Annotated in this window: 328 protein-coding genes, 7 tRNA genes, 3 rRNA genes, 10 pseudogenes and 1 riboswitch (1 of these 349 running past the window's edge); of the genes and pseudogenes, 184 read left to right on the top strand and 164 right to left on the bottom strand. The window is 42.7% G+C overall.

Annotated features, from left to right (window positions below):
* Positions 1–3: 3 nt before the first annotated feature.
* Positions 4–3,045, bottom strand: a complete 3,042-nt coding sequence (locus tag CGC64_RS17640; protein WP_005679518.1) for a SusC/RagA family TonB-linked outer membrane protein — start codon at positions 3,043–3,045, stop codon at positions 4–6.
* 73 nt (positions 3,046–3,118) lie between these two features.
* Positions 3,119–3,895 carry a glycoside hydrolase family 16 protein gene (locus CGC64_RS17635; protein WP_005679517.1) on the bottom strand — a complete coding sequence of 259 codons (777 nt, stop codon included), beginning with the start codon at positions 3,893–3,895 and terminating at the stop codon, positions 3,119–3,121.
* 238 nt (positions 3,896–4,133) lie between these two features.
* Between CGC64_RS17635 and CGC64_RS17630 the strand changes: the two genes are divergently transcribed.
* Both CGC64_RS17630 and CGC64_RS17625 read left to right on the top strand, forming a co-directional pair.
* A complete protein-coding gene (locus CGC64_RS17630) occupies positions 4,134–7,001 on the top strand; it encodes a two-component regulator propeller domain-containing protein (protein ID WP_032855553.1) in 2,868 nt (955 codons plus the stop codon).
* Positions 7,002–7,426: 425 nt separating this feature from the next.
* Positions 7,427–8,461, top strand: a complete 1,035-nt coding sequence (locus CGC64_RS17625) for a YeiH family protein (RefSeq protein ID WP_005679514.1) — start codon at positions 7,427–7,429, stop codon at positions 8,459–8,461.
* Between the two features lie 99 nt (positions 8,462–8,560).
* Here the strand turns inward: CGC64_RS17625 and CGC64_RS17620 are convergent, their stop codons facing one another.
* The 3 genes from CGC64_RS17620 to accC are packed head-to-tail and all read right to left on the bottom strand — an operon-like array spanning position 8,561 to position 12,158.
* Positions 8,561–10,096 (bottom strand): acyl-CoA carboxylase subunit beta, encoded by a 1,536-nt coding sequence (locus tag CGC64_RS17620; protein ID WP_005679513.1) that lies wholly within the window; start codon positions 10,094–10,096, stop codon positions 8,561–8,563.
* 21 nt (positions 10,097–10,117) lie between these two features.
* Positions 10,118–10,627, bottom strand: a complete 510-nt coding sequence (locus tag CGC64_RS17615; RefSeq protein WP_005679512.1) for an acetyl-CoA carboxylase biotin carboxyl carrier protein subunit — start codon at positions 10,625–10,627, stop codon at positions 10,118–10,120.
* A gap of 19 nt (positions 10,628–10,646) precedes the next feature.
* Positions 10,647–12,158, bottom strand: a complete 1,512-nt coding sequence (gene accC, locus CGC64_RS17610; protein ID WP_005679511.1) for an acetyl-CoA carboxylase biotin carboxylase subunit — start codon at positions 12,156–12,158, stop codon at positions 10,647–10,649.
* A gap of 135 nt (positions 12,159–12,293) precedes the next feature.
* Positions 12,294–12,498, bottom strand: a riboswitch (cobalamin riboswitch).
* Positions 12,499–12,700: 202 nt separating this feature from the next.
* On the opposite strand from accC, the gene CGC64_RS17605 reads away from it, so the two are divergent.
* Both CGC64_RS17605 and CGC64_RS17595 read left to right on the top strand, forming a co-directional pair.
* A complete protein-coding gene (locus CGC64_RS17605) occupies positions 12,701–13,024 on the top strand; it encodes a thioredoxin family protein (protein WP_005679510.1) in 324 nt (107 codons plus the stop codon).
* Between the two features lie 234 nt (positions 13,025–13,258).
* Positions 13,259–14,029, top strand: coding sequence for an N-acetyltransferase (locus CGC64_RS17595; protein WP_032855551.1), 771 nt, complete (start codon positions 13,259–13,261; stop codon positions 14,027–14,029).
* Between the two features lies 1 nt (position 14,030).
* Here CGC64_RS17595 and pncB read toward each other — a convergent pair whose 3' ends face one another.
* Complete coding sequence (gene pncB / locus CGC64_RS17590; RefSeq protein WP_005679508.1) at positions 14,031–15,197, bottom strand: nicotinate phosphoribosyltransferase; 1,167 nt, start codon at positions 15,195–15,197, stop codon at positions 14,031–14,033.
* A 577-nt stretch (positions 15,198–15,774) separates the two neighbouring features.
* The gene (gene hdhA / locus CGC64_RS17585; RefSeq protein ID WP_005679507.1) at positions 15,775–16,554 is read right to left on the bottom strand and encodes a 7alpha-hydroxysteroid dehydrogenase; all 780 of its coding nucleotides are present in this window, start codon (positions 16,552–16,554) and stop codon (positions 15,775–15,777) included.
* Between the two features lie 777 nt (positions 16,555–17,331).
* Between hdhA and CGC64_RS17580 the strand changes: the two genes are divergently transcribed.
* Together CGC64_RS17580 and CGC64_RS17575 are read left to right on the top strand one after the other, a co-directional pair.
* The gene (locus tag CGC64_RS17580) at positions 17,332–18,201 is read left to right on the top strand and encodes a DUF6845 domain-containing protein (protein WP_005679506.1); all 870 of its coding nucleotides are present in this window, start codon (positions 17,332–17,334) and stop codon (positions 18,199–18,201) included.
* A gap of 193 nt (positions 18,202–18,394) precedes the next feature.
* On the top strand, positions 18,395–19,156 hold the full coding sequence (locus CGC64_RS17575) for a hypothetical protein (protein ID WP_005679505.1): 762 nt from the start codon (positions 18,395–18,397) through the stop codon (positions 19,154–19,156).
* Positions 19,157–19,323: 167 nt separating this feature from the next.
* Here the strand turns inward: CGC64_RS17575 and CGC64_RS17570 are convergent, their stop codons facing one another.
* A complete protein-coding gene (locus tag CGC64_RS17570; RefSeq protein ID WP_005679504.1) occupies positions 19,324–20,181 on the bottom strand; it encodes an AraC family transcriptional regulator in 858 nt (285 codons plus the stop codon).
* A gap of 313 nt (positions 20,182–20,494) precedes the next feature.
* Between CGC64_RS17570 and CGC64_RS17565 the strand changes: the two genes are divergently transcribed.
* Entirely contained in the window at positions 20,495–20,719 is a 225-nt protein-coding gene (locus CGC64_RS17565) for a winged helix-turn-helix domain-containing protein (protein ID WP_005679503.1), read from the top strand.
* 133 nt (positions 20,720–20,852) lie between these two features.
* Here CGC64_RS17565 and CGC64_RS17560 read toward each other — a convergent pair whose 3' ends face one another.
* On the bottom strand, positions 20,853–22,166 hold the full coding sequence (locus CGC64_RS17560; protein ID WP_005679502.1) for an amino acid kinase family protein: 1,314 nt from the start codon (positions 22,164–22,166) through the stop codon (positions 20,853–20,855).
* A 438-nt stretch (positions 22,167–22,604) separates the two neighbouring features.
* On the opposite strand from CGC64_RS17560, the gene CGC64_RS17550 reads away from it, so the two are divergent.
* On the top strand, positions 22,605–23,312 hold the full coding sequence (locus CGC64_RS17550; RefSeq protein WP_005679500.1) for a TIGR02757 family protein: 708 nt from the start codon (positions 22,605–22,607) through the stop codon (positions 23,310–23,312).
* A gap of 94 nt (positions 23,313–23,406) precedes the next feature.
* Here CGC64_RS17550 and CGC64_RS17545 read toward each other — a convergent pair whose 3' ends face one another.
* The 5 genes and pseudogenes from CGC64_RS17545 to ung form a co-directional block, all read right to left on the bottom strand.
* Positions 23,407–24,693 carry a leucine-rich repeat protein gene (locus tag CGC64_RS17545; RefSeq protein WP_005679499.1) on the bottom strand — a complete coding sequence of 429 codons (1,287 nt, stop codon included), beginning with the start codon at positions 24,691–24,693 and terminating at the stop codon, positions 23,407–23,409.
* 11 nt (positions 24,694–24,704) lie between these two features.
* The gene (locus tag CGC64_RS17540) at positions 24,705–25,109 is read right to left on the bottom strand and encodes a hypothetical protein (RefSeq protein ID WP_032855565.1); all 405 of its coding nucleotides are present in this window, start codon (positions 25,107–25,109) and stop codon (positions 24,705–24,707) included.
* 163 nt (positions 25,110–25,272) lie between these two features.
* Complete coding sequence (locus CGC64_RS17535; protein ID WP_005679497.1) at positions 25,273–26,928, bottom strand: tetratricopeptide repeat protein; 1,656 nt, start codon at positions 26,926–26,928, stop codon at positions 25,273–25,275.
* Between the two features lie 124 nt (positions 26,929–27,052).
* Positions 27,053–27,193, bottom strand: a pseudogene (locus CGC64_RS19375) (DNA-binding response regulator); the annotation flags it as partial.
* Positions 27,194–27,343: 150 nt separating this feature from the next.
* Positions 27,344–28,006: a uracil-DNA glycosylase gene (gene ung / locus CGC64_RS17525; protein ID WP_005679495.1), complete on the bottom strand. Its 663-nt coding sequence runs from the start codon at positions 28,004–28,006 to the stop codon at positions 27,344–27,346.
* 316 nt (positions 28,007–28,322) lie between these two features.
* Here ung and CGC64_RS17520 point away from each other — a divergent pair, with 316 nt between their 5' ends.
* From CGC64_RS17520 to CGC64_RS17500, 5 genes and pseudogenes are all read left to right on the top strand, one after another.
* The gene (locus CGC64_RS17520; RefSeq protein ID WP_005679494.1) at positions 28,323–28,622 is read left to right on the top strand and encodes an RNA recognition motif domain-containing protein; all 300 of its coding nucleotides are present in this window, start codon (positions 28,323–28,325) and stop codon (positions 28,620–28,622) included.
* 348 nt (positions 28,623–28,970) lie between these two features.
* On the top strand, positions 28,971–30,098 hold the full coding sequence (locus CGC64_RS17515; protein WP_005679493.1) for a DEAD/DEAH box helicase: 1,128 nt from the start codon (positions 28,971–28,973) through the stop codon (positions 30,096–30,098).
* A gap of 54 nt (positions 30,099–30,152) precedes the next feature.
* Positions 30,153–30,602, top strand: a complete 450-nt coding sequence (locus tag CGC64_RS17510) for a cold shock domain-containing protein (protein ID WP_005682818.1) — start codon at positions 30,153–30,155, stop codon at positions 30,600–30,602.
* 332 nt (positions 30,603–30,934) lie between these two features.
* Positions 30,935–31,238 (top strand): annotated as a pseudogene (locus CGC64_RS17505) (ISAon1 family transposase N-terminal region protein).
* Positions 31,239–31,263: 25 nt separating this feature from the next.
* Positions 31,264–32,217 carry an ISAon1 family transposase gene (locus CGC64_RS17500; RefSeq protein WP_441296203.1) on the top strand — a complete coding sequence of 318 codons (954 nt, stop codon included), beginning with the start codon at positions 31,264–31,266 and terminating at the stop codon, positions 32,215–32,217.
* Positions 32,218–32,657: 440 nt separating this feature from the next.
* Here the strand turns inward: CGC64_RS17500 and CGC64_RS17495 are convergent, their stop codons facing one another.
* Together CGC64_RS17495 and CGC64_RS17490 are read right to left on the bottom strand one after the other, a co-directional pair.
* A complete protein-coding gene (locus tag CGC64_RS17495; protein WP_005679489.1) occupies positions 32,658–32,951 on the bottom strand; it encodes a helix-turn-helix domain-containing protein in 294 nt (97 codons plus the stop codon).
* A gap of 10 nt (positions 32,952–32,961) precedes the next feature.
* The gene (locus CGC64_RS17490; protein ID WP_005679488.1) at positions 32,962–33,249 is read right to left on the bottom strand and encodes a helix-turn-helix domain-containing protein; all 288 of its coding nucleotides are present in this window, start codon (positions 33,247–33,249) and stop codon (positions 32,962–32,964) included.
* 347 nt (positions 33,250–33,596) lie between these two features.
* Here CGC64_RS17490 and CGC64_RS17485 point away from each other — a divergent pair, with 347 nt between their 5' ends.
* Both CGC64_RS17485 and CGC64_RS17480 read left to right on the top strand, forming a co-directional pair.
* Positions 33,597–33,890, top strand: a complete 294-nt coding sequence (locus CGC64_RS17485; RefSeq protein ID WP_005679487.1) for a helix-turn-helix domain-containing protein — start codon at positions 33,597–33,599, stop codon at positions 33,888–33,890.
* A 57-nt stretch (positions 33,891–33,947) separates the two neighbouring features.
* Positions 33,948–34,649: an NYN domain-containing protein gene (locus CGC64_RS17480; protein WP_089421595.1), complete on the top strand. Its 702-nt coding sequence runs from the start codon at positions 33,948–33,950 to the stop codon at positions 34,647–34,649.
* Between the two features lie 97 nt (positions 34,650–34,746).
* On the opposite strand, the gene CGC64_RS17475 is transcribed toward CGC64_RS17480, so the two are convergent.
* The 11 genes from CGC64_RS17475 to CGC64_RS17430 form a co-directional block, all read right to left on the bottom strand.
* Entirely contained in the window at positions 34,747–35,544 is a 798-nt protein-coding gene (locus CGC64_RS17475) for a PRTRC system ThiF family protein (protein WP_005679483.1), read from the bottom strand.
* A complete protein-coding gene (locus CGC64_RS17470) occupies positions 35,541–36,242 on the bottom strand; it encodes a prokaryotic E2 ligase family D protein (RefSeq protein WP_005679482.1) in 702 nt (233 codons plus the stop codon). The genes CGC64_RS17475 and CGC64_RS17470 overlap by 4 nt, the downstream gene beginning before the upstream one ends.
* 12 nt (positions 36,243–36,254) lie before the next feature.
* Complete coding sequence (locus tag CGC64_RS17465; RefSeq protein ID WP_005679481.1) at positions 36,255–37,361, bottom strand: hypothetical protein; 1,107 nt, start codon at positions 37,359–37,361, stop codon at positions 36,255–36,257.
* A 44-nt stretch (positions 37,362–37,405) separates the two neighbouring features.
* On the bottom strand, positions 37,406–37,627 hold the full coding sequence (locus tag CGC64_RS17460) for a PRTRC system protein C (protein ID WP_005679480.1): 222 nt from the start codon (positions 37,625–37,627) through the stop codon (positions 37,406–37,408).
* Positions 37,628–37,648: 21 nt separating this feature from the next.
* The gene (locus CGC64_RS17455) at positions 37,649–38,596 is read right to left on the bottom strand and encodes a PRTRC system protein E (RefSeq protein WP_032855563.1); all 948 of its coding nucleotides are present in this window, start codon (positions 38,594–38,596) and stop codon (positions 37,649–37,651) included.
* A 19-nt stretch (positions 38,597–38,615) separates the two neighbouring features.
* On the bottom strand, positions 38,616–38,825 hold the full coding sequence (locus CGC64_RS19205) for a hypothetical protein (protein ID WP_004323219.1): 210 nt from the start codon (positions 38,823–38,825) through the stop codon (positions 38,616–38,618).
* Positions 38,826–38,845: 20 nt separating this feature from the next.
* Positions 38,846–39,058, bottom strand: a complete 213-nt coding sequence (locus CGC64_RS17445) for a hypothetical protein (RefSeq protein WP_005679477.1) — start codon at positions 39,056–39,058, stop codon at positions 38,846–38,848.
* Positions 39,059–39,149: 91 nt separating this feature from the next.
* On the bottom strand, positions 39,150–39,320 hold the full coding sequence (locus CGC64_RS18885) for a hypothetical protein (RefSeq protein ID WP_004323217.1): 171 nt from the start codon (positions 39,318–39,320) through the stop codon (positions 39,150–39,152).
* Positions 39,321–39,342: 22 nt separating this feature from the next.
* On the bottom strand, positions 39,343–41,103 hold the full coding sequence (locus tag CGC64_RS17440) for a DNA topoisomerase (RefSeq protein ID WP_005679476.1): 1,761 nt from the start codon (positions 41,101–41,103) through the stop codon (positions 39,343–39,345).
* A gap of 94 nt (positions 41,104–41,197) precedes the next feature.
* On the bottom strand, positions 41,198–41,473 hold the full coding sequence (locus CGC64_RS17435) for a DUF4099 domain-containing protein (RefSeq protein ID WP_005679475.1): 276 nt from the start codon (positions 41,471–41,473) through the stop codon (positions 41,198–41,200).
* Between the two features lie 46 nt (positions 41,474–41,519).
* Positions 41,520–43,325: a DUF3945 domain-containing protein gene (locus tag CGC64_RS17430; protein WP_005679474.1), complete on the bottom strand. Its 1,806-nt coding sequence runs from the start codon at positions 43,323–43,325 to the stop codon at positions 41,520–41,522.
* A 439-nt stretch (positions 43,326–43,764) separates the two neighbouring features.
* On the opposite strand from CGC64_RS17430, the gene CGC64_RS17425 reads away from it, so the two are divergent.
* Complete coding sequence (locus tag CGC64_RS17425; RefSeq protein ID WP_005679473.1) at positions 43,765–47,868, top strand: hybrid sensor histidine kinase/response regulator transcription factor; 4,104 nt, start codon at positions 43,765–43,767, stop codon at positions 47,866–47,868.
* Positions 47,869–48,091: 223 nt separating this feature from the next.
* Here CGC64_RS17425 and CGC64_RS17420 read toward each other — a convergent pair whose 3' ends face one another.
* A complete protein-coding gene (locus tag CGC64_RS17420) occupies positions 48,092–48,532 on the bottom strand; it encodes a DUF6078 family protein (RefSeq protein ID WP_032855544.1) in 441 nt (146 codons plus the stop codon).
* A gap of 282 nt (positions 48,533–48,814) precedes the next feature.
* Here CGC64_RS17420 and CGC64_RS17415 point away from each other — a divergent pair, with 282 nt between their 5' ends.
* The 17 genes and pseudogenes from CGC64_RS17415 to CGC64_RS19200 form a co-directional block, all read left to right on the top strand.
* Positions 48,815–51,127 (top strand): outer membrane beta-barrel protein, encoded by a 2,313-nt coding sequence (locus CGC64_RS17415; RefSeq protein ID WP_005679471.1) that lies wholly within the window; start codon positions 48,815–48,817, stop codon positions 51,125–51,127.
* A gap of 212 nt (positions 51,128–51,339) precedes the next feature.
* Positions 51,340–53,022 (top strand): hypothetical protein, encoded by a 1,683-nt coding sequence (locus CGC64_RS17410; protein WP_004323207.1) that lies wholly within the window; start codon positions 51,340–51,342, stop codon positions 53,020–53,022.
* Between the two features lie 22 nt (positions 53,023–53,044).
* On the top strand, positions 53,045–56,296 hold the full coding sequence (locus tag CGC64_RS17405; protein ID WP_005679469.1) for a SusC/RagA family TonB-linked outer membrane protein: 3,252 nt from the start codon (positions 53,045–53,047) through the stop codon (positions 56,294–56,296).
* Positions 56,297–56,307: 11 nt separating this feature from the next.
* Complete coding sequence (locus CGC64_RS17400) at positions 56,308–58,275, top strand: RagB/SusD family nutrient uptake outer membrane protein (protein WP_004323205.1); 1,968 nt, start codon at positions 56,308–56,310, stop codon at positions 58,273–58,275.
* 30 nt (positions 58,276–58,305) lie between these two features.
* Positions 58,306–61,296 (top strand): SusC/RagA family TonB-linked outer membrane protein, encoded by a 2,991-nt coding sequence (locus tag CGC64_RS17395; RefSeq protein ID WP_105094994.1) that lies wholly within the window; start codon positions 58,306–58,308, stop codon positions 61,294–61,296.
* A gap of 14 nt (positions 61,297–61,310) precedes the next feature.
* The gene (locus CGC64_RS17390) at positions 61,311–62,993 is read left to right on the top strand and encodes a RagB/SusD family nutrient uptake outer membrane protein (RefSeq protein ID WP_005679465.1); all 1,683 of its coding nucleotides are present in this window, start codon (positions 61,311–61,313) and stop codon (positions 62,991–62,993) included.
* Entirely contained in the window at positions 62,971–65,298 is a 2,328-nt protein-coding gene (locus tag CGC64_RS17385) for a glycosyl hydrolase family 28 protein (RefSeq protein ID WP_004323202.1), read from the top strand. The genes CGC64_RS17390 and CGC64_RS17385 overlap by 23 nt, the downstream gene beginning before the upstream one ends.
* Before the next feature lie 13 nt (positions 65,299–65,311).
* On the top strand, positions 65,312–67,192 hold the full coding sequence (locus CGC64_RS17380) for a beta-N-acetylhexosaminidase (protein WP_004323201.1): 1,881 nt from the start codon (positions 65,312–65,314) through the stop codon (positions 67,190–67,192).
* Positions 67,193–67,199: 7 nt separating this feature from the next.
* Positions 67,200–68,720: a glycosyl hydrolase family 28 protein gene (locus CGC64_RS17375; RefSeq protein ID WP_005679463.1), complete on the top strand. Its 1,521-nt coding sequence runs from the start codon at positions 67,200–67,202 to the stop codon at positions 68,718–68,720.
* Positions 68,721–68,732: 12 nt separating this feature from the next.
* On the top strand, positions 68,733–71,057 hold the full coding sequence (locus CGC64_RS17370) for a glycoside hydrolase family 3 N-terminal domain-containing protein (RefSeq protein WP_096037496.1): 2,325 nt from the start codon (positions 68,733–68,735) through the stop codon (positions 71,055–71,057).
* Between the two features lie 11 nt (positions 71,058–71,068).
* Complete coding sequence (locus CGC64_RS17365) at positions 71,069–72,706, top strand: beta-N-acetylhexosaminidase (protein ID WP_004323198.1); 1,638 nt, start codon at positions 71,069–71,071, stop codon at positions 72,704–72,706.
* A gap of 741 nt (positions 72,707–73,447) precedes the next feature.
* Positions 73,448–73,702: pseudogene (locus CGC64_RS17360) on the top strand (DUF6528 family protein); the annotation flags it as partial.
* Positions 73,703–73,708: 6 nt separating this feature from the next.
* A pseudogene (locus tag CGC64_RS17355) lies at positions 73,709–74,279 on the top strand (glycoside hydrolase family 3 N-terminal domain-containing protein); the annotation flags it as partial.
* A complete protein-coding gene (locus CGC64_RS19370; protein ID WP_349894419.1) occupies positions 74,255–74,389 on the top strand; it encodes a fibronectin type III-like domain-contianing protein in 135 nt (44 codons plus the stop codon). The pseudogene CGC64_RS17355 and the gene CGC64_RS19370, both read left to right, overlap by 25 nt.
* A 24-nt stretch (positions 74,390–74,413) precedes the next feature.
* Complete coding sequence (locus tag CGC64_RS17350) at positions 74,414–76,993, top strand: glycoside hydrolase family 3 C-terminal domain-containing protein (RefSeq protein ID WP_004323718.1); 2,580 nt, start codon at positions 74,414–74,416, stop codon at positions 76,991–76,993.
* A gap of 4 nt (positions 76,994–76,997) precedes the next feature.
* Positions 76,998–79,421: an outer membrane protein assembly factor BamB family protein gene (locus CGC64_RS17345; RefSeq protein ID WP_032855575.1), complete on the top strand. Its 2,424-nt coding sequence runs from the start codon at positions 76,998–77,000 to the stop codon at positions 79,419–79,421.
* Positions 79,422–79,936: 515 nt separating this feature from the next.
* Positions 79,937–80,239: pseudogene (locus tag CGC64_RS19200) on the top strand (transposase); the annotation flags it as partial.
* 21 nt (positions 80,240–80,260) lie between these two features.
* Here CGC64_RS19200 and CGC64_RS17335 read toward each other — a convergent pair.
* The 6 genes and pseudogenes from CGC64_RS17335 to sppA form a co-directional block, all read right to left on the bottom strand.
* Positions 80,261–81,496, bottom strand: a pseudogene (locus tag CGC64_RS17335) (site-specific integrase).
* 456 nt (positions 81,497–81,952) lie between these two features.
* A tRNA-Phe gene (locus tag CGC64_RS17325) sits at positions 81,953–82,025 on the bottom strand.
* Positions 82,026–82,166: 141 nt separating this feature from the next.
* The gene (gene thiL, locus CGC64_RS17320) at positions 82,167–83,201 is read right to left on the bottom strand and encodes a thiamine-phosphate kinase (protein ID WP_005679563.1); all 1,035 of its coding nucleotides are present in this window, start codon (positions 83,199–83,201) and stop codon (positions 82,167–82,169) included.
* A 16-nt stretch (positions 83,202–83,217) separates the two neighbouring features.
* A complete protein-coding gene (locus tag CGC64_RS17315) occupies positions 83,218–84,027 on the bottom strand; it encodes a purine-nucleoside phosphorylase (protein ID WP_005682822.1) in 810 nt (269 codons plus the stop codon).
* Positions 83,966–85,084 (bottom strand): tetraacyldisaccharide 4'-kinase, encoded by a 1,119-nt coding sequence (lpxK, locus tag CGC64_RS17310; RefSeq protein ID WP_005679565.1) that lies wholly within the window; start codon positions 85,082–85,084, stop codon positions 83,966–83,968. The genes CGC64_RS17315 and lpxK overlap by 62 nt, the downstream gene beginning before the upstream one ends.
* 10 nt (positions 85,085–85,094) lie before the next feature.
* Positions 85,095–86,873, bottom strand: a complete 1,779-nt coding sequence (sppA, locus tag CGC64_RS17305) for a signal peptide peptidase SppA (RefSeq protein ID WP_005679567.1) — start codon at positions 86,871–86,873, stop codon at positions 85,095–85,097.
* Positions 86,874–87,088: 215 nt separating this feature from the next.
* On the opposite strand from sppA, the gene CGC64_RS17300 reads away from it, so the two are divergent.
* On the top strand, positions 87,089–89,284 hold the full coding sequence (locus CGC64_RS17300; protein WP_005679569.1) for a GH92 family glycosyl hydrolase: 2,196 nt from the start codon (positions 87,089–87,091) through the stop codon (positions 89,282–89,284).
* A gap of 145 nt (positions 89,285–89,429) precedes the next feature.
* Here the strand turns inward: CGC64_RS17300 and CGC64_RS17295 are convergent, their stop codons facing one another.
* From CGC64_RS17295 to CGC64_RS17265, 7 genes are all read right to left on the bottom strand, one after another.
* Positions 89,430–90,884, bottom strand: a complete 1,455-nt coding sequence (locus tag CGC64_RS17295; RefSeq protein WP_032855574.1) for a hypothetical protein — start codon at positions 90,882–90,884, stop codon at positions 89,430–89,432.
* A 15-nt stretch (positions 90,885–90,899) separates the two neighbouring features.
* The gene (locus CGC64_RS17290) at positions 90,900–92,396 is read right to left on the bottom strand and encodes a hypothetical protein (protein ID WP_005679571.1); all 1,497 of its coding nucleotides are present in this window, start codon (positions 92,394–92,396) and stop codon (positions 90,900–90,902) included.
* Positions 92,397–92,416: 20 nt separating this feature from the next.
* Positions 92,417–93,748: a SusE domain-containing protein gene (locus tag CGC64_RS17285; protein WP_005679572.1), complete on the bottom strand. Its 1,332-nt coding sequence runs from the start codon at positions 93,746–93,748 to the stop codon at positions 92,417–92,419.
* A 19-nt stretch (positions 93,749–93,767) separates the two neighbouring features.
* Positions 93,768–95,303, bottom strand: coding sequence for a RagB/SusD family nutrient uptake outer membrane protein (locus CGC64_RS17280; protein ID WP_005679573.1), 1,536 nt, complete (start codon positions 95,301–95,303; stop codon positions 93,768–93,770).
* Between the two features lie 22 nt (positions 95,304–95,325).
* Entirely contained in the window at positions 95,326–98,649 is a 3,324-nt protein-coding gene (locus CGC64_RS17275; protein WP_005679574.1) for a TonB-dependent receptor, read from the bottom strand.
* A gap of 232 nt (positions 98,650–98,881) precedes the next feature.
* Positions 98,882–99,907, bottom strand: coding sequence for a FecR family protein (locus CGC64_RS17270; protein WP_005679575.1), 1,026 nt, complete (start codon positions 99,905–99,907; stop codon positions 98,882–98,884).
* Positions 99,908–99,941: 34 nt separating this feature from the next.
* Entirely contained in the window at positions 99,942–100,544 is a 603-nt protein-coding gene (locus tag CGC64_RS17265; protein ID WP_032855576.1) for an RNA polymerase sigma-70 factor, read from the bottom strand.
* Positions 100,545–100,778: 234 nt separating this feature from the next.
* Between CGC64_RS17265 and CGC64_RS17260 the strand changes: the two genes are divergently transcribed.
* Positions 100,779–104,795 (top strand): hybrid sensor histidine kinase/response regulator transcription factor, encoded by a 4,017-nt coding sequence (locus CGC64_RS17260; protein ID WP_005679577.1) that lies wholly within the window; start codon positions 100,779–100,781, stop codon positions 104,793–104,795.
* An 82-nt stretch (positions 104,796–104,877) separates the two neighbouring features.
* On the opposite strand, the gene CGC64_RS17255 is transcribed toward CGC64_RS17260, so the two are convergent.
* Positions 104,878–106,392, bottom strand: a complete 1,515-nt coding sequence (locus tag CGC64_RS17255; RefSeq protein ID WP_005679578.1) for an SLC13 family permease — start codon at positions 106,390–106,392, stop codon at positions 104,878–104,880.
* Between the two features lie 198 nt (positions 106,393–106,590).
* Here CGC64_RS17255 and CGC64_RS17250 point away from each other — a divergent pair, with 198 nt between their 5' ends.
* Entirely contained in the window at positions 106,591–108,579 is a 1,989-nt protein-coding gene (locus tag CGC64_RS17250) for a glycoside hydrolase family 97 protein (RefSeq protein WP_005679579.1), read from the top strand.
* 96 nt (positions 108,580–108,675) lie between these two features.
* On the opposite strand, the gene CGC64_RS17245 is transcribed toward CGC64_RS17250, so the two are convergent.
* On the bottom strand, positions 108,676–109,884 hold the full coding sequence (locus CGC64_RS17245; protein ID WP_005679581.1) for a hexokinase family protein: 1,209 nt from the start codon (positions 109,882–109,884) through the stop codon (positions 108,676–108,678).
* 79 nt (positions 109,885–109,963) lie between these two features.
* Complete coding sequence (locus CGC64_RS19270) at positions 109,964–110,092, bottom strand: hypothetical protein (RefSeq protein ID WP_005679582.1); 129 nt, start codon at positions 110,090–110,092, stop codon at positions 109,964–109,966.
* A 73-nt stretch (positions 110,093–110,165) separates the two neighbouring features.
* On the opposite strand from CGC64_RS19270, the gene CGC64_RS17240 reads away from it, so the two are divergent.
* The 12 genes from CGC64_RS17240 to leuB all read left to right on the top strand — a co-directional run bounded on the left by CGC64_RS17240 (position 110,166) and on the right by leuB (position 123,723).
* A complete protein-coding gene (locus CGC64_RS17240; RefSeq protein WP_032838577.1) occupies positions 110,166–110,423 on the top strand; it encodes a hypothetical protein in 258 nt (85 codons plus the stop codon).
* Positions 110,424–111,606: 1,183 nt separating this feature from the next.
* Positions 111,607–113,135 (top strand): 16S ribosomal RNA (locus tag CGC64_RS17230).
* 188 nt (positions 113,136–113,323) lie between these two features.
* Positions 113,324–113,397 (top strand) — tRNA-Ile (locus CGC64_RS17225).
* A gap of 18 nt (positions 113,398–113,415) precedes the next feature.
* A tRNA-Ala gene (locus CGC64_RS17220) sits at positions 113,416–113,489 on the top strand.
* A gap of 143 nt (positions 113,490–113,632) precedes the next feature.
* Positions 113,633–116,512: ribosomal RNA gene (locus CGC64_RS17215) — 23S ribosomal RNA — on the top strand.
* Positions 116,513–116,586: 74 nt separating this feature from the next.
* A 5S ribosomal RNA gene (rrf, locus tag CGC64_RS17210) occupies positions 116,587–116,697 on the top strand.
* The 16S, 23S and 5S rRNA genes sit together here with 2 tRNA genes alongside, the layout of an rRNA operon.
* A gap of 123 nt (positions 116,698–116,820) precedes the next feature.
* Positions 116,821–117,063, top strand: coding sequence for a hypothetical protein (locus CGC64_RS17205; RefSeq protein ID WP_022041409.1), 243 nt, complete (start codon positions 116,821–116,823; stop codon positions 117,061–117,063).
* A gap of 397 nt (positions 117,064–117,460) precedes the next feature.
* Entirely contained in the window at positions 117,461–118,957 is a 1,497-nt protein-coding gene (locus CGC64_RS17200; RefSeq protein ID WP_005679676.1) for a 2-isopropylmalate synthase, read from the top strand.
* Between the two features lie 82 nt (positions 118,958–119,039).
* A complete protein-coding gene (gene leuC, locus CGC64_RS17195) occupies positions 119,040–120,434 on the top strand; it encodes a 3-isopropylmalate dehydratase large subunit (RefSeq protein ID WP_005679675.1) in 1,395 nt (464 codons plus the stop codon).
* A gap of 42 nt (positions 120,435–120,476) precedes the next feature.
* On the top strand, positions 120,477–121,079 hold the full coding sequence (leuD, locus tag CGC64_RS17190) for a 3-isopropylmalate dehydratase small subunit (RefSeq protein ID WP_005679673.1): 603 nt from the start codon (positions 120,477–120,479) through the stop codon (positions 121,077–121,079).
* The gene (locus CGC64_RS17185; protein WP_005679672.1) at positions 121,055–122,599 is read left to right on the top strand and encodes an alpha-isopropylmalate synthase regulatory domain-containing protein; all 1,545 of its coding nucleotides are present in this window, start codon (positions 121,055–121,057) and stop codon (positions 122,597–122,599) included. The genes leuD and CGC64_RS17185 overlap by 25 nt, the downstream gene beginning before the upstream one ends.
* 62 nt (positions 122,600–122,661) lie before the next feature.
* Positions 122,662–123,723: a 3-isopropylmalate dehydrogenase gene (leuB, locus tag CGC64_RS17180; RefSeq protein WP_005679671.1), complete on the top strand. Its 1,062-nt coding sequence runs from the start codon at positions 122,662–122,664 to the stop codon at positions 123,721–123,723.
* A 124-nt stretch (positions 123,724–123,847) separates the two neighbouring features.
* Here leuB and CGC64_RS17175 read toward each other — a convergent pair whose 3' ends face one another.
* Together CGC64_RS17175 and CGC64_RS17170 are read right to left on the bottom strand one after the other, a co-directional pair.
* On the bottom strand, positions 123,848–124,537 hold the full coding sequence (locus CGC64_RS17175) for a phosphatase PAP2 family protein (RefSeq protein WP_005679668.1): 690 nt from the start codon (positions 124,535–124,537) through the stop codon (positions 123,848–123,850).
* A 97-nt stretch (positions 124,538–124,634) separates the two neighbouring features.
* The gene (locus tag CGC64_RS17170; RefSeq protein WP_081447326.1) at positions 124,635–126,470 is read right to left on the bottom strand and encodes an LTA synthase family protein; all 1,836 of its coding nucleotides are present in this window, start codon (positions 126,468–126,470) and stop codon (positions 124,635–124,637) included.
* A gap of 129 nt (positions 126,471–126,599) precedes the next feature.
* Between CGC64_RS17170 and cysK the strand changes: the two genes are divergently transcribed.
* Together cysK and CGC64_RS17160 are read left to right on the top strand one after the other, a co-directional pair.
* Entirely contained in the window at positions 126,600–127,550 is a 951-nt protein-coding gene (cysK, locus tag CGC64_RS17165; RefSeq protein WP_005679665.1) for a cysteine synthase A, read from the top strand.
* A gap of 23 nt (positions 127,551–127,573) precedes the next feature.
* Positions 127,574–128,392 carry a tetratricopeptide repeat protein gene (locus CGC64_RS17160; RefSeq protein ID WP_005679664.1) on the top strand — a complete coding sequence of 273 codons (819 nt, stop codon included), beginning with the start codon at positions 127,574–127,576 and terminating at the stop codon, positions 128,390–128,392.
* 473 nt (positions 128,393–128,865) lie between these two features.
* Here the strand turns inward: CGC64_RS17160 and recQ are convergent, their stop codons facing one another.
* Positions 128,866–130,671 carry a DNA helicase RecQ gene (recQ, locus tag CGC64_RS17155; protein WP_005679661.1) on the bottom strand — a complete coding sequence of 602 codons (1,806 nt, stop codon included), beginning with the start codon at positions 130,669–130,671 and terminating at the stop codon, positions 128,866–128,868.
* 270 nt (positions 130,672–130,941) lie between these two features.
* Between recQ and CGC64_RS17150 the strand changes: the two genes are divergently transcribed.
* From CGC64_RS17150 to hisS, 8 genes are all read left to right on the top strand, one after another.
* Complete coding sequence (locus CGC64_RS17150; protein WP_005679660.1) at positions 130,942–131,406, top strand: helix-turn-helix domain-containing protein; 465 nt, start codon at positions 130,942–130,944, stop codon at positions 131,404–131,406.
* A 95-nt stretch (positions 131,407–131,501) separates the two neighbouring features.
* Positions 131,502–133,550, top strand: a complete 2,049-nt coding sequence (locus tag CGC64_RS17145) for a dipeptidyl-peptidase 3 family protein (RefSeq protein ID WP_005679657.1) — start codon at positions 131,502–131,504, stop codon at positions 133,548–133,550.
* Positions 133,551–133,557: 7 nt separating this feature from the next.
* Positions 133,558–134,223: a DNA alkylation repair protein gene (locus CGC64_RS17140; protein WP_005679656.1), complete on the top strand. Its 666-nt coding sequence runs from the start codon at positions 133,558–133,560 to the stop codon at positions 134,221–134,223.
* Between the two features lie 163 nt (positions 134,224–134,386).
* Positions 134,387–134,875, top strand: a complete 489-nt coding sequence (locus CGC64_RS17135) for a Fur family transcriptional regulator (RefSeq protein ID WP_005679654.1) — start codon at positions 134,387–134,389, stop codon at positions 134,873–134,875.
* Positions 134,872–136,143: an adenylosuccinate synthase gene (locus CGC64_RS17130; protein WP_005679653.1), complete on the top strand. Its 1,272-nt coding sequence runs from the start codon at positions 134,872–134,874 to the stop codon at positions 136,141–136,143. The genes CGC64_RS17135 and CGC64_RS17130 overlap by 4 nt, the downstream gene beginning before the upstream one ends.
* A gap of 101 nt (positions 136,144–136,244) precedes the next feature.
* Positions 136,245–137,549: an alpha-L-fucosidase gene (locus CGC64_RS17125; protein ID WP_032855595.1), complete on the top strand. Its 1,305-nt coding sequence runs from the start codon at positions 136,245–136,247 to the stop codon at positions 137,547–137,549.
* Positions 137,550–137,666: 117 nt separating this feature from the next.
* Positions 137,667–138,347, top strand: coding sequence for a zinc metallopeptidase (locus CGC64_RS17120; protein ID WP_005679651.1), 681 nt, complete (start codon positions 137,667–137,669; stop codon positions 138,345–138,347).
* A 203-nt stretch (positions 138,348–138,550) separates the two neighbouring features.
* Positions 138,551–139,915: a histidine--tRNA ligase gene (gene hisS, locus CGC64_RS17115; RefSeq protein WP_005679649.1), complete on the top strand. Its 1,365-nt coding sequence runs from the start codon at positions 138,551–138,553 to the stop codon at positions 139,913–139,915.
* A gap of 90 nt (positions 139,916–140,005) precedes the next feature.
* Here hisS and CGC64_RS17110 read toward each other — a convergent pair whose 3' ends face one another.
* The 5 genes from CGC64_RS17110 to CGC64_RS17090 form a co-directional block, all read right to left on the bottom strand.
* Complete coding sequence (locus CGC64_RS17110) at positions 140,006–142,543, bottom strand: alpha/beta hydrolase family protein (protein ID WP_005679647.1); 2,538 nt, start codon at positions 142,541–142,543, stop codon at positions 140,006–140,008.
* Positions 142,544–142,631: 88 nt separating this feature from the next.
* Positions 142,632–143,858, bottom strand: coding sequence for a [FeFe] hydrogenase H-cluster maturation GTPase HydF (gene hydF / locus CGC64_RS17105; RefSeq protein ID WP_005679645.1), 1,227 nt, complete (start codon positions 143,856–143,858; stop codon positions 142,632–142,634).
* The gene (hydG, locus tag CGC64_RS17100) at positions 143,855–145,276 is read right to left on the bottom strand and encodes a [FeFe] hydrogenase H-cluster radical SAM maturase HydG (protein ID WP_005679643.1); all 1,422 of its coding nucleotides are present in this window, start codon (positions 145,274–145,276) and stop codon (positions 143,855–143,857) included. Before hydG ends, hydF begins: the two co-directional genes overlap by 4 nt.
* Positions 145,277–145,314: 38 nt before the next feature.
* A complete protein-coding gene (hydE, locus tag CGC64_RS17095; RefSeq protein WP_005679641.1) occupies positions 145,315–146,361 on the bottom strand; it encodes a [FeFe] hydrogenase H-cluster radical SAM maturase HydE in 1,047 nt (348 codons plus the stop codon).
* Positions 146,342–147,811 (bottom strand): 4Fe-4S dicluster domain-containing protein, encoded by a 1,470-nt coding sequence (locus CGC64_RS17090; RefSeq protein WP_005679640.1) that lies wholly within the window; start codon positions 147,809–147,811, stop codon positions 146,342–146,344. Before CGC64_RS17090 ends, hydE begins: the two co-directional genes overlap by 20 nt.
* Positions 147,812–147,951: 140 nt before the next feature.
* Between CGC64_RS17090 and CGC64_RS19000 the strand changes: the two genes are divergently transcribed.
* The 9 genes from CGC64_RS19000 to CGC64_RS17050 all read left to right on the top strand — a co-directional run bounded on the left by CGC64_RS19000 (position 147,952) and on the right by CGC64_RS17050 (position 161,089).
* A complete protein-coding gene (locus CGC64_RS19000) occupies positions 147,952–148,119 on the top strand; it encodes a hypothetical protein (RefSeq protein WP_005679639.1) in 168 nt (55 codons plus the stop codon).
* A gap of 69 nt (positions 148,120–148,188) precedes the next feature.
* Positions 148,189–148,737 (top strand): NUDIX hydrolase, encoded by a 549-nt coding sequence (locus CGC64_RS17085; protein WP_005679637.1) that lies wholly within the window; start codon positions 148,189–148,191, stop codon positions 148,735–148,737.
* 524 nt (positions 148,738–149,261) lie between these two features.
* Complete coding sequence (locus tag CGC64_RS17080; protein ID WP_005679636.1) at positions 149,262–149,534, top strand: co-chaperone GroES; 273 nt, start codon at positions 149,262–149,264, stop codon at positions 149,532–149,534.
* Positions 149,535–149,576: 42 nt separating this feature from the next.
* Complete coding sequence (groL, locus tag CGC64_RS17075; RefSeq protein WP_005679634.1) at positions 149,577–151,214, top strand: chaperonin GroEL; 1,638 nt, start codon at positions 149,577–149,579, stop codon at positions 151,212–151,214.
* A gap of 162 nt (positions 151,215–151,376) precedes the next feature.
* A complete protein-coding gene (locus tag CGC64_RS17070; RefSeq protein WP_005679633.1) occupies positions 151,377–152,315 on the top strand; it encodes a tyrosine-type recombinase/integrase in 939 nt (312 codons plus the stop codon).
* Between the two features lie 375 nt (positions 152,316–152,690).
* The gene (locus CGC64_RS17065) at positions 152,691–155,201 is read left to right on the top strand and encodes a PL29 family lyase N-terminal domain-containing protein (RefSeq protein WP_096037495.1); all 2,511 of its coding nucleotides are present in this window, start codon (positions 152,691–152,693) and stop codon (positions 155,199–155,201) included.
* Between the two features lie 431 nt (positions 155,202–155,632).
* Complete coding sequence (locus CGC64_RS17060; RefSeq protein WP_005679774.1) at positions 155,633–156,571, top strand: tyrosine-type recombinase/integrase; 939 nt, start codon at positions 155,633–155,635, stop codon at positions 156,569–156,571.
* Between the two features lie 374 nt (positions 156,572–156,945).
* Positions 156,946–159,849 (top strand): PL29 family lyase N-terminal domain-containing protein, encoded by a 2,904-nt coding sequence (locus CGC64_RS17055; protein WP_005679773.1) that lies wholly within the window; start codon positions 156,946–156,948, stop codon positions 159,847–159,849.
* A gap of 109 nt (positions 159,850–159,958) precedes the next feature.
* On the top strand, positions 159,959–161,089 hold the full coding sequence (locus tag CGC64_RS17050) for an OmpA family protein (RefSeq protein ID WP_005681664.1): 1,131 nt from the start codon (positions 159,959–159,961) through the stop codon (positions 161,087–161,089).
* Positions 161,090–161,322: 233 nt separating this feature from the next.
* Here CGC64_RS17050 and CGC64_RS17045 read toward each other — a convergent pair whose 3' ends face one another.
* From CGC64_RS17045 to CGC64_RS17030, 4 genes are all read right to left on the bottom strand, one after another.
* The gene (locus tag CGC64_RS17045; protein ID WP_005678309.1) at positions 161,323–161,823 is read right to left on the bottom strand and encodes a GDYXXLXY domain-containing protein; all 501 of its coding nucleotides are present in this window, start codon (positions 161,821–161,823) and stop codon (positions 161,323–161,325) included.
* Positions 161,789–162,766, bottom strand: coding sequence for a DUF4401 domain-containing protein (locus tag CGC64_RS17040; protein WP_005678310.1), 978 nt, complete (start codon positions 162,764–162,766; stop codon positions 161,789–161,791). The genes CGC64_RS17045 and CGC64_RS17040 overlap by 35 nt, the downstream gene beginning before the upstream one ends.
* Positions 162,750–163,667, bottom strand: a complete 918-nt coding sequence (locus CGC64_RS17035) for a DUF2157 domain-containing protein (protein WP_005678311.1) — start codon at positions 163,665–163,667, stop codon at positions 162,750–162,752. Before CGC64_RS17035 ends, CGC64_RS17040 begins: the two co-directional genes overlap by 17 nt.
* Before the next feature lie 66 nt (positions 163,668–163,733).
* Positions 163,734–165,473: a thiamine pyrophosphate-dependent enzyme gene (locus CGC64_RS17030; protein WP_032855343.1), complete on the bottom strand. Its 1,740-nt coding sequence runs from the start codon at positions 165,471–165,473 to the stop codon at positions 163,734–163,736.
* Positions 165,474–165,709: 236 nt separating this feature from the next.
* Here CGC64_RS17030 and CGC64_RS17025 point away from each other — a divergent pair, with 236 nt between their 5' ends.
* The 6 genes from CGC64_RS17025 to CGC64_RS17000 all read left to right on the top strand — a co-directional run bounded on the left by CGC64_RS17025 (position 165,710) and on the right by CGC64_RS17000 (position 171,461).
* On the top strand, positions 165,710–165,928 hold the full coding sequence (locus CGC64_RS17025) for a winged helix-turn-helix domain-containing protein (RefSeq protein WP_005678315.1): 219 nt from the start codon (positions 165,710–165,712) through the stop codon (positions 165,926–165,928).
* A gap of 155 nt (positions 165,929–166,083) precedes the next feature.
* Entirely contained in the window at positions 166,084–167,097 is a 1,014-nt protein-coding gene (locus CGC64_RS17020; protein WP_005678317.1) for a threonine aldolase family protein, read from the top strand.
* A gap of 96 nt (positions 167,098–167,193) precedes the next feature.
* Positions 167,194–168,390 (top strand): BamA/TamA family outer membrane protein, encoded by a 1,197-nt coding sequence (locus CGC64_RS17015; RefSeq protein WP_005678318.1) that lies wholly within the window; start codon positions 167,194–167,196, stop codon positions 168,388–168,390.
* A complete protein-coding gene (locus CGC64_RS17010) occupies positions 168,377–170,080 on the top strand; it encodes a phosphoethanolamine transferase (protein ID WP_005678319.1) in 1,704 nt (567 codons plus the stop codon). Before CGC64_RS17015 ends, CGC64_RS17010 begins: the two co-directional genes overlap by 14 nt.
* Before the next feature lie 86 nt (positions 170,081–170,166).
* The gene (locus CGC64_RS17005) at positions 170,167–171,132 is read left to right on the top strand and encodes a DnaJ C-terminal domain-containing protein (protein WP_005678320.1); all 966 of its coding nucleotides are present in this window, start codon (positions 170,167–170,169) and stop codon (positions 171,130–171,132) included.
* 14 nt (positions 171,133–171,146) lie between these two features.
* Positions 171,147–171,461, top strand: coding sequence for a chaperone modulator CbpM (locus CGC64_RS17000; RefSeq protein ID WP_032855346.1), 315 nt, complete (start codon positions 171,147–171,149; stop codon positions 171,459–171,461).
* 112 nt (positions 171,462–171,573) lie between these two features.
* On the opposite strand, the gene CGC64_RS16995 is transcribed toward CGC64_RS17000, so the two are convergent.
* The 12 genes from CGC64_RS16995 to CGC64_RS16940 form a co-directional block, all read right to left on the bottom strand.
* Complete coding sequence (locus tag CGC64_RS16995) at positions 171,574–172,044, bottom strand: GAF domain-containing protein (RefSeq protein WP_005678322.1); 471 nt, start codon at positions 172,042–172,044, stop codon at positions 171,574–171,576.
* Between the two features lie 8 nt (positions 172,045–172,052).
* Complete coding sequence (locus tag CGC64_RS16990) at positions 172,053–177,113, bottom strand: DUF4132 domain-containing protein (RefSeq protein WP_005678323.1); 5,061 nt, start codon at positions 177,111–177,113, stop codon at positions 172,053–172,055.
* Between the two features lie 33 nt (positions 177,114–177,146).
* Positions 177,147–177,566 (bottom strand): hypothetical protein, encoded by a 420-nt coding sequence (locus CGC64_RS16985; RefSeq protein ID WP_005678324.1) that lies wholly within the window; start codon positions 177,564–177,566, stop codon positions 177,147–177,149.
* A gap of 8 nt (positions 177,567–177,574) precedes the next feature.
* Positions 177,575–179,329, bottom strand: a complete 1,755-nt coding sequence (locus CGC64_RS16980; RefSeq protein WP_005678325.1) for a rhomboid family intramembrane serine protease — start codon at positions 179,327–179,329, stop codon at positions 177,575–177,577.
* Positions 179,330–179,583: 254 nt separating this feature from the next.
* A complete protein-coding gene (locus CGC64_RS16975; RefSeq protein WP_005678326.1) occupies positions 179,584–181,290 on the bottom strand; it encodes an acyl-CoA dehydrogenase family protein in 1,707 nt (568 codons plus the stop codon).
* 6 nt (positions 181,291–181,296) lie between these two features.
* Positions 181,297–182,316, bottom strand: a complete 1,020-nt coding sequence (locus CGC64_RS16970) for an electron transfer flavoprotein subunit alpha/FixB family protein (RefSeq protein WP_005678327.1) — start codon at positions 182,314–182,316, stop codon at positions 181,297–181,299.
* Positions 182,317–182,318: 2 nt separating this feature from the next.
* Positions 182,319–183,191, bottom strand: a complete 873-nt coding sequence (locus CGC64_RS16965) for an electron transfer flavoprotein subunit beta/FixA family protein (RefSeq protein WP_005678328.1) — start codon at positions 183,189–183,191, stop codon at positions 182,319–182,321.
* A 750-nt stretch (positions 183,192–183,941) separates the two neighbouring features.
* Positions 183,942–185,822: an alpha-L-fucosidase gene (locus CGC64_RS16960; protein ID WP_005678331.1), complete on the bottom strand. Its 1,881-nt coding sequence runs from the start codon at positions 185,820–185,822 to the stop codon at positions 183,942–183,944.
* 39 nt (positions 185,823–185,861) lie between these two features.
* Positions 185,862–186,542, bottom strand: coding sequence for a hypothetical protein (locus tag CGC64_RS16955; RefSeq protein ID WP_005678332.1), 681 nt, complete (start codon positions 186,540–186,542; stop codon positions 185,862–185,864).
* A gap of 134 nt (positions 186,543–186,676) precedes the next feature.
* The gene (locus tag CGC64_RS16950) at positions 186,677–189,520 is read right to left on the bottom strand and encodes a TonB-dependent receptor (protein ID WP_005678333.1); all 2,844 of its coding nucleotides are present in this window, start codon (positions 189,518–189,520) and stop codon (positions 186,677–186,679) included.
* Positions 189,521–189,533: 13 nt separating this feature from the next.
* The gene (locus tag CGC64_RS16945) at positions 189,534–190,850 is read right to left on the bottom strand and encodes a DUF4925 domain-containing protein (protein ID WP_005678334.1); all 1,317 of its coding nucleotides are present in this window, start codon (positions 190,848–190,850) and stop codon (positions 189,534–189,536) included.
* Between the two features lie 21 nt (positions 190,851–190,871).
* Positions 190,872–192,077 carry a DUF4925 domain-containing protein gene (locus CGC64_RS16940; RefSeq protein WP_005678335.1) on the bottom strand — a complete coding sequence of 402 codons (1,206 nt, stop codon included), beginning with the start codon at positions 192,075–192,077 and terminating at the stop codon, positions 190,872–190,874.
* Between the two features lie 493 nt (positions 192,078–192,570).
* Between CGC64_RS16940 and CGC64_RS16935 the strand changes: the two genes are divergently transcribed.
* Both CGC64_RS16935 and CGC64_RS16930 read left to right on the top strand, forming a co-directional pair.
* Entirely contained in the window at positions 192,571–193,776 is a 1,206-nt protein-coding gene (locus CGC64_RS16935) for a sensor histidine kinase (protein ID WP_005678336.1), read from the top strand.
* Positions 193,776–194,504 carry a LytR/AlgR family response regulator transcription factor gene (locus CGC64_RS16930; protein WP_005678337.1) on the top strand — a complete coding sequence of 243 codons (729 nt, stop codon included), beginning with the start codon at positions 193,776–193,778 and terminating at the stop codon, positions 194,502–194,504. Before CGC64_RS16935 ends, CGC64_RS16930 begins: the two co-directional genes overlap by 1 nt.
* A gap of 121 nt (positions 194,505–194,625) precedes the next feature.
* On the opposite strand, the gene CGC64_RS16925 is transcribed toward CGC64_RS16930, so the two are convergent.
* The 3 genes from CGC64_RS16925 to CGC64_RS16915 all read right to left on the bottom strand — a co-directional run bounded on the left by CGC64_RS16925 (position 194,626) and on the right by CGC64_RS16915 (position 197,394).
* A complete protein-coding gene (locus CGC64_RS16925) occupies positions 194,626–195,810 on the bottom strand; it encodes a C1 family peptidase (RefSeq protein ID WP_005678338.1) in 1,185 nt (394 codons plus the stop codon).
* 176 nt (positions 195,811–195,986) lie between these two features.
* The gene (locus CGC64_RS16920) at positions 195,987–196,313 is read right to left on the bottom strand and encodes a DUF4907 domain-containing protein (RefSeq protein ID WP_182423225.1); all 327 of its coding nucleotides are present in this window, start codon (positions 196,311–196,313) and stop codon (positions 195,987–195,989) included.
* On the bottom strand, positions 196,306–197,394 hold the full coding sequence (locus tag CGC64_RS16915) for a Kelch repeat-containing protein (protein WP_005681648.1): 1,089 nt from the start codon (positions 197,392–197,394) through the stop codon (positions 196,306–196,308). Before CGC64_RS16915 ends, CGC64_RS16920 begins: the two co-directional genes overlap by 8 nt.
* A gap of 197 nt (positions 197,395–197,591) precedes the next feature.
* Between CGC64_RS16915 and CGC64_RS16910 the strand changes: the two genes are divergently transcribed.
* Entirely contained in the window at positions 197,592–198,929 is a 1,338-nt protein-coding gene (locus CGC64_RS16910) for a DUF4270 family protein (protein ID WP_005681647.1), read from the top strand.
* Positions 198,926–200,131 (top strand): hypothetical protein, encoded by a 1,206-nt coding sequence (locus CGC64_RS16905; RefSeq protein ID WP_005678344.1) that lies wholly within the window; start codon positions 198,926–198,928, stop codon positions 200,129–200,131. Before CGC64_RS16910 ends, CGC64_RS16905 begins: the two co-directional genes overlap by 4 nt.
* Before the next feature lie 47 nt (positions 200,132–200,178).
* On the opposite strand, the gene CGC64_RS16900 is transcribed toward CGC64_RS16905, so the two are convergent.
* Positions 200,179–200,700, bottom strand: a complete 522-nt coding sequence (locus tag CGC64_RS16900; protein WP_005678345.1) for a hypothetical protein — start codon at positions 200,698–200,700, stop codon at positions 200,179–200,181.
* Between the two features lie 225 nt (positions 200,701–200,925).
* Between CGC64_RS16900 and CGC64_RS16895 the strand changes: the two genes are divergently transcribed.
* The 10 genes from CGC64_RS16895 (at position 200,926) to CGC64_RS16850 (ending at position 219,634) form a co-directional block, all read left to right on the top strand.
* Positions 200,926–201,771, top strand: a complete 846-nt coding sequence (locus CGC64_RS16895) for a patatin-like phospholipase family protein (RefSeq protein ID WP_005678346.1) — start codon at positions 200,926–200,928, stop codon at positions 201,769–201,771.
* 389 nt (positions 201,772–202,160) lie between these two features.
* Positions 202,161–204,041: a GH32 C-terminal domain-containing protein gene (locus CGC64_RS16890; RefSeq protein WP_005678347.1), complete on the top strand. Its 1,881-nt coding sequence runs from the start codon at positions 202,161–202,163 to the stop codon at positions 204,039–204,041.
* A gap of 158 nt (positions 204,042–204,199) precedes the next feature.
* Positions 204,200–207,283: a SusC/RagA family TonB-linked outer membrane protein gene (locus CGC64_RS16885; protein ID WP_005678348.1), complete on the top strand. Its 3,084-nt coding sequence runs from the start codon at positions 204,200–204,202 to the stop codon at positions 207,281–207,283.
* Between the two features lie 25 nt (positions 207,284–207,308).
* Complete coding sequence (locus CGC64_RS16880; protein WP_005678349.1) at positions 207,309–209,066, top strand: RagB/SusD family nutrient uptake outer membrane protein; 1,758 nt, start codon at positions 207,309–207,311, stop codon at positions 209,064–209,066.
* A gap of 22 nt (positions 209,067–209,088) precedes the next feature.
* Positions 209,089–210,222, top strand: coding sequence for a glycosyl hydrolase family 28-related protein (locus CGC64_RS16875; RefSeq protein WP_032855348.1), 1,134 nt, complete (start codon positions 209,089–209,091; stop codon positions 210,220–210,222).
* 37 nt (positions 210,223–210,259) lie between these two features.
* A complete protein-coding gene (locus CGC64_RS16870) occupies positions 210,260–212,212 on the top strand; it encodes a DUF4960 domain-containing protein (protein WP_005678352.1) in 1,953 nt (650 codons plus the stop codon).
* A gap of 125 nt (positions 212,213–212,337) precedes the next feature.
* Positions 212,338–214,164 (top strand): DUF4980 domain-containing protein, encoded by a 1,827-nt coding sequence (locus CGC64_RS16865; protein WP_005678354.1) that lies wholly within the window; start codon positions 212,338–212,340, stop codon positions 214,162–214,164.
* 342 nt (positions 214,165–214,506) lie between these two features.
* Positions 214,507–215,676 carry an MFS transporter gene (locus CGC64_RS16860; RefSeq protein WP_005678356.1) on the top strand — a complete coding sequence of 390 codons (1,170 nt, stop codon included), beginning with the start codon at positions 214,507–214,509 and terminating at the stop codon, positions 215,674–215,676.
* Positions 215,677–215,711: 35 nt separating this feature from the next.
* Positions 215,712–216,599 carry a carbohydrate kinase family protein gene (locus tag CGC64_RS16855; protein ID WP_005678357.1) on the top strand — a complete coding sequence of 296 codons (888 nt, stop codon included), beginning with the start codon at positions 215,712–215,714 and terminating at the stop codon, positions 216,597–216,599.
* Between the two features lie 287 nt (positions 216,600–216,886).
* Complete coding sequence (locus CGC64_RS16850; RefSeq protein ID WP_032855350.1) at positions 216,887–219,634, top strand: substrate-binding domain-containing protein; 2,748 nt, start codon at positions 216,887–216,889, stop codon at positions 219,632–219,634.
* A gap of 98 nt (positions 219,635–219,732) precedes the next feature.
* On the opposite strand, the gene CGC64_RS16845 is transcribed toward CGC64_RS16850, so the two are convergent.
* Complete coding sequence (locus tag CGC64_RS16845; RefSeq protein ID WP_005678360.1) at positions 219,733–221,061, bottom strand: LruC domain-containing protein; 1,329 nt, start codon at positions 221,059–221,061, stop codon at positions 219,733–219,735.
* 172 nt (positions 221,062–221,233) lie between these two features.
* On the opposite strand from CGC64_RS16845, the gene CGC64_RS16840 reads away from it, so the two are divergent.
* From CGC64_RS16840 to CGC64_RS16825, 4 genes are all read left to right on the top strand, one after another.
* Positions 221,234–221,572 (top strand): MGMT family protein, encoded by a 339-nt coding sequence (locus CGC64_RS16840; protein WP_005678361.1) that lies wholly within the window; start codon positions 221,234–221,236, stop codon positions 221,570–221,572.
* A gap of 298 nt (positions 221,573–221,870) precedes the next feature.
* Positions 221,871–223,097: a quaternary amine ABC transporter ATP-binding protein gene (locus CGC64_RS16835; protein WP_005678362.1), complete on the top strand. Its 1,227-nt coding sequence runs from the start codon at positions 221,871–221,873 to the stop codon at positions 223,095–223,097.
* Complete coding sequence (locus CGC64_RS16830; RefSeq protein ID WP_005678363.1) at positions 223,094–223,921, top strand: ABC transporter permease; 828 nt, start codon at positions 223,094–223,096, stop codon at positions 223,919–223,921. The genes CGC64_RS16835 and CGC64_RS16830 overlap by 4 nt, the downstream gene beginning before the upstream one ends.
* Positions 223,922–223,939: 18 nt before the next feature.
* Positions 223,940–224,806, top strand: coding sequence for a glycine betaine ABC transporter substrate-binding protein (locus tag CGC64_RS16825; protein WP_005678364.1), 867 nt, complete (start codon positions 223,940–223,942; stop codon positions 224,804–224,806).
* Positions 224,807–224,925: 119 nt separating this feature from the next.
* Here the strand turns inward: CGC64_RS16825 and nifJ are convergent, their stop codons facing one another.
* Together nifJ and CGC64_RS16815 are read right to left on the bottom strand one after the other, a co-directional pair.
* Positions 224,926–228,474 (bottom strand): pyruvate:ferredoxin (flavodoxin) oxidoreductase, encoded by a 3,549-nt coding sequence (gene nifJ, locus CGC64_RS16820; protein ID WP_005678365.1) that lies wholly within the window; start codon positions 228,472–228,474, stop codon positions 224,926–224,928.
* Positions 228,475–228,508: 34 nt separating this feature from the next.
* Positions 228,509–229,687 (bottom strand): ATP-binding protein, encoded by a 1,179-nt coding sequence (locus CGC64_RS16815; protein ID WP_005678366.1) that lies wholly within the window; start codon positions 229,685–229,687, stop codon positions 228,509–228,511.
* A gap of 162 nt (positions 229,688–229,849) precedes the next feature.
* Between CGC64_RS16815 and CGC64_RS16810 the strand changes: the two genes are divergently transcribed.
* Together CGC64_RS16810 and CGC64_RS16805 are read left to right on the top strand one after the other, a co-directional pair.
* Positions 229,850–231,049: a hypothetical protein gene (locus CGC64_RS16810; protein ID WP_005678368.1), complete on the top strand. Its 1,200-nt coding sequence runs from the start codon at positions 229,850–229,852 to the stop codon at positions 231,047–231,049.
* A gap of 145 nt (positions 231,050–231,194) precedes the next feature.
* The gene (locus CGC64_RS16805) at positions 231,195–233,558 is read left to right on the top strand and encodes a PDZ domain-containing protein (RefSeq protein ID WP_005678369.1); all 2,364 of its coding nucleotides are present in this window, start codon (positions 231,195–231,197) and stop codon (positions 233,556–233,558) included.
* A 487-nt stretch (positions 233,559–234,045) separates the two neighbouring features.
* Here CGC64_RS16805 and CGC64_RS16800 read toward each other — a convergent pair whose 3' ends face one another.
* The gene (locus tag CGC64_RS16800) at positions 234,046–235,497 is read right to left on the bottom strand and encodes a glycoside hydrolase family 10 protein (protein ID WP_005678370.1); all 1,452 of its coding nucleotides are present in this window, start codon (positions 235,495–235,497) and stop codon (positions 234,046–234,048) included.
* Positions 235,498–235,606: 109 nt separating this feature from the next.
* On the opposite strand from CGC64_RS16800, the gene CGC64_RS16795 reads away from it, so the two are divergent.
* The 3 genes from CGC64_RS16795 to CGC64_RS16785 are packed head-to-tail and all read left to right on the top strand — an operon-like array spanning position 235,607 to position 237,754.
* A complete protein-coding gene (locus CGC64_RS16795) occupies positions 235,607–237,037 on the top strand; it encodes a carbon starvation CstA family protein (RefSeq protein WP_005681626.1) in 1,431 nt (476 codons plus the stop codon).
* Entirely contained in the window at positions 237,034–237,264 is a 231-nt protein-coding gene (locus tag CGC64_RS16790; protein ID WP_005678372.1) for a hypothetical protein, read from the top strand. Before CGC64_RS16795 ends, CGC64_RS16790 begins: the two co-directional genes overlap by 4 nt.
* Before the next feature lie 4 nt (positions 237,265–237,268).
* On the top strand, positions 237,269–237,754 hold the full coding sequence (locus tag CGC64_RS16785) for an outer membrane beta-barrel protein (RefSeq protein WP_005678373.1): 486 nt from the start codon (positions 237,269–237,271) through the stop codon (positions 237,752–237,754).
* An 83-nt stretch (positions 237,755–237,837) separates the two neighbouring features.
* Here the strand turns inward: CGC64_RS16785 and uvrA are convergent, their stop codons facing one another.
* Complete coding sequence (uvrA, locus tag CGC64_RS16780) at positions 237,838–240,609, bottom strand: excinuclease ABC subunit UvrA (RefSeq protein WP_005678374.1); 2,772 nt, start codon at positions 240,607–240,609, stop codon at positions 237,838–237,840.
* Positions 240,610–240,626: 17 nt separating this feature from the next.
* On the opposite strand from uvrA, the gene CGC64_RS16775 reads away from it, so the two are divergent.
* Positions 240,627–242,213 (top strand): glycoside hydrolase family 10 protein, encoded by a 1,587-nt coding sequence (locus CGC64_RS16775; RefSeq protein WP_005678376.1) that lies wholly within the window; start codon positions 240,627–240,629, stop codon positions 242,211–242,213.
* Between the two features lie 170 nt (positions 242,214–242,383).
* On the opposite strand, the gene CGC64_RS16765 is transcribed toward CGC64_RS16775, so the two are convergent.
* From CGC64_RS16765 to purL, 4 genes are all read right to left on the bottom strand, one after another.
* On the bottom strand, positions 242,384–242,932 hold the full coding sequence (locus tag CGC64_RS16765; RefSeq protein ID WP_005678377.1) for a chromate transporter: 549 nt from the start codon (positions 242,930–242,932) through the stop codon (positions 242,384–242,386).
* 68 nt (positions 242,933–243,000) lie between these two features.
* Complete coding sequence (locus CGC64_RS16760) at positions 243,001–243,543, bottom strand: chromate transporter (RefSeq protein WP_005678378.1); 543 nt, start codon at positions 243,541–243,543, stop codon at positions 243,001–243,003.
* Complete coding sequence (locus tag CGC64_RS16755; protein WP_005678379.1) at positions 243,540–247,559, bottom strand: hybrid sensor histidine kinase/response regulator transcription factor; 4,020 nt, start codon at positions 247,557–247,559, stop codon at positions 243,540–243,542. Before CGC64_RS16755 ends, CGC64_RS16760 begins: the two co-directional genes overlap by 4 nt.
* A 274-nt stretch (positions 247,560–247,833) precedes the next feature.
* On the bottom strand, positions 247,834–251,538 hold the full coding sequence (purL, locus tag CGC64_RS16750; protein ID WP_005678380.1) for a phosphoribosylformylglycinamidine synthase: 3,705 nt from the start codon (positions 251,536–251,538) through the stop codon (positions 247,834–247,836).
* A 467-nt stretch (positions 251,539–252,005) separates the two neighbouring features.
* Between purL and CGC64_RS16745 the strand changes: the two genes are divergently transcribed.
* The 9 genes from CGC64_RS16745 (at position 252,006) to CGC64_RS16705 (ending at position 261,204) form a co-directional block, all read left to right on the top strand.
* The gene (locus CGC64_RS16745; RefSeq protein ID WP_005678381.1) at positions 252,006–252,659 is read left to right on the top strand and encodes a LysE family translocator; all 654 of its coding nucleotides are present in this window, start codon (positions 252,006–252,008) and stop codon (positions 252,657–252,659) included.
* An 11-nt stretch (positions 252,660–252,670) separates the two neighbouring features.
* Entirely contained in the window at positions 252,671–253,216 is a 546-nt protein-coding gene (locus CGC64_RS16740) for a DUF4924 family protein (RefSeq protein ID WP_005678382.1), read from the top strand.
* The gene (gene rfbD / locus CGC64_RS16735) at positions 253,217–254,065 is read left to right on the top strand and encodes a dTDP-4-dehydrorhamnose reductase (RefSeq protein ID WP_005678383.1); all 849 of its coding nucleotides are present in this window, start codon (positions 253,217–253,219) and stop codon (positions 254,063–254,065) included.
* 5 nt (positions 254,066–254,070) lie between these two features.
* Positions 254,071–255,645, top strand: coding sequence for a peptide chain release factor 3 (locus CGC64_RS16730; protein ID WP_005678384.1), 1,575 nt, complete (start codon positions 254,071–254,073; stop codon positions 255,643–255,645).
* Positions 255,646–255,724: 79 nt separating this feature from the next.
* A complete protein-coding gene (locus CGC64_RS16725) occupies positions 255,725–256,315 on the top strand; it encodes an RNA polymerase sigma factor (RefSeq protein ID WP_005678385.1) in 591 nt (196 codons plus the stop codon).
* Between the two features lie 8 nt (positions 256,316–256,323).
* Entirely contained in the window at positions 256,324–257,169 is an 846-nt protein-coding gene (locus CGC64_RS16720; RefSeq protein WP_005678386.1) for a FecR family protein, read from the top strand.
* A gap of 675 nt (positions 257,170–257,844) precedes the next feature.
* On the top strand, positions 257,845–258,105 hold the full coding sequence (locus tag CGC64_RS16715; protein WP_005678388.1) for an OadG family protein: 261 nt from the start codon (positions 257,845–257,847) through the stop codon (positions 258,103–258,105).
* A gap of 31 nt (positions 258,106–258,136) precedes the next feature.
* Positions 258,137–259,969 (top strand): biotin/lipoyl-containing protein, encoded by a 1,833-nt coding sequence (locus tag CGC64_RS16710; protein WP_005678389.1) that lies wholly within the window; start codon positions 258,137–258,139, stop codon positions 259,967–259,969.
* Complete coding sequence (locus tag CGC64_RS16705) at positions 259,969–261,204, top strand: sodium ion-translocating decarboxylase subunit beta (RefSeq protein ID WP_005678390.1); 1,236 nt, start codon at positions 259,969–259,971, stop codon at positions 261,202–261,204. Before CGC64_RS16710 ends, CGC64_RS16705 begins: the two co-directional genes overlap by 1 nt.
* A gap of 118 nt (positions 261,205–261,322) precedes the next feature.
* Here the strand turns inward: CGC64_RS16705 and CGC64_RS16700 are convergent, their stop codons facing one another.
* The 5 genes from CGC64_RS16700 to CGC64_RS16675 all read right to left on the bottom strand — a co-directional run bounded on the left by CGC64_RS16700 (position 261,323) and on the right by CGC64_RS16675 (position 267,869).
* Entirely contained in the window at positions 261,323–262,594 is a 1,272-nt protein-coding gene (locus CGC64_RS16700; protein ID WP_032855352.1) for a TolC family protein, read from the bottom strand.
* Between the two features lie 29 nt (positions 262,595–262,623).
* Positions 262,624–265,656, bottom strand: coding sequence for an efflux RND transporter permease subunit (locus CGC64_RS16695; RefSeq protein ID WP_005678392.1), 3,033 nt, complete (start codon positions 265,654–265,656; stop codon positions 262,624–262,626).
* On the bottom strand, positions 265,653–266,708 hold the full coding sequence (locus CGC64_RS16690) for an efflux RND transporter periplasmic adaptor subunit (protein WP_005678393.1): 1,056 nt from the start codon (positions 266,706–266,708) through the stop codon (positions 265,653–265,655). Before CGC64_RS16690 ends, CGC64_RS16695 begins: the two co-directional genes overlap by 4 nt.
* Before the next feature lie 304 nt (positions 266,709–267,012).
* Positions 267,013–267,420: a hypothetical protein gene (locus CGC64_RS16685; protein WP_005678394.1), complete on the bottom strand. Its 408-nt coding sequence runs from the start codon at positions 267,418–267,420 to the stop codon at positions 267,013–267,015.
* Between the two features lie 194 nt (positions 267,421–267,614).
* On the bottom strand, positions 267,615–267,869 hold the full coding sequence (locus CGC64_RS16675) for a type B 50S ribosomal protein L31 (protein ID WP_005678397.1): 255 nt from the start codon (positions 267,867–267,869) through the stop codon (positions 267,615–267,617).
* A 379-nt stretch (positions 267,870–268,248) separates the two neighbouring features.
* Here CGC64_RS16675 and CGC64_RS16670 point away from each other — a divergent pair, with 379 nt between their 5' ends.
* Positions 268,249–269,253: a class II fructose-bisphosphate aldolase gene (locus tag CGC64_RS16670; protein ID WP_005678398.1), complete on the top strand. Its 1,005-nt coding sequence runs from the start codon at positions 268,249–268,251 to the stop codon at positions 269,251–269,253.
* An 84-nt stretch (positions 269,254–269,337) separates the two neighbouring features.
* Here CGC64_RS16670 and CGC64_RS16665 read toward each other — a convergent pair whose 3' ends face one another.
* The 7 genes from CGC64_RS16665 to CGC64_RS16635 form a co-directional block, all read right to left on the bottom strand.
* Complete coding sequence (locus tag CGC64_RS16665; RefSeq protein WP_005681619.1) at positions 269,338–270,672, bottom strand: tetratricopeptide repeat protein; 1,335 nt, start codon at positions 270,670–270,672, stop codon at positions 269,338–269,340.
* 252 nt (positions 270,673–270,924) lie between these two features.
* The gene (locus CGC64_RS16660) at positions 270,925–272,085 is read right to left on the bottom strand and encodes a sodium ion-translocating decarboxylase subunit beta (RefSeq protein ID WP_005678401.1); all 1,161 of its coding nucleotides are present in this window, start codon (positions 272,083–272,085) and stop codon (positions 270,925–270,927) included.
* A gap of 1 nt (position 272,086) precedes the next feature.
* Entirely contained in the window at positions 272,087–272,521 is a 435-nt protein-coding gene (locus CGC64_RS16655; RefSeq protein ID WP_005678402.1) for an acetyl-CoA carboxylase biotin carboxyl carrier protein, read from the bottom strand.
* Between the two features lie 24 nt (positions 272,522–272,545).
* Positions 272,546–273,463 carry an OadG family transporter subunit gene (locus tag CGC64_RS16650; protein WP_005681618.1) on the bottom strand — a complete coding sequence of 306 codons (918 nt, stop codon included), beginning with the start codon at positions 273,461–273,463 and terminating at the stop codon, positions 272,546–272,548.
* A gap of 31 nt (positions 273,464–273,494) precedes the next feature.
* Positions 273,495–275,048, bottom strand: coding sequence for an acyl-CoA carboxylase subunit beta (locus CGC64_RS16645; RefSeq protein WP_005678404.1), 1,554 nt, complete (start codon positions 275,046–275,048; stop codon positions 273,495–273,497).
* Between the two features lie 29 nt (positions 275,049–275,077).
* On the bottom strand, positions 275,078–275,482 hold the full coding sequence (gene mce, locus CGC64_RS16640) for a methylmalonyl-CoA epimerase (RefSeq protein WP_002561104.1): 405 nt from the start codon (positions 275,480–275,482) through the stop codon (positions 275,078–275,080).
* A 174-nt stretch (positions 275,483–275,656) separates the two neighbouring features.
* A complete protein-coding gene (locus tag CGC64_RS16635; protein WP_005678407.1) occupies positions 275,657–276,679 on the bottom strand; it encodes a GNAT family N-acetyltransferase in 1,023 nt (340 codons plus the stop codon).
* Between the two features lie 162 nt (positions 276,680–276,841).
* Between CGC64_RS16635 and CGC64_RS16630 the strand changes: the two genes are divergently transcribed.
* The gene (locus CGC64_RS16630) at positions 276,842–277,384 is read left to right on the top strand and encodes a beta-class carbonic anhydrase (protein ID WP_005678408.1); all 543 of its coding nucleotides are present in this window, start codon (positions 276,842–276,844) and stop codon (positions 277,382–277,384) included.
* Here the strand turns inward: CGC64_RS16630 and CGC64_RS16625 are convergent.
* Positions 277,353–277,565: a hypothetical protein gene (locus CGC64_RS16625; protein ID WP_005678409.1), complete on the bottom strand. Its 213-nt coding sequence runs from the start codon at positions 277,563–277,565 to the stop codon at positions 277,353–277,355. The two genes, CGC64_RS16630 and CGC64_RS16625, sit on opposite strands and share 32 nt — an antisense overlap.
* Positions 277,566–277,665: 100 nt before the next feature.
* On the opposite strand from CGC64_RS16625, the gene CGC64_RS16620 reads away from it, so the two are divergent.
* The 5 genes from CGC64_RS16620 to CGC64_RS16600 are packed head-to-tail and all read left to right on the top strand — an operon-like array spanning position 277,666 to position 280,475.
* Positions 277,666–278,202, top strand: coding sequence for a nitroreductase family protein (locus tag CGC64_RS16620; protein WP_005678410.1), 537 nt, complete (start codon positions 277,666–277,668; stop codon positions 278,200–278,202).
* A 2-nt stretch (positions 278,203–278,204) separates the two neighbouring features.
* Positions 278,205–278,540, top strand: coding sequence for a hypothetical protein (locus CGC64_RS16615; protein ID WP_005678412.1), 336 nt, complete (start codon positions 278,205–278,207; stop codon positions 278,538–278,540).
* 7 nt (positions 278,541–278,547) lie between these two features.
* Entirely contained in the window at positions 278,548–279,342 is a 795-nt protein-coding gene (locus CGC64_RS16610) for a Rossmann-like and DUF2520 domain-containing protein (protein ID WP_005678413.1), read from the top strand.
* A complete protein-coding gene (locus CGC64_RS16605; protein ID WP_005678414.1) occupies positions 279,323–279,844 on the top strand; it encodes a KdsC family phosphatase in 522 nt (173 codons plus the stop codon). Before CGC64_RS16610 ends, CGC64_RS16605 begins: the two co-directional genes overlap by 20 nt.
* 49 nt (positions 279,845–279,893) lie before the next feature.
* Positions 279,894–280,475, top strand: a complete 582-nt coding sequence (locus tag CGC64_RS16600) for a Maf-like protein (protein WP_032855328.1) — start codon at positions 279,894–279,896, stop codon at positions 280,473–280,475.
* Here CGC64_RS16600 and CGC64_RS16595 read toward each other — a convergent pair.
* The 8 genes from CGC64_RS16595 to pheS all read right to left on the bottom strand — a co-directional run bounded on the left by CGC64_RS16595 (position 280,470) and on the right by pheS (position 290,389).
* Entirely contained in the window at positions 280,470–282,677 is a 2,208-nt protein-coding gene (locus CGC64_RS16595; RefSeq protein ID WP_005678416.1) for a tetratricopeptide repeat protein, read from the bottom strand. The genes CGC64_RS16600 and CGC64_RS16595 overlap by 6 nt on opposite strands.
* Positions 282,678–282,684: 7 nt before the next feature.
* Positions 282,685–283,869, bottom strand: coding sequence for a DUF418 domain-containing protein (locus CGC64_RS16590; protein ID WP_005678417.1), 1,185 nt, complete (start codon positions 283,867–283,869; stop codon positions 282,685–282,687).
* A 59-nt stretch (positions 283,870–283,928) separates the two neighbouring features.
* Entirely contained in the window at positions 283,929–284,972 is a 1,044-nt protein-coding gene (locus CGC64_RS16585; RefSeq protein WP_032855330.1) for a porin family protein, read from the bottom strand.
* A 16-nt stretch (positions 284,973–284,988) separates the two neighbouring features.
* Complete coding sequence (locus CGC64_RS16580) at positions 284,989–285,957, bottom strand: ABC transporter substrate-binding protein (RefSeq protein ID WP_005678420.1); 969 nt, start codon at positions 285,955–285,957, stop codon at positions 284,989–284,991.
* Between the two features lie 90 nt (positions 285,958–286,047).
* Complete coding sequence (locus tag CGC64_RS16575; protein ID WP_005678423.1) at positions 286,048–287,307, bottom strand: phosphoglycerate kinase; 1,260 nt, start codon at positions 287,305–287,307, stop codon at positions 286,048–286,050.
* A 92-nt stretch (positions 287,308–287,399) separates the two neighbouring features.
* Positions 287,400–288,077 carry an endonuclease III gene (gene nth / locus CGC64_RS16570; RefSeq protein WP_005678424.1) on the bottom strand — a complete coding sequence of 226 codons (678 nt, stop codon included), beginning with the start codon at positions 288,075–288,077 and terminating at the stop codon, positions 287,400–287,402.
* Entirely contained in the window at positions 288,074–289,270 is a 1,197-nt protein-coding gene (locus CGC64_RS16565; protein WP_005678425.1) for an MFS transporter, read from the bottom strand. The genes nth and CGC64_RS16565 overlap by 4 nt, the downstream gene beginning before the upstream one ends.
* A 99-nt stretch (positions 289,271–289,369) precedes the next feature.
* Positions 289,370–290,389, bottom strand: coding sequence for a phenylalanine--tRNA ligase subunit alpha (gene pheS, locus CGC64_RS16560; RefSeq protein WP_005678426.1), 1,020 nt, complete (start codon positions 290,387–290,389; stop codon positions 289,370–289,372).
* Between the two features lie 120 nt (positions 290,390–290,509).
* Here pheS and CGC64_RS16555 point away from each other — a divergent pair, with 120 nt between their 5' ends.
* Positions 290,510–291,523 (top strand): energy transducer TonB, encoded by a 1,014-nt coding sequence (locus tag CGC64_RS16555; protein WP_005678427.1) that lies wholly within the window; start codon positions 290,510–290,512, stop codon positions 291,521–291,523.
* 67 nt (positions 291,524–291,590) lie between these two features.
* Here the strand turns inward: CGC64_RS16555 and CGC64_RS16550 are convergent, their stop codons facing one another.
* The 6 genes from CGC64_RS16550 to CGC64_RS16525 form a co-directional block, all read right to left on the bottom strand.
* On the bottom strand, positions 291,591–292,358 hold the full coding sequence (locus CGC64_RS16550) for an ABC transporter permease (protein WP_005678428.1): 768 nt from the start codon (positions 292,356–292,358) through the stop codon (positions 291,591–291,593).
* A complete protein-coding gene (locus CGC64_RS16545) occupies positions 292,348–293,079 on the bottom strand; it encodes an ABC transporter ATP-binding protein (RefSeq protein WP_005678429.1) in 732 nt (243 codons plus the stop codon). The genes CGC64_RS16550 and CGC64_RS16545 overlap by 11 nt, the downstream gene beginning before the upstream one ends.
* Positions 293,069–294,421: a hypothetical protein gene (locus CGC64_RS16540; RefSeq protein WP_005678430.1), complete on the bottom strand. Its 1,353-nt coding sequence runs from the start codon at positions 294,419–294,421 to the stop codon at positions 293,069–293,071. The genes CGC64_RS16545 and CGC64_RS16540 overlap by 11 nt, the downstream gene beginning before the upstream one ends.
* A 17-nt stretch (positions 294,422–294,438) precedes the next feature.
* Positions 294,439–295,398: an ABC transporter substrate-binding protein gene (locus tag CGC64_RS16535; RefSeq protein WP_005678431.1), complete on the bottom strand. Its 960-nt coding sequence runs from the start codon at positions 295,396–295,398 to the stop codon at positions 294,439–294,441.
* A gap of 424 nt (positions 295,399–295,822) precedes the next feature.
* A complete protein-coding gene (locus CGC64_RS16530; protein WP_005678432.1) occupies positions 295,823–298,444 on the bottom strand; it encodes a PL29 family lyase N-terminal domain-containing protein in 2,622 nt (873 codons plus the stop codon).
* Between the two features lie 375 nt (positions 298,445–298,819).
* On the bottom strand, positions 298,820–299,758 hold the full coding sequence (locus CGC64_RS16525) for a tyrosine-type recombinase/integrase (protein WP_005678433.1): 939 nt from the start codon (positions 299,756–299,758) through the stop codon (positions 298,820–298,822).
* 329 nt (positions 299,759–300,087) lie between these two features.
* Between CGC64_RS16525 and CGC64_RS16520 the strand changes: the two genes are divergently transcribed.
* From CGC64_RS16520 to CGC64_RS19190, 4 genes are all read left to right on the top strand, one after another.
* On the top strand, positions 300,088–300,300 hold the full coding sequence (locus CGC64_RS16520; protein ID WP_005678436.1) for a hypothetical protein: 213 nt from the start codon (positions 300,088–300,090) through the stop codon (positions 300,298–300,300).
* Positions 300,301–300,667: 367 nt separating this feature from the next.
* Positions 300,668–301,402, top strand: a complete 735-nt coding sequence (locus tag CGC64_RS16515) for a hypothetical protein (protein WP_229127080.1) — start codon at positions 300,668–300,670, stop codon at positions 301,400–301,402.
* Between the two features lie 413 nt (positions 301,403–301,815).
* Complete coding sequence (locus CGC64_RS19195) at positions 301,816–302,034, top strand: hypothetical protein (RefSeq protein WP_224241879.1); 219 nt, start codon at positions 301,816–301,818, stop codon at positions 302,032–302,034.
* Between the two features lie 238 nt (positions 302,035–302,272).
* Positions 302,273–302,482 (top strand): hypothetical protein, encoded by a 210-nt coding sequence (locus CGC64_RS19190; protein WP_005678441.1) that lies wholly within the window; start codon positions 302,273–302,275, stop codon positions 302,480–302,482.
* Positions 302,483–302,998: 516 nt separating this feature from the next.
* Here the strand turns inward: CGC64_RS19190 and CGC64_RS16505 are convergent.
* The 3 genes from CGC64_RS16505 to CGC64_RS16500 form a co-directional block, all read right to left on the bottom strand.
* Positions 302,999–304,738 (bottom strand): beta-N-acetylhexosaminidase, encoded by a 1,740-nt coding sequence (locus tag CGC64_RS16505; protein ID WP_005678442.1) that lies wholly within the window; start codon positions 304,736–304,738, stop codon positions 302,999–303,001.
* A 2-nt stretch (positions 304,739–304,740) separates the two neighbouring features.
* A complete protein-coding gene (locus tag CGC64_RS19365; RefSeq protein ID WP_373587534.1) occupies positions 304,741–304,959 on the bottom strand; it encodes a discoidin domain-containing protein in 219 nt (72 codons plus the stop codon).
* 79 nt (positions 304,960–305,038) lie between these two features.
* The gene (locus CGC64_RS16500; protein WP_005678443.1) at positions 305,039–305,755 is read right to left on the bottom strand and encodes a beta-galactosidase; all 717 of its coding nucleotides are present in this window, start codon (positions 305,753–305,755) and stop codon (positions 305,039–305,041) included.
* Positions 305,756–305,954: 199 nt separating this feature from the next.
* Between CGC64_RS16500 and CGC64_RS16495 the strand changes: the two genes are divergently transcribed.
* Positions 305,955–306,845, top strand: coding sequence for an AraC family transcriptional regulator (locus tag CGC64_RS16495; RefSeq protein WP_005678444.1), 891 nt, complete (start codon positions 305,955–305,957; stop codon positions 306,843–306,845).
* Between the two features lie 85 nt (positions 306,846–306,930).
* Here the strand turns inward: CGC64_RS16495 and CGC64_RS19185 are convergent.
* A pseudogene (locus tag CGC64_RS19185) lies at positions 306,931–307,271 on the bottom strand (IS4 family transposase); the annotation flags it as partial.
* A gap of 682 nt (positions 307,272–307,953) precedes the next feature.
* Here CGC64_RS19185 and CGC64_RS19180 point away from each other — a divergent pair.
* From CGC64_RS19180 to CGC64_RS19420, 13 genes and pseudogenes are all read left to right on the top strand, one after another.
* On the top strand, positions 307,954–308,247 hold the full coding sequence (locus CGC64_RS19180) for a transposase (protein WP_055171713.1): 294 nt from the start codon (positions 307,954–307,956) through the stop codon (positions 308,245–308,247).
* A gap of 1,130 nt (positions 308,248–309,377) precedes the next feature.
* Positions 309,378–310,817: a hypothetical protein gene (locus tag CGC64_RS16480; protein ID WP_005678450.1), complete on the top strand. Its 1,440-nt coding sequence runs from the start codon at positions 309,378–309,380 to the stop codon at positions 310,815–310,817.
* Between the two features lie 97 nt (positions 310,818–310,914).
* The gene (locus CGC64_RS16475) at positions 310,915–314,001 is read left to right on the top strand and encodes a SusC/RagA family TonB-linked outer membrane protein (protein ID WP_005678451.1); all 3,087 of its coding nucleotides are present in this window, start codon (positions 310,915–310,917) and stop codon (positions 313,999–314,001) included.
* Positions 314,002–314,007: 6 nt separating this feature from the next.
* On the top strand, positions 314,008–315,675 hold the full coding sequence (locus CGC64_RS16470) for a RagB/SusD family nutrient uptake outer membrane protein (protein WP_005678452.1): 1,668 nt from the start codon (positions 314,008–314,010) through the stop codon (positions 315,673–315,675).
* Positions 315,676–315,778: 103 nt separating this feature from the next.
* Positions 315,779–318,058, top strand: a complete 2,280-nt coding sequence (locus CGC64_RS16465; protein WP_005678453.1) for an alpha-L-rhamnosidase-related protein — start codon at positions 315,779–315,781, stop codon at positions 318,056–318,058.
* Positions 318,055–319,692, top strand: a complete 1,638-nt coding sequence (locus tag CGC64_RS16460) for a beta-N-acetylhexosaminidase (protein ID WP_005678454.1) — start codon at positions 318,055–318,057, stop codon at positions 319,690–319,692. The genes CGC64_RS16465 and CGC64_RS16460 overlap by 4 nt, the downstream gene beginning before the upstream one ends.
* 163 nt (positions 319,693–319,855) lie before the next feature.
* A complete protein-coding gene (locus CGC64_RS16455) occupies positions 319,856–322,426 on the top strand; it encodes a family 78 glycoside hydrolase catalytic domain (protein WP_032855333.1) in 2,571 nt (856 codons plus the stop codon).
* Between the two features lie 471 nt (positions 322,427–322,897).
* A pseudogene (locus CGC64_RS16450) lies at positions 322,898–323,245 on the top strand (IS982 family transposase); the annotation flags it as partial.
* A 126-nt stretch (positions 323,246–323,371) separates the two neighbouring features.
* On the top strand, positions 323,372–323,767 hold the full coding sequence (locus CGC64_RS16445; RefSeq protein WP_005678459.1) for a hypothetical protein: 396 nt from the start codon (positions 323,372–323,374) through the stop codon (positions 323,765–323,767).
* Positions 323,768–323,779: 12 nt separating this feature from the next.
* On the top strand, positions 323,780–326,107 hold the full coding sequence (locus tag CGC64_RS16440) for a glycoside hydrolase family 3 N-terminal domain-containing protein (protein ID WP_005678460.1): 2,328 nt from the start codon (positions 323,780–323,782) through the stop codon (positions 326,105–326,107).
* Between the two features lie 122 nt (positions 326,108–326,229).
* Positions 326,230–326,406: a hypothetical protein gene (locus CGC64_RS19175; RefSeq protein ID WP_005678461.1), complete on the top strand. Its 177-nt coding sequence runs from the start codon at positions 326,230–326,232 to the stop codon at positions 326,404–326,406.
* 330 nt (positions 326,407–326,736) lie between these two features.
* Entirely contained in the window at positions 326,737–326,916 is a 180-nt protein-coding gene (locus tag CGC64_RS19360) for a hypothetical protein (RefSeq protein ID WP_005678462.1), read from the top strand.
* 577 nt (positions 326,917–327,493) lie between these two features.
* A pseudogene (locus CGC64_RS19420) lies at positions 327,494–327,584 on the top strand (Rpn family recombination-promoting nuclease/putative transposase); the annotation flags it as partial.
* 239 nt (positions 327,585–327,823) lie between these two features.
* Here CGC64_RS19420 and CGC64_RS16430 read toward each other — a convergent pair.
* Positions 327,824–327,897 (bottom strand) — tRNA-Ala (locus CGC64_RS16430).
* 116 nt (positions 327,898–328,013) lie between these two features.
* Here CGC64_RS16430 and CGC64_RS16425 point away from each other — a divergent pair.
* From CGC64_RS16425 to CGC64_RS16410, 4 genes are all read left to right on the top strand, one after another.
* Complete coding sequence (locus CGC64_RS16425; RefSeq protein ID WP_005678465.1) at positions 328,014–328,316, top strand: DUF4286 family protein; 303 nt, start codon at positions 328,014–328,016, stop codon at positions 328,314–328,316.
* Entirely contained in the window at positions 328,313–328,879 is a 567-nt protein-coding gene (gene ruvC, locus CGC64_RS16420) for a crossover junction endodeoxyribonuclease RuvC (RefSeq protein ID WP_005681601.1), read from the top strand. The genes CGC64_RS16425 and ruvC overlap by 4 nt, the downstream gene beginning before the upstream one ends.
* A gap of 72 nt (positions 328,880–328,951) precedes the next feature.
* Entirely contained in the window at positions 328,952–330,958 is a 2,007-nt protein-coding gene (pulA, locus tag CGC64_RS16415) for a type I pullulanase (RefSeq protein WP_005678468.1), read from the top strand.
* A gap of 16 nt (positions 330,959–330,974) precedes the next feature.
* Positions 330,975–332,426, top strand: a complete 1,452-nt coding sequence (locus CGC64_RS16410; RefSeq protein ID WP_005678469.1) for an ATP-binding cassette domain-containing protein — start codon at positions 330,975–330,977, stop codon at positions 332,424–332,426.
* A gap of 245 nt (positions 332,427–332,671) precedes the next feature.
* Here the strand turns inward: CGC64_RS16410 and CGC64_RS16405 are convergent, their stop codons facing one another.
* Complete coding sequence (locus CGC64_RS16405) at positions 332,672–334,492, bottom strand: sensor histidine kinase (RefSeq protein WP_172680727.1); 1,821 nt, start codon at positions 334,490–334,492, stop codon at positions 332,672–332,674.
* Between the two features lie 233 nt (positions 334,493–334,725).
* Here CGC64_RS16405 and gpmA point away from each other — a divergent pair, with 233 nt between their 5' ends.
* From gpmA to fsa, 3 genes are all read left to right on the top strand, one after another.
* A complete protein-coding gene (gene gpmA, locus CGC64_RS16400) occupies positions 334,726–335,472 on the top strand; it encodes a 2,3-diphosphoglycerate-dependent phosphoglycerate mutase (protein WP_005678471.1) in 747 nt (248 codons plus the stop codon).
* A gap of 30 nt (positions 335,473–335,502) precedes the next feature.
* Positions 335,503–336,555, top strand: a complete 1,053-nt coding sequence (locus tag CGC64_RS16395) for a class I fructose-bisphosphate aldolase (protein WP_005678472.1) — start codon at positions 335,503–335,505, stop codon at positions 336,553–336,555.
* A gap of 68 nt (positions 336,556–336,623) precedes the next feature.
* Positions 336,624–337,280, top strand: a complete 657-nt coding sequence (gene fsa / locus CGC64_RS16390; RefSeq protein WP_005678473.1) for a fructose-6-phosphate aldolase — start codon at positions 336,624–336,626, stop codon at positions 337,278–337,280.
* Between the two features lie 97 nt (positions 337,281–337,377).
* Here fsa and CGC64_RS16385 read toward each other — a convergent pair whose 3' ends face one another.
* Positions 337,378–341,325, bottom strand: a complete 3,948-nt coding sequence (locus tag CGC64_RS16385) for a hybrid sensor histidine kinase/response regulator transcription factor (RefSeq protein ID WP_005678474.1) — start codon at positions 341,323–341,325, stop codon at positions 337,378–337,380.
* A 113-nt stretch (positions 341,326–341,438) separates the two neighbouring features.
* On the opposite strand from CGC64_RS16385, the gene CGC64_RS16380 reads away from it, so the two are divergent.
* The 9 genes from CGC64_RS16380 (at position 341,439) to CGC64_RS16335 (ending at position 359,822) form a co-directional block, all read left to right on the top strand.
* On the top strand, positions 341,439–342,869 hold the full coding sequence (locus CGC64_RS16380; RefSeq protein WP_032838177.1) for a RapZ C-terminal domain-containing protein: 1,431 nt from the start codon (positions 341,439–341,441) through the stop codon (positions 342,867–342,869).
* 7 nt (positions 342,870–342,876) lie between these two features.
* Positions 342,877–343,635 (top strand): nucleotidyltransferase family protein, encoded by a 759-nt coding sequence (locus CGC64_RS16375; protein ID WP_005678476.1) that lies wholly within the window; start codon positions 342,877–342,879, stop codon positions 343,633–343,635.
* Between the two features lie 600 nt (positions 343,636–344,235).
* Positions 344,236–347,448, top strand: a complete 3,213-nt coding sequence (locus CGC64_RS16365; protein WP_005678479.1) for a SusC/RagA family TonB-linked outer membrane protein — start codon at positions 344,236–344,238, stop codon at positions 347,446–347,448.
* A gap of 19 nt (positions 347,449–347,467) precedes the next feature.
* Positions 347,468–349,312, top strand: a complete 1,845-nt coding sequence (locus CGC64_RS16360; RefSeq protein ID WP_005678480.1) for a RagB/SusD family nutrient uptake outer membrane protein — start codon at positions 347,468–347,470, stop codon at positions 349,310–349,312.
* 198 nt (positions 349,313–349,510) lie between these two features.
* Positions 349,511–351,094, top strand: a complete 1,584-nt coding sequence (locus tag CGC64_RS16355; protein ID WP_005678481.1) for a sulfatase family protein — start codon at positions 349,511–349,513, stop codon at positions 351,092–351,094.
* 18 nt (positions 351,095–351,112) lie between these two features.
* Positions 351,113–353,437 (top strand): glycoside hydrolase family 20 protein, encoded by a 2,325-nt coding sequence (locus CGC64_RS16350; protein WP_005678482.1) that lies wholly within the window; start codon positions 351,113–351,115, stop codon positions 353,435–353,437.
* A 26-nt stretch (positions 353,438–353,463) separates the two neighbouring features.
* A complete protein-coding gene (locus CGC64_RS16345) occupies positions 353,464–356,538 on the top strand; it encodes a glycoside hydrolase family 2 TIM barrel-domain containing protein (RefSeq protein ID WP_005678483.1) in 3,075 nt (1,024 codons plus the stop codon).
* 148 nt (positions 356,539–356,686) lie between these two features.
* Entirely contained in the window at positions 356,687–358,504 is a 1,818-nt protein-coding gene (locus CGC64_RS16340; protein WP_005678484.1) for an alpha-L-fucosidase, read from the top strand.
* Positions 358,505–358,646: 142 nt separating this feature from the next.
* Positions 358,647–359,822, top strand: coding sequence for a mechanosensitive ion channel family protein (locus tag CGC64_RS16335; RefSeq protein WP_005678485.1), 1,176 nt, complete (start codon positions 358,647–358,649; stop codon positions 359,820–359,822).
* Between the two features lie 171 nt (positions 359,823–359,993).
* Here CGC64_RS16335 and CGC64_RS16330 read toward each other — a convergent pair whose 3' ends face one another.
* On the bottom strand, positions 359,994–361,013 hold the full coding sequence (locus CGC64_RS16330) for an endonuclease/exonuclease/phosphatase family protein (RefSeq protein ID WP_373101049.1): 1,020 nt from the start codon (positions 361,011–361,013) through the stop codon (positions 359,994–359,996).
* A 58-nt stretch (positions 361,014–361,071) separates the two neighbouring features.
* Positions 361,072–362,532 (bottom strand): aminoacyl-histidine dipeptidase, encoded by a 1,461-nt coding sequence (locus CGC64_RS16325; RefSeq protein WP_005678488.1) that lies wholly within the window; start codon positions 362,530–362,532, stop codon positions 361,072–361,074.
* 133 nt (positions 362,533–362,665) lie between these two features.
* On the opposite strand from CGC64_RS16325, the gene CGC64_RS16320 reads away from it, so the two are divergent.
* Together CGC64_RS16320 and CGC64_RS16315 are read left to right on the top strand one after the other, a co-directional pair.
* The gene (locus tag CGC64_RS16320) at positions 362,666–362,899 is read left to right on the top strand and encodes a hypothetical protein (RefSeq protein WP_005678489.1); all 234 of its coding nucleotides are present in this window, start codon (positions 362,666–362,668) and stop codon (positions 362,897–362,899) included.
* A 29-nt stretch (positions 362,900–362,928) separates the two neighbouring features.
* Entirely contained in the window at positions 362,929–363,534 is a 606-nt protein-coding gene (locus tag CGC64_RS16315; RefSeq protein WP_005678490.1) for an OmpH family outer membrane protein, read from the top strand.
* Between the two features lie 104 nt (positions 363,535–363,638).
* Here CGC64_RS16315 and CGC64_RS16310 read toward each other — a convergent pair whose 3' ends face one another.
* Entirely contained in the window at positions 363,639–363,980 is a 342-nt protein-coding gene (locus tag CGC64_RS16310) for a hypothetical protein (protein WP_005678491.1), read from the bottom strand.
* 3 nt (positions 363,981–363,983) lie between these two features.
* The gene (locus tag CGC64_RS16305) at positions 363,984–364,280 is read right to left on the bottom strand and encodes an FtsB family cell division protein (RefSeq protein WP_005678492.1); all 297 of its coding nucleotides are present in this window, start codon (positions 364,278–364,280) and stop codon (positions 363,984–363,986) included.
* 147 nt (positions 364,281–364,427) lie between these two features.
* Here CGC64_RS16305 and CGC64_RS16300 point away from each other — a divergent pair, with 147 nt between their 5' ends.
* On the top strand, positions 364,428–366,284 hold the full coding sequence (locus CGC64_RS16300; protein WP_005678493.1) for a DNA polymerase III subunit gamma/tau: 1,857 nt from the start codon (positions 364,428–364,430) through the stop codon (positions 366,282–366,284).
* A 105-nt stretch (positions 366,285–366,389) separates the two neighbouring features.
* Here the strand turns inward: CGC64_RS16300 and CGC64_RS16295 are convergent, their stop codons facing one another.
* The 13 genes from CGC64_RS16295 to rho all read right to left on the bottom strand — a co-directional run bounded on the left by CGC64_RS16295 (position 366,390) and on the right by rho (position 382,869).
* On the bottom strand, positions 366,390–366,629 hold the full coding sequence (locus CGC64_RS16295; protein WP_005681588.1) for a PspC domain-containing protein: 240 nt from the start codon (positions 366,627–366,629) through the stop codon (positions 366,390–366,392).
* A gap of 73 nt (positions 366,630–366,702) precedes the next feature.
* Positions 366,703–366,781: transfer RNA gene (locus tag CGC64_RS16290), tRNA-His, on the bottom strand.
* A gap of 64 nt (positions 366,782–366,845) precedes the next feature.
* Positions 366,846–368,000 carry a CapA family protein gene (locus CGC64_RS16285; protein ID WP_005681586.1) on the bottom strand — a complete coding sequence of 385 codons (1,155 nt, stop codon included), beginning with the start codon at positions 367,998–368,000 and terminating at the stop codon, positions 366,846–366,848.
* Complete coding sequence (gene folD, locus CGC64_RS16280; RefSeq protein ID WP_005681584.1) at positions 367,997–368,878, bottom strand: bifunctional methylenetetrahydrofolate dehydrogenase/methenyltetrahydrofolate cyclohydrolase FolD; 882 nt, start codon at positions 368,876–368,878, stop codon at positions 367,997–367,999. The genes CGC64_RS16285 and folD overlap by 4 nt, the downstream gene beginning before the upstream one ends.
* Before the next feature lie 202 nt (positions 368,879–369,080).
* The gene (locus CGC64_RS16275; protein WP_005678499.1) at positions 369,081–370,466 is read right to left on the bottom strand and encodes a cytochrome c peroxidase; all 1,386 of its coding nucleotides are present in this window, start codon (positions 370,464–370,466) and stop codon (positions 369,081–369,083) included.
* Positions 370,467–370,486: 20 nt separating this feature from the next.
* Positions 370,487–371,272 carry a cytochrome c biogenesis protein gene (locus tag CGC64_RS16270; protein ID WP_005678500.1) on the bottom strand — a complete coding sequence of 262 codons (786 nt, stop codon included), beginning with the start codon at positions 371,270–371,272 and terminating at the stop codon, positions 370,487–370,489.
* Complete coding sequence (locus CGC64_RS16265) at positions 371,256–372,134, bottom strand: cytochrome c biogenesis protein ResB (RefSeq protein WP_005681582.1); 879 nt, start codon at positions 372,132–372,134, stop codon at positions 371,256–371,258. Before CGC64_RS16265 ends, CGC64_RS16270 begins: the two co-directional genes overlap by 17 nt.
* 226 nt (positions 372,135–372,360) lie before the next feature.
* On the bottom strand, positions 372,361–373,683 hold the full coding sequence (gene ffh, locus CGC64_RS16260) for a signal recognition particle protein (protein WP_005678502.1): 1,323 nt from the start codon (positions 373,681–373,683) through the stop codon (positions 372,361–372,363).
* Between the two features lie 58 nt (positions 373,684–373,741).
* Positions 373,742–375,064: an MATE family efflux transporter gene (locus CGC64_RS16255; protein WP_005678503.1), complete on the bottom strand. Its 1,323-nt coding sequence runs from the start codon at positions 375,062–375,064 to the stop codon at positions 373,742–373,744.
* A gap of 38 nt (positions 375,065–375,102) precedes the next feature.
* Positions 375,103–377,067 (bottom strand): tetratricopeptide repeat-containing sensor histidine kinase, encoded by a 1,965-nt coding sequence (locus CGC64_RS16250; RefSeq protein WP_005678504.1) that lies wholly within the window; start codon positions 377,065–377,067, stop codon positions 375,103–375,105.
* A complete protein-coding gene (locus tag CGC64_RS16245) occupies positions 377,064–378,914 on the bottom strand; it encodes a tetratricopeptide repeat-containing sensor histidine kinase (protein WP_005681579.1) in 1,851 nt (616 codons plus the stop codon). Before CGC64_RS16245 ends, CGC64_RS16250 begins: the two co-directional genes overlap by 4 nt.
* An 81-nt stretch (positions 378,915–378,995) precedes the next feature.
* Positions 378,996–380,462: a sulfatase family protein gene (locus tag CGC64_RS16240; RefSeq protein WP_005678507.1), complete on the bottom strand. Its 1,467-nt coding sequence runs from the start codon at positions 380,460–380,462 to the stop codon at positions 378,996–378,998.
* Between the two features lie 208 nt (positions 380,463–380,670).
* The gene (gene rho, locus CGC64_RS16235) at positions 380,671–382,869 is read right to left on the bottom strand and encodes a transcription termination factor Rho (RefSeq protein WP_005681576.1); all 2,199 of its coding nucleotides are present in this window, start codon (positions 382,867–382,869) and stop codon (positions 380,671–380,673) included.
* Positions 382,870–383,104: 235 nt separating this feature from the next.
* Between rho and CGC64_RS16230 the strand changes: the two genes are divergently transcribed.
* Complete coding sequence (locus tag CGC64_RS16230) at positions 383,105–383,941, top strand: 4Fe-4S binding protein (protein ID WP_022042002.1); 837 nt, start codon at positions 383,105–383,107, stop codon at positions 383,939–383,941.
* Here CGC64_RS16230 and tilS read toward each other — a convergent pair.
* Positions 383,926–385,206: a tRNA lysidine(34) synthetase TilS gene (tilS, locus tag CGC64_RS16225; protein ID WP_005678511.1), complete on the bottom strand. Its 1,281-nt coding sequence runs from the start codon at positions 385,204–385,206 to the stop codon at positions 383,926–383,928. The genes CGC64_RS16230 and tilS overlap by 16 nt on opposite strands.
* Before the next feature lie 197 nt (positions 385,207–385,403).
* Here tilS and feoB point away from each other — a divergent pair, with 197 nt between their 5' ends.
* From feoB to CGC64_RS19350, 5 genes and pseudogenes are all read left to right on the top strand, one after another.
* Positions 385,404–387,890 carry a ferrous iron transport protein B gene (gene feoB / locus CGC64_RS16220; protein ID WP_005678512.1) on the top strand — a complete coding sequence of 829 codons (2,487 nt, stop codon included), beginning with the start codon at positions 385,404–385,406 and terminating at the stop codon, positions 387,888–387,890.
* Positions 387,887–388,102, top strand: a complete 216-nt coding sequence (locus CGC64_RS16215) for a hypothetical protein (protein WP_005678513.1) — start codon at positions 387,887–387,889, stop codon at positions 388,100–388,102. The genes feoB and CGC64_RS16215 overlap by 4 nt, the downstream gene beginning before the upstream one ends.
* A gap of 50 nt (positions 388,103–388,152) precedes the next feature.
* Positions 388,153–388,224: transfer RNA gene (locus CGC64_RS16210), tRNA-Cys, on the top strand.
* A 276-nt stretch (positions 388,225–388,500) separates the two neighbouring features.
* Positions 388,501–389,379, top strand: a complete 879-nt coding sequence (locus CGC64_RS16205) for a DMT family transporter (RefSeq protein ID WP_005678514.1) — start codon at positions 388,501–388,503, stop codon at positions 389,377–389,379.
* 79 nt (positions 389,380–389,458) lie between these two features.
* A pseudogene (locus tag CGC64_RS19350) lies at positions 389,459–389,743 on the top strand (IS5/IS1182 family transposase); the annotation flags it as partial.
* On the opposite strand, the gene CGC64_RS16195 reads toward CGC64_RS19350, so the two are convergent.
* The 5 genes from CGC64_RS16195 to CGC64_RS16175 all read right to left on the bottom strand — a co-directional run bounded on the left by CGC64_RS16195 (position 389,740) and on the right by CGC64_RS16175 (position 393,437).
* Positions 389,740–391,476, bottom strand: coding sequence for an Ig-like domain-containing protein (locus CGC64_RS16195; RefSeq protein WP_224241863.1), 1,737 nt, complete (start codon positions 391,474–391,476; stop codon positions 389,740–389,742). The pseudogene CGC64_RS19350 and the gene CGC64_RS16195 overlap by 4 nt on opposite strands.
* The gene (locus tag CGC64_RS16190) at positions 391,392–391,823 is read right to left on the bottom strand and encodes a hypothetical protein (protein ID WP_146109159.1); all 432 of its coding nucleotides are present in this window, start codon (positions 391,821–391,823) and stop codon (positions 391,392–391,394) included. The genes CGC64_RS16195 and CGC64_RS16190 overlap by 85 nt, the downstream gene beginning before the upstream one ends.
* Before the next feature lie 119 nt (positions 391,824–391,942).
* Entirely contained in the window at positions 391,943–392,629 is a 687-nt protein-coding gene (locus CGC64_RS16185; RefSeq protein WP_005678521.1) for a hypothetical protein, read from the bottom strand.
* On the bottom strand, positions 392,626–392,943 hold the full coding sequence (locus CGC64_RS16180; protein WP_005678524.1) for a hypothetical protein: 318 nt from the start codon (positions 392,941–392,943) through the stop codon (positions 392,626–392,628). Before CGC64_RS16180 ends, CGC64_RS16185 begins: the two co-directional genes overlap by 4 nt.
* Before the next feature lie 420 nt (positions 392,944–393,363).
* Positions 393,364–393,437: transfer RNA gene (locus CGC64_RS16175), tRNA-Thr, on the bottom strand.
* 102 nt (positions 393,438–393,539) lie between these two features.
* Between CGC64_RS16175 and CGC64_RS16170 the strand changes: the two genes are divergently transcribed.
* A complete protein-coding gene (locus CGC64_RS16170) occupies positions 393,540–394,142 on the top strand; it encodes a TlpA family protein disulfide reductase (protein ID WP_005678526.1) in 603 nt (200 codons plus the stop codon).
* A 157-nt stretch (positions 394,143–394,299) separates the two neighbouring features.
* On the opposite strand, the gene CGC64_RS16165 is transcribed toward CGC64_RS16170, so the two are convergent.
* Positions 394,300–395,031: a class I SAM-dependent methyltransferase gene (locus CGC64_RS16165; protein WP_005678527.1), complete on the bottom strand. Its 732-nt coding sequence runs from the start codon at positions 395,029–395,031 to the stop codon at positions 394,300–394,302.
* Positions 395,032–395,127: 96 nt separating this feature from the next.
* Between CGC64_RS16165 and CGC64_RS16160 the strand changes: the two genes are divergently transcribed.
* The gene (locus tag CGC64_RS16160) at positions 395,128–395,313 is read left to right on the top strand and encodes a hypothetical protein (RefSeq protein ID WP_005678528.1); all 186 of its coding nucleotides are present in this window, start codon (positions 395,128–395,130) and stop codon (positions 395,311–395,313) included.
* Between the two features lie 134 nt (positions 395,314–395,447).
* Here CGC64_RS16160 and CGC64_RS16155 read toward each other — a convergent pair whose 3' ends face one another.
* The 6 genes from CGC64_RS16155 to CGC64_RS16130 form a co-directional block, all read right to left on the bottom strand.
* Positions 395,448–395,825, bottom strand: coding sequence for a VOC family protein (locus tag CGC64_RS16155; protein WP_005678529.1), 378 nt, complete (start codon positions 395,823–395,825; stop codon positions 395,448–395,450).
* 14 nt (positions 395,826–395,839) lie between these two features.
* A complete protein-coding gene (locus CGC64_RS16150) occupies positions 395,840–396,985 on the bottom strand; it encodes a DUF4468 domain-containing protein (protein ID WP_005678535.1) in 1,146 nt (381 codons plus the stop codon).
* 13 nt (positions 396,986–396,998) lie between these two features.
* On the bottom strand, positions 396,999–397,730 hold the full coding sequence (locus CGC64_RS16145) for an MBL fold metallo-hydrolase (protein WP_005678537.1): 732 nt from the start codon (positions 397,728–397,730) through the stop codon (positions 396,999–397,001).
* A gap of 68 nt (positions 397,731–397,798) precedes the next feature.
* The gene (gene pdxH, locus CGC64_RS16140) at positions 397,799–398,446 is read right to left on the bottom strand and encodes a pyridoxamine 5'-phosphate oxidase (RefSeq protein WP_032855334.1); all 648 of its coding nucleotides are present in this window, start codon (positions 398,444–398,446) and stop codon (positions 397,799–397,801) included.
* A gap of 31 nt (positions 398,447–398,477) precedes the next feature.
* On the bottom strand, positions 398,478–399,182 hold the full coding sequence (locus CGC64_RS16135) for a pirin family protein (protein WP_005678540.1): 705 nt from the start codon (positions 399,180–399,182) through the stop codon (positions 398,478–398,480).
* Positions 399,183–399,243: 61 nt separating this feature from the next.
* Positions 399,244–400,245, bottom strand: coding sequence for a 2-hydroxyacid dehydrogenase (locus tag CGC64_RS16130; protein ID WP_005678542.1), 1,002 nt, complete (start codon positions 400,243–400,245; stop codon positions 399,244–399,246).
* Positions 400,246–400,455: 210 nt separating this feature from the next.
* Between CGC64_RS16130 and CGC64_RS16125 the strand changes: the two genes are divergently transcribed.
* Positions 400,456–401,793, top strand: a complete 1,338-nt coding sequence (locus tag CGC64_RS16125; RefSeq protein ID WP_005678543.1) for an OmpP1/FadL family transporter — start codon at positions 400,456–400,458, stop codon at positions 401,791–401,793.
* A 78-nt stretch (positions 401,794–401,871) separates the two neighbouring features.
* Here the strand turns inward: CGC64_RS16125 and CGC64_RS16120 are convergent, their stop codons facing one another.
* A complete protein-coding gene (locus CGC64_RS16120; protein WP_005678544.1) occupies positions 401,872–403,161 on the bottom strand; it encodes a DcaP family trimeric outer membrane transporter in 1,290 nt (429 codons plus the stop codon).
* Positions 403,162–403,323: 162 nt separating this feature from the next.
* Here CGC64_RS16120 and CGC64_RS16115 point away from each other — a divergent pair, with 162 nt between their 5' ends.
* From CGC64_RS16115 to CGC64_RS16095, 5 genes are all read left to right on the top strand, one after another.
* Positions 403,324–403,827, top strand: coding sequence for an RNA polymerase sigma factor (locus CGC64_RS16115; protein ID WP_005681558.1), 504 nt, complete (start codon positions 403,324–403,326; stop codon positions 403,825–403,827).
* A 248-nt stretch (positions 403,828–404,075) separates the two neighbouring features.
* A complete protein-coding gene (locus CGC64_RS16110; RefSeq protein WP_005678546.1) occupies positions 404,076–404,756 on the top strand; it encodes a queuosine precursor transporter in 681 nt (226 codons plus the stop codon).
* 44 nt (positions 404,757–404,800) lie between these two features.
* The gene (queC, locus tag CGC64_RS16105) at positions 404,801–405,460 is read left to right on the top strand and encodes a 7-cyano-7-deazaguanine synthase QueC (RefSeq protein WP_005681556.1); all 660 of its coding nucleotides are present in this window, start codon (positions 404,801–404,803) and stop codon (positions 405,458–405,460) included.
* A 443-nt stretch (positions 405,461–405,903) separates the two neighbouring features.
* Complete coding sequence (queF, locus tag CGC64_RS16100; RefSeq protein WP_005678551.1) at positions 405,904–406,359, top strand: preQ(1) synthase; 456 nt, start codon at positions 405,904–405,906, stop codon at positions 406,357–406,359.
* Between the two features lie 276 nt (positions 406,360–406,635).
* Entirely contained in the window at positions 406,636–409,314 is a 2,679-nt protein-coding gene (locus tag CGC64_RS16095) for a glycoside hydrolase family 2 protein (protein WP_005678552.1), read from the top strand.
* A gap of 86 nt (positions 409,315–409,400) precedes the next feature.
* On the opposite strand, the gene CGC64_RS16090 is transcribed toward CGC64_RS16095, so the two are convergent.
* The 5 genes from CGC64_RS16090 to rlmH all read right to left on the bottom strand — a co-directional run bounded on the left by CGC64_RS16090 (position 409,401) and on the right by rlmH (position 420,100).
* A complete protein-coding gene (locus tag CGC64_RS16090) occupies positions 409,401–412,265 on the bottom strand; it encodes a M60 family metallopeptidase (protein WP_005678553.1) in 2,865 nt (954 codons plus the stop codon).
* A gap of 86 nt (positions 412,266–412,351) precedes the next feature.
* On the bottom strand, positions 412,352–413,704 hold the full coding sequence (locus tag CGC64_RS16085; protein ID WP_089421584.1) for a BT_3987 domain-containing protein: 1,353 nt from the start codon (positions 413,702–413,704) through the stop codon (positions 412,352–412,354).
* 46 nt (positions 413,705–413,750) lie between these two features.
* A complete protein-coding gene (locus CGC64_RS16080) occupies positions 413,751–415,664 on the bottom strand; it encodes a RagB/SusD family nutrient uptake outer membrane protein (RefSeq protein ID WP_005678556.1) in 1,914 nt (637 codons plus the stop codon).
* Positions 415,665–415,684: 20 nt separating this feature from the next.
* Positions 415,685–418,894, bottom strand: coding sequence for a SusC/RagA family TonB-linked outer membrane protein (locus CGC64_RS16075; RefSeq protein WP_005678558.1), 3,210 nt, complete (start codon positions 418,892–418,894; stop codon positions 415,685–415,687).
* A 732-nt stretch (positions 418,895–419,626) separates the two neighbouring features.
* Positions 419,627–420,100: a 23S rRNA (pseudouridine(1915)-N(3))-methyltransferase RlmH gene (rlmH, locus tag CGC64_RS16070; RefSeq protein ID WP_005678559.1), complete on the bottom strand. Its 474-nt coding sequence runs from the start codon at positions 420,098–420,100 to the stop codon at positions 419,627–419,629.
* Between the two features lie 127 nt (positions 420,101–420,227).
* Between rlmH and CGC64_RS16065 the strand changes: the two genes are divergently transcribed.
* From CGC64_RS16065 to CGC64_RS16035, 7 genes are all read left to right on the top strand, one after another.
* A complete protein-coding gene (locus CGC64_RS16065) occupies positions 420,228–420,620 on the top strand; it encodes a DUF4783 domain-containing protein (protein WP_005678560.1) in 393 nt (130 codons plus the stop codon).
* Positions 420,613–421,461, top strand: a complete 849-nt coding sequence (nadC, locus tag CGC64_RS16060) for a carboxylating nicotinate-nucleotide diphosphorylase (protein WP_005678561.1) — start codon at positions 420,613–420,615, stop codon at positions 421,459–421,461. The genes CGC64_RS16065 and nadC overlap by 8 nt, the downstream gene beginning before the upstream one ends.
* A 250-nt stretch (positions 421,462–421,711) precedes the next feature.
* Positions 421,712–422,263: an RNA polymerase sigma factor gene (locus CGC64_RS16055; RefSeq protein ID WP_005681548.1), complete on the top strand. Its 552-nt coding sequence runs from the start codon at positions 421,712–421,714 to the stop codon at positions 422,261–422,263.
* Positions 422,247–423,299, top strand: a complete 1,053-nt coding sequence (locus CGC64_RS16050; RefSeq protein WP_005678563.1) for a porin family protein — start codon at positions 422,247–422,249, stop codon at positions 423,297–423,299. Before CGC64_RS16055 ends, CGC64_RS16050 begins: the two co-directional genes overlap by 17 nt.
* 12 nt (positions 423,300–423,311) lie before the next feature.
* A complete protein-coding gene (locus CGC64_RS16045; RefSeq protein WP_005678564.1) occupies positions 423,312–423,833 on the top strand; it encodes a DUF4943 family protein in 522 nt (173 codons plus the stop codon).
* A gap of 39 nt (positions 423,834–423,872) precedes the next feature.
* Complete coding sequence (locus CGC64_RS16040) at positions 423,873–424,589, top strand: DUF4858 domain-containing protein (protein WP_005678565.1); 717 nt, start codon at positions 423,873–423,875, stop codon at positions 424,587–424,589.
* Positions 424,590–424,759: 170 nt separating this feature from the next.
* On the top strand, positions 424,760–425,695 hold the full coding sequence (locus CGC64_RS16035) for an NAD(P)H-dependent flavin oxidoreductase (RefSeq protein ID WP_005678567.1): 936 nt from the start codon (positions 424,760–424,762) through the stop codon (positions 425,693–425,695).
* Positions 425,696–426,005: 310 nt separating this feature from the next.
* Here the strand turns inward: CGC64_RS16035 and CGC64_RS16025 are convergent, their stop codons facing one another.
* The 4 genes from CGC64_RS16025 to CGC64_RS16010 form a co-directional block, all read right to left on the bottom strand.
* Complete coding sequence (locus CGC64_RS16025) at positions 426,006–427,661, bottom strand: IS1182 family transposase (RefSeq protein WP_005677245.1); 1,656 nt, start codon at positions 427,659–427,661, stop codon at positions 426,006–426,008.
* 131 nt (positions 427,662–427,792) lie between these two features.
* Positions 427,793–429,124, bottom strand: coding sequence for a RagB/SusD family nutrient uptake outer membrane protein (locus CGC64_RS16020; RefSeq protein ID WP_005678569.1), 1,332 nt, complete (start codon positions 429,122–429,124; stop codon positions 427,793–427,795).
* Positions 429,125–429,136: 12 nt separating this feature from the next.
* Positions 429,137–432,445: a SusC/RagA family TonB-linked outer membrane protein gene (locus CGC64_RS16015; RefSeq protein ID WP_005678571.1), complete on the bottom strand. Its 3,309-nt coding sequence runs from the start codon at positions 432,443–432,445 to the stop codon at positions 429,137–429,139.
* 33 nt (positions 432,446–432,478) lie between these two features.
* A complete protein-coding gene (locus CGC64_RS16010; RefSeq protein WP_005678573.1) occupies positions 432,479–435,109 on the bottom strand; it encodes a zinc-dependent metalloprotease in 2,631 nt (876 codons plus the stop codon).
* A gap of 197 nt (positions 435,110–435,306) precedes the next feature.
* Between CGC64_RS16010 and CGC64_RS16005 the strand changes: the two genes are divergently transcribed.
* From CGC64_RS16005 to CGC64_RS15980, 6 genes are all read left to right on the top strand, one after another.
* Entirely contained in the window at positions 435,307–436,959 is a 1,653-nt protein-coding gene (locus CGC64_RS16005; RefSeq protein WP_032855338.1) for a M23 family metallopeptidase, read from the top strand.
* A 21-nt stretch (positions 436,960–436,980) separates the two neighbouring features.
* Positions 436,981–438,621 carry a C69 family dipeptidase gene (locus CGC64_RS16000; protein WP_005678576.1) on the top strand — a complete coding sequence of 547 codons (1,641 nt, stop codon included), beginning with the start codon at positions 436,981–436,983 and terminating at the stop codon, positions 438,619–438,621.
* Between the two features lie 185 nt (positions 438,622–438,806).
* Positions 438,807–440,381 carry a tetratricopeptide repeat protein gene (locus CGC64_RS15995; RefSeq protein ID WP_005678577.1) on the top strand — a complete coding sequence of 525 codons (1,575 nt, stop codon included), beginning with the start codon at positions 438,807–438,809 and terminating at the stop codon, positions 440,379–440,381.
* 35 nt (positions 440,382–440,416) lie between these two features.
* A complete protein-coding gene (locus CGC64_RS15990; RefSeq protein ID WP_005678579.1) occupies positions 440,417–441,580 on the top strand; it encodes a 6-bladed beta-propeller in 1,164 nt (387 codons plus the stop codon).
* A gap of 7 nt (positions 441,581–441,587) precedes the next feature.
* Positions 441,588–442,763: a 6-bladed beta-propeller gene (locus CGC64_RS15985; protein WP_005678580.1), complete on the top strand. Its 1,176-nt coding sequence runs from the start codon at positions 441,588–441,590 to the stop codon at positions 442,761–442,763.
* Between the two features lie 132 nt (positions 442,764–442,895).
* On the top strand, positions 442,896–444,641 hold the full coding sequence (locus CGC64_RS15980; protein WP_005678581.1) for a phospho-sugar mutase: 1,746 nt from the start codon (positions 442,896–442,898) through the stop codon (positions 444,639–444,641).
* 356 nt (positions 444,642–444,997) lie between these two features.
* Here CGC64_RS15980 and CGC64_RS15975 read toward each other — a convergent pair whose 3' ends face one another.
* The 9 genes from CGC64_RS15975 to CGC64_RS15935 form a co-directional block, all read right to left on the bottom strand.
* Complete coding sequence (locus CGC64_RS15975) at positions 444,998–446,170, bottom strand: DUF418 domain-containing protein (RefSeq protein ID WP_005678583.1); 1,173 nt, start codon at positions 446,168–446,170, stop codon at positions 444,998–445,000.
* Positions 446,139–447,230, bottom strand: a complete 1,092-nt coding sequence (locus CGC64_RS15970) for an acyltransferase family protein (protein ID WP_032855370.1) — start codon at positions 447,228–447,230, stop codon at positions 446,139–446,141. Before CGC64_RS15970 ends, CGC64_RS15975 begins: the two co-directional genes overlap by 32 nt.
* An 82-nt stretch (positions 447,231–447,312) precedes the next feature.
* Entirely contained in the window at positions 447,313–447,876 is a 564-nt protein-coding gene (locus CGC64_RS15965) for a Crp/Fnr family transcriptional regulator (RefSeq protein ID WP_005678585.1), read from the bottom strand.
* A 6-nt stretch (positions 447,877–447,882) separates the two neighbouring features.
* Complete coding sequence (gene nudC / locus CGC64_RS15960) at positions 447,883–448,677, bottom strand: NAD(+) diphosphatase (protein ID WP_259888791.1); 795 nt, start codon at positions 448,675–448,677, stop codon at positions 447,883–447,885.
* Between the two features lie 80 nt (positions 448,678–448,757).
* Complete coding sequence (locus tag CGC64_RS15955) at positions 448,758–450,410, bottom strand: ABC-F family ATP-binding cassette domain-containing protein (RefSeq protein WP_005678589.1); 1,653 nt, start codon at positions 450,408–450,410, stop codon at positions 448,758–448,760.
* A gap of 647 nt (positions 450,411–451,057) precedes the next feature.
* Positions 451,058–452,431, bottom strand: a complete 1,374-nt coding sequence (locus CGC64_RS15950; RefSeq protein ID WP_032855372.1) for an FAD-dependent oxidoreductase — start codon at positions 452,429–452,431, stop codon at positions 451,058–451,060.
* Positions 452,432–452,530: 99 nt separating this feature from the next.
* Positions 452,531–453,112, bottom strand: coding sequence for a DUF417 family protein (locus tag CGC64_RS15945; protein WP_005678592.1), 582 nt, complete (start codon positions 453,110–453,112; stop codon positions 452,531–452,533).
* Between the two features lie 86 nt (positions 453,113–453,198).
* Positions 453,199–454,038 carry an AraC family transcriptional regulator gene (locus CGC64_RS15940; protein ID WP_005678594.1) on the bottom strand — a complete coding sequence of 280 codons (840 nt, stop codon included), beginning with the start codon at positions 454,036–454,038 and terminating at the stop codon, positions 453,199–453,201.
* Between the two features lie 2 nt (positions 454,039–454,040).
* Entirely contained in the window at positions 454,041–454,523 is a 483-nt protein-coding gene (locus tag CGC64_RS15935) for a cytidine deaminase (RefSeq protein ID WP_005678595.1), read from the bottom strand.
* Between the two features lie 110 nt (positions 454,524–454,633).
* On the opposite strand from CGC64_RS15935, the gene CGC64_RS15930 reads away from it, so the two are divergent.
* The 6 genes from CGC64_RS15930 to CGC64_RS15905 all read left to right on the top strand — a co-directional run.
* The gene (locus tag CGC64_RS15930; protein ID WP_005678596.1) at positions 454,634–455,539 is read left to right on the top strand and encodes a glucosaminidase domain-containing protein; all 906 of its coding nucleotides are present in this window, start codon (positions 454,634–454,636) and stop codon (positions 455,537–455,539) included.
* Positions 455,540–455,641: 102 nt separating this feature from the next.
* Positions 455,642–457,012: an NAD(P)/FAD-dependent oxidoreductase gene (locus CGC64_RS15925; RefSeq protein WP_022042119.1), complete on the top strand. Its 1,371-nt coding sequence runs from the start codon at positions 455,642–455,644 to the stop codon at positions 457,010–457,012.
* 182 nt (positions 457,013–457,194) lie between these two features.
* Positions 457,195–458,442 (top strand): efflux RND transporter periplasmic adaptor subunit, encoded by a 1,248-nt coding sequence (locus CGC64_RS15920; protein WP_005678598.1) that lies wholly within the window; start codon positions 457,195–457,197, stop codon positions 458,440–458,442.
* A gap of 10 nt (positions 458,443–458,452) precedes the next feature.
* On the top strand, positions 458,453–459,748 hold the full coding sequence (locus tag CGC64_RS15915; protein WP_005678600.1) for an ABC transporter permease: 1,296 nt from the start codon (positions 458,453–458,455) through the stop codon (positions 459,746–459,748).
* A gap of 35 nt (positions 459,749–459,783) precedes the next feature.
* On the top strand, positions 459,784–461,079 hold the full coding sequence (locus tag CGC64_RS15910; protein ID WP_005678602.1) for an ABC transporter permease: 1,296 nt from the start codon (positions 459,784–459,786) through the stop codon (positions 461,077–461,079).
* Between the two features lie 68 nt (positions 461,080–461,147).
* Positions 461,148–461,373 carry the 5' end (the start) of an ABC transporter ATP-binding protein gene (locus tag CGC64_RS15905; RefSeq protein WP_005681524.1) on the top strand. It continues 440 nt past the right edge of the window, so the window shows 226 of its 666 coding nt (coding positions 1–226); its start codon is at positions 461,148–461,150; its stop codon lies off the right edge, out of view.

Raw genomic sequence — 461,373 nt, 5'->3', positions numbered from 1 at the left:
TAATTAGAATTGAATGTTTAATCCAAATGAATAAGTACGCATATTGGGATGTACGTCATTTCTTGTATCACCCGATGACTTTTCCGGATCCCAGTTCTTCAACGGTGTGAACGTCAATAGATTACTTCCGGCAAAGTAAACACGGATGCTGGAAATACCAACTTTGGCAAGTTCGGCCTGGCGGAAAGTATAGCCGAATTCCAGATTCTTCAGACGTAGGTAATCTGATTTTTCAAGCCAGAATGAAGAATAAGAATCGTTCATGGTGTTACCTAGTGCAGGCATGGGAGCATTTATGTTGTCAGCCGAATAACGGTTCACCCAACGGCTCGTGAGGTTGCCTCGAATGTCGGTAGAAGTCTCCCAACTGTAACGATAGATACCTCCCACCCCTTGCCAGAAAGTAGACAAATCGAAGTTTTTCCAAGATGCGCCCAGGTTGAAACTATAAGAGTATTTCGGGAATGGATTACCTATAATATCGCGATCTTCAGGAGTAATATTACCGTTGTCATCAAGGTCGGCGTACATGATATCGCCCAATTTGGGAGCCACACCGTTTTGTTTGATAACTTCACCCTTCGAGTTGGTACGTTGCAAGTCGGCTTCCGTACGATAGATGCCTATTGCTTTATATCCGAAATAAGCGCCAATAGGGTTGCCGATACGGTTGATTATATTGCCGTCAATTTTTTCCTCCAATTCACCCATTTCAAGGATTTCATTCTTTACACGTGATAGGTTGAAACCGGCGTTCCAAGCCCAGTCACCTCTACTGTCTGAGTAATTTACAGTCCATTCCCAACCGCGGTTACGGACTGCACCCACATTCTGATAAGGAGCGGAGAGAGAACCCAGGAAAATGCCGGGCATAGCCAGTTGCATCAAGATATCGGAAGTTTTCTTGTCGAACCATTCAAAGGTGGTTTGTATTCTGTTGTTGAAGAATCCAAGGTCGAGAGCTATGTTTACAGAGCGGGTTGTTTCCCATTTAATGTTTTCATTGGGGACGGATGTCTGTACCATACCTGCCTGCTTGTCTGCACCTTGGTCGAAGAAGTAATTTCCGCTTGCACCCAAAGTAGCTGCATAAGCGTAGTTACCAATTTCCTGATTACCTAATTTACCCCATGACAGACGTAACTTTCCGAGAGAGAAGTTTCTGTAGTCTTTCATAAACCCTTCGTTCGAGAATACCCATCCTGCAGACAATGAAGGGAATGTGGCATAACGATTGGCTTTGGGCATACGTGAGGACCCGTCATGACGAATATTGAATTCGAATAAATACCGGTCATCATAACTGTAGTTTACACGGCCGAAAAATGATTGGAGCTTATATTCTTCTGATTCCCCCGTTGCTCCCGGATTGATTGTACCTCCTTTGAGCTCATAAATATTCTCGGTTGGGAAACCCTGTATGGATGCTGTTGTTTTGTAGAAACGTGAACCGATGACCGAATGCCCCAACAGTACATTGATATTGTGTTTGTCGAATTGCTTGTTATAAGTCAGCAAGTTTTCATTTGTCCATGTTGCGTTGCGGTACCAATAATCCTCTTCCTTATTAGTCTCTCCTGCTGCCTTTACAATGTTTCCGTCTGCATCATAGCGGGCAGGAGATTTGGGAGTGTAAGACTTAGTCGCATTCAGGTCGAAAGCATAAGCAAGACTTGTTTGGAACTTCAATCCTTCCCATAGTTCAATACCGGCAAACGCCTTACCGTTGAAACGCCAATATTCGTTGCTGCGATGTCCTAAGGACATCAACTCTACAGGGTTTTTCACCATTTCGGCGCTCATTGACGAACCGTCTACATAGCCATAATGTCCGTTGGAGTACATCACCGGTACGGTGGGGCGAGTGAACCAAGATACGAAACGCATGATACCGCCTTCGCCCGAAGGAGCAACAGCGGGAGCCGTCACGTTGTTTTTGTTACCGGACAAGTTCAGCCCGAATGTGAAACGTTTGTAGCGGGTGTCAAGGTTTGAACGAAAAGAGAAACGCTCTACACCTGTTTTTACCATGATACCATCTTGGTTTGAATAAGCTACCGAGGCCATGAAGTGCGTATTTTCGCTACCACCTGATACGGACAAATGATGCTGGTGCATACTGGCATTGCGCAATACGGCGTCCAACCAATTGGTGTTTGCATAATGATCGGGATCCGAACCATCTTTCAGTTTTTGTAGAGCTTCCGGTGAGAAAGTGTCAGGGTTCACTTCGTTTTTCATAAGAGCCCAGTTATAACTGTCTACATAGTCGGGAACGATACCCGGAGTCTGTAATGTATAGCTTCCCGAGTAGGATACTTTCACTCTACTTGAGGCCTGTCCTCGTTTGGTAGTAATTAAGATAACGCCATTGGCGGCACGTACACCATAGATAGCTGCAGATGCTGCGTCTTTCAATACAGAGATATTGTCGATATCCGCAGAGGGGATTTCGGAAATTTGTGAAAGACTGCCTTCCACGCCGTCAATCAATACCATCGGGTTGTTGTTACCAAAAGTACCGATACCACGGATTCTTATTTCCGGATTGTCATTACCGGCCTGTGCACCGTTTTGAGTCAGTACCAGACCCGGAAGACGACCTTGCAACAAAGTAGCTGTATTGGCTACCGGGATGTCCTGGATATCCTTGGATGACACAGAAGCCACGGAACCTGTTAGATTCACTTTCTTTTGGGTGGCATATCCCACCACGACCACTTCGTCGAGTTTCTTGGAGTCTTCTTCCAAAGTAACCTTAAAATTATTTTTGTTTCCTATTGGGAGGATGACATCCTTATATCCTAAGAAGCTAACGACCAACGTCTGTGAAGGTTGTGCCTTCAACTGAAAAGCACCGTCCATGTCGGTGATAGTTCCTTGTGTCGTACCTTGAATCACTACACTGGCTCCGATAATAGGTTCGCCTGATACATCGTACACTTTACCTGTCACTGTGTTTTCCTGTGCATATACTGCGAAAGAGAGCAGTATAAGAACGCCCGCTAAGAAAATGCGGAAAAAGTTTTGTTTTTGTCCGTTCATAAATTTAAAGTTTAAGCAAGTTAATAAGTTCTTTATTATCTATTTTCTTGTAACTAAGAATACTTTTATCGTTTTATTTCCATTGGTAATGGCGTACCCAGTCTACTTCCATCTCTACGGGTAAGTCGGCCGGATCTACCGTACCGACCCAACTTCCTCCTAACTGCATATCGATTAGCAAATATTGCGGGATATTAAAAGGAAACTGTCCTTCTTGTTCGGTTTCAATTCGAGGATAAACAAAGTTTCGTTTTCCGTTGACATGGAATACAAGACTGTCCGGCCAAAAATCCACTCCATATACATTGAAGTCTTCGGGATTAATGGGAATAGTGTTTCCGTGTTTCGGGTTGTTTTCTATTCCTAGTGTATAGGTATAGTGCGAGTGTACGGTTTGGTAGACAATAGAGTCATGGTTCAGACGTTCCATAATGTCCACTTCTCCTCCCATAGGCCATGAGTATTTGTCTGTTTCATAAGGCAATGTCCATATAGCAGGCCATGCTCCCTTTGCTCCGTGTAGTCTGGCACGTACTTCGATACGTCCTCCGTGGAAAGCACGTTTGTCTTTGGTCCATAATCCTCCGGTCAGGTATTGGGCTGCGTCTGCCTCTGTATTGTCATTGACGATTCCTTTCAAGATTAAAAGGCCGTTACGCATTTCATAACAACGGTCGTCAAAAGACTGGGTGTTTTGCCAATCAGGTTTGCCGCGAGGTATGCGGCTCCATACACTAGTGTCGGGCTCTGCACCGTCAAAGTTGTCTTCCCACACCAATTCCCATTTGGGAGTATGAGTGCAAGCAAATATGCTACATGCTGATAACAATAAAAGTATAACCTTTTTCATACGCTTAAATTTTGGTTCATAGAATTTACTTTAAAAATTAACATTGCAAACGTATTCTATTTCTTTTATAAATGACTCAGGAATCGTATAATTCGAGTCAAATCTTGTCTAAATAGGATGCTTTTGATGATTTTTTTTAGAAAAGGCCTCTCTTTTTTAATGGATAGTTGCTGAAAAAATGAGGTGCAGATTTTTAGTGATGAGAAAAAAATGTATTTTTGCAGAAAATGAATTTATAATGTACCGTACCTTAATCATAATATTATTTCTGCTGGCAGGGGTAAAACTGCTTTCTTCTGAACACTGCGTTAATTACTCATTCACCCAACTCTCCATAGAGCAAGGACTTTCTCAATCCACTGCCCAATCTATCTTACTGGACCATAAAGGTACTTTATGGATAGGTACCAAAAGCGGATTGAATAGCTATACTCAGGAAGGGATAAAGACTTACCTTCATCACTCGGGAGATCCTCATTCTCTTCCGAGTAACTATATTAATCATTTGACAGAGGATTCTTTAGGGAATTTCTGGATAGCGACTTCAAAGGGACTAGCTCTGTATGATGATGAACAAGACCAGTTTAACACTGTTAATTCCTCCATTATTTATTCATCTGTGGGGGTTGAAGGTGGTATGTGGTTTGGTAGCGAGAATGCCATTCATTGTTATGATTACAAAAGCAAAGAACTAAAAACGATTCATATCGAAAAAGAAGAAGGCAAAGGTATTAATCCGGTGGATTATAGGATTCAGAAAATGCTTTATTTGGAAGATGGCAAGATTCTGATAGGTACCCGAAAGAAAGGAATCTATTTATATGACTGTCGCATCCGGCAATTCACCCTTTTGATTCCAAGCAGTCAGAATCTGTTGACATCGTTATACGTAACAGCAGACCATCACATTTATACCGCTTTTTATGGAGATGGATTTTACTGTTATGACCGGACAGGAAAAATGCTGAAGCATTACACAAAAGAAAATTCCGGGTTGAAAAACAATTATGTGTTGGATATGGCGGAATATAATGGTAATATATGGCTGGCAACAGACGGGAGCGGAATCAATTTATTTACTCCCCGAACCTTTCAGTTTTCGCAATTACAACACATAGTGGGGGACTATTCTTCCTTACCGGTCAATTCCATAACCTTGTTGTACAAGGACATGAAAGATAATTTATGGGCTGGAAGTGTGCGTGGAGGGATATTCAGTATTAAAGAAACGTATATAAAGACTTATAAAGAAGCTATCTTGAACAATACCAACGGCCTTAGCGAGCAATCTGTGATTAGCCTTTATGAAGAAAAGGACGGCAAGGTATGGATTGGAACGGATGGAGGAGGAATTAATCTGTATGATCCGTCTACTGACAAGTTTATCCATTTCCCCTCTACTTATGGTGATAAAGTTGTTTCTATTGCCGAAGTGTCTGAGACTGAGTTAATGGTGTCTTTATATACCAAAGGAATTTTCCTGTTCAATAAGAAAACACATAAATACCGTCCTTTTACTATCGTTGACGAAGAAACTAATAAGAAAGAATGTTTTTACGGTTATCTCCCTCTGGCTAATCAGGTGGCGGACGGTAAGATATACATAATCAGTTGCGGCACTTATGTATACCACACGCATGACCATACATTTTCGAGGATGCAAACTGACCGTGATTATGATTTTTCCAATGATGCACTTTGCCTGTCATACTCCAATGATAGGTTTTCTCTGTTAAAGTGTGCTCATCAGGCCTTTTGGGTCGATCAGAAAAGTGATAGTATCCGGCTGTTGTTTGAGTTGGAGAAAGATGAACTTATTACTTCCATGTCTTACGATAACAATCGTATGATATGGACCAGCACTAACAAAGGACTTGGATTTTTTGATCTGGAAAGTCAAAAGTATCACCGTATCCGTACCAGACTTTTCAATGGTATTTCTTACCTTATTGCTGACGGAAAAGGACGTTTATGGATTTGTGCCCAAAATCATTTATATTCTTATATCATTAAAGAGAATAGATTTATTCTTTGGAACAGTTCGGATGGTTTCCCGCCTAACGAAATTTTGTTTGCGTACCAAAAGCAATCCAATAGGGATTATATTTATTTAGGAGGTTCAGAAGGATTAGTTAAAATTAATACGGATATTCCTTATACCGAAACTCAAATTCCGGAAATATATCTGTCCGAAATTCTTTTTAATGGTAGCCCTTCTTTGAAGAAGGTAAAGGAAAATACAATAAAAATACCATGGAATTATAATTCTCTTTCTGTTCACTTCCGGATCAAGAACAGAGATGTGTTTCAGAAATACCTATTACAATATACTATTGAAGGCAGAGGTAAGCAGTCTATTGAAACTTATGATCCGGTGTTGAACTTGTCTTCTTTGTCGGCAGGCAATTATTCAATATGGGTTTCGTGTAATACAAAGAATGGAAACCGAACTCCGTCTAAACAATTGATACATATTATCGTCACTCCTCCTTGGTATAAAACAGTTTGGTTTATTGGTGTAGCTGCTGTGTTGTTTATTATTATGACTGCAAGCATAGGTTATATTCATTATCGTCGGAAAGAACGCAATATGAAAGGTAATGTAAACTATTTCCTGCAAGCCGTATTAAACGATATGCTCAGTAGTAAAGAAGAAAAACAGCGAGGTGAAGAAGATAACTGTGCAGAAACTCCTTTGTCTGATATCTCATCAAAAGAGGATGATAGCCGACTGGAGGAAACTGGGCAACAAACTCAAGCGAAAAACAGCAAGGAAGATGAAGAATTTCTCAATAAACTCAATATGCTTATCCATGAGAACATGGCGGGTGGAGAACTTTCTATTAAATTCCTGACGGACAAGTTGGCTATGAGCAGAGCTTCTTTATATAATAAGGTGAAGTTCCTGACCGGTTTGGGAGTTAATGATTATATTAATCGGTTGCGTATTGAGAAGTCGGTTTTTCTGCTTACAAATACTAATATGAACATTAATGAAATATCCTATGAGGTCGGTTTTTCTTATCCTCGGTATTTTAGTACTTCCTTTAAGCAGATCAAGGGAATGACACCTACCCGATTTAAGGAGGAGAATAAGAAGAACTGATTACTGTTTTGTGCTGTCTTTGTTTGTTGGAATAAAGAGGTGTGGTTGCTGTTTTCCTTGTTAAAATCCCGTTCCTGCCTCATTTTCTTTAAACTTCTGTGAACAAAATCCGGATTAGTCTGTTTTTTATTATGCAAATCGCCTGATAAAGCTTCTTATGGGTATGTGAATATAGATAAGTCAAGCAAGATATGCCTCCCCGGCATAACAGGAAGATTGCATAGTAGTTTTGTCGTGTTTTATTTTGTGTTTGTGTTGTGACGGTGCTGCGATGTGAATCGAGGTACCGTTTTTTATTATGGATAGGTATAACCGGAGATTATCCGGTATAAAAAAATACTGTGAACCGGTTTGATGAAAAATGGCTTCCTTTGCAGAGTAATAAACAGAGTAATAAATTCAGTATCACTAAAATCTAGTAATTTATGTTCAACGAAAAAAGAAGCAGCATGTTGCACGGTGTCTTGTTGATAGCACTGTTCTCTTGTGCGGCGTTTTACATTGGTGAGATGTCTTTCGTGAGAAGTCTCTCTTTCAGTCCGATGATTGTAGGTATCATTTTGGGTATGCTCTATGCTAACAGCTTGCGGAATAATCTTCCCGAAACTTGGGTGCCGGGCATACAGTTCTGTTCGAAAAAGATTCTGCGTATCGGTATTATCCTCTATGGTTTCAGATTGACTTTTCAGGATGTGCTGGCTATCGGATTGCCTGCTATGTTGATTGATGTTATTATTGTGGTGGTGACTATTTGTGGTGGTATTTATCTCGGTAAGTTATTGAAAATGGACAGGGGTATTGCGTTGCTCACTTCTATCGGAAGTGGTATTTGCGGGGCTGCCGCCATTCTCGGTGCGGAGTCTACTATTAAAGCAAAACCTTATAAGACGGCAGTGTCCGTTTCTACCGTGGTAATCTTCGGTACTATCTCTATGTTTTTATATCCTTTCCTCTACCGTAATGGAATTTGTGCGCTCACTCCCGACCAAATGGGAATCTATACAGGCTCTACTCTTCATGAAGTGGCTCATGTGGTGGGAGCGGGTGACGCAATGGGAAACGGTATTTCGGATTCGGCAATAATAGTGAAGATGATTCGGGTGATGATGCTGGTTCCGGTGCTTTTGATTACTACTTATATGGTGGCAAGAGCGAGAAAGAAACAAGTACAGAAAGGGCAGAAATTTCAGAAGATTGCCATTCCCTGGTTTGCAATCGGCTTTATGGGAGTTATCGCTTTTAACTCTTTTGATTTGCTGCCTGCGCAGTTGGTTGCGGGGATCAATACACTGGATACTTTCCTGCTGACAATGGCTATGACTGCACTTGGGACAGAAACAAGCATTGACAAGTTCAGAAAAGCGGGGGCGAAACCTTTTGTCCTGGCATTTCTTCTTTATATTTGGCTGGTAGTAGGCGGTTATTTCCTGGTGAAGTATCTCACTCCTTATTTAATGTAATAAAAAAACGGACTTACGTAGACTCTCAGAATGACATTCTTCAGAATTTGTGTAAGTCCGTTTTTGGTGGTGGTACTTTGACAAGTACCTATCTAGTTGTTATAAGGGCATATTTCCATGCTTTTTAGGTGGATTCGTCTGCATCTTGTTTTCTGTCATTTCCAATGCCTGAATCAGACGTTTACGGGTTTGTCTCGGATAGATGATTTCGTCGATGAATCCCAGCTCGGCAGCCTGATACGGAGTGGCGAACTTTTCCTTGTAGGCTTCCAGTTCTTTCGCCTTAGTCTCTGCATCCGCTTTGCGGAACAGGATATTTACCGCGCCTTCTGCCCCCATTACTGCGATTTCCGCACTTGGATAGGCAAAGTTTACGTCTGCGCCTGTCTGCTTGGAGTTCATCACAATGTATGCACCGCCGTAAGCCTTACGGGTGATAACGGTCAGTTTGGGAACGGTAGCTTCCGCGAATGCATAAACGATTTTCGCGCCGTGGCGGATGATACCGTTATTTTCCTGCGTGTATCCCGGAAGGAAGCCCGGAACATCTTCGAAAGTAATCAACGGAATGTTGAAACAGTCGCAGAAACGGATGAAACGGCTCGCCTTGTCGCTGGCATCAATATCGAGCACTCCGGCAAGGTAGGCAGGCTGATTGGCGACGATACCTACCGAACGACCTGCCAGACGTGCAAAACCAATGAGGATATTCTTGGCAAAATTCGGCATAACTTCAAAGAAATAGCCGTTGTCTACCACTCGCTCGATGATATCTTTCATATCATAAGGAACATTCGGGTCTGCCGGAACGATAGTGTCCAAAACGGCATCTTCACGGTTGGTTTCATCCGTGCAGTTCTGCTTTTTAGTTTCGTCCATATTATTCTGCGGCAGGAACGAAAGCAGTTCGCGGATACTCATCAACAATTCTTCTTCGGTGTTACACATAAAATGAGTCACTCCGCTTTTGCTGCTGTGAGTCATGGCACCACCCAGTTCTTCCTTGCTTACTTCCTCGTGGATAACGGTCTTCACTACGTCAGGCCCCGTCACAAACATGTGGCTCTTTTCTTTCACCATAAAGATAAAGTCCGTGAGGGCGGGAGAGTAGCAGGCACCACCGGCACAGGGACCGAGAATGGCGGAGATTTGAGGAATCACGCCGCTTGCCATTGTGTTCTGATAAAAAATGTCGGCATATCCCGAAAGGCTTTCAATACCTTCCTGTATGCGTGCACCGCCTGAATCGTTCAATGCGATAATCGGAGCACCGTTCTTTAAAGCCAACTGTTGCACCTTCACAATCTTTTTCGCGTTGGAAGCGGACAGTGAACCGCCGCAAACGGTGAAGTCATAGGCGTAAACGAATACCTGGCGACCGTCAATCTTTCCGTAGCCGGATACGATACCGTCTCCCGGAATCTTGTTCTTGTCCATGCCGTAGTTAGTGCAACGGTGAACCATTAGTTTGTCCAGTTCAACAAATGTCCCTTTATCGAGCAACATCTCGATACGTTCGCGTGCAGTCATCTTGCCGCTTTCGTGTTGTTTCTCTATCTTCTCAACGCCCCCGCCGAGGGAAGCGATGCGGTCACGTTCCCGGAACGTGGCATATGCTTTGTTTATTTCTTCCATGATGCAATCCGTTTTTTAGTGTTATGCAATCGGTTCTAATGTTATTAATGTCTGGTCACCGGTGATGTTATCGCCTTCCTGAACCAGAATTTCTTTGATACGGCAATCCGAAGTCACTTTATAGTTGCTCTGCATCTTCATGGCTTCGATAACGATAGCGGTGTCTCCCGCTTTTACTTCCTGTCCTGCCGTTACGGGAATTTTTACTACTTTTCCCGGCATGGGAGAAGTGATGCGGTCGTTCTGTTCGTCCTCACCTTTTTTGCGCATACGCAGGTACTTCGCTTGGCTGTCTACGATTTCAACATTGAAACTGCTGTAATGCGTGTTCACTTTATAGCTTTTCCCGTTCTCCTTGCGGATGAGCTGCGCGTTTGCGCTGCGACCGTCCATAAGGATGTTGCAGGTTCCGTTTTCTGCCATTACCACGTCCGCTTCAAACGGCTTTCCGTCAATGGTAAGTACCACTTTATTATCTTCCTTGCTGACCAGTTCCACTTCGGCCACCCGGTCACCTATATGAATTTCCATAATTAACTGCTTTTTTTAATTAGATACGAAGTACGCCTTTATGCAATCCGAATTCTTTCCATTTGCTGATAGGACGGTTGTCGGTAGCGTCGCCGCTGTTCTCTTCAAGATTCATCAGATAATCCATGTAGGCGGCAATCAGTGCAATATTCTCGGCACGTTCGCTGGTTCGCATGATACACTGATGCAGGTGTTCGCCGTTCTTGGCGATGAATCCGGTATCATAATGACCTTCTACGAAATCGGGCGTATCCATAATAGCACGCAGGTAACTGATATTATTCTTGACTCCGGTCAGCTTGTACTCATGAAGCACGCGACGCATCCGTTCGATAGCATATTCGCGGTTAGTTGCCCACACAATCAGTTTGCCAATCATCGGGTCATAATAGATCGGAATCTCGTATCCTTCGTACACATAGCTGTCGATACGCACTCCGATACCGTTCGGTTCTGTAATCTGCTTGATGATTCCCGGACTCGGCATGAAATTCATTTCTGTATCTTCGGCACAGATACGGCATTCGATAGCGTGTCCGCGCTGTTTGATATCTTCCTGTTTCAGTTGGAGAACCTGTCCGTCGGCTACCTTAATCTGCTCTTTTACGAGGTCTACACCGATTACTTCTTCCGTAATGGGATGTTCCACTTGCAGGCGGGTATTCATTTCGAGGAAGTAATAGTTGCGGTGCTTGTCTACCAGAAACTCGATCGTTCCCGCACCGATATAATTGACGGCTTTGGCGGCAGCCACCGCTTTTTCTCCCATATCTTTCCGCAATTCCGGAGTGACGAAAACCGAAGGAGTTTCTTCCACAATCTTCTGATTGCGGCGTTGCACGGAACATTCGCGTTCGCAAAGGTGAATTACATTTCCGTGTTTGTCACCCAGAATCTGAAACTCGATGTGATGAGGCTCTTCCACGAACTTCTCCAGATAAACCGTATCGTCACCGAAAGAAGAAAGAGATTCGCTTTTGGCAGTTGTATAGGCCTCTTCCACTTCTTCTGCGCTGTGGATAAGGCGCATCCCTTTTCCACCGCCACCCATAGAGGCTTTCAGCATCACCGGATAACCGATTTTATTGCAAAGCTCCACAGCTTCTTCCACACTTTTCAGGTTTTCTTGTGTGCCGGGCACAACGGGCACTCCGGCTTCAATCATTTTGATGCGGGCGGAAATCTTGTCGCCCATTGCTTCCATTGTTTCCGGATTGGGACCGATAAAGATAATGCCTTCTTCCTGACAGCGTCGTGCAAAAGCCGCATTCTCGGACAGGAATCCATATCCCGGATGAATGGCGTCTGCGTGGTTCGCTTTCGCCACTTCGATGATTTTTTCTATATTCAGATAACTCTCTTTAGATGCGGCGGGACCTACACAATATGCTTCGTCTGCGTAGAGCACATGCTTTGCAGTCCGGTCTGCCTCGGAAAATATCGCGATACTCGTTATTTCCATCTCCCGGCAGGAGCGCATCACCCTCACGGCTATCTCACCGCGATTGGCTACTAAGATTCTTTTTATCATACTTTTCTAAATTAAGTACATACTTATTTTGTGTCTTCCCACCTTGCGGACATACTCCACCTGATGAAAACACAGTATTTTCCTGATTTGGGGCTTAACAAACGATGTCCTTTCTCCTAATCCACGAGGCGAAAGAACGTTTTACGTGAAGTGGCAGGTCTTCTGACTGACTCTTGTCTTATTTGCCTTCCCGATAGAACATCAGTGGCGTCAAATTAGTTCATTTATAAGACATTGAACTGAGCTTCACAGCAGCGGGACTGTTCGGGATTTGCACCCGATTCCCTATTAATCGTCGTCCGTTGGCTACGGATTCCGAACCATTTCGGCGGCAAAGATAAATAAATTTTGAATAGAGTGTTCTCTTTTTGCACGAAAGTTGCTTTTTTGTGCAATGGACGCTTGTTCGGATATCAGAAACGAAATAAGGTAAATGTAAGTGGATTTAATAGTTAAATCTGTGTGTATTATTGTTTACCCTTTAAACTTTCTTTCTTTTCGCATTGTTGAAGTAGCAATTATTAATCAAACAGTAATCAATTATGAAAGAGAAGAAAGTAGCCCGTGAAGAACGGAATCAAGAGAAGCTGGCTAATGCCGATTGGGTAATGGCGGAATTTTATGCAACATGGTGTCCTCATTGCCAGCGTATGAAACCTGTTGTTGAGGAATTTAAGAAATTAATGGAAGGCACGATCGAAGTGGTGGAAGTAGATGTAGACCAGGAAACTGCCCTTACGGATTTCTACACCATCGAAGCAACGCCTACATTTATCCTTTTAAGAAAAGGACAACAACTTTGGCGGCAATCCGGCGAACTGACTTTGGAAAGACTGGAAAGAGCCGTGAAGGGATTCAAATCTTGAAAAAGTATTAATAAAACAAGTACTATTTCTCAGAAAGTTTTAAATCATGTTATGAAACATACTTTTTTATTTGGATAATTTGCAGATAACCGGAAAGTCCGTATCTTTGCAATGTGTTTTTCATAGTATTAGATTTAAGGTTAACAAAGGTTGGAGCAAGGCGTTGCTCCTTTTTTTATGTTCGTACCTCACTTCCCACTAAATAATATTGATTTAATAAAAAAACAAGTTACCATGAACATCGACTTTATCACGCTTACCAAAGACAATATAGAAAAAGAACATATCTGCTGCGCTTTCTCGGATAAGAAATGTCTGGAAAGTTATAACCTGAAAAAGGAATGGCTGAAGAGGCGATTTGAAAACGGGTATGTTTTTCGTCGTTTGAATGAGCGTGCGAAAGTATTTATCGAATATGGTCCGGCCGAAAACGGATGGGTTCCTGTGAAGGCTGATAATTATCTGTTGATAAACTGCTTTTGGGTAGCCGGGCAATATAAAGGAAAAGGGTATGCGAAAGCTCTGCTCCAAACTGCGATAGATGATGCCTTGCAGCAAGGCAAGGACGGTTTGGTGACTGTGGTAGGAACAAAGAAGTTTCATTTTATGAGTGATACCAAATGGCTGTTGAGACAAGGATTTGTTGCTTGCGAACAGCTTCCGACTGGATTTAGTCTGTTAGTGAAGAAATTGAATGTTGATGCTCCGAATCCGACGTTTAATGAATCTGCACGAACAGGAGAGTGCCCTGATAAAAAGGGTATCACTGTTTATTTCTCCAACCGTTGTCCGTTTGCAGAATTTCATGTGATGAGTTCTTTAAAGGAAACCGCTGCCAAAAGAAATCTTCCTTTGACGATTATAAAACTGGAGACAATGGAGCAGGTACAGGCTGCACCTACTCCGGCTACGATATTCAGCTTGTTTTATGAAGGAAAGTTTGTCACAACGGATATCAGTGCTTGTATGGATAGCCGTTTTGATAAAGCGATAGCAGGGAAATAAGCTAATTCAGTCTCAATTCATACAGACATGCCTGTACTTCTTCCGGACTACCGGTATGTTTACCTTCGTCGTCGGATAGCTTGATACATTCCCGCCATTCCTGATTGACGTTCATCTTGCATTGTGTCAGTTTCATAACGATGTTTGAAGGTTCGAATCCGGTATCATTGGTGAGATTTGTCCCGATGCCGAAGGAACAGCGGATTTTGTTCCTGCAATATTCCTGAATCTCCAGTGCTTTTGTGAAATCAAGGGCATTGCTGAAAACGATAGTCTTGGTAGTCGCGTCAATTCCCAGTTCTTTGTAACGGGATATCAGACTGTCTATAAACCTGAATTCGTTGCCGGAATCGCAGCGGACACCGTCAAACAGTTTCGCCTGTTTGCGGCTGAGATTGCTGAGGAAGATACCGGAAGTATAAGTATCGGATAAGGCAATGCCCAAATCACCGTCATAAACATTCACCCAGTTTTCGAGTGCCATGTAGTTGGCGTGTTTATATCCGAATTGCGCTCCATGAAACATGAACCACTCATGCGGGTGAGTACCCATCATTTTCATGTCGTACTTCATTGCAAAATAGCAGTTGGAAGTGCCTGTGCAATACTGCGCCGTTTCTTTTAATTTTCTGATAACCGTTTCCTGTACATGGACAGAAAATCTCCGCCGCGTACCGAACTCCGAGAAACGTAACCGATGTTGATTGGACAGTTCCACTTTCTCCGATAATTTGCATAAGATTTCGTCCATATCGGCTACATTGCCGAAGAACTGGTTCTTTATTTCGGATACAATGGCAAGTAAAGGTACTTCATACAGGGTAGCTTTATAGAGGAAATCACTGACTTCGATGTGAAGATGATGTGCTTCGTCCAAATGTATCTTGATTTTATCCGGATGAAAGCGGAAAGATGACAGCCATTCCCAATAAACTCTCGGAAGGAACCGGCAATTTCGTGTCATGTATTCCAGTTCTTCTTCTGTAAGTCTCAATCGGCTTAGCTTATCAATTTCATTTTTAAGTCTTTCCAGAAATTCTTCAGTATATTCAGTCTCATTTCTATCATGGAAGCTGAATTTCCCCATTGCATAGGGAAATAGTTTGATATAAGCGTACGATGTGGTAAACTTATAGAGATCTGTATCCAGTAGCGTTCTAACAATCATGCTGTCCGTTCTTTATATTAAAAACGTTGTAAAGTTAGTATTTGTTGAACGAAACTATTGTTTGATTGTCGATATTTCTTTCTTTTAATGATATTTGTTATCTGTCTGTTGGTATACATTGTGATGAAGGATAACAGAATAAAGATGAATGTTGGCTTTTTCATAATGAGTATAATGTAGATTAATATATGCTGTTCGGATACCGTCAAACGCTATGCTTGTGCCACCCCATTGTCACAACAGTGCCAACGTGCTGTCACAACTGTGACATAGGCATGGCACGACTGTGCCAACGGGGTGGTAGAAGTGTGGCACAGCAAAGTTTAATTTTGATGATATATGTAATCCTGTTATTGGATATATATCATTATGTTTTTAATGATATGTAGTGCAGTTGTGGGTAAAGAAGTGTCCTCTGTTATATTTCCGTAGCTTCCCTCCGGGCTGCTATATCCGATTGACTTAGCTGCAAATACCTTATCACCGGAAGTTAAAATCATCTCTGCTGCATAGACGGGGCAGGCTGTCCGTTTGTACTTAACTACTTGAGGCGTGCGATGTACCGTTCGATATTGTTTTATGATAATTCCACGGTTGGATTATGGGTGGTCAGTCCGCCGTCTACGACGATTGTTTGTCCGGTGATATACCGGGCGTCATTCGAGGCGAGAAAGGCAATGGTAGCTGCCACATCTTCCGGTTCACCCAAATAAGGCGTGGCGCATTGTCCCAAAAAGATGTTGCGGACGTCCTCATTCAGATTATCCAGAGCGGCGGGAGTCAGTATCAGTCCGGGTGCTACGGCGTTGCAACGGATATTCTTCTTGCCCAGTTGGGTGGCGATATATTTAGTCAGGTTGATGACACCTGCTTTGCTGGCTCCGTATAAAGTTCCGTTGGCGTCGGCAGTCATTCCGCTGATAGATGCCACGTTTACGATATTTCCGCCGCCGTGCGCCACCATGATAGGAATCACTTGTTGGGAGAGATACATGGTGCAGCAGAGGTTCAGATGAAATACTTCATCGAAGTAGTTAATATCCAGTTTCTCAATACCCAAGTCACGTTTTGGGTCGGTTCCGCCTACGTTGTTAATCAATATGTCCACTTGTCCGTACTCTTTCATTGCAAAGTCAATCAGCTCTTTGCAGCTTTGCAGTTCGGTAGCGGAGAAATAAATGGGACGTACGTCAGCCCCCGATTGAGTGAGTTCGGCAGCAAGTTGCTCCGCTTTTTCTTTGGAGTGGTCGGCAATGACTACTTTACCGCCTTCAGAAACAATGCGGCGTGTGGTTGCTTCGCCAATGCCGCCGGCAGCACCGGTGATGATGACTGCCTTATTTTCGAATCTATTCATATAATGAGAATTTGATGGTTACCTTCTATCCTAAACAAGCGGGTGGAGGATTTGTTACTTACCTTAAACTCTCTTTAATAAGATTCGATAACCAGTTTGAAAACTTTTGCATCTCTCTTAGTTTTTCGCTCCTATATATTTAAGAAAACTGTTAAATGTTAACGTTGTTCTGTTTATATGTTAATCGGATTCCGATTCTATTAAACCATGTTATAAGATACCCCATTTTGCCCGATAAATTTGGAGATAAGCCGAAAGTCCGTATCTTTGTACTGTGTTTTTCATAGTATTAGATTTAAGGTTAACAAAAGATTGGCTGTCTGGGATAGATAGCCTTTTTTTATGCCCTTAAATTTGAGCGAACATTGAAAATAATGAGTGTTGGTTATTCTTCAGGCTTTTCGTTTCCCAGATTGTGAATGAATATGTTAAATGTTAACGTGTAAAGTCTGAAATGTTAATGCGATTCGGCGAGTATTAAACCGTGTTATATTATTGCTTGTTTGGGAGCTGAAATTTGCTATTTATGTGGAAGTTAGTACCTTTGTACTGTGTTTTTTTCATAAGTATTAGATTTAAGGTTAACAAAAGATTGGTTGCTCGCGATGAGTAGCCATTTTTTGTTTTTATACCTTTTTGATTGTTTATTCCTTAATCATTGTCGATAATATCTGGGACTTTCCTGTTCTTTTTTAACTTATCCGATATGTATTGTTTGGTTATAACAAAAAACGATTTTTATTGTTATAGTACGAAAGACTTAATAAACTGAACATTATGAAGAAAAGAATCTTATTGTTAGGGGCACTTGTTGGTGCTTTCTTGCTGGCTTCTTGTTCGGGAGGGAACAAGAAGCAGGTTGCGTCCTCGGCTACTCCTGAAGAGTTGGACGACGCCAGTAAAGTGATAAACTATTATCATACATCACTCATTGTTTTGAGGCATGTAGCTAATGCAAAAGATATAAATGCGGTATTGGGATATATGGAGCAGACAGGGAAAGTGCCCGAAGTAGCTCCGATTGCGCCACCGGAAGTCTCGGTCAGGGATACTGCGGAACTAATGAATCCGGGTGTCTACTTCAACGATGAAGTCCGTCAGAATCTGATACAGAATTACAGGGGATTATTTACTTCGAGAGCACGGTTCTACGCTAACTTTGATAAATTCCTGTCTTACCGGAAGGATAACAAAAAGGCGGAAACCACTAAACTTTTGGAAGAGAACTATCAGTTGAGTGTAGCGATGTCCGAATATAAACAAGTGATTTTCGATATATTAAGCCCTCTGACTGAACAGGCGGAAAAGGAACTTCTCGCCGACGAGCCGTTGAAAGACCAGATAATGGCTATGCGTAAAATGTCGGGCACCGTACAAAGCATCATGAACCTCTACTCCCGTAAACACGTAATGGACGGTATGCGGATTGACGTGAAAATGGCAGAATTGAAAAAGGAACTGGAAGCCGCAAAGAAACTTCCTGCCGTTACCGGCTATGACGAAGAATTGAAAAACTATCAGAGTTTTCTCTCTTCCGTAGAATCCTTTATGAAGGATATGCAGAAAGCCAGGGACAAAGGCGCTTACTCGGACGCAGATTACAATGCAATGTCCGATGCCTACGAATACGGACTTTCCGTTATCTAAAGAAAAAGTTTCCTGCTATCCTGCCACCATTGGCACGATAGTGGGAATTATTGTTAATAATATTTATATCCTATATAAATCAGCTGCAGTCTTGAATTCGTTCAAGACTTTTTTATTTTCTTTCCCATAACTTTGCTGCCATAAGACTAAACTATTTTATGAAATAGGAAAAGATAACCAAATCCTGTATGTTATGAAGAATCTGCAATTAACTAAACTAGGCTTTTTACTTTTTCTCGTCCTGTTGTGTGGATGTAGCGACAGCTTTGTTATTGACACTCCTGCCGAGGCGGGTAATTCTTACGAGTCCGATGTTCATGTCCTGAATAAATTCGTAGATATCAGCGAACCGGTTCAGAAGTATTACATTAATCCGAACAAGAAAAGCACCGTTCTGTCTTACATCACGAATTCCGACCTTGAAGAACTGAACGCAGTGAATTCCCTAAGTGCATCGAGGTACGAAAAAAGTCTGTTCCGGCTGAATGAAAAAATTTCGCAAGCTATTTCTTCTCATACGGTGGACTATGTAGTGATGTGTACAAGTAGCCAGATATTCGTAGACCGGATTAATGATGATTCACCTATAGAACTGAAAAGTGCCGGTTTCACAACTCTGTCGGATAATCTGGTCGTTTCCTTACTGGATATTTCATCAGAGGAAATGTCTTCAAGAGAAATTTATTCGGGGAATCTGGTGCAGACGGGACTCGAACTGAATCCGTCTCTGTATGCGAGGGATCACTGGATATTCCGCATACGATGTGAGGTGGGCGAACCGACAGATAGAAAAACGGCCTGGGTGCTTTTCTGCGGAGTTGGTTATTTCAGTGCCGCTTCTTTCAATTGGCTTGCGCTCGATTCTTATGATAACCGGGTTTCTTGGAACTTCACCGGCGAAAGCATGTTGGACGAAACTATGCCTTCAATCGCGCAAATGGTTTTCTTTAAATAAAAGAATGTCCCATTTTTACAATACATTCAAATTATCACTCCTGTTTCCGAGGAGAGGAAGATTATCTGTATGTCGTAATTCTCATTCATCGGGAATGGAATGAGTAGGTTAATGCAGGTGTGCCAAGACGAAACGGCACACCTGCATTTTATTCTTCTTACTTCATTTTATTCCACGGGAATATAAATCTCCGTCAGCAACTCTTCGGGAGCCGTTTTGCACGGGTCGTTCAGATAACGTTCGGCACTGGCTTCGTCGCGCAACGTACATTCCATTTCAGGCAGATATTTTCCGTAAATAGTATCATACACTGCTTGCAGATTGTCATACGACCCTTTATAAAGGAAAATGGCATAACGTCCGGCAGGAAGCGTCTTGAATCCTACGTCGCCTTTAGGCGCTACCTGAACAGGCATTACCATGCATACATCTGTACGCAACTTCTCGGCAGGTGTCACTTTGGGGTCGTCGTGATAGATGCAAAGCGGGTTGAAATCCCCTATTGGCAGGTTTTGTTCTTTGACAAACTGCCACAACCGTCCCCAGGTGCCGCCATAATCATTCAGTTTGTAGTCGCCGGACAGGCGGATATAAATCACATTTCTTGCAGGTACATTTTTAATCTCACTTTTCAGTTCCAATTCCGGTCTGATAATCGCTGGTTTCATAATTACAAAGTTTTTATTGTTTCGATACTCTAAAGGTGAAATCCCATAAAACTGCCTGAATACTTTCGACAATGAAGAGGGGGACGAATATCCGATGCGATAGGCTATATCGGCAATCGGGATATCCGAGTAACGGAGCAGGCGTGCGGCAGCTTCTGTCCGCGTCCGGACAATAAACGTACCAATCGGTTCACCGAGAAATGCTTTCATTATCCGGTGAAAGTAAAAAGGAGAGAAATTAGAAACCTTGGCCAGCGATTTTAAATCAATCTCTTCTCCTAAATGCTGATTGATATATTCCACTACGACATTTACGCACTTTTGATACTCTTCTTTCGTTGTTTTCTTCTGTTGCATAGTTTGATTGTTATTTCACTATGCAAAGGTACTGGTAAAAAAGGGAACAGACTTGTCCGATATTGCTTATTTGTAGAATATCTATTTGTTGACGATGCTTTTCTATTTCTTCGTTTGATAATTTATTTTAATATTTCGTGTATTTAAGTATGGTATAAATGTATATAAAATGACCATATTTTTAACCGTTTGCGGTGATATGGATTTTAATGTTTTAAATAATGTCAAAACCTGAAATAAAAAACGCTCTTTTGGTTATAATCTATTACTAAAATCGCTATATTGTAACCAAATTATTAAATAAATAATAGCCATGGATAAAAGAATAGTAGGGACGAACGCCGGAAAGGTCTGGTGTGCCCTAAAGGAAATTGGTGAAATTTCAATACCAGAATTGGCGAGAAGATTAAACCTTAGCGTAGAGAGTACAGCATTGGCTGCTGGTTGGCTGGCAAGAGAGAACAAAATTTGTATTCAACGAAAAAATGGATTGATTGCTTTATCCGATGAAAGCGCCTTTCCTTTCAGTTTTGGATAGTATGGATTTTGTAAATGAACGTCATTGAAGTTTTATTAGCTTGTTGGTAATAAAATGTCAATACGTATGGATAAAAGTGAAAAGAAAAAATGCCGGGGAGTGGATAAATCTGCTCCCCGGTATTTTTTTCGGGTCAGGCTGCGCACTGGTTGCCGAAGAATTGTCTGGACAGTGAGTTGATAAGCTTGTTTTTATCTGTGGTGTGCACAGATAACGTGAAGCAGTGGTCGCTTCCCCCATAAGAAATGAGAGATACGGGAATGTCCTTGATAGTGTCCATGATGTGGCTTTCTACCTGGGTGCGTTTCCAGTGAAGTGAGCCGATGATGTGTATCACGGACATATTTTCGTCTATGACCATTTCGGCATACTTATGCAGTTCCCTTTGGACTATTCGCAGGGTATCACTGCTGGCTGTCAGCATCATGGAGATAGATACGTTGGATGAGGCCATTGAAACGACGTTTATTTGATATTTGTTGATGACTTCCAGTAGTTTCCCCATTAGCAGATAGCCGGGCAATACGTTTAATGACGTAAAGCGTACAAAGGTGGCCGAGTCCTGTGAAAGTATTGCTTTGACACTGCCTCCTGTGTCATGAGAGGAGATATAGAGCCGTTCGGTTGTCAGGTCGTGGATATCTGTCAGGCGGATAGCCATATTGGAGCGTGCCGCAAGGGTGATGCAGTCTGTGTAGAGCAGGTAAACTCCGCTGTTAATCAGTTGTTCGGCTTCCGTATAGGTCAGTGAGTGCTGCTCTCTCCGGCAGTTCCGGTTTGCATAGATATGATTGATTTGGGTGGATAAGACTATTTCGTCCGCTTGAAAAATGGTAGCGAGTACTGTTGCGTAGTAGTCGTTACGCCTTTCGCTCATGAAGTCTATTTCACCATATACATTCTTACAGATAGAGAGCGGGGCGACAAAAATGTCGAAATCTTGGTTTTCGTCAATATATTGACGGACAGTTTCCTGGATATAGGGGATATCCGGTTTTCTTTCCAGGTTGATTTGCATAAATTTACCGGTATCCAGCGTTTGGGCATGAAATCCCTGTTGGCGCAAGCTGTAAGTGAATAAATCACTGGACAGTCCGTATATTTCAGCTTTTATTGTTTTATCAATCAGTAAATCAGCTTTGTCCTCTACCAATGCATGTATCTTCTTTATGCACTCTCGGATACGGATTTTCATATCCTGATTCAATTGCGGTTCTGTGATGAGATGATTGGTCAGGCTATAACAATATTCTTCGATAGCATTAACTGTGGTATGAGAAGCTTCGTCTTCTTCGTGGAACCAACTGGCGGAGATAGCCTGCATCCATTCTTGCAACTGTGTCAATACAGGAAGTACGGCCACATAAGGGTGTTCCTGCCGGATACAGTTGATAACTTGCTTGATATCATCTTCATCTTTAATTTTTTCAAATTTGCAAACTTTCATCGTTGTCTGATTATTTATCGATTGTTACTCTTTTCAAAATGATATGCCTTTTTTCAAAAGGGAATGATTGGATAGCATCATTCTTTTGCTTTGGAATAGGGTATATCTTTATAAATCAATTTATTAATCTTGTAATTAATACCTTTAAAGTATTTCCTTACTATAAATAATCTGCCAATACCGTACCACATTGGGATATGAAGTAAGATTTGCTATCTTTGTAGCGTAATTGTAATTGATTGATAAACCAACGATATTCATCTATTTATGAAACTCTGTATATAGCTGCACTCAACGAATAGCATACTTTTTTAATAAGGCTATTCAGCTATCCGGCAGGCAACTTTCCGTCTGCCGTAAAGTTCTTAAATTGGGTTATGCCGTGGGACTTTCATTGATAGTTCTGTTTGCACTTTCAATACTAGATACATTCTCAAAATGACTGAAGATATAAAGAATAAACTTTTGATGTGTGCGGAGATTTACCATTGCGCAGACTTTATTACAAGCGACCCGGTACAATTCCCTCATCGCTATACGCTGAAACAGGATATTGAAATCAGTGGCTTGCTAACCGCGATTATGAGTTTCGGCAATCGCAAACAGATATTGAAGAAAGCAGACGAACTGCACAGGCTGATGGGAGATTCGCCTTATCAGTATGTGCTGTCCCGCCAGTGGGAGGTCGATTTCCCTTCGGGAGTAACCAATAGCTTTTATCGTATGCTGTCATATGCCGACTTTTATGGATACTTCCGGCGATTATATGCAGCCTATACACAGTTTGAAAGCTTGGAAGAAACTTTGAATGCGTACTCAGGAATACCTATGGAAAAGTTGTGCTCATTCCTTGAAGTATCCGCTAAAAGTCCTCAAAAGAAACTCAATATGTTTTTGCGTTGGATGATTCGCCGGGATTCGGCAGTTGATTTTGGAATTTGGAAGAGCTTTGACCGCAAAGAACTGATTGTTCCTTTGGATACACACGTCTGCCGGGTAGCCCATTATTTCAAGTTGACGGATACAGAAACCTTCTCTTTGAAAAATGCCCGTCAGATAACGGCAGCATTGGCTGAGGTTTTCCCGGATGACCCTTGCCTGGGCGATTTCGCCTTGTTCGGCTTAGGGGTGAATGGGGAGATTTAATACATGACCTGATAAAATGAAATTTTCGATTATAACCGGAAAAGTTGACATAAAACCAACTTTTTCCGGTTATAATCGAAAAATCAGAGAATTATTAAAATGCTGTTATTTTGTTTGTGAAATCCTTCCAACCATTTGCATTCTTGTATTTCTCCACAGATTCGGCAGGAACACGAATGACTGTGATATCGTCCGGAAATCCGTACCATACTTTTTCAAATACCTGTGGAGGTGTTATCCCTTCTACCATTACTTCCTTAATACCTGTATTATTGAAAGCTGAAAAATTAATCTGTGTGACGTTTGCCGGAATGGTTAATTGAGTCACTTTTCTATTACCACCCAATAGTCCTTGTCCCAAAATCCGAATACTTTTAGAAATATCGAAGCGAGTTAATTTCGGACATCCTTCAAGGCAATAGGGGTGAATCATCGCTTCGGGATTTTCATTGATAACAGTTCCGTAGGTGGTCACTTCCGTCAATTCCGGGCAGTAATAAAAGGCTCTTTGCGCTATGGTTGTAACACCATTCGGTAATTTCACAGTGGTAATGCCACTTTCCCGGAATGCTTCCAACCCGATTGTTCTTACATTCTCCGGAATCTCAATCGTTTTCAATTGAGACGTCTTAAGGAATGCCTGTGCTCCGATTTCTTTCAGGGTCGCAGGCAGCAGCACCTCTTCAACGCCCGCATATACAAAAGTGCTGGCAGGAAGTTTGGTGAGTTTCGTCCGGCTTAGATCTGCTTTTTTCAAGTTCCGGCAATAGTAGAAAATATTTTCCTCAAGTTGTTCCAGAGTCGTCGGGAATACAACTTCCTGAACGGTTGAATTGAAGAAAGCCATATCTCCGATAGATTGCAGCCCTTCGTTGAGCACCACCTTGTTTATTTGACTACCTCTGAAAGCAGCTTTTGGAATTGACTTCACACTATTGGGAAGTATGATTTCATTATGCCCTTTTAATACTTCCGTCAATACTCCATTTTCTACACGGACAGGAGAAATCTGCACGGAGAAACTTTTCTGTTTACCCTCTATCGTTATGGTTACTTCCTGTTTATCAACAGGGGCAGATGATGAGAAACCACTGATCTGTTCCGGGGTAACCTTCACAGGTCGTTGTTTCCCGTCATCATACTTGCCTGTCACGTTAAGGCCGGTTAAGTCTATATTCTCTCCTAATGCATAAATCGTTTTTGCAGGTAATTGTTCTATGGAGAAATCCTCTAGTAAAGCTCCTACGGGTTCAGCAGGATTTTCTGCCGAAGGTGAATCTTTCTTATATTCGTCATTTTCGGTGCTGCAACTTAGTAATATTGCTCCCAGAACCATTTGCAGGCAAAGTGCTGTAATTATATAAGGTCTAGTTTGTTTCATATGATAAAAGTTTAGTTAGGGAATTGGGTTAAACGTATGTCTACCTTTACGACTTTTCCGGCTTCTACGGTTTTGCCGGAAGACCATATCTGGTAGTTGTCAGGGCCACCCCCTTCTTGTACCACGAATGTCAGGAACCGTTGCGACTGCGTTGCGAACCATTCCTCTCGTGGCAGTACAAAGGTTGCTATACCACTTTCATTTGTCTGGGCGATTGCAGTTGGCAAGGTTAAATTATCTTTTTCAAAAATCTTATAATCCTTTTCATTATACATTTTTACGGGAACTCCCGTTGCAATTTTTCCATTCTCATCATAAACGGCTACCACTACTTTTGCCTCTTTCATTTCTTCGTTTCCTTTTTCGCATGCTACCATGAAAAGCATGACGCTTAATAGAATAACAATCTTCTTCATAATCTTTTCTTTTTTTCTAATTTTTCGAATACAAAAGTAGTAAGATTGCATCAAATATGGGTTATGATGCAATCTTTCAAATCTAACACTCTAATTTAAAATATGCTGATATTCAATGAGTTGTAAAAGATGTATTCTGAGATTTCTAACACAGGTCTAACACCTATCCGAAAAGTGCTAAAAACAACTCCTTATTGGCTGTTTCTGCCGATTTGATACGTGATTTGAGCCGTGACTTGCGAGCATATACATTAGCTACCATATCTTTCATAAACAAACTGATTACTTGTGGAGAGAAACCTACAAAAATATAACAAAGCAGCCGTATGTCAGCTTCTTTCATTGACGGAAAATCATTCCGCAGCTTCTCCATAGCATTATCATGGCAGGTATTTACGATAAGTTCCAGCTCTTGCAGCATTTCATTGTTTTCCGCAAAATCGGTGATAATCTGTTTCACTTCGTGGAACATGGCAGCCTGTTGTGATGCAGTATTCTCACGTTCATAGTAAGTCTTTCCCAGTTTGTCAATGATGTCAAAGCGTGAAGCTATCAAACCTTTTAAATGGCTTTCCGCATTGCGCTGTCCTTCCATGTGTTCCGTCAGGGTTTTGTATTGGAAGTTGGCTTCTTCCGCCAATAGCAGGTAGTGGTCGGTACGTTCACGTTGCAGGCGCAGACGTTGACGGATGATGTAGTATGCTACCCCTAATATCAGAAAAATTACGGTTGCTACGGCAATCTCCCAGATAGTACGGTTCTTCATCCGGTATTCGGCAAAGTTGGAGCGTTCCTTGAAATAGTCACGTTCCACCATACCGGCGGAGAATTGCATATTCGAGCGTGTCAGAGAGTCAGTCAGATAGATATAATGATGTATCTTCTCAGTTGCTTTCTCGAAGTTTCTGGCCTGCGCTTCAATCCGATAAGCGGTGTATTGCAGGTCTGCGATGTCACGAATATCGGTAGAATGTGCTTCTGCAAGTGCCAGATAGTAGCGTGCGCTGTCTATACGGTTTTTCAGTAGATTCGCATCTACTAATGTATGATATCCGTAGAGCGTATCTTGCCGGGCAGAAAGTTCGATACGTTGCAGCAGGTCATGAGGAATTTGTTTCTTGCCTGACACTACATAGAGAGAAGCAAGATTGGTGAGACTGGCTTTGGCTAACTTATCGAACTTGTGTTCATCGGCCAAATCGAGTGCGGCAGAATAGAGCCGCATGGCTTTCTCCATATCTTTCGAATTGAAAGTTGCGGCTGCCATATCGAGAGTTGCTTCTGTTTCTTCGCGAGTGTTATCAGACTGCCGGAAGTTATTGCGAGCTTCACGAAAATAATGATAAGCCCGGCTATAGTTCATCTGGTCATAATACACTTCACCGATTTGACTGTATAAAAGCCCCGCATAATAAGGCTCATTGGTATCTTTCAGTTTCTCTTCAACTTTCAGATAAAGGCGTAACGCTCCCGGCTTGTCTCCTGCACGCAGTTTGACTTTTCCCCAATAATAGAGGGTTTTGCATTGACGGCGTAAATCTTTGGGATGATGTTTGTAATACTCCCAAGCCCGACGAATCAGCGAATCATTTGTTGCTTTGATATGATTCTTGTCTAAAGCCTCTGAATAAAGCAACGCATACTTGGCCTGTTCAGCCTGGCTACCTTCCGATTTGAGTTGTTGTAATATTGTTAAGGCACTATCCGGCTTATTTTGTATCAGTGCTTCCGCCTCGTCAAGCCGGGAAATCTGTTCTCTGTTATAACATCCTGTAAAAAAGAGAATTGCTAATAGTTCGAGTATAATTCTGCATTTCATGCTGTGAATGTAATAAAAATATTTCGAGTTTAGTATGGAATCGTCATATCTTTATTGTTCTTATGGTGTTTAATTTTACAACGGTAGGAAAATATGTAAGTTTGGAAGAAGCCTTGAATACATATTCACGGTTACCTATTACGAGCCATGCTTTGCCGTTATGGTCTTGCTTCAAAACTTGATGTCGGCTGGTGACACGTATATATTGTTGCCTGGCATTGAGTATACGGAAACTGTAAATGTTGGAATAGTCGTTCCGCTGTTTGAGGGCAGATTGATCCCGTTTCAACATGGTGTAATCAATGTCAGTAGCAAAAAGGCATTGTTTGGCCCACATTCTTCCCGGGTAATATCGTTTGATTTATTCATGGTGAATGTTTTGAACGTTGATAGTATATTTTGAGAAGATATTTATTTACCAATCAATTTCTTCTATTCCCTTACTACGCAAAAAAGCATTGGCTTTGCTGAAGTGTTTGCAACCGAAGAAACCATATTCGGCAGAACGGGGAGAAGGATGAACGCTGGTCAGTACCAGATGTTTGCTAGTATCTATCAAAGATAGTTTCTCTTTCGCATAATTTCCCCAAAGCATAAATATCAGATTCTCTCGCTTTTCACTAAGTTTCCTGATAACTGCGTCTGTGAAGATTTCCCAGCCCATATTTCGATGAGAACCGGTTTCGTGCGCTCGTACGGTAAGAACAGAGTTTAGCGGGAATACGCCTTGGGCAACCCAGCGATCCAGGTTACCGGAAGCAGGAATTGGTTTTCCCAGGTCTTGATGTATCTCTTTGAATATGTTGTTTAGTGAACCGGGGATAGCTACTCCCTCAGGTACAGAAAAACAGACTCCGTAATATTGTCCGGGATTGGGATAAGGGTCTTGTCCAAGGATAACTACTTTTACTTTTTCGAAGGGACAGGAATTGAATATATGAAAAATCTGATGTCCGAGAGGGAGGACGTGTGCCCGTTTATATTCATCTTTGACGAATGTAACCAACTTTTCGAAGTATGGTTTATCAAATTCTTCTTGTAATTGCTGTTTCCAACTTTGTTCTATTCTGACATTCATGAGGTGCCCCTTAATAAGTTATACAAAGACAAAAGTAGATATATTGCGAGAGAATATCAAGAATGAGAGACGAAATTGTGTATTTCACCGATTTAGGGTGAATGGTGTGCTAATAAATGATAATTATCGTCTTTCTTCCGAAAAAGAATGAATATAAACGTATTTTTCTGATTTATTACATTATCTTTGTTCCCAGAGTTTGAGTTACGAATTATTATTGTGTAGTTCTTCTTTTTAATATATTATTAGCAAGTAGTCCTCTTCTGTAATTATCCTCCTCACTCCAAAATAGTATTTATTTTAATAAAATTTTTAGATGAACATTTACATTTCAGGTTTAAGTTATGGCACAAATGATGCTGACTTAACAAATTTATTTGCAGAGTTTGGAGAAGTATCTTCTGCTAAGGTTATTTTTGATAGAGAATCTGGTAGATCCAGAGGATTTGCTTTCGTAGAAATGCCGAATGATACAGAAGGACAAAAAGCAATTGACGAATTGAATGGCGTTGAATATGACCAGAAGGTTATTTCAGTAAGCGTTGCACGCCCTCGCACTGAAAGACCGTCTCACGGTGGTGGTCGTGGTGGTTATAATAACTCCAGAAGATATTAATACCCGGATAAAAGCAGAAGATTCTGTCTTCTGCTTTTATATATAAATTATTTCCGTTTCATGATTCATCGTGAAATCCCTTTTACAGAGAATTCGAAAAATCATTTTACATTTAAGTTCTGCTAATTCTGCCTCTTTTGTGTGCAATATCGGAAATTTCTAGTTCTGCACTTTCCATTCTGAAAATAGATTTATTAGACTTTTTTGTAATACAAGCAAGCCTCTGGAAAAAAGAGCAAAGTTTAATAAGTATAATCACAAGTCTATATCAATATTGACTTCGTCGTGAACATTTATATAAGATATGTTTCTGACGGTTTACTTTCAGATATAGCAAAAACAACATTTATGACATTTAAAGAATTAAATATAACCGAGCCGATTTTAAAAGCAATCAAAGAAAAAGGATATACAGTACCGACCCCAATTCAAGAAAAAGCGATTCCTGCCGCATTGGCAAAAAGAGATATATTAGGTTGTGCGCAGACTGGTACAGGAAAGACGGCTTCATTTGCCATTCCTATCATACAACATTTGCAAGTCGTGAGCAAGGAATCTGTCAAGCGTCAGGGTATCAAAGCCTTGATATTGACACCTACCCGTGAACTTGCCCTGCAAATCAGTGAATGCATTGACGATTATTCAAAATATACCCGTGTTCGCCACGGAGTGATCTTCGGTGGTGTAAATCAACGTCCGCAGGTTGATATGTTACGCAAGGGAATTGATATTCTGGTAGCTACTCCGGGACGTCTACTTGATTTGATGAATCAGGGACATATACATCTGGATACTATTCAGTATTTTGTATTGGATGAGGCTGACCGTATGCTTGACATGGGATTTATCCATGATATTAAGCGAATATTGCCGAAACTTCCGAAAGAAAAGCAAACCTTGTTCTTCTCGGCAACAATGCCTGACACCATTGTTACTTTAACCAAATCTCTGTTGAAGAATCCGGTGAAGATTTACATAACACCGAAATCGTCTACTGTGGACTCTATCAATCAGGTTGTGTACTTCGTAGAGAAGAAAGAGAAAAGTCAATTATTAATTTCAATTTTGCAAAAAGCAGAAGACCAATCGGTACTTATCTTCTCGCGTACGAAGCATAATGCCGATAAGATTGTTAAGATATTAGGTAAGGCTGGGATCGGTAGTCAGGCTATACACGGAAATAAGAGTCAGGCGGCAAGACAGTCCGCATTGGGTAATTTTAAGTCGGGGAAAACCCGGGTTATGGTTGCTACTGATATTGCTTCCAGAGGAATCGATATAAGTGAGTTGCCTATGGTTATTAATTATGATCTCCCGGATGTTCCCGAGACGTATGTACATCGTATCGGTCGTACAGGAAGAGCAGGAAATACAGGGACAGCACTTACATTCTGTTCGCAGGAAGAACGTAAACTGGTTAATGATATTCAGAAGTTGACCGGTAAGAAACTCAATAAGGCTAATTTCACTTTTTGAAATTAGCCTCTTACATTATTCATTAAAAATAAGTATAAATTAAATATGATTTCTATGGCAAAATCCATGACAGTAGGTAAACGTGAAAATGAAAAGAAAAGACTCGCTAAACGAGAGGAAAAATTAAAGAAGAAAGAAAGCAAAAAATTGTCGGGAAAAGCGAATAGCTTTGAAGATATGATTGCTTATGTAGATGAGAACGGAATGATAACTTCCACTCCTCCAACGGAAGATATTAAAAAAGAGGAAATAAATCCCGATGAAATAATCATTGCAACTCCCAAAAAGGAAGAGGAAGAACCGGCTATCTTAAGAGGAAGGGTTGAATTTTTTAATGAGGCTAGGGGATTTGGCTTTATTAAAGATCTTAACGGTGTTGAAAAGTATTTCTTCCATGTAAATAATGTTGTTGGCAATATTGTAGAAAACAACATTGTGACATTTGATCTTGAGCGTGGTACGAAAGGTATGAATGCAGTTAATATCTGTCTTGAAAAGCAATAATCCGTTATTAAAGTTTTATTTTGTAATTCGTATAAAGCGGACATGAAAATAAGATCTTTGGGCAATACAAGTTTTGATTTGATATTTGAAACATTTAATAGGACTTTTGCTGCCTATGATACTCGAGAACAGGAACAGTGTGAAAATATCTGATATGCCCAACGAAATTAGATCTGTATCTATCGGAGCATTCGATATGATAGCTGATTTCTGGGATTTAGGGGAATGTTACTGTTGGAAGACGCTTTTCTGACTGAGTCCCTTCAGGATCAATGAATAACCCTGAGGGTTAAATATATAAATTGTTATCTTTGTCTCCAAATTAATTGCTTATGAAGTTAAATGGTTATCACCTTTTTCTTCCAGAAGGAACTTTGGATTACTTTGATCTTGTTGATGTGAAGGAAAGAGCTCCCCGAGAAGTATGCTGGTCAAGAAACAGAGAGTAAAGGGTCTTATGAGCCTGTTGTTGTTCAAGACTTTCCTCTTCGTGGCAAGAAAGTCTTTTTGAACCTCCGTCGTCGCCGTTGGATTTTGAAAAGCAGCAATGAGTATATTTCCCGCAATTGGCGTATGGTGGCTGAGGGTACTCGTTTGACGCAAGACTTTGCGTCTTTTTTAAAAGAACTATATTGATAATTATCCGATCAGTTGCAAGTTATTGGGTACTTTATATGGCGTTGACGGGGATTTGTTGGAACGTCAATACCGCAACCATTTAAGTAATTACCTACACTGGGATCAGCTTGCTCACGCAGAGAACTGGCTCCTGTTTGAGAAGAACATTGGTGCCTACGTCTGCATTGACGAAGTGGCTCTTTCCCGTGGAGAACTCTATACTGTGTTGATTAATAAAGAGACTCACGGTGGTAAAGGCAGTATTATTGGTATCATTAAAGGTACGGATGTTTGCACGGTTACCTCTGTCCTGCTTAAACTTTCGCGTCGTCGCCGCTACCAGGTGCGTGAGATAACATTGGATATGGCTCCCAATATGGAACAGATTGCCCGGACTTGCTTCCCTGCTGCCAAACGGGTTACGGATCGTTTCCATGTACAGAAATTAGCGTATGAAGCGGTTCAGGAGATGCGGGTGAAAGCTCGCTGGGAGGCTTTGGACGAAGAGTCCATACAGATAGCTTACGCCAAGGCCTGCGGAAAGATGTATCATGCGCCCGTTTTCGCCAATGGAGATACAAGAAAACAGTTGCTGGCAAGGAGTATTTATCTGCTTTACAAAAAAGAATCTCTATGGACTCAGTCTCAAAGGATACGGGCCGAGATTCTATTTAAAGAATATCCCGATATAAAGAAAGGATATTATATGGCCATGCGGTTAGGATCAATCTATCATCAGTGTAAGTTTAAAGATATAGCTTTGACAAGGCTTGCAAGGTGGTATGATGAAGTAGACAAAGCGGGGTTTCTCACCTTTGGAAGGGTAGCGCGCTCGATACAAACGTACTATATGAATATAATAAACTTCTTTGAAAGAAGGGCTACCAATGCAGCAGCAGAGTCATTTAATGCTAAAATCAAAGCGTTCAGGGCACAGTTCAGAGGAGTAAGAGATAAAGCATTTTTCTTGTACAGACTCGCTAAATTATATGCATAAAAACGAAAGCCCTCAGATTCTTACGTTGATCCCCCCTTTATCCCACTATTTTGCCTATTCTTGGAAAAGAAAAATCCCCGAACTTCTTTGAAATTCAGAGATTTACATCGTCTTTCTTTTCTTAAAAGTGGTGCCACCAAGAATCGAACATTCAAAGTTCTTTGTTTTTAAAGTCCTGATAGACAGCACTAAATATTATATCGTTAAAATCGAAACCATTGAATTAGCCATATACCTAATCTCAATTATTTCAATCTTTATCGCTGTCATTTTTTGACGGTGTAAAGATATGGAAAAGGTTCGATTCCTCCAAATAGTATTGGGATAAAATTACAGAAAACTTTATAATGTATTCATTTATACTGGAATGAACGGCATATATATGAAGAGAATGTCTTTAGGAAAATTCCCGAAGACGTTCTCTTCTATATTGTCGGCTTTTAAAAAGCTTCCATCCTGTTTTCATCCAGCAGTTTTATAATATCCTTTTCTTTATAAAGTATCCTGCCTCCCAGCCGGTAATAGGGGATAAGTCCGGTTGTCCTGTGTTCAACCAGTGTCCGGCGTGTTATCTTCAGTGATTCGGACAGTTCAGCTTCGGTGATATACCTGTCACCGTTCAGGACAGGCCTGTATCTGTCCGGTTTGCTTTTTAAGAGTTCAGTGATGTGTCCAATATCCTGGAAGAAGCGGATAATCTCCGGACTTTCCCTTGTCAGTAAGTCATGTGCCATATTTCTTTGCTTAATTGTTTCCTTTTTGTAACAGTCCTTCCATGTATGTGATGATGTCTTTTTTCCGGTAATAGATTTTCCTGTCTATCCTGCTGTACGGGATTTTTCCCGTGCTGCGTAAAGTAAGCAACTTTCTTGGAGAGATATCCATCATGATACATGCTTCCTGATTGTCCATCCATTCCGTCAGTCTTTCCTCCTGCCGTATTCCTCTTCCTGTCCGGATATCTCGGATAATTGAGCTTAACGCCTGCTTTATTTCTTCAAATGTTGTGGCTTCGATACTGATCACTTCCATAAGCTTTTGATTTTTTGTCCGATGCAAAGATATGCTGCCGGTAAGTTTGTCTCCAAGTCTCTGACTACAGGTGTCAGCAGATGTCGTCAGATTTCACGGATAGCTGGTCAAATTGTAAATCGTATTTACAATTTGTACCCGAACTTTACAACATCCGGGATTACATTTTACAGTGCTTTTTGTAATTTTTTATTTTATATTTCTTTGTGAATTAGAATGTTATGTAAAAAGATGGATTCGTTTTTTTGAATCCGGCATGTAATTTTCATTATAGTGTAATATACTCTTGTAGTGCGCACAGGAAGAGTATTCAGGTAATCACTTTTTAAAACAATGGAGGATATGCCATGATGTATATAGATAATGAGGTACTTGAGAAAATGATAATGACTATGGTGGAAGGTTTTAATCGCCTTGAAAAGAAACTTGACCGTATGAACCGCCTGAAAGACTGCCTGGACGGCGACACCTTGCTGGATAACTGTGACCTTGCGCAGCTTCTGGGCGTGACGCAACGGACCATTGCCCGTTACCGTGAAAAGGGGCTTATCCGCTACTACCAGACGGACGAGAACGGTAAGAATTTTTATCGTAGTTCGGAAATACAGGATTTTTTGCGGCAGAGGGGAAAGAAAAAATAGGTTCAATTATTTATATTTGCGGGAACCTGTTATATTTTTGCAGCTTAAGGATTCGGTATGAAAAAAGAAAAAGATTTGTTTGTCGCGGTTTTGATTGACGGCGATAACGCTTCTTCCGAGAAGATGGAAGATGTGATGCGGTTTGTATCTCGCTATGGTACTGCCGTTGTGAGACGTATATATGGTGACTGGACTAAAAAAAAACTTTCCGGTTGGAAGGATGCGGCAAGGGATTATTCGTTCAGGATGGTGCAGGCTTCCTCTTTTGTGCAGGGAAAGAATACGACGGATATTGCGTTGGTTATGGATGCGATGGACATCCTGCATGAGGGGCGGGTCGGTTGTTTTTGTCTGGTTGCCAGTGACGGGGATTATACCTTGCTGGCACAACGTATCAGGGAGAGTGGCCTGATGGTTCTTGGTTACGGGGAGGGAAAGACGCCGGTGGCACTGGTACGTTCCTGTACCGGGTTTCTGTTAGCTGACCGGAAGGAGGAGAAGCCTTTTCAGGAAAATACACCTGAATTTTTTATTCAAAGAGATATGGAATACTTTGATAAGGCTTTTGAACAGGCTGCTGATGGTAAGGCGGAGGTTAGCCTGTCTTTGATTGGAGGTGCGCTGAAGAAGCTGATGCCCAAATTCAAAGTGAAAAGGTATGGCTGCAGGACGCTTGGCAAATTGTATGAAAGGCTTGAGAAATACGAACTGGTTAAAACAGGAAAGGGTGTTGCCGGATTAGTGCGGATTAAGTCCTGAATCCGGTTCCGGTTTTATACGGATTGAAAAAAAATACCGATGCTTCCCTTGTCGCAGCAACTGTTGGCGGCAAGGGAGGCTGTCTGTTTCACATGGCTTATACCGGTATCGGATTAACCCGGAGTGTGTCCAGATTGATATATGCTCCCCGGTACAGGGTTCTTCCTTCCTTGAACATCTTCCATAGAATGTCACAGCCGACTTGTGCCAGTATGGAGTTGATGTACAGGTCCTGTCTTTCCAGTGCTTCCGCCAGTGAGCAGCTCGGTCCGGAGTCCTTCTCTTCTATTGTGGAATAGTTCACCTCCTCGGTGATGACATTCATTCCGGGTACCGGCATGAATTCTTTTGATGCCGGTTGCCGTATCTTGTTGCGGACAGTACCTATGAAGACTTGCCCGGTGGTTTGCGCATTCCCGAAATCCATCCAGTAATAAACCGCCCTTTCATTGTTTACGGAGGCCTCCCTGTATTTTTTCAGGAATCTCCACAGTTCCAGTCGTGAGCGGGTATTGTCCGTGCAGGTGATGATGATATTTGCCGGCCTTGTCCTGTCATCCCTGTTTTCCTGTGTTTTCCGTACGGGATAGCGGCAGTTTTCCGCCGTCCATGTTGTTCCGAAAAAACGGTTGACGCGTGTGACGGCCGCTGTCGCCTTGCCTTGCCCCAGCTCCGTCTCACTGAAAAGCTGGCGTCCTATGTTGGCTTCCGTGATAATGTCGGGATCGAATACGGTGACGTGCAGTCCCGGATGTCCCAGTGCCTGCAACGCGACGTTCATGCGTGCCAGGTTGGTTATGACCTGTGATCCCGTGCCCCCTGCACCCGCAACATGGATGGTGACGGGATGGTAAGGTTTCAGCAGGTAGCTGTCCGTATAATGAATCTTTTTCATGCCAGTATGTCTTTAAGTTTCTTCCCGGATTGTTGTAACTCGCTGTAATCAAACGGATTGTTCCGTACATGTTCTGTTACTGAAACCAGATTGCTGCGGGTCGGGTTCCTGCCGCCTCCCAAATGTGAGAACTCGCTCATCCAGAAACGCTTTTCCCAGTATTCCTGAAATTCATGAAAATCCATGTCCTGCGGTTTCTTTAGCGATGAGTTGCCCAGGCAGACGTCCGCCCCGGTTACATTGAAGAACGGTGCCAGATACAGTTCTGTCCGCTCTTCGGGGATTGTTCCCTTGAAGGCGTGTATGTCCATGCATTCCCGTTCCACCACGTAGATGACGCCCGGTACGTTGAATGTCCCGTTTGTAATGTGCAGCCCGTCCTGGAAGTACATTTTTCTCTTCTGCGGCGGATTGTACCATATGTACCTTTCGCGGCCTTTTCTGGAGTCGCACAGGAGCATGTTCCCGGGGATGCGTCCGTGCGGGATTCCGCTCATGCTTTCCGTGTATGATTCCACCAGTGAGTTCATGAACTCATAGGTTACCGGAATGCCGGCTCCCATCCGTCCTTTCTCATTGACAGGCCTAAGTTCGAGATAACTTCGCGGGATCGAGTAACCTGCCGTTTCGCATTCATAGGCGACAAGTACCGCTCTGGGATGCATGATTTGCTGCATCTGTATTGTCAGTTCATTCATTTTCCTGTTTTATTAGAAGTTGTTTGTAATGAGTTTTGTGAAGCGTGCGAGCCATTGGGAGAACCGCTCCGGAAAGTCATCCATGGAGAAAGGCTTTTCCGTGTCCGGCGTCAGGTGGAATGTCGTGACGGGTGTGATCGCGTATGATTCCTGGTAGTCCGAGTTGAAATAGCTTTCCATTTCGTCGTTCATGGCGTCCTTTACCGACCAGGTGACCATGATCTGCGTCTCCAGTCCCACCGGCCTGAAATCAGGTGCCTCCTCGTATGCCCAGTCGTAGGAGTATTGCATGATGCTCGGGCTGCCGTGTGAAATGTATGCCGTACCTTCCGTGAGCAGTTCCAGCAATGCCCGCTCATAGTTCTTCTTTGTATGGTATTTCCGTATTTCCCCCTCCAGGTCCGCAAGAAATCCCTTTGGATTGTCCATTCTCTTCAGTATACGGTGCGCCTTCCCTTTTTCATACAGTCTGGCAAGTGCGGCCTTGCGTCTGATCTCTCCTGCCGTCGCCTCTTCGTCGTAGAGCCTGTAGTCTTCCAGGTAATCGTGTGCCATTTCGTAGTAGCTGGTATCCGTGCTTTTGGGTATGCCATGGTGTCGGGCGAGCTGTCGGATAAATTCCAGTGCTATCCTTCCGAGTTTTTCCGGCAGTCTCTCCGTGAATTCCAGCGGTATCCAGAACAGTTTATACTCCGGCCACTCATGGAACCGGTAGAGGCAGAAGTACAGCCTTCCGTTCTCCTCTTCCAGGTTGACATGCTCCGGGAGTATGGTGTCCATTGCCCGGTACAGTTTGATGATGTTCATCCTCGGTGATTTCCTGGTCGGGCGGAAAGGAAGCCTGAGGCCGACAAGCCCGCTGTATCTGAGTGCCGAACGGTACAGGAAATCAAAATTCTCCCTTGTCGTAAGGTTGATTTTTTCTCCCGCGCGGCTCTCCATATAGTAATCGGGGGTAACGGGGAGAATTCTCCCCGTTAGAAAATCATTACGGTTCCTGCCGGCGGCAGCCTTCTTTTCTTTCTGCTGCCGGTTCCCCGGCTGATGTCTGTGCATCCGGCCTCGCTGATAATAAGTCGTGCCAGGTCTTCCGTTTGTAGTTCCGATAGCTGTCTGCATGCTGTCTCCTCCTTTTTCTTAGGGTTTGTTTTCTTTGCCATGGCTTATCCTTTCGTTCCTATGGTGGTTTTGAACCGGTATACCGCGCGGTCCTCTTCGAGTTCCGGCCCGTGCAGGGTTGCCGTGGTCAGTTCCGGATAGTTTATGGAATAGAAGTCCGTCACTTCGGAAAGGGACATTCTGCTGTCCGGGTCTTCCAGTGTCAGGGTGCCATTTCCTTTTTTCAGGATGAATACTCTTTTGAGTCCTTTGATATCAAGTGCCATATTATTTAAAGTTTTAATGGTTTAACAACATATAAGCTCCGCCTGTGTCTCGTCCTTCATACGGCATTCCTGCGGGAAGTCTATGTATTCCGCATACGGGTCTTCACGCAACAGTTCCCTGTCATTTTCATCGTCCTTGTCAAAAGTGAGCGCTTCTGTGGCCGGTTGTGGCGGTGACTGGTATTCCCTGCCCGTATTTTCCCGGGTTGTCTGTATGACGGTTGCTTGCGGCTGCAGGGGAACGGGTTGCGGTGTTCCCGGATAATATTGTGGTACGGGCTGCGGCTGTACTATCTGCGGCCGAGGCACCGGTTGTTGTACCGTTTGCGGGATTGCCTGCTGTACAGGCTGTTGTGGAGGTTGTGACGTGAACATCCGCATTTGTCCGTCAGGCCGGTTTCCGTTCGCCGTACCGTTTGCGGGCGGCTGTTGTGGGAGCGGCTGTGTATCCGTTTCAGGAAACAGGCAGCCCTGTGACGACTCCTTCTGCACTTCCTGTATCCTTGCCTCTATCTGTTTCTGCCTGTCCGTATCTGCGAGTACCTTGGCCTGCCTGAGGCAGGTTGTCGCTTCCGAGTATTTTCCTGCCGTGAACGCCTCCTCCGCACGTTTGAGGAGTTTTTCCATCTTTTCCTGTTTTTCACGTGCCTCTTTTGTCTTCTTGTCGTTGGCGGTTCCGGTCGCCTTGCCTTGTGTTGCGGTCAGCCGTGCCTGTTGCTCGAAGGTTTCAAGGTTGGTGAGGATTCCCTGCGCTTTCTGCAGCGGTGTGGTGATGATTTGCAGGAATTGTCCGTCCAGTTCCATGGGGGTGCCGTTGAGTATGAGCGGCACGATGGCCTGTCCGGCTTCATCCTTGAGTGTTGTACGCCTGGGCATTACCGCTACGGACAGTTTTCCGTCCGTTCTCCTGATGTTGATGTTCAGGTCTGTGCCTGCCGACATCATCTGATAAATTGATTGGAAAAACATAATGGTTGTTTTTTTATTGTTATACATAGGTTTCCTTGAGATATGTCTTCAGAATTTCGTCTCTGTCCGGTCGCTTCGTGATGTCAAGCAGTGGCTTGAGATAATACCCGATGTTTCTGGGCTCATCAACCGTATTGGGAAATCTTCTCTTTGCAGGCCTGATGCTGCGCGTTGTCGGCCACAGTGCGGGTGCGACCGGAGCTGACGGGGTGAATTTCCTTGTTTCCATTTCATTTGTTGTTTAAGGGTTTATAATATCATTCCGATAAGGATCAGAATGCTGAGAATTGTCGCCAGGAACGGGAGGAGCCTTAGTAAAATACGGATTATGCCTTCCGCCATTGTCAGTAACAGGATGGTATATACCGGAATTATGCCTTTGCGGCATAGCAGGATTATTGCTGCGGCTGCCAGCAGTGTGACCGCCGGCTTGCAGATGCTTGCGATGGATTTCTGTTTCATGTCCTTGTTGTTTTTATGAGTGTATGATTATCCCTTCGGGATCTGTTTTCCCGATTTTACAGGCCTCCTTCCCCCGGATTGCCCTTTTGTGTCAAGGCTTGGCGAAAGAAAATACCGGAGCGCAGCGAGGATGATTTTCTTTCAGCCGACCGGCCCGCAGGGCTGCCTTGACACGAATACGGGGTAATCCGGTACCTTTGCCGCCTAAAAGCGGCATAACAGATGTCTGACAAATAAAAAATGCAGACTTTTCAGCCTGCATTTCCCGTTCCTATATATAGCTTCTATCTTTCACATTTCCGGAAGATATCTTCCGTTACCTCTCCCGAGAGTTTGAGTACCCCTTTCATGAATTCTTCCTGTGTAAGCTTTCCCCTTTCCATTCGTGCCAGTTGCGCCTCCCAGCCCGAAGTCAGTGCGGTTCCCGCTATTTTCATGTTCCGTACCGTCTCATATATGTAAAGCCCCTTTCGTGTGGGGATGATGTATTTGCCTGAATAACGTACATATTTGCGGTCAATCAGGGTCTGCAGGATTCCTGTACGCGTGGCCGGCGTTCCCAGTCCGGCAGTGTCCATGTAGGTGATCAGTTCCGCGTCGGTATATGCGGATACGGGCAGGTCCTTCCTGTGTATCAGGCTGCATCCGGTAACAGCGGCCGTCTCCCCGTTTTCCAGTTGCGGGATGGGGGATAAGCCGTATTCCCTTCCTGCAATGACGCTTTCCCTTTCGAATATGCCGAACCATCCCTTTTCAATGATGCGGCATGCATGACACCGGAAATTTCGTGCGGCACATACGGCATCCACGGTGGTGTATTCCGCCCTGCATGCGGGCATGAAGGCTTCCAGCATCCGTCCGATAATCATCATGTACAGCTGCATCTCCTCCCGGTTTAATCCTTCCGGATATGTATCGGTAATGATGATGGCGTGGTGTTCCGCCGCCTGTCCTTCGTCGACAACCTTGTCCGGCAGGTCGAATATGTTGATCCCCATGCTTCTGACATACGGTCGGAATTCCTTCCTGTTCAGGATTTTTTCCATGATACGGGGCAGTTTGTCGTAAACGTCCCGTGGAAGGAAACGTCCGGCAGTTCGCGGATAGGAAATCAGTTTCTTCTCATAAAGTCTCTGTGCGATTTCAAGTGATTTTCCGGCAGTCATTCCGTAATAGTTGTTGGCGTCTTTCTGGAGTTCGGTCAGGTTGTAGAGGGCTGGAGGCTCTATCTCCCTGATCTGCCTGCTGACAGCGGTGACGCGTGCATGTCCGGCCAGTTTGCAGTCACTGTAAAGCCGTGCAGCCGCCTCCCGGTCCGTGAATTCTTCCGTGCAGCGCATTTTGAGCAGGGTGTTATTTTTGCACAGGCTGATAAAAACCGGAAAGGTGTCCGTGGCAATGTGGTTCTCACGTTCACGGTAACGGCTGCTTATGGCTGCCAGTACGGGTGTCTGCACCCGTCCCAGTGAGTTGTTTCCCGTTCCGGTCGCCTGGCAGAGGGCATAGCTGGCGTTGAGTCCCAGTACCCAGTCCGCCTTGTTGCGGCTGTCCGCTGCCAGAAACATGCGATCATACAGGCTGCCGGGCCTGAGGCTGCCCATTCCTTCCAGCACGGCTTCGTCCGTAAGTGACGAGATCCATAGACGGCGGTAGGGTTTCCTGCATTCCAGATACCGGTAAAGGTACCTGAAGACCATTTCTCCCTCCCGGGAGGCGTCGGTGGCCGCAATGATACTTTCGCAGGCGTCGAATACTTTTTCGATCACTTTCAGCTGGAGGACCGCGTTGATGTCCGGTATCCATCCCGTATCGGTCCTGATGTGTTTTACCATCAGTCTGAAAGGGGCGGGATTTATCGGGAAGTCCCCGCGTTCCGGGCGGTCCATCCCGTAATCCTTCGGCATGGCCAGTGAAAGCATGTTGCCGAAGGTCCATGTCACCATGTACCCGTTCCCGCTCATGTATCCGTCCTCTCTGGTATGTGCTCCCAGAATTCTTGCTATCTCTTTTCCCACATTGGGCTTGTCTGTCAATATCGCAATCATGATCTTCTTTCATTTGATGTTCCCCGTACCTTCGCAATAAAACCGGTACGGGGAAATTGTGTATACTTTTGATTCTGTCTGTATGGGGCAGGGATTATCCGCCGGCTTCGCTTTCCGCTTCGGGACTGATCCCGTTGATTTCCATTACCGGCTTTCCGTCCGTCCCCACCGTGATCCTGAGGGTGGCGTCCATTGTTAAGCGGAGTGCGGGAGTACGGATTTTCAATGGGACGGTTTCCGTTTCCTCCCCTTGCAGGAGCAGTTCCATGTCCCCGCTTTTTTCCAGTTCTTCTTTGTGGATACCGATGGTCTCCAGTGTTTTCCAGTCAAGGTCTTCCTTTCTGAATATCCGGTTGTCATTCTGCTTCATGTCTTTTTCTCTTATGAATGGTTAATGATTCTTTTTTGTATTCTTTTTATACGGCCTGTCTGCTTCCTTTCTTCTGTTCCTGCTGCCGGTTTTGCGTGTCGTCCGCCTGTGCGGCACGCCGGGCCGTATTGCGGCGTATGTCGGGATTTTCCTGGAAGTATTGCAGCTGTCCAGAATTTGCGTTCACTTTCAGGTAGGAACTGAATGTCTTGTTGTTGGCGCTTTTCAGGTCCGATACGAGTATGGTTTTTCCGTCCTGCAGGTTGGCCCGTTCCTGTGCCGTGAATACATGCCCGTATACTTCCGCCGGAACGACCGGCACCTGGCGCTCGCTGAAACCGTCCGGTGTACGCGAGTATTGCGGCCTGCCCGTATTCATGTCCAGTTTGACGAAGGAGGAGAACTCTTCCCCCTTGCGGTTGAGCATGTTTTCAAGGAAGACGGGTTGCCCCTTGCGTAGTGCCTCCTTGTCCTCGGGAGTCAGTAGCACGTTGCAGATTTCCTTCGGGATGTATATTTCCCCGTTCTCCGGATTATGGCGTGTATATTGCGGCCGGCCGGTCACCTTGTCCAGCGTGACGAAAGAGGAGAACAGCGCTCCGTCGGTGCGTTTCATGTCCTCTACAAGGATGGTATGTCCTTCGCTGAGCATCTTGATCTGGTTGGGTGAAAGCTGTACGCCTCCCAGGCTCTGCTGGTTGAACCCTTTGCTTTCCGGATAGATGAATTCCAGCCCCCTGCGTTCCGCGCTGTATTGGAGTGTGGCGTCGAACGGCTTCCCGTTTTTTGAGGTCATTCCGTCCACATATACCGGTTGTCCTTCCTTCAGCGCGTTTATTTCATCCGCTGTCAGTCTGATACCTTTCACTTCACTTGGTATGTATACGTTTTCCTGTCGTACAGCAACCAGTTCGTTGGTATTCTTGTCAATGGAGATGAGACAGGGTGTATAGGATCCTCCGTTCAGGTTCAGTTCCGCCACCCGTCCCATGTTTCCCGTCTCACGGAGGTTCTTCTTGTCCTCTTCCGTGAAGATGTGCCCGAAATAGGGCCTTTCCAGTTCCGGTTCCTTGCGGATACCGTGGATACCCAGACCGATCTGCCCGTCCGGCATGGTGATGAATGAGAGGCGTGCGTCCAGTTTGACCCTGGCACCTGTCAGCGCCAGTGTTAGGGGAACCAGTTTGTTGGTTTTGTATCCTTTCAGCATGGAATCCAGCAGTCCCTGTTGTTCGAGGGAAGTTTTGGAGACGCCCATCTTTTCCAGTGCGTCCCAGTTTACCATGTTCTCGTCATAACGGTAGCGTGGTGCCTGCTGTTCCTGCGGTTGTCCTGTTGAAACTGTCGGTTGTGGTACCTGTTCCTGCGGGTTTGATTTTTGTTTCTTTGCCATTGTTTCTGTTTCTTTTTCGTTCTTACTCTGTTCCTTGTTTTCTCTCGGCCGGATTTCGTAGCGTTTGAGGAACTCTTTTACTGCGTCCGTTTCCTTGCCTTGTGACAAATCTTTGATTGCCTGCCTGTTCTGCTTGTAATCATGGATGGTCATTCGTATGAGCCTGAAATGTGTAGGTTCCTTGAGCTGGCTCCAGAAGTTCCTGATGAAGTTTTCGAGGATACTGGAGTTTTTCTCGAATTTCAGAAAGGAGTTTTCGTTCTTTTCTTCTGCAGGAACCGTCCTGACCTTTCCTTCCCCGTCAATTTCGCTGACAGCTTGCACACCGGCTTTGGGGTCCTCCTTGTTGTGGACAAACAGTAGTTCGTTGATTTGTTCCACATAGGGCTTTTCTTTGGCGGATTTCTGCGTTTTGCGCGTCCGCTTCGGTTTTTCTTTCACTTCTTTTTCTTGTGCCATGATCCATCATTTTGAGATTAATGTTTTCGTTTGACAGCTCAAAAATAGTGGCTGAAATTGAATAAAATGCTGATTCTCAAAACGGTGACATCACGTGTCGTTAGATGTCAGCAGATGTCAATCGAGACATACACGGGGTAAAGTCTTAATACGATAGGTTGACAGATATTTCGATATATTTGAGATACTGAAAGGGATATTTACTCTTCTTTGAATTTTAAAATACGTTTTTTACTGGCTATTTTTATGTTTAGTATGATAAATTATTGTTGGATTAGAAAAGAATAGATAAAATGTTTATAGAATTACTAAGCTTAAGCATTGGTCGAATTTTTGTTTATCAATGTTTTTTAGTTATTTTCAGTTTATATATTGTAATTCTTTTGATAAAATATTAGTTTTGCATAACTTAAGATTTAATTGACTGAAATAGTCTGCTATGAAAAAGAAATATTTTTATTTGTCCCTGCTCTTGCTATTCCTCTGCATACTATCAGTGGACAGCCATGCTACAAATATGAGGAAGTACACTTCCAACTTAAAATTCATTCCCATTTCATCAAGCATATTGCCTACCAATGAGGTGCGGATACTGTATCAGGACTCCGACGGATATATTTGGCTTCCTACTTACAACGGACTTGTACGTTATGACGGCTACAGTGTGGTGAATTATGGTTTGAATGACGGAACGAATTTACCTTTCAACTGTTATCTGAATGTTGTGACTGAGGATCAGGATGGAGATTTATGGATTGCTGCGGAAAAAGGAGTGTTCAAGTTGCATAAGCTTACCGGAGTAATAGAGCGCATCGGAAGTGAAAAACTGGAATCTTTGAATGCAGCGGATATCTTTTGTGCAAGGAACGGGGATATTTGGGTAGGAGGCGACCGGGGGCTTTTCAGGAAGAGAAAAGCGGAGGATGTATTTGAGCGGATTGATTTGTCGAGCCGACGGTTGGGAGGAGTCTCGTCAATTATGGAAGATACGCAGGGGGACATTTGGATAGCAGCTTGTGAAAGCGGTCTTTACCGTTACGATGCGGGGCGGAATAAATTTTACACCTATCTTGATCCGGTCTTGTATTTTTCCAATGTAGTATATCAGGACGACAAGCAACAGATTTGGGTCGGAACCTGGGACAGGGGGCTTGTGAAGTTGAAAACGCCCTACACGACAGGACGTATGCAGTACGACCGTTTTCATCGGGTAGAAGGTGAGGAGAATTCATTGTTTGATAATATCGTATATGCTATCGAGCAGGACGAGTCGCATCGTATATGGGTGGGCACCCGTAGCGGTTTGAGTATCATGCACGATGAGAATGATTTCTATTCTTTCGAAAATTACCTGCCGGGTAGTGAAATTGGAGAACTGCCTTACAATGAAGTAAGCTCGATACAGCGTACGCATGACAATCAGATGTGGATAAGCATGTTCGGCGGCGGTGTTTGTAAGATTCAGACGGAAAACAAGAAATTCGGCATTGACCGGTTGGAGACGGTGAGAGGACTGTACAATACGAGTTCCATACGGAGTATCTTTTATGCCGGAAACGACGAATATTGGATGGGAATTATCGGTTTCGGAATGATTCTTTATAATGACCGGACACATACTTGTGTCAATTATCAGGAGCATCCCGATTTCAAGGAATTGCCGTATACGTCTGCTGTGGACGCGATTATCAGGAGAAAGAAAACGGGGGAGATTTGCTTCGGCACTTATAGCCGTGGAATCTGGCTCTATGATGAGAAAAATCATAAAGTAAGGTCATTGAACAGCCTGACCGAGAAGAAATTCGAAAGCGATTGCATTCATACGCTGATGGAAGATTCGGGAGGGAATTTATGGATAGGTACTCGGCAGGGAGTTTATATTCTGGATGCGGACGATCAGTTTCATAAACTGTCGGAATGGATGCCCGGTGCGGAACTGGAATTCCTTCATTCACGTATCTTCGATATTAAGGAAGATGCGGAACGGAATATATGGATTGCTACCAACTATGAAGGAATTGTCCGCATCAACTTGCAGGACAAGACTTACAAGCGCTACGCCGTAGGGCAGAAGCGTGATGTGCAGAATATCTTTTGCCTGTTGGTCGATTCCCGTCAGCAGATTTGGGCAGGCTCTATGTGGAATGGTCTTTCTTACTACGACCGCCGGCAGGATATGTTTGTAACTATCACTTCTTTCTCCACCATAGAGAATAAGGGAATCACCAACATTGTGGAAGACAGTCGGGGGAAGATATGGATAACGACCAATAATACGGTGCTTTCCTTTACCATGAATGAAGCCCACGTACTGGAAAACATAAACTATTATGCGGTAGCCAATGATATGGAAACTTTTTCGTTCAATCGCGCGTCCTGTTGTCGGCTGGCCGAAGGGAGGCTCATGTTCGGAAGTTCGCACGGGATACGAAGTTTCATGGTAGATAGGACAGGCTATAAGCCTTCCTCTTTTCCCCTCGTGTTTACAGACTTCAAAGTACACAATCGCTCTTTGAGAAGCATGACGCCGGAAGAGAGGCGACGATTCTCAGAGAAAGACGTGAACTATACAGACGGAATCACACTTGAGTATCAGGATAATAACTTTACTATCGAGTTTTCTCTCTTGAATTACGTGAATCCGCAGGAGAACATGTATACCTATCGTCTGGAAGGCTATGACGATAAAGAAATCGTGGTGGATGCCCAACGCCATTTTGCCACTTATAATAACCTGCCGACGGGCACTTACCTGTTCCGCTTGAAGGGAACGAACGAGGATGGTGTGTGGGGAAATACGGAGAGAACCCTGAAGGTCCGTATTCTTCCCGCTCCCTGGCTGACGTGGTGGGCTTATTGCCTATATGCCGTTGCTATTGTGGTGATTCTCTATTTTGTCTTTCGTTTCCTGCGATATAAGATGCGCATGCAGCATGAGATTCAGATTGGCAAGATGGAGAAACAGAAGATTCAGGAGATTAACCATTTGAAATTACAGTTCTTTACAAACATCACCCATGAGTTGATGACTCCGCTGAGCATCATTCTTGCCTCGCTCGAAAACCTGAAGAGCGGGGGAGACAAACGCACACTGTACACGGTGATGACTGCCAATGCTACCCGCCTGATGCGTCTGATACAGCAAGTATTGGAATTTAGAAAGGTGGAAAGCGGCAATCTGAAGATTTGTGTATCTTATGGAGACATCTCTTCTTTTTTGCGCAGTTGTGCGGAAGCCTTTATACCTTTGCTTGGCAAGAGACGCCAGCTTCTTTCTTTTGAAAGTACTCCCGATATCATCTTTGGTTTTTTCGATGCCGACAAGCTCGACAAGATAGTGTACAATCTTTTGTCGAATGCGGCGAAGTATACACCGGAGGGCGGGCAGATATGCGTCCGGGCGGCATTGGCGGACGAATATACCTTGCAGATTGACGTGACCAACACCGGGGAACTGATGACACAGAAAACAATAGACGGATTGTTCAAGCGTTTCTATGAAGGTGATTACAGAAGACATAATACAATAGGTACGGGGATAGGTCTGGCATTGGTAAAAGACCTGGTAGCTCTCCATCATGGGACAATCGAAGCATTTAGCAATGAGCAGACGGGCAATTGTTTCCGTATCATGCTGCCTGTCGATAAAGAAACCTACCGACAGGAAGAGCTCGATGAGACAGTGGCGGCGCAGAGACAGACAGCTTTTCCTGTTCCGATTTATATCAATGAAACGGAAGAAGGCGATGAGCCGGACGAGAAAACGGAACTTCATCCGGAGGACTATACGCTGTTGATTGTCGATGACAATGAAGAATTGTGCATGCTTTTCTCTAATCTGCTTTCCAACTATTTCCGTGTGAAAACCGCCATAAATGGCAGACAGGCGCTTGAAGTGCTGCAAGAAGGGGGCATAGACTTGGTTGTCTCCGATATTATGATGCCCGAGATGGACGGCATAGAATTGTGCAGGTATATAAAGAATAAATTCGAATATTGCCACATTCCTGTCATCCTGTTGACAGCCAAACGGGCTGAAGAAAGTCAGATAGAGGGATATAACTCCGGGGCTGACGGGTATATCAGTAAACCATGCAACTTTTCATTGCTTTATGCGCAGATTATGAATTGCCTGAAACGGCAGGAACGGAAAGGGGCTGATTTTCGTAAGCAGGTTGTATTTGAAGTAGACAAACTGGAGTATACTTCACTTGACGAGACATTCCTTCAGCGTGCGATAGACTGCGTGAATGCTCATCTGAATGATGTGGAGTTCGGCCAGGCGGAGTTTGTCAGTGAGATGGGGGCTTCGCGTACAGTGCTGACAGAGAAACTGAAATCGTTGACAGGATTGACACCTTCAGCGTTTATCTTGAATGTCCGGCTGACTGCTGCCTGCAAACTGATGGACGGACGAAGTAAAATAAGGATTACCGACCTTGCCGTTGCAGTGGGCTTCAACGACCCGAAATATTTCAGTACTTGTTTCAAGAAAAAGTACGGCATGACTCCCAAAGAATACATGGAGCAAGGCAAAGCGTGATAAAGATATATAGCTGTTTGTTAGAGTATTACAGTTTCCTTGTTGTTTCCCTTATTGGATACGCTCGTTTCCCTATGGGGCACGATAGTTTCCCTATATGGATACGCCCGTATCTCTACGAGGAAACGGGCGTTTCCTTTAGGGAAACCACCATGGTTCTAAAGGGATATAACAGTGTTCTCTGTAGAAACGTAAATTTCTTCCGAAGACATGGTAGGAACGACTAAGCGTTCCAGTTATATTCTTCTATATAACCGTCGAAGTAGTCATTCAGTACTACCCCCAGTTCTTTAGCAACGTTTATGACATATATCTGTTCGGCAGGAGTGATTTTCAGTGCTCCCCGGCGTTTCAAGTAGTAATTCTTGCGTCCGAAGTAGCTAATCATCCGGTAGCGGAATGTACTTGCCATTCGCACGGTGAGTGCATTTGCCGTGCGTGTAAAGCCAAGTGCAAAGCGGGTTTTCTCGTTCGAACAATAGTAATCACATTTACCTTTTCCGGCTATTATCCGGTTAGGGTTCATCGTCGGCAGGAAAATTCTGTTGACAGGAGCATACTGCATGGCAATCCGGCGCAGGCAGGTTGAGGCTTTCGGGCAGTTTTCGGCGGCGCACAGGCCGAAGGAGTAGGGGACTTCGGAGAAGTCGAAATGAGGAGTCATTATTTTATGGATGTTGATGGTTATTTATTATCGGCAAAGGTACTAAACTATGCCGGAAACGAGCAAGAATGAGTCTGATTTTTCATAAAATTTGCTTGAATAGGATGAAAGCACTAAGAATAGAAAATATGTTCCCAAAAGTGCATATTCCCATACTTTAGAGAGTTTTTCCGGTAAATTTTCGACCTTTTTTCGGTTAGTAATTCGCTTCTTTGTATGCGATTATTAGTTGCTAATTGCCAAAGGTTATAAGAGTTTATTATTCAAACGATTAATAATATTATGAAGAAACTTTATTTTATCATGTTGTTACTCTTCTTCTTCTTTTCTTTTTCAATAACAGCCCAAACGATGCAAGTGCAAGGGCACTTGTTAGGTGATGAAAAACAAGACTTGGAGTCGGCTACCGTACGTTGTTATACCTCGGATACAATATTTGTTGCAGGCGTCACAACCAATATGAAAGGGCTTTTTACGTTGCGGCTCCCCCTGAAAGAGCAAAGATACCAACTGCGGTTCAACTATCTCGGCTACAAGGAGACGATATTGACCTTATATCCGACAAAAGAATCTTTCGTACGTTTGGGAGATATCCGGTTGGATAAACAGGTGGAGCAGCTTCAGGAAGTGACGGTACTGGGGTCCAATGAAATAAAGATGGAAGACAAGACGATGTATTATCTTACCCGCGCCCAGTTGCGCCATGCCTATAATGGTTACAATACGGTAGAAATGTTAATGATTCCCGGAGTTACTGCGAATAGCTCCTCTATCTCATATTTTGGCAAGAATGTGTTATTGTGCATTGACGGCCGTGAAGCTACGTCGGGCGAAGTGCAGAATTTGAATCCTAATGATATCAAGCGGATTGATTTTTATTCGCAAAGCCGTCCCGATTATCCGGAAGCGGATGTGATATTTGATTATATATTGAAAGAGAGGGATTATGCAGGTTCGGTGGCATTGAACGCCAATCACCAATTAAACCGCCTCACAGGCAACGGGCGAGGAACGATTCAGTTCTTTGAAGGCAAATCAGAGTGGACAGTTTCGGTGGCGGACAACTATAATCACTTCAAATCCCATCCGGAAAGTGTATTGGAGACCACCTATCTATTCCCGAACGAAGCTATTGTCAGAACAGACAAGCAACTGCCTTCGTCGAACAACAACAACGACCTACAGGCGTACATGAACTACATCTTCAAAGATAAAAAACAAATATTTTACAGTTCGCTCCGAATGAATAGAAAGAGTAGCGACATCGATAATTGGGTCAGCCAGCAATATAGTAATAATCCCCTACTCCTGACTAAACAGGAAAGGAGAAATTCTACAAGCTTAAATCCGGCGCTCCAACTTAATTATATACGTGACTTGCCTCGCAGACAGAAAATAAAGTTATGTCTTTATGGAAGTCACGGAGATAACCGGTATGACCGTTGGTATGAGCAACGAGAGGGAGAAACAGCTGTTTCCGCCTATCGCAACGGAACGGATGAAAAAAGTTGGTATGGAAATGTAGACGTAAACTATTCAAAAACATTCAAGAACAATTCCGCATTAACGCTGGCAGTTTATCAGAATTATACTCATACGGATGATTTGAACACGATGCAGGGGGAAGTGTCCGACCACTTTTTAAAGCAAAGTAACACAAGACTATCTGTCTTGTATAATTATAAAATAAAAAAGCGGTTCAATCTTCAACTTAAAGTGGCAGAAGAAGTGTCTTATACCAAAACGAATGGAAATAGTGTGACTACTACTGCGTTCGTTCCCTTCCTGAAGTTATCTTACGATTACAAGAAGCACTCTCTGCAGCTGACCGGAACGGTAAGGAGTGGAGAACCCAGCCTTTCTGACCGTACCGGATATGAATATCGAATGAATGAATATGAACTATTCGTAGGAAATCCGGAACTGAAAAATTACTTGAGATATAATGGCACATTGAGGTATAATTGGAACGTCAGCAAACGTTGGACTTTTATTATCTATTCGTCATTTGAAGCTCTTTCTAACCAAGACTATTCTCTCCATCGCTATGACTCCGACAGAAATACATTCGTTTTCCAATCTTTTAATGGAGGAAGTTGCCTGTGGTCGCACAGTGAGGTCGTTTTAGACTATGCCATTATTCCGCAAAAATTATTCTTCAGAGCCTTGGGTATTTACGATCATACAAACATAGATGTAGGAGAAAAAAAGTCTTATAATAGCTTTTTCTGGCCTTGTAGCATTTATTGGAGAAATAAGGGATGGTATGTTTATTTAGGCTATATGTCCCCTTCAAAAAGTATGAGTTTCAACGGCGACATCTATCATAACCCTCACAGGTTGGATTTTAACGTGCAATATAGCATTAATAACTTACATATTTCTCTCAATGTCAGTAATCCATACAAAGCAAAACATAAGCATTACATTACGCAAGCGGAATATATACAGAGAAGTATTTCCCGTACGCCTCGTATAGATGACTATATCATTGGTCTGTCATTGAATTATCGATTCACTTTCGGAAAGAAGAAGCATCAGTTTGATAACTCTTCCATAAAAGATGTGAATCAGTCGACGATATCGAAAGAGTAAAAGAGGCTACAAAAACAAAATTTCGGCAAAAAGTGCGTATTTCTATACTTTAGAGAGTTTTTCCGGTAAATTTTCGACCTTTTTTCGTTAGATGAAACCTACTTTTGCTGCGTCGATAGCCCGATAATCCGGCTATGAAAACATAACATTATTATTAATTAATTTCTAAGATTATGAAAACAGAATCTTTATTTCTAAAAAGATGTTTTTGGATGTTATTCTCTATTTTGGGAATAATGTTGGGCGTTTCCTGCTCGGACAGTGATGATGAGATGGGTGATGAAGGTGATGGCGGAACAACCGCAACGACTCCTTTCAAATCAGTGCAGGTGGAAGCTGACGGAGAAAAAGTACAGGGTGCTGTAGACGGTACTACGATTACGTTTGCTTTTGACCAGGCCGAGAATTTTTCTGGTTGTAAACTGACAGTTGAAGTAAATACCGGTTATCAGCTCACCTATCCTACAGATGTGAATAGTTATGATATGACGGATGATCCTGACTTATATTTTAAGGGACCGGACGGGAAAACGGTGAAATATAAGGTAATAGTAACTTCCAATGCGTTACCGATTGTTGACTCTTCCAAAATTACGGTAGATGGCGGATATAAACTGACAGTAAACAATGCGACAAAAGAGCTTGTGATCACTTATGACCGGAATATGGATAGAAGCAACGTCAAACTGAACTTTGCAGAGGGCGCATTAATGGCGGGCGCTACGGTTGAGACTGTCGTATTCGACCTTTCTGATGAACCGGCTACAGTAAATATTAAAGTGGCAGGCAGCAACCGTCCCTATACATTGAGGATTGATTATTCGGCTATTATGACTCCGGCAAAAGATTTGGGATTTGTCGACATCACAGATGCAACCGTGAAGGAGAAATATCCTTATATCACAATCATGAGAGCGACGCTGCTGAATAATGTGATTAAACAGAAACCTACCAAGAAACCGAATCCCGACTGGTGGAACCCTAATGAGGATTATCCGGGAATGACGCAGACGGAAGCGATGGCGGTATTGGGAGATCTGAAAGATCCTGCAACTTATCCGGGACTTGAAAACTATGAGAATGTGAATCTTACAGTACTTACGATGGATGCTGCTAAAGTAAAAGGTAGAATGGAAATAGACGATCAGAATAGTCTCACATTGTCTGAGGTGAAAGGATTGGTGACTGTGACCGGTCGTGCTATCGGCTCTAAAGGTAGTCAGGGCGGAAGAGGTATTCTGTATGGCAATAATAAGGTATATTCTTGGCAATTGCCTTGGATAGAGAAACAGCCGGAGAATATTCAGTTTGGTTGGCATTTCGGATTTACGGCAGAAGGTAAGCTCTTGTGTGATATAGCCACTATGAATACGGGTGGAAGCAAAACAAAATTGCATAAGGTTAAATTCTATGAGGCTAATACCAGCGAAGATTTGGGAGAAGTTTATGCAGAACCTTATAACTTTCCAAATGTGTTGACTTACGATTGTCATAACTATTTGAGCGGTGACTGGAATGTAGTATCTGCAGCTTACGGTTATCCTTGCTTTGCCAAAGACGGACAGGCGCTCACTTACAAGCAGGTATTGGGCAACAATGGATTCAGTGATAGTATGGGTGATAATGTGTATGGTCAGTTTATCATGATAGGAAAAACTTTCGATGGTAAGGTAGCTATTGCAATTGTGAGTAAAGAAAATGAGGGTGATTCGGAACTGACGCCTTTGCAGGCTGCATACGTACTTAATAAGATGGGCTGGAAAGACATTATGTGTGTAGGCGTAACCGACTGGCAGAGTGGTTCATGGAAACCAGGGCTTATGGTGGACGGTAAGCTGGTTGCAGGACAGGATACAGACGGCTCTGTATTTGTTATGGCATTTGACGCAAAATAATTAATACTAAATAGAGAACATTATGAAAAAACACAAGTATCTGTTTGTTGCATGCCTGTCATTGTTTCCTGTAATGGCAGTGGCTGGAAACGATACTCTGCATGAGATCATGGAAGTCCCATCAGCAACAAATATCAACAAGAACAGGCTCTACAAAGGGAAAGTGGTGGACGACAGGACGTCCGAGCCTTTGGTAGGAGCTACTGTTAAAGTGAAAGGTTCTACTATCGGGACGATTACGGACATAGATGGTAATTTTGCATTGGATATTCCGGATAATATCTCTCCCATAGTGTTCGAAGTTTCATATATGGGGTACGCTTCGAAAGAAGCGGCCCCTGCTAAAACAACCGGATTCACTATCCGATTGGCGGAAGATTCTCAAACCTTGGAGGAAGTACAGATCATTGCTTACGGTAAACAAAGTAAGATGTCCGTTACTGCGGCTATTTCTTCCATTGACACGAAAGAGCTGTTGAAATCTCCCAGTGGCAGTGTAGCAAATGCGCTTTCGGGAGCTGTCACCGGACTTTCATCCATACAGCCGTCCGGTCAGCCGGGAGCGGAGAATCCTTCCATATATATACGTGGCACGGGGTCCTTGTCGGACGAACTTTCCAAACCGTTGATTTTGGTGGACGGGGTGGAGCGTTCTTTCTTTCAGATGGACTCGCACGAAATAGAAAGTATTACGGTTTTGAAGGACGCGGCTTCCACGGCTGTATTCGGTGTGCGTGGAGCGAATGGTGTTGTGTTGGTCACTACGCGTCGCGGTGTATCCGGAAAACCGGTGATTTCATTGAATTCTTCATTCGGATTGACCCAGGCTCTGCGTAACCTGAAAGGGGTGGACAGTTATACGTATGCTACCTTATATAATGAAGCGCAACTAAGTGACAATCCCTCGTTGACGGAATCTCAATTGGGCTTCTCGCCATTTGTGATAGATATGTTCAGAACGAATGAAGATCCTATTATGTTTCCCAATGTTGACTGGAACGATTATCTTTTCAAGAACCTTGCTTGGCAGACACAGCATAACCTGACGTTGTCGGGTGGCGGTGAGCGTTTCCGTTATTTTGTCTCTTTGGGATATCTGTTGCAAGACGGTATGTTGAAGCAGTTGGGAGAGTCTTATGACCCTAACTATCAATACAAGCGTTTCAATTATCGTTCGAATGTGGATATTGATATTACAAAATCTACTTTGTTGAAAGTGAATATCGGCGGACATGTCGGTGCAAAAAGAGAACCTCGGACGGATGAATTGTGGAGAAAAGTACTGTGGTCAACTCCTTTCTCCAGCCCCGGGATAGTGGATGGAAAACTAATTTCCAATATCTATTCCAATAGATATATTTCTATCGGTGAACGTTCGTGTCCGTTGGACTATTATTACAATTATGGATATAATGTGGATACGGACAATGTATTGAATCTAGACTTGGCTCTTGAGCAGAAACTGGATTTTATAACTCCGGGATTGAGCATGAATATAAAAGGTGCTTATAACACAAACTATAATGTGAAAGCTTCTCGGACGCCTTCGGGAGCGGACAGCATGTGTACACCGATTTATCTGGGTTCGATAGAAACACCGGGAATGGACTTTTGGGATCCGCGTTTCGACCGTACCATTGTATATCAGACGGATGGAGTCAGCGGACTGCACGAACAGATGAGTTACGGTGAAGAGGTTGGCAGGGGACGTAACTGGTACGGAGAGTTCAGCCTGAACTACAGCCGTTCATTCGGTGACCATGATGTATCGGCATTGTTCTTGTACAACCAGTCTAAAAAATATTATCCGGAAACGAAAATAGACGGAAAAGTGTTTTATATGGATATACCGACAGCCTATGTAGGGTATGTGGGACGTATGACGTATGCATACAAGAAGCGATATATGGTGGACTTGAATGCAGGATATAACGGTTCGGAAAATTTTGCACCGGATAAGCGCTTCGGTTTTTTCCCAGCGGTTTCTGCCGGTTGGATTCTCTCGGAGGAGAAATTCATGAAGAAACAGAAAGTTATTGATTTCCTGAAACTGCGTGCTTCTTATGGTATCGTAGGTAATGATAAAATGGAAAATGCCCGTTTCCTTTATATGGCAGGTGCATGGAGCGGTTATAATACAGTAGCAAAAGGACAGGGCAGTTGGCAGTTCGGAAAAGACGGCGGTACGGGATTGCTTCCGGACGCGAAAGAAAATACGATGGGTAATCCGGATGTGACTTGGGAAAAGGTGGCAAAACAGAATTATGGTATTGACCTCAAAATGTTTGATTCCCGTTTGAGTCTGACTGCCGATGTTTTCTTTGAAAAAAGAAAGGATATATTGTCTACCCGCAACACGTTGCCGGCCATTACCGATATCAATCTGCCTAAAATCAACTTGGGTAAGGTAAACAACCACGGCTATGAATTGTCGCTCGGGTGGAACGACCGGGCGGGCAAGGTGGACTATTGGCTGAAAGCGAATGTCTCTTATGCGAAAAACAAGATTATTTATATGGACGAGGTAGTGCCCAACGAGCCTTATATGGCTGAAACGGGACGGAGCACCGGTTTGACTTACGGATATATCTTCGACCGTTTTTTACAAAAAGATGACTTCGATGCGGATGGCAACCTGAAAAAGGATGAGAACGGCCGGCAGATTCTGCCGCAAATGGCATTGGGCACTCCCCGCCCGGGAGATGCTTTGTTCAAAGACTTGAATGGAGACGGTGTGATAAACGGTGATGATAAAACCCGCTTCGGATATGCCGAACGTCCGGATTATGTATTCGGTTTTCTAGGCGGTCTTAAATGGAAGAACTTTGAATTCTCGATGCAGTGGACAGCAGCAATGAATGCATCCAGAATACTGGACGGTGAATACCGGAATGCGTTCGGCAGTACGAACAGCCGTATGTTGCTCAAATTTCTTGCAGACGGGCGATGGACGGAAGAGAATCCGAATTCACGCTTTCCACGGTTGACGTTCATGAATAAGTCGCATTATCTGCAAACTTCTGACTTGTGGCTGATGAACGGTTCTTATCTTCGTCTAAAAACCGCGGAGATTTCCTATACACTTCCCCAGAAGGATTTCCTGAAGAAAGTGGGGATTGAATCAGTCCGGTTCTATTGTAACGGTTACAACTTGTTGACTTTGTTCTCCGATTTGAATGATATAGATATTGACCCGGAAGGAGTCACTGACGGAGGAAATAATAACTATCCGAATATACGGATTTACAATTTTGGAGTCAATATTTCATTTTAAAACGATAGAGTATGAAAAAGGTTATTATATATTTTTCGGTGATGGCTGCCAGTTGTATGTTGGGCTCTTGCAGTGATTTGGCTTTCGGTGATGCTTTTCTGGAGAAAGCGCCGGGAGTGGATGTGACGATTGACACTATATTTTCTTCAAAACTTTATGCAGACCGGGCGTTGAACTCAGCCTATGCAACACTCCGCACGGGGTTGACCGTACATGCAAATGACGGAAATTTTGAACATCAGCAGGCAGGAAACAAGCTGGGTTGGGACAATTTGGACGCATTGACGGATATCATGAATTCACATTGTAATTGGGGAGGTGTTTATCCGACTTATTATAACGGGTCGTATAGTTCGGAGACAGAGAATACGGCCTCAAGTACGAAAATGGGATTCTATCCCAACCAGGATGTGACATGGAGGGGGATTCGTAAAGCATATCTGTATATTGAGAATGTAGACCGGGTTCCTGATATGACCGAAGCAGAAAAGAATGTACGTAAAGGGGAGGCGCAGATGATTATTGCTTGTCAGTATCATGAATTGCTACGTCATTTTGGAGGAGTTCCTCTGCTTTATTCTTCTATAGACGCATCTAATAGCTTGGAAGTGGACTTTTCAAGAAAGACATTCGAGAAAACAGTCGAATTTATTATAAACTTATGTGACGATGCAGCTAATAAATTGCCATGGCGGGTAGCTGCCGTAGATGACGGGCGTTTTACCAAAGCTGCTGCATTGGGATTGAAGGTCAGGGTGCTTTTGCTGGCAGCCAGTCCGCTTTTTAATGCGAATCAACCTTATTTGGAGGCTTGTAGCCCCGTAGCAGGCAATGTCGGCAAGATACCGGCGGAGGATATCGACAAGATGGTGTGGTATGGCAATTATGAGCGGAAACGGTGGGAGAGAGTGGTAACGGCTTGTGAAGAGTTCTTTGCAGAGAATGCCAGGAACGGGAATGTATACCAGTTGGTACAACCGGAGACGCGGGATGCGGAGGGATATCGGAAGGCTTTCTCCGGATGTTATGCCGATCGTTATAACAGTGAGATTCTGATAGCTACTTTCCGTAATCTTAGAACTTTCGGGGATTCTTATCACCGGATGTATTTCGGTCCTTCCAGTGATACGAACGGAAATGCGGGACGAGGATATGGCGGAGGTGCGGTTACGCTGGATTATGTAGATATGTTTACTTCTGCCACTGGAGAAAAAACTTCTTATGAAGAGTGGATAGAAAAAAACGGTTCAATAGGTACGATAGATAATAATCCGTTTACAGACCGTGATCCCCGTCTGTATGAAACGGTCATGATTGTGGGGGATCATTTTCAAAGTCGTCCGGCGGAAATGTGGATTGGCGGTCTGGAAAGAGGTTCGGAAACAGACGGGGGACGTGCGCCTTCGGGATTTTGTATACGTAAGTTCTTGTGGGATTACAATCAATCCACTTTCCATGACCGCCCTGCCAATTATGCTTATTTGAGAATGGCGGAGATTCATCTGGCCTATGCGGAAGCGCTGAACGAGACGGGACAGAAAGACAAAGCGTATAAAGAGCTTGACAAAGTCCGCAACCGTGTAGGGCTTCCCGACATGAGTGACGCGCTGCTGCATCGTTTGCAGAGTGGAAAGTCGTTGCCCGTCTATAACGAATGTGCTTTGGAAGGTGATGCGGAGTTGCGTGAGGAAATCCTGGATGAGCGTGCCCGTGAACTGGCTTTTGAGGAGGTGAGATGGTTTGATATTGCCCGTTGGAAACGTGCCGATGTGTTTAAAAAGACCTTGCATGGAGTGAATGTGACGATTAAGAGCGGTTCGGTTGCCGAAGGTAACCTGCAACTGAACTTTGAGCAACCGAAAGTGGAATCTGTATCAAGATTCTGGCAAAAGAATTTTAGTCCGAAATGGTATATGAGCGCATTCCCTTCTGATGAGATTAATAAGGGATATGGTCTTTTGCAGAATCCGGGATGGTAAAAAACGAGTGGTTAAATCAAAATGAAAACAATGATGAAAAGATTTATAATAGGGGCAATGCTGATTCTCGGACTATGTTCGTGGGTGAAGGCACAGAAAATAGATGTTCGCATTCGTGTGGTGGATGAGTGGAACCGTCCGTTGCAGGGAGTGATGATGCGCATCGGAGGGAATGATGACGAGTCGTTCCTTTCGGACAAAGACGGTATGATTGAATGCCGGGCTGACAAAGGTGCGGAACTGAATTTTGAAAAGTATAACCAGTTGCAACGTAAACTGAAAGTGACAGGGGAGGTGATGACGGTGAAGCTGGACAAGGACAACCGTCTCTTCGAACTGGGATATGACCAGCGTGTGACGAAAGAGAATACGACAGCGGCAATTGACGGGGTGTCGGCCGATGAAATGAAACTTTCCGGAGAAATCAATCCGCTGAATACATTGTACGGGCTGATTCCGGGGTTGGGAGTATATCACAATGGTTCGCTTCCGTATAATTCTACCCCTGATATTTACGTACGTGGAATGGCTTCCAATCAAGGAAACAAGGTATTAGTGCTGGTGGATGGCGTGGAAAGAGAGATTGGCAGCCTGAATGTGGATGAGATAGAAAGCGTAACCGTATTGAAGGATGCTGCTTCACTGGCTTTGTATGGCAACCGTGGTACGGACGGGGTGATCTGCGTCACTACCAAGAGGGGAGGAAATAACAAGATGCGCACGCATGTCGGTTATAATTTTACGGTACAGACTCCTTTCCGTATTCCTGGAATGGCGGATGCCGTATCTTATGCGAACGCCGTGAATGAAGCGTTGGGATATGACGGGCTTGCTCCCCGTTATACGCAGGCTGACATACAGGCACTACAGAACGGGACTTCTCCTCTGGCTATAGTGGACTGGAAGAATCAGATTTTACGTAAGACGGCTTTTAATCATGACTTGAATCTCTCGTTTGATGGTGCTAACGAGCGGATGCGCTATTATGTATTTGCCAATTATACGAGCAACCGCGGATTCTTTAATAACACAGATTTGAATGACGGATATTCTACACAGGTGGAGATGTATGCCTTGAAGCTGCGTACGAATCTTGAAGCGAACATTTCTCCGACTACGATGGCGCGCATGAATCTTATGGGACGCTTGATGCAGTATCAGCAACCGACGGGCGGTACTTCCCTTGCGAATGTCTATAATACTCCAGTGATAGCCGCGCCTATATATGACCGTAACGGAGTATGGGCAAAGAACCAGATGTTCACGAATCCGCTTGCAGTACAGGCAGCTAACGGATACGGGCAGGTTTTGCAGCGTACATTGTTTGCGGATTTGACGATAGAGCAGGATTTGTCGATGATTACTCCGGGACTTTCCGCACAAGTGAGGGTGACCTATGATAACTCGGCGGATATAGCGGACTTCAGAACCAAGAGTTATGCCTATTCTATTGCCACTCCTGTGCGTGATGCTGCCGGGAATATTTCGGATTTGTCGTATTCCCGATATGGTAATGATACGGAAATGAGTTTTGCCAGTGGTTTGCAGGCACAGGTGATGCGTACTTATATCTGGGGAAAAGTGAATTATGAGAGAGATTTCGGAAAACACCATTTGGATGTAGCGGGTATTTATTCGCAAGGACGGCGGAAGTATCTCGGTGCCAACGGTACGAATGCATTCCGTGATTATATGGCTCATCTCTCTTATAATTATGACAACCGTTATCTGGCAGATGTGGTATGCTCTTATTCGGGAAGTTTGAAAATGCCGGTGGGTGACAAGTATCGTGTTTATCCGGCTGTATCCGTAGCATGGATTGCTTCCAATGAAGAGTTTATGCATCGTTTCTCCGTGTTGGATTATTTGAAACTGCGTGCTTCATTCGGTGTCACCGGCAATGATTCCCGTCTGTTCTATGATATGGACAAACAGTTCAATGGTCCCGGACAGGAATATATTTTCGTAGGTACTACTTCTACAGGAGGATTGGCACAGGGTGGTTTTCCTTCGAAGGGGATCGAGCCGGAAAAGGAATATAAAGCAAACTTCGGAGTGGAAGTCGGGATTTGGAAGGGACTTTCCATGCAGGTAGACGCTTTCTATAACCGGAGGAAAAATATCAGACAGTATGCCGGTGGAGTATATTCTTCTGTGGTAGGTAGGGATGTAGGTTCGTTGTTTACCGGTGAAGTGAAGAATTATGGTGGAGAGATAACGCTCGGATGGCAACAGCAGCTTGATAAGTTCAGTTATTTCATAAAGGGGAATTTTTCTTATGCCAAGAATGAAATAGTCAATATCAATGAGGAATATCATCCTTATAAATATATGTATGCGACAGGCAATTCAATCGGGCAACTTTACGGGCTGATGGCAGAGGGACTGTATCAGAAGGAAGATTTCGACGCACAGGGAAATCTGCTTCCCGGACTGCCGGTTTCTACGTATGAGTCCGAACTTCGACCGGGAGATGTGAAATACAAGGATTTGAATGGCGACGGAAAGATTGACGATTACGATCATTGCCATCAGCAGTATTCCACTCTGCCCGAAATCTATTACGGGTTTTCATTGGGGGCGGATTATAGAAATTGGGGGATAAAAGCCCATTTTCAGGGAGTGGCGCACCGTTCCGTATCGACTATGCTAGCCAGTATTTATCATCCGTTGTACGGCAATGATAAGAACGTGTCTGAACATTATCTGGAGAACCGCTGGACGGATGCCACCCCGGATGCCCGATATCCGCGTCTGACTACTCTTTCCAACAATCACAACTTTCAGACGAGCAGCTTGTGGATGGAAAAGGGGGATTATCTGAAATTACGTGTGCTGGAACTTTCTTACAAACTTCCTGCCCGGTTTGCAGAAAAGATGAGGATGAGTGATTGCAGGTTGTTCCTGAAAGGCATGAACCTGTTTTCGATAGACCATGTCGGTATTATGGATCCGGAACAGATGGATATGGAGTATCCTTCATCGCGTTCTTATTTGATTGGAATCAATGTCTTATTTTAAACAAGAAGCAAGGTATGAAAAAATATAATCTATTGGCTTTGGCAGCTTGCTTGTGGATGACAACTGCTTGTAGTGATTTTCTGGAGCTTAATGAATCCGGATATAATTCGGTGGAATATCAGTTCTCTACTTTCGACAGGACGAAGGCGGTTGCTACCAATGTCTACGGATATCTGAAAGACGGGTACAGCGAAGTGTGTTCGACCATGATAGATGCGGCGACGGACGACGCGGTGAATGCCTGGAGTACAAACGGAATCAAAGGATTCTATGACGGTAGCTGGAATACAAGTGCACCGATAGGCGATGTATGGGAATATTATTACCGGGCGATTGCCGCAGCCAATTATTTCATCGAACATTGTCCGGCAGATTTTCCCGCTGCAAAGTATCAGGAGAAATATGAGGAAAAATTAAAGGAACTGAAGCTTTATCCTTATGAAATACAGGCATTGAGGGCCTATTTCCATTTTGAGTTATTGAAACGTTATAAGAATATTATTATTGCCGACCGGCAGTTTACTCTGGAGGAAGTCAATGAATTGCAGCCTGCTACATTTGCTGAAGCTGTCAACTGGATTGTCGGGGAGTGTGACGAGGCTGCGAAGTTTCTGCCGGTCACGTTTAAGGGAATGACTTCTACGGACGAGGTAGGCAGAGCCACCAAGGGAATGGCGTTGGCGTTGAAGGCAAGAGTGCTGCTGTATGCTGCCAGTCCGTTGAACTCGACGGACAACCAGGCGAAGTGGTTGAAGGCCGCCAAGGCTGCCAAAGCGGTTATAGACTTGAATGTCTATCAGGAAAAACCGGGTGAAGAGGTGATTAACAATCCCAATTCTCTTGATTTTATTTTTGGCAGATGGAATGGGGTGAGCAATAGTTTTGAGAGTGCCAATTTTCCGATAGGATATGAAGGCGGTAACTCGGGAGTGTGCCCTTCACACAATTTGGTTGAGGCTTTTGATATGCGGGATGGCACTCCGTTCGACTGGAATAACCCGGAACATCGCAACAAAGCTTTGGAACCTTCGGAGAGAGACCCGAGATTGGCACAGACTGTATTGATGAACGGACAGACATTCAAAGACAAGGTAGTGGAAAGTTTTATCGGAGGGATGAACGGACTTCCTAAAGAGGGAGCTTCTCCTACTTCCTATTATTTACGTAAACACTTGAAAGAAGCTACCGACCTGACTACGGGAAGTGCTACCTCATATCAACATATATGGCCTTTGTTCAGGTATGCGGAAGTCTTGCTGAACTATGCGGAGGCTTTGCTGGAAGCAACAAAAGAACCGGATTTCAAGGGGACTTTGGATAACGTTCAGTATACGGTATCACCTCGTGAGGCTGTAAATATGATTCGTACAAGGGTAGATATGAGCGCTGTTGAAACGACTGGATATGATGCTTTTAAAAAGCGTTTGCGTAATGAACGCCGTGTGGAGCTGGCTTTCGAGGGACATCGCTTTTGGGATATAAGACGTTGGATGACAGGAACTTCAACGACCCGGATAGAAGGGCTCTCTATTACAGCCGTAAAGGACGAGAGCGGGGAAGGGTATATTTACTCTTATGAGAAGAAAACGGTGCAGGAAAGGATATGGGAAGAGCGGATGAATTATTATCCGATTCAGGATGTTGAATTATTCAAAAATCATAATCTTGTTCAGAATGAAGGTTGGGAAAGTAATTAAAATAAAAGCTGTTGAAGTGAATCGGCTGCTTTTCCTCATCGGAGTTTTGTGGTTGCCTGTTCTTTTACTTTCGTGCTCTGACGAGAACGATGAACAAAGGATAGACGAAGAACAGAAAGAGGGGATCCGGGTGGATTTCGGCAACGAGGTGGGGTATACGCCCGAGGACTTGAAGAACTGGCCGCATGCGCTGTTTGTATTTGAAAACAAAGAGTGTGTGGAGGTGCAGGAGTCATCGGATAACGCTTCTTTGTTTGTTTCTTCTGTGGGCGACCGAATGGTGGCACTGGCGTATGAAAGTAAGGAGAACCTTTCTTGGGGTTCCATGGCTTCGGGTGTACCTTTGTCTTCTTATCATCTGTCTGTGAAGGATGTCAATGAAGATATTCCACAGGTATGGATGGGACAGATGACGGTTGTAGCCGAAGAAGGGAATACATTGTCGTTGAAACCGGTCACTTCTGTTATGAAAGTGGATTTTGTACATGCTCCCGAAGCGTTCGAATCGCTTTCTTTTGTGTTGCCGGGGATGGCAAATCGGGTAAGAGTTTATTCCGGTGAGTTGGAATCGGTCGGAAACTTGTCTGCTGACAAGGAGATACGGGTGACAAAGCAGGAGTCGGGAAAAGAGACTGTTGTTTTTCCGATGTCGGATTCCGGCCGTTGGAATTTGGCCTGCAAGCTGGCATTGAAGAATGGTGAAACGGTGGAAAAGACGTTGCTTATCCCTGCCGGGATCAAGACCGGGCAAGCTTTGGAAATGAGTGTGGATTTTGCCAACTATGAAGTGGACGGAACATGCAGACTGATATATCGTTATACAGTCTACGGGATGTCAAAATGGACAAGTCATACAGTGGATATTCCACTGAAAGAAGAGGCGCCGGTAAAGGAAGAAAATCGTTATTATAAGGTGTCTGTCCTGCAGAAAGACGGTACTTGGAAAGAAGTTGATGTGCATTATGCGCTTTGTTCGGATGCTCCGGGACATCATGGCTCTATTTGGAATGACTGGAACAATTCGAAGAGGCTAAGGGATACGATGAGTTTTGTGAACTTTACGCATGACTTTGACGCACCTGTCAAAATCAGAGTGCAAAAGAAGAAAAGCTTCGGCAGTGTGAAAATTCGTCCGAGTATGTATGGAATCACTCCTGTCAATGTGGGGGACAACACGATTGAGTTTACTTTGCCGCAGTGGGAAAAGCGGAAAGTGTCTGTGGAGTTTGACGGTGACCGGTTCTACAATCTGATGATATTGCCGAATCGTCCTGATCCTGACCGTCCCGACCCGGATAATTTGCCCGCAGGTATGAAGTATTATGGTCCGGGTGAACATAATCCGGAGCGGATTACATTGAAAGAAGGAGAAACGCTGTATATAGATGAAGGAGCGGTTGTATATGGTAAGGTTGCAGTCTCCGGCAGCCATGTGACCATTACGGGACGCGGAATCTTGTCCGGTGCCAAACTGGCTCATACAGGAGAGACCTATGCACACGGTGCCTTGTTGATAGAGACGAATGCCAACAGGCTGTCCAACAGAGGCTATTTTACGATTTCCGGCATTACTGTTGTTGATTCCCCCAATTGGACATTGTCTGTTTATAACACCGACCATGTGATGATTGACAACATTAATATCCTGTGTTGGATATTGAATGGAGACGGTATTGACTTGTGTAGTGTGACGGATGCTACGATTCAGGATTGTTTCATACGTACATACGACGACTGCATTACTTTGAAGGTGAATTCCCTTTCGGTGACGGCAACCAGGGATATTCGTATAAAGAATAATTTGATTTGGGCGGATTATGCACGGGGAATTGTTATTGGTCCCGAGAGCGGGACAAATACTCGTGCAGGAATAAGTGATTGCACGATAGAGGATTGTGTGATTATGGAATATCCTACCAATTTGCTTGAAACCAGCAGTAGCAAGTTGAATTGTGACGGTGCGGGGCTTTCGATTTCCCAGTATCCTTCGGGTGGCGCCACTTCCGGAACGATCGAGAATATTACATTTCAGAATATAGTGATTGATAATATCTCGCAAAAGGGACGTCCTATGGTTATTTGGCAGAAAGCAAATCAGGACCATGCATTGATAAAGAATGTGACGTACCGGAATATTCAGATTCTTGATGAGGCTGACAGGTGTCAGGCTTCGGGGATTTATACCAATGGCAATACCATTAGCGGACTTGTATTTGATAAGGTGACTTATAATGGCACTCCTATTCATCAGTCCGGGAAATGGACGGTGGATAAACCGGAGAATGTAGATATTATTCATCAATAAAAACATGAAAGGTATGAAAATCAGATTGTTGTCAGGATTTGGCAAGTGGATAATGGCAGGAGGTTACTGCTACTGTTTGGTAGCAGGACTCGTTGCTTGTACTCCGGACAGGGGGCAAGTCAATGTGATTCCCCTTCCGAATGACATGGAGATAAAAGAGGGCTTTTTCGAGATAGATAGTACCAGGTTTGTAAATGAAGGTGCAGATAAGTTTATTACTTGCCATATTGATTCGGCTTCTTATAATGAGTTGGGAGATGAAGGATATGAATTGTCTGTATCTTCCGGGGCTGTTCATTTGAATGCGGCTACCGGGAAAGGGGCTTTTTATGGTAAGCAGACGTTAAGGCAACTGGTATCTTCTCGTGGAATACCTTGCGTGGAAATTAAAGATACTCCCCGTTTCGGCTATCGCGGGTTGCACGTGGATGTGTCAAGGCATTTCTTCCCTAAAGAGGAAATTACGAAATTGATGGATGAAATGGCCTTTTACAAACTGAATAAATTTCATTTTCACCTGACCGATAACGGCGGGTGGCGGATACAAATAGACAAATACCCCCGATTAACCTCTATGGGCGCTTTCCGTACTCAATGTGAGTGGGTGGAATGGTGGGATAAAAAAGACCGCACCTATTTACCTGAAGGAACCCCCAACGCTTATGGAGGTTATTATACAAAAGAAGATATACGGGAGATAGTGGCTTATGCGGAAAAACGATGTATTGAGGTAATTCCGGAAATTGAGTTTCCTGCTCATTCGGATGAAGTGTTTGTCGGTTATCCGGAACTTTGCTGCATGGGCAAACCTTATGCCGGTGGAGAGTTTTGTGCCGGTAATGAGCAGACCTATACTTTTATGGAAGATGTCCTGACGGAAGTTATCGACCTTTTTCCTTCGGCTTATGTTCATATTGGCGGTGATGAAGCCCGCAAAGTAGAATGGAAAAATTGTCCGAAATGCCGGGCTCTGATGACGAAGGAAGGGATAAAAGATTGGGATGAATTGCAGTGTTACATGATTGGGAGAATGGAAACCTTTCTTACGTCGAAAGGAAAAATGATGATAGGTTGGGATGAAATATCAAAGAATCAGTTGCAGCCTGCTTCTACGGTTGTCTCTTATCGGGGGCAGGAGTTTGCGTCTTATGCGGCGAACAAGGGATATAAGGTTGTTTTTACACCGGGTGCCGCACTTTATTTCGATTGGTATCAGGCTACTCCGGATACGCAACCACGGGCAATGACCGGATATTCTCCCATAAAGAAAATGTATAGCATTTGTCCTGTTGCCACTACTCCGGAAAGCGCTGTCCGCAATGAGCAGATGATTCAGGGAAAGTTTCTTGAACCGAATAGCGTAGCCTGGATTCGTCCGGAGAATGCCGGACGGGTGATTGGGGTGCAAGGTTGTGCATGGGCGGAGTTTATTAATGACGAGAAACATCTGGAGTATATGATTTTTCCTCGTTTGCTTGCTATTGCCGAGATGGCATGGACACAGGAAGAGAAACGTGAATGGCAGCATTTCAAGCCGCGTATGAATGCACATATTCCGCAATTGCTTGCAAGGGGAATTAATTCTTTTACGTTGACTGATGAAATAGAACTGACTACCCGCAAGGTGGAACACGGGGGAATGGAAGTGATGTTGGATACGGAGAAATATCCGGTTGAGATACGCTATACGTTAGATGGAAAGATTCCTGGAGCTACTTCCTTGAGGTATGACAAGCCTTTTATTATCAATGATTCGGTCGTGGTGAAAGCTGCGATATTCCGGGAAGGGAAAATACTTGGACCGATATTGGAACGTAATGTGGGAACAGAGAAGGAAATCAGGAATTATTTTGAGTATGTAGAACCGGAACACTGGAAGAACGTGAAACAATAGAGGACCGATGAAAAATATATTGATTTTATTATTTGCACTGTTTGCAGTGGCTTTAAAAGCTGACGACAGGACGGTGCCGGGAAGAACTTTGTCCGTTACTCCCCAAAATGCATTGATTCATTTACCCGAATTCCGTAAACGCTCGTATAAGGTTTTCATTCAAGATGAGAAAGGAATATGGCAACCGATAGAGGTTCGTAATGCGTTGGTTTCTTCTTTCTCGAAACATCCGCAGATATGGAATGATTGGGAAAATCAGAAACTGTTGCGTGATACGATGAGCTATGCGCTTTTTGTCCGGGATTTTGCAAAGAATGTGAAGGTGCGTGTCGAACCCTGTTTCCGGTTTCGGAACGTCGAGATACGTCCGGTATCTTATGGAATAGATTATAAAAGGGTAAAGGGCGGAATTGAGTTTGAACTGACGGATGCTTCGCAGAAAGTCTCCGTAGAATTTGACGGTGACCGTGCGGAAAATCTTTTTTTGTTTCCCGATTTGCCGGATGTGGATAAGCCTGCTCAGGATGTTCCGGACGTGCTTTATTACGGGGCCGGGCAGCATGATGTTGGACGTATCGTGATGAAAAGTAACCAGACGCTTTATTTGGACGAGGGTGCTTTTGTGTATGGATATGTTGTCGGAAAGGGGATAGAAAATGTCCGGATTGCAGGGAGAGGAATCTTGTGTGGTGCGAAGGAAACTCATTGCGATGAGAGGCGTACGCAATTAATAAATTTCGAGTATTGTCGGAACGTGGAGATATCGGGAGTTACTTTAATTGATTCTCCGGCATGGACGATCCGGTTGAAGAACTCGCAGGACTTGTTGGTTGATAATGTAAAACAGATTAGCTGGATATTGAACTCGGACGGACTGGATGTTTGTAATAGCCGCGAGGTTAGGGTACGTAATTGCTTTTTCCGGAATTATGATGATTGTATCACTATCAAGAATCAGGAACTGGCGAAAATGGGGTGTGAGGATGTTTTGGTAGAGAACTGTGTCGGTTGGACGGATTGCGCCAATGTGTTTCTGGTCGGCCCGGAGTGCGGAACGTCTCGTGAACCTCGCACGAATTATATCCGGAATGTGACTTTTAGAAATTGTATCGTATTGGAGACACCTGCATTGTATGATAGCAAGGAGGGGGATGATGGCTGGAGAGGAGGATGTGCGGCTATTAATGCACGTGTTGGCATATACGAGGGGCTTGGCGGTGGTGGACGGATGTCTGACATTCTATTCGAGAATATACAGATTGAGAACTTGTATGGCGGACGACCAATTGCTGTGGAGATAGTAAGTGACGGTACAGATACAGGAAGTTTGTCCGGAGTTGTCTTTCGGAATATAACTTTCACAGGCGACAAATACCTGCCTGCCCAGGTACGGGGAGTAAGTCGTGAGTTTCCTTTACAGAATGTGACATTTGATAATGTTGTGTTTAACGGAAGACAGATAAAGAAGGCTGATTGTAGAAAATATCTGTTTGTCAATCCATATATAGAGAATTTACAATTTAAATAAATACGAATTACCATGAAAAAACTATTAACAACTTTATTGTTTGGAAGCATTTTTTCGGCTTGTGCCGAAAGACAACCGGTTCCTGCCATTCCGTCAGATCCGGAAATAGAAGGAAAAATAGAGAAACTGCTGAAAGGCATGACTCTTGAAGAGAAGATTGGCCAGATGTGCGAACTGACCATTGGGGTAGTGACGGATAAAAACAATAATAAATTGAGCGAGGCGTTACTGGATACGGTGATTGGCAAATATAAGGTAGGTTCGTTACTGAATATTCCTTTCGGAGTCAGCCAGAAAAAGGAAGTGTTTGCAGAAGTGATCACACAGATTCAAAAGAAATCTTTGGAAGAAATCGGGATTCCATGCATTTATGGTTTGGATCAAATTCACGGGGCTTCATATACGCAAGACGCTACTTATTTTCCTCAAGGTATCAATATGGCGGCTACTTTCAACAGGGAACTGGCCAGGCGTTGTGCGGAGATTACGGCTTACGAGACTCGCGCTTGTTGTGTACCGTGGACATTTGCTCCTGTAATGGATCTCGGGCGCGATCCTCGTTGGCCGCGTATGTGGGAAAGTTTCGGGGAAGATACCTATGTGAATGCACAAATGGCTGTACAGGCTGTACGTGGTTTGCAGGGGGATAATCCGAATAAGGTGGATGAATATCATATTTCATCCTGTATCAAGCATTTTATGGGATATGGGGTTCCAGTCTCCGGTAAAGACCGTACTCCTTCTTCTATTACCGATATTGACATGCGTGAGAAATACTTTGCTCCTTTCAAGGCGGCGATTCGTGCGGGTGCCTTGTCGCTGATGGTCAATTCCGCCAATAATAGCGGGGTGGCGTTTCATGCCAATAAAGAGTTATTGACCGGATGGTTGAAGGAGGACTTGAACTGGGATGGAATGATTGTGACCGATTGGAATGATATTAATAATCTGTATTTTCGCGACCATATTGCAAGCAGCAAGAAAGATGCCGTCAGGCTGGCTGTCAATGCGGGTATTGATATGGCAATGATTCCTTCGGAGGGACAGTTTTGTATCGACTTGAAAGAACTGGTTGAGGAAGGGGCTGTTTCAATGGAACGTATTGACGATGCCGTACGACGTGTATTACGTTTGAAATTCCGCTTGGGATTGTTTGAGAATCCATACTGGGATATTCGGAAATATGACAAGTTTGGAAGTCGGGAGTTTGCAGAAGTGGCATTGCAAGCTGCTAGGGAATCGGAGGTCTTGTTGAAAAATGAAGGAGAACTTTTGCCTTTACGTAAGGGAACGAAGATATTGTTGGCAGGTCCGAACGCCAATGCTATGCGTTGTCTCAACGGAGGATGGTCTTACAGTTGGCAGGGAGAGTTGGCGGATGAATTTGCGCAGGCTTATAATACTATCTATGAAGCATTATGCAACAAGTTTGGTACGGAAAATATTATCTATGAACCGGGAGTGACGTATGTTGCTGATCCTAATGATAACTGGTGGAAAGAAAATCGTCCGGAAATAGGAAAGGCAGTTACTGCTGCCGGTAGGGCGGATGTGATAATAGCTTGTATAGGAGAGAATACGTATTGTGAGACTCCGGGAAATCTGAATGACTTGAATCTTTCTTCCAATCAGAAAGAGTTGGTGAGAGCACTTGCGGCAACAGGAAAGCCGGTAATATTGGTTCTGAACGAAGGACGGCCGCGTATAATCCATGAGATAGAACCTTTGGCAAAAGCGGTGGTTCATATTATGTTGCCGGGAAATTACGGTGGAGATGCGTTGGCTGACTTGATTGCCGGAGATGCGAACTTTAGCGGTAAATTGCCTTTTACCTATCCGAAATTCATCAATTCGCTTGCTACGTATGATTATAAGCCGTGTGAACAGATGGGAACTATGGAAGGGGAGTATAATTATGATGCGGTTATGGATATTCAATGGCCCTTTGGACATGGATTAAGTTATACGTCCTATGAGTATAGTAATTTTAAAGTGAATCGTACGACTTTCAATGCGGATGATGAACTGATATTTGAAGTGGATGTAAAGAACGTGGGAGAAAGGGCAGGTAAGGAAACGGTCCTGTTGTATTCCAGTGATTTGGCAGCTAGTGTTTCACCAGATGTGATCCGTCTTCGTTATTTTGAGAAAGTTGAATTACAACCGGGTGAAACTAAGAAAGTTGTTATGAAGTTGAAAGGAAGCGATCTGGCTTTTGTCGGTCAGGATAGGAAATGGCGGTTGGAGCAAGGACGTTTCCGCATGAAGTGTGGCAGTGAAATACTGTATATAGACTGCGAGAAAGACAAAATCTGGGATACTCCCAATATCGACTAAGCAGAAACGATATGAAGAAACTGATTACAATAAGCGTGATATTCGTTGTTATAGCCGCGTGCGATATTTCGGAAAGAGTGGAGGCGGACTATAGGAATGTAATACCTTTACCACATGAAATAGTAATGGTAGATGGGAATTCTTTTGTTGTTGAGAAAGATACCCGGATTCTTTATCCTGAAGATAATGTTCTTTTAGAAAGGAATGCACAATTCCTTGCCGGATACATTGAAGAAACAACAGGAAGGCGGTTGAAAGTGGAACCCGGGCAAGGTGGGAATGACGAGAATGTGATTATGTTAGGGCTGGATGCTTCGATTGACAACCCGGAAGGATATGAACTGACTGTGCTACCGGACAGGGTGACGATAAAAGGGCAGGCTGCCAATGGGGTTTTCTATGGTTTGCAGACGTTGCGCAAGTCTGTTCCTGCTATAGCTTATGGTTCAGATATCATTTTGCCTGCAGCTGTCATTAAAGACGCTCCCCGATTTGCTTATCGGGGAATGATGCTGGATGTGGGACGTCATTTTTTCTCGGTCGACTTTGTGAAGCGGTATATTGATTTACTTGCTATGCACAATATGAATTATTTTCATTGGCATCTGACGGAAGATCAGGGATGGAGAATTGAAATAAAGAAATATCCCCGGTTGACGGAGATAGGTTCTATACGTAAAGAGACGGGAATTGGCGCTAGCCGGACAGAGTTTGACGGAAAACCTTATGGCGGTTTTTATACGCAGGATGAGATAAGGGAGATCGTGAAGTATGCGCAGGAGCGATATGTTACAGTTATCCCCGAGATTGATTTGCCGGGACACATGTTGGCTGCACTGGCAGCCTATCCGGAACTGGGTTGTACGGGAGGTCCTTATGAAGTGGCATGTCATTGGGGAGTCTTTCCGGATGTTCTTTGCTTAGGAAATGAAAAGACGTATGAATTTCTAGAAGGTGTATTGTCAGAGGTGATAGAACTTTTTCCGTCCAAGTACATACATATCGGTGGGGATGAAGCTCCCCGAACTCGTTGGGAGATGTGTCCGAAATGTCAGGGATTGGCGAAGAAAGAGGGCTTGAGAACTGATAGAAAACATTCTACCGAAGACCGGTTACAGAGTTATTGTATGAAGCGTATCGAACGATATCTCAATGAAAGGGGACGACAGATTATTGGCTGGGATGAGATCTTGGAAGGTGATGTGGCGCCGAATGCTACGGTGATGTCATGGCGTGGGATACGGGGAGGTATCAAAGCTGCAAAGTTGAAACATGATGTGATTATGACGCCGAATGATTATATGTACTTTGATTATTATCAGTCTGACGACAAGGCGCAGGAACCACTGGCGATGGGCAGCGGAGTGACTGTTGAAAAGGTATATGGTTTTGAGCCGGTGGCAACAGAGTTGGAAAAGGAGGAAAAAAAGTATATTCTTGGTGTGCAGGCGAATGTGTGGACAGAGTATATTGCCACTCCTGAACATGTAGAATACATGATGGTTCCGCGAATAGCAGCTTTAGCAGAGGTGCAATGGATGATGCCGGAGGAGAAAGACTATCAGGAATTCTTGAAGCGTTTGAGCAGTCTTGTTGGATTTTATAAACGGGAAAGTGTAAATTATGCCAAGCATGTACTAATGAAATAAAATAGTTGTAGGGGAGTATTTCAAGATGAATTTTGTATAAAGGTTAGGTTGCTATTACCTTTTGGTCACGATATATAGCGATTTAAAATGGAAAAAGAATACGGAAGGATAGCTGGAATACACATTTCTTGGCATACCGGTTTTTCATTCCGATTATCTTAATGTACTATTTGTTTTATCTCAAGACTGTGGAGATAGCTGCGTGGATTAAGAAATACGACTCTAGTCGTTTGGTAAATTCGATAGTTGGTGGTAATCATTGTGTGTGCTGCTATGTTTGGTGAATATGTAGTTATTGATATGGTATTGAAAGGACATTTTTGGGTACCTGACAAGAATTGAAGATATATACAGTATAATGTTCCAGAAGAGGTAACGAATGAATATCAAAATTACGCCAATTAGTTATTCGAACTGATAAAGGAAAGTTTCTATGCTGTTTATATTCAAATCATAGGTGTAGAAGGGTAAGTAAACATACTGATTATAACCATAAAGCTGTTAAAGCGAATGAAGCTGTGGCACCAACGTTGCAAGAGATTGATTGAAAAAAACTGGAAATTTAACAAAGGGAATTTAAATGGAATATGATATTTATAGATATCCTTGCTTGAAAGAATTTTCTTTGTTTAGTATGAAGCAAGTTTTTAAGACAACTTTGGGTGATGTAATAAAACTATGTCAAATATTACTCCTTTAGAATAGTCTTTTGTTGAATATTCTTGTATTTGAGAGAGTATTGAGAATGTGTGGCAATATGATATAAAGAATAACAAAGCTGAATTGATTTACCCGCTTTACGCTGTGAAGAGTGTGTGTAACAGTGCCGACGGGGTACTGATGTTGTATCCTACTACCGAGTGGTGGTCTGATGGTCTGATAAACGAGAAAGGTAAGAAACTATTTAACATCTACGGCGCTAAAATCTATAAGGGTCGCTGGGTAATGAATAATACCTTCAGCTACCCCAAGGAGCATAAACCCAAGTTTGAGTAATATATAATGAAAGTATGGATATTAGGAGCAGTGGGTCTTTGGACGATATGTAGTTTTGCACAGCAGCAAGAGGTTCCCATTTATTTGGATAATAATCAACCTATAGAGAAGCGTGTGGAAGAATGCTTTGGCACGCATGATTTTGGAAGAAAAAGCGGTAATGACCCATGCCCAATCTAAGTTCAGTTCTCCCGGTGTTCTTCGTTTAGGGATTCCTGAAAACTGGATGTCTGATGGTCCACACGATGTACGTGAAGAACTGCTTTGGGATCAATGGAATATAGCTAAGTGGACGAATGATTCTTGTATTGCCTTTCCGGCATTAACCTGTTTGGCGGCTACGTGGAATCCCGAATTATCTTATATATATGGAAGCAATATTGGAGAAGAAGCACGCTACCGCAATAAGAATGTCCTATTGGGGCCGGGAGTTAATATCTATCGTAGCCCGCTGAACGGCCGGAATTTCGAATATATGGGAGAAGACCCATTTGGGGCATCCCGTATGGTAGTACCTTACATAAAAGGTGTACAGAAAAACGGAGTAGCTGTATGTGTGAAACATTATGCACTGAATATTATGACGATGAGAAACACGAATGGGTGGTGGAACCGGGAGAATTTCGAGCTTTAATAGGAGCCTCCTCAGCCGATATTCGTAGTAGTGTAAAGTTTAAACTTAGATAAATAGATTAACCAAAATAAGAGAATATGAAGAAATATATAGGCCTCGTACTAGTGGCGATGTCGGGCTGTATACTTACAGTTAACGCACAGCAATCATTTTCTTATAAGAATCCACTTCTTCCTACAGAACTAAGAGTGAATGACTTGCTGGGCCGGATGACACTGGAAGAAAAGATAGCTCAGATTCGTCATTTGCATTCGTGGGATGTGTTCGATGGACAGATCCTGAATCAAGAGAAGTTGGATAAGATGTGCGGTGGAATAGGATATGGGTTCTTTGAAGGTTTTCCATTGACGGCTGCAAGCTGTCGTAAGACTTTCCGTGAGATACAAACCTATATGGTAGAAAAAACACGTCTGGGTATTCCCGGATTTCCGGTTGCCGAATCTTTGCATGGAGTGGTGCATGAGGGAACAACTATCTACCCTCAGAATATCGCGATGGGGAGTACTTTCAATCCAGAACTGGCTTACGAAAAGACTAAACATATTGCAGGCGAACTGAATACGATGGGAGTGAAGCAAGTGTTGGCACCTTGTATTGATGTTGTACGTGATTTACGTTGGGGACGTGTAGAAGAGTCTTTTGGTGAAGATCCTTTTCTTTGTTCAAAGATGGCGGTTGCTGAGGTAAAAGGATATATGGAACATGGAATTTCTCCGATGTTGAAGCATTACGGTCCGCATGGTAATCCTTTGGGTGGATTGAATCTGGCTTCGGTGGAGTGTGGTGTACGTGATTTATTTGATATTTATTTGAAACCATTTGAGGCTGTGCTTGCTGAAACTGAAATTATGGCTGTCATGTCCAGTTATAATTCTTGGAATAGAATTCCTAATTCTGCTTCTCGTTTTATGCTGACGGATATTTTGCGCAATAGATTTGGTTTCCGGGGATATGTTTATTCGGATTGGGGAGTTGTCAGTATGCTGAAGACTTTCCATAAGACGGCGGTGGATGATTTCGAAGCGGCCCGGCAGGTTTTGACCGCCGGAATGGACGTGGAGGCTTCCAGCTCTTGCTATGCAGTGCTGGCTGATAAAATACGGAATGGAGAGTTTGATATCAGCTATATCGATCAGGCCGTGAGACGAGTGCTTCGTGCTAAATTTGAATTGGGGTTATTTGAAGATCCCTATCAGGAACAAGCAGTCTATCGGCTTCCTCTCCGTTCGAAAGAAAGTGTGAAACTTTCACGTAGGATTGCAGACGAATCGACCGTATTGCTGAAGAACGATGGACAGTTGTTGCCGCTGAATGTTCGAAATTTGAAGTCAGTAGCGGTGATTGGTCCTAATGCGGATAATGTACAATTTGGAGATTATACCTGGAGTAAAAAGAAAGAAGATGGAGTGACACCGCTTCAAGGAATCAAAAACTTGTTGGGTGATAGGGTGAAAATCAACTATGCTAAAGGATGTTCTTTGGCTTCTTTGGATACTTCGGGGATAGCGGAGGCTGTGGATGCTGCCCGTCATAGTGATGTTGCTTTGATATTTGTGGGGAGTTCGAGTACAGCGTTCGTACGTCATACTCAAGAGCCGTCTACTAGCGGAGAAGGAATCGATTTGAGTGATATCTCTTTGACCGGTGCACAAGAACAATTAATACGTGAGGTTTTTGCTGTGGGAAAGCCGGTGGTTGTTATATTGGTGGCAGGAAAGCCTTTTGCCATACCTTGGGTGAAAGAGAATATTCCGGCGATATTGGCGCAATGGTATGCTGGCGAACAGGAAGGAAACTCTATTGCGGATATTTTGTTTGGCAATGTGAACCCTTCCGGAAAACTGACTTTTTCATTTCCGCAAAGTACGGGGCATCTCCCTGTCTATTATAACTATTTGCCTACGGATAAAGGATATTATAAAGAGCCGGGAACTTATGAAAAGCCGGGAAGAGATTATGTTTTCTCAAATAGTTCCCCGCTATGGGCATTTGGATATGGATTGAGCTATACTCAATTTGAATATCTGAAAGCTGTTACAGATAAGGAACTCTATCAGGCTAATGATACCGTTTGTGTGACTGTTCAATTGAAAAATACGGGGAAAAGAACCGGGAAAGAGGTGATACAGGTATATATGCGAGATGTGGTCAGCTCGGTGATGACACCGGTGAAGCAGTTGAAAGGTTTCAGAAAAGTAGATTTACTTCCCGGACAGACACGGGAAACGACTATAATGATTCCTGTTCATGAATTTTATCTGACAGATGATTTGGGCAATCGTTATCTCGAATCGGGCAAATTTGAATTACAGGTAGGTACTTCTTCCGACCGGATTTATTTCAACCTTCCGGTGTATATCGGTTCTTCCGGAAAGGGAGGACAGACGGTGTCCGGTACTTCTTTCAAATCACGGACAGATGGAAAAGTGATTCAAGTAAAAGGAACTGTCCGTGATATACAGGCAACTCCGCTTGCCAGAGTGAAAGTCCAGTCCGAAGAATCCGGTGAAAGTGCGTTGACTGACTATCGGGGCACATATACTATCAAGGTGAAAGATAATGGCAGACTTATTTTCTCGAAAAAAGGATTTGCCGATAAAACAATAGAAGTAGAGGGGCAGACTGATGTCAGTATTCAAATGGCTAAAGGTGAGTAGATACATGAAATACTGTATGGCTATTGGTTTGCTGGGTAGTATGACTTTACAAGCTATGGCTCAATATACAGGAAAGGTTTTCGTTGATGAGAACAGAAATGGTCTCCTCGATGAAGGTGAAAAACGATTGCATCGGGTCTCTGTTTCCGATGGGTTAAATGTGGTACAGACAGATTCAAATGGCGCATATCAATTGCCCGGACATTCCCGTATGCATTTTCTGTTTATTACTACTCCTTCCGGATATAAGACTGATAATGCCTACTATTACCGGATAGAGAACGGTCGTACGGAATACGATTTTCCGGTATATCCTTGTTATGGAGGAATTCAAGCTGACGGTAGTCACCGGTTTATACATATCTCTGATACAGAAATACGTGGAAAAGAAGGGAATCAAGCGTGGGTGGATAATCTCCGTGACTATTCGGCCAATGAGAAAATAGCTTTTATCGTGCATACAGGGGATATTTGTTATGAATCGGGACTGAACAGTCATATAGGCTTGCTGAATACCGCTTTGATGGAAGACACGCAAATCTTTTATGGAATAGGCAATCATGACTTGGTGAAAGGTGCTTATGGGGAAGAACTTTTCGAGAAACTCTACGGACCGGTATTCTATTCATTTGATGTGGGGAATACACATTACATAATGACACCTATGCTTCATGGAGATTATTTACCGGAGTATACTAAGGAAGATGTATATCGCTGGATGAAAAATGATCTTGCTTATGTAGGCAAGGAGAAGTCGATCATTGTTTTCAATCATAGCCTGCCGGAAGATACGGTAGCTTTTAAATATGGTATGAGTGATACGGAGTATATAGATTTACCGGCTATGGGATTGAAAGCTTGGTTGTACGGTCACTGGCACGTAAATCATGTGCATAAGCATAAAGTGACAGGGGTGTATACTATCTGTACCTCTACGCCTGCTTGTGGTGGTATTGACCATGCACCTTCTGCTTTTCGTGTACTGACTGTTGATACAGAGGGAAACGTGGCGTCCGAGTTCCGATACAGTTATCTGTCTCCTTCATTACATATTGTTTCGTTGGAGAATGGACAGCTGCCAACACTTCCTTCCGGAAAGATTCCTTTGTCCGTCAATGCCTACTCTACGGTTTCCCCAATACGAACCATGCGTTATTGGTGTGAATCGGAAGGTAAAAAAGTTCTTTCCTCCAATCTTTTGAAACGTCAGAGTGATTTCAATTGGTATGCGGAAATTCCTTTGCTTTCTCAATGGGAACATCGGCAGCTTACTGTAATAGTGGAGGCATTTTTCAATAATGGAGAGGTAAGGCGATGCAGGCGTTCGTTTTTTTATGAAAAGCCTGAAAGGAAACAATTGCCTTTGCGGTTGTCATGGATTAAAAATGTAGGCGCTTCTATTTTTATGTCTGCTCCTTTGGTATATCGGAAACGTCTATTTACGGCATCGGTCGATGATAATGAATCGGGGAAAGCGGCTGTAGTGTGTATGGATGCGCAAAATGGAACAGTCTGTTGGCGGTATTCACTTCGTGGCTCTGTACGCAGTAGTATTGCGATTGCTGATGGACTGGTCTTTGCCCAAGATGTACATGGTTACCTATATGCGATTCAAGCAGAAACTGGGACATTGGTTTGGGAAAAAGATTTAAATATCGGTGTACTTCCTCCTTTGAATGACGGTTTGGTTGCTGTTTCGGATATAGTATATGCCGGTACAGGAAAATCATTATGTGCCTTGAAAGCAGCTACGGGGGAACTTATTTGGAAGAATGGAGCTTGGAGCAGGGGGGAAGGATGCGTGGCAACACTTTCTCTTGGACATAGTATTCTGATTGGGCATGCAAACTGGAAGGGGTTGTATGCCAATAATGCTGTTAATGGTGAGTTGTTGTGGGAGAATAAAGATGCAGAATTAAAATATCGTTCGGCCTCTGTTGCTTGGGAAGGAGAGAATCTCTATCTTCTTTCTTCCCGTTCCTTTTTTATCTTGAATTCAAAGAACGGTGAGATTATAGTACGTAAAAAATTGAATTGTTCGGTCAATGTGAATTCAACTCCTTTAGTCACTGGATCCGAGATAATATTTGGAACAGCTACTAATGGAGTCATAGCTTTAGATAAGCAGACCTTAGAAGAGAAATGGAATTTTAAAACAAACCCCGCTTTGATTTATACATCTCCTTATTCTAAACCATCATCTTCAACTGTAGAGACTAGTCCAGTGTTGGTTGGAGATACTATTTTCTTTGGGGCTTCTGACGGAATACTGTATGCATTGAACCGTATAAATGGCAAACTGCTGTGGAAATACCAAACCGGTGTACCCATATTTTCTACAGTATCTATTGCGGGAAACGCTTTGTATGTAACAGATTTTGCCGGTAATGTGTATGGGTTTATAATGAATAATAAAACACAAGATTAACGCGAATTATCGTAGATTATCACAGAAATGACTTTATAAGTTGTTGATTATTATATCAATATAGGGATATTCAATAAATGTCTTAAAAAAATACGATGGCATATGAAGATGATGTCCTAATATCGGGATGGGACTATCCATCTGATTGTGTAAATAGAAAGAGGCTGTCTCAAAATAGAATTTCAAGAACGAAAAACTTATAGATTGAAATCTCTTTAGAAAAAATCTCCTTATTTTGCCCTTTCTTATAAGGAAATAAGGCTAAAATAAGGGGATTCTTATACTTCAACTTACAGATTATAAGTAAGGCTGCCTCATTTTTCTATTTTGAGACAGCCTCATTTCTATCAAGAAAAGGTCTGCATGTATATGCGCCACCTTTTTTCAAAGGCTGTCTCTTATAACCGCTTTGTGGAATTGGAAAAGAGGTGGCCATCCCGTTGGCTTTGTTTATCAAAAAGATACTTTTAGGCAAATGTACAGGCATCAGTTTCGTTGACAGTACTCCTTTACGGGTATGCAAGAACCTCTTTCAAAGATTGTTTGTCAATGGCATACAGCTTATAACCAAGTTAAAAAGCAATATGAAAGGAACGTTGATGTCACTTTCAGACAAACTCCTTCTTAGGAAACGAACCATTATAGAAACCGTTAATGACGAACTCAGGAATATATCACAAGTGGAACATTCAAGACATAGAACCTTTGATAATTTCATTGTCAACCTCTTGGGTGCAATCGCAGCATACTGCTGTTTTCCAAAGAAGCCGTGTATCAATGTTACGAGAACAATTGATATACAGCTTGCCTTATTTTGAATTTGTCGAACTCACGTTAATTTATTGTGTCAATTGCTCCTTAACATGAATCATGGATTTCTTTAGGCTTGCATTCATTACTCGTGCGTAATGTTGCGTCATTCGTGTGGAAGCATGCCCAAGCATAACCGATACATCTTGTAGGGGTACATTGTTAGCGAGCGTAATGGTAGTCCCGAATGTATGCCGGGCGACATGAGTGGTGATATTTTTTTTAATCCCGCAGAAATCTGCTATTTCTTTGAGATAGCTGTTCATTTTCTGATTGCAGGGAACTGGGAGACAATATCCTTTTTTGATACAGACAGGATTATTTTCATACTTTTTTAGTATGGCAAGCGGAACGGGAAGTAGAGGTATGTTACAGATTGAAGATGCTTTACGCCGATGCATCAGTTTGATTCTTCCTTTTCTGATCCACCAGTCTCCATTATTATCTTGCACCATATCTTCTTTTTTGAGCGTGGACACATCGACAAATGCCAGACCGGTGAAACAGGCGAAAATGAAAATATCCCGTACCAGTGCCAGTCGGGGTATAGTGAATTCCTTATTCATAACGGTCTGTAATTCGTCATATGTGAGGAATACAGGAGCTGTTTCATCCTGTTCCATTTTGTATCCATAAAACGCATCTTTCTTCATCTAACCTTTTGCCAGTGCCATATTTGTGATTTTCTTGAAACATTTCATATATCGTACAATAGTGTTGCGGCATAAACCGACTTCTGTTTTTAAATGAAGGTCAAAGGCTTTTATGAATTCCGGAGTGAGTTCATGGAAAGTAATATCTTCTTTGTCATAAAATGTAGGAATGGAATTTTCGAGTTTTTTCAGTACATTTTTGTAACGGTTGATGGTCACTGGTGCATAGTCAATATTCACAACTTTCTCCATCTCCTTGATTTCTTGTCGTATTGCTCCAAGCAGGGTACGCATTTCCGTATCCTTACCGAATACACGTTTTAATATTAAGGAGGGAGTGGATATTGCCTGCTCCAGTATAAGTTCCTTATACTTTTCCAATGCTCGCGTGGCTAATTCAGATAAATAACTGTTGAGTTCATTGGAAGCCCGGTCTTTTCCTTTACTACATCCTTTGGCTGCGTTCCACAGTTTGAGAGGAACGCTTCTTTGGATTCGTGTTTCTTCGTATTGACCGTTAATTGTGATCCTCATTAGAATAGGTGCTTCACCATTTTTTAATAATTTCGTTTTGAGAACGAAAAACAGAATCTTCATTGTTCCTTGTTTCATAACCTTTTTTCTTTAAGTTGGTAAATACAATTAGTTATTCTGTCAACTTGAAAGATGAGTTGGAAGTCGGTAAAAAAGTTAAAATCGGTGGCTTTTTGGTAGACATGGTCTGAAAAACCACCGTTTTTTTTAGTTTTAAGATTCTCTTTGTTTTCCTTCATCTTATATTTGTCAGTAAAGGAAGAATCTTTTTTGCTTTTCTTTTTTCGCTGTTTCCATTACATTCAAGCAGGTATGCAAAAGTATGTTTTTGCTCCTAAAAATGATTGGCGCAAATTATTGTAAATGAGTGAAATATAGTGCAATCGGTGGTTTTTTAAAGGGACTCTGAAAAAGCCACCGAATGGGACATTTCCAGATACTCGAATCGGCTAGAATTTGCGTATTGGAGTATAAAAGAAAACCCATTGAAATGACTGAATTTCAATGGGTTCCGAGAAATTACCGAATCGATAGTGGTGCCACCAGGAATCGAACCGGGGACACAAGGATTTTCAGTCCTTTGCTCTACCAACTGAGCTATGGCACCTTGCTTGATTGCGGTTGCAAAGGTAGTGAAACTTTTGGAATCTGCAAGGCTTCCGGTAATAAAAAACACTGATAAAAAGTTAGTCTGCTTATTATCAGTGTTATATGAATTGAAAATATTTTTGCTGTTAACCGGAATATTCTATTTATCCTCCTTTAGCGGATTCCAACCTTGGGCTTTCAGTTCGAACTCTTGTCCGTCACGGGTTATCAAGGCACAGCCAAGTTCTGGTTTGGTGATATGTCCGATGAGGCGGATACCCTCCATTTGCGAAACTTTTTCGTGGTCGGCGATAGGTACGGTGAAAAGAAGCTCGTAGTCTTCGCCTCCGTTCATGGCACAAGTTGTTAGGTTCATGTTAAACTCTTCGGCCATGACAGCAGTCTGGTAATCAATGGGGATGTGCTCCTCGTATACGCGACAGCCGGTATTACTCTGTTTGCAGATATGCATTAATTCGGATGATAAGCCATCGGAGATGTCCATCATTGAAGTCGGGATGATATTGGCGGCAGCAAGTTTCTCAATGATATCTTTACGGGCTTCCGGCTTAAGTTGGCGTTCCAGTAGATACTCCTTGCCGGAGAAATCCGGTTGGACATCTTTTTCGCCTTTCAGTACAACCTTTTCACGTTCAAGAAGTTGTAGCCCCATATAGGCGGCACCTAGATCCCCGCTGACACAAATCAGGTCGGTTTCTTTGGCTCCATTGCGGTAGACCACTTTATCTTTGTCTGCGTCGCCGATACAAGTAATGCTGATAGCAAGTCCTGTAAGGGAAGAAGTCGTATCACCTCCTACGATATCAACATTATATTGTTGGCAGGCCAGACGGATACCGGCATAAAGATCATCCATGTCCTCTACGCTGAACCGTTTGGAAAGGGCGATAGAAACCGTGATCTGCCGGGGAGTACCGTTCATGGCATAAATGTCGGAAAAGTTGACTACGGCAGCTTTGTATCCCAGATGTTTCAAGGGGACATAAGTCAGGTCGAAATGTACACCCTCCATTAGTAAGTCGGTAGTCACCAATACTTGCTTCTCTGAAGGGTAAGAGAGGACAGCAGCGTCGTCACCTACTCCGTATTTACTGGATTCGTTTTCTAATTTAATTCCCTCGGTGAGGCGGTCAATCAGACCGAACTCACCAAGAGTAGCTATTTCAGTTCTCATAAATCGATTTTAATGTTTAGGCACGGTTGATAAGTTCACGCATGATAGTTGTCATTTTCGGTTGGGCGGCATCGGCTGCTTTCTGGACTTCTTCGTGCGTTACTTCCACGATCTTTCCCTCTACTCCTAAATCTGTGATAACAGAAATACCGAATACCTTAATTCCGCAATGATTGGCAACAATCACTTCGGGAACGGTAGACATACCTACGGCATCGGCACCTAGAATATGGAATAATTTATATTCAGCCGGAGTTTCGAAAGTAGGGCCTTGTGTACCGATGTAAACTCCGTGCTGAACCTTGATGCCTTTTTCTTCGGCAATTTCGTCCGCCTTGCGGATCAGTTCTTTGCTATATGCTTCACTCATATCCGGAAAACGGGGACCGTAAGGGATATTCTTTCCGCGTAGCGGATGTTCGGGGAAGTAGTTGATATGGTCAGTGATAATCATCAGGTCACCGATTTCAAAATCTGCATTCGTCCCGCCACTGGCATTGGATACAAACAAGGTTTTGATACCCAGTTCACGCATCACACGTACGGGGAAAGTAACCTCTTTCATTGAATAACCCTCATAATAGTGAAAACGGCCTTGCATTGCCATAATATCCTTATTGCCCAATTTACCGAAAATCAGCTTGCCGCTATGACCTTCGACGGTAGATATCGGGAAGTTAGGAATATCCGAATACTTTATTTCATACTTCTCGGTGATTTCGTTTGCCAAACTGCCAAGACCTGTGCCAAGGATAATGGCTGTTTCAGGACTGGTGTGCATCTTTCCTTTCAGGTAAGCTGCGGTTTCTTGTATTTTCTCTAACATAGTCAATAATATGTTGGTTAAATTTATCTTGTTGGTTCTGTAATATTTCTATTTCAATAGGCAGAGCATAGATGAACGGTTTTAATTCCGCATCCAAGTCCGGATGATTGATCAGGCGTGTGGCGTCTTTCTCGGTAGTGATAATCAACCGCCGTTTACCTTTTAACTTGTTGAATCGTTCCCTTATCTGTTGCATATCCTTATGGGTGAAGTCATGGTGATCGCCGAATGAAAGCAAGTCTATTTGCTTCGTACAATCTCCCAGTCTTTCGAGTATAGGGGCAGGAGAGGCAATACCTGTGATTAACAGGATATCAGTATCAGTCAGTAAAGATAACGCAATGCCGCCCTCGTTCGAAAATACGGGTTGCAAGTTACCATACCGGAACGACGAGAAGAATAGCCGCTGATACGGATAAAGGTTCAGCCGTTTCGTGATAATGTTATAATCAATCGGTTTGATATCCTGCGGACATTTAGTGACAATGACAATCTGCGCCCGGTTCTTTCCGCTGACGGGCTCGCGTAAACGTCCGGCCGGAAGTAAGGTGTCATCGCAGAAAAGACGGTGATAATCAGTCAGCAGAATGTTTAATCCCGCTTTTACGTGACGGTGTTGGAAGGCATCGTCGAGCAGGATAACGTCTGTCGAAGGCTCTTTCAGTTTGAGTAGCTTTTCTATTCCGTGGCAACGTTTTTCGTCAACAGCCAGTGTGACGGAAGAGAACTTTGTATACATCTGGTAAGGTTCATCTCCAATTGTTTTTGCCGTACATTGGGGAGTGGCGAGCACATAGCCTTTAGTACGTCGTTTGTACCCCCGGCTGAGGACGGCCACCTGATATTTATCATGAAGTAACTTTATCAGATATTCAGTGTGCGGGGTTTTGCCTGTACCTCCTACGGCAAGGTTGCCGACACAAATAACGGGAACATCGAAACTCTTCGACCGGAAGATTCCCCAGTCAAAGAGCTTGTTTCTCATCACTACCACTGCTCCGTATATCCATGAGACAGGGTATAGCCACTTATGTATCTTGATAAAGTGTTCGTCCATGCAGTACAGGTTATTTTATATTCAGTTCAAATGGGACGCGTGCCTGAATCATGGATTTTTCTTGCAGATTCTTCAACAGATCAAACTGACGGTAGTATTCGCCCAATTTGCTTTTCAGCAATTGTGCTTCTACGTAATTTGTCGGTTTAGTTTCAAACAGAGAGGAGAAAAAATCCTGTTTCGCCGGATAGGAGATAACAGTATAATTTTCAATATCCGCTTTGGCTACGGCGATATCCAATGCTTTGTCAATACCTCCAAGCTCGTCCACCAGACCCAGTTCCTTGGCGGCTTCACCGGTCCACACACGACCTTCGGCGATCTTCTCGATAGCTTCTTTAGTCATGTGGCGTCCTTCGGCGCAACGGCCGATAAATGTATTGTATCCTTCGGTTATCGTCATTTGCAGCAATGCTTTTTCTCCTTCATTGAAAGGACGCATGATATTTCCGAAATCCGAATATTTATTTGTTTTTACTACATCGTAAGTCAAACCGATTTTGTCTGTCAGCCCTTTTACATTCGGTACCATACCGAAAATACCGATAGAACCGGTCAATGTTGTCGGTTCCGCCACAATCGTATCAGCCGCACATGAGATGTAGTAACCACCTGAAGCGGCATAATCGCTCATGGAGACAATAACCGGCTTTTTAGTTTTCAGCTCCTTTACGGCGTGCCAGATTTGTTCGGAAGCAAAAGCGCTTCCGCCCGGAGAGTTAACTCGAAGCACGACTGCCTTCACATCATCATTGTCTTTCAGTTTGCGAAGGTCGCGGCTCACTTTGGAACCTACTATACCTTCATCAGAAGCAGATGAACCGGCATAATCGGTAATTTCTCCGGAAGCATAATAAACAGCTACGATATTGCCACTCTTATCCTTCGGTACATTTTTCCTCACATTGACCATATCGCTCAAGCCAAGCATAGGCAATTGATCGTCCTTGCCTATTTCTACCAGCTCTTTTAGATAGTTACGCACATCATTTCGGTAAATCAGCGTATCAGCCAATCCGCATTTTACACTTTCCTCTGCCGGATAGAACATTAGCATACGGTCGGCATAGGCATTCAATGAATCTACCGGGATATAGCGTGAATTGGATACACCTTCAGTCACTTGTCTCCAAATAGAATTGATATAAGCAGTCACTTGTTCCCGGTTGGCGGGGCTCATCTCGGTAGAAATAAACGGTTCCACTGCCGATTTGTATGTTCCTACCTTGAAGATTTGCATTTCTACACCAATTTTTTGCAGCAAATCTTTGTAGAAGACAGGAGCAGCGGCAATGCCACGCCACTCTATCATCCCTTTAGGATTGAGCAGCACTTTGTCGGCTACGCTGGAAAGATAATAAAGTCCCTGGGTGTAAGAGTCTCCATAAGCAATGATAAACTTTCCGCTTTCCTTGAAATCAAGTAGTGCATTACGGATCTCCTGTAAAGAAGCGTATGACGTTCCCAATGAAGAGGCCTGCAAGTAAATTCCTTTAATATTTTCATTCTCTTTTGCTTTTTTGATAGAAGAGAGGATATCGTCCAGACCGTATATATTGGAATCATCACTGAATAATTGTGATAGAATGTCCAATGGATTCTCTTGCGTGCGTTCGACCAACGTTCCGTTCAGATCGAGCATCATTACCGAATTCTTTTTTACTATTGTCTCCGTATCCGAAGCAGACATGATACCGAACAAGGTCACCATGCTGACAATAAATAATACGATACTTGACAGGATAATACCGGTTACTGTTGCAAGTGTAAATTTCAAGAAATCTTTCATTATGCTTATTGTTTTTTTGAGCCAGCTTATTATTAAGCTAACAAAGATAAATAATTGAGTTGTATTTATCCAATAAGTCGCAAGATTTTTTGTTTTATCACAGTGGAACGATAGATTGCCTTTGGAAATAAACGAATCGTACGGATGTCATGAGAGGGATTTTTTTTATCTTTGTCGCTGTCATTATGCGACATTAATTTAACATTATATTTACTATGAAAAGAAGAATCCCTCTTATGGCTGCTGCTTTGGCAGGTTTATTTTTCTATTCTTCCTGTTCTCCGACAGAAAAAGCGGAAACAAAAGATTATACCCGATACGTTAATACATTCATCGGTGCGGCCGATAATGGGCATACCTTTCCGGGGGCTTGTTATCCTTTCGGAATGATCCAGAGCAGCCCTGTGACGGGTGCAGTCGGCTGGCGCTATTGTTCCGAGTATACCTATCAGGATTCTCTGATTTGGGGATTCACGCAGACGCATCTGAATGGAACAGGATGTATGGACTTGGGTGATATTCTGGTAATGCCTGTTACCGGTACACGTACCCGTGCCTGGGACGCTTATCGCAGTCATTTCCCGAAAGATAAAGAAGCGGCTGCGCCGGGTTACTATACTGTGGAACTTTCCGATCCGCAGGTGAAAGCGGAACTGACGGCTTCTATCCATGCTGCCCTGCATCGATATACCTACAACAAAGCAGACTCCGCTTCTCTGCTGATAGATCTTCAGCATGGTCCTGCCTGGAGGGAAGAACAATATCATTCACACGTGAAGAGTTGTGAGGTGAATTGGGAAGACGCCCAAACGCTGACCGGACATGTCAATAATGCCGTATGGGTGAATCAGGATTATTTCTTTGTGATAAAATTTAATCGTCCTGTTGCAGACTCACTTTACCTTCCGATGGGAGAGACGGAGAAAGGGAAACGCATTGTTGCTACTTTCGATATGCAGCCGGGAGACGAGTTGATGATGAAAGTGGCCCTTTCCACTACGAGCGTAGCCGGAGCCAAGAAGAACTTGGAAGCGGAAATTCCTGCCTGGGACTTTGACGGAGTGAGAGACGCTGCGCATAATGAATGGAATAGTTATCTGAGCCGTATCGAAATAGACGGTACCGATGATGAAAAGACAAACTTCTATACCAGTTTCTATCATGCTTTGATTCAACCGAATGAGATTTCGGATGTCGATGGTATGTATCGTAACGCTGCCGACTCCGTTGTGAAAGCGGGAACGGGGACTTTTTATTCTACGTTCTCTTTGTGGGATACTTATCGTGCCGCTCATCCTTTCTATACATTGATAATTCCCGAACGTGTCGACGGTTTTGTTAATTCGTTGATAGAACAAGGTGAAGTGCAGGGATTCCTGCCTATCTGGGCATTATGGGGAAAGGAGAACTACTGTATGATAGGTAATCATGGGGTTTCTGTGATTGCCGAGGCCTATCGTAAGGGATTCCGTGGCTTTGACGCGGAGCGTGCTTTCAATATTATAAAGAAGACGCAGACTGTTTCACATCCGTTGAAGTCAAACTGGGAAGTATATACGAAATACGGCTATTTCCCGACCGACCTGATAAAAGCCGAATCGGTGTCTTCCACATTAGAGTCGGTATATGACGATTATGCTGCTGCCGACATGGCACGCCGTATGGGAAAAGAAGAAGATGCGGCGTATTTTGCAAAACGTGCCGATTATTATAAGAACCTCTTTGATACTGAAACCCAGTTTATGCGTCCGCGCAAAGCAGATGGAACATGGAAGGCTCCGTTTAATCCGAGTGCTTTGGGGCATTCGGAAAGTATAGGGGGAGATTATACGGAGGGAAATGCATGGCAATATACCTGGCACGTGCAACATGACGTCCCGGGATTAATCCGGCTCTTTGGTGGTGAAAAACCTTTCCTGAATAAATTGGATTCTTTGTTTACCGTTACTTTGGAAGGTGAAGGTCTGGCTGATGTAACAGGATTGATCGGACAATATGCTCACGGTAACGAACCGAGTCATCACGTAACTTATTTATATGCGTTAGCCGGTCGTCCGGAGCGTACACAAGAGTTAATCCGTGAGATTTTCGATACTCAATACCGAAACAAACCTGACGGACTTTGCGGAAATGACGATTGTGGTCAGATGTCTGCATGGTATATGTTGAGTGCAATGGGATTTTATCCGGTGAATCCGGTGAGTGGCGAGTATGTATTCGGGGCGCCCCAGTTGCCTGAAATGGTATTGCATCTGGCTGGTGGCAAGACTTTTACTATTATCGCAGAGAACCTGTCGAAAGAGCATAAGTATGTGGATAGCATTACTTTGAATGGTGAACCTTATACGAAGAATACTATCTCTCATGAAGATATTGTCAAGGGAGGAACATTGGTTTATAAGATGAAATAATTCTCAAAGTATTCTCACCGTGATGAGAAAAAATTCTCATTATGGTGAGAACTTTTTCTCATAGCGATAAGAATTTATTCTCACTGCGGTGAGAATAATCCCTTTATTTCTTTAGAAAATTTGTAATTTTTCATATAATTGTTTTTTATTGAATAACGATCTCATTAAGTAGAAACCAGCCTTTTTTTTCTTGCTTGTCTTTGATTGCCAGTTTAATTCCCGGCTGTTGGTCTTTTGTTTGGTCGATGATAGCTACAGCCCATTGATAAGTACCTTTCGGAATATCCGTGAAAGTAACCGGATAAGTATAAGAATGCACTGTGTTATGCAACCAGTCCGAAGGTTCTGCGTTGTCGTCTACCCATGTTTGCACTAGATTCCCTTGTAGGTCAAACAATGCAAAAGCCGGTTTATATTTATAATTCCAGTTGGGTATATTGTTAGGTAGATAACCATTTCCTGTATTTTTCCATTCGTGTGAAATGAGGACTGTCGATTTGGCTTTGGCACGGACTGGCAATGATACGCTGCATGGATATATCCGGTATCCTCCTTGGATAATAAACTTTTCTACCAGATCATTTGCCCGTTCGGTCCACCCTTTTGTTTCGGGGAGCTCTCTTAAATCCAACGTATTGAAATGTCCTTCAATGGCGTGTTGGAAGGTCTGTTTGTATACATCTCTCCATGTATTCATCCGATAACGTGTATCCGAGGTGAATGGAGTGCAATCATCGGTGGAACATCCCCAGTAACAGGATTCTCCGACAAGAAGTGTCTTTCCATACATATCCGCGACGATCCTCCTTTCTTCATCACTGAACCACATGCTTCCCAATCCGTCTCGTCTCATGCCATATCCTTTTCCGTCAATTGCAATTCGTTTTTCGGTGTCGAAACCGATTGGGCTGCCGAAGGGGAGCGTAAGAAGCACATTTTTGAAGTGAGTGGAATAGAGGGTTGTGAACCAGTCGAACACTTGCTCGAATTTGTTTTGGTCTTGCAGGATCACATGGTGACATTCTCCCCACCAACCAAGACTATATCCGTCTACAAAGTCTACAATATCCGGATTATCATATTCCTTGGCAAAGGCTTCGACAAACTTTTCCAGTTTTTCCTGAAAAATCGGATCATCCGGATAAGGTGTCCAAAGATCACCTTTCAATCCTTTTACGGTATATCCTTTTGCTCCGGCACGGCGTACGTAGTCAGGAGTTCCGGCACGCAGGTTATCCTGTCCGTTGTTGTAAATACGGAAACAGAGTTTCAATCCACGGTCTAAGGCACCCTGTATCAGTTTTTTGTAATTTTCATCATACAGCCAGGCGTATTTGCCTTCTTCCGGTTCCATGTCCGACCACCTCCAACGTACATAAAAGAAAGAAGCGTATTGACGGGCTGCCTCATCTTGGGCAGCCCAGTAAATATTCGCGTTTTGTACTTCATCATTAGCGTCATCATATACTCCCCAACCCATACAAGGGTTGCGAAGCAATGATACGGTGTCTTCCTGCAACTCTACCTTTTGACAGGCGTGTGAGCAGCTTGTAAGGATCACGGAGATAAGTGCAAATAGATATAAATGTATATGTTTCATGCTTTATCGGTTCATTTATTTAATAGTCATTTCACTGATAAATGTCCACCCATCCTTCTTCTCCTTATCTTTGATACCGATATTGATACCTGGTTGGTTATCTTTGGTCTTGTCGACAATAGCTACCGCCCATTGGTAATTGCCTCTGGAAATACCGTCGAGGGAAACCTCGTAAGTATAGTTTTTCCGTTGGTTAGACAACCATTGCGAAGGTTCGGCATCCTCGTCAATCCATGATTTTACCAGTTTGCCGCTCTCGTCGAACAAGGCAAAGGCCGGTTTGTACTTATAGTTCCAATTCTTCATGTTATTCGGCAAGTAACCATATCCGGTGTTTCTCCATGAGTGGGAGATAGATACGGTTTGGCCTGCTGAGGCTTCATAAGGCATGATTACATAAGTAGGATATACCCTGTATCCGCCGTTCAGAACAAATTTGCGGACAAGTTCCGGTGCCAGTCCCGTCCAGCCCTTTGTTTCGGTAATCGTCCTTAGGTCGAGTGTATTGAAATGATAAGTCTGGGCATGGTCGAAACTCTGATTATATACATCCTTCCATGATTTGAAGGAATATTTTGTGTCATTTTTGAAAGGTTCGTAAGCAGCCGTATATCCTCCCCAGTAAGCACATTCGCCCACCATTAAAACTTTTCCATACATCTCGTTCGCTACTTTCTCGTCATTTTCAGTAAACCACATACTTCCCAGACCGTCTCTGCGCAATCCATACCCTTTTTGGTCGATAGCGATTTCTTTTTCCGTATTGAATCCAATTTCGCTATTATAAGGTAATACCAGAATGATATTCTTGAAGTTCTTGGAATACATCGTTGTAAACCAGTCGAAAGTCTCTTTCTTCTTGTCAGAATTCAGGTACTTGATATGTGAGCCTTCGCCCCACCAGCCTAAAGAGTGCCCGTCGATAAAATCTACGATATCCGGGTTATCATACTCTTTGGCGAATGCTGCGACAAACTTTTCATATTTCTGCTGAAAGATAGGATCGTCGGCATAAGGAGTCCATAGTTTGACTTTATTTTGTCCTTCGACTTCATATCCTCGAGCACCTGCGGTACGGACATATTCGGGAGTACCTTGGCGGATATTGTCCTGTCCGTTGTCATAGATACGGAAACATAACTTCAATCCCCGGTCGAGCGCTCCTTGAATCAGCTTTTTATAGTTATCGTCATAGATCCAGGCATATTTTCCTTCCTCCGGTTCCATTTCCGACCAACGCCAGCGTATATAGAAGAAAGATGCATGGTTGCGTGCAGCTTCGTCTTGTGCAGTCCAATACTCTTCTGCGTTGGCTACATTGCCGACAGCATCGTCATAAAGTCCCCAACCCATGCAGGGATTACGTAGCAGACCACTTCTGTCTTGTTGCAGGTCAATAGCTTTTGAACCTTTGGGTATGCCGTTCTGACCGGATTCCGAATCGGAATCGGAACATCCGGCAAATAATGTCAGACAACACGCCAGTAATATTTGAAAGTAATATCTTTTCATAATGATTCATGTTTTATTAGTTATTCTGCATAGATATAGCGCATGACGGTTCCTTTAGCCCAGGATACCCATAATGTTTCGCTGTTGTCATGGATTAAAGCTCGCCAGGGATCGTTCCAGGTTGCGGGATCGCCCAAGTCGGCGGCCATAAAGTAGAATTTTTCCTGAGCCAGTTCGATTGCGTCCCTATCCAAGTTCCATGTACCTGCTGAAGTAAAGCTCAGTCCCCATTCATTCAGATGTTCCTGGCCGGTAGGATTTTTATAATAATAGACAGGATCTTTAAGAACATTATACCCGCCATTCTTTCCGGCTTCGGAGAATAAATAATTCCATTCCGCTTCGGTCGGTATTCTCCAGCCTTTCGGGATAATCCGGTCGCGAATCACGAAACTGTAATAGGTACCGATTGCTTTAATCCAGTCTTCTCCAAGGGATTCGGGAGCATATCTGTAATATTCGGCTTCGATTTCCGTTCCATCCGGATATCTGGTAGTATTCAGATTTTGGGCTGTCCACACTTGCGAAGTTCCGTCGGAGAATGTCACGCGGACTACGGGATAAGTGATCGTCTCATCTCCACGTTTGTCAACAAGACGCATCATGTCGTTTGTGTATAATGTGTTGGCGACACGCGAAATAAGTGCCTGATCTGTATTGTTACGTACATTCCAATAAATAGTATTGGTCCGGTAACGCTTGATAGACAGTTTTTCGATTGTCTGTTCCATTTCTTCGTGGGTGATCGATATATTTCCTGTTCCTTTGGTCGGCAGTTCTACGAAGTTGTCCATTTCCGGATCTAAAGAAAGAAGTACCGTACACTCTGTATCATTACCGATTCCTGAAGCATCCCATTCAAATTTTATTTTGGTTTGTGTAGCGTCTGCCAACAAAGTGGCTGTCGACATATCTTCAGGAGCAAGCAAGATACTTTTCATTCGTCTGGCTTGTAGCGTACGAACTTCTGATGCGGCGGCAGTCTGGTTATTTTTATCTTTTACAGTCCAGTAAATGAGTTTTTCATTTCCGGATTTAATATCTAACTTGGAAAGTAATTGGTTGATAACCAGTGTTGATATATTGCAATTTTTTCCTGTCCCTGCTTCTACGGTAACTTGTTTCACAAGGTCCTTGGTAGTGCTGAATATCAGTACGGAACCTTGTTCCGAAGCCTTATCCCAAGTAAATTCGTATGAATCTTTACTTTCATCGTTTAAGTCCATAGTTGCTCCTTCGGCGGGAGAACTCAGATATATGCCCGACATTGGAATTGTGATATTGGTCTTATAATTATCTTCGCAACCGGCGAACATTAGTAGCCCGATGATGCTATAAATTAACTTTTTCATGTTTTTTTCTTTTCAGTGATTAATAACCGGGGTTCTGTTTGATTATTCCCTTACCTTCATCAATAATATCTTGTGGAATAGGGAAGCGGTAACGGTCTTCATCCACAAGCGTTTGTTTACCCATTGATTGAGCCTTCTTTTTGATAGCTTCCACAAATAATCCATAGCGGATCAGGTCTTGGCGGCGGTTTCCTTCGAAATATAACTCCCAACCTCTTTCGTCCAATACAGCTTTCAGAAATTTGTCCACACTGTTCAAATCTTGTAGGCTGTATCCTTTGCCCGGAAGCGATCGGGTACGCACTTCATTAAGCAAATTAACAGCTTCCTGCGTTACGGCATTCTTGTTGCGTACAATAGCCTCTGCTGTCAAAGTGAGCACATCGGCATACCGGTAGATAATCCAGTCTATTTGTGAATCTTCTCCTGTACAATCCGGATCAAATTCATATTTCAATGGAACTGCTCCTAAATATAATTGAGCGGAAGGATCCGGTCTGTCATTCTTTTCATTATGTACCACTCCGTCTTTACTGGTATATTCGTATGCAATCGTCAGCAAACGTCTGTCTGCCGGATCAAAGGTCTGCATAAAATCCCATGAGATTTTATATCCGTTCCATTTGGTCATTTTATCTAGATAAGAAGTGAAATTATAGTCGTTGGGTAATACATGAGGTTGCCATTTGTGTTCCTGATATCCTTTGGCACATTGGCAAGCCCAGATAATTTCCGGGTTCTTCTCATTTGCCAGCGTGAATATATCTTTGTATTCGGGCACAAGTTCGAAACCATATTCAGGTTTCATCAGTTCGCGTCCCTCTGCTTCCGCCTTGTCCCATTGCTTGGTCAGCATATAGAGTTTTAGCAAAACAGTATGTGCCAATCCGGCTGTAAAACGACCATAGTTCTTATCTCCCTTTTTGTAGTTGGCAGGCAGTACTTTGCTTGCTTCTGTAAGTTCAGTCTCGATATATGTCTGCATTTCTTCCTCGCTGAGTCGGGGGAGAATTTTCTCAGCCATAGGATTCTTGAGTGTTTCCAGGTCGGCAATGGGGATTGGACCGTAGAAATCATAGAGAAGGTATGCCAGCCACCCCCTGCCCATACGAAGTTCGGCGATGTATTGCTGTTTGAGGGCATCGTCCATTTCAATATCGTTCAACCGGTCGATAGTCAGAGTCATTTTACTGATATCGTTTACATAGGCGTAGCTCTCAACAGTCAGCCAGCTACCGGAACCGGATATCTTGAGGGTGTTCCAGTTGGCATAGTTGATGTGGTCCCAACCCCAGTTGCACATTCCGTAATCGCTTGCTTCGTCGCTGACGATTTGTATGCCTGTTGCTATATTGAACAGACCTCCATAGCCACTATTTTTAAAGGTGGCGTATGCGGCAGACGTTGTGATAGCGTCAGCGTCTTCTGCCGTTTGGGGGAAGATACTGGTATTGATATCACCATAGTTCTCGGAGACGAGTTCACACGAAGCGTTTATTCCTGCGATGAGGCAGCTTCCGAGAGCAAGATATATAAGTTTTGTAATTCTTTTCATGTTCAATTCTTTTTAGGTTTATTTAGAATGAAATATCTACTCCGATACTAAAACTAGTGACGTTGGGATATGCATTCGTGTTACTGTCCGTTTCCGGATCTTGGCCTTTCCAGTTGGTCCATACACATGGATTGTTGACGTCAGCATATACTCGCAGTCGGTTACAGATACTTTTACTGATTGGTACGGTGTAGCCTAATGTGATATTTCTGATACGCAGGAATGAAATTTTCTGGAGGAACAGATCACCGGTACCATAAGCCGACTCGATGAAGCTGGGGCGTGTACTTGTCTGGTTGTCCGAACTCCAGGCATCCTTGAAAGAGACAGGTACATTCTGTCCCAGTTTGATGCGGTTTCCGTAAGATCCCCAGGCGTCGTAATAACTGTTTGCTCCGGCAATTTTACCTACCTGTCCATACATATATATATTAAGGTCGAAATTCTTATAAGAAAAATTGTTGTTGAAACCGAAAATGAATTTGGGGTCATTGCGTCCGATTAAGACCATATCTTCCTCATTCAGTTTATCATCTCCATTTATATTCTTGAGTTTCACTTGTCCGGGAAGAAGTTGCGGCTGGTGGGCGGGGGCTTCCTCACCAGGTTGTAACAGTCCGTCGGCTACATAGGCAAAGACTCCGCGAATCGGGTCTTGTTCCTTCTGATAGGCAGCAGGTTTCCAGTTCGGATCTCGTTCTTTCCAACGGTCGTTATACGTTGAGAAAGTTAAATCAGTACTCCATGTAAACTGTTTAGTCTGTATATTTTGCGTGTTCAGAGTCAGTTCTACACCGTTACTTTGAGTCGAACCAATGTTGGCTGCAATGGTTTTCACTTCATTATAATGGGGAATCGTTTTGTTCTTCACCAGCAAATCGGAGATCGTACGCTGGAAATATTCGGCAGTCAGGTTAATCCGATTGTTGAAAAATCCCAAGTCCAGACCGATATTAAATTCGGTTGTCGTTTCCCATGTCAGGTTCGGGTTACCTAATTGTGATACATAGATACCTACGTGCTGTGAATCACCGAATTGGCTGCCATACCACGGGTCTGCTCCATAATAGTCGAGAGCTCCGTTGCCTACATTATAATTACCGGTTTGTCCCCAACTTAAGCGTAGTTTACCATTCGAAAGAAAGTCAGAGGAAGAGCTCTTGATAAATTTTTCTTCGGAGAAGCGCCAGCCGGCGGATACGGAAGGGAAATAACCCCATTGATGTCCTTTGGCAAAGTTGGAGGCGCCGTCGGCACGAATGGTGGCAGTGAGCAGGTATTTTTCTTTCCACGAATAATTGAAACGTCCGAAGTAAGAACTCAAGCTGCTTACCGAAGCGTACGAACCTACCGGCGGTCGACTATAGTTTCCTGCTCCCAGATTATTGTATAGGAATGAATCATTGATAAAATCTTGATTACCTGCACTCATTCCTTCGGTGTTGAACTTCTGATAGGAATAACCGAAAAGAACATTGAAACTATGTTCACCAAATATTTTTTGATAATTGGCTGTCAGATCCATTAAATAGTCGTTGTTATCTTCCTGGGCTAAATATGCCTGACCGTTGACTGCCGCCCCGTATTGAGTGGTTTTCGGAAGATAAGTTTTTCGTTTCTGATATTTTCGGTCGATACCCAAATTGGCTTTTAGTTTTAGTCCCTTGATGGGTTCCACTTCTATATAAGCCGAACCCAACAATCGTTCCTTTACAGTTTTATCATTAATTTCGAGGAGAGACACCGGGTTCGGGAGTTGAGGCATCTGAGGATTGGTCGAATAATTTCCTTTTTCATCTCTGACGGGAACAGTCGGGTTGAAAGCAACAGCAGCAGTAATGATACCGGAATTTTCATTCTCGCCGTTTCCCAAAGGTACATTATCGTAGTTATTACGGCTAATATTGAAAGACAATCCGGCCTTTACGTACTTGGAAATCTGCTGGTCCAGATTTATTTTTGCAGTGAAGCGCTCCATGTCATTATTTTTCACTACACCGGAGTGGTTGAGGTAGTTGATAGAAGCCATATATTTTGTCTTTTCCGTTCCTCCGTTTATAGAAATATTGTGCTGGTGCATAAGTCCGGTGCGTGTGATTTCGTCAAACCAAGGAACTGTCGGCGCGTTGAGTATCTGGTCGTTCGAGTATCTGGGCTTAAAGTCCGCCGCATCATCATTCGGAATCATATAATCCTCGTAAATGCCTTCTCCTTTTTCTTTCAGCCATAGCTCGTGATAATATCGGTTGGTCTGATACATATAGTCCTGCCCGTTCAACATCTTGAATGAGTTTTTCATTCTTTGCACAGAGACATTGGCTGAGTAGTTGACGCTTGCTTTTCCTTCTTTTCCCCGTTTGGTAGTAACGATAATCACACCGTGTCCGGCCCTTGCACCGTAAATAGCGGTAGAGCTGGCGTCTTTCAGAACCTCTATCGACTCAATGTCATTCGGATTGATAGATTCGAGAATATTATCGGTTTGCCCCGCTTCGTAACGATTGCCCGAACCAAGCGTAGAACTGGAAGAAACGGGAAAACCGTCAATGATGATAAGCGGATCGTTCCCGGCGCCGACAGAGGCTGCTCCACGTATATTGAAACTACTGCCGCCGCCTACCTGTGCACTCGTCTGCACTACTTGCAGACCTGCTGCTTTTCCGGCTAACGCATGGCTGACCGTCGTGAAGGTCTGCACGGGAGTTTCATCCATTTTGATAGAAGAAATGGCACCGGTCAGGTCTCTTTTCTTCATCGTTCCGTACCCTACAACGACAACTTCATCCAACGCCTGCGCGTCTTCTTTCATTGAGATAGCCAGATGCGTTTTGTTCCTGGTATTCACTTCCTGCGTCAGATATCCCAGGTAAGATATTTGTACGCTGCTACCTTCGTCAACAGTGAGCTGAAACTTTCCGTCAATATCGGAGATAGTCCCATTTGTACCATTTTTTTCTTTGATATTGGCACCGATGATCGGTTCCCCGTAATTGTCTGTGATGATTCCGCTGATTGTACTTTTTTTCTTCTGTTGTGTGGCTTGGTTACTTTTCTTTTTTATAATGATGTCTTTACCTTGAACTGTATAACTAACATTTTGTCCTATTAAAATCTGTTCCACTACCTTCTCTATGGGTAGGTTCCTTGCTGTTACCGTAATAATCTTCTGGGTATTCAGATCGCTTGCCGCAAATGTAAATGAATATCCATTTTGCTTCTGTATGGTTTCAATGGCCTGTTTTACAGTCACGTTCTTCAACTGCATACTGATATGCTGTGCAAATGAGTTCAGATGAAGACATAGCATGAGCAGGACCATGAAAAAAACTTTTTTATTAGTTTTCATAAGTCAATGAATAAATAATTGATAAATAGGATGAGAAGTTTAGGATTTTATTTATATTTGCCTAAACTTTCATCAATAAAGTCACTGTGGCTTTTAAGACAGAAAGTCAAAAGGGGTCAGGGGTTGGAAAGGAACCTGACCTTTTTTTATTTCTATCAGGGAGAGTAAAATCATGTTTTTTCAAAGTTGCTTTTCATATTCTTTTAAGTTTTAAAAGGTTTAACATTCAGTCTCATTCAGGAAGTGTGATCACAATATTTTTTCCTTCAATGGTATAAGTCATTTTATCGGTAGATGATAGTACATCCATAATTTCCCGGATACTCTGTTCCCTTCTGCGGAAATTACCATAGAAACGGACGGAGTTTAGAGCAGCGTCTGCAATAGTGATTTTTATGTTGTAGCTTCTTTCCAGTTCCTTCACAATATCGGGGAGCAGCGCTTCGTCGAAATAGAGACGGTCGTTTGTCCATTCGGCACTGTAAGCAGCTTTAGTATTTGAAATCAATAATTTTCCGGTCTTCTTGTCTAATAGGGCTTGCTGATCCGGGTGAAGTATCGTTTCCTTTTGTTGGGTGCTGAGAGCCACTTTACCTTCGAGCAAACAAACTTTCGCTTCCAGATCATCCTGATAATTTCTGAAATTGAATTTGGTTCCTAATACCTTTACGTCCAGTTCATCAGTATGTACTTTAAAAGGAATATGTTTATTCTTGGTTACTTCGAAATAAGCTTCTCCGGTAAGATTCAGTGCCCGTTCGTTGATACCGAAGTCTTGCGCATAACTCATCTTCGAACCGGCATTGAGCCAGACCAGCGTCCCGTCCGGAAGATATAATTTGGTTTTTGAGCCGTATGGGGCTTCAATGGAAATTTGGGTTAACTGCTTGCGGATAACACTCTTTCCTGTCTGGAAAGCAATCGTTCCGCAAATAAAGACAATGATAGTCATCGCGGCAGCATACATCCATGGGCGAAGTTGGAAAGCCTTGCGTTTATTGATACCTTGTTGGGTAGTTTCTCCGGTTCGTCTCAGGAATAGTTGATAAGCTCTGTCTTTGTTGAAGCTATGAACATCGTCTGCCTCATTCGAGGCGGCTATCCATACCTCCTGTATATCGGAGAAATATTTTCTGTTTTCTTCCGAGGCATTCAGCCATTCTTGAAATGATTGCATTTCTTCCGGTGTCAGGCTATTGGTCAGATATCCGGTAATCCAATCGTGGACTGTGTCTGTATGTAGTGATTGTTCATCCATAAATAATGATTGCCTTTATATATACTACAGTTTTTTAGAATAAGAGGGTAGGGTAAAAAGCGAGAAAAATGCATAAAAAAGTTCCAAATTCTTTCTTGAGTACTACTAATGCGTTCTTTATGTGATATTTAACCGTATTGACGGAGATGTCAAGTTCCTGAGAAATTTCTTCGTAGCTCATCTCTCGGAAGCGGCTCATCATAAATACCTGCTTGCAGACAGGGGGAAGTTTTTGAATCACTTCCTGAATTTTATGTTCCAGTTCTTTCTTTATTAGCGTCCCTAGAGGTTGCTGATTGTCTGGGATGATATTTTGCAGTTGGATTCCTGCCCGTTCCATAACAGAAAAACGGATTTCCACTTCTTGTTGTTTGAGAGCCAGATAATTCAGGCATTTATTACGTACGGCTATAATTAAGTAATTACGTAGAGGAGGAACAAGTTCCAGATTCTCCCTAATCTCCCATAAGTGAAAAATAACATCACTGACTATACTTTCTGCTTGTATTTTATCCTTCAGCATATAATAACTAAGTTTGCAGAGAGCAACATAATGATAGTCATACAAATACTTGTATGCCTCGTTGTCTCCTGCCTTTAGCTTTTTTATTATGATTTTTTCATCAACTGGATTCATAGTGTGCTTTTTCATCTCTGCAATATTCGGATAATATATTGAAAGATGCAAATTAATTGGAGGAAAAATACTCTCTCCCCATTTTCATTTATGATATATTCTTCCACAAACTAAAAACTGAGGATATGAAAAATTAATGATGATTACTGATTGAAATATGAATACATTTATATCTTGTGTTTTAATTAATTTTTTCATATTTTTGCAGGGTATTTTTGAATATTTGTGAAAGACATGAATGGTTTTGTAAAAATGGGAAGATGTTTGTTTTTTGTGCTTCTTCTCATAAGTAGTACTGTAAGTAAAGGGCAGATTTATAAGTATATAGGTCTGGAGGACGGTTTGAATAACCAAAAAATATACCATATCCAAAAGGATCAACGGGGGTATATGTGGTTTCTGACTCAGGAGGGGATAGACCGTTATGATGGCAAACATATCAAGCATTACAACTTTTCGGACGACAGTATGAAACTGGATTCACGTATTGCCTTAAACTGGCTCTACATGGACAGCGAAAATGTATTATGGGTAATCGGTCAGAAAGGTCGTATTTTCAGGTACGATTTGCAACATGATAAATTCGAACTGGTTTATGTGCATCCGGAGTTGATTAGAAATAAGTCGCAGGCATTTCTGAATTACGGTTATTTGGACAAGAGTGACCGTATATGGTTATGCTGTAAAGATAGTATTATCTGGTATAATATTCGTACCGGAACAACGACACATATGCCGGCGCCGGCTATTGGTGAAATAACTACCATTGAACAGGCGGATGGTAACCATTTTTTTATTGGTACGGGAAGCGGTCTGTTTCGTGCCGGAATAGGAGATGGGAGATTGAAACTGCTATCCGATGAAACGGTGGAAAGTATCAGTACACCAGTGCATGAACTCTATTATCATGCCGTCTCAAAACAACTGTTTATAGGAAGCTACAAAGAGGGTGTACTTATATATGACATGGAGGGGACAGGGAAAATCATTCCCTGTCAATCACCCAATAATGTAGAGATAAACCAGATAGTTGCTTTGAACGCTCATGAGCTTTTGGTAGCTACGGGTGGAAAAGGTGTATATAAACTGGATGTGAATACCTGTATGAGTGAGCCCTATATAACTGCCAATTATAGTAGTTATAACGGGATGAACGGAAACAATATCAATGATATCTATGTAGATGAAGAAGAACGTATCTGGCTTGCCAATTATCCTACCGGTATTACCGTTCGTAACAACCGTTATGGAAGTTATGACTTGATAAGGCATTCTCTTGGCAATAGCCGCTCACTGGTGAACGATCAGGTTCATGATGTATTGGAGGACAGTGATGGCGACCTTTGGTTTGCAACCAGTAACGGTATCAGTATCTATCAGACTGATACAAAAGAATGGCGTTCTTTTTTCAGTTCTTTTGATCCGGTACCTGATGATGAAAATCACATTTTCTTAGCGTTGTGTGAAGTCTCTCCCGGTGTGATATGGGCGGGCGGTTTTACATCAGGTATTTACAAGATAGAAAAGAAGAAGGGGTTTAAGATAAGTTACCTTTCTCCTGCTGCTATTGCAGGGGTACGGCCCGATCAATATATTTTTGACATAAAAAAAGACTCGGGCGGTGATATATGGTCCGGAGGGTATTATCATTTGAAACGCATCAATCTTGAGACTAAAAGTGTGCGTTTATATCCGGGAGTAAACTCTATCACTACCATTCAGGAGAAGGATTCCCGGCAGATGTGGATTGGTACCCGAATGGGGCTCTATCTGCTTGACAAACAATCCGGAGTTTACAGGTATATTGACCTGCCTGTTGAATCTCTCTATATATGCGCATTATACCAAAGAGAAGACGGAATTTTGTATATTGGTACCCGTGGAGCCGGACTTCTTGTTTATGACATTAATAAGAAGAACTTTATTTATCAGTACCGAAGTGACAACTGTGCGCTGATCTCCGATAATATTTATACAATTCTTCCGCGTCAGGACGGGAGTCTCCTGATGGGTACGGAAAATGGCATAACGATTTATTCACCTGAGGAGCACTTCTTTCGTAACTGGACACGGGAACAAGGATTGATGAGTGTTAATTTTAATGCAGGCTCTGCTACGACCTATAACAAAAGTGCGCTTGTTTTCGGGGGAAATGACGGTGCTGTCAAATTTCCAACAGACATACAGATACCGGAGCCACATTATTCGCGTTTGCTATTGCGTGATTTTATGATAGCTTATCATCCTGTTTACCCGGGTGATGAAGGATCACCTTTGGAAAAGGATATTGACGAAACTGACCGGCTGGAACTAGCTTACGGACAAAACACGTTTTCTCTTGATGTAGCTTCTATCAACTATGATTATCCTTCCAATATTCTTTTTTCATGGAAAATCGATGGTTATCATAAAGAGTGGAGCCGTCCGAGTCAGGATAACCGGATTATCATCAGAAATCTACCTCCCGGTAGTTATACATTACAAATTCGTGCCGTATCCAATGAAGAAAAATATAAGACTTATGAGACAAGAAGCATTCAGATTATTATAACGCCTCCTGTATGGGCCAGTGTATGGGCTATGGTGGGATATGTAATCCTGTTGGTGTTGGTTATGGGTATTATATTCCGTATCATCATGTTGCATAAACAGAAGAAGGTGTCGGACGAAAAAACACGGTTCTTCATTAATACGGCACACGACATACGTACACCGTTAACATTGATAAAAGCTCCATTGGAGGAAGTCTTGGAAAATCGCATGGGGGCTGAACAGGCACTACCTCATATAAATATGGCTCTTAAAAATGTGAATACATTACTTCAGTTGACAACCAACCTGATAAATTTCGAACGGATAGATGTCTACTCTTCCACTCTTTATGTTTCTGAGTATGAGTTGAATACTTATATGAATGATGTTTGCGCCACTTTCCGCAAATATGCCGAGATGAAGCATGTAAGGTTTGTTTATGAAAGCAATTTTGACTATTTGAGTGTGTGGTTTGATAGTGACAAAATGGGCTCTATTCTGAAGAATATTCTCTCAAATGCATTGAAATATACACCTGAAGACGGTAGTGTGTGTATTTACGCTTCCGAGGAAGGAAATAGTTGGAGTATTGAGGTGAAAGATACGGGAATCGGTATTCCAACGTGTGAACAGAAGAAATTGTTCAGAAACTATTTTCGGGGTAGTAATGTCGTTAATCTGAAGGTGACAGGTAGCGGAATCGGACTGATGCTGGTATACAAACTGGTTAAGTTACATAAAGGTAAGATTCAGATTCAGAGTGCTGAAAATCAAGGAACTTGTGTACGGATTACTTTTCCGAAAGGAAATAGCCATTTCCATAAAGCAAAATTTATCTCTCCCAAAACACCGGATGAACGTTTGGAGACTATTGTAACAGGTGATACGCCGGGATTGCCGGATATGGAGATAGCCCAGATCAACAGTTCCTTGCAGCGTATTTTGATAGTGGAGGATAATGATGATTTGCGTAATTATCTGGTGGATATGCTTCGGACGGGTTATAATATCCAGTCCTGTCCGAATGGAAAGGAGGCTCTTATTATAATCCGGGAATTTAATCCGGATCTCGTCATATCCGATATAATGATGCCTGAGATGGGTGGAGATGAACTTTGTGCAACTATAAAGGGGGATCTTGAGATGTCTCATATTCCGGTTGTTTTGCTGACTGCGCTGGGGGATGAGAAACATATGCTCGAAGGATTGGAAATCGGAGCGGATGCTTATATTACCAAACCTTTTAGTGTGGGGATACTCAAAGCAACGATTAAGAACATACTAACAAATCGTGCTTTGCTCCGCCGGGTTTATAATAGTATCGAAGATGAAGAACCGAATTTTCCGGTTAATTGCACTAATACCTTAGACTGGAAATTCATTGCTTCTGTCAAGGAATGTATAGAGAAGAACATGGGGGATTCGGACTTTAATGTGGAAATGCTCAGCAACCTGCATTATATGAGTCGTACGAGCTTCTTCAACAAACTCAAGGCATTGACCGGCTATGCTCCGGCTGATTATATCCGGCTGATACGTTTGCAACATGCTGCACAGTTGCTGAAGCAGGGTGAATATACAATAACGGAGATTGCCGACAAGGTCGAATTCTCGGATGCGAAATATTTCCGTGAGGTATTTAAAAAGTATTATGGAGTAAGTCCGAGTAAGTATGTAGAGGCGGAGAAGATACATTCTCAGTCTTCAGAGCAAGACTGACTAGTAAAAAGCCCTGTAAGAATGATTGGTTCTCACAGGGCTTTTTCTATGTCTTAATTTTATGGAAAAGGGGTACTTAAATTTATAACATCTTATTAGAACCAAGTATAATCAACATGGTATATCCAAGTATCAGTCCGATAATTCCCATGATTATACCGACTTTCTCCATATCCTTTTGTTGGATCATGCCTGTGGCATGTGCCAAAGCGTTGGGCGGAGTACTGATAGGCAATATCATTGCTAATGATGAACCGATTGCCACTCCGATCAATAAAGTTTCTACACCTCCCAGCGAAGACAGGTTCTCACGCATACTGCTTCCCGCAATGGCAAGAATGGGAACGAGCAATGCGGCAGTCGCCGTGTGTGAGATGAAGTTTGCCATGGCGTAACAAATCAGTCCGGAGCCGACAATCATTAATACAGGAGGCCATGTGTTGAATGGGATTGCTTCGATCATGTGTTTGGCGAGTCCGGTTTCCTGTAAGGCAACCCCTAGTGCGAAGCCGCCGGCTACCATCCAGAGTACGCTCCAGCTGATTTCTTCCAGGTCGCGTTTGGTGATAACTCCTGTTATACAGAATACGGCTACCGGAATCATGGCTACCACGTTGGAGTTAACTCCTGTCACCTTGTCGAACATCCATAATACGACCGTGATGGCGAAAGTAATATAAACTACGACCGAACGCCAGTCCTTTTTTGCTTCGCCTTCAATTTGTAATTCAATATTCTTTTGTTTGAAAGGGAACAACCGCAAAAGAATAAACCATGCAATAAACAGTACGATAATGGTGTAAGGCAGCATAAAACTCATCCATTCTCCGAAGCCGATATTCAAGTTCAACCCTTCCGGATCATTCAGGTATTTTAGTGCAATGGCGTTGGGTGGCGTACCGATAGGAGTTCCCATACCGCCTACATTAGCAGCTACGGGAATGGCCATGGCCAGACCGATTTTTCCTTTGCCGTCTGCCGGAAGTGCCTTTAATACAGGGGTGAGGAAAGTGAGCATCATGGCAGCTGTAGCCGTGTTGCTGAGGAACATTGAAAATGCAGCCGTAACAAGAATGAATCCTAATAATACATAGCGTGATTGTGTTCCGAAGGGGCGTAACATGACACGTGCCAACAATACGTCCAGACCGCTTTTGGTCGCAGCAATGGCAAGTATGAATCCACCGATAAATAACATGATGATAGGATCGGCAAAGCAGTGCATAATGGACTTATATTTAACTGTCTGTCCCAATTCTCCTGCTGGAATATCTTGAGTGAGGAACCATAAACTGCTGTCGGAAACGGTAAGTAATAGTAATACGACAATCAGTACGGAAGTAGTCCATGCAGGGACAGCTTCGAAAACCCACATAAGTGTGGCAAAAATAAAGATAGAAATCAGTCTTTGTTCTATAACGGTTAACCCTTCTATACCAAATGTGTCGATAGGGAGGAGCCATAGAATAAGGGAAATGGTAATAGCTACGGTTAACTTAATACATCTGGCCACTGCCTGATTCTTTGCCAACCGTCTGGCTTTCTTTAAATCCTGATAAGCTTCCACTAGATGGAAGCCATGAAAAATCTTGTACATAATATTAGTTTAAGATAAAATTAAAAAACGGTGTAAAAATAGCTTTTTATTCTATGATGTCATAATTTAGCGAGAAAGTTTTTTCAAAGCCTTTCCTATTAAAATGTTTTTAAGGGAGTATTATAGTAGGTTGCTAATTTATTATTTTTATTTTTGTACCGTTCTTTTGTTGATTTGATAATAACTATAATTAAAACCATGAAAAAACTGACAGTCTTACTAATGTGTGTATGTTGTGTATTTACTGCACAGGCACAAAAGCAATTTACTCTGAATTCTCCGGGCGGGAATCTGCAAACTACTATTACCATAGGCGATCAACTGACTTACGATATTACTTGTGACGGACGGCAGATTCTGGCTCCCTCGCCGATAGCCATGTCGTTGGACAACGGAGAAGTATGGGGTGAGAAAGCGAAATTGTCCGGTACTTCCCGGAAAAGTGTTGATCGTATGGTGTCTTCTCCCTTCTATCGTGCCAATGAATTGAGAGATCATTATAATGAACTGACATTGCGGTTTAAAAAAGACTGGAATGTGGAATTTCGAGCATACGATGACGGAATCGTTTATCGCTTTGTTAGTCGGGCTAAAAAGCCTTTCAATGTGCTGGATGAGATTGTTGACTATCAGTTCCCGTTTGATGCGGTTGCTTCCGTGCCTTATGTGAATAGAGGAAAGGACGGTGATTACGAATCTCAGTTCTTCAACTCTTTTGAAAATACATATGTTACAAATAATCTGTCTAAACAAAATAAGAAGCGTTTGATGTTTCTGCCGCTAGTGGTGGAAGCCGGTGATGGGGTTAAGATTTGTATTACCGAGTCCGATCTGGAGAATTATCCGGGGCTTTTCTTGTCTGCTGCTAAAGGTGAAAATCGGTTGAGCGGCAAATTTGCTCCATATCCGAAGCGTACTGTTCAGGGCGGACATAACAAACTTCAGATGTTGGTGGCAGAACGCGAGGATTATATAGCAAAGGTGGATAAGCCCAGAAGTTTCCCATGGCGCATGGCTATTGTGACTACTTCCGATAAAGACTTGGCGTCAAGTAATCTGAGCTATTTGCTGGCTGCGCCTTCACGCTTGTCGGATCTTTCATGGATCAAACCCGGCAAAGTGGCTTGGGATTGGTGGAACGCATGGAACTTGGATAGTGTCGATTTCGCTACCGGAGTGAATAATGCTACTTATAAAGCATATATTGATTTTGCTTCGTCAAAGGGTATAGAATATGTGATACTTGATGAAGGTTGGGCGGTCAATCTGAAGGCGGACCTGATGCAGGTGGTGAAAGATATTGATTTGAAAGAGTTGGTAGATTATGCCGCTGACAGAAATGTAGGTATCATTCTTTGGGCAGGTTATTATGCTTTCGAACGTGATATGGAGAATGTCTGCCGTCATTATGCTGCAATGGGGGTGAAAGGCTTCAAAGTCGACTTCATGGACCGTGACGATCAGGAAATGACCGCATTCAACTACCGGGCCGCCGAGACTTGTGCTAAATATAAGATGATCCTCGATTTGCACGGCACACACAAACCGGCAGGTCTGAACCGTACTTATCCGAATGTGTTGAACTTCGAAGGGGTAAACGGACTGGAGCAGATGAAGTGGAGCCCGGCTTCACTCGATCAGGTGAAATATGATGTGATGATTCCTTTTATTCGTCAGGTTTCCGGTCCTATGGACTATACACAGGGCGCGATGAGGAATGCTTCGAAAGGTAATTATTATCCTTGCAATTCAGAACCGATGAGCCAGGGGACACGTTGCCGGCAGTTGGCTTTGTATGTGGTGTTCGAGTCACCTTTCAATATGTTATGTGATAACCCGAGCAACTATATGCGCGAGCCGGAATCAACAGATTTCATAGCTGCCATTCCGACTGTATGGGATGAAAGCATTGTGCTTGACGGTAAAATGGGAGAGTACATTGTCACTGCACGCCGGAAAGGGGATGTCTGGTATATAGGCGGAATTACTGATTGGACGGCCAGGGATATCGAAGTCGATTGTTCTTTTTTGGGAGATAAGGCATATAACGCCACTTTATTTAAAGACGGAGTCAATGCTCACCGTGTCGGACGTGACTATAAACGGGAATCTTTCTCTGTAAAGAAGGATAGCAAGTTGAAAATTCATCTGGCTCCCGGAGGAGGTTTTGCACTTCAAATAAAATAGCCGTTTTAAGGTATAATAAAAAGCTATGTCATAGGTATGGTTTGAAACAGATTCGGTGCTGCATCAGGGCTTTGATACAGCACCGAATTTTCTTTGTTACGATAATGCCGCAATGGCTGTACCTATCAGATTCGCATTATTCATACTTTTTATATCAACTGTAACATCTTTCAAACCGAACAAGTCGAAAAGCTCCTTTAATTCCTCTGTAACAATACTGTGATAATTCTTATCTTTTCTGTTCTCACTCCAGAAAAGACTGCCTTCAGCCACCAGGCAAATCCTACGTATATCTTTATTGTATGATTTCAACAACATGACAAGCCCTGTAATTGAAGCGGCCACCAACTGTGCCGATCTGGTATATATCCATTGCGCCACTTGTACATATACATCCTTGTATATATCCGGATAGTTCATGATAGCGGTAAGTTTTTGCGCATCAAATTTTTCTTCAAATTCTTCTAAAGGAAAAGTTGCTTTTAAAATATCTCCCAGATACATACCGGATACTGCTTTCTCGAAACGTTGTTTTCTGGGGTTACCGGAAATTACATCGACTGTATTATCCACTCCGGTAAGAAATGGCGGATGAAAATTCCCGGATTCCAAATTGACGGGAATCATGCCTTGAATATTATCCGCTGGATTCAGCTTTTTTATTTTGTCGGCTGGGATGAAAGTAGCCATATTAGTGCCTGTTCCTACAATCAGTCCTATATATGCATCATAACTGTTGTCTGTAAGTCCTGCAAATAAACTGGCTACGGTGTCATTCAATACTTTTATATCCGTAAACTTGATTTTATTCTTTTCATTCAGGTAGTTGAGTAGGGGATTCCCGATATATTTTCCAATCATCTCTTTGATGTCAACTCCCTTTGTCCAGCGCAGCAGTTTTGCATCCCCGCCGGGCACGGATTCGGTCGGATAAGAAAAGCAATAGCCGATAGGCATTTCCTCCTCCCGTTTTATTCCGGTGATCATATCTGCCAACTCTTTAAATAATTCCTCTTGGGTATACCCCAGCGATTTCATGATCGACATATCTTTCTTCCAACCATTGTTGGGATGAATGTCCGGTACCGATTTGCTGAAATCAACGAGTGCTACCCGATAATTGGTTCCTCCGAGATCAAGCACAAGTGATTTACCGTTGATATTGTCAGCCTTCGGAGTAATAAAGGTAGGAATGCATTGGATTTCAGCGTTTTCAGTGTTCAATCCTTTTTCTACTTTTTCTTTAAATGAACGGGCTATTGCTTTGAGCTGTTCATTATCTAACTTAAAAATATTTTTCTCCATGATATTGACTTTTTAATCTATATAATATGTTTATGTATGAATAACAACTAAAGCTTTGTTTTGCTTCTCTCTTTTTTATTTAGTAACTATTCTTATTCTCTCTCACCAACTTCCTCCACCTCTGAAACGCCCTCATCAAGGTTTCTTCCTGCATCACTTCTTCCATTTCATAATGTTCCACAAAGAGATGCATCGACTTTTTATACATTATTCTTATTATTATAAAACAACATTGGAATTTAGATTGGATTTCTTGGTATGGACATAGTGAAATGTGTTTTTTGGCTTATGATGAATCAAAAAATAATCAATATAAACCTTTTTTTTCCTATGGTTTGACGGAAAATGTTGATGGACATTTGGTAGGAACATCATTTCATAATTTTGATATGCCGCTTATTAGGTATGATACAGGGGATTTGATTGCTTCTGAAAATAGAAAAGGGCAATTAATGGAAGCATTTTCAATTACACAAGGAAGGAATGCCAACGCTTTATCCGATTCATATCTCATATTCTCATGTTTTTTGTATAACTAATTTATTCTCAATTAATTAATTTATGAGAAATAAAAAGGAACAGAGTTATTTCTCATAGTTTTTCTGTTTTTTTCCCTCATAATTGAGTTATTTCTCATAGCCCCCTTTCCTGTTCTTTCTTCTCTCTACTCCATATTTTTCTCCTGCCATATGCTTCTTTTTCTGCAGTCTTCCCTTTAATACCATATGCTATGTTCATGTTTTTTTAATATTACGTCTTTCTCCTTGTGCTTTTCCCCTATCCTCTCTTTTGTTCCACTCCGGTGCCCGGTCTTTTTCACTCCGGTGGCCGGTTCTTTCCACTGAAGTGTCCTGTCCTGTTCACTGTAGTGGAACGAACAGCATGTCTTTTCGATTATCCGTTATTCTCCTCCTTCCGGAAGGATGATTCCCCTCAGGGGTAGGTGGTATGTAAATGTCGGAATGGGTAATTCCCCGCTTTTTATATCCGGCCTGTTTTTTTTAGTACCGAATAAATCTGCCTGCATTACTTGTTTCTTTGTTTAGTGCTTTCCTCCCTCGTTTAAATATAATAATGTGTATAGTTTTGTATTCTTCCCTTCGTAGCTTCTTGTATAGAAACGGCGGTGTTCTTGAAGCAGCCTATCAATCAGCAAGTTAGTCAGATTATAAAAAAATAATCAGAAAAAAGAGTGATATATATTTGTTTTGTATCCTGAAAGGGAGTACTTTTGCACCCGCTTTCCGAGAGAAGAAAGCCTTGATGAAAATGACTTAGTGACAAAGCGCAGGACTGCTTGACTCAAGAACAAAAAAACTTCCGAAAAGTTTTGGAATATAAATAAAAAAGTTCTTATCTTTGCAGTCCGATTCGCAAAGAAAAGGTGTTTTGCTTGTTCTTCTTTCTATTTATTCTTTCCCTTTCGCATAGAGAGTCTGAGAAACGGATAAAAAGAAAAACTGAAAAAAAAACTTCCGAAAAAGTTTGGTAGTTAAAAATAAACCTCTTACCTTTGCACCCGCTTTTGAAACGGAAGCGACAAGTTCTTTGAAATATTGATAAACAATACAAGTAGTACAAGAAAAGATAGAACCGTCAATACAATCTGTTATTTATGTTTATCTATATGTAATAGATACAGGTATTTAGAATGAAGTCAATAAATTGTACGGCATCCTGAACAGAGCTATAACCGGCACATGCCGATTAAAAAATACTTTTACAATGAAGAGTTTGATCCTGGCTCAGGATGAACGCTAGCTACAGGCTTAACACATGCAAGTCGAGGGGCATCAGTTTGGTTTGCTTGCAAACCAAAGCTGGCGACCGGCGCACGGGTGAGTAACACGTATCCAACCTACCTCATACTCGGGGATAGCCTTTCGAAAGAAAGATTAATATCCGATAGCATATATTTCCCGCATGGGTTTTATATTAAAGAAATTCGGTATGAGATGGGGATGCGTTCCATTAGTTTGTTGGGGGGGTAACGGCCCACCAAGACTACGATGGATAGGGGTTCTGAGAGGAAGGTCCCCCACATTGGAACTGAGACACGGTCCAAACTCCTACGGGAGGCAGCAGTGAGGAATATTGGTCAATGGACGCGAGTCTGAACCAGCCAAGTAGCGTGAAGGATGACTGCCCTATGGGTTGTAAACTTCTTTTATATGGGAATAAAGTGGTCCACGTGTGGACTTTTGTATGTACCATATGAATAAGGATCGGCTAACTCCGTGCCAGCAGCCGCGGTAATACGGAGGATCCGAGCGTTATCCGGATTTATTGGGTTTAAAGGGAGCGTAGGCGGATTGTTAAGTCAGTTGTGAAAGTTTGCGGCTCAACCGTAAAATTGCAGTTGATACTGGCAGTCTTGAGTGCAGTAGAGGTGGGCGGAATTCGTGGTGTAGCGGTGAAATGCTTAGATATCACGAAGAACTCCGATTGCGAAGGCAGCTCACTGGAGTGTAACTGACGCTGATGCTCGAAAGTGTGGGTATCAAACAGGATTAGATACCCTGGTAGTCCACACAGTAAACGATGAATACTCGCTGTTTGCGATATACAGTAAGCGGCCAAGCGAAAGCATTAAGTATTCCACCTGGGGAGTACGCCGGCAACGGTGAAACTCAAAGGAATTGACGGGGGCCCGCACAAGCGGAGGAACATGTGGTTTAATTCGATGATACGCGAGGAACCTTACCCGGGCTTAAATTGCAAATGAATTATGGGGAAACCCATACGCCGCAAGGCATTTGTGAAGGTGCTGCATGGTTGTCGTCAGCTCGTGCCGTGAGGTGTCGGCTTAAGTGCCATAACGAGCGCAACCCTTATCTTCAGTTACTAACAGGTCATGCTGAGGACTCTGGAGAGACTGCCGTCGTAAGATGTGAGGAAGGTGGGGATGACGTCAAATCAGCACGGCCCTTACGTCCGGGGCTACACACGTGTTACAATGGGGGGTACAGAAGGCCGCTACCTGGTGACAGGATGCCAATCCCAAAAACCTCTCTCAGTTCGGATCGAAGTCTGCAACCCGACTTCGTGAAGCTGGATTCGCTAGTAATCGCGCATCAGCCATGGCGCGGTGAATACGTTCCCGGGCCTTGTACACACCGCCCGTCAAGCCATGAAAGCCGGGGGTACCTGAAGTACGTAACCGCAAGGAGCGTCCTAGGGTAAAACTGGTAATTGGGGCTAAGTCGTAACAAGGTAGCCGTACCGGAAGGTGCGGCTGGAACACCTCCTTTCTGGAGCGATGTCGTTACAATGACTTCATGGTTCATTTCCTTTAGGGGAATATTGAACCGGGTTCTGTTTCGATTGTACTACTGGTACTTGTTTATTTATAATATATAGATCAACCATCTATAGTAATATAGATAGAGATAAACAAGAGAAAACAGAAGCCGAGTCTAAAGACAGACACGGTTGAACTAGTCCTATAGCTCAGTTGGTTAGAGCGCTACACTGATAATGTAGAGGTCGGCAGTTCAACTCTGCCTGGGACTACTCCGAAACGACTCTTACGGGGGATTAGCTCAGCTGGCTAGAGCATCTGCCTTGCACGCAGAGGGTCAACGGTTCGAATCCGTTATTCTCCACATCCCCAGCAATGGGAAACGATCTTTGACATGATGTACAAAAAGTAAAATAAAAGTAAAGAGCTAAAAGTATATATCAAACCGTACTCTCTCCGATATTTTCCCATTTCAGTAATGGATAGTTTTCGGAGCAGTCAGTTTGAAAGAAAGTAAGCAAGGGCGCATGGCGGATGCCTTGGCTCTCGGAGGCGATGAAGGACGTGATAAGCTGCGATAAGCTTCGGGTAGGTGCAAATAACCTTTGATCCGAAGATTTCCGAATGGGACAACCCGACATTCTGAAGGAATGTCATCCTGCTTGGCAGGAGGCTAACGCAGGGAACTGAAACATCTTAGTACCTGCAGGAAAAGAAAATAATAATGATTCCCCAAGTAGTGGCGAGCGAACGGGGATTAGCCCAAACCAATGTTGTTACGGCAATATTGGGGTTGTAGGACCACGTTGTCGCAAGACATTCAGTGAGAAGAATTCTTTGGAAAATGAAACCATAGACGGTGATAGTCCGGTATTCGAAGCTGAACGAAGCGTAGTGGTATCCTGAGTAGCGCGGGACACGAGGAATCTTGCGTGAACCAGCCGGGACCATCCGGTAAGGCTAAATACTCCCGAGAGACCGATAGCGAACCAGTACTGTGAAGGAAAGGTGAAAAGCACTTCGAATAGAAGAGTGAAATAGTCCCTGAAACCATGCGCCTACAAGCGGTCGGAGCAGCTTATGCTGTGACGGCGTGCCTTTTGCATAATGAACCTACGAGTTACTTTTTCCGGCAAGGTTAAGGATCTAGAGATCCGTAGCCGAAGCGAAAGCGAGTCTGAACAGGGCGATAAGTCGGAAGGAGTAGACGCGAAACCAAGTGATCTACCCTTGGCCAGGTTGAAGGTTAGGTAACACTAACTGGAGGACCGAACCGATAAGCGTTGAAAAGCTTCCGGATGAGCTGAGGGTGGGGGTGAAAGGCTAATCAAACTTGGAGATAGCTCGTACTCCCCGAAATGCATTTAGGTGCAGCCTTGTGAGTTACTAATGTGAGGTAGAGCGACTGATAAGATGCGAGGGCTTCACCGCCTATCAAGTCTTGATAAACTCCGAATGCGCATTAGTTCTATCACAGGAGTGAGGGCATGGGTGCTAAGGTCCATGTCCTAAAGGAGAAGAATCCGGACCATCAGCTAAGGTCCCGAAATAGATACTAAGTTGAACTAACGAAGTCAGATTGCTAAGACAGCTAGGATGTTGGCTTGGAAGCAGCCATTCATTTAAAGAGTGCGTAACAGCTCACTAGTCGAGGAGTTTGGCGTGGATAATAATCGGGCATTAAGTATCTTACCGAAGCTATGGGATCATTAATGATCGGTAGGGGAGCATTCCACTCCGCGTCGAAGGTGAAGCGTGAGCTTTGCTGGAGCGTGTGGAAAAGCAAATGTAGGTATAAGTAACGATAAAGGGGGTGAGAAACCCCCTCGCCGAAAGACTAAGGTTTCCTGATCAACGCTAATCGGATCAGGGTTAGTCGGGTCCTAAGGCTCAGCCGAACGGTGAGGCCGATGGCAGAACAGGTTAATATTCCTGTACTACCTTAAGGAGTGACGTGGAGACGGAGTCGTGACAACGCCGCGGACTGACGGAATAGTCCGTTGAAGGGTGTAGACGTTGATTGTGGCAGGCAAATCCACCACGAGAGTCGAACCTGATAGTATACCAATTCCTTCGGGAAACGGTAATAGTGCGTGTAAACATACTCCCGAGAAAATCCGCTAAACTTAATCCTTGAGGTACCCGTACCGCAAACGGACACACGTAGTCGGGTTGAATATACTAAGGCGCTTGAGTGATTCACGGTTAAGGAACTAGGCAAATTGACCCTGTAACTTCGGGATAAAGGGTCCCAACGAGAGTTGGGCGCAGAGAATAGGTCCAGGCAACTGTTTAACAAAAACACAGGGCTGTGCCAAATTGAAAGATCACGTATACAGCCTGACACCTGCCCGGTGCTGGAAGGTTAAGAGGAGATGTCATCGCAAGAGAAGCATTGAATTGAAGCCCCAGTAAACGGCGGCCGTAACTATAACGGTCCTAAGGTAGCGAAATTCCTTGTCGGGTAAGTTCCGACCTGCACGAATGGTGTAATGATCTGGACACTGTCTCAACCGTGAGCTCAGTGAAATTGTAGTATCGGTGAAGATGCCGATTACCCGCGATGGGACGAAAAGACCCCGTGAACCTTTACTATAGCTTAACATTGAATTTGGGTAATTGATGTGTAGGATAGGCCGGAGACTTTGAAGCGCAGACGCCAGTTTGTGTGGAGTCGCTGTTGAAATACGGCCCTTTGATTATTTGAGTTCTAACCCGTTGTAACGGGGACACTGTTTGGTGGGTAGTTTGACTGGGGTGGTCGCCTCCAAAAGTGTAACGGAGGCTTCTAAAGGTGCCCTCAGGACGATTGGTAACCGTCCGTAGAGTGTAATGGCATAAGGGCGCTTGACTGGGAGACATACAAGTCGATCAGGTAGGAAACTAGAGCATAGTGATCCGGTGTTTCCGCATGGAAGGGACATCGCTCAAAGGATAAAAGGTACTCCGGGGATAACAGGCTGATCCCTCCCAAGAGCTCATATCGACGGAGGGGTTTGGCACCTCGATGTCGGCTCGTCACATCCTGGGGCTGGAGAAGGTCCCAAGGGTTGGGCTGTTCGCCCATTAAAGTGGCACGCGAGCTGGGTTCAGAACGTCGTGAGACAGTTCGGTCTCTATCTATCGTGGGCGTATGAAATTTGCGTGGCTCTGACACTAGTACGAGAGGACCGTGTTGGACTGACCTCTGGTTTACCAGTTGTGCCGCCAGGTGCATTGCTGGGTATCTAAGTCGGGATTGGATAAGTGCTGAAAGCATCTAAGTACGAAGCCAGCCACAAGATTAGATTTCTTAGGGTCGTCAAAGACGATGACGTTGATAGGATGCAGGTGTACAGGTGGTAACATCATAGCCGAGCATTACTAATTGCCCGTCCACTTTCTTTCTGCGGGACGGTTGTTATATACGTTTAGCTTGTCAAATGTCTTTCATTTTACTTTTCGTCATGTCATAACCTTTTTCAGGTGGTTATAGCACGAGGGTTCCACCTCTTCCCATTCCGAACAGAGAAGTTAAGCCTCGTCACGCCGATGGTACTGCGTAACAGTGGGAGAGTAGGTAGCCGCCGTTTTTTATGAAGCCCCTTCAGTAGAAATACCGGAGGGGCTTCATCTGTTTTGGTAGTCTGGGAAATTTATGCTATATTTGTCACCGACAATTATTTTATTCAACGTTTAAAGCAAATTTAAAGAGTATGAAAACGAAACTATTTTTAGCTGCTGTTGCAGTAACATTTTCCTTTGCAATGATGTCTTGTGCAGGTAACAAAACTAATAATGCTGCTACTGAAGGCGAAGAAACAACTGTAGAAACAGTAGAAGCTGCTGCCGTTGTTGAAGAAGCTGATTCTTGCTGCCAGGCTAAAGATTCTTGCGCTACTGCTTGCGACAAGAAAGCAGACTGTGCAGAAAAGAAAGAATGCTGCAATAAGAAGTAATCTATTGACTTAGAACGATAACGAAAGAGGGGACGAAGTGTATAAGACACGACGTTCCCTTTTTCTGTTTAATGGAACTTACCTCTATAAGTGATACATTATTTATAAAATTTGCCTTTAACTTATGAAATGAAGTTTTTTATGATAAAAAAGTAACGTATTATTTGGTGGTAAAGAAATTATCTATACCTTTGCACCGTCAAACTAATAAAAGAGACAAAAGATGAATCAGATGTTTATACATATTCTACTATGCGGTATTATTATTCTACTATCAAGGGTTAGTGGAAGTGAGTGCTACGCGTAAATGTGTATAATGAAGATATACGAAAGCCTTTCTCACTTCCATGTGTGAAAGGCTTTTTTAATGCTAATAATTATATAATATAAATAGAAGATGGACAATAGGTTATTTATTTTTGATACCACCCTTCGCGATGGTGAACAGGTTCCGGGATGTCAGTTGAATACAGTAGAAAAGATTCAAGTTGCGAAGGCATTGGAAGCTCTGGGAGTAGACGTGATTGAAGCAGGATTCCCAATTTCAAGTCCGGGTGATTTTAATTCTGTGATTGAGATTTCTAAAGCGGTGACCTGGCCTACTATTTGTGCCTTGACCCGTGCTGTTCAAAAAGATATTGATGTAGCTGTAGACGCATTGAAGTTTGCTAAGCACAAACGGATTCATACAGGTATCGGAACTTCTGATTCGCATATCAAATACAAATTCAATTCGAACCGTGAAGAAATTATCGAACGTGCGGTAGCTGCTGTAAAATATGCGCGTCGTTTTGTGGATGATGTGGAATTTTATGCAGAAGATGCAGGCCGTACGGATAATGAATATCTGGCACGTGTGGTAGAAGCTGTTATTAAAGCCGGTGCTACGGTGGTGAACATTCCGGATACGACCGGTTACTGTTTGCCTTCTGAATATGGTGCCAAGATTAAATACCTGATTGACCATGTAGACGGTATTGATAATGCAATTATCTCTACTCATTGCCACAACGATTTGGGTATGGCAACTGCAAACACTATAGCAGGTGTCTTGAACGGTGCCCGTCAGGTGGAAGTTACAATTAACGGTATCGGTGAACGTGCCGGTAACACTGCACTCGAAGAAATCGCTATGATTATCAAGAGTCATCACGAAATCGATATTCAGACAAATATCAATACCCAGAAGATTTATCCGACAAGCCGCATGGTATCCAGTTTGATGAATATGCCGGTACAGCCGAATAAGGCGATTGTCGGACGGAATGCTTTTGCACACTCTTCCGGTATCCATCAGGACGGTGTCTTGAAGAATGTACAGACCTATGAGATTATTGATCCGCACGATGTGGGTATCGATGATAACTCTATCGTATTGACTGCCCGTAGCGGGCGTGCTGCATTGAAGAACCGCCTGAATATCTTGGGGGTTAATTTGGAACAGGATAAGCTGGATAAGGTTTACGAAGAATTCCTGAAGCTGGCTGATAAGAAGAAAGATATCAACGACGATGATATACTGGTATTGGCAGGTGCCGACCGCAGTGTGAATCATCGCATCAAGTTGGATTATTTGCAGGTGACAAGTGGTGTCGGTGTACGTTCGGTAGCCAGTCTCGGATTGAATATCTCCGGTGAGAAGTTTGAAGCTTGTGCCAGTGGTAATGGTCCGGTGGACGCTGCTATCAAAGCATTGAAGAAGATTGTTGACCGCCACATGACACTGAAAGAATTTACTATTCAGGCTATCAGCAAGGGAAGTGATGACGTAGGTAAAGTTCACATGCAGGTGGAATACGATAACCAGATATATTATGGTTTCGGAGCTAATACGGATATTATCGCCGCTTCGGTAGAAGCCTATATTGACTGTATCAACAAGTTCAAATCATAAGATAGAGACTGAGGTCATATCTCAGCATTACAGGGATTGACTAAATTTGTAAATAGTAATTAGTAAAATAGTAAATAGACAGATGAATACATTATTTGATAAGATATGGGACGCCCATGTGGTGACTACCGTGGAAGACGGCCCGACACAGCTTTATATAGATCGGTTATATTGCCATGAAGTGACCAGTCCCCAGGCTTTTGCAGGACTGCGTGAACGTGGGATCAAAGTGTTGCGTCCGGAAAAGGTATTCTGTATGCCCGACCATAATACACCGACACATGATCAGGACAAGCCGATTGAAGATCCGGTTTCCAAGACACAGGTCGATACACTTACGAAAAATGCCAAGGATTTCGGATTGACGCACTTTGGCATGATGCATCCAAAGAATGGTATTATTCACGTAGTAGGTCCCGAACGTGGCTTGACTTTGCCGGGAATGACAATCGTGTGCGGTGATTCACACACTTCTACTCACGGTGCTATGGGAGCAATCGCTTTCGGTATCGGAACCAGTGAGGTGGAAATGGTGCTAGCATCGCAATGTATTCTCCAGTCGCGGCCGAAAACAATGCGTATCACAGTGGACGGTGAACTGGGCAAAGGAGTGACTGCAAAAGATGTGGCGCTTTATATGATGTCTAAGATGACTACAAGCGGTGCTACCGGATACTTTGTAGAATATGCCGGCTCGGCTATCCGTAATCTGACTATGGAAGGACGCCTTACTCTCTGTAACCTTTCTATCGAAATGGGTGCACGTGGTGGTATGGTGGCTCCGGACGAAGTGACTTTTGAATATATCAAGGGGCGTGAAAGTGCTCCGCAAGGGGAGGCGTGGGACAAAGCTTTGGAATATTGGAAGACGTTGAAGAGCGATGATGATGCCGTATTTGACAAAGAAGTGCGTTTCGATGCAGCTGATATTGAACCGATGATTACCTACGGAACGAATCCGGGAATGGGGATGGGGATCACCCGGCATATTCCTACTACTGAAGGAATGAGTGAAACAGCACAGGTTTCTTTCAAGAAGTCACTGGATTATATGGGCTTTCAACCAGGCGAATCTTTGTTGGGCAAGAAGATTGATTATGTGTTCCTCGGTGCTTGTACAAACGGCCGTATCGAAGATTTCCGTGCGTTTGCCTCTATTGTGAAAGGACGTAAGAAAGCGGAAAACGTGATAGCATGGCTGGTTCCGGGTTCATGGATGGTAGATGCGCAGATTCGGAAGGAAGGAATAGACAAGATATTGACGGAAGCCGGTTTTGCAATCCGCCAACCGGGATGTTCTGCTTGTCTGGCGATGAATGATGATAAGATTCCTGCCGGAAAATATTCCGTATCTACCAGTAACCGTAACTTTGAAGGGCGTCAGGGACCCGGTGCACGCACTTTGCTTGCCAGTCCGCTGGTAGCTGCTGCCGCAGCGGTGACAGGGGTGATTACCGATCCGAGAGAATTAATGTAATTGACAATCGAGAAATTGCAAATCTTAAAATAGTAGACAAAGATGGCTAAGACAAAATTTAATATAATAACAAGTACTTGTGTACCTCTTCCTTTAGAAAATGTAGATACTGACCAGATTATTCCGGCCCGTTTCCTGAAAGCAACGACTCGTGAAGAAAAGTTCTTCGGCGATAATCTGTTTCGTGACTGGCGTTATAATGCCGACGGTTCACTGAATGAAGAATTTGTGCTGAACAATCCTACTTATGGGGGACAGGTATTGGTGGCAGGGAAGAACTTCGGTTCCGGTTCGAGCCGCGAGCATGCTGCTTGGGCTATTGCGGGTTATGGTTTCCGGGTGGTAGTCTCTAGTTTCTTTGCAGATATTCACAAGAATAACGAGTTGAATAACTTCGTGCTTCCGGTAGTCGTTACAGAAGGATTTCTTCAGGAATTGTTCGACTCTATCTATGCTGACCCGAAAATGGAAGTGGAGGTGAATCTTCCCGAACAGACCATTACTAACAAGGCTACAGGCAAGAGTGAACATTTTGAAATCAACGCTTATAAGAAACTTTGTCTGATGAACGGACTGGATGATATAGATTTCTTGCTAAGCAATAAAAATAAAATCGAAGAATGGGAAAACAAGGCGTCAAAATAGAGATCATGGACACAACGCTCCGTGACGGTGAACAGACCAGCGGAGTATCTTTTGTGCCTCATGAAAAACTAATGATTGCCCGTTTGCTGTTGGAGGATTTAAAAGTAGACCGGGTAGAGGTTGCTTCGGCGCGTGTGTCGGACGGTGAGTTTGAAGCCGTGAAGATGATCTGCGACTGGGCAGCCCGCCGCAATCTGCTTCATAAAGTGGAAGTGCTGGGATTTGTAGACGGCCATACTTCGGTGGACTGGATACAGCATACCGGTTGCCGCGTCATCAACCTGCTTTGCAAAGGTTCGCTGAAACACTGTACGCAGCAATTGAAGAAAAGTCCCGAAGAACATATTGAGGATATCATCAATGTGGTGCGCTATGCCGATGAACAGGATATTGCTGTCAATGTCTATCTGGAGGATTGGAGCAACGGAATGAAGGACTCTCCCGAATATGTATTTCAACTCATGGAGGGATTGAAGCATACCAGTATCAAACGTTATATGCTGCCTGACACTTTGGGTATCCTGAATCCGTTGCAGGTAATTGAATATATGCGGAAGATGAAGAAGCATTATCCGAATATGCACTTCGATTTCCATGCCCACAATGACTATGATCTGGCGGTGAGCAATGTGCTGGCTGCCGTGTTGAGCGGTGCCAAAGGATTGCACACAACGATCAACGGACTAGGCGAACGCGCGGGTAATGCTCCTCTTTCAAGTGTGCAGGCTATTCTGAAAGACCACTTCAATGCAGTGACCAATATTGATGAGAGCCGCCTGAATGATGTCAGCCGGGTGGTAGAATCATATTCGGGTATTGTCATTCCTGCCAATAAGCCGATTGTGGGGGAGAATGTCTTTACGCAGGTTGCCGGAGTTCATGCTGACGGTGATAATAAGAATAACCTGTATTGCAATGACCTGTTGCCCGAACGGTTCGGAAGAAAGCGGGAGTATGCGTTAGGAAAGACCAGTGGCAAGGCGAACATCCGTAAGAATCTGGAGGACCTCGGTCTGGAACTGGACGAGGACTCTATGCGTAAGGTGACGGAGCGTATCATCGAATTGGGGGATAAGAAAGAATTGGTGACCCAGGAAGATTTGCCGTATATCGTTTCCGATGTGTTGAAGCATGGTGCGATAGGTGAGAAGGTCAGACTGAAAAGTTACTTTGTCAATCTGGCTCATGGCTTGAAACCAATGGCGACGCTGAAAATAGAAATCAATGGCAAGGAGTACGAGGAAAGTTCGAGCGGTGACGGTCAGTATGATGCATTTGTGCGTGCTTTGCGTAAGATATATAAGGTGACACTGGGACGTAAATTCCCGATGCTGACCAATTATACGGTAACAATTCCTCCGGGCGGACGCACGGACGCTTTTGTACAGACAGTAATCATGTGGAGTTATGAGGACTGTGCTTTCCGTACGCGCGGACTGGATGCGGACCAGACCGAGGCTGCCATTAAGGCGACCGTGAAAATGCTGAATATCATTGAAGATGAATATGAGAAAGAGTAGGTGAGAATCGGCTTGTCCGAAGAATGTTTTATAAGTATATATAAATAGAAGAATTAACGATTATGGATTTTAAAATTGCTGTATTAGCAGGCGACGGTATCGGGCCGGAGATCTCTGTGCAAGGTGTAGAGGTGATGAGTGCCGTTTGCGAGAAGTTTGGTCACAAAGTAAGTTACGAATATGCAATCTGTGGTGCGAATGCCATTGACGAGGTAGGAGATCCGTTTCCGGAAGAAACATATCAGGCTTGTAAGAACGCGGATGCAGTCTTGTTCTCTGCTGTCGGCGACCCGAAGTTTGACAATGATCCTACTGCCAAAGTCCGTCCGGAACAGGGATTACTGGCAATGCGTAAGAAGTTGGGACTTTTCGCTAACATCCGTCCCGTACAGACATTCAAATGCTTGATTCACAAATCACCGTTGCGTGCGGAACTGGTAGAAAATGCAGATTTCATCTGTATCCGCGAACTGACCGGAGGTATGTACTTCGGCGAGAAATATCAGGATAACGACAAGGCCTATGACACTAACTATTATACCCGTCCGGAAATCGAACGTATCCTGAAAGTAGCTTTCGAATATGCAATGAAGCGCAGAAAACACTTGACCGTGGTAGATAAGGCGAATGTCCTTGCTTCTTCCCGCCTGTGGCGTCAGATTGCACAGGAAATGGCCCCTCAGTATCCGGAAGTGACGACTGATTATATGTTTGTGGATAATGCTGCGATGAAGATGATTCAGGAGCCGGCTTTCTTTGACGTAATGGTAACGGAAAATACATTCGGTGATATTCTGACCGATGAAGGTTCTGTAATCAGTGGTTCTATGGGATTACTTCCGTCGGCCTCTACAGGGGAAAGTACTCCGGTGTTCGAACCGATTCACGGTTCATGGCCGCAGGCTAAAGGGCTGAATATTGCTAATCCGTTGGCACAGATTCTTTCCGTAGCTATGTTGTTCGAGTATTTCGACCTTAAAGAAGAAGGAGCGTTGATTCGTAAAGCAGTAGACGCTTCTCTGGACGAGAATGTACGTACACCTGAAATCCAAGTTGCCGGTGGTGCCAAATACGGAACCAAAGAAGTGGGACAATGGATTGTAGATTACATTAGAAAAGCTTGATAAAAAGAATAATTGTATCAGGCGCTAATATCCCTTTATCGGGTAACCCCTTCATATAAGAAAGCCTGACAACTTTTCCCGGTTGTCAGGCTTTTCTTTATATATTTCGGATTGTTTTTTGTTTCTACCAGCTTTTGATTGTAGAGTAAATAATGATGCCGAGTACTGTCAGGAAGCCTACATACATAGTGACCGATGTTTGTCTGATAGTATTTCTTCTTACACGGGAAGGCTTTTGCAGGTAAGAAGCTATTTTATGGGCAATCGTACAGAACAGCCAGCCGCCGAACCCTCCGATGATGCCTCCTACAATTAAGTCTCCGGGGTAATGTACGCCCAAGTATATGCGCGTGTAACAATTGAGAACTGCCCAGGTTATGATGAAAACACTTAACCAGCGTTTACGGAACAGGAATACTACATACATGGCAAGGCCGAAAGAGTTGGCGGCATGACAGGAAGGAAAACCGTAACTTCCTCCGCGATAGCCGTTTACGATATGCACCAGGTCTACAATCGGATTTTCCGGATTGGCAGGACGCAGACGTGCCACGACCGGACGGATGATACTGCTGCACATCTGGTCGGCAAAGGTTATGGTAAGCGCGATCGCAGCCACATAGCACAGGACTACCTTCCAATGGAAATTGATTAGCAATATGTATAATATGGTAGCGTACATCGGTACCCATATAATTTTCCCCGTGAAAGCACTCATAAAATAGTCCCAAAAGGGGGAATGTATGCCGTTGAAGAACAGGAAGACATTGGTGTCCACTTCCGAAAGGAAATTGATAATTTCGGTATTTATCATCAGTCTTTATTGTTATATTTTTGAACGTTGCAAATATACAATAAAGAAGAAGATATTGTTCTATACCGCTTAATAAATAATCTGTATTTCTGTTATTCTAACGTTTGGCCAGGTCGTCATAGAGCTTTTGCAAGAAAGCTTTTCCCTTTTCCAAATTTGCTCCTTTCTCCGTTCCTTCGTCAAGTTGTACGGTGTTGGCATCCAAATTATATACCAATTGATTTTCGGGAGTCACCATACCGAAGTAGTTCGGGCGGGTGAAATATCCGAAATGAGGAGATGACGGATTCAGGATATCCTTGCTGAAAGTAAATTCATCGTGTGGCAGTCCCAGTTGTGAAAGCAGGGTGGCGGCAATGTCAATCTGCGAAGCATAAGTATCTATCACACGTGGTTCCTTTATCGCGCCTCCGATTAAAATAAGAGGGATTGTTTGTCCGTCCAGTGGATTCTCGATCGGATATGGATAGGCTCCTTGATGATCGGGAACGAGTACAAATACTGTATTTTTCCACTGTGGGAGTTCCTGGTATTGTTTGATGAAGTCGCCTACGCAACTGTCGGCATAAGCGAATGCATTGAGAACCTTGTCATCCAGCCGGTGAAACGGAACTTCAAAAGGTTCGTGGCTGCTTGAAGTCTGGACAAGTTTCAGGAACGGTTCCTGTTGCTTTTCCTCTTTCATGTCTTTCAGCAGACGCTGGAATAATACGTGGTCTTGTGCCCCCCACTTGCCGGTACGTTCGGACAAAGGGAAATCCTTGTCGCAAATAATCTTTCCGATACCGGAAGATACCAGGTAAGAGCGCATATTCGTAAAGTCCGCATCTCCGCCGTAATAATATTCAAGGTTGTATCCGGCGTTTTTCAAGCTGCGCGGGATCGAAGGAAGTTTGTCCGTCTTTTCGGGATATTTCATAATGCTGGTGCTCGGCTGTCCGGGATATCCGCTGATGATAGACGCCAGACCACGGTCGGTACGGAAGCTGTTGGCATAGAAGTTACTGAATAAGATACCTTCTTTGGCAAATTTATCCATATTGACAGCTACATTCGGCTGCCCACCGAAAGTTTCCATCAGGTGTGTGGAGAAACTTTCAAGAATGATAAAGACGATATTCGGGCGTTGGGTATTCAGGAGTTGCGGGATACTGTCGGCCGGTGTGGCGGGTTTGTCCACCATTTCCGCAAATAGCTTGTCGGCTGTGTTAGGGTCCATGAAACGATACTGCTTCTCGAAGTTATTCTGATGCGTGGCAGAGTACATGAAACTGAATGCCGGATTAATGGCGGCATGGTTCATCAGTTGGTCGGAACTGAAATATACTTTGCTTAAGTTCATGGTCGATACGGTGAAACCGCCGCGGATAGGGATGAAAAGCGCTGCCGTCAGTAATAATAATGCGAGAGAGACATTTTGCCGGCGATAAGGTATCTTCATGGGGTTCTTCTCGCGGATCAGTACGTAGTAGAAAATGCAGTATAAAATACCGGCGTAAATCAGCATGGCTACTATCCCCAGCAGTACGAACCAAAAGCTGACACTTGCCATGGCGTCCTTGGGAGAGGAGAAGAAATAGAAAATCGGAGTGGCGTCCAGGCGGAATCCCCAAAAGCCGTACAATCCCAGGTCGACGATAAAGATGCAAGCCATGATGAAAGCAATCAGTCCGAAGTAGACTTGGCGGATACGACGGAGCACGGATGAATCGGTCCAGGCGGAGGCGATGAGCAGCAGGCCCGGAATAGCGGTCAGATATCCCGCCAGTGATAAATCCAAGGGAAGTCCGTGCCACATGACCCGGAAATAGTCTCCGAGAGACGCGTTGATATATAATTCACGGTAATAAACCATGAAGATAGGTTTCTGAAGTGCAAATAAGAGGACAAACAAAAAATAAGTCGTGAGAAATTGTATGATTCTCTTTTTCATATCTGTAAACTTAAAAAGATTGAACGGATACAAAGTTACTATACTTTTCCTTATCTTTCTCATGATGTGATATAAAACATACCTTTTTTTCTCTATCTTTGTCGTACAAGTGACATAAAATGTAATAAAATGGCAAAGATAGTAAAGAAACTAACCGATCTGGTAGGTAATACTCCTCTAATGGAACTTTCCGGTTATTGCGGGAAATATGGTATGGAACAAAATATTATCGCCAAGCTGGAAGCATTCAATCCGGCAGGGAGTGTGAAGGACCGGGTGGCTCTTTCGATGATTGAAGACGCCGAAGCTCGCGGAGTTCTGAAACCCGGTGCGACGATTATCGAACCCACAAGTGGAAATACCGGTGTCGGGCTGGCAATGGTGTCTACTATAAAAGGTTATCATCTCATATTGACTATGCCCGAAACGATGAGCCTGGAACGGAGGAATCTGTTGAAGGCACTCGGTGCACAAATCGTATTGACGGACGGACTGGGAGGCATGGCAGCGTCTATCGCTAAAGCGGAGGAACTGCGTGACAGTATTCCCGGTTCGGTGATTTTACAGCAATTCGAGAATCCGGCCAATGCCGCCGTTCACGAACGGACGACAGGCGAGGAAATATGGAAAGATACGGACGGCGAAGTCGCGGCTTTTGTGGCGGGAGTTGGTACGGGAGGAACGGTTTGCGGTGTAGCCCGTGCATTGAAGAAACATAATCCGAAAATTCATATTGTAGCCGTGGAACCGGCAGCATCTCCGGTTCTGGAAGGAGGAGAGGCGGCTCCGCATCGTATTCAGGGGATTGGTGCCAATTTTATTCCGAAACTTTATGATGCGTCTGTGGTGGACGAAGTAATAAGCGTGCCCGATGATGAAGCGATTCGTGCGGGACGTGAATTGGCGGCAACCGAAGGTTTGCTCGCCGGGATTTCTTCGGGAGCGGCAGTATATGCGGCCCGTTTGTTGGCGGGACGTCCCGAATTCAAGAACAAAAAAATCGTAGCGTTGTTACCTGACACGGGAGAGCGTTATTTGTCAACAGAGTTGTTCGCATTTGATGCGTATCCGTTGGACTAAGTTATTCATTAAACCTGAACCGTATGGTAAGAATTATTATAGCGTTGCTGTTCTGTTTTCCGGTTGCGTTGAGTGCGCAAACCTATCAGCAGTTGTCCGAGAAAGCGATAGAGTGTATTGAGAAGGACAGTTTTCACCGGGCGGAAGAACTGTTGCTCCAGGCATTGAAACTGGAACCGAAGAATGCGAAAAATGCGTTGCTCTTTTCCAATCTGGGCTTGGTGCAGCGTCGTCTGGGCGAGTATGACAAGGCACTCGAATCCTATTCTTTTGCATTGAACTTCGCTCCGTTGGCAGTCCCGATTCTGCTCGACCGTGCCGCTATCTACATGGAAACGGGGCGGACGGACCGTGCTTATACTGACTATTGTCGAGTGCTTGATGAAGACAAGCAGAATAAAGAGGCTTTGCTGATGCGTGCCTATATCTACATCCTCCGTAGAGATTATCCTGCTGCACGGATTGATTATAACCGTTTGCTGGAACTTGACCCGCAGAGTTACAGCGGCCGCCTCGGACTGGCTACTCTGGAACAGAAAGAGGAGAAATTCCGTGAGTCGCTCGACATCCTGAATAAGATGATCGTAGAGACTCCGGAGGACGCTACGCTCTACGTTGCCCGCGCCGATGTGGAACGGGAAATGAAGCATGAAGACCTGGCACTGGTCGATTTGGAAGAAGCTATTCGCCTGAATGCTTCTTTGGCTGACGCATATTTGTTGCGCGGTAACATTTACCTGATGCAGAAAAAGAAAGCGCTGGCGAAAGCCGATTTTGAGAAAGCTATTTCTTTGGGCGTACCGCCTGCCGATCTGCACGAACAACTTCAGCAATGTAAGTAATGTGCAGTTTATGCCAAATGCCTTTTGAAAGTAAACGGATGAAAATAATGCCTTAAAAACTTGACTTTGGCTTTTGGATATAGTATCTTTGTATAAGTAATAATAAGATATCATTTGATTTTAATTGAGATAGAATAGGGGGGCGATTGCCTCCCTATTTTTGTATCTGCCCGTTTCTACTCTGCCGGATAGAGCCTCTGTTTCTCCTTATCAGAGCCTCTATTTTATAGAAACGGAGGCTCTGTTTACCGGAAATAGAGGCTCTGTTTAAACCGTTCACAAGGCACCTCATTACCTTTTACCCCTAGGCAGACCGTTGCTCGTCTTCCTTCTTATGCCTATACACCCCAGGGATGAGGGGGAGAACAGATGAGAGGAGCTGATTCCTTCACTGTCCTTTCGTTTCCTCCCCTTCCTTGTTAATAATATGTAAACTTGCTCTTGACAAGAAATGGATTTTTTTCAACGGATTGTCAGACGAACTGCCGAATCAGATTTACGAAGTCCTTTCCGTATTTTTTCTTTTTGTATTCACCGATACCACTGATCGAACCGAATTCTTCAATGGTGGTGGGGCGGGAAATACAAAGCAAATGTAATACTTTGTCTGACAGAACAATGTAAGCGGGAAGTGCTTCCTGGTCGGCAAGCTGCTTTCTTAATCCGCGCAACGCTTCAAACAGATCTTCGCTCTCTGTCCCCGGCAAACCGAGTGGTAGTTCTTTTGTAACCACTATTTTTTTCTTTTTCCCTTTGCTTGTTGAAACTTCTTCACGATGAATGACGACGAGCATGGCTTTTGTTCTTCCGAATAAAATATCGCTTCCGCTTGGCGTAATTTTGAGATGATTGTTCTCATTATACGCAATTTCGAAATAACCGAGTTGCAGCATTTGAAGCAGGTAATCCTGCCAGTCGCGTGGTGGAATCTCCCGTCCGGCACCGAAAGTCTTTAGTTCCTGATACCCTTTTCCGGTCACTTCCGCCGAATAACTTCCACGAAGAATGTCAATCAATACGCCTGTACCGATCTGCTGTTCAGTGCGTGCAATGGCGCTCAATGCCTTTTGTACAATGACAGTCCCGTCGAACCGTTGCGGAGGGTTCTTGCAGACGTCACAATTACCGCAGTCCTCCGTCGCCGTTTCACCGAAATAGCTCAATAAGATTCTTCTCCGGCAGATATCTGCTTCTGCGTACTGTTGCATCCGTTGGAGCTTTTCCAGGTTAATGCTTTGCTGGTTGCTTTCCGTGGCAAACTTGGTCAGTAGGATCAGGTCGCCCAGCGAATAGAACAGAACCGTGTCGCTCGGCAACCCATCACGTCCGGCACGCCCGATCTCCTGATAAAAACTTTCGATACTTTTGGGCAGATTATAATGAATGACCCAACGCACATTTGATTTGTCGATTCCCATACCAAAAGCAATCGTGGCGCATACCACCTGAATGCGGTCGTTGATAAAATCATCCTGTGTCTCGTCCCGTTTCTGTGCGGACAATCCGGCATGATAGACTCCGCACCGGATTCCCTGCTTTTGCAACATCTGCGCCACGGTCTCCGTTTTGCTCCGGCTCATGCAGTAAATAATCCCGCTTTCTCCGCTGTGTCGGTTGATAAACTCCAGAATCGCCTTGTTCTTTTCTTTTGCCTGAAAGCCTCGTTTGACAGTCAGGCTGATGTTCGGCCGGTCGAAAGAAGAAATAAAGGTACGGGGGTGAACCAGATGCAGTTGGCGGACAATGTCTTCGCGGGTGATTTTATCCGCAGTAGCGGTTAATGCAACGATCGGTACTTGCGGGAATTGTTGGTGGAGCATTCCCATTTGCGTATATTCCGGACGGAAGTCGTGTCCCCATTGGGAAATGCAATGAGCCTCGTCAATAGCGAACAGTGAGATATGCATATCCCGCAGGAGATAGTCTTTTTCTGCCAGCAACTTTTCCGGTGATATATAAAGCAGTTTCAGGCGGCCTTCGATACAGGCGCGGCGCAGGTTGGCGTTTTCCGTTTCATCGTTGCTGCTGTTCAGCGCTCCGGCGGCAATGCCGTTGGCCTGCAATGCTTCCACCTGGTCCTTCATCAGTGAAATGAGTGGAGAAACCACAACAGCCGTGCCTTCGCAAAGCAGTGCCGGCAGTTGGTAACAGATGGACTTTCCTCCGCCGGTGGGCATTAATACCAGTGCATCCTGCCTGCTCATAATATGACGGATAATTTCTTCTTGCAAGGGACGGAAACTATCGTAACCGAAATATGTTTTTAGAGTTTCTCTCATTGACGATTATTTAAATTTGCTGCAAAGGTACGTTTTTCTTTCACAACTTGCGTTATGTATAGATTTCAGTTTCTAAGATGAATTATATAAAGGTTAAAGTTTCTTATTAATCAAACCAAATCTCTCTTTTTCAAGGTTTTTGATTGTTTATTTAGAAAAAAAATGCACAAAATAATTGTGTGTTTAAAAAAAAAGTAAGACATTTGTAACATCTAAGGTTGCAAATGAGCAATTATTAACAAAAAGAACAAACCCTAACCAGTTAATTCAATGAGTGATTTAGAGAACAAAAAAACGGAGGAAACTCCTAAAAAACGTCCCTACAATTTGAGGGAAAAGAAAGAAAAGAAGGCTGCTTACAGGTCTTTAATCAGACCGGAATTGGCAGATGAGTTGTATGACAAGATATTGAATATCATTGTTGTACAGAAAAAGTACAAGGATCCTGACTATTCAGCAAAGGATTTGGCGAAAGAATTGAAAACGAATACTCGTTATCTTTCTGCAGTAGTTAACTCTCGCTTTGGCATGAACTATTCTTGTCTGTTAAATGAATACAGAGTAAAAGATGCTTTGCATTTATTGACGGATAAACGTTATGCCGACAAAAATGTGGAAGAAATTAGCGCTATGGTTGGCTTTGCAAATCGTCAATCTTTTTACGCTGCATTTTACAAAAACATAGGTGAGACTCCTAACGGTTATCGCAAAAGACATTTGGAAGATAAAAAGTAATTGCGCTTTCCGAAACTGACCAAAAGGAATTACCTCTGAATGAAAGATTTTGGAGATAATTCCTTTTCTCATTTTAATGAATCAATATCAGCATTATGAAAAAACATCTTATTTCAATGGCGGTGACCGCTGCGCTTTTATCATCGTGCGGAGGAGCCAAAACAACAACTGCTGAGGCAGATAAATTTGATTATACAGTGGAACAATTTGCAGACTTACAGATATTGCGTTATAAGGTTCCCGGATTTGAGGAACTGACGCTGAAACAAAAAGAACTGATTTACTACCTGACAGAGGCTGCTCTGGAAGGACGGGACATCTTATTCGATCAAAATGGAAAGTATAATTTGAGAATCCGCAGGATGCTCGAAGCAGTATATACGAACTATCAGGGAGATAAAACTACTCCCGACTTCAAGAATATGGAAGTTTACCTCAAAAGGGTATGGTTCTCTAATGGTATTCACCACCACTACGGTACAGAGAAATTTGTGCCCAACTTCTCGCAGGATTTTCTGAAACAGGCCGTGCTTGGCATTGACGCCCAATTGCTTCCGTTATCAGACGGACAGACTGCCGAACAACTTTGCGCTGAACTGTTCCCCGTGATTTTCGACCCGGCTATCATGCCGAAGCGGGTGAATCAGGCTGACGGTGAAGACCTTGTGCTGACCTCCGCCTGCAACTACTACAACGGAGTGACGCAGAAGGAAGCCGAAGACTTCTACAATGCAATGAAAGACCCGAAGGACGAGACTCCGGTGTCGTATGGCTTGAACAGTCGTCTGGTGAAAGAGAATGGAAAGTTGGAGGAAAAGGTATGGAAAGTAGGCGGACTTTATACGCAGGCGATTGAGAAGATTGTCTACTGGTTGAAGAAAGCGGAAACTGTTGCTGAGAATGAGGCGCAGAAAGCGGTTATCAGCAAGTTGATCCGGTTCTATGAAACGGGTAACTTGAAGGACTTTGACGAGTATGCAATTCTTTGGGTGAAGGACCTTGATTCGCGGATTGACTTTGTGAACGGGTTTACCGAAAGTTATGGCGACCCGCTGGGCATGAAAGCCAGTTGGGAATCGTTGGTTAATTTCAAGGATATCGAATCTACTCACCGCACGGAAATTATCAGCAGTAATGCCCAGTGGTTTGAAGACCATTCTCCGGTGGACAAAGCTTTCAAGAAAGATGAAGTGAAAGGTGTATCGGCTAAAGTAATCACTGCCGCTATCCTTGCCGGTGATCTTTATCCGGCGACAGCGATTGGTATCAACCTTCCGAATGCTAACTGGATTCGTGCGCATCACGGATCTAAATCCGTGACTATCGGAAATATTACCGATGCTTATAACAAAGCTGCTCATGGCAATGGATTCAACGAAGAATTTGTATACAGCGACGCGGAAATAAAACTGATTGATACTTATGCCGATCTGACGGACGAGCTTCATACGGATTTGCACGAATGCCTTGGACACGGTTCCGGCAAATTGCTTCCGGGAGTGGACCCTGATGCTTTGAAGGCTTATGGTTCTACGATCGAAGAAGCCCGTGCCGATTTGTTCGGACTTTATTATGTAGCCGACCCGAAACTGGTGGAACTGAAACTCCTTTCTTCTCCCGATGCTTATAAGGCTCAATATTATACTTATTTAATGAACGGGTTAATGACACAGTTGGTACGCATCGAACCGGGAAATACTGTTGAGGAGGCCCATATGCGTAACCGTCAGTTGATTGCCCGTTGGGTGTTTGAGAAAGGTGCTGCCGATAAAGTGGTCGAAATGGTGAAGAAAGACGGAAAGACGTATGTCGTAATCAATGACTACCAGAAAGTGCGTGAACTTTTCGGCGAACTGCTGGCTGAAATCCAACGTATCAAGTCGACCGGTGACTTTGAGGGTGCGCGTGCATTGGTAGAAAATTATGCTGTGAAAGTAGACCCGGTTCTTCACGCTGAAGTATTGGAACGTTACAAGAAACTGAATCTGGCTCCTTACAAAGGTTTTGTGAATCCGAAATACGAACTGGTGACGGATGATAATGGAAATATTACGGATGTCACTGTGGATTATAGTGAAGGTTATGTAGAGCAAATGTTGCGTTACAGCAAGGATTACTCTCCATTGCCTTCGGTAAACAACTAATCGGAATATGGATATTAAAGAACAATTAAAAGATATCAAAACACAGCTCCGTCTCTCTATGAACGGGGCTGTGTCCCAAAGTATGCGTGAGAAAGGGCTACTCTACAAACTCAATTTCGGTGTAGAACTGCCCCGTATCAAGATGATTGCCGAAGGCTATGAGAAGAATCATGACCTGGCGCAAGCCTTGTGGAAAGAAAATATCCGCGAGTGTAAGATCATGGCTGCCATGCTTCAACCGATTGATACCTTTTATCCGGAGATTGCGGACATCTGGGTAGAGGATATTCAAAATATCGAAATAGCCGAGTTGACTTGCATGAATCTTTTTCAGCATTTGCCGTATGCCCCTGCCAAATCTCTTCACTGGATTGCGGATGAACAGGAATATGTGCAAACCTGTGGTTTCCTGACTGCCGCCCGTCTCCTGATGAAGAAAGGTGATATGACGGAGCGGGCCTCAGGCGAATTGCTCGACCAGGCAATCTGTGCAGTTCATTCCGAGAGTTATCACGTGCGTAATGCGGCGTTGCTGGTGATTCGCAAGTATATGCAGCATAACGAGGAACACGCTTTTCAGGTGTGTCGGTTGGTAGAAGGAATGGCCGATTCTGAGGTAGAAGCGGAGCAGATACTTTATAATATGGTGAAAGAAGAGGCTGCAGATTTATAATATAATAAGACTATGATTGTATAAGGTGATAGGGGGACGGACTTGACCATAACTTTATCACCTTATTATTTAATAACAGATAACATTGTATTTTCTTTTAGAGGAATTTCTTTTGCTTTCCGCAAAAAAGGCTTAACTTTGTTCGCGCTAATTTTGGCTGATAATGGAAACTCAAAATGTGAAAGATACAGTAAGGCAGATATTCACGGAATATCTCACGGCGAACGGGCATCGTAAGACTCCTGAACGCTACGCCATACTCGATACTATCTATTCTATTGACGGCCATTTCGATATAGATATGCTCTATTCGCGGATGATGGACCAGGAGAATTTCCGGGTGAGCCGGGCGACTCTCTACAATACTATTATCCTTCTTATCAATGCGCGGCTGGTTATCAAGCACCAGTTCGGCACTTCCTCCCAATACGAAAAATCATATAATCGCGAGACACATCATCACCAGATATGTACTCAGTGCGGTAAAGTGACCGAGTTTCAGAACGAGGAGTTGCAGCATGCCATTGAAAATACAAAATTAAGCCGCTTTCAACTTTCGCATTACTCCTTATATATATATGGTATATGCAGCAAGTGCGACAGAGCTAACAAACGGAAAAAAGTAAATAACAACAATAAAAAAGAAAAATGAAAGTAGATGTTCTATTAGGATTACAATGGGGCGACGAAGGTAAAGGAAAAGTAGTCGACGTATTAACACCTAAGTACGATGTGGTTGCTCGTTTCCAGGGCGGCCCGAATGCCGGTCACACACTTGAGTTTGAAGGACAGAAGTATGTGCTTCGTTCTATCCCTTCCGGTATTTTTCAGGGAAACAAGGTAAACATCATCGGTAATGGTGTGGTACTTGACCCGGCACTGTTTAAGGCAGAAGCAGAAGCGCTTGAAGCATCAGGGCATCCGCTGAAAGAACGTTTGCACATCTCAAAGAAAGCGCATCTCATTCTTCCGACACACCGTATCCTGGACGCTGCTTACGAAGCTGCCAAAGGAGATGCCAAAGTGGGAACTACCGGTAAGGGGATCGGTCCTACATATACGGATAAAGTAAGCCGTAACGGTGTCCGTGTAGGTGATATCCTTCATAATTTCGATCAGAAATACGCTGCTGCAAAGGCTCGTCACGAACAAATCCTGAAAAGCCTGAACTACGAATATGATCTTGCTGAACTGGAAAAGGCATGGTTGGAAGGTATCGAATATCTGAAACAGTTCCATTTTGTAGATAGCGAACATGAAGTAAACAATCTGTTGAAGGACGGAAAGAGTGTTCTTTGTGAAGGTGCACAAGGTACTATGCTTGATATCGACTTCGGTTCGTATCCGTTTGTTACTTCTTCCAATACAGTTTGTGCCGGTGCCTGCACCGGATTGGGCGTAGCTCCCAACCGTATCGGAGAAGTTTACGGTATCTTCAAAGCATATTGTACTCGCGTAGGAGCAGGTCCTTTCCCGACTGAACTGTTTGATGAAACAGGAGACAAGATGTGTACGCTGGGACATGAGTTCGGTTCGGTTACAGGTCGTAAGCGTCGTTGCGGTTGGATTGACCTCGTTGCGTTGAAATATTCCGTTATGATAAACGGGGTTACCAAATTGATTATGATGAAGAGCGATGTGCTCGATACTTTCGAAACAATCAAGGCTTGTGTAGCTTACAAAGTTAACGGTGAGGAAATTGATTACTTCCCATACGACATCACTGAAGGGGTGGAACCTGTATATGCAGAACTTCCGGGCTGGCAGACGGACATGACGAAGATGCAGAGCGAAGATGAATTCCCCGAAGAATTCAACGCATATCTGACTTTCCTCGAAGAACAACTTGGCGTACAAATCAAGATTGTATCCGTAGGACCGGACAGAGCGCAGACTATCGAACGTTATACGGAAGAATAACATTTGTTCTATTATATTTTGGGAAGGCGGAGATTGGACAAACTCCGCCTTTCTTGTTCAAATCTTTGTTGCTTAGTATGGACACAAATAATAAATGCCTTATGAAAACACGTTTTATTTCTTTTCTTTTATTACTCGCCATGAGTTGTGGGGCTTTTGCCCAGTCTTCCTATCAGCCGACAGAAGAAAACTTGAAAGCACGGGAAGAGTTTCAGGATAATAAGTTTGGTATTTTCCTTCATTGGGGACTGTATGCAATGCTTGCTACCGGTGAATGGACTATGACAAATATAAATCTGAATTATAAAGAGTATGCCAAACTGGCAGGTGGATTTTATCCATCCAAGTTTGATGCGGATAAGTGGGTGCAGTCTATCAAGGCTTCGGGAGCCAGATATATCTGTTTCACGACTCGTCACCACGAGGGTTTCTCGATGTTTGATACCAAATATTCGGATTATAATGTGGTGAAAGCTACTCCTTTCAAAAGAGACATTGTGAAGGAGCTTGCTGCTGCCTGTGCCAAACATGGAATCAAACTTCATTTCTACTATTCGCATCTCGACTGGGTGCGTGAAGACTATCCCTGGGGACGAACAGGGCGTGGAACGGGGCGGCCGGATTCAAAAGGAAACTGGAAAAGCTATTATCAATTTATGAATAACCAGTTGACGGAATTGCTTACGAACTACGGTCCCGTAGGTGCTATCTGGTTCGACGGCTGGTGGGATCAGGATCAGAATAAAGACTTTGATTGGGAATTGCCCGAACAGTATGCTTTGATTCATAAGCTCCAACCGGGGTGTCTGGTCGGAAATAATCATCATCAGACGCCTTTTGCCGGTGAGGATATTCAGATCTTCGAACGTGATCTGCCGGGTGAGAATACGGCAGGGCTCTCCGGACAGGATGTAAGTCACCTGCCGCTGGAAACTTGTGAAACGATGAATGGGATGTGGGGGTATAAGATTACCGACCAAAACTATAAGTCTACCAAAACATTGATTCATTATCTGGTGAAGGCTGCCGGCAAGAATGCCAATCTTCTGATGAACATCGGTCCTCAACCTGACGGAGAACTTCCTGCAGTGGCAGTACAACGTTTGCAAGAGATGGGCGAGTGGATGAAACAATACGGAGAGACAATCTATGGAACACGTGGCGGTGTGGTTGCGCCTCACGATTGGGGAGTGACTACACAGAAAGGGAACAAACTCTATGTGCATATTCTGGATTTGAAAGATAAAGCATTATTCCTGCCTTTGACAGATAAGAAAGTGAAGAAGGCGGTTGTATTTAAAGATCAGTCTCAGGTTCGCCTTACCAAAACGAAAGCGGGCGTTCTGCTGGAATTTGCGGAAGTCCCGAAAGATATTGACTATGTGGTAGAACTTACGATTGACTAATTTTTAGCTAATTCTTCATAAAAGCACGGGGAAACTATTCTGACATTGATAGTTTCCCCGTATTTTTGGCAAACAATTTGTTTATAGATATAGAGTAATAATTAAAACGAAAAGTATATGATGTCTTATTGGGTATTATTTATTGGAATTGCCGTAGTAAGTTGGCTGGTGCAGATGAATTTGCAGAACAAATTCAAGAAGTACTCCAAGATCCCTACCGGCAATGGCATGACAGGACGCGACGTGGCTTTGAAGATGTTGCATGACAATGGAATTTATGATGTACAAGTAACACATACTCCGGGACGATTGACCGACCACTACAATCCTGCAAATAAAACAGTGAATTTGAGTGAAGGTGTGTATGAAAGTAACAGTATCATGGCGGCTGCCGTAGCTGCACACGAATGTGGGCACGCTGTTCAGCACGCACGTATGTATGCGCCGTTGAAAATGCGTAGCGCATTGGTCCCGGTAGTGAGCTTTGCGTCTTCTGTCATGACATGGGTATTGTTGGGAGGTATTTTATTGCTGAATACATTCCCTCAGTTATTGTTGGCAGGTATTATATTGTTTGCCATGACTACATTGTTCAGCTTTATCACCTTGCCGGTGGAAATCAATGCAAGTAAGCGTGCACTCGTTTGGCTGAGTTCATCCGGGATCACCAACTCGTATAATCACAGACAAGCTGAAGATGCACTTCGTTCCGCTGCATACACTTATGTAGTAGCTGCGTTGGGTTCATTGGCTACGTTGATTTACTACATTATGATCTTCATGGGTAGAAGAGACTAAAAACTTCTCCATAAAATATAAAAGAGTGCCTTCTTAGTCCGCATTAGGATTCTGGAAGGCACTCTTTTGTTTGTCATACGTTATCATATATTCGGGTTTTGCACAACTTAGGGTAGAATGTTGACGATTTTTTCAGATATATGCAAGTGTTGCTCGGAAATTTGCAGTAAATTTGCGCAATTAAAATTATAAACAGTAATATTATGGCAGCAAAACCAAGTATTCCTAAAGGAACTCGTGACTTCTCGCCGGTAGAAATGGCGAAGCGTAATTATATATTCAATACGATTCGTGACGTATATCATCTTTATGGTTTCCAGCAGATAGAAACTCCATCTATGGAAATGCTTTCTACACTCATGGGAAAGTATGGAGATGAAGGCGACAAACTTCTTTTTAAGATTCAGAACTCGGGAGATTATTTTTCCGGTATCACTGACGAGGAATTGTTGAGCCGTAATGCAGCAAAGTTGGCAAGCAAATTCTGTGAGAAAGGATTGCGTTATGACTTGACTGTACCTTTTGCCCGTTATGTAGTGATGCACCGTGACGAAATCACGTTCCCTTTCAAACGCTATCAGATTCAGCCGGTATGGCGTGCCGACCGTCCGCAGAAAGGGCGTTATCGTGAGTTTTATCAATGTGATGCGGATGTGGTAGGTAGTGATTCGTTGCTGAACGAGGTAGAACTGATGCAGATTGTTGATACTGTATTCAGCCGTTTCGGTATTCGTGTATGCATCAAGATTAATAATCGTAAGATTCTTTCCGGTATTGCCGAGATTATCGGTGAAGCTGATAAGATTGTCGATATAACCGTAGCCATAGATAAGCTGGATAAGATCGGTCTGGACAACGTGAATGCCGAACTGAAAGAGAAAGGGATCAGTGATGAGGCTATTGCCAAATTGCAGCCTATTATTCTTCTTAACGGCACGAATGCGGAGAAACTGGGCACATTGAAAGAAGTGTTGTCAACCAGTGAAGTAGGATTGAAGGGAGTGGAGGAAAGTGAGTTTATTCTGAATACATTGGAAACAATGGGGCTGAAGAATGAAATTGAACTTGACCTGACATTGGCCCGCGGATTGAACTACTATACAGGGGCTATTTTTGAAGTGAAGGCGTTGGACGTACAAATCGGCAGTATCACAGGCGGTGGACGCTATGACAATCTGACCGGAGTATTCGGTATGTCGGGGGTATCCGGTGTCGGTATCTCTTTCGGTGCAGACCGTATCTTCGATGTGTTGAACCAGCTCGAACTTTATCCGAAAGAAGCTGTGAACGGAACAGAAGTGTTATTCATCAATTTCGGTGAAAAGGAAGCGGCTTTCTCTATGGGTGTTTTGGCAAAAGTGCGTGCAGCAGGTATCCGTGCCGAAATCTTCCCGGATGCCTCCAAGATGAAAAAACAAATGAGCTATGCCAATGCGAAGAATATTCCGTTTGTCGCTATCGTAGGTGAAAACGAGATGAATGAGGGCAAAGTTATGCTGAAGAATATGGAGACAGGGGAACAGAATCTTGTTTCGGCAGAAGAATTGATTGCTGCTGTAAAGAGATAAAAGAACATTGATTATAAAAAGATAAGGTGCCGTTGACATTCGATCAGCGGCACCTTATTATTTGGGAATAGTACTCCTGTTTACCGGGAGTTACAAATGACGTTCGGGATACATCTCATTCCACCATTCCGGGCGATCCTGCAGCCAGCGGGCAAACCATGCCATAATAGAATTGTGCCATTTGATACGCTTGTCGTAATCTGAAATAAAATGATTCTCACCGTCTACTGTGATGAATTCAACAGTCTTTCCTAATATCTTCAAGGCATTGAAAAGCTGTATACTTTCACCTATGGGTACATTGGTATCTACGGTTCCGTGCAACAATAGCAATGGAGTGTTGATCTTGTCAGCATTGAATAAAGAGCCTTGTTTGGTAAACAGATCCGGGTTTTTCCAGGGGTAGCTGTCGGCAGCGGCAATCGCATTGTATGAATAGCCCCAGTAACCTTCTCCCCAATAGCTGGTCACATCGCTGATACCTGCATGAGACACGGCAGCGGCAAAGATGTCAGTTTGAGTTTGCAGATACTGCGTCATGAATCCTCCGTAGGAAGCACCGAGACATCCGATTCGTTTTTCGTCTACAAACGGGTGTTCCTTGCAGAACTGTTTTGTTCCTTCAATAATATCGTCAGCAGTACGTTTTCCCCACGCGTTGACGTGGCGTGCAGAAAATTCCTGTCCGAAACCGATAGTACCGCTAGGCTGAATCACATACACTACATAGTCGCGTGAAGCGAACAGTTGGGCACAATACGGATTACTGATGCCACGTGTCGTAGGAGTGGTTCCGCCATAGTAATAAACAAGCATCGGATACTTCTTATTCGGGTCGAAGTTGGGCGGCAGACACATCTTTCCGGTGATTACCGTTCCGTCCGAGGCCGTAAAGTTCCACGGTTCGGTTTTACCTAATTCTATCTGGTCGAGAATTGGCTTCAATGGGTCGGCCAGTAACCGGGAAGTTTTTTTCTTCATGTCATACAGATAAGCAACTCCGGCATTATGGTCGGATTGACCGATATAAGCGGCGATTCCCGGATTGTATTCCGATAAGGTGAAAGCACTGGTAACATCCGTTTCCAGGTTCAACTTCTCAAAGCTGTTGTTTTTGGGCGAGTAGCGATAGATGTTCTTGCAGTCGCCATCGTCCGTATTGAAATAAATACATCCGTCCCCGCGATTCCATTGCAGAGGGCTGACAGTCGGGTTGAAGTCTTTAGTAATCGGCTGTATCTTGCGGGTAGCCAGATCCATGATAAATGCCTGTGTGTCGAAATCATTGGCAATAGGATGATTACCGCAATTCTTTCCGATTCCGCCGAAGGCCTCGGGACTTGCTGTAAGCAATAACTGCTTGCCGTCCGGTGAATAGCTGGCACCTCCCAGGAAGCGTTCGTCGTGGAAAAGAGTGTCAACCTTCAACGTTTCCAAATCTACCAGGTAGAGAGAAGACAGAGAGAACGGACGTTGAGTGATGTTTTCTTTCGATGTACTATATATCATAAATTTCCCATCGGGAGAAATATCCTGTAAGTAAGTGCTATGGTTACCATAAGTCAATCGTTCGGAAACACCGTTGGCTATGTTATATTTAGCCAGGAAGCTTCGTCCGCGAGTGTTGGGAATACGGTCTGCCGGGCTGACGATACGGCGGAGAGCACCTTGTTCTTTTTCTCCTTCTTCTCTGGGGTAATAGATCAGGAAGTCTTCGTTGGGCGACCATGTAAAGCTCTGTTCGGGAATCCCTTTCAAGAGAGTTTCTTCGTTTAGTGTAGCAGGGTCGAGCGTGATAACGTCATTTCCGCTAAGCGCTGTTACGGTATAATAGAGTTTGTCGCTTTTGGGCATCCAACGCATACCGTCTCTTGCATTATCCAAAAGAACCTTTCCGGTTTTCAGCTCCGTGAGCTGACAGTATGTACGCGAGCGTTTGGCAGCATGGTTGTTCCAATAACGGGTCAGCAGGTATTTTCCACTCGGAGAGATCGCAACGGAGATAACACGGTTGCCGTACACTGTATTATCCAGTGAAAAACGCTTCTTTGCATTCGGATCTAGTGTGCAGGCGATATCTTTGAATTTGTTGTCCTTAATAAACTCGCATTTCAGGGTAGGAGCAGCTTTGTCTTCTGCGGTGGAAAGCAATTTGATTGTGATTTCATAATCTCTTTCCGGTTCTAGAGTAAGAGCTATATCCCGAGAGGAGGCAGAACTGATACTATCTTCGGCGGCGTCCTTTGTCTGCTTGGAAACTTCGTCGATAAAGACTTCCCAGCGGACGGGAGAAGTAACTTTCAATTTTCCTTTCAGGAAACGTTCCGCCCTGATCTGTGTTTTAAGTACATAAATCTTGCTGTTTTTGTCAGCCTTATCCAATGTTAGATACCCTGCCGTGTCAACGGTCAGTGATTGCAGGGGCGCATCAGGGAGGTCGAGTACTACCGGAGTTTTAAGCAACATCTTGGTTGAATGCTTTTCTCCTTTCGGGTTGATACTGTCGTTCATGATAGGTGTACGAACCTCAATAGCGTCGCGGACTTTGTATTGTGTCACTCTTTCCTGTGCCTGGAGAGTGAGTCCGGTCAACAGAAAAATGGCTAAAGCCACTTCTTTCTTTTTCATGTGTTGTGTATTAAATTAAATAATATGATTAATTAGGTAGCAAATGTAAACTTAATGTTCTTAGTATACAACCAAAACAGCTCTTTTTTTAGTATTCAATCCGATCTAGTATCCCATTGAGGAAAGCAATGGCTACTCCATAGTTTGTCATGGGAATATTTTGCTTTCGGGCTAACTCGATACGGCTGAGTACATATTTGCGGTTGAACATACATGCCCCACAGTGAATCACTAAAGAATAAGGTGTCAGGTCTTGTGGAAAGTCTGTTCCGCCCACGATGTCTATTTGCAGTTTCTCACCGATACGTTTTCTCAGTAAGCGGGGAAGTTTCACCCGCCCGATATCCTCGGAAAGAGGGGCATGGGTACAGGCTTCGGCTATTAGCACACGTGATGATTCGGTCAGCATCTCAATAGCGGCCGCACTTTTCACATAATAATGAATATCTCCCTTATATCCGGCGAAAAGCACAGAAAAGGACGTAAGTTTGCTCTCTTCCGGTTTTTGCTCGTAGACTGTTTTGAAAACCTGCGAATCCGTAATAATCAATTTGGGAGGATGAGCAAGGGCGTGTAATGTTTCCGGCAACTTGTCGGTGGTACAGGTGGCAATCAGACATTTCTTGTCCAGCAATTCACGAATCGTCTGTACTTGCGGCAGGATGAGCCGGCCTTTGGGAGCCTGTATGTCCTGTGGCATTACGAGAAGCACGAGGTCATTCTCTGTGACTAACGTTCCGGTGATACTTTGCTGGCCGAAATCCGGAGGGAGTTTTTCCAGTATAGTCCGGCGGATCTGTTCGATCCCTGTTTTCTCTTTTGCACTGATTAGGACAGGAGTATCTCCGAAACTTTCTCTGACTTTGATAGCCAACGCCTGTGAATCTTTCCGTATATCTGTTTTGTTTATCAGCAGAATCGTCGGAATCCCTTTGGCCTTTAACTGTTCCAGCCAGTAAAGTTCTTCTGTAAAATCGGGCTCCTTTGTCTCCTTTGAAAGCCCGGCAGACGTATCGCCTCCACAAAATAAGATAGCCATATCTGTTTTCTCTACCGCTTTCCATGTGCGTTCAATACGCATTCGCCCAAGTTCGCCTTCATCGTCGAATCCCGGTGTATCGATAAACAGGCACGGTCCGATCCCATGAATTTCCATGGCTTTCGCTACCGGGTCGGTGGTTGTTCCCGGAGTATCCGAGACGAGCGCAGTGTCCTGTCCTGTCAAAGCGTTGATAAGAGAAGACTTGCCACTGTTTCGTCTGCCGAAAAGAGCTATGTGAAGCCTGTTGGCGTTAGGGGTATCTGTTAAACTCATAATCGAAAATCTCTTTTGCCTTCGGCGATTGCTTTTAAGTTACGTATGGCGATTTCTCTGATTTTGGGATTCGGAATATGTTCCGTTTCCTTTTCAATCAGTTTCAGCCCTTTTTTCCGGGTGTCTTCGGAGGCATAATCTTCCAGATACTCTTTCAGTGTCATTAAGGCATTCGGGGCACAGCAGTTTGCTATCTGTCCGGATTTGACGAGCGACATGAAACGGTCGCCCGTTCTTCCTTCGCGGTAACAGGCAGTACAGAAGCTGGGGATATGCCCGAGATCGAGCAGCCAGTTGACAACCTCATCCAGTGTCCGTGTGTCACTGACATCGAACTGTGCGGAATTGTTCTCCGGCAGTTCTCTTTCCGCATACCCTCCGACACTGGTACGCGAACCGCCGCTGATTTGTGAAATGCCCAGTTCGAGGACCTTCTTGCGTGACTCCTGTGATTCGCGGGTCGAAATAATCATTCCGGTATATGGAACGGCTATCCGGATAACGGCTACAATCTTACTGAATATCTCGTCCGAGATAGCATTGGGGAAATCCCCTGCATCAATATCATCTGCCGAGCAGATGCGCGGAACGCTGATCGTATGCGGACCTACGCCGAATCTGGCTTCCAGATGTTCGGCGTGCATCAGCAGTCCGGTAAAGTCATAACGGTATGTATTCAGTCCGAAGAGAACGCCTACCCCTACATCGTCAATACCCCCTTCCATAGCACGGTCCATGGCTTCCGTGTGGTAGGCATAGTTGCTTTTCGGTCCGGTGGGGTGGAGGGCTTCGTAGTTTTCTTTATGATAAGTCTCCTGGAACAATATATAAGTGCCGATGCCTGCCTCTTTCAACCGGCGGTAGTTTTCTACCGTAGTGGCTGCAATATTTACGTTCACCCGACGGATAGCCCCGTTTTTATGTTTGATACCGTAAATCGTCCGGATAGATTCCAGAATATATTCTATCGGATTCAGGGTGGGATGTTCTCCAGCTTCGAGTGCCAGGCGCTTGTGCCCCATATCCTGTAAGGCAATCACTTCCTGACGGATCTCTTCCTGTGTCAGTTTCTTGCGGGCAATCGTTTTGTTTTTGGCATGATATGGGCAGTAGGTACAGCCGTTGACGCAATAGTTCGAGAGGTACAGCGGTGCAAACATTACGATACGGTTGCCGTAAAACTTTTGTTTGATTTCTTTGGCGAGATGAAAGATGTGTTCTATCAGATCGGGCTGGTCACATTCCAATAGGACGGCTGCTTCCCGATGTGTCAGTCCTTTACATAGAGCAGCTTTTTCAATCAGTTGTTCAATCAGTGCACGATTGTCTTTGTTGGTCCGTGCATATTCCAGTGTTTCCAGAATTTCTTCATGGTGGATGAATTCTTCTGCTTCAGGTGAATCTACTTTGTATGTCATAATCTATTCTAAACTTCTAAGTTCCAACTAACTGACTTCTAACTGTCAACCGTTTTAAAATCTCCTCTGGAGAAAGAAATCTCGTAGCCGATGTTATGTAATTGTTGTTGCAATATCCTGATTCCTTCTGCCGATTCAGCTCCGAGGGAGGCTTTGTTATTATATAAGGCATACTTTTTCCGTTCCTCCTGTGGCGACAGATTGGGCATGACTACATTTGCTCCTGCCAATATCCCCCGTTCCCGTCCGTCGGGAGTCAGTGTAGCCAGAGCTGTTGTCGATGGAATCAGTGCCGATGGGTGCATCAGGCGGAAGATAGACAATAAGAGCAGTGTCTGTTCGAGCGTTCCGCTGGAATATCGGGCAAAAGGCGTATCCTGATGAGGCAGAAAAGGACCGATGCCGATCATTTCAGGACGGAGTTTTTCGATAAACAGAATGTCTTGAATCAGATGTTCTACAGTCTGTCCCGGACTACCGACCATAATTCCCGTTCCGGTTTGATACCCTGTTTCTTTTAAGTTTTGCAGGCATTGCAGGCGTTGCTTGCCGGACATTCCGGCAGGGTGCAGTTGGCTGTAATGCGTCGCGTCGTAAGTTTCGTGCCGTAACAGGTAGCGATTGGCTCCAGCGTGAAAGAAACGTTCATACGCTTCGCGTGACTTTTCGCCGAGTGATAGCGTAATGGCACAGTCCGGATAATGCCGCCGTATGGTGGCAACGATTGTCTCTATGCGGTCGTCCGTCAGTGCAGGATCTTCTCCCCCTTGCAGGACAAAAGTCCGGAATCCCAGTGCGTATCCTTGTTTGCAGCAATCCAGAATACTTTCCGGACTCAGCCGGTAACGTGCTACGTGCGGATTACCTTTCCGGATGCCGCAGTAATAGCAGTTGTTCCGGCAGCAATTACTTATTTCAATCAGTCCACGGATATAAATCCGGTTTCCGAAATGCCGGAGGCTGACCTCCCGTGCCTGTTCGTTAATGATTCGTAGGGAGTCCGCGTCACATCCGGTCAACAGTTGCCGGAATTCTTCGGGTCGAAGAGTTCTTTCCTGCCGTAGTTTATCTATCCATTGTTTCATAGCTCTCTTTTCGTTTGAGCAGCTCTTGTGCCAGTTGGCGACGTCCCGAAACAATGTCATTGTGCGTGCTCGGTCCGGTGATACAACCACCTTCGCAAGCCATGACTTCAATAAATTGTCCGGCTGCCTTTCCGGTCTTGGCACAGGCACGCAGCAGGGCTATGTTCTTCTTATTGATATCCGACACTTGGATCGCGTTTATCTTTTCCGCTTCTTCTTTCAGGTATGCTTTGACAGCTCCCATTACACCGCCGGCTTGTGCGAAACCGTGTGCTTCGCGGACGGAAGTATGCAATATGGAGAAAGCCTGTGTCTGCTCCAGTTGGATGTCCAACCCGTCAAGAATGGAACCCACCTCTTCGAATGTCAGGATATAATCTACGGCCTCGTCGCGGCGCACCTCTTTACGTTTGGCTACACATGGACCTACGAATACGATTTTTGCATCCGGGTGCTTCTCCTTGGCGATCCGTGCCGTGTAATACATCGGCGAACCGGTGGTGGAAACGTATGGTTTCATCCCCGGAATATGTTTTTCTACCAGTTCGATGTAAGAAGGGCAGCAGGAAGTAGTCATGAAACTTTGTCCTTTTTCCAACTTCTCCAGTAACTCGTGTGCTTCGTTGCTGGTAGTCGACATTGCTCCTTCGGCCACTTCAATCACATCGGTAAATCCTATTTCTTTAAAAGCTCCATATACTTGTTCGATCGAAGTCTTGAACTGCCCGAGGATAGACGGAGCAATAATAGCCACCATTTTCTCTCCTTTACGGATTCGTTGCAAAACGTCGAATGTCTGTGAAATCTCGAAGATAGCACCGAACGGACAAGCATTCATGCACTTTCCGCAATATATACATTTGCTTTCGTCGATATGCTCTATTCCGTGTTCATCTTTACTGATAGCTTTCACCGGACAGGATTCTTCGCAAGGCACAGGAATATAGACGATGGCATGATACGGGCAACTCTTATGACAGATACCGCAACTGATACACGTCTCATGGTCGATCATTGCCTGACCGTTTTTCTTGAAACGTATGGCATCTTTGGGGCAGTTCATATAGCAACTACGGGCCACACATCCGCGACAAAGGTTGGTTATTTCATAATTAATCTGTATGCAGGAAGAACACGCTTCGTCAATGACGCACATTATATTTTCTTTATCCGGTTCGGGACGGCTCAATGCTTGCTGCGCATATTCGGAGAGAGGAGTTACTTCGTCATGTTCGTCTGTCATGTCCAGTCCCATTAGGGGGAACATCTTGTATCTCCACACGGCTCGTTCTTTGTGTACACAACAGCGTCCCAGAGGCTTTGACTTGCGTGGGCTCAATTCAATAGGTAGCCGGTCTATTTTTTCTACTAACTGGTCGTTTTTCCAGAGTCTTACAAGGTCAGCCAGTAACTTGTGCCGGACAATCATAATGTTATTCGTAAATGCCATATTGTAATTAAGGGGTTGTTAGCGGATGCAAAGATACGAACACTATTTCAATATTTAAGCTTTTTGAAACATTCTTGTAAATTTTTTGTAGCCTTTCTGCGTTATCTTTGCAGTAGGTAAAATTAAGAGGAGGAAGAGGTATGAATAGCAGCATTTTAGAACAAAGAAACCGTTTCGCTTTGATTGGTGTACTAATGACTATTGTCAGCCTGATGTTTTTATTCTATATGGGAAGTTCTTTGGTTAGTTCGACTAAGAAATATCTGGAACAGATCCGGATGATAGAGATAACTTGTGTGGACGAATAAAAGAGAAAGCTGTAAAGCAAGATATCCGGAGGAAATCATTACTTTTGCCGGAAGAAAACAAGAAACCTTATGGAAGAGAAAAACAAAGCATGGAAAACGGTGAGCAGCAAATACCTGTTCCGCCGCCCGTGGCTGACCGTTCGTTGTGAAGATATGTTGCTTCCCAATGGAAATCATATCCCCGAATATTATATTCTTGAATATCCCGACTGGGTAAACACGATTGCCATAACCAAAGAAGGCAAATTTGTATTTGTCCGCCAATACCGTCCCGGCATCGGCCGGACTTGTTATGAACTTTGTGCCGGTGTGTGTGAAAAGGAAGACGCTTCGCCATTGGTATCCGCCCAACGCGAATTATGGGAAGAAACCGGCTACGGAAATGGCAACTGGCAGGAATATATGTTGATTTCCGCCAATCCGAGCACTCACACCAATCTGACGTATTGCTTCCTTGCAACCGATGTGGAACTCATCGACCACCAACATCTGGAAGCTACCGAAGATCTTTCCGTGCATCTGCTCACCTTGGAAGAGGTGAAACGGCTGCTGGATAACAACGAAATCATGCAAGCGCTGAACGCTGCTCCGCTATGGAAGTATATAGCTAGTTTATAGCTTTCGCATACATACATTCCCTTCACACATAATCAGGAGGTTTGGGCTGCAAAGTTCAGACCTCCTTGTTTGTTTTCCTGGAGACATATAGATAAGTCTCACTTCATCCTTTGCAAACTTCCTCTATATAGAGCGTAAAGTTGCTCTTGCTTTATCATAATCTATAAACGAAACTTCCGTTTATAAAAACGCAAGTTTCGTTTATATAATCAAAGCCTTCATTTATAAAAACGCAACTTCCGTTTTAAGTCTGAAACGGGGCGGAAAGAACTTTGTGGTAAAGGGAAGGGAAGTTTGCGCCCTACGGGGAGTAACTTCTTTGTTAATACTATGAAGGTAGGGTAGTGGTAGCTCTCTCTTTTTGCCATAAGAGGTGAACTGTCAGTCATTTTGTCAGTCAATTTCTGCCAAACAATCATTCTTTTGCTTTGGCACGCTTTTCGCAATGTCTTTAACGGTTCGCCTGCAGAACAGGCGGGTGACAATTAATATTATAATGTATAACTAAAATATAATAAGTAACTATGAACATTAAACCATTAGCAGACAGAGTGCTTATCCTCCCTGCACCTGCAGAAGAAAAAACAATTGGTGGTATCATTATTCCTGATACAGCAAAAGAAAAACCTTTGAAAGGTGAAGTTGTGGCAGTAGGTCACGGTACGAAAGATGAAGAAATGGTATTGAAAGTAGGCGATACAGTTCTTTATGGTAAATATGCCGGAACAGAACTTGAAGTCGAAGGTACTAAATACCTTATCATGCGTCAGAGCGATGTTCTCGCTGTTTTGGGTTAATAAATGTAGTAAATAATCAATCATTAAATTGTAAATATCATTATGGCAAAAGAAATATTATTCAATATTGACGCCCGTGACCAATTGAAAAAAGGTGTCGATGCTTTGGCAAATGCAGTAAAAGTAACTCTTGGTCCGAAAGGACGTAACGTTATCATCGAAAAGAAATTCGGTGCTCCGCACATCACAAAAGACGGTGTGACAGTAGCAAAAGAAATTGAACTGGCAGACGCTTACCAGAATACAGGTGCACAACTAGTGAAGGAAGTTGCTTCCAAGACTGGTGATGATGCAGGTGACGGTACAACAACTGCAACCGTTCTCGCTCAGGCTATCGTAGCTGAAGGATTGAAGAACGTGACTGCCGGTGCTAGCCCAATGGATATCAAACGTGGTATCGACAAGGCTGTTGCCAAAGTGGTAGAATCAATCAAATCGCAAGCAGAAACAGTAGGTGACAACTACGACAAGATTGAACAAGTGGCTACCATATCTGCAAACAATGATCCGGTGATCGGTAAATTGATTGCTGATGCAATGCGTAAGGTTTCTAAAGACGGTGTTATCACTATCGAAGAAGCAAAAGGTACTGACACTACAATCGGTGTAGTAGAAGGTATGCAGTTCGACCGTGGTTATCTGTCAGCTTACTTTGTGACAAATACAGAGAAGATGGAATGTGAAATGGAGAAACCTTACATTCTGATCTACGACAAGAAGATTTCTAACCTGAAAGATTTCTTGCCTATCCTCGAACCGGCTGTACAGACTGGTCGTCCTCTGTTGGTTATTGCAGAAGATGTAGATAGCGAAGCATTGACTACTTTGGTAGTAAACCGTCTGCGTTCTCAGTTGAAGATTTGTGCTGTGAAGGCTCCGGGCTTTGGCGACCGTCGCAAAGAAATGCTGGAAGATATCGCTATCCTGACAGGTGGTGTGGTTATCAGCGAAGAAAAAGGATTGAAACTGGAACAGGCTACTATCGAAATGTTGGGTACTGCCGATAAGGTAACAGTTTCTAAAGATTATACTACAATCGTAAACGGTGCCGGTGCAAAAGAAAACATCAAGGAACGTTGCGACCAGATCAAAGCTCAAATCGTTGCTACTAAATCAGACTACGACCGTGAAAAATTGCAGGAACGTCTGGCTAAGTTGTCAGGTGGTGTAGCTGTTCTTTACGTAGGTGCTGCTTCTGAAGTAGAAATGAAGGAAAAGAAAGACCGAGTAGACGATGCATTGCGTGCAACTCGTGCTGCTATCGAAGAAGGTATTATCCCGGGTGGTGGCGTAGCTTATATCCGTGCTATCGATTCTCTCGAAGGCTTGACGGGTGACAATGCTGACGAAACAACAGGTATCGGTATTATCAAACGTGCTATTGAAGAACCGCTTCGCGAAATTGTAGCAAATGCCGGTAAAGAAGGTGCGGTAGTTGTTCAGAAAGTACGTGAAGGTAAAGGCGACTTTGGGTACAATGCCCGTACGGATGTTTACGAAAACCTACACGCTGCCGGTGTAGTAGATCCTGCTAAGGTTGCTCGTGTAGCTTTGGAAAATGCAGCTTCTATCGCTGGTATGTTCCTGACTACCGAATGTGTCATTGTAGAAAAGAAGGAAGACAAACCTGAAATGCCAATGGGCGCTCCCGGAATGGGAGGAATGGGTGGAATGATGTAATTCCGGTTTCCTATTAGAGAATATAAAGAAAGAAGAACCGCTTTCCCTGATAAAGGGAAGGTGGTTCTTTTTTTTGTGTTCCCAAAACATCTCATTCTCCGATTTGTTCGGTTATTGGAATACTTGTATATTTATTGTCTAATTTATTAATAAAATCGTGAGATGTCAAAAGTATTAGGATTTATGAAGCAAGTGGCCCGTGGGCTGCAAGTGGAGGGAAACTTTGGAACTGCTCATGTCTATCGTAGCAGTCTCAATGCCATTATTGCTTATCGTGGGAAAGATGATTTTGCCTTCAATGAGGTAACTTCAGAGTGGTTAAAAGGGTTCGAAGTTTATCTTCGTAGTCGTGGGTGTAGCTGGAATACGGTTTCTACCTATCTTCGTACCTTTCGTGCCGTTTACAATCGTGCCGTCGATCTTCATCGGGCACCATACGTTCCGCATCTGTTCCGTTCGGTGTATACGGGCACTCGTGCCGATCATAAACGTGCCCTATGTGACGACGATATGAAGAAAGTGTTTTGTAAATTGTCGCAGTCTTCGGGTGTATCTCCGAATATGCGCCGTGCACAGGAACTGTTTATTCTTATGTTCTCGCTCCGTGGTATACCGTTTGTTGATCTTGCTTATCTGCGCAAGAGTGATTTGCGTGATAATGTAATCACGTATCGTCGGCGTAAAACAGGCCGTCCCCTGTCGGTGACGTTGACTCCGGAAGCAATGATTCTGGTAAAGAAATACATGAACCGTGATTCTTCTTCTCCTTATCTCTTTCCTTTTTTGGAAAGCCGTGAAGGAACGAAAGAGGCGTATCGTGAATATCAGTTGGCGTTGCGCAGCTTTAATCAACAACTAATGTTGTTGGGAGAGTTATTAGGATTGGGTGATAAATTAAGCTCATACACTGCCCGGCATACTTGGGCTACGACGGCTTATTATTGCGAAATTCATCCGGGTATTATCTCCGAAGCTATGGGGCATTCTTCCATTACGGTAACAGAGACATATCTCAAGCCTTTCCGAAGCAAGAAAATTGATGAAGCAAATAAACAGGTTCTTGATTTTGTGAAGCGTTCTGTGATAGGATTAAATGCCTGATTATTATTCTGTTACTCTGTAGGTAACGGGAATAAATGACGGTGCAAATATGAGCATATTTCTTAAAACAACCAAACGAAATCACACATTTTTTCTAATAAACTACTTAAAAGCGGAACTAGGACAGATAAAACACGTGGATTCTTTGTATTAGGGCTTTGTTAACTTCTAAATATTGCATAAGATTTCCCTCCCCTCTGCCGCTCGTCAGAAGCAGGGGTAAAGAACTTTCATAATCTATCGTATCATTTTTCAGTATTGACTACTCTAAAAGAGCAGGCGCAAAGGTCTCTCCGTTACCTACAGAGTAACGGGCTGTCTATTATTGAAACTTAGTGTTTAATAATATATTATTAATGTAATTTTTAAGTAGTTATGAAAAGAAAATTTGTAAAAGTGATGTTCTTCGGGGCGTTGGCACTTTCTACTGTCACCTATGTAGGTTGTAAGGACTACGATGATGACATCGACAATCTGCAAACACAGATTGACGCAAACAAAGCTAGCATTGCCGAGTTACAGAATTTTGTGAAAGAAGGCAAATGGGTAACCGCTGTAGAGACAATTACTGATGGATTTAAAATTACTTTTAACGATGGTAAAAGCTATTCTATCGTAAGTGGTGCCGATGGCGCAGCAGGTACAAAGATTGAGATTGATTCGGCAACAAAGAACTGGATTATTGATGGAAAAGACACCGGTATTTGTTCTGAAGGAAAGAAAGGTGATAAGGGAGATCAAGGTGACCAAGGTGACCAAGGCGATAAAGGTGAAGATGGATATGCACCGCAAATTTCAGAAGACGGATATTGGATGGTTTGGGATGCAGAAGCCGGAGAACCTAAAAAAACAGATGTTAAAGCTGCTACAGATATCTATGTAACTGCTGATGCTAATAATCCATTGGTTTGGGTTTTGAATATACTCAATAAGGAAACGGGAGAATGGGAAACTGTTTCTATGCCTAAGGCTGCTCGTATCACTAGTATGCGTGCACTTGGCGAACAAGGTGGAAGTATCGATTTTTCTTCTACTGAGGCAAACGCTACCTTGTATTATGGAGTAGTAGGAAAAGATGTTAAATTTAACGGAAAATCTTATCCAAAAGGAACGTTCCTGTCTGCTAGAGGTAGCATGATTCATGCATTGATTAATCCGGTGAACTTGGAGGTTAAAGATATTCAATCTTATGAAATCGGCTTGACTGATTCTAAAGGAAATACAAACTTTGTTGTAGCTAGTATTGCAGCTAATGTTAGTGAAACTGCTTTAACTCGTGCTGAAAATACAGCAAATAAAGGTATCTATGACTTGACTCTTAAATTTGCTGAAGGTATAGATCCGGATAATTTGAATGAAAATATCGCTTATGCACTTACAACGAAAGATGCGTGGGGGAATGAAATCATCTCCGGATATGATGTGAAAGTTACAGCTAAAGAAGAAGAAAAGACACTTATAGATGTAAATAAGGATGTAGATTTCAAAGTTACTCATAATCTGGATGAATTGGTTGGTGATCAATTGAATGATGTAGTAGATTATACTTATTCAGTTGTCGAAGCCGATGCTAAGAAAATTGAGGCTACATTTAGCAAGGAAAATAAAACAATTATTGCTAATAAGGAAGGCAAATTGACTGTTACTATTGCCTATTTTACTACTGCTGGAAATGAAAAAGAAGCTAAGTTGAATTTGACATTCAAGTATGCAGCTGAAAAAGCAGAGATTAAAGATATGACTTGGGTCGTAGATGGCGAAAAAGTAACAGCTACTTCTGAAATTGTTGGTCCTTCAGTAGATGTAATCAAAGCAAATATAACAGCTGGTATAGATACGGAAATCGCTTATACTGATGGTGAAGTTGAAATTAACGGAGTGAAGGATTTGGAATATGAAGGTGGTATTACTTTGAAACTGGTAGGTTTGGACAAAGACGGAGAACCCGTAGCTGATATGTCTACAGGTGTAGCTGATATTACTAAATTTGTAATCGAAGCTACATTTGATCCTGCTGAAGTTGCTGCTGTTCCTCATACTGCAACAGTTAAATTCAAAAATGCAACTCCGACTCCGGGATTGGATAATGATGTTCTGTATGAAACGACATTTAAGATTACTGTAGACCAGCAGGATAGTAAGTTGTTTGAATTCAAACGTGCAGGTGCTTACTTTAGTGGTGATAACGCTACTGCTTATGGTAATGTAAATGATGAAGATGCAGCAGGTAAGATTACTTACAATCTTTACAAACTGTACCAGGAAGGTTCTATTTCTGCTAAAGAGAAAGCACTTATTTCATTTGATGAGGAAATACCGTCCAAAATGGTAGATGATACGAAAGTCTATGCTGATGCATGGTTGTCCTCAAATAAGAGTAGCGATGAGATCACAGTTGCGCCTTATGATGCTTGGGGTGGTGCTTATGAAGGTCGTAACATTACAGTAGCTTATGCTCCGTTTGGAAATGACCGTCTGAATGTTATCACTGATAAGTTTAATTTGACTGTGAAATCGGAAATCTTCGAAGGTACATTTAAGTATATTGGCAAATCAGGTACTGAAGCTAAGCCATTTGAAGTAGATGGAGGACATACACAAGATCTGTTAGCTAAAGATTTCGAAAAAACAGATGCTTATGGTGTTGGCTATGACTTTGATGACAAGAGAATTAAATCTGTTGTACTTGAATTGGCAAACCAGGATGCTAAAGATTATGTAACATTAAGTGCTACTGACTTTACGAAAACTGACAAAGTTGTAATCTCTAAGAAAGCTTCTCAAACACCTATCGTTACTCCTCCGGTATGTGAAGTAAACGTTATCATTACTGATAAATGGGGCAGACAGACTACTGAAACTGTTTATGTTAAAGTGTTGAAGTAAACCGGATTTAAAAGATCTGTAATTGAGGGCATCTTAATCCTTTTAAGATTAAAGATGCCTTCTATAATATATAATCAAATCTTTTGAGAAGAAATATATTCAGGGATAGACTGAAAATTATGCTTGTGAAAGTATATTCTCAAATGTTTATCTCTAGAAGGGATGCCTCCCTTATTTCCCACGGACATCCCTTTTTATCTCTCTCTTAAGACATCTTACTTATTACGCTAGAAGCAATTTGCTAGTCCCTTATTTCCTATAGATAAGGAGATGTTTTAAGTATACAAAAGGCTCGAGCTTGTGAAAGTTCGGGCTTTTCATCGTTATGGTGCATTCCAAAACATCTTTATATCTCGTTTTGTTTGTATGAGGTATTCTTTTTATGAGAATACTTGTATCTTTATTATCAAATTAATCAAAACAATCGTGAGATGTCAAAAGTATTAGGATTTATGAAGCAAGTGGCCCGTGGGTTACAAGTGGAGGGAAACTTTGGAACTGCTCATGTCTATCGCAGCAGTCTCAATGCCATTATTGCTTATCGTGGGAAAGATGATTTTGCCTTCAATGAGGTAACTTCAGAGTGGTTAAAAGGGTTCGAAGTTTATCTTCGTAGTCGTGGGTGTAGCTGGAATACGGTTTCTACCTATCTTCGTACCTTTCGTGCCGTTTACAATCGTGCCGTCGATCTTCATCGGGCACCATACGTTCCGCATCTGTTCCGTTCGGTGTATACGGGTACTCGTGCCGACCATAAGCGGGCATTAAGTGACGAAGATATGAAGAAAGTTTTTGCGGACTTGTCCCGTTCGTCCGGAGTGTCTTTAAGATTACGACGGGCGCAGGAGTTTTTTATTTTAATGTTTCTTCTTCGTGGTATACCGTTTGTTGATCTTGCTTATCTACGTAAGAGTGATTTACGTGATAATGTGATCACGTATCGTCGGCGTAAAACAGGCCGTCCCCTGTCGGTGACGTTAACTCCGGAAGCAATGATTCTGGTAAAGAAATACATGAACCGTGATTCTTCTTCTCCTTATCTCTTTCCTTTTTTGGAAAGCCGTGAAGGAACGAAAGAGGCGTATCGGGAATATCAGTTGGCGTTACGCAGCTTTAATCAACAACTAATGTTGCTGGGAGAGTTATTAGGACTAGGCGATAAATTAAGCTCGTACACCGCCCGTCACACTTGGGCTACGACGGCTTATTATTGCGAAATTCATCCGGGTATTATCTCCGAAGCTATGGGACATTCGTCTATCACTGTAACCGAGACTTATTTGAAACCTTTCAGGAGTAAGAAAATTGATGAAGCTAATAGACAGGTTGTTGACTTTGTCCGACGATCTGCCGGTGGATTAATGTCTTGATAAATAGCCTGTTACTTCATAGGTAACGGGAATAAATATCGGTGCAAATATGAGCATATTTCTTAAAACAACCAAACGAAATCACACATTTTTTTAATAAACTACTCAAAAGCGGAACTAAAACAGATAAAACACGTGGATTCTTTGTATTAGGGCTTTGTTAACTTCTAAATATTGCACAAGATTTCCCTCCCCTCTGCCGCTTATCAGAAGCAGGGGTAAAGAACTTTCATAATCTATCGTATCATTTTTCAGTATTGACTACTCTAAAAGAGCAGGAACAAAGGTTTCCCTGTTACCTATGAAGTAACGGGCTGTCTATTATTGAAACTTAGTGTTTAATAATATATTATTAATGTAATTTTTAAGTAGTTATGAAAAGAAAATTTGTAAAAGTGATGTTCTTCGGGGCGCTGGCACTTTCTACTGTCACCTATGTAGGTTGTAAGGACTACGATGATGACATCGACAATCTGCAAACACAGATTGACGCTGTAAAGGTGTCACTCGAGGAGTTGCAGACAAAGGTTAACAGCGGTTCCGTTATAACAAATGTTGTGAAAGGAGAGAACGGAATTACTGTGACGCTTAGTGACGGCAAAAGCTATGAACTGACTAATGGTAAAAATGGTGCGGATGCTGATGTTTGGACGATTGGTGAGAAAGATGGCTATTGGTACAAAAATGGTGTGAAAACCGAATATAAAGCTGTCGGAGTAGATGGAGCACCCGGTGCTGCCGGACCGGCTGGTGGAGAAGGTACACCCGGTGAAAACGGTAAGTACTATGTACCTAACAAAGAAACTGGCTGTTTTGATATTTATCAGGATGGTAAATTGGTAGAAGCAACAGATATTAGTTGGAAAACCGCAGCATCTGAAGGTGGAGTTACTGCTGTTCTTAATGGTAATGTATTGACACTTCAAGGAGTTGAAGGAGCACCGGATGGTATAGCAATAGACATCACTTCAGGCATTGCTTTATCTTCTATCGCATTCATTCCTGATGTAGTAAGTACAGATGTTCCTTATGCAACTACTAGTAAGCCTTTCTATCATATCGAGAGTTATTTAAATGAAGCTAAGTTTAATACTACTAGTGGCGAATTCATTGCACAGAAAGATTGGGGTAAATCAAATGTTGTGGCATTGAATTATCGCTTGAATCCGGAAGATGCAAATGTTGACGGAAAAACTGTATTCGGCTTTATCGATCGTAAAGTGAAAACCCGTGCAGTTGGTGACAAGAAAGTGTTGCTGAATGTTGACGAGACGAAGGTGGCGGATGGTGTTGTAACTATCGGAACAACAATTAATCCGAATGCATTGGCTCAAAATGCTGAATATAATATTGCTGCTTTACAGGCATGGTATGGTCAAAAACCAATGACATCTGATTATGTATATGCTACATCTAGCGAGATTGACTTGGTACTTGCTGATAGCGTAAAAACTAAGGAAGGTGACGATGCTGCTATTACTTTCTATGAGCGTACAAAATCTATCAATAAAGATGGTGAATCAGATGATTTCATCAAACAGTTTGTTGCATTGGACGCTGCTGCAAACGCTACATTTAAATATGATGCTACTATTAATTTGAAAGATTATGTAGGATTGTATTCTAATGATAAAGATAATTGGTTGGCAGCATTGGGATTCAAAGGCATGAGTTATGAATTCTCAATACCTGAGAACTATTTGGCTGAAGATGACGAAAAGACAAATCAACAATGGTTTATCGTAAAAGAAGGAGAAAACATTGCCGGTAACGGTGTTATTAAAGTTAATCCTGAAGTGAAAAACGGAACTCCGGCTATCGGACGTACTCCTGTTGTTAGAGTAGACGCTTTCTTAACTAGCAATGCAGGTGAAAAGAAACTCGTAGCTTCATCTTATATCAAATTGGAGATTACAGAAACATCTCAGGCTCCGGACGAAAAACCTGATTATGGAATTATTGATATGTCTGCTGATAAAGCAGCTGATTATCATAAGTTAGAAGGTGATGAAAAAGCATTCACTAATGACTATAATCTTGATAATGTCAGCATGGACTATCAGGCTATCAACAATAAGATTTACGGTACTGCAAAATTGACTTCTACTACATTCTGGAATTATTATGGTGGTGATGATCATAAATATAATGTATTGGTTACTGTAACTGACAAAAATGGTCAGGAACTGACTATTATTGATCAAGAGGCAGAACAGAGTACAGATGTAGTGATAAATGATGAATCAGGTCTTCTTCTGAATATTAAATTGAACGATGATGCAACCAAGACCTCTGCTATCAAAGTGGGTATCAATAATCTGATCAAGACTCAGAATACTTACAAAGACGTAGACGGTAAGGGTGCTAAATACTCAGTTAAGATTATTATTCCTTCTAATGATACATCTCATGGTGATATTGTACTTCAACAAGTATTCTATGTGAAGGAAGAATGTGTTGCTTATACTTATAATCCTTTGTATTATAACGAGACATATAAGTCTCTTGCTGATGGAAAGACTTATAAGGATTGTATTGTAGTCAAAGGACAGGAAAACTCCGGTTGGGAAATGTCTTCTGTAGTGAGCGAGCATTTTGAAAATAATGAAGCAGGTGAGAATATCTTCACATACTATAATAAAGTTAATAATGTAAAAGCACTTCAGTTCCAATGGGCTTCTGGTGTAACAGGTGTATCTCCGTCTCCTCTGGCTTCATTCTCAACAGATCAGACAGTTAAGTTGACTGAGCCGATGACCGAACGTGATGATGTTAAGAACATGACTTATCAGGTAACTTTGGAAAATGGTGAAACATGTGATTTTGCATATAACATCGTATTCATTAATCCGTTTGTTGCTACAAAAGCTACCGGCATAAAGATCTTTGGTAATGGAATTGGTGTAAACACCGGAGCCACTATGCCTGAAGTTCTTGTGAAGGATAACGAAGGAAGCGCTATTTACTCTTATAGCTCTACTGCTACTGTATTAGTGTTGAGTGATAAAGCTACAAATACTTATAAACTGAATGCTGACATGGTAAGTGTTGAATATGCTTTCGTTGAAGAAGGTGATTGGGCTATACTTGACAAGAATATGTCTGCAAATTCAGAGTTAAAGGTTAATGCTACTACAGGTGTAGTTACTTGGAAAAACGAAGGTTCTACTTTGACTAGAGATTACAACCTTACGGTAATTGCAACTGTGACATTCAAAGATTTGTCAGTTGTAAAATGTGAGATTCCTGTAACATTGACAGAAAAAGCAATTAAATAACAAAGTCATGATTCTCTTATAAAGAAACTTGATTTGTAGATAAATTACGGAGGACGTTCCAGTAAACAAACGGGGCGTCCTCTGTTTTGAGTTGAATTATATAATAAATATGAAGATTAAATATCACATTCTGTTGGTTCTATTCCTGACGTACGTTAATGTTGCCTTTGCTTGGCAGTCTGGTTACACAAAAGAACAGTTTTCCGGAAAAGAGGAAGGAAAAACTGAGTTCAATCCACATTGGTTTCTGTCTCTGCAAGGAGGAGGTGCCTATACTTTAGGTGAAGCGATTTTCGGAGATTTGGTATCTCCGTCCGTAGCGGTAGCTTTGGGATATAAGTTTACTCCGTTGTTTGCAGTTCGGGCAGAAGCAAGTGGCTGGCAGGCTAAAGGAGGTTGGGTAAATCCGGCAATTACTTATAAATATAAATATTTGCAGGGTGGCCTAGATGCTATGTTTGATCTAAGTAACTTGTGTTATGGTTTCCATTCAAAACGTATATTCAATGCATATCTTTTTCTGGGTATAGGCTTGAATGGCGCTTTTGACAATGATGAGGCTGTAGCTTTGAACGCAAGCGGGTACAATTTGCAACGTTTGTGGACAGGTAAGAAACTGTATGCTTCAGGACGTATCGGGCTGGGGACAAATCTTCGTCTGAATGATCATGTGGCTATCAACTTTGAGTTGAATACAAATATGTTGTCTGACAAGTTTAACTCTAAGAAAGGTGTGAATGCTGATTGGCAATTCAATGGATTGGTTGGGCTCTCTTTCACATTAGGAAAAAGCTCCAGGAAGGTGGCTCCTGTTTCTTATGAACCCGAACAACCTGTTTCTGTTACGACAGTGGAGCAGCGTCCTGAACCGATTCCGGTAGTGGAGCAATCGAAGCCGAAGGAAGACAAAATAGTTGTAGAACCTATGAAGCAGAATATTTTCTTCGCTTTGAACTCTGCTCGTATTCAGGATGAGCAACAGCAAAAAATTAGCTCTTTGGTTGAGTATCTGGAGAAAAATCCTGCGGCAAAGATTTGCATAACAGGTTATGCAGATGTAAATACAGGTAATGCAACAATAAACTTTAAGTTGTCCGAGGCTCGTGCCAAGAATGTTGCTGAAGCATTGAAATCTAAAGGCATTGCGGCAGACAGAATAAAAGTTGACTTCAAAGGAGATACAGTACAACCTTATTCTACTCCGAAAGAAAATCGTGTAAGTATTTGTATTACAGAATGAAATACTATAAAAGGAAACAGCTGAATGGAGATGCTTGTGAAAGTGTACCATTCAAATCACTGTTCCTTGGAAGGGATGCCTCCCTTATTTCCCACGGACATCCCTTTATAGCTCTTAAGGCATCTCACTTATTACGCTAGAAGCAATTTGCTAGTCCCTTTTTCCCTATAGATAAGGAGATGTTTTAAGAATACAAAGAGCCCGGGCTTGTGAAAGTCCGGGCTTTTCGATATTCATCTATCAGGCTTAATCAGCAGAAAGTCTTTATCATACAATCCCACAAGTAAACTTTCTCCTTTGGCGTTCACTTTCAGGCCTCCGTATGTTGCCTTTTGATAAAGGGTGTCTTGACCTTCTTCAAAGAAGAAAGATTCGGCACCAAGAAATAAACGATCATTTACAATTTTATAGTTGATGATCAGTTCGTTATCGTTCAAAGGTTCCAATGCATCCTTAAGTCGGACAATACGGGCTACCCGGTTACTGTCGATATTTAATACGGCATATCCATGTGTAGCTACTTGTGTATCGCCGAGTAAGTCCGATGTAGCTTCTCTATAACGGAGGCTCATGTAATCACCTTGCATAAGTGAACGAGGGTCGACGGGAGCCAGTTCAAACAATACGAGTTGACCGTCTCTCAGTGTTTGTTCTTTCTGGTAAATGGACCAGTTGAGGTATCCTAACAAAAGTAACAGGTTAGTGATAATCAGTATCCGACTCTGTTTTTTCATGTTTCGTTCTTTTTTGAGTGAAATAATACCAAGCGATCATGAATATGATTCCTGTGAAGAAAAGCGTGATTGACTTCACAAGCAGGCTTAGGTTCAAATCATAGTAGTATTTGGAAACGGCATAGATAAAGAGTAGGAGTGCGGCGGCACATTCTGCTTTATAGCCATAATGAAAACATATCAGTATCAGTAAGAGACTACCCGACAGATATGGGGCGAACATTGTCGGCAGGCAGATAAGGATACAGAGAATGCATATTCCGATCTGACTTACTGGGTTCGTTACTTCCATTACCGGCATGATACGTTGAATAATAAGAAGAATCCCGATCCAGATAAAGATAGATAGTAACCAATAGGGTGCGGGTATTCCATAATTAACAGACAATCCGGCTAATAAGCAGATACAGGAAACGAATAAGCCGGAATGGAAAGGTGTGTATTTGGAAACTAAGTTTTCCTTTAATCCGGTCAGGATATCCCTTTCGTATAGATTGGTGAACAGGAAAACTGCTAAAACCGGGACTACTGCTATTTGCAAAAGTTGTATTGACGAAGATAAATAAGCTAACTCTCCGAGAAAAGAAATAATAAATAGAATGACAGAAAGGAAAGGTAAGATGAAACCTTTCGATAAGAAGAAAGTGAAAATGCCGGTTATCGCAAGTGCAATAAAGAGAGCATTTGTACTTTTGTTTAGTCCATAAGCAATCAGTGCACATCCGGCGATGTACAGAGTGATATTCATTGCATCCAGAAAAGGAACTGTGAGCCGGCGACTTATTGTCAGGGTAGTAATGATGAATAAACATCCGATTATCAGACTGGATGTTTCAGTGCGGATAATCGAGGCAACTACCAGAAATCCCAAAAAGAAGATAGCAGTCAGGATTCCTCCGATAATTGATACTACTTGGATTGTCAGGTTATTCTTCTGTGCCATACCATTGCCTTTTTAGGTGGAGAATAAAATATATAATCAAGGTCGTTCCTGTGATAACGATAATTCCTGCAAAGAGAAACAGATTGACATTTTTGAGATTACTGTGTGATATAAAGGTAGTCAGCAGGATCATTAGAGTTGCAAAAGGAATGGTAGCGAGATAATACAGATTCTTTTGTTTCCGGCCGAACCACAATCCTACCGAAAACAAAAGAATGGTACTTGCTAACGGGACGGATAGAATGGTATTATCTTCACAGATAGCTGCCATTGTAAGATAACTGGTATGTATAATTGTAGCCAACGACAGGAAGCTGATCAGCCAATGGTTTCGTTTATTCAACTGCCCTTTTATGTTCATTCGCTCCGCAACGATCGTTGATGTGGCGCATATCCAGGTTACTGCGCTGGTGAGCAAAGCGCTGGTCCACGAATGACCGGGTACTATTTGTATTACATACAGCCATATTGTTATACTGAGTAGTCCGATAAATGTCAGCCACAACGGGGCGAAACGGATAGCTACTGCCCAAAGAAAGGTAAAAAGTGTCCACCCGAGGAATAGGTGGTATGCATCGGCTCCGGTCTGATAGATTTGCCCGAATACGGCAAAAAGCGTACCTGTCAGAAAGGTTGCTCCGGTAAGGAGAACCTGTTTGACGAGCGTACTCCACCGGGTGAATACGGCGAGCAGGACAGAGGTTGCCAGTAAAACTTCTACCATTCCCAGTTTGGCGAATTTGGGGAGTTCATCCCAATTGTAGGCAAAGAAGAAGATAATGCCTGTTACTGTAAAACCAATGCCTGCCGCTAACAAGAAAATGGAAAGAAATTGATTCCATTGTCTTTTATTTGCATAGAGAGCTTGCCGGGGCAAAGGTGAAAAGTCTGACTTTTCCATGTGCTTTATACTTTTTGATGATTACAAACATAAGAAAATAAAATGATAATCACCTTACCCGATAATCTAAAATACCTCCCGTATATGTTTATAGTTAGAATTGATTGTGTCAATAACTTCTTGCGAACGCCCGTTGATTAATAACTTATACATCGACTGGGCAAAGCCTACCATTTGTCCGAACTCAATTTTGGGAGGCATGGCGAGTGCGTTCGGGTCGGTCATAATATTAACAAGTACCGGACCGTCCATTTCAAAGGCATTGTATAGGGTCGTTAATACCTCCTCCGGGTCACTGACATTGAAACCTGTTATTCCCATCGCTTCCGCTACTTGAGCGAAGTCGGGATTCAACATATTTGTCTGCCAGTCCGGTAGCCCGTCAACTTCCATTTCCAGTTTCACCATTCCCAGCGAACGATTGTTGAATACGATAATTTTAATCGGCAGTTTGTACTGAACCACCGTTGCCAGATCTCCTAAAGTCATAGACAAACCTCCGTCACCGCATAATGCGACTACCTGGCGTTCGGGGTAAGCCAAGGCAGCACCAATAGCCTGCGGCAAAGCATTTGCCATAGAACCGTGATTGAAAGAACCCAGCATGTGGCGATTACCTGTCGCTTGCAGATACCGCGCTCCCCATACGCAAGTCATCCCCGTATCTACTGTAAATACAGCGTCATCTGAAGAAAGTTTGTCAATCTCCGACATCACGTATTCGGGATGAATCTTATTCACTTCTCCTTTATCTTTCGTGTAGGCAGCTAAATCTTTCTTTACCTCTTCGTATCTTTTGAGCTGTTTCAACAGGAAAGTATCATCTGTTTTCGGGGTCAGCATACGTAATAATGCCTGAATAGTCATTTTCACATCTCCACAAAGTCCGATGTCTACTTTGGCGCGGCGTCCCAGGCGTTCGGGCTTTATATCTATCTGGGCTATTTTGATATCATCGGGCAGGAAAGCAGAGTAAGGAAAATCCGTGCCGAGCATGAGAAGTACTTCCGCTTCGTGCATACTGTAATATCCTGAAGGCATTCCCAATAATCCGGTCATTCCTACCTCGTACGGATTTTCGTATTGCACTTCCATTTTTCCTTTAAAAGTATATGCTACCGGGGCATTCAGTTTCTCGGAAAGGGCAATCACTTCTTCGTGCGCCCCACGGCAACCGATGCCACAGAATAAGGTGATACGTTCATGACTGTTCAATAAATCGGCCAACAGTATAAGGTCCTCTTCCGAAGGACAGACTTCCGGCCGGGTGAAATAGTTCCGGACTGACGAATCGACAGAAACGGCCGATGCCTTTGCCAGATCTCCCGGTAAGCCGACTACGGCTACTCCTTTACGAGTAATAGCTGTCTGAATGGCCGACTGGAGCATACGCGGAAATTGCTTGGGAGTAGTGGCTACTTCATTATAATAACTGCAATCATTGAAAAGCTTGATTGTATTGGTCTCCTGAAAATATTCAGTACCGAATTCTCTGCTTGGGATAGTGGAGGCAATAGCTATCACCGGTGCACCCGACCGTTGTGCGTCATACAAACCGTTGATAAGATGCACGTGTCCCGGACCGCTGCTACCGGCACAACATCCCGGACGTCCTGTCAGTTGCGCTTCTGCTGCGGCGGCATACGCTCCCGTTTCTTCGTGCCGCACGTGTATCCATTTTATTTTATTATTCTTCCTGACAGCTTCGTTTACTTCATTCAGACTATCGCCTGTCACGGCGTAAATACGTTCCACTCCCGATTCTGCCAGAGTGTCTATTAGTTGTTCTGCTATTTTCTTTGCCATATCTGTAATAGGTTTAGGATTGATTCTCTGATAATAACAGATGTCTGCAAAGAAAAGTTCTATTTTAACATACGCTAATACCGGTATTGTGTCGGTACACATCGCGGCTTTTATGTTAAAAATAAATTAGTAACAGGTTTTTGGTAAAGTAGCATAAACAAATGTAATGTCCTTTTGTTATCTTTCTAGGTAAAATCTTAACCTAATGTTTTAAACCTCTAAATAACTCTAGAAAAATGGACAGAAATGAAATCGGTTTGAATGCCGGTAAAGTTTGGCAGCTGCTTAGCAATAATGAGAAATGGGGCTACGGAACTCTGAAAAGGAAATCCGGGCTGAAAGATAAAGAGCTGGGTGCCGCTTTAGGCTGGTTATCAAGAGAGAATAAGATAGAGTTTGACCAATGTGATGAAGAACTCTATGTATATCTCTGTGTAAATGTTTACATCGGCTAAAGGAGTTTGGTACTTGCTGAAAACAAAGAAATTCCCGGAGTGGTAACGTGTAGTTAGTGTTTCGGGGATTTTTGTTTTTAGATATATCTTCGTGCTACTTGATTTTTGAAAATAAATCTGTTACTTTGCCATCCAATTTAAAATGTAAGGAAACAATGAGAAGTTTTGCCTCTGATAATAATTCCGGTGTGCATCCATTGGTAATGGCAGCGTTGAACCGGGCAAACACAGACCATGCATTAGGCTATGGAGACGATAAATGGACGGAAGAAGCCGTTGCAAAAATAAAAGAGACTTTTACACAAGACTGTGTGCCGTTGTTTGTATTCAACGGAACGGGTAGCAATGTGGTGGCGTTGCAGTTAATGACGCGTCCGTATCATTCTATTTTCTGTGCCGAAACAGCCCATATTTATGTTGACGAATGCGGCTCTCCCGTGAAGATGACAGGTTGTCAGATTCGTCCGATTGCTACTCCCGATGGTAAACTGACTCCCGAGCTGATGCAACCTTACTTGCATGGTTTCGGTGACCAGCATCATTCTCAACCGAGAGCCCTCTACATCTCCCAATGTACGGAAATGGGAACTATCTATACGCCCGAGGAACTGAAACGTCTGACGGACTTTGCTCATTTGAACGGTATGTATGTCCACATGGACGGAGCTAGAATTGCCAATGCCTGTGCCGCCCTCCGGCTTTCTTTTAAGGCGCTGACTGTGGATTGCGGAGTGGATGTCCTTAGTTTCGGCGGAACGAAGAACGGACTGATGATGGGGGAGTGTGTTATTGTATTCAATAAGGACTTGCAGAAAGAAGCCCGTTTTGTCCGTAAGCAGTCTGCCCAACTGGCTTCGAAGATGCGCTATCTCTCTTGCCAGTTCACCGCTTATCTGACGGATGAACTTTGGTTGAAGAATGCCACGCATGCCAACGTAATGGCAGCTAAACTTTACAAAGAGTTAAAGAAACTCCCGGAAGTAACTTTTACTCAAAAGGTAGAAAGTAACCAGTTGTTCCTTACAATGCCCCGTCCTATTATTGATAGAATGTTGGAATCTTATTTCTTTTATTTTTGGAATGAAGATAAGGATGAAATTCGTCTGGTAACTTCTTTTGATACAACGGAAGAAGATGTTGATGAATTCATTCGACTTTTAAAACGTTAAAAGGGAAAAAGGGGACAACAAAAGCCCACATAACGCTGTTGTAATAAGAAGTTTGAAACTAACTTTGTCTCTAGAGTTTTCAACTTCTTATTATATATGAATACTAGACAGAACAAGCTAATCTTATTCGCACTATTATTATTGACACAAACCTTTATTAGTGCGCAGACGCATTCTACTAAAATAGAACTGCCGGAAGACTCTATATCTGTTGCGGCCGTTAACGATTCTGTTCCGGCAAAGCGCAGCTTCTTCAAGAAATTCCTTGACTACTTCAATGATGCCAACAAGGAGAAAAAGAATAAAAAGTTTGATTTCAGTGTGATAGGTGGTCCTCACTACTCCAGTGATACCAAGTTTGGGCTCGGGCTGGTGGCGGCAGGCTTGTATCGTACCGATTCTGCTGATACGATTCTTCCTCCCTCAAATGTTTCTCTTTATGGAGATGTGTCGACTGTCGGCTTCTATTTGTTGGGAGTTCGTGGAAATCATTTGTTTCCGCAGGATAAATATCGGTTGAATTATAACCTTTATTTTTATTCTTTTCCCAGCCTTTATTGGGGGAGAGGATACGACAATGGGGCAAACTCCGATAACGAAAGTGACTATAAACGTTTTCAGGCACAGGTAAAAGTCGATTTTATGTTCCGAATGGCAAAGAACTTTTATATCGGTCCAATGGCCGTATTCGACTATATTGACGGACGGGATTTAGAAAAACCGGAGCTTTGGGAAGGAATGGCGGCACGGACAACGAATACGAGTCTCGGCCTTTCCCTTCTTTATGATTCACGTGATTTCCTGACCAATGCTTATCGTGGATATTATCTGAGGATAGACCAACGGTTCAGCCCCGCCTTCTTTGGTAATAAATATGCTTTCAGCAGTACGGAACTGACCACCAGTTATTATCACCCTATATGGAAGGGAGGGATATTGGCCGGACAGTTTCACACTCTGCTGACTTATGGAGATACCCCTTGGGGATTAATGGCAACATTGGGAAATTCTTATTCGATGCGCGGATATTATGAAGGACGTTATCGTGACAAGTGTGCTATGGATGCACAAATAGAACTTCGCCAGCATGTCTGGAAGCGAAATGGGGTAGCTGTATGGGCAGGGGCAGGAACAATCTTCCCGGAATTTTCTGCGTTTACTCCGAAACATATTCTTCCTAATTATGGTTTTGGTTATCGTTGGGAATTTAAAAAGAGAGTAAATGTACGTTTGGATTTAGGTTTTGGTAAACACCAGACCGGATTTATTTTTAATATAAATGAAGCTTTTTAAGAACATAAAGAAATGGTTGGAGAATCAGGAACATCTGTTTTACTTGTTTCTGTTCATCCTGATAGTACCTAATATTGTGCTCTGTTTTACGGAGCCGCTGTCGTTTATAGCAAAGGTCTGCAATGTCCTGTTACCTTTTGGATGTTATTACCTGCTAATGACACTATCGAGAAATTGCGGTAAAATGCTTTGGATTTTGTTCCTGTTTCTCTTTTTCGGAGCGTTCCAGATTGTGTTGCTCTATCTGTTCGGGCAGTCCATTATTGCTGTCGATATGTTTCTGAACCTGGTGACCACCAATTCGAGCGAAGCTATGGAACTGCTTGGCAATCTGACGCCTGCCATTGTCGTTGTGGTGATACTGTATATACCGGCTTTGGTGTTGGCTACCATTTCAATCGTCCGAAAACGAATGTTATCGGCAGCGTTTATCCGCAGAGAACGTAAAAGGGCTTTCGTCGTCTTCGGAGTCTCCCTTCTCAGCCTTGCCGGGGCATACGTACAGGATCCCGGCTATGAACTGAAATCGGACTTATACCCTTTGAATGTCTGTTATAACGTAGGGCTTGCTTTTCAGCGGACTGCCTTGACGCAGAACTATCACCACACTTCCAAAGACTTTACCTTCCATGCCCAAGCTACGCATCCGGAGGAGAAACAAGAGGTGTACGTGATGGTAGTGGGCGAAACCTCCCGTGCATTAAACTGGCAACTGTATGGCTATGAACGGGAAACGAATCCGTTGCTTGTCCAGCAGTCGGGATTGGTTGCTTTCCCGAAAGTGCTGACAGAATCGAATACCACGCATAAAAGTGTGCCTATGTTATTGTCTGACGTTACTGCTTGCAGTTATGACTCTATTTACCATCGGAAAGGAATCATTACTGCCTTTAAAGAAGCGGGCTTCCGGACAGCTTTTTTCTCTAACCAACGTTTTAATCATTCTTTCATCGACTTTTTCGGAAGGGAAGCTGATACCTTTGATTTTATAAAAGAGGATTCGTTGGATTTTTCCTATAATCCTTCTGACAATGAACTCTTGAAATTGGTAGAGCAGGAACTGGCCAAAGGTGCAAAAAAACAATTTATCGTCCTTCACACCTATGGTTCTCATTTCAACTATCGGGAACGTTATCCGTCGGGAGACGCTTTCTTTACACCGGACTATCCGGTTGAGGCGGAAAGGAAATTTCGGGATAATCTGGTAAATGCATACGATAACTCTGTCCGTTACACGGACAGCTTATTGGCACGCCTTATCGGTATGTTGGAGAATCAAGGTACAGATGCAGCCTTGATTTATACATCCGATCACGGAGAAGATATTTTTGACGACCCCCGTCATCTTTTCCTTCATGCCTCACCTGTACCGTCCTATTATCAGCTTCATATTCCGTTTCTTATCTGGATGTCCGACAGTTATCGGGAAGCCTATCCCGAACACTGGGAAGCTGTGACGGCTAATAAAGAAAAGAATATTTCCTCCAGCAGTTCCTTCTTTCCGACGATGCTGGACTTGGGAGGAATAAAAACTCCTTACCGGGATGATTCGCAATCTGTGGCAACCCCTCTTTATAAAATGAGGCCGAGAGTCTATCTGAACGACCATAACGAACCTCGTCCGTTGGATGATTTAGGGATGAAGAAACAGGACTTCCATATGTTGGAAAAACAGGAAATCAACACCTAAACTTAATACTTGCTAAAATTTTCATCCAAAAGACAGATTGGCGTGTTATTTGCAATATGATGTATGAACGATTAAATTCATAAAACATGGCCTATATAGATTATTACAAGATTCTTGGAGTTGACAAGAGTGCTTCACAAGATGATATCAAAAAGGCTTTTCGTAAGTTGGCCCGGAAGTATCATCCTGACTTGAATCCTAACGACCCTAGTGCAAAGGATAAGTTTCAGGAAATCAATGAAGCCAATGAGGTACTGAGTGACCCTGAGAAACGTAAAAAGTATGATGAGTACGGAGAACATTGGAAGCATGCTGATGAATTCGAAGCACAGAAACGAGCGCAGCAACAGGCCGGAGGCTTTGGTGGTGCGGGCGGCTTTGGCGGATTCGGTGGCGGAGGACAAGGTTTCTCCGATGGTAACGGAACATATTGGTATAGCTCCGATGGAGAAGGCTTTTCCGGAGGTAACGCCAGTGGCTTCTCTGACTTCTTCGAGTCGATGTTCGGCCACAGGGGAGGCAAGGGACAAGGTGCTGCGGGATTCCGTGGACAGGACTTTAATGCGGAGCTTCATCTGTCGCTTCGTGATGCTGCTCAGACGCATAAACAGATATTGACCGTCAACGGTAAACAGGTACGTATCACTATTCCTGCCGGTGTAGCCGACGGTCAGGTGATTAAGCTGAAGGGCTACGGAGCCGAAGGTATCAACGGGGGACCTGCAGGCGACTTGTACATTACATTTGTCATTGCCGAAGATCCTGTTTTCAAACGCTTGGGCGACGACCTGTATGTTGATGTGGAAATAGATCTCTACACTGCCGTATTGGGAGGTGAGAAGATAGTCGACACTTTGGACAGTAAAGTGAAACTGAAGATAAAGCCGGAAACACAGAACGGTACGAAAGTACGCTTGAAAGGAAAAGGATTCCCGGTTTATAAGAAGGAAGGACAATTCGGTGACCTGATTGTGACCTATTCCGTTAAGATTCCTACGAATTTGACGGATGCACAGAAGGAATTGTTCCGTCAATTACAGAGTATGAACTAAAATGAATGAGTACCATGCAGACCGAATTAATTATTGTCAGTGAATACTGTCACAAATGTCATATTGAGCCTTCATTCATTGAATTGTTGGAAGAAGGCGGTTTAATTAACGTACACACTGAAGGTAGTGAACATTATCTGCTCGTGTCCGAACTTCCGGACGTGGAACGTTATAGCAGGATGTATTATGACTTGTCCATTAATATGGAAGGCATTGACGCCATTCATCACTTGTTGGAAAGAATGGAGGAGATGAAACGCGAAATGGACTCACTCCGTAAGCAGCTTACGCTATACCGCAAACGGGAAATAGAAGATACTGACTGGTAGAAAAATAAAGCTTCTGTTTGTACTAAACAGAGGCTTCATTTATAGTAAACAGAGGCTCTGATTCACTCAATCAGAGCCTCTGTTTTAATAAGACTGTTCCGGGAGAATATGACTATCGGAGATATGTACAGATTTCTTCCAGATAGTGCGCATCAATATCATCGAAACTATCCAATGAATCACTGTCAATATCCAGCACTCCGATCACGTTCCCTTCTCTCATCATCGGTACAACTATTTCCGATTTGGAATCGGAACTGCATGCAATGTGGCCGGGAAATTGTTCTACATCAGGAACAATCAGCGTATGTGCTTCTTTCCAGGCCGTGCCGCAAACTCCTCTGCCAAAACGGATACGAGTGCAGGCGATAGGCCCTTGAAACGGACCTAGCACAAGCTCATCGCCTTTCACCAGATAAAAGCCTACCCAGAAGAAATTGAAAGTCTGCTTTAATGCGGCGGAAAGATTCGCAAGATTGGCTATGAAATCCGTTTCCGTACTTATTAATGCGTATAACTGAGGGAGTAGTTCACGATACTTTTCCTCCTTGCTTCCCGCGTTGATTGATAAATTTTCTGCCATATCGGTTGTTACTTGATTTGATTTAATATACTTGGATCTTTTATCTTGTCGTCTTCTGCAAAGAAGATAATCTTCGTCAGTATTTCAGCCGTTTTCGGGTCCTCATCCACAAATGGCAGGAACAAGCGTCCGCGGTTTTGTGAATGTACCGGGAGAACGGCAATCTGTGCGCCTCCTTCCTGATGAATCACACCGCTTCCCAAGTGAATGTTGTACTTGCCCAGCTTGCCCTCGATACGGACAAAGTTGCCTTCCACCTTCACATTGTTGAAATGGAACAACGGCATTGTCAGTTCCACCAATACGCTACGCATTTCGATCGTAGAGTGACTGGTTTCCGGATCTACACTTCCGGCGTGCGCCACGCTTACGGCAAGGTCTACATCCCTCATTACTTCGGAGAACACAACGGGAGGAATCTCCGAAATCTTCATGGGCTTATAATCCTTCCGGTTGTAGAAACAAACATATTCCAACGTAGGAGCTTCGATGTCGGCAGGCGAGAACCAATCGGCCATTGCGTAAATATTGGCAATGATATTCTCTTTGTAATAGATCTTTTGAAGTCCGTCCTCATAGTCGGCTACCCAACGACGTCCCTTCAGTACGGCAATTGTTTTCTGCGGTTGAATCTGGTTGCCGGCGTAGCGGCGGGATTGTGTTGCTTCCGCCTCTTCGGAAGTAGGAACGTAGAGCTCGCGGAACACCTGTTTGAAAGGTTGGCGGATTGCTTTATCGAACAGGAATTTCTGATATGCGTGCCAGTTGCCGCTTGCATACAAGTCGGTGGGGTGGGCGATGCGTAACTCGTCTTTCGCTTTTAACGGGAGGCAGACGGCGTTTGCCGTCACCAGCAATCCGTCAGTGTAGAAACCTGTTTGTCCGTTACAGATAAAGACCAGATGTTTCAGCAACGGCCATATAACGGGATTTTGCATCAGCTTGCGCAACTCGCTTTCTTCAAAACGGGTACAGTCTTCCATTGCTTGCTCCAGCATAATGCGCGAACGGGTATACTGGTCTTTCAGCTTCTTATGCACCGCTTTCAGTTCTTCTACATACGGATGTTTTTTCAGTTTGGCGGGCATACTGTTGAGTTCTTTGCCCGCTTTGATCTGCTTGATCTCTGACTTGCCTTCTTCGCTGACTTGCACGTATACTTCCACACCGTCTATCTCTTTGGGAGTCAGGTAAGGGAGCAGTTCTTTAATCAGCTCCGTTTCCATGCTCCATGTCAGGCGGGTGACGTCTCCGTAGCCGGAATTACGTGCAAGGTTTTGCAGTGCGATGCTGACGGCTTTCTTTTCGCTTTCCTGTCTTTGTGCACCGAATTCCTTGCTTTCTTTCAAGAACTTTTGCAAGTATTGGTAACGTTCCAGCAACTCCTTGTCTGCTTTGCGTCCCAATGGGATCAGTCCGTAACTCATCAACAAATCCTTGTTCCGTTTGGCAATGATTTCCTTCTTTACATCTGCCGCCTTTACCGTGCCGCTGGTTGCGTCGGCAAACTTGCGGGCACGGGTATGGCTGTTGCTGCATGAAATATATTTGGCGGCATTGTAGACTACTTCAAAGCGTTGTTTGCCGATAGTCTTGAATGCATCTTTGAACCAGTCAATGTCAAATGCGCCTTCCCGGAGGTCTTCCACATCAATCGGGGTATAGCGGGCGATAATCGCTTTCTTTTTGTCATCGCAGGTTTCATTGGTATGGGCATGGAAATAATAAGCCGCGCTTGTCAGTCCCTTCCAATTGATCGCCTTCTCGGTAAGTTCTATCCATTGCGGGGCGAACATGGCAGCTTCTACCAGTCGTTCATTGCTGATTTCAGCCTGTTTTGCAAGCTTTTTCAGTTGGGCACTTGTGTCTGTCGGCAGTGGATAGCAGGCGTGGAGCAGGCTGCTCAATACTCCGCGTTTCGTATTGTTCCAGTTATAGCTGTCGCGAATGAAGGTATCTTTGCCGAATGCCTGCAGGATGCCGATGAACGTTTTGGCTCCGTAGACATAAGACAATTCTTCGGCAAGACTGGTTACCTGCGTTTCGGAATCTCCCCGTTTCAATTCTATTTCCAGAATCCTGTCGACCACCTTTTGTGCCAGTGAACGGAACAGAGAGAAGTCGATTCCTTTGATATCGGCATACCTTTCTTTCTCTTTACTGAAACGGAAATTGTCATTCAATACTTTTGTGATAGCCTCTACGCGGCTGGGGGAGTTGACACGTCCCATCATTTCCCGGTAAACTTCTTCGGCCGGAATTAATCCCAGCATCCATGCTCGGGCGAAGTCCGTAGCCTGGAGGTAAGAGTCCGTTTCTTCCAGTTCGGGTGTATGCTCCATGTAATTGGTGAGCTTGTAGAGCTGGTAGCGTACGGTGAAGTAGCGTACGAACAGATCATCGCTGATCGGCTTTTGAGGTATTTCGAGCCAGAAGTTTACAAACTTGTTGTTGTGTATCGGGTAAACGATTTGTTTCTTTCCGTATTCCATTTTATCCCTGAGCCATGCGTGCTTGTTGGTATATTGACGGAAAATGTTTTCTGTATTCAGCAATGGCAATAATTGGAGCAGCATATTGACGGATAACTGTTGATAGGCAGCTTCATCCCTGTATTCATGAGCCAGTGCTTCGATGATATCGTTAATCTGATCGTAATATGTCAGCTTGCGGAGTTCTTTTTGCAGCCCGCGATAGACGACACCTGTATACATCCGGTTGATAAGCGGATCGAAGCTATTGGCCGATTTCTGGTCTGCTTTTCTGTCTTCCTCATCTTCCTCGTCATAATCGTCTTCATCCTGGGGAGTTCCTGTCGATGCAAGCATGAAGCTCATCATCAGTAATTTGTCATAACTGCCTATCTCTTCTTCATAGAAGGCTTTCCAAAGTTCCGGACGTCCGAGTCCGCTCAATCCTCCGTAGTTACTCCAGTTTATCAAGACACTATTGCCTATCAGGCACGCTTCCCCGTAGCTATTCTTAAACTCCGCGTTCTTATATGTTTCAATGTATTTATTCAGCTTCTTGAAGATGAGCTTTGCCCTTCCGAAGCAGATAAGTTCAAATGTTTTTCTCACATTGAATCCTTTGTCCGGAGTGATTTCCGGCAGGTTGACTTCCAGGGCAGGGTCGTACAGTCCGAAACCGTTCTCTTTCGTGTAGTGCTGTGTGACTGTCTTTTCCGTTCCGTCGCCAATCAGAGACTCTATCAATACCTTTTCCTTGGCGTTCGGTTTTCGGATTTCTTTGACAACAGGAAGAAGTTCCTGATAGATATCCTGTAGAAATTCTGTATTATGGATAGTCTTCATCATATCCAGACCGGCCAGACGGCGTTCCAATACCTTATCTGTCAGTAAGCGGCGGATACTGTCTGCCAGTTGTTCTTTCGGCTGTTTCATCAGCAGATTGATAGCGTTAATACGCATCTCGCTGTATTTGAATCGTAACAATTCCTCTACCTTCAGGTTCTGTTCGGGCGATAAAGTCATATCGGACAATACTTTATAAGCTTCGTCGCGTACATCTACCGAACGGTCACCGAGTGATTGAAGTACGTATTCTTCTTGTAATTGGCTGGTGGGAGGATTCAGTACAATGCCGATATATCCTGCTCTCATATAAGTTTCCAGAGTAGGCAGATAAGCACAGAGATCGTCCCTTAATGCCGAGTCATGCAGCATCCAGGTGATGTATGCCATTTTGAGTACAATGTCCGAACGGGTGAGGAATGCACTTTCCCAGAAGAATATGTACGGAGAGTAAGTCTCTTTGGCAGAGATTGACTGATAGACTTGTTTCAGGTATTCATAGTGGCGGACCGCTTCTTCTTTTGTTTCGAAGTAGTCGATAAGTTGCGGACCTTCTTGGTAATTGCCGTACCGGCTGAGATAGATCCCGTTCATATAGAGAGGAAGAATGGATGCAACCACCGAAGGTTCGTTGTGCCATACTTCCAGCGCTTCTTTGCTGATGCGATGGTTCATCCCTGTATATTGCGTGCAACGCAGGAAATAGAGGAGAGTTTCTACCTGATATTTAGCACCTTCTTTGATGATTTGCGGTATAAGTGCCTGAATGTCTTCCGTATTATAGAATCCGATACTCCATAATGCCAAGTAAAGCTTGGTTGTGTCTTTGCTTTGGAGAGCCTTGCGGGCGTCCTCTTGATTATTCAGGAAATGCCGGATGAGTTCTACATATTTATTGGTGATACGGTCACTGCTGTCCTGTTCGCCGATACCTGTACTGACTGCTATGCCGCGTTTCACGGAAGCAAAGCGTTGAAGTCCGTTGTCGTAGATAATGGAAAATAGGTAGAGGTAGCTTTCGGGACAGCCTTCGTCCATTGTCTCTACGATAGCTTGCCGGAGTCCTTCTTGCAGTTTGGCAGCCAACAATAACTTCCCTTCCAGTTCGAGCAACGGACGGTATCCGCTGGCAGCGATAGCTTGAAGGTGTCCCTGATTCAGACGGTTGGCATTGTTTTCGCTGGTCAGCACGTTTTGCAAGTACTCAATGACGGTGGCATTTCCTTCCGCTATTTGGGCAGCCATCCAACTCTGGCAACTCATAGCGTCTTTGATTGTTTCTATTTCTTCCGGTGTTCTTCCTCCGTTGAGTATGGACTGTTCGTTAAACCCGGTTGCACGTAGTTTCAGAAACTGGGTCAGTGCATCTGTCACATGGTTGAGATGCAGGGTCGGGTCAACCGAACGTTGTGAACGTCGTGAATACCCACAAGTATACGGGCAACGGGCCTTGATTTTCAAGTAAGTATGAAACAGCCCGGCATATTCGTCCCCCAATAAGTAGAGAAGTAGTTTATTTAGTTTTCCGTCAAAAAGATGGGCGACATTCCTGATACTTTCCTCTCGGATGATTTCGGTGATACAAGGTTCCAATTGCTCGCCATACGTCCCGTAGCGGGTATCCATGTCAAGATATTGAATGAATACATCGAAGAGAACAGCCGTTTCTTTATCCAGCTTTTTTTTATTCTTTATTAATTTGTCCACATACGGGATGATTCGTTTATTCAAATCTTCATTGTAAATGATTCTCATGATTATCTGTTTTTTGGGGGTTATTATAGATACTTACCATAATCTTCCCGATAGCATAGTCAGTCGGATAAAGGTCAGTGTAGTTTCTTCTTTTAATACAACAGGAGAAGAAAGCCCGCCTGCTTCCGTGTCATCTATAAAGATACGGAAAATTCCGTCCTCATAAGATTGCAGCGCATTGACGATTGCTTCAGTTTCTGCGGCCGGTCTGCCGTTATAGTTTACTTCGAAGCCTACCTTTCCGGAGGCAGCCTTGTCCTCAACTTCTTCCCGGGTGAGATATTGCAATACTTCACTCTGTTGCAGGCGATCGTTATATTTGCTTACTTGCCAGCTGACAATACTTGCAATCAACTCCTGCACATTGGTGGGAGGAACAGAAAAGTCGACGGGTAGCTTTTCAATGCAGCACTTTCGCTTTCCCAGTTGTTTTACTTGAATGTATACTCTCATTGTTTACTTTATTTGGTTATTTGAATGCTTGATACAATAGCTTCCAAGTCTGCTTGTGCTTCCTTGTCGTAGACAAGCATTACTATGGAAAAGACTCTTAGTTGATCTTCCTGGAAATAACGTAATGCAATTTGCTGTACGTCATGCCCTGGCTCATCGGGAGCTCCGATATGCAATGGATTCGAGGTCTGTGTCATAGGCAGGCCGTTGATCGTTACGTTGCTTTGTTTATAATCCTCCGAAGGCTCTCCATTTGTATTTCTCGGGAGCAGGAGTGTCAGTTCTTTTATGCGTTCAAACTCTTTCCGTGTGTCATAGGTAAGCGCGACGGCAGTTAATTGGTTTCCTCCATTGACGAGCATTAGAAAAGGAGGTTCCGCAGTGGGAGTCAGTCCTCGCGCACCTGTTATCTTATGCCAGTTTGTAGGATATTGGCAACTGAAATTTGTTGTTGCATCATAGAAAGAAAGCCATGTGTCATTGTTGCCGACAGGGGTATAAGGTGGCATTTGCAGGGTGGACGACTTGCTTGGCGTATTCGTTGCAGGCTGGTTGTCATTTTCCTCTTCCAGTTCACCGTTAAGATAAGCTTCCACGATTCCGCTTTCCCATTCCTTACGTATTTCCCGATATGTTGAAGGGATGTTCTGGCAAAGTCCGAGGAAACTGAACAGGAAGATTCCGAAGATCCCCAGTTCCCCTACAATAGAAATAGTTCTTTGTGCATCCTTCTTCTCAAATCTGTAACTGATTACATAAATGATTCCCAAAAGAAAGCCACTGAGCAATCCACCGATATGTGCGGCATTATCGATTCCTGCTTTCATGCCATATACCAGATTGTAGCCTACGAAAAGAAGGATACTAATTAATAATGCTTTCCGTTGTGCTCTCGGGATGTGGTGAAAAAGGAGGAAAGCCAGAAAGATGCCGTAAAGTCCGAAGATCGCTCCTGAAGCTCCGGCACTGATTGTTTCGGCGTGCATATAAAGACTGAAGGCTGCCGAACAAACCCCGGTGAGCAGATAGGAGATGAACATACGCCGCGTTCCTATCAGGTCCTCCAACCAAAGTCCGATATACATGAAAGCATACATATTCATCAGCAAGTGGAAAGCGCCGATATGTATGAAGTTGCAGGTTATGGCGCGCCACCAATCTCCGGTAAGGGTTAGCGGTCCAAAATCAGCCCCCCATTTCAGTAAGGCCAGTGTGGAAGGTTCCAGGATTCCCACTCCGAAAGCCACCATTAAGATAAAGATCAGAAGATTAAGGTCCATTAGGATAGGAGTCGCTATAAATCCTTTCCGGGGAATGAAGAAACTGATAAAGGATGATTTCTTTTCTATTTCTTTGAGATATGCTTCTTCTTCCTCGGTCAACGGCCGGTTAAAATCATCTTCCAGTTTTTTGGCTTTTTGCTCTAATTCTTCCGGAGAAAGAGTTGATTTTATTTCTTCCATTGCCTTCTGCAAACTTTGGATGTTTTTTCTGTTCTTGCCATAGTCTACCAGTTGCATGGCAATGCTTTGACTGCGAACAGATATTTCTCCGTCACTTCCTTCCTGAATAGAGACTGTGATTTCCTCTCCATGGGATTTTATACTCATAGGGACATCAAAACGGACACCTTCAAGAGTGAGTTCTTCAATATTCCATTCTAACTTTTGAGAAGCTTCAAGGGCTAAAATCAGAATTTGTGTGTTTGATAAGCCAGCAAATTGTAGTGTGTCCTCATGTAAAGGCCTGAGTCTAAATGCCATATTATTCTCTTTTAATTGTTGTAAATGATTGCCTATTTCCTGACAGACAAATGTATGGAATAATAATGAGAAAAAGTAGAAATAAGTGGGGTATATTTTTATAGATATAGAGAAACTTAATTGGGTGAGACATAGCCGGTTCGAACGAAGGGGAGGGGATATCAAACAGAAAGGACCGGATTTGTCCGCCCGAATACGTAAAGATTATCATATTCGAGCAGGCAAATCCAGCCCTTGCGTTGTATAATATTCTGTTACTTCTTATAGAAAGCCAAGTCTTCTTTATCGAAGTTGCTGATAAAGTTAGCATGTTTTTCCACTTCTGCTTCCGCATAGTTCAGATATACGTGTGCAGATTTAGAGAACAGTTCGGAAGATCTGCTTGCATCCTGAATCAGCAGGTGAGACATGATGATGTCGGCAGCCATTTCCATTAATCTGCGGGCTGTGAAGTCGAGCAGTTCCTGATCTTGTGCTTCTTTCACTGCGTTGGTACTGGCTTCGAACTTATCTGCCATTTTTTTCAGACGAGACATCAGCGGTTCCATTTCCGGTGAGCAGGGGATAGCCTCGAACTCGCGTATAGTAGCGATGTAAGAGCCATTCGTTACGTAACGGATAGCGGCTACGGTCTGCAACTGAGTTGTACCTTCGTAGATACTGGTGATACGTGCATCGCGGTAGATGCGTTGGCAAGCATATTCCATCATGAAGCCCGAGCCACCGTGTATCTGTATACAGTCGTAAGCATTCTGGTTGGCATATTCGGAGTTCATACCTTTGGCAAGCGGAGTGAAGCTGTCGGCCAGTTTGGCGTATTTCTTCTGTTCCTGACGTTCTTCCGGAGTCAGTTTACGTTCGCGGGCGATGTCATCCAGTGCTTTGTAGATGTCTACGTAGCGTGCTGTTTGATACAGTAGTGCACGTCCTGCATCCAACTTACCCTTCATGATGGCAAGCATATCATAAACAGCCGGGAATTCGATAATTGCCTTTCCGAACTGTTTGCGGTCTTTGGCATAAGCCAATCCTTCGTTGTAAGCAGCCTGGCTCAATCCTACCGATTGTGCGGCAATACCCAGACGGGCACCGTTCATCAACGCCATTACATATTTAATCAAGCCAAGCTTACGGTCACCGCAAAGTTCGGCTTTTGCATTCTTGTATACCAGTTCGCAAGTAGGAGAACCGTGGATACCGAGTTTGTTTTCGATACGACGGACATTAACTCCCCCCTGACGCTTGTCATAGATGAACATAGACAAACCGCGACCGTCTCTAGTTCCTTCTTCCGAACGTGCCAGTACGAGGTGGATATCCGCGTCACCGTTAGTAATGAAGCGTTTTACACCGTTCAGCAACCAGCAGCCGTCTTTTTCGCTGTAAGTCGCTTTCAGCATGACCGACTGAAGGTCGGAGCCTGCATCCGGTTCCGTCAAGTCCATAGACATTGTTTCGCCTTGGCAGATGCGGGGGATGAAACGGCTGTGTTGGTCGGCATTACCGAATTCGTATAATGTTTCGATGCAGTCCTGCAATGACCAGATGTTGCCGAAACCGGCATCAGCAGCCGCTACGATTTCTGCACACATGGTGTACGGAGTAATCGGGAAGTTCAGTCCGCCGAACTGACGGGGCATGGTCATACCGTTCAAGCCGGCTTTCACCATGGCGTCGAGGTTCTGTTTCGTACCCGAAGCATATTCTACACGTCCGTTGGCGCAGTGAGGGCCTTCTTCGTCAACGCCTTCTGCGTTGGCAGCAATGATTTCTCCTGTGATTTCTCCTGTGATCTCCAGTACTTTGTCGTAAGAGTCTACGGCATCTTCGAAGTCCAGCGGAGCATAATCGAATTCATCTTTATCTCTGTAATTGCGTTCTTTCAGTTCGCAAATACGCTTCATCATCGGATTGTTCAAGTGATACTTGAGTTCCGGTATGTCTGTATAATAATTAGCCATTGTTCCTTACTTACTATTTTGTTTATAATACTTAATCATCTTCGGTACAACTTCTTCAATCGTTCCGTTGATTACATAATCGGCAATCGTGTTGATCGGAGCGTCCGGGTCGTTGTTGATAGAGATGATGATACCACTTTCCTGCATACCGGCGATATGCTGAATCTGTCCGGAGATACCGCAGGCAATGTAAAGTTTCGGACGAACCGTGACACCTGTCTGTCCAATCTGACGGTCGTGCTCTGCATAACCTGCATCCACAGCGGCACGGCTGGCACCTACTTCAGCATGAAGTTCTTTAGCTAGGTCGAACAGCAAGTCGAAGTTTTCTTTCGAACCTACACCGTAACCGCCGGCTACGATAATCGGAGAACCTTTCAGGTTGTTCTTGGCTTTTTCCACATGGCGTTCGATTACCTTCACTACATAATCCGTGTCGGCAACGTATTTCTTCACGTCGTGGCGGATCACTTCTCCCTGATAAGTCGGGGAGAGGATTTCTTTCTTCATCACACCTTCGCGAACGGTTGCCATTTGCGGGCGGTGTTCCGGGTTTACAATCGTTGCAACGATGTTGCCGCCGAATGCCGGACGGATCTGATACAACAGGTTTTTATAAACTTTGCCTTCTTTCTTGTCTTCGTGGTCACCGATTTCCAGAGAAGTACAGTCGGCAGTCAGTCCGCTGGTCAAAGCGGAAGAAACACGCGGGCCGAGGTCGCGACCGATAACGGTGGCACCCATGAGGCAGATTTGCGGTTGTTCTTCTTTGAAAAGGTTCACCAGGATAGCGGTGTGGGGGAGTGAAGTATAAGGATAAAGTCCTTCTCCGTCGAAAACGTGGAGTTTGTCTACTCCGTAAGGAAGGATTTGTTTTTCAATATCTTTGAGGTCTGTTCCGGCAACCACAGCTTCGAGCTGACAGTTCAACTGGTTGGCTAACGAACGACCTTTGGTCAGAAGTTCAAGGCTAACGTCTGCTACGTTACCTTCTTCTATTTCGCAATATACAAATAAGTTATTCATGATTATCCGATAGTATGGTTAGCTAACAGTTCAACAATCAGGTCTTCCACGTCACGGTCGCTGCCGCTAATGGTTTTGCTCTCTTTAGCCTGGAACACGATGTTCTGAATGGCTTTCACTTTTGTCGGCGAACCGGACAGACCACATTGTGCGAGGTCACCGTTTACGTCGGCTACGCTCCATTCTACCAGATTCAGGTAGTCGCGTTTGTCATACAGGTCAGTATAATCAAGGTTACCTTGCTGTTTTTCGCTAACAGTTTTGGCATGTTTGTACTTCTGCACCAGTTTCGCGTTGCGCGGACGGCAAGGAGCTGCCGAGCCGTTGACAGTAATCACGATAGGCAACGGGCCCTCTACGGTTTCAACACCACCGTCGATGTGGCGTTTCACTGTAATCTTGTCTTTACCTACTTCCAGAATTTCTTCTGCGTATGTGATTTGGGTCAATCCCAACTTTTCTGCTACCTGCGGACCTACTTGCGCCGTATCCCCGTCGATAGCCTGACGACCACCAATAATAATGTCACAGTTACCTATTTTGCGGATAGCAGTAGCCAGCGCGTAAGAAGTAGCCAGTGTATCTGCACCGGCGAAAGCACGGTCGGTCAGCAAGTAACCGTTATCTGCACCACGGAAAAGTCCTTCACGAATAATGTCGGCAGCACGACCTGGTCCCATTGTCAGAATGGTAACGGTAGAGCCTGGATGAGCATCTTTCAGTCGAAGAGCTTGCTCGAGAGCATTCAAGTCTTCGGGATTGAAGATAGCGGGGAGTGCCGCACGGTTAATGGTTCCGTCGGCTTTCATGGCATCCTTCCCAACATTACGTGTGTCGGGAACTTGTTTTGCCAATACAACAATTTTCAAACTCATGTTATTAATTTTAGTATTAGTATTTCTACAAGTAGGTAGTAGCCAGTAGTCAAGTAGTAATCTCTTGCTATTCAAACTATCCGGTTAACTATCAGCGTGCAAATTTACGCAAACACTTGGTTCTGACAAGAAATCCGAGTAAAAAATGCACAGGTTTAAGGATTTTGAGCAAAAGAAGAAGGATTTTTATAGATTTGGTTGGGGGGTGAAAGTATATTTATTGAATTTGTTCTTGCTCGATATTACTACTGCTTTTCTGGCAAGTTGCTTATTTGCAGAGTGGTTAAGCAGGACTTTATAGGAAAGGAAACCGGTATAGTACTGTCGGAATACCGGTATAGTACTGTTAGAGTGTCTTCATCTTTAGTTTGTCACGGCCGTGGTAATTTCTCCTCACGGTCGTGACGAGAAGTTACCACAACTGTGGCGAATTCTTTCCACGGCCGTGGCGAGGTAACTATATCGGTATCCCGACAGAACAATACTTATTGGTTAACAGAAGTATAGCGGTTGTATAACGTATGTTTAAAGGGGGCTTGTCGCGAAAGGTAAGCAAAGCCGGACGGACAGTAACTATGAGGGAGTAATAAAATCATAGGCTGACAATAAAATGTATAAGATAATATTGCCAGCCTATTTTCAGGGCTTATCGTCAGTGTCTAATGGAAATCAATATGCTAAGAATAGAAATGATAGTCTGACAATAAGAACTGCTAAATTTGTATGTAAGTATAAAGTTCTTTTTTTATGTTATTGTATACCGATCTCGGCCAATCCTAATGGTTCTCCGTCATGTATCATCCTCGTTGCTTTCAGCTTGACATAGCGGGCTTTGAGTGGGGTGAAGTAGACAGATTGCAGGATCGGGTTATTCTTTATATTAGAAAATTCGTCTTTTGCTACCACTTGATTGACAGCATTGCTATCCATACCGACAGATATTTCGTATGCGGCGATTACACCTTTATTATATTCGCTTTGGTCGGGAAGATAATGGAATGAAGTAATCGTACGTTCTTCTCCCAAGTCGATTAACAGTGTGTTTCCATTGACGAAACAGGCCGTTTGGTCATTCTTGTCCATGCATTTTTGTGCTTCTTCTGTGTCTACTCCGCTGAGAGTGAACGGGAAACTCTTCAGTTCTTCCGCTTTTGCAGAGTATGTATCGGAAGTTGCTCCTGCGTAAAATGCTTCGATGTTATTGATGCAGAGACATGCACGTGAATCCGTGAAACGGACACGGAGCTTATCGGTCGTGATCGTTTCGAAACGGAGGAGACGTTTGTAACCAACGGTTGTTGTCTCTTCATTGAGTTTCACGGGAAGCCATTCACCTTCCTGGTTATATTCTACTACGAATGATTTCACACGTTGTCCCAGAGGGATATATTCCTGTAACATCATTCTATTGATCTTCTCCGGTTGAGGCAAGTCAAATTCAATAGTGGCGGAAGTTACATCATCGTTGGTAGCCCAATAAGTATCATAGTCGTTGTCTGTGACAGCTTTAGCGGAGAATGCTTTTCCCCGTTCGTCCGATGCTTTGGGGGAAAGGCCGGCCAGCAGATTCTTTTCTAATTGTTTCTGTATGTTCTTATGGAAGTTAACGGCGTTGGCGGAGTCTGTCGGATGAATGAGTCCGTCACGGTCTACGGGGAAGTTCAGCAATAACGTTGCGTTATGTCCTACGCTACGGTAATACAAGTCGGTCAGTTCGTCCACTGTTTTCACACGGCCGTCTTCTTCTGGATGATAGAACCAACCCGGACGGATAGAAACGTCACACTCGGCTGCCACCCATTGATTACCGTCAGCATGGCCATATTGCAGTTCGCGATAGTTGGGATAACCGGGATAAACTTCTCCGGCACGGAGGAAAGACCAGTTGGTGGCTCCGGCAAATCCTTTCTCGTTTCCGACCCAACGGCAACCGGGTCCCCCATCGGAGAAAATAACTGCTTGCGGTTGCAGTTCGTCAATCATTTTATAGGCTCGCGGATAGTTGTAATATGTTTTGCGGTCGATAGTACGTGAATCTTTTGCTCCGCCATACCAGCCATCGCCTCCGTTGGCGCCGTCAAACCAGATTTCAAAGACATCACCGTAGTTGGTCAGTAGTTCATGGAGTTGTTTATAGAAATAATCTACATATTCGGGAGTTCCGTAATTAGCTTGGTTTCTGTCCCAGGGGGATAGGTAAACGGCGAATTTGATACCATACTTTTTGCAGGCGTCCGATAATTCGCGCACAATGTCTCCTTGTCCATTCTTATAGGGAGTGTTGCGGATACAATACTCTGTCAGTTGGGTAGGCCACAGGCAGAAACCGTCGTGATGTTTGGCAGTGAGGATTACTCCTTTCATGCCCGATTCTACAAAGGTCTTTACCCATTGCTCACAGTCGAGTTTCGCAGGGTTGAATGTTTTAGGATCGGAGTCTCCGTATCCCCATTCACGGTCGTTAAAAGTGTTAAGGCCGAAATGTACAAAAGCGTAGGTTTCCATTTTCTGCCATTCCACTTGTTTGGCTTCGGGAACGGGTAAGATTGCTTCCGGAGCTTTTACCGGATTGCAGGCACTCAATAAAAGAGAAGTAATTCCTGCACAAAGAATCAAGGGGTGTTTTTTCATGGGGGTAATTATTAGTGATTTATTAATAAATATGTCTTGCTATAAACTAAGTCCGAAAACGAAATAGACTTGTTCTTCGTAGGGATTGGCTATCAGTTTTCCGAAAATAGGAAGGGAGAAGCCGGAAGTGATCTTTAACTCTTTGGTTGCGGATAATCCGATGTTGACAACATTGAACTTGTTAGAGTAGAAACCTTCCCACGGTGTGAAGCCGGCTTCAATACTCATATCGACATCTTTCACACTAAAGGGATAGCTTAGCTCGCAATAACTGGACCAGGCGCGTTTATCGTTTTCCCGGTAATCATTGCCGGCAAACGTTGTATACCAGCTGACGGAAAGCGGGAACTTTTCACTAAATATATATCCGGCTCCGACTTCGAAAGTATGTCCGGTGGAGTGTGAACTGTAATTGAAATATTTGAAAGGTTCTTCTTCTGTCTGGGTAAAATAGTTGTTAGCATAAAGGGTTAGATTCTTGTATTCATATTCTAGCGACAAGTCAATCTCATTGTTTTTGTTGCGAAACTCTGTTGAACCCCAGGCATAAACTGTCAGTCCCTTCCAATTAAGACCTAGTGTTGGCTGGATACAGGCATTGCCCGAGTCTATTCCCCGCCAAATGTAACTACTGACAAAATCGGCATTTACAAAAACTTCTTGTGCTTGTGCAAAGGCTGTACAACATAAGATTGCAATAAGTACGATTTGCTTTTTCATTTTATCGAGTTGTTCTTCCTGATTTACGGGTGACAAATATACGGAATATATGGCTGATTAGTAACAAATGAAACAAAAAAAACGGCTGCATTGAGCAGCCGTTCCTTTATTAATGTGTAAATAATAAGAGTTATTTAGAATGTGACGTCCATTTTCAGCACAAAAGTACGGGGAGCAGCTACTGCCATTGGGCGGTAACTGTATTCTTTATTAAACAAGTTGTTTACCATAAACTGGAAAGCTACTTCTTTCGTTGCTTTTACACCGAAACGGAAGTCAACGGTTGCATAATCTGTGTTATGCTTCTTCCAGTAGGTAGCGAGTGTTTCTCCTTTTGAATAACCGAAAAGGATACCGCGTACATAATCCATTAAGTCGTTTTGTGTTTTAGAACGCTCGTCCAGCATCAGATAATCCACTGCAAGGATTTTGCTTTTCCATGCCACATTGGCACCCACATTGATGCGTTTCCACTGGAAGTCTACCGTCGTTTTGAAACTATGTTTCGGACGATATTTCAGATACTTACCCGTATTTGATTTCTCTTTCATCTGAAGCGGGTCGGTATACAGTCCTTCTACAGCATTGCGTTCCTGGTAATCCGCGTCACGCGGTTCGGTATATACATATCCCAGATTATAGAATAATTTTGTGTTCTTGTTGAAGTTATATACACCGTTTGTTGAAATCTCCACTCCATAGATCTGTGCTTTCGATACATTATGGAATTGTGCTCCGATACCGAAGCCCTTGCCGTCTGTCAACATCTGAAATACATCGCCAATACTATTTATCATCGTATTGTTTGCATTATTGAATAGGCCGAACTGGAATTCTACCATATCTTTATATTGAGTATAGAATCCGGCAATATCGACAAATCCCTGGAAGTTACCGATCTTGTATCCTTGCTTGAAACCTAATTCTGCATTAAATCCTTTCTCAGGTTTAATGTTCGGATTCGGATAAACACCGACTCCGCCAATGTCTTTACGGAGATATTTCTCATTGATAGACGGGTTGCGGTAACCTTGTCCGAAGCTGGCGCGGATAAAACTGTAATCGGCTAATTGATAATTCAATCCGGCACGGAAAACGGGGCGGAACGGAATTTTTGTTCCGAATACCTTTGTTTCTGCTTCGCGGCGGTGGTTGTTTACGCGGTAGTATTCGGCACGTACGCCTGCGGATACACTCAAACGATCCCAAAAACGTTGGTCATATTGGAAGAAGAGGGCTGCATTATCACTTTTGTACACTTCATCCATTACAGCAGAGTCATAACGGATGTGTTCGAAAGTCATTCCCGTAGTGATCTGTGCGCCACCGTTCCATTTCTTGTTGAACTGATAGTCGAGATAATAGTCAAAGTTCTTGTCTGTTTGAGTTTTCGGGTTGAGTCGAGACGGATTGATAACATTAGACAGCCACGGTACGAGATCGCTTGGCAATTGTCCGTTCTGTATTCCGCTAAGATCAGGCAGCCCGTTATCCATAACCCATGAGATAAGGTCGCAATAATCGGCAGTTGTTGCATTGGGAAAGATGTTTCTCAGTGAAGTGAATGCACCGTTCATGGCATCATCCAGATTGCCGTTGATAATTCCCGAACCGATACCGACCAATGCGGGGTATAGTGAGCTGTAATCGCCGTTTACGATATTTTTAATCGTATTCGCATCGGTTCCCATGTTTCCCAGAATATCTGTGATAGATGAACCTTCGGTTGGGCGGACGATATTGTCTGCGCTATAATAAAAACGTCCTTTGATTTTATGTGAAGTTCCGTTTTCCGGGTTTACATAATTGATAAACGGGTCGATATGGAAGTTGTTTTCTTCGCGTCCCATATTGGTGAAAGGAGAAGGCTTGTATACTTCGGTCGGTGAACGCCAGATAAAGAAGTCCCCGTATTGATTGGAAAGGAAGTCTACATTAAAACCATAATTCAGAATTTTCAGTCCCATATCCGGTTGGTGATAGGTCAAACTGCCACCCATGCGGAAACGTTTGTTATATCCTTGCTGACGGTATCCTTCATCGGTGAAAAGATTGATCCCTCCACTAACGTCGAAATTACCGATACGACGGGAGTGGGAGAGGTCGAAACCTTCGTAAATCGGATTCCGTACTCCACTCAGGAGACTACCACGCAGAATAGGTTTTACTGCATATTTATCATCTTTCCAGAAATTCTTATCGCTCCATTGGTATTCATCATTCTCTGCATCACCGTATATGCCTACGTATGCGCTGAATCGTGTCTTGGGCGTTAAACCCGGGCGTGCGGTACGAATATTGATAATACCGTTCAATGCTGAGGAACCGTATAGCACAGAAGAAGCTCCTTTGATAACTTCCACCTGCTCTACATTTTCCAAAGGTACGGTGTTCCAGTTGATTTCTCCTGTTTTCGGGTTCAGTGTACTCATTCCGTCTACCAGAATCTGGCTACGTGCACCTACACCGTAAGTCCACCCGCTGCCACCACGCATGGAAGGTTGCTTGTCTACAATGTCAACTCCCGGCAGGGTACGGAGGGTAGATGAAATATCTGTTGGTGCCTGGCGGGCAATGTCACCGGATTTCACCACATCCATAGAAACTGTTACATCACTTAGCTTCTGTTCGAAGCGTCCAGCACTCACTACCACTTCTTCCAGCAGTTTAGTGCTCTCTTTCATATAGACGTCTTTGGTGACTACTTCGCGTTTATTGATAACGATAGGCATCAGTACATCATCATAGCCTACATAACTGAATACGAGGTCGACTCCACCTTCGGGAAGTTTGATTTCATATTCTCCGTTAATATTGGATACTACTCCCTGATTGCCGTGGAGCTTGTAGGTAACAGCTGCTCCGACCAACGGTTCGTTGGTCTTGGCGTCGTATATATGTCCTTTCAGTGTTTGGGCAAAGCTTGTCCCAAAACAAGTAAGGCAGATTAATAAAGTTAGTATATATATTTTCTTCATTGTTTCTTACGTTTTATTTATTCGGAACAAGTTCTAAACCAAACTCTATTTTCTCAGGAGATAGAAAAGCTTCTGAAATACCATTTAAGAATGTTGAAATTATAAATCCCAGCCCTTGCATATCCTCCGGAAGCATACTAACTATTAGCGGACTAAGATCTGGTAGTAATTTAGCTATGGGAGTAAATCCTTCTTTATCTAAGTAAATATAAGTATGTCCTTCTTTTGAAGTAACCTGCATCGGGATTCCGGTAGTTAACCAATTGAAAATAGCGTTGAAGGAAGTGTCGTTGACATTGACCAAGAATCCAAGTGTTTCATTGTTTAAACTTTGATTAAGTGTGGTTAGCAATTCTTTCACTTTCATGGCATCCATTTGAGATACAGCATCAATGATAGCATTGATTATGTTCACATCCATATATGTATCGCTGCTGCTGGCTATTGAGGAAATGATATTAGCTAAGTTTAATTTTAATATTAACTTACCGTCTTTTTGAAACCAAGTAGCAAACCCTTTTGGAGAAGGGATATACTTACGGTCAGCAATGTTGGGAGTAATCATCTCCTGTGTTAATGGAGTTTCTAGAAATCCAAAAATAACGTCTATATCTACTCCTGACAACGGATCATTTGAATAGGAAGCCGTTACATTTCCGTCTGCTCCTAAAGTGATGTCTTGCAGAACTTGTGGCAAAATGTAACTTACTATATTTTGGATTCCATTACCCCATGTTTGGGTTGTAGCTCCGCTTTCTGTAGCTTCTACATCTGCATGGAAATAGCATGACGCATTTAATACTTGGCCATCAACCTCCTGCCATGTATATTCATTTCCCCAAGTGTCACCAACTAATATTTTTTTTACGCCGTTAACGACTTCGGGTAACTTATAAGTATTTGCCCACAAATCGGCATTACCCATTTGGATATTGGATATGTTTAAGGTGAGTTTTCCTTTTGTTACACGTCCTTCGTATCTAAAAGTAGTCAATGTTTCATTTCCCATACCATTACCGGAAAAAGAGTATCCTTCTGTATCTCCGGAAAGGGGAATGGATGTAATCTTTATTGCCTTTTCTCCCGGAAGAATATCGTAGAGAGTAATGATAGCAGTTTCTCCTGTAACAGTACTGAAATCAACAGATTTCCCGTTCATTGCATCACCGTTGTATGTAAGAACTAAATTGGGATTAGGATTCGAAATCTTGTTTGAATAATTGGCTGTCACGTCTACTGGAGCCGGTCCATAGTGGTCTTCGTCACAAGATATTAAGAATGCGGATATTACGGTAAGGAAGCTTATGAATAAGATAGATAATTTTTTCATCGTTTTTTATTTTAAAATGATTTATTTTTGAATAGTAAGGTCTACGCCGATTTCCATTTTGTCGAATAATGCTACAACCTCATCTAAGTTTGTTTTTAATAAAATATCAATGATATTGATAAATGGAGTTAGTGTCTCTTTTTTAAAATAGATATAAGTATGATCTTTTGTAGCCTGACTAATACCCATTGGAATACCATTTCTCATCCATGAAAGTAAAGTTACAAAAGTGTTATCATCCATTTTTAAAATATAGGTGATTATCTCATTGTTTAAAATCATGTTGAGCGTACTTAATGCTAGCTTCAATCGGGCAGGGTCCGATTTTAAAAGAGCTTCGCTGATACCTGCAATAAGTTGGGGATCAATTTGCTGACCGTTATTCTCGGCGATGAGTGAAATAATGGCTGGTATGTTCAATTGTACTACAAATGCCTTATCACCCGTCTGATTCCAGTAGGCCAAACCTTTCGGGGAAGAAACATAAGTACGTTGGCCGATTAATCCACGGAATTCTGCATCCGTCTTACCTGCATTAGCCACCTCCATGATCTCTTTCATGTCTATGGGACTTGTGGTGTAGTTGGCAGTAACAATACCATCTTTTTCTAATGTAATATTCTTTAGTACATACGGAAAGAGTACATCTAATATATTAGTTGCCATTTGCTGCATTTGCAAAACGATAGGAGCAATGGATTCGGCTCCTTCTTTCGTTGTAATATTCACATAGCTTGCTCCACTATTACGAATGGTTGCTTCTTCATTTGTAGTATGTGAATATGCAGGAAATGCATAAGTATGAGCCAGATTATTGGCATGAGCCATTGTGACATCCAGTGAGAGTTTCATTGCTTTTGGAGTAATGATTCCATTATACTTCACCGTTACTCCCCCCATCGTGATATTCGTTCCGCTAAAGGTATAGGCATCTTTTTCTCCGTTTTCATTAAGCTTGATGCGACTGATAGGAGTAGTAACTTCTCCCGGGATAATTCCGTTTAGTGTCAGTGTTCCCGTTTCACTATCTTCCGTTTTGAAACTGGCAGTCTTTCCGATTAGTTTCTCGCCGCTGTAAGTTAAATCCAGTGTATACGGCTTGATGTACGAGCCATATTCCTGGCTGATTTCTCCCGGCCAAAATAACTTGTCGTTATAGGTTTCTTCACATGATGTAAAGAAAAGTACTGCGCAAGCTACACAAAATAGTTTTCGTAAGTTTTTCATTCTTTTTTGTTTTTATTGCGTAATTAATAAAACTTTGCAAAGTTCGGCTAACATCTATTTATTTACAAGGTCTGTTTTTATGAATTAATGTTCTATTTTTAATTATACGGAGAAAAATGATATAAAAGCATTTGAATTAATGTTCTATTTTTAATGTAATATGTTCTTCTTTTAAGAAACATAGTGAAGAATGGAATAAGATAGAACAAGACAAGGTATATGTATATAAAAGAACGCTGTCCCACACATTTCGCGTGTAAGAAACCGTTCTTATTTTTTCCTACTTCTAACTAAGAAAAGAGCCGTTTTAGAATGTTACATCCATTTTAAGGTTTATTTAGATTCTCTACATGTATTTACAGGCAACTTTGTAAGTTGTGAAATTCGTCACTGATTGATGTACTGTCGTTGAAATATGTCCTTTGGTCGATTGTTTTTGTATGAAAGGAGTGTCGGTTTTATCTTTGTTTCTGCTAACATGGAACAATGAGGCATGGAAAGAGTGCGCAAGCAACAATTATTGGAACAAAGCATTTACGGAGTAATCTGGAGTGTTATTTTCTTTCTTCCGTTGATCGGAGAATATTTTGCCGTAAGTGGTGGACTTGAGAAAGAAGAAGTTCGCACGCTTGTACGTGACTCCTGGTTGGGAATTCTTCCTTTTTTTATGCTTTTTCTGTTGAATAACTATGTGCTGGTTCCTTATTTCCTTTTTAAAAAAAAATATTGGCAATATACACTTTCTTTAGTTTTTGCAATAGGTGTTATTTTTTTGATTGTTCCGTTTCCGATGAAAGGGCGTTTCCCGAAAGAATTCAGACAGGAGCCTGTGTATCATTCAGCAAAGGAAAGCCGACGGAATCAGATTATTGAAATGAGAGAAAAGGCGCGGAAGAAAGAGACGGCTAATTGGGAACTACCGGACCAGGTGAAATATCCCGTGGAAAAGTTTCAACGTCCGGAGGCTCTCCTTAAACCTGTTCCGTTTCTTTATCCTCCTATCACAGTTCGCTATCTTATTCATTTTATGATTGCCTTTCTTATGGTAGGATTTAATATAGCCATTAAACTTTTCTTCAAGTCTTTTCGCGATGAAGAAATGTTGAAGGAACTGGAACACCAGCGCTTGCAGTCCGAATTGCAATATCTGAAGTATCAGATAAACCCGCATTTTTTTATGAATACGCTGAATAATATCCACGCATTGGTAGATATTGATACGGGGAAGGCGAAAAGTACGATTGTAGAGCTTTCCAAACTGATGCGTTATGTGCTGTATGAGGCTAGTAACAAAACAATTCTTCTTAAACGGGAGGTTCAGTTTCTGGAGAATTATATTGCCATAATGGGATTGCGCTATACTGATAAAGTCTCCATTGAAATGAAGTTTCCCATCGAAGTTCCTGAAGTACAGATACCTCCTTTGCTTTTTATTTCTTTTGTGGAGAACGCTTTCAAGCATGGAGTCAGTTACCGGAATGATTCTTTCGTCCGTGTCATCGTGCAACAAGAGGAGGGAAACCGATTGACTTTCCGCTGTACGAATAGCAATAACGGAAGGGCTGACGAACAACACCACGGCATCGGGCTGGATAATATCCGTAAGCGGCTAAGACTTCTGTTCGGTAATGATTATACGCTTTCTATCACACAGGATAAGAATAAATTTGATGTATTACTTATTATACCTTTATTATAATGAAATGTTTAGCAATTGACGACGAACCGTTGGCATTGGCACAGTTATCGGATTATATATCCCGCGTCCCTTTCCTGTCGTTAGTGAAACCTTGTCAGGATGCGTTTGAGGCAATGAAGGTATTGTCCGACGAAGATGTCGACCTGATATTTGTAGATATCAATATGCCCGATTTGAACGGGCTGGATTTTATCCGTTCTTTGATAAGTCCTCCGCTGGTGATTTTCACTACCGCTTATTCCGAATATGCGGTGGACGGCTTCAAGTTGGATGCGGTGGATTATCTGTTGAAACCATTTGAGTTTCAGGACTTACTGAAGGCGGCGGATAAGGCCCGCAAACAGTTTGAATATAAATTGTTGGAGCAACAGAGTGAACTGGGAAATGCTTCGCAGGTAAAAGGCGATTCGTTGTTTGTGAAAAGCGATTGCAGGGTAGTCCGCATCGATATTAATAATATCCGCTATATAGAAGGTATGAGCGAATACGTCCGTATTTTTGTGGAGGGGGAGAACAAGCCTGTCATCACACTTGCCAGTCTTCAGAAAATGGAAGAACGGCTTCCCGCACATTTCATGCGTGTGCATCGTTCTTATATTGTCAACTTGCGTAAGATTACCGAAATCTCCCGTCTCCGTATTATCTTCGATAAGAATACGTACATCCCTGTGGGTGATAATTACAAAGAACGGTTTACGGAATTTATCAGTAAGCTAAGCTTCTCTTAAACATTGGTCATGCTTTATCCGATGCGGTATGTTGTCCGGAAAATAACTACTTAAAAATAAAAGCCTCAGAAGCTATTTATAGCTAATGAGACTTTTATTTTAAGAAGTGGAGATACTCCTTTTATTTGATTCCCAGTTTTTTAGCAATTTCTTTAGGCAGTGCGTCTTTGTGTACAAGGATATTCATCGTTTTGTAAGCGACGAATGCTTTGGAAGCATACCATATACCGTTGTATTTACCTGATTTACCCCAAGAATTTTTTACCATGAAATATTCTTTTCCGTTCTGGTCTTTAGCGATACCGTAAATCACCATTCCGTGGTCGTCGGTAGTTTCCCAGTTGTCGAATGCCACCTGGCGCATTTCCTGAGTGACGTCAATTTCCGGATGTGGTTTGGTTGTCATTATTTGACGTTTGTTGGCAGTGGTCAGGCCAGTCCAACGGGCCATATCCGAACCGGAAAGTTCAGATTCTTTGTTTATATCCGGCATTACGGCAATACCATCACGTGTAAACCCTTGTTCACTGACGTCACTACCCCATGCAAAAGTATATCCCTTCTTCACTGCATTATCCATTACAGCCATAAACTCGTCGATAGGCAAGTTGTAGGAGAGGCCATTGCGCCAGTTGTCCTGAATCTCGATAGCAAATTGAGAATAGAACGGGTGATGTGTATAGGAAGTCAATGAAACATAGTCGTCCGGATTCAGTCCCAGTGATTCGGCAAAAGTTTTCGGTGTATATTCCTTTCCTTTATAAGTGAAGTTTTCAGGACATTTTCCTAAGTATGTGTCATAAATGGCTGCCAGACCGTTCTTCCATACCGGAGTCAGTTTACTTAGTTTACCTTTAGCGATAGCATTAATGTAGCCGGAAGCAACAGCGTCCAATTCGTTGTGTACCGGCAGAGTATCGCCGTACATGATTCCCGGCATTACTTCCTGTGGAACGATACCGTAATTTTTGATGCAGTACATCACATCATAGAAACTTCCTCCCGGCGAGAAAGAACTGTCACCGTGATAACGTACATAATTGGCTCCACGGTCTTGCATCGTTTTGTGTACCACAAACATTTCAGCCAGATCATATTCGCCTTTGCCTAAACGTAGCAATTCTGATTCAACGAATCCGAGAGTTGAGAAACTCCAGCAAGTGCTCGAACGGTTTTGGTTCTTGATTGAAGTAATCGGATTTTCTTTCACTGTCGTGAAAACGAAGCCCTCTTCGGGTTTTGCGTCTTGTGCCATTGTGCTCAGGCTGAATAGGCCTAGAGCAGCGATAAGGATACTCTTTTTCATTCTTATGACATTAATATTAAATTTGTTTTGGTTACAAAGATAGAGAATCCTTGGGGTAATTCCATATTCCTGTATACAATTTGCATAAAAAAAGAATAAAAAATAGTGTATATTCTATTTTTTCATGAACAAAAAGCGGAAAGAGAATTATTTCCAATTCACTTTCCGCTTTTTATTTATTTTATTTTAATTCCGAGATTCTCTAAATCATGACGGGTAACAGTATAGTTTTCTCCGGTTTTCATACGTCTCATGACTAATTTCCCTACCTTTTTGGCATCCTCTTTTTCCATGAAAGGCTTTTTTCCCGAAATGGCGGGAATAAAAGGCTGGAATATGGTTATATGGTTGTTGTGGGATATTTGATAACCGTATCCTCCGTTTACTTCGATTATTTCGATCGAATAATGCGTGTCGGAGGTGGCTGCTACGGAAAACGCCAGGCAAATGGCAGCTGTTAATATTCCTGCAACAAAGAGCCGACTGCTGTTTTTCTTAGTCATCTTCTTCCCATTCATACGGATGTAATTCCCAAGTATCGTCATAATAGTATCCACTGCTTCCTCCGGTAGTTATAATACCCCGTTTGCCGGTAGAGAAACAAATCGCTTTTGTGCGTGCACTTCCTTCGAAAGGGGTATAGTCAAAATCATCTTCCGTGTCACTACTACGCCATAAATCTGTGTTGGGGTCATATATCCAGTAGTTATTTCGTAGGCTTGAACCGGATGTCTGCCCTAAAGTGATATAAGCCTGGCCGTCTATAACAAAAGCGCAGCCGTATGTCCGGGTGATTGAATTATAATCATCATCATAATCATCACTGCTGTCATTCTTGATTTCGCGGAGACGGGTCCATTTATTTTCTTCACTCTTGCTGGGATCGAATTTCCAGAAGTCGGTAACATCCTGACCGTTGTTGGTTCCTCCTACGATGTAAGCTACATTGTCGATGATAAAGGATAAGCCGCCGGTTCTTTTCTGACCGCCGAATCCGTTTACAATGCCCCACTGGCTACCTGAAGGGGCTGTCGGGTCGAAACGATAAAAATCCTTTGTCTGTTTATCGTCTTTGGATTGTCCGGTTCCCACATAACCGTAGTTACCGATAGTGAAGGCTATTGCATTGATTCGCGCATCTCCGGGATAATCATCCATTTGTCTCCATTCATTTGTTGCCGGGTCATATTCCCATGTGTCTTTTAGATATGCGTATCCTCCGGTATGCATCGGATCATCATCTTTATATACGGTGTATCCGGTGGTCACATATCCTTTCGAGCCTACTGCGAATCCGGCAGCGCCATTCCGGGCTGTTGCATCGTCGGGCATATCTTTGCATTGTGTCCACCAGTCATTATCAATATTGTATTCCCAACAGTCTTTTTCCCGTTGGTCTTTTCCCCGATATCCTCCGCATAAGTACCCCCGGTTACCTATCACAAATCCGGCTGCATCCTCTCTTGCCCTTCCATCGAAGTCGGAACGGCGATACCACACTCCTAATGTGTCATCATCATCATCCGAACATGAGAAAATTGATAGCATAGCTACCGACACTAATAATAGTTGTAGTTTTTTCATTATTTCCATTCGTTTTATTACATTTTAAACTTGGCGCAAATGTAGCTATCAATGCGTTTTGAGAAAAAAGTTATCGACAAACAGCTTTATTTCCTCTATCTAAAAAATGCGAGTCTATAAATAGCGGGTAATAGTCGATAAATTTTGGGGATATTTTCCTAAAGGGGTTCCTTTGCAACTCAAAAATAAGATTCGTTATGAGACTATTTATTACACTTTTTTATTCTTTACTGTTGTTTTGTATCCTATTCTCTTGCAGGGATGAATCCTCTTCCATTGGGGCTAAATGGGTGGATAGTTCTTTTATGAATGCTGTAACAGATACGTGTACAGTAACGTTAAGTACTTTGCTAAGTGACTCTTTGGCAACTTCGGGAGATACGGTTTGCCAGATCGGGCGATATAAAGACAATCTATATGGAGAAATTAAGACTTCGTTTTATGCGGAATATGAAGTACCTTCTCATTCTCTTAATGAAACAACTGAATATCAGTTTGACTCTATTACCTTCAAATGGTATTCTTCAGGGAATTATCTGGGCGATACACTGGTTTATCATCGTATTGAGTTATTTAGTCTGTCACAAGGAATCTCATTGGAAGATAATGGTTACCTTTTTAATAAGACCAATGTTAATTATAACCGGAATAATCTTCTTGCTACTCTTTCTATACGTCCTACTCCCGGACACCGTAACGAGATGCATGAATTACGTCTGCCTGACGAATGGGGAAAAAAATGGTTTAATCTGATGTTGGAAGATGAAGAATGTATGGAATCGCAGGAGCGTTTCCGCGCTTTTTTTAAAGGAATAGCTTTTATACCCGATGAAAATGGGACGTGCATTAACGGCTTTCAGGTGAATGATTCCAGTTTTTGTCTGACTCTTTATTATCATGAACTCAAAGAAAAGCCTACGGAACAGACTTTAGTGTTTAAGGCCAGCAGTTCATTGAATTATACAAAGGTGGAACACGACCGTACCGGTACTCCCATAGAATCTCTCAGAGCCGGTACTGATTATAATCTTTTTTCTTCTGAAAGTGATCATCAGGTGTATCTGCAAGGATTGACCGGTATGTATATCAATCTCGAATTTCCGCATCTGAATAATCTGAACCAGAAAGGGAGACTTGTCTCCATTGAAAGTGCGGTACTTAAACTCTATCCTATAAAAGGTACTTATAACGGAAAATATCCGTTGCCGAAATCATTGACTCTCTATACGGCAGACCAGAATAATTCAACCCAAAGTGTCATAACGGACCTTTCCGGAAATTCCGTACAAACAGGAAATCTGGTAGAAGACAATGTCTATTATGAGGATACTCATTATTCATTTGATATTACCTCGTTCATTCAGAATAATCTGGGGACGGCAGGACAGAGCCGCGAAAAATTACAGTTGTTTCTCTCCGACAATGATTTTTATAACACAGTTCAGGGAGTCATTTTCGGAGATAGTAAACATCCCATGAATGACCATAATAATAATGTATCTCTCACTATTTATTACAAGACATATACGAAATGAAAAGAAAAGTTTTATCTATTTTCATATTAAGTGCAAACTTATTGAATCTTACTGCTCAAAACATGACGAACTCTCCGGCTTCTATGTTCGGACTGGGTGAATTGTCTACCGGAGAAGGAGGAATCTATTCCGGTATGGGGGGAGTTGGTATCGCATTGCGGGGAGAAAATGCTTATAATAGTGCGAACCCGGCTTCTTTGACGGGATTGATGCCGCAGTATTTTTTCTTCGATTTGGGAGTTAGCGGAGCGTATGAAAAGTATTCACAGTCCGGTGCAAACAATCATTCTTTTAATGGTAATCTTAATAATTTGGGTGCTGGGTTTCGTATTGCTCCCCGGTGGTATGGGGCTATTTTTATGGCTCCTGTCAGTAGTGTGGGGTATGCCATATCGCTCGAGCAGGATGTAGCGGGTACAAATGGCGAGACTGTGACTTCACTTTTTCAAGGGGAAGGCGGATTATCCAAAGTTGGAATCAGCGTTGCTCATCAGTTGTGGAAAGGGCTTTCGCTGGGAGCTAACTTTTCTTATGTGGGTGGTACTATTACGCAATCGGAGAGTCAGGGAAGTGCTACGGAAACAAACAGTTCGTATAAACATACAGTGTATGTTGATTTTGGATTACAGTATACTTATGAGATAGAGCGTGACCGTTCGTTGGTAGCGGGTGCTGTATATGGATATTCCCAGGATTTGCTTCAAGACAACGATCATTCGGTAAGTAGTAGCAGTAGTAGTGGGAGTATTACAGAAAAAGGTAAGAAGTATCGTACCTGCTTACCGCAGTTTTTCGGAGTAGGGGTATCTTATAATACGTTGCGTTGGATGGCTTCCGCCGATTATAAGTTTGTTGACTGGAGTCGGTTGGAGTTTTCTCGTTCTAGTGTTAGTTTTCATAACCAGCACCGTTTGATGTTGGGAGGGAGTTATACATTAGGGAATCCCTATCGGAAACCTGTACGTCTGTTACTCGGGGCCGGAATAGGGAATTCGTATCTTTCTATTCAGAATAAGACGACAACTAATTATTATCTCAGTACCGGAATTAATTTTGAATACCGTAGCCGCAGTACGCTTTCGTTAGGGGTAAAATATACAGATCAATTTAAGGTAAGTTCAGGGAGGTTTCAAGGACAGAAACTGGCTTTCTTCCTGAATATCACTTTCTCGGAAAAGACTTACAGAGCTAAATTAAAATAAAATAGATAATAGTATAAGGGTATCCTTTGGGGATACCCTCTTCTTCATTATTTATTGTCTTTAGGTGTTACTACGTAATCTTCTTTAATAAATTCGTCGTATACACGCTTCGGATGATCAAATGCTGCTGTTCCGTTTCTCTGTTCATTGAAGTTTTCCCGTCGGAATTGTTTCAGTTTCAGATTGTCTTCAGCATATTCTCTTAATTTTTTATGTTCACGTCCATAGAGTGAACTTTCGGTTACGTCAGAATCAAGCAAGCTTTCCTTAGGGGTAATGGTTGGTAAGAGTACTTGTTCCAGTAGGCCACGATAAGCCCCGTTATATTCACACCATACAATATCGTTAGCGACAAATATACGGTAGGAGTACTTTGACCATGCGGTTTTAATCTCAATGGATTTGGCATAGATTTCAATGGTTGCTTCTGAGCCATACGCTTGGTCACGGATCACAACGGTCGTCCGACCGCTAAGTTCTTCTTTTACGGAAGTTTGCCATTTTCCGGAATTCATGATTTCTTCAATAATTTCCGGCAACTTTTCTTTAATCTCAAACTGTATTCTCATGGTGCTTGCCTGCGGGCAGGACTTTTTTATAATTTCCTCCTTAAAACAATTAAGCTAGCCTAAAGTTACGTAGATTGAAGCAAAAAAGCAAGGTTTTGTTTAAATATTTGCTATTTTTGCCAAACGTTCTGCCTTTTTTGTTTGTTTTTATAATATATATGCAACAAACAGTAATAAAACGGGGTATGTAAAGAGAGTGATAAATATAAAATTGGGAAGATTAAGATGAAGAACTTGAAAATTGATGAATCTACAGGGTTGGTGTTGGAGGGCGGGGGAATGCGCGGAGTATTTACTTGCGGCGTGCTTGATTATTTTATGGATCATGATATCCGGTTTCCTTATGCGATAGGAGTTTCTGCCGGTGCGTGCAACGGGCTGTCCTATGCATCGCGCCAACGAGGACGTGCTAAATACAGTAATATTGACTTGTTGGAGAAATACAATTATATCGGTCTGAAACATCTGCTTAAAAAACGGAATATTCTCGATTTCGATCTGTTGTTCAATGAGTTTCCGGAACATATTCTTCCTTATGATTACGAAACTTATTTTGCTTCTTCGGAACGTTTCGTTATGGTAACTACCAATTGTATCACAGGGGAAGCTAACTATTTTGAAGAAAAGAAAGATAAACGCCGGGTGATAGACATTGTCCGTGCGTCTAGTAGTCTGCCTTTTGTATGTCCTATTACTTATGTAGATAATATTCCCATGCTTGATGGGGGAATTGTAGATTCTATTCCTTTGCAAAGAGCGATTGCTGATGGTTATACGAGAAATGTCGTAGTACTTACCCGCAACCGGGGATATCGGAAAGATTCAAAAGATATTCGCGTCCCTTCGTTTGTATACCGGAAATATCCTAAACTCCGTGAAGCACTCAGCCGCCGTTGTGCTGTCTACAATGAACAGTTGGAAATGGTTGAGAAAATGGAGGATGAAGGAAAGATTTTCGTTATCCGTCCGCAGAATCCTGTGATGGTAGATCGTATTGAACGGGATGTGCAGAAACTGACAGAATTTTATGAGGAAGGGTACGAATGTGCAAGAAATTTGATCGAAAAATAAACAGATTCTTACATCTCTATAGCTTTATTTTTTAGATGAAAGAAGTAAGTTACTTATACTGTTCGGCAGCCGCTACTTTGAAGCTCACTATTTCTGCTTTGCTTCCGGAATTTTTAGTTACTCTTACCAGATCATCGAAGAAAGTATTCTATTAGCTGGCATAAGCAGAAGAATAAAGCTTTGTCTCAAAAGTAGGAAAATAAATTCAGGTATGCAAAGAGAGGGATAGCTTCATTGCGATGTGACAGGCAAAAAAGAAAATGTTCAGGACTTGCATCAAAAGTGATACCCTTTGAAACAAAGTTGATAGACGGAGGTGAAGATATGACCTATTTTTGCCTCCGTCAATTTTGATTAGATACTTGTATAAAACAGAATACTTTGTTACCATGAAAACAACCTCTTGGATGAAATTATGTAAAGGTGCGGTACTTGCATTGGCGGTCTCTTACGGACTGATTTATTGCCATACGAATAAAAGCAAATTTATGTTGGAACAGAAAGGAGACAGCCTGACTCTCATTCACATCACCAATCCTACTAATTATATATTGCTTCCGATCGAAGAGGCAGCGGAAGAAAGCCGGGTTCGTCTGGACATAGGAGATGCAGCGGATACTGATATGGATATTCGGCTTGCACAGACTAAAGTAGACTATTGGGTTCCGTTTGTCCTACCTGCTGATGCTAAAACTGTAACAGTACGTGTGCAAAAGAGCCTTGGAGATGCTCTTTGCTGGAAAGAAATGAAATTATCCGATACATTCGATCCGTCCCATACAGATAAGTTTCGCCCTGTATATCACCATGCTCCCCTTTATGGTTGGATGAATAATGCGAACGGGCTGGTTTATGAAGATGAAGAATATCATTTATATTATCAGTATAATCCTTATGGTTCTAAATGGGGGAATATGCATTGGGGGCATTCGATAAGCAAAGATTTGATGCATTGGGAACATTTGGCACCTGCTATAGTTCGTGATACGTTGGGACATATATTTGCCGGCAGTTCTATTGTTGATCAGGAAAATGTGGCAGGTTACGGTACAGGTACCATATTAGCTTTTTATACTTCTGCCAGCGATAAAAACGGGCAGATTCAATGTCTCGCTTATAGCAATGATAACGGTCGCACATTTACCAAATATGATAAGAATCCGATTTTGCGTTCTTCCGATAGAAGGAAAGATTTTCGTGATCCGAAGGTATTCTGGTATGCTCCGGGAAATAAATGGATAATGATTGTTGCTGCCGATAAAGAGATGCGTTTCTATGATTCAGAAGATCTGAAAGACTGGAATTATATGAGTAGCTTTGGTGAAGGTTATGGCGTACAGCCTTGTCAGTTTGAGTGTCCGGATATGGTAGAGTTACCGGTAGACGGTGATACGGAACATAAGAAATGGGCATTGATTGTCAATGTAAATCCCGGCTGTTATTTCGGAGGCAGTGCGACCCAATATTTCATAGGTGATTTTGACGGAACAAGATTTATTTGTGATAGCAAACCGGATGTTACGAAATGGTTGGACTGGGGAAAAGACCATTATGCGACAGTTTCCTTTTCGAATATGGGAAGACGTGTGATTGTAGTGCCTTGGATGAGTAATTGGCAATATTGTAATAATGTCCCAACCAAACCGTTTCGTGGCGTCAACGCCTTGCCGCGTGAACTGGGGCTTTATACGCAAAGCGGTGATATTTATCTTTCTGCAGCTCCGGTAGCGGAAGTGAAAAATCTAAGGAAAGAGACAAAAGAAATTCCTGCTTTTACCGTTGCAAATGATTATCATATTGAATCTTTATTACCGGATAATGGAGGTGCTTACGAACTTTCATTGGACATTACGGCAGAAAAAGCTGAAATTATTGGATTCAGCCTGTTCAATGATAAAGGTGAGAAGGTGGATATTTACTTTAATCTTCCTGAAAGGAAACTGGTAATGGATCGTACAAAGAGCGGTATCGTAGATTTTGGCAAAAACAGTGTGACACATGAGATAGAGGTACACGACCGTCGGAAAACGATTTCTATCAACTACATTGATGATTTTGCATTAGCTACATGGGCACCTGTCCGAAAAGAGAATAAGTACCGACTGGATATTTTCGTAGATAAATGTTCGGTAGAGATATTTTTGAACGAAGGAAAGATAGCGATGAGCAATCTTGTTTTCCCGACAGAGCCATACAATCGTATGTGTTTTTACAGCAAGGGCGGGACATTCAAAGTCGATACTTTTAAAGTACATAGGTTAAGCCTATGACAAGGAGAAACACCTCTGAAATCCCATAAAATAAGGAGGTATGCAACAAATATTACAGCCTTTGAAACATTTTTTTTAGCCGATTGACATAAATCAACCGTAATTTGCAACAGCGATAAAGAGAATATTCGTACTTTTAAATTAATAACATTAAACTAATGCTCAGTATTATGAAGAACAAAAAAATTCTTTGTAGTGTTTGTTTCCTGTTTGCTTTCGTGTCAGTCCTTTGGGGGCAAAACATAACGGTAAAGGGAAATGTGACTTCCAAGACGGACGGGCAACCGATTATCGGTGCTTCCGTGGTGCAAAACGATTCGAAATCAACAGGGACTATTACAGACTTGGACGGTAACTTTACTATTAGTGTGCCGAAGAATGCATCATTAGCTATCTCTTATATAGGATATAAAGAAGTGATTATTGCAGCAAAACCTTCGTTGAAGATAGTAATGGAAGAAGATTCCAAGATGATTGATGAAGTGGTTGTGACAGGTTATATGGCTGAGAAGAAAGCCAGCCTGACAGGTTCGGTAGCCGTGGTGAAGATGAAAGAAGTGGCTGATATTCCCACAGGTAATGTGATGTCGGGCTTGCAGGGTCGGGTAGCCGGTATGAATGTAACAACCGATGGTAAACCCGGTGGTGGGAACACGGATACTAAGTTGCGCGGTATTACTACCATTAATAATTCTTCCCCTCTTTATGTGATAGATGGCATTCAGACACATGACAATGTTGCTTCAATTATTTCTTCCAATGATGTCGAATCCATTCAGGTGCTGAAAGATGCGGCCTCTGCAGCGATCTATGGTGCGCAGGCCGCCAACGGTGTCATTATCATTACCACAAAGCGTGCTAAGGAAGGTGATGTGAAAGTGAGTTTTGATATGTCACTCACTGCCCAGACTTTTGCCGGTGGTGTTGATATGCTCGATGCTTACCAATGGGGAGATGTTTATTGGCAAGCCTATAAAAACACTTACGGAACTCATCCGAACAGTGTAGTGTACGGAAATGGGGAAAAAGCCCAGTTGCAGGAATATTATTTCGACCAGAACGGAGTCAAAATAAAATCGGGTAACACCGATTGGGCAAAGGAGATATTCGGTACGGCTTTGATGCAGAATTACAACCTTTCTCTCTCTAAGGGATTCAAAGACGGTAATGTAGCTCTTACTATAAACTATATGAATCAGGATGGTCTTTGTCGCAACACTGACTATGAACGTTTTAATTCTCGCCTGGCTTCTAATTTCCGCTTTGTTGATGGCAAAGTACGTGTGGGTGAAAGCATTTCCGTGAACCACTGGTTGGAACATCTCAATCCGTCCGGTATAGAAGAACTTGTGATTGCCCAGCATCCTGCTATTCCTGTGTATGATGAAAACGGAGGATATGCCGGTGGTTACGTAGACATATTGGGGGATAAGCCGAATGCCGTTCGCTTGACAGATAACGAAGCTGATAACCGTCATAAAAACTGGCGTATCTTTGGCAGTGCTTATTTGGAAGTAGAGCCAATTAAAAACCTGGTATTGAAGAGTCAGTTTGGATTGAACTATACTACCGGTTTCAACTCAACCTTCGTCCCGAAGTGGAGCGAAGCCGATCGTAAGGTCGATATAAATGAGCTGACTGTGCGGCAGGATAATAGTGTGCAGTGGGTATGGTCGAATACCGCCAATTATAGCATAGAATTAGGAAAGAACAATATCAGTGCTGTGATAGGAACCGAGGCCAAGAAAGAAAACGGTGAACATTTGCAGGGGTATGGTCGCGGATTGGTGATAGAAGACCTCGACTATCGCTATCTGGACACAGTGACCGAAGGAAAAAGTGTGAGTAACAATGCTTCCACTTATGCTATGGTTTCTTACTTCGGTAAGGTGAACTATGCGTTCGATGATAAGTACCTGATATCAGGAACGGTACGCCGTGATGCTTCCTCACGTTTCGGTAAAGGTAACAATTCAGCAATCTTTCCTTCGGTATCAGCCGGCTGGAGAGTTTCACGCGAGAAATTTATGGAACGTACACAAAGTTGGCTGTCAGACCTTAAACTGCGTGCATCATGGGGTATTAATGGTAACGACCAGATTGACAATAATGCTACATACAATCTCTATTACACCAATATGTCCAATGGTTCCTACAATTTCAACGGCGACGGGGCGACGGTGGTACCCGGCGTACAGAAAGACCGTTCGGGCAACAACGATTTGAAGTGGGAGGAAACCAAACAATTGAATTTCGGTATTGATGCAGCCTTCTTTGACGCTCGTTTGGGGGTGACTCTGGACTATTTTCAAAAGAAGACCACTGATATGTTAATTCAGAAACCATATATCGGTGTGATCGGTGAAGGTGGTTATAAATGGTATAATGCTGCCAGTATGGATAATAACGGTGTAGAAGCGACTTTGACCTGGAGGGACGAAATAAAGGACTTCAAATATGACATCTCATTCAACCTCTCTTATTACAAAAATAAGATAACCGAACTTCCGGATGTCATCAAATACACTTGGGGAGGTGGTAATGGTGTGGATAAAACCATTGTAGGACAGCCTTTCGGTTCATGGATGTCATATAAAGCCGATGGCATATTCAAGACCAAGCAAGAGGTATATGAATACCTGAGCAAGTATGATGTACAGATTGGTGCTCCCGGCGTGGGACGTATTCGCTATAAGGATCTTAATGGCGACAACATCATCAATACTGCCGATATGGACTGGCAAGGCAGTGACCAGCCTAAGTTTATCGGTGGTCTGAACATAGGTGCATCCTACAAAGGGTTTGATCTTTCCGTATTCTTCAACGGTATGATTCGCGATGCATGGAATAACTCAAAGTTCTATACGGATCTTTTCCAAGGCTGGACGGGCAATCACTCTACGCGTCTGATTGATGCAATGAATGCTTGGAATGTGTATGAGCAAACCGGAGTCTATAATTGTAATATCCCTGCACTGACGGTGGTTGATAATAATGTGGAAACACGCAGTTCTACTTTCTTTATTGAAGATGGTTCTTATGTGAAGTTGAAGACTTTGACACTGGGCTACACCTTCCCCGATAAGTGGATTAAGAAAGCACGTCTTTCTAATTTGCGTGTATATCTGCAAGCGCAGAATGTCTTCACGCTGACTAATTATACTGGTGCCGACCCTGAAGGATTGGGCTATCCATATCCTCAGCCTCGTACCTACACATTCGGTCTATCACTTGGTTTTTAATCTTTTATCCTAAATACAGAACATTATGAAATTGAAATATATCCTTGCGGCAGGTGTTGTGGCACTATTGGCCGGTTGTGATGAGAGTCGTTTTCTTGATACTAAACCTCAGGGTACACTCAATGACGATTTGTTGTCGTCGGCTGAAGGTGTGGAACTCCTGGTCACTTCGGCTTACGCCGGGCTGAAAGGTCCCAATCGTGATATGCACTGGGTACCGATGACCAATTGGACGTATGGTGAAGTACGTTCGGACAATGCCTATAAAGGTGGCGGTGGTGTAAACGATGGTGACTTTTGTACACTGCTTGAAACTTTTAAGATAGATGCTACATGGGCTAATGCCGATGAAAAATGGTTTCAACTTTATTGTTGCTTGCAACGTTGCAACAGTGCATTGAGAGTCATGAATACACTTGATGAGAACACCTTGCCGGTACTTAAGAGCCGTAAAGCTGAAATGAAAGTGATTCGTGCACATTTTTTCTTCGAACTGGTCCGCCTTTTCAAACAAGTACCTTACTTTGACGAAAACGTGGATATTGATGATTATAAATACATCCCCAACAATCAGTTTACCCGCGAAGAACTTCTTGGCAAGATTGCGCAGGAGTTTCTTGACGCCGCTAACGACTTGCCTGACACTCAATCCCAAATAGGCCGTATCACCAAGAACATAGCATACGCATACGCTGCCAAAGCCAAACTTTATCAGGCTTACCAACAAGATGAGAATAATCAGGTCATTGCTGTCGACAAACAGTTGCTTGCTGAAGTAGCGGCTCTTTGTGATAAAGTAGGTGCGCAAGGGAAGGCGTATGATCTTTTGAATGACTTTCAGAAGCTCGACCAACTGGAATATGAAAATGGGGTAGAGTCTGTGTTTGCCGTACAATATTCGATGGATGATGAAACCGAAGGTGCCGGAAACATAAATTGGAGCAACCTGCTCAATGCCCCCAAAGGTCCTTACGGTGGCGACGGATTCTTCCTGCCCAGTCAGAATCTGATAAACGCGTATAAGACAGATGCCTATGGACTGCCTTTGTTTGATACCTTCAACAACAGTGATTATGGAACGTACGAAGGGAATGAGCTCACTAACGTTGAGGCAACAGTAGATCCCCGTCTGGATTTTGTTACCGGTCGTCCGGGCATTACCTGGAAAACTTACACAGTTGAGCCTTGCAAAGCAAATTGGATACGTAACAGTGGCGAATATGGCTTTAACTGCACCAAGCGCTTTTACATCTCGCCTGAAAGTGAAGATATGTTCCAGGGGTGGCCTTGGGGAGCCTCTCATCTTAACTGGCAGATAATCCGCTATGCTGATGTATTATTGTGGAAGGCTGAAGCCTTGATAGAGATTGGCGAAGCTGCCGGACTGGAAGAAGCCCGCAAGATTATTAACCGTATTCGTCTGCGTGCCAAGAATAGTCCTTATGTGAAGGACTTTAAGCATCCCGAACAAAATGCGGCCAATTACCTGATAGGCGAATATCCGGCTGAAGGTTGGAATCAGGACTTTGCCCGCAAAGCATTACGTTGGGAACGTCGCATGGAGTTTGCCATGGAAGGTGACCGTTTCTTCGATCTGGTACGTTGGGGGATTGCTGAGGAAACCATGAACAGTTACATCGTTGTGGAGCAAAACAAGCGTGTTTATTATCGCGGTGCCCGCTTCATCGGTGGCAGGGATGAATACTTACCCATTCCCAATGCACAATATAATTTCTCTGAAGGTACTTATGTACAAAACCCAGGATATGGTAAGTTTAACTAATATAAACTCCTTAAATATAGATATGATGAAAATAAAAAGATACTTGATGAGCGCCTTCTGCCTGTGTATGTTCACGGCTTGCGATAGTGATGACAATAACCTGTTGTGTTATGGTACCCATACTGACATCGAAGGTGATGTTACTGCATTCGGAGCTGTTGGCGATGGAAAGACCGACTGTTCGAAAGCTATAAATAGTGCAATAGCCTCGTTGCCCGCCGAAGGGGGAGTATTGGTGATTCCCGAAGGTGATTTTGTACTTGACGCTCCCATTGTAATCAATAAGCATAATGTGACGATCAAGGGATTGAATCCCGGTATGCGCAGCAATATTGACGTGAATGGAATAAATGACCTCTTGGGTCCTGGCGGTGGAAGTAAATTGGTGGCGCGTAATGCCGAGGCTGCCATAAAAGTGGAGACGGGCATGAAAGGCGTAAAGATTATGAACCTGATGGTGTCAGGCGGCACGGAAGCCAAGAACATCGGCATACACTTTGCCGGCGCGACCGATAATGGAATGCTTTCTAATATTATCGGTATAAATTTGCATACCGGTGTTAAGATAGAACAGGCAAAAAATATGCAGATAGTCAATTGCTGGGTATGCGAACTCCCTAATAGTATCGAGTTGATTGGCGGTGAAAATATTGTTGTGAAGAACTGCCAATTGGGTGCTCAACCTACGGGGATTACTTGCAAGGTGCAGGAAGTGAACAAACTTTCGTTCATCAATAATCAGGTTTATCCCGACGGACGTGAAAATCTGGTACTTGACGCTTGTAATAATTGTGTGATTGAGGGCAACAACTTCAAGAGCTACTATAATGGTATTCTGGTGTTGAACGGTAATGACAATACGGTGAATAAGAACATCTTCTGGCTTACGGGAGCTGTTCAGAACCAGCTGCTCGACCACGGCGACGACTTTGGCATCATCAACGTAAAGGGCAACAATAATATGGTTACATCCAATAGCTTGTCGTGCGAATGGGCTTATGCCGGCGCTGTGACTGTAAATGCCGTACAGGGAACCGGTAACGTGTTCAAGAATTGCTTTGTTGACAACTTGGAGAGCTATCGGGTATTTCTGGTGAACGCACAAACCGAAGTCTCCAATTGTGTATCATCCGATAAGGTGAGCATAGTAGAATAACCTCCCTATCATATACCATTATTAATATAATAACACCATGAAGATAAATAAATTCTTAATAAGCGGACTGCTCTTTATATTGGGCACATCTTGCAGCAATGACGATAACTATACGCTTTGTGATGAATGTAACGGTCAGAAGATAATAGATATAACCCAGTTCGGGCTTCCGACTGATGGCTCTACCGATTGTGCCGACCTCATCAATGCCATAATAGCCGACCTTCCGCCCGAGGGAGGTACAATACTTATTCCCGAAGGAACGTTCCGTTTGGATAGTCCCATTCAGCTCACCCGCAATTTCGTGACGCTGAAAGGCGTGAATGACGACGTCGCTGCTACTGCTGCCGATGCCCGGGAAAGTCGCCTGATACTGGGAAATGCCGAATATGCATTACACGTTGCCCCTGTTGCCGATATAGACGGACGTAAGAACCGTATCAGCGGTGTGGAGGTAAACGGACTTACACTTGTGGGAAAGGCCGATCATCAGGGAACCGGAATCTTTGTCGAGCACGATAACGATCGCCTGCACTTCTTCAACATCAGAATGGAGAATATGTACCAGGGTATTAAACTCCAGGGATGTGATGCCATTACATTGGCTCGGATAGATGCAACCGACGCAGTGAATGGTATTGAAATGAACGGCGGCATACAGAATATGGTGACCAACTCCCTCTTCGGATCAGCGCAGGGCGGTGTGGCGGCGCGTATCTCCGGTGAAAGTAATCTGATATTTTCTCACAACAAACTGACGGCGGAAGATGACCGTTGTGCCAGCTTTACAGGTTGCAGCCGGGTGAATATCTCGGATAATGAATTTACAGGAAACAAAATGACCTTCTTTGATATAAGCGGGCAAAACAATCTGATAAGTGACAACGTGTTCACCGTAAGCAGGAGCGATAATCAACTCAATGGCAAAGAGGCGGACTATGGAGTGATTCATGTGAAAGGAGAATATAACCACTTCACGTCGAACACCATTCATGCGGATTGGAGTGACGGTATAGAAAACCCCGTGACTGTGAATGCTGCGGAAGGGGAAAATAACCGTTTCGCAAGTTTCACGATAGAAAATACGAACAGCAATCAAGTCTTTTATGTCAGCGAATCGTCCGAAGTGATAGATTGCGGAGTGACAGAAGAAAATATAAAGGTGAAACCGTCTGAAGCGCAGGACTTGACGAACGCAGCTTATGTGATAACGTATGACACTCCCGAAGAGATAGAAGATGATGATGAAAAGGCCTCCTATGCATGGTTCAAGAAACAGTTTGTAAATGGCAAAGTCATTACTGCCGCTGCATTGGCTGGCGAGGATCTTTCTGCTTATGATGTTATTTGGGTACATATAGACCGTGTGGGTATTGGAGCCGGCTGGGACAAGTTACCTTTGTCTGCCGATGCGGTTGCCGCGTTGACAACCTATTATAAGAATGGTGGAAACCTGTTCCTGAGCAATCATGCGACTCAGTTGGTTGTACCTTTGGGACGTACCGAACGGGCTCCCGGAATATTTGGAGACGGTGAAGGCGGATCAGGCGCAGACATTTGGACGATTAATGCCAATATCGGAATGGAGTATGACCATCGCTCGCATCCTGCTTTTGCCGGTATGGTTACTTCCGACCAATTCCCTCACGAAACATTCCCGTTGATCGGCCCCGGACAGCGTGAAGACCATAACTGTATGTGGGATTTGAATTCTTATGGTTTCCCCGGCCTTTACCCCAATGCAGGAAATGTGGTGAAAGCGTTTGAAGAGGAAAATAACGCTACCGTTTTGGCAACATGGGGTCATGTGACGGACTATTGTTGTGCCGGAATGGTGGAATTTGCCCCGACAACGGAATATCAAGGAACTTGCATCGCTCTCGGACTGGCCGCTTACGAATGGAACCAGAATAGTAATCTGAACGTTTATCAGGATAATATCATGCTCATGACGAAGAACATATTGCATTATCTAAGCGCTAAGAAATAGGCAGGTAACATTTTTTCTATCTTTTGAAACAAAAGTGATAGGTGTAGCTATCCGTTACGCCTATCTTTGCATTGTGACAAATGAAAGGCTATGAATACTAATAATTAATCTAATACCATATTGATATGAATGTATTATTCTCGTTTAAACAGTTACGGACCTTATTGGCAATGCTGGCTATGATGATTTTCTCATTTCCGGACGCTGTTGCCGACGCACCTTCCTTGATAATCAAGGACCTGGGCGAAGGGCATTGTCTGGTACAGATAAACACGAACCAACGATATTTGCTTCTCCCCGTTGAGGAGGTGATGCCTGATGTGCGTGTCAGCATGATCGTTAATAATAAAGAGGTGAAGGCTGCGGACGTTCGTCTGGCGGTGAACAGAGTGGACTATTTCGTTCCGCTGGACCTTTCGGGCTATACCGGCAAAAACGTACTATTGAAGTTTAAGTTGGGCTCGAACGACCCTGTACGGGGTAAACTTTCTGCTGTTTGCTGCAAGGAGATGAAGTTGGCCGACACCTTCGATACCGGCAACCGCGAAAAGTTCCGTCCCACCTATCACTTCTCACCTCTTTACGGTTGGATGAACGACCCCAATGGAATGGTATACAAGGATGGCGAATACCACCTTTTCTACCAATACAACCCTTACGGCTCCAAATGGGGAAATATGAGCTGGGGACATGCTATCAGCAAAGACCTCGTAAACTGGCAACATCTCCCCGTAGCCATTGCGCCCGATGCATTGGGAACTATCTTCAGCGGTTCGGCTGTTGTCGATACCGATAACACTGCCGGTTTCGGTGCGGGAGCTATCATCGCCATTTATACGCAAAACAGCGACCGGCAAGTACAAAGCATTGCTTACAGTACCGACAACGGACGCACTTTCACCTGCTATGAGAACAATCCCGTGCTGACATCCGATGCACGTGACTTCCGCGACCCGAAAGTCTTTTGGCATAAAGAAACCCGGCGCTGGATTATGATATTGGCAGTAGGACAGGAGATGCAGATTTTTTCTTCTCCCAATCTGAAAGACTGGACGTACGAAAGCAGTTTCGGAGAAGGCCAGGGCGCACATGGTGGCGTATGGGAATGTCCCGATTTGTTTGAACTTCCGGTAGAAGGGACGAATGAAAAGAAGTGGGTGTTGCTTTGTAATTTGAATCCCGGCGGTCCGTTCGGAGGAAGTGCCACTCAATATTTTGTAGGAACCTTCAACGGAAAAGAATTTGTAAACGAATCTCCCTCCAAAACCAAATGGATGGACTGGGGAAAAGATCATTATGCAACCGTGACTTGGAGCGATGCTCCCGACAACCGCCGTATCGCTATTGCATGGATGAGCAACTGGCAATATGCCAACGATGTTCCGACTTCCCAATACCGCAGTCCGAACTCCGTTCCCCGCGATTTGGGCCTCTTTACCGTCGGCGGTGAGACTTATCTCCAATCTGCCCCGTCTCCCGAATTGCAGAAACTGCGTGACATCTCAAAGAAACGTTCGTTCAAAGTGAACGGAACACGTACGGTAAAAGAAATGATTCCGGTCAACGAAGGCGCTTACGAAATAGAACTGTCTATCAAGAACCTGCATGCGGACGTTATCGGCTTCCGTCTTTACAATGATAAGGGCGAAGAAGTGGATATGCAATATGATATGAAAGAGAATAGATTCTCTATGGACCGTCGTAAAAGTGGTGATGTCGGCTTCAACGAGAATTTCCCGGCACTGACGTGGACAGCTGTTGAAAGCGGTAAGAATGAGCTGAAGCTTCATTTGTTTGTAGATAAATCAAGCGTGGAAGCATTTGGTGACGGTGGGCGTTTCGCAATGACCAATCAGGTCTTCCCTTCGGAACCTTACAATCACATCGATTTTTACAGCAAAGGCGGAGCCTACAAGGTAGACTCGTTTATCGTCTACCGGTTGAAGCAATAAGCTTCTGCCATTTAATCTATGCGCTCTTTTCCTGATTCCCTACGGCAGAGTATGTCTACCCCTACGGATTAGTACACTGAAGGCAACGGTATACTTCTGTCAGGCTTACGGTATTAATACCTCACCACGGCCGTGGTAACTTCTCTCCACAGCCATGAAGAGATCTCTCCACAGCCATGGAAAGAATTCGTCACGGCCGTGGCGAATCAACATTACCGTAGCTTTCATCCTATTATATCAGTATGAAACATCAACTGTATAAGCGGTAAACGGGTTTATTCCCGTAGGGGCGGACCGGTTAAGCCATAAGGACACAGAATTTATAAAATAATAGATATAACAATGGAAAACAGTAAAAACTCTTCTCTCTCCAAACTGATCCCGGTGATGCTATGTTTCTTTGCCATGGGATTCGTTGACTTGGTAGGCATTGCTTCCAATTATGTAAAGGCAGACCTCGGCCTGTCGGACTCACAAGCAAACATTTTCCCTTCACTCGTCTTTTTTTGGTTCCTGATTTTCTCCGTACCGACAGGGATGTTGATGAGCCGTATCGGTCAGAAGAAAACCGTATTGCTCAGTCTGCTCGTGACATTCGCTTCATTATTGTTGCCGGTTTTTGGTGACAGTTATATGTTGATGTTGATTTCCTTCTCTCTGTTGGGAATCGGAAATGCGTTGATGCAGACTTCTCTGAACCCGTTGCTCTCCAATATCGTGCGTGGTGACCGCTTGGCGAGCAGCCTGACTTTCGGACAATTCGTAAAGGCGATTGCTTCTTTCCTGGCACCATACATTGCCATGTGGGGAGCGACGCAAGCTATTCCGTCTTTCGATTTGGGTTGGCGGATTCTTTTCCCGGTTTATATGATAGTGGCCGTTGTCGCCATTCTTCTGCTCAACGCCACGCAGATTGAAGAAGAAAAGGAAGAAGGCAAACCGTCTACTTTCGGACAATGCCTTGCCTTGCTCGGCAAGCCGTTTATCCTGCTTTGCTTTATCGGTATCATGTGTCATGTCGGTATCGACGTGGGCACAAACACTACCGCCCCGAAGATTTTAATGGAGCGCATCGGAATGGGATTGGATGACGCAGCTTTTGCAACGAGTCTTTATTTCATTTTCCGTACGGCAGGGTGTTTCCTCGGATCTTTCATATTGCGCAAGATGTCCGCGAAGTCTTTCTTCGCTGTCAGTGTTATTATGATGTTGGCAGCCATGATTGGCTTGTTTATCTTCCACGAAAAGGCAATCATTTATGTTTGTATCGCTTTGATAGGTTTTGGCAACTCGAATGTGTTCTCCGTTATCTTCTCGCAGGCATTGCTTTATTTGCCGGGTAAGAAAAACGAAGTTTCCGGTCTGATGATTATGGGACTTTTCGGCGGAACGGTGTTCCCGCTGGCTATGGGAGTGGCTTCGGACACTTCAATGGGGCAGAACGGCGCAATTGCCGTCATGACTGTCGGTGTACTTTATTTGCTGTTTTATACGTTCCGTATCAGAAAATAATTTTATATTTGAGAATCAATTAAACTCTGTTTATCATGAATAATATAATAGTAGGAATGGGTGAAGCGCTTTGGGACGTGTTGCCCGAAGGAAAGAAAATAGGCGGTGCTCCGGCAAACTTCGCTTATCATGTTTCACAATTCGGCTTTGACAGCCGTGTGGTCAGTGCAGTGGGCAATGACGAACTGGGTGACGAGATCATGTCGGTATTCAAGGAAAAGAAACTGAATACTCAGATTGAACGGGTAGATTATCCTACGGGTACAGTACAAGTGACACTGGACGCTGAAGGGGTGCCTTGCTATGAAATTAAGGAAGGTGTCGCCTGGGATAACATTCCTTTCACGGACGAAATGAAACGTTTGGCGCTGAACACACGTGCCGTTTGTTTCGGATCACTGGCACAGCGCAACGAAGCAAGCCGTGCCACTATCAACCGTTTCTTGGATACAATGCCCGAGATAGATGGACAATTAAAGATATTCGACATCAATCTCCGTCAGGACTTCTACACCAAAGAAGTGTTGCGTGACTCTTTCCAACGTTGTAATGTCTTGAAGATAAATGATGAAGAGCTGGTGACTATCAGTCGTATGTTCGGCTATCCGGGCATTGACTTGCAGGATAAGTGCTGGATTCTGTTAGCTAAATACAACCTGAAAATGCTGATTCTGACTTGCGGCATCAATGGCAGCTATGTATTTACTCCGGGGGTTGTTTCCTTCCAGGAGACTCCGAAAGTCCCCGTGGCCGATACGGTAGGTGCAGGCGATTCCTTTACGGCTGCCTTCTGTGCTTCCATATTGAATGGAAAGCCGGTGCCCGAAGCACACAAACTGGCTGTGGAAGTCTCTGCTTACGTTTGTACGCAGAGCGGGGCGATGCCGGAACTGCCGCAGGTGTTGAAAGACAGACTATTATAATCCTATTTTACATATTGGCAGATTGAATCAGTATCTGTTATCTATGTAGAACCTCTCAAAGTTAAATGTTATGCTTTGAGAGGTTCTGTTTTGATAACGTATGCTTTGAAAAAGCAGGCTACTGACGGTAAAATGAGATTAACGGATATAACAGATATGGAGAACTTTTTCCGTCTTATTCAATCTGTTCTTTGTGTTCTTTTGAAAGAAAACCATTATCTTTATCCCGATATAGAATAGGATTTTGTATGGTAAGAGGTACGATGAAGAAAGAAAAGCACAGTGCTATGAGATATTTTCGTTGGACGGCAATACTGCTTTGCCTTATTGGGATAACGGCGTGTCGGCAGGATACTCCCCGTTTTCGTATCGGTGTGGCGCAATGTAGTGATGATTCGTGGCGACATAAGATGAATGATGAGATACTTCGTGAAGCGATGTTCTATGATGGTGTATCTGTCGAGATACGTTCTGCCGGTGATGATAACCGCAGACAGGCGGAAGATATTCATTACTTTATGGATAAGGGAGTGGATTTGCTGATCATCTCAGCTAATGAGGCTGCCCCCATGACTCCAATTGTTGAGGAGGCTTACCGGAAAGGAATTCCGGTCATCACGGTCGACCGGAAAATTCTTTCGGATAAATATACTGCTTATATTGGTGCGGATAATTATGAAATCGGTCGTGCGGTAGGCAATTATATCGCTTCCCGCCTGAAAGGGAAAGGTAATATCGTTGAACTGACTGGGTTAAGTGGCTCGACTCCCGCCATGGAACGTCATCAGGGATTTATGGCTGCTATCAGTCATTTTCCCGAGATAAAGCTGATTGATAAAGCAGATGCGGCTTGGGAGCGTGGGCCGGCAGAAGTAGAAATGGACAGTATGCTTCGACGTCACTCGAAGATTGATGCTGTGTATGCGCATAATGACCGAATAGCTCCGGGAGCTTATCAGGCCGCCAAAAAAGCCGGACGGGAAAAAGAAATGATTTTTGTAGGCATTGACGCCCTGCCTGGTAAGGGAAATGGTCTGGAACTCGTGCTCGATAGTGTATTGGACGCGACTTTCATTTATCCTACCAATGGAGATAAAGTACTGCAACTGGCAATGAACATTCTCGAAAAGAAATCTTATCCTCGCGAAACGGTGATGAATACGGCTGTTGTCGACCGTACCAATGCGCATATCATGCAACTTCAGACTACTCATATTTCAGAACTCGACCAAAAAATCGAAACACTGAACGGACGTATCAGTGGTTATCTTTCAAGGGTAGCTACCCAGCAGGTTATCATGTATGGAAGTTTGTTGATTCTGTTATTGGTGGCCGGATTGCTACTTGTCGTTTATAAATCTCTCCGTTCCAAGAACCGGTTGAATAGGGAATTATCAGAACAGAAGAAGCAACTCGAAGAACAGCGGGATAAATTGGAGGAACAGCGTGACCAACTGATTCAACTGTCGCATCAACTGGAAGAAGCGACTCATGCCAAACTGGTTTTCTTTACGAATATCTCTCATGATTTCCGTACCCCTCTGACTTTGGTTGCTGATCCTGTGGAACAATTATTGGCAGACAGAACGCTGACCGGAGACCAGCACCGGATGTTGTTGCTCATTCAGCGTAACGTAAATATTCTCTTGCGCTTGGTCAATCAGATTCTGGACTTCCGTAAATATGAGAACGGAAAAATGGAATATACTCCTGTTTCGGTAGATATCCTTTCTTCTTTTGAAGGGTGGAATGAATCTTTCCAGGCGGCAGCCCGTAAGAAGCATATCCATTTCTCTTTCGATAATATGCCGGATTCGAATTATCATACACAAGCCGATGTGGAGAAGTTGGAACGGATTTATTTTAATCTTCTGTCGAACGCTTTTAAGTTTACGCCGGAAAATGGAAAAGTTGCCGTCCGTTTGTCCACCTTGACAAAAGATGATAGCCGTTGGATTCGTTTTACTGTATCTAATACTGGTTCGATGATTTCTGCCGAACATATTCGTAATATTTTTGATCGTTTTTATAAAATAGATATGCATCATGCCGGTTCGGGAATAGGATTGGCTTTAGTAAAGGCTTTCGTCGAACTGCACGGTGGAACTATATCAGTGGAAAGTGATGAAAAGCAAGGAACTGTTTTTACTGTCGATTTACCGGTACGGACCTGCGAAGTGTCTTCTTTGGAAGATTCTTCCGCAACCTCTGCTTCCGAAGTATCTCCCTTGAATAACGCTGTGCCCGTTGAAGAAGAGGAACTGGAGAAGAACTATGATTCTTCCAAACCTTCTGTACTTATCATTGATGATAATGCGGATATTCGTCTGTATGTTCATGGATTACTTCATGCAGACTATGCTGTCATTGAAGCGGCAGATGGTTCGGAAGGTATCCGCAAAGCTATGAAATATGTCCCGGATTTGATTATCTCCGATGTAATGATGCCCGGTATTGACGGTGTTGAATGTTGCCGCCGTCTGAAAAGCGAACTGCAAACATGCCATATTCCTGTTATCTTATTAACAGCCTGTTCTTTAGATGAACAGAGGATTCAAGGGTACGACGGTGGTGCGGATTCTTATATCTCCAAACCTTTCAGTTCTCAATTACTGTTGGCACGTGTTCGTAATCTGATAGATTCGCATCGCCGTCTGAAACAGTTCTTTGGTGACGGACAGGCATTGGCGAAAGAAGATGTTTGTGATATGGACAAGGAATTTGTAGAGAAATTCAAAGCTTTGATTGATGAGAAGATGGGAGATTCCGGTTTGAACGTAGAAGATTTGGGCAAAGATATGGGGTTGAGCCGCGTACAGCTTTATCGTAAGATAAAATCCTTGACTAATTATTCTCCTAATGAATTACTCCGTATTGCCCGTCTAAAGAAAGCCGCGTCTCTGCTTGCTTCATCGGATATGACAGTGTCGGAGATTGGTTATGAAGTCGGTTTCAGTTCCCCTTCTTATTTTGCCAAATGTTATAAAGAACTGTTTGGGGAGAGCCCGACAGATTTATTAAAGAGAAAAGGATAAAACAAGATAGTTTACGTCGAAATATAATAAGAAAGTCCGCCTCCCAATAATGGTAAACTTACCCATTATTGGGAGGCGGACTTTCTTATTTGTATGAGTTAGTAATGAATCAATAGATTGTCGTCAGCATTTCCTTGGTTATACCAGTTCTGTTCATTCTTGCCACCACTTTGTGCCCATTTGGCAAAACCTTTATAGGCTTTCAGGAAATCACCTTTTTCAATGGTGTGTGCTACATTTCCCGGTACTCTTAATCCCCAGATCAGACGTTCGTTACTATAATAGTAGTTATCGTCTTCTTCCTCTCCTTCTTCATATATCGGATATAAATTTTTGTCATTGAATGGGTATTGGTAAGCTATTGGTTCAATACCGTTCATGTGTATTTCCGTTCCGTTATCATTACGTTTTAGATATAAATCAAACTCGTCGTCTTCTAATATATCATCTATTTCTTTTGGTTCTTTGAGTTTAATTTCAATAATAATTTCAGGCAGATCTTCCTCCTTGGTTACTAAAGCATTCCTCTCTGTATTGAAGTATTTACTTCCACGTCTATCTAAGTTTTGAACTAAAGGAGTGCAATCAATGATGAGATTACCTTTTGGATTCTTATTGTCAATTAGGTTAACTTCAATTTCTTCTCCTGTTTTATAATGACTCATCATAACGCTTTCGATGTTTTTGTTTTTTATTTTTTTGAGCCTCAAATAAGGATTATAGGGGAATACGCCTCCGACGGCTTTTAAACATAGACCTATCACTATGTACTTACTTTCGTATTCATCTTTTTCTTTTGCTTTGCTTACTTCAAATAGTACTTGATAATTTGCTACAAAATCATTGAAATCATAATCACCGAGTGAAGGAAATTGGTCTTCAAACATAATTGTTCCCCAACCTTTTTTAGGATGATAAACGACTCCTCGCTCTTTATCATATTTTATATCATCTTCTATATTATAATCATCATCTTTTTTATTGTTATCGCGTGTGATAGCACGAGTCGGAATAGCTTCAATGGCATCAGGGATATTAAGTGTGTAGCTACCATTAGCATTTACGGCTACAGATTTAGTAATCATTTTACCGCTTTTACTTTGGTATTGGGCATATATAGTTTTTACGTAAGTCGGAAGACTTAAAGGTAAATTAATAGCCTTATTATATACCGGGATAGTTGCTACTTTTTCATCTTTACTACATTTTTCATCTAGAAATAATGAAACTTTAGTCTGTGTGTTGGCAATAGTCGTTCCTTTAGTGACTTGAGTTAAATTCCACTGAAAGTCTTCCGGAATGTTGAGATCGGTCATTTTGATTTCTTTCTCAGATTGCTTACTTTCATCATAGAGATTCTTCTCGCAGGAACTGAAAGCGAATGCTCCCAATAAACAGGTTGCAAATAGGATATTTTTCTTTTTCATAACAGAGTAGTTTGCTTTGTTAGTAACTTTATTGTTTTACCGTGGCAAATTTCGTAATAATTTGTAGATAAAGCAAGAAAAGTTGCAAATATTGTATGATGCAAACTAATTATTTGCAAATTCTTTTCTTTTTATCTAGCTTTGGGGAACGAAATCAGTAGAAACCTGGGCAATGAAAGATTATAAAGTAGATAAAGCGAGTCTGTCTGAAACCTTCTGCCGGGAAGTGTATCAGGTGGTGTGTGAGATTCCGTTGGGTAAAGTTTCCACCTATGGAAGTATTGCTGCGTTACTGGGGATGCCTCAATGTTCCCGTATGGTAGGACGTGCTTTGAAGCAAGTGCCGGATAATGTTTCCACTCCTTGCCATAGAGTAGTCAATGCATCAGGACGTCTTGTTCCCGGTTGGGAAGAACAAAAACAAATCCTATTGGAAGAGGGAGTTTCTTTCAAACAAAATGGGTGTGTAGACCTGAAAAAGCACCTTTGGAATTACTCCGTTTCTGAATAAAATTTGTATCTTTAATCTATTTTGCCTATCTTTGTCGAAATAATATGCAAAAACAGGCTGTCATTCATATATAAAAATACTGTTTTTACTGTTCATTGAGAGGATAATCTTACCAAATTCTATTCCTTTTAAACTACTCAGTCTGTTTTTTAATCATTTAAAACTCATAAGGTTGCCATGTTATCATGTAATGTGGCCGAACCAAGCGAACTTTCAACTTGTTTATCATTGGTGAGAATGGTAGGCGCGACAGTTGAAAACAAAACAAATATTATAATCTAAACCAATATATTATTATATGAGCAAAATAGAAATAAAGGATTTATATCTCATTTTCGGTAATGAGAAACAGAAAGCTCTCAAGATGCTGAAAGAAGATAAAAGTAAATCGGAGATCCTAAAAGATACCGGGTGTACAGTAGGAGTGAAAAATGCTAATATTTCAATTAACGAAGGAGAATTTTTTGTGATAATGGGGCTCTCCGGCAGTGGGAAATCGACATTACTGCGTTGTATTAATCGTCTGATACGTCCCATTTCGGGACAAGTACTTGTGAATGGAATAGATATATCCAAGGTGTCTGAAAAAGAATTGTTGCAAGTCCGGCGTAAAGAACTGGCAATGGTATTTCAAAACTTTGGTCTGTTACCCCACCGTTCTGTATTACATAATATAGCGTTCGGTCTCGAACTTCAAGGAGTGAAGAAAGAGGAGCGAGAAAAGAAAGCCATGGAAAGTATGAAACTCGTTGGATTGAAAGGCTACGAGAACCAAATGGTAGGCGAACTTTCCGGCGGGATGCAGCAACGTGTCGGACTGGCTCGTGCCTTAGCCAATAATCCCGAAGTTCTTTTAATGGATGAGGCTTTCTCTGCTCTCGACCCCTTGATTCGTGTACAGATGCAGGATGAACTTCTCGCCTTGCAATCAAAGATGAAAAAGACTATTGTCTTTATCACCCACGACCTGAGTGAAGCGATTAAACTGGGCGACCGTATTGCTATCATGAAAGATGGAGAAGTAGTACAAATAGGAACTTCGGAAGAGATTCTGACCGAACCGGCCAACGATTATGTAGCCCGCTTTGTAGAAAACGTTGACAGGAGTAAAATTATCACCGCTTCATCTTTGATGATTGACAAACCATTGGTAGCCCGTCTGAAAAAAGAAGGTCCCGAAGTCTTGATTCGTAAAATGCGTGCGAAGAATATAACAGTACTTCCCGTCATAGATGCCGACGATAAACTGGTAGGTGAAGTACGCTTGAACGACCTGTTGAAACTGCGTAACAAACAGGAAAAATCTATCGAAACGGTTGTGCGTACGGAAGTCCATTCCGTATTGTGTGATACGGTACTGGAAGATATTCTCCCCCTGATGACAAAGAGCAATTCACCCGTTTGGGTAATTGACGAAACCCGTGAGTTCCTGGGCACTATTCCGTTATCATCCTTAATCATCGAAGTAACGGGGAAAGATAAAGAAGAAATAAACGAAATAATTCAAAACGCAATAGACTTATGATCAATATAGGACAATATATAGAGAGTGCCATTAATTGGATGATGGTGCATTTTTCTACTTTTTTTGATGCCGTGAATTCAGGCATCGGTAGTTTCATTATAGGATTTCAACATGTACTTTTCGGAATACCTTTTTATATAACTATCCTGGCGCTTGCTGTCGCAGCATGGATGAAGGCCGGGCGTGGAACGGCTATCTTTACCGTATTAGGCTTGTTGCTTATCTATGGAATGGGATTTTGGGAAGCAACTATGCAAACGCTTGCTCTCGTTTTGTCGTCTACTTGCTTGGCTCTGGTTGTCGGCGTGCCTTTAGGGATATGGACGGCGAACAGTCCGCGTGCAGATAAAATACTTCGTCCCGTTCTCGATCTGATGCAGACTATGCCTGCTTTTGTCTACCTGATTCCCGCTGTCCTTTTCTTCGGCTTGGGAGCAGTTCCGGGAGTGTTTGCGACTATCATTTTCGCCATGCCGCCCGTAGTTCGTCTTACCGGACTGGGAATCCGGCAAGTCCCTAAAAATGTAGTGGAAGCTTCCCGGTCATTCGGGGCTACCCGCTGGCAGCTACTTTATAAAGTACAGCTTCCTCTGGCATTACCTACTATTTTGACCGGAGTAAATCAAACGATAATGATGTCACTTTCCATGGTCGTAATCGCTGCCATGATTGCTGCCGGTGGTTTAGGGGAAATCGTCTTGAAAGGTATTACCCAAATGAAAATCGGTTTGGGATTTGAAGGTGGTATAGCGGTGGTTATCTTAGCTATCATCTTAGACCGTATTACCCAAGGTATGGCAGGACGAAAAAACAAGAAAGACTAAAAACAGAAAGGAACGAAAATGAGAATATATAAATTAGTAGGAATAGTATTGTCCGCCCTGCTTTTACTGGTTTCCTGTACGAATTCGGACGTAGATAAAAAGAAAGTGAAAATAGCTTATGCCAATTGGTTGGAAGGTATTGCCATGAGTCACTTGGCTAAGGTGGTACTGGAAGAACAAGGTTACGAAGTCGAATTGCAAAACGCAGACCTTGCTCCGATTTTCGTATCTATGTCAGGAAAGAAATCAGATGTCTTTTTGGATGCTTGGTTGCCGATAACGATGAAAGATTACTTGAACCAATACGGAGATAGCCTTGAATTCTTGGGTGAGGTTTATGGAGAAGCACGTGTCGGACTGGTCGTACCACAATATGTTACCATTAATTCCATAGACGAACTGGCAGCCAATAAAGACCGTTTTTCTTCTGAAATAGTAGGAATCGATGCCGGTGCAGGAATTATGAAAACCACAGATAAGGCGATCTCTGCTTACGGACTTGACGGATACACTCTTATGACTTCAAGTAGCTCAACTATGCTGGCGTCTCTGAAGAAAGCAATGGATAAAGGAGAATGGATTGTTATTACAGGCTGGACACCACATTGGATGTTTGACCAGTTTGATTTGAAATTTCTGAATGATCCGAAGAAAGTATATGGTGACCTTGAAGAGATACATGCTGTTGCTTGGAAAGGATTCAGTGAGAAAGACCCGTTTGCTGCTGAATTCTTTGCAAATATCAAATTGACGACGGAAGAACTTAGTTCTTTTATGACAGCTATGAAAGACGCCCGCATGAACGAAGAAGAAATAGCGCGTAAGTGGAGAAAAGAACATCGTGAATTGGTCGACAGTTGGATTCCGAAATCAAAGAATAAATAAGAAGAATTCAATAAACCAAATAAGGTCGGTACTGATTTCTATTCAGAGCCGGTTTAAATAAAAATGGGAGCCGTGCATTGAGCAGGCTCCCATTTTTATATGTATCAGAGTGTGATTAATTATTCAGCACCCCAGTTTTCTCTAGCCAGACGTTTGTAGCTGTTGTAACGCCATTTAGCGTTTTCTTCAGCAGCTTTGAACAGTTCTTCAGCTTCAGTAGGATATTGTTTCATTACAGAAGCGTAACGAACTTCACCCTTCAAGAAACCTTGGAAATCTTCCCAGTTCGGTTCTTTGCTATCCAACTGGAACGGATTCTTACCTTCTGCTTCCAAAGCCGGGTTGTAACGCCACAAGTGCCAGTAACCGCACTTAACAGCCTTTTCTTCTTCTTCCTGGCTCTTACCCATACCGGCTTTCAGACCGTGGTTGATACACGGAGCGTAAGCGATAATCAAAGATGGTCCGGGATATGCTTCTGCTTCGCGGATAGCTTTCAGAGTTTGAGCCTGGTCAGCACCCATAGCAATCTGAGCAACATATACGTAACCGTAAGTAGTAGCCATCAGACCAAGGTCTTTCTTACGAACGCGCTTACCAGCAGCAGCAAACTTAGCGATAGCACCCACCGGAGTAGCCTTAGAAGACTGACCACCTGTGTTAGAGTAAACCTCAGTATCCAGAACGAGGATGTTAACATCCTTACCTGATGCGATTACATGGTCAAGACCACCGTAACCGATATCGTAAGAAGCACCGTCACCACCGATAATCCACTGGCTGCGTTTAACAAGATATTGTTGCAGTTCAGCGATTTGTTTGCAGTGATTACATTTATCTTTGTTAGCTTCGACAACCGGGATAATCTTAGCTGCCAATTCTTTCGTCTTGTCAGCATCCAGCATATTGTTGATCCATTCAGCGAACAGTTCTTTCACGTCAGCAGGAGTGCAGTCGGCAGCAATTGCTTCGTTCATAACCTTCACGATACGTGCACGCATCTTTTCGTTAGCCAGTTCCATACCCAGACCGAATTCGCAGAAGTCTTCGAACAGTGAGTTAGCCCAAGCAGGACCGTGACCGTTTTCGTTCTTAGTATAAGGAGTAGAAGGAACAGAACCGGAGTAGATAGAAGAACATCCGGTAGCGTTAGCAACCATTTCGCGGTCACCGAACAACTGAGAAATCAGCTTCACGTACGGAGTTTCACCACAACCGGAGCAAGCACCTGAGAACTCGAACAACGGAGTAGCGAACTGAGAGTTCTTCACGTTAGACTTGATGTCAACCAAGTGTTGTTTAGTCTTCACGTTATTAGCGCAGTATTCCCAATTAGCAGCTTCAGCCAATTGGCTTTCAAGATGTTTCATGGTCAATGCTTTGCCACCCTTCTTCGGATTACCCGGACAGATGTCAGCACAGTTTCCGCAACCCAGACAGTCGAGAACATCAACTTGGATACGGAATGTCATACCGTCGAATACTTTACCTACTGCTTTCAGTTGTTCGAACTGAGCACCCTTCTGTTCTTCTGCATCGAGAACGAACGGACGGATAGAAGCGTGAGGACAAACGTATGCACACTTGTTACATTGGATACAGTTTTCAGGATTCCATTCGGGAACAAATGCAGCAACACCACGTTTTTCGTATTTAGCAGTACCTTGATACCAAGTACCGTCTTCGATACCCTTGAATGCAGATACCGGCAGCAAATCACCGTCTTGTGCATTGATCGGACGAACTACTTCATTGATGAATGCAGGGTCGTTGTTTTCAACTTTTGCATCATCCGGCAAGTTAGCCCATGCAGGGTCAACAGTCAGCTGTTTGTATTCACCACCACGGTCAACGGCAGCATAGTTCTTGTTGACAACGTCTTCACCCTTCTTGCCGTAAGACTTAACGATGAATTTTTTCATCTGCTCAACAGCTTGTTCTACAGGGATTACACCTGTGATACGGAAGAATGCGGATTGGAGGATAGTGTTGGTACGGTTGCCCAAACCAATTTCCAGTGCAATCTGAGTTGCGTTGATATAATATACAGAAATGTTGTTCTGTGCGAAATACTTCTTAACCTTGTTCGGCAAGTTCTTAGCCAGTTCATCACCTTCCCAAATAGTGTTCAGCAAGAAAGAACCGTTCTTACGCAAACCACGTGTTACGTCGTACATGTGCAGGTAAGCCTGAACGTGACAAGCAACGAAGTTCGGAGTGTTTACCAAGTAAGTAGAACGGATAGGAGTATCACCGAAACGCAAGTGAGAACAAGTGAACCCACCTGACTTCTTGGAGTCATAAGAGAAGTAAGCTTGACAGTGTTTGTCGGTGTTGTCACCGATAATCTTAACAGAGTTCTTGTTGGCACCTACCGTACCGTCAGCACCCAAACCGTAGAATTTAGCTTCGAACATACCTTCGCCGCCCAAAGCGATTTCTTCTTTCTGAGGGAGAGAAGTGAAAGTAACGTCGTCTACGATACCGATAGTGAAGTGGTTCTTCGGCATCGGCATAGCCAGGTTTTCGAATACTGAAAGGATCTGTGCAGGAGTAGTGTCCTTAGAACCCAGACCGTAGCGACCGCCAACGATAACCGGAGCGTTTTCTGCACCGTAGAAGCAGTCTTTAACGTCAAGATACAAAGGCTCGCCGTTAGCACCCGGTTCTTTAGTACGGTCAAGAACTGCAATAGTCTTAGCAGTCTTAGGTACAGCAGCCAGGAAGTGTTTAGCAGAGAACGGACGATACAAGTGTACGGCAACCATACCCACTTTTTCGCCGTTTGCTACCAAGTAGTCGATAGCTTCGCGTGCAGCTTCCGTTACAGAACCCATAGCGATAATTACGCGTTCTGCATCTTCTGCTCCGTAGTAATCAAACAAACCGTATTTGCGACCTGTAATCTTAGAAATTTCATTCATGTATTCTTCTACGATAGCGGGAACTGCTTCATAGTAGTTGTTGCATGATTCACGATGTTGGAAGAAGTGGTCGGGGTTTTCAGCCATACCACGGGCTACCGGATTCATCGGATTCAGTGCGCGGGCACGGAATTCAGCCAAAGCTTCCTGATCAATCAGCGGAGCAAGATCTTCGTTTTCCAACATTTCGATCTTCTGGATTTCGTGAGAAGTACGGAAACCATCGAAGAAGTTCATGAAAGGAACGCGTGACTTGATAGTAGACAGGTGAGCAACACCGGCCAAATCCATAACTTCCTGTACAGAACCTTCAGCCAACATAGCAAAGCCAGTCTGACGAGCTGACATTACATCCTGATGGTCACCGAAGATACACAATGCGTGAGAAGCCAATGTACGCGCTGATACATGGAATACGCATGGCAAGAATTCACCGGCAATTTTGTACATGTTAGGGATCATCAGGAGAAGACCCTGAGAAGCAGTGTAAGTAGTAGTCAACGCACCAGCCTGGAGAGAACCGTGAACTGCACCGGCAGCACCGCCTTCAGATTGCATTTCCTGCACCAATACTGTTTCGCCGAAGATGTTCTTACGTCCTGCGGCAGCCCATTCGTCTACGTACTCAGCCATAGTCGAAGAAGGAGTGATCGGATAGATAGCTGCTACTTCAGAGAACATATACGAGATATGTGCTGCAGCTTGGTTACCGTCACAAGTGATGAATTTCTTCTGTTTAGTCATAACTAAATTAAATATTTAAGTAAATAAATCTTTGTTAGTATAAAAAGCCGAACATCCAGAGAGGTATCTGGTTGCCCCGACCTATTTCCGCCTTTTGCAACGCGTACGTCACATCCGGGTTATTTTTTATTTTTGTACCTTCCGGGCAAATTTTGAACGGCATTACTTCATCCACCATAAAAGAGGCATTTTTGTCTCCTTTATGTATTTTATGGTCTTTCCATAAGGAGTTGGCAAAGAAAGTCTCAAGTACATCCTGTTCCTCCACCTTTACCGGATAAATCGAATACATCAAGTTTGAGTTGTGCATCATAATCTTTGACGGTTTTTTGGGAAATTCTTCTCCTTTCGGATAAACCAGATTAATGAGACGTGCATCTGCCAGATACTTGATGTAATTCATCACCGTTGCGCGGGATGTCTGTATGTCGCTTGCCAGTTGGCTGACGTTTGGAGCTTTCGGACCGTCGACAGCCAACAAATATAGTAATTTTTTTATCTTTGAAAGATATTTCAGCTCAATTTGTTTGATAAGCAGGATATCTACTTCCACCATCATGTTCATTGTCTTCAGCAGATTCTCCGAAAAGTTACGCTTTTCGAGGAAGAAGGGGTAGAATCCATGATGCAGGTAATCCTGAAAGTAATCCAGCGGACGTACTTTGGAAAGCACTCCTTTGGCAATCTGTTCGTGTGTACTGAGAATCTCTTCGAGACTGTACGCCCGGAATTTCATACCTGTTTGCAGGTTCAGAAATTCGCGGAAAGAGAATCCGCGAAGATTATAGCTTTTCGCAATATCACGCAATTCGAGGTTTTCTTCTTTCAGCCGCATCACGGACGAACCGGTGAATACGATTTTCAGGTTCGGATAACGGTCGTAGCACATACGGAGTTCTTTGCTCCATTCGGGATGCTTAAACACTTGGTCGATCAGCAGAACTTTTCCACCACGTTTCTGAAACTCGTTGGCAAAGTCTACGATGCTATGCCCCGAGAAATAGAAATTGTTCATGTTGATGAACAGACAGGAACGGTCGGTTCCGAATTTCTCTTTGGCGTATTGGAGAAGGAAAGTGGTTTTTCCTACGCCACGTGTCCCTTTGATACCAATCAGGCGGTCACTCCAGTCAATCTCGTCCATAAGATCGCGGCGAACGGGGGCATTGGTGTGCTCAACAAGGTAAGCGTGTGTGCGATAGAATGATTCCATTTCAGTTCTTTGTTTTTCGGGTGGCAAATATAGTGCTTTTTTTAGGATTTGCAAAGTAGAGATAGCAAAAATGTGCTTTTAAATACAACTTTCTCTTTATTGTGAAGATTCCTGTTTATTTCCTGTATATATTTGCAGAATAAAGCATTGATTGCATTTGGTATGGCTAAAAAGACTCTTTATATATTCAATCCGGAGCATGATTTGGCGTTGGCAAGTGGTGAAACGAATTATATGCCGCCGGCTTCTGCCAGGCGTATGGCTTCCGAACTGGCTTTGCTTCCTGTGTGGTATGCGGAACGGGGAAGTGCGGTGCTGGCTTCTTCTTCTTATAATCTCGATTATTTGAAGCGGATGCAGGAGTTGTTGGATATTCCGGTCTATTTAATGACGGAACCGGAATTGGCTGCCGAACCGGCATTGGATATCCGTCCTTGGGGGTGGGATGCGGCTTTACGGAAACGACTTTCAGGACTGGGAGTGGATGAATCCCTACTTCCTTCCATGCAACAAATAAGTGTATGGCGGGAGTACTCTCACCGTTCTAAGTCCGTATCGTTACTTCCTGAACTACAGTTGAATGAACATTTCTGTGGAGAATCTTATTATCTGAAAACGCCGGAAGAATGGAAATCTTTCGTGGAAGAACGGGAAGGGTGTTTGTTGAAAGCTCCGCTTTCGGGAAGTGGGAAAGGGTTAAACTGGTGCAAAGGTACATTTACTCCTTTTATCTCCGGTTGGTGCACGCGTGTGGCTGCTTTACAGGGAGGGGTTATTGCGGAACCCATATATAATAAGGTAGAGGATTTTGCTTTGGAGTTTTATTCTGACGGGGCAGGTGAAGTGACGTTTGTCGGATATTCTCTTTTCCGTACCGGAAAGAGTGGAATGTATGAAGGAAACTACCTGCTCTCTAATGAGGCAATCCGGGGGAAACTTTCACAATACGTACCTTTAGGGGCTTTGACGGACTTGGAGAGTCGTTTGAAGTGTGAGCTTTCTAAGTCGGTAAGCTCTGTTTATAAAGGTTATCTGGGAGTTGATATGATGATTTGCCGGTTCCCGGAAAATGAAAAAACAGCTTTTCGGATTCATCCTTGCGTAGAAATAAATCTGCGCATGAATATGGGAGTCATGACGCGTTTCCTGTATGACTGCTATGTACATCCGGATTCAGCAGGATGTTCGGGAATTGATTATCATCCCTCGGAGGGGGAAGCTTTGAAGGAACATGAACGGATGTCGGCCACTTATCCGTTGGAAATCAGGGAGGGGAAAGTGTGCTCCGGCTATTTACCTTTGGTGCCTGTCCATAAGAGAAGCTGTTACCGGGCGTGGATGTTGGTTGCTCCGACTCATTGAAAAAGGAATGCTGTGGGCTTGGTTGTTTTTGATATAGGATTCATCCCATTGGTTACCTGAGATTGTTAAATTTTCATTTATCGTTAGTAGAGTATTTTATTTAAGCTATCTTTGTTCATATTTATAGTCAAAATAATTATATTATATGAAAACACAAAGAATAAAAACACTTCTTCTTTTTCTGTCAATGATACCATTTATAGGTATTTATGCTCAATCAATATACTACGTTTCTCCTCACGCATCATCGGGGGGAGATGGTAGTCAGTCGGCTCCTTTTCATTCAATTCACGAAGCTGTCGAAAAAGCCCGAAAGGATCAAAATAGCACTACAATTTACTTGCGGGAGGGGAAATATGTTTTAGATAAGCCCTTGATGCTGACTTCTGATGATGGAAATGATTCGAAAGAATTGATAATAAAGAATTATCCCGGAGAGAAAACCGTACTGTCGAGTGGGATTGTACTGGACTTGAAATGGGAGAAATATAAAAACGGTATCATGCGGGCTGTAGTGAAAGGAAGTCCGGTTATGGATATGCTTTTCGTAAATGGAGAATTGAAATCTATGGCACGTTACCCTAATTATGATGAAAAAGCTGTTCGTTTTAATGGCACATCTGCTTTGGCAACAGCCCCGGAACGAGTAAAAAAATGGAAATGCCCGGAAGGGGGATACCTTCATGCCATGCATAAACATGATTGGGGTGATTTTCATTATCGTATTACAGGCAAAAATGAAAAGGGAGAGTTACAGCTGGAAGGTGGTTGGCAGAATAACCGTCCTATGGGAATCCATAATGAAAACAGGATGGTGGAGAATATCTTTGAAGAATTGGATGCTCCGGGAGAATGGTACTATGATAAAAAAGAAGGCTGGTTGTATTATTATCCTTTACCTGATGAAAAAATAAACGAACTGACGTTTGAGACCCCGCAACTTAAAAACTTGATTGAGTTTGCGGGAACTTCATCCGAGCCGGTGAAGAACATAACGATTCAAGGAATTGAGCTGACACAAACGATACGGACCTTTATGGAACAGTATGAGCCTCTGCTCCGCTCGGACTGGACAATATATCGGGGAGGAACCGTTGTTTTCAGGGGAACGGAAAAATGTGCTCTGCGTGATTGTTATATCCATAACGTAGGAGGGAATGGTGTCTTTTTTGATAAATATAATCGCTATTCGGCAGTGACCGGTTCTTATCTGACTTCTATCGGAGCCAGTGCCATTTGCTTCGTCGGGGATGTGGCGGGAGTACGTTCGCCGAGTTTTAGGTATGGGAAATTTGTTCCTTTGGATAAAATGGATTATACGAAAGGGCCTCAGAATGACAATCATCCTGCTTATTGCGAGGTCTCTGATAACTTGATATGTACAATCGGTTTGTTTGAAAAGCAGATTACCGGAGTGGAGCTTTCCATGTGTCGCAACATAACGGTAAGTCATAACAGTATTTACAATACTCCCCGTGCCGGAATTAATATCAGCGAAGGCACATGGGGAGGACATATTATCGAATACAATGACATTTTTAATACCGTGAAGGAAACAGGTGACCATGGAACTATCAACTCCTGGGGGCGTGACCGTTTCTGGCATCCGAATTATAATGTAATGACGCAAATAACGAATGAAAAGCCTGCGTTGATTTTGGCAGACGTGGTCGAACCTATCATTATCCGCCATAATCGTTTGCGTTGTGATAGAGGATGGGATATAGACTTGGACGATGGTTCCAGTAATTACCAGATTTACAATAATCTTTGTTTGAATGGCGGTATTAAATTGCGTGAAGGGTTTTATCGGACTGTTGAGAATAATATTATCGTCAATAATACGCTTCACCCGCATTTGTGGTTTAAAAATAGCGGAGATGTCTTTTCACGTAACATTGTAATGACCAAATATAAACCTATAAGTGTGCGTGGTTGGGGCAGAGAGGTAGATTATAACATATTTGCAGACAGTTTGGCGTATCTTGCAGCTCGCCAACTTGGTGGGGATGCTCATTCTATAGTAACCACAGTCAAGTTTATGGATGCTGCGAAAGGTAATTTTAATGTAGCTGACGATTCTGAAGTCGTAACCAAAGGAGGATTCCGTAATTTTCCGATGAATAATTTCGGAGTGCTGTCTTCTCGTTTGAAACGGTTGGCTGCAAGTCCTGTGATGCCCGTTCCGCTTGTGGCAGGTCATGCAACGGATACTAAAACGATGTTTTGGAAAGGGGTAACGTTTAAGAATCTGGATACATTGGAGGAACGTTCTGCTACGGGTATGGATACGGAACGGGGAGTTTATGTCGTTTCTGTAGATGTCTTAGGTAGTAATCAAGTCCGAGATTTTATTGCTTCGAATGATGTTATTCTTAGTGTAAATGGAAAGCCGGTCAATAATTTAGATGATATGGAGGAGGCGTTGAAGCACGTGGATACAAGTAAAAAGGCAGAGCTTGTTATTTTCAGAAATCAGAAGGAACATAAAGTTGTTATTCCTCTTTGATTTTTATCCATGTTTTTACTTATTACATAATGAAATAAATGTCTGTCATATCTATCATTGATTTTAATATTCTTCTAATTATCAGAGAAATAAGTATGATAGATGCCTTCTATTAGGGGGTATCTATCATACTTTTACTGCAAAAAACAGGGTATCTGTCATAGATAAGGCAACCGGATAAAGGTCGCGTAAGCTGGCTTGTTTTTATTGTAATGGGCACGCATAAATCCGATTATCATGGCTTAATAATCCGCTTTGAAAGGCGTTAAATTTATAGCCCACAGCTGTGTGACGTACAGCCTCCATACGTGTGCTGTACGGTTTGCATACGTGTGCTGTACAGCCTGCGTATGTGGGCTATAAAAAGACTGATACTCCAACCGGATTATTAAGCTGCAAAATACGGGTTATCTTACTGTAAAACGTGCATTCTTATGCCTTATGTAGTATTTAATCCGGCTCTTTGCTCCTGGGTAGGGGGGGGAAGTTATTTTTGTGCTGCTGTACTTTCATTCCCGTAACGGTCTACGGCTGTAACGGCAAAATGTTTTTTGGCATTCCAAGGCAGGATAGGGGCGTAGATATAACTTGTCTCTCTGATATTCTGTGCAACGATATTTTCCGGCCGACTGGTGTCTACCGGATATTCATTCGATGCATAAATAATGTACATCGGATTATTACGTGGATCATTGTCGGTAGCGGCCTGCCATTTCAATTCCGTATATCCACTGTCGATAGTCCTTACTTTCAGTTCGGACGGAGCTGTGGGCGGAACATTGTCCAACCAGGGCATCGGTGGCTGTAAAGCCGGGTATGCGTAGAAGTTCTCGATTAGTTCATCATAGATGCCTTGAGTGTTCTCCATGAGATATTTTACCCGGTAGTGGCCTTCACCCGCCATTTTATGATTCCGGATGAAGTTTATTTGACGGTCTATCTCGTCCCGTGTCCATTTACCTTCGTCGGGATGAAGGAAATAGATGCCGAGCCCCGGAATAACTTGTCGTCCGTTGCTTTGCTCCTGCCAGTCAAGGGCAAAAGGATAGAAACTGTTTCCCTGAAAATACATCATTGGATATATCTGGTCCATAATACCTTCGCCAAGCCAGCCTTGCGGGTCTTGATAAACAGTGAAGAAAGCGTTCCACCCACGGGAAGGATAACGCGAAGTGTCCCGGTATTTCCCAACCGGACTGGCGCTGAGCTTCACCCAAGGCTTCATTGCTTTTACACCTTTATATATATAACGTACAATTTCAGAAATATTATCCCGCCGCCATTGGTCCAGTGTACGCCCTTTCCCGTATCGGCGGAAATCATATTTGTCGGGAAAGAGAGGGGCATTCTCCGGATAACGCAGATAATCGAAATGTACCCCGTCTATATCATAACGGCTCACGACTTCCCGTACCAGTTTCATCAAATATTCTTTAGTTCCCGGATGTCCAGGATTAAGGAAATATTCGTTCTTGTAAGGTACGCAAATATCTTTCATCCGCTTGGTGACGGACCGGTTGCCGAGCGAGGCAACGTGTTTCCTGTTTCCCAACGGAATGGTTACCATCCAGGCGTGGCATTCCATACCCCGCTTGTGGCATTCTTCAATGGCAAAAGCGAGCGGATCATAACCGGGATTTCCGCCGGATTTCCCTGTCAGGATAGAATTGAAAGGTTCGATAGACGAAGGATATAACACATCCCCGCGTGTGCGTGTCTGAAACAGGACAGTATTGAAATTGGCAGCCTCCAGTTTATCGAGGATATCCACCAATTCTTCCTTTTGCTTGCGGATACTTTGAGGACTGACAGCACGTGTGCGGGGCCAGTCGAGACCATACAACGCTGTGAGCCATGCGGCGCGGACTTCATGTTTGGGCTGCGCTGCCACGGAGAGGAAAGGAAACAAAAGTGAAAGAATGAGAATAGATAGGCGCATATTCTTTATTTTTTGTTTTAAATCCCTGCAAAGTTAGTAAAAGTGTCGGTAATGTTGGGCTGTTTCGTGAGATTATGTTACATTTGCCAAGCTAAAAAAACGACACACTATGATAACATTTACTCTATGCCTACTGGCGTTGATAGTAGGCTATTTTACGTATGGACGTTTGATGGAACGCGTCTTTGGTCCCGACGACCGTAAAACACCGGCTCTGACCAAGGCTGATGGAGTAGACTATATTCCATTGCCGACCTGGAAGATTTTTATGATTCAGTTCCTTAATATTGCCGGACTAGGTCCGATATTCGGTGCAATAATGGGAGCGAAATTCGGTAGTTCTTCTTATTTATGGATTGTGTTGGGAAGTATTTTTGCCGGGGCGGTGCACGATTATTTTGCCGGAATGCTTTCCTTGCGTCATGAGGGCGAGAGTTTGCCGGAAATTATCGGACGCTATTTGGGACTTACGACGAAACAGATAATGAGAGGTTTCACCGTTATCCTGATGATTTTGGTCGGTTCGGTTTTTGTGGCCGGTCCTGCGGGATTGCTGGCGAAGCTGACGCCGGAAAGTCTGGATGCTACGTTCTGGATTATCGTTGTGTTTGCGTATTATATTTTGGCTACATTGTTGCCTGTAGATAAGATTATAGGTAAGATATATCCGTTGTTTGCAATTGCCTTGTTGTTTATGGCTGTGGGGATTCTCGTCATGCTTTATGTGAATCATCCCGCTTTGCCGGAACTGTGGGACGGACTGCAAAATACGAACCCGGAGGCGAGTGAACTTCCTATCTTTCCGATAATGTTTGTGAGTATTGCCTGTGGTGCAATTTCCGGTTTCCATGCTACACAAAGTCCTTTAATGGCTCGTTGCATGACTTCGGAGCGTCATGGGCGTCCGGTGTTCTACGGTGCAATGATAACCGAAGGCATCGTTGCACTGATTTGGGCTGCCGCCGCTACTTACTTTTTCCATGAGAATGGGATGGAAGAAAGTAATGCTTCTGTCATAGTTGATGCAATCACAAAAGAGTGGCTGGGAACAATCGGGGGTGTGCTTGCTATCTTGGGAGTGATTGCTGCTCCGATTACTTCGGGCGATACGGCTTTCCGTTCTGCCCGTCTGATTGTGGCGGATTTCCTGGGCTTGGAACAAAAGAGTATGCGTCGTCGTTTATACATCTGTATTCCGATGTTCGTGGCGGCTATCGGTTTACTTCTGTATAGCCTGCGTGATGCGAACGGATTTAATATGATCTGGCGTTATTTTGCCTGGGCCAACCAGACATTGGCTGTGTTTACCCTCTGGGCAATAACGGTTTATCTGGCGGTATCCAAGAAACCGTATGTCATTACTTTGATACCTGCCTTGTTTATGACAAGTGTGTGTTCTACTTATATATGTATTGCTCCTGAAGGTTTGGGACTGTCGCACGCAATCTCTTATTACATCGGTGTAGGATGTGTGGTGGTTGCTATTGTGTGGTTCTTTGTCTGGCTGAGCAAGCAGAAAACAAGAAAATTATCAGAATGAAGAAAATAAAAAGATCAACGGGAGTTGCACTTGCATTCCTTATTTATGTATCCGTGACGGCGGCTTATCTGTTACCCCGCAATACGGAAGTGAGCCAGACGGAAAAGTATCTGACGGTGGCGGGTTCTTATGTCATTGTCCTGCTTCTTTGGCTTGTCCTCCGCAAAAAGGAACAGATGCGTGAACGCCGTAAAAAAGACGAACAATCTATTCACTTAAAAAAGTAAGTTTATGAAGAAATTAGCTTTAGCTATTTGTCTGCTGTTGGCATCAATAGCTGCACAGGCACAATTTGAGAAAGGAACTATGATTCTAAATCCTTCCGTTACAGGGTTGGACTTTTCTTACAGTAAAAATGATGATGCTAAATTTGGGATCGGCGCGCAAGCCGGTACATTTCTGGCAGACGGTTTTGCATTAATGGTAAATGCAGGAGCTGACTGGTCACAACCGGTAGATATATATACATTAGGTACGGGAGCACGTTGTTATTTTAATACTACAGGTGTTTATATCGGTGGTGGCCTCGATTGGGAACGCAGACGTTATAAAGGTGGCGGTCATAACAACGATTGGGGATTGGGTATCGAAGCCGGATATGCTTATTTCCTGTCGCGGACAGTAACTATCGAACCGGCTGTTTATTATAAATGGCGTTTTGATGACTCCGATAATTCACGTTTCGGCATTAAAGTAGGATTCGGATTCTACTTTTAAATAATTTGAGAATGGAGAGTGGAGAGTTATTGCGCTATATTTGCTGCAAAACATCTCTCAACTCTCCATTTCTGACTCTTGACTTATTTCAGCTTTTCTTTCAGGAACTGACCCGTATAGCTTGCTCCGCAAGCGGCTACTTCTTCCGGAGTACCTACCGCTACAATGTTCCCACCTTTATCTCCACCTTCCGGGCCGAGGTCAATCACATAATCGGCACATTTGATAACATCCATATTATGCTCGATGATTACGATGCTATGTCCACGGCGGATCAAGGCGTCAAAAGCATCCAGAAGTTTACGGATGTCGTGGAAATGCAAACCTGTTGTCGGTTCGTCAAAGATAAACAGAGTCGGATCGGCTTTCTCCTGACTCAGATAGAATGCTAGTTTCACACGCTGGTTCTCACCACCGGAAAGAGTGGAAGAAGATTGGCCTAGTTTGATATACCCGAGTCCTACATCCTGCAACGGGAGTAGCTTTTTTACAATTTTCTTCTGTCCGTGTTCATTGAAGAATTCAATCGCCTGGTTCACGGTCATTTCCAGTACATCAAAGATGTTCTTGTCGTGGAATTTCACTTCCAGTGTGTCGGATTTGAAACGTTTCCCGTGGCAGGATTCACATTCCAGAACGAGGTCTGCCATGAACTGCATTTCTACGGTAATGGTGCCTTCACCCTTACATTCTTCGCAACGTCCGCCTTCACTGTTGAAACTGAAGAAACCGGCGGTATATCCCATTTGTTTGGCGAGTGGCTGCTCCGACCATAGCTTGCGGATTTCGTCATAAGCCTTGATATATGTCACGGGATTGGAACGGGATGATTTGCCGATCGGATTCTGGTCTACAAATTCTACATTCCGTAAGTCGCGCAGACTGCCTCCGATAGATGAAAATTCTCCCGGACGGTCACTGCATTCGTCCAACTCACGCTTCAATGCCCGGAAGAAAATATCACGTACCAGCGTACTTTTCCCGGAACCGGAAACGCCGGTAACCACTGTCATTACATTCAGCGGGAAGCGGACGTCTACTCCTTTCAGGTTATTCTCGCGTGCACCTTTCAGTTCAATATAATTATTCCACGGACGGCGATGTTGGGGGACGGGAATTTCTTCTTCTCCCAAAAGATAGCGGACGGTATAACTGTTACTTCCTTTTTTGAGGTCTTTCATGTCACCCTGATAGACGACTTCTCCTCCCAGACGTCCGGCGTTGGGACCGATGTCAATAATATAATCTGCCGCACGAATGATTTCCTCGTCATGTTCTACAACTACTACCGTGTTACCGAGTTGTTGCAGTTGGCGCAGCACATTAATCAGGCGGTCGGTGTCACGGCTGTGCAGACCGATACTGGGTTCGTCGAGGATATAGAGGCTACCTACAAGACTGCTTCCCAGTGATGTTGCCAGATTGATACGCTGGCTTTCTCCACCCGACAGGGAGTTACTGAGCCGGTTCAGTGTCAGATACCCCAGACCTACATCAATCAGGAAACGGATACGGCTGTTTATTTCCATCAGAATCCGGCGGGCTACATTACTGTCGTGCTCGTTCAGTTCCAAGTGATCGAAGAACTGCTTTAATTCGGAAATAGGCAGGTCTACCAGTTCGGAAATATTCTTTCCGCCTACGCGTACATAGCCGGCTTCCGGTTTCAGACGGGTACCGTGGCATTTCGGGCAAAGTGTTTTTCCGCGATACCGGGCAAGCATCACACGATATTGTATCTTATATTGATTTTCTTCAAGCATCTTGAAGAAGTCATTAATACCGTGGAAATATTGGTTTCCTTCCCAAAGCAACCGGCGCTGTTTGTCCGTCAGTTCATAATAAGGAGTGAAAATCGGGAAGTCGAATTTCTCCGCATTGTGGATCAGCTCTTCTTTCCATTCTCCCATTTTTTCACCGCGCCAACATACGATCGCTCCTTCATAAACAGATAAAGAACGGTCGGGAACCACCAAATGCTCATCTATACCGATAACTTTGCCGAAGCCCTCACAGGTGGGGCAGGCACCGATCGGGGAGTTGAATGAAAACATCTGGTCATTGGGTTCTTCAAAAGTGATACCGTCTGCTTCGAACTTTGTGCTGAAGGAGAACAGTTGTGTTGTTCCGTCCGGCAGGTAAAAGCGTAGCATACAGGTTCCGTCGCCTTCGTACATGGCTGTTTCGGCAGAGTCGGTGAGGCGGCTGATAGCATCTTTGGTGTCGGCTACTGCCATACGGTCTATCAGCAGATAAACTTCGTCGCCTGCTACGGGCTTGTATTCATCAATACGTTTCATCTCACCGTTCACTTCGATACGGTTGAATCCCTGTTTGAGGTCTATTTCCAGTTGCTGTTGCAGGCTGCGGTCTTCACGCAGGTGGATAGGGGTCAGTACGGTGTATCTTGTCCCTTCCGGGTGTGATAGCATACAGTTGATGATGTCTTCCGTCGAATGTTTCTTCACTTCCTGTCCGCTTACAGGGCTGTATGTCCTCCCTACACGGGAATACAGCAAACGGAGATATTCATAAATTTCTGTGGAAGTTCCTACGGTGGAACGGGGATTGCGGCTGTTTACTTTCTGTTCTATGGCAATCGCAGGCGGGATGCCTTTGATAAAATCGCATTCCGGTTTGCTCATTCGTCCGAGAAACTGGCGTGCGTAGCTACTTAGGCTTTCTACGTAGCGGCGTTGTCCTTCTGCATAGAGGGTGTCAAAAGCGAGAGATGATTTTCCTGAACCTGATAATCCGGTGATGACAACAAGTTTGTTGCGTGGAATATCTACATCGATGTTTTTTAGGTTGTTTACTCGTGCGCCTTTGATCGAAATATAGTTATTTTCTGACATAAAATGCTCCTTGTTTTATGGTAGTCGGCAAAGTTAGCGAATTTATCGGGAGTTTGTATTATCTTTGCGTCACATTATTACGATTTAAGAATATTATGAAGCTGAAAAACTATCTTTTACTTTTGGCTCTTCTTCTGGCTGTGGGAGTGAGGGCACAGGTGCCGACGGGCGACAAATATCCCAAACGTGAGTTTCGTGCTGCATGGATACAGGCTGTCAACGGACAGTTTCGCGGTGTTCCCACAGAACGACTGAAACAAACACTGATTAGCCAGTTGAACTCGCTTCAAGGGGCAGGTATTAATGCGATTATCTTTCAAGTGCGTCCCGAAGCGGATGCGTTGTATGCTTCGCAACATGAACCGTGGAGCCGTTTTCTGACAGGGACACAAGGACAAATGCCTTCGCCTATGTGGGACCCGATGCAGTTTATGATTGAGGAATGCCGGAAACGGAATATGGAGTTTCATGCCTGGATTAATCCTTATCGGGTGAAAACCTCCCTGAAGAACCAGTTGGCGCCGGAACATATATATAATCAGCATCCGGAATGGTTTGTTACTTATGGAGACCAATTGTACTTCGACCCGGCACTTCCCGAGAGTCGTGAATATATCTGTAAGATCGTGACGGATATTGTGTCCCGCTATGATGTGGACGCTATCCACATGGATGACTATTTCTATCCTTATCCTATTAAGGGAGTCGATTTTCCCGATAACGCAAGTTTTGCCCGTTATGGCGGAGGCTTTACTAACAAGGCGGACTGGAGACGTAGTAATGTGAATGTGTTGATTAAGAAATTGCACGAAACCATTCGGGGGGTGAAGCCGTGGGTAAAGTTCGGAATCAGTCCGTTCGGAATCTATCGTAATCAGAAAAGTGACCCGTTGGGAAGTAATACCAATGGCTTGCAGAATTATGACGATCTGTATGCTGATGTTCTGCTCTGGGCGCGTGAAGGCTGGATTGATTATAATATTCCGCAGATTTACTGGGAAATCGGTCATAAGGCGGCCGACTATGAGACATTGGTGAAGTGGTGGGCTACGCATTCGGAGAACCGTCCGTTATTTATCGGCCAGTCAGTGACAAATACGATTCAGCACGCTGACCCGCAGAATCCTTCTATGAATCAGCTTCCCCGGAAAATGGCTTTACAGCGTGCTTACCAGACGATTGGCGGTAGTTGTCAATGGTATGCGGCAGCTGTTGTTGAAAATCAGGGAAGATATCGCGATGCGCTGGTTTCGGAATATCACAAATATCCGGCATTAATCCCCGTATTCGACTTTATGGATGATAAGGCTCCGGACAAGGTGCGCAAGATGAAGAAAATATGGACTGAAGACGGCTATGTGCTTTTCTGGACTGCTCCGAAAGCTGAAACGGAAATGGATAAGGCTGTGCAATATGTGGTCTATCGTTTTGGCAGAAAAGAAAAGGTGAATCTTGACGACCCTTCACATATTGTTGCTATCACCCGTAATCCTTTCTACAAACTTCCATACGAAACAGGAAAAACAAAGTACCGCTATGTGGTGACTGCGTTAGACCGTCTTCATAATGAATCGAAGTCGGTTAGCAAGAAAGTAAAACTGTGATAAAAGTAAAACTGTAATAAGTGAAGAATAGAAAAAGAGGCTGACTAACAATTCAGTAGTATCTTCAATTCTCCTCCTTCGGGAAGGAGGAGTCCCCGTAGGGGGAGGTGGTAGGAAAATACATAAGTCGTTTATTTTCAATATTGTGTATCCGCCTACCACCCCAGCAATTAATAAAGCAATAATCCTGCAATGCCGCAGGCTATAATCATTAATATAGGATTAGCTTTATATTTTCTGGTTCCGATGAAAGCGACTAGAAAGATGATAATACTGATAACGAATGAGTAAGTGTCAGTTGTCGGTGAACCGAAATTTTCTACATTCATCAATACCAGTGCGGCGGAAGCCAACAGGCCGACAACTGCGGGACGCAGTCCGCTAAATATGGATTCTACTACCGGATGTTTCTGATATTTCAGGAAGAATTTGCTAATGGTCAGCATCAAGATGAAGGAGGGGAGGACTACAGCAAAGGTAGCAATGACCGATCCCACGACACTCCCCGTAGAGGTGAATCCGACGTACGTAGCCGCATTAATCCCGATAGGTCCCGGTGTCATTTGGCTGATTGCAACAATATCCGTGAACTCCTGCGAGCTCACCCAACCATAACGGGTTACTACTTCCCCTTGAATCATGGAGAGCATCGCATAACCTCCTCCAAATCCAAAGAGCCCGATCTTAAAAAACGTATAGAATAACTGAAGATAGATCATCTCTTTTTAATTTTTTACCATGAATCTTGAATAATGAACAGGGAATGATAACTCTCGACTCTCCATTCTCAACTTTCTACTTTTCTAAATTTTCCCCAAAGGAAGCCTCCCACTCCCGCAGCAATAATAATCCAGATAGGCGAGAACCCCAATAGCCAGATCAGCAGTGCCGAAACAACAGGAATCCACAGGTTGTGGCGGTTGATTTTAGCGGACCGGCCCATTGTGAAAGTCGGGGCGGCAATAAGTGCCACTACCGCTGGTCGGATTCCTTTGAAGATGCGTTCCACAATCGGGTTGTCTTTAAAACTATGGAAAAATAGAGCAATCGCCAATATAATGATGAAGGAAGGCAAAATTGTTCCTAATGCTGTGATAATACTTCCTCGGATACCACGCAACTTGTATCCTATAAAGATAGAAATATTGACTGCCAAAATGCCCGGAGCAGATTGGGAGATAGCCAGCAGGTCGATAAAATCTTCCTGCGCAATCCATTTCCGCTTCGTAACAATTTCATTCTCAATAAGCGGCACCATTGCGTACCCTCCTCCGATAGTAAAGGCGCCTATTTTAAAAAAAATTCCAAATGATTCGAGATAGATGTTCATTCTTTCTTTTCTCCTCCTTTCTTGTTTGTTCTCTTTTCTTTGCCGTATTGGCTGGGACTTACGTTAAAATGCTTCTTGAATACTTCACGGAAGTATTTCGCATCACTGAATCCTGTCATTTCTGCTATTTCTGTTATGCTATGTGTGTTCTCTTTCAACAACTGCACGGCATACTTCAACCGGATCAGACGGATATAATCTCCCGGAGCCTGGTCGGTCAATGCCCTGAGTTTGTTGTAGAAACTTGTACGGCTCATGCCTACCAGGTTGCAAAGTACATCTACGGTAAGGGCCGGGTTATCTATATTGTCTTTTATATGCTTTTTGACGTTGGCAATAAACTTCCAGTCAATGTCCTGTGAGCAGTTGATGCATTCGTCATCTTCTTCCTCATCATCCAGCTCCAGATTGGCATACTTACTGCGCAAAAGAGCACGGTTAGTCAGCAGATTGTCGACAGTCGCTTTTAATATACCTATATTAAACGGTTTCAAGATGTATTCGTCGGCACCGATTTTAAGTCCGGACAAGATATCTTTCTCATTATTCAGAGCTGTCAGCAGGATAACCGGAATGTGCGATGTCTCTATGTTGTTTTTGAGTTCCTTGCATAATTCGTCTCCCCGCATTTCCGGCATCATAATATCAGAGATAACCAACTCCGGTTTGTATTCGGGGATGATCGTCAACGCTTCTTTTCCGTTGGAACACGTTTGTACAGTATATTCTTCTGATAATGTCTGCAACAGATAGTTGCGTAATTCATCGTTATCCTCCACAATCAGAATCCGCCGGTGTTCGCCGTTCAACTTCTTATGTGCGTTTTCGTATATTTCGGGTGAGGGAGCAGGTACATTGCTTAGGGTTCTGTTTTCCTGACGTTGTTTGCTCAGTGTTGCCAGATGTGCCTTACGGAAACGCTTGCTGTCTTTCGGGAAAGATACCTTGATAACCGAACCTTGATTTTCCACACTCGACAAATTAATCTTACCTTTATGCAGCCGCACTAATTTCCAAACAAGCATCAGTCCGATCCCGCTACCCGTCACTTTGGAGTTGATTGCATTGCTGCCACGGAAATGCAGCTTGAACAGTTTTTTCTGTTCGCTGGCCGGAATTCCGATTCCTGTATCCCTAACTTCGACGCTCCACGAGTCTGTATTGTCGGACACGAAAATCTGTACATTACCGTTTTCCGGAGTGTACTTCAAGGCGTTCGAGATTATGTTTTTCAGGATTGATTCCATTTTTTCCTTATCAAACCATACATTCATATACCTGAAATTACTTTCGTGGGTGAAGTTGATATGTTTGATATTGGCGTACTGCTGGAAAGCATTGTATATTTCGGTTGTAAATGTGTTCAGTTCATGTTCCGAAATATATAGTTCGGAGGAATATACGTCCGCCCTCTCGAAGTTTATTAGATTGGTGGTGAGACGTAGCAGGGCATTTACATTCCGTAATGCGGTATTCATATTGGATATTCCTTCCTTGCTTAGTTCTTCTTTTTCACGAAGATCTTCCAGTGGCGCTTTGATAAGCGTCAACGGAGTACGGATGTCGTGTGCAGTGTTGATAAAGAAATGAATCTTTTCGTCGGACACTTTACGTTGTTTCCTTAGGATCAGAATACGTAATGAGACAGCAGCGATAAAGACAAGGATAACGATATAGAGCAACATTGCCCAAACGGTCAGCCAAAAAGGCTGGGCGATGATAATATCTATACTCCTTTCTTCGAGCATAATACGCTGGTCCTCATTGGAGATAGCGCGTACCCTTAACGTATATTTTCCCGGTGCGAGGTTAGTATAACGGATTGTGTTTTCTGTCCCCGGTTTGCTCCATTCTTCGTAAAAGCCTTCCAGTTTCCAGGAATAAAGGACATTAGAAGGATAGTCATAGTTGATAGAAGAAACCTGTAACGAGAAAATATTCTGGTTATATTTTAATTTCAGCTCTTTCGTATTGTTGATACTTGCCTTTAGCGGGGAATTTTTGTCTCCCGGGTAGATCGTTTGATAAAACAGTTTGAAATCGCTGAATATCATTTTGGAAGAATAGGTTCTGGGCAGTTTCATGTCTTTATTGAACTCTACTGCCCCGTTCGAACTTCCGAAAATAAAGTTATTGTTCTTTCGCAGGGTACCGGACAATGCATTGAAATGTGTGGTCATAAGTCCCATTTCTTTTGTCCAGTTGTGAAATGTTTTTTGGTTAGGATAAAAGCTGGTCAGACCGTTTTCCGTGCTAAGCAAAATATCTTCGTCAGCGTCTGAAAGCAAGGTATAGATATTGTTGGAAATCAATGCGCAATTTCCCGTATGATAATGAGTGAACAGTTTGGTGTGAGGATCGTAAATTAATAATCCGGAGCCACTGGTTCCTATATATAGCGATCCTTTCTTGGTCTGGTATAAAGAATATATATAGTTTGATTCTACGGGAAGTTTGATACGTTCATATTTACCCGATTCTTTATCCAATAAAAACAATCCGGTCGCACTGCCTATCCACATACTTTTGGCATCGCGTTCGAGAATTGCAGTAATGGAGTTCAGTCCGTGGTACAGTTGTATATTTTTAGTGTGTACATTGATACGTTTCAGATTATAAAATCCTCCGCTCCAGATATTTCCTTGTGAGTCTTTACGGATATCACGTATATCACGTATATACTTATCCGGGCGTATGTTCTCATATGCATACGAAGCCGGAGTAAAATAGCTGACATTGGAAGATCTCTTGTCTATCTGATAAATGCCGGAGAAGTATCCGCCGGCCCAGACAACTCCGGGAAGCACTTCGCACAGGGTAGTGAAAATATGACTTCTGCTATCCTGGTTCTTCTCAAAAGAACTGAGGAAGGAACGCCATTGTCCGGTCTTGGAATTTAAGAGACTGATTCCATTATTGGTTCCGAACCATAAGTCACCGTCACTGTCTTCGATAATCGAATTAACCTGGTCGTTTATCAAAGACTGTCTGTTGCCGATAGAATGCTTGATCCATTTATAGCTGGAATAGCGATTATTCTGTACGGTGATTCCGATAGGGTAGTTCGCCAACCATATCCGTTCTTCTTCATCTATATAAAGATCATTGATACTGTTGCCGTTCATGCCGTTATTACTGTTGTAATCAGCAATAATGTAAGGCTCCATCTGATAGGTTTCAACATTCATTTTATGCACACCGCCGCCATCTGACGCTATCAACAATTCTTTGGCGTTTAAGGGCTTGATTCGTGTAATGCTGATATCTTTCAGACTATGTGGAGGTTGTGTGACGGACTTGGTCGACATATCATAGATGAGCACTCCCCGTTGGAAAGTTCCGATAAACAATTTACGAATCTTTGTGTCGAAATGTAGATCGAGTATTTGTGCTTTCACATTCTCCAGCTTGTCGCAGTGAATAAGTTCCAGTGTGTTGTTTTCCAACTTGGCATAGTGGATTCCCATTTCCGTGCCAATGAAGTAATGTGTGTCGTCAATCTGTTCGATGTCATTGATTTCTTCACTGATGTCATTCTTTATGTGAGTGACTTCTCCTGTATCCGTGTTATAAATAAAGATAGTTTCCTCATTACACAACCAGATATGCTTGCTCTGATCGAGCCATGCGAAACTTACCGGAGCCGGCAAATCACGGAAGTTCTCTATGGGCAGTTTATATACGAGTGTGAAGCAGTCGTGGATCTGGTCATACCGGAATATCTTTCCTTTTTTCCCGATTTCCCATAATACGTCTTCCTTATCAATATATAGCCAATTGAGGTTCAGTAGCGAATTAACCTCTACGTCACCGTCCATTAGTTTGTATCGTTTGAAATCTTTTCCATTGTATCTGTCAATACCTTCATGGGTGAGGAACCACATATATCCGGTTCTGTCTTTCTGGATATAGTAAACTCGCCGGTTGCTTAGCCCATCTTCCACTCCAATATATTGGTACGTCTGAGCGATACAGGTTAGAGGAAACAATAAGATTAGAAAAATCCATTTTTTCATATAAATAGGACTTTTAAGGGTTATTGAATCTTGTTCTGAGGGGGAAAGTTTGACAAAATTAAGAAGATTTTTCGACACTACAAAATTTTGGAGTAAGGATTACGTCGTACTTGAATTGAAGCGGATGAGGAGCTTTTTCAGCTATTTGTATTTAGTGCTTATTTGTGGAACTTTAGTTGTATATAAACGAATTTAGGTAGTAGGAATATTGGGATAAACTAAAAGGCTAGTACTTTTTGGGAAGTACCAGCCTTAAAAAATATAAAGCAATTATTTATCTCACCTTTTCTTCAATCCACTTGCGGGCATTGACAAATGCTTCAATCCACGGAGTTACCTGATCGCTGTTTTTGCGGTCTGCCGGATAACAACCGTTCTGCCATGGGAAGATAGCGCGTTCCAAGTGAGGCATCATAGCCAGATGACGACCGTCGGCGCTGGCAAGTCCGGCGATAGAATAGTCGGAACCGTTCGGGTTTCCGGGATATTCGTCATAGCTGTATTTTGCCACTACATTATATTTGTCTTCATCGTAAGGCAGAGAGAATTTTCCTTCTCCGTGAGCTACCCAGATACCTAGTTTGCTACCGCTCAATGAACCGAACATAACGCTGCGGTTGGTAGGGATAGTCAGGCCGACAAAGGTAGACTCGAATTTATGGGAATCATTGTGAAGCATCTTACCTTTCTTTTTGTGTTCAGGATTGATAAGTCCAAGCTCCATCATCAACTGGCAACCGTTACAGATACCCAGTGACAATGTATCTTCACGAGCATAGAATTTATCGAGTGCTTCTTTTGCCTTTTCGTTGAACAAGAAACCGCCTGCCCAGCCTTTGGCTGAACCAAGTACATCGGAGTTGGAGAAACCGCCGCAATAAACGATCATGTTTACGTCTTCCAGTGTTTCACGTCCGCTGATAAGGTCGGTCATTGTCACATCTTTCACGTCAAAACCTGCCAAATAGAGTGAATAAGCCATTTCGCGTTCGCCGTTCGTTCCTTTTTCGCGGATGATAGCTGCGCGGACACCGCTCGGAGTACGACGGTCCGGAGTAATACCGTATTGAGAAAGTTTGCCTTTGAATTCTGGCATGAAAGCAAATTCAACCGGCTGCATCTTGTAGTTTTCAAAACGTTTTTTGGCGCAACCGTTCATGGACTGTTTGCGGTCGAGCAGGTAAGAAGAAGAATACCATACATCACGCATATAGTCGATACCGAATTGGTAGGTAGCGTCTCCTTTGGATACGAGGATGTGGCGTTCGTCGGTAGGTTTACCCAACTTCAGGTAGCCTACGCCTGCGTCTTCCAGAATCTTCTTCACCTCTTCTTTGTGCTTGTCGCTGACCTGGATAACAATACCCGGATTTTCTGCAAACAGAATCTTGACAATATCCTGTTCCTTCATCTTGTCGAGGCTGATTTCCATACCGCCTTCCACATTGGCGAAGCACATTTCGAGCAATGTAGTGATCAGACCACCGGCAGAAATATCATGTCCGGCAAGAATCAATCCTTTGTTTACAAGTTCCTGTACGGCAAGGAAAGCATCGCGGAAATACTCTGCGTCTTGTACGCAAGGCACATCGTCACCCACTTTGCCCAATGACTGTGCAAAGGCGGAACCGCCGAGCTTCAGTTCGTCGAAGCTGAAGTCAATATGATAAAGAGTTGTTTTTTCGTTGTTTACCAATACCGGAGATACAACCTTCTTCACGTCGGAAACTTCGCCGCCTGCCGATACAATTACTGTTCCCGGAGAAATTACTTTTTCGCCGTTCGGATACTTCTGCGTCATAGACAGAGAATCTTTTCCGGTAGGAACGTTGATTTGCAGGGCGCAGCAGAAGTCGCTCAATGCTTTCACGGCAGTGTAGAGACGAGCGTCTTCACCTTCCTGTGAACGGCAAGGCCACATCCAGTTGGCAGACAGGGAGATGCTGTCCATGCCCTCTGCCATAGGAGCCCAGACAAGGTTAGTCAGTGCTTCGGATACAGAAAGTATAGAACCGGCAGCCGGATCGGCCAATGCTGCTTGCGGAGCGTGTCCGATAGAGGTAGCGATACCTTTCTCGCCACGGTAGTCGAGTGCTACGACACCACAGTCGCTCAACGGCAATTGAAGTTCACCTTGGCATTGCTGACGGGCTACTTTACCTGTTACCGAACGGTCTACTTTATTGGTCAGCCAATCCTTGCAAGCCACTGCTTCGAGCTGCAATACATTGGTCAGGTATTCATGCAGTTGAGACAATTCGTATTTCGGCATTTCATAATGACGTTCTACGGTTTTGTCTATCATATATGTCTTGGGAGATGAACCGAACATCTGTTCTACGGCAAGATCGAACGGACGTACACCGTCAGCTTGTTGGAAAGCAAAGCGGTGGTCGCCTGTCGTTTCTCCGACTACGTACATCGGGGCACGTTCACGTTCTGCAATCTTGCGCACATGTTCGATAGCTTCTTCTTTGATAAGAAGTCCCATACGTTCCTGGCTTTCATTGGCGATGATTTCTTTGGCAGACAGCGTTTTGTCACCGATAGGCAACTTGCTCATGTCGATCAGACCGCCGCATTCTTCCACCAATTCCGACAGACAGTTGACGTGACCTGCCGAACCATGGTCATGAATAGAAACAACCGGATTCACATCTTCTTCACAAAGGGCACGGACTACGTTGTTGGCACGTTTCTGCATTTCTGCATTCGCACGCTGCACGGCGTTCAACTCGATACCACTACTGTAACGACCGGTATCTACTGAAGATACGGAACCGCCGCCAAGTCCGATTCGGTAGTTGTCACCACCGATAACGACTACTTTGTTTCCGGCTTCCGGTGCGCCTTTCAGACAGTCGCGCTGTGTACCGTAGCCTACACCTCCGGCAAGCATGATAACTTTGTCATAGCCGTAAACCTCATTGTTCTCTGTATGTTCGAAAGTCAGTACCGAACCGCAGATCAGCGGCTGGCCGAACTTGTTTCCGAAATCGGAAGCGCCATTGGACGCCTTAATCAGAATCTGTTCCGGAGTCTGGTACAACCATTTGCGTACCGGAAGGATTTCTTCCCATTCGCGGCCTTCGTCTGTGCGTGGGTAAGAAGTCATGTAGACAGCAGTACCTGCAATCGGCCATGAACCTTTACCACCACCCATACGGTCACGAATTTCACCGCCTGTACCGGTAGAAGCACCGTTGAACGGCTCTACGGTTGTCGGGAAATTGTGAGTTTCCGCTTTTAGCGAGATAACACTCTTGATGTCCTTGATCTGGAAGAAATCAGGTTTTGAGTGGTCTGCCGGAGCAAATTGTTCAACAACCGGACCTTCTGCAAAGGCTACATTGTCTTTATAAGCAGAAATGATTTTATTCGGATTTTCTTGTGTAGTCTTTTTAATCATCTGAAACAAGGAGGATTCCTGTTCCACACCGTCGATGATGAACGTTCCGCCGAAGATCTTGTGACGGCAGTGCTCGGAGTTGATTTGTGCAAAACCGAAAACTTCGGAGTCGGTCAGTTTGCGTCCGAGATCGTTTTCTACTTTTTTCAAGTAGTCCATTTCTTCTTTTGAAAGAGCAAGGCCTTCTTTTTCGTTGTAGTCCTCAAGGTCTTCGATGTAGATAATTGGTTCCGGTTGGCGGTTGGTAGTGAATACGTTTTGGTCGAGTCCTTTGTACATGCGTTGCAACATCGGGTCGTGGTCGGCGTTTTCATCCTTTACGGGAAAATACTCCTCGATGCGGGTGATACCTTCGAGTCCCATGTTTTGGGTGATTTCTACTGCATTCGTACTCCAGGGAGTAATCATTTCACGGCGTGGACCGACGAAACAGCCTTTCAGGTTTTCTTCACTTTCCGTCACGGCTTCTCCAAAAAGCCAGCAGAGTTTATTACTTTCGTCCGGGGTGAGCTGATGATTGCTCTCTACGGCAATCACGCTCTTGGAAGGGGTTCTGAAAAAAAGAATCATGTTGTATATTTACGATTTTACGATTTTACGATTTACGATTGAAGTTTCTACGGGAGAAACTCTTCTCTTTTTCTGTGGTGCAAAGATAAGCAAATTCGTTGGTGGTGAGAAATAAAACGGAAATAAATATCTTGTCGGCTTTCCTTTTTATGGGCCGACTTATTTTTGCGTTGCGATGAATTAATATCGGTTTCTTATGGATTTATTTGTTGTATACCTAAAAACTGTTCCTGATGTTGCAACCATTTATTCGTCTGACAGCTGTCAGACGAATAAATTAATACCTACGGGCTGCTAGTTCTCTGTGTACAAAGATTTAGCTTTTAGGGATAAAGGGAATAATTTGCGCTGTCCGCGTTTTCGAAGTCTTATTTTAAATTTCTCCTGCTTCATGAATTAGGGATGATTCGTTGGAAAAAACGTTAATATCCTATTCTCATATCACAAAAAAGTGCGATATTTGCGGAATGATTCAGATAGAGACAATATTCGATATATTAGTTAAAGGCTTTATTATTGGCGTTGTTGTGTCCGCACCTCTCGGCCCGGTGGGCGTATTATGCATCCAAAGGACTTTGAATAAGGGGCGTTGGTACGGATTTGTGACAGGCCTGGGAGCCTCTTTGAGCGATATAGCTTACGCTCTGCTTACGGGTTATGGCATGAGCTTCGTTTCCGATTATATTAATAAAGGAAGTTTTTATCTGCAATTGCTCGGCAGCGTTATGTTGCTTGTTTTCGGAATTTATACCTTTCGCAGTAATCCGGTAAATTCTATCCGTCCGGCTTCGTCCAATAAGGGATCTTATTTTCATAATTTTATAACTGCATTTTTCGTCACTCTTTCTAACCCTTTAATCATATTCCTGTTCATCGGACTTTTTGCCCGTTTTGCCTTTGTGCAACAGGGCGTTTTAGTCTTTGAAGAGATAACGGGATATTTTGCTATCGCTGCCGGCGCATTGACTTGGTGGCTCGGAATCACTTACTTTGTGAACAAGGTACGTACTAAGTTCAACCTGCGTGGCATTTGGATACTGAATCGTGTCATTGGAAGCATTGTGATGTTGGTATCTGTAGCTGGATTGATTTATACTTTGTTGGGAGAGTCAATTTATTAGGAGATAACATTATGAATCAAATAGCTCAACAACTGAAAGAGAGAAACATTGCCGAATATCTTATATATATGTGGCAGGAAGAAGACCTCATCCGTGCCAATCATTGTGAACCGGAAGAACTGGAGACTAATGTGATTGTCCGTTATCCGGAGGACCAGCGTGCTGCCATGAGAGAGTGGTATGGCAATCTGATAACGATGATGAGTGAAGAAGGGGTACGTGAGAAAGGACATTTACAGATCAATAAGAATGTTATTCTCAACCTGACGGAGTTGCATAATGCTTTATCTTCTTCTCCTAAATTCCCTTTTTACAGTGCTGCCTATTTCAAGGCATTGCCATTTATTGTAGAGCTACGGACTAAGAACGGGAAAAAGGAGGAACCGGAACTGGAAACGTGCTTTGAAGCGTTGTACGGTGTGCTCTTACTACGTTTGCAAAAGAAGCCGATCAGTGAAGGGACGGCGAAAGCGATAGAGGCTATCAGTAGTTTTCTTTCTATGCTGGCAAACTATTATGATAAAGACCGTAAAGGTGAATTAAAACTTGATGAATAAATGAGAATTTTAGTAACGGGTGCCGACGGTCAGCTTGGCAACGAAATGCAAGTACTTGCAAAAGAGAATCCACAACATACGTATTATTTCACAGATGTGCAGGAACTGGACATCTGTGATAAACAAGCTGTATGGGCTTATATTGCGGAAAAGAGAATAGAATTGATTGTGAATTGTGCAGCTTACACGGCGGTAGATAAAGCGGAAGATAACCCGGAACTGGCCTATAAGTTGAATTGTGAAGCGGCGAAAGAGTTGGCAAGTGCTGCACAATTTAATGGTGCGGCAATGATACAGGTTTCTACCGATTATGTGTTTGACGGCACTGCCCACATTCCTTATACGGAAGATTGTGACCCTTGTCCGGATTCTGTATATGGCACTACTAAGCTGGAAGGAGAATATGATGTGATGAATTATTGTGAGAAAGCGGTAGTTATCCGTACCGCATGGCTCTATTCCACTTTCGGCAATAATTTCGTAAAGACAATGATTCGTTTAGGGAAAGAACGTGACAGTCTGGGAGTGGTTTTCGACCAGATCGGAACGCCCACTTATGCCAATGACCTCGCTCAAGCTATCTATACCATTATAAATAAAGGTATAGTTCGCGGCATCTATCATTTCAGCAATGAAGGTGTTTGCTCATGGTATGATTTTACGGTGGCTATCCATCGCTTGGCAGGAATTACTTCATGTAAAGTGAAACCTCTGCACACGGCAGAATATCCGGCGAAGGCGAACCGTCCTGCATATTCCGTACTGGATAAGACAAAGATAAAAACAACGTTCGGCATCGAAATCCCTCATTGGGAGGAAAGCCTCAAAAGATGCATTGACACCTTATAATATATATGGCAGATAATACAGAAATACAGAGACGGCGAACGTTCGCCATTATTGCGCATCCGGATGCGGGTAAGACATCATTGACGGAAAAGCTGCTGCTTTTCGGTGGTCAGATTCAGGTGGCGGGTGCTGTAAAAAGTAATAAGATTAAGAAAACGGCTACATCCGACTGGATGGAGATTGAGAAACAGCGTGGTATCTCGGTGACGACTTCTGTAATGGAATTTGATTATCGGGATTACAAGATTAACATCCTTGATACTCCGGGTCACCAGGACTTTGCCGAAGATACATATCGTACGCTGACTGCGGTAGATAGCGTTATCATCGTGGTCGACGGTGCGAAAGGTGTGGAAACCCAGACACGGAAATTGATGGAAGTGTGCCGCATGAGAAAGACTCCGGTAATTATTTTCGTTAATAAGATGGACCGTGAAGGTAAAGATCCTTTCGACTTGCTGGATGAACTGGAGGAAGAACTGATGATTCAGGTACGTCCTTTGTCCTGGCCGATTGAGCAGGGAGCACGTTTCAAGGGAGTATACAATATATATGAGCAGAAATTGGACTTGTATCAACCGTCTAAACAAATGGTGACGGAAAAGGTGGAAGTCGATATACATACGGAGGAACTGGATCAGCAGATTGGAAAGCCGTTGGCAGACAAATTGCGTGGTGATCTAGAACTGATTGAAGGCGTTTATCCCGAACTTGATGTCGAGTCTTATTTGGCAGGAGATTGCGCACCGGTATTCTTCGGTTCTGCACTGAATAACTTTGGTGTGCAGGAACTGTTAAACTGCTTTGTGGAGATTGCTCCGAGCCCTCGTCCTGTACAAGCGGAAGAACGTGAAGTAAAACCGGACGAACCTAAGTTCACCGGATTTATCTTCAAGATTACAGCCAATATCGATCCGAACCACCGTTCATGTGTTGCTTTCTGTAAGATTTGTTCCGGTAAGTTTGTGCGCAATGCACCTTATCAGCACGTCCGCCACGGGAAGACGATGCGCTTTTCGTCGCCTACTCAGTTTATGGCACAGCGTAAAACAACGATTGATGAGGCCTATGCCGGCGATATTATCGGTTTGCCGGATAACGGTACTTTCAAGATTGGCGATACGCTGACGGAAGGTGAGATATTGCATTTCCGTGGCTTACCCAGTTTCTCACCGGAGATGTTCAAGTACATTGAGAACGCAGATCCGATGAAACAGAAGCAGTTGGCGAAAGGTATCGACCAGTTGATGGACGAAGGTGTGGCACAGTTGTTTGTCAATCAGTTCAATGGACGTAAGATTATCGGTACGGTGGGACAGTTGCAGTTTGAGGTAATTCAGTATCGTTTGTTGAACGAGTATAATGCATCTTGTCGTTGGGAGCCGGTAAGTCTGTATAAGGCTTGTTGGGTGGAAAGTGATGATCCGGCAGAGTTGGAAGCTTTCAAGAAACGTAAATATCAGTATATGGCAAAGGATAGAGAGGGACGCGATGTGTTCCTTGCCGACTCCGGTTATGTACTTCAAATGGCTCAAATGGATTTTAAACACATAAAATTCCATTTTACAAGTGAATTTTAATCGCTGTTTTATAGAATTTAACTAAAAGAAAGGGTAAAAACGAAAGAAATATATCTCATATAAATGAGAGGGGAGGGAAATGAATACATTATTCTGGAGTAAGATTCAGCGGGGGGATGAAGGAGCATTCCGGCAGCTTTATGAGCAATATGCAGATTTGCTGTATGGATATGGCATGAAGATAGCCGGTGATGATGATTTGGTCACAGATGCGATACAGACGTTGTTCGTATATATCTTTGAAAAAAGAGAAACCTGTGCTGTGCCTCAATCTATATCTGCCTATCTGTGTGTGTCGTTGAGACATATCATAGTCAATGAATTGAAGAAAGAGAATGGTGGTATATTCAGATCGTTGGACGATGTAGATACGAATGAATATAAGTTTGATCTCGAAATCGACATTGAAACGGCGATTATCCGCTCTGAATTAGAAAGAGAACAATTAAAAGTCTTGCAGAGAGAAATTAATAACCTGACGAAGCAACAGCGGGAAGTGTTATATCTGAAGTATTATAAGAAGATGAGTTCAGATGAGATTGCGCAGGTAATGGGATTGACTTCCCGTACCGTATATAACACGACTCACACGGCAATATCCAGGTTAAGAGAGCAGTTGAGTAAAACTTTCCTGCTTGCGGTGGGAGCTAATTTATGGATTTTTAATTGATGTGAGGCATGGAGGATAATACGGAACTTTTAGAAAAATATATCGAAGAAGGTAAGCTTCCTCTGAAAGGCGAGTTGTTTTCCCGTAAGGCGAAGATTGCTGAGAAGTTGAGGTTGCATCGTGAAGAAAGTCGTCGGATTACTGTAAGCCGCCAACGGAAACGGGGAGGTGAAAGGTCGGCAGCCCTGTATTGGGGAATAGTGGCTATGTTTATTGTTCTTTTGGGAATAGGTGGTTACTATTTCTCAGAGGAAAAACTAGTAACGGAAACTACGGCAATGGATTATGAACTGCCGGATGGCAGTAAAGTAAAGCTGATGGGAAACTCTTCTCTGTCTTATAATCGCGTCACATGGTTTTGGGAACGTAAACTTCAACTATTGGGAAAAGCTTTGTTTAAAGTGACTCCCGGAAAGACTTTTACGGTTCAGACCGAAGCCGGAGACGTTTCAGTGCTCGGAACCAAATTCCTGGTGGTACAACAAGGAAAGAAAATGCTTGTAAACTGTGAAGAGGGCAGCGTGAAAGTTGCGACGCCGGTGGGACAACGGACATTGACTGCAGGACAGAGTGTTCGGTGTGACGAAACTAAGATAGTACCTGTGGAAAGAAAGGTACCAACACCGGAAGCCGAATACCCGGAAGTTCTGGGCTATGAAGACGACCCGCTGATTAATGTAGTGGCGGATATCGAACAAATATTCAAATTGACAGTTATCGGGCATGAGAAATGTGAAGGGCTGACTTATAGTGGAACGGTTCTGACTAGAGACTTGAATGCGACGTTGGAAAATGTCTTCGGTTCTTCCGGAATCGGTTATCAACTTCGAGAGAAAGAAATTATTTTAGAATAAAAAAGAGGCTGAATTCAGCCTCTTTTTTATTTAAATCGATTTTTTTTCGTTTTTTCTTGGTAAAAATGGAGTAAAGGCTTCTCTTCCTAATATAAGTACTCTATGAATAGTAAGATTAAGATTAGAAAAGAATTTGAGTTGCTGTGAGACTAACATGAAAAAAGTCAAAACAAACAATAGATTTTGGTAGCAGAATGAGTAACTACCAAAAATAGTGAGTCGGAAATGGTTCCCTCGCCGGAAGTTATAGTTGTTGAATTAGCTTAGTTTTCCGACTAAAAAGGCTGGGTTGAATTTTAGAAGGTTTACAACCCAGTCTGACACTAATTTTTTTAGAAAGCCGATGAGGCCAGAATGTTGTATTTATGTTGTGACCGGTTTTCTTCTGGTAGTTTGATAGGTTAAGAAGGTATGAAACCAGAAGTAGGGCTAAACCGGGTTGTTATCAGTCAGTGCATTTATTTAATAATTGTTTTATCCAAGGTGTGAGAGAAGCAGGAGGGAGTTTCTCTCATACCATTTGCTTTTATATGCCGAGGACATTTTGTTGTCAATCCTATCCCAAACTTGCGGTTTTATACTTTATTATCCCTTTCTTAATTAATTTTATAATAAAAAAATGGTATTTTCGGACGCTTTTTAGACAAACGGCTTAAATTACTAATAGTTTATTATATGGAAAATATCGAAACAGCGATTCTGCTGATGGTGGTCGGAATGGCTACCGTATTTGTTATTCTGCTGATTGTGATTTATTTAGGTAAATTGCTGATTACTTTAGTCAACAAGTATGCTCCCGAAGAAGTGGCTCCTGCCAAACAGGAAACGCCGAGAGGTCCTGCGCCTATTCCGGGGAATATCTTGGCTGCCATTACTGCGGCCGTGAATGTTGTGACACAAGGTAAGGGAAAGGTCACCAAAGTAGAAAAGTTATAATTAATCAAGTATATCATTATCATTGAAAGACATGAAAAGAGAAGTAAAGTTTAGTTTGGTATTCCGAGATATGTGGCAGTCAGCCGGAAAATATGTACCTCGTGTAGACCAACTCGTGAAGGTAGCTCCTGCCATTATTGAAATGGGCTGTTTTGCCCGTGTAGAAACTAATGGCGGAGGTTTTGAACAGGTAAATTTATTGTTTGGCGAAAACCCGAATAGAGCCGTGCGCGAATGGACAAAGCCATTTCACGAAGCAGGCATTCAAACCCATATGCTCGACCGCGCACTGAACGGACTCCGGATGAGCCCCGTTCCGGCGGATGTCCGCAAATTGTTCTACAAAGTGAAGAAAGCGCAAGGTACAGATATCACCCGTACATTCTGCGGATTGAATGATGTACGCAACATTGCTCCTTCTATTACATACGCCAAAGAGGCAGGAATGATTTCACAATGCTCGCTTTGTATCACTCATTCGCCCATTCATACTGTAGAGTACTACACCAATATGGCGTTGGAACTTATCAAATTGGGGGCGGACGAGATTTGTATCAAAGATATGGCAGGCATCGGTCGCCCCGTTTCATTGGGCAAGATTGTGGCGAATATCAAAGCGGCACATCCCGAAATACCTGTACAGTATCATAGTCATGCAGGTCCTGGATTTAATATGGCAAGTATTCTTGAGGTATGCGAAGCCGGTTGTGATTATATTGACGTAGGTATGGAACCACTTTCATGGGGTACAGGACATGCCGACCTGCTGAGTGTTCAGGCTATGCTGAAGGATGCCGGTTATCAGGTGCCGGAAATCAATATGGAAGCCTATATGAAGGTGCGTGGCATGATTCAAGAGTTTATGGACGATTTCCTCGGATTGTACATCAGCCCGAAAAACCGTCTGATGAATTCTCTGCTTATCGCTCCCGGACTTCCCGGCGGTATGATGGGTAGTTTAATGGCAGACCTCGAAACGAATCTGGAATCTATCAACAAATATAAGGCAAAGCATAATCTGCCGTTTATGACGCAAGACCAGCTTCTGATTAAGTTGTTCGACGAAGTTGCCTATGTATGGCCTCGTGTCGGTTATCCTCCGTTGGTGACTCCGTTCAGCCAGTATGTGAAGAACCTTGCCATGATGAATGTGATGGCTATGGAGAAAGGCAAAGACCGTTGGGGAATGATTGCCGATGATATTTGGGATATGATTCTGGGGAAAGCCGGACGTTTGCCGGGCAAACTTGCTCCCGAAATCATCGAAAAGGCCGAGCGCGAAGGTCGCAAATTCTTCGAAGGAAATCCGCAGGACAACTATCCGGATTCTCTCGACAAGTACCGCAAGTTGATGAAAGAAAATAAGTGGGAAGTGGGCGAAGATGACGAGGAACTCTTCGAGTACGCCATGCATCCGGCTCAATACGAAGCTTATAAGAGTGGAAAAGCGAAAGAGGACTTCTTGGAAGACGTTGCAAAACGCCGTGCAGAGAAAGATAAGTCTCCTGAAGAAGATGCAAAACCAAAGACATTGACTGTACAGGTAGACGGACAGGCTTACCGTGTGACCGTAGCTTATGGCGATGCCGAACTTCCTGCTACACCTGCTGCCGCTGCCGCACCGGCAGGAGAGGGACAGGATGTTCTTTCTCCGCTTGAGGGTAAATTCTTTTTAGTGAAGAATGCGCAGGAAACTGCTATGAAAGTAGGTGACGTGGTGAAAGAAGGTGATGTGCTGTGCTATGTGGAAGCAATGAAAACTTATAACGCCATTCGTGCAGAATTTGGTGGTACAATTACTGCTATCTGCGCTAACCCGGGAGACACTGTTTCAGAAGATGATGTATTAATGAAGATAGGATAATGAACGAGATATTTGAGAACTTATATGAGATGACTGCGTTCAGTAATATCATTGCCGAACCGCAGTTCCTGATAATGTATGCTATCGCGTTTGTCCTGCTTTATCTGGGTATCAAGAAACAGTACGAACCGTTGTTGCTTGTCCCTATCGCTTTCGGTGTGTTGCTTGCCAACTTTCCCGGTGGTGATATGGGAGTGATTCAGGCAGACGAGAATGGCATGGTAATGATAAACGGAGTGATGAAGAACATTTGGGAAATGCCTTTGCATGACATTGCCCATGAATTGGGACTGATGAACTTCATTTATTATATGTTGATTAAAACCGGCTTCTTGCCTCCGATTATCTTTATGGGTGTCGGTGCATTAACGGACTTCGGGCCGATGTTGCGTAATCTGCGTCTTTCTATTTTCGGTGCTGCCGCACAACTCGGTATCTTTACCGTACTGTTGGTATCTATCTTAATGGGATTCACTCCGAAAGAAGCAGCTTCTCTCGGTATCATCGGTGGTGCGGATGGCCCTACGGCTATCTTCACAACGATCAAACTGGCTCCTCATCTGTTGGGCCCGATTGCTATTGCCGCTTATTCTTATATGGCATTGGTTCCGGTGATTATTCCGTTGGTGGTGAAACTTCTTTGTTCTAAGAAAGAGTTGAGTATCAATATGAAAGAGCAGGAGAAGAAATATCCTTCAAAGACCGAAATTAAGAATTTGCGTGTATTGAAGATAATTTTCCCGATTGTAGTAACTACGGTTGTAGCGCTTTTCGTGCCGAGTGCAGTACCTTTGATTGGTATGTTGATGTTCGGTAACCTGGTGAAAGAGATCGGAAGTAATACTTTCCGTTTGTTCGATGCAGCTTCCAATAGTATCATGAATGCCGCCACTATCTTCTTAGGATTATCAGTGGGTGCTACAATGACTACAGAAGCTTTCCTGAACTGGACAACAATCGGTATCGTTATAGGTGGTTTCCTTGCATTCGCCCTTTCTATTACAGGTGGTATTTTGTTTGTGAAACTGGTGAATCTCTTTTCCAAAAAGAAGATCAATCCTCTTATTGGTGCAACCGGATTGAGTGCTGTTCCAATGGCAAGCCGTGTGGCGAATGAGATTGCTTTGAAGTACGACTCCAAGAATCACGTCTTGCAGTATTGTATGGCAAGTAACATCTCCGGAGTAATCGGTTCTGCCGTGGCTGCGGGTGTGTTGATTTCCTTCCTTGCATAATAAAAGAACAACCGGCTTAGAGATAAGAATCCGGAGATATGGGCAGAGTTATGCTCGTATCTCCGGATTTACTTTTTTGATTTGCTTTCTATTGTTTACAATACTGTTTTCAGACTATTTATTCACTGATAACCTTTCTATATTCAGCTATCGCCATTTTCTCCGACAAATATGCGTTAATTAGATTTGTGTGTGCCTGTGTCCACGATAACTGCGCCGAGAGAACATCCACCATACTTGCTTTACCTTCATTATAAGAGAAGGTAACTAAATCAAGATTTTCATTAGCCAGATTCATGTTCTCTGTTGCAGTTTTCACCTGATATTCCGTTTCCGTCAGTTTAGTTAATGCACCGGACAATTCTTCGTTGATATTATCCGTTATATAACTTTGTTGCAGTTTCTGTATTCCGATGTATGCTTTCTGCTGGCGGTTTGTTTTGAAACGGGCTCCCCAGTGGAAAATAGGAATATTCAGATTAATGCCGACAATAGGATTGAAAGATACGTCATATCCAAGGTTAGGCGTTCCCGTTGCCCAGCCGCCGCTAAAATACATATTTAGTTGAGGGTTAAACTGGCTGAGAGCGGCTTTACGTTGCGCTTGACTTTTCATGATATTTACTTGCGTACTTTCGTAATCAGCGCGCCGTTGCAATACATTTTCCAACGACAGAATCTGTACGGGGGTAAAAGCTGTGTCAATCGAAGAAAGACTGTCTACGGGAGCATTAGGTTCCATACCCATGAGGATATTCAACTTTTGCAGTGCTAACGTATAATTCTGACGGGCCTTGATATATTGTAGTTCAGCTTCTTTTAAGCGGGTGGAAATCATCAGTAAGTCTGTACGGCTAATCATTCCATCGTTAAAACGGTCCTGAATGATGTTATATTGCTGTTTGACAATGCTTTGATATTTGTCTGCTGACTGTAACATAGCTTGTGAAGCGGAGGCATTCCAATAAACAGCATCGCTCTGATAATGAATCTGGTCCAAAGTTAGTTCCTCGTTCAGTTGATTCAGCTTCTCATCCGCTTTCGCAATCTTATGTTGAGCGTTAAGGGTACCACCTGTATAGAGAGGTTGAGAGACGACAAACACCCCTTGATAAGTGTGGTTCCGGTATTCTCCCAGCGGTTCGTTCCATGCTTTTAGGTCGCTCATATTCAGAGTACCGTCCGCATTTACGTCTATTTTGGGTAAGAATCCCGTATGAGCTATCTTTCGTGCTTCCGCACTTGCCATTGTCTTTAGTTTTTGTTGTTTCAATATCTGGCTGTAAGCCTCCACTTTGTCGCGATAGGCTTCCCGGCTGAGATAAGGTTGTTGCGCCCGGGCAGTGAAGCCGAGAAGCAACAGTGATATAATTATAAATTGAGTTTTCATTTTATCCATTATAAATAGTAAATTCCCATTTAATCCTTAATCCGTTGAATGGCACAATAAGCCACCGGCAACACAAACAGTGTCAGTATCGAAGCTACCAGCAAACCTCCCATGATAGTGGCTGCCATTCCGCCGAACATCGCATCGAACAGCAACGGCAACATACCCAGAATCGTTGTCCCCGATGCCATTGCTACAGGAACGATACGGCTCGTTGTGGCACTAACCACCGCATCAAGCGGCTTCTTTCCCATCTTAGCTTCCAAATCAATCTGTTCCACAAGTACGATTGCATTCTTGATATTCATGCCGATTAATCCGAGTAATCCGAGGATAGAGAAAAAGTCGAATGATTTGCCAAGTAATAGCAATCCTAACACGATACCGATGAATATCAACGGTAACATCAGCAAAATCACTGTCGGTTTACGATATGTCTTGAATAGGAACAGTAGCGTAACAAACATCAAAAAGAACGTCAACGGAAGATTCTTGGCTAATGCTTCGTTGGATTCTACCTGGCTTTCCTGCTCTCCGAAATATTTCATCGTATATCCTTCCGGAACTTTAATCTCCTTTTGTACCTGCGACCACACTTGGTTGAAGGCTGCAATCGCATTTACTCCGCGGCGCGGGTCACATTGCGCCATCATCACCATTTGTCGGTTGTAATCTTTCACATTAGAGAACCGGTATTGAAAATCAAAATCCGACACTACTTGTTCCAGGCTTGTTGTCTCGTTTCCCGTGCCGAACACCGGAAGCGTGCGTAAGTCATTGATACGGAACGAATCCACCGTATTATCCTTTAGCAGAATAGGGAGCACCTGATCGCCCTGACGGTATTCTCCCAACGTCATTCCCGTTGTACCAATCTGGATACTTTGTGCCATTCCCTGTCGGGATACTCCCAACGGTTGTGCACGTTCCGGACTATACACAGGTTTCCATACCGGAATTTTGTTCCCCCACGAATTGCGGATATTAATCAAATCCGGATTCCGGTGCATAATCTCCAACGCTTGGTTGGTTAGTGCCACAAGCGTATCTGTATTCGGCCCTATAAAACCGATCTCAATAGCAGCGTCTACGGCAGGGGATAGTTTGAACAGGCTCGTCCGGGTAATCGCATTCGGATAATTCCTTTTCATATATCCGTCGAAATTCTCCTCATATTCCTTCGTATATTTGCTGTCCGTCAGTTCTACCAGTACATTGGCGAAGTTCGGTTTCGGTCCTACTGAAGTAGATGCCAGATAATATCTCAATGGTGTGCTTCCGAAAGTAATTGATACTTTCTTTACTTCCGGCTGTTGCACCAAATGTTCTTCCACCGATTTCATTTCTTTCACCACATCGTTGATACTATACCCGTCCGGGTAGAATACGTCCGCACGGAAATAAGGTTTGTCCAAAGAAGGGAAAAAGTTTTGTGGCATCGTCCCCATGATGACGAGTGAGATGATGAAAAGTGCTACCATAGAACCCAGCGTCAACACCTTGCGGCGGATCAGCGTCCGGAGAATAGAAGCAAACTTATGATAGAAAGGCTTGTCATATGGGTCTTTTGCATCGCCGTTCGCTTTGGCTTTCAGGATAAAATTACCGAATACGGTCGTCTGTGTCAATGCAAGTATCCAACTCAATCCCAGTGAAATGGCGAGTACCACAAACAACGGCTTCACGATTTCCGCTACCGAAGACGGGGCCAGATAAAGTGGCAGGAATGAACAGATAGCAATGAAAGTGGCTCCGAGTAATCCCCATTGCGGTCCTGTGGCACCGTCTATCAATGCCTTTCGCCTGTTTACTCCACGAGCAATGGCAATCTGTGCATTATCCGTCACCACAATGGCATTGTCTACCAGCATACCCATTGCGATAATGAATCCCGCCAGCGATGTACGATTCAGTCCGACACCAAAGAAAGACATGATAAGTAGTGTACCTCCGATAGAAAATATCAGCGATGAGCCAATCAAGACACCGGCACGAAGTCCCATTACCAGCATGATAATCACAATTACAATTAAGATGGACTCAATCAGATTGATGATAAATCCGTTATTGGCTTCGTTGGCTATTTCGTTTTCCAGATAAAGACTTTGCAATTCCAGTCCTACGGGCATAAGCGGGAGTAGTTCACTCAGTTTTGCTTTTACGTTTTCACCTGTCTGCACTACGTCTCGTTGCGGGTCGGTAGAGACACCGATACCGATAGCACGTTTTCCGTTTACGTGCATGATATTGGAAGGAGGATCGAGATAGCCCTTTTCGATAACGGCAATATCTCCCAACTTTACCTGTCCCGCTTTCGTGGTGATAACCTGATTGCGGATATCATCTATGGTCGTATACATACCATTAGCAGTTACCCGTAGCTGTTGTTCCCCTGCGCGGATTTCTCCGGTGTTGATAATCTGGTTTTGTGATTGCAGCAGGCTGGCGAGCTGTTTCGGGTCGATGCCCATGCCTACCAGTTTATTGGTCGAGATGAAGATATTTACTACCTCTGTCTGTACTCCGAACAGTGCCACTTTCATCACACCGTCGGCAGTGACGACTTGTGTTTTAATCCGTTCCGCCCAGTTTCGCATCTCGTCGTAGGAGAAACCATCATCGGCCGTCAGACCGTAATAGATACCGAATACATCGCCGAAATCGTCCGACACAGTCGGCGTAGATGCACCACTCGGCAACTGCGGTTGTATATTGAGTACCTTCCTACGTAGCTCGTCCCACTTTTGCGGAATGGAACTTGCCGATAGTGACGGTTGCAATTCAAATGTGATTTTGGAAAGCCCGTACATAGATTCCGATTTAATCTTGTACACACCACTCATACTTTGTATCTCGCGAGAGATAGGCTCTGTTATCAGACGTTCCACTTCTGCCGGCTCGGCTCCCGGATAACGGGTCATGATAACCGCTGACTTGATGACGAAGGGAGCATCTTCTTTCTTCCCTAGCTTTCCGAAGGAAGAAATCCCTCCGATAAGCAACACAGCAAGAAAGAAATAGATAATCTTCGTGTTGTCTAATGAATATTTGGCTAAGTTCATTTCTCTATATCTTTTACGTTTTCCCCTTCTACTAACTGATATACTCCGGCAATAACAATTTTCTCTTCCGGTTTCAACCCTTTGGAGATAAGTACCTGTGCTTCTCCGGTAGGTGCGTTAACAGTCACTTCTCGTTTGTGTACCTTGTTGTCTTCCACCACCCAGACGTACATCTTCTTTCCTTCGCTTTCACCGAACACGGCGCTTAACGGGATAATTGTCCAACTATCCTGTACCAACGGTCCTACATCTGCCGTGAAACGGATACTGCACGTAAATCCCGGTTTCACTGCATATAAATCCCGGTCGAAAGACGGGTCATCAATAGTAATACTGACCGGAATCCCCGTTCCGTCTGTCGAGATATCAAGATATTCTTCAAGCTTTGCCTGGAAAACATGTCCTTTGAATGTGTCGAACTCTACTAGAAAACGCGGGTCTTTGGTGCGGAGCAGGTAAAGGTAAGCGTCGGGAATTGTAAACTTGATGCGCAGATTGTGTGTATTGACCAACTGCACGATACCTTCACCCGAGTTGACACGCTGATAATTTTCCACAAGACGTTTTTCGATGGAACCGTCGAAGGGAGCCGTCAATTTAGTGTCGCGCATATTATTGACGGATAACTCATATTCTGATTTCGCTTTCTGGTAATTAGCCAGGCTGATTTCATATTCCTGAACCGATATGGCTTGGCGGGAGAGGAGGCGCTTATTGCGTTCCACTTGTGCGGCAGCCGTCTCATACGCCGATTTGGTAGCGGCATATTGCAGGGCGATGTCCCTGGGGTCGATAGCTGCAATCAATTGTCCCTTCTTTACTTTCTCGCCTTCTATGACAGGCAGGTTGATGATTTGTCCGCTGACCTGGAATGCCAGCTTCACATACTCCACGGCTTCTACAATTCCCGAAAAATCTTTTCTGATGATCGATCTTGACTCTACAATCGTGGTTTTCACCGGACGGGCCGTTATAACACTCGTTTCTTTTTTTTGTCCGCAGCCCGCTAATAGGACGGCTACTGCGAGCATAAATCCATATTTCTTTTTCATACAGCACACTGATGTTTAGAGTTTTTGCGTTGATTCGTTTCTCTTTTTTAAAGAGAGTAAACAACTTACAAGTGTTTATGTTCAGGATTTGTGTGCTTTTCGTTGATTGTCGCTACGAGTTGGATTCTTAATTTGTTTTATTGGGGAGTGCGGTAAAATAGAGGCTCTGTTTGAGGAAAATAGAGTGTCTGTTTGTGGCAGTTGGAGCGTCTGTTTACATCAAACAGAGCCTCTGTTTTGGGGAGAGTTCATGTGTTCTCTAGAGACAGGCTGAAAGGGGGGAGCTGATATGAAAATAGTATTTTTATTTCCGTCTTCTTGTCGGTTTTCCTGAGAAGATAGTCAATTCAAAAATCGTAAATATGATTTCTGTTGTTGTATATCCGTCGAGAGTGTATTCCAAATTCTCATCTTCGGAGAAATACTTGAGGTAAACGGTTGGCACACCCATATAAAAGTCAAGAAAAAGATAAGAAGTATAGTTATAAATGCCCAAGTCGGCAAATTTATTTAAAATGTCATTGTTAAAAACAGTACACCATCCTGTTTGGGTTTCGAATCCCGACATTTCGAATCTGCGATGCTCTTTCATAAATTTGTCTTTGTCCACATGCCTTAATTGTTGCTGCAATTCGTCACCAAAAGAAAGGCGTTGTCTGATAAGGTTAAAAACTTCCTCCTTTGTCATTTGTTTTAAGTTAGTTATTTCCATTTTTGTTTATTAATTCTGTAAAGGTACTTCCTTTATTTTGTAATAAACGGAATCCGGACATTTTTCTTTTATTTATTTTTCGGCTGATAGTCCTGAAAACTTCCGGATATATTGTTGCCAGTGTAATGTCTCAAAACGAAAAAGAGGAAATTCCTTTCGGAATCTCCTCTTTTTCATCTTACAAGAAAGACTAATTATTTCTTCTTACGGTCACCGTAACGGCTCATGAACTTATCAACACGTCCTGCAGTGTCTACCAATGTAGATTTACCAGTATAGAACGGGTGAGAAGTGTTTGAGATTTCAATCTTCAGCAACGGATAAGTTTCACCTTCGAATTCGATGGTTTCTTTAGTTGCTACAGTTGATTTAGATAAAAACATGTCACCATTTGACATATCTTTAAATACTACCGGACGGTATGATTCTGGATGAAGGCCTTTTTTCATTTCAGTATCTGTTTTTTAATTTATATTCTGTTACTATTTTGGTAAGAAATAGTGTAATGGTCATTTTCAGAGCGCAAAGATAATGCTTTTATATGAAATAGAAAAAGAATTCTTTTAAAATTTATAATATATAGCTTCGAATTACTGATTTACTGTGTATTGTTTGGGGGCACTGAACTTGTTCTGATGCTATGACGATAAATTAAACTGATTGCTAGCTCGACATTACAATATAATGTCATTGTGTCTTCCTGCTAAAAAAATACGGTTCTATTTAAACCTTTTTCTGCTATATTTTCCTTTCCGATGTTCGTTATTCGGGGGATAATGCTTACTTTTGCGTAGAATTTTTATTCACTAACAATAAACTTTAAACAAAATGGTAAATTACAAAGATTTAGGATTGGTAAACACAAAAGAAATGTTTGCTAAGGCTATCAAAGGTGGATATGCTATCCCAGCATTCAACTTCAACAATATGGAACAGATGCAGGCTATCATCAAGGCTGCTGTTGAAACTAAATCTCCTGTGATTCTTCAGGTTTCTAAAGGTGCTCGTCAGTATGCTAACGCTACTTTGTTGCGTTACATGGCTCAGGGTGCTGTAGAATATGCTAAAGAATTAGGCTGTGCACATCCCGAAATCGTTCTTCATCTTGACCACGGAGATACTTTTGAAACTTGTAAATCTTGCATCGACTCAGGTTTTTCTTCAGTGATGATTGACGGTTCTCATCTTCCTTACGAAGAAAACGTAGCACTGACTAAGAAGGTAGTTGATTACGCTCACCAGTTTGATGTAACTGTAGAAGGCGAACTTGGCGTATTGGCAGGTGTTGAAGACGAAGTTTCTTCTGATCACCACACATATACTGACCCTGAAGAAGTAATTGATTTCGCTACTCGCACTGGTTGCGACTCTTTGGCTATCTCAATCGGTACTTCTCATGGTGCTTACAAATTTACTCCGGAACAGTGTCACATCGATCCGGCTACTGGTCGTATGGTTCCTCCTCCGTTGGCTTTCGAAGTATTGGATGCTGTTATGGAAAAACTTCCGGGATTCCCTATCGTTCTTCACGGTTCATCTTCAGTTCCTGAAGAAGAAGTTGAAACGATCAACAAATACGGTGGTGCTTTGAAAGCTGCTATTGGTATCCCTGAAGAAGAATTGCGTAAGGCTGCTAAGTCTGCAGTTTGCAAAATCAACATCGACTCAGACTCTCGTCTGGCTATGACTGCTGCTATCCGCAAGACTTTTGCTGAAAAACCGGCAGAATTTGACCCACGTAAGTATCTTGGTCCGGCTCGCGACAACATGGAAAAACTGTATAAGCACAAAATCCTTAACGTGCTCGGTTCTGACAACAAGTTGGCACAGTAATCTTCGGATTATTTCATAAATAAAGAGAAAGGCTGCTTCCGGTTGACGGTGGCAGCCTTTTTAGTTAGCGGTAAAACGCTGATTTTATTCTTTCTTTGTAGTCTCAGGATTTCCATTCTGAAAGAAATCCTCTATTTTCTGTTTGCTTTTCAGGTCTTTCAGCCAGTTGTCAGCAGCGTTATAATAATTGGTTATTCCTAAAACGAGTTCTCCCTTTTCATTCAGTTTTGCCTGTTCTGCTTTCTCATCTTTGGGACGTGTTTTTAGAAATGCTTCCAGGTAGCGTTCTGTGCTTTTTCTGTCTTTTAAGGCGAAAAAGGAAAGATGTGCCATGTCATATAGTAATTTATGATTTTGTCTGTCGTATTTCTGATACCGTTCTTTTATAGACGCTAATTGTTCTTTATACATTTGCGCCATTTTATAACAGTCAGTCATGCCTATATAAAGGCGTACCATGCTGCTGTCTTTCGGTATTGACAAATTGATAGCTTGTTCCAGATACTCTACTCCTTGTTTCTTCCATGAAGTCTTGGCACAGGAACGTCCGAGGTAATAGAGGAGGTTTACATTCTCCGGATCATATTTCCGGGCAGCTTCCAGAAAATCATGTGCTTCATAATATCTTTCAATGGCATAATAACTGATACCGAGATAGTAACAGGTATGGAAGGTACTGTCTCCCTGGTTTACCAGGTACTGATAACGGCGGATTGCGGTTGGATAATCCTGTTTTAGACAGTACGCCAAAGCATTCTGGCGATTGACGGCAATGTTGGTGGTATCAATCTTCCGGTATTTCTCTGTTGCTTCTATTGCTTCGTCATAGTAAGAGGCTGCTATATTGATTGCCCCTAATTTGGCGGCGGCAAGATAGTCGGCGGGATATTTTTCCTGAATATTGTAGTAGCAACCCGCGGCAGGCAGAAGTTCATTCATACCTTCGAAACTCTGTGCTTGCAAATGCAGGGCGATAGCAGAACTGTCTTTTTCTGTCATTAGGCTGCTTTCACCCAATGCTTCGCGGAACTTTTGTTGGGCGAGAAGCAGGTTGATATACTGTATGCGTACATATTTATTCTCCGGAGTGAGGTCGAGCACTTTTTCATAATATGCTGATGCTTGCTTATATTTGGCAAGGGTGCGGCAACATTCGGCGGCCTCAATCAGTGCGCGAGTGTTAGTGCTATCCTTGCCTATGATTTCCTGATAGGTGGAAAGTGCTTCCGCGTTCAGTCCAAGGCTACGCAGGGCTTTGCCTTTCTGTAGCAATAGGGGAGTGGCGGGCTTTTTTTGTGCAATGAGCGAGAGTGCCGTTTCGTAGTCGTAACTTGCCATAGCCTCTTGGATAGGGTCAGTCTGCTGTGCCATTAATAGGGTGGTGGAACAGAGCAGGAGTAGTAGAAGTATCCGTTTCATAAATTGTAATTTTAGTGTGTCGTTTATAAAGCGCAAGTTACTAAAATTATTGTACTTACGAAATATTCGTAATATGTTTCAGATAGATTAACGTATCGATAACACAGGATAACATAACAGAGAATATGACATAAAGAAAAGAAGAACAATAAAAAATGCCCCTTTCCGCAGAAAGAGGCATTTTCGTAGAGAAGAATTCTACTTTTATAGTTTAAGACATGCCGAATGGAAATCCGGCAGGGCATCTTATCTCTACATTAAGAATCCTAACAGGATACCGGCGGCAACAGCCGAACCGATTACACCTGCTACGTTCGGACCCATAGCGTGCATTAACAGGTAATTGGTCGGATCGTATTCCAAACCGATAACTTGTGAGATACGTGCCGAGTCGGGAACAGCAGATACACCTGCATTACCGATCAACGGATTAATTTTGTTGTCCTTCTTCAAGAAGAGGTTGAAGAGCTTAACGAACAGTACGCCGGATGCAGTTGCAATGATGAATGACAAAGCACCGAGGGCGAAAATCTTGATAGAGTCGAAAGTGAGGAACTCGGACGCTTGCGTAGAAGCACCTACTGTAAGACCTAACAGGATAGTAATCGTATCAATCAGCGGACCGCTGGCGGTGTTTGCCAAACGGCGTGTTACACCACTTTCTTTCAACAAGTTACCGAAGAACAGCATACCCAACAAAGGCAAACCGGAAGGAACCAGGAAGCAAGTCAGTAACAAACCGATAATCGGGAATATTACTTTCTCTGTGTGAGAAACAGCACGCGGCGGTTTCATGCGGATTACGCGTTCGTGTTTTGTGGTGAGCAGACGCATGATAGGCGGCTGTATCACCGGGACCAACGCCATATAGGAATAGGCAGACACCGCAATAGCTCCCATTAAGTTAGGGGCCAGTTTGGATGAAAGGAAGATAGCCGTCGGACCGTCTGCACCACCGATGATACCGATAGCACCGGCCTGCATCGGGTCAAATCCCATTTCCAATGCAATCATGTAAGCACCGAAGATACCAAATTGTGCGGCTGCACCGATTAGCATCAGCTTCGGGTTAGAGATAAGTGCAGAGAAGTCGGTCATGGCGCCGATACCCAAAAAGATGAGCGGCGGATACCAGCCGGACGTCACTCCCTGATACAATATGTTCAATACTGAACCTTCTTCATAGATGCCGACTTTCAGTCCCGCATCCATGTTGAAAGGTATATTACCGATCAGAATACCGAATCCGATAGGAATCAGCAGCATTGGCTCGAATTCTTTGGCTATAGCCAGATAAATAAAGAACAGGCCAATAAGGAGCATAACGACGTGTCCTCCTGTTGCGTTGGCAAATCCTGTATACGTCCAGAAATCGGCAAGGTTGTTTCCTAAAAAGTTTATAAAATCTCCCATATTATTCAATAATTACGAGGTCATTACCTTCAAGGACAGAATCTCCCTTGTTTACGTTGATAGCGGTAATCTTACCGTCTTTGTCTGCATTGATATTGTTTTCCATTTTCATGGCTTCCAATATAATAATGGTTTGTCCTTTCTTCACTGTGTCGCCTACGTTCACTTTTATGTCGAGTATAACACCCGGTAGCGGAGATTTGACACCTGATTTTCCGGTAGACTGTGCAGCCGGTTTCACTACCGGTGTGGTAGGAGCAGCCGGAGAGTTCGGCAATGGGCGTACTACCGGTTTTGCAGGTGCCGCCTTCGGCTGTTTTTCCATTTCTACTTTATAGTGCGTACCGTTCACTTCTACATGAGCGATATTGTCTTCGATATCTCCAATGGTCACTTTATATGAGTTACCGTTGATTTTGTATTTATATTCTTTCATCGTTTTATCTTTTTAAGGGTTGACTTACTTTTTGGGAGTTTCACGCAAGGTGTAAATCTTCGAACTCCACGGTGAATAGCTACGTTTCACACGAGTGATAGTCAGTACCGTTTCTTCTACGTCGTGTACCTCATCTTGCATTTCGTGCAATGCCATAGAAATTGCGGCATAAACTTCGCCCGGAGCTTGTGACAGTTCTTTGGCTGTTTCCTTGTCGATACCTTTTGACTTCATCGTATTGCGTTTGCTCAAGTTCACGGCTACTTTACCTACAATCTTGAAAGAGATATAAAGAAGTATCAATCCGCAGAATACCACACTCATCGCCGAGATAGACATACCGATACCTACAGAGTCATGTTCTTCGAACTTCTCCATTTTAGCATTGCTGTCGAGCGTCTTGTTATTCGTACTTGGAGTCACATATTTGTCACTACTTCCACCTTTTACTTCCCAATTTGCCGCTCCGTCACTTATACGTGCGTATGATTGGTTAGGACCCAGAACTCCTGCCGGTACTACAATCTGATCAAGTAACTTCTTGCCGGAGTCGAATAAGCCAATCCAGTTGGCAGTCTCAGGGTTCAATTTGCAACTTGTGTGAAAGGTACCACGGTTAGGTTCACCATCCGCCCAGAATAGAGCATGCTGGCGGGGTTTAACTAACGTTAGTACATCACCTTTAGGGATAAAATAGGTAACTGTATCACCCGGCTGATTGCTTACTTTCAGTAAACATCCCGCCAAGTCTGCGCTACCGTATGATTTGTTGAATACTTCGATCCATGCGCTGTGCAGTCCGTAATCATCCTGAAAATTACTTTGATTGTCTATCAGGACTTCGTTCAGCATTAGCTTACTGTTTGTCTTTTTCTCTCCGCAAGAGGTCAGTCCAACCAGTAACAGCAAAGAAAGGAATATTCCAATTTTGGTTTTGCTCATAATCTTTCTTGTTTTAATGTGAAAAGTTGGATTACAATGGAATATTGCCATGCTTCTTAGCCGGGTTAGTCAGCTTCTTAGTCTGCAACTGCTGTAAAGCGCGGATAACGCGGAAACGTGTGTTACGCGGTTCAATCACATCGTCAATGTACCCGTATTTCGCTGCGTTATAAGGATTGGCAAACAGTTTCGTGTATTCTGCTTCTTTTTCTGCAAGGAACTGAGCCGGGTTTTCCTGTTCTTTTGCTTCGCGTGCGTATAACACTTCTACTGCACCTGCACCACCCATTACAGCAATTTCGGCTGTCGGCCATGCGTAGTTCATATCACCACGGAGTTGCTTACAGCTCATCACGATGTGAGAGCCACCGTAAGACTTACGCAGAGTGATAGTTACCTTAGGTACAGTAGCTTCACCATAAGCATACAGCAATTTGGCGCCATGGAGGATAACGCCGTTATACTCCTGACCTGTTCCCGGAAGGAATCCCGGTACGTCTACCAATGATACGATAGGAATATTGAAGGCATCACAGAAACGTACGAAACGTGCGCCCTTGCGGGAAGCGTTACTATCTAGTACACCTGCCAGGAACTTCGGCTGGTTGGCTACGATACCTACGGACTGACCGTTGAAACGTGCGAAACCGATAATGATGTTCTTTGCATAGTCCTTTTGGATTTCGAGGAATTCGCCGCCGTCTACGATCGCACCGATTACTTCGTACATATCGTATGGTTTGTTGGGGCTGTCGGGGATAATATCGTTCAAAGAATCTTCCAGACGGTCGATTGGATCTGCACAATCCACATAAGGAGCTTCTTCAAGATTATTTTGAGGAATATAGCTCAATAGCTTGCGAATCAGCGCCAGACCTTCTTCTTCTGTCTGAGCGGTGAAGTGAGTCACACCCGATTTAGTAGAGTGTACGCTTGCGCCGCCGAGGTTTTCCTGGCTTACATCTTCACCTGTAACGGTTTTCACAACTTTCGGTCCGGTGAGGAACATATAAGAAGTACCTTCCATCATCAGCGTGAAGTCTGTCAGAGCCGGAGAATAAACGGCACCACCGGCACAAGGGCCAAAGATACCTGATATCTGCGGGATCACACCGGATGCAAGAATATTGCGTTGGAAGATTTCTGCGTAACCTGCCAAAGCGTTGATTCCCTCTTGGATACGTGCACCACCCGAGTCATTGATACCGATACATGGAGCACCCATTTTCATAGCTTGATCCATGATTTTACAAATTTTCTGTGACATGGTTTCCGACAACGAACCGGCGGAAACAGTGAAGTCCTGAGCGAATACATACACCAGACGTCCGTCGATCGTACCGCAACCGGTCACTACACCGTCACCCGGATAGTGTTTCTTTTCCATGCCGAAGTTCGTGCATCTGTGCTCAACGAACATGTCCATTTCTTCGAAACTACCTTCATCCAGCAACATAGCCAGACGCTCGCGCGCTGTGTATTTCCCTTTTTCGTGTTGCTTCGCAATTGCTTTTTCACCGCCTCCGATACGTGCTACGGCACGGCGTTCAATAAGCTCTTTAATTTTTTCAAGTTGATTACTCATGAGTTCTTGTTGGTTTTAGAGTTTATAGATTAATGTTCGCAGAGTTCTGTCAACACACCCAGAGTTGATTTTGGGTGAAGGAAAGCGATGTTCAAACCTTCGGCACCTTTGCGCGGAGCTTTGTCGATTAGGCGGATTTCCTTGCTTTCTGCTTCTGCCAAGGCATTGGCTACACCATCTTCCACGGCAAATGCAACGTGATGAACACCTGCACCTTTGTTCTCAATGAACTTAGCAATAGTGCTCTCGGGGCAAGTGGGCTCCAACAGTTCGATTTTGGTTTCGCCTACTTTCAAGAAAGCAGTTCTTACTTTCTGGTCTTCTACTGTTTCAATGTTGTAACACTTCAGACCTAATACATTTTCGTAGTAAGGAAGGGCTTCTTCAATGCTTTTTACAGCAATGCCCAGATGTTCAATGTGTGAAATCTTCATAACTATACTTTTTTATTTGGTTTTAATTATGTGCTTATACGGCATAAAACAGCACAAAGAAAGACAATTCTTACCTAATAAAGAAATTTTTCAGCATTTAATTATTGGGATATAAAGTATAAAAAATGGTAGGGAGGGAGCATGAAGAATGGTTTTGTAATCTGGAGATTGCATTTAAACGTAAAATTTGACCATTAACTTATTCAGCCAAGGCCAACTGACGCGGAACCAACGTCGGGTACTGCTTTGTTTTCCTCCGAAGCGGAGTACGAAATCGCGATAACCATGCCGACGGAAAGGAAGTCCCACATCCATGAACTCCAGATGGCGGAAACCTCGTTCGTGAGCATCCTCCAGAGCTTTCCAAACGGCGAGTACGCCCGGGTATTGCAGTGCATACGTCTTTCGCATTCCTCCCGAAAACCAGAGGAAAGCATTGTCTCCTGAGTAAATGCATACAGAGCCGCCGATAATCTTTTCTTTGTAGCGGACAATAAATATTTTAGCTTGCTTTCCCTTGATGAGCATATTGTTCATGTGGCGGAAAAAGTCATTGGCAGGGAAATACCGGCGTATGCGGGAAGAGTAAACCTTATGCAGCATACGTGAAAAATCACGTATCTCGTCTGTGGTGTGCGCTTCTTCTACTTTGGCTCCATTTTTAAGCCCTTTTTTTATCTGGCGGAGACGTGACGGGCTGAAACGGTCTTCCGCTTTTTTCGAACTATGTAACGAATTGCGTACCCGTAACCAGTTGACCGGAAAATAGTCGTTGTTCCGGAAAGAACGGTAACCGAACATAGAGTTGTCCAGATTGCGGAATTCGATAAGGATACAGGTACGGGATGCCTCTTGCGTGAGATGTTCCAACATTTCGCCGAACACTTCTTCCTCTCTTTCCCTGATGTTCGGAAGCGAATCTTTCTGTTCGGCTGTAAATGTCTTTTCCAGGAATTCACCTTCTCCATATACCACACATTGTTTCACAAGACAGGAAGGAAGCCATTTTTTAGTTTTGCGGATCGCTGCCAAGAGCCGTGCCACAGGTTTTCCGTCTTCTGTTGCCACTATCAGTAAGGGCGAGTATCCGGGCGTTGCTTCGTATATTTGAAACAACTCCTTGGAATGGAATGTGTTATTTCCCGGCAGGTCAGGAATATCCTTTCCGTGGTAATATGTAGTTAGTTTAAGTGGCATGTGGGACAAATTTACACTTTTTATTTTTCATTCAACAAAAAAACGGAGATTTTGTTGGCGACCTTTAAAACGAACAGTCTATTTTTCTTGCGTAATATTTCTATTTTTTATCTGATTTTCGTTACTTTTGCGTATTGGCAAACACTTTAAAAGAAGCAATTTATGTTAGAAGAAATATTGGCTTACAACAAAAAATTCGTAGAGGACAAGGGATATGAAGCGTATATTACAAATAAGTATCCTGATAAGAAGATTGCTATTCTTTCCTGTATGGACACTCGTTTGACAGCTTTACTGCCTGCTGCGCTGGGAATTAAAAACGGCGATGTGAAAATGATAAAAAATGCGGGAGGCGTCATTTCCCATCCTTTCGGTAGTGTGATTCGTAGTCTGCTCGTGGCTATTTTTGAGTTGGGAGTGGAGGAAATTATGGTGATTGCGCACTCCGACTGCGGCGCTTGCCATATGCATAGCGAAGAAATGTTGGAGAAGATGAAGGCAAGGGGCATTAATCCTGATTATATCGACATGATGCGTTTTTGCGGGGTCGACTTTCATTCATGGCTGGACGGCTTCGAAGATACAGAGAAGTCGGTAAGAGGAACGGTTGATTTTATTGTGCATCATCCTTTGATTCCGGTGGATGTGAAGGTATACGGATTCATTATTGATTCTACAACCGGAGAATTGACGCGGATTGTGTGAAAAGGACAAAAAAAGAAGGCAACTCTTTGTCAGTTGCCTTTATCTTTTTACGGTTATATACTTTCTTTGACTGGTGCACCCTTTTGTGACAAATAGGGTGTCCGTACATCTCAATTTCCGCCTCACGGCTTGCTTTACGATTCGCTTTAATGTAATCGTCCTGTGTAATTCGCTTTTTCATGATGATATTGTTTATCGTTGCAAAGATACTGTTTTTATTTCCTATTACGCTCGGTTTGCACTATCTTTGCATACATTAATTAAATGAAACCGGAAATAATATGGAAAATTTCAGTGAATTGATAAAGAATCGTCGCAGTATGCGCAAGTTCACCGATGAAGAACTGACACAGGATGAGGTTGTAACATTGATGAAAGCAGCTTTGATGTCACCTTCTTCCAAGCGCAGCAATAGCTGGCAGTTTGTAGTGATTGATGATAAGGAAATGCTGAAAGAATTGTCTCATTGCAAGGAACAGGCTTCTTCTTTTATTGCAGATGCGGCTTTGGCTATTGTGGTAATGGCTGACCCGTTGGCAAGCGATGTATGGATTGAAGATGCTGCTATTGCTTCTATTATGATACAGTTGCAGGCGGAAGACCTCGGGTTGGGCAGTTGCTGGGTGCAGGTACGTGAGCGTTTCACGGCAACCGGAATGCCTTCCGACGAGTTTGTGCATGGAATTCTTGATATACCTTTGCAGCTTCAGGTACTTTCTGTCATTGCGGTCGGCCATAAGGGGATGGAACGCAAACCTTTCAATGAAGAACATCTCCAATGGGAGAAAATCCATATCAATAAGTTCGGAGGAAAATAACAATGGGAGCTGCCAAAGCAAATAATAGTAAAGATACTTATCTCGCGACTGCCGTTACCTTTATGGTGATCGGTGCACTTTTTCTGATTGATAAACTGATTCATTTTTCTTCTATCGGTTTGCCCTGGGTGATGAATAAGGATAATATGTTGCTGTATGCTGCTGCCTGTTTCCTTATTTTCAAACGCGATAAATCAATAGGTCTTGTGTTGCTGGGACTTTGGCTGGTGATGAATATCGGTTTGGTGATGTCATTGCTTGGTTCATTGTCCGGTTATTTGTTGCCATTGACATTGCTTATCATCGGTATAATCTTATATTGGTTTGCAAAACGCTGAAAAAACGATGAAAAGAAGTATAGAAGATACCCCGGTTGTATTTATCGGTGCCGGAAACCTGGCTACCAATTTGGCAAAAGCACTTTACTACAAAGGTTTTCGCATTGTGCAAGTATATAGCCGGACAGAAGAGTCCGCCCGTGCGCTGGCGGAGAAAGTAGAGGCGGATTATACGACTGACTTACAGGAAATATCAAAAGACGCCAAACTCTATATCGTATCCCTGAAAGATGCGGCTTTTGTAGAATTATTGCCGCAGATAACGGAAGGTAAACAAAAATCTTTACTGGTTCATACGGCGGGGAGCATCCCTATGAGTGTCTGGGAAGGTCATGCAGAACGTTATGGAGTATTTTATCCGATGCAGACATTCAGTAAACAGCGTGAAGTTGACTTTCAGGAAGTGCCTTTCTTTATTGAAGCGAAAAGGGCGGAGGATACGGAACTATTGAAAGCGATTGCCTCGACCCTCTCTGAGAAAGTGTACGAAGCTGATTCAGAACAACGCAAAAGCCTTCATTTGGCAGCCGTCTTTATCTGTAATTTCACAAATCACATGTATGCGCTGGCTGCCGATTTGCTCGAAAAATATAATTTACCTTTCGAAGTGATGCTTCCGTTGATTGATGAGACTGCACGTAAAGTACACGAACTGGCTCCGCGTGATGCGCAGACCGGACCGGCTGTACGCTACGATGAAAATGTGATGAGTAATCATCTTGCGATGTTGGTGGACTCTCCGGCGTTGCAGGAAATTTATAAATTAATGAGTAAGAGTATCCATGAGCACCATAAATTATGATTTATCACGCATCAAGGCACTGGCTTTTGATGTGGACGGTGTGTTGAGTTCGACAACCGTACCGTTGCATCCTTCCGGGGAACCGATGCGTACTGTGAATATCAAGGACGGATATGCCATTCAATTGGCAGTGAAAAAGGGGATCCGTATTGCTATCATTACCGGTGGGCGGACGGAGGCCGTCCGTATCCGTTTTGCCGGACTGGGCGTGACGGACTTATACATGGGTTCTGCGGTGAAAATACACGACTATCGTACTTTCCGTGATAAGTATGGACTTGCTGATGATGAAATCCTGTATATGGGGGATGATGTGCCCGATATAGAAGTAATGCGTGAATGTGGCTTGCCTTGTTGTCCGAAAGATGCCGTACCGGAAGTAAAAGCGGTGGCGAAATACATTTCTTATGCGGAGGGGGGGCATGGCTGCGGACGCGATGTAGTGGAGCAAGTCCTGAAAGCTCATGGAATATGGTTGACGGATGATGCCTTCGGCTGGTAAGAGAACTGTCAATTGTAAATCATTCAATTTTTTAATCGTAACTAAAATCATGCTTAGCAATTTAAAGAAATATCAGCTTATATTGGCTTCCAATTCTCCCCGTCGGAAAGAATTAATGTCTGGGTTGGGAGTGGAATATGTCGTCAGGACATTGCCTGACGTGGATGAATCATATCCTGAAACTTTGGTGGGAGCTGCAATTCCCGAATATATATCGCGTGAAAAAGCGGATGCTTATCGTTCTATGATGAAGCCCGGCGAGTTATTGATTACGGCCGATACCATTGTATGGCTGGAGGGGAAAGTGCTCGGTAAGCCGGAAGGTAGGGAAGGAGCGGTGGAAATGCTGCGTGCTCTTTCCGGGAAGTCGCATCAGGTTTTCACAGGTGTCTGTCTAACGACAACCGAATGGCAGAAAAGCTTCACGGCAGCTTCCGATGTGCTGTTTGATGTACTGTCCGAAGACGAAATCCAGTACTATGTTGACCGTTATCAGCCAATGGATAAAGCAGGAGCCTATGGTGTTCAGGAATGGATCGGATATATTGGAGTGAAGTCTATTTCCGGTAGCTTCTATAATATAATGGGACTCCCCATACAGAAGTTGTATGGGGAGTTGAAAAAGTTATAATAAATCCAGCATTAACGGAATATCCTCTTCTCGAATACCTTGTTTGAGAAGGGGTTCTTCGTCTTTATGAAACATTTCGAGGAATCTTTCTCTCGTTCCACAGGCTGTAATTGCCTTTCCATAGAGAACAGCCGCTTTCTGAATATTTCCCATTACCCAGGCAACATGTCCTGCATTCATATAATCAATAGCTAACGGTTTATGCTCGATGATCTTTTCATAATACTTCATCGCCTGCTCATACTTCAAGCTGATGAATGAACACCAGCCGATACCGCGCCATGCTTTCACACAGTTACTCTCGATAAAATCCAGTTTGAAGAAATAGTTCAGTGCTTCTTCATACTGCCCGAGTTCGGCCAGGCAACTACCGATATAGAAAACTGCAGTTGAAGCTTCGGGGGTAGCTTCTTCCACCTTTTTATAATAAGCAAGGGCTGCCTCATAATTCCGGTTCAGCCGGTAGCAGGTAGCCAGGTGACGGTTATTCCATATATTATCCGGTTTCAGCGTATCAGCTTTTAGATAGGCTTCGATAGCTTCCGCATATCTTTTTCTTTTTTGCAGAGCATATCCGAATTTTTGGAAATATTCTGCACCTTCTCCCTCAAATCCTCCGATTTCAATCAATTCTTTATAAATGTCGATAGCCTCATCCCAACGTTCCTTTGAAAGATAAAAATCAGCAATAGGAAACAATTCTTCTTCACAATATAGTAGATTGTCGAGTGCGGGAACATGATGAAGGTCGAGTTTTTCTTTGAAAATATCACGAAATTCATTCCGGCGCACACTAAGTTTGAAGAAACGGTACAGGTCGTGCAGGTATTGATTGCTCGCTGTTCCCGGGCGTGCGTTGAATTTCTTCATAGTTTCGGCGTTCGACTTTTCCGCCAGTTCTGCTACCTGCTGTTCGTTGAGTTGGCTCAACATCATTTCCTGTTGCATTTTAGGCAGTTGGTGAATGGTGAAAAAGAGCGAATATTTATCGCTATTACTGAAAAAGCCCGATTGGAGAATTAAGTCAAGCAAACTGCTTCCTTCGTTCCCTACTTGTTTCAGTGCCTTGAGTACATTGGACTGTTGCTTGCTGAACGGATAAAACCAGTTCTGTACCTCACGAAAAAACGGATAACTTTTCAGAGAAGAAAAAGTGCTCATATACACATCGGCTCCTTCCAGTTGGAGTTCGTTCATTTCGCGCAGCTTGTCTCCCAGTCCGGATTGTTCGAAGGCATCTTCCCAGTCCGGGTTCTTGTCATCGTTTTCTTCATCGTTTTCCTCAAAACCGAATCTAATGTTCTTCATGGAAGAAACATTTTTCAGCATCTCGGGAATAATCTCTTCCCTCATCTTCTTATCAATCTTTTCCGTTTCCTGACATAACAGCATTTGGCGGTAGATACGGGCAACATCTTCCCGGAAAGAAGGAATTTCGTCCATAAGGTCGACCCTCTTGATAAGTTCTGGGTAATAAAGAAGCCGGGTTCTGTGAATGTAGAAGATGAATATGACACCAACCAATGCCCGTTGGCTGACATTGACATCTTTATGACGGTAAGCATCCAGCAGCCACATGATTTTACGTAAGTCAAAACATTCCATTACGCTCAGTGTGACAGCACTGACAAATAAACATAAGTCGTCGGGTAAAAGCAATTCCGAACCCAGCATGGATTTTGCGTCTTCTTCGTCTTCAGAAGTCCACGAACTGTTTGTCCATGTTCTTACAAACATGAATTTAAGAGTGTTCTCATGCCGTTGCAGCACTTCATCCATTTTAGCATCGGAGAGTAATCCGCTGATTGCTAAGTCATCATTAAAAGATTCAAGTATATGAAGTATTTTTTTTAGGCCATATTCTGCCAAATCTGCCGGTTCGGGTGTACGACGTACTTCGTGATAATATTTTGATGAAGCGTTGTCCAGCATGAGTAGGCGTGACTGGTCGGCAATACTCCATGTGTCCGCCACCAACTTTTGGTATAGGTTCCACCGCTCGGGATCGTTGGCTCCCTGTTTCATGTATTCCAACATATACTTGTAAGAAGTCTGCAATTGTTCCAGACGGGTACGTAAATCCCAGTCGGGACATTGCCAAAGCAACGATTCCAGCTGCATCAAGGCCTCCTTGAGTCTTTTTTCTTCAAGTAAGGTACGTATATATGCGTATTGTTCATTAATCGTTTTCTCGTTCATCATAATTCAATTATTTGTTTTTTCCAATCCAGGTCAGGCGTTTCCATAAACCTTCGAAGGGACCATGTTTATGGTGACGGAGCCACCACGAACAAAATACCATTTGTAATATAACAAAAAGAATGCCAAAAAAGAAACTATAAGTGATTCCTAAATAGCGTCCCAGTTCGAATCCCCAATGATAGAACAAAAGAGAGCCGAAAATTGATTGCCCCAAATAGTTAGTTAAACTCATTTTACCATAAGATGTGAAACGCATGAAAAAGCTGCGGTCTTTTACGTGATAGAAGGTGAGCAGCAATCCTGTTACCAATAACACCATAAAACTAAGACTGCTGAATGAGCTTAGTATGAGCTGTAAGGGTACGAGGATAGCACTTCTCTCGATAAATTCCGGTAACATATTGTTGAGCCCGTAGATAGGGAAGAAGCAGAGTAGGGCGATAGCCAGTGCTTTCAGCCACAGGCGCTCGTTCTGTTCGCTGTATAGGAAATATTTCCGGCGTCCGATAAGCATACCGAACAGGAATAATCCCGGAGTTTGCAGGATGCGTCCGTGTTCCAATGCCCAAGTCATGTTGGCAAGTTGTCCTTCCCACATATTCATGCGGATGGTTTCGAGGAAGGTTCCGTTCTTCTGTACATCGAAAGCTATGCCGAAATAATAACGTGCCAGACTTTCACCTGCCACATAGTCAGGATTACATAAAGCATAGATTAATTTTGCCCAGTCGATAGGTTGCAGGATCAGCAGGGTGGCAAAGATGACGACGATACGGTCGCTCACGCGGCAGAATATCGGAAGAATAATACCGAGGATAGCATACATGGTTAATATTTCTCCGGTAAAGAAAGCAGCATTGAACTGTCCGATGATAAAAAGGATAAATAGCCTCCATAGGAAACGGAGCCGGAAGTCCTTTCCTTTGCGTTGTTGATTATTATCCTGAATATAAAAACTAAAGCCGAAAAGTAGGGCGAATACTGCATACGCCTTATTACTGAACGTGAAGAATAATCCCCTCCAAATAGCTTGGTCGGTAAAGTTCATCCATTCAAAAGGTACTTTCTCCGGAAAAGAATAAAAATTGAAGTGTTCAATACTGTGTAAAAGGATGATTCCCATTACGGCAAGTCCTCTTAGTACGTCGGCTACGTCTACTCGGGCGTTGGGTTCGGCGATTTTGTGTTCCATGATTTCCAGTCTTTCTTTTATAGGTTTATTATATGATGATTCTCCATAATACTTGCTACTTAAAATCTGACCTGTACCTGTGCCTGTATCAGGTTAGAATCTTTCTGTCCGTTTCCTTTTTTGTCACAAAAAGTGTATTGTGCCTGCAAGCGGCATCTGGGGTAGAACCAGTATTGCACACCGGCAATGTAGTTGTTTTGTTTGAAATCTGCCGCTTTATTAGGATTAAAATAATCAAACGAAGCGATAAAGTCGAGGTTTCGTGCGAAACACACACTTCCTGTTGCATAGAATCCTTCACTTTTTACGTTCCGGTCCTTGCCGCCGAGATATTCGGTACGCAGATTGAAACGGGAAGTGGTAACAACCCCTCCTGCGCTCCAACGCTTTTTGGCATAGTTTTCTCCCGTTTTGATTCCGGTATATTCGGAATCGGCTATTGCGTGTCCGGTTCCCCGGATAAACGATCCGCCCACGGATAGCCATTCCAAGGGATAAATCATAAGATTCCCGACAACATCTTTCTGGCTGTTCTTATCCTTTGTATTTATCCCTTGTCCGTTCATCACGGCAACTTTATATTGTAGGAAGTCGTGGAATAGTTTACCATGAATCATCATGCCGATGTCTCTACCCGAAGTCATGCCGTAACATTTGTCACTGCCACTGACGCCTGCCAGATAGCAGACGGATTGGGAATAACAGTTGATTAGCTCTACCGTAGTAGGAGATAATTCATTTTCAATCGTATAAGGAACTTTGAATTCTCCGATACGTGCGGTAAGTCCGGGAAGAAACTGATAATCTGTGTACACTTCGAGCAGCATACCACCGTTGTAAAAGTCGTACATAAAATCACAAGTCCAGCGTTTGGTGATTTTTCCGTGTGCCATGAAAATAATTCGTTTGATATCGAATGTATTGTCCGGTTTGGCTGCATCATCGTACGTATATCCCAACTGGGCATATCCGGCCAGGCTGATACGTTCTTTCAGTGTGTTGACAACTTGGTTCAGTGATGTTTTTTCTTGTGCAATAAGGGACTTTTGTATACCCGGCATGCTTGATAGCAAGATAATTGAAAGTAAGAGTGTTTTTCGCATGGGATTAATTTAGTTGTTATTGAATGGTGGTTGATACTGTGTGAATATAAGTTGTGTCTATCAGATTGCTTTCCGAGTACGTTTGGGGTATCCGGTGATTTGCTTTCAGCCACTGGGTTGCTTTTTCTATGGCTTCTGCCGAAGGTCGTGTTGCTTTCCGATAGGTAGGGAGGGCGATCAGTCCGGTTAGATTCTCCGGTACACCGATTTCCATTAATACTTGTTTCCACTCTGATTGCGGATGCATTTTTATATGGTTTACTCCCAAGTTATACCCCGTAATGAGCAGTTCGATTTCTTTTCGTTTCTCTTGGAGAGCTTTTCGGGAAAAAGCGGTGGCGATAAATTCAATTCCCAGTTCCTGCGTACTTATTAATGATTTGTTCTTGCTGTTCATGGCGATAGAAGCGGCAGGGTCAGGCAAGAAAGAAGCATCAATCTGGTTATACTGTAACATTTGCAGGCGGAGGGGAAGTTGACTGATTTCCGGTTTGTTTGTCTCTGTATACTTGATTCCCGCTTTGTTTAATAGTTGGTCGGTCGCATATTCGACAACGGTATTGCGGGATACGGCTATATTTTTCTCTATAAGTTGTTCCGGTTGGTTGATACGGCTTTCTTTAGAGACGATAAAGCAGAGATAGCCGTCATTCTTAAAGATAAAGCCCAACTCCGTATGATGAATAGCTTGTAGTGTTATCGCACTAGGGTAATCAGTTACCATACCATCCATTTGTCCGGTTTGGAAAACGGCGTCACGGTCGTTGGCAGAATTGAATGGGAGAATAGTTAAGTCCAATCCTAATGAGTCATAAATACCTTCGGAGCGGGCAATGTAAAAAGGTAACCCTTCGAGTGTAGGCATCATACCCAATGTGAGTGGTTTCAGTTCGGATAGAGGCAAAAAAAGACTATCTCCTTTTTTACTCTGACAGGAGCAAAGGAAGAAAAGGATGAAACAAAAGAGTAGTATCGGTCTTTTCATACCTCATTTTTATGAATGAGGGCAACTCTTTTCACAAAGAACTGCCCTCTTATTTAACCATTGTAAAAAAATTAGCTATTATAAATTTTCTTATTCTTGAATAGCAGCAATACCCGGAAGAACTTTTCCTTCGATGGCTTCAAGCAATGCACCACCACCGGTAGAAACATAAGAAACACCGCTAGCCAGACCGAACTTGTTAACACAAGCTACAGAGTCACCACCGCCAACGAGTGAGAATGCACCGTTCTTCGTTGCTTCAACGATTGCTTCACCTACTGCACGTGAACCGTGAGTAAAGTTATCGAATTCAAATACACCTGTCGGACCGTTCCAAAGGATAGTCTTAGACTCTTTGATAACGTTAGCGAAGATTTCTTCAGTTTTAGGACCGATATCAAGGCCTTCCCAACCATCAGGAATTTCGTCAACCGGACAGAATTTAGTATTTGCATCATTAGAGAAAGCGTCAGCAATTTTAGCGTCAACAGCCAATATCAGGTTCACACCTTTTTCTTTTGCTTTCTTCATCAAATCCAAAGCCAGGTCAAGTTTGTCGTCCTCACAGATAGAGATACCGATTTTGCCACCCATTGCTTTAGTAAATGTATATGTCATACCACCTGCGATAATCAGGTTGTCCACTTTGCTCAACAGATTTTCGATGATTTCGATTTTAGAAGAAACTTTAGAGCCACCCATGATAGCAGTGAACGGACGTTTGATGTCGTTCAATACTTTATCAACAGCCTTCACTTCTTTCTCCATTAAGTAACCGAACATCTTGTTGTTAACGTCAAAATATTTAGCGATCAATGCAGTAGAAGCGTGAGCGCGGTGAGCTGTACCGAACGCGTCGTTTACGTAACAGTCGGCATAAGAAGCCAATTTCTTGGTAAATTCTTTCTGGCTTTCTTTTACAGCTTTTTTAGCAGCCGCTTTTTCTTCGTCTGTTGCGTCTTCTGCCAACCCTCTTGGTTTACCTTCTTCTTCAGCATAGAAGCGGAGGTTTTCGAGCAACAGAACTTCTCCCGGTTGCAGAGCGGCAGCTTTAACAGCAGCTTCTTCGCCCATGCAGTCGTTAGCGAACTGAACTTCAACACCCAGCAATTCAGACAGATGCTTGATGATATGTTTCAAAGAGAATTTATCGGCAACGCCTTTCGGACGGCCCAGGTGAGAACCGATGATGATGCTACCACCGTCAGCCAGAATCTTCTTCAAAGTAGGAAGAGCTGCACGCATACGGGTGTCATCTGTAATGTTGAAGTTTTCGTCCAGGGGTACATTGAAGTCCACGCGAACAAATGCCTTTTTACCGGCAAAATTGAATTTGTCAATTGTCTGCATAATACTCTATTTTTATTTAAAAGTGTTTTAAAGATTTTCTTTTAGAACGCCTGCAAAGTTACTATTTATTTCGTTTCTCTGCTATTAAAACGTTATTTATTCTTGGCTTTTGGTGCCTCTTTCGTTACTTTATAGGTGTTACAGAAATATTTGCACATCATTTGCAAACCGCAGGTGTCACATTTTGGGGTGCGTGCCTGGCAAACATAACGGCCGTGCAGGATAAGCCAGTGGTGTGCTATGGGAACCAGTTTTTCCGGGATATTCTTCATCAGTTCCTTTTCCACACTGAACGGGGTGGTACAACTGTCCGGCACTAGTCCGATGCGGTGACTGACGCGGAACACATGGGTATCCACTGCCATTGCCGCTTTATGAAATACAACCGATTGTATTACATTGGCTGTTTTCCTTCCTACACCGGGCAATTTTATTAAATCTTCCATATTGTCGGGAACTTGACTATTAAACTCATTTACCAACATTTTAGCCATGCCGACCAAATGTTTAGCTTTATTGTTCGGATAAGATACACTCCGGATATATTCGAATACCACTTCCGGGGTGGTGGCCGCCAACGCTTCCGGAGTAGGAAAATCCCGATACAAAGGCGGAGTGATGATATTCACCCGTTTATCCGTACATTGTGCGGAAAGGATAACAGCAATCAGTAGTTCGTACGGATTGTTGTAATGCAGTTCTGTTTCGGCTACTGGCACATTTTCCTGAAACCAAGCGATTACTTTCTCATAACGTTCTTTCTTTCTCATCGTAATTTGTTTTTATGATAATGAGGCGTTACTTTAATTTTGAAATAAATGGCGGAGACTACCGTCAGACAGGCACCGAAAAGGTAGGCTTTGTCAAACGTGCTGATTTCGGCGATATATCCTCCCGTCAGCATACCGATACCGATTCCCACATCCCAGGAGGTCAGGTAAGTGGAAGTTGCCGTTCCTCGCTGACTGTTGGGGGCAAGGTTGACGAACAAGGTATTGAAAGCCGGAAACATGATTCCGAATCCGATGCCCATTAATAAAGCGATTCCGAAAAACAGAATCGTACAGGCTGTGTCGCTCCATTGAATCAGATACACGCAGCCTGCGAGCAGGAAGAAGCTGAACACTACTAAATATAATCCCGCTGCTATCACTTGTGTGATTCTTCCTCGATCTACCAGCTTTCCCGAAAAGATACGGGAGATAGCCATGCCGACTGCCATAAAGGTAAAGAAGAATCCGGTTTGTGTGTGTAGTCCTATCTGTCGGGCATACATAGCGACATAGTTGGTTGTCATCCCATAAGGAATGGAAAGTAGCAACAAGCTAAGTCCCGCAGGCATTCCTTTCAGCAAGATAAAACGATCGAGCGAAATCGGCTCACGCTTTACAGGAGGCTTATAAGGTGTCTTTACCAGACTGGCTGATAAAAATCCTAATATACATGCCCCGAATGCATAACAGAATATTGTTGCAAATGAGACTCCGGCGTCATGCAGAAAAAGTCCGAACATCGGTCCGATAGACATTGCCGTATTATTGGTTAGACCATAATATCCCAATCCTTCCCCTCTGCGCGAAGAAGGCATAATGTCGATTACTACTGTATTTCCGCCTACGGTAACCATTCCGAAAGAGACACCGTGAATGATGCGGAACATAATAAATAAGGTAAGAGAACCTGCAATCAGATATCCGCCGAACATCATCATAAATATGAAATATGCGAAAAGATAGAGAGGTTTACGGGCAAAGGTATCGAGCAGATAACCGGAAAATGGGCGGATGCAGAGTGCTGCTACCGTATAGCAGGAAAGAACAATACCAATAGTAGAATTTCCCGCCTGGAAGAACTCGGACAGATAGAACGGCAAAACAGGGATTAGCAACCAAAAACCGAAGTAGAGCAAAAAGTTGGCTGCCAAGATGAAACAATAACTGGAAGTAGTGAGTCTATCCTTCATAATTGGAGAAGTTAAGAATGGAGAGTTGAGAGTTAAGGGTTAGCTACATTATTCTGCATAGCCACTCTCAATTCTCAACTCTCAACTCTCAACCTGTTTTTAGTATGCGCTCTCGAATTCTTTCAAGAAGCGTGTGTCGTTTTCGGAGAACATACGGAGATCTTTCACCTGATATTTCAGGTTTGTGATACGTTCGATACCCATACCGAGAGCATAACCGCTGTATACTTTGCTGTCAATGCCGTTGGATTCAAGTACGTTCGGGTCTACCATACCGCAACCGAGGATTTCCACCCAACCGGTATGCTTGCAGAACGGGCAACCTTTACCACCGCAGATGTTACAACTGATATCCATTTCAGCACTGGGTTCTGTAAAGGGGAAGTATGACGGACGCAGGCGAATCTTAGTATCTGCACCGAACATCTCTTTAGCGAAAAGCAGCAATACCTGTTTCAAGTCGGTGAATGATACGTCTTTGTCTACATACAGAGCTTCTACCTGGTGGAAGAAACAGTGCGCACGGTAGCTGATTGCTTCGTTACGGTATACACGTCCCGGACAGATGATGCGGATAGGAGGCTGTGACGTTTCCATAACGCGGGTCTGTACGGAAGAAGTATGTGTACGCAATACAACATCCGGGTGAGCCTCGATGAAGAAAGTATCCTGCATATCGCGTGCCGGATGGTCTTCGGCAAAGTTCAGTGCCGAGAATACGTGCCAGTCATCTTCTATTTCCGGTCCTTCAGCGATGCTGAATCCCAAACGGGCGAAGATGTCGATAATTTCATTTTTTACAATGGTAAGCGGGTGACGTGTACCGAGTTCGACGGGATAAGCCGAGCGTGTCAAATCCAATCCGTCACAACCGTTGTCTTGACTTTCAAACTGTTCTTTCAGTGCGTTGATTTTATCCTGCGCTTTTGTTTTCAGTTCATTCAGTCTCATGCCGACTTCTTTTTTCTGTTCGGCAGCTACGTTACGGAAATCCGCCATTAAGTCATTAATGGCTCCCTTCTTGCTAAGGTATTTGATGCGGAGAGCTTCAAGTTCTTCAGCATTGGAGGCATGCAAGGCCTCTACCTCTTTCAGAAGTTGTTCAATCTTAGCTATCATATTTTTGATGTATTGTTATTCAGTTTCTTAGTAAAAACCGTGCAAAGATATAATTTTATCACGAACCATCGAAATAATTTGTATCTTTGTTGCCGATACGCATTGAAAATCCGGCAACTTATGAAAAAGATTGTTTTCTTTATTCTACTTTTGACCTTATCTTTTCGTCTTACGGCACAGATTGATTATCTGGAGCCGGTGAAACCTTTCACTACTTACACAGGCGAATTGGGCGAATATTATCGCAATGTATTTTCTTTATTGAACACAGGCTTTCAGCAACAACCGTATGCTCGTTTTGTAGCAATTCCTTCTTTCTCGCCCGAGTATGCCATGTCGGTAGAGAAGAAGGGTGGGCGTTATTGTTTGGTTTCGAACACATTGTCGCGTACCTATTGGCAAGCAGAGAAAGGAACAGTGACGGTAGATACGAGATCGGTGGTTATCAGTTCGTCCCTTTATCAGTCTTTGGGTGCCATTTTTCGTACGGTGACGAGTCAGGTGCAGGATTTGGACGGTTCTACGGCAGGTTTGGACGGAGTCGTTTATTATTTCACTTCGACGGATGCGAAAGGTACAAATCAGATGGGACGTAAGTGGTCCCCGAAAAAAGGTTCTTTAATGGATCGTCTTGTGTTGGTCTGTCAGTCGGCTTATATGTTATCCAGAGGAGAAGATATTTCGGAACAGGCGGTGGCGGAAGAAGCTGCTGCTTTATTGAAGGAGTTGCAACAGCGCACTAAGGAGCAACCGGATGCTTATAAGAAACCGATGTATGTCGGAATTTATCAGGTGGGGCCTCAGCAGAGGTCGCTTTCCGGCAAACAGATAGAAGAACTTGCTCATTTGTCCGGCACTACTCCGGAAGAATATATTGCAGATCAAATGGTTTATCCGGCAAATCTTTTAGCCAAGAATATATCGGGATATGCTTTGTGTGAGTTTACGATTGATAAGGAAGGAGTGATTCTGCGTCCTCATATTTTGAAAGCTACTCATTCCGAGTTTGCCGAGGAGGCTCTTCGTATTGTAAAGGGAATGCCGAAATGGTCGCCGGCACTGGCGGGAGGAAAGCCGACGGATAGTAACTATACGCTTTATATTCCTTTCCGTCCAAAGTTATATAAGCCATAGGAAAATGCGTTTACGTTCCTTTCAGGAGATAAGCATTTGAAAAACATTTAGTTTTATGAAGAGTTTTTTATTTACCATATTTCATTGTTGCAAAACGAATTATCCTCAATTTATATTTGTTTACGAATACGGCCAACAAATTAAAAAACATAGAAAGTAAGATAATACATATAATAGCGGCAAAGACATAGGTGGTATCGTATAAGCCACTTGCTTTTAGAATGATATATCCTAAACCAGCTTCAGAGGCTATAAATTCGCCAATGAATGCTCCCAAAACACAGAAGCCGGCATTCAGTTTGAGTGATTGGATAACCCAATCCAGTGAGGCTGGGAATGAGAGCATCCAAAAGCGTTGTTTGTTGGTAGCATGATTGATTTTGAAAAAAGTATCGTCACTTTCAGAGATTTTGCTTGCTCCTTCATAGGTTTGAAAAGCAGTAATAAAAACAGTAGAGAGGAATGCCAATACAATTTTCATTTTCAATCCGGTTCCAAACCAAATAATCATTAGAGGAGCCAATGCGAAAGTAGGAATTGAACTAAGTGCTATTATATAAGGATGAGCTATTTTCGAGCATTTTGGAAAATAGACTAAAATAAAACCTATAATACATCCAATGAATAGCCCAAACAGCAATCCGACAAATGATTCATAAGCAGTTATGAATGTATGATATGGCAGGTCGCCAGATACCGTTTTCTCATATAACAATGTTATTATTCTCACAGGGGAAGAAAACATGGTTGAAAAGCCTGACTGAAATTTGGCATATGCTTCCCAAGCAATCAGTAAAACAGCCAATGGTAACCATTGTAATATTTTATTTCTCATATTTCAAATTCTCAACGATTTCAAAAAAAAGTTTCTTATATTCGCTTGTGTCTATTCTTTCGTCAGGGGAAAGTGAGCAATATTCTTTAGTGGGCTTTATTTCTAATAATTCAGTTGGACTTCTCATAATTAGAATACGGTCGCTTAAAAGCAATGCCTGATCAATATTATGGGTGATAAAGATCATTGTTTTATTACTCTTGATGAGGTATTCCCATATATAGAGTTTAATACTGTTCAGTGCATTAATATCAATGGCGTTAAAAGGTTCATCAAGCAAAAATAATGAAGCGTCGGTGAGTAGAGTTTGTAACAATCCGATCCGTTGTTTCATTCCTCCGGAGAGTTCTTTGGGGAACTTGTTTAGAGCTTCCGTTTCTATGTTGAATAAGTCTAGTATTTCTTTGGCAGCCTGCTTCTGTATGTTGTCAACAGGTATTCCCCGTAGTTCACAAGCAAGAAAAGTGTTTTCCCACGCTGTCCTATAAGGCAATAATGTGACATCCTGCATCAAATAGGCTATATTCTTATCCGATTTCTTGATTTCTCCTTTAGAAGGTAGTAAAACTCCGGCAATAAGATTCAGCAATGTCGTTTTTCCGCAACCGCTATTGCCGACAATAGATACAATATCTCCTCTATCAATATAAAGATTTAAATTAGAAAATACTGTATGTTTGTTATTGTAGGCAAACCCTACATTTTGTAGTTCAATCATCATAACGACTCGTTTTTTTCAACTTAGGGAATACCCCCAGACTAGTTAGGATACCCCATATTAAAGATAATGCACCAAATATTAAACCGACATTCGATATGTAATCATGATTATTGTTATAAAAAGTCTGGTATACCACATACCCTACAACACATACAAATAAAATAAAGCACAGGATATACCAAAAATCCTTTTTCATGAAAAACAAAATCTTATTCTTCAGTTTTCTGATCAAATGATATGGTATTTCTTTGTCAAAAGTATTGCAATCTACTCCAAAATCCTCAACAATCTTTCTTTCTGCAGTGTGTGCAGGATTTTTGAAGAACATTTTTTGATATATACCTGCAACATATGCTTCATTCTCATTGGGTCTGGTTGGCGAGTTGTGCTCCCTCATATATTCAAATATATTTATCCCATGCGAAAGGTAATAATTTACTGTTTTTTTCCAATCAGAAAATGAGATATCGGTAGTCATCGGATATAGATGATCACTGTTAATAATTGATATAATGATTTCTGTTTTTTCTTTTTGAATATTTTCGTCAGGCATCCGATAACTATCAATCTCATCACTGATTTTATAACATACTTCTGTGGCTATTTCAGGTGATGAATATATAATAAAAATGGCTTTCTGAATAGCCTCCAAGACAAGTGCCAGCATGTCCTCGTACTGCTTACATATATATCTGCTGGTTATAATAGTTGTAGCTATGCTTTCATCATTATTATTCGCCATATGGCTGTAAATACAAATTTTGTTCTCAATATATTTTCTTGCCATTAAATTTAAGTCACCCGTCAGAGCTATGGATTCGGAATCATTAATGCATTTCTCTATTTCTTCGGAAAAATCAACAGGTTTGATTTTATAATTGTTTTTATTTAATAGTTGAGAACAGCAAGAGTTGGCAGTAATGTATGAACTATTAGGTGTATAAAGACGTTTGGCTTTTAATTCCTTAATATCCATAAACCCATTATGCGAATTATTATCTAATTCCTCATTATAGGGACAAATAACCCAAAAAGGCAATTTGTTTATCAATTTGCCTATAACTTTTATATCTGTTTTGTTATCAAAACTTTTATGTTGCCGCAATATAGAAGTCGGGTCTGAAATAGCAATTGCTATTTCGTCTAATTTGCATTTACGTGCATTCCTGTTAAAATCCAACATGCTGTCAATAGCGTCATCATCGCCATCACAAATGCGAAACTCTATATCATCCTTTATTCTCTTTGCCTCAAATACAGATTTAAAAATACCTTTTTCTTTTGCCAGAAAAAGAGGAAGGTACATATATGTTTTTGCGGCTAACATAAATATGATTTTCATATTCAATAACTTTTTTGTCAACGTGCTTTTTCAGCGAAATTCATATCTAATACACTTTCTATATTATCCAATGATTTTAAATCTCCCATACGGTGACGTAATGCAACGGCTTGTTTCCAAGCTTCCGGTGAGATTACTGCGTTTTGAGGTAATGTGTTTGAGTCTACCATGCGTTTGATGGCCTGTGCTATTATATTCTTATTCACATCAGGGTATAGTTCTGCCATATAGTAAGCGGCACTATCAGGATACTCATGTGCAAATTTTTCAGCTTTGGTAATAGCATTGATAAAATGCTGGACTATTTCAGGTTTTTCATCGATAGTCTTTTTACTTGTTGTGATACCTGTGAAGGTAAAATCCGGATATTTATCAGCAAAAGAATAAACGACCTTTGCTCCATTGGCTACCGCTATTGAAACATTCGGTTCCAATTCAAGGGCGATATCAGCATTGCCGGTATCAAGCATAGGTAATAAAGTTCCAAATGCACCTTGTCTGATATTTGTAGGCAAATTAGCTTCTTTGAACATTTCAGTTTGAACTGTATATGCTGTAGAAGGAGCAGAGAAGGTAGCTACGCTGTAAGGAGCTAACATCGCGGAATTCGTAATCTGAGGAACATTGGGATTTTTTGTCAGAGCCCAAAAGGGAACACTGTTGACAATACTTCCTATCACACATCCATCTATTCCTTGTTCCTTAGCAATAGCAACAAAAGTAGGATCTGCAATACCAAATAAAGCGGAACCACCAATTACCGCTGCATAGGTTTTATCGTCCCCTCCAGTGTTTATCAGATCAACTTTCAAACCTTCTTCTTTGAAAAATCCTTTGGTATTTGCCAAATATAGAGGTATATATATGAATACATCTCCAAACTGTGCAACTTTAATTGTTTCTAATTCTGATTTATTGGTATGACATGCTGAAAGAAATATAATCAGCACTGACAGATAATAATATACACTTTTCATAATTGATTATTTTTATATTCCTAAAAGCATAAGTGGTGGATATTTAATTCCATGTCGAAAATATAAAGACATTAGTTAACTACAGACATTATAGTTGTATAAATAAAAGCACGGACTTTCACAAGCCCGAGCATTTATATTCTTAAAAACATCTCCTTGTCTTGGGGAAATAAGGGACTAGTAAATTGCTTTCTAGTACGATAAGTGAGATGCATTAAGAGCAGAAAAGGGATGCCCGTGGGAAATAAGGGAGGCATCCCTTCCAAGAGACAAACATTTGAAAATATACTTTCACAAGCATAATTTTCAGTTGATCTCTCAGTATATTTCTTTTAAAGAATTTATTGTCTCGTATAATAGAGAAGGCATCTCTAGTCTCAAAGAGAATTAGGATGCCTCTCAATTATAAGTCTTTCAATCTAAATTATTTGTTCACTTTAACATAGATTGATGCTGTTTTCGTCATACCCCACTTGTCAAGAATATTGATGTTGACTTTACAAGTAGGAGCATTTATAATGGCTCCTGCGGTCTGATTCTTTCCAATAGTAACAGTGTTCATTTTTTGTTCTGTTCCAGACTGTGCAGCAACTTCAGTTCCCATCTTAAACTCAGTGTTGTCAATTGTCAGATAAGTTTTAGCGTCATCATCTGCTAACTCAACCTTAACCGATACAATTCTATTATCATCAAAGCCATAGTCATTAGCACGAGCATCTTTTCTGATGAAATCACTTTCTAGTATTTCGACAGTACCTGTTCCTTCTATTTCAATCGGATTATCCTCTTTCTCACCTTTCTGTACATCTTTTCCGTCGATTTTGAACTTCTTCACAAAATCGAAACTACCTTGATAAATTTCAGATAATACTTTCAAGTTAAATTTGTCAACAATAGCATTCAAACGAGTATTTCCGAATGGTGCATAAGTAACCGTAATACTACGACTTGTATTAACACCACCGTGTAAAGGAGAAGGTTCGACTGAAATTGCCCCATTATCAGTACCTTGTTCTGTTAACCATGCTTTAGCTACTTTGTTACCACTCTTTTCCGGTATTACTTCTGTGAATTTCACAAAGCTATTAGTTGTTGCATCACCTTCAAGAATAGAATTAGCTTGATACAAGGTATAAAGGTTGAAAGAAATAAGTTTAGGACTATTACCTTCATATACTTTACCGTAAGCTACAGCATTCTCTTTGTCCTCAAAGTAAGCAGTTGCATGTTTGAATGTATACAGATTCTTCGGCTGATCTACAGTAATTTTGAATGTAGTTTCATACAAATATTCATTACCCAGCTCTGAATTGTTTTGATCATATTTTTTATTCTTGAATTTAACTGTTGCGGTATGAGGTACAGCAGCAACATGTTCATGATCGAATGTAGCTTTGATTACATACTTAGTAATGTTTTCCGCTGTAGTCGTTTCTTCACCTTTTGCATTCAGACCTACCAAAGCTAATGTAATACTATTTTTAGCATCTTCGTCTGAGTATTGTAAATCCTTTACTCCATTGATTGTTACCTTACCGTCAGTATATTCAATTTCGGAATCAATGCCATTAATAGACTTTTTAATTTCATCTACTGAAGGACCAACAATTTCAGAAGTAGCTGTTAATTTCTTGCCATCTACAACCCAAGTCATATCTTTGATTTCAGCCTGTTTAGCTACATAAGCAAAAGTCAGTGTTACTTCAGTACTAGCAACTGTTCCACTAACAGGAAGATAGTGAATCTTAATCTTCATTTTACCTTCCTTCTTTGCAATAATTGTATTCTTATCTTTATCAAATGTTGCATCCACCTTAGCAGCTTCGTCCTTAGTAACTTCATAATAGTAAGCTACCACCTTATCTAATTCACTGTTAAACAGTTCATCCAAATTATAGCTCTTCTGATAAGTCAAGGCTTCGTCAGGAGCAGTAAACTCGACTTCTGGTTGGTCTTGTTCTGTAGCAGCTTTAGCCGCAACCTTTACGTCATATCCGGAAATGATTTCATTACCCCATGCATCTTTTGTTGTAAGAGCATAAGCAGTATTCTCTTCCAAGGCCTTCAATTCTGTATCAGTTACTCCATTTGCAAATCTGAGAGTCAAATCATAAACACCTTTGTTAGCAGTAGGTTCTTTTTCTGGGTCTGCTACACGAGTCAAAGCATCTACACTAAAATTATCTGCAATATTAGCTACAACAAAGCTAGTATTACCTTTAGAATCTGTCAGACCGATTTCGTAAGCCTGAATATCTGCAGCTTTCAGATTCACCGGATTAATCAAAGCGTGAATCTTACTACCACCTCTGGCAATAAGTAAATCACCTGCTTTCTTAAATTTATCATTTCCATTAAATTTGATGTCTGTGGTTGCTTTATGATAATACAGAGTCGCTTCAGCTTGTGTAGAGCCTAAATCAACAGTACCATCCTCTTTTACACCTAGCACACTCATACCGGTGATACGAGCAGATTTCGGCATAGAAACCTTTTCCCATTCTCCTGTTTCCTTATTGAGAATATTCAATACCCAAACCAATGGATTGCTAGCGTCAGCACTTACATAGATATCTGTAGCAGCTTTAACATTTGTTTTTTTAGGTTTTCCGTCTTCTGCATCCCAAACTATCCAATATCCATCTTCAGAAATTTCCGGTGCATATCCAGCTTTGCCCGGAGTTCCTACTCCCGCATCACCTTTTTTACCTTCAGCACAAATACCTAGGTCATTGCCATTGACAATCCAGTTCTTTGTTACCGGATCAATCTTGATTGTCGTTGGAGTAGCATCCTTACCGCTTGTGATAGAATAACTTTTATTATCATTAAAAGTTATCTTAAATCCACCGGTAATGTCTTCAACATTAGTCACCCATTTACCTTCTTTTACAAAACTCTGCAACTTGGCGATGTCGGCTTTGTTTGCGTCAATCTGTGTTTGTAGATTGTCGATGTCATCATCGTAGTCCTTACAGCCTACATAGGTGACAGTAGAAAGTGCCAACGCCCCGAAGAACATCACTTTTACAAATTTTCTTTTCATAACTACTTAAAAATTACATTAATAATATATTATTAAACACTAAGTTTCAATAATAGACAACCCGTTACTTTGTAGGTAACGGGGAAACCTTTGTTCCTGCTCTTTTAGAGTAGTCAATACAGAAAAATGATACGATAGATTATGAAAGTTCTTTACCCCTGCTTCTGACGAGCGGCAGAGGGGAGGAAAATCTTTGGCATAATTTAGAGGTTAACAAAGCCCTAAAATAAAGAATCCGCGTGTTTTATCTATCCTAGTTCTGTTTTTGAGTAGTTTATTGGAAAAAATGTTTGATTTCGTTTGGTTGTTTTAAGAAATATGCTCATATTTGCACCGGAATTTCTCCCCGTTACCTACAAAGTAACAGGATAATAATCAGGTATTTAATCCTATTACTGAGCGCTTTATAAAATCGAGAACTTGTTTATTTGCTTCATCAATTTTTTTGCTTCGGAAAGGCTTGAGGTATGTTTCCGTTACAGTGATAGACGAATGTCCCATAGCTTCGGAAATAATACCCGGATGAATTTCGCAATAATAAGCCGTCGTAGCCCAAGTGTGGCGGGCGGTGTACGAGCTTAATTTATCGCCTAGTCCTAATAACTCTCCCAGCAACATTAGTTGTTGATTAAAGCTGCGCAACGCCAACTGATATTCCCGATACGCTTCTTTTGTTCCTTCACGGCTTTCCAAAAAAGGAAAGAGATAAGGAGAAAAAGAATCGCGGTTCATGTATTTCTTTACCAGAATCATTGCTTCCGGAATTAACGTCACCGACAGGGGACGGCCTGTTTTACGCCGACGATACGTGATCACATTATCACGCAAATCACTCTTGCGTAGATAAGCAAGATCGACAAACGGCATACCTCGAAGTAGAAACATAAGAATGAAAAATTCTTGTGCACGGCGCATATTCGAAGATGCACCCGAAGATTGTGACAATTTGCAAAAGACCCTTTTCATATCTTCATTACCCAAAGCCCGTTTATGGTCGGCACGAGTTCCCGTATACACCGAACGGAACAGATGCGGCACGTATGGTGCCCGACGAAGATCGACGGCACGATTGTAAACGGCACGAAAAGTGCGCAGATAGGTAGAAACCGTATTCCAACTACACCCACGACTACGAAGATAAACTTCGAACCCTTTTAACCACTCTGAAGTTACCTCATTGAAGGCAAAATCATCTTTCCCACGATAAGCAATAATGGCATTGAGACTGCTGCGATAGACATGAGCAGTTCCAAAGTTTCCCTCCATTTGTAGCCCACGGGCTACTTGCTTCATAAATCCTAATACTTTTGACATCTCACAATTTATTGATTAATTCGACAATAAAGATACAAGTATTCTCATTAATATGGCTGGTTTTGTGCCAGGATTTAATAAAGGTATTGTTTCTTTAAAAGGAAGAAGTCGTTCCTCGGTGAGAAATAGGTCGTTTCTTTTAAAGGAACAGGGGCTTGGTTTTAAACCCAAAATAGATGTAAATAAGATGTTGAATATCAAGATGCTGTGTTATGGCTGATTTGGGCCGATACATATATGTTTGTTAGGGAGAATAAAAATGATTAAAACTAAGAACTTTTTGCCTGTTTTATTGTCTTGTTTCTATAACCTATTAAAATAGAGAAGATATGGATGATATGATTAACAGACACGATTCGATTGCCGAAGAGAATATCGAACCGAATGGCCGTCCGGCTAAAAATCAGTTTGAAGAATGGAGCAGTGAAGTAACTGACCGTGCAGATAATGTTTTCAAAGATGATACGAAAGACGGTCCTATCAAGAACCGCAAGAAACGTATAAAAGAAATGGATGAAGTAATTAAAAAGGACCTTGAATAAAGGTCCTTTTTTTATTTGGTGGGTATAAAATGTAGTAAAGACACTTCATATAAGTAAATCAAAAAAGAGTAACTCGTTGCCGAATTACTCTTTTGAAGAAGTGGAGCGTATCGGACTATAGCTTTGACCACAATTGCTTTGGATTAATTTTGTATACTATTGTAGATCAGTAATGTATGTGGCGAATTGCATCTTTTTATAGCACATAAAATCATGTACGCTCAAAAAAAGGGGGAGTAGAAATAGACGCTTACTCCCCACGATTTTTTCTTTCTAAATTTGCTCCAAAATAACAAATAAAGTAGTAAGATATATGATGGGAATTAGTCACAGTTGTAGAGCTTTTCTACACAAGAACGGACAGGTTATGATTCGCGTCAGATGGAATAACAGGAAGTGTGAAGTTGGCTTTTCTGTAGGTTGCAATGCTGATCTTGAAAAATGGGATAATGAGAACCAGAGAGTCAGATACAACACTACTCATAAAGTTGGTGGAAAGGTATATGTTGCCCGTGATATTAATAATCGCATTTCTCAATTTTTGGAATGTATTGAAGAATCTTTCACAGAGTATGGTGTACATTCCCAAATCCCTACCACAAAAGAGTTGGTTAATGAGAAGCTGGGGAGAATAGAAAAGGAGATAGTAGTAGTTGGTTCAATAGAGAGAGAAAAATCTTTTCGTGAAATTTTCAATGATTTCTTAGAAGTTTGTTCTATAGAAAGAAGTTGGAGTGGATCTGTACATCACAAATATGTTCAAGTATGGAATCAATTAAATAGCTGTGATCCAGACATTTCTCTAGTGATACTTGATGAGAATAAAATGACAGAATTAAAAAAATGCTACGTGAAGAATGGATATCGTAATCGTACCACTGTAAAACAATTCAGAATATTAAAATCTTTTCTTAGATGGATTGCTGCCAATGGTTATCCTGTAGGACAAGGAGTACTCAACTGTAAGGTAAACTTAACTGTGACTAAAAAAGAAGTTACTTTTCTGAAATATAAAGAATTACTCCATTTTGCATCTTTCCAATTTCCTAAAAGTAAAGAGTACTTAGATAGAGCTAGATATATATATTATCCAGAGTTTTAATAATGCTTCTTTTCAATTCATGATAAATGTTGAATCCCATAATGCTTAATTGCTTGGACGTAATTGATAATTCTAGGGTACTTGGTTAGTCAATATCTTAAAATCTTTAGCAAACCAATCTGCTGATTTAGTTTTGTTGTAAAACTAAGATGGTCAAGGTAATCAATGAAAGCTTGCCATTTACTGCTGTCTATGCTTCCTAAATTGAAAGGAAATCCACTATTTAAATTATTTATACGAATCAGCAGTTGACAATCATCTACCTTTTTGCTTGTTAAAACGTTATTATTAAGTTAATTATCTCATTAATTATTTATCAATCTTATTGATAATCAGTATATTATAATAATAAAGTCCTCGTTGTTCTAATAATGATTCTCAAGGAGAAAGAATTAAAACTTATAAAAATATATATGTATATCTGCGATGTTTACGAGTCTTCACTCAAATTCTACTACCAGAAGTTCAGTAATAACAATCATCCTTTTGCCAAGGAATACCTGCTTTCATGGTTCCTCGACTTGTCTTCTTCTTACCAAGCATTCAATTATAGATTGATTTTGATGCCAGAAGCAATTAGGGAACTTGTCTGGCTGTTAATTCATTCAAACCTCAAGATTGTGGCAGTATGAAATCATTAGTCGACCCAATGCCTATCATTACTTGCTCGGGAAAGAACAGAGCAGGAAAGATGTCCACTGAGATTACTTCCAGAGGATATTATTCGACAAAAAACGTATATTACTTCGGACTAAAACTCCATGTAGTGGCTTTCCGTAGAAAAGGAATTATACCTTTTTTCTTGAAATGCTTATACTTTCCGCTGCGGATGAAAATGACTCAACTGTATTGTATTCAAAAGAGTAAGGTGTGGGAAATCAGAACAATAGAGAAATATATGCCGATAAAATATATTCAGATATACTATTCTATAAAGAGACGCAAGAATGCAAAAAACTTTCGTTATTTACTCCTGTAAAAGCTATCAAAGGAGAATCACCTGAAATAACCAAAAGGGAGAAAGTGGCAAGAGACTTGTTTTCAACGGCAGTTTCTAAAGTCAGACAACCCATTGAATAATTGTTCAACTGGTTGAATGAAAAAACAAATATTCAAAGAGCGATGAAGGTCAGATCTACATCTGGGCTTCTAGTACACACGATGGGAAAAATAGCCATCACATTGATTACCCTAATTTTTAACTAATGAATCAAATATAGATTCGCATTATTTATACTTTCGGTATAATATATGGCTACATTGTGACTGTCATAATATAGGCGAAGTTCTTGCCGAGTAGTATCAAAACTTATTCCTATTTGATGCCAATCTCCCTCGTTTAGGGTGTTTTTTCTACAGTTGGTCGGTAATCATGTTGTACTCCATTTCTATTGCTTACAGATAGCATGTAGGAACCATTTTTTGAGTGGTTAATAGTTATCCTTTATTTTTATTGGAATTAAATTTTTTATTACTTAATAACGCTTTTGCTCCTAGATGGTATTTCGAACTACTTTTCGTTCAGAGATGAGAAAAAAAGAAACGCTTGCCTGATTATTCAATTGATTCAGTTCAATTCTATGTCTATAGGTGGCATTAATTTCCAATAGACAAAGCTTTGTCTGAAGTTCCGGTGATATATCGGTAGGGATCATTATATTCATCAGGGATTCCAAATTCGATGTTGGTCTGTTGTGTGGAATGAATTTGGTTGTTTCTTGTGGGACCATAAATAATTCCTTGTTTTTTCCAACGTGTCAGGAAATACTCTAATGATTTTCGGAAACGGACGTAATCTTTTTGTATTGGGAGCGTCCAAAAAACTTCTGCATATGCACCTATGCGAGGGTAAATATGATAGTTCATACTTTCTACAGTGGGGATCCATTCTCCCCACATCTGACAACTGGCTCCGAGAATTTGAGGAACTAAATGTACTGGGAAGTTTTCCGGTACAGGCTTGAATTCATAGGCACGTTGCAATGAAATAGGTTTGAACTCGTATGTCGCTTGTAAAGAATCATATTCATAACTATAATTTAAGTAGGTAAAATTGTTGTAAGAGTTGACTATATGCTGCCCTTGTTCGGCAGTACGTTGCAGTATGTCGGAATCTCCTTTCCAAAATTGTACGATAGTACCTGGTGCTAAACGTTCGGTTCCTTCTTTATCTCCGCTTTGAAAGTGGTGTAGTTTTTCGCCTGTAATGTCATTCCACCCCATCATACGCCACCCCTTTTGAGCAATTACTTTCGACATTTGGTTTGTGAACCATACTTGTATGTCGGAAGCGGAAGAAAATCCTTTTTCTTGAATAAATTTTTGGACAGAAGATGATGCATTCCATTGGTCATACCGAACTTCATCTCCACCAATATGTAATATTCCCGAGGAAAATAACGTGGTCACTTCATCTATGACATCATTAAGAAAATTCAAAACTTTCGGATCTGTAACATTGAACACGTCGTATTGAACTCCGAAATTGCAGGGTACTTTTATTTCTTTTCCTGTTGCACTTAACCAAGGATAAGCTGCAATAGCAGCAGCACTGTGACCGGGCATTTCAATTTCAGGAATAATAGTTATATGTCGTTCGGAAGCATATTTTATAATACTACGGATTTGTGTCTGGGTATAGAATCCGCCATGTGGCTTGCCGTCGTAATGGTGACTTTCGTACCATTCCATTTGGGTAGAGTCGCGAAATGCTCCGATTTCCGTGAGACGAGGGTATTTTTTTATTTCAATGCGCCAACCTTGATCATCGGTCAGGTGCCATTGAAACACATTCATCTTTAGCAAAGCCATTTCATCCAGAATTTGCTTTACTACCTTTTCTCCTTTAAAATAACGTCCTTCGTCCAACATAAATGAACGCCACGAAAGTGCAGGATAGTCAGTTATGGTCAATTTTGGGATTATCCATTTTCCTGCTTCCGATTTGATAAGTTGGCGCAACGACTGAATGCCGTAAAATATGCCCGTTGCCATTTGGGCGCGGATAGTTATTTTCATGTCAGTTACTTCCAACTGATAGGCTTCTTTTTCTTCCTGCATGAAGGAAGCATCGTAGCAAAGAGAAATATCAGCTTTGGAAGGTTTTACTATTTGGGATTTTAATCCGAAGTCTTCTGTGAGTACCTCTTGCAGTTTCTTCAGTTCTTGTGTAAAAAGCGGATCTGCTCCTATTTTTACGTTGTCTGTTAGATTATAGTTACCTTGTTTTATTGATACTTGTTGTGGATATGGAATAAGAAGAAGGTTCCTCTCGGTAGCCTTTCCTGAGATACATATTAATAACATTGTAACGCATATAAATAATACTTTTTTCATGGCTAAATAGATTTAAATAAGAAAAATTGAGGACGTGCGTAAATGCGGAAGTCACGAACTATTCCCGTTAAAAATGCGCCTTCACGTGAAGGTAGGCGGATAGATTTTACTTTATATATTTCATTCATGTCAATGATTATACAGTGTGGATGATGTCCCGGTTTATTTGGACTCGTATGCCAAAAAGAAGAAATGTCGCTATCTATTAGATTTTCAGCTATGCCAATATTTTTATCTGTTTGTTCATTATCAGCGTATACAATTCTGCAATAAAATAGGGACCACCTTTTTGGTATCGATCTACAATCTTAAAATATCATCTCCTAAGACTCCATTGATAGCAGGAAATACTCCCTCAAGATGACCGGCTTCTATTTGCCCTCCTCTGTCACATGTGAGAAGTGGAATGTCGAATCCTGCTTTTTGAATCATATTTTTTAAAGCACTCAGATATATCTTATCATCGCCATAAGAACCATATTCATTCTCCAATTGTACCATGAGGATGTTGTCCCCTCGGTTAATAGTTTGTGAAGATAGTTCTTCTCCCAATCGCATAATATACCTTTCACATGCTTTTAAAAAGTGTTCATTTCTACTTCGGAAAACCATACCTTCTTCATTTAAGAGCCTATAAGGATATCCTCCAAAGTCCCATTCCGCACATACATAGAGGCCTGGACGTAATAATACATAAAGACTTTCTTCTTGTGTCAATTTTATAAAATGAGATAAATCAGCTTGACCTTTGAAGTCAAAAATATCTGGTTGCCTTTTATGAAAATTCCCCAAAACGTAAGTAGATATGGTATTTAATCCCATTGCTTTTGTTCTTTTCAAACGGTCTCTCCAATATTCGTGAGGAATACACGAATAATGCATTTCACCACAAATCAGTTGTGTCCTTTTTCCAACAATGAGGAAAGAACCATTTTCTATTTTAAAACGTTGCTGGGCTGATGTTAATTCGCAACATAGTATAAACACTATTAGAAAGAATACTTTTATCAATTTCATATTTTAAATAAAAAGCTTAATCACTTTTGAAGTATTATGGAATGATTGCTGGATTGTAAAATATACTTTTGCAATATTTTTTAATACTTATTTCTTTTAAGTTGTTGTTGTATAATGTAATTTTGCGATACAAAGTTAGAAATACACTATGGTTATATGTGTTATTTTTTGATATATCTTTTTATAAATTTGATACAATATGAAAAACTCTGAAAAATACCTTTTACACTACCTGACTGCTAATTATTCAAATACTGCTAAATGGGGGATTTTATGTACTACAGTGGGATATCAGATTGTGGCCCCACGTTGTCATTATCCATTGTCTATACATCCAGACAATTATAACTTTAAGAGATATGGTAGGATACTTCATGAATATCAATTTGTCTATATTGTAGCAGGGAGTGGGTATTTCACTTCTGATTCTTGTGCAACTACCAAAGTATCTGCAGGTACGATAATTATGTTGTTTCCAGGCGAGCGACATACCTACCGACCGGATGCAAATACAGGTTGGACTGAATATTGGGTGGGTTTTAAAGGGGATGGAGCAGATGAATGGATACGTAATGGTTATTTTTCCCCTTCAACTCCCTTGTTGAATATCGGTATTAGTCAATCTATTCTTGAGCTCTATACAAATATTCTTGAAGTTGTTGAGGAAGAACGTACCGGATATGCAGTTTTTATTGCGAGTATTATATGCCATATGTTGGGAGAAGTGTATTATAAAAGTCAATGCCGGATTAATACTTCTGTTTTGGATAAAATAAATCTGGCAAGAATTATGATGCGGAAAAACTTACATACGAATAAGACATCGGAAGCAATAGCAACAGATTTAGGAGTTAGTTATTCATGGTTTAGGAAAGCTTTCAAAGAGAACATCGGAATTTCACCTGCTCAATATCAATTGCAACTTAAATTGAGTAAGGCCAAGGAGCTTCTTACAAATACGGATGATTCCATATCGGAGATTGCTTATCAATTAGGATTCGATAGTGTTAGCCATTTTTCTTTGTTTTTTAAGACAAAAGAGGGGGTTACGGCAAGTGAGTTCAAAAAATATGCAAGACCTAAATATTGATTAGGGATATTCCAAAAATAACTGAAATAAGGGGATCAGATAGAACTTTAACATTTTTGAAGTCAGGCTTATTTAATATGTTTTACAAAGTAGTTTTACTTATTAATGAGATATGCAGAATTTGCAAGACTTCGTATGTCGAACGTTCTAGTTACATATCATATTGGATAATGGCTACGAGACAGTAAGTGATGATAGTCACGCTAATCTGTATTCGGACAGCGTTCTCAGCGGTTCCCTGAAAAATCTTTATCTTGAGGTGTTGCTTCAGCCATTTGAAGCACAGTTCGACTAATCACCTTTTATAAAGATTGGCAACATTGAGTGTGGATAAGTGTTTGGTGTCTATCGGGAAAGTGAATCATGTTCATCTTCTTCATCACAGAAGCGGACGAACTTGAATGTTTCAGACCGGAGTTTTGGATAAGAAATATACTTAAGAATTAGTTAGAATACTTTATTATATGTATCATTATAGTATAAAAATCAAATAAAGGTTCTTCTTCAAATTTGGTGATAATCTTTTTTTATTTCTTAGCCTCACCTCTTTTTCCTCACGGTCAAGGAATTGTTCCCCAGTGAGAAACTGTAATTTTCCCGGTATATAAAAAGAAAATCCCCGAAAATAGGGGATTATTCCATAATTTCAGATTCAGTCTTGGCTACGATAATCTACAACAAGATGGTATCTCTGAAGATGTTGGTTCATTGACGGTCTTTCTATATACGGCCGGCAAGGGGGCTTCCTGTCCTTATTGCGGACATTTCAGTCACTAATTGCACAGTTGCTACTCCTAACATATTCAGGATTTTGAAGTTTACGATCATACTTTGGAGTTAGTCATAAGGGTTGGTAAATATTATTGTGACAATGTTTCTTGTCTGTAAAAAATATTCTGCGAACCATTGTCTTTTCTGGTTCGTCGGTATGGTAGACGGAGCTATCTTGTTGAGGAACGCATCAGATCGATAAGCTTGAAACTTACCTTCCGAAAGGTTTCTTTTCTTTTGCAATTGTTTCATATAACGGTCAGTAGCTCTTCCTGCTTACGCATCCTACAACAGTACGGGCAACATAATCTTCTAATGCATAATAAAAAGTATTGATGTGGGTATTGATGATTTTGCCTATAAAAAAGGTAAGGATTATATGGGGGTGGTCGTAGGCCAGATGACACCTATTGCTTTGTTAGAGGATAGAAGCGGAGAAGCACTTGATAACTGGCTCATCTGGAATCCTCAAATACAATATATGATGAGAGACCGTGGAAGATGTTTCACAGAGTCTATAAACAGAATAATCCCCGGTGTTACACAAATCTGCGACCGGTTTCATCTAATCAAGAATATGACGGATACGATGATACCGGAAATAGAGAAAATAATTCGTCAGACCAAGTAAAAGCTCAAATATGAATATCCTGACAGAGATACGGCTTCTTCGTTAATTCTCCAGAACATATTTACCATGGGAGATGCCCGACACAGAGAAAAATTGAGGATATACAGGGAAAGTCTGAATTTAAAAATGCAGGGGATGATCATTGAGCATACAGCCACACATTTGGGCAAGAAAAGCTGCTACATTTATAAGAACATTCACAACAGAAGAATAGGAGCATACTTGAATGGGAAACAGAAGACTGCTCTTAAATATGTATCCGAACTGGTTACAATCATTAGTGCGGGTTGTATTAACCGGAAAATATTGGCAAAAAATGGGGAGTAAAATCAGTGGGGCACTTATTGGAAGGATAGCATCTGGCTTGCGAAGAATGTATCACCAAAAGAGGAAGGAAGTCAAGGAGCATAATGAGAGAATTGAAAACAGAAGTAAAATACAGAGAGTTTCACAGAATCAGATATGCCAATACATTCTAAAGGGAAAATCGGATAATTCTAAACTAGCGGAACTGTATAAGTCCTCACCATAGATTAAAGAATTTTTAAACGTATGTACGAATTTCAGAGGTATGATCAATGGGAATACTTATGATAAGGATATTAGAAAATAGATTGAAAAAGCGAATGCAACACGTAACATGGCACTGACGAACTTTGCATATGGTATTGAAAAAAGACAGGGAGACAGTACAGGCAGTCATTGATGTCCCCTTCAGTAACGGATTACTGGGAGACCAGTGAATAAAATTAAAGCGGTCAAAAGACAAATGTTCAACAAAGCCGGAATAAAACTACTAAGAGCTAAGATTCTGCATTCATAATAAGAGGAATACCACCAAATTTGAAGAAGCCCCCGATGTAATATCAAAAAAATATGAGTGAATAAAAAATACATGTACGGTCAGAATCATAAATTAATATATCATTTTCATAAACACAATGCGTATATGATTGCGTAATTTTGCATTATTAATTATTTATATCAATATTAACCTTGCTAAAATTTAAGATTATGGGCACGTGAAAAGCAATTAAAAAAATCTACTTAAATGAAGTACTCGCATTTTTAATATACCGGTATTATTTATAGCGTTAACTTTTATATCTATTAATTTTAAGCTATTGAATATGAAAAAAAAACATTATTTAGTTACGTTGTTTGTAACGTTGCTTGTTCTCTTCGCCATTTCGTGCGGAGATGACAATGAAAATGCTAATGATACTCAGCCTCCCATGATTGAGTTTCTTGGCGAGGAACTTGAAGGGTTGCCTGGTGAAACCGTGAATATTAAGGCTAAAGTGACGGATGATGCTGGTATTAACTATATTCAGATTGAATGTGCAGAGTTTGAATTTAGTGAAAGAATTCCTTTTAGCGATCAGAATTATATTACAGAATATGACTTGATACAAGCTGTGATTATTCCTGGAAATGTAGAAAGAGGTTCTGTGGGTGAAGTAAAGGTTGTTGTTTATGATCATTCGGGTAAATCGAAAACTGAAATACTGAATGTATTGGTTACACCTGAAGCTCCTCGTCTTGAAATCAGACAGGAAATGGGTTTTAATATTGTATTGAATGGTGGTGTCGCTCACGTCGATAATAATGATGTAACATTCAGTGTTGCAGATAATTTGGTATTACCTGTTAGCCTTATCATGGAAAGTAATAGGACGAAATTAAAGACTCTCACAGTGAAAGGCACGGCATTGGGTATTGATGAAACAATTGATTTAACCGCTATAGCAACGGACGAAGGACGCCATGTTGAATTTACTAAAGATTATCCGATAAGTACAAGCGGTGATTTGGACAAAAAACAGGTTGTATTTACGCTGACGGATGAAGACGGAAATACAGCTAAATATGATCCAATGGTTTCTGTCAAATCGACTTTTGCAGAGCATAATCAGAAACACACTAAGATATTTACGTTGGATACTTCAATTGATTTAAGTAAAGTTGTGTTTGGACTTCCGATGCTGGCGGAAAAGAAGAGTGTGGAAAGCTATAAGTTTACAGCTTCTTATTTTGCTCCGGTGACTAATACAAGAATTATCTTTGTAAGTAGTAAGGATCCAGAGACTCAAGTAAAGTATGGAATTAGTAATGATGGACAGTATATCATAAAGTCAGATAATCCGAATCCGATTATATTGGAGAATGTGGGACATTACGAAATAACTTTTGATTTGCTTATGGGTACTTACGATATAAAAGCTTTGGATAAAAAGGCTTCGCAATTTGAAGAAATGTATTTTGTTTTTGCTTGGGAGGATTATCCGCCAATGTCGCAGTTTGACTCTGAGAATGCTCCTGCAGTTTGGACGATTGATTATAATTTATCTCGAAGTGGTGTTGATGTATCTTTTGGTAAAGGTGGCGCTGAATGGATTGTAGCTACAGGTGATGATAATCATGATCCGGAAATATGGTTGCTTAAAGAAGATAAAGACAAGTATCCAGGAGCGTGGTTTTTTGATACAACTTTAAATGATAAGATGTATGGAAACTGCCATATTGTCTTTGATAATTTCTTAATGAGGGCTTATGCCATTCAAAAATAGTTCTAACCTCTATTAAATAACAGGATTCCGTAACATTCATCGATGATATATATGACCTATCAATGTTGCGAGAGTTCAACAAAACCTTATTCATATTATGAAATTTAATATTATTCGAATATTGCTAATTACTTGCTTACTATCATCACAGGTAGGGATATGGGCACAGACCAAAAGCATTACGGGAACAGTCTGCGATACAAATGGAGAAATGATTATTGGAGCTAATGTGACCGTTAAAGGAACTACAAAAGGTACTATTACCAATGTCTATGGTATTTATACTGTGAGTGCTACTCCGAAAGATATAATTGAGATATCCTTTATCGGATATAAAAGTGTACAGAAAAAGGTTGGCAACAGAGGAATTATCAATGTAGTATTGGAAGAAGATAGTAAAATGCTGGATGACGTGGTGGTTGTCGGTTATGGTACGACGAAGCGGGCAAACCTTGCCGGAGCAGTAGCTACTGCCGACCAGAAAGCATTTCAGTCTAAACCTTCAGCTACACCGATTAATGCGCTTCAGGGATTAATCCCCGGATTAGTCGTTAATAGAAGTAACGGTCAGGGAAGCCGTCCCGGTGACGAAGCTACTTTTAGTGTTCGTGATGTCTCTTCTGTAAATGGCGGTTCGCCTTTGGTACTTATTGATGGTGCAGAGGGAAATATAAATTTTTTGAATCCTAATGATATTGAGAGTGTCTCCGTATTGAAAGATGCTCAAGCCTCTATCTATGGTAATCGTGCTGCTAATGGGGTTGTATTGGTCACTACGAAATCTGCTGCAAAAGGTAAGGTGAAAGTTGATTTTAATGCTTACTATGCTTTTAAAACACCTGGAAGGGTAAAAGAGAAAGTAAACTTACTTCAGTTTGCCGAAATGGACAGAGAAGCTTGTTCCGACGGTTCGGATAATCCTGTATACTCTGAAGATGAGCTGGACTTGATTCGTGAAAATAATGATAAGGTAGTGATGGGTGGGTATCTTGGTTTTGCTAAGCATTATCAGTATCATGACTGGACGAAATCTCTTTTGGGAAAAAGCTCAGGGCTGCAAAATTACTCTTTGAATGTATCCGGGGGAACAGACAGATATAACTTTTATGTATCTGGCTTCTATCAGTCGGAAGATTCTCCTTTAAAATTTGGTCACGATGATAGTAAACGTTATTCACTGCGTGTGAAAAATGAAGTGAAGGTTCTAGAAAACCTTTTGTTCCATTCCAATATTTCATATACGGCACATGATCATGATTTTTCTTCAGCTATCGGCACTGCTTTGGCATGGGGGTATAGACAACCACCTTGGGCACCGCTTTATACTCCGTCTGGTAAATTTTATTCTTGGCAAGGATATGGTAATCCAGCACAAGAACTGGAAGAAGGAGGAAATACCCTTTATGCCAACGCTATTACTACTTTCAATTTTGCATTGGACTGGAATATTTTACCTGAACTGAAAATTTCTGGACAGGCTATCCTGAGAAGACAGGTAAATGATGATACCACTAATGGAGGAAAATATGCTCAATGGAATTGGGATGATTCGCTGAATAGATATAATACGACTGAAAATTGGGCTTCAAGAGCTTTCTCTAAACAATGGTACCGTAACTATAATGTTTATGCGGAATATCATAAACTATTCGCTGAGAAACATGATTTGAAGGTCATGGCGGGTGCACAACATGAAGAATTCTCTTATGATACTTTCTCGGCTACGCGTAAGAATTTTACAAGTGATAATTTTAATCTGGCATTAGGTAGTTCGAAGGATCAGGAAACAGGTGCTGCCACTTGGGCGGAAACGTTGCGCTCTGTGTACGGTCGTTTGAGTTATGTATACAATGACCGTTATATTGTTGAGATTAATGGCCGGTATGATGGAACTTCTCGTTTTGCTCCAGGGCATCGTTGGGGATTATTTACAGGATATTCTGCTGCCTGGCGTCTGTCTGAAGAAGATTTTATTAAAGATTTGAACATTTTTGACCAGTTAAAAATAAGAGGTTCCTGGGGGCAAATGGGTAATTGTCAGGGGGGGATCGGACGTTATGACTATATTCCGATTATTAACATCAGTTCGGATTGGCCTTATCCATTCAACAAAGAGGAGAAGAGTCAGCAGGCATCTTCCAACATGGTCTCTTTGGCACGTACTTGGGAGAAACTGGAAGTAACAAATATCGGACTGGACATAGCAATACTTAATAATCGTTTGAGCGCCAGCGTAGACTGGTTCTATAAGAAAAATAAAAATATGTTGATTGCTGTAGATTATCCGAGTCTGTTGGGTGCGACTGCTCCGGCATCCAATAACGGTTCTCTTGAAGTGAAAGGTTGGGAAGTTTCTTTGGCATGGAGAGATAAGGTGAATGATTTTTCCTATAGTGTTCGTGGTAATATTTCTGATTCTCGCAATAAGGTTACTAATTTGGGTGGATTTTCCGGACTGCGCTCGGGCTTAATATCAAATATTCAGGGTTATTCTACCAATGCATATTTTGGATATCAATCAGGAGGAATTATTCGAGACGAAGCTACTTTGCGCGAGTATAAAAAAATGAAGGGAGTTCCGGATAATCTGCGTGTGGGTGATATGATGTATCTGGATCTCGACGGTGATGGAGCGATTACTGCGACGGGTGATCCTAAACGTGGATATCAGGGTGATCTTGTGTACTTAGGTACCAGTAATCCCCGTTATAATTTCGGTTTGAATATCGATATGGAATGGAAGGGGTTTGATCTAAGCATTTTTTTTCAAGGAGTGGCCAAACGTAAAGTTGTACAAGACGGAGAACCTTTGATACCTTTCTATCCTGACTGGCATTATCCATTGTCCGAATTCTATCATAATACTTGGTCTGCTGACCGTCCGAATGCTAAATATCCGATATTGACTCATGACGATGACCGTAACTTATGGAACTATCGTACATCGGATAACCTGTTGGTGAATGCGGCTTATGTACGTTTAAAGAATTTACAGTTTGGTTATACCATTCCTCGCTTTTTGACTCAGAAAATAAAGGTAGATCGTTTGAGAGTTTATTTTAGCGGAAATGACTTGTTTGAAATTGATAATATTCCTTTCAAATATGATCCTGAAGATAATGGGAATTATTCTGGGTATCCGTTTATGCGTTATTTCTCGTTTGGTGTAAATCTTAATTTTTAATTGATTATGAAAAAGAATATATTTTATAGTTTTATAGTGGCTATACTATTGTCTTCCTGCCAAGGAATGGATCTGATGCCCGCAGATAAAATGTCGGATGGTGACTATTGGCTGACGGAAAATGATTTTAAAATTTATGCGAATGGCTTATATCCTTCTTTAATGAAATTTAATGGGGATGATAATTTAGCCCAATATGATCAGAAAGCGGATTTGTCAACTTCTTATTTTGGATTTAACAGTGTGAGTAATGGTCGTTGGTTGCCATCGGAGAGTGATGGAGTATGGGATGATTGTTATGCATATCTACGCAAGATTCATATTTTATTGGAGCATGTCGATGCCTTGCATACTACTGATCCAAAGATTCTTCGATACAAAGGAGAAGCGTTGTTCTTCCGGGCATACCAGTATTTTAAGTTGCTCAATCGTTTTGGAGATGTCCCTTTAGTTACACATTCTTTGGATATTGATTCTCCTGAACTGTTTATGGAACGTACGCCCCGTAAAGAGGTAGAAGATGCCATCTTGCAGGATTTGTATGATGCTTCACTATTATTACCAAAGAAGTCTGAAATGGCAGTAGCCGAAACCGGACGTATAACCAGTGGGGCAGCCGTGGCTTTCAGGGCAAGAGTAGCACTGTATGCCGGAACCTGGGCTATAAATCATAAACATCGTAGTGATGGACTGGCATTATTGGGGATTGCCAAAGAATGTGCCCGGCAACTTATTTTCGACAAACCGGAATATGATTTATACTACGAAGCGTCATTAGGTGCGGATTCATATCGTAAATTGTTTTTGGAAGATGGTGATAATTCGTGCGAGTCTATTCTTGATTATCAGTATGCTAAGAACATGAAAGGAACTTTCCATGATATGGCTGATAAGGTTAGCGCTGGTTATCTTTTGGCAACCAAGAAGTTTGCCGATATGTTTTTGGATAAGAATGGTGTTCCTATTGATAATGTAGAAACGTGTTTCCAGGGTTATGAAAGTGTGCAATCGGAATATGAAGACCGTGATCCGCGTATGACTTGTGTCTTGCAGGTGCCTGGCCGTAAATATATTTATGTTAGTCAACATGGTGTGGCTACTGAATGTCCGGTTAGTTTTATGGGTATTTGCTCTACAAATACCGGATATCGTGTGTGGAAGTATATCAGTGAACTACCTGATATTTATCATGTAGGGGCTTATTACAATGCCCACATTATCCGTTTTGCAGAAGTCCTGTTGATTTATGCAGAAGCTACCTATGAGCTGGAAGGCGAGATTAGTGATAATGATTTGAATAACTCTATTAACCGTATCCGTAAACGTGTAGGAATGCCGGATTTAACTAATGAGTTTGTTACAAAGTATGGCTTGGATATGCGTGAGGAGATCCGTCGGGAACGTACGATTGAACTCTGTTTTGAAGCCAACCGGTATGATGACCTTCGTCGTTGGAAAACAGCTGAAGTAGAGATGCCGCTACCGTTGAAAGGCGTAAAGTTCTCTAATTATGCAGACGAGAATGAAGAATTGAGTCCATCTTTGGATAGTGACGGATTTGTAATAACCGAAGATAACCGTAAGTTCCGTCCGGGACGTGATTATCTAGCCCCATTGCCTACCAAACAGATAAATATGAGCAACGGTCGACTAAAGCAAAATCCGGGTTGGTAAGTAGAATCTGATTGAGTATATTTGAATGCCTCTCCTTTGAACTTTTCCCCTTTTTAACAGAAGGACGAAGGAGGGGGATTCAATAAAACAAATAAACTTTTATATGATGAACCGATTTTTTATAGTTCTGATTTTTGCTTTTTCCTTGAGTTCACTTTTGGGAATACAAGCAACTGAAGGAAAATGGATCGCCCCTTCCGATGCCAATCATCCCAATACGTGGATGACTTTCCGGAAAGACATTATCTTGCCAAAACGTCCGGAGAAGGCGGTTGCACAGATTGCCGTGGATAGTAAGTATTGGCTTTGGATTAACGGACAACTTGCTGTTTTTGAAGGAGGAGTGAAGCGTGGACCGACTCCGAAGGACACCTATTACGATGAGGTGGACTTAGCCCCTTTCTTGCAAAAAGGGAAAAATCAGATAGCTATATTGGTCTGGTATTTCGGTAAAGAGGGCTTTTCGCACAAGAGTAGCGGACAAGCTGGATTGCTATTTAATTTAGAAAGTAAGAAATTTGTTTTGGGTAGTGATGAAACGTGGCTTTGCCGGATTCATCCTGCTTATGGGAGTGCGGATGCACCTTATCCTAATTTTCGTTTACCGGAATCGAACATTCGTTTTGATGCTCGTAAGGATATGACGGGGTGGCAGACAACTGAATGTCCGGAAACGCTGGGATTTAGTAACGCACTGGTGTTAGGAACATGGGGAGAAGCTCCTTACAATAAACTTATAAAACGTCCTATTCCGCAATGGAAAGACTTCGGTATACGTTCTTTTGAGTCTATGCGCAGATTGAAAGGAGAACAACAGGATACGCTGATTGCCTTGTTACCCTATAATTTACAGATGACTCCAATATTGGAAATAACGGACCCTGTAGGGGGAAACTGCATCGGCATTTATACGGATAATACATATGCAGCGGGAGATATTAATCTGAGAGCTGAGTATATTACTCGTCGAGGTCGGCAATCTTATGAATCACTAGGCTGGTTGAATGGACATGAGGTTTATTTTATTCTGCCTAAAGGTATCGAAGTTAATGGATTGAAATATCGTGAAACGGGCTATAATACAGAAATGACCGGAAGTTTTAGCTGTGATAATGATTTTGTGAATCGTTTTTGGAAGAAGGCCTTGCGAACCCTTTATGTTAACATGCGCGATACGTATTTTGATTGTCCGGAACGTGAACGTGCGCAATGGTGGGGTGACGAAGTGATTTTAATGGGAGAGTGCTTTTACACTTGTTCATCTTCCGTTTATGCTTTGATGAGTAAGGGCATCAAGGAGTTGATTGCTTGGCAACATTCTGATGGAGCACTTTCTTCACCGATTCCGGCGGGTAATTATGATAGTGAATTGCCGGGACAGATGTTAGCCAGTATCGGATATTATGGCTTTTGGAATTATTATATGAATACCGGTGATCGCGAAACGATAGCGCAGGTTTATCCGGGAGTGAAACGCTATTTGGAGTTATGGACATTGGATAGCACGGGGTTAACAAATTTCCGTGGAGGCAGTTGGACTTGGGGGGATTGGGGAGAACAACGGGATATTCGGCTTATCTTTGCCGGTTGGCATTACTTGGCCTTAAAAGGTGCTCGGCAAATGGCACAACTTTTGGGAGAAACAACTGATGCTAATAATTACAGTCGGCAGATGAACAAGGTGAAAGAGGGGTATAATCGTTGCTGGAACGGATATGCGTACAGGCATCCAGAGTATAATGATTGTACGGACGATCGCGTACAGGCCCTGGCTGTTGTTTCCGGTATTGCTGAACAAGATAAATATCCGTATATCATTGACTTGTTTAAGAAGCAATTCTATGCTAGTCCGTACATGGAGAAATATGTTATGGAAGCACTCTTTGTAATGGGTGAGGGCAAGTATGCTATGGAACGTATGCAAAAACGTTTTGCTCCTATGGTGAACCATCCTTTCTATACCACCTTGTTTGAAGGCTGGGATATCGGTCCCAATGGTTTCGGTGGCGGAACTGTAAATCATGCCTGGAGTGGTGGTCCTCTGATTGTCATTGCCCGTTATGTCTGTGGTATAGAGCCCTTGGATGCAGCTTATAAAACATTTCGTATAGCACCGGATGATACCTATTTGCATCAGGCGGCTATCACCATACCTACTATAGCCGGTGAGATACGTTCTTCTTTTGAATCGTCGGATAAAGATTTTAAAATGGAAATAACGGTTCCTAAGAATACACAAGCTATTCTGCAACTGCCAAATTCGGTAAATGGAGAGGTTCGTGTGAATGGTAAGGTTCTCTCAGAACAGGGCTGTGCTTTATCTGCCGGAACATATACCATATTAGCAAAAAAAATAGATAAATTTAAAAATTTAAAACCATGAAGAAAATGAGTATATTTCTTTGCTTTTCATTCCTGCTTTTACCTTTTGCAGGATGTTCAGATAGTGATAACGGTACAGGTGAAAGTAGTGGAGGCGATGGAGTTTCCCTAGAAGATATTAGAGTCATTCCATTGCCACAATTTATAAGTTATGGACGTGGAGCATTTGCAGTAGATAAAGATGTTACAATCAGTTGCACAGCGGCAATAGAAGATGAAGCCACTTTGTTGGCAGGTTATTTAAAAGAAGATCACGGTATGGAACCGGTGGTCAGTAAGGATAAGACAGATGCTACCATTCAGTTAGTAATAGATCCGGCGTTGACGGTGAAGGCCGAAGGCGGATATCGGATAGAAGTTGCCAATAACAAAATCGTGTTAACGGCTAAAGATAATTTGGGGATCTTTTACGGATCACAAACTGTTCGGCAATTGATTACGTTGCAGGGCAATTTATTTGTGGTACGTGAAGTTAGTATCTCAGACTATCCTGTTTTTTCATGGCGTTCGGTGATGCTTGACGAAGCTCGTTATTTCAAAGGGAAAGAAGCTGTGAAGACGCTTCTTTATGAAATGGCACGCTTGAAGATGAACACCTTTCATTGGCATCTGACGGATGATCAGGGCTGGCGTATTGAAATAAAGAAATATCCTAAATTGATTGAAGTCGGTTCTAAACGTAAATGCTCCGGTTTGGGTTGGGAATGGGAAAATGATCAATTTGATAATATTCCTCAGGCTGGTCACTATACTCAAGAGGATATCAAGGAGATCGTGGCTTATGCCAAGAAATTGAATATAACGATTGTTCCGGAAATAGAGATTCTGACGCATAGCTCTGCAGCAATTGCTTCCTATCCTCAGTTGGGAACCACTAAAAAACAGATAGAGGTGGAATGCAGAATGGGGGTGTTTAGTGAAATAATTGATGTCTCGGATGATTTCGCTATACAATTTATGCATGATGTGCTGGATGAGGTGATGGCTTTGTTCCCGGGTGAATATATTCATATTGGTGGTGACGAAGCACACGGAAATCATTGGGCTAACTCGCAGTCTATTAGGAGCCTGAAAAATAGTCTGGGCATTACGGAAAATTTTGAATTACAGATTTGGTATTTCAATCAGATAAATAAATATCTGAATGAAAAAGGACGAAAAATGATGGGTTGGAGTGACATGGCAGGCCCCGTAGGAGTTGCCTCTAAGATGGCGGTAGATATGCCTGGAGCTATCTCTCAATATTGGGCAGGTTCGGTAGATGTCTTGAATCATTCGTTAAGATTAGGCTTTAAAGTCGTGCAGTCGCACACGGATTTTGCTTATTTCAATGCAGGGCTACAGAATGCCTATCTAACAAGTTGTATTCCGGAAAGAGTAGATGCTACTAAAGTAAAGAATATAATTGGTTTTGAGGCTTCTTGCTGGAGTGAATGGGATTCAACATTGGAAAAAACATTTGACCATATCTTTCCCCGTATTGCAGCTTATGCCGAGACGGCTTGGAGCAAGCAATCGGCAAAAGATTACACAAACTTTAAGTATCGTTTGTCTCCGATGTGGGATTTATGGAAGGCACGCGGTATTTATGTCGGAGGAATGGATGAGAAAAACTATCCGGGACCCGGTTGGTGAGGAAAAAAGGGAGAACTGAATATTATATAATGTAAAAGTATACGACCATGAAAACCGTAAATGCAGTATACTTTCGGCGAAGGACTATCTAATGAAAGAATCCTTGAAGGCATGGTCAAGCCTTTCGCAAGTTAATCTTTTAATACTAAAATTACATATAAGTATGAAAATGAATCTCCATTGTTTTGCGAATCTTATTTCAATAATGATTCTCGAGCTTTTCTCAAATAGCGGACTGATAAACGCAACCGAATTCGGAAAACGTACTGACGCATTGGAAGCATCAGCCTGGAACGAATCCAAATGGATTTCCGCAGTAGATGCCCCTGTAGTGAAAGGACATAACAACGGTCGCGCAGCCGATGGCGCGAGTTGGTTCGTGTCCACCGTGAAAAACGAACAGAAAATTGTCTCCGCCAAGTGGATGACCGCTGGACTAGGAGTTTACGAGTTATATGTGAATGGGAAACCCGTAGGCGGGGAATTCCTGAAACCGGGCTTCACACACTATGCCAAGACTAAACGTTCTTTCACCTATGATATTACAGACATCATCCGTACCAAGCCAAACGCCGAGAATATGCTCTCCGTACAGGTGACGCCGGGATGGTGGGGTGACAAAATCATAACCCCCGGAGGATATGACGGCATGATAGGTAAGAAATGTGCCTTCCGTGGTGTACTGGAACTGACTTTCTCTGACGGAAACAAGAAGCGTTACGGTACTGATCTTAAAAACTGGAAGGCCGGAATTGCCGGTCCGGTGAAACATGCCGGTATCTTTGACGGAGAAGAGTACGATGCACGCGAACCGATGGGTTACGAATGTGTGGACAAACTCTCCACACCCGAAGAGAACACCGAATTCTCCGGTGATATCCTGCCTTCGGACGGGGCGGAAGTCTATCTGCGTACAGATCTCGCCCTCGCTCCTGTCAAAGCATACGTTTGGAAGAATGTAGAAGGAGCAAAGGAGAATGAGTTTGGTAAGGTGATTATCGCCCGTGAGTTCGCATCGGGTACGGAGATGACCGTAAGTCCGGGAGAGACATTAGTGGTGGACTTCGGACAAAATTGTGCCAGCGTACCTTCTTTCGTATTCAAAGCTGCCGAAGGAACAGTGCTGACCTGCCTTCCCGCGGAATTGCTCAATGACGGCAACGGCGCCAAGATTCGTGGAATGGATGGTCCGGAAGGAAGTTGCCACCGTGAAAATCTGCGCATCCCCCACACTGGTATCCGTCTGGATTATACCTTTGCTAGCGGAGATAACTATGTGGCCTATTATCCTCACTGCACCTTCTTCGGTTACCGCTATGTCTCCATAACTTCCACTGGGAATGTTGCCATCAAGTCGTTGAAGTCCATTCCCGTTACTTCCATCGCAAAGGAACTGGAAACCGGCACTATCACTACAGGCAACGACCTTGTGAACAAGCTCATCTCCAATACTTATTGGGGGCAGCTATCCAACTATCTGTCTATACCCACCGACTGTCCGCAACGCGACGAGCGCCTGGGATGGACAGCAGACACACAAGTGTTTGCCGAAACCGGTACGTTCTTTGCTAACACTATGAAGTTCTTCCACAAGTGGATGCGTGACATGCGCGACACCCAGAACAGTTTGGGCGGATTTCCCGGAGTGGCTCCCTTGGCACAATACGGCGATGAGAAAATGCGTTTGGGTTGGGCCGATGCCGGAATCATTGTGCCTTGGACGGTATGGAAACAATTTGGTGACACGCAAATCATTGAGGAGAACTGGAACGCTATGGATTTGTTTATGAACTACATCAACGATACAAAGTATAACCACGAGACCCTCTGCGGGGAGAACGGTAACTACCAATGGGCCGACTGGTTGAGCTACGAACCGCTGGAAAGTTGTAGCGGACTGGCTTTCTCTCCCCAAGGTCCGCTTCCTGATGCCGTCAGCTACTGGAACTACTTGAGCGCTTCCTATTGGGTGATAGATGCTTCCATGATGCGGGATATGGCTGCCGCCACGGGGCGCGATGCTGCCAAGTACCAGCAAATGTCTGATTCGGCAAAGGCATACATCAAAGAGAATTTCCTCAATGAGGACGGTACCTTCAAAACCGCCATTCTCAACACTATGCAAACTCCTGCCTTGTTCGCCCTGAAGAACCAGCTTTTGGAAGGCGAAGCCAAAGCGAAGATGATAGACCGCCTGCGCAAAAACTTCGCACAACACGATCTTTGCTTGCAGACCGGATTCCTAGGCACATCTATCCTTATGGCCACCCTTACGGAGAATGGCATGGAAGACATTGCCTATGAACTCCTCTTTCAACGTAAGAACCCAAGCTGGCTATATTCTGTGGACAATGGAGCCACCACCATTTGGGAGCGGTGGAACAGCTATATGATAGACAAAGGAATGGGACCACGCGGCATGAACAGTTTCAATCATTATGCCTACGGATGCGTATGTGAATGGATTTGGGAAACCGTTGCCGGCATCGCAGCCGATCCCGCCACCCCTGGCTTCAAGCATATCATTATGAAGCCTATTCCGGACAAGCGGTTAGGACACGTGACTGCCGAATACCGTTCCGTCTCCGGACTCATCAAGAGTGCCTGGAAATATGAGGGGGACACCTGGATTTGGGAATTTACCATTCCTAAGGGCGTTATCGCTACCGTAATCCTTCCCGGAGAGATGAAGTCAAAGGAGTATGTAAGTGGAACTTACAAGGTGACCAAATAGTTTCTCATGTAGAATTTTATATTAAGAGGTTTTATAAAAATACTTGTTAATGAAAATGAGGTTGTCTAACAAGTGCCGAAAAAAGAAATCTCTGTCAGAGTTCAGTTCAGAAGGGGGTGAAATCGTTGAGAAGAGCCTTGTTAGACAGTCTTAAATTTTTTAATTTGGGTATTATGACACACATTCTTTTCTCTCGTTTTGGCAAAATGTATGTCTATGTATTTATTTATTATTTGGTAACTATGTACAATCTTACAGCTTAATTCTTGTTGAAATATTTTGTTATAATATAAAGTTTTTATATAGATATGTAATTAAAAAAGTCGGAAGATTTAAGAGCAAAACAATTATAAATATATTCTTTTGTATATGACTACCTAAGTTTATAAATATTTCATTGAATAATAGACATATAGCGATAAAAGTATTAAATTTATAGTGTCTAATTATAGAGTTTAAACGATTACCGCTATGTTCCCAAAATTTAAAGTTACGGAAATTTATTGTATGGCAGATGATTTATGCAAGGAATTTGCATTGCAACAGAAAAAATATATGGTTGAAAACAAGAACTGCAAGCACCGGAATAAGCTGAACCGTATGAGCGATACGGAAATAATGGTTATTCTTATCCTGTTTCATTCTAGAGGTTTCAGATGCTTCAAGCATTATTATAAGGAATATGTCTGCAAGCATTTGAAGGGTATGTTTCCTCAATGTGTATTTTACAACCGTTTTGTGGAATTGGAAAAGGAGGTACTACTTCCACTGACTATTTTTATAGGATGTGAGGATATTTTGGTGGAAAACTGTGTGGGTTGGACGGATTGCACCAATGTGTTTTTGGCCGACCCGTGGAGTGCGGAACGTTTCGTGAATCTCGTCCGGATTATATCCAGAATGTGACTTTTAGAAACTGTATCGTATTGGAGACACCTACATTGTATGATAACAAGGAAGGGGATGAGGGCTGGAGAGGAGGATGTGCGGCTATTAATCATGTGTTGGCATATACGAGGAACTTGGCGGTGGGGTGGACGGATGTCTGACATTCCGTTCGAGAATATACAATTTGAGAACTTGTATGGCGGACGACCAATTGCTGTGGAGATAGTAAGTGACGGTAAAGATACGGGAAGTTTGTCCAAAGTTGTCTTTCGGAATATAACTTTTACAGACGACAAATATCTGCCTGCTCAAGTGCGGAGAGTGAGTCGTGAGTTTCCTTTGCGGAATGTGGTATTTGATAATGTCATGTTTAACGGAAGACAGATAAAGAAGGCTGATTGTAGAAAATATCTGTTTGTCAATCCATATATAGAGAATTTACAATTTAAATAAATACAAATTACCATGAAAAAACTATTAACAACTTTATTGTTTGGAAGCTTTTTTTCGGCTTGTGCTGAAAGACAACCGGTTCCTGCCATTCCATCAGATCCGGAAATAGAAGGAAAAATAGAGAAACTGCTTAAAGGCATGACCCTTGAAGAGAAGATTGGCCAAATGTGTGAACTGACCATTGGGGCAGTGACAGATAAAAACGATAATAAATTGAGTGAAGCGTTACTGGATACGGTGATTGGTAAATATAGGGTAGGTTCGTTACTGAATATTCCCTTCGGAGTCAGCCAAAAAAAGGAAGTATTCGCAGAAGTGATCACACAGATTCAAAAGAAATCTTTGGAAGAAATTGGGATTCCATGTATTTATGGTTTGGATCAGATTCACGGGGCTTCATATACACAAGACGCTACTTATTTTCCTCAAGGCATCAATATGGCGGCTGCTTTTAATAGGGAACTAACTAGGTATTGTGCGGAGATTACGGCTTACGAGACTCGCGCTTGTTGTGTACCATGGACGTTTGCTCCTGTAATGGATCTCGGGCGCGATCCTCGTTGGCCGCGTATGTGGGAGAGTTTCGGGGAAGATGCCTATGTGAATGCGCAAATGGCTGTGCAGGCTGTACGTGGTTTGCAGGGGGATAATCTGAATAAAGTGGATGAATATCATATTTCTTCCTGTATCAAGCATTTTATGGGATATGGGGTTCCTGTATCCGGTAAAGACCGTACCCCTTCTTCTATTACCGATATTGACTTGCGTGAGAAGCACTTTGCTCCTTTCAAGGCGGCGATCCGTGCGGGTGCGTTGTCATTGATGGTCAATTCCGCCAATAATAACGGGGTGGCGTTTCATGCCAATAAAGAGCTACTGACAGGCTGGTTGAAGGAGGACTTGAACTGGGATGGAATGATTGTGACCGATTGGAATGATATTGATAATCTGTATTTTCGCGATCATATTGCAAGCAGCAAGAAAGATGCTATCAGATTGGCTGTAAATGCGGGTATTGATATGGCAATGATTCCTTCGGAAGAACAACAGTTTTGTATCGACTTGAAGGAATTGGTTGAGGAAGGGGCTGTATCAATGAAACGTATTGACGATGCCGTGCGGCGTGTGCTACGTTTGAAATTCCGTTTGGGATTGTTTGAGAATCCTTACTGGGATATTCGGAAATATGACAAGTTTGGAAGTCGGGAGTTTGCAGAAGTGGCATTGCAGGCTGCCAGGGAGTCGGAGGTCTTGTTGAAAAACGAAGGAGAACTTTTGCCTTTACGTAAGGGAACGAAGATATTGTTGGCAGGTCCGAACGCCAATGCTATGCGTTGTCTCAACGGAGGATGGTCTTACAGTTGGCAGGGAGAGTTGGCGGATGAATTTGCGCAGGCTTATAATACTATCTATGAAGCATTATGCAACAAGTTTGGTACGGAAAACATTATCTATGAACCGGGAGTGACGTATGTTGCTGATCCTAATGATAACTGGTGGAAAGAAAATTGTCCAGAGATTGGAAAGGCAGTTACTGCTGCCGGTAGGGCGGATGTGATAATAGCTTGTATAGGAGAGAATACGTATTGTGAGACTCCGGGAAATCTGAATGACTTGAATCTTTCTTCCAATCAGAAAGAGTTAGTGAGAAGGCTTGCGACAACAGGAAAGCCGGTAATATTGGTTCTGAACGAAGGACGGCCGCGTATTATTCATGAGATAGAACCTTTGGCAAAAGCGGTGGTTCATATTATGTTGCCGGGAAATTACGGAGGAGATGCATTGGCTGACTTGATTGCTGGAGATGTGAACTTCAGCGGTAAATTGCCTTTTACCTATCCGAAATTCATCAATTCGCTTGCTACGTATGATTATAAGCCGTGTGAACAGATGGGACCTATGGAAGGGGAGTATAATTATGATGCGGTCATGGATGTTCAATGGCCCTTTGGATATGGATTAAGTTATACGTCCTATGAGTATAGTAATTTTAAAGTGAATCGTACGACTTTCAATGCGGATGATGAACTGATATTTGAAGTGGATGTAAAGAACGTGGGAGAAAGAGCAGGTAAGGAAACGGTCCTGTTGTATTCTAGTGATTTGGCAGCTAGTGTTTCACCAGATGTGATCCGTCTTCGTTATTTTGAGAAAGTTGAATTACAATCGGGTGAAACAAAGAAGGTTGTTATGAAGTTGAAGGGAAGCGACCTGGCTTTTGTCGGTCAGGATAGAAAATGGCGGTTGGAGCAAGGACGTTTCCGCATGAAATGTGGTAGTGAGATACTGTATATAGACTGTGAAGAAGACAAAATTTGGGATACTCCCAATATTGACTAAGCAGAAACAGTATAAAGAAACTGATTGCAATAAGTGTAATATCCGTTGTTATAGCTGCGTACAATACTTTAGAAAGGGTGGAGGATTATAGGAATGTAATTCCTCTATCACATGAAATAGTAATGGTAGCTGGGAATCCTTTTGTTATTGAAAAAGATACCCGCATTCTTTATCTTGAAGATAATATTCTTTTAGAAAGGAACACACAATTCCTTGCCGGATACATTAAAGAAGCGACAGGAAGGCGGTTAAAAGTGGAATCCGGACAGGATGTGAATGACAAGAATATGATTATATGAGGATGTAAATTAAACTGTGTCAGCAAAAAATAAAATATTAATTTTGCTGACACAGTTTAATTTACATCCTCTATATTTCAGTTCAAAAAAATGCGTAAAAATATTCCAGAAGAATTATGGCAAATGAGTGAGCAAAGAGAATTGTATGTTGTATAATATTGTATCTACACAGTAGACGTGTAATTTTAGCATGGACTTCTAAATAGAATTATTAATTCGATCGATATTTATATTCTTAAGTATTTGAGGGGCTTTATATTCTAAAAAGTACTTTACTCTTTGGAATTACAAGGCATTTTGTTTGCCTTTGTGTTAATCAATATATTGAATATGAATAATAGTAATAATAATCAGATAATTCGTTTTGACTGGGCGATGAAACGTCTGCTCCGGAATAAGGCAAACTTTAGTGTACTTGAAGGTTTGCTTACTACGTTGCCGGGTGAGAAGATTGTTATTCAGAAACTCCTTGAAAGTGAAAGTAATCAGGAGGATAAGTTTGACAAGTAGATATGCTTGCCGAGAATTCTAAGGATGAGCTTGTCTTGATCGAGGTACAGGATAATAATGAATATGCTTACTTCCAGCGTATGTTGTTCGGTACTTCTAAAAGTATATAAATAGAGGAGAGAGTTATGACAAGGTACGTAAAGTATATAGTATTAATATCGTCTATTTCTCATTAGGTCATGGGACGGACTTCGTATATCATGGAAAGACAGAATTCAGGGGTATTTATCAAGGGGATATTTTAGAACTGACTCCATTTCAAAAGCAAACATTCAAGGTGGATACAGTTAGTCAGTTGTATCCTGAATACTATATCTTAAAGGTAAATGGCTTTAATCAGATAGCCAAGAGTCCGTTGGAAGAATGGATTTACTATTTGAATACAGGTGAGATTCCTTCTAGTGCTACAGCTCTAGAGCTTGAAGAGGCACGGGAGAGATTGAAGTTGGATAGCATGACTAAGGATGAATTGGTGGCTTATTATCGTCACTTGGATAATATAGTAATTCTGCGTGATAATATCTATACCGAACGAGAAGAAGGAAGGGCGGAAGGGCGTGAAGAGGCTAATTGGGATAATGCTCGTAATCTGAAAAAAACTGGGAGTAGCTATTGATATAATTTCACAAGCTACGGGATTGTCTAAAGAGGAAATAGAAAAGTTATAGGGTAAATCTTGAATAAGTTATTGATTGAGGGGACATACAGTTTACTGTGCATTCCCTTTTTTATTGCTGTTCGAAATAGAGATGATGAGAACGAAAAAAGGAATTTTAGTTTAATTTGTTAGGAAATGGGGGATGAATAGAGTTAAAGTAATATAAGTATAGTGCTTTCTGAGTGGGGAGTAAAGCCATTAGTGAAAAAGAAAAAGCTCTGAAAATCAGAGATTTAAATCTTTTGTAAGTGGAGCGTATCGGACTCGAACCGATCACCTTAACACTGCCAGTGTTACGCTCTAGCCAGATGAGCTAACGCCCCTTCTTTAATCTTATATGATAACGTTTGTAAACGAATCTTTTTTGTTGGTGCAAATATAATGCAATATTCTGAAATAATTGCTATGTTTGCGGTAAATAATAGTTTAAAATAAAGAAATGCTGATTTATAATACGACTTTTCAGGTGGATGACGACGTTCACGATAATTTTCTGATTTGGATCAAAGAATCCTATATTCCCGAAGTACAGAAGCATGGTGCATTGAAGACGCCGCGTATCTGCCGGATATTGAGCCACCGGGAGGAAGGAAGTGCTTACTCCTTGCAGTGGGAGGTAGAGAGTAGTGGGTTGCTGCACCGCTGGCATCTGGAACAGGGAGTGCGCCTGAATGATGAACTTACAAAAATATTTAAGGATAAGGTGATTGGTTTTCCGACATTAATGGAGGTGATAGAGTGATTCAACCGGTAAAAGAAAAGATAATCCTGGGTATTGACCCCGGTACTACGATCATGGGATATGGGATCTTGAGAATAAAAGGAACCAAGCCCGAAATGGTTGCAATGGGGATTATCGACTTGCGTAAATTTGCCAATCACTATCTGAAACTACGTCATATTCATGAGCGTGTATTGAGTATCATTGAAAGCTATCTGCCTGACGAACTGGCTATTGAAGCACCATTCTTCGGCAAAAACGTGCAGTCGATGTTGAAGCTGGGGCGTGCGCAGGGAGTAGCAATGGCAGTGGCCCTAAGCCGTGACATACCAATCACCGAGTATGCTCCTTTGAAAATTAAAATGGCTATTACCGGAAACGGACAGGCCTCGAAAGAGCAAGTGGCGGATATGTTGCAGCGAATGCTTCACTTTTCGAAAGAAGATATGCCTACTTTCATGGATGCGACAGACGGTTTGGCGGCCGCATATTGCCATTTTCTACAAATGGGACGACCGGCATTGGAAAAAGGATATAATAGTTGGAAAGATTACATAGCAAAGAACCCGGATAAGGTGAAATAATTGAGGATATAAGTTCTATGCTATAAGTTTATAGGTGCGATAAAGCACTATACATCAAAGGAAAGGGTTAAGATGAAGATGGGAACTAATTATTTAGCAATACTGGGAGTAACTACGATGACAACAGTGATGAGTTGTTCTTCTGCAAAAAAGGAATACGCTTCTTATGAACTCTATCCCGTTCGTTCGGGGAATCTTGTCGAAATGGAGTATGCTCCGGGGGCTACCAGGTTTACGCTTTGGGCGCCTACGGCTGATGAGGTACGCCTGATGCTTTATGATGCAGGGGAAGGTGGTCATGCTTACGAAACGGAGAAAATGGAACCTGCTGAAGACGGAACATGGACGGTGACCGTAGACAAAGATTTGCTGGGTAAATTCTACACCTTCAATGTGAAGATTGATGATAAATGGCAAGGAGATACACCGGGTATTAACGCTCGTGCTGTCGGAGTAAATGGCAAGCGTGCTGCTATTATCGACTGGAAATCGACCCAGCCGGAAGGGTGGGAGAATGACCGGCGCCCTACCCTGAAATCTGCTGCCGATATGATTATCTACGAAATGCATCATCGTGATTTCTCGTCGGATTCTACTTCGGGGGTAAAGAACAAAGGAAAATATCTTGCCTTGACCGAACGAGGAACCATGAATGCTGATAAACGTCTGACAGGGATCGACCATTTGAGAGAACTGGGGATCACGCATGTACATCTGCTTCCTTCTTATGATTATGCTTCCGTAGACGAGACGAAGTTGGAAGAAAACCACTATAACTGGGGATATGATCCGCTGAATTATAACGTGCCGGATGGTTCTTATTCGACCGACCCTTATCAGCCTGCGGTTCGTGTGAAGGAGTTCAAACAAATGGTACAGGCATTACATCAGGCAGGTATCCGAGTGATAATGGACGTAGTGTACAACCATACGTTCAATACGATAGAGAGTAACTTTGAACGTACCGCTCCCGGTTACTTTTATCGCCGGAAAGAAGATGGTTCTCTGGCAAATGGCTCGGGATGCGGCAATGAGACTGCAAGTGAACGTCCTATGATGCGTAAATTTATGATCGAATCTGTCCTTTACTGGATTAATGAATATCATATTGACGGCTTCCGCTTTGACCTCATGGGAATACACGACATCGAGACGATGAACGAAATCAGGAAAGCTGTCAACAAGATTGATCCTACTATTTGCATTTATGGAGAAGGCTGGGCTGCTGAAGCTCCTCAATATCCGGCGGATTCGTTGGCCATGAAAGGAAATGTTGCCCGTATGCCGGATATCGCTGTCTTTTCGGATGAACTGCGTGATGGGCTTTGCGGACCTGTATGGGAAAAAGATAAAGGTGCGTTTCTTGCCGGTGTTCCGGGAGGAGAGGCGAGTGTAAAGTTTGGTATTGTGGGTGCGATTGAACATCCGCAAGTGCGCTGTGATTCGGTGAATTATAGCCGGCAACCTTGGGCGAAGCAACCTACACAGATGATTAGTTATGTTTCCTGTCATGACGGATTATGCCTTGTTGACCGAATAAAGGCAAGTATGCCGGGAATTACTCCCGAACAGTTGGTCCGTCTGGATAAATTGGCGCAAACGGTGGTCTTTACTTCACAAGGTATTCCTTTTATTTATGCTGGCGAGGAAGTGATGCGTGATAAGAAAGGAGTGGACAACAGCTACAAGAGTCCGGATGCGGTAAACGCTATTGACTGGCGGCGCAAAACTACGAATGAGGATGTTTTCACCTATTATAAGCGTTTGATTGACTTGCGTAAATCTCATCCCGCCTTCCGTATGGGAGACGCGGAAATGGTTCGGAGACATTTGGAATTCCTGCCTGTCGAGGGGAACAATCTGATTGCGTTCCTTTTGAAGGAGCATGCGAACGGTGACCGTTGGGAAGATATTATCGTTGCTTTCAACTCCCGCACTACTCCCGCACGTCTGGAAGTACCTGCCGGCAAATATACGGTAGTATGTAAGGACGGTGTGATAGATGTTCGCGGACTTGGGACGCAAACCGGACCGGAAGTAATTGTTCCCGGCCAGTCTGCACTGATTATGTATAAATAGATAAAAATAAAAGAATATGAGCCAAAATACATTCAGCATGGCGGGGGGCGTAGCACGCAACCCGCTTGTGCGTTTAGCCAAACCCGTCACGGCAACTATCGGGGCAGACGAACATATAGCCATTGTAGGACCGAACGGTAGTGGTAAAAGCCTTTTTGTAGATACGCTGATCGGTAAATATCCGCTGCGTGAAGGAGCGCTGCAATATGATTTTTCTCCTTCTGCTACTCAGACCGTTTATGATAATGTAAAATACATCGCTTTTCGTGATACCTATGGAGCTGCCGACGCCAATTACTACTATCAGCAACGTTGGAATGCCCATGACCAGGATGAGGCTCCCGATGTCCGCGAAATGCTGGGCGAGATCAAGGACGAGCAACTGAAAAACGAATTATTCGACCTTTTCCGTATCGAGCCTCTTCTGGATAAGAAGATTATCCTTCTTTCCAGTGGGGAATTACGCAAATTCCAGCTCACAAAGACCCTGCTGACTGCTCCCCGTGTTCTGATTATGGATAACCCGTTTATCGGACTGGATGCTCCTACACGCGAATTGCTTTTCTCTTTGCTCGATCGTCTGACGAAGATGTCGTCGGTACAGATAATTCTGGTGCTTTCCATGTTGGATGATATTCCTTCCTTCATTACCCATGTCATTCCCGTTGACAAAATGGAAGTCTTTCCGAAAATGGAACGTGAAGTCTATTTGGATGCTTTCCGTTCAAGAGATACGGTCGTTCCTTTTGACGATTTACAACAACGTATTATTGATTTGCCTTACAACGGCAACAATTACGATGCCGACGAGGTGGTGAAACTAAACAAAGTCAGTATCCGCTATGGTGACCGTACTATTCTGAAAGAACTCGATTGGACTGTGCATCGTGGGGAGAAATGGGCATTGAGTGGAGAAAACGGCGCAGGCAAATCAACCTTGCTGAGTCTTGTTTGTGCGGATAATCCCCAATCGTATGCCTGTGATATCAGCCTGTTCGGACGAAAAAGAGGAACCGGGGAGAGTATCTGGGAAATTAAGAAACACATCGGCTACGTCAGTCCGGAGATGCATCGTGCTTACCTTAAAAACCTGCCGGCTATTGAGATTGTAGCAAGCGGTTTACATGATAGTATCGGGTTGTACAGACGTCCGCAACCGGAGCAGATGGATATTTGTGAATGGTGGATGGATGTATTCGGTATCGCAGCATTGAAAGATAAAGCATTCCTGCAACTTTCCAGTGGCGAGCAACGGCTGGCTCTGCTGGCACGTGCTTTCGTCAAAGATCCGGAACTGTTGATTTTGGATGAACCGCTTCACGGACTTGATACTTACAACCGTCGCCGGGTGAAGAAGGTGATTGAAGCCTTCTGCCAACGTAAAGATAAAACGATGATTATGGTGACACATTATGAATCGGAGCTTCCGGGCACGATAACAGACCGCATTTTCCTGAAAAGAAATTAGATGGTACACCGTTCAAGTTTGGTTTCTAATCTTCTTTTATGAATTGATTATTCTATTCATTTATATAAGTTATTAACTAAGGTTTTTCTCAAACCATTCTCACTATGATGAGAAAAAATTCTCATCATAGTGAGAACTTTTTCTCATTACTATGAGAATTTTTTCTCGTCATGGTGAGAATAATCCCTGCCCTGAATGTATCGTAACGGGGGTTCTGGAAGTAAATTGTGAACCTGCTTTCCGGGTTAGCCGAGTGGATGTGTAAACCAGAAACAGGAACCCTTTCCGGGTTCCGAATCTACTCCGATCTTTCCTCCGAGTTGTGTGATGATACTCTGGCAGATAGAAAGACCGAGACCGGTGCCGGGAATAAAATTATTGAGTTTGACAAAACGGTTGAATACAGCCGTTTGCTTTTCCGGTTCGATTCCTATACCCGTATCCTCTACGGAGAATTTCGCTTCTTTTCCTTTTATTTGGTAACTGATGGTTATACTCCCTTCGGAGGTAAATTTTAACGCATTTACTACGAAGTTTGATAATACTTGGTAAAGCCTACTTTTATCGCTGGTGAGTTGCAAATCGGGCAGATCGGGAGACAGGCGGAGTTCCACCTGTGGGGAGGTTCGCATCTGCATTGCTTGGTATAATTCATTGCATAACCGTTTGGCGTTCACTTTCTCGAAGGTAAAGTCAAAAGTTCCAGCTTCGATTTTTGACAAGTCGAGAATATCGGAAATAAGTTGTAGCAGGCGTTTGTTGTTCTCTTCGATGATGGTGACATACTGCAGTTTTTCTTCCGGATTGTCCGCCTCTTGCAGCATACTCGAAAAACCGACAATCGCATTGAGCGGTGTACGTATCTCGTGGCTCATATTGGCAAGGAAGGCAGACTTTAGCCGGTCGGATTCTTCTGCTTTCTCTTTAGCTTGAATGAGCATTCGTTCCGTTTCTTTCAGTTGGGTGATATCAAAGTTGATGCACAACATTTCGATGATATTATCCTGTGGGAGATAATTCCGGACCAACACATTCACGCGTGTCCACGTATAGTTTCCGTCAGCTCTGCGAATACGCATATCACGACATAATTTGCTACTTTCCCCTTTAATGACCTTATCCAGAAAATCAAGCATTACAGCCCGGTCTTCGGGGTGGAAGTGGGAGTGTATGCCGATGATTTCCGGTAGTGGGGTACCTTCTTTCTCTCCTACATTCCTGTACCAGCTGCTCAGGGCATAACCGTCCCGGCTCAAAGCGTCGAAATGGGCATAACCAACTTTGGCATAGTCGCCTACCAGGTCGAAGAAATTTTTGAACTCCTGAATCTTATTATAAGCAATGGTATTTTCGGTCTTGTCTACGTTAATCACCAAGTAATTGATCGGCTCATGATTATGATCGTACAGCGTAGTTACTTTGGTTGTTAAATCTATGCTGCCTCCCGAATTTTGTGACTGGTAGTATCCGTTTATCTTGGAAAATTCATAGCAGAATGTAAAGTCGGCGTCTTCATTATTTCTGAGTTTCTGTTTGATCTCTTCCGGAAGCAGGGGATTCTCGAACAGATTAACTCCCAAGACATCTTCTTTGCTGGCTATATGAAACATTTCCAGTTCCTTCTTGTTAAGGTCGATCAGGAGCCCGTCTTTATTGTATAATTCGATGCCTACGGGGATATTTTTATAGATATTATGCAGAATGCGTTCACTGTTTTGCAATGCCTGGTAAGCGGACGCCATATGTGGTCCGTCTTGTGTTTCGGCTATGCCATATATCTTGGTGTTTCCTGCCTCGTCTGTTTCCTGGTAACATATCTTGCTGCGTATCCATACACCCCCTTTAGGAGTATCGAGTAGATATACTTCTTCAATCGTCTGCTGTAATTCATCGAAAGAGTGGGAAGTGGTGTGTTGCTGGTCTTCCCTCAGAATCCGCTTGTTGAAATCATTGAAACTAATAATGCCATCCTCGTCGAGACCGAGAAGTTGGGCTATGAAGCCGGAGCATTTGTAACACTCTGTTTTTACATCTGCCTCCCACCAGCCGATGTTGGCTTTATTCATTAATTTCCGTAGGAAGATGTCTTCTCTGTGTGTGTCTGTTTCAGGCATTTTACAGTTTGTTCTGAAGGTTAAAAATTTGTTTAATATGTAAAAGTAGTCATTTTTGTCGGATTCCTGCTAATAAACCACCATTTTTAGGTATTGATAACTCCTTATTCTTTCGTGAACTTTGTGAAGAAATAAAATGTTCTATATATAATGCGTAGATATAAAAAGAAAGGAGATCATTAAGAATGAAAAAAATAGTATTACTTCGTCACGGAGAGAGTGTATGGAACAAGGAAAATCGTTTCACCGGCTGGACGGATGTAGACCTTACGGAAAAAGGAGTTGCCGAAGCCGAGAAGGCAGGGGAGACGCTGAGAGAATATGGCTTCAATTTCGATAAAGCCTATACTTCCTATCTGAAACGTGCAGTGAAAACTCTGAACTGCGTGCTTGATAAGATGAATCTCGACTGGATTCCCGTGGAAAAGAACTGGCGCCTGAATGAGAAGCATTATGGAGAGTTACAAGGGCTGAATAAAGCGGAAACCGCCGGGAAGTATGGGGAGGAACAAGTGCTTGTATGGCGCCGCAGCTATGACATTGCTCCTAATCCGCTTGCAGAGAATGACCTTAGAAATCCACGTTTCGACTATCGATATCACGAGGTACCCGATGCTGAACTGCCCCGTACCGAATCATTGAAGGATACCATTGAACGTATTATGCCTTATTGGGAATCAAATATATTTCCTGCATTGAAAACTGCCCATACTTTACTGGTGGTAGCTCACGGTAATAGTTTGAGGGGGATTATCAAACATCTGAAACATATTTCGGATGAAGATATTATAAAACTGAACCTGCCTACTGCCGTGCCTTATGTGTTTGAGTTCGACGAGAATCTTAATGTAGCTAATGACTACTTTCTGGGTAATCCCGAAGAAATCAGAAAATTAATGGAGGCAGTAGCCAACCAGGGAAAGAAAAAATAGAATAAAGTTATACATTAAAAAAATGAAGTTATGAATAAAGTTATAGAATTATTAGGAGATAAATCCTGTTATTATTTGGATCACACCTGTAAAACCATCGATAAATCGCTGATTCACATTCCCTCTCCCGATACAATAGATAAAATCTGGTTGGATTCAGATCGTAATATAAAGGTATTGAATAGCCTTCAGTCTCTCTTGGGGCATGGCCGATTGGCAAATACCGGATATGTGTCCATTCTTCCTGTCGATCAGGATATCGAGCATACCGCCGGGGCTTCTTTTGCTCCGAACCCGATCTATTTCGACCCGGAGAATATCGTGAAACTGGCTATTGAAGGCGGCTGCAACGCCGTGGCTTCCACTTTCGGAATCCTGGGTTCCGTAGCGCGTAAGTATGCCCATAAGATACCTTTCGTTGTGAAGTTGAATCATAATGAACTGCTTTCTTATCCGAACAGCTTCGACCAAGTGTTGTTTGGCACCGTGAAGGAGGCATGGAACATGGGGGCAGTAGCTGTCGGAGCTACTATCTATTTCGGTTCGGAACAGAGCCGCCGTCAGTTGGTAGAGATTGCCGAGGCGTTTGAATATGCGCACGAACTGGGTATGGCAACCATTCTGTGGTGCTATCTGCGTAACAATGATTTCAAAAAAGGAGCAATAGATTATCACTCTGCTGCCGACCTGACCGGACAGGCTGACCGCCTGGGTGTGACCATTAAGGCGGATATTGTGAAGCAGAAACTTCCGACGAATAACGGCGGCTTTAAAGCTATCGGCTTCGGCAAGGTGGACGAACGTATGTACACCGAACTGGCGACTGACCACCCGATTGACCTTTGCCGTTATCAGGTTGCTAATGGCTACATGGGGCGTGTAGGACTGATTAATTCCGGTGGGGAATCTCACGGAACTTCCGATTTGCGTGATGCCGTCATTACTGCCGTAGTGAATAAGCGTGCCGGAGGTATGGGACTGATTAGCGGACGTAAGGCTTTCCAGAAACCGATGAATAAAGGGGTAGAATTATTGAATGCTATCCAGGATGTTTATCTTGATCCGTCAATAACGATCGCTTGATACGGTTGTGAATGGAAATAATTTCTTATCTTTGACTATTAGATAGTTAACCATTAAAAAATAAGAGTATGAAGTTTTTTATTGACACAGCCAATTTGGAGCAGATTAAGGAGGCACATGACCTCGGTGTACTTGACGGAGTGACTACCAACCCTTCGCTCATGGCGAAAGAAGGTATTAAGGGAACACAGAACCAGCGTGACCATTATGTCAAGATATGTAATATCGTCAACGGTGATGTGAGTGCTGAGGTGATAGCGACCGATTATGAAGGGATGATTCGCGAAGGCGAGGAGCTGGCGGCGCTTAATCCGCATATCGTAGTGAAAGTGCCTTGTATTGCCGACGGTATCAAAGCCATCAAGTATTTCACGGAGAAAGGAATACGCACGAACTGTACGCTGGTCTTTTCGGTGGGACAGGCGTTGCTGGCGGCTAAAGCCGGGGCAACTTATGTATCTCCTTTCGTCGGCCGTCTGGATGATATTTGTGAAGATGGGATAGGACTTGTCGGGGATATTGTACGTATGTACCGCACGTATGATTACAAGACACAAGTGCTGGCAGCTTCTATCCGTAATACGAAGCACATTATCGAATGTGTGGAAGTGGGGGCGGATGTTGCTACTTGCCCGTTGAGTGCCATTAAGGGATTGTTGAATCATCCGTTGACGGATTCGGGACTGAAAAAATTCCTGGAAGACTATAAAAAAGTCAACGGTTGAGAGTAGACAAGGCTCAATATATAGAACAAACGGTGAACATCAGGCAGTTCGTTGCTGCACAGTGTTCACCGTTTTTTATTTTTTAGTTGTCGGATGGCTATTCGTTTTTCTTTTCCTGTTTCCGCTTTTCCTTATACTGTGTCGGCGTTTCGCCTGTATATTGTTTGAAAGCCGTACTGAAATAGCGGGAAGTAGTAAACCCGACTTTCTCGGCGATTTCCGTAAATGACAGTTCCGTGCCAGTCATTAATGTGATCGCTTTCTCCATTCTGAATTTGTTAATATAATCATTGGCCCCCATATCGGTAAGAGCTTTTAGCTTGTTATAGAGCGAAGCCCGGCTCATGCCGATTTCTTTGCAGACCAGAGCGACATCCAGATTACTGTTATCCAGATTTTCCTGGATAATCTTATTCATTTTGAGTAAGAATGTTTCGTCCGCCTGACTGAACGTGCTTTCTTCCGGGGCAGGAATCAAGCCGGCATTCAGATACCTTTTCTTGGTATGTTCGCGGTTTTTCAACCGGTTGCGGATGAGTTCCATTAACATTTCTATTTCAAAAGGCTTGGTGAGATAGGCGTCTGCTCCGTTTTTGTAACCGCTCAGCTGGCTTTGTTTATCATCTCTTGCTGTCAGCAGGATGATAGGGATGTGGCTGATAGTAATATCCTCTTTGATGTTTTTACACAATTCATATCCGTTCATTCGCGGCATCATTACATCACTGACGATGATATCCGGAGTATGGCTCTTGATAAGTTGAAGGGCTTCTACACCGTCTGCGGCAATTACGATCCGCTTGAAATATTCTCCTAATGATTTTTTCAGGAAGTCCGTCAGGTCGGAATTGTCGTCCACTACCAGAATACTGTAAGGGGTCGTGTCGAAATTGTCCTCATCAGGAATCTGTTCATTGTCATTGTCGCCTATCAGTTCGTTCAGATATGCCTTAGGCTGGCAGATAATTTCTTCGGTCTTTTGCTTCAGTGGTAGTTCAAAGAAGAAAGTTGCACCTGTTTCCTGATTGTTGCGGGCACCGATAGAACCACCATGCAGCTCAACCAGAATCTTGGAATAAGATAATCCGATTCCCGTTCCGCTTTGTTCTCCTGTCCCTTGATAGAAACGGGTAAAGAGTTTCCGGGTGTCTACTTGCTGCAATCCGTTTCCCTGGTCGATTATGGAAATACGTATTCTGCTTTCTTCTGAAAGTAATTCGGAGGTAATTGTAATTTCCGTATTTTCAGGACTATGTTTGAGCGCGTTGATAAGCAAGTTGCTTAAAATAGTCTCGCACTTGTCCTTATCGAAACTGACAGTTTCAATCCGTGGGTCGAGCTCATAACGGATTCGCACATTCTTGGCTTCACCTTCACTGATAAAGTCTTGTGATACGTCCTCAATCCATTTATTGAGCGGATGAGGCTGTATCTGCATTTTACTTTCTCCGACTTCCATTTTACGCACATCAAGCACCATGTTAATCAGGTTCTTCATACGTTGTGACTGTCTGTAAATAGCTTTCAGCGGAAGGTATTGATGATCTTCGGAGGAGAGTGATTTCAATATTCTGCTAAGTGGAGCGTGTATCAGTGTCAACGGTGTACGAAGCTCGTGGCTGATATTGATAAGGAAGCGTACTTTTTCTTCATACACTTGTTGCTCGTGCTCTTTCATAGCCCATTTGAGCTTTTCCTCTTTGCGTTTCAAGGTTCTTCGGAAAGTCTCTATAATAACGGCGACAACGAAAACTGCGCAACTGAGGATGAACCACCATGTACGATACCAGGGAGGAAGAATCGTTAACTCCAGTACTTCTTGGTTAGGAATCCAACTACCGTCTTTGGCCGTACAGGAAGCCATGATTTTATAACTGCCCGGTGGCAGTGAGCGTATAGCCAGTTCAGGGTTGTAGGATTCGATTTGTTGGTCATTCAACCCTTCTATCTGGTATTTATATACTTTTTGGCGGAAAATGTCTTCCTCTTTCGACATGATTCGGATAGTAATATTGCTGTTCCAAGGAGCGGAGATACCTTTCGGATTGCCGTTTAACTTATCGTTGACGGATTCTCCGTTGATAATGACATTTGACAATTGGAGTTGTGGAAGTTCGGAGGTGGTCAGCGGGAGCTTGCTGTTGATATGAAGCAAGCCTTTTACACCGCCCATGTAGATATCTCCCTGCATACTTAATAATTGAGGCTTGGAAAGATATTCGTTTAGAATAGCTCCATCCGACTCTCCGAATAGGACAAACTTCTTTTCTTTGATCAACCAGGCAAAGAGCATACTGTCGGCTCCTATCCATACTTTTCCCTGCTGGTCGCATACGAGCAGAGTAATTTCGCCGAACAGGGAAGTCGGTATCAGAGTCTTTGTCTTGGTTCCGGGATGATAATGTATCAATCCGTAATTGCTCCCGATCCAGAAGTGCCCTTCTTCATCCCGTGAAACGGAGTTGATAACAGTATCTTTTCGGCAAGAGTACAATGCTTTCAACCGGTTTGTACGGTTATCCAGTTCGTAGATGTGTTTTGTATCGTTTATATAAGTATAATCCTGATAATTGCCAATAGGTAAAAGGGTACCGATGATATCTTGCCCTTCCTGCTCGGTAGCAATATTGAAAGTCTGTTCTTTCAGATTGTATTTATAAACATGATCTCCCAGGAATAATATGCTGTGAGGCGTGTTTTGTAGTAAATTCACGGCTTTTCCCCGGTTACAGAGACGGGTGTTCGTTTCATTATCGACAATGGTGAAGGGATGTTTTTCTCCTGTTGCCGGATTGAAAATGAATACTCCCTGCGAGAAAAGGGAAATTAATAATTTACCGGGAGTAAACGGACAGATAGAGGCTACTTTGTCTTCCCAAGTCGAAGGGTAATGGGCGAATTTCTCCGTAAACGGGTTAAAGCTGTTTATGCCTCCTCCGTCCGTACCTATCCAGATCCGGTTTTCGGATTCCTGAAAAAGGCTCAAAACGGTGGAGTTGCTTAATCCGCGGTCATTGCCGGGCAATACATCTTTATATGTTTTCATAGAAACTTCCCGGATGCTGATTAATCCGTTTCGGATGCTGCCTGCCCACATATTATTATTCCGATCGTTATAAAGACATAAGATCGAATTGGCAGGAAGTGAATAGTTATCTCTTCCGGGGATGTGTTCCAGTAAGGAAAATTGTCCCGTTTCCGGGTCAAGGATATTGATGCCTCCTCCGTCTGTTCCAATCCATATCTGCCCTTCCCGTTCGGCGAGGCTTAATACAACATTGTTGCTCAGAGAAGAATTGCGGGTGGTATAGGTGGCTAGCAGTTTTCCGTCGCGGGTCAGGCAATTCAAGCCTCCGTTGTAAGGTGCCACCCATATCCTTTTCTGTGAATCGATGAATATATTCATGATTTCTTTTCCGCAATCGAAAGGGGGAGGGTTATATTTTCCGGTTTTTAAGTCGAGTAGTAGTAAGCCCTGCCACCGGCTACAACAGAGCAGGGTATGTTCATCCCAAAGGGTCAGCAGGGTGACATTGTAATTCAACTCCCGCTCAAATGATTGCAAGAGGCGTAAGGAAGCATCCTGATAATTATAGAAAAAGATTTTATTTTTTGAACCGAACAAGACGCCGCCTTTTGTCAGGCAAACTGAATAAACGATAATGTTATTTCCCGACTCATTCGTTGGTATGAAGAAGTCATCACTCTGCCGTCGATAGCGCGCCACTCCTTTGTCCGTCAGAATCCAGATATTGTTTTGTTCGTCTTCTATCATCTGATAGATAAAATTATGTGGAATGGAATGAGGATCATCGGCCTGATGAACATATTTTTTGAGTTCATGCCCGTCGTATCGTCCCAGCCCGGAACGGGTTCCAATCCATACAAAGCCTTGTTCATCCGTCAGGATACAGCGCACGGTGGAAGGTAGTCCGTCTTTCAGGGAGATTTGTTTATAGTAATAATGTCCGGCTTGAAGGGGGAGAAGGCCGGTAAATTGTATGATAAATGCTACGCATAGTAGTACCAATATGTTTTTTCTCATGAAATCAGGTCAGTTTAACTGAAACAAAGATAATGTATTCGGATGAATATTACTTAAATCAGCTCTCTTATTTTTTAGTTTTTATCCCTATCTTTGCTCGAAAATATACGATTATGATTACCGAAGAACTACAAAAACTTTATCTGGCATATACGGGAGTTCCCGCCGAGAATATAACAGAATTACCTTCTTCCGGCTCCAATCGCCGTTATTTCCGGTTGGCGGGGGTGCAAACATTGATCGGAGTTTATGGAACCTGTATCGATGAGAATGAAGCTTTTCTTTATATGGCGGCCCATTTCCGCAGATGCGGTTTGCCTATTCCTGAGATTCACATCGTGTCGGAAGATAAAACCTATTATCTGCAAGAAGATTTAGGAGACACTTTGTTGTTTCATGCCATAGAGAAAGGACGTGCCACGAGTGTCTTTTCCGAAGATGAAAAAGAACTGCTTCGAAAGACGATTCGCCTGCTGCCCGCTATCCAGTTTGCCGGGGCGGACGGATTTGATTTCTCCCGTTGCTATCCCCAGCCGGAGTTTAACCAACGTTCTATCCTTTGGGACCTGAATTACTTTAAATACTGTTTTCTCAAGGCTACCGGCATGGAGTTTCAAGAGGATAAACTGGAAGATGATTTCCAGAAGATGAGCGATGTTCTGCTTCGTAGTTCTTCTGCCACTTTTATGTATCGTGACTTCCAAAGTCGTAATGTGATGATTAAAGACGGCGAACCATGGTTTATTGATTTTCAGGGCGGACGTAAGGGACCGTTCTATTATGACATTGCTTCTTTCTTATGGCAGGCAAAAGCAAAATATCCTGATAGTCTCCGTCAGGAACTGCTGCAAGAATATATTGAAGCACTCCGCAAATACCAACCAATTGACGAACCTTATTTTTATAGCCAGCTTCGCCATTTTGTACTTTTCCGTACTTTGCAAGTGCTTGGAGCCTATGGCTTTCGTGGCTACTTCGAAAAGAAGCCCCATTTTATCCAGAGTGTTCCTTATGCTATCGGGAACCTGCGCGAACTGTTGAAAGAGGAATATCCGGAATATCCGTATCTCTGTAAAGTACTGCGTGAACTGACCGGGCTGAAACAATTTACGGACGATCTGAAAAAGCGCCAGCTCACAGTCAAAGTCATGAGTTTTGCTTATAAGAAAGGGATTCCTGACGATCCGACAGGCAATGGGGGCGGCTATGTTTTTGATTGCCGCGCTGTAAATAATCCCGGAAAATATGAACGTTACAAACCTTTTACCGGACTGGATGAACCGGTGATTACCTTCCTCGAAGAAGACGGAGAGATTCTTCGTTTTCTCGATCATGTTTATGCCTTGGTAGATGCTTCTGTGAAACGATATATGGAACGGGGATTTAGTAATTTATCTGTTTGTTTTGGCTGCACCGGAGGGCAACATCGTTCTGTTTATTCCGCCCAGCATTTGGCGGAGCACCTTAATAAGAAATTCGGAGTAAAAGTAGAATTGGTGCATCGTGAACAGAATATAGAACGTACGTTTGAAGCAACTATATAGAAGACTAATGAAAGCTATGATATTTGCTGCCGGTTTGGGTAGCCGGCTGAAACCGTTGACCGACTCTATGCCGAAAGCCCTTGTTCCCATAGCCGGACGTCCGATGCTGGAACATGTTATCCTGAAACTGAAAGCATCCGGTTTCACCGAAATTGTGATTAATATTCACCATTTCGGTGAACAGATACTCGATTTTCTGAAAGCTAATGATAATTTCGGACTTACCATACATATTTCCGACGAGCGTGAACAGTTGCTTGATACGGGAGGAGGAGTCAGGAAAGCCTGTACTTTCTTTGAACATTCCGATGAGCCTTTTTTAGTGCATAATGTCGATATTCTTTCGGATGTGGACCTAAAGGAATTATACGACTATCATTTACAAAACGGCAGTGTGGCTACTTTGTTGGCCAGTCGGCGTAAAACTTCACGTTATCTGCTTTTTGATACGGACAGGAGGCTTTGCGGCTGGATTAATAAAGACACGGGACAAGTGAAGCCGGAAGGCTTTCGACCGGATGAATCACGTTATCAGGAATATGCATTCAGTGGTATTCATGTTCTTTCACCTGCTATTTTCCGCTTGTTGGATGTTCCTTGTTGGGAAGGCAAATTCTCTATTATGGATTTTTATCTTGCTACCTGCCGGCAGGTGGAGTTTTCCGGTTATCTGGTAGAAGATTTGCGACTCATTGATATCGGTAAGCCTGAAACACTGGCTAAGGCCGAAGGCTTTTGTACCGGAACACTACATAGCGATGCCTAACGGGGCCAAACAGCTCTGTTTTTAGCATGAAACAAAAGATTTGCGTAAATTTACCCGGTTGAACAAACTATATTGTAAACTACGCAAATCTTGCTGTATGGAAAATAGATATCATCAGACTTTGGTAAATGAGATAACGGATAAATTGTTACATAATATTTTTTTATGATTTATCTGTAGGATTGGAATTATACGATAGAGCTGGTCTCATGATAGATATTAACCATTCTCGGTTGAAATTAATGGGAGGCAAAGAAAAAAAGATCTTATAGGACGTAATTTGTTCAATCATACGGCTTTTCTTGATGAAATAAAGCAGCAAAGTAAAAAAGGAGAAAGCCGTCCTCCTCTTTCATCTGAAAAGTAGACCAGACCACTATTTTCTTATTTCTTTTTTTGATTCAAAAAATGTTCAAAGATGTCTATTGTATTATTATTAATCGATGAAATGGGTGGTTTTAGACAAATTTGGAAAAAACATAGCTGTTTTTAAACACTTCACTTTAAACTACGTCTTTATATTTGCAATGAATTTCAACGAAAGGGAATTCAGAAAAAACTTTTTAATCTTTAATTTAATAACTTATAAAAATGACTTCTATGAAGAACCTATTGAAAGTTTTTCTAATGTGTTTCATTACGTTATTTGCTTTTGCAGGGCAAATGATGGGACAACAAAAGACCATTACAGGTAGGGTAGTGGATGCTCTTAATGAGGGTATGCCTGGTGTTAATGTACAAGTAAAAGGTACTACCTCAGGAACAATAACTAATATTGATGGCGATTTTTCAATTTCCGTACCTAATACAAAGTCTGTATTAGTATTTACTTTTATTGGATATGTGAAGCAGGAAGTTGCTGTGGGAAACCAAACAAAACTGAACATTCAAATGAAAGATGATACACAGAGTTTGGATGAAGTCGTGGTAGTTGCTTATGGAACAGCTCGTAAAGGTGATTTGACAGGAGCACTGACGACGATGAGACCAGATGCGAATGAAGCTGCAAAAGCCGTTTCCATAGATAATCTGTTGGAAGGAAAAGTTGCCGGTCTAGTCGTGAGCACGGCTTCTTCCAATCCGGGAGCTGCTTCGTCCATTACGATTCGTGGAGCTAGTTCGTTGCGAGGTGATAATCAGCCTCTTTATGTCATTGATAATATTCCGCAAGCTTCAACTGGAGAATTTTCTTCTTCGGGTATTAGCGGAGACTTTCAGATTGCTCAAGATCCGCTGTCATCATTGAACCCTGCCGATATAGAGGATATTACGATATTGAAAGACGCATCCTCTACTGCTATTTACGGTTCTCGTGGTGCGAACGGTGTTATATTGATAACTACTAAAAAAGGTAAGGAGGGCAAAGCTAAAGTGAATGCTTCGGCTACTTTTACTATTGCTAATGCAAGCAGGTTGTTAGAGATGATGAATTTAGAGGAATATGCTGCTTATCATAATTCAAGAATTACGGATGGCAAAGTGCCTTTCCATATTGTTGGAGATGAGGTGAGATATGTATTTAATGGAGCTTACGATAAATATGATCCTGCTGATCCTGAAACTTATAATGTAGTAAATTATCGTAACTGGCAGAAAGAAATCTATACTTCTGCTTTTTCTCAGAACTACTCTTTATCAGTAAATGGTGGTGCAGGTAAGACAACTTATTATATTTCCGCTAATTTTAAAGATATTAATGGTACTGTGAAGCAGACCGGTTTGAAGCAAGGAGACTTGCGTGCAAATTTGAGTGCGCAGCTTTCCAAATCTGTAGATTTAAACATGGCGTTAAGCGGATCCTTGCGACAGAATAATATGATGGCAGGTGGTAATACTCTTGGCGGTGCTACTGGTGCTATTTCACGTACTGCTCTTGATTATGCTCCTTTCGAATTGCCGGAGAATGACCCGTCTTTTACAAATGAAAATAAAACGAATGTGTTCAGCTGGCTGAATGATTATGTGGACTTGACAGATGACAAAACTTTTAAAGCTAGTTTGAATCTGAATTGGAAAATAAATAAGTTTTTCACTTATAGTCTTCGTGCAGGTGGTAATATCAATACGAATGATCGCAAACGATGGTATGGAATGCAATTGTATCAAGGAATGAATAATCAGGGTTATCTGGCAACCTCTAATCTTTCAAAAAGTAATTATTCAGTAGAAAATATAGTGAACTATAATACGAAACTTGGTAGTGTAGGTACATTGGCTGCAACAGTCGGTATGACTTATGATGATTATAATTTTCTAAATAAAAATGTGATTGGAAAGAACTTTACGATGTTTGAGTTTCGTGAGAATGGAATGCATATGGCAGGTGATGTAATTACGTCGCAGCCTATACAAAAAGATTATCAGTTACTTTCTTATTTGGGACGAGTTAATGTTAGTTTGCTTGATAAATATTTGATTACAGCTTCTTTGCGTGCCGATGGTTCCAGTAAGTTTGCGAAAAATAATCGTTGGGGATATTTCCCTTCTGCATCCATAGCTTGGCGTATGGAACAAGAAGAATTTTTGAAAGATGTTTCATGGCTGAATCAATTGAAGTTGCGTTTCAGCTATGGTGCAACCGGAAATCAAAGTATTGATCCTTATACTACTTTTTCGATGTATGGACAAGGATCTGGTGAAATCTCATATGCGGATGGAACAGGAAATAAAACGACTGCAATGGTGGTGACCAACTTGTCAAACAGTAGTTTGAAATGGGAAAAAACATCTTCATGGAATGTCGGATTGGACTTTGGTTTGTTTAATTCCCGTTTGAGTGGTACCTTGGATATCTATCAGAAGAAAACAACAGATTTGCTTATTTCAAGGAATTTGCCGGGATCAGCTGGATTTAGTTCTACTTATTACAATCAAGGTTCATTGAATAATAAAGGTGTTGAATTTTCTTTGAATGCACAAATCATTGACAGTTCATCTTGGAAATGGTCTGTAAGTGGTAATATCGGTGTCAATAGGAATGAAATTTCAGATTTAGGTTTGTTGCCTGCTGATTTTGGATGCTTGGGTGAGAGAGTTGGGTATTATGGTAATAGTTTAGGGGATCATTTTGGTGTAGGGCATATTTTCTTGGCAGGTGAAGCTCCGGGATTATTTTATGGTTATGTGACTCAAGGGATTGTCCAAAAGGAAGATATAACAGAAAATGGAATTAAGTACATTAAACAAGATGGAAGTGTGGGATATTACCAAACGGTGAATAAAACGACTCCGGTAGCCGGTGACGTGAAGTATGTGGATAGAAATGGAGATGGTGTAGTGGATGACAATGATCGCGATATTATTGGTAACCCGAATCCTGATTTTACTTATGGTTTTCAGACTAAAGTATCTTGGAAATCCTTGTCGTTGTCTGCATCCTTTAATGGGGTACAGGGTAGGGATATTTTAAATGTAGGTAATCGTTACAATAACACTCCGGGAACTAAATCGAATAATGTGACGCGTAAAGCGTTCCAAAATATGTGGACGGATGAGAATCCAAGTAATTTATATCCGAAATCAACATTTGTCGTACAAAATATGGTGATGGATCGTTATGTGGAAGATGGCAGTTATTTGCGTTGTTCTGATATTACACTGAGTTATGTACTTCCTGCCAAATGGACGAATAAGATTGGTATAAAGAATACATCTGTTTATGCTTCTGTAAAAAATGCGTTTGTGATAACAGATTATAGTGGTTATGATCCTGAAGTAAATAGTTTTGCTTTTGACGGTTTACGTCCGGGTGTTGATATGAACTCATATCCGACTCCTCGTTCATTTGTTTTTGGCTTAAATTTAACATTCTAATTTCTAAAATCACGAAGACATGAAAAGAATTAAATATTATATTTTATTATTGGCGTCAGTTGGCTGTTTCTCAGCCTGTACCTCTTGGTTGGATGAAGATCCGGTCTATTCTCAGAATAATGCAGTTGTTTTTTCATCAAGGAGTAATGCCGAATTGGCTCTGCTGGGATGTTATGGATATATGACGACAACAGGGGCGTATGGACAAATGTGGCAGGAACTGCCTATCATAGCTTCCGGATTTGCTTTCGGACAGCGTACTGCTTCTACGGCAATTTCATTGGAGGCTGTACCTAGTGATGACTTGATTCCTATAGCCTGGAATGGGATGTATAAAGTGGTGACTGAAGTAAATGCTTTTTTGGAAAGTTTGGACAAAAGCAGTTTGAGCGATACAGATAAGGTACAAATGGGAGGGGAGGCTAAATTCTTGAGAGGATTAGCTTATTATAATTTGGTTTCTTTGTTTGGTGATGTGCCATTAAAAACGGCTGCCTCTTCATCGGATGGTATTTCTGTACCTCGTTCCCCTCAAGCTGAGGTTCTGGCTTTGGTAGTTCAGGATATGAAAGATGCTATGGCTATTGATAGTAAGATTGTAGATGGGCGTGCGAATTCATGGGCTGCAAAAGCTTTTTTAGGTAAGGTTTATTATAAAATGGCGTGTCTGGGTATTGACGAAACTGCAAATTGGACGAATGCCAAGAATATGTTTGACGATGTTTATGAAGCTCATATTTTCGATCTTGAACCTAAATTCGGAGATTTGTTTGGTGATTATGTGACCGGATCAAAGGAGGCTATTTTTCAGTTGAATTTTACAACTTCTTCTACCGTTTGCTTTAATCGTGCAAGTAATCGTTTTGCTCCTCCGCAGGCTACTACGGGAATTTCTTGGGGAACTTATAAAGCGTCTAAAGCTGCTTATGATTTACATGAAGGTACTTATCCGGGAGATCCTCGAATTAATGAGACATTTTTGACTCGCTGGAGAAACCGTAGCGGTAACAACCAGGCTAATCCAAAGCCGACTGTGGGAGATGTACTTTCACCTAATGACTCTACTTACTTGTATCCTTATTTTGCATATGTAAATGGTGATATTGACGAGTATGTGATGAAGAATGGTGTTGCTACCAAAGAAAAAAAGAAATATGTAGGAAAGTTGCCTTATAAAGCATTCATTGATCCCAAGAACCCTACTATTGAGACTATTGAAAATTATGCTTCAACGCATGGCGTTACATTGGAAAATGTAGCTATCACCAAATGTTTAAAAGAAGTTTTTGTAAAAACCGGATCTCAAAATGCTTGGCCATGTTTTCAGAAGTTATATGATCAGAATCAGGTAGGTACAGCGAGTCATAAAAACTTAATGGTTTACCGTTATGCTGAAATGTTATTGTTGATGGCAGATGTGTACAATGAATTGGGGGACACTCCTAAAGCCATATCATTAGCAAAAGAAGTTCTAAATCGTGCACGTAATTCGGGTATGAAAGTTTCTGCTCAGCCGGCTGACTGGCCGACATCCTTGAATCAGGAAGAAGTAAGACAGAAATTGTTTTTTGAGCGTATCATAGAACTTTGCGGTGAGCCCGGAATGTATGAAATGCCTCGTATTCGTGGGACAAAGTATTTTAAGATGGCTTTGGAGTTACATAATAATCATGAAATAACGATAGCATCTGACGCATTGTATCCTGCTAGTTCTAATGCTTGGTTAGATCGTATTTATAATGGTACAAGAGGATTGACGGATGAATTTTTGAAAAAGAATTTGTTATTGCCAATTCCTAGTAGCGAGATTGACGCCAATCCGGCCCTTACTACTTCAGATAATAATTTTGGCTATACGAATTAAGCAGAAGCTTAAACCCCTTAAATGACTTGATAAATTTCCGGATGCGGGGGATATTTGTCCTGGCATCCGGAATTTAGGGTTATAATCAGTCCTTTTGAACATTTATGGAAATAAAATGGCGATAAATGGAAGTCGATTATTAATCAAAAAGCTTATTTTTGCCGATGATGAATTCTTCGTTTACTTAATTTATTATATATGAAAAATCTACAATCCGGACTATTTTACTCTTTGACTGGCGTTACCGCCGTAACTTCCCTTGTTTCTTGTTCAATCAAACAAAAGCCTGTGGAGCAGAAACCACTGAATATCGTCTACATAATGACAGACGATCACACAGCACAAATGATGAGCTGTTACGACACACGCTACATGGAAACACCGAATCTTGACCGCATTGCTGCCGACGGTGTACGTTTTACCCAAAGCTTTGTTGCCAATTCTTTAAGTGGTCCCAGTCGCGCCTGTATGATAACAGGAAAGCATAGTTGCGCCAATAAATTCTATGATAATACCACTTGCGTATTTGACAGTTCGCAACAGACTTTCCCGAAGCTGTTGCAGAGAATCGGCTATCAGACAGCATTGGTGGGTAAATGGCATCTTGAAAGCCTGCCCTCCGGCTTTGATTACTGGCAGATAGTCCCCGGACAAGGTGACTACTACAATCCGGATTTCATTACGCAAAATAATGACACTATTCAAAAACATGGGTATCTTACGAACCTTATTACTGATGATGCTATCGACTGGATAGAGAATAAACGCAACCCGGAGAAACCTTTCTGTCTTTTGATACATCACAAGGCAATTCACCGTAACTGGCTGGCAGATACTTGTAATTTGGCTTTGTATGAAGATAAAACCTTCCCGTTACCGGATAATTTCTTTGACGATTATGAAGGTCGTCCCGCTGCCGCTGCACAAGAAATGAGCATTGTAAAGGATATGGACATGATTTATGACCTCAAAATGCTCCGTCCTGATAAAAAATCCCGTTTGAAATCCTTGTATGAGAAATATATCGGTCGTATGGATGAAGCGCAACGTGCCGCATGGGACAGGTTTTACACTCCGATTATAGATGATTTCTATAAACAGAATCTTCAGGGTAAGGAACTTGCCAATTGGAAATTCCAGCGTTATATGCGTGATTACATGAAGACTGTAAAATCACTGGATGACAATGTTGGTCGCGTACTCGATTACTTGAAAGAGAAAGGTTTACTGGATAACACACTTGTAGTCTACACTTCCGATCAGGGATTCTATATGGGCGAACACGGTTGGTTTGACAAACGTTTCATGTACGAAGAATCTATGCGTACACCGCTTGTCATGCGTCTGCCGAAAGGATTCGACCGCAGAGGTGACATCACCGAAATGGTTCAAAACATTGACTATGCACCTACTTTCCTCGAACTGGCGGGAGCAGAGATACCTTCCGATATTCAAGGTGTATCTCTTGTGCCTTTGTTGAAAGGTGAACATCCGAAAGACTGGCGGAAAGCTCTTTACTATCATTTCTATGAATATCCTGCTGAACACATGGTGAAACGTCATTACGGTGTACGCACAGACCGCTATAAACTGATTCATTTCTATAATGATATCAACTGGTGGGAACTATATGACCTGCAAGCTGATCCGTCGGAAATGCACAATCTCTACGGACAACCAGAATACGAACCGGTGGTGAAGGAGTTGAAAGAAGAAATGCTGAAACTTCAGGAGCAATACAATGATCCTGTCCGTTTCTCACCGGAACGTGACAAGGAATAAATCCAATGTACATACATCATGAAAAAATATATCTTAATCATTCTCATTCTGCTTTCGCCATTGCCGGTGTTTTTGCAGGCTGATAACTTAACATCCCCTTTTAATTCAATAGTTCCACGCCCGGCACAAATTACGCCGGGTAGTGGTAGCTTTATCTTTTCTGCAAAAACTACATTTGCAGTAGAAAATCAGGAACAGGCCACAATTGCTCACAACTTTATCGATTTGTTTGTCCATGCTGCCGGGATAACCCCCATGTTAAATGTCGGGAGCAAGGAGGGGCAAGTCCTTTTCGTGACAGATTCTTCTTTAAAAACTGAAGCGTATCTGTTAAAGGTTACGCCGGAACAGATACTTATTAAAGCTTCGGATACAAAGGGCTTTTTTTATGCATTACAATCTATCCGCCAACTTCTGCCTGCTGCCATAGAATCGGGACAACCGGTAAAGAATGTCGCGTGGAGTGTTCCGGCAGTGACAATTCAGGATGAACCTCGTTTTGGTTTCCGGGGATTACTGTTGGATCCGGTACGTTGTTTTATTCCTAAAGAAAATGTACTGCGGATTATCGACTGTATGGCGATGCTGAAAATCAATAAACTTCATTTTCATCTGACAGATGATAACGGTTGGCGGATTGAAATCAAGAAATATCCTCGTTTAACGGAAGTCGGTGCATGGAGGGTAGACCGTACGGATGTGCCTTTCCACTCACGCCGTAACCCGAAACGGGGAGAACCAACGCCGATAGGCGGTTTCTACACACAGGAAGATATCAGGGAAATAGTGGCTTATGCCGCTGACAGGCAGATTGAAGTTATTCCCGAGATAGATGTACCGGCACATAGTAATGCGGCGCTTGCTGCATATCCTCAACTTGCCTGTCCGGTCGTGAAAGACTTTATCGGTGTACTTCCCGGATTGGGAGGACGGAACTCAGAGATTATTTATTGTGCGGGAAACGATAGTGTATTTACCTTTCTGCAAGATATTTTCGATGAAATTCTGACACTTTTCCCTTCCCGCTATATTCATGTTGGGGGAGATGAGGCACGAAAGACGAACTGGGAAAAATGCCCGCTTTGTCAGAAGCGGATGAAAAAGCAGCATTTGACTAATGAAGAAGATTTACAGGGCTACTTTATGAAGCGTATCAGTGATTATCTGCGTAAAAAAGGACGTGAAGTGATTGGTTGGGACGAGTTGACAAACAGTTCTTTTCTTCCCGAAGAGTCTATTATACTTGGTTGGCAGGGAATGGGAACGGCTGCCCTGAAAGCTGCCGAAAAGGGACATCGATTTATTATGACTCCGGCACGTATCATGTATCTGATCCGTTATCAGGGACCTCAATGGTTTGAACCGGTAACATATTTCGGAAACAATACACTGAAAGATGTTTTTGACTACGAGCCTGTGCAGAAGGATTGGAAACCGGAATATGAATCTTTATTAATGGGCATACAAGCTTGTATGTGGACAGAATTTTGTAATAAGCCGGAAGACGTGGATTATCTCTTGTTTCCTCGTCTGGCTGCTCTGGCAGAAGTAGCATGGACGCCCACGGGCACAAAAGATTGGTCCGGTTTCTTGAAACGGATGGATGTATATAATGCACATTTGGCGGAAAAAGGGATTGTTTATGCCCGTTCGATGTATAATATCCAGCAAACGGTGACACCGGTGAACGGACATCTGGAGGTGAATCTGGAATGTCTCCGTCCGGATGTGGAAATTCGCTATACGCTGAATGGCAGTAACCCGGCGATGTCCTCACATCGTTATGACGGACCTATCCGTGTGACAAAAACGCAAATGGTGAAAGCCGCCACCTTTATGGACGGCAAGCAAATGGGAGAAATCCTGGACTTGCAGCTTACATGGAACAAAGCCACGGCAAAACCATTGCTTGGTAATAAGAAAAATGAAATGTTATTAGTCAACGGATTGCGGGGAAGCCTGAAATATACTGATTTCGAATGGTGTAACTGGAGCCGGAATGATTCAATTTCTTTCACCATAGATTTGCTTGGTAAGGAAAAATTGAATAAATTTGCCATTGGTTGCATTACGAATTATGGAATGGGAGTGCATAAACCGAAAATGATCCGTGTGGAAGTTTCCGATGATAACCGGACATACTGTGCCATAGGGGAGTTGAACTTTTCTTTGGAAGAAATTTATAAGGAAGGAACTTTTAGAAATGATTACTCGCTGGATATGGGTGGCGTATCTGCCCGTTATGTACGTGTGACGGCGAAAGGAGCAGGGATATGCCCTAAAGATCATGTCCGTCCCGATCAGGAAGCAAGAATCTATTTTGATGAAGTAATGATAGAATAAGAGTCTAGTCGTTAAAAATAATAATTATGAACATTAGCTTAAAGAAACGAACCTTTTTAATCTTATTGGCAGGACTGACTGCTACCTTCGCTTCGGCGCAGGAACAACCGTTGCCCGAATGGCAGAGCCAGTATGCGGTAGGACTGAATAAACTCGCTCCTCATACCTATGTATGGCCTTACGCCAATGCTTCCGATATTGAAAAACCGGGCGGATACGAACAGTCTCCTTTTTATATGACCCTGAACGGAAAATGGAAATTCCATTGGGTGAAGAATCCCGATAACCGTCCGAAGGACTTTTATCAGCCTTCTTATTATACCGGAGGTTGGGCGGACATCAATGTTCCCGGCAATTGGGAACGTCAAGGGTATGGTACAGCTATCTACGTCAACGAAACGTATGAGTTTGACGACAAAATGTTCAACTTTAAGAAGAATCCGCCGTTGGTCCCTTATGCAGAAAATGAAGTCGGCTCATACCGCCGCACATTTAAAGTGCCTGCCGACTGGAAAGGACGTCGGGTAGTACTTTGCTGTGAAGGTGTTATCTCTTTCTATTACGTATGGGTGAACGGGAAACTGCTCGGATATAACCAAGGCTCGAAAACGAATGCCGAATGGGATATCACGGATGTCTTGAACGATGGAGAGAATGTAGTGGCTTTGGAGGTATACCGTTGGAGTGCGGGTGCTTATCTCGAATGCCAGGATATGTGGCGTTTGAGTGGTATCGAACGTGATGTTTACTTGTACAGTACTCCCAAACAGTACATTGCCGACTATAAATTGAATGCTTCTTTGGATAAAGATAGATACAAAGACGGTATCTTCGGACTGGAAGTAACTGTGGAAGGACCTTCTTCTACTACCGGTTCTATTGCGTATACATTGAAAGATGATTCGGGTAAAGCTGTCTTGCAGGACGCTATTCAAATTAAATCCCGCGGATTAAGTAATTTCATAGCATTTGATGAAAAGAAGATTCCGAATGTGAAAGCCTGGGATGCGGAACATCCCCACCTTTATACACTCGTGCTCGAACTGAAAGACGACCAAGGTAAAGTCACTGAACTGACCGGATGTGAAGTTGGTTTCCGTACCTCGGAAATCAAGGATGGACGTTTCTGTATCAACGGCGTTCCGGTATTGGTAAAGGGAACCAACCGCCACGAACATTCGCAACTCGGACGTACGGTAAGTAAGGAACTAATGGAACTGGATATCAAACTGATGAAACAACATAACATCAACCTTGTTCGGAACTCACATTATCCTACCCATCCTTACTGGTATCAGCTTTGTGACCGTTACGGATTGTATATGATTGATGAAGCCAATATTGAATCTCACGGTATGGGCTACGGTCCCGCCTCCCTTGCCAAAGACAGTACTTGGCTGACAGCCCACATGGACCGTACACACCGGATGTACGAACGTTCCAAGAATCATCCGGCCATAGTTATCTGGTCGTTAGGAAATGAAGCTGGCAACGGTATTAACTTCGAACGTACTTATGATTGGCTGAAATCTGTAGAAAAGACCCGCCCCGTGCAGTATGAACGTGCCGAACTGAATTATAATACGGATATTTACTGCCGTATGTACCGTAGCGTAGACGAAATAAAAGCGTATGTAGCGAAGAAAGACATTTACCGTCCTTTCATCCTTTGTGAATACCTGCATGCAATGGGTAACAGTTGCGGCGGCCTGAAGGAATATTGGGATGTCTTCGAAAGCGAGCCTATGGCACAAGGCGGTAACGTATGGGACTGGGTAGACCAATCTTTCCGCGAAATAGACAAGAGCGGGAAATGGTACTGGACTTACGGTGGTGATTATGGTCCGCAAGGAATTCCCAGTTTCGGTAATTTCTGTTGTAACGGCTTGGTCGGTGCCGACCGTGAACCACATCCGCATCTGCTCGAAGTGAAGAAAGTGTATCAGAATATAAAGACCACTTTACTTGACCGGAAGAACATGAAACTTCGTATCAAGAACTGGTACGATTTCTCTAATCTGAATGAATATATATTCCATTGGAATGTAACAACCGATAGTGGAGAGAAACTGGCAGAAGGGACTAAAGTGCTGGATTGCGAACCGCACGCTACCATAGATATACAGTTGGGTAATGTGATTCTTTCGAAAAAGGACCGTGAGGCTTATCTGAACGTTAGCTGGACCCGTAAAGAGGATTCCCCGATGATAGATAAAGACTGGGAAGTGGCTTATGACCAGTTTGTACTTTCCGGCAATAAGAATTCTACGGCTCATCGTCCGCAAAAAGCAGGTGAAACAACATTTACCGTTGATAAAAAAACAGGAGCTCTGACTTCGTTGAGTCTGAACGGCAAAGAGCTGTTATCTACTCCATTGACATTAAGTCTTTTTCGTCCGGCTACGGATAATGATAACCGTGATAGAAACGGAGCACGTCTGTGGCGTAAAGCAGGACTGGATAATATTACCCAGAAAGTCCTATCACTGAAAGAAGGCAAATCCTCAACAACTGCCCGTGTTGAAATACTCAACGCGAAAGGACAGAAAGTTGGTACGGCTGACTTCATCTATGCACTGGATAAGAATGGCGCATTGAAAGTGAGCACTACTTTCGAACCGGATACAGCACTTGTGAAATCAATAGCTCGCTTGGGGGTAACGTTCCGCGTGGCTGATATGTATGACCAAGTTTCCTATTTGGGACGTGGTGACAATGAAACGTATGCCGACCGTAACCAATCCGGTAGAATCGGACTGTATCAGACAACCCCCGAACGTATGTTCCACTATTATGTCACTCCGCAATCCACGGGTAATCGTACTGATGTACGATGGGCGAAGTTTACGGATCACTCCGGTGCAGGTATCTTTGTCGAGTCAAACCGTGCTTTCCAGTTTAGTATCATTCCTTTCTCGGATGTGTTATTAGAGAAAGCCCGTCATATCAATGACCTGAAACGTGATGGAATGTTGACCGTGCACTTGGATGCAGAGCAGGCTGGTGTAGGAACAGCTACTTGTGGTCCCGGTGTATTGCCGCAATATTTGGTTCCGTTGAAGAAACAGCACTTTGAATTTACCCTTTATCCGGTAAAATAAGTGTTGAACCAATAGGTTATTAGATTATATATAATAGGTGTGGATTTTACTGGCTTTTCTGAATATTGTCAGAAATGTTCTATGAAAGTAGTGAAATTCACACCTTTACGTTATCTTTGCACTATCAGTATTAATTAAATTTTATATCATGAACAAACTACTGACCGCAGTATTATTATCCTCTGTCATAACATTGAGTGTTCAGGCACAAAAGGCAGAAGAATATTATGTGAAGCATGTTGAATTTCCCCCGAACGCGACTCTTGAACAGAAAGTAGATATGGCGGCGCGCCTGATACCTACTCCCCAACAGTTATCCTGGCAACAAATGGAACTGACCGCTTTTCTCCATTTCGGTATCAACACTTTTACCGGACGCGAATGGGGAGACGGAAAAGAAGATCCTGCACTTTTCAACCCTTCGGAACTGGATGCCGAACAATGGGTGCGCAGCCTTAAAGATGCCGGATTTAAAATGGTGCTTCTGACGGCGAAACACCACGATGGATTCTGCCTTTGGCCTACGGCCACCACCAAACATTCCGTAGCCTCTTCTCCTTGGAAGAACGGACAAGGAGACGTTGTGAAAGAACTCCGGAAAGCCTGCGATAAGTATGGAATGAAGTTCGGAGTCTATCTCTCTCCGTGGGACAGAAACGCGGAATGTTATGGAGATTCTCCCCGATATAATGAGTTTTTTATCCGCCAGTTGACGGAACTGCTGACCAATTACGGTGAAGTGCACGAAGTCTGGTTCGACGGTGCGAATGGAGAAGGACCGAACGGAAAGAAACAAGTATATGACTGGGACGCTTTCTATAAAACGATTCAACGTCTGCAACCCAAAGCTGTTATGGCAATTATGGGCGATGATGTGCGTTGGGTAGGAAATGAGAAAGGACTGGGACGTGAAACAGAATGGAATGCCACTGTGCTCACTCCGGGAATTTATGCCCGTTCGGCGGAAAACAACAAGCGCCTGGGTGTCTTTAGTAAAGCGGCGGACTTAGGAAGCCGTAAGATGTTGGAGAAGGCCACGGAGCTGTTCTGGTATCCGTCGGAAGTGGATGTGTCTATCCGTCCGGGGTGGTTCTATCATGAGGCGGAAGATAGCAAAGTAAAGTCTTTGAAACATCTGTCGGATATCTATTTCCGGTCGGTAGGCTATAATTCCGTGCTCTTGTTGAATATTCCTCCCGATCGTAAAGGCTTGATAAGTGAGGCGGATGTGAATCGTCTGAAAGAATTTGCAGCTTACCGCCAACAGATATTTGCTGACAACCGGGTGAAAAAAGGAAGAAACTACTGGAATGCCACTTCGGGTAGTGAAGCTGTTTATTCCTTGAAGCCGAAGTCGGAAATCAATGTTGTAATGCTTCAGGAAGATATAACGAAAGGGCAGAGGGTAGAGGCTTTTACCGTTGAGGCTCTGACGGATAACGGTTGGAAAGAAGTTGGTAAAGGCACGACAATCGGATATAAGCGTATGCTGCGTTTTCCGGCGGTAAAAGCCGGCAGGCTGCGGGTGAAGATTGATGAATGTCGTCTGACTGCTCACATTAATCAAGTGGCTGCTTATTATGCGCCTCCTTTGCAGGCAACCGTTCAGGGTGAAGATTGGAACAACCTGCCCCGTACCGGTTGGAAACAGGTCGCTGCTTCGCCGTTGACGATTGACTTGGGCAAGTCGGTGACATTGACCAGTTTTACCTATGCTCCATTGAAAGCGGAAGCAAAACCTACAATGGCTTTCCGTTATAAATTCTTTGTGAGTGCGGACGGCAAGAACTGGAAGGAAGTTCCTACCAACGGTGAGTTCAGTAATATTATGCATAACCCGTTGCCGCAGACCGTTGCTTTCGGTCAGAAAGTGCAGGCACGCTATATTAAGTTGGAGGCTACTACGCCTACCGCAACAACCGCAAAAGTGGAAATGAATGAAATAGGAGTGAAGATAACCCCCTGACGGAGTTGTCATCATTGAAAGATATGCTTAGAGAGTAGCAGTGAGGACTGGCGGTCTTGATTTCTCGTGAATCAGACGCCAGTCTTTTTTTTATTAAACCAAATGAACCTTTTACTGTTATTAATTAAAAAAGACAGAAGTTATGCTAGTAGTAGATTTAGGAAAGTGGATGAACAAAATCCTGATAGATTGGGGAATAGACCCGAAGGTAGCTGATCGTTTTGATGAAACTATTATTGCTTTGCTGATGATAGCGATTGCTATCGGTCTGAATTATCTGTGTCAGGCGATTCTTATAGGAGGAATGAAGCAATACACCCGTCGGAAACCACATCTTTGGAACACGTTGTTGATGAAGCGTAAGGTGTTTCATAATCTGATTCATACGATTCCGGCTTTTCTGGTTTATGCTTTGCTGCCAATGGCTTTTGTTCGTGGCAAGGATTTATTGCTTATTTCCCAGAAAGCTTGTGCCGTTTACATCATCTTTTCTTTGTTGTTGGCAGTTAATGGGATTTTGCTGATGATAATGGACATTTACGATGGAAAGGAGTCGATGAAGAACCGCCCGATGAAGGGATTCATTCAGGTGTTGCAGGTACTTTTGTTCTTTGTCGGAGGAATTGTAATTATTGCTATTATCGTGAATAAGTCTCCGGCCAGCCTGTTTGCCGGATTAGGTGCTTCGGCAGCTATTCTGATGTTGGTGTTCAAGGATTCCATATTGGGTTTTGTAGCAGGCATTCAGCTGTCTGCCAATGATATGGTTCGTCCCGGAGACTGGATTACGCTTCCTTCCGGCGCAGCTAATGGTACGGTGCAGGAGATTACGTTGAATACAGTCAAAATTCAGAACTTCGATAATACGATCTCTACCGTTCCGCCTTATACTCTGGTCAGCAGCCCCTTTCAGAACTGGCGGGGAATGGTGCAATCGGGAGGACGAAGGGTGATGAAGAATATAACCCTGGACTTGACTACCCTCCAATTCTGTACGCCGGAAATGCTCGACCGTTATCGAAAAGAAATACCTTTAATGGCAGATTATCAACCCGAGGCAGGAGTCGTGCCTACCAATTCGCAGGTTTACCGTGTGTATATTGAACGGTATTTGTGTAGTTTGCCTGTGGTGAATCAGGATTTGGACTTAATTATCAGCCAGAAGGAAGCCACGATGTATGGTGTGCCTATTCAGGTATATTTCTTTTCCCGCAATAAGGTCTGGAAAGAATATGAACGTATCCAGTCAGATATCTTCGACCATTTACTGGCAATGGTTCCTAAGTTCGATTTGAAGGTTTATCAGTATTCGGATTGAATGATTATATTCTCAAAGTATTCTCACCATGATGAGAAAAAAATCTCATCATGGTGAGAATTTTTTCTCATTATGAGGAGAATTTTTTCTCATTATGAGGAGAATTTTTTCTCGCTATGGTGAGAATAATCCCTTGTCTGAGGTATGCTGGGATGAGGTTTATGGTCTTAATTAATAAAGAATCAGATTAAAATCGACATAGATTGGCAGATGATCGCTAATACCCCCCTGATATTTCATTCCTTTATAGGTGCGGAAAGGTTCCTTATCGCCATATTTCTTATCTTCGGTCAATAGAAAAGGGAGGTTGGAAACGGTTGCTTTGTTTTCGCTTGTGGAAAAACTGTTTGCTGGGTTAAGTAGAGAACCGGATACAATTAGGTGATCGAGTAATCCCCATTCTCCCCGATATTTGTATGAACCGAAATTTTTGGATTGGGCTTTTCGGGCAAGTAAATGGTAAAGCTTTAAAGGAGAAGGAGCAGTTGGCGAAGGAGATTCTGCTTCCAGTATTTTCTGAATAGATTTATTGGTCGGATAGTCATTGAAATCTCCCATAATGATAATTTGTGGATGAAGCCGTATGTTGAGAATACTGTCAGCCTCTGTGTACAGTATTCGGGCTGCATGAAGGCGGTACGGTTCGGATTCTTTTGCTCCGCCGGAACGACTTGGCAAGTGGCAGACAAATACGTCCAGTGTGTCTCCGGTCAGTAGCAAACCACTGACGTGCAACAAATCTCTCGTGGGGCGAAACTGTTTCAGGGGCGGAATAGAGACAGAACGGAAAGACAAGAGTTTGAATAAATCCCGTTGATAGAGCAATGCTACGTCAATGCCTCTTAAATCGGGAGAGTCGGTCATGACATAGCGGTAATTCAATTCCTTTAAAGGAGAACGGCGGGTGAGGTCGCGAAGTACCGTATCATTTTCTACCTCACATAACCCGACTAATGCCGGAGGTTCCCATTCGCCGACGGCAGTAATGACACGCGCCATATCAGTCAGCTTTTTCTTGTATCTGGTGTAATTCCAATGACGGAGGGCATCGGGAAGAAACTCACGGTCGTTTTTCAACGAATCATGATGTATGTCGAATAGGTTTTCTACATTCCAACTTACAACTCTGAAACGGATTTGTTGTGCAAAGGAGAGGGTGCAGAAGCCCATAACAAAAAAGATTATGGCCATAGCTGCTCTTTTTCTGCTACGACCACAATCTCCTTTTTTATAGTGGCTTATCTGTCCGTTACTTTTTGGCAGGTACATGTGCCAGAATATCCAACAGATGTTTCCAGAATTTCTCTACGGTAGGGATAAGCATCCGTTCGTCAGGAGAGTGAACTCCTGTCAAGGTCGGGCCGAAAGAAATCATATCGAGCGTCGGATACTTGTCGAGGAACAGACCGCATTCCAGTCCGGCATGAATCGCCTTTACTTTGGCATCTACGCCGAATAGACGTTTGTATGATTCGGCAGCCACTTCTAGGATAGCTGAATGCGGGTTCGGTTTCCAGCCCGGATAACCTTCACCGAAGGTAACATTGGCTCCTGCCAGTTGGAAAGCGGAGCGGACAGTATTTGCCATGTCGTCGCGTGCGGACAGGATAGAACTGCGTTGGCTGGTTTCGATACGGATGACATTGTTCGGTTTCATCTTGACAGAAGCCAGATTAGTAGACGTTTCTACCAGTCCGGGGATGTCCTGACTCATGGCATAAACACCGTGAGGGGCTGCATACAGAGCTTTCAGCAGACGGGCGGTGGTATCCTGATCGATAGCTGTTTTACGGGGAGTTTCCGATTCAAGGACTAGTCGCAAGTCCGGTTCGGTAACGGATAACTCGTTTTCTACTTCGCTGGTGAAGATATTCAGTTCGGTGCGGACGTCATGTTTGGCGTCTTCGGGAACCGCGCAGATTGCGTATGCTTCGCGAGGAATGGCGTTGCGCAGGTTACCGCCGTTGATTTCGCAGAGGTACAGGTCATGTCTGGTAGCCATGCGGGTGAGGAAGCGGTTCAGTATTTTGTTGGCATTGCCTCGTCCGAGGTGGATGTCACCACCGGAATGTCCTCCTTTCAATCCTTTCACTTCTACTTTGAAGAAGAAATATCCGGCGGGAACTTCAACCTCTTTATAAGTAAACTCTGCAACGGAATCGATACCTCCGGCGCATCCGATAAAGATCTCTCCTTCATCTTCCGAGTCGAGATTAAGCAGGATGTCACCACTCATGAAACCTTCTTTCAGGGCGAAAGCTCCAGTGAGTCCGGTTTCCTCGTCTACGGTAAACAGGCATTCCAGCGGACCGTGCTCAATGCTATCGTCGGCCAGAATAGCCAGTTCGGTGGCTACGCCGATACCGTTGTCGGCTCCAAGGGTGGTACCTTTCGCTTTCAACCATTCACCGTCAATTTCTGTTTCAATGGGGTCGGTGAGGAAGTCGTGTTGAACGTCGTTGTTCTTTTCACACACCATGTCGATATGCGATTGCAGTACGACAGTTTGCAGGTTTTCTTTTCCCGGAGTAGCGGGTTTCTTGATAAGTACGTTACCGGCTTCGTCCACTTTGGTTTCCAGGTTATGTTTTGCTCCGAATGCCTTCAGGTAGGCAATCATTTTTTCTTCCTTCTTCGAAGGGCGGGGCACCTGGCAGATTTCTTCGAAATACTTGAATACGCCGGCCGGCTTCAAATCTTTTTTTTCCATGCTGTTTCTATTTTATAATAGGAATAGAAGAGTGGTTTTGGCTTCTTCTATTGCTAAATATGGTTAATTTGATTGGCTTATCTGAACTCATATCTCATTAAAGCCTATCTTTGCACTCACAAAATTAATAGAAATGGTTGAGACTATACTGATAACTTTGTTAATAGTTGCTATTTCCCTGGTATTATTAGGGGTGAAAGTATTCTTTACGAAGGGAGGGAAGTTCCCGAACGGTCATGTGAGTGGGAATAAAGCGCTGCGTAAGAAAGGGATTGGGTGTGCACAGTCTCAAGATCGCGAAGCACAGAAGAAGCCACGTTTTTCTATTGATGAGTTGGAAAAAGCCTTGAACGATAGTATGAATTAAATTATTAAAAACAATACACTTATTAAATTATGAATAGAATGAACTACCTCATGAACGGTTTGGCTGCTCTTGCGTTTATTGTTTTATTTTCACAATGTGCCGGCAAAACTGACAATCAAACTTCAACAACTCCGGCTCAGGTGAATGCCGAACTGTCAGGAATGAAAATCGCCTATGTTGAAATAGATTCGCTATTAGCTAAATATAACTTCTGTATTGACTTGAATGAGGCAATGGTGAAGAAGAGCGAAAACGTTCGTATGACACTGAATCAGAAAGCTACTGCTTTGAATAAGGAAAAACAAGACTTCCAGAAGAAGTATGAAAACGGTGCTTTCCTGTCACAGGATAGAGCTCAACAAGAATACAATCGTTTGGCTAAGATGGAACAAGACTTGCAAGAGTTGAGTAACAAACTTCAAAACGGTTTAATGGAAGAAAACAATAAGAACAGTTTGCTGTTCCGTGATTCTATCAATGCTTTCTTGAAAGAATATAATAAGACACATGGATATAGCTTGATTTTCAGTAATACAGGTTTTGATAATCTGCTTTATGCTGATAGCGCGTTCAATATCACAAAAGAAATCGTAGACGGGTTGAATGCAAGATATTCACCTGCTGCTAATAAGTAACTTTTTTTAGCTTTTCTCTTATAAAAGAGATTTCATTGTTTATATTAGAAATATGTAAATTATAATGTTCCTGTTCTAGGCTGTGAAGTTTTGGACAGGTTTTTTTATGCCCTTTCCTTTTCTTCTTCCTGTGGAATACGGAAGGCGGTGTAGAGTTCGAGTATGGCAGCAATAGTGAGGCAGGCAATCCATTCATTGCCTCGTGTGGTAAACATGAAAGCACCAGTCAGTATAAGAGCGAGTGCTCCGAATATCTGCTGAACACGGAGACGTTTCAGTGTCTTGCTTTTCCCTTTTACCGGGGTGTTTACTTGTGCCAGTGCAATGAATCCGGCTCCAATAGTATATATGTAGGGTGCATAAATCCAGCCTGTAATGAATACGGCTGCTCCTGTGAGGGCCATTACGGCGCCTACGCCAAAGAGGGCGGGTACTAGTTGCTTCATTCTTTAATCTTCAAAAACGTAAATATCTTCATTGGGTTTCTTCATCAGATACTTTTCGCGGGCGATCTGTTCGATAGCATCCGGATTGGTACTTATTTCATTAAGGCGCTTGGTATTCTCTTCGTAATCCGCCCGGTACTTTTCTATTTCTTCTTTCAACTGGCTGATCTCCCGTTCGTATCCAAGACGGCGAAGCAGGCTGTTTTCATCCAAAAAAACGATAATGACAGCAAATGCGACGATAGTGATAAGATACTTGCGTCGGCATATAAATTCCCAGATACTGATTAGTTTACCCATAATTAATCTTTTTAATCTCCGCAAAGATAAAACTAATAACTTAAAAACTTATCGCTTCTGCTTCAAAACTTCTCTCTCTATCCCTTATTACTTATCACTTTTTTGTGTACATTTGCAAGCAAAGCAAAAATAGAGAAAATCCCGGATATGGAAAACTATATTGTATCGGCCCGTAAATACCGTCCCTCCACGTTCGAATCGGTGGTAGGACAGCGGGCGCTGACCACTACGCTAAAAAATGCAATTGCTACTCAGAAACTTGCTCATGCGTATTTATTTTGCGGACCGCGTGGGGTAGGAAAGACTACTTGTGCACGTATCTTCGCCAAAACAATCAACTGCATGACACCTACTGCCGACGGTGAAGCTTGCAACCAGTGTGAATCTTGTGTTGCCTTCAACGAGCAGCGGTCGTATAATATCCATGAGCTTGATGCAGCCTCCAACAACTCGGTGGACGATATTCGTCAGCTGGTGGAGCAGGTGCGTATTCCGCCACAGATTGGCAAGTATAAGGTTTATATCATCGACGAGGTACACATGCTTTCGGCTTCTGCATTCAATGCGTTTCTGAAAACGCTGGAAGAACCTCCCCGTCATGCTATTTTCATCTTGGCCACGACGGAGAAGCATAAAATTCTTCCGACCATTCTTTCCCGTTGTCAGATTTATGATTTCAATCGTATCAGTGTGGAAGATACGGTGAATCATCTTTCGTATGTTGCTTCGAAAGAAGGAATCTCAGCAGAGCCGGAAGCACTGAACGTGATTGCCATGAAAGCAGATGGAGGTATGCGCGACGCATTGTCTATCTTCGACCAGGTGGTGAGTTTTACCGGAGGAAATATCACGTATAAAAGCGTGATTGACAACCTGAATGTACTTGATTACGAATATTATTTCCGTTTGACGGATTGCTTTCTTGCCAATAAAGTGAGTGATGCATTGTTGCTTTTCAACGATGTGTTGAATAAGGGATTCGATGGAAGTCACTTTATAACCGGATTGTCTTCTCACTTTCGCGATTTGTTGGTAGGCAAAGATCCGGTAACACTTCCTTTGCTTGAGGTGGGAGCGAGTATCCGCCAACGTTATCAGGAACAGGCGCAGAAATGCCCGTTGCCTTTCTTGTATAAGGCGATGAAGCTCTGTAACGAATGTGATTTGAATTACCGCATCAGCAAGAACAAGCGTTTGCTGGTAGAACTGACCTTGATACAGGTTGCGCAGCTTACCACCGAGGGGGATGATGTGAGTGGTGGGCGTAGCCCTAAACAGACTATAAAACCCGTGTTCTCACAACCTGCCGCCGCTCAGCCGTCGCAGGTAGCTTCCGCTTCATCTGTACAGCAGGCTCCTGTTCATTCGTCACCGGCTTCGGTTACTGCTAATGTCACTCCCAACAGGCAGCCGCAGATGGCTACGACGGCAAGGCCTGTATCGCCTTCTGCTACGAATACGACTTCATCCGCTCCTTTGCCGGGCGCAGGAATTCCTTCGGTTGCCAAAGAGGAACGAAAGGTTCCGGTGATGAAGATGTCCAGCTTGGGCGTATCTATCAAGAATCCGCAGCGCGATCAGGCCGCGCAGAATGCAACTGTAGCTCATGTTCCCAGAGTACAGCAACCGGAACAAGACTCTAACTTCAATGAACGGGATTTGAATTATTATTGGCAGGAGTATGCAGGTCAGTTGCCGAAAGAGCAGGTGGCTATCGCAAAACGCATGCAGGTGCTTCGTCCGGTGTTGCTCAATAACTCTACCACTTTTGAAATTGTAGTGGATAATGAGATTGCTGCAAAGGACTTTACGGCATTGATTCCTGAGTTGCAGGATTATCTCCGTGTCCGGTTGAAGAATAGTAAAGTGGTGATGACGGTACGGGTAAGTGCACCGACAGAAACGGTTCGTGCAGTAGGTCGTGTGGAGAAGTTCCAGATGATGTCTCAAAAGAATCAGGCATTGATGCAGTTGAAAGAAGAATTCGGATTGGAACTGTATTAGTTTCGGGTAAGAAATTCCCGCTTCCTTTTTCTGCAAGACAAGAATAGAAATGACAAACGCCGGCAGACTTGCAGTGTTCTCACTCAAGTCTACCGACGTTTATTTTTAGTGTAATCGGTTGTTCATACGGTCCTCATATCCATCTCCCGGTCTTCTTTCCGGCATTACGATCCATAGGATGATATATATGATGATTCCGGCAAAAGCGGTGAAGATTGTTGCTAATACATAGACGATTCTTAATAGGGTGGGATCCCAGCCGAAATAATCGGCGATTCCGGCACATACCCCTGCAACCATTCGGTTACCGGCGGAAGCTCTGGTTAATTTTTTGTTATTTTCCATAATATACTGTTTTTGTATAAGAAAAAAGCTCCGAATATTACTACTCGAAGCTTTCATCAATTACTCTTATTGTTGGGGGTGGAAGACCGGACTCGAACCGGCGACATTCAGAACCACAATCTGACGCTCTAACCAACTGAACTACATCCACCATGTCTGCGTTTCTCTAACGCGGTGCAAAGATAGATATTATCTTTAAATCTCCAAAGAATTCTATTACTTTTTTTTATAAAAAGTGTATTCTTTTATTCCCCGATTGTGCTTGCTGAAAAGGGATCGCGCATCATTCGTGAAGATTTTCAACGAGTTACGGGCTTTTAAAGGAACTAACTCTATCGGTAAGTTTACCGGAAGTAATTGGTGATTTTTTTTCTCAGATTGAACCGGTCGTGCTGTCCATACTAAGCTATACTCGCAGTTGTTGAGGCGGACGGTACTATCCTTTACCAGTTCCATTTTTACCATGAGTCCGCCGTCGGTACGGCGGGCGGACATATTGGAAATATAATTTCCCAAAGAATATACGACAAGATGTTTGTCATTTGTCAGGCTATCCGTACGGACTTCAATTGGTTGGACAACGTGCGGATGTGAACCAATGACATGGTCTACTCCTTTTTGAAGAAGCCAGCCGGCAAGGAACTTTTGCTCTTTATCAGGAAGGGATTGATATTCGATTCCCCAATGCATACAGGCGATAATGGCATCCGGATGCAGTGTCTTGCTCACTTCGATGTCTTTGGCGATAATAGCCGTATCAATATAGTTCACGATATTGGGAGGAGTAACGGCGATTCCGTTGGTTCCATACGTATAGTTGAGCAGGGCGATACGGAATCCGTTCTTTTCTAACAGGAGCGGATATTTCTTTTCGCGTTCTTCGGCATTGGTGTACGTACCGGCATGAGGGATATTCAGAGAGTCGATCAGAAGAATAGTACGTTCCAATCCTGATCTTCCGCGGTCGAGACTGTGGTTGTTGGCTGTCACCAGTACGTTGAAACCGGCGTCGTGAATGGCGGTGAGGAATTCGTCGGGTGCGCTGAAAGCAGGATAACCTTTATAGGGCTTTCCACCCAAAGTAACTTCCAGATTGGCTATGGCAAGATCTACACTCCCAATTTCTTCTTTCACGTATTCAAAGCAAGCGGAGTAATCATAAGTCCCTGTTGCGGTACGCGCAGCATTGATCTGTCCTTGATGTTGCATGAGATCGCCTACGAAAAGAAGCCGCAAGGTGTCGGCAGACATGATGCTGTCGGGTGTCGACAGAGTATCAGATAAGGTATTAATAGAATCTCTCCTTGCCTGCGACCGGGAGGTGCAGGACAGGGAGAGAAATAAAATCATCAGAAACAGTGCATGTCTCATTGATAAATGGCTTTCTTACCGGCTAAAAGTGTATTTTTCATTAACGATACTATCGTCATCGGACCAACGCCACCCGGTACGGGGGTGATGTAAGAACATTTTGGCGCTACTTCGTCGAACTTCACGTCACCGGTCAGCTTGAATCCGGATTTCTTGGTTGCATCCGGCACACGGGTAGTACCTACATCAATTACGACTGCACCTTCTTTTACCATTTCAGCCTTCACAAAGTTGGGCTGTCCCAAAGCGGCAATGATAATGTCGGCTTCCTGACATTCTTTTATCAGGTCTTTGCTGCGGCTGTGACATACGGTGACGGTTGCGTCTCCCGGATAAGCCTTCTGCATCATCAGGGCAGCCATAGGCTTGCCGACGATATTGCTTCGGCCGAGTACGACACATTTCTTGCCCGAAGTCTCAATTTTGTAACGCTTCAGTAGTTCGAGGATACCGTTGGGAGTGGCAGATACATAACACGGAAGTCCGATAGACATACGTCCTACATTAATAGGGTGGAATCCGTCTACGTCCTTACGGTAATCAATCGTTTCGATAACTTTCTGTTCGGAGATATGTTTCGGTAACGGGAGTTGGACGATGAATCCGTCTACGTCACTGTCTTCATTCAGTTCACGTACTTTGGCAAGCAGTTCTTCTTCGGTCACGTCGCTTTCGTAGCGGATGAGGGAAGATTTGAACCCACAAACTTCGCAGGCTTTTACTTTGGCGGCTACATAAGTTTCGCTGCCACCGTCGTGTCCCACAAGGATAGCTGCCAGGTGGGGACGTTTACCGCCCTGAGCCACAATTTCGGCTACTTCGGCTGCAATCTCTTGTTTTACTTGTTCGGAAATGGCTTTTCCGTCTATCAGAGTCATATTTTCAGAGTATTTATTGGTGATAGGCAAAAGTAAAATAAATAACTGAACTCTCCAAAAGGATTGTTGTTTTTGTCGGGATACAAAAAAAACAGAGGCTCTATTTAGGTGAAACAGAGCCTCTGTTTACCCCAAATAGAGCCTCCGTTTGATGCAAATAGAGCCTCTGTTCGGAAACAGGCTAAAAAGGACTTTTTCCTGATTAGATTTCCATATTCTTATTCGTTAATAGCTGTCCTTTGTACTCTCCGGTCAGTGTGCGGAGGAAGGCTACAATCTTATCTACTTCCTGTTGTGGCAAATCGATGCCCAACTGGTATTTAGCCATTGCACGGACTGCGTCATCCATAGTAGCCATGCTGCCGTCGTGGAAATATGGAGCGGTCAGTTCGATATTCCTCAGACCGGGCACTTTGAAGCGGTGGCGGTCACGTTCTATTTGAGTCTGTTTGAAGCGGCCGTTGTCTTCTTCAGTCATTTCTGCCTGTCGATCGGCAAAATAATCGTGCTGTACGCCTATCAGTTCATAAGATTTCCCTCCCAGGATTTCTCCTACATGGCAGGTTGCGCAATCATACTTCTTGAAAAGTTCGTATCCGGCGATTTCGTTTTCGGTGATTGCATCTTTTTGTCCTTTCAGATAGCGGTCGAAGCGTGAGTTGGGAGTCAGCAAAGTCTTTTCAAACTCCTGAATGGCGTCTGTGATATTCTTCTCACTCAATCCGTCGGCATACACTTCGTTGAATGCGGATACGAAATCTTTGTCTTCAGCCAATTTATCGATAATCTGGTCGAATGATTCGCAAGCCATTTCCACCGGATTCAACGGAGGACCGGCAGCTTGTTCGGCAAGAGTTCCGGCACGGCCATCCCAGAATTGAACGAAATTGTATGCGGCGTTGTATACTGTCGGGGCATTGACGCCACCAAACTGTCCGCCTACACCTTCGGAATATTGTTTGTTGTCCACGCCGCCTGTATCCAACCCGTGGCAACTGGCACATGATACGGTATTGTCAGCAGATAAACGTGTGTCATGATACAACAAATTACCCAGAACGACTTTGCGTACATCCACTGCGATAGAATCGGCAATGGGACGAATGGGTTCGTTGGCAAATTCCGGTGCTACTGTAATGTCCGTATACATTCCCATACGGTGACTTTTTACCCAGTTCAGTGCGACTTCCTTTTTTGCGTCATTGAAGGAAGCCCCCCAATGCACAAGGTAATATTTTGCCTGGGGCATTTTTCCGTCGAGGATCACTTTTTCTATTTTGGCCAGGTCTGCCGGATTGAGGGGCTGTCCTGCTTCCAGATCTGCCTCCATTTGGGTCATGTCGAAGGCACGGTATGCCTTGCTGACGTCTTCCATTACAATTTTTCCGGCCACAGGCATGCTTGCATAGAACGGTAGGTCCGGTGTTGAGGTATGACATCTCAAACATCCTGCATCCGTAATAATCTGCTGCATCTGCGCATTTGCTTCCAGATCGGCAGAAGGTACGCGGTGCATAAGTCGATAAGTGACTGCTAATGCCGCTACCACTACCAACAGTGCCACAATTAGTTTTGTACTTTTCTTCATTTCACATTTGTTTTTTTAGATTAGTTATTACGATTATATAAGTGTACGCTTTGTTGAGCCGCCGGTAAATAATTTACTCCGTACCAGCACATCTGCAAAGTCAGGAAGGACATGATGAGCAACACATAAAGCGTTTTCCGTCCCGTTTTCCGAAAAAGACGGAGGTGTACGTAAAGTAAATACCCTGCCCAAGTGATGACTGCCCAAGTCTCTTTCGGATCCCAGCTCCAATAGTTTCCCCATGCTTCTTTTGCCCAAAGGGAACCTAGCAGCATACCAATGGAGAGGAATGCTATTCCCGCATAAACCAAATTGTCGGCTGTGTGCAAGTATTCTTCCTTATGGCGGAACAACCCGGTCAATGCGATTATAAAAGCACAGCCCAATACAGAGTAAGAGAACATATATACGGTGACATGGGGAATGAACCATATGCTTTGCAGAGCCGGCATTAGTGACTGGTCGTGTATCTCGGGTTTCATCAGATTGATAATGACAAAGACTGTGGCGAGCAGTGCCGAGAAAGAAAGAATCCAACGATACTGCCATCTGATATAAGTCAGTAGTCCGGCTATGCCCATGAAGAAAGAGTACCACAAACGGGTTTCCCCCATAGTGCGTAACGGAGGACGTTGCAGGAAGAGCCATAATCCGGTAATGAATACGGCCAGAACGATAATTCCGCCTGACGTAAAACCGATTGCTGTCTTACTTCTTGTTGACGAGCGAAGGGCAAATACTGCTCCTATCAGCCATAAGCAGATAGATACTGCTGCAAATACATAGAAATTATCCCAGTTTATCATCTGTTTTAGGTCCGTTAATGAATAGAAGAATAGCTCCCGCAAGCATCATCAGGATACCTGCTACTATTATATATTTCCAGGGTTGTTTTACTACCTGCAAGATGCAGTACTCACTCTCGTTGCCTTTCGTTACGTCATAGCCGGTGAGGTAAATATCTTCTCCCAACCGATAGGCGTATGGGTGATTGACCTCAAGCAATGCTTTTTCATTTCCCAGACGTACATTGGCGGCAAAGCGGGAAGGACGCCCGTTCGGGTAGTATTCTACGGCAAAAGAGTTGAGTTCGATTTCATAATCCAAATAATGCGATGCACCGTTCATGTCGAATGCTTCGCGTGATGGCTCACCTTTATATATAGGTATACGTAAAGTCTGTGTGTCACTGCTTCCTAGAAAACCGGCAAATAGAGCCAGCCATAGCCCCGCGTGATTCAGGATGAATCTCCAACGTGCCTGTTTGCGGTAATGATAGGCGTGAATGGTAATCATTGCCAGGTTACTTAATAAGAACAGAAGTATGGCGATGAATATCCAGGAAGTCATAAAGTTATAGCAACCTAAAAAGGCTGGAAGCCCTTCACGCATTTTTGCTTCCGCATCGGATAGTTGAGGGAAAAGACCTATTATCAGGCAACCGCAGATGAGTAATCCGATAGATAGGATACTTGCTTGGGAAGAATAGAGGAATCGGGTAAATTTTGCAATTTTATATTCCTTATACAACATCCATAACAAGAAAAGCCATAGCGCTGCAAAAACAAGATTGAGCGGAAAGGCGAAAAAGGAAACCGGAAAATTTCCCGTAAGTAGTTGCATCGCAACTGCCAGTGAAATATATACCATTACGTAGACGTAGTGCATATTCGTGCTTTTGTTCTGTTATTTTTTGCAAAGTAAACAAATAAAAATGAATATACATATAAAATCTATGTAAAATTGTAATCATTACAATTGAATGACAGAGCTGATGTGATTATAAGGAGAAAATCACATAAAGTAGATGTAGGAAAGGAGAGGAGGGGTTTAAAAAAATAAAGAAAGGAAGCCGGAAGCTTCCTTTCTTTATTAGAATTTGAAACGAAATCTTTTATTTCTTCATCTTAGGCATCATCTTACCCATTTTGCTGCTGGTTACCATTTTCATCATTTTACGAGTCTGGTCGAATTGTTTCAACAGGCGGTTTACTTCCTGAATCGTTGTACCGCTACCTTTCGCGATACGTGTGCGGCGTGAACCGTTCAGGATTTCCGGGTTGGAACGCTCTGCCGGAGTCATGGAGTAGATGATAGCTTCGATACTCTTGAAAGCATTGTCGTCGATATCAATGTCTTTGATTGCTTTTCCTACTCCCGGAATCATGGAAGCAAGGTCTTTCAAATTACCCATTTTCTTGATTTGTGCAATCTGGCTGAGGAAGTCGTTGAAGTCGAATTGATTCTTGGCAATCTTCTTCTGTAAACGTTTAGCTTCTTCTTCGTCGTATTGTTCCTGCGCACGTTCTACCAACGAAACGATATCACCCATACCGAGGATACGGTCTGCCATACGGGCAGGGTGGAACTGGTCGATCGCGTCCAACTTTTCGCCTGTACCTACAAACTTAATCGGCTTGTTGACTACTGAACGGATAGAAAGCGCCGCACCACCACGGGTATCACCGTCGAGCTTGGTCAGTACCACACCGTTGAAGTCCAGACGTTCATTAAATTCTTTGGCCGTATTCACAGCGTCCTGTCCGGTCATGGAATCAACCACAAACAGAATTTCGTTCGGATTGATTGCTTCCTTGATAGCGGCAATCTCGTTCATCATCTGTTCGTCTACTGCCAGACGTCCGGCTGTATCGACGATTACGAGGTCGTATCCTTTGGCTTTAGCTTCCTGGATAGCGTGTTGCGCGATTTCTACCGGGTTCTTGCTTTCCAGTTCGCAGTACATCGGTACGTCAATTTGCTCTGCCAACACACGCAACTGTTCGATAGCTGCCGGACGGTAAACGTCACAAGCTACCAGTAATGGCTTGCGGTTCTTCTTGGTTTTCAGCATCCGGGCCAGCTTACCGGAGAAGGTAGTCTTACCGGAACCTTGCAAACCTGACATCAGGATTACTGCCGGGCGGGCATCAATATCAACTTCGACAGTCTCGCCACCCATTAACTGGGTCAGTTCGTCGTGCACGATTTTCACCATCAACTGGCTTGGTTTCACTGCTGTAAGTACGTTCTGTCCAAGAGCTTTTTCTTTCACGGTATCTGTGAAATTCTTTGCTACCTTGTAGTTTACGTCGGCATCAAGAAGTGCCTTGCGTACATCTTTCAGCGTTTCCGCCACGTTAATTTCGGTGATTTTGCCTTCACCTTTCAGAATCTTGAATGACCGTTCTAGTCTTTCACTTAAATTATCGAACATAGTTATTTAATTACGAATTAATATTTTGAGCCTGCAAATGTACAAAAATCTCTTGTATTTATATCTTTTTATTCTGCCATTTTGCTTTTTTGAGATAAATATAACTCGTTATCAATAACAAGGTATAGTACACAATCTCAATGGTAAAGCAGATTTCAATCGGTGCTTTGAGCCACATCCCGATGAAAATGATATACGAGCCGTAAATGATAATTGTAATTGTTTCGAGCAGTAAGGCGGCTTGTGTGTTTCCTGTGCCCGAGATACCGTTGAACACAACATTGGCTACCGATGCGATGAGCATGGCGATACAAATCACATAGACTGAAGGGACGGATTCTGCAATCAGTGCTGCCTCACTGGTATAGACGGACAGCAGTAGTTGCGGGAATAGTGCTGTGACTGCTACCAGCCCCAGCATAATAAAGAACGAGAATCTCGCAATTTTATTAATAAGCGGCATTACGTGCTTGATACCTCCCGCACCGATAGCATTACTGACAAGACTGTTTGTGGTGGTTGCCAGTGAATTGACCGGAATCAGCAATACGACGTAGATACTCCGGACTATGTTGGCAATCGCCAGTTCCCGTTGTCCCAGCCGTTCTACGGCAACAAAGAATACGAACCATGTAGCCATTGACAGGAAGTATTGGAGCATGGTGAAGCAGGAAATGCTGAGAATCCGCATCAACAGTGCAGGGTCGAACGAACGCAGACGGTTCAGTCCGTATTTCTTTAAGTCGATAGTGACATATGTGTAGATGAGGAAGAATAGGATAGAGGAGGCTTCGGCCAGTACGGAAGCAATGGCGGCTCCCTTGATACCCATTTCGGGCAGACCGAATTTCCCGAAGATCAGTGCGTAGTCCAGCACGACATTGGTCAATGCCATGACGACTGCGTTAATGGTCAGCACTTTAGTACGTGTGATTCCGATATACAGTGCCCGGAACATAACATTGATGAATGAGAAGAAGAATCCGTATATACGCCAGTCCAGAAACTCCATTGTCCCTTTGTAGATTGATTCCGAGGAAACCAGCAACCGCATGATGTTGCCACCGAAAGCCTTGGTGAAACCGAAGAGTAGTAATGCCATTACAAATAGGAACATAACTCCCTGAATCATCACCGGACCTACATCTGTGTAGCGTCCCTCGCCGTTACGTCTCGCAATGACAATTTGCGAACCGGTACTGAATCCGAATGCGATGGTGAATACACATATATAGAATAGTCCGCCCATAGCAGAAGCTCCCAAGGCAACTTCACTTACGTGACCCAGGAACGCCGTATCGGTGACATTGATGACATTTTGTGCCAGCAAGCTGAGTAGTATCGGGTAACTGACACTCCAAATCTGTTTGTTGGTATACATATTAAGCGTTTAAGTTTACATTTTGCAAAGATAGCGCTTTATTCCGAATCGGAAGCGATCGGGTAGGTGAAAACAATTTCCGGACCCTCCGGGGGTTGGGTATTGATTTGATAGGTTCCTCCGAAATGTGTCAGTAATAATTGGTTGATTTCGTGCCGGATGACAGTTTCCTGTGAGACAAAGGTAGTATCCGCCAACGGCGAATTAATGATTTGGAAATGAAGCATTTCATCTTTCCGGCTGAGTATGAAACGGATGACGCGTTCCTGTTTTTGGTCTTGCTGGTATTCATGCGGGTAAACCAGTGTGCTAAGTATCATCTGTGTCAGGCGGGCGGTATCTGTGCGGACGGGCTGTGACTTCGTTTCTGTGTAGAATCGGACTTGGATGCCTGTCGTTTCATTCTTCATACGTGCCATATAACATGCTTCGTTGCATAGTTCGACAGCATCGTAAACTTGTATCTGGAATTTCATCATTTGAGCTTCCAGGCGTGATAAGTCGAGCACATCGTTGACAAGTCTCATTAACTTTTCAGAGCTTTGGTGGATTATGTTTGAATATTCCTTCCTTGTTCCTTCGTCAATATTCGGTTCGCACGCTATGAGTTGCGAGAATCCTACTACGTTATTGAGCGGAGTGCGGATGTTATAACTCATGTTCGAAAGAAAGCGGTTCTTTATTTCATTCGTTTCCCGAACGGTTGCGGCGGCTTTGCGGATTTCGTTTTCCGAACGTTTCAATGCCTTTCGTACCATAGCCAGACGGAACATGAAAATGAATAATACAAATAAAACAACGATAATCACAGCCAGAAAGATGAGGCGAATCCGGTTGTTGTGCCGTTGTTGTTCCATATTGATTTTATCCAGTTGATAACTGCTCTTTATTTGTTCCATTTGATTGTTTGCAAGCGACATGGAGGCGGAATCTTTAATGGCAAGTGCCTTCTGATATAGTGGAACGGCCTTTTCGCTATCGCCGGCCTTTACCCATATTTTAGCTTTCACCAATAACTGTTCGGCATAGTCGCTGGCATAGTTGTCTTTCAGCATGACTAATGTGGTGTCGATATAATCTGAGGCTTTTTGATATTCACCGATATATTTGTAATATCTGGCGTAGGTGTCGAAATAAAGTACCTGATACATGAAATAGTTGTTTTCGTTCTGATATTCCTTAGCTTTCACCAGATGTTCATAGGCTCTTTGCGGCTGTTGGGTATTCAGGTAATAATAAGCATAGAACAATTCGTTGAACAGAAATACGTCAGAGAAACCGTCTTTAAGAGAAGGATTTTCCTTGATATGTTTATAGAGTGTGCTTTCGAGTTCTTGCAGGTATTTAAACAGCTTGCTGTTATTCTTCATTTCTTTGGTGACAGATACCAATTGCGACAGTACCGAGATGCGAACTACCGGATTAGCGTCCGGAGCAAGTAGCTTGTAGGCTTCTTCCAGTGCTTTGATGCCTTCCTCCCAACGTTGACTGCCGATGTAGGCATTGCTCAGACACTGATGAGCGGCTACCAGTCCCCGATGATTGTTTTTTTCGAAAGCTTGTTGCTTCATCTTGTTTGCCTCGCTAATGGCACGCTCGTATTCTTCGTTGTAAGTGTACAAGTCGATCTGGAAACGTTTGGCGTCGAAGAAATAATCCCATATATCGGATTTGTGGACGTGTGGTTCCATTTGTGTAATCCATTTCGCTACGCTGTCTGTTTTGTTGTGGTTATAATAGTACAATAGGTGATAATAGGCTGCCAGTCCTGCGTATTTATCATCCTTCTGAAACAATGCTTCTTTCATTAAAGTGTCCGAGAACTGGATGCATTTAGGATTATTCTGTTCTATTCTTATAATGTTGTTTAAAGCTACAAGACGGGTTGAGTCATGAGGCAGGTTTTGAAACACCTGTATCAAACTGTCCGTGTTCATTTCATAATCGGCTTTTCCGACAAGAAAGCAGCAACAGACTATGTGCAGTAGTATTAATCGTTTCATCTTGTTTCCTCCTTTCCTTGGTCGCTTTTGTCAATAGGATGTGTAAACAAGAAACGTGAACCTTCTTCGTAATCGGGGTCGATCCAGATACTACCTCCCAGTTGTTCGATGATGAGTTGGCAAATCGATAGTCCGAGCCCCGTACCTTGGGCATTTTCATTGAGCTTCTCGAAACGGTTGAATATCTTTTTCTGTTTTTCTTTAGGGATTCCTGTGCCGGTATCGGTGACAGAGAAAAGTGCCGTATCTTCCGTTTGTTGCTCAAGTTGCAGAGTGATAGAGCCTTGTGAGGTGAATTTAGTTGCATTGATAAGCAGGTTGATCAGTACTTGTTGCAGGCGGGCACTATCTGTCAGTAGTTCCAAGGAATCGAGAGGAGTGGAGAAGCGGACGTCTGCATGGGTCTGCTTTATCTTTTCCACCATATCAATGACGTTTCTGCATAGTCCTACTGCATCGCATATTTTGAACTTGAATGTCATCTTTCCAATTTCAAGGCTGGATAAGTCAATCACGTCATTAATCAACTTTAGCAACAGTTCCGAATTTTGCTGGATAATATCATTGCACTGTTTTCTCGTTTCTTCATCAATGGATTCTTCCGTCAGAATGGTGGAAAAGCCGGATAAGGCGTTGAGTGGAGTACGAATCTCATGACTCATGTTAGAGAGGAAAAGGCTTTTAGTGCGAATCGAATTTTCTGCCTGTTTCTTTACTTTTTCTTGTTCTTGTTGCGATTGGATCAGACGTTTGTTGTTCCTTTTGATGCGGAAGATGAAGAATATAATTAAGGAGAGGACAGACAGGATAATAAACCAGCTCCAGTATAAGATTTTCTTTTGCCTGTTTATGTTGTTTAATTCATTCTTGTCAATCTGATAGAGAGTATGCAATTCATTGATCTGGCGCAGATAGCTATTGGCGTCAAGTGAGTCTTTGCGTGCGTTAATCACTTCATATTCCTCACATGCTTCTTCGATACGTCCCATTAATGAAAGAACTTTTGCCCGTTCTTGTGATATCTGTATGTCTTTGTACGAACCGGATTCTTTGACGTATGGCAGTAATTCATCATACGATTGCAATGCTTGGGTATATTCTTTTGCGGCGATATGGTAGGAAGCATATAAGTATTTGATTAACAGAAGAAAATATGGATACGGATGTTTGGCATAGATTCGCTCCATTTTTTGCAGATGTTCCAATGCCGAAGGGAGTTTGTCTGACTGTATCTCATAAAACGCACGGCAACAGGGAAGATAAAAATAGCAAGGTGAATCGGGCCTTTTGTCGCAAAGAGCTTCCAAGTAGTTGATATCTTTCTCAATTCCTGCCATTTGCCGGTTATTGAGCTTAATAAGTATCATTTGAGATAATGCGTTTTTTAAATAGATGTCGGCTTCGGGTATCTGTTGCATAATCTCTATTGCTTCTTCATAAGAACCTATGGCAACTTGTGGTGTTGATGAGCTTAAATATGTATTTCCGATTGCACGTAGTGCAAGAGCTGTTCCTAGCGGGTAGTCTATCTCTTTAGCTTTCTTATACATTGAATTGGCGTTGTCAATAGCCAGGCTGATATTTCCTTCTGTTATTGATGACTGAACCGCCATTGCTTTGAGCTGGAATAAGATGTCGTATCGTTGCTGTTTTTCAAGTTCAGGTGTTAACAGCTTCTCCCATAAGATAATACTGTCTGTGGTGACGCCGGTGTTAAAAGCAAGGTCATACTGAATAAGCGGCTGTAATAAAGACAGACGTTCTGCATTAGTATGTGCAGCGTACAATGTTACCGATATGAATACCGTTATAATTGTAGTAATTATGTGGTGTAAGTTTCTATTCACCGGATGTTTGTTTGCAAGGTTTTATGCAAAAGAAACAAAAAGAGCGAAGACTGACAAGAATCTTCGCTCTTTTTTTCTAATTTATTTTCTTTTGATAATATCACGTGCGCTAGGGCCTTCGTGGTTGGGGTAGCCGGGAGTATGATTTCTGCATCTCGGGTCGGCGTCTACTTTCAGACTGCGGTAATTATCTTTTGACCGGGTGATGTAGTCGTCGAGCATGGCACGATGTTCTGCAAGAACCTTGGCATATTTGGGATTCTTGGCGAGGTTCTTACGTTCACCTGGGTCATTCTTCATGTCATAGAGTTCTTCTCCGTTGCCTTCCAAATAATGGGTGTACTTGTATCTGGGGCCACGTACCATACGTCCGGGAGTAACTGTGTATTCATATTCACTATGCCATTCGGATACAACATATGGATGAGTCTTCTTTTGTTTTTCTCCTTTTAATGTCGGTGCGAGGCTGATTCCTGCCTTTTCTGCGGGAACAGGAATGCCGGCCAGGTCACAGAGGGTTGGCAATAAGTCTAGTGTAGGCTGCGTGAGCAAGTGGTCTACCGGTTTTTTCTGATGCTTGATACCGGGACCTGCAAAGATAAATGGTACGTTTGTCATTTCATCATAGAAACTGATGTGCTTGGTCACCATACGGTGTGAAGTCATTCCGTCACCATGGTCGGCAAGGATAACAACGATTGTGTTCTTTCCTGCGGGGGTGGAGTATAATGCTTTCAAAACACTGTCTACTTGTTTGGATACCATTTTTGTATAGTGCTGGAAAGCGGCGATGTAATGGCGGTAATTTTCCTCACTCCAATGGGAGGCTTGCGTCATACGCCGGTGGCTGCAACAGATGTATTGCACCGGGGTAGGTATGTTGTTCCAGTCTTCTACATCGAAATTGTCGGGCAGTTCCGGAAGTGTGCCGCTGACAGGTCGGTCAGTATGTACTCCTTCATTTTCTCCTACGAATCCGCAGATATTATGGGGATTCTGAAAATCGGCAATGCATATGAAAGGTTTTTCCGAAGGATTGCTTAAATAGGAAACAACGTCCTCGCAGGTTCCTACGTCCAGAAAACTATCATTATTGACCGGAAATTCCGGGTCGGTAAATGGCTTTGCTACCGGTTCTTTATGTTTGAATCCTCTTAATGAACCCATATCGTGCGTTTTTCCGAAGTGTACAGCTTCGTAACCGTTTTCCGAAAAAAGGCTTCCTAATGTCGGAACGTTTTCCGGTATAGGTGTATTGATCGGTTCGCTGGAGTTGGAGCGTACGTTAGTTTGATGAGGCATCATGCCACTCCATAAAGCGGCGCGTGACGGTTGGCTGAGGGGGCAGCCTACATAAGCATTGGAAAAGATAACTCCTCTTGAAGCTACTTCGTCGATAGGAAGGGTGCAATCTTGTGTATGACCGTAGGCGCCAACGACGCGTTGTGTAAGATGGTCGCATTGGATAATCAGAAAATTGGGCTTTTCTTGTGCTTGGGCTGCTATGCCGCAAAGAGCCAATCCCATGAAAGGATAAATTGTTTTCATTCTTGGTTAGAATTAAGTGATACTTGATTTTGAAGCAAAAGTAGGAAAAAAGGGAAAGTAAAAAAGGGGGGAATACTTGTTTTGGACGCAAGTGAAAGTTTTTTGTACAAAATTGGAATAAATGATGGGTGATAAAACTATAAACGGTGAACAAACTGCGATTATAACGCATTCTGTTCACCGTTCATTATTTATGGTTTACTGCTAATTAGCTGTTCATGCTCATCAGGAATTCATCGTTGTCTCTGGTTTTTTCCAGACGGTCTTTTACGAAGTCCATTGCTTCGATCGGATTCATGTCGGCAAGATATTTACGGAGAATCCACATACGGTCGAGAGTTGTCTTATCAAGTAACAGATCGTCACGACGAGTACTGGATGCGGTAATGTTGACTGCCGGGAAGATACGTTTGTTGGACAGGTTGCGGTCGAGTTGCAACTCCATGTTACCTGTACCTTTGAATTCTTCGAAGATAACTTCGTCCATTTTAGAACCGGTATCAATCAATGCAGTTGCGATGATTGTCAGTGAACCACCGTTCTCGATGTTACGGGCAGCACCAAAGAAACGTTTCGGCTTATGAAGTGCGTTTGCATCCACACCACCGGAAAGTACTTTGCCCGATGCAGGAGATACTGTGTTGTATGCACGTGCCAGACGAGTAATAGAATCAAGGAATATAACTACGTCGTGGCCGCATTCTACCAGTCTTTTTGCTTTTTCCAATACGATACCTGCGATTTTCACGTGGCGCTCTGCCGGTTCATCAAAGGTAGAAGCGATAACTTCGGCATTGACGCTGCGCGCCATATCTGTTACTTCTTCCGGACGTTCATCGATAAGCAACATAATCATGTATACTTCCGGATGATTGGCTGCAATGGCATTTGCAATGTCTTTCATTAAAATTGTCTTACCGGTTTTAGGCTGGGCTACGATTAAAGCACGTTGACCTTTACCGATTGGAGCGAAAAGATCTACTACGCGGGCAGACATGGAATCCGAATAACCGCCTTTGCAGAGTTTGAACTTTTCATCCGGGAAAAGCGGCGTCAGGTGTTCGAAAGGAACACGGTCGCGAACGAAAGCGGCGTCACGTCCGTTAATCTTCGATACCTTTACTAACGGGAAATATTTCTCTCCTTCTTTGGGCGGGCGGATAACTCCTTCTACCACGTCACCGGTTTTCAGGCCAAATAACTTGATTTGCGACTGTGATACATAGATATCGTCAGGAGAAGAAAGGTAATTATAATCGGAAGAACGGAGGAATCCGTATCCATCCTGCATAATTTCCAGTACGCCTACTCCATTAAGGATGTCATCGAATTCGTAAGGCTTTTCACGCTCAATAACTTTACGTTCCTGCTGCTGTTGTGGTACCGGAAGATTTTCGTTCGCGTTGTTTGGCTGGGCAGGACGCGGCATCGGTACACGCTGCTGGTTCTGATTTTGGTTATTGTTACGTTGGAAGTTATTATTGTTATTATTATTGGCGTTATTGTTACTATTGCTAGCATTATTATTGCCATTATTGTTGTCACGCGGACGGACAATGCGTGGACGTTGTTGCTGTTGTTGCTGATGAGCCTGTTGTTGTGGCTGTGGTGCTTGTTGTTCGGTAGCAGTTTGTGCCGGTTCAGTTTTGGTGGCTTCGAATTTTCCAAAAAGTTCGGTGGGAAGTTCTATCTTTTCTGAAGGCAGATCTTCGATAGGAATAAAATCATCGTCGTCGGCACCGGATAAGATATTGCTTTCTTCGTCTATAACGGGTTCGGCTTTCTTTTGCGGTTGCGGTTTCACTACTACTTTCTTCTCTTCAGCAGGTTTGTTGGCTTTTGTTTTCTTTTCGGGAGCTTGTGCCGGGACTGCTTTTTCTATTACTTCAGGAGCTTTCTCAGTAACTACTTTATCTTCCGTTACTTTAGGAGTTGCCGGAGTTGCAGTTTTCACGCTTTCAACTTCTTTTTGCTCTGCTGCATCGGCATTTTTACGCGGACGGCCTACTTTACGTTTAGGAGCTGCGGTATTTTCTGCTTTAACTTCAACAGCAGGAGTCTCTTTTTCTTTATTTGCACTTTCCTCTTTTTTAGAAGGCTGTTGTGGCTTGGCAGGAGCAGCTTCTTTGGCTTTCTCAGCTTCTCCTTCCTTGGTTGCGGAAACTACTTTGTTATCTTTCTTGGCAGGCGCTACGCGTGAACGCTTTTTCTTTTGTTCTTCTTTGCGTTCTTCTTTAAGCTTGTCTGCGGCAACTTTCTTTGTGGCTCCGGCGATTGCTTGTTCATCGAGTATTTTGTAAACAAGGTCTTCCTTTTTTAATGAGTCTGTTTTTTTTATGCCTAACTCTTTGGCAATAACTTGAAGTTCCGACAGATCTTTGTCGTTTAATTGGATAATGTTATACATATAGTATGGTAAGTTATTAATATTTCTTTTTTGCTGAATTATGGACAGCATTACTATGACTCTCCGGTCACAGATATGCGAGCATACGTTTTGTTTTTATTATGAATTAGGGATGTATATGTTGAATCGTAGAATGTTTCAACGGGGCAAAGATAATAAATTTTTTTGGTTTCATAAACAATCAAACCTTTTTTTCAACGTAAAAGTGTATCTTTGCTACATAAAAGAAAATAGTATGACAGTAAATGAAGCTCATTTAATTTATTTTTCGCCTACACACACATCAAAACAAGTTGCCGAGGCGATTGTTCACGGAACAGGAATAAAAAATATTCTTCCTGTTAATGTCACTTTGCAGACTACCGGGGAAGCTGTAATTCCTGCATCTGCATTGGCTATTATCGTAGTTCCCGTATATGGAGGCCGTGTAGCTCCTTTGGCAATGGAACGTTTGCAGAATATTCGTGGCTTGGATACACCTACTGTGTTGGTTGTGGTTTATGGCAATCGTGCTTATGAAAAAGCCTTAATGGAATTGGACGCTTTCGCCCTTCCCCACGGATTGAAAGTGATTGCCGGCGCAACTTTTATCGGTGAGCATTCATATAGTACGGATGAACATCCGATTGCTGCCGGACGTCCGAATGATTCGGACCTGGCTCTGGCTACGGAGTTCGGGAAAAAGATCATAGAAAAAATAAAAACGGCTACCGGCCCGGATACTCTTTATCCGATAGATGTCCGTGCTATCAAACGCCCGAGGCAGCCTTTCTTCCCCTTATTTCGTTTTTTGAGGAAGGTTATCAAGTTACGTAAAAGTGGCACACCGCTTCCTCGTACTCCGTGGGTAAAAGATGAGAGTCTGTGTACACATTGTGGGTTGTGTGTGGTTCATTGTCCGGCGGGTGCTATTACAAAAGGCGATGAACTAAATGTAGATGAAACCAAATGCATCAAATGCTGTGCTTGCGTGAAAGTCTGTCCTAGGAATGCAAAAGTGTATGATACTCCTTTTGCGGCTTTATTATCGGATTGTTTCAAGAAGCAGAAACAGCCTCAGACTATTTTGTAAATAACAACGCGTTTCGTTGTTTCATCAATACGGAAGCGGTTATCTATTCGTTCGCCTATCAGCCATGCAATGCGTTCTCCGCAACAGAGCACCCATTGACGCTCTTTCTGACTGATAGAAAATTTGCGGTCGGTCAGGTAATCGCTTATTTTTTTCTTGCCTTTCATTCCGAAAGGAATAAAAGTATCACCGATTTGCCATTTACGGTGATAGATTTCTTCATTCAACTTGTCAGCGTCAAAACATGCTGTTCCTTTTTCCCGTGGAATCTGAAAATTTGACGTGTATTCTTTCTCTTCTTTAATTAATTGAAAAGGGGGGATGTCTTTTTCTTCAGACCGGATTTCTTCCAGTAGCAAAAATTCCCTGTCTTTAATCACTCTCCATTCTTTGCTGGCAAACTGTTTTCCCGATTGTCCATGAAGTGAGTTTGCAATATCTTTGATTTGTGTGGAGTTAAAGCCGAGTGGATGCAGAGTCTCGAATAAAATAGTTTCGGGTACAGCTTCTTTTAATAAACTGCTGATCCGGATTCCTTCTGGTGTGACTATTCTTGCTTTTGTTTTTGCTATACATTTATTATATATAGTAGCTACATCATTCAGATAATTACTCGTCTCCACCAGACTATTCTTGACGGATGGATTAATCTCCTCCATAAGTGGAAGGAGGTTGAGCCGGATCTTGTTGCGGGTGTATTCATCTTCCAGATTTGTACTATCGGTTACATAATCCTGTTCAATGTTTTGTAAATATTGAATGATCTCTTTGCGGTTGACACAAAGGAGTGGACGTACAATAGCTCCGTTGCGAGGACGGATTCCGAGTAATCCGGTGATTCCTGTGCCACGGATTAGATTGAGCAACATTGTTTCTATACTGTCGTCCTGGTGATGAGCAACGGCAATGACATCGGCCCGGTATTTATTTTTAATTTCTTCAAACCAGTTATAACGGAGTTCCCGCGCTGCCATTTCTATCGAAATATGCTTTTCGGCTGCGTATTGGGTTGTGTTGAAATCAGTGGTATGCAATCGGATGTTGTATTTCAGGCAGAGTTGGCGGACAAATGATTCATCGCGGTTTGATTCCTCGCCGCGTAAATGAAAGTTACAATGTGCGGCTTCGCAGTGATAACCTGCTGTGTGGAGAATACGTAGCAGTGCCACAGAGTCGGCGCCGCCGCTCAATGCTACCAGAATTTTGCTGTCTGATGAAAACAGATGATTCTTTTCTATATATTGTGTAATCCGTTGCTGTATCATGTTTGCAAAGATAATAGTTTCTTGCTTAGTCTTTTGAATTTTTCAGGAACTTCTCCTTCTGTTTCCTCTTTTTCTGATTACCAGATCTTTTTTAGTGAGGAGGTTTTTCGATTAGAAATGACTCTTATTTAAAAACAATCTAAATAATTTGCGTGCTCCGAAGTTATGAATTATCTTTGCCGAAAATTTAGAGAGTTATGCGTTTGTCCGAATTAACAACAGGCGAAAAAGGTGTCATCGTAAAGGTGCTGGGACACGGTGGTTTTCGTAAACGTATCGTGGAGATGGGTTTTATTAAAGGTAAAACCGTTGAAGTTTTATTGAATGCTCCATTGAAAGATCCCATTAAATATAAAGTCTTAGGTTATGAAATTTCTTTGCGTCGTCAGGAAGCTGAGATGATTGAGGTAGTCAGTGAAGAAGAAGCAAAAAAACAAGCCGGCGAAACTATTTATCACGAAGGTTTGCCTGAAGATGTTTCTGTAAAAGAAGAAGATATGAAGCGGTTGGCGTTAGGTAAACGCCGTACCATTAATGTTGCCTTGGTCGGGAATCCGAACTCGGGCAAGACTTCTCTTTTCAATCTGGCTTCCGGTGCCCATGAGCATGTCGGAAATTATAGTGGTGTGACTGTGGATGCCAAAGAAGGGCATTTTGATTTTGAAGGGTATCATTTTCGTATTGTAGATTTGCCGGGGACATATTCGTTATCTGCATACACGCCCGAAGAAATTTATGTCCGTCGTCATATTATAGATGAAACGCCGGATGTGATTATTAATGTAGTAGACTCCTCCAACCTCGAACGGAATTTATATCTTACGACGCAATTGATTGACATGAATGTCCGTATGGTGGTGGCTTTGAATATTTATGACGAATTGGAATCCAGTGGGAATACATTAGACTATCATTTGCTGAGCAAACTGTTTGGAGTACCGATGTTACCTACTGTCAGTAAGAAGAACCGTGGATTGGATACCTTGTTTCATGTCGTAATCAACCTTTATGAAGGCGTCGATTTCTTTGATAAACAGGGGAATATGAATCCGGAAGTATTGAAGGATCTGACCGAATGGCATGATTCTTTGGAGGACCGTAAGAATCATGAAGAGGAACATCTGGAAGATTATGTACGCGAACATAAAAGGACCGGGCGTGTGTTCCGCCATATTCATATCAATCATGGACCTGATTTGGAGAAAGCTATTGAGGCTGTAAAAGAAGAAGTTTCCAAGAATGAGTTCATTCGCCATAAGTACTCTACCCGTTTTCTATCAATAAAATTGTTGGAGAATGATCCGGACATAGAGAGTTTTGTACGTACTTTGCCGAATGCGGAGGAAATCCTGCGTATTCGTGATAAAATGGCCAAACGCGTACAGGATACGATGAATGAAGATTGCGAGTCGGCTATTACGGATGCGAAATATGGTTTTATCAGTGGTGCGCTGAAAGAAACTTTTACTGATAATCATTTGGAACAGGCGCAGACTACAAAAGTGTTGGATTCCATTGTCACTCACCGTATTTGGGGATATCCTATTTTCTTCCTTTTCATGTATCTGATGTTTGAAGGTACTTTTGTGCTCGGGGAATATCCGATGATGGGGATTGAATGGTTGGTGGAACAAATAGGCGATTTGATTCGTAACAATATGACGGATGGTCCGTTGAAAGATATGTTGGTTGACGGCATTGTGGGTGGTGTAGGAGGCGTTATTGTCTTTTTACCAAATATTCTGATTTTGTATTTCTGTATTTCATTAATGGAGGATTCCGGTTATATGGCTCGTGCGGCGTTTATTATGGATAAGATTATGCATAAAATGGGGTTGCACGGAAAATCGTTTATACCTTTGATTATGGGATTCGGATGTAATGTACCTGCTATTATGGCTTCACGTACTATCGAAAACCGGAAAAGTCGTCTCATTACGATGTTGATTAATCCACTTATGTCATGTAGTGCGCGCTTACCTATTTACTTGTTGTTGGTAGGAGCTTTCTTTCCGAACAATGCGAGCTTGGTATTGTTAAGCATCTATGCAATTGGTATTTTTCTGGCTGTACTGTTAGCACGGTTGTTTAGCAAGTTCTTGGTGAAGGGTGACGATACTCCGTTCGTTATGGAACTCCCGCCGTATCGTATGCCGACTGCGAAATCGATCTTTCGCCATACATGGGAAAAGGGAGCGCAGTATTTGAAAAAAATGGGCGGAATTATTATGGTCGCTTCTGTTGTAATTTGGTTTCTGGGATATTATCCGAATCATGATGCATACGAGACAGTTGCCGAGCAACAGGAAAATTCTTATATCGGTCAGTTAGGACGTGCGATAGAGCCGGTGATAGAACCTATGGGGTTTGACTGGAAACTTGGAATTGGCTTGATTTCAGGAGTGGGGGCAAAGGAGCTGGTGGTAAGTACATTGGGAGTGTTGTATGTCGATGATCCGGATGCAGATTCGGTAAGTTTGGCAGAAAGGATTCCGATCACTCCGTTGGTCGCATTCTGTTATATGCTTTTTGTACTGATTTACTTCCCGTGTATTGCGGCATTGGCTGCTATAAAACAGGAGTCCGGTAGTTGGAAATGGGCATTGTTTGCAGCTTGTTATACTACGGTATTGGCTTGGCTTGTATCCTTTGCCGTTTATCAGATTGGAGGATTATTTGTATGATTAATTGGCAGGAATGGGTAGTAGGAGTACTGGTAGTACTCTGTATTGCTCGTATTATATATGGAATCTTTCTTTTTTTTCGTCATACGCGAGAAAATAAAAATCCTTGTGACAGTTGTGTAAGTGGCTGTGAACTAAAGGATATGCTAGAGAAGAAGCGTAAAGAGTGTGGTGTAAAGAAAAAAAGTACAAAGAAAAATTGCTGTGGATAGTTGGTAATTTCAAAATTTGTACTACCTTTGCAACCGCAAACAAGAAAAATGGTTCCTTGGATGAGTGGCTTAGTCAGCGGTCTGCAAAACCGTGTACGGCGGTTCGAATCCGCCAGGAACCTCAAGAAATCCTTGCAACTAACTGAAATTCAGTAAAAGTTGCAAGGATTTTGCTTTTAGGATTAAAAAGAGGATTAATCTCTAATGAAGTTCTGAATCGCCAGATAGAGCGAATCAAGGAGATAGAATAGTTATTCGCTTGCTCGTTTCAGCCTTTCCAAAATTACCTCAACAATACTGTTTATGCTGTCATCTATCCCGAACTTACATTCTTATAAAGCAACGAAACAAATGGGCATCGTTTTTTTTCATTTGTGTAGCGAAAATTGGTTGAATCTATGAATCGTATAAAAGGTATACTTTATGCAGCGGTATCCTCCTCCACTTTTGGGCTGGCTCCGTTTTTTTCTATCACTTTGCTATTAGCCGGTTTTTCGGCTTTCGAGGTACTTTCTTATCGTTGGGGAGTGGCGTCGATTGTATTGATTGTGTTTGGTTGGTTATCCGGTTGCAATTTTCGATTGGCTGGAAAAGATTGGGGAGTTGTTTTTCTGTTGAGTTTGTTGAGAGCCGTTACTTCATTTAGTTTGATTATTGCTTATCAGAATATAGCTAGCGGAGTGGCTTCTACCATACATTTTATGTATCCGTTGGCTGTTGCTTTGGCAATGATGTTTTTCTTCCGGGAGAAGAAGTCCCTCTTGGTGATACTTGCAGTATTGATGTCTTTGCTGGGAGCAGCTTTACTTTCATTGGGAGAGTTGGAGGCGAAAAGTGGAAATACAATGGTTGGTTTGGTTGCTGCCTGTGTTTCTGTTTTTTCATACGCAGGGTATATTGTTGGAGTGCGGACAACGCGGGCCGTACAAATAAACTCTACGGCATTGACTTGTTATGTTATGGGGTTGGGAACTATTTTTTACCTCATAGGCGCCTATTGTACTTCCGGACTTCAACTTGTGTCGGATGGATATACCTGGCTGATTATTCTTGGGCTGGCATTACCGGCTACGGCTATTTCCAATATAACTTTAGTACAAGCTATTAAATATGCCGGACCTACACTGACTTCCATCTTGGGTGCAATGGAACCATTAACGGCTGTTGTAATCGGAGTTTTTGTATTCAAAGAGCTTTTTACTGTGAATAGCGCTGTTGGAATTATACTAATCTTGTTGGCAGTAAGCATAGTAGTGTTTCGCAGACAAAAATCCTGAATGATATAATCAATAAAAGAGGCTGTCTCAAATTTGAGACAACCTCTTTTTATTTGCTCTAAAATGTTTATCTTAGAGCATGTTAATCGATAGCACAAATATACAATTTAAGGAGTATTCTCAAGGCATGGATTCCTTATTTCCTTCCCGTCTTGATGAAAATATTTCTTCGGATGCTCCGGTCAGGCTTGCCAACCAGCTCGTTGATGAGTTTGACATCAGTCTGTTGTTATCCACTTATAAAGGTGGTTGTTGTCCTGCTTATTATTCTCGCATGCTTTTGAAAGTGCTGTTCTTCGCCTACCTTCCTCTATTATCAGTTATCCGAAAATCCTTACAGCATTATATCAAGGATATCTATTATAGTCTAAAATATCTGACTCGTAACACTTTTCTATATACTATTCTACCATAATTATTTTTAAATAATAATATTGCCATAATTTCACGAGTTGAACCTACTCCTCCTCCCTTTACCATATTAAACCAAGTAAGAAAGCCACCTCTCGACCAGCAATCTTCAAGAAATATTGTTCCACTTGTGACAAGATTAAAATCAATATACAAATAGTTTCCACCACTTGATTCTACCCTCCGTATCTTAAATTCGTCATTATTAACTAACGCTTCTTGATCTTCATACTGCGGATTAGGAAAGAAATCAAGGCTAGCAGTAAATGGGTTAGTATATTGACTTACTTCAAAATTTGGAGTATGTGGTTCAAACTCGAAAGGGGCTGTGGCATCCATATTCAGAAAAACTGGATTTGACCTAATACCCTCAGCATTAAATACTCTCATATAGACTGTCACTTTATTAGTTTTTTGTGTAGGCATAACTCCCCACCAAGGATCAATAGTTTGTGACCAATCCGAAGTCGAGCTTTCACTATCCCTTTTAAGTTTCCATTCATATTGAATATTTTTCAAAAAAGTTTCTGCTTTTGAGTCTATACATCTGGCAGACACCATATAAGCGCTAACTTCCATACGCCATTCAAGGACGAATGGGGGAAACCCAACCATTATCTTCTTATGGAACTTCGTTGTAACATTATTAATAACACAACTGGCGGTAATAGTGATAACACCGTACTTCTTCATCGACAGCGTACCGGTATTGTCTACAGTAGCTACAGACTCATCAGATGTATTCCATGTAATATTGTAATTCATCGTATTATTACGTATGGTGTAACGGCTACCGTCAGTGGCAACTTCTGGACCGTCCACAGTAACCTTCATCTGCTCCAGCATCCAGTCAAGCATAGTAGGCTCGAAAGAAGTATGGTAGGTAGACCCGTCGGTTATATAGAATGCGTCGAACGGGGTATGTTTGGGGCTAGCAGGTGGAAAATTCATCAAATACTTCTTCTCATAATCACTTTGAGTCAGTTCAACCTTACCCTCACCGATATCCAGAGAGCTGACTGTAGGGATAAACATCAGTTTATTCTCAAAATTAGTTGTAAGATTATACCGGGTAAAGAGCTGGACCCATCTTTCGGCCTGGTCACTGCTTATGGCAGCACCATTGGCATTGGACAGTTCATAATAGGAACCGGGCATCTTGTCATAGTTAATCATTGATAAAGGGTAATCCCGCTGATAAGAAAAAACAGTCCGGCGAATCTTGATCATCCAAAGGAACTTCTTCACATAACGAAGATACATGTTGCATACTGAACGACCGTCGTAACCTATTGGGTTTGCCTCAAAATGTAGAAGTAATGTTGAGCTGCCGGGAAGAAAACCAAGCAGGAACACTTGCCAGTCCTGAAGAGCGATACCAAGAACCGAAGCAAAGAAGTTGGGTGCCACAAACTCCATCAAGATATCCGAAAGGATTTTGGTCGAAGCCCTGCCATCGACATATATATAAGGTTTGCGGCAATCAATAACCGGTGTCTGGCCGTTACTTATACTGACGACACGCATCTTGTATCCGTTATCACCCTCTGGATAGCCCATCTTGGTGAGTTCACGCTGCCAAACAGTATGATAGGAGTTGTCTACGTTCCCATTGTCATCAACATAGTTGATAAGCATCTGACGGGCAGCGTTGCTATAAAGCACAGGAGATATCTGTTCTGCCAAACACCGTTCACCTCGTTGTCGAAAACCTGCTCATTCTCGTAACGTATAAGATGACTGCTCAATGCGTCTTCACGAATATATGAATACTGGTACAACACGACCCCTATAATCCCCTTACCTCTTCCAGAAAGGGAGTGTTGGGTGGCAAGAACCTCTTCTGCATTGAAAGGCTTGGCACCCACAGAGGAGGAGCGAACGGTACGAAGAAGATTCTCGAAGGCGACACGATCCACATAATTGCTATCATTCAATTCCTTGCCATTATAAATATCCAGATCAGCCAATTCAAAGGCATAGTCACGAAGAAGACCATGAGGAATCTTACTCTTGTCAAGGTGCTGGAACATGTTGTCAAGCCAGTTCCTGACTTCAGGGGTATCTTCAACAAAATGTGATTGCCCTAGTGCCGACATGTAGAATATGCAGCACAACAGAAAAATTATATTTTTCATAATGAGTAGACTTTTTACAAAATATAATCAAATAATCCTGATGTATAGAAAGTTCTATTCCTTTCAATGTTATATCCCTCAAACTTCCCTTCTGTTACTGATGCCTTATATGAAGCCTGTGGAACACGTTTACTCGTAACCTCAGTTTCAAAATTAAATAGACCAAAGATTTCACCTTTATCTACATTAATATTAGTAAACTCAATATACCCTTTGTTTACAATGTCAGTCTTTAGAATAATCTTCTTTTTTCTGATACTTTTAGGGATAAGAGTTGTATCTGAACATTGATAAAGGTACGGAGTTACTTCAATGGACGCTATATAACATTCATCCTCAAAATCAAATAGACCGTTGTTATCAATATGTTCCTTGAAATAATATTTCTCTCCCAATTGCGGTAGTCCCTTTTGAGTGACAGAAATATATATCCTATAATTTCCACCTTCCTTATCATTAATGCCTTTAGCTATATTGAAAGTAAAAGAGCCATCGTCATAATATGAATAGTTCATATGAAAACTTGTCGGAGCTTCAAACATTGTTCTTAGTCCTTCTCCCCTAGCACATTTACCATTTATAATACATTCAACATAGCTGTTATTTTTTAATAATGATTCTACTATATCTTTTTTACAGCCACTGAGTGACGATAATATTAAACATAGTATTGTGATTAGCATTAACTTTGTACTTTTCATTGTAAAGTGTTTAGATCATCAACTATTTTTAGATAATGGACATACAAGCTATCCGGTATAGTAAGATCAATGGCTTCTTCTTTACTCATATTAAGTATATAAGCAGAGTCACGATAAATAATCTGATCCATCAGCATGTTTTCCAAACTAGATTGCTCCTTATGTAGCTTTTCGTCAGGAGTAAGATTTAATTGTGTAGATCTGTCAATTGAAATGCCACTATTGGCATTTTCTACTATGATATCAGAGTCATTACACGATGATACCACCAACATAAATGTTAAGACTAGCACTAGCTTTGTGTTCATTTTCATAGTTGTGTAATTTAATAGTTAAACATTTATTTATGTGAAATATATTATTATGTATAGTCAATTGTCATAAGTCATTATGTATTAGAGGTCTATATTTTTTTTAAAAGAGATTGTTTGTGTAATTTTTAAACATATAATAAAGGTAATAAACTTATTCAATATAAAAAATATTTTAATCACTTTTTTTACTATTAATCATAATGCCATTTAAAAAATCGACTTATAATCAATAAATGTTCTCTTAATATCAACGGATATTATTATAATTGGAAGTTATTAGATATTCACTAAGAGTCAATACTTCCAGAAAAATGTTGTTCTATTCTAGCAGAACTAGTAGTGTTTCGCAGGCAAAAATCCTGAATGATATAATCAATAAAAAAGCTGTTTACCATACGGATAAACAGCTTTTTATTGGTGAGCCTCTTGTCGGATTCGAACCAACGACCCCGAGATTACAAATCACGTGCTCTGGCCAACTGAGCTAAAGAGGCGTTATTTTCTTTTGCGGGTGCAAAGGTATGAAATACTTTTAAAAATGCAAATACATCGTATACTTTTTTTATATTTGCATTCTCACTAATAATTATAAGACAATGAAAAAGAAAATTATGAATGTGTGTGGTGTGGCGTTTGTAGCTGTAAGTCTATTAGCTTGTTCCGGTCAGAAGAAAGGAATGGCTGCCACTGAAATGGCATCGGATAGTACGAAAGTAGTTGGAGACGTGATAACTACTCAAGCAGATAGCACGGGATATATCGTGAAGGTAGGTGAGGTAGCACCAGACTTTACCATAACTCTGACTGACGGTAAGCAGGTGACTTTATCTTCTCTCCGTGGTAAAGTGGTAATGTTGCAGTTCACGGCAAGTTGGTGTGGTGTTTGTCGGAAGGAAATGCCGTTTATAGAGAAGGACATTTGGTTGAAGCATAAAGATAATGCAGACTTTGCCCTGATTGGTATTGACCGTGACGAGCCGCTTGATAAAGTGCTCGCCTTTGCAAAGTCTACCGGAGTCACTTATCCTTTGGGGTTGGATCCCGGTGCAGATATTTTTGCAAAATATGCATTGCGTGAGTCCGGCATAACGCGGAATGTTTTGATAGATAAAGAAGGAAAAATAGTAAAGCTAACCCGTTTGTACAATGAGGAAGAATTTGCTTCACTGGTGCAGACGATTAATGAAATGCTGAAATAGGATAAAGAACATTTCATCAGGTGTATCTCAGGAAGAATCGTAAAACTTTCGTGTACAATAAAAATAGTAACGCTATCACAACAGGATAGCGTTACTATTTTTAGGATATGGCGATACTATCGAAAGAGCATCCCGTCACTATTTTATAAAGAGCATTCTAAACAATGCTAAGCTTAGCCAGATAATCATAATGCTTTCCTTCTTTCACAAGTTCTGCTTTAAAGCCACATTCGGAAGCGTATAGGCTAAGTGTCTGAAAATCTATATATAACCAGTCGAATGTGTCTCCTTTTATACTCTTGTATTGCATCCGGAAATCAATTTCTCCGTAATAATCTCCGGCTAAGTCGATAACTATGCTGCCGTCTTCTTCTTCGAACAGATATCGTAAGTCGCTGGAATCCATCAATATACATCCGCCGGGGCGGAGGATACGTTTCATTCGTCGGAAAAAATCAGGCATATTGCTTAGTCTGCCGATGATTCCCGAGCCGTTCATAAGCATAAGAATGGTGTCGAATGTTTCTGTGAATGTTTCATCAAAGAGGTTGATAAGACGGGAATCCTTGACTCCTCGTTGCTTCATTACTTCGACAGATAGCGGAGAAATATCAATGGCACAAACCTCTTTTCCCATATCCTGAAGTGCCAGGGCGTGACATCCGCTTCCTGCGCCTACGTCCAGTATTTGTCCTGTGGCCATTTGTAGGGCAGTACGTTCCAGCATGGGCATGGAGGGCATGGAACGGAACAACTCCTTGACAGGAATTTCATCTTCTTCGAATTGAGAAGAAAAAACTCGCAAGCGGTCAGCTCTGTGGAGGTTGAAAAAATCGGAGATAGCAGCCCCCATTGGGTCTTTTTCCGGGATGAGAATTGTTGTTGCCATATTGGTCGTTACGATTGTTTTAGTTGGCAAAGATAAATAAATCCGTAGAAAAGGGTTATCTTTGCTGCCGGAAATATGATACTAATAACTTAATATATGAGTATAGAAGAAGCAATCATGGGTGGAATTGTCTTTAAAGGTAAGAAAGACAAGCCACAGGAAGATGAAAAAGTGAAGACAAAGGCTAAGAAGGCAACATATATTCGTGGGCAACATGGTTCGGGTGCAGCGAAGATGAAAGCTGATATCAGGAAAAAAAGAGCAAATCGACATAAAAAATAAGAATCATATTTGTATTATTTTTGTTTGCTTTTATATAGGAACTGTTATTTTAGGAATATGCTATTTATTTTCATAGACAATGATAAAAAAGCGGGGCAGGATAATCATCCTGCCCCGCTTTTTTATCATATGAATTATTTCTGCGGAAGTATCTCAATCCAATAATCGTCCGGGTCATTAATGAAATACAGTCCCATGGCGGTATTCTCGAAACACACGCAACCCATTTCTTTGTGATAGGCACGGACTGCATCATAATCACCTGCTACACGAAAGCAGAGATGACTCTCGTTCTCACCCAACTCATAAGGAGCCGTATGATCTTTCAACCATGTTAATTCCAGAAGAAATCCCGTCTCGTTATCTGTCAGGTAGACGAGGATGAATGAGCCGTCGGAAGCTTCTTTCCGATGATGTTCTTTCAATCCGAGTGCTTTCCCGTAGAAGGCAATACTTCGTTCCAGATCGGTGACGTTGATATTAAAATGGTCAAATCTACTTTTTATTTCCATTGTTGTGATCTACTTTATTTTTTCATTAAGAGCTTCACGATCTCACCGACATAAGTACGGGGTTGACCAGCTTGCGGAGTAGTCTGTGAGGCCAGTTTCTTACATTCAATAACAGCCGAAGGCGTTGTTTGGTTCGGAGCGTAGAGTTTCAGTGCATAACTGTCTGCCTTCTCCATTGCTTCGTAAGACTGGTCGGGGGAAAGCGTGCAGTAAGCAACGGCTTTACCGGACTGATAGCCCAGTGCACCACCGGCGTTGGCAGTCATATTTGTCATATTGAATTCGTCTTTTCCGATAGAAATCACTAACTTGCCGCTTCCCATTAAAGCATATACTTCACCCGGAATCTGTTTCAAGTCGATTTCTACATAACCCGGCATATCTGCCGAAGCTTTGCCGACAGGAGTTGCAGGAGTCAGATCGGCGGCAGGAACTGCATTTTGGGCAGGTTCGCCGATTGTCACTTTGATGTCAGTTTTCTTATCTGCACCGCCAATAACAATCGGCCCTGTGGCTGTAACGATCGACGGAGCCTTTTGTTCTTCTTCTTTCTTCTTTTTCTCTATTTTCGGACGGGTATCCGGAGCTCCGAAGGCTACAGCTACATCCATAAATATATCATCGGCAAAGTCTACCGTTTTTCTACGCCATTTTGCCAATCCGCGGACTAACTTAGTCTTTGTTTTATTAAGTGCGTATTTGTCGGTAATCCATTCTTCCGCTTTGTACTTTTCTGTATCACGGTATGTGAAACGGATTTTTTCCAGTTCCACCAGACAGTTGCCGGGTTTGCAGGTAACGGTGATCTGGTAGTTGATTAGCGTACGGTCTAATGAAAGAGCGCTGGAACTGAATACGATCCACTCTTCTCCGATACCGGCAATGGTTCCTTTGTCTTCGTCGGCATAGACAACGCGGCTATCAACATTTTGGTTTTCTTTCAGACGTTCGGTCATCCACTTCATGACCGTGTCATAGATTTGTGCCTGACTCATTCCGGGAATCTGAAATTCCTTAGAGAATATAACTTTGCCGTCTACTTCGGGGACAGCTCCCACGAGATACCTGCTGTCGTCTTTTTTTTCTTTTGCTGAATCTGCCTTCATTGCTATCGGCAATGCGAGGAACAGGGTAAGAAACAGGATTGTAAATTTATTCATAATTATTATGTGTTTATTTGGTAATTTCAAAACTTTCGCCCCGTTGGGTGATGCTGATAAACCGGCATCCTGCATTTTCGGCGAAATTACGAAGCGCATTACCGCCTTCATAATCTTCACTAAAGTGCATGGGCACAAATATAGTAGTTTTTATTTGTTCGATGAACTGTTTTGCCCCTTTCATATAATCTTTTCCCATTCTCCGGTCCACCGGAAACAGCACTAAATCAATGTCCGGCGCTTTTTCTTTTAAATATTTAACTTCTGCAAGGAAATCTCCGTTTGCTTTTCGTATCTCTTCTTCGGTAGATTCTTCGCTCCAGTGCCAGTTGTTTAAATCGCCGGCATGGAAAACACTCCAATCTTGCAGGTGAATCAAGAATGAACTGCCCACATCCGTCGAACCGAAAGCATCGATGCGGAGCGTCTCGTCCTCATATGTTTCTCCTTTCTTTATATAGATGGCATCTTCGGCCTGGGCACGGTGAGATTTCAGAATGTCTTTAGAGAAAATATAATGGATGTCAGGCCGTTGTTCTTTCCAGGTCAATATTTCGCGGTTGAAATGGTCGGGGTGGAAGTGAGTGGCTAATACATAGAGCTTACCCGGCTTTTGCAAGAGGTAATCATGCACGATTCCCCGGCTATGTTCGGCTTCCGAGGAGTCTTTGTAATAGTCGATAATAACGGTGACGCCTTCTGCTTCGAGGGCGAAACCGCTATGATAAATGTAATCCAGTATCATAAGCTGAATATTTTTGTAGTTGCAATATTACGTATTCTAGTTGAAGTTGCCAAGAAAAATCGACGAAATCAAGGGGCAAGGCGACTGATTTGCCATTCTCCATTCTCTTTCAGGATATACAGAAAACGGTCGTGCAGCCGATTCGGTCTTCCTTGCCAAAACTCAATCCGGTTGGGGGTGACGGCATATCCGCCCCAGTTGCCGGGCCTTTCCACTTCTTTCCCTATCCAATGGGCGGCTTCTTTCACGAAAGCGCGTATCAGCTGCATCCGGCTCTTGATAGGTCGGCTCTGTGGAGAAATGCGTGCACCAATCCGGCTTTTATAGGGGCGTTTACGGAAATATTCATCCGATTCCTCCGACGGGACTTTCGTTGCAATTCCTTCTATGTGTACCTGTCTTTCGAGAGCGTGCCAGACAAAAGAGAGCGAGATATGTGGATTCTGTTCCAACTGTTTTCCCTTACGGCTTTCATAATTAGTGTAGAAGATAAACTTCCCGTCATGAAGCCCTTTTAACAGTACGGTACGCGTAGAAGGTTTCCCTTCGGGAGACACCGTACCTACAATGACGGCGGTAGGCTCGTCTACTTCCGCGTCAATCGCCTCTTGTAGCCACCGGCTGAAAAGCCAAAGCGGGTCGCCGGGAAGTTCATTTTCCCTCAACCCGCCTTTCGTGTATTCTTGCCGGATATCTGCAATGTTTATTTTTACCATAAGATTATCTGGCATTTAAATTGTTCGTTCATTACATAGGAACTTCGATCAACAGAATATGTGAATCTTTTAATGTCTCCAGTTCGAAGTTGTTAGTATCATAAATCCCCATTCCGTCACGGCGTTTCATGACTTCACCGTCTACAATGATTTCTCCTTCAATCAGAAAGATGTAGACACCCGCATGACTTTGGTGTGTATGGTATCCAAGTTTCTTTCCGGCTTCTACTTTGCCGATAGAGAACCAGGCATCTTGCAGAAGGGAAGCGGGAGTGCTTCCGTCGGGCGAAACGATAACTGCCAATTCGTTCGGGCGTTCCAGTTCACTGATATTGAAGTCCTGATAGACAGGGCGTGTGTTCCGTTCTCTCGGCATAATCCAGATCTGGAGAAATTCTACCGGTTCTACGGGACTTGCATTCATTTCGCTGTGGAAGATACCTGTTCCGGCACTCATTGTCTGGATTTCTCCCACGGTGATGATGCGGCTGTTCTTTTTACTGTCACCATGTTGCAGATGTCCTTTCAGTGGAATGGAGACAATTTCCATATTCTTGTGCGGATGCGTCTGGAATCCTTCTCCGGGTGCCACTTTGTCGTCATTCAATACACGAAGTGCACCGAAATTGATACGGTTGGAATCGAAATATTCATCGAAACTGAAAGTGTGGTAACTATCCAGCCACTCATATTTAGAATGTCCTCTTGTATCTGCTTTATGTATAACTTTCTTCATAATGTTCTCCTTTTTCTTGTTGTTTATATGTCTTATGAACAAAGAGGGTGGGGGAAAGGTTTTATTTCTTCACTTCATTTAGCAAAGGCTTATGGTTGATAAAATCTCTGATATTTTGTAATGTCGTCATTGCGATATTCTCCAGTGCTTCGTGTGTGAAGAAGGCTTGGTGGGAGGTCACAATGACATTGTTGAATGAAAGCAGCCGGGCAAGCACATCGTCGTCGATGATGCGGTCGGACTGGTCTTCGTAGAAATATTCGCTTTCTTCCTCGTACACATCCAGTCCGGCAGAACCGATTTTCTTGTTTTTTAAGCCTTCAATCAAGGCGTTGGTGTGAATCAACTGTCCGCGACCGGTATTGATAATCATCACTCCGTCTTTCATTTTGCTGATAGAGTAGTCATTAATCAGGTATTTGGTAGCTTCGGTAAGCGGACAATGGAGGGAGATGATGTCGGAACTATGGTATAATTCGTCTAATGAAGTATATACGATTTTTTCTTCGCGGGCGAAGTTATAGTCCGGATAAAGGTCGTAGGCCAATATGTTCATGCCGAACCCTTTCAGAATATGGATCAGGATCTTTGCAATCTTTCCCGTGCCGATGATACCTGCTGTTTTTCCGTGCATATCGAACCCCATGAGTCCGTGAAGGGAAAAGTTTCCATCCTTGGTACGCCAGGAGGCACGGGGAATTTTCCGGTTGAGGGATAGCATGAGAGCTACGGTATATTCGGCAACCGCATAGGGTGAATAGGCGGGGACACGTACCACCGTGATTCCGGCAGCTGCGGCAGCGTTTAAATCTACATTATTAAATCCTGCACACCGCAATGCCAGTAGCTTTACTCCGTTGGAAGCCATGATGCGGAGTACTTCCGCATCGGCAATATCATTGACGAAAATACAAACTGCATCTACCCCTTGTGTCAGTAATACATTGTTTTTATTCAGGTGTCCTTTGTAGTAGCGTATCTCAAATCCGAACTCTTTGTTTTTATCAGTGAAAGAAGATTCGTCATAAGGCTTTGTGCCGAAAAAAGCAATTGTATAGGCCATAATATTTTCTGTTTTTATTCTTACATAATAAACACTGAAATAGGGTGAATTGTTTATCCTTTCCTATGTCTTGAATATAAATCGTTTCATTAGAAACTGTTTGGTTTTTCAATTAAAATAGGGGGGGTAATGAAAATAAATGCACAATCATACCTTCTATGTGCAATTATATCGTATCTTTGCGCCCGAAATAATTTAAAAAAGATTTAGATGAGAAAAATTTCCTTGATTGGATTTGTGATGTTAATCGTTTCAATTCCAACTTTTGCCGGAGGTCTTCTGACAAATACTAATCAACATGTGGCTTTCCTTAGAATGTTAGCACGCGGTGCTTCCATTGATATTGACGGTGTTTATTCCAATCCTGCCGGTCTGGCTTTCTTGCCGGGCGACGGTCTTTATCTTTCTTTGAACGGACAAAGTGCTTATCAAACGCGTAATATAGATATGACGTTTCCACTGTTCCCGGAAGACGGGCACAGACGTTATTATAAGGGTAAAGCTTCTGCTCCTTTTATTCCTAGTTTCCAAGGTGCTTATAAAAAAGGAGACTGGACTGTATCCGGTAGCTTCGCTGTTGGCGGTGGAGGAGGAAAGGCTTCTTTCGATGACGGTTTGGGAATGTTCGATTCAATGGTAATGGGACAGATTTATCAAGCTGCAAGTGGCAAAGTTACTCCTAATATGTACACAATCAATAGTGCAATGGACGGAAGCCAGTTCATTTATGGCGTTCAATTAGGCTTGTCATATAAGGTTAACGATTGGCTGGGTGTTTTTGCCGGTGGACGTATGAACTATTTCAGTGGTGGTTATGAAGGCTTTCTGACTGCGAAAGTGAAAGCAGACTTGCCGGGTATGCCGGCAGGTACGGAATTAGCAGGTATCGAATTGGATTGTGACCAGACAGGTTGGGGAATTACGCCTATTCTTGGAGCCGATGTGAAACTGGGTAAATGGAATATCGGTTTGAAATATGAGTTCATGACAAGCTTGAATCTTGAGAATAAGACCAAGAAAGCGGAAGTTCGTCAGATGGGGAATGTAATGGGGGATGAAGGAAATCCGTTGGCTGATTATAAGGACGGTGTAAATACGCCGAGTGATATTCCTGCTTTATTGACTGCCGCCGTTGGTTATGAAATCCTTCCTACACTTCGTGCAACAGTAGAATATCATCATTTCTTCGATAAGGCTGCCGGTATGGCCAATGACAAGCAGAAAGCTTTGAAACATGGTACACACGAGATTCTACTTGGTGCAGAGTGGGATGTGACTAAACAACTGACGATTAGCGGTGGTTATCAAAATACAGATTATGGATTGGCTGATGATTTCCAGAGCGATATTAGTTTCTCATGCGATTCTTATTCACTTGGTTTTGGTGCCGCAATCAAAATGACGAAGCATTTGACGATGAATGTTGCTTATTTCTGGACAAACTACAAGGACTATAATAAAATGACAGAAACAGCTCTTGGAGCTTCATCAACTACATACAGCCGTACTAATAAGGTGTTCGGTCTTGGTGTAGACTACAAGTTCTAAGATTTCATAATCCGACCTTTATATATAAAGAAGCCGTCTCGGACATTGTCTTGAGGCGGCTTTCTTTATTTTTTTGTCTTAGAAAGAATACTGCACCAGCATATTCAACCGGTTTGCATGGCTCGTTGAAGAACTGAAATCACTGCGCCAGCCTCTCAAGTATTCGACACCGACTTGAAGATTACCGCTTACATTCCAAAAAGCATTGGCTACAAGATATTGCCCTTTGCGATACGAATCGGGGTTTGCACTAGGATAGCCGTTTTCAGAGTAAAGTCTGGATAAACTGTACGTTCCGGAGACAAATACATTCGGCGTAATGTTGTACTGCAATCCTGCATACCAACCCAACATTGGAAGAACCTGCATCTTGCCTTCATTGTCAGGGTCGGGAACAAGGTCAACATTCAGATTGCTTAAATCATTCAGATAAGAACCGATCCCTTTACCATAATTGAATTGTCCGTATGCCTGCAATTTCTTTGTGATATTAAACGTTGTAGAGGCTTGCAGGCCGAATCCGGTCTTTGAGTAAGCCTTATCGTGCACATTGCTCGAATAAGTCATATTGCGGACAATCGCACCTAATTTAATATGGCTGCTGCTGTTCCAGTTGAACTGTGCGGAAGCGGCGAAGTCCGGCATTCGTTGAGTATTGATTGCTACGTCATTGTTGGTCGTGCCGTCTACCGAAGGCATTTCCATAGAAACTCCGAATTTCCAGTTTTTCAGTTTATCGCACATATAACTTAGTTGCGTGGTACGATAGAAAGCTGAACCGTTCGGACCGGCGAAGTCGATAGTAGGAGGCAGGGCCGAAAGGTCCATAAACGAGCCGTAGCTGTATCCGATTGTGAAACCGAGGAACTGTGCATAAGCATTTTGCAGTTCGAAGGTCTTTCCGTCGCCACGGAAGTTACCGGCGGTATAAACCACGAAATCACCAAGATGTTTGGTGCGTCCTACCAGTTTGAGAAACAGGGTAGAAGTAGTGATATCCATTTGGAACTGGTTTTTGGCAAAATTATCCTTTCCCGGTCGGCCGATCAATGCCGGATAGAAATCCACATCGTCAACGATTCCATTAAAGTCATACTCTCCCGTAGCACGAACGTAGCCACCGATACCGAGGGCGAATTTTCCCTTTTGGTCGGTAAGCAGGAAGCGAGGCGCGTTCGGGTCATGGAAACGCATCTGCGAACGGTCGTTCATGATACGGATGATTTCATCGCCCGCTTTATCCCGTGAGACAAACATGATCGAATTGGGTTCCTCATCTTCGATGACTACTTTCTTTTGTGCCTGGGCACAGACGGGGAAAACTCCTATCCCCAGTAGCATAGCTACCATTTTAAAGCTTGTTTTCATTATAAGTTAAGTTTTAGGTGAATGCCCAATGAACAACTAAAAAAAGAAATGGTTGAAAGGCCAAAGGAAAAATTGCCAAACTAATCGGAAGAATTGCTATTTATAATGATTCTAAAAAGGCGGATCTTTGTACCGTACCAATTAGATAAAAGAAATACGACGATGGAAAAAGTAGAATTTACTCAAGGAATACTGGCGATGGAATCTGATCTGCATCGCTTTGCATATAAATTAACGTCGGACCGTGACTCTGCCAACGATTTAGTTCAGGATTGCGTATTGCAGGCTTTGGATAACCACGAGAAATTTGCGCATGCCAAGAACTTGAAAGGATGGATGTTTACAATTATGCGCAATATTTTCGTCAACAACTATCGCCGTACCGTCCGCGAGATGAATATTATAGATGATACGTATTCTATCAATCAGCAAAGTCTGATAGAAGATGAAGACAGCGACAGATTTGAATTTGCTTATGACATGAAGCAACTGTATCGCGTGATACATTCGATCCCCGAAGATATGAAAGTTCCTTTTCAGATGTTCGTTGCCGGATTTAAGTATAGAGAAATTGCCGAGAAATTAGGATTGCCGATGGGGACAGTGAAAAGCCGTTTGTTCTTTATCCGCAAGCGGTTGAAGGAAGAACTGAAGGACTTCTCCTGATACAGTTCTTTTTAATTGAGTGATGTGTTTTAAGGTCAAAGTGAATGAGCCTTCCTGTCTGAATGCGAAACTGATGGGGAGGCTTGTTTTTTATTTCCGTGTTTCCCCGGCGTATAGAATCTGATAAGAAGAAAGCGATACTTTCAGTTTTATTTTCTATCTTTGCACCCCGAAAGAATTAAAAAGAGACGTATGATGCCGTGAATAACGGTCGTGTATTCTAGAACACCACGTAAAAAACAGGAATTATGAAAGAGAAAGTATCTGTACCCTTTATGCTGCTGGGCATTCTTTTTAATGTGTGCCTCATTGCAGCCAATCTTCTTGAAACGAAAGTAATCCAGATCGGTAGTCTGACCGTAACCGCCGGATTATTGGTTTTTCCTATTTCTTATATTATCAATGATTGCATCGCCGAAGTTTGGGGATTCAAGAAAGCGCGCCTTATCATTTGGAGCGGCTTCGCTATGAATTTCTTTGTTGTTGCTCTTGGGCTGATAGCTGTTGCGATCCCTGCCGCTCCTTTTTGGGAAGGGGAGGAGCATTTCGATTTTGTGTTCGGCATGGCACCCCGTATTGTGGCTGCCAGTTTGATGGCATTCTTGGTTGGTTCATTCCTCAATGCGTATGTGATGAGTAAGATGAAAGTGGCCAGCCGGGGACGGCATTTCTCGGCACGTGCCATTCTGTCGACCCTTGTCGGTGAGACGGCCGACTCGTTGATTTTCTTCCCGGTTGCTTTCGGAGGTATCATTGCGTGGCGGGAATTGCTTATCATGATGTGTATTCAGATCATACTGAAATCCATGTATGAGGTTATTATCCTTCCGGTGACTATCCGTGTAGTGAAAGCCATTAAGAAGATAGACGGTAGCGATGTCTACGACACCGATATTTCTTACAACGTGCTGAAAGTGAGAGATATATAATTGAAATAGAGAACATAACCTTACCCTTTTATAACTTTATGAATATGAATAAAGAAAGCGCATTGGTGGTATTCAGCGGTGGGCAGGACTCGACTACTTGTCTGTTTTGGGCAAAACGTAACTTCAAGAAAGTATATGCTTTGAGTTTTCTGTATGGGCAGAAACATGAGAAGGAAGTAGAGCTGGCGCGAGAGATTGCCCGGAAAGCTGAAGTGGAATTTGATGTGATGGATGTTTCCTTCATCGGAAGCCTGGGACATAACTCATTGACGGATACGAGCATGGTAATGGATCAGGAAAAACCTGCGGATAGTTTTCCGAATACATTTGTGCCGGGACGCAACCTGTTTTTCCTGAGCATAGCGGCTGTCTATGCCCGTGAGCGTGGCATCAATCATCTGATAACGGGAGTTTCCCAAACAGATTTCAGTGGCTATCCCGATTGTCGCGATGCGTTTATCAAGTCTCTCAATGTGACGTTGAACTTGGCTATGGACGAGCAATTTGTAATCCACACTCCGTTGATGTGGATTGATAAGGCCGAGACATGGGCTTTGGCGGATGAACTGGGAGTGCTGGATGTGATACGTCATGAGACATTGACGTGTTATAATGGTATCCCGGGGGATGGTTGTGGACATTGTCCGGCTTGCACGTTGCGCCGGGAAGGATTGGAGAAGTATTTAAAAAGTAAGAATCAATAATATCTCTACATAGAGATTAAAATGCATTTTCTGCTGTCACATCCTGCTGTCACAAGAAAGTTCTCATTTATAAAACGGCCGTAAGTTTCGTTTGGAACACGCCGGGTTAAATTAGTTTCAGCAGCTTGAAACAATAGTTTCATCAGTGAGAAACTATTGTTTCACCGCCTTGAAACTGTAGTTCCAAAGGCTTGAAACTAAAAGTTTCCTATAAGGAAACACTTTGTTTCAAGCCAAGAAACATTCTGAAACCCGTGGGGAACGGATACAGTAGCCGTTGGTTAAGAGTTGAAGGTGATAGGTGATAGATACGGTGATAGGTTGAAAAATGAATCTATCACCACTTAAATGCCTGTTAATAAGATGTTTGGGCCTGTCCGGTGATAGGTGAAAGAGGAAATGCATTTTTTTATCTAGGTAGAGGTTGTAGTTTAACAAGAGTAATGACTGAATTAAAAGACCAACTTTCCTTATTGGGAAGAAAGACCGAGTATAAGCAAGATTATGCTCCTGAAGTACTGGAAGCTTTTGATAATAAGCATCCGGAAAATGACTATTGGGTACGTTTCAACTGCCCGGAGTTCACAAGTCTGTGTCCCATTACCGGACAACCGGACTTTGCCGAAATACGTATCAGCTACATTCCGGAAGTAAAAATGGTAGAAAGCAAAAGTTTGAAACTCTACCTTTTCAGCTTCCGCAATCATGGAGCTTTTCATGAAGATTGTGTAAATATCATCATGAAAGACCTTATTAAACTGATGAACCCCAAATATATCGAAGTCACGGGAATCTTTACTCCGCGTGGAGGCATCTCTATCTATCCGTATGCCAATTACGGTCGTCCGGGAACGAAGTTCGAACAAATGGCGGAACATCGGTTGATGAATCGGGAATAATAAAAAAGGCTTGTCAAACATCGGCATTGCTTATGCGGCACTTCTTGAGGAAATGGATAAAAGGCTGGATGATTTAATGAATGGTTTAATATTGTAGAAGATATTTCGGAAAAATAATCTTGTAGAAGAATACCTGATGTAGTAAAGAAGTTATCTGAAGAATTAGGTGTATATTTACGGAAAAATTATGCTCAACGTCTTTCTTTTAAAGAGACGGGGGAAATCGTTCCTTGGCCGGATGAAGTTCTATAATAAATTATTTAATCCATTAAATTTATGAAACATATTTTTATGCTATGGAAAGTACTAATGGTTTGCCTGTTGTTAGCAAATCCGTTAGCGTCTTATGCTGATTTTCAACCTTCTTATTCAACGGCAGGTTTTTATTCGCTGCCCAATACCGGTCGCACGGTGTATGATATGAATCCCGCCTGGCGTTTCTACAAAGGGAAGATAGAAGGTGCCGAACAGAAAAACTTCGATGATAAGAAATGGGATATCGTATCCTTACCTAATGGGATAGAATATCTTCCGGTTGAGGCTAGCGGGTGTATTAATTACCAAGGCGAAATATGGTACCGGAAACATTTCACACCTGATGAAGCCTGGAAGAACAAACAATTGTTTCTTCATTTTGAAGCTATAATGGGGAAATCAAAAATATGGGTTAACGGTAAGCTGCTGAAAGAGCATTTCGGAGGCTTTCTGCCTGTTATTGTTGATGTATCTTCTGCCCTGAACTTTGGTGAAGATAATGTGGTCACGGTGTGGGCTGATAATAGTGACGATCCTTCCTATCCTCCCGGTAAGACGCAGGAAACACTGGATTTTGCTTACTTTGGCGGGATCTATCGTGACTGTTGGATGATAGCTCACAACCGCGTATTTATTACCGACCCCAATTATGAAGATGAAGTAGCAGGCGGCGGGCTGTTTGTTTCTTATGATAAAGTGTCGCGGCAATCGGCTTTGGTAAATCTGGATGTGCATATACGTAATACTTCGGGAAAGTTCTTCAGTGGAAAAGTCAGCTATGAACTGTATGACCGTGATAACCGTCTTGTGCTTTCAACAGAGAAACGATTGTCCGTGGGCAATGAGCATGCGGCAAAAGTGGCCTCTCGTATGAAGGTTGACAGTCCTCATCTTTGGTCGCCCGACAGTCCTTATCTCTATCAGTTGCACGTCTATGTGAAGGATAAAGCCGGCAGCATTGTTGACGGATATCGTCGTCGCATTGGTATCCGGAGTGTGGAGTTTAAAGGAAAAGACGGTTTTTGGCTGAACGGTGAACCGTATCCCTATCCGTTGATTGGGGCTAATAGACATCAGGATTATGCTGTGATAGGCAATGCCTTGTCTAATAACCTGCACTGGCGCGATGCAAAGAAATTACGCGATGCAGGGTTGCGTGTTATCCGTAACGCACATTATCCGCAAGATCCTGCTTTTATGGATGCGTGTGATGAGTTGGGACTCTTTGTTATTGTCAATACTCCGGGATGGCAATTCTGGAATGATGAACCTATTTTTGCCCAAAGAGTATATAGTGATATCCGTAATATGGTTCGCCGTGACCGCAATCATCCTTGTGTGTGGATGTGGGAGCCGATTTTAAATGAAACCTGGTATCCGGCAGAGTTTGCTAAAAATGTGGTAGATGTACTGAATGAGGAATATCCTTATCCATATTGTTATGCCGGCTGTGATGTTACGGCACGTGGACACGAACATTTTCCGATCCATTTCACTCATCCGGTAATGGGGGGAGGAGGGGCCTTTAATACGGAGACTTTGAATCCCGATGTTTGTTACTTTACCCGGGAATGGGGAGATAATGTGGATGACTGGTATTCGCATAATTCTCCGAGTCGTGTGAACCGTGTCTGGGGAGAAGTGCCGATGTTGATACAAGCGCAGGGATATGCAAACCCCGATTATAAATATACGTGCTATGATGTACTGTATAGAACTTCCAGACAGCACATGGGAGGTTGTTTGTGGCATTCCTTCGATCATCAGAGGGGATATCATCCCGATCCGTTTTATGGAGGAATTATGGATGCGTTCCGGCAACCGAAGTTCTCTTATTACATGTTCTGTTCGCAACGTCCTGCGGAGGAAAACAAGGAACTGATTGCAGATAGCGGTCCTATGGTGTATATTGCGAATGAGATGACTCCTTTTTCTCCGAAAGATGTTACGGTGTATAGTAACTGTGAAGAAGTTCGTCTGACTTTCTGCAAGAATGGCAAACAGCATATTTATCATAAACCAATCGATAAGGCCGGAATGCCATCGCCTGTTATAACCTTTAGCGATGTTTTTGATTTTATGTATGATAAGCAATTGTCGCGAGGAAGGAAACAGGCCGATTCGTATCTTCTGGCAGAAGGTCTGATAGCCGGAAAGGTGGTTGCAACACATAAGGTGATGCCGGCCCGCCGCCCCTCTAAAATACTACTTTGGGCGGATGACGAGAAGGTGAGTATGAAAGCGAACGGTTCGGATATCATGACTGTAATAGCTGCTATTGCAGATGATAATGGGAACATCAAACGATTGAATAATTATGAAATAACCTTTGAAATAGAAGGTCCCGGACAACTGATTGCTGACAGTAAGACGTTTACAAATCCGGCTCCGGTTCGTTGGGGAACTGCGCCTGTATTGGTAAGATCTTCTACTGTTCCGGGAGAAATCAAGGTGCGTGCATCCGTGGTATGGCAAGGTAAACATACTCCGGTTTCGGCGGAGTTGATTATTCCGACTTATCAGGCGGAGCATATTTTGCTGGCAGATAAAAAGGAACTGGAACGATTGAATTCTGTTTCCGGACAGAAAGCAATGAGCACTGATTTTAAGGGACAGAACGGAAACAACTTGAAGCGACAGCAGAAAGTCAGCCGCTCGAAGTTAAAAGAGGTGGAAAAACAACAAAGTGATTTTGAATGATAATGTAAAAGAATCAATATATAAAGAATAATCTATGAATTTCCCCCAATCATACATTTGGATATTGTAAGATTGGGGGAACTCATTTAATTGGATTTCACTTCTTTTCTCTCTCCATTCGCCTGTACTGCATATATCTTCATGCTATCATTCCAAGGAATAGATGCCGGAATATCAAATGAGAAGAAATTAGAGAAATACATTATCTCACTACCTTTTTTTACTTCAAATGCGACAGCTTCATCACCCGAACTTATTGTAATATGTTGCCCGGAACGGGTATATGTTACATTCTTTGTAATCTTCTGGTCATTCTTGAACTGTGTATAATAGCCTACATCACCTACCTGATATTGTTCAATACCCACATCATTATTCTTTCTGTCTTCAAGATAATAAAATGCATGTTTAGGTGCAGGAAACTGGCTCATGTAGCTTACTGCTTCGGCAATCATGGTTGGTGTCACATTGTAGTTCCATTTACCATACTGTTCAATCTCCACATTATTTACCGGTTCGAGGAATCCCCACATCCTGAAGAATTCAGTCAGATTCTCATTGGCAGCCTTACTTGCCATCTTAGCAAAATGTAACTGACCTGCTCCCGGATTAGATTCAACAATACGATCTTCCCGCAAGAGTTTGAAGAGTTTCTGCCAGAAATCTGTTTTATAGCCACAACGATGATAATAATTCCAAAGTTGCCAGTTCATACGCATATGTATTTCCGTATCCTCATTCTGATGAGTGGCGCTACCCATATTCCACCAAGCTTGTTTATCAACAAAACGGGCTTTTGCCAACGCGCTTAATTCCGATCCTCTCGAACAATATTTTCCCAGTTTAAACAGTATGTAATTTGAGAAAAGATTATTGGATGACTCTGTTGAACCGGGCCAGTTGATAGCACGCTGGTGAATATGTCCTATTTCGTGAGCCGGTCCCCAGGCATTGTCTTTAGCAGCCATCACGTTATCATAAAGCAAAATATTGTTGAGATAAGTATATACGAATCCAATCCTATAATCTGATGCCCACATATAGCTACCTTCCGGAGAGATGGCAAACAAATGATTGTTGACCTGTGACGGACGGACGTCATCAATACCCATCAGTTCCTGTTGCCAACTAATGATATTATCCCAAAGATTAATGGCAGACAGTATATCGTAGGGAACAGCCTGCATCATCTTATCTCGATGGAAGTAGAACATAATTCTTTCACCACGTATGCAGAAATACTTATAAGTAGCTTTATTTATAAGCTCTTTATATTTATCATTAGTCTTATCCGTTTTTACATCAAAGAATCCGCTGACATATCCGCTACCTAAAGGAATATGTATCTTCACAGGTTTTGCATTGACATCCTGCAAGTTAGTGTTATACATAAGGAACAACATTCCTCGCTGTGTAAATCCAAGTTTATTAACTCCTTCTTCAAGGAAACGGGTTTCTCCGCTTGCTGCTGTTTGCACATAGTCGCCGGACTTTTCTTCACCGATGCATTGAATAGACAAACTCTGTCCATGGGTGTCACCTACCAACACAATGACCGAATCTCCGGCTTCCACATAAATACCCGTAGGGTTGTCTAAGTTACTGTATCGTTTGGTCATCAGTGTTTCTGCCCATTCCTCTACATTACTGTAAGGGTGATAATCTTGTATACGGAAAGACTTTTCCCATTCGTCATATGTGTTTCTCTTTAATTGAATGGCTATATTGGCAAAATAGCCGGGAAGTGCATTTATCTGTGCATCGGTCGCTTCATCTCTCACCTCCGTACAAGTTATATCTGTAAAAACGCCCAGCAATTGTGCGTCAAGTTTCTTATCCGGATTCTTTTGATAGAACTCCATTTCATCACAACTTACAAAGTCTCCCAAGCCGGAGTGAACCTCAAATTTTATTTTAGTAGCTTTCTTCAAACTCTGAGCAAACACCACACGGCTTGAAGCATTCTGCATCTTAAAATCGAATGAACCGTACTTCGTATATTCGGGAGCATCTTCTGTTGCCGTGTAAATATCCAATTTGCCAAAATTACCATTTCCACTACGGGTGTGATAAATCAAGTAATCTATGTCTTTTGTGCCATCAAAAAAATATTCGAGAGTAACAGGAAAATTAGCCTTTTGATTCCAAATTGAATGATAGGGGGTTCCACCAAACTTGCCATCAAAAGAGTTCTCGATTCCTTGTCCCGGCTGGTGCTCACTATCTTTTCCTCCATTGGGAGATATTTTCAAATCACCTTCTATCTCTACATCCGAAACACCGGAATCTTTAGCATTTTGTGTAACTGAGCATAATGCTCTTATCTTGTCGTCTTTAGTATATATGTAAGTGAATGTGACAGTACGTGTTTCATAATATGGGTTGGCATCTACCGTATATTGGTATTCTTTATCTGTCAGCGCACGGGTGGCAGGAACAGTTTTGATCCAATCACTGTTTTCCGATTGCTCTATTGTGTATTCTATATTCGAAGTGACAATAATGGAAAGAGGACCGCCGGCCGCATCGATTATCGGATTGGGATTCTTGACAAGGATAGCAGGACCGTACCCTAATTGACGTACTTGAATAGTATAGTTTTGCACAGAACTCTTTAATGTGATTTCTGCAGAGCGTACGTCCGGTTCTTCATTGGCATGTACCAATACTTTTACCGCGGGCGAAGAACCCGACATGTCTTTTGCTGCGACACACCAGTCCTGATTTGATGAGACTACCCATGCGTCTGCGGCCAGATTAGTTTCCACAGGTATTACAAGCGATGATTGTTTTTGATCGAAATCCTGTTGTAAATACTCCTCTTTTATTGTGAATACAGGAGTTTTATCACCCGGTTCATCATCGCTGCAAGCCAGGAACAAAGAAGAAAAGATGAGAGAAGTAATCCCCCATAGTAAGAACAGATATTGCTTCATAAAGTATTGTATCATCAAAAGATTATTCAAAGTTAACCATAAAAGTTAATGAGAGAGAGAAAACATTCTCTCTCTCATTAAAATATTACTTAGGAGAAAAATCAGTCTGTGCTCATCCAGAACTCTGCAAATGCAAAACTGTTTCCTACTGACGTTTTATCTACTTGTACCCGCAAATATTTAAATGGTTTGCCGACGAATACCGGCGATGTATATTTTGCTTTTGTTGCCGTTGGTAGATTTTCTGTAACCGTAGTGATTTTACTGAAGGCAGTACCGTCCGGACTACCGAGAAGTGTATACTGCAGAGGAGCGCCATTATTGTTGTTATGACGTATTTGATATCCTATTGATACTGCTGTGGATTCTTTCGGCAGAGCAATTTGAATCCAGTGAGGCATTGGTGCTACTCCGCTCCAGTTACTATGGTAATACGTATCTTCTTTTCCGTCGAGCATTTCAGCAATAGAACCTTCATTTGTCGGATCCGGGAAAATACTAATCATATTTTCTTTCAGGTCGACTTTGGTTAATTTGCTTGCATCAGGTACATAAGAGATAGCATACAACGATGTATTTCTTTCTGCATCGATAACAAATTGTGGTTTAGTGCATGAAGACAAACAAATCGGAAGCACATAATTACCATAACTCAAACCGGTACGGTCTACTTCAATATTCGCCTCTTTTACACTTTCCATATCGTTGGTAAAGTTGACAGTTGTCTCCAGCGTGTAAGCAGTAGAAGGTAACATTGCATAATCACATTCGTTTGCTGCATTATATTCGTCTAACAATTTCGAATCGATAGTTAATTCACAAGAGAAGTCCCATTTGCTTGGAATAGGAATTTCCAATGGCAAAGTGAAATTCATTTTAATAGGGCCGTTGTCCGAGAAAAAGTTTTGAGTATAACCGCTCTTTGAAAAGAAAACTGTCGGAGTTTGTACATTTGGCTTAATAAAAACCTTTCCTAATTTTGAATTGATAGAGTCCTGTGAATTTTCCAGTTGCAATGGTAGCACATACTCTTCACCGGCATTCAAGGCGGGAAGCCCGTCAATAAGTTCCGTTTTTAGAGTAATATCCATAGTTTTATACAGTTCATTTGCGGCAAAAGTAAATTTTCTATCGCCCTTCAATTCATAGCAAGTGGTGGGAATGGCTTTGTATTTTACTCCCTGTTCTGCATTATATATAGCCAATGCAGCATCATCCAACGTTCCTATACTTACTTCCGTCACTGCGTTGAGTTCTGAGCCTCCCTTGTTTATCACAACCTGGTAGTTGGCATCTTCCCCTGTGTTATATACACTTACAGGTATTTCGCCACTATTTCTGAAATAAAGTATAGTACTGAAATCATCCAGAAATTCATCCTTGCCATCTTCGCACGCAGTCTGCGTTAAAAGGAAGGCAGATACGAACGACACTAATAATATATTTTTTCTCATAAATATTTTCTTTTTATTAATAAAGTGGTTTTATGTGTATTTCTCACTACCATCCATAGTTTCTGGTCAGTAATTTATTACGATCCAATTCACGCTGAGAGAACGGATAGAGATAGTGGTTGGATTTAAACACGCGTGTTTCAAATACGGTTCTTTTCCAAAATCCGTCAGGAGTTACTTTCGTATCATTACCTTCCAGCGGACAGGTTGCATCCATACCATACATCGGACCATTATCCGTTTGTTCCGCAATCATCCAAGTACGTGTGTCGAAATAGCGATGTCTTTCAAATGCCAGTTCCACACGACGTTCTTTACGACAAAGTTCAATCAGTTCGTCCACGGAAGCATTGGGATATACACTTGTAATCGGAGTCAATCCCGCACGGTCGCGCAAATCCGCCCATTTTTCCATTGCCAGTTCTTCATATCCTGCCGGCAAAGCAACATTCCTCTTCTTACATTCCAGAACAGATTCGATGAAGTTCAGATACATCTCTCCGAGACGGAATACCGGGAATGTCAGATTACCCCATTGTCCATCACCGGAGTTCAGTGTATGGTCATAAAAACGATTACACAGGTAACCACTCTTAGGATAGTCGTGGCTCTTGTTACCATTACCTCCTTTGGCAAAAGAGATCATTGTGCTGCCAGCACCATGCAACCAATAGTTACCTCCAAAGAAAACAGTGATGTAAAAACGGGGCTCACGATCTTTATACATGTTAGGAGCAGTGATATTGTAGTTCTTAAAGTTGCTCCATCCTTTTGCCGGATATTCCCAGTCTGATTTTTGCAGTTCTTCTTCCTTGCTGTATCCTGAAGCATTGTCTATTATCGGATCACCTGATGCTTCATACCCTATAATAGGATAGCGTCCGTTGTTCATCGCATAAGCATCTACCTGTTGCTGTGTAGGACCTACACCACCGTATGCAGTACCGGGTAGTCCGGTGGGAGCTGTATTTACTCCCCAACTATATCCGCTATTGTAACGGTCTGTCCAGATCAATTCACTATTCCAGTTCACATGGGTGATACCATAATAATCTTCATACGGATCACCGTTACCTGCACGATAAAGTTCGTAATCAGTATCGTCTAACAAGACTTTAGCAGCCTTTGCTGCTTCCAGCCATTTATTGGCATCGTATGTTTGCGGGAAAAGATCCACTCCCGAAAGTTCGGGGAACTTGTCTGTTACCGGGTTCTTTACCGTACGATATAGAGCATTACCGTTGAACAAGTCGCGTGCCGAATAAAGTTTCAGACGTGAAATGACTGCATAACAGGTGCCTTTAGTCGCTAAACCGTATTTACTGGTCGACAGACCCTTCTGAACAGGTACAGCACTACTTTCGGCACATGCAGTAAGTTCACTGACTACATAATTTACACACTCTTCCCATGTGTTACGAGGACGGTATAATTCTTCTGTAGAAGCTGCAAAGTCCAGTAATTCGTCTCCAATCAGGAAAATAGGTCCGTAGTCGCACATCATACTAAAATAGTAGTAGGCACGGGCAAAGCGCGCCTGCCAATACCATTCGTCAAGTTGTTCCTGGGTAGCCAGAGGGTCTGAGCATTTATATACATTCTGCATGAAAATATTACATTCACGGATACCTTTATAGTATTTGTCCATTTTGTAATAAGGTACATTTGAGGCATTCCATGATCCGAAGTTCATAGAACGGTAACCACGGTCATAAGTAATGGTACATTCGTCCGATGCTCCCAAATAGGGTTCATTATCTCCAATGAATCCTCCATTGTAGTTAGGAAGAAATGACATAGCATTGAGCCAATACTGCTTGATCGTATTTCTTGACTCCCAGATTTTTTCGAAAGTCAGTTTTTCGTCTTCTTGCCTGTCGAGGAAATCTTCACATGAAGATAACAACATCGCGCCGGTAGCGAAGCATAACAGATAAAGTGATTTTATTTGAAGTTTCATAAGTTATACAGTTATAAGATTTAGAAATTAGCATTGAAGCCGATAGTGATCACTCGATTCAACGGATAGCCGGAACCTTCTCCTCCACCTTTTTCAGGATCCCACATATCGAATGGAGCAAATGTGAACAGGTTACTTCCCGACACATAAAAGCGGAAAGACTTAATGAATGTTTTACTTGTCAACGATTTGGGAAGTGTATAACCAATTTCCATATTCTTCAATCGTATGAAAGAACCGTTGCGTTGCCACCATGTGGAAGTTTGAGTGTTGTTAGATGCTCCGGCACCTCCGCTACCATTGCTGAGACGCGGGTAGAGTACATTTGCATTCTGTTCGGGGGTATTAGTGGACATCCATACATTGTTGTATATATTTTCGTTCACAGCCGAACGTTCCAAGTTTCCTGAAGAGAAAAGACTCTTAACTGATGATCCGCTTAAGAAGAAACTTGTGCGAGCCGCTCCTTGAAAGAATACATTGAAATCCCAGTTCTTCCATTGTGCCGTAGCACCGAAACCATACATGATTTCCGGTAAGTTAGTATATCCGATAGCGATTTGGTCTTGAGAGTTGATAACTCCGTCACCATTGATATCCTGATATTTAATATCACCTACACGGTATTCTCCGAAACTTTGTACAGGGCTGTTGTCTATTTCTTCCTGACTCTGGAATAACCCTAAGGCTACGAGTCCGAAAGGCTGCATGGAACCACCTGAACCAAAAGGTTTGCCTATTCTGTTTTGGTATTTATATTCCCAGTCAGGTTCGTCGTTGTTCTTCAATTTGTTACGATTATATGTAAAGTTACCTCTTGCCGTTACATAAACATTACCTATCTTCTGTGAGTATTCGATATTACTATCGAAACCCTGGTTCAGTGTTTCACCGATATTGACATAAGGGATAGTGGAAATACCGACAATGGCAGGCAATCCGGCACGTTGCAGGAAGATTCCGGTACGTTCTTCACGGAAGTAATCGGCCTGTACTTTAACCTTGTTGAATAAAGAGAATTCGATACCGACGTTCAATTTCAGAGCTTCTTCCCAAGATGCGTTCAGGTTTTCAACTTCACCAATACGAATACCATCACCTCCTTGGTTGGCACTTTGACCGTATTGCCAGTTTCCTCCTGTTACAATAGAAGATTCGTATACCCATCTTCTCTGTCCGCCGATGTCATCATTACCTACTTTACCGTAAGAAGCTTTTAACTTTAACATATCAACAGTGTTAGTTATAGGTTCAAACCACTTCTCGTTAGACATCATCCAACCGATAGCTGCTGCAGGGAAAAAGCCAAAACGATGTCCGCGTGCAAAGTTTTCGGAACCGTTATAACCGACATTTACTTCAGCAAAATATGTATCTTTGAATGCATAAGTAACACGTCCTGCCAAACCTTGGTTTTTATAAGGAAGTGCAGCGTCTCCGCTACCGGCCTGTGTGTTAGTATGTATTTTCTGATTGTATAGTAACAATGCGCCTACACGATGTTTTTCTGCAAACAAACGGTTGTAGTTCAATGAGCCTTCCAAATAACGTGTCATCGTTCCGCTACGTCCGATTGCGAATCCCAAAGACTCACTTCCGGTATGTACGGGGTCCCATTCACCGTCACCATTATTATCGTCATATATCAGATTGCCTTGGTCGTCTCTCCCACGGGCATGATAGAAAGTCGGTGTTTTGGAGCGGCGTTGCAAGGTAGTGTTCCACGCATCCCATGAGAATTTCAAGTTGGCAGTTAATCCCTCCAACGGTTTCCAAAGTTTACCGATATCTTGCGTAACACCGACAAGTGCTTGTGCCGAGTTCCAGAACTGTTCACGGTATCCGGAGTGAACCAGCATATTCCATGGGTTGAAACCGGAATCGGTAGAAGGTCCTGAAAGTTTTCCATCAGAGTATTCTATCGGGAATGCGTTAGGGGAAGCATTGAACGTATATCCCCAAATGTCGTTATCGTTGTCACCAAATCCGGGACCAAACGATTTTTCATAGATATTAGCCAGATTGACATTCAGTACTGTGCTTTTGGTCAGGTTGAGGTCTATATTGGCACGGAAGTTGAATTTGTTGTAATTAATAGATGAATCGTATCCATATATGTTTCCTGCATTTTTGTAGATAGAGCTTTCATTATAGAAAGAGCCTGAAACATAATATTTCACGATGTCTCCACCACCGGTGATACTCAGATTTACTCGTTGATTTTCAGCCATGTCGTCGAACAAAGCATCAAACCAGTCTACATCCGGGTAGAGATCGGGGTCACTATGTTCTCTATATTTCTGCATGACTTCGTCCGAATAATACTTGGTTGAAGAAGCTTCATTGTAAAGTTCCGCCCATCTTGCTGAGTCGAGCATCTTCGGACGTTTGGTAGGACTGGTAAAACCAAACTCTGTGCGTACATTGATTGCCGGCTTACCTTCTTCTCCCTTTTTAGTAGTAATCAAGATTACTCCGTTGGCACCTCGTACACCATAAACGGCAGAGGCCGAAGCATCTTTCAGAATGGAGAATGAAGCGATATCGTCTGTATCTACCAGATCAAGATCACGTTCGATGCCATCTACCAGCACTAACGGAGTGGAAGTTCCCTTAAAGGAAGATACACCACGAATGTAGAAATCCGCGGCACTATTTTTGCCGGGCTCTCCCGAACGGGTCATAGCCACAACACCGGATAACTGACCTGCCAACACATTTGAAATTGATGCTCCGGGAACTTTCAGTTTTTTGATGTCTAGCGTTGAGATAGCCCCAACAACACTTTCTTTCTTCTGGCTACCATATCCGACAACAACAACTTCGTCCAATACTTCAGTATCGGGTTGAAGAGTGACATTGATACTCTTTTGGTCTATGATTGCAATTTCCTGCTTCTTCATACCGATATAAGAGAATTCAAGTACTCCACCTACACCTTCTATCGTGATAGAATATTTACCGTCTATATCGGTCACAGCACCTACCGAACTGTTTTTTAGCCAAACAGAAGCTCCAATAATAGGTTCATTGGTATCGCCATCCCTTACTACACCGGTAATAACACGCTTTTGCTTTTTCTGTTGAGTCGATTCAACAATTTTAGTAGTAGATTCTCCTTTCACATCCTTCCATTCCTCTGCTGCAGAGGAAGAAAGCGGACAAAGAAGCAATGACAGAACAGTATACTTCAAATACCGTTGTTTACAAAAAAAATGAAATTGTCTCATGCTTTTTCTTTTAGATTTAACATTTGGTTAATTGTAGATTGAGTTAAAGGTTGAATATGTTCTTGCAGAACTTATTACATGTCTACAACCTCATTATCAAGTTTTTTAGGATGACTCCGATAGCACACGGTTGCATGAGAAACCCTTGTGAAGCGGTCTGGTAGAAGATTATGGTACTATTGTTCTACCGAGATAAGCGCCTTAAATATTGATATTCAATTAATTATCTTAATAAGCCATGTAGTGTATTATACCTATTTTATATACTAATCACAATAAAATGCTTATTGGGGGATTCGGGAATGACACAAGGCAAAAATATTTTTTTTAATTCATAAAGAAAATAATATGCATTCTTGCGTGTTATTCAAATAAATAGTTATCTTTGCGCATAAAATTTGTTGCCTATTATAAATATAACCTAATTAACCAATGTAATATGATGTGAAAAACAACTCTTAATTTAGAACATGTAATAAGTTCTGCAAGAACTAAATAAACTAATTACTTCTTCCATATATAACAAATACATACTAAATTACTCATTCCCTCGTATTTACAAACTATATGATATTCGGCAAATGTCTCTCTTTGGGAATAATTATTATTGAGTAGGGCGCAGTTTCATATTATCTTAGCTCAGTATTTTAAACCATGAATATTCCTGTATGTATACAGGAAAATCATGAAAGAGGGTAGTACTTCATTCCTCTGTGATTTGTTCGTTAAGTATTACTCATGATGATACGGTCCGCCATTCAGTATCGTCATTGCCCGATAAATCTGCTCCACGAATATTAATCGGATCATCTGATGCGAGAAAGTCATTTTCGACATTGAAATTTTTTCGTTTGCTGCTTGATATACCTTTTCTGAAAATCCATAAGGGCCTCCGATAATGAAAACTAGCCGCTTGTTGACTGTGTTCATTTTTCGTTTCATATAATCGGCAAATTCGAGAGAACGCATCTCTTTTCCATGTTCATCAAGTAATACGATTACGTCTCCCGGTTGGAGTGATTTCAATATCAGTTCTCCTTCTTTTTCTTTCTGCACTTCCATTGAAAGACTTTTTGTGTTTTTTAGTTCGGGGATTACTTCCATATCAAAAGTAATATAGCGTTTGGTGCGCTGAATATAGTCATTAATGGCAGTTATATAGTGTTGTTCTACGGTTCGTCCAACGACGAGCAGGATTGTTTTCATACGTCTGTTATTCTGATTAATGCACAAAAATAGGCATTTTTTATGTTATTCTGCAATTAATGATTACCTTTGCCTATCATTAGTTGAAAGTTTAAGGCTTTAAACTTCAACTTTAAAGCTTGTATTTATGAAAAAACGAGTGCTTGTAGGAATGACCGCTTTGCTTCTTTCTATCTCGTTGCTTATGGCGCAAGAGATACCGGCAGGAGTGATTACGGCATTTAAAAGAGGAAGTTCGCAAGAGCTGAGTAAGTATATGGGGGGCAAGGTAAACTTGGTGCTCCAGGGTCGCTCGACAAACGTTGACAAGCAGAAAGCAACAGCTATGATGCAAGATTTCTTTACGGAGAATAAAGTCAGCGGATTTAACGTAAATCATCAGGGAAAACGGGATGAATCGAGTTTCATTATTGGTACATTGGCTACTACCAGAGGAAATTTCCGTGTAAACTGCTTCCTGAAGAAAGTGGAGAATCAATATTTAATACATCAAATAAGAATTGACAAAATCAATGAATAAGGAAAAAGAACTGATCGACAAGCTGATCGATCTTGCTTTTGCAGAAGATATAGGGGATGGGGATCATACCACCCTTTCATGTATTCCCGCTACTGCTATGGGAAAATCAAAATTGCTTATCAAAGAGGCCGGTGTGCTGGCAGGTATAGAAGTAGCCAAAGAAATTTTCAATCGTTTCGATCCTACGATGAAAGTCGAGGTATTTATCAACGATGGAACGGAAGTGGAACCGGGTGATGTGGCAATGCTGGTAGAAGGAAAAGTGCAGTCACTACTTCAGACTGAACGCCTGATGCTGAACGTGATGCAACGTATGAGTGGTATAGCGACAATGACCCGCAAATACGCTAAGAAATTGGAAGGTACCCGTACTCATGTGTTAGATACGCGTAAGACAACTCCCGGAATGCGTATCCTCGAAAAAATGGCAGTAAAGATTGGCGGTGGTGTAAATCATCGTATCGGACTTTTCGACATGATTCTCCTGAAAGATAATCACGTGGATTTTGCCGGAGGTATTGATAAAGCTATTACCCGTGCCAAAGAATATTGTAAAGAAAAGGGCAAAGATCTGAAAATCGAAATTGAAGTTCGGAACTTTGATGAACTGCAACAAGTTCTCGACTTGGGTGGTGTGGACCGTATTATGTTTGATAACTTCACTCCTGAAATGACGAAAAAGGCAGTAGAGATGGTAGCAGGTAAATATGAGACCGAATCTTCCGGCGGTATTACTTTTGATACTCTTCGAGACTATGCCGAATGTGGCGTAGACTTTATTTCGGTAGGAGCTTTGACTCATTCGGTGAAAGGGCTGGATATGAGTTTCAAGGCATGCTGATTATAAGCGGTAAACGATAAACAGTAAACGGTGAACGATAAACAGTCAATGGTGAATACTTTGCAGCACGGTAGTGTATAGTGCTGTTCATTGTTTACCGTTTATCGTTCACCTTTTCTTTTTCTCCATTTATTATTTATCGTCTCTTTAACTTCTTTTAGCAATATTCATTGCAGCATTCCTCAAATTCTTGCGTCTAATGGACAAACGACGCAGACATACGTTCGATTTTTAAAAAAAGGTAATTGACTTGGAAAACGAGATAGAACTGATAAAGGGCTGTCGGGCAGGAAAGGATTCAGCCCGGAAGGAACTTTACACCCTCTATTCCAAACAGATGCTGGCGGTATGTTTCCGCTATACGGGCGATATGGATGCAGCGCACGATGTATTGCATGATGGTTTCATTAAGATTTTTACCAACTTCTCGTTTCGGGGCGAATCTTCGCTTAGCACATGGATTACCCGGGTAATGGTCACCCAGTCGCTCGATTATTTGCGGCGTAAGAAACGAGTCAGTCAGTTGGTGGTGCATGAAGATGAGCTTCCCGACATACCTGATATATCGGACTCGGGAGGAGGGGCTGGAATCTCAGAGGAACAATTAATGGCTTTTATTGCCGAATTACCGGATGGATGCCGAACCGTTTTCAACCTTTATGTGTTTGAAGAGAAGTCACACAAGGAGATAGCCAAGATGCTTCATATTAAAGAGCACTCGTCTACTTCGCAGTTACACCGGGCCAAGTATTTATTAGCAAAAAGAATTAAAGAGTATAGAAATCATGAAGAAAGAAAATGATGAAATAACCGATCTGTTTCGCACTCGTCTCGCTGATGCCGGGATGAATGTCCGGGACGGCTTCTGGGAAGAACTCTCACAGGAGATTCCTGTGGCTTGCCAGCAACGTCGTCGGTTACTACTCTTCCGTGTAGCAGCTGCGGCATCTGTGTTGCTTGTCTTGGCGGCTTCATCGGCTACCTTCTTATATCTTTCTCCAAAAGAGGAAATGGAAGAAGCATTTACCAAGATAGCCGTGGCGAACGGAGGGCAGTTGGACGGAGATGGAATACGTGTCAATCAACTACCGTTGCCGGTAGAACCAGTGTTGCCGAAACCGGCTCCTAAATCTTATGGAATGTTGTCTCAATACACAGAAGAAGATTCGCTTTCCATTACCTTCTCTATGTCGTTCTCTTTCTCGGCTACGACTTCCACCGGAAATGGAAACCGATATGGAAACCAAGGCCATAATGGCTATTGGCAGGCAACGAATGGTAATACGGAATCATCGGATTCGCGAAAAGAACAATATGAAATGGGCGAATCAGCAGTCCGGAAGATCTCTACAAAGAAAAACCGCTGGGCGATGAAAGCCCAAGTTGGTACGGCACTTCCAGCAGAGGATGGCGTCTATAAAATGCCGGTTTCTGTAGGTGTAACCGTAGAACGGAAATTAAATGATTATCTGGGTATTGAAACCGGATTGCTTTATTCAAATCTCCGCTCGGCAGGGCAGCATTTACATTATCTTGGTATTCCCGTCAAAATTAACGTGACATTGTTGGATACAAAAAAAGTTGACCTTTACGCTACAGTAGGAGGAATTATAGATAAATGCATTGCCGGTGCACCGGACAACAGTTTCAAAGAAGAACCTGTCCAATTGGCTGTGACCGCTGGTATTGGAATTAATTATAAGATAAATGATCGCCTCGCGCTTTTTGCCGAACCGGGTGTTTCTCATCATTTCAAAACTGATTCGAAACTAGCTACGGTACGCACGAAACGGCCGACTAATTTTAATTTGCTTTGCGGACTTCGCATGACGTATTAATCCTTGAAGAAAATGAAAAAAACACTTGTAATGCTGTTGGCTATTTGCCTGATTGTATCCTTTACTGGGTGCGGCAGCGAAGAAATGGATTATAACAATCCGGATGTTACCCTTTTTGTGAAGCAATTGAAGACGGGTACGTATAAGATGAAGAATGACAAAGGAGTGGTGGAGGTCCCTCATTTTACGGAAGAGGATATTCCCGAACTTCTGAACTATGCGGAAGATCTGACTATTATTCCTTCTTTCCCGTCGGTTTATAATATGAATAATGGTAAAATCCGTTTAGGTGAGTGTATGCTTTGGGTGATTGAATCTATTCGTCAAGGTACACCTCCGTCGTTGGGTTGCAAAATGGTGTTGGCTAATGCCGAGAATTATGAAGCACTCTATTTCCTGACAGACGAAGAAGTACTTGATGCTGCCGCTTGCTACCGTCGTTGGTGGGAAGAAAGACAATACCCGAAGACGCGGTGGACGATTGACCCGTGTTACGATGAACCGCTTTGTGGTACAGGGTATCGCTGGTGGTAAAAAAGAGGAGAATCTTCGGGAAATAAAAAAACAATAAAAATGAGGAAACGTTTATTTATATCGGCAGTATCACTGCTGCTGACAGTGGTATGCTATGCCCAGTGGTCTGTACAGGATTCACTCAAATTGCAGAAGCTATTGGAGAGCAGTGAGGAGTTGAAGCTGAATCCGAAAGCAGTTAGGCAGATTGATTTCGGCAGTGCGGTGGGTACTCCCCGGATGTCGGAGGAGAAAAGCTGGATGCTGCCTGACGAATCGCTTCCCGAAGCATTGCCTAAACCAAAGGTAGTTCTTTCTTTGATGCCATATAAGGCTAATACCCGTTTTAATTGGGATCCGGTTTATCAAAAAAAGATAAGGGTGGATAAGAATACATGGCGGGGAGATCCTTTCTATGAGATTCGACAGCAAAGATCGTATACCAACTGGGCACGGAATCCGATGGCAAAAGGTATACGGAAGTCTTTAGAGGAAATACAGGCGAGCGGAGTACGGTTCCGTCAGTTAAGTGAACGTGCCAATGGGATGATGGTGAATTCGGTGGTGACGGATAGTCCTATTCCTTTGTTTGGTGGTAGCGGAGTGTATATCAATGGAGGAACTATTGGAGGACTTGATCTGATGGCTGTCTTTACAAAGAACTTCTGGGATAAGAAAGGAAGAGATCGTCGTGAACGTACGCTGGAAGTTTTGAGAGCTTATGGGGATTCTACCACGGTGTTGATTAATAAACCTATTGAACAGATTATCCGTTGAGGGTGTTTATATAAATGTGCTAATGTCGCGATACGACAATATACTGACTAGGGAACGTTTGTAATTGAATAATTTATATATTTGTATATTGTTGTATTAGCGCATTAGTAATTTAGCTGGTTATTCTAGCCGGTATATTAGTAAATTAGCACATTGATAAATTATTAATTATGAATAGAATTACTTCTCTTCTGGGGATTCAATACCCTATTGTTCAAGGTGGAATGGTATGGTGCAGTGGTTGGAGGCTTGCTTCCGCAGTGAGTAACGCTGGTGGTTTGGGACTGATTGGTGCAGGTTCTATGCATCCGGAGATTTTACGCGAGCATATTCGCAAATGCCGTGTAGCTACAGAGTTTCCTTTTGGTGTGAACATTCCTTTGATGTATCCGCAGATAGAAGAAATCATGAATATTGTGGTAGAAGAGGGAGTGAAGATTATTTTTACTTCTGCCGGGAATCCGAAAACATGGACAGGATGGTTGAAAGAGCGTGGAATTACGGTTGTTCATATCGTTTCTTCTTCCCGTTTTGCTGTGAAGTGTGAGGAGGCCGGGGTAGATGCAGTGGTAGCGGAAGGTTTCGAAGCCGGCGGACATAACGGGCGTGAGGAAACTACTACTTTTTGTTTGATTCCTGCTGTACGTGAAGCAACGACTTTACCTTTGATTGCAGCGGGAGGTATCGCTACGGGAGAAGGAATACTGGCTGCTATGGTATTAGGGGCTGAAGGTGTTCAGATAGGAACTCGTTTTGCATTGACTGATGAGAGTTCTGCAAGTCCGCTATTCAAGGAATATTGTTTGAGTCTGGGTGAGGGGGATACTAAGTTGCTGTTGAAAAAATTAGCTCCGACTCGTCTTGTGAAAAATAGTTTCCGGGAAGCTGTAGAGAAGGCCGAAGATAGTGGAGCTTCTATGGAAGAATTAAGAACTTTATTGGGACGGGGGCGTGCCAAAAAAGGCATCTTTGAAGGAGATCTTGAAGAAGGAGAACTGGAAATAGGACAAGTATCGTCGATAATTTCCCGTCAGCAGCCTGTGGCAGAGGTCATGAAAGAATTAGTGGAAGCTTGTCAACGGGCAGCGAAAAAAGATTATTTGTAGTTTAATGAGGTTGTGCCGGCATTTTGAAGTGCACCCCAAAAGTTAGACACAACCTCATGTTTTAGAACAGAATGTCGTCTGCGTTGAGATGAATAAGTAGTGTATAGAGTGGTTGTTTATAGACATTCATTGTCCTATTTTTGATTTTCATGCTTTTTCCATAGAGACCCACTCGTGCTATGTTATTATTAAAGGGTTCTGCAAGATCATATCTGAAAGGAAGTACTTTCTTGTTGACTATTGAAGGTGTGTCGTAATACACGATGCGCCTTCTTTTTTTTCATTGACTATAAAAATCGGTTCATTTTCTTTAAGCTGCGATATTTTGAGGATTTCTTTGGTTTATGTGTTCGCAACATCTAAATAGAGCAACTGTAAGCTCATAAAACGGTCTAATCAGCCAATCCATACCTTCTTTAGTCATTTTTGCACACATCTTTTTTATATTGAAGGCAATGGCAAAGAAGGAAAAGTCCATGAAGACCTTATCCTTTCCAAAATGGCGGAAACGTTTGTAATTCATATTGTTTTTCATTTGTCCGAACACGGCTTCCGGTTCTATGCATCTCTGTCCTCTGTGTTTCAGTCCTTCCTCTGAGCAGAGCAACTCTTTGGCTTTTTGCTTGTATCTTCTGAGTCTGTGATTCAACTCTATCGTTCTGTTCCCCTTTGCTTTAAAACATCGGCATCTTAGCGGACAGCCTTCACATCTGATGGCTCTGTACGTGGCATTTTCGCTGACATATCCGGATGCTGTTTTCACATGTCTAGTCCCTATCCTTTGCATCTTCTGTCCCATGGGGCAGATACAAAAGTCTTGTTCTTCATTGTAGTAGAAGTTTTCCGCCCTGAACGGGTCCGGTTTGAATCTCGGCCGCTGTTCCATGTGGAAGTAGTTGTATTTGACGTAGCCCGCCATACCGTTTTCTGACATGAAGCGGTAATTCTCCTCAGAACCGTAGCCGGAATCGGCCACCACCGTATGGGCCAACCTGTCATATCTGCTTGAGAAGGATTGCAGGAAAGGTATCATGGTCAGTGTATCCGTAGGGTTCGGAAAGAGTGCAAAATCGGTAATGAACTGGTTCTCGGTGCCGATCTGGAGGTTGTAACCGGGCTTTGTCTGGCCGTTACGCATGGCATCCTCCTTCATTCTCATGAAAGTAGCGTCCTTGTCCGTTTTGGAATAGGAGTTCCTGTCCTGTAGCGTGTTCAGACGGTTGTCGTATTCCTGCAGCTTGTCCCTGTGTTCTTCCAGTTCCTTCAGCTGTTTGCGTTTCTTTTTCAACGCAGTCTTTTCCTCTTTCGTGGAGGGCTCAGGAACCTGTTCAAGTGCTTTCCGCAATTCTCCAGCCATCTCAGTCAGCATGGCCGGAGTGAACTCAATCTCCTCATTGCTTTCCGATGAGTTCTCCTGGGCGATGACATCGTCTATCTGCCCTAACAGGACATGTATCTTCTTCATCAGGCGTTCACAGTTCCGCTCAACCGTTTTTCGCCAGACGAAAGTATACTTATTGGCTTTGGACTCAATCTTTGTCCCGTCAATGTATTCCACATTCAGCCTGATGAAGCCTTTGGAAGAGAGAAGGAGTACGGTTTGGGTAAATACCTCGTTGATTTCCTTTTTCACCCGGTTGCGGAAACGGTTGATGGTAATGAAATCAGGTTTCTCATATCCGGCAAGCCAGATATAATGGATGTCACGATGAAGGAGCTTTTCAATTTTCCGGCAGGAATAGACGTTGTTCATATAGGCATAGAGAATGACCTTGAGCATCATCCTGGGATGGTAAGGGCTGCGGCCGCATTCCTTATACAACTTCCTGAAACTTTCAAGGTTCAGGCTCTCAACCAGAGCGTCAACCATCCGAACTGGATCATGCTCTGCAATATCCTCGTCAATTCTTTGAGGAAAAAGCACTGTTTGGTTGGAATTATAAGGACGAAAATGTATCTTTGTCATAGTGAAAATCTTATGCCTAAAGATACAAAATCTTTAGGTAATAACAAAGCCCCAGCTTGTGAAAGTCGGGGCTTTGTGCTTAAAAAAAAGAAGGTGCGCATTTTGACACACCTCCGTCTTAGTCTTGATTATTAATGCTGTAATTCTGGATTAGCATCAATAGCAGCCTGTGGAATACGCAATGTATAGCGTGCATCGTCTTTCTCTAAAATATACGTTTTACCATCGATAACTTTTTCAATGCGTGGGCGGGTAGTGCGTCGTAAATCAAACCAACGATGACCTTCGAAAGCGAGTTCTTTAGTACGTTCTTCTTGAATTTCAGCAAGAAGCGCTTCTTGGGACATTGCTTCTATTTCATTTTTTTTCAGTGTATAACCTTCCGGGGTATATCGGTTTTCTATAAGCTTTAATAATCGACCACGAGCCTCCGAGAGCTTATTTAAGTGAACAGCGGCTTCTGCTGCATTCAGATAAATTTCTCCCGTGCGGAAAGAACATGAGAATTGCGTAGAACCGCATTTTAGAACAGGAAAATTACCATTTTTGTCTGCTACGTCAAAGTATTTGTTAGGACGTAAATCATTTCTGTCATATTTTTCTTTCAGCATAGGTGTGGCTCTAAATGCTTTATCGACATCTTTACATACATATTCATAGGCTGTGATGACCTCTGTTGATTGAAAATCATTGGGAATTTTAGAATTCTCTTTATTAAAATCTTCTAATGATGATTTTTGTGATAAGACCTTTTCTGCACTATTATAAGTTTCTTGCCATTTTCCCATATATAAATATACGCGTGATTCCATAGCATCTACCGATATAGTTGAAAAACGATATGAGTATTGTTTCTCCCACTCTTTGCAATGGATCAATTTACGAGCTGATTCAATATCATTTAAAATCGCTGTATATACTTCACTAACAGTATTACGGGACGGAGTTTTTTCCAAATCAATATCTAACTTTATTGGAATTGCTTTAGTTTCCGGAGCTCCGTCTTTTGTATATGGTTGTCCGTAAAGATTCACTAATAGAAAATGCATATATCCTCTAAGTAGATATGCTTCTCCTACAAGTTGATCGATGTCTTCCTGAGTTCCTTCTGTTATTTTATCTCTATTATCTATTATGGCGTTGGCATAATAGATAATGCTATAATAATTGCTCCAAGCAAATTCACGTGTACCGGGAATAGGATTAGAGTCGTTCCATTTCTCAATTTCCGAATAATAGTTTTGATCATATTCATTATCTCTGATTGTCACCTCATCGGTACGAAATTCAGTAACTCCTCTGTCGAAGAGAGGCTGGGAATATGCTTCTGTTAGCAATGCCCGATATTCTGATAGAGTATTTGGAATTACTTTTCCTATAGGTTGGATATCTAAAAAACTGTCACAGGAAGTTATTAATAGGCTTCCCAATAATGCAAAAGTAATATATAATTTCTTAGTCATGCTTATTCTTTTTTAGAAGTTTAGGCTTAAATTGAATGTCACTGATTTTGCAATGGGAGTTGCATACAGATTTCCCATTGATTCAGGGTCCAGATAATTCTTGTAGCTGGAACCGAATACAAATAAGTTACGTGCCTCTACAGCGACGGTTGCTCCGTTGATGTTTATTCTGTTTAGTAACTTTGAAGGAATCTGGTAAGCTAAACGTATATTTTGCAAACGTATATAATTTAACTTTTTGACCCAAATATCTAAGGAGTTGTAAATACGTGGTTGATCAAACAACAAACTATATTCTGCAGGATTAGAAGCAGCTGTCAATATGGCGGGGAATTTTCCATTTTTGTTTTCAGGAGTCCATCTATCCAGAATATCCCGATTGGTATTGCGGCTCGCATCAAATTTTGTCAGACTGTAAGAAGGTGTTGTTTTTACATAAGCCCCAAAATTATAGGAGAAGTTCAAGTTCAATTCCCAACTCTTATAATTAAAGGTATTCATAAATCCTCCGGTATATGGAGCGTCGGATGTTCCTATATAGCTATAGAATTCTCTTTCTTCAAGAGTTGATACTTGAGGAGTATAGATTCCGATTCCCCATTCGTCTATTGCTACTTTATATAAATCTTCAAGAAACATGCTTTTTCCGTTCTTTGCCTTTACGCGAATACGTCCGGTTTCAGAATCAATGCCATCAGTCTTCAAAGTAAAAATAGCTCCGACAGGATAACCTTCAAGACTGGGAGTTTCTTGTGAATCCGGAGTATTAATTTTCAGTACTTTATTTTGGTTATATGCAAAATTGAATGTTGTGTACCATGAAAATTTTTTGGTGGTAATATTGCGTGTTTGCAGATTTATTTCTACTCCTTTATTCTCCATGCTGGCCCAATTAATCGTCATTGTTTCAAATCCGTTTTCTAACGGCAGAAGTTTTTTCCCAATCAGGTCCGTTCCTTTTCTATAGTAATAGTCTACACTTAAATTAATTGCTTGGTTTAATACGGAGAAATCTAATCCAAGGTTATATGAAGCAGTTTTTTCCCAACGTAATTTGCTGTTGGGAGCACCTTCTATTTGGATAGTTTGTTCTTTGTCATATCCGGGTAAGAGTCCTACATTGTCATAGGATCCTACTAGGAATGGTGAAGTAGTTTTATCGATATTTCCTTGCAGACCGTAAGAAAGACGAATTGCCAGGTTATCAATCCATTTGTATCGTTGTATAAAAGGTTCATTGGAGGCACGCCACATACCACTAATTGAATAAATTGGTAAATAGCGATATTTCTTATCTACTCCGAAAAGATCAGAGCCATCCATACGTACACTTCCCCCTATCGTATAGCGGCTCATGAATGAATATGAACCTGTAGTATAGAAGGACGCAAAAGCATTTTCTTGATAAGTTTTAGTATGTAGTTTATATTTCTCTGCATCCTTGTCATTTCTGATATTCAGTGGCTTTGTTGTCAATGTTTTGGGATCATAACCATATCCGGCTGTAAATTGAGTGTTATACCAGTTCTTTCTTATTTCAGAACCTGCCATTATTTGAATATCATGGATATCATTGAATGTATTTTTGTATTCTCCTTGTACTTTCCATGTAATTTGAGAAGTCGTAGCATTATTTACAGTATGCATTCCTCCTTTGGGAACAATGTATTGATTTTCGTCATAGCTACTATCTTCGCGTATGTTACGCATATTGAATGTATTTTCTCCTACATATTGTTCCTGAGAAGATTGATCCCATTGAATACCAACTTGAGAACTGAGTTTCCATTGATCGTTAAAACGTAGTTCTGTGTCGAAGATTGAATTGAATGAAGAAATGATTGTTTCATTATCTGTATTTTCTCGTTCTTCAAAGATATTAAATCCACGTTTTAAGTCAGGTTCATCTCCAGGGAGGATATCATAATCATATTGGTAGTTGTGCTCTGCATCATACGGATAAAAATAGGGATTGGCCGTACGAGAGTAGAATACAGGATTGGAATAACCATACTTATCAGATACAAAGTTTTGATTCTTTCGTCTGTTGGCGAAAATAGAGACACCAATTTTTAATATTTTGTTGATTTGATAAGAAGTCTTACTTGTCAGATTGAAACGTGTCATACTAACTCCCGGTACATTACCATTTTCTTTGGAGTAGCCTAATGAGTTGTAATACGTTGTTTTCTCTGTGCCTCCTGAAATACTTATATTGTATTCTTGTGTGAAAGCATCTCTAAATAATATATCATTCCAATCAGTCTGCATCGTTTTTAATTGATTGATAGCATTCTGAGCTTCGGGGGATAATCCCTCCCAACCATTTTGCAGATATTGATTCATTAAATTGTATTTATTCAAAATGGTTGCAACGCCACCTTTGTTGGGATATATGCTTTGATTGTTTTTTAATAATTGTAGTTCTAGATCTACTTTTTCTTGTGAATTTAACAAATTCAGACGGGAAGTGTCTAGATTAGGAGTATAAGTTAATTTCGTGTTGAAATTAATGATTGGTTTTCCTGTTCTTCCACGTTTGGTTGTAACTACGATGACACCATTAGCAGCACGTGCGCCATAAATTGCAGTAGCGGCAGCGTCTTTCAAGATAGTGATACTTTCTATGTCATTTGGACTTAATCCTGCAATAGATGATTGTTGCATATTGACGATATCATTATCTGTTGCATCATCTAATTTAGGAATATCTGTTCCTTCTAAGGGCATACCGTCTAATACCCATAACGGGTCCTGGGTTCCATTTAAAGAAGCCGTTCCCCGAATACGGATACGTGCCGGAGCTCCTGGTGCACCTGAAGTTGTTGTGACGGCTACGCCGGCGATTTGTCCGGTTAGTGCTTGGTCGATACTTTTATTCGCTCCGATCATGGCATCAGATAATTCTACCTTTGCAATAGCTGCCGTTAATTTTCGACGTTCTAATGTCTGGTATCCCGTTACTACCACATCCGCCAGAGCATGTGCCGAAGGTTGTAGTACAATACGGTAGTTTTTTTTATTTCCTTGCAATATAATCGCTTGTTCTTCGAACCCAATATAGCTGCAATGAATACGAGTCACTTTTTCCGGAACGGAAATAGAAAACTTACCGTCAATATCAGTGATAGTACCCAAAGAGGTTTGTGATACTCCGGCTTTTTTCAGATCATCGGCGTGAACATATACAGAAGCACCAATTAGCGGTTCATTGTCTTCACCAGAAATGACAACACCAGTTATCGTGTGGTTGGTAGCACTGGCAAAAACCAGTGCATTCACAAATAAGCATATAATAATGCACAAAAATTTGATTCTCATTAATTGTAAGATAGTTTAATTAACAGGTTTGTTTTACTTGATTCCCAAAGCGGTATTAATACGTAAAATCATATCTTCATAATGATAACGTGTAGCGGTATCGGAAGTCCCCAGACGATTTTGCAATAACTTCTTGATACGCAATAATTCACCACGTTTTACAGAAATGGCGTCTGAAATGCGGTTAAGTTGACTTCCGTAAAAATTGAGTACACGTGGAGCACCCATGCGGTCTTCTTGACGAAGTGCACGTTGTTCGGCAGCATAGCAGCTACAGAAAGGAGTGGTATGGTCAAGCAAAAAATGTTCGTTGGCGATCTTCTTGTTGATTTTTACAGCTTCGGGCTCTGCGGCAGCGGTAAGTAATGCATCCAGAAAGTTTTTCTGCAAAGAGCGTTCCATAACGTTAGGGATACCTCCGCGTTCAGTAATACCGAAAATATTTTTGTGGAGTCCGTCCATTAGTTCAACTACCGTGAATGCTTTCTTACCGTTGACGGATTCATTCTCAATCATACGCATTAGGCGGGTATTGCCTAGTAAATCCCAAAGAATATAGGCTTGTGCATTCTTAAGGATTTGAGTGGGTGCATTTTCTTGCTTTCCGATCGGAGTGTTGCGGAGCAGATAAGTATATTGTCCGACTTCCGTATCAAATAACCATTTAGGATATGTCAGGACTTCATCCATTAGGAATTTCAGGGCTGCCTGTTGCTTTTCTTTTTCAACAAATGTGTAGGTTTTCACTCCGTCGCCTACTATGGTGTTTTCAATATAAATACCGCCGATATTGGCAAGTACATGATATAGATAATTGTTCCATTGGTTGATGACGGCATAGTAGAGGCGTGACGCTTCTTCATAAGTCTGTCCCTTTTCTCCGGTAGTAGTCCACTGAAGAATTTGCGGAACGATACGTTTCAAGTTAGCAATGCCAAGTTGTGACGAACGAACCGGGTCGTCTCCCAAATCTTCGTTCTGGGCACGCGGGTCTACGGCGTCACGTACATCTTGTGCCTCACTATATTTGTAAAGACGGTCTGTATGTTTACTCAAAAAATCGAAAAGAATATCCTTTTCTTCTTCCGGAGTATTCTTGCCATACCAGCGATATCCATATTCGATAGCAAACATATCATAAGGACCGATATGCGGGGACAGTACTGTTACACCGTCTCCCGGTTGGGCGATATAATTGAAACGCGCATAATCCATAATAGACGAAGCAGTCGAATTCATTCGGGAAGTGAATGCCGCAGAACGCAATGAGTCTGTTGGGAATGCCCATGAACCCATCATGTTGTGACGCAATCCTAGTGAGTGACCTACCTCATGGCAAGCAACAAAACGAATGGCATCTCCCATTAACGAATCAGGTAATTGTACGCTGCGAGCTTCCGGACAAACAGTTCCTGTCTGAACAGTAATCCATTCACGTACCATAGAAAGTACATTGTGCCACCACATGATATCTGCTTCCAGAATTTCTCCCGAACGAGGGTCGAGTAGGGAAGGTCCCATTGCGTTTTTCTTTTCTGATGCAGCATAAGTCAGTACCGAGTAATTGACGTCATCCATGTCTACATGCATACTGTCTGTGATTTCTTTAGCGATAATTGCGTTTTTGAAACCGGCTTTTTCGAAAGCAGTCTGCCAGTCTTCTATTCCTTTCTTTATGTATGACCGCCATTGATAAGGAGTCGAATTATCGATGTAGAACACAATTGGCTTAATAGGTTCTACTGTCTGACCTTTTAGATATGCTTCCCGGTCTTCTGGTTTGGGTTCCATACGCCAACGGGTAATATATTGTTTCTTATCCGTTCCTTGTTGTGCGTCACTGAAACTTAATAACGGATTGGTGAAGTAGCCGACTTTCTGATTGTCGAAACGTCCTGTCATCGGTTTTTCCGGTAATAAAAGAATAGAGGAACTAACTTCCACCGTCACATATACGCTTGTCGTTCCTTCTGTCACTTTAGTGGTCAGCTCAGAAGTTGCTACAACGTTGTTAGGGAAAGATTTGATCGACAAAATACGTGATAAGTTCTTGATAGTGGAAGTCCCTAAATTAATGTTTGTAAAAACATTATTGATACTGGTTTCCGTACCATCGTAAATATCATTCACTTTAATCACCAATGCAGTGGAGTCCTGATTGATAGCTTCTATTTTGAAAGCGGCAATCAGTGGCGAGATAAAATTGTCCTTTACCGAACGGAAGATAGCGTCCGTTTGAGGAGCCAGTGGTAATGGGCGTTGTTGGCGAAACATCAGTTTGCCGGTTGCCTTGTCCCATTCCATACTAACCATTTGGTTCTCGTAGTTCACTCCGCGGTTCACTCCTGCGTCATTCAGTTCGGCAGGTACCCGTTGCAGTTTATTGACAATTAATAAATCACGTCCTAAAAGTGATGTAGGAATTTCAAAATAATAATCGTTCTTTTTTTGATGAACAGCAAACATTCCTTTGGTAATTTTGCTACCTTCCACAAGCTTTTCGTAGTCGCTTTTGGTTTTCTCCTCTTGCTCTGGTTTCTTCTTTCTCTTTTTAAACCAACTCTGATTTTCTGTAGCAGGGATAGTTGCAGATGTTGAGTGTGTTTCTCCACTCATCAATATACATGCAATGACCGCTGCCATTACCTTTACATACATTCTCATTGAGTCCTTTTATGTTTAATTATTATTAAAATCGGGCACAAAAGTACTAATATAAATAACATAATTGCTACAGATTTGCAATGAATATAATAATAAAAAGGATTATTAACTAGTATTTCCGCTTATCATTCCTTTCGGATATTTCGTAGTTTAGTGGGAATAGTGTACATTTGCGGGAGTAAAAAGTGAATGGAATGATGAGACGATATATCACCACTTTGATGTTGGCTTGCTGCATCGGAGGATATGGGCAAGAAAAGAAGCAAGCCACCTTTGTACCACCTTTTGACTTTCCTCTTACATTGAGCGGAAACTTCGGAGAAATCCGTTCTAATCACTTTCACGGCGGATTGGATTTTAAAACGGGAGGAGTAATCGGTAAACCTGTTCGTGCATTGGCAGAAGGCTATATTTCACGTATCCGTGTGACGAATGGTTCGGGCTATGTACTTGATGTCTGCTATCATAACGGTTATTCTACTATCAATCGTCATTTGAGCGGTTTTATTTCCCCTATTGCCGAAAGGGTGGAAAAACTGCAATATGAAAATGAAAACTGGGAAGTAGAGATTATCCCCGAACCGGATGAGTATCCAGTAAAAGCGGGACAACAAATAGCATGGAGTGGGAATACCGGCTATTCATTCGGACCGCATCTTCATTTGGATGTTTTTGAAACGGAGACGGGAGATTATGTAGATCCCATGCCTTTTTTCAAAACGAAAATAAAAGATACGCGTGCTCCGAAAGCGGACGGCATAATGTTTTTTCCTCAACTTGGTAAAGGAGTAGTGGATGGTAAGCAAGAAAATAAAATGATTCTTCCGAACACCGGACGTCCGGTGGAAGCATGGGGTGTGATAGGTACAGGCATCAAGGCGTATGACTATATGGATGGAGTGAGCAATCATTACGGAGTGTATTCTGTAGTGCTTACAGTAGATGAGAAAGAAGTATTCCGCAGTACTGTCGATCGTTTCTCACAAGAAGAAAACCGGATGATTAACTCTTGGACTTGCGGGCAATATATGAAATCCTTCATCGAGCCGGGAAATACATTACGTTTATTAAAGGCATCGAACACTAATCGTGGTTTGGTGACTATTGATGAAGAACGCGATTATCGCTTCTTGTATACTCTGAAGGACGTTTTTGGCAATACTTCTAAATATAGTTTCACGGTTAGGGGGCGAAAACAACCGCTTGAGCCATTGCAACATCGCGAAAAGTATTTTTTTGCGTGGGATAAGGTAAACTATCTGCAAGAGCCGGGTTTGAATCTGGTTGTTCCCAAAGGAATGTTATATGACGATGCCCCCCTTAATTATCAAGTAAAAGCTGATAGCGGTGCTGTTGCGTTTACATATCAGTTAAATGACAAACCGATTCCGCTTCATGCAAGCTGTGAATTGCGTATTGGCTTACGTAGAAAGCCAATAACTGATACTACAAAATATTATGTAGTCTGTGTCACCCCGAGAGGAGGAAAATATAGTGTCGGTGGAAAGTATGAAGACGGATACATGAAGGCATCTATTCGTGAATTGGGAACTTATACGGTTGCCATTGACACAATTCCGCCTGAAATTATTCCTGTTAATAAGAAGCAATGGGGAAGAACCGGAAAGATTGTCTATCGTTTGAAGGACAAAGGAACGGGTATTGCATCCTACCGTGGAACGATTGACGGCGAATATGCACTTTTCGGACGACCGAATATTGTGAAATCGTATTGGGAATGTGTACTTGATCCGAAGCGTGTGAAGAAAGGTGGAAAACATATCGTTGAATTTACGGTAACTGATTATTGCGGAAATGAAACCGTATCCCGTGAAAGTTTTATCTGGTAAATTATTAAAAGAAAATCATATATGAAGAAAAGACTTATTTTTTGTGCTGCTCTATTCCTGGCGGCAGTGGCGGATACTTTCGCCTGTACTAATTTAATTGTCGGCAAGAATGCATCGACTGATGGTTCGACTATCGTTTCCTATTCTGCCGACTCGTATGGCCTGTTTGGAGAACTTTATCACTATCCTGCTGCTACATATCCTAAAGGAACCATGTTGAAAGTGTACGAATGGGATACCGGTAAATATTTGGGAGAAATCGAACAGGCACGCCAGACTTACAATGTAGTGGGTAATATGAATGAATATCAAGTTACTATTGGTGAGACAACTTTTGGCGGACGCCCTGAATTGGCTGATTCTACAGGAATTATCGACTATGGAAGTCTGATTTATATTGGTCTGCAACGTTCGCGTACAGCTCGCGAAGCGATTAAGGTGATGACTGATTTGGTACAGCAATACGGTTATTACAGTGAAGGGGAATCTTTTACCATTGCCGACCCGAATGAAATTTGGATTATGGAAATGATTGGTAAAGGTCCCGGTATCCGTGGAGCAGTATGGGTAGCTGTACGTGTGCCGGATGACTGTATCTCGGCTCACGCCAACCAATCACGCATTCATCAGTTCGATATGAACGACAAGGAGAATTGTATATACTCGCCGGATGTCGTATCTTTTGCCCGTGAGAAAGGCTATTTCAGTGGTGTGAATAAGGATTTCAGCTTTGCCAATGCGTATGCACCGTTGGATTTCGGAGCCCGTCGTTTCTGTGAAGCTCGTGTGTGGAGCTATTTCAATAAATTTACAGATAACGGTAAAGATTATCTTCCTTATATAGAAGGAAAGACTAATACCCCAATGCCTCTTTTTGTGAAGCCGAAGCATAAGCTTTCCGTGCAGGATGTAAAAGACATGATGCGTGACCATTATGAAGGTACGCCTCTCGATATTTCCAATGATTTCGGGGCAGGTCTTTACAAGACTCCCTATCGTCTTTCTCCTCTGAATTTCAAAGTAGGCGACCGGGAATATTTCAACGAACGTCCGATTTCCACTCAACAAAGCGGCTTTGTATTTGTGGCGCAGATGCGTGCCAATAAACCCGATCCGATAGGTGGTGTGCTTTGGTTTGGAGTAGATGATGCGAATATGGCGGTGTTCACACCTGTTTATTGCTGTGCAACTAAAGCTCCGGTATGTTACACACGTGTGGACGGAGCTGATTATATCACTTTCTCATGGAATTCGGCTTTCTGGATTTTCAATTGGGTGTCTAATATGGTTTATCCCCGTTACAGTTTGATGATTGATGATGTACGTGCAACTCAAAAAGAACTGGAAACGACTTTCAATAATGCTCAGGAGGGCATAGAAGAAATGGCTGCCAGACTTTTGGCTAAAGATAAGTCTGCTGCAGTTGAATTTTTGACGAATTATACCAATATGACGGCTCAGAGTACTTTCGATACTTGGAAACAATTAGGCACATTCCTGATTGTGAAGTATAACGACGGAGTAGTGAAACGAGTAAAGGACGGTAAGTTTGAACGTAATTCTATCGGACAGCCTGCCGGTGTTATTCGTCCGGGGTATCCGAAAGAATTTCTGGAAGAATATGTGAAGCAGACAGGAAAAAGATATGAAGTGCCGGAATAATAGTTGTTTTAGTTGTTATTAAATCATATATAATGTCCACATCATTTCTGCTTTGCGGGTGATGTGGATTTTTATTATGTTGATAATCAGTAATGTATTTGCCATGTATTTGTCCATTCCAAATATTTGGATTCTTTTCTGCTGCTGCCTATCTTTGCCTTATTCTATTTCAAACACCAACTACTATGCGAATCATCTTTATTATATATTACTTGCTTATCACATTACTCTTTGTTTCTTGCCAAGAGTCATCATCTGTTGAAGTAGAGAGGGAAGAGATAGCCTCTCTGTTACAGAAGGGTGACAGTTGCCGTCAGGTTGGTAATGAGGAAAATTCAATAGCCTTCTATTATCGTTCGTTGGAATTAGCTAAGCAAACGGGAGAACAATCGTTGGAAGCGGCTGCTAGTGATCGTCTCGGAATTGTTTATTTATATCGTGAACTTTATTATGATGCACTCGATTTATTTCGGCAAAGTGCGTCGATTTATGCATTGACGGGAGAAAATATCCGGTTGGCATTGGCATTGCGTAATATAGGGCGTACGAACTTGGTGTTGCATCATTCCGATAGCATAGCCTGTTATTATGAGCAGGCTATTGAGGTGGCTTCCCGCTTGGAAGATAAGAAGTTACTGCATACTATATCCAAAGAACTGGAAGCTATCTATTCAAAGGCGGGATTTTACGATTATTCACCTCGTCTGATGTTGAAGTGTTTGGATAGCGTATCTGATGACGATTTTTCCAATTTGCTTGCAGGGGAGTACTATATCGGTATGAATAATGCCGAAGAAGCGAGAATTTGGTTGAAGAAAGCTGTTCAGACGAGCGATATGTATATATGTTCGAGTGCATATCAGCTTTTATATGAAATTGAGAAGAGAACCAATCATCCGGACACTGCCGTTAAGTATGCCGAATATTATATCCAGTGTAAAGATTCGCTTGATAAACAGATTTCGGTTTCTTCGACGATTCGTGCTTTAGGACAGAATTATGAAAAAGAACGTCTTAAATGGGAGAATCAGCAATTGCAGAATGAGCAACTTCGAAAGCGTATGTATTATTTGATCATTCTGTCAATTTCATGTTGCTTGCTGGTAGTAGGGTTGGTTTTGTATTATCGGGAGAAGTGGAAGAAAGAGAAGGTATTGGCTGGTGTTATGAAACGTTTACGTGACAATGAGCGTCAAATAGAGAATTACACAGCTGTAATAGAAAAGAATAGGCGTATTATCAGTGATTTGAAAGGAACTCAGCAGAAGAATGCGTTACTGTTACGTGAAGAAAAGAACAAATCTATAAATTATGAGAATCTGCAACATGAGAATTTGTTGTTGATGAAACAACTGCATATATTGCATTCCGATAGGGAAGGATTGTTACAGCAACTTCAAATGGGAACCAACTCATCTATTTCTTCACAACGGATTACCGCTTTCACACAACTTTGGCTATTGAAAAGTGAACCTTATTATGGAATCATAGAGACACAAGAAGAATGGAACCGATTGTTTGAACTCATTGACCTGTTTTATGGGAATATTTCCGCCAGACTGAATGGTTGTGAGTTATTGAGAGAGCATGACAGAAGAATCTGTTATTTGCTTCATGCCGGGCTTGACAATTCAGCTTTAGGGATATTATTCAATATAGATAATACTTCTGTGACTAAATCCAAGCAACGTATAAAGAAAAAACTGGGACTGGGCCCTAACGATGTGCTGGAAACATTTCTTAATGAGAATAAAAAATAGTATATAGATTGTTTCACTTTAAATATAAAACAGCCATGAAAAGACTATTATTTACCTTTTTAGCTTTATGCCTTGCCGTTGCCGGTTCGGCTCAGTCGGGGCAGATGACTTCCAAACTGCCGACTATTGATATCACTAAGGAATATCCGAAAAAGAAATTAGTATTGCAAGATATTGCAACTGCTGAATACATTCCGCTGGAAACATCGGATAAAGTGTTGCTGGACGGAGTGGCTACTCTGCATTGTTCATTTACCGAACACTATATAACAACGTATAATGCCAATGAAGGGCAAATCTTCGTATTCGACAGAAAAGGGAAAATATGCCATACATTTAATCATAAAGGAGGGAGTGGGGAAGAATACAACTATCCTTTGCAGTTACGCTTGGACGAAAAGGCTAAAGAGTTGTTTCTGCTTGACATATCTAATAAAATACAGGTCTATTCGATAGAGGGAAAATACAAGCGTTCTTTGTCTATCCCCAAAGATGTACGGATTGAAATTATGTACAATTGTGATGAGCAACATTTGTTGGGTTACGATAGTTATATGTTGGATAGAAAAGATAAACAGCCCAATAGTCGTCCCTATTTACTGATTTCGAAAAAGAACGGAGCTGTTTCCCGCCTTCCGGTAACTATCCACAAACGTGTGGGAAAACGCATTTATATTACTCAAGGGGGACAGACGGCTACCGTTTCAATGTCTCTCTATCCGTTAGCAAATAGCGGTTCGGAGTTTATCTTTGCAGATTTGGCAGGTGATACTGTTTATTCTTATTGTAATCATAAGTTGACCTCGTTGTTTGTACGTACTCCGAAAGCAGATGCTTCCGAGCCAAGACTCGTTATGCAATGTTATGCCAAGATTGGGAACTATCTGTTAATGTCGACTGCATTGAAAAAGTATGAACCGGGGAAAACTTCGTTTGATACCAAAGAATTTGTTTATGATACGGTTGAGAAGAAAGTATATGATTTGGAATTTGAGAATCAAGACTATTCGCCCGCCCGTTCAATGCGAATGGGAGGCGTATTATCGGCATTACCTGAAAAATGTGTTTTCGATTCGTGGGATACTGACCGTTTTTTGGATATGTTGGAGAAAGGAAAGTTGACGGGAAACTTGAAGAAGGTGGCGGAGAAGATGACAGTAGATGATAATCCTTTACTCATATTGTACAAATTCAAATGAAACGTAGATGAAGATTATATGGTTCTTTTTCTCCTTGTGTCTGCTGGTAGGATGTAAACGTTCGGATGTGGCGGTATCGGTGGAACAAACGTTGCCAGTGATAGATTTGAATGCTGCTTATCCTGAAAAGAAACTGGATTTGGCAGAGGTGGCGAGTCCTGAATATATTCCTTTGTATACAGTCGGGGCGGATTCATTAGATAGATATAGTCTGACTTCAGCGAGTGTTTCGCCCCATTGGGTAGTAGCTTATAATTGGCAGCAGACAATTATGGTTTTTGAACGGGCAACCGGAAAACTTCGTTATCGTTTTAATCATCAGGGACAGCAAAAAGAACAATATTATTATATATTCTCGGTGTTTGTAGATGAAGAACGTGAAGAAATATATGTAGTCGGTTCAGTTTTCAAAATCCAGGTTTATAGCCTGTCCGGCAACTATAAGCGTACGTTGAATCTTCCCTATGATATGTCTTTCGAACAGGTGTTTGATTATGATAAAGATTCATTGATATTTAACGACGGAAGGGAAGATGTAGATAATCCTGTCCAAAAAGGAACTTATTATTATTTAATGTCGAAAACTGACGGAGGAATGCGTCCTTTGCCTTTTCATGTAAAGTATCGTATTACGAACCGCTTTCGCATCCGACTAAGGAATGGAGACAGGCAAGGGGTAATTTCCTGTATGTTTTCCGTAAAGCCATTGTTGAAGAATGGTGATGAAGTGATATTATCCGAATTTTCCAATGACACCGTTTTTTCTTATGGGAAAGAAGGAGCGAAACCTTTGTTGGTACGTACTCCGGCTCCCCGTTCTACTTTTCCTTTGAAGTTAATGTCAGTTTCAGCTTGTAGCAGGCGTTTTCTGTTTTTGGATGTGATAGAGAAAGTGTATAGACGGAATATCAAGAAGTTGGACGGAGACTCGTTTGTCTACGATTACCGCGAAAAGGAGATCTTTACTCCGGTGTTGGTCAATAGTGATTTTATCCCTGAACTGCCGGTTGAGATAGATAATATGAACGGAAGTTTTCCGAAATATGCCGGTGCGTCTTCTATTCATTCCCGGGAGTTTATGCAGTACTATCGGAAAGGAAATTTACAGGGGCGGGCATGTGAAGCGGCCTCTTGCTTGACAAGAGATGATATTTATGTTTTAGTGCTGTATCATTTTAACTGAATAGAGCCGGTAAATGTATTCTTACGGTTATTATTTTGAGGAAAAATGTAGGATTTATAAACTTATTATTTTACATTTGTGTGCTCAAGAAATAGATAGTAATAATTCATTAACCAATAAACAATAATCGAAATGGAAAATCAGGAACTTATTAAACAGGTCACTGAAAAAGCCGAAAAATGGTTGACCCCGGCATACGATGCTGAAACTCAGGCTGAAGTGAAGCGAATGTTGGAAAACGATGATAAAACCGAATTAATAGAAGCATTCTACAAAGACCTCGAATTTGGTACCGGTGGTTTACGCGGTATCATGGGCGTAGGTAGCAACCGTATGAACATCTATACGGTAGGTGCCGCTACACAAGGTCTTTCTAATTATTTGAAGAAGAACTTTAAAGATCTGCCGCAGATTTCTGTTGTGGTTGGTCACGACTGCCGTAACAACAGCCGTTTGTTTGCGGAGACCTCTGCCAATATTTTCTCTGCCAACGGTATCAAAGTATATCTGTTCGACGATATGCGTCCTACTCCCGAAATGTCTTTTGCTATCCGTCACCTCGGTTGCCAGAGCGGTATCATCCTGACTGCTTCTCACAACCCGAAGGAATATAATGGTTACAAAGCATACTGGGATGACGGTGCGCAAGTACTGGCTCCGCACGATAAAGGTATCATCGACGAAGTAAACGCTATTGCCTCTGCTGCTGATATCAAATTCCAAGGCAATCCGGATTTGATTCAGATTATCGGTGAAGATATAGACAAAGTTTATCTGGACATGGTGAAGACAGTTTCTATTGATCCGGAAGCAATCGCTCGCCACAAAGACATGAAGATTGTTTATACTCCGATTCACGGTACAGGTATGATGTTGATTCCGCATGCTTTGAAGATGTGGGGATTTGAAAATGTGTTTACTGTTCCCGAACAGATGATTAAGGACGGTAACTTCCCGACTGTCATCTCTCCGAACCCGGAAAATGCCGAAGCTCTTTCTATGGCTGTGAATCTGGCTAAAGAAATTGATGCAGACCTCGTTATGGCTTCCGACCCGGATGCAGACCGTGTAGGTATCGCTTGTAAGGATGATAAAGGTGAATGGGTGCTGATTAACGGTAATCAGACTTGTATGATGTATCTTTACTATATTCTCACTCAATACAAACAACTAGGTAAGATTAAAGGTAATGAGTTCTGTGTGAAGACAATCGTAACTACGGAACTTATCAAGAAGATTGCTGATAAGAATAACATTGAAATGCTCGACTGCTACACCGGATTCAAATGGATTGCACGTGAAATCCGTCTGCGTGAAGGTAAGAAGAAATACATTGGAGGCGGTGAAGAGAGCTATGGTTTCCTTGCCGAAGACTTCGTTCGTGACAAAGACGCGGTATCAGCCTGCTGCTTGATTGCAGAAGTTGCTGCATGGGCAAAAGATAACGGTAAGTCATTGTATCAATTGTTGCTGGATATCTACGTAGAATACGGATTCTCTAAAGAATTTACTGTGAACGTAGTGAAACCGGGCAAGAGTGGTGCTGAAGAAATCAAAGCTATGATGGAAAACTTCCGTGCTAATCCTCCGAAAGAATTGGGTGGTTCGAAAGTGATTCTGAGTAAAGACTACAAGACTTTGAAACAAACAGACGATAAAGGTAATGTAACTGCTATTGATATGCCGGAACCGTCTAATGTCCTGCAATATTTCACAGAAGACGGCAGCAAAGTTTCTGTTCGTCCTTCAGGTACAGAACCGAAGATCAAATTCTATATGGAAGTACAAGGTGAAATGGGTTGCCGTAACTGTTATGCTTCTGCCGAGTCTGCTGCAATGGAAAAGATTGAAGCAGTGAAGAAGTCATTGGGTATCTGATCCTATTTCTTCTGATAGTTCAGAATAAATAATAAATAGCGCCTCCATAGTCTTTTCGAAGATTGTGGAGGCGCTTCTTTATATCTGTCCTGCATCTGTTTCCCACTATTCAAGCCGGTTTAGTACAGTTCTTTCATTTCCTTTGCATTCTTTAAGTCCCCTTTCTAATCATTCTTCCGGGAATCTTGTTGTATTGGCATCATCTCAATTTAAGCACGCAGGCTACGGATATACACACTTTTGTTGATGCTTTAGAGTGATACGCTAAGTTTCATTTTCGTAAGTTGTTCGTTTGTAGTTTGTGTGTATTTCGTGGCCTGCTTTTTGGCTTTATTCTTTTCTAACGGTTACTTTTTTTATTTGCTCCCTATCCAAGTCCATTTATGCCATATCGTCTCCAATGGTCCCTGTTTATGTCCGGACAGCCACCATTTACAGAACTGAACCTGTAAGATACAAAGAACAATACCTATAATCAAGCTTAGAGTATATCCGCAGTAAGGAGCCAGATAAAATCCGAATGGGAAATAGATAATGGCACCCAGAACAGATTGGGAAATATAGTTTGTCAGACTCATCTTGCCGTAAAAGCGGAGGCTGGAAACAGCTTTTTGAAACTTAGCTTTCTGATACAGTAGGATGAAGGAGGAAATCAATACGATAGTGAACGCGAATTTCTGCCACATATCAAAAGCGGTACCCACTGTCTGTTGAATCAGACTGTTGTCACTCTGCATGATTTGCTCTTTCAAAGAGTAAAGAGGTGCGAAGCTGATAGCAGCAATGATGAGCGCTTTTACCCAAAATTTCAAATGAGATTCGGTGGTGACGAATAACTGTTTGCGTCCGATGTACAAGCCGAATAGGAAAAGTCCGGCAGTCTGTAAGAAACGTCCGGCGCCGATAGCCCAAAACAAACTGGCTTTCTGTCCCAAGGTGACATTACCTATCAGGAATTCCCAGAAGTTTCCACCTTTGGTATAAGCTGCTACTTCAGCATACATCGCTCCGACATTTAAGTCGGGCAGGGTATAGGCAGGATTGAAAAGGCTCATAATGTAGTGGAACCATTCAATCGGTTGTAGTGAGAAGAAGATAGCAGTGATTAAAATAGCTTTGTCACTCCATTTGCGTACGATAAACAGTACGATGCCGACCACAACGAACAGAAGCAACACATCTCCTGCCGGAAAAAAGGCAGCATTGAGAGTAGCAAAGCCTGCAAGCAATACCATTCTCCATAAGAAACGGTAGCCGAAGTCTTTTCCTTTCAACTGCTGGTTGTGCGATTGGATATAGAAAGTGAATCCGAAAAGCAGGGCGAAGATAGCATATGATTTTCCTGCAAACAATGAGAATGTTGCATTAAATACTCCGGCATCTAAAATGGTAAGCCATTCGGGAGAACTTTCCGGATAGACGGGGAAAATGAAATGCTCCAGGTTATGTACCAAGAGGATAGCCATTACGGCAAAACCTCTGAGAGCGTCTACTACTTCAATTCGCGGTGTTTTTGTTGATAATTCCATGGGGTTGATTTATGATTGTTTTTTTAGTGAATATTCGTTTTACCCATTTGTTGGCAGGCTTTTCAAAATAATAAAAAGAAAGCAGGCTGAGTATAATGGTGATGCAGAGAATGACGGGGACACTTATTGTCCATTGTATCTGCCAATGATAGTGGGCGGACATTCGCATATATGTATCTATGATAAACAAATGTATCAAGTAGAAACTATAACTGATTTCTCCGCCTATGATTAAGAACCGGTTGGATAGCAATCGGGATATGCCTCCCTGTTGTAAGGCGAATATAAGAATGATTAGCGAGACGGGTAACCAGTAATAACAAGAATAGCGATAGACTTTAGGAATGTCTGCGGCGCAGAGGAAGAACAGTAAAAATAAGGCAACGGCTCCTGCCTCTAATAAAGTTCCGGTGGAATAAAAAAGTTTTTTATTACATAATGACCGGTAGAACTGGTAAAGCAGGACACCTACGAAAAAGTCAGGCAGGCGGGTGAATGGATTTACATACCAGTATGCTTTGATTTGCTCCTCGTTGGTCAGATACATGCCTGCCAGCATAATTGGAAGACAGATGAGCAGTGTGATAAACAGACTTCTTTTGGTATGCAAGAAAGGAACAATCAGAGGAAAGCAGAAATAAAACAACTGTTCGCATCCCAAACTCCACGAAGGACTGTTGAATGAAAAGAAGTAGTCGGCAGAGGGGAAGAACGGTTGTAGGAGAAAGGTGGAGGCGGCAAAGTGTTTTATCCAGTCTGCCGTGCCGCTATATTGAACGTATCCTCCTATGCATACGGCAATTAATAATGTCAGTAAATGCAAGGGATAAATGCGGGCGAGGCGTGCTACCCAAAATGTTCGTTTGGTAGCGGTCTTTTCCAATAACTTCTCCTGATAGTTGTAAGCAATAATAAAACCGCTGAGCACAAAAAAGAAACTGACTCCGACAAACCCTTCTTTAAAGAAATGAGCATCGAAACTTGAATCAATGACGTAGCAGTGCGCCCCAAATACCATTAGGGCAAAGAATATCCGTAAAGAAGTTAATGTGTTAATCACGATACTTATCAGTTTTTTTGTATTCGACTGCAAAAGTAGTGTTTTCTTATGAGATAAAAATTCACATAGATTAAAAAAGAACTTAGGATTCGGAACGCAGACGGCTAAGATGTTGGGGAGTCATGCCAAGAAAGGAAGCTATATACCCCAGTTGGGCACGGTGAATGACATCGGGTTGTTCACGCAAGAGTTGTTCGTAACGTTCCTTAGCCGGGAGATAGAGCCGGTTGATATGGTGCATATCCATATATAGCAGGCATTCCTGATGAATAATCCGTCCCCAGTTGGCAATCTCGATGTTGGTTTCATAAATCCGATTCAAGTCTTCGATACGTATGGCATATAATTCGCAGTCCTCCAACAATTCTACATATTCGTATCCCGGTTCGTCGTGATACAAGTCTTTCATGGCAAAAGTGATATCACCTTCGCGTGAAAACCAGATCGTGATTTCTTCGCCGTCGTGTAAACAATAAGACCGGCAAAATCCTTTTTCGATAAAGTAGACGTGACGGTCTGCTACACCACCGCGTATCAGTAAGTGTTTTTTAGGAAGTTCCAGCTTTTCCATGTGACTGAAAAGAACCTCCAGAGAACTGTCCGATACCGGATAATATTGCCGGATACCTTTGATGATGTTTTCCATAGCCGATTATTTGTGAGAGCATTCCAGCCACCAGTCGATCATCTTTCGTGCGAGGCTCAGCTTTCGGGGAAGTTCCGGCAAGTTGTCCCGTGTGTAGAAGTCTCCGGAACTCAGTTCTTCCTCCTGCAACCTGATTTCCCCTCCGGCATAATCTGCAATGAAACCAACCATTAATCCGCTGGGATAAGGCCATGCTTGATTGCCGAAATAGGTGATGTTCGTCACATCCAGTCCCGTTTCCTCTTTCACTTCACGCGCTACGCACTCCTCTAATGTCTCGCCCGTCTCCAGGAATCCGGCTACGAGGCTGTTGAACGTTCCCTTGAAGTTACGGGCATGGACCAGGAGCAATGAATCTTCTTTTCTTACTAAGACGAGAATTGCAGTAGAAATAGAAGGATATACTTCCCGTCCGCATTTCGGGCAACGTTTCATGATGTCCTCTTTCTGTTCCATAGGAGTGCCGCAGGCAGAACAGAAACGACTGTTCCGGTCCCAGTGCAGAATCTCATGCGCTTTTCCTGCTGCCTGATAGTGAGATAGCGGTAGATAATCATAAGAGGCACGAAGTCCGGTCATTACATACTGTGCCGATTCTTCAAAAGGCGAGGAGAGGGAGAAAGACTTGCAAGTCTTTCCCTCTAATGTTGTGATAGTATGTACCGTCGTTTTTTCTTTAATAGTGATAGGCGGAATTTCTCCATAAGGAAGAGCAAATGCGCCGTTCTCTTTCTTCTCAAGTAATAGCTGGTCTTTATAAAAGACGAACCACCATGATTGCGTTGTTTCATTCATTTTAATCTTCTTCTTTTGCTTCGCGCTGCGAAGGTATAAAAAACTGTATTGATATTTAATACTTTGTCTGATAAAATGTCAATGGATTAACTTAATACAATACGCTGTTCGATACCGATTTCCCGAATGAAATAATTATCGTGCGAAATGGCTATGACGGTACCTGTATAGTTCCTGATAGTCGCAGTGATGATGTCGATACTCTGTATATCCAGATTGTTGGTCGGCTCGTCCAGAATAAACATATCCGGTGTGTTGTTGCTGATCATCAGGCAGCAGAAAGCGAGCCGCATCTTCTCGCCGCCGCTTAATTTCCGGCAGGACTTGTCCCATTCGGAAGCGGGAAACAGGTAACGGTTCAGGATGATCTTTATTTCATGTTCCGGCAGATTGCGGTTGTTGAAAGCGTAAACCTGTTCAAGGACACTGTTCCGGTCGTCGATGATAGAATACTCCTGATTCAGATAAACATAAGAAAAATCTGCCCGTGTGAGTGTTCCTGTCTGTGGCTGAAGTTGTCCGGTGATGATTTTCAAGAGAGTAGTCTTTCCGCTGCCGTTGGTCCCTTCTATGCGGAGGCGGTCGCCACTCTTTAACTGAAAACTGACGGGAGTTTGCCAAAGCAGTTGTTCCGGCAGGTTATTTTCGGAAGGTTCGTTATCGCTTTGGCTATCGCTGTCGTTCGGAGCAGAATGATAACCGAAGTTGATATCCTTTGCCGTAATTAACGTTTTTCCGGTGTGCAGGGAAGAACCGTTGAAATCTGTTTTAAGCGCAGCCGTTGGAGAGAGAGAACCCCGGAGTTGGTTACGTTCTTCTGTCAGTCTGTCGGCTTTCTCCTGATGCACGCTGTTAAGTTTGCCGGTACTTTTTTCTGATTTTCCCTGCAATGCATTTAGTACAATGCGCGGAACACCTCTTTTAATATTAGCTTTCTCACCGCGTACATTCTGTTTGTCTCTTCGTTCGGCTGTTTCACGGGCTACCTTGCATGCTATCCGCAGTGCTTTTTCTTTTTCTTCGATACGCTGTTGCAAGGCTTCCTGCATCAGAGTTTTCTGTTCTTTGTAGAATTCGTAGTTTCCGCCATAATAAGTGAGTTGATGTTTCTCCAATTCACATATTTCGGGAAGAAGATTGAGCAAGGTACGGTCATGGCTCACGACCAACAACGTAGAGTGACATTTCTCTACCCAGTCATACAAACGTTGTCGGCCCGACGAATCAAGATGATTGGTCGGTTCGTCCATGAGTATGACAGAGGGATTATGAATATCCATACCTGCCAGAAAAACACGGGTCTTTTCTCCGCCGCTAAGCAAATGCATTGGGTAGGACAGGGGAAACTGCCCTAATCCCCATGAGTCAAGAGCGGCAATGGAACGTTCTTCGATATTCCAATCATCGTCCAACTGGTTAAAATTCTCCGTTGAGGCATCTCCTGCCAGGATAGCTTGCAGGGCTTGTTGCTTGCGGTCTATCCGCAAGGCTTGGGCAATGGTCAGCGAATCATATTGTCCGAAATGTTGGGGGATGTAATAAATGTCGTCCGGGCGGACAATAACGCCGGAAGACGGTGATAGTTGTCCGGCAATAATTTGCAGCAGGGTAGATTTCCCGCAGCCGTTATTACCGACTAATCCCAGTTTCTGTCCTTTACTAATGGCAAAGTTGAGGTCACTGAATAATACTTCTTTATCCGGGTGGATATAGCTGATTTGTTGAATACTTATAGGCATGGTTGTCTATTGGGTTTGAAGTGAAAGAAATAGTGAAAGAATAATCACGGGGCAGGGGGCGACAAACACAATACCGGCTAAACAACACGGATTCCGTGATGCTTAACAACGAGGAAAAAGCATATAAGAAAAGTGATGTTTACTTAGAAGTGTTGTCTTACTTGGAAATTCTCATTGCGGTAAGTATATAGTTTAACTTGGGCGCAAAGATAGCACTTTTGGGGAAGAATCCTATTCTATTTCAGTAGAAAAGTTATTTCAGAGGCTCCATTTACTCAATTCAGACCTTCTGTTCTGCTGAATCAGAACCTTTGTCTGCCCTGTTTAGAGGCTCTGTTTCGGTAGTCCGGAACGTGAATGGAGAAGTTTTTCTGAGTTAACGACAAAGTTCTGAGCATTAGGGACTAAAGTTTCTTTCTATTGGTGGTAATCTATAAACGCAACTTGTATTTATAAAAATGAAGCTTTCATTTATAAAAACGCAGGTTGCATTTATAAAAACAAAAGCTTCGTTTATAGTTTATTGTTAGGGTTTGATAAGTTTAGTATTCGTCCGGGATAAGTTTGTGAGTAGGCAAGAGGAAGTTTATTACTAATCAACTGGTTTATAGTCTATATCTTCCTTTATTTCTTTACCATTCTATTTCTTATATATCGAACAATTCATTCAAGCCTTCACTCATACTAGGATGCGTAAAGATGAAATCCCGCAGGAATGTATAATGTTGTCCTGTTTTCATCGCCATGGCAACGATATTGATTATTTCCGGGGCTTCGGCGCAAAACAGTGTACACCCCATGATCTTTCCGCTATGGTCGTTTACAATTGCTTTCAGCATGCCGTCTGTCTGTTTCAACGTGCGCGAACGTACCACAGAAGTAGCCGGCAAACGGGAAACCTTAAAAGAATATCCTCTTTTCAGTGCTTCTTCTTCGGTAAGTCCGATATGAGCCAATGGCGGGTCGATAAATACGGCATAAGGAACAGGGTCACGATCTCCGATGTCCCGTTTCTTGTCTCCGAAAAGCTGGTCGCGGATGATCCGGAAATCATCTAATGAGAGATAGGTAAACTGCGCTCCGCCTTTCACATCACCCATTGCCCAAACGTGAGGGACGGTTGTGCGTAACTGGTCATTCACCACGATAGCCCCGTGAGCATCCACCCCTATACCTGCTGCTTGCAGGTTCAATCCTTCAATCATAGGCTTTCGCCCGGTTGCGATAAGGATAGCGTCGCCGTCTACAAAATAAGGAGTGCCGTCGGATACGTCCGAATAAGTCAGCGTCACACCGTCATTCGTATCATGGATAGACTGTGCACGGGCATTCAGATGAATCTCTATCCCTTTCTTTTCCAACACCTCTTTCACGCTGTTCGCTATATCCTGGTCGTTGCGGGGCATGAACCGGTTGCCTCCTTCGAGAAGGGTAACTTTGCTCCCGAACTCGGCATACATCGAAGCAAATTCCAGTCCGATATATCCTCCGCCCACGATAATCAGGCGTTGAGGCAGCACGTTCAAGTCCAAAAGAGTAGTGCTCGTATATACTTTCTGACTCTCCTTAATCCCGTCTATTGCCGGAATAATCGGTGTGGAACCCGTATTGATGAAGATTTCTTTCCCTTGCAGTTCGATATCCCCTTCCGGCAGCGCCACCTTGATGATATTAGCCGAAACGAAAGAACCTTCTCCCGTGTAGACCGTTACATTGGGACGTTTGCTTAACCTTTCATAATTATTGTTTCTTAAGAAAGACGTCAGTCTGTTTTTCCGGCCGATAGCCTGTTTGTATAAGTTCGCCTGTTTCGGATAATCATCGTGATAGAGCAAGGCGGCAATGCCGGCTTCGTGCACGAGCGTTTTCGTCGGGATACAGGCGATGTTGGGACACGTTCCTCCATACATCATGCTTGAACGTTCCACGACGGCAACTTGCCAGCCGCGGTTTGAAAGTTCGGCAGCAAGAGTCTTTCCTGCTTTGCCGAACCCTATAATGATTGCATCATATTGTTTCATAACTTCTTTCATTAACGATTAATATTCAACTATATAACAGTGAGATGAATTATTTGTTTTCGTCGTTTCGAGAAGTTAAGGAATTCAAAAGTAGTGAGGTTAGTCTTTTTTCAATGTTTTGAGTACACGTTGTGACGAGTCGGATAGAAGCACTACTGCACCTGCCAGTATGACGATATCTTTAATCACCAGCCGTCCTGCACCGGACAGTAACGGGAAACCGAATTCTCCGCTCCCCAGGTTGGGTACCCAGACCTCCGGCGTGGTGACGAGGAACGAAAGTGTACCGAGCGTCATGATGATAGCGAGCGAATCGCCCACCAGTCCCACTTTGGGGAAGAAGATGCCCAAGAACACCAGAATACCGATACTCATGATAAGCGCTCCCAGTCCGTAGGAGAAAGTATATGTGTTGTTCGCTTCGTGCCATGCACGGTTTTCGGGTACCAGAGCACCTTCCGGATTCTTGAAGTTTTTGTACTCCGGCGCTTCCTTTGCATAGAAGAAGCTCATGAACGGGCTGTTGGCTACAAACGGAACAATCCCGTCGGCTTCGTAGTGGAAATACTTCAGCCCGCCTATCCATACGAATACGACTAGAATGGCTACACGGATAAACTTGGTACCAAAATTTCTCAGACTTGATGTGAAGGTCAGTAATGCGATAAATTTTTCTTTCATATTGTTGTCGTTTATGAGTTTAACTTACACCGCAAAGGTCGCGCTTTCCTCATAACCTCCAAATGGCAATACTGCCGCATTACTTATCAATTCTTCCCAATCTGCTCATTTCTGAACTGCACGGCACTCTGTCCCGTCATGTTTTTGAAGAAACGGCTGAAAGAAGCCTGATCTTCAAACCCCAGAATATCGGCTATCTCTTTGGCACTTTTGCTGCTGTACAGCAGCAGGCGTTTCGCTTCCGCTTCCACCCGTTCATGAATCACACGGAGTGGGGAAGGCAGTTTGCACGTAGAAAAGATATTCGACAGGGTTTTGGGTGATTTGTGCAACATATCGGCATAGTCCTGCACCTGTTTCTTAGTCTTGTAATACTCGTCCACCAGATTGTAGTACTGGCGGACAATCTCGAAGCCGGATTCCTTTTCCCGTGTAATGTCCAACCGGTGACGGGCTATCCGGGTACATTGGATGATAAACCTTTTAAGAAGGATGCGCAGCATTTCTTCCTGAAGGCTGTCCGAAACGGTGAACTCGTTCTCCATGGCTACGGTGATATCGTTCAGTTGCCGGCGTTCCTGCTCGTTGAGGGTGAAGCGGACAAGGTGGGACGAACCGTTGAAGAGGAAACCGCTGCACGACACCTCATGGTCATTGCCGTAGATGCAATAGAAATTACTGTTGAACAGTAAAGTTGTATATTCCCCGTCGATTGATTTGAACTCAAGATGTTGCAGGTGTGTCAGTGAAATCACATCATCCTGCGACATCAGCATTTCCTGGTGGTCGATTTCCACCGTGATACTTCCCTTGCGCACCCATATAAACTTGTAGAGTCCTTTTTCTTTTTGCAGTGTCTTCTCTGTCTGATAAGAATCCGTAAGCGCGAGTGTTCCTTTAAGTTTTGTGTGATATTGTTGCAGCATAATTAATCCTCCATAGCTGATGCGTCAAATGATAACGGCAGTAAGTCGCCTATACTTTTAATTTCGTAGATGCATTCTTTGCCGTAAAGCAGAATGCGGATCGGTTGCCCGTAGCGTTTCTCCGTTTCGAGAATCACCTGGCGGCAGGCACCGCAGGGAGGAATCGGATTATCAATAAAGTCTTTCTCCGTTCTGGCGGCGATAGCAAGTGTGATGACGGGCTGGTCGGGGTATCGGGAGTTGGCATAGAACAGTGTGGTACGTTCCGCGCAGAGTCCCGACGGATATGCGGCATTTTCCTGATTCGTGCCGGACACCACAGTTCCATCGCCCAGCAGTGCGGCTGCACCCACCGAGAAATGCGAATAAGGGACATAGCTGCGTGCGGTTGCTTCCTTGGCAGTGGTCACAAGAGCCCGGTCGGCCTCATTCAACTCATCATATTGATATACTTTAATAATTGCGGTAATTGTGAGGTCTCTCATATACGTTAGGGGATTGGTTTCTACAATTAATGTTACAAAGTTAGGAAAGAGATTGATAATCCCAATTATTTTTCAGATTTTTGTGCCTCATAATCCACATCTGAAATAAAATGGAGAACAAACTGTATAGACTGGTCTTTTTAACTATGGTTTTCTTCTTTGCAGTAGGAGCGCAGGCGCAACGAAGAAATTCCCGTTACGTAGAATATATAAATAAGTATAGTGATCTGGCTGTGGAGCAGATGAAGCTTCATAAGATTCCGGCTAGTATAACGCTGGCGCAGGGATTGTTGGAAAGCGGAGCCGGATATAGCCAGTTGGCACGCAAGAGCAACAACCATTTTGGTATCAAGTGCGGCGGCAGTTGGCGGGGGCGTAGTGTCCGCCATGATGACGATGCGCGTAATGAGTGTTTCCGTGCGTACAGTAATCCGCGTGATTCGTACGAAGACCACTCTGAGTTTCTGAGACGCGGAGCCCGCTATGCCTTTCTTTTCAAACTGGATATTACAGACTATAAAGGTTGGGCACGGGGATTGAAGAAAGCCGGATATGCCACCGACCCTTCTTATGCCAACCGTCTGATTACTATCATCGAAGATTATGACCTGTATAAGTACGACCGTAAGGGTGTCTACTCCGAACGTAAGCTAAGGAAAAACCCCTGGTTGATGAATCCGCATCAGATTTACATAGCCAATGATATCGCCTATGTTGTCGCCCGCCACGGAGATACTTTCCAGGATTTGGGCAAGGAATTGGGCATCAGTTGGAAGAAACTTGTGAAGTATAACGACTTACATCGTGAATATACCTTAATGGAAGGAGATATCATCTATCTGAAATCCAAAAAGAAGAAAGCCTCCAAACCTCATACTGTATATGTGGTGAGGGACGGTGATTCCATGCATGGCATTTCCCAGAAATACGGTATCCGGCTCAAAAACCTGTATAAGATGAATCGTAAGGACGGCGATTATGTCCCCGAAGTGGGCGACCGCCTGCGTCTTCGTTAGGCAGCTTTGAACACGCTTCTTTTCCTTTTTGTAAAAGTTGGACAAAAGGAAAACTAAATGACTCATCCGGATGTTATTATTAGGATAAAACATGATTGGAGTATGAGTCTAAATATTGCAAAAGTTGACAAGAAGCGTGTCGTCATAGTAGGCGGTGGTTTCGGTGGCCTGAAGTTAGCTAATAAGCTGAAGAAATCAGGCTTTCAGGTGGTATTGATTGATAAGAACAATTATCATCAGTTTCCCCCGTTGATTTATCAGGTGGCTTCGGCGGGTATGGAACCTACTTCCATTTCGTTCCCTTTCCGTAAAATTTTCCAGCACCGGAAAGACTTTTATTTCCGAATGGCGGAAGTACGCGCCATTTTCCCGGAAAAGAACATGATACAGACTTCCATTGGGAAAGCCGAATACGATTACCTCGTCTTGGCGGCAGGCACTACCACCAACTTTTTCGGTAATAAGCATATCGAAGAAGAGGCCATGCCGATGAAGAACGTCTCCGAAGCCATGGGACTGCGGAATGCTCTTTTGGCTAATCTCGAACGGGCGTTGACCTGCTCAACCAAACAGGAACAACAGGAACTGCTGAATATCGTCATTGTAGGCGGAGGAGCCACAGGCGTAGAAGTGGCCGGTGTACTTTCGGAAATGAAGAAGTTTGTACTGCCGAACGATTATCCCGATATGCCGGCTAGCCTGATGCATGTCTATCTGGTGGAAGCCGGACCACGGCTGCTTGCCGGAATGTCGGAGGATTCATCCGCTCATGCGGAAAAATTCCTTCGTGAAATGGGAGTGAACATATTGCTGAACAAGCGTGTGGTCGACTATCGCGATCATAAGGTAATGCTAGAAGACGGTAGCGAGATTGCCACTCGTACCTTTATTTGGGTGAGTGGCGTGACTGGTGTTACTTTCGGAAACATGGATGCTTCGTTGATAGGGCGTGGCGGACGTATTAAAGTCGATGAATTTAACCGGGTGGAGGGAATGAAGAACGTCTTTGCCATTGGTGACCAATGTGTGCAGTTTTCTGATAAAGACTACCCCAACGGACATCCTCAGCTGGCACAAGTTGCTATCCAGCAGGGTGAACTCCTGGCAAAGAATCTGATGCGTCTTGAAAAAGGAGAGGAGATGAAACCTTTCCATTACCGGAATCTCGGCTCAATGGCAACTGTCGGTCGTAACCGTGCCGTGGCGGAATTTAGTAAGATAAAGACGCAAGGTTGGTTTGCCTGGGTGTTGTGGCTGGTAGTTCATTTGCGTTCTATTCTTGGCGTGCGCAACAAGGTGGTGGTACTACTTAACTGGATATGGAACTATTTCACTTACGACCAGTCCATGCGTATGATTGTCTATGCCCGGAAAGCAAAGGAGATTCGTGACAGGGAGGTCGTTGAAGCGACTACCCACTTAGGAAAAGACCTGCTGCACGAACCGCAACAAAGCGGACAGGAAAAAGCATAATGTCGTCTTATGCGGCACACCGTTCTGTTTCTGAACGGTAAATTCGTACAGGGTGTTCGATTTCGGACACCCTTTCTTTTGGGCTACATTCTCTATTTCAGTAGTTTATGATTCTGGCACGGATTTGGTATATATAAGTTCCGAATGAATATAATACATGATAAAATCATAAACAATCAGATATGGACAGAGAAATTCCTAAGGAAGTTCGTCAGAAAGAACGTAATAAGAAAATCATTCGTTATTCGGCCATAGGAGTGGCAGGAGTTATTGTTGTCAGTGTACTCATCTCTTTGATGAGAGTGGGAGTAGAAGAAAAAGATCTTGTTTTCTCTACAGTTGACAAAGGAGTGATCGAAGTCAGTGTCAGTGCGTCGGGAAAGGTGGTTCCTGCTTTTGAAGAGATAATCAATTCGCCTATTAACTCCCGTATCCTTGAAATCTATAAAAAAGGAGGCGATAGCGTGGAGATAGGCACTCCGATTTTGAAACTCGATCTTCAAAGTACGGAAACACAATACCAGAAACTGTTGGATGAAGAACAAATGCGTCGTTATAAACTTGACCAGCTTCGTGTCAACAGCCAGACCAAACTTTCCGATATGGCGATGCAGATCAAGGTTTCAGCCATGAAACTTAGCCGGATGAAGGTGGAACTGCGGAACGAACATTATCTGGACAGTCTCGGGGCAGGAACAACGGATAAAGTCCGTCAGGCGGAACTAAGCTATAATGTTGCCCAGCTCGAATACGAACAACTTCAACAGCAGTTTAAAAATGAACAGGAAGTGGCCGCCGCAGAGTTGAAGGTGCAGGAACTTGATTTCAATATCTTCCGTAAGAGTCTGGCGGAGATGAAGCGTACGTTTGAGGATGCGCAAATACGTTCTCCCCGAAAAGCTATCCTTACCTTTATTAATAATCAGATTGGTGCACAGATTTCGCAGGGCGAACAAGTGGCAGTCATCTCCGATTTGAGTCATTTCAAAGTGGAAGGCGAGATTGCCGATACGTACGGTGACCGTGTGTCGGCAGGGGGAAAAGCGATTGTGAAAATCGGCAGTGATAAATTGGAAGGAACTGTCAGCAGTGTGACACCGCTTTCCAAGAATGGGGTGATCTCTTTCAGCGTACAGTTGAAGGAGGATAACCACCGCCGTCTGCGTTCCGGATTGAAGACGGATGTCTATGTGATGAATGCCGTGAAAGAAGATGTGATGCGTATTGCCAATGGCTCTTTCTATGTGGGACGCGGTGAATATGAACTGTTTGTCTGCGATTCGGATAGCGAACTGGTCAAACGTAAAGTACAGTTGGGCGATTCCAACTTTGAATATGTAGAAGTGCTGAGCGGGTTGAAACTGGGCGACAGGGTAGTGGTGAGCGATATGAACTCCTATAAAAACAAGAATAAACTGAAACTAAAATAAGGTAGAAGATATGGCTGTCAGGGTATATTTGAAACAAGCGTGGAACTTAATGAAGCAGAATCCGCTTTTCAGCACGCTCTATATTGTAGGAACAGGGATTTCTATCGTTATGACAATGGTAATAGCTATTGTGTATTATGTGCGGTTGGCTCCTGTTTATCCGGAGACGAACAGGATGCGTACATTGGTGGTGAAATCCGCTAAAATGACAAACGATGAGAGTACTCATTCTGCCAATATCAGTTATGCAATGTTGAAAGACTGGTTCTGCTCGTTGGAAAGTGCGGAAGTAAGTACCGGAGTGTTTGGTACAAGTTATGCCCGGGTAACAAACGAAAAAGAAGAAATTCCGACTTATGCAAGGTATACGGACGAGAACTTTTTCCGTGTCTTTCCTTTGGTCTTTCTGGAGGGGAAGCCATTTACTGAGGCCGATCGCCGTAGCGGTATTCATAATGTAGTACTGACAGATAGTTATGCACAGCAGCTTTTCGGAACAACTAAGGGAGTGGTCGGTAAAAACTTCTTAATGGATTATACCAATGTAAAAGTAGTGGGTGTTGTGAAAAGTGGCAGTTTTCTTACACCGGACTCGTATGCCCAAGTTTATCTTCCTTATAGTTGTCGCGATGGCTATGATGATGAAGGAAGCCATTGGGCGTTGGGAGGTTATCGTGTCTACATTTTGATGAAGGAATCGAAAAGTGTCACAGATGTACAAGATGAAGTACTGGAACTTGTCCGTAAATTTAATGTATCGGATATGGGTGACGGGTGGAAGCTGGATTTAGTGGGACAACCCGAACTTTATTGGCATAGCACTTTCCGCCTCTGGAGTAATGTCGCTGTCGACTGGGGCAGGGTGATATGGATGTTTGTAGGTATCTTTATGGTATTACTTTTTGTTCCCGCTTTCAATTTGAGCGGCATGATTTCTGCCCGTATGGAACGCCAGTTACCGGATTTGGGTATACGTAAGGCGTTTGGTGCTTCCCGCAGGCGGTTATTGGTACAGATTATCTGGGAAAATCTACTCCTTACAGGCTTGGGAACTCTTCTCGGATTGGTAATAGCTTGGATTGTACTTGCTTTGTCGGGATATGAGATATTCAGTTTATTCGAAGTCTTTCCTAAGTTTCCTCCTAAAGGAGTGAATTTGGGAATGGGAATTGATATGTTTTTTGCTCCGTTAATCTTTGTGGCAGCGGCTCTGTTCTGTTTATTACTGAATCTGATATCAGCGTTAATACCCGCATGGAATGCATTACGCCATCCGATAGTTGAATCTTTGAATGAGCAGAAATAGGGTTATCACCTTATATATAATAGAATTAGATCATTATGTTGAAACTGATACTGAAAAATCTTTGGGCACGGCGAGTCCGGAATGCGTGGTTGCTTGCCGAACTGATACTGGTCACTGTTCTGACCTGGTATATCACTGATCCTCTCTTTGTGTTAAGTTATAATCAGACGTTGCCTTTAGGATACGAACCGGACGGGTTGCTGATTGCTCCTATCCGCAGTTTGCCTTCCACTGCTCCTGATTATAATAAGGAAGAAGCGGATTCTCTTCATACAATGGAAAATATGCATCGTATGTTACGTAAGTTACGTGATTATCCCGGTGTACAGAATGCTGCTCCTTTGGTGACTTTTGCTTTTCCGGGTTCGGGAGGGAGTTCGTATAATACTTATGCATACGATACATTGGCAATACCGGCGTCCATATCCTACTTTATACCCCATACCGGATTCTTTGAGACTTTTGGTTTCAAAACCTTTGAAGGAAAGACATTGGGAGAATTGGACAATATGGATTATCAGAGAAATGATCTTGTTGTATCTGCTGATTTGTTGCAGATCCTTCCGAAGGTCGGCCGGTTGACCGGAAAACGACTGTTTTATAATAGCGATGACGATGAGAAGGATACAACTTTCTTTCAAATAAAAGGAGTCGTGGAGAAAGTGCGTTCCCGTAATTATGAACAAGGTATGTATTCTTTCTTTGAACCGCAATTGAATGTTCGTTCGAAAGAAGTATGGAACGGGGGATCTTTTTTGATTCGTCTGCAACCGGATGTGTCCGAGCAACGTTTTCTGCATGACTTCCGTACTTGGGCATACAGTAATCTGAAAGCCGGTAATCTTTATATACGGGAGGTCTCTACTTACAAGGAACAATTGGATTACTTGGAATATGGCTCCGGTGTTACCAATAAATACCGGATGAATATAATATTAGCGGTTTTCTTTCTTATTAATCTGGCGTTAGGAGTCACCGGTGCTTTCTGGCTCCAAACTCGTAGCCGCCGTGAAGAAGTGGGAATTATGTTGAGCTATGGGGCAGCACCGGGTAATATATGCAGGCTATTAATGGGAGAAGCTGCTATATTGGCTTCGTTTGCCTGGTTGGTGGGGTGTCTGATTTATTTGCAGTATGGACTGGCAGAAGGCAACTGGTATGAACAGGGCTATGTCGTGCCTTCACTTTGGATTAACAATTTCTGGCTGCATTATATAGTAGTGTCACTTATAGTTTATATCATTATTATCGTTGTGGTGTTGCTCGGAGTCTTTATTCCGGCTTACAAGATAAGTAGGATTCCTCCCACCGAAGCCTTGCGTGATGAATAAATGATGAAGATACGACCGGAAAAAGAGAAAGACAGATTATAATAATAACGATTTAAATACTTACGACTGTGATTAAATTAGTTGGCATTAATAAGATTTATCGCACCAATGAGATTGAAACGGTAGCGTTGGAGGATGTAAACCTTACAGTGAATAAAGGAGAGTTCCTGAGCATTATGGGGCCGTCAGGTTGTGGTAAATCCACTTTATTGAACATTATGGGGCTATTGGATACACCAACCGGTGGAAGTATAGAAGTAGCCGGAACAAGAATTGAAAGCATGAAAGATAAGG

Origin of the sequence: Bacteroides caccae (assembly GCF_002222615.2) — a bacterium.
Lineage (GTDB): Bacteria > Bacteroidota > Bacteroidia > Bacteroidales > Bacteroidaceae > Bacteroides > Bacteroides caccae.
The sequence above is the reverse complement of the archived record's forward strand: the minus strand, read 5'-3'. Positions and strand labels throughout refer to the sequence as shown.

Bases quoted from the DNA above. Each gene is read 5' to 3' on its own strand.
- CGC64_RS17160 (WP_005679664.1), top strand. From the start codon at position 127,574: ATGGTAAGAATTATTATAGCGTTGCTGTTCTGTTTTCCGGTTGCGTTG.
- CGC64_RS16445 (WP_005678459.1), top strand. From the start codon at position 323,372: ATGATAACAAGGAAGGGGATGAGGGCTGGAGAGGAGGATGTGCGGCTA.
- CGC64_RS16670 (WP_005678398.1), top strand. From the start codon at position 268,249: ATGGTAAATTACAAAGATTTAGGATTGGTAAACACAAAAGAAATGTTT.
- pheS (WP_005678426.1), bottom strand. From the start codon at position 290,389: ATGATAGCTAAGATTGAACAACTTCTGAAAGAGGTAGAGGCCTTGCAT.
- CGC64_RS17150 (WP_005679660.1), top strand. From the start codon at position 130,942: ATGAGTGATTTAGAGAACAAAAAAACGGAGGAAACTCCTAAAAAACGT.
- ffh (WP_005678502.1), bottom strand. From the start codon at position 373,683: ATGTTCGATAATTTAAGTGAAAGACTAGAACGGTCATTCAAGATTCTG.
- pdxH (WP_032855334.1), bottom strand. From the start codon at position 398,446: ATGGTAAAAATAAACATTGCAGATATCCGGCAAGAATACACGAAAGGC.
- CGC64_RS16940 (WP_005678335.1), bottom strand. From the start codon at position 192,077: ATGAAAAACTTACGAAAACTATTTTGTGTAGCTTGCGCAGTACTTTTC.
- CGC64_RS16890 (WP_005678347.1), top strand. From the start codon at position 202,161: ATGAAAACAACCTCTTGGATGAAATTATGTAAAGGTGCGGTACTTGCA.
- CGC64_RS16535 (WP_005678431.1), bottom strand. From the start codon at position 295,398: ATGAAAAGTGTATATTATTATCTGTCAGTGCTGATTATATTTCTTTCA.
- CGC64_RS19270 (WP_005679582.1), bottom strand. From the start codon at position 110,092: ATGTATAAAAAGTCGATGCATCTCTTTGTGGAACATTATGAAATGGAA.
- CGC64_RS16605 (WP_005678414.1), top strand. From the start codon at position 279,323: ATGAGCACCATAAATTATGATTTATCACGCATCAAGGCACTGGCTTTT.
- CGC64_RS17135 (WP_005679654.1), top strand. From the start codon at position 134,387: ATGGAAACTCAAAATGTGAAAGATACAGTAAGGCAGATATTCACGGAA.
- CGC64_RS16925 (WP_005678338.1), bottom strand. From the start codon at position 195,810: ATGAAAAAGAGTATCCTTATCGCTGCTCTAGGCCTATTCAGCCTGAGC.
- CGC64_RS17395 (WP_105094994.1), top strand. From the start codon at position 58,306: ATGATGAAAAGATTTATAATAGGGGCAATGCTGATTCTCGGACTATGT.
- CGC64_RS16440 (WP_005678460.1), top strand. From the start codon at position 323,780: ATGAAAAAACTATTAACAACTTTATTGTTTGGAAGCTTTTTTTCGGCT.
- CGC64_RS16600 (WP_032855328.1), top strand. From the start codon at position 279,894: ATGCTTAGCAATTTAAAGAAATATCAGCTTATATTGGCTTCCAATTCT.
- CGC64_RS16360 (WP_005678480.1), top strand. From the start codon at position 347,468: ATGAAAAGAATTAAATATTATATTTTATTATTGGCGTCAGTTGGCTGT.
- CGC64_RS16615 (WP_005678412.1), top strand. From the start codon at position 278,205: ATGGGAGCTGCCAAAGCAAATAATAGTAAAGATACTTATCTCGCGACT.
- CGC64_RS17510 (WP_005682818.1), top strand. From the start codon at position 30,153: ATGGCAAAATCCATGACAGTAGGTAAACGTGAAAATGAAAAGAAAAGA.
- CGC64_RS16765 (WP_005678377.1), bottom strand. From the start codon at position 242,932: ATGATCTATCTTCAGTTATTCTATACGTTTTTTAAGATCGGGCTCTTT.
- leuB (WP_005679671.1), top strand. From the start codon at position 122,662: ATGGATTTTAAAATTGCTGTATTAGCAGGCGACGGTATCGGGCCGGAG.
- nadC (WP_005678561.1), top strand. From the start codon at position 420,613: ATGAATAAGGAAAAAGAACTGATCGACAAGCTGATCGATCTTGCTTTT.
- CGC64_RS16700 (WP_032855352.1), bottom strand. From the start codon at position 262,594: ATGAAAACTCAATTTATAATTATATCACTGTTGCTTCTCGGCTTCACT.
- hisS (WP_005679649.1), top strand. From the start codon at position 138,551: ATGGCAGCAAAACCAAGTATTCCTAAAGGAACTCGTGACTTCTCGCCG.
- CGC64_RS16645 (WP_005678404.1), bottom strand. From the start codon at position 275,048: ATGAGTAATCAACTTGAAAAAATTAAAGAGCTTATTGAACGCCGTGCC.
- CGC64_RS16150 (WP_005678535.1), bottom strand. From the start codon at position 396,985: ATGAATAAATTTACAATCCTGTTTCTTACCCTGTTCCTCGCATTGCCG.
- CGC64_RS16545 (WP_005678429.1), bottom strand. From the start codon at position 293,079: ATGATGATTGAACTACAAAATGTAGGGTTTGCCTACAATAACAAACAT.
- CGC64_RS17595 (WP_032855551.1), top strand. From the start codon at position 13,259: ATGAACATCGACTTTATCACGCTTACCAAAGACAATATAGAAAAAGAA.
- CGC64_RS17515 (WP_005679493.1), top strand. From the start codon at position 28,971: ATGACATTTAAAGAATTAAATATAACCGAGCCGATTTTAAAAGCAATC.
- CGC64_RS17490 (WP_005679488.1), bottom strand. From the start codon at position 33,249: ATGGAAGTGATCAGTATCGAAGCCACAACATTTGAAGAAATAAAGCAG.
- CGC64_RS17350 (WP_004323718.1), top strand. From the start codon at position 74,414: ATGAAGAAATATATAGGCCTCGTACTAGTGGCGATGTCGGGCTGTATA.
- CGC64_RS16815 (WP_005678366.1), bottom strand. From the start codon at position 229,687: ATGGAATCATTCTATCGCACACACGCTTACCTTGTTGAGCACACCAAT.
- CGC64_RS16330 (WP_373101049.1), bottom strand. From the start codon at position 361,013: ATGGCCATAATCTTTTTTGTTATGGGCTTCTGCACCCTCTCCTTTGCA.
- CGC64_RS18885 (WP_004323217.1), bottom strand. From the start codon at position 39,320: ATGCAGGCTGAAAAGTCTGCATTTTTTATTTGTCAGACATCTGTTATG.
- CGC64_RS16120 (WP_005678544.1), bottom strand. From the start codon at position 403,161: ATGAAAACAAGCTTTAAAATGGTAGCTATGCTACTGGGGATAGGAGTT.
- CGC64_RS17425 (WP_005679473.1), top strand. From the start codon at position 43,765: ATGAAAAAGAAATATTTTTATTTGTCCCTGCTCTTGCTATTCCTCTGC.
- CGC64_RS16825 (WP_005678364.1), top strand. From the start codon at position 223,940: ATGAGAATATATAAATTAGTAGGAATAGTATTGTCCGCCCTGCTTTTA.
- tilS (WP_005678511.1), bottom strand. From the start codon at position 385,206: ATGATACAGCAACGGATTACACAATATATAGAAAAGAATCATCTGTTT.
- CGC64_RS16785 (WP_005678373.1), top strand. From the start codon at position 237,269: ATGAAGAAATTAGCTTTAGCTATTTGTCTGCTGTTGGCATCAATAGCT.
- CGC64_RS16875 (WP_032855348.1), top strand. From the start codon at position 209,089: ATGATGAAAATAAAAAGATACTTGATGAGCGCCTTCTGCCTGTGTATG.
- CGC64_RS16345 (WP_005678483.1), top strand. From the start codon at position 353,464: ATGAACATTAGCTTAAAGAAACGAACCTTTTTAATCTTATTGGCAGGA.
- CGC64_RS17035 (WP_005678311.1), bottom strand. From the start codon at position 163,667: ATGGAAAAGTCAGACTTTTCACCTTTGCCCCGGCAAGCTCTCTATGCA.
- CGC64_RS17405 (WP_005679469.1), top strand. From the start codon at position 53,045: ATGAAAAAACACAAGTATCTGTTTGTTGCATGCCTGTCATTGTTTCCT.
- CGC64_RS15975 (WP_005678583.1), bottom strand. From the start codon at position 446,170: ATGGAATTATCAACAAAAACACCGCGAATTGAAGTAGTAGACGCTCTC.
- CGC64_RS16620 (WP_005678410.1), top strand. From the start codon at position 277,666: ATGGAAAATTTCAGTGAATTGATAAAGAATCGTCGCAGTATGCGCAAG.
- CGC64_RS16115 (WP_005681558.1), top strand. From the start codon at position 403,324: ATGGAAAAAGTAGAATTTACTCAAGGAATACTGGCGATGGAATCTGAT.
- CGC64_RS17270 (WP_005679575.1), bottom strand. From the start codon at position 99,907: ATGGATGAACAATCACTACATACAGACACAGTCCACGATTGGATTACC.
- CGC64_RS16180 (WP_005678524.1), bottom strand. From the start codon at position 392,943: ATGAAAATGAACACAAAGCTAGTGCTAGTCTTAACATTTATGTTGGTG.
- CGC64_RS16945 (WP_005678334.1), bottom strand. From the start codon at position 190,850: ATGAAAAAATTATCTATCTTATTCATAAGCTTCCTTACCGTAATATCC.
- CGC64_RS17605 (WP_005679510.1), top strand. From the start codon at position 12,701: ATGAAAGAGAAGAAAGTAGCCCGTGAAGAACGGAATCAAGAGAAGCTG.
- accC (WP_005679511.1), bottom strand. From the start codon at position 12,158: ATGATAAAAAGAATCTTAGTAGCCAATCGCGGTGAGATAGCCGTGAGG.
- rlmH (WP_005678559.1), bottom strand. From the start codon at position 420,100: ATGAAAACAATCCTGCTCGTCGTTGGACGAACCGTAGAACAACACTAT.
- CGC64_RS15920 (WP_005678598.1), top strand. From the start codon at position 457,195: ATGGACAGAGAAATTCCTAAGGAAGTTCGTCAGAAAGAACGTAATAAG.
- CGC64_RS15955 (WP_005678589.1), bottom strand. From the start codon at position 450,410: ATGCCTATAAGTATTCAACAAATCAGCTATATCCACCCGGATAAAGAA.
- CGC64_RS15935 (WP_005678595.1), bottom strand. From the start codon at position 454,523: ATGAGAGACCTCACAATTACCGCAATTATTAAAGTATATCAATATGAT.
- CGC64_RS17440 (WP_005679476.1), bottom strand. From the start codon at position 41,103: ATGATTGCGATATTGACAGACAAGCCCAATGTGGGAAAAGAGATAGCA.
- queF (WP_005678551.1), top strand. From the start codon at position 405,904: ATGACTGAATTAAAAGACCAACTTTCCTTATTGGGAAGAAAGACCGAG.
- CGC64_RS16395 (WP_005678472.1), top strand. From the start codon at position 335,503: ATGAATAAAGTTATAGAATTATTAGGAGATAAATCCTGTTATTATTTG.
- CGC64_RS17185 (WP_005679672.1), top strand. From the start codon at position 121,055: ATGGGAAAACAAGGCGTCAAAATAGAGATCATGGACACAACGCTCCGT.
- CGC64_RS15930 (WP_005678596.1), top strand. From the start codon at position 454,634: ATGGAGAACAAACTGTATAGACTGGTCTTTTTAACTATGGTTTTCTTC.
- CGC64_RS16860 (WP_005678356.1), top strand. From the start codon at position 214,507: ATGGAAAACAGTAAAAACTCTTCTCTCTCCAAACTGATCCCGGTGATG.
- CGC64_RS17045 (WP_005678309.1), bottom strand. From the start codon at position 161,823: ATGAAAAAACAGAGTCGGATACTGATTATCACTAACCTGTTACTTTTG.
- CGC64_RS16130 (WP_005678542.1), bottom strand. From the start codon at position 400,245: ATGGCCTATACAATTGCTTTTTTCGGCACAAAGCCTTATGACGAATCT.
- CGC64_RS17250 (WP_005679579.1), top strand. From the start codon at position 106,591: ATGAAAAAACTGACAGTCTTACTAATGTGTGTATGTTGTGTATTTACT.
- CGC64_RS16310 (WP_005678491.1), bottom strand. From the start codon at position 363,980: ATGAAGCAACTAGTACCCGCCCTCTTTGGCGTAGGCGCCGTAATGGCC.
- CGC64_RS16355 (WP_005678481.1), top strand. From the start codon at position 349,511: ATGAAAAATCTACAATCCGGACTATTTTACTCTTTGACTGGCGTTACC.
- CGC64_RS16725 (WP_005678385.1), top strand. From the start codon at position 255,725: ATGAATACATTATTCTGGAGTAAGATTCAGCGGGGGGATGAAGGAGCA.
- CGC64_RS17140 (WP_005679656.1), top strand. From the start codon at position 133,558: ATGGATATTAAAGAACAATTAAAAGATATCAAAACACAGCTCCGTCTC.
- CGC64_RS16340 (WP_005678484.1), top strand. From the start codon at position 356,687: ATGAACAAACTACTGACCGCAGTATTATTATCCTCTGTCATAACATTG.
- CGC64_RS16830 (WP_005678363.1), top strand. From the start codon at position 223,094: ATGATCAATATAGGACAATATATAGAGAGTGCCATTAATTGGATGATG.
- CGC64_RS17090 (WP_005679640.1), bottom strand. From the start codon at position 147,811: ATGGCATTTACGAATAACATTATGATTGTCCGGCACAAGTTACTGGCT.
- CGC64_RS16855 (WP_005678357.1), top strand. From the start codon at position 215,712: ATGAATAATATAATAGTAGGAATGGGTGAAGCGCTTTGGGACGTGTTG.
- CGC64_RS15925 (WP_022042119.1), top strand. From the start codon at position 455,642: ATGAGTCTAAATATTGCAAAAGTTGACAAGAAGCGTGTCGTCATAGTA.
- CGC64_RS16315 (WP_005678490.1), top strand. From the start codon at position 362,929: ATGAATAGAATGAACTACCTCATGAACGGTTTGGCTGCTCTTGCGTTT.
- CGC64_RS19000 (WP_005679639.1), top strand. From the start codon at position 147,952: ATGAATAGCAGCATTTTAGAACAAAGAAACCGTTTCGCTTTGATTGGT.
- leuD (WP_005679673.1), top strand. From the start codon at position 120,477: ATGGCTAAGACAAAATTTAATATAATAACAAGTACTTGTGTACCTCTT.
- CGC64_RS16775 (WP_005678376.1), top strand. From the start codon at position 240,627: ATGGTAGTCGGCAAAGTTAGCGAATTTATCGGGAGTTTGTATTATCTT.
- CGC64_RS17300 (WP_005679569.1), top strand. From the start codon at position 87,089: ATGAAAAGAAGAATCCCTCTTATGGCTGCTGCTTTGGCAGGTTTATTT.
- CGC64_RS16155 (WP_005678529.1), bottom strand. From the start codon at position 395,825: ATGGAAATAAAAAGTAGATTTGACCATTTTAATATCAACGTCACCGAT.
- CGC64_RS19360 (WP_005678462.1), top strand. From the start codon at position 326,737: ATGAATAATAGTAATAATAATCAGATAATTCGTTTTGACTGGGCGATG.
- CGC64_RS16635 (WP_005678407.1), bottom strand. From the start codon at position 276,679: ATGCCACTTAAACTAACTACATATTACCACGGAAAGGATATTCCTGAC.
- CGC64_RS16950 (WP_005678333.1), bottom strand. From the start codon at position 189,520: ATGAAGAAAATATATATACTAACTTTATTAATCTGCCTTACTTGTTTT.
- CGC64_RS16320 (WP_005678489.1), top strand. From the start codon at position 362,666: ATGGTTGAGACTATACTGATAACTTTGTTAATAGTTGCTATTTCCCTG.
- CGC64_RS16010 (WP_005678573.1), bottom strand. From the start codon at position 435,109: ATGAGAATGTATGTAAAGGTAATGGCAGCGGTCATTGCATGTATATTG.
- CGC64_RS17120 (WP_005679651.1), top strand. From the start codon at position 137,667: ATGATGTCTTATTGGGTATTATTTATTGGAATTGCCGTAGTAAGTTGG.
- CGC64_RS19205 (WP_004323219.1), bottom strand. From the start codon at position 38,825: ATGGAAACAAGGAAATTCACCCCGTCAGCTCCGGTCGCACCCGCACTG.
- CGC64_RS16990 (WP_005678323.1), bottom strand. From the start codon at position 177,113: ATGAGAATCATTTACAATGAAGATTTGAATAAACGAATCATCCCGTAT.
- CGC64_RS16185 (WP_005678521.1), bottom strand. From the start codon at position 392,629: ATGAAAAGTACAAAGTTAATGCTAATCACAATACTATGTTTAATATTA.
- CGC64_RS17385 (WP_004323202.1), top strand. From the start codon at position 62,971: ATGAAGGTTGGGAAAGTAATTAAAATAAAAGCTGTTGAAGTGAATCGG.
- CGC64_RS16900 (WP_005678345.1), bottom strand. From the start codon at position 200,700: ATGAGAATACAGTTTGAGATTAAAGAAAAGTTGCCGGAAATTATTGAA.
- queC (WP_005681556.1), top strand. From the start codon at position 404,801: ATGAATAAAGAAAGCGCATTGGTGGTATTCAGCGGTGGGCAGGACTCG.
- CGC64_RS16695 (WP_005678392.1), bottom strand. From the start codon at position 265,656: ATGAACTTAGCCAAATATTCATTAGACAACACGAAGATTATCTATTTC.
- CGC64_RS16125 (WP_005678543.1), top strand. From the start codon at position 400,456: ATGAGAAAAATTTCCTTGATTGGATTTGTGATGTTAATCGTTTCAATT.
- CGC64_RS17280 (WP_005679573.1), bottom strand. From the start codon at position 95,303: ATGAAAAGAATTACAAAACTTATATATCTTGCTCTCGGAAGCTGCCTC.
- CGC64_RS16650 (WP_005681618.1), bottom strand. From the start codon at position 273,463: ATGAGCAAAACCAAAATTGGAATATTCCTTTCTTTGCTGTTACTGGTT.
- CGC64_RS16250 (WP_005678504.1), bottom strand. From the start codon at position 377,067: ATGAAACGATTAATACTACTGCACATAGTCTGTTGCTGCTTTCTTGTC.
- CGC64_RS16075 (WP_005678558.1), bottom strand. From the start codon at position 418,894: ATGAGACAATTTCATTTTTTTTGTAAACAACGGTATTTGAAGTATACT.
- CGC64_RS17430 (WP_005679474.1), bottom strand. From the start codon at position 43,325: ATGGCACAAGAAAAAGAAGTGAAAGAAAAACCGAAGCGGACGCGCAAA.
- CGC64_RS17055 (WP_005679773.1), top strand. From the start codon at position 156,946: ATGAAAAGAAAATTTGTAAAAGTGATGTTCTTCGGGGCGCTGGCACTT.
- CGC64_RS15950 (WP_032855372.1), bottom strand. From the start codon at position 452,431: ATGAAACAATATGATGCAATCATTATAGGGTTCGGCAAAGCAGGAAAG.
- CGC64_RS17315 (WP_005682822.1), bottom strand. From the start codon at position 84,027: ATGTTAGAGAAAATACAAGAAACCGCAGCTTACCTGAAAGGAAAGATG.
- CGC64_RS17455 (WP_032855563.1), bottom strand. From the start codon at position 38,596: ATGTTTTTCCAATCAATTTATCAGATGATGTCGGCAGGCACAGACCTG.
- gpmA (WP_005678471.1), top strand. From the start codon at position 334,726: ATGAAAAAAATAGTATTACTTCGTCACGGAGAGAGTGTATGGAACAAG.
- lpxK (WP_005679565.1), bottom strand. From the start codon at position 85,084: ATGGACGAACACTTTATCAAGATACATAAGTGGCTATACCCTGTCTCA.
- CGC64_RS17295 (WP_032855574.1), bottom strand. From the start codon at position 90,884: ATGAAACATATACATTTATATCTATTTGCACTTATCTCCGTGATCCTT.
- CGC64_RS17470 (WP_005679482.1), bottom strand. From the start codon at position 36,242: ATGAATGAACTGACAATACAGATGCAGCAAATCATGCATCCCAGAGCG.
- CGC64_RS17375 (WP_005679463.1), top strand. From the start codon at position 67,200: ATGAAAAATATATTGATTTTATTATTTGCACTGTTTGCAGTGGCTTTA.
- CGC64_RS15995 (WP_005678577.1), top strand. From the start codon at position 438,807: ATGCGAATCATCTTTATTATATATTACTTGCTTATCACATTACTCTTT.
- CGC64_RS16255 (WP_005678503.1), bottom strand. From the start codon at position 375,064: ATGTATACCAACAAACAGATTTGGAGTGTCAGTTACCCGATACTACTC.
- hydE (WP_005679641.1), bottom strand. From the start codon at position 146,361: ATGAAACAATGGATAGATAAACTACGGCAGGAAAGAACTCTTCGACCC.
- CGC64_RS16590 (WP_005678417.1), bottom strand. From the start codon at position 283,869: ATGGAACACAAAATCGCCGAACCCAACGCCCGAGTAGACGTAGCCGAC.
- CGC64_RS16160 (WP_005678528.1), top strand. From the start codon at position 395,128: ATGAGTATAGAAGAAGCAATCATGGGTGGAATTGTCTTTAAAGGTAAG.
- CGC64_RS16065 (WP_005678560.1), top strand. From the start codon at position 420,228: ATGAAAAAACGAGTGCTTGTAGGAATGACCGCTTTGCTTCTTTCTATC.
- CGC64_RS16050 (WP_005678563.1), top strand. From the start codon at position 422,247: ATGAAGAAAGAAAATGATGAAATAACCGATCTGTTTCGCACTCGTCTC.
- CGC64_RS17520 (WP_005679494.1), top strand. From the start codon at position 28,323: ATGAACATTTACATTTCAGGTTTAAGTTATGGCACAAATGATGCTGAC.
- CGC64_RS16190 (WP_146109159.1), bottom strand. From the start codon at position 391,823: ATGTTCCAGCACCTTGACAAGAGTAAGATTCCTCATGGTCTTCTTCGT.
- CGC64_RS15985 (WP_005678580.1), top strand. From the start codon at position 441,588: ATGAAGATTATATGGTTCTTTTTCTCCTTGTGTCTGCTGGTAGGATGT.
- cysK (WP_005679665.1), top strand. From the start codon at position 126,600: ATGGCAAAGATAGTAAAGAAACTAACCGATCTGGTAGGTAATACTCCT.
- CGC64_RS16215 (WP_005678513.1), top strand. From the start codon at position 387,887: ATGATTAATTGGCAGGAATGGGTAGTAGGAGTACTGGTAGTACTCTGT.
- CGC64_RS16920 (WP_182423225.1), bottom strand. From the start codon at position 196,313: ATGACTAAGAAAAACAGCAGTCGGCTCTTTGTTGCAGGAATATTAACA.
- CGC64_RS16965 (WP_005678328.1), bottom strand. From the start codon at position 183,191: ATGAGTTTGAAAATTGTTGTATTGGCAAAACAAGTTCCCGACACACGT.
- CGC64_RS17125 (WP_032855595.1), top strand. From the start codon at position 136,245: ATGAAAACACGTTTTATTTCTTTTCTTTTATTACTCGCCATGAGTTGT.
- fsa (WP_005678473.1), top strand. From the start codon at position 336,624: ATGAAGTTTTTTATTGACACAGCCAATTTGGAGCAGATTAAGGAGGCA.
- CGC64_RS17625 (WP_005679514.1), top strand. From the start codon at position 7,427: ATGTTCAACGAAAAAAGAAGCAGCATGTTGCACGGTGTCTTGTTGATA.
- CGC64_RS17245 (WP_005679581.1), bottom strand. From the start codon at position 109,884: ATGGAGAAAAATATTTTTAAGTTAGATAATGAACAGCTCAAAGCAATA.
- hydG (WP_005679643.1), bottom strand. From the start codon at position 145,276: ATGACATACAAAGTAGATTCACCTGAAGCAGAAGAATTCATCCACCAT.
- CGC64_RS16655 (WP_005678402.1), bottom strand. From the start codon at position 272,521: ATGAAAGAATATAAATACAAAATCAACGGTAACTCATATAAAGTGACC.
- CGC64_RS17635 (WP_005679517.1), bottom strand. From the start codon at position 3,895: ATGAAAAAGGTTATACTTTTATTGTTATCAGCATGTAGCATATTTGCT.
- CGC64_RS16135 (WP_005678540.1), bottom strand. From the start codon at position 399,182: ATGAAGAAAGTTATACATAAAGCAGATACAAGAGGACATTCTAAATAT.
- CGC64_RS16580 (WP_005678420.1), bottom strand. From the start codon at position 285,957: ATGAAAAGACCGATACTACTCTTTTGTTTCATCCTTTTCTTCCTTTGC.
- CGC64_RS16520 (WP_005678436.1), top strand. From the start codon at position 300,088: ATGGATGATATGATTAACAGACACGATTCGATTGCCGAAGAGAATATC.
- CGC64_RS16480 (WP_005678450.1), top strand. From the start codon at position 309,378: ATGAAAAAAAAACATTATTTAGTTACGTTGTTTGTAACGTTGCTTGTT.
- CGC64_RS16810 (WP_005678368.1), top strand. From the start codon at position 229,850: ATGGCTAAAAAGACTCTTTATATATTCAATCCGGAGCATGATTTGGCG.
- CGC64_RS17110 (WP_005679647.1), bottom strand. From the start codon at position 142,543: ATGAAAAAGAAAGAAGTGGCTTTAGCCATTTTTCTGTTGACCGGACTC.
- hydF (WP_005679645.1), bottom strand. From the start codon at position 143,858: ATGAGTTTAACAGATACCCCTAACGCCAACAGGCTTCACATAGCTCTT.
- nifJ (WP_005678365.1), bottom strand. From the start codon at position 228,474: ATGACTAAACAGAAGAAATTCATCACTTGTGACGGTAACCAAGCTGCA.
- CGC64_RS16625 (WP_005678409.1), bottom strand. From the start codon at position 277,565: ATGAAAAAGCGAATTACACAGGACGATTACATTAAAGCGAATCGTAAA.
- CGC64_RS16835 (WP_005678362.1), top strand. From the start codon at position 221,871: ATGAGCAAAATAGAAATAAAGGATTTATATCTCATTTTCGGTAATGAG.
- CGC64_RS16540 (WP_005678430.1), bottom strand. From the start codon at position 294,421: ATGAAAATCATATTTATGTTAGCCGCAAAAACATATATGTACCTTCCT.
- CGC64_RS16975 (WP_005678326.1), bottom strand. From the start codon at position 181,290: ATGGCTAATTATTATACAGACATACCGGAACTCAAGTATCACTTGAAC.
- CGC64_RS16465 (WP_005678453.1), top strand. From the start codon at position 315,779: ATGATGAACCGATTTTTTATAGTTCTGATTTTTGCTTTTTCCTTGAGT.
- CGC64_RS16800 (WP_005678370.1), bottom strand. From the start codon at position 235,497: ATGCGCCTATCTATTCTCATTCTTTCACTTTTGTTTCCTTTCCTCTCC.
- CGC64_RS16295 (WP_005681588.1), bottom strand. From the start codon at position 366,629: ATGGAAAATAACAAAAAATTAACCAGAGCTTCCGCCGGTAACCGAATG.
- CGC64_RS16170 (WP_005678526.1), top strand. From the start codon at position 393,540: ATGAAAAAGAAAATTATGAATGTGTGTGGTGTGGCGTTTGTAGCTGTA.
- CGC64_RS16285 (WP_005681586.1), bottom strand. From the start codon at position 368,000: ATGAGACATGCACTGTTTCTGATGATTTTATTTCTCTCCCTGTCCTGC.
- rfbD (WP_005678383.1), top strand. From the start codon at position 253,217: ATGAGAATTTTAGTAACGGGTGCCGACGGTCAGCTTGGCAACGAAATG.
- CGC64_RS17630 (WP_032855553.1), top strand. From the start codon at position 4,134: ATGTACCGTACCTTAATCATAATATTATTTCTGCTGGCAGGGGTAAAA.
- CGC64_RS17065 (WP_096037495.1), top strand. From the start codon at position 152,691: ATGAAAAGAAAATTTGTAAAAGTGATGTTCTTCGGGGCGTTGGCACTT.
- folD (WP_005681584.1), bottom strand. From the start codon at position 368,878: ATGACTCTGATAGACGGAAAAGCCATTTCCGAACAAGTAAAACAAGAG.
- CGC64_RS17495 (WP_005679489.1), bottom strand. From the start codon at position 32,951: ATGGCACATGACTTACTGACAAGGGAAAGTCCGGAGATTATCCGCTTC.
- CGC64_RS16740 (WP_005678382.1), top strand. From the start codon at position 252,671: ATGAATCAAATAGCTCAACAACTGAAAGAGAGAAACATTGCCGAATAT.
- CGC64_RS16720 (WP_005678386.1), top strand. From the start codon at position 256,324: ATGGAGGATAATACGGAACTTTTAGAAAAATATATCGAAGAAGGTAAG.
- CGC64_RS16045 (WP_005678564.1), top strand. From the start codon at position 423,312: ATGAAAAAAACACTTGTAATGCTGTTGGCTATTTGCCTGATTGTATCC.
- CGC64_RS17475 (WP_005679483.1), bottom strand. From the start codon at position 35,544: ATGAAAAAGATTCATTATACGGACAGCTACCTGCTGAAACCTTACCAT.
- recQ (WP_005679661.1), bottom strand. From the start codon at position 130,671: ATGAGAGAAACTCTAAAAACATATTTCGGTTACGATAGTTTCCGTCCC.
- CGC64_RS15990 (WP_005678579.1), top strand. From the start codon at position 440,417: ATGAAAAGACTATTATTTACCTTTTTAGCTTTATGCCTTGCCGTTGCC.
- CGC64_RS16585 (WP_032855330.1), bottom strand. From the start codon at position 284,972: ATGCGAAAAACACTCTTACTTTCAATTATCTTGCTATCAAGCATGCCG.
- CGC64_RS16380 (WP_032838177.1), top strand. From the start codon at position 341,439: ATGATTACCGAAGAACTACAAAAACTTTATCTGGCATATACGGGAGTT.
- purL (WP_005678380.1), bottom strand. From the start codon at position 251,538: ATGATTCTTTTTTTCAGAACCCCTTCCAAGAGCGTGATTGCCGTAGAG.
- CGC64_RS16550 (WP_005678428.1), bottom strand. From the start codon at position 292,358: ATGAGAAATAAAATATTACAATGGTTACCATTGGCTGTTTTACTGATT.
- CGC64_RS17070 (WP_005679633.1), top strand. From the start codon at position 151,377: ATGTCAAAAGTATTAGGATTTATGAAGCAAGTGGCCCGTGGGCTGCAA.
- CGC64_RS17435 (WP_005679475.1), bottom strand. From the start codon at position 41,473: ATGAAGCAGAATGACAACCGGATATTCAGAAAGGAAGACCTTGACTGG.
- CGC64_RS16025 (WP_005677245.1), bottom strand. From the start codon at position 427,661: ATGACAAAGATACATTTTCGTCCTTATAATTCCAACCAAACAGTGCTT.
- CGC64_RS16525 (WP_005678433.1), bottom strand. From the start codon at position 299,758: ATGTCAAAAGTATTAGGATTTATGAAGCAAGTAGCCCGTGGGCTACAA.
- CGC64_RS17255 (WP_005679578.1), bottom strand. From the start codon at position 106,392: ATGTACAAGATTTTTCATGGCTTCCATCTAGTGGAAGCTTATCAGGAT.
- CGC64_RS19370 (WP_349894419.1), top strand. From the start codon at position 74,255: ATGTGTGAAACATTATGCACTGAATATTATGACGATGAGAAACACGAA.
- CGC64_RS16690 (WP_005678393.1), bottom strand. From the start codon at position 266,708: ATGAAAAAGAAATATGGATTTATGCTCGCAGTAGCCGTCCTATTAGCG.
- CGC64_RS16790 (WP_005678372.1), top strand. From the start codon at position 237,034: ATGAAGAAAATAAAAAGATCAACGGGAGTTGCACTTGCATTCCTTATT.
- CGC64_RS16460 (WP_005678454.1), top strand. From the start codon at position 318,055: ATGAAGAAAATGAGTATATTTCTTTGCTTTTCATTCCTGCTTTTACCT.
- CGC64_RS17410 (WP_004323207.1), top strand. From the start codon at position 51,340: ATGTTATTCTCTATTTTGGGAATAATGTTGGGCGTTTCCTGCTCGGAC.
- CGC64_RS17420 (WP_032855544.1), bottom strand. From the start codon at position 48,532: ATGACTCCTCATTTCGACTTCTCCGAAGTCCCCTACTCCTTCGGCCTG.
- CGC64_RS16935 (WP_005678336.1), top strand. From the start codon at position 192,571: ATGGAAAGAGTGCGCAAGCAACAATTATTGGAACAAAGCATTTACGGA.
- CGC64_RS16000 (WP_005678576.1), top strand. From the start codon at position 436,981: ATGAAGAAAAGACTTATTTTTTGTGCTGCTCTATTCCTGGCGGCAGTG.
- pulA (WP_005678468.1), top strand. From the start codon at position 328,952: ATGAAGATGGGAACTAATTATTTAGCAATACTGGGAGTAACTACGATG.
- CGC64_RS17620 (WP_005679513.1), bottom strand. From the start codon at position 10,096: ATGGAAGAAATAAACAAAGCATATGCCACGTTCCGGGAACGTGACCGC.
- CGC64_RS17400 (WP_004323205.1), top strand. From the start codon at position 56,308: ATGAAAAAGGTTATTATATATTTTTCGGTGATGGCTGCCAGTTGTATG.
- CGC64_RS16870 (WP_005678352.1), top strand. From the start codon at position 210,260: ATGAAGATAAATAAATTCTTAATAAGCGGACTGCTCTTTATATTGGGC.
- CGC64_RS15915 (WP_005678600.1), top strand. From the start codon at position 458,453: ATGGCTGTCAGGGTATATTTGAAACAAGCGTGGAACTTAATGAAGCAG.
- CGC64_RS17565 (WP_005679503.1), top strand. From the start codon at position 20,495: ATGGATAAAAGAATAGTAGGGACGAACGCCGGAAAGGTCTGGTGTGCC.
- CGC64_RS17615 (WP_005679512.1), bottom strand. From the start codon at position 10,627: ATGGAAATTCATATAGGTGACCGGGTGGCCGAAGTGGAACTGGTCAGC.
- CGC64_RS16555 (WP_005678427.1), top strand. From the start codon at position 290,510: ATGAAAAAGATTGTTTTCTTTATTCTACTTTTGACCTTATCTTTTCGT.
- CGC64_RS16325 (WP_005678488.1), bottom strand. From the start codon at position 362,532: ATGGAAAAAAAAGATTTGAAGCCGGCCGGCGTATTCAAGTATTTCGAA.
- CGC64_RS17460 (WP_005679480.1), bottom strand. From the start codon at position 37,627: ATGGCACTTGATATCAAAGGACTCAAAAGAGTATTCATCCTGAAAAAA.
- CGC64_RS16850 (WP_032855350.1), top strand. From the start codon at position 216,887: ATGAGATATTTTCGTTGGACGGCAATACTGCTTTGCCTTATTGGGATA.
- CGC64_RS16675 (WP_005678397.1), bottom strand. From the start codon at position 267,869: ATGAAAAAAGGCCTTCATCCAGAATCATACCGTCCGGTAGTATTTAAA.
- CGC64_RS17535 (WP_005679497.1), bottom strand. From the start codon at position 26,928: ATGAAATGCAGAATTATACTCGAACTATTAGCAATTCTCTTTTTTACA.
- CGC64_RS16350 (WP_005678482.1), top strand. From the start codon at position 351,113: ATGAAAAAATATATCTTAATCATTCTCATTCTGCTTTCGCCATTGCCG.
- CGC64_RS16915 (WP_005681648.1), bottom strand. From the start codon at position 197,394: ATGAAAAAACTACAACTATTATTAGTGTCGGTAGCTATGCTATCAATT.
- CGC64_RS16085 (WP_089421584.1), bottom strand. From the start codon at position 413,704: ATGAGAAAAAATATATTATTAGTGTCGTTCGTATCTGCCTTCCTTTTA.
- CGC64_RS17550 (WP_005679500.1), top strand. From the start codon at position 22,605: ATGACTGAAGATATAAAGAATAAACTTTTGATGTGTGCGGAGATTTAC.
- CGC64_RS16905 (WP_005678344.1), top strand. From the start codon at position 198,926: ATGAAAAGAAAAGTTTTATCTATTTTCATATTAAGTGCAAACTTATTG.
- CGC64_RS16530 (WP_005678432.1), bottom strand. From the start codon at position 298,444: ATGAAAAGAAAATTTGTAAAAGTGATGTTCTTCGGGGCGTTGGCACTT.
- CGC64_RS17030 (WP_032855343.1), bottom strand. From the start codon at position 165,473: ATGGCAAAGAAAATAGCAGAACAACTAATAGACACTCTGGCAGAATCG.
- CGC64_RS17465 (WP_005679481.1), bottom strand. From the start codon at position 37,361: ATGCAGACAGCTATCGGAACTACAAACGGAAGACCTGGCACGACTTAT.
- CGC64_RS17265 (WP_032855576.1), bottom strand. From the start codon at position 100,544: ATGAATCCAGTTGATGAAAAAATCATAATAAAAAAGCTAAAGGCAGGA.
- CGC64_RS16805 (WP_005678369.1), top strand. From the start codon at position 231,195: ATGAAAACACAAAGAATAAAAACACTTCTTCTTTTTCTGTCAATGATA.
- CGC64_RS16760 (WP_005678378.1), bottom strand. From the start codon at position 243,543: ATGAACATCTATCTCGAATCATTTGGAATTTTTTTTAAAATAGGCGCC.
- CGC64_RS17260 (WP_005679577.1), top strand. From the start codon at position 100,779: ATGAATGGTTTTGTAAAAATGGGAAGATGTTTGTTTTTTGTGCTTCTT.
- CGC64_RS15910 (WP_005678602.1), top strand. From the start codon at position 459,784: ATGTTGAAACTGATACTGAAAAATCTTTGGGCACGGCGAGTCCGGAAT.
- rho (WP_005681576.1), bottom strand. From the start codon at position 382,869: ATGTATAACATTATCCAATTAAACGACAAAGATCTGTCGGAACTTCAA.
- thiL (WP_005679563.1), bottom strand. From the start codon at position 83,201: ATGAGAACTGAAATAGCTACTCTTGGTGAGTTCGGTCTGATTGACCGC.
- CGC64_RS16665 (WP_005681619.1), bottom strand. From the start codon at position 270,672: ATGAAACGGATACTTCTACTACTCCTGCTCTGTTCCACCACCCTATTA.
- CGC64_RS16995 (WP_005678322.1), bottom strand. From the start codon at position 172,044: ATGGCAGAAAATTTATCAATCAACGCGGGAAGCAAGGAGGAAAAGTAT.
- CGC64_RS17010 (WP_005678319.1), top strand. From the start codon at position 168,377: ATGAAGCTTTTTAAGAACATAAAGAAATGGTTGGAGAATCAGGAACAT.
- CGC64_RS16205 (WP_005678514.1), top strand. From the start codon at position 388,501: ATGAATCGTATAAAAGGTATACTTTATGCAGCGGTATCCTCCTCCACT.
- CGC64_RS16985 (WP_005678324.1), bottom strand. From the start codon at position 177,566: ATGAGAGTATACATTCAAGTAAAACAACTGGGAAAGCGAAAGTGCTGC.
- CGC64_RS16500 (WP_005678443.1), bottom strand. From the start codon at position 305,755: ATGAAATTGATAAAAGTATTCTTTCTAATAGTGTTTATACTATGTTGC.
- CGC64_RS16705 (WP_005678390.1), top strand. From the start codon at position 259,969: ATGAACGAGATATTTGAGAACTTATATGAGATGACTGCGTTCAGTAAT.
- CGC64_RS16730 (WP_005678384.1), top strand. From the start codon at position 254,071: ATGGCAGATAATACAGAAATACAGAGACGGCGAACGTTCGCCATTATT.
- CGC64_RS16755 (WP_005678379.1), bottom strand. From the start codon at position 247,559: ATGAAAAAATGGATTTTTCTAATCTTATTGTTTCCTCTAACCTGTATC.
- CGC64_RS16270 (WP_005678500.1), bottom strand. From the start codon at position 371,272: ATGATAAACTGGGATAATTTCTATGTATTTGCAGCAGTATCTATCTGC.
- CGC64_RS16970 (WP_005678327.1), bottom strand. From the start codon at position 182,316: ATGAATAACTTATTTGTATATTGCGAAATAGAAGAAGGTAACGTAGCA.
- CGC64_RS17015 (WP_005678318.1), top strand. From the start codon at position 167,194: ATGAATACTAGACAGAACAAGCTAATCTTATTCGCACTATTATTATTG.
- CGC64_RS16375 (WP_005678476.1), top strand. From the start codon at position 342,877: ATGAAAGCTATGATATTTGCTGCCGGTTTGGGTAGCCGGCTGAAACCG.
- CGC64_RS16300 (WP_005678493.1), top strand. From the start codon at position 364,428: ATGGAAAACTATATTGTATCGGCCCGTAAATACCGTCCCTCCACGTTC.
- CGC64_RS17175 (WP_005679668.1), bottom strand. From the start codon at position 124,537: ATGATAAATACCGAAATTATCAATTTCCTTTCGGAAGTGGACACCAAT.
- CGC64_RS16305 (WP_005678492.1), bottom strand. From the start codon at position 364,280: ATGGGTAAACTAATCAGTATCTGGGAATTTATATGCCGACGCAAGTAT.
- CGC64_RS16230 (WP_022042002.1), top strand. From the start codon at position 383,105: ATGACAGTAAATGAAGCTCATTTAATTTATTTTTCGCCTACACACACA.
- CGC64_RS17170 (WP_081447326.1), bottom strand. From the start codon at position 126,470: ATGAAAAAGAGAATCATACAATTTCTCACGACTTATTTTTTGTTTGTC.
- CGC64_RS16040 (WP_005678565.1), top strand. From the start codon at position 423,873: ATGAGGAAACGTTTATTTATATCGGCAGTATCACTGCTGCTGACAGTG.
- CGC64_RS17485 (WP_005679487.1), top strand. From the start codon at position 33,597: ATGATGTATATAGATAATGAGGTACTTGAGAAAATGATAATGACTATG.
- CGC64_RS16980 (WP_005678325.1), bottom strand. From the start codon at position 179,329: ATGGCATTTAGACTCAGGCCTTTACATGAGGACACACTACAATTTGCT.
- CGC64_RS16110 (WP_005678546.1), top strand. From the start codon at position 404,076: ATGAAAGAGAAAGTATCTGTACCCTTTATGCTGCTGGGCATTCTTTTT.
- CGC64_RS17020 (WP_005678317.1), top strand. From the start codon at position 166,084: ATGAGAAGTTTTGCCTCTGATAATAATTCCGGTGTGCATCCATTGGTA.
- CGC64_RS16895 (WP_005678346.1), top strand. From the start codon at position 200,926: ATGAAGAACTTGAAAATTGATGAATCTACAGGGTTGGTGTTGGAGGGC.
- CGC64_RS17390 (WP_005679465.1), top strand. From the start codon at position 61,311: ATGAAAAAATATAATCTATTGGCTTTGGCAGCTTGCTTGTGGATGACA.
- CGC64_RS16425 (WP_005678465.1), top strand. From the start codon at position 328,014: ATGCTGATTTATAATACGACTTTTCAGGTGGATGACGACGTTCACGAT.
- CGC64_RS17290 (WP_005679571.1), bottom strand. From the start codon at position 92,396: ATGAAAAGATATTACTTTCAAATATTACTGGCGTGTTGTCTGACATTA.
- CGC64_RS15980 (WP_005678581.1), top strand. From the start codon at position 442,896: ATGGAAAATCAGGAACTTATTAAACAGGTCACTGAAAAAGCCGAAAAA.
- CGC64_RS16410 (WP_005678469.1), top strand. From the start codon at position 330,975: ATGAGCCAAAATACATTCAGCATGGCGGGGGGCGTAGCACGCAACCCG.
- CGC64_RS17480 (WP_089421595.1), top strand. From the start codon at position 33,948: ATGAAAAAAGAAAAAGATTTGTTTGTCGCGGTTTTGATTGACGGCGAT.
- CGC64_RS16335 (WP_005678485.1), top strand. From the start codon at position 358,647: ATGCTAGTAGTAGATTTAGGAAAGTGGATGAACAAAATCCTGATAGAT.
- feoB (WP_005678512.1), top strand. From the start codon at position 385,404: ATGCGTTTGTCCGAATTAACAACAGGCGAAAAAGGTGTCATCGTAAAG.
- CGC64_RS16080 (WP_005678556.1), bottom strand. From the start codon at position 415,664: ATGAAACTTCAAATAAAATCACTTTATCTGTTATGCTTCGCTACCGGC.
- CGC64_RS16495 (WP_005678444.1), top strand. From the start codon at position 305,955: ATGAAAAACTCTGAAAAATACCTTTTACACTACCTGACTGCTAATTAT.
- CGC64_RS17570 (WP_005679504.1), bottom strand. From the start codon at position 20,181: ATGCAACAGAAGAAAACAACGAAAGAAGAGTATCAAAAGTGCGTAAAT.
- CGC64_RS17545 (WP_005679499.1), bottom strand. From the start codon at position 24,693: ATGAAACAAACTAGACCTTATATAATTACAGCACTTTGCCTGCAAATG.
- CGC64_RS16240 (WP_005678507.1), bottom strand. From the start codon at position 380,462: ATGAAAACAATTTATCCTTTCATGGGATTGGCTCTTTGCGGCATAGCA.
- CGC64_RS16795 (WP_005681626.1), top strand. From the start codon at position 235,607: ATGATAACATTTACTCTATGCCTACTGGCGTTGATAGTAGGCTATTTT.
- CGC64_RS16470 (WP_005678452.1), top strand. From the start codon at position 314,008: ATGAAAAAGAATATATTTTATAGTTTTATAGTGGCTATACTATTGTCT.
- CGC64_RS16840 (WP_005678361.1), top strand. From the start codon at position 221,234: ATGAAAGATTATAAAGTAGATAAAGCGAGTCTGTCTGAAACCTTCTGC.
- CGC64_RS17380 (WP_004323201.1), top strand. From the start codon at position 65,312: ATGAAAATCAGATTGTTGTCAGGATTTGGCAAGTGGATAATGGCAGGA.
- uvrA (WP_005678374.1), bottom strand. From the start codon at position 240,609: ATGTCAGAAAATAACTATATTTCGATCAAAGGCGCACGAGTAAACAAC.
- CGC64_RS16505 (WP_005678442.1), bottom strand. From the start codon at position 304,738: ATGAAAAAAGTATTATTTATATGCGTTACAATGTTATTAATATGTATC.
- CGC64_RS16745 (WP_005678381.1), top strand. From the start codon at position 252,006: ATGATTCAGATAGAGACAATATTCGATATATTAGTTAAAGGCTTTATT.
- CGC64_RS17200 (WP_005679676.1), top strand. From the start codon at position 117,461: ATGGACAATAGGTTATTTATTTTTGATACCACCCTTCGCGATGGTGAA.
- CGC64_RS16385 (WP_005678474.1), bottom strand. From the start codon at position 341,325: ATGAGAAAAAACATATTGGTACTACTATGCGTAGCATTTATCATACAA.
- CGC64_RS17130 (WP_005679653.1), top strand. From the start codon at position 134,872: ATGAAAGTAGATGTTCTATTAGGATTACAATGGGGCGACGAAGGTAAA.
- CGC64_RS16475 (WP_005678451.1), top strand. From the start codon at position 310,915: ATGAAATTTAATATTATTCGAATATTGCTAATTACTTGCTTACTATCA.
- pncB (WP_005679508.1), bottom strand. From the start codon at position 15,197: ATGATTGTTAGAACGCTACTGGATACAGATCTCTATAAGTTTACCACA.
- CGC64_RS19195 (WP_224241879.1), top strand. From the start codon at position 301,816: ATGTATATCTGCGATGTTTACGAGTCTTCACTCAAATTCTACTACCAG.
- CGC64_RS16575 (WP_005678423.1), bottom strand. From the start codon at position 287,307: ATGCAGACAATTGACAAATTCAATTTTGCCGGTAAAAAGGCATTTGTT.
- CGC64_RS17345 (WP_032855575.1), top strand. From the start codon at position 76,998: ATGAAATACTGTATGGCTATTGGTTTGCTGGGTAGTATGACTTTACAA.
- CGC64_RS17575 (WP_005679505.1), top strand. From the start codon at position 18,395: ATGAAGAATCTGCAATTAACTAAACTAGGCTTTTTACTTTTTCTCGTC.
- CGC64_RS15965 (WP_005678585.1), bottom strand. From the start codon at position 447,876: ATGGAAAACATCATCAAAGGTATCCGGCAATATTATCCGGTATCGGAC.
- CGC64_RS17445 (WP_005679477.1), bottom strand. From the start codon at position 39,058: ATGAAACAGAAATCCATCGCAAGCATCTGCAAGCCGGCGGTCACACTG.
- CGC64_RS17050 (WP_005681664.1), top strand. From the start codon at position 159,959: ATGAAGATTAAATATCACATTCTGTTGGTTCTATTCCTGACGTACGTT.
- CGC64_RS16265 (WP_005681582.1), bottom strand. From the start codon at position 372,134: ATGCACTACGTCTACGTAATGGTATATATTTCACTGGCAGTTGCGATG.
- CGC64_RS15940 (WP_005678594.1), bottom strand. From the start codon at position 454,038: ATGCTGCAACAATATCACACAAAACTTAAAGGAACACTCGCGCTTACG.
- CGC64_RS16885 (WP_005678348.1), top strand. From the start codon at position 204,200: ATGCTCAGTATTATGAAGAACAAAAAAATTCTTTGTAGTGTTTGTTTC.
- CGC64_RS16715 (WP_005678388.1), top strand. From the start codon at position 257,845: ATGGAAAATATCGAAACAGCGATTCTGCTGATGGTGGTCGGAATGGCT.
- CGC64_RS16685 (WP_005678394.1), bottom strand. From the start codon at position 267,420: ATGGAAATAACTAACTTAAAACAAATGACAAAGGAGGAAGTTTTTAAC.
- CGC64_RS17640 (WP_005679518.1), bottom strand. From the start codon at position 3,045: ATGAACGGACAAAAACAAAACTTTTTCCGCATTTTCTTAGCGGGCGTT.
- CGC64_RS17370 (WP_096037496.1), top strand. From the start codon at position 68,733: ATGAAAAAACTATTAACAACTTTATTGTTTGGAAGCATTTTTTCGGCT.
- CGC64_RS16960 (WP_005678331.1), bottom strand. From the start codon at position 185,822: ATGAAAAAACACCCCTTGATTCTTTGTGCAGGAATTACTTCTCTTTTA.
- CGC64_RS17000 (WP_032855346.1), top strand. From the start codon at position 171,147: ATGCAGACCGAATTAATTATTGTCAGTGAATACTGTCACAAATGTCAT.
- CGC64_RS16145 (WP_005678537.1), bottom strand. From the start codon at position 397,730: ATGATACTGGATTACATTTATCATAGCGGTTTCGCCCTCGAAGCAGAA.
- CGC64_RS17025 (WP_005678315.1), top strand. From the start codon at position 165,710: ATGGACAGAAATGAAATCGGTTTGAATGCCGGTAAAGTTTGGCAGCTG.
- CGC64_RS16930 (WP_005678337.1), top strand. From the start codon at position 193,776: ATGAAATGTTTAGCAATTGACGACGAACCGTTGGCATTGGCACAGTTA.
- CGC64_RS16880 (WP_005678349.1), top strand. From the start codon at position 207,309: ATGAAATTGAAATATATCCTTGCGGCAGGTGTTGTGGCACTATTGGCC.
- CGC64_RS16910 (WP_005681647.1), top strand. From the start codon at position 197,592: ATGAGACTATTTATTACACTTTTTTATTCTTTACTGTTGTTTTGTATC.
- CGC64_RS15945 (WP_005678592.1), bottom strand. From the start codon at position 453,112: ATGAAAGAAAAATTTATCGCATTACTGACCTTCACATCAAGTCTGAGA.
- CGC64_RS16845 (WP_005678360.1), bottom strand. From the start codon at position 221,061: ATGAAAAAGAAAAATATCCTATTTGCAACCTGTTTATTGGGAGCATTC.
- CGC64_RS16365 (WP_005678479.1), top strand. From the start codon at position 344,236: ATGAAGAACCTATTGAAAGTTTTTCTAATGTGTTTCATTACGTTATTT.
- CGC64_RS17285 (WP_005679572.1), bottom strand. From the start codon at position 93,748: ATGAAAAAGTTAATTTATAGCATCATCGGGCTACTAATGTTCGCCGGT.
- CGC64_RS17415 (WP_005679471.1), top strand. From the start codon at position 48,815: ATGAAGAAACTTTATTTTATCATGTTGTTACTCTTCTTCTTCTTTTCT.
- CGC64_RS17005 (WP_005678320.1), top strand. From the start codon at position 170,167: ATGGCCTATATAGATTATTACAAGATTCTTGGAGTTGACAAGAGTGCT.
- leuC (WP_005679675.1), top strand. From the start codon at position 119,040: ATGAATACATTATTTGATAAGATATGGGACGCCCATGTGGTGACTACC.
- CGC64_RS16015 (WP_005678571.1), bottom strand. From the start codon at position 432,445: ATGAGAATCAAATTTTTGTGCATTATTATATGCTTATTTGTGAATGCA.
- CGC64_RS17080 (WP_005679636.1), top strand. From the start codon at position 149,262: ATGAACATTAAACCATTAGCAGACAGAGTGCTTATCCTCCCTGCACCT.
- CGC64_RS17580 (WP_005679506.1), top strand. From the start codon at position 17,332: ATGAAGAAAAGAATCTTATTGTTAGGGGCACTTGTTGGTGCTTTCTTG.
- CGC64_RS16020 (WP_005678569.1), bottom strand. From the start codon at position 429,124: ATGACTAAGAAATTATATATTACTTTTGCATTATTGGGAAGCCTATTA.
- CGC64_RS16955 (WP_005678332.1), bottom strand. From the start codon at position 186,542: ATGAAAAAGCAAATCGTACTTATTGCAATCTTATGTTGTACAGCCTTT.
- CGC64_RS19175 (WP_005678461.1), top strand. From the start codon at position 326,230: ATGGTAGCTGGGAATCCTTTTGTTATTGAAAAAGATACCCGCATTCTT.
- CGC64_RS17560 (WP_005679502.1), bottom strand. From the start codon at position 22,166: ATGAAAGTTTGCAAATTTGAAAAAATTAAAGATGAAGATGATATCAAG.
- CGC64_RS17060 (WP_005679774.1), top strand. From the start codon at position 155,633: ATGTCAAAAGTATTAGGATTTATGAAGCAAGTGGCCCGTGGGTTACAA.
- CGC64_RS16455 (WP_032855333.1), top strand. From the start codon at position 319,856: ATGAAAATGAATCTCCATTGTTTTGCGAATCTTATTTCAATAATGATT.
- CGC64_RS17275 (WP_005679574.1), bottom strand. From the start codon at position 98,649: ATGAAAACTAATAAAAAAGTTTTTTTCATGGTCCTGCTCATGCTATGT.
- CGC64_RS16165 (WP_005678527.1), bottom strand. From the start codon at position 395,031: ATGGCAACAACAATTCTCATCCCGGAAAAAGACCCAATGGGGGCTGCT.
- ung (WP_005679495.1), bottom strand. From the start codon at position 28,006: ATGAATGTCAGAATAGAACAAAGTTGGAAACAGCAATTACAAGAAGAA.
- CGC64_RS16865 (WP_005678354.1), top strand. From the start codon at position 212,338: ATGAATGTATTATTCTCGTTTAAACAGTTACGGACCTTATTGGCAATG.
- sppA (WP_005679567.1), bottom strand. From the start codon at position 86,873: ATGAAAGATTTCTTGAAATTTACACTTGCAACAGTAACCGGTATTATC.
- CGC64_RS16005 (WP_032855338.1), top strand. From the start codon at position 435,307: ATGAGACGATATATCACCACTTTGATGTTGGCTTGCTGCATCGGAGGA.
- groL (WP_005679634.1), top strand. From the start codon at position 149,577: ATGGCAAAAGAAATATTATTCAATATTGACGCCCGTGACCAATTGAAA.
- CGC64_RS17145 (WP_005679657.1), top strand. From the start codon at position 131,502: ATGAAAAAACATCTTATTTCAATGGCGGTGACCGCTGCGCTTTTATCA.
- CGC64_RS16035 (WP_005678567.1), top strand. From the start codon at position 424,760: ATGAATAGAATTACTTCTCTTCTGGGGATTCAATACCCTATTGTTCAA.
- CGC64_RS17040 (WP_005678310.1), bottom strand. From the start codon at position 162,766: ATGGCACAGAAGAATAACCTGACAATCCAAGTAGTATCAATTATCGGA.
- nth (WP_005678424.1), bottom strand. From the start codon at position 288,077: ATGAGAAAGAAAGAACGTTATGAGAAAGTAATCGCTTGGTTTCAGGAA.
- CGC64_RS16275 (WP_005678499.1), bottom strand. From the start codon at position 370,466: ATGAAGAAAAGTACAAAACTAATTGTGGCACTGTTGGTAGTGGTAGCG.
- CGC64_RS16405 (WP_172680727.1), bottom strand. From the start codon at position 334,492: ATGAATAAAGCCAACATCGGCTGGTGGGAGGCAGATGTAAAAACAGAG.
- CGC64_RS16095 (WP_005678552.1), top strand. From the start codon at position 406,636: ATGAAACATATTTTTATGCTATGGAAAGTACTAATGGTTTGCCTGTTG.
- CGC64_RS17540 (WP_032855565.1), bottom strand. From the start codon at position 25,109: ATGAAGAAGATTGTTATTCTATTAAGCGTCATGCTTTTCATGGTAGCA.
- CGC64_RS16660 (WP_005678401.1), bottom strand. From the start codon at position 272,085: ATGGGAGATTTTATAAACTTTTTAGGAAACAACCTTGCCGATTTCTGG.
- mce (WP_002561104.1), bottom strand. From the start codon at position 275,482: ATGAAGATTTCACACATTGAACATCTGGGCATTGCTGTAAAAAGCATT.
- CGC64_RS17085 (WP_005679637.1), top strand. From the start codon at position 148,189: ATGGAAGAGAAAAACAAAGCATGGAAAACGGTGAGCAGCAAATACCTG.
- CGC64_RS17205 (WP_022041409.1), top strand. From the start codon at position 116,821: ATGAAAACGAAACTATTTTTAGCTGCTGTTGCAGTAACATTTTCCTTT.
- CGC64_RS17365 (WP_004323198.1), top strand. From the start codon at position 71,069: ATGAAGAAACTGATTACAATAAGCGTGATATTCGTTGTTATAGCCGCG.
- hdhA (WP_005679507.1), bottom strand. From the start codon at position 16,554: ATGAATAGATTCGAAAATAAGGCAGTCATCATCACCGGTGCTGCCGGC.
- CGC64_RS16090 (WP_005678553.1), bottom strand. From the start codon at position 412,265: ATGATACAATACTTTATGAAGCAATATCTGTTCTTACTATGGGGGATT.
- CGC64_RS16565 (WP_005678425.1), bottom strand. From the start codon at position 289,270: ATGAAGGATAGACTCACTACTTCCAGTTATTGTTTCATCTTGGCAGCC.
- CGC64_RS16630 (WP_005678408.1), top strand. From the start codon at position 276,842: ATGTTAGAAGAAATATTGGCTTACAACAAAAAATTCGTAGAGGACAAG.
- CGC64_RS16710 (WP_005678389.1), top strand. From the start codon at position 258,137: ATGAAAAGAGAAGTAAAGTTTAGTTTGGTATTCCGAGATATGTGGCAG.
- CGC64_RS16515 (WP_229127080.1), top strand. From the start codon at position 300,668: ATGATTCGCGTCAGATGGAATAACAGGAAGTGTGAAGTTGGCTTTTCT.
- CGC64_RS16595 (WP_005678416.1), bottom strand. From the start codon at position 282,677: ATGATGAACGAGAAAACGATTAATGAACAATACGCATATATACGTACC.
- CGC64_RS16610 (WP_005678413.1), top strand. From the start codon at position 278,548: ATGAAAAGAAGTATAGAAGATACCCCGGTTGTATTTATCGGTGCCGGA.